We start from the raw sequence: 458631 nt of genomic DNA, 5'->3' as shown, positions 1-458631 counted from the left end.
CAACGCCCGGCTGGACCTCGATCCCGACGCCGAACCGGCGGGCACCGTACGCGTTGGCGGTTTCGCGACAGGGATTCGCGTTTCGTTGTTGCCGATCGTGCGCGAGATGGCGGCGACCAATCCCCTTGTCGAGGTGGCGATCAACGAGTACGAGCCCGTCGAGGCCTTCGAACTACTCGTCGACGACGACCTCGATCTGGCGATTACCTATGACTACAACCTTGCGCCCGCCTCCCCCGACCCTGTGCTGGAAACGCTGCCGCTGTGGTCCACCCCATGGGGCTTGGGTGTGCAAAGTGCCACGGCAACAAGCGAACTCGCCGACCTCAGCGAATACGCCGAGGCCACCTGGATTGTCAACTCACGCAACACCGCCGATGAAGACGCGGTACGCACCCTTGCGGCGCTGACGGGATTCAGCCCCCGCATCGTCCATCAGATCGACAGCCTGGACCTGGTCGAGGAGTTGATCCTCGACGGGCAAGGGGTGGGCTTCTTACCGGTGAACCGCCCACTGCGCCATGGACTTACCATTCTCGGGCTCTCAGACCCCAACCTGATTCTCACCGCCTACGCTGTCGTGCGACGCGGCCGATCCAATTGGCCACCGCTTCGGACCATTCTCGACCGAATCCGTCCTGGGAGTCCATCACTGCCCCAAGAGGACTGGCCGCGGCCTACCGTGCACCCATAAAACGCTGACGGGATTCGAGTACTCCACTACTCGTGACATCCGGCGTTTCAACAGCTGAGATTGATTCGGTGTCGAATCAAAGTCGGGGGACACGATGTCGGTAGTACACGCAAGTAACGGATCTCTTTCGGTGAACGCCTATCGCGGTGACGCCAAGACACTGCTGGCTTTCGACGTCACCGATGCCGCACGCGAACATCTTGCGGGCTTCACGATCCTTGTGACACCACCGGGAGGCGATCCGTTCTACGTCTGGAACACGTTGCGCTTCGCCAAACCTGGCAACCACGCGCAGGATCGAAACGAGCCCGCCAACTCGAGCGTCAACGCACCGATCCACAAGTTCCGCTGGGTGCACGTCCCGGGACAAGCGCACCAGGGCTTGTCCCCGGCGTTCGGCACCTACCAATACACAGTGACTCCGCGCTACTTCGTCGACCGGAAGATGACGGCTCTGGACAACTCCCTCAGCTTGTCCGTCGACGTCGACGTCGAGCCTTTCGTCGCCGGCAATCTCCAAGTCGCGTTCACCCGCGGGTTCACGCAGTCGCAGGCCTTCGTTCGTCACTTTGGCATCAAGGCGCCAATTCAGCCGAAGAATGCCGACCTACTCTTCGACACCACGCAACAAGCGGGCACCAACGACAAGGGCGAACACTTCACATTCGCCCAGGAGTACGACTGGCTTGGCTTCACCGCACGCAAGTGCATCATCGATCTGCTGCAAGAAGTCGTCGACGACATCACGTTGACCCTCGATGTGTTCGCCTACGACCTCGGCGAGCCCGACGTGATGAAGCTCCTCATTCAACTGGGAGCCGACAATCGCGCACGGATCATCCTCGACAACGCGGCGCTGCATCACAATGCGGACAACACAAAGCGCGAGGACCAGTTCGAGCAGAGGTTCGCCGCAGCGGCCGGCGCCGGCGCGATCAAGCGCGGCAAATTCAGCCGCTACGCCCACGACAAGGTGTTCATCCTGTCCGATGCCACCGGCCCGAGGAAGGTTCTTACCGGATCCACCAATTTCTCGGTCACAGGCCTGTACGTCAACTCCAACCATGTCATGGTTTTCGACGATCGCGATGTGGCCGGCACCTACGCCGAGGTATTCCAGGAGGCGTGGAATGACAACGTATGCATCGCGTTTGCCGATTCTCAATGGGCGCAGCGCCCATTCGAGTTCGGTGGTCCCGGTCGATCAATACCTCAGACATCCATCACGTTCTCGCCACATCGCCTGCCTGTCGCACAACAAATCATCGACGGCCTCGTCGACCGCATCGACGAGGAAGGTCGGCAGAACCCCGACGTCGGGAGCGTGTTGTTCGCGGTCATGGAGCTGCAATTCGACGACAAGACATCAAACCCGGTCTATGAAGCCCTCAACAGCATCCACACCAACCAGTCGATCTTCAGTTTCGGCATATCCGATTCGCCTCAAGGGATTTCGCTGTACCCGGTAGGTAGCAAAGAGGGTGTCCTGGTCACAGGCAAACCGGTACGCACGCAACTTCCGAAGCCGTTCAGTCAGGTACCAGGAGTCGGCGCTGGCCATCAGGTCCATCACAAGTTCGTGGTGTGCGGCTTCAACGGTCCGAACCCCGTCGTCTACTGCGGGTCATCGAACCTGGCTCTCAAAGGCGAGCAGGTCAACGGCGATAATCTCGTGGCCATCGCCGACGGTGAGGTAGCGACAGTGTTCGCGATCGAGGCATTGCTGCTCGTCGACCACTTCAACTTCCTCGACACGCTGTCGAAGGCGCCCAAAGCACCCACTGCCGCGATGGCGGCGGCGGCACCAGAGGCAGCCGCAGAGAAGGCTGAATGGTTCCTCGGTACGACCGACGCGTGGACCAAGAAGTTCTTCGATCCCAACGACTTACACTTCGTCGATCGGGAGCTCTTCGCGCGGGCTTAGTCGTGTTTCGCTTCGTAGCGCAGCAGCACCGTGCCGCCCGGAAAGGTGCGGTTCTCCAACAGTCGCAGCGAGATCCATGACGGCAATGTCGGGAAGAACGGGATGCCGCCGCCGACGGCGGTGGGCGCCACCACGATCCGGTACTCGTCCACCAGCCCGGCCTGCACGATCGGTGCGGCCAGCGTCGCGCCCGCCACCTCCAACCTGCCGTCGGTTTCGGCCTTCAGCTTCGTCACCACTTCGACCGGGTCCCCGCGTTCCAGGCGGGAGTTCCAGTCGACGGACTGCAGGGTGCGCGAGAACACCACCTTTGGCATATCGCGCCAGACGTGGGCGAAGTCGACGATCAGCGGGGTGGCGTCCGGGGCCTTGTCGGCGGTCGGCCAGTACGCGGACATCAGTTCGTAGAGCCGTCGCCCGTAGAATGCCAAGGCGGTCTCCCGCTCGAAGTCGTTCCAGTACTGGTGCAGTTCGTCGCTCGGTTCCGACCAGTCGATGCTGCCTTGTGCGTCGGCGATGTACCCGTCCACCGACACGTTGAAGCCATAGATGAGTCTGCCCATGCAGATCAGACTGCACCGGAAGGCAAAACTCATCGCGACGCCACACGGGATATCGTCAATTCTCGTTTCGTAACCTCGGGCAATACCTCTTCATATGTGGAGGACATTGACGATCACTTCTGCCTGCCTGAGCTTTCTGACGCTGGCCGCCGTGGCGCCGCCCAGCGTCGCCGCCGCCCCATCCGGTTTCTCCAACTTCGGCAACGCGCAGGACACAATCAGCGCCCTGCAGGCCAAGGGGTACAACGTGATTCTGAACGGAGCTGCCGTCTACCCGCTGTCGGGCTGCAAGGTAACCGGAGTTGAGGGCCTCAACAATTCCAACATCGATTCATCGGGTTCACGCATCGATCCGACACGGTTCGACACTGTATACGTCGATATCTCCTGCCGGGGCGGCTGATCGGCAATCACGCAGTCCCCCAGTAAGATTGACAGCTCGTCGACGGGTGGTGCCACCGGCGGTGACCACCGCTATCCGGATTGGCACACCATCTATACGGACAACGCCGCGTGGGTGTATCGGATGTTGTTTACCTATGTCGGCAATCAACCCGACGCCGAGGACCTGACCGCCGAGGTGTTTCTGCGAGTGCTCAAACCGCTGCGGGTGACCGCGAGGATCACAGAGGTTCGCGGTTACCTGCGCGCCACGACACGCACGGTTCTGGCCGCGTATTGGCGCGACACGACGCGGCGCGCAACCACGTCGCTCGATGACTTGGCCGACCAGCCCGACGTGGGCGAACAGAGCATCGATACTGCTTTCGAACGAGCCCATCTGTTGCTCCAGGCACTCCCCGCGAACTACCGGCTGATCTTGGAACTCAGGTTCTTGCAGGGCCGTTCGATCAAGGACGCCGCCAGTCAAATGGGAGTCAGCGTCGGCAACGCCAAAGTGTTGCAACATCGCGCCCTGCGTCGAGCTGCGGCAGTCAAGACGACGTGTAACCCGTGCACCTATCTCTAGAACGTGAAGGTCATACTCCGGCTCGCCGCTGCGAGCATCCTGCTGATCACGTCCTGCGCCGGCCATGCGTCCGACGCCACGCCAAGCCCGGCGCCAGTCACATTTCAGTCGGGCATGACACCAGGCATGTCCGGCATGACGCCCGGCATGCCCGGCATGCAGACACCACCACCCGCGCCGTCGGCGACCGCCCCTGCGAGCCCAGCGCCCCAGGGCGGAACAGCGGTGAACATCAGCGACTTCAAGTTCAATCCCGCAACGCTGACAGTGCCGGTCGGCACGACCGTGACCTGGACGAACCAAGACGAGGAGCCTCACACCGTGGCAGCCAAGGACGGCTCGTTTCACTCGCCAGGAATGGACACCCACGCCACCTACAGCTTCACCTTCACCACGCCAGGCTCTTATGACTACATCTGCTCGATCCATCCGTTCATGACCGGCACTGTGGTGGTGACCAAATGAGCACCGAACACGATCCCACCGGCATGACCAGACGTCAGCTCATCAGACACAGCGCATGGTTCGGCGCCGCAGTGGTTCTGACGGTCGCCGGCGGCGAAGTGATCTCACACATCGCCGGATCCGCGGACGCCGCACAGACTGCCAAGCCCGCCCTGCGATTCGCCCAAATCAGTGACAGCCACATCGGATTCAACGGTCCCGCGAATCCGAACGTCGCCGACACCTTCAACCAAGCCATCGGCCAGATCAACGGCCTCGGCTTCACACCGGATTTCGTCATCCACACCGGCGACCTGACCCACCTGGCGACGCCGGCGCAATTCGATCAGGTCAAGCAGATGCTGACCGATCTGAACACCCCACACGTCTTCACCGTCCCCGGCGAGCACGACTCGACAGATGATGCGGGACAGAAGTATCGCCAGGTGTTCGGCGCGGGCACTCGAGGCGACGGCTGGTACAGCTTCGACATCGCCGGCGTGCACCTCATCGGCCTCGTGAACACACTCAATTTGAAGAAGCTCGGGCATCTGGGCGCCGATCAACTCGAGTTCATCGAGAAGGATGTGGCCGGGCTGTCCAACGACACCCCGATCGTGGTGTTCAGCCACATCCCACTGTTCGCCATGTATCCCGACTGGGGGTGGGGCACCGACGATGCGGCACAAGCGCTGAGCTACCTCAAGCGCTTCTCCTCGGTCACCTGCCTCAATGGCCATGTGCACCAACTGTTTTCCAAAACGGAGGGCAATGTCACCTTTTACAGTGCGACCACAACGGCATATCCGCTGCCCGCGCCGGGCCAGGGCCCCGCGCCTAAACCGATGACGCTGCCTGCAGGAAAACTGCACGATGCCCTTGGCATCCGCGAGGTGAGTTACACCAAGGGCCAGCAGGCCCTCGCCCTGAAGGATGAGAAGCTCACATGACCGTCACCGACCTGGCCACCAGAATTGCACTGAGCGCGTCGCTAGCGGCCAGCGGCGTCGTGCACGCATATCTCTATGTCGACGGCTACCGCGGCATCCCGACGGTCGGCCCGGCATTTCTGCTGCAGGGCAGTGCCTTCTGCGCGCTAGCCGTATTGATTCTTGTCGGCGGACCGGCATGGCTGCGGTTGGCCGCGGCCATCGGTGCGGCAGGTTCGCTGGTTGCGTTCGCGCTGTCACGAACCGCTGGCCTCTTCGGCTTCACCGAAACAGGTTGGCAGCCAGCCCCCTACGCGATGATCAGTGTGGTCGCCGAGGTTCTCACCATCCTGCTCGTCGCTGCTAGCGCGTTGCGACGGCCGGCCGCCGACCGGCTACCCGCGTGAGCGGCTAGGAGGTCGATACCTCTTTCCGCTGGACTACGCGCTCGACGTCGCCGCGGCGGACGTTCACGGTGAAACGCTTCTCTCCCCAACCCGTGGCGAGAGCGAAGAAAACTGTCTTCGGTTTGCCCAGCACCGTGGTAGCTTCCACGGTTCCGACGGTGCCAGCTGGCACTTCGGGGACGTTCATGCCTTCGATCTGTCGTCGGGCGATGATGGAATCGCCTTTGCGATAGCGAATTTCAGTTACCTCCGCACTTGTCCGACCTCAAATGCTTGGGCTGAGCGAGTACCCGCTCGTGATCATGTTGTCAACATCGGCAGCGATGACGCAACCGATTTCTCAGCTTGCGGCCGCCGCCATCGACCGGCCCGGCGTCCGCACTGCGAGCATGCCGACAAGTCCGGCCGCCAACACCACACACAACCCGCCCATGCCGGCGCGGTCGCTGTCGAATACATCGATGAAGGTCGAAAACAACCATGGGGCAAGAAAAGACACGGCGCGACCGGTGGTGGTGAACAAACCGAACGCCACGCCCTCTTTGCCGTCGGCGGTCATCCGTAGCATCAGCGTGCGCGCCGAGGCCTGCACCGGGCCGATGAACAGGCACAGCAGCAGGCCGCACACCCAGAACGCCGCCGCGCCAGACAACGCCAGCAATGTGAGCGCAACGGTGATCATCGCGATCAACGAACCGACAATCACCAGCTTGGAACCGAGCCTGTCGTCGAGCAGACCACCGAACACCGCACCGACAGCCGCAATGATGCTGGCGCCGATACCGAACAACAGCACATTCGCCGCAGAGATGCCGTAGACCTTCACCCCCAGCACCGCACCGAACGTCGCCACCCCCGTCAGCCCGTCGCGGAACACCGCGCTGGCGAGCAGGTAGTAAACGACGTTGCGGTCGCGTCGCCATTCGCCGGCGATCTCGGACCACAGCGCGCGATATGCACCGAGGAAGCCCACGCGGTCCTTGGGCTCACCGGGTTCGGGCGCGGGCACGACGATGAACACCGGGAATGCGAACACGGCAAACCACACGGCCGCCAACAACACCGCTGCGCGCACATTCTGTCCGTCGTCACCAGGCAAGCCCAGCAGACCGTGGGTGTCGCCGTCACCGGAGATGAAGCCGAAATAGACGATCACCAGGAGGACGACACTGCCCAAAAAGCCCATGGCCAAACCGAATCCAGAGATCCGCCCAGGGCTGTCAGCCGTCGACACTTGTCGCAGCATCGCGTTGTACGGCACGGTCGCCAAGTCGTTGCACGCCGCGGTGCAAGCCAGCAGCGCCAGGCCGGGCAACAAGTAACGGTAGTCGTCGCGGATCAGGCTCATCGACGCCGTCATCAACACAACCGCGCCCGTCAACAGCGCGAGCACACGCTTGCGTCGCCAAGGGGCGTCAACCCAGACACCGGTCACCGGGGCCAACACGGCGACGACCAGACCCGCGAGAGCCAACGTCCGCCCCAGCCAACTGGCGGGACTCGTCTCGCCCGGCAGGTCATGACCGACACTGCTGGTCAGGTAGACCGAGAACACGAATGTCACCACGATGGCATTCACGCCCGTCGCGCCGAAGTCCCACAGCGCCCACGAGACTTGCGATCGCCGCCGGGTCGGCGCGGCCGACCGCGGATCGCTCATGACCGCCCACCATATACAGGCCGGGCGGAGACGGGGTCAGGCCGCGTCGAAGCGACTGCGGGTATCGACCGACCAGAGATGACCACAGTCGGGGCACTGCAGATGGACAAGTGTGCCCTCATTGCTCAGCAGGTACTGCCAATGCGTTGCGCAATTGCGGTCGCTACCGCAGTCACCACAACCGGCCGCGTGGTCGCAGCCGGGACAAGGAAGCCACGCCCGTCGCGAACTGTCGGCGGTCGGGTCAATCGGCAACACGATCCACCGCCCGATCGGGCAGCACACCTGCGCTGACCAGTTCGTCGTAGATGCGCTGCTGGTCTTCGTCGAGGCCGGAGTACAGCATGTCGTACGCCTTCTCTTCCTCTGCGAGCACTGCGATCGGGTCCCAGTCGTCCCCAATGGCCTCGAGTACGGCGGCGCGCCGTCGGGCCTCATCCAGCGTGAGGTCGTAAGAGAAATCCAAGTCGCGCATCGCGGTAGCGTTCCCGACGATCGTTGCCTTAGGCAATGATCTGGATCACAGCGCCGCCAAACACCGCCTCTGCCTGCGCAGATAGCCATCGTCATCCTGATCACAGAGTGGGACCCCTGTGTCCGAAGTGAAAGGCCAGCCGAACGTCACTGTCCCAGCGTCAGCGGCTGGGCCGCGCGGTACTGCTCGAGCACCTGCGGCGCCGGGTCCGCGGTGTAGGACGCGGTCACGCCGACCGACCACGCGGGCGGCGAAGCCTGCTGCGACAGCGTCCACGCGGCCTGCCTGGCCGCGCCGAGCGCGACGTACTCCGCGGGCGTCGGCACATGCACCGGCGCCCCCAGAATCGCCGGTGCAATGCGCCGCACCGCCTCAGAACGCGCTCCCCCGCCGATCAGCAGGATGCGCTGCACATCGACACCATGCGCCGCGATCTTGTCGATGCAGTAGGCCATAGACGCGAGTAAACCCTCGACGGCTGCCCGAGCAATGTTGGCAGGCACCAGGTTACGAGTCGTCATGCCGTGCAGCGCGCCCGATGCGCCGGGGAGGTTCGGCGAGCGTTCGCCCTCCAGATACGGCACCAAGGTGAGGCCCTCTGCACCGACCGGCGCCGACAAGGCCAGCCGGTCCAGCTCGTCGAAGTCGACGCCGAGCATCGTGGTGACTGCAGCCAGCACGGGCGCGCCGTTGAGGGTGCACACCAGCGGCAGCTGCCGTCCAGTCGCGTCGGCAAAGCCGGCGACGATGCCGTCCCGGTCATGGGGTGCAGCCTCGCCCACCGCGCTGACCACTCCGGAAGTGCCGAGCGAGACGATGCAATCCCCTGTGCCGGCACCGAGGCCCAGCGCAGCCGCGGCGTTGTCGCCCGCTCCGGCGCCGAGCACCGCGCCCGTCGACGTCTGTCCGGCGACGTCCCGGGGACCCAGCACCGCGGGCAGCGCGGGCCGTCGCCCCCGCATCGCCAACTCGAGCAGATCGGGCTGATAGCTGTCGGTCTCCGACGAGAAGTAGCCCGTGCCGCTGGCGTCGCTGCGATCGGTGCGCAGCGTGGCGATGTCCGTGGACCCGCTCAGCCGCCAGGTCAGCCAGTCGTGCGGCAGGCAGACAGCCGCGGTCGCATCTGCGTGCGCAGGCTCGTGGTCGGAGAGCCAGCGCAGTTTCGTCGCCGTGATGGCCGCGACCGGCACGACGCCGATCCGCTTGGCCCATTCGCCCGGGCCACCGAGTTCGTCGACGAGGTCGGCTGCCGCGTCGCTGGATCGAGTGTCGTTCCACAGCAACGCGTCTCGCACGACCTCGCCTGTGTCGTCGAGGCACACCATGCCGTGCTGTTGCGCGCCGACCGACACCGCCGCCACGTCGTCGAGGCCGCCGGCTGCACCGATACTCGCTTCCAATGCGGACCACCACAGCCGGGGGTCGATCTCGGTGCCGTCCGGGTGAGGTGAGGACGCCGATCGCACGACCTCCCCGGTATCGGCGTCACAGACGATCACCTTGCAGGACTGGGTGGACGAGTCGACGCCCGCAACGAGTGCCACGCCTGCGAAGCTACCCCGATGAGTTGGGCAGTGACGTGATGTCGTTGACGATGACCGACCACAGGCTGGCAGAACTCGCTGCTGCGCTACGCCGTTTGATGTCAAACTTGCGATGTGGAGGACATCGAGCATCCCGAAGCCCAGAAATGGGATCGGGATCGAGATGAGACGGAAGCACAACGGCTGGACCGCAATTGGTCGAGCCTGCTTCAGGAGTTGCGGGTGGCCCAGACCGGGGTCCAATTGCTCACCGGGTTCCTGCTGACGCTGCCCTTCCAGCAGCGGTTCAGCCAGCTCGACGGCGTGATGCGCACGGTCTTCCTCGTGACATTCGGCTGCTCGGTCGGTGCCACCGTGTTGCTGGTGGCACCGGCCAGCATGCATCGGCTGCTGTTTCGCCGTCATCGCCTGAAAACGTTGGTGTCCGCCGCACACACCTACGCAATGGCCGGACTGCTGCTCCTGGGAGTGGCGCTCGGCGGGGTGGCTGTCGTCATTTTCGACGCCGTGCTGGGCGCGACGGAGGCGTGGATCGCGGGTGGTGTGACACTGCTGGCCGTGGCGGCGTTCTGGTACGCGATGCCACTGATCGGACGGCGGGACGACGACAACCGCTACTGACGTTTGCGTCATGGGGGCCGGGGGAACACAGCGCTCATGTTGATTCGACGAATTGCGCGCCCGATGTTGTCAGCGGTCTTCATCAGCCGCGGCGTCGATGCGCTCCGCAGCCCTAAACCAGCGGCCGACGCGGCCCGTCCCACCCTCGAAGGTCTGAGCAAGCTGCCGGATCCTGTCGGTACCAATATTCCGTCCAACGCTGAGACGGTCGCCCGCGTCAACGCCGCGGTGCAGATCGGCGGCGGGCTGCTGCTTGCCAGTGGCAAGCTGCCGCGTCTGGCGTCTGCCGCGCTGGCTTTCACGGTGATACCGGGAAGCCTTGGCGCGCATACGTTCTGGGGTGAGGCCGATCCGCATCGCAAGGCCGACGAACGTCGCGCGTTCTTCACCGACGTCAGCTTGATCGGCGGGTTGATCATCGCCGCCGTCGACACCGAGGGCAAACCGTCGCTCGGTTGGCGCGGTCGCCGCGCCGCGCGCAAGGTGTCCGAGGCCGTCGGCGCCGCCCTTCCCGTCGGCGCAGCGACGGGTGGTGCGTTGGCGGACAGCGCGCTCGCGGAAAAGGTGGGCCACGGTTTGGCGGTTGGCGCCGAGCGTGGCCGCGAACTGGCACACGTCGCCCGCGAACGCGGGGCGGAATGGGCCGAGGTCGCCCGGGAGCGCGCACCCGTGTTGGCCGAGGCGGCCCGCGAGCGCGGCGCAGAGTTGGCGGAAATCGCGCGCGAGCGCGCACCCGTGTTGGCCGAGGCGGCCCGCGAACGGGGTGCCGAGTGGGCGGACATTGCGCGTGAGCGTGCGCCCGAAATCGCTGAGGTGGCCCGCGATCGCGCCGGCGACTTCGCCGACACCGCGCGCACTCAGGTCAAGCAGCAACGACGTCGCTGGACCTGACCCCAATGTCGTTGCGCGGCTGTTGAGATCGGGCCGCGTCGAATCGCCGGCGACCGCGCGTTCGAGCGGTACATTTGCCGCATGACAAGTGGTGAGTACGGCGAACTCGGGAGCTATCCACCGCCAGGCGGGCAGGAGCCCGGCGGCGTCGTTGTGCGGGTTGGTGCACGGGTGGTCGACGGCATCGTCGTCAACATCGTCGCTGTCTTGTTTGCCCTCGCCGCAGGCTCACTTTCGAGCTATTGGGTCACCGGCCTGTTCTCCGGCCTGCTGATGTTCCTCTACTTCTTGGTGTTCGAGGCCACCCAGGGTTGGACGCTCGGCAAGAAACTGCTTGGCCTGCGCGTCCACGGCCCAGGCGGGTCACCGAAACCAGACTTTCAACAGTCGGCGGTTCGCAACGTCTGGACGCTGTTGCCGATCATTCCGATCATCGGCGGCTTCCTGCTGTTCGTCGCTATCGTCGTGATAGTTCTGACCACCAACAGCAGCCCGACCAAACAGGGCAAGCACGACGAACTCGCGGGCGGCACCCAGGTCGTCAAAGGCTAGCTTGTCTCGTGAGCAGACGCCCGCGCTAGCGCGTCATATGAAGATGCCGAGAACCAGCACCAGCACCAGGCCCGTGACCGACAGCACGGTTTCCATGATCGACCAGGATTTGATGGTCTGACCCACGCTCATTCCGAAGAACTCCTTCACGAGCCAGAACCCGGCGTCGTTGACGTGGGAGAAGAACAGCGAGCCGGCGCCGACCGCGAGCACGACCAATGACACCTGGCCGGTGCTCATGCCTTCCACCAGGCCCAGCATCAGCGACGACGCCGTGATGGTCGCGACTGTCGCGGAACCTGTTGCGAGCCGGATCAATACGGCCAGCACCCAGGCGAGGAGAATCGCCGAGACCCCGGTGCCCTTTGCCCAGTCCGCGAGCATGGTGCCGATACCGGTGTCCACCAGGACCTGCTTGAATCCGCCGCCGGCGGCGACGATCAGGATGATGCCCGCGACCGGAGGCAGCGACGTCTCAAGGCATTTGACGATCTGATCGCGCGTCATCGCGGCCCCGCGGCCCAGCGTGAAGATGCCAACCACAACCGCGATCAACAACGCCACGAGCGGACGGCCCAGAATGTCGAACGTCTGGCGCAGCAGATTGCCTTTGTCGTCGATGAAGATGTCGACCAACGCCTTTCCCATCATCAAGCCGACCGGCAGAAGAACCGAAAACATAGTGATGCCGAAGCTGGGCCGTTGGCGCGCAACGCGGGTCGTGGTTTGGGTCGTCGCGCCCTCCCCCTCTGCGACGTCGGCAGCGGTAACCACTGAGCCACCGCCGTTGCTGGCGAAATCATCGGCCTCGAACCGATCAGGTACGTCGATGACCACCCAGCGCCCCGCCAGCCTGCCGAACAACGGGCCCGCCACGATGACCGTCGGGATTGCAACGAGCACACCCAGCGCCAGCGTGACGCCCAAATCGGCCTTCAGCAGGTCGATCGCGGTCAGCGGTCCTGGGTGCGGCGGCACCAGCCCGTGCATCGCGGAAAGCCCTGCCAGCGCGGGGATTCCGACGGTAATGAGGGAGAGCTGCGAACGCTTTGCGACCAAATAGATGACCGGCATCAGCAGCACCAGGCCGATCTCGAAGAACATCGGCAAACCAATGATGGCCCCCACCAAGGCCATTGCCCATGGCAGCGCGCGCGGCGAAGCGTGCCCCACGATGCTGTCGACTATCTCGTCGGCTCCGCCGGAATCAGCGAGCAGCTTGGCGAACATCGCGCCAAGTGCGATCAGGATGCCCACTCCCGCCGCCGTGGTACCGAACCCGTCGCCGAAAGAGTCGAGCACATCTCCGACGTTCTCGCCCGCGACGATGCCGACGGTGATGGCGCCGAAAATCAATGCGAGGAAGGGATGCAGTTTGGCGATCGTGATCAGCACGACGATCAGCGCAATGCCGGCCAGCGCCGCGAGGATCAGCTGCCAGCCCGAGGCGACGGGTTCTGGCAGCTTGGTGTCGGCCGCCAGGACGGTGAGTGCGGGGGTCATCGGTTCTCCTGTTCGGTTGTGCGCGTGGCGGATAACGCGACGTAGTTGTCGACGATGGAATCGATGTTCTGGTCGACATCGATGGCGATGCCGCGTTCGTCGGCCTCGAGTGGTTCGAGTGTGGAAAATTGCGATGCCAGCAGAGAGGCCGGCATGAAGTGTCCGGGACGGCTGGCCTGCCGCTTGCCGATGACCTCGGGCGTTCCGGCCAGATGCAGGAATTCGACGTCGGTGCAATGGCGGCGCAACTGATCACGGTATTTGCGCTTCAGCGCCGAGCAACTCATCACCCCGCCGTCGGAGCAATGCTCGGCGAGCCACTGCCCGATCGCCTCGAGCCACGGATAGCGATCGTCGTCGTCGAGCGGTTCACCGGCCGTCATCTTGGCGATGTTCGCAGGCGGATGAAAGTCATCGGCGTCCGCGAACGGCACCCGCAGGCGCTGCGCCAACGCCGCTCCGACGGTCGACTTACCTGAGCCAGAAACGCCCATGACGACGATTGGTGACGCCATCCCCTCCACCTACCCAGTTGTGCTTGCCGTCACACAGGATGCCTCAATGATCATACGATTGCAACTGTGTAGCGCAATCATATGGTTTTAATAACGTCAGCAAACCTATGACAAGATGTATGCGTGACCAGCGAAGCAAACGTCGGCGCTCTGCACGGCAACTTGCTGACCGCGCTGGGCACGGCGATCGTTTCGGGCGACTGCCCACCCGGCCAGGTGCTCACGCTCGACGGCGTCAGCGCGCGGCACGGCGTGTCGCGAAGCGTCGCCCGTGAGGCGATCCGCGTGCTGGAGTCCATGGGCATGGTCGAGTCGCGCCGCCGGGTAGGCATCACGATTCAGCCGGCTCACAAGTGGAACGTCTTCGACCCCCGCCTGATCCGATGGCGGCTCGAGGCGGGTGATCGCGCCGCCCAGCTCGTTTCGCTTTCGGAGTTGCGGCGCGGTTTCGAGCCGGCAGCCGCCGCGCTTGCCGCCCGGCGCGCCGACCCGCATCAGTGTCGGATCATGGCGGCCGCGGTTTCGGACATGGTCGTGCACGGCCGCTCGGGTGACCTCGAGTCATATCTGTTGGCGGACAAGATCTTTCACCAGACCCTGCTGGAAGCCAGTGGCAACGAGATGTTTCGGGCGCTCAACGGGGTCGTAGCCGAGGTGTTGGCAGGGCGCACCCACCACGGAATGATGCCCGACCAACCGAATCCCGCTGCCATCGAGCTGCACGACCAGGTGGCTCGCGCGGTCCGCCTCCGAGACGAGGACGGCGCCGAACGCGCCATGCGGGCGATCATCGACGAAGCGGTATCGGCTGTAGCCGAAGAGTTTTCGGAACAGCCCTAGGGGCGCGGCGCGTAGCTGTACTTGATGCTGCCGCCGCTGACCGTCGTGACCGTCAAGGTGAACTGGGTACTTTCTGAGCCGGTGACAACCGTACATTCGACGGTGTTGCCCGGCTTGCCCTCGAGGTTTCCGGTGCACTCGACTCGATCGGGCCTGCGTCCTGATTGCTGCTCGAATTCGTCGAGCAGTGAACTCGCGACCTCCTCTTTGGTCAGCACCGGCACCACGTCGAAGTTCATCATCAAACCCTCGACGCTGCTCACTTCGACGGTGCGCCGCAGTTTGAGTCCGCCCGAGTCCACGTCGCAATGTGCGGTCGAGCCGACCTTGCCCTGCAGGCCCGATTCACATGACACCGAGGCGACCGGAGCGTGTGACGCGTCTGCGACGAGGCGTGAGACCGCCTTTTCGAGTTGCTCTTTGGAAAGCGCCGGGCTCATCTCGTAGTTGATCGTGTCCCCGTCGATGCTGATGACCGTGACGACCGGTTCGAAGCTGTTCGTCGGGCTCATCACCACCTCGCAGCGGGCCGTCTTGCCGACCTCGCCGATCAGGTCGTCCTTACACGTCACCGACTGTGGTCGTTGACCGGCCTTCTCCAGCCGACTGGCGACGTCGGCTTGCAGGGCGTCTTTGCCGACCGCAGGCTTGCCGCCCAGCCCGGCGTTCGCGTCGCAGCCCGAGACCAGCGCCCACACGGTTGCCAAGGCGCCAAGGGCTGGAATCACCGTATGCAATGGCCGCCTCCTGGACCGTTGCTGGTGTGCGCCCACTGGGCGCTTGCAGGGACCATAGCAAGCTGGCTGGCGGTGTGATGGTTAACTGCAGAAGTGGCCAGACAACCTTCGCTCGCACGCCGCTTCTTTGATCGTTTCGAACCGGTACATGCAGTCACGTATTTCTCGCCGGAAGCGCGAACGGCCCTAGACGGGCTGGGATTTCGCGGTTTCTGGATGGGTTACTTCGCCGCTCGGTCCGCGCCGTTCGGGGTGGTGTCACCACAGGTTGTCACCGCCGCGTTCTACAACTTCACTCCCGAGCGCGTCGCGAAGTCGTTGCTCTCCGCATGGGAGGTCTCGTCGCCGGCCGACGCACTGCGCGTCCGCGAGGAGTCCGCGGTAGAGGCGTTGCGCCGCTACGGCGTTACCGATGACGAGGCCGCGGCCGCAGCCGAACTGGCAGAGAAGGCCGCCCGCGGTGCGCCGCTCGACGGGCGGCCGTTGTTCGCGGCGAATGCGGCGCTGGAGTGGCCGGCCGACCCCGTTGCCAGGCTGTGGCATGCGGTCACGCACCTGCGCGAACACCGCGGCGACGGGCACATCGCGGTGCTTGTGGCACTTGGAGTGTCAGGGCGGGAGTGCAACGTGCTGCACGCCGCTGCGGGCCGGGTGCCCACGGAGATGATCATGCGCGGCCGCGACTACGACGAGCAGCAGTGGGCGCACTACCGCGGGCTGCTGGCCGGCCGCGGGCTACTCGACGGCGACGGCGCGCTCACCGACGCTGGCCGAGAACTCAAGCAGCGCATCGAGGACAACACGGATCAGCTGGCGCTTTCGGCGCTCGAGGCGCTTGACGACGACGAGGTCGAACGGCTGTTCCAGGCGCTCACGCCGATCACTCGGAAGGTGGTGGCGGCCGGCGACGTTCCCGCCGCGACGCCCATGGGACTCGGCCGTGACGATCTTGACGACAACAGCGCCCACCTCCCCTAGCGCGACGCCCCTTTTCGCCGAGCGTGCGTGTCTGAACACTGACACGCCGCATTTTGCGTACATGTTGCGCACGCTCGCGGCACATTGAGAGACGTGATCGTGCTGAAATCCATCGCCTTGTTCGTTCTCGCCGCGCTGCTCGAGATCGGCGGCGCCTGGCTGGTCTGGCAAGGTGTGCGCGAACATCGCGGATGGTTGTGGGCCGGTGCGGGCGTTATCGCGCTGGGCGCCTACGGGTTTGTCGCGGCGTTCCAGCCTGATGCCAACTTCGGACGAGTGCTGGCAGCGTATGGCGGGGTGTTCATCGCAGGCTCGCTGATCTGGGGGATGGTCGCCGACGGATTCCGGCCGGATCGATGGGACATCGCGGGAGCCGTTGTAAGCCTGATCGGCGTTGGCCTGCTGATGTACGCTCCCCGCTGATGCGGATCATCGTCACCGGCGCCAACAGCGGAGTCGGGAAAGCAACCGCCGCGTCGTTGGCCAAGGACGGCCACAGCGTGGTGATCGCCTGTCGAAACCTGGAAAAGGGCGAGCGGGCGGCCGCCGAAATGTCGGGCGACGTCGAAGTGGCTGAACTTGACCTAGCCGATCTTTCGAGTGTCCGGTCGTTCGCCGACTCGGTGGAATCCGTTGATGTGCTTGTGAACAACGCCGGTGTGATGAATCTGCCGCTGACGCGCACCACTGACGGCTTCGAGGCGCACATGGGCACCAACCATTTGGGTCATTTCGCGTTGACATGTCTGCTCGGCGACAAGATCACCGGCCGTGTCGTCTCGGTGGCGAGCGCGATGTACCACTTCGCGCGTATTCATTTCGACGACTTGAATTGGCACAGCCGGAAGTACTCGCGGACGGCGGCGTACTCGGAGTCGAAGTTGGCCAACCTGCTGTTCGTGCGCGGACTCGTGGCCCGCGGCGTACGCGCATACGCGACGGATCCGGGTATGACCGACACCGGCATCACCCGAGGCATCGCGGCCGCTATGCCGGTCGCCGAACCGGTTACGGTGTGGCGTTTCTTGCACACTGCCGAGCAGGGCGCGCGGGCAAGCCTTCAGGCGGTGACGACCGATCTGCCAAGCGGGACGTATCTGGCGCCGAGGTTCAACCAGTGGGGTAAGCCGCGCGTCACGCACTTGCGCAAGAAGGCCCGCGATCCGGTAGCAGCCCGCCGGCTGTGGGAGCTGTCGGCCGACCTGACCGGTTGCGACTGGCCGAGCTGATTGCCGCGGAACGCTAGTGCTGGTTGCGGTTCCATTCCACCCAGCCGACGCCGCTGCGGCCGTCGTCAGTGGTGACCGTCGCCCAGGCCCGCGGGAAGTGGCTGATCCGCCCGTCGGGGGCGGTGAGCAGCACGGGGGCGTGCCCGCGAATATCGACCGTAGCGGTCAAGTCGCCATAGGCGATCGTGGTCGCGGTCGGTAAGTCGTTGTCGCCGAACGTCTCCCGCGCTGTGACACTCTGTAGTTCGGCAAGCGGCCGGCCGGGCTGTTGTACGTAGCCGATGCCGAACGGCGGCGCGCCGGGAATGCGAATGTCCACGCCGTGCAGGTGCGTGCCGTCGTCGAGATGCAGTGCGCTCCACACCCAGTCCATTGCCCACCAATCGCGGACGCCCCACGAGTGGTCGCGCTGGGCGGGAACCGCGCGTACGGACACCTCGCTGCCGCCGACGGTGAACGTCCCGGAAACCGTGCAGGGGATCTCATACCGCGGCGTGATCCGGTACAGGTACGGCGTGCCCGCTGTCGTCCAGCCCAGATCGATCGCAACCTCGACGGGTCGGCCTGCCTCACCTCGCAGTAGCGCCGCCGGATCGTCGTATGCCTGCCCCTGTCCCCGCACCTGCACCTGGTAGGTACGCAGGGGGTCCACCGCGACGAGCGTCAACTCATAGCCGTCGCCTCGTACCGCCGCGGGATCCTCAGGCAGCGCCGCCTCGAAATCGTTGATTGCCACGGTCGCCATGTCAGGACCGCACAGCAGCGCGTTGACCCACGCCGTCTGCTGGTTGGGATACAGCCCCAGCCTGATCCAGCCGCCGACACCCTGATCCGCGTCGGCAAAGTCGAAGTACCAGCTCTCGTTCCAGAACGGTTCGTCGGTGCCCTCGTGCGGGCCCTCGTCGGCCGGCTCGGGTGTAAGTGGTTGCACCACAACAGGTTCGGGAAGGGTCGCCAGCGCATCACAGTCGAGCACATGCTGGCAGTGACGCTCCAGCATGACCATGAACATGTCGTCGCCGCGCTCGGTTCGTGCAACCAGCATGGACGAGACGATCGCCATCATGACGCCGAAGAAGCTCTGCCGCCGAACCCCTTCGCGCACGTCGTCGAGGCTGATCAACCCGCCGAGCCTGTAGTGGTAGGCGCGCAACAGCGCGTCATAGTGATCGCGGCGCGGCTCGTCGGGCAGCGCACATCCGAGGAAGTAAGCCACATCGGTCATGGCCGGGCCCCATGCCACCGTCTGCCAGTCCACCACAGTCAGCGGACGGTCCGCGCCCTGCTCACCGAACAACATGTTGTCCACCCGATAGTCGCCGTGCACCAGTCCGTGCGGCCGCTCGGGAGCGGATTCGCTTGCGACGTATGCGTCGAAGCTTGCGACCAGCCGCTCACACACGTCGCGATGCGCTGGAGCGATACGGTCACGATATCGGTCGACGAATCCCGCATACAATTGGGCGATCAGCGCCTGGTTCATCGGGGACTCGCGATTGAGCCAGTCTGCGTTGGCCATTGCCGCATCGCCGAGCAGCGGCGCATGCACCCGGCCCAATTCCGACAACGCCAGCTTGGCCTGTTCGACTGTCGCTCCGCGGATTTCGTCGCCGACGACGGCCGGGCCTGCATCGCCCAACAGCAGGTGAAACGCGCCGGTGGCGGTGTTGAAGGCCGCGTGATGGCATGGCGCGATCGGCCCGTCGATGGCCGGTGCGATATCGGTGTAGAACCGCACCTCTCGTTCGTACAGACCAAGAGCGAGGCCCGTCTGCCTGCTCACCGCGTCGGTGGCGGCGACCTTGAGCACCACTGACTTTGGGCCGTCGGCGCCATCGGCGTAGGACAGTGCTACGCGGTAGCACTCGCTCATCTGGCCCGTACCGATGCGCTCGAACGCGAAATCGCTCACCGGCACCCCGAGTGCGGTGGTCAGCCATTCGGCCGTCAGATCGGCGGGCCGCTCCACCACGTCAGTGGTGTGCACTGGTCGCCGATGTGTGAGATCCCGCCACGTCCAGTGCCGGGTTGCGGTCGAAGAACCCGAATGGCTTGAGCCAGAACGACACCACGTCGACCGGCATCACCGGCCAGTCCTCTGGCCGGGTGATGTGATGGATGCCGAACACGTACCACATCACCACATCGGTGTTCTCGATCGACCGGTTTGCCAGCGTCCACCGGCCCAGCCCGTTGTCTTTCTTGGACTGGTTCACGAATTCGCCTGCAGGCCAGCGCTCGTCGGGGCAGTTCGGCGTCACCCACAGCGTGTGGCCGATCACGCTCGCACGTTCCAGAAGCGGTGATTCGGGATCGAACATCGGCGGAATCGCTCCGCTGGGGACCAATTTGTACGACGGGTGGGTGCCCAGACCGTTGACCACGTTGGTGTTGACCACCTTCCAGCAGCGTTGTGTCGCGAAGTTCACGTCCTGCTTCGCCTGGCTCTCGGTGCGCAGCGGCACATTGCGCACGACGAGCGAAAGTCCGTGCGGGTTATCGGGACCGACCGCTTCCGCGTGCGACTCGGTCATGTAGACGGTGTTGTCGCAGCCATCGATGTCCATGTCGAGGCGTGCGACTAAAAAGTGTTGGTGGAACGGCGCATACGTGCGCTCGTCCACCAGGGTGCCGTTCGGATGCGCCTGCCCGGGTGCCAGCGGCGTGGTCACCATGATGCCGGTGGCCCGCACCTCGCATTCGATGTTGCCGTCCTGGTGTAGCCGCCAGTACACCAGGTATTCGTAGTTGGCGACGGTGACGTGAAACGAGATCGTCAGCCGACGCATCCGGCGCACCTCGGCGCCGATGTCGTGGTCGACGTGCTTCCACAGCACCGCGGCGTCTTCCTCGTGGATGCAGATCGCATTGGCGATCGTGTAGGGCTCGCCCTTGCTGTTGTGCAAAACCGCGTCCAGGTAACGGATCTCGCCAAGACAGTCGCAGCCGAGCTCCAACGAGGTGGTCATGAAGCCAAGGCCCCACTCGCCGATGTCGAAGGCGGTGCGCCGGTAATGATCGACCGACGGATCGCGGTAGGGGACGATCATCTCCGCGAACGACAAACGATGTGCCACTGAGCGATTCCGGTCGCCGTCGCGGTAGCGAACGGTGTGCAGCGTCATCCCCTCGCGGTGGTTGAAGCCGATGCGCAGCGACCAGTTCTGCCATTGCAGTTCGTGGCCGTCCAAGGTGAACGACGGCCCGTCTGGCTGGGCGATGTGCAACGGTTTGAGTGGATCGCGGCGCGATGCCGACCGAATGTGGTCCGGTATGTGGCTCGGCACGTATTCGCCCATCACGCGGGGTCTCTCGACGCCGGTCTGAGAGAAAGGACCGGAGTCCTCGACCCGCAGCAGCTCCATCGAATTGAGATCGATCACGCAGTGCAGCCCGCTGATCAGGTTCGCGTACGGGTTGGCGCCGGGCACCGCCTTGAGCCAGGTGTCCGACCAGCCGAGCCGCCGGTCGCGCCACTGCGGCGGGGCCACGGCGTCGCCGAACGTCCACGTGTCGAAGAACACGAGGTCCATCTCGGTGATACCGCGTTTGGCCAGCGCAGCAATCAGGTCAGGATGGCTACGCAGCAACTGGTCGCACTCCACGAACTCATCGACGGTGAAGTTGGCCTGCACACCGGGAATGTGTTCGAACGATTCGACGCGGTTGTCGGTCAACGACACGAGGCTCTTGTACGTGGCGTTGACCGACCGCTGCAGACAGATCACCTCGGCCCGTCGCGCCGGAGGCGGCCCCCCGTCGTCGAACGACGTCAGTTCGGTCTTGCTCGGTTCGGCCAACTCGATCGACGCGTACCGCCAGCCGTCACCGACGCCGTGTTCGCGCTGCAGGATCGACGCGACCGCCAGAAACTCTTCGCCAGTGAGCGGATCCAGTGGATGAGCCACGGGATTACGCAATCACACCGGCGTCACGCCGCGCAGCCAATTCGGTGACGGCCTCAGCCCGTTGCCAGCGAGAAGCCTTCCCATGCCTGCCTGCGGTCGGCGTGTGGGTCGTATTCGACGTGGGGCCGCCGATCCAGCACCATCACCGCCCGGTCCTCGCTGTTGTATGCCGGCCAGTCCTGGCCCGGGACTCCGGTACGGGCGAAGGCACGCCAGCGGGTCTGCACGTCGTCGCTGACCCGCAACGTCGTCCGCCGGTCGGCCGCCGCCGTCAGCAGCCTGCCGAATGTCGTGCGGTAGACGTCGAACACCGCCAACAACTCGGTGGCGTGCGTCGCGCCGAACCCCGACCAGCGCAGCGTGCGCGGCGCGTAGTCGTAGCGGTAGAGGTAGGTCGGCGCGTGGCAGCTGTGCGCCTCGGCGATCTGCCACGCCGCCGAGCCGAATGCGAAGTCGCTGCCGAACTGAATGCATGCCGCAGGATTCGGGTAGCCCGGGTATGCGGCGGTAATGCGTTCGCGCTCACCGGGTTCCACCGCCGCCAACAGGCGCTCGATCGTCGGCTCGGTCATCGGCAGAAGGTTCAGGAAACGGCCGAACAACCTGGCCTCCTCGGCATTGGTGCCGACGATGAGCGGCACGCGATGCGCGGTGCCCGCCCTCATCGCCTCGACCGGATCCAGCGGCAAGTATTCGGTCCCGCGAGTGGGCCCGGCGGCAAACGCGCCGAGCATCTCGCGCTGCCCCTGCCGCACCAGCTGCTCGAACGCGTTGACCAGGTCCGCCGGTCGCGCCGCCATCACCGCGCTGGCGCCGTCCTCCCTCCCCGCGCCCAGCAGCGAAGCGAACTTCGTTGCGTATTCCGCTGCGATCTCTGGGGAACGCACCATACCCGCGGCCGGGCTCTCCGAAATCGCCTGGGCGAAAAGGCCTTTGGCGGCGGGCACAGCCAGCAGCGTGGCGACGGCGTGTGCGCCTGCGCTCTCGCCGAAGATCGTCACGTTGCCGGGGTCGCCGCCGAACACCGCGATGTTGTCGTGCACCCAGCGCAGCGCCATCACCAGGTCACGCAAGAACAGGTTGTCGTCGATGGTGATGTTCTGGTCGGACAGCGACGACAAGTCCAGACAGCCCAGCGCGTTGAGGCGGTAGTTCACCGAGACATACACACAACCCTTGCGCGCCAGCGCTGCGCCGTCGTAGACCGGTGTCGCCGAACTGCCCATGAAGTAGCCGCCGCCGTGTATGAACACCATGACCGGTAACGGCTGATCCGAAGGACGCTTGGGCGTGACGACGTTGAGCGTCAAACAGTCCTCACCCATCGGCTGGTATTTGCCGGGAGCGACCATCGTGTACATGCGTTGCTGCGGCGAGCAGTAGCCGAATCCGTGGCAGTACCGCACGCCGCGCCACGGCTCCACGGGCTGGGGCGCACGCAGACGCAGCGGCCCCACCGGCGGGCGCGCATACGGTATGGACCGCCACCGATTCACGCCGTCGCGGGTGAAGCCCTCGACCGTGCCCGACTCGATGGTTGCGCGGACAACATGCTCGTGCATGACTTCGACGGTATCGAAAGAGCCTCGCCGCCGCGCCTGGCCAGCGATTGCGTGTCGGGCCGCTAGCCTTGGCCGTTATGCGGATTGCTGCCCTGATCGCGGCGTCTGTGCTGGTGGCGGGGTGTTCACACACCGTGGCCGGGGAACAGTCGACGCCCTCGTTGACGGTCCCGCCGAGCACAACGCACGCCGCACCTTCAACGACTTCGCCCACCTCGACCACGACTGCCAAGGCACCGGGGGCTGGGGCACCGATGCGCGACGTCATCGCGTGGGTTGAGGCGGGCGGGGCTGCCGACGCGGCACAGTTTCACTCCGCGACCCGCGACGGCGCGACGACCGATCTCGGCGAAGACGTCGCGTTCGTCACGCCGTCGGGCAAGACCAACTGCATGACCGACGCGAAGTACAGCCAGGGCGCATTGGCGTGCCTGGTGGATCTGACGAATCCGCCGCCGAGGCCCGACGACGCCTACGGACAGTGGAAGGGCGGCTGGGTCGACTACGACGGCATGAGCGTGCAGATCGGTTCGGTGCACGGCGACCCCGGCCGCTTCACCGCGGGCTCGGGACCGGAACTGCCGTACGGCCAGTCGCTGGCGTTCGGCGACTACCGCTGCCGCAGCGACCAGGCCGGGTTGGTGTGCGTGAACTATGCACACCAGTCCGCGGCCAGGTTCAGCGACGCGGGCGTGCAGGTGTTCGGCTGTCTACAACCGGCAACCGCTCCCCCGCAGATCGGCCAGATGTTCAGCTGCTGAGCACGGCCTCATGAGCCGGATAGGCGTGCACGATCACCGATATGAGCTTCGGAATGCTGTGGGCCAGTTCATGTTCGGCGCTGTGCGCGACAGCGTGCGCTTCGGCCAGGCTCAGTCCCGGATCGACGTCGAGTTCGGCGTCGGCTTCCAGCTGATGGCCAACCCAGCGCATCCTGACCCGTCGCACCGCGCGAACTCCTGGCCGGGCGGCCAACACCGTGACGGCGTTCTCGACCAGATCAGGGTCGACGCGATCCAGCAGCCTGCCGAAAACGTCGCGCGCCGCGAACACCAATACGACGACGATGACAGCAGCGATGACCAGCCCGACGATCGGGTCGGCCACCGGAAACCCCAGTGCCGCGCCGATAGCACCGGCGACTACCGCCAGCGACGTCAAACCGTCTGTGCGCGCATGCATTCCGTCGGCCCGCAGCGCCGCCGACCCGATTCGCTTGCCCACTCGAATCCGGTAAAGGGCAACCACTTCGTTGCCGAGGAATCCGACGATGCCTGCGGCTGCGACCCAGCCCAGATGCGCCAACGGGGCGGGATCGATCAGCCGGCGGATGGCCTCGACTGCGGCCACCACCGCCGAGATCGCGATCACGGCGACCACGAACAGCCCGGCCAGATCCTCGATTCGGCCAAACCCGTACGTGTAACGCCGGGTGGCGGCCCGGCGGCTCATCGAGAACGCGACCCACAGTGGGACCGCGGTCAGCGCGTCGGAGAAGTTGTGCACAGTGTCGGCGAACATCGCGACCGAGCCCGACAGCGCGACGATGACGCACTGCGCCGCCGCCGTGAGGCCGAGCACCACCAGGCTGATCTTCACCGCGCGGATACCCTCGGCGCTGTCGCGCATGGCGTCGTCGAGGCTGTTCGTGTGGTCATGACTGTGAGTGAGGCCCATCAGACCGCTCCCTCGTGCAGCACCCGCAGCTCGCCGTCGTCCAGGTGATGCGCGGGCACGCCGCCCGCCGCGTGTTCTGCGTTGTACACGGCGTCGGTGACGAGTTGGCGGACGTGATCGTTCTCCAGCCGGTAGATCACCTGGGTGCCCTCGCGCCGGGTTCGGACCAGCCGCGCCATCCGCAGCTTGGCCAGGTGCTGAGACACCGAGGGCCCCGGCTTGCCGACACGTGCGGCCAGGTCATTGACGGACAGCTCGCGGTCGGCGAGCGCCCAGAGCAGCTGAACGCGCGTGGAGTCCGACAGCATGCGGAACACCTCGACAACCAGATCGGCTTGCTCGTCGGCCAGCCGCCGGCCGCAGACCTTCTTATCTGCATTCATACGCAGATAATAGCGCGCGTCAGGCGACGCCCTTCTGCTTCAGCAGGGGCAGCACACCCTCGGCGAACCAGTAAGCCTCTTCCAGATGGGGATAGCCGGACAGGATGAACTCGTCGAAGCCAAGCGAGTGGTACTCGAAGATCAGGTTCGCAACCTCTTCGTGACTGCCTACCAGCGCCGTGCCCGCTCCGCCGCGGACCAGGCCGACGCCTGCCCACAGGTTCGGGTAGATCTCCAACTGGTCCACTCGGCCGCCGTGCAGTGCGGTCATCCGCCGCTGCCCCTCGGACTCCGACTTGGCATGCAGCTCAGTGGCTTTGGCGATTTGGTCCGGTGTCAGTTCGGCCAGCAATTCGTCGGCGACAGCCCAGGCCGCCGCGGAGGTGTCGCGGCTGATCGTATGCAGGCGGATACCGAACCGGACGCTGCGGCCCCGCTCTTCGGCCAGCTTGCGGACCGCCGCGATCTTGGCCGCCGCCGCCTGCGGCGGCTCGCCCCATGTCAGATAGACGTCAACGTACTCCGCGGCGATTGGCAGCGCGGCAGGCGAGGAGCCACCAAAGTAGATCTGCGGCAACGGATCCGGCGGCTCCGACACCCGCGCATCGGCAACCGAATAGTACTTGCCTTCAAAGTCGACGGAGTCCTGGCGCCACACGGAGTTCACGATGTGCAGGAACTCCCCCGTGCGGGCGTAGCGCTCGTCGTGACTGAGCCAGTCGCCGAAGCGGCGCTGCTCCAGATCGTCGCCACCGCTGACGATGTTGAGCAGCACACGCCCCTCCGAGAACCGCTGCAACGTCGCCGTCTGCTGCGCGGCCAGGGTCGGCGGCACCAAGCCTGGCCGGAACGCGACCAGAAACTTCAGCCGTTCGGTCTCGGCCAGCAGCGCCGACGCGGTCAGCCAGGCATCCTCACACCATGTTCCCGTCGGTGTGAGCACGCCCTCGTAGCCGAGGCGGTCGGCGGCCCGAGCCACCTCGGCCAGATACCGTCGGCTGGGGGCGCGATAGTTCGCAGGCAGCGTGTGGTGTGACGACGCGTGCGACGCGCCGACGATCGAGCGGCTGTCGCCGTTGGTGGGCAGGAACCAGAAGAATTTGGCTGGCACGTCGGGGCTCCTAATTGGTGCTGATGAACAAGGGGCGCAACACGTCGTTGAACCGGCGGTCCACCCAGTTGTCGAATTTCGGTGCGGGTGAAGCGATTTGGTTCGACGAGGCGAAGAGATCGGCCAGCTTTTGCTCGGATGCGACGATCTCGTCGTCCAACTCGGTGGGCAATCGCAAGCTCCGACCCTGCACCACCGCCGCGACCTTGGGATCCAGCCCGACCGCAGCGGCGTAGCTGTCCGCCCACTGTTGCGGGTGGTCCTTGGCCCACCGCGCCGCCTTCTCGTAGCGCACCAGCAGGTCGGCCAGCGCGGTGTTGCGCTTCGGGTCGGCAAGCGTCGCATCTGACGCGATACCGAACCAATACCCGTTGGTGACGTCTCTGGCCTGGCCGATGCTGCGCACGGGCAGCTGCGCGGCGGCCTGCGCCGTGTACGGATCCCAGATGGCCCAGGCGTCGGCCTGGTGCTGCCTGAACGCCGACAGCGCGTCGGCGGGCTGCAGGAACACCAGCTTGACGTCGGATGTCGAAAGCCCGGCCTTCTCCAGCTGACCCAGGATGTGGCCGTGTGCGGAGCTGCCCTTCCCGACGACGATGCTCTTGCCACGCAGATCATTGATCGACCGGATCGGCGAATCGGCATGCACCAGAATCTGATCGCCGTTTCCGCCGCCGTCGTATGCGGAGACGACCTTGACCTTCGCATTCGACGCCGTGCCGAAGATCGGCGGCGAGTTGCCGGTGATCGCGAAGTCGATCTTGCCTGCCGTGGCGGCCTCCACCTGCGGCGGGCCGGAGGTGAATGTCGAGAACGCGACTCGGTACGGCAGGTTGTCGAGTGCGCCCGCGGCCCGCAGCAGCGCTTCCGTTCCGCCCTTCTGATCGCCGACTTGCAGTGTGAGACCGGACAATTCGGACAGAGGCACCGTCGCCGGCGCCTGCTGGGCGCCCGCATTGTCCTGCCGTGACACACAGCCCGACAACAGTGCAACCGTCGCGAGCAGGATGACCAATGTTCTACGCATGAAATCCCTTGTCAGATCTGAACACCGAGCTGGTCGAGCAGCTCGATGCGATAACGCTCGGTCTCTGTCCCCACTGTGCGGGGGTGGTCGATTGTCAGCGTGTGGATCACCTGTCCGGCTTCGAGGACGACCACCCGGTCGGCCAGCGCGACCGCCTCGTCCACGTCGTGCGTCACGAGCAGCACCCCGAACCCGTGTTCACGCCACAGGTCGAGCAGCAGCGCACGCATGCTCAGCCGTGTCAGCGCGTCCAGCGCGCCGAACGGCTCGTCGAGCAGCAACAGCTCGGGTTCGGCCACCAACGCGCGGGCGAGCGAAACCCGTTGCGCCTGACCACCAGACAGCGTCAGTGGCCACGCGGCGGCACGGTCGGCCAGGCCGACATCTGCCAACGCTCGATCCGCGCGAGCCTGCGCATCGGTTCGCGGGATCGTGCTGCGCGTCAACCCGTAAACGACGTTGGTTCGGACGTCACGCCACGGGAACAGCCTTGGCTCCTGAAACGCCAGTGCCGGAGCCCCGGACACCACGCGCTCTCCGGTGTGACCGCTCGACAGGCCTGCCAACACCCGCAGCACGGTCGACTTACCTGAGCCGCTGCGTCCGATCAGCGCCACGATTTCGCCGCGCGCAACCCGGATAGACACGTCGGTGAGGACGTGATGGTCGCCGTACCACTTGTTCACATTCCGGAGTTCGCCCGCGACGGCGACTCGACGTTCGGCGGCAATGGTCATGTGCGATACCTCAATGCTCGACGTTCCAGCGTGCGGACGACGGCGTCGGTGCCGATGCCAAGAAGCGCGTAGACGATCAGCCCGAAGATGATGATGTCGATGCGCAGGAAGTCACGTGCGTTGTTGATCAGAAAGCCGATTCCCTTGTCGGCGTTGATCTGTTCGGCGACGATCAGCGTCAGCCACGCGATCGCCAGTGACTGCCGCAGGCCGACGAGGACCTGCGGAGCGGCGCTGGGCACGATGATGTTGCGGAACCTCTGCCACAGCGAAAAGCCGAGCACCTGGGCGGTTTCGAAGAGTTTCGGGTCGACCTGACGGATCGCCGAGAAGGTGTTCAGGTACAACGGGAAGCTCACACCGAGTGCGACCAGCAGCACCTTCGGCAACTCGCCGATGCCGAACCACACGATGAACAACGGGATCAAGCCGAGGTGCGGCAGCGCACGGATCATCTGCATCGGCGGGTCGACTGTCGCCTCGAGCCACCACGACAAGCCAACGGCGGTGCCCAGCGCGACGCCGAGGAATCCGCCGAGAAGCAGGCCTTCGATCACCCGAATGCCCGATACCTGTAAGGCATCTGCCAGTTGACCGTTCTCGATCAACTCGACGCCGGCCTCGACTATCAATGACGGTGCGGGCAACACATCCTGCGGGATCAATCCAACGGCGCTGCCGAGCTGCCATACGCCCAACAGGACCAGCGGCGACAAGAGGCGGATCACCGCCCACTTGCGATGGGCCCACCGGCGGTTGACGGCAGGCGTGGTGGACGCCAACGGCACGGCCGGCTCGGCAGAGACAGTCACGGTGAGCCGACGCTACGCGTTGCGGTAGCTCCGCTGAAGGGTTTGATTCTGGGTGATGCAAAGACCAACGGCCCAGCCGGAACGTCGAGCTGGGTCGTTGGGCGACAAAACCATTCGTTAACTGAGGCGGAAGGTTCCGTTGACCAGAGTCGGGGTGACCTCGTGGTCGTTGATCGTGGATCTTGCCGTTTTGTTCTGCAGAAACTGGATCTGCGCGGCCTGCTGCAGCTGCCGCTTGTTGCGAACGCCGTTACGGAACTGCTGTTCGTTTAATTGCTGCAGTTCGGCCTGTTCGAAGTCGCGGCCGGTGATGCTGCCGGTGTTGAACTGAACGCCGATCGCGGTTCCGTCCGCACGCACCACCCACGATGCCCGCACACCTTCGAAGGCCGCGGTGTACATGCCGGCCACACCCGACACGGGCGCGGCGGTGAACTTGTAGGCGACGCCGTTCATCGTCAAATCACCTGCCACGTCTGAGCCGTTGAATTCCGCCTGCAGTGTGTCGCGGAAGCGCGACTTGATGTCGAGCCTGCCGTCGGCCTGGTTGCCGAAGAACCAGGCTTCATCGTCGGTGCCGTTGCAGGCATACGCGGCTATCGAAGTGCCGTCGACGGAGATGCCGATGGTCATCGTCTTGCCGTCGGCCGCCTTCATGTCGGCGACATACCTTGCCGACTGAGGAAACGGCTTGGCCGTCGCGGAGGGCGGTGTGGTGATCGCCTCGGATGTGTTGGTCGCTTCGGTGTTCTTTGCGCCGGAGCATGCGGACAGGGCGCCAAGGGCGAGAAGCGCGCTGACACCCACCATCAGGGTGCGGAGGTGCTTTTTCATGTCACCAGCATGATTGGCTCACAGGCAACTCACATGAAGAATGTATGGAGATTGCGTGGAGATCTCAGACCGCAAGGAACGTCTCGACCTCGGCCAAGAACACCGGCCACGCAGGCTCGGTGGCGGTCAGCAGATGGTTGTTGCTGGACAACGCAACCAGCCTCGAATCGGGGATCAGCGCGGCCAACTCCTCGCCGAATCGCATGGGCACGCGGTGGTCGTCGCGAGAGTGCATGATCAACGCCGGGCAGGACACCTCCCGCGCCAGGTCGCGAACATCGATGCGGCCGAACTCCTCGAGAAACCGCACCGCGTTCTCCGGCGAGGTGGTGCGCCGTTGCAGCTGATCGAAGGCTGCCCAGTCCGCGCGGGTGCCGTCGGGCAGAAACTGGGCCGCGAACACCTGACGGAACGCGGGATCATCCCGCCCCCAGCCGACGCGGGCGAGGTCGAGATCCAAAGCCGCAGCCCGCTTTTCCTCGTCGCCGACCGCCCGCACCCCACGGCCGCGCGCATACGCTCCGCACAACACCAGATGGCTGACGCGCTCCGGGTGGCGGGCCGCGTAGGCCACTGCGACCGCGCCGCCTTGCGAAACGCCGAGCAACGGAAAGCGCTCAAGGCCAAGCGATTCGACCACTGACTCCAGGTCGGTCACCCAGTCGTCGAAAGTGAAATCGGTTGCATCCCAATCGGATAGGCCACAACCGCGTTCGTCGTATCGGATGAATCGATACTTCATCGACAGGTCGCGCACCCAGTGCTTCCACACCGGGCTTTCGATGTCATAGCCGAGGTGCGTCATCCAGTTAGCCGCCCGGACCAGGGGCGGCCCCTCCCCTGCCACCGCGTAGGCCAGCCGCACCCCGTCGGCGGCATGGCAGAACGCGATGTGCTGGCGCGGCGGCGCAGGCTCCGGCGCCGCCTCGGGTTCGGTCGCCGTATCTTCAGCGAGCGTGCCGACGAATTGGTAGCCGCGGCCGCGGACGGTCCTGATGTAGCGCTGCGATTCCCCGTCGTCCCCAAGTGCCCGCCGCGCGGCCTTGATACGGCTGGTCAACGCGGCCTCGCCGACGAACCGGCCACCCCAGACGGTGTCGAACAGTTCTTCTTTCGTCACGAACCGATGCGCGTTGCGGACCAGTTCGGTGAGGACATCGAACACCTGGGGCTCTACGCGGATCACGTCATCGCCGGAACGCAGTTCGTAGCGCTGCGTGTCGAGAACAAAGGCGTCGAAGCGCCACACGCCGGCTTCTGGAGGTGATACGGACACCGTGTTCCCCATCTTGTCGTTGGCAATCGTAGAACGGGTGTCCGGCCCGCGGTGTTCACTGCGGAATCAGGTTGCTGGCTATCGCCAGCCGTCGGCCGCCTTCGCCGCCCGCATCAGCGCGTCGCACAACTCGCGGAGCTCAGCCCCGTCGGCCCCTTCTTCGATGGCGATCGCGACATCCTCGGCGGCGCATCTGACCTGGTAGACGCGGTCGGAGAGCTCGGAAGCCTCGTCGGCGGTCAGGACGACGGAATCGGGAGCCAGTGAGGTGCCCTTGACCATGGCGCGCTGTTCGTACGCACGTTGCCGGCAGGACTGCCTGCAGTATTGCCTGCGCCTGCCGAGCCCGGCGTCGGCAACTTCACGACCACACCAGCGACAGGGCGAGGGCTTCAGACGACGTGCCACGGACAGACTGTAAACCGGTCCGCCCGCGGATCCCGGTATCATGAACGGTCGAGTCGGGAACTGCGCGCTGAGTTGCTGCGTTGAGTATCCGGACAAAATTGCGCTTATTGAGGAGTGATGACGATGGCTGATCGTGTCTTGAGGGGCAGTCGCCTCGGAGCCGTGAGCTACGAGACGGACCGCAACCACGACTTGGCGCCGCGTCAGGTCGCCCGGTACCGCACCGACAACGGCGAGGAGTTCGACGTTCCGTTTGCCGACGACGCCGAAATCCCCCACACCTGGCTGTGCCGCAACGGCATGGAAGGCACGCTGATCGAGGGCGATGCACCTGAGCCCAAGAAGACCAAGCCGCCGCGCACGCACTGGGACATGCTGCTCGAGCGCCGCTCGGTCGAGGAGCTTGAAGAGCTGCTCAAGGAGCGCCTCGATCTGATCAAGACGCGCCGCCGCGGCAGCTGACGCTCAGCGCGTAACGCCAACGCCGCGGGCGCGATCCATGCGCCCGCGGAAACCCCATTCCGCGACCTTGAACAGGGCCTCGCGAATGTTGGATCCGCTCATCTTGGACTGACCGAACTCACGTTCGGTGAACGTGATCGGCACCTCGACGACGATGAACCCGTTGTTGATCGCGCGCCAGGTCAGGTCAATCTGGAAGCAGTAGCCCTTCGAGTCGACCGCGGCCAGGTCGATCTTCTCCAGGACCTCTCGCCGGTAAGCGCGGTAGCCGGCCGTGATGTCGTGGATGTCGACGCCGAGCAGGATTCGCGAGTAGCCGTTGGCCGTGCGCGACAACACGAGCCGGCGACGGGGCCAGTTGCGCACCTCTCCGCCTGGCACATACCTCGACCCGATCACCAGGTCGGCGCCGCTGTCGATGGCGTCGAGGAGCCGATGCAGCTGTTCGGGCGGGTGACTACCGTCGGCGTCCATCTCGACGAGCACCGAGTACTCGCGATTCAGACCCCACGCGAAACCCGCCAGATAGGCGGCGCCGAGGCCGTCCTTGGCCGTCCGATGCATGACGTGAATCCGGTCCGTGTCGGCTAACGACAGCTCGTCAGCGAGGTCACCGGTGCCGTCCGGGCTGTTGTCGTCGACGATCAGGATGTGGACGTCCGGGCGCGCCGTGTGCACCCGTCCGACGATCAGCGGCAGATTCTCCCGCTCGTTGAACGTGGGGATGATGACCAGAGTGCGCTCACTCGGGCGCTGACCGGTGGTCATGGGACTCCTTATTGTTCCTTGCCGCGCCGGCGCGGCCGACGCACGAAACTCCCATTGTGCAGTATTGCGGTGATCACAGCGGCAACGCCGAGGACGACGAGCAGGCCCTGGACCCATGGCCCCCACTCCGTTGCGGGCGTGAGCTGCGTTTTCAGCCGTACCTGTGAGTCGAGGTAGGCGGGCTCGAAAAATGAGGTGCGAGCCAGCTCGCGCCCGTCTGGGGCGACGATCGCGCTGATCCCCGTGGTGCCCGCGACCACGACGTATCGGTCGTGCTCAACTGCGCGCAGCCTGGCGAAAGCGAGTTGCTGTTCGCTCATCGCCTCGGTGAACGTCGCGTTGTTGGCGGGCACCGTCAGCAGTTGGGCGCCGTTTTGCACCGACTCGCGCGCGGCTCGGTCGAAGATCACTTCCCAGCACGTCGTCACGCCGACTGGCACGCCTGCGGCGTTGACCACCCCGTTGCCGGTCCCTGGCACGAAGTACCCGGCCCGGTCCGCGTAGGACGACAGGTGCTTGAACAAGCCGCGCCATGGCAGGTACTCGCCGAACGGCTGGATGATCTGCTTGTCGTGCCGGTCCGCAGGCCCGGTTCCGGGGTTCCAGACGATCACCGAGTTGGTCGCGACCGGGTTGTCGGCGCTGTAGCCGGGGGCCGCGACGACACCGCCGACCAGGATCGGCGCGTTGATGGCCGCGGCGGCGGTGTTGATCTCGTCGCGGGCGTCCGGGTTGGTCAGCGGATCGATGTCGGAGGAGTTCTCCGGCCAGATGACGACCATCGGCTGCGGCGCCCGGCCTGCGTGCACGTCGTCGGACAGCTGCATCGTCTCGCGGACGTGGTTGTCGAGGACGGCGCGGCGCTGAGCGTTGAACTCAAGCCCCAGCCGCGGCACGTTGCCCTGCACGGCAGCGACTGTGATCGCCGGGTCGTCGCCTGCGCCGACGCCCGACTGCCGCACATGCGGCCACGCCAGCGCGGTGATCAGAAGGACTGCGCTGATGCACACGCCTGGAAGTACCACCACCGAGGGTGTCGCCGCCCGAGTGTCGTTGTGACGCAACCACTTCACGACCGCGAAGGTCAACGCGGCGAGGCTGAACCCGACCAACGCCACCGCGAATGAGACCAGCGGAGCACCGCCGAATTGGGCAAGTGCCAGCAGCGGGCCGTCGGTTTGACTGAAACCCAGTACGCCCCAAGGGAATCCGCCGAAGGGTACGGTCGACTTGAGCCACTCCTGGGCTGCCCACAACGCGGCGAACCAGAACGGCCAGCCCGACAGCTGCCGGACGTAGACGGCTACCCAGCCGAACAGCGCAGGGAAAAGCGCCTCGAGTATGCACAGCGCGATCCACGGTATCGGCCCAACCAGCCCACTGATCCACGGCAGCAGCGGCAGATAGAACACCAACCCGAACAGGAACCCGTAGCCGAATCCTCCAGCACGCGTCGTGGTATCCCTGGTCAGCACCCAGGCGAGCAAGCCGAGCGCGACGAAGGCCATGAACCACCAGTTGAAGGGTGGGAAGCTGAGGCACAGCGCCACCCCTGCGACGATCGTCGCACCCAACTGGGCCAGCCGGTCCGCTACCGCAAGGCCGAATCGCTTTGCCCAGGAACGGATTCGGGCAGCCTTGTCCATCCGCTCGGACGGAACGAGCTCCGAGTAGTCCTCTCCTTCGACGGGCTCTTCGGTGTCGTCGACGATGGGCGGAAAAATGTCCGTGTCGTCGGCGGCGCGGGAGCGCGCGCGGCGGCGGGCCGGCTTAGCCATAAATGGCGGCACCCCGATGAACCGTCTGCCGACAGCGCGGCAGCGGGTCGTCGAGTCGCGGCAGCGCAGGCACCCGGGAGCGCTGGTCGGTCGACCACCGCTGCACCGCGTCGGCCGGTGCGCTGACTTCGAGGCCGTCGACCTCCCAGATGGCATACGACGCAGGAGCGCCGGGAACAAGGGTTCCGGTGATCCCGTCGCGCGTGCCTCCCGCTCGCCATGCACCGCGCGTGGCAGCTGCGAACGCCGCCCGTACCGACACCGCGCTGCCCGGTGTGCGATGTCGGCTCGCGGCACGCACCGCCGCCCACGGATTCAGGTCCGTCACCGGGCTGTCCGAGCCGAACGCGAGTGGCACGCCTTGGGATGCTAGCAGCGCAAACGCGTTCAACTTGGTGCCTCGGTCAAGCCCGAGACGTTGCACGTACATCCCGTCCTCGCCGCCCCACAGCGCATCGAAACTCGGCTGCATGCTGGCGAGCACGCCCCACGATCCGAGCTTGCGGGCCTGGTCCTCGGTGACCATCTCGAGATGCTCGAGCCGATGGCCGCAGCGCGCGACGGCGGGCGCGCCCAACCGGTCGACGACCCGTTCGAGTGCGGCGACGACGGCAGTGACCGCGGCGTCGCCGATGACGTGGAAACCCGCGGTGATGCCCGCCTCGGTGCAGGCGCGAAGGTGGGCTTCGATCGCGTCGACGTCGAGATACGCGTTGCCGCAACGGTCTGGGGCGTCCCGGTAGGGCTCGTTGAGCCACGCGGTCCGCGAACCCAGCGCTCCGTCGACGAACAGGTCGCCGGCCAACCCGCGGACTGCCGTGCGGTCGACGAGGTCACGGGCCTGCTTGGCCGTCGTGACGTGCTCGCCCCAGTAGCCGATGACCTCGACGCCGTGGTAGGTTTCGCGAATTTCGGTCCAGTCCTCGAGGCCGCCGATCTCGGGTCCCGCGCATTCGTGCACCGCGACAATGCCGAGTGCGGCGGCGGCGTCCAGCGCGGCGAGTCGGGCATCTCGTCGCTGCGCGGACGTCAGGCGGTCGCGGGCCGCAGCGCGAACCACGTGGTGTGCGTCGCTGGTCAGCGGCCGCTGTGGGTCGAATCCCGGCGCCTGCGCAAGACCAGGGGCGAGTCGGCGCAGCGCGGTCGACGCCGCTGCCGAATGCACGTCGACGCGGGCCAGGTAGACCGGCCGGTCGCCGGCCGCACGGTCGAGGTCGTCGGTGCTGGGTGCGGTGTTCTCTGGCCAGCCGGATTCGTCCCATCCGTGGCCCCAGATGGGCCCGTCTGGATGTGTGCGGGCATAGTCACCGATGCGCTGCAGGCAATCCCGCAGCGAGGTGGCGGTGCGAAGGTCGAGCCCGGCCAACGTGAGCCCGGTCGCCGTCAGATGAACGTGGCTGTCGACGAATGCAGGCGCGACGAATCCACCGGCGAGGTCGACGATCTGCGCGTGCGGAAACTGTTGGCGCCCAACATCATCGGCGCCGACCCAGGCGATGACGCCATCGGTGACCGCCATCGCGGTGGCGTCGGGCATGGCCGGGCTGTGCACTCGCCCGTTGAGAAGGAGGGTGGTCACTTACTCGGGCTTGCGCTCCACGACGCGGTGGGGCTGGACGTCGATGACCTCGCCGTCGATGTAGTCGCCGCTGCCCGAGGCGTCATAGCCCCAGCCGGTGGCGGTGGCGCCCGTCGCCGCGGTGACGACCAACGGAACCCGCCGCGCGGCCATGGCCGCGACGAGCGGGCGACCTACGAAGCGCGTCGGCGGCAATAGCAACAGCGTGCCCACCACGGAGCTGGCCAGACCAGGGATCACGACGAGCACGGTACCGAGCGCGACCAGCAGGCTGTCCGCTGCCGCCCCCTGAACCCGGGCAGCAGTCAGGCCCGACTGGAGCCGACGAAGGTGCCGCTTGACCTGCGACCCGGCCAGGCTCACTCCGACGAGCCAGGTCGCCAGCAGCGCCAGGATGGTCCAGCCGAAGCCGATCGTCGAGGTCAAAGCCACAATGACGGCCAGCTCGACGACCACGTAGATCAGAAACAACCGCATCGCCATGTAGGGGAAACGTCCCCGGCACCGGCATGGTTCCGCGGCGTAATCGGGCCACCGACTCAGGCCGGCTGAACCTCTATTGCGCTGTGCACTTTGTCGATGCCGCCGCGCACGATCGCCTGCGGGATCCACCACCAAGCGTGCCACCAATAGCGCTTGGTCACCAGCTCGAAGGCACGGCGCGTTTCGGACTTCGGCAGGTTGCGGGCCACAGCCTCGACCGGTTCGCCCTTCGGCTTTCCAAGTGCGCTCGACGGCTGGATGGTGACGCGGGGCGTGTTGTTGATCCGCTTGGTCTTCCAGGAGCCGTCGTCGGTGACGATCAGCAGCTTGTCGCCCTTCGGCACGCCCCAGACCGGGGTCGGCTTGGGCGTGCCGTCCTTGGTGAACGTGGTCAGCAGCAGATATTTGGAGTTAGCGACGTCGCGAAAGGCGTCTGACATGGGATTATACCGCTTTCGATTCAGAAACGATGCAAGAGCTCGGTTACCCATGAAACCGATTTGCTAAACCGAGCGCAACTCCAGGGTCACGTTGTTCTTCAGGCCGCCGCGCAGCTTGGAGAAAACACCGAACGTCTTGCCGAGTAGCCCGTAGCGTTTCCCGATCGCGTCGTACGTTGCCCCGTTGGCGGACTTGTCCAGGATCGTCGCGACCGCCTCGACCGCCTCACCCTTCGGCTTGCCGACGCGGTCGCACGGCGCGATGGTCACTCGCGGCGTGTTGCGAATTCGCTTGACCTTCCACGACTTCTCCTGCGTGATCACGAGCAGCCGATCACCGTCGGGCGCCGCCCAAATCGCGGTGGGCTTGGGCCTGCCGTCTTTGGTGAAGGTGGTCAGCAGAATGTATTCGGACTTGGCGACTTCAGCGAAGGTGACGGACACAAGCCCAACCTAGCCTTCGAGTTCGCCTTCGGTCTCCAGAAGCACTTGGCGCAGCCCGTCGAGGGTGGCCTGCTCCGGTTGTGCCCACATCCCCCGGCCGGCGGCTTCCAGGAGTCGTTCCGCCATACCGTGCAGTGCCCACGGATTCGACTCGGCCATGAACTTGCGGTTGTCCTCGTCGAGTACGTATTCGGCCGAAAGGCGTTCGTACATCCAGTCGGCCATCACCCCTGCGGTCGCGTCGTACCCGAACAAGTAATCGACCGTGGCCGCCATTTCGAAGGCGCCCTTGTAGCCGTGCCGCCGCATTGCGTTCATCCAGCGCGGGTTGACGACACGCGCACGGAACACGCGGGTCGTCTCCTCCGAAAGCGTGCGGGTGCGCACCGCGTCGGGCCGGGTGTTGTCGCCGATGTAGGCGGCAGGCGACTTTCCGGTCAGCGCCCGCACGGTGGCGACCATGCCGCCGTGGTATTGGAAATAGTCGTCGGAGTCGGCGATGTCGTGCTCCCGCGTGTCGGTGTTCTTGGCGGCCACCGCGATCCGGCGATACTGCCGGTTCATGTCATCGGCGGCGGGTGCGCCATCCAGGCCACGGCCGTACGCGAAACCGCCCCACGCGGTGTAGACCTGGGCCAGGTCGGCGTCGTCGCGCCAGTTGCGGCTGTCGATCAGCTGCAGCAGGCCCGCCCCGTAAGTGCCCGGCTTGGAGCCGAAAATTCTTGTGGTAGAGCGGCGTTGGTCACCATGCTCGGCGAGGTCGACCTGCGAATGGGCGCGGACATAGTTGTCATCGGCCGACTCGTCGAGACCCGCGACCAGTTGCACCGCGTCGTCCAACATGGTGACCACGTGCGGGAACGCATCCCGGAAGAAGCCCGAAATCCGCACTGTCACGTCGATGCGGGGCCGACCGAGTTCGGCCAGCGACATCGGCTCCAGATTGACCACCCGTCGCGACGCGTCGTCCCACACTGGCCTGACACCAAGCAGCGCAAGCACTTCGGCGATGTCGTCGCCCGCGGTGCGCATTGCCGAGGTACCCCACACCGAAAGCCCGACAGACTGTGGCCAGTGTCCGTAGTCGTCGCGGTACCGGGCCAATAGCGAATCCGCCATCGCCACACCGGTCTCCCACGCCAGCCGGGACGGCACCGCCTTCGGGTCGACGGAGTAGAAGTTGCGTCCCGTCGGCAGCACATTGACCAGTCCGCGCAGCGGTGATCCCGACGGGCCAGACTCGATGAACTTGCCGTCGAGCGCCCGCAGGATCTGGTCGATCTCCCGCGCCGTTGCGGCCAGTCGGGGCACCACTTCTGTTGCCGCGAACCGCAGGATGTCGGCGACGGCGGCGTCCTCGGTCAGGGTGTCGACGATCGTTGCGTCCCAACCCGTTTTCTGCAGTGCAGCCACCAGTTCACGCGCGGCCGCCTCCGCCGCGTCCACCGCCGTGCGCTCGTCGGTGCCGTCTTCGGCCAGACCCAGCGCCTGACGCAGGCCGGGCACGGTCTGCTCGCCGCCGAACAACTGCCGCGCCCGCAGGATGGCCAGCACCAGGTCGAGTTCGACCTCACCGCTGGGCTTTTGACCCAGCACATGCAGTCCGTCGCGGATTTGCACGTCCTTGATCTCGCACAGCCAGCCGTCGACGTGCAGCAGCATGTCGTCGAATGAGTCGTCCTCGGGGCGCTCGTTGAGTCCAAGGTCGTGGTCCATCTTCGCAGCGCGCATCAGCGTCCAGATCTGCTGGCGGATCGCAGGCAGCTTGCCGGGGTCCAGGGCAGCGATCATGGCGTGCTCGTCGAGCAACTGCTCCAATCGCGCTATGTCGCCGTATGTTTCGGCGCGCGCCATCGGCGGGATGAGATGGTCGACCAGGGTGGCATGTGCGCGCCGTTTGGCCTGGGTGCCCTCCCCTGGGTCGTTCACCAGGAAGGGATAGATCAGTGGCAGGTCTGCCAGCGCAGCATCGGTACCGCACGCAGCGGACATGCCAAGCGTCTTGCCCGGCAGCCACTCCAGGTTGCCGTGCTTGCCGAGGTGCACGACCGCGTCGGCCCTGAATTCGGCCGCAATCCAGCGGTAGGCCGCCAGGTAGTGGTGGCTCGGCGGCAGATCCGGATCGTGGTAGATGGCAACGGGGTTCTCGCCGAATCCCCTCGGTGGCTGGACCATCAGCACGAGGTTGCCTGCCTGCAGCGCCGCGATCACGATCTCACCGTCGGGGTTTTGGGTTCTGTCCACGAACAGCTCCCCCGGTGGCGGCCCCCAATGCTCGACGACGGCTTCGGTGAGCTCGACCGGCAGTGTGGTGAACCAGTCGCGATAGTCCTTGGCCGACAACCGGATCGGGTTGCCCGTCAGTTGTCCGTCGGTGAGCCAGGCCGGGTCCTGGCCGCCCCGCGCGATGAGGGCGTGGACCAGTGCATCGCCGTCTTGGGCATCGACGCCTGGAATGTCGCCGATCGCATATCCGGCGTCACGCATGGCCCGCAGCAGCGCGACCGCGCTGGCCGGAGTGTCGAGCCCGACGGCGTTTCCGATTCGGGCGTGCTTGGTCGGGTAGGCCGAGAACACCACCGCGATTCGTTTCTGTGGGGCGGGGATGGCCCGCAGCCGCGCGTGTTTGACGGCAAGCCCCGCAACGCGTGCGCAGCGCTCATGGTCGGCGACGTAGGAGATCAGGCCCTCGTCGTCAATCTCCTTGAACGAGAACGGAACCGTGATGATGCGACCGTCGAATTCGGGCACCGCGACCTGAGTGGCGACATCGAGCGGGGACATCCCGTCGTCGTTGTCCCGCCACTGCGTGCGTGAACTCGTCAAGCACAGACCCTGCAGGATCGGGATGTCCAGCGCGGCGAGATGCGCGACGTTCCAGCTGTCGTCGTTGCCGCCCGCGGTGACGGTGGCGGGCGTGGCACCGCCCGCCGCGAGCACGGTCGCCACCATCGCGTCCGCGGTGGCCAGCAGATCGAGCATGCCGGCGTCGGCGGTCCGCAGTGACGCGCAGTAGACGGGCAGCGGCCGACCGCCGGCCTGCTCGATGGCCCGGCACAGCGCCTCGATATAGCCGGTGTTGCCTGCGAGGTGCTGAGCTCGGTAGTAGAGCACTGCCACGGTCGGGCCGTCCGTGTCGGGCGTCGCGCGGTCGAGGATGCCCCAACTCGGGGTGGTTTCCGGAGGCGCGAAACCGAAGCCCGTCATCAACAACGTGTCGCACAGAAATGCGTACAGCTGGCGCAGGTTGGGTGTTCCACCCTGGGCGAGATAGATGTGCGATTGCAGTGCCACACCCGCGGGCGTCGTCGAATGGCCCATCAGGTCGGCGTCGGGCCCCTGCTCGCCGCTGACGACGACGGTCGGAACGCCGCTTGCCACGACGGTGTCGATGCCGTCCTGCCACGCGCGGTAGCCGCCCAGGATGCGGACTACGGCGATGTCCGCACCGTCCAACAGCTCGTCGAGTTCACCGTCAACCAACCGCGACGGGTTCGCCCACCGGTAGCTCGCCCCGCTCTCTCGGGCGGTGATCAGGTCGGTGTCGGACGTCGAGAGCAGCAGGACGATCGGATCGGGCACCCGTCATTACTACCCCAAGCTGGCCGCGGGCTGAGGCCTAGCTGCCGTTGCCCCAGCGGCCGTGCCATGTCTGCGGGTACGGCAGGCCGAGGCCGGCGATGAGTAACAGCACGAGTACGCCGAATGCGATTAGTGCGAACATCGTCGTTCCTTTCGTGACATTCGGTTACTACACACGCGTGTAGTAACCCGGAACTTACGGCGCTACCAGCCGGTAATGAGTGAGTTGTGTGCCACGGATCACGACGGGCGCCGGTGTGGCGAGCGTCACATCCGGCTTCGAATCGCAGCCATTTAAACCGTGTTGGAAGGGCTGCGGCCGGCGGACGATTCGGCGCATGACTGAACTCCTAGACGTGGTGAAACTCGGGGCCAACATCGGCGCCCGCATCGACGGTGTCCGACTGGCAGGCGATCTGAATGCCGAGACCATCGCGGCGATCAACGATGCACTCCTCGAGCACAAGGTGATCTTCTTCCGCGACCAGCACGACCTGGACGACGACGGCCAACTTGCCTTCGCCAGCCGGTTGGGCACACCCACCACCGCGCATCCGACCCTGTCCGAGGGCGAGACGGTGTTGCCGATCGATTCGCGCTACGACAAGGCCAACAGCTGGCATACCGATGTCACGTTCGTCGATCGCATTCCGAAAGCGTCTCTGCTGCGGGCAGTTTCCCTGCCAAGCTACGGCGGGACCACGACGTGGGCCTCCACCGAAGCGGCGTATGACCAATTGCCCGCGCCGCTGCGGATACTCACCGAGAACCTTTGGGCGGTGCACACCAATCAGTACGACTACGTCCGCGAGTACGCCGAGCCAAACGAGGCGCTGACAGACACAGTGCGCGAGTACCGGGAGGAGTTCGTCCGCGAGTACTACGAGACCGAACATCCGGTGGTGCGCGTTCATCCCGAAACCGGCAAGCGGGTGCTGCTGCTCGGCCACTTCATCAAACAGTTCGTCGGCCTTGGCTCCGCGGAGTCGGCAACCTTGTTCAACCTGCTACAGGCTCGGGTTACCAAGCTGGAGAACACGATTCGATGGAGTTGGCTGCCGGGCGATGTGGCCATTTGGGACAACCGCGCCACCCAGCATTATGCCGTCGCAGATTATGACGACCAGTACCGGCGGCTCAGCCGCGTCACGCTGGCCGGGGACATCCCCGTGGACATCCACGGCCAGCGCAGTCGCGCCGTCGTCGGCGACGCCACGCACTATTCGGAGGTGGTCAGCCCCATCGCGCTGGCGAGCTGACCTACAGCCGATCCATTTCGCGCCCGATCAGCGCGTTCTCCAGCCACAAGTGCCGCTTCGGATACACCGGTTTCGGCGGCTGCGCCGCACTGGCGAACCAGTCACCGACGGCAGCGGCCACGACGCGTGCGGTGCCGACCCACCCGCGGATCTTGGCGGGCGGCAATGCCACCGCTGCGGCCGTGCTGAAGAGCACCTGCTGTTCGGTGATCAGCGTTTGCGTTTCACTCGACGTCTGCGGCGAGGAGACGAGTCTCTCGCGACTCTCGTCGGGTTGTGGGCGATATGTCGTTGCCATGTCAGTCATTTCAGTTGCTCCCACCCTGTGTTCTCTTGGTGCCCGGCTGAGCCGAAGACCTCATGGGAGAAAATTAGCGCCGGTAACGGTATGTCTCACGCGTAGACGGGTACCTGATTATTCGGCTAATTCGCGAGCCGCTACCTAGGTACTTATCCGGGTACTTGTGACGCGGCTAGGCATCGGCATTGACGTGGGCATAAACCGAAGGCCCGCCGAGAGGTGATGGCGCAGGCTTGCCCCCGCCCCTGCCCCAGCAACTCCGGCGGGCCCTCGGCATGGTCAGAGCCTCATCATCTCCCGCGCCATGCGGGAGTCCTCGAGATAGTCCTGACGGGACGGATAGTGCCGCCGCTTCGGTTGGGTTGTGTTGTCGGCCTTCACGAACGCTGCCGTCAGGAAAGCCAGGACCGCCCCGGTCCAGCGTCGGCCGGTCTGCTCCGGCTGCAACGGCACAGCCGCTGCGGTGGCGAACAGCACCTGCTGCTCGGTGATCAAGACCGGCGTACGCGGCGCCTCGACGGCTGCGCGCCGGCCGGCCACCTCCGGTGTTGCGCCGAAAGACGCTAGTAACTCGGTCATTTGGAATCCCCCCTGTTTTCGGTTGCTGCCGAACGGTTGGCCCGGCTGCTCGATGGGAAGAATTCTCGGCCGGTACTTAGCGACCCTCACGAGTATCCAACTACCTGTTTATCGCGCTCACCGCCTACTCATGCATTTCACGCAAAGCCAGATGCACGCCTTATCTAGGCATCCATCCGATTTCAGCAATGTCGGCGGACACACTGTCAACGCTCAACATGTGCGCCGTACCGTGATGTGGTGGCCAGAACGCGCGACCGCGACGCCTGCCCTGGCGCGCTGCAACTGCACCAGGCGGCCGACGGTGCGCTGGCCCGGGTGCGGTTACCAGGCGGTGTGATCTCACCCGGACAGCTGGAGGCCCTCGCGAGGGCCGCGACGGAGTTCGGGTCGCCTGCCATGGAGCTCACGTCTCGCGGCAACATCCAACTACGGGCGATCACCGACACCGCGTCGGTCGCCGAAATCGCCGCCGCCGCAGGCTTGTTGCCTTCGCAAACGCATGAGCGGGTACGCAACATCGTCGCCTCTCCACTGTCCGGTCGCATCGGAGGCATGACCGACATCCGCGCGTTAGTCACCGAATTGGATGAGGCGATCCAATCCGAGCCTGCGCTGGCGGAGTTGCCGGGCCGGTTCCTGTTCGGTATCGACGACGGCCACGCCGACATCTCGGGCCTCGCCGCCGATGCAGGGGCACATTATCTCGACGAGACCACCGCGGCCCTGCTGCTGGGAGGCCGCGACACCGGCGTGCGACTGGACCGGCCGGACGTCGTTCCGGCATTGATCGCTGTCGCGACACGATTCGTCGACAATCGCGGAAAGGCCTGGCGCATAGCCGAAATGGCTGACAGCGCACCGCTGCTGGAGGGCTTCACTGCCGGCGCGGAAAACGGCGCGACGTGGCAGGCGGTGAACAGGCCGCCAGTCGGGTGGCTACCGCAGGACGACGGCCGCGTCACCCTCGGCGCGGCCGTGCCGCTCGGCGTGTTGCAGGCCAGGGTCGCCGAGTTTCTCGCGGCGATCGGCGCGCCGTTGGCGATCACCCCGTGGCGCTCCGTGCTGGTCTTCGACCTCGACGAAGGCGTTGCCGACACCGCGCTGCGCGTGTTGGCGCCGATGGATCTGGTGTTCGACGAGACTTCGCCCTGGCTGTCGGTCAGCGCGTGCACGGGCAGCCCCGGCTGCCCACATTCGGCCGCCGACGTCCGCGCCGACGCCACTGCCGCGCTCGACGACCCCGCCGAAGGGCATCGGCACTTCGTCGGCTGCGAACGCGCCTGCGGCAGCCCGCCCGTCGGTCAGATACTGATCGCCACCGGGGACGGTTATCAGCGCCGCGCGCGTTCGTAGTGCCTGCGGGCGCGATCGCGATTACCGCAGTCGGCGGCGCTGCACCATCGTCGGTTCCGCCGGTGACTGCTGTCCAGGAACAGCCAGCCGCATGCGACGTCGCCGCACGCCTTGACGCGGTCGCGTGAAATCTGCGTAAGCAAGTCGACGGCTGCGACAGCCAATCGATCGACCGGTGTGCACACCGTCGGCTGTCGATCGATCCACTCGATGCCGTCATCGACGGCGCGAAGCTCCCTGCGCTGCAACGCAGTTCGGTATTCTGCGCCGATCGTCTGTAACGCCGCCTGCCTTCCGTCGGTCCACAGCGCGTGGAGCGCCTCCCGTAGCCGCTTGGCACGCGCGACTGCGCGCTCAGCAGAGTCGCTGTCTGACCGCATGGCGCGCATGAGTGCATCTGCTTCGGTGGCTGACACCACTCCTGCGTGGCGAGACCAGCCAACCAGATCGGAGTAGTTGCCGAGATTGTCGATGCGCCGCGCGTCGTCACCCCGCCAAGCGACCGTGTTCACGAGGTCGATCACGGGGTTCCCCCCGCGCAGGGCGAGCTTGTCGGCGGCTGTCACGTATCCGATTCTAACAGTTAAAAGTGATGTTTATATGTTAGACACCGCGGGAATGCGATCGCCGATGACCACAATCGATCGAACGCATACCGCATCGCTGGGACTGGCCGCAGGCGCCATCAGCCTGTCGGCGTCTGCCGTGCTCCTCGGACTCGCAGCCACGAACCCGGCCACCGCATCCACCGCCAGGTGCCTGTTCGCCCTGCCGGTCGTCGCCGCGCTCGCCATCGCCGAGCGACGGCGGCACGGCGCGCTGAGCAGACGCGCGTGCGGCTGGGCTGGGTTGTGCGGTGTGCTGTTCGCGGCCGACATGTTGTGGTGGACGCAGTCGATTCCCGAGGTCGGCGCAGGCCTTTCGACAGTGTTGGTCAACGTTCAGGTCGCGCTGGTGCCACTGCTGGCGTGGCTGGTTGACGGCGAACGCGTCGGGGCGCGGTTCCTGTGGGCGCTGCCCGTCATCCTGGTCGGCGTGCTGTTGGCAGGGGGCATCTTCGAACACGGCGTCAGCGGCACCAACCCCACAGCGGGCACCGTGCATTCGATAGCCGCCGCGCTCTGCTACTCCGGCTTCCTTTTCCTGCTACGTCGCGGCGGCCAGGACGGCCAACCGATGCAGACCTATGCGATCGTGCTCGCGTCGGCGGCGGCGGTCGCGATGGCGGTGGGCCTCGTCGCAGGCAACCTCGACGTCGCGCCCGGATGGTCCACCGCGGGCTGGCTGGTACTGGTCACCCTGACCGGGCAACTCCTCGGCTGGTTGTTGGTGGCCGTCTACACACCGAAGCTGCCGAGCGAGGTCAGCTCAGCGCTGCTGATGGTGATGCCGATCGGCGCCATCGTGCTCGGCGCGCTGGTACTCGGGGAGCGGCCCTCGCCGCTGCAGTTGGCAGGCTGCGCGCTGGTGCTGGTCGCGAGCTACGCCGGAACCGCCCGCCGCTAGTGTGAGCGGGTGCTCGACTACATCCGCGACGCGGCCGAGATCTACCGGCAGTCGTTCGCGACGATCCGCGCCGAGGCGGATCTCTCGCGGTTTCCCGACGACGTAGCTCGGGTGGTCGTTCGGCTGATCCACACAAGCGGGCAGGTCGACGTCGCCGAACACGTCGCGTTCAGCGGCGACGTCGTGGCCAAGGCCCACGCCGCGCTGGCCGCAGGAGCACCGATCTTGTGCGATTCCTCGATGGTGGCCGCGGGCATCACGAAATCCCGGCTGCCCGCCGACAACGAGGTGGTCTCGCTGGTGGCCGATCCGAGGGCACCCGCTCTGGCCGAGCGTCTGGGCTCGACGCGATCGGCGGCCGCTGTCGACTTGTGGGCCGACCGGCTAGGCGGTGCAGTAGTGGCGATCGGCAACGCCCCGACTGCGTTGTTTCGACTACTGGAGCTGGTCGACGACGGCGCTGCCACCCCCGCCGCGGTGTTGGGCGGACCCGTCGGGTTCGTCGGCTCCGCGCAGTCGAAGCAGGAGCTGATCGACCGACCCCGGGGCATGGCGTATCTGGTGGTCAAGGGCCGCCGCGGCGGCAGCGCGATGGCGGCCGCGGCTGTAAACGCGATCGCGAGCGACACCGAATGAGCCCGGGCACGCTCTGGGGCGTTGGCCTCGGGCCCGGCGACCCCGAACTCGTGACGGTCAAGGCGGCCAGGGTGATCGGTGAGGCCGACGTCGTCGCATATCACAGCGCCCGGCACGGCCGCAGCATCGCGCGTGGCATCGCCGAACCGTACCTGCGGCCGGGCCAGATCGAGGAGCACCTCGTCTACCCGGTCACCACCGAGACCACCGACCATCCAGGCGGTTACGCCGGCGCGATGGAGGACTTCTACCGCGAGTCCGCCGACCGGATCGCCGCCCACCTCGAGGCGGGCCGCAACGTGGCGCTGCTCGCCGAGGGCGATCCACTTTTCTACAGCTCTTACATGCATATGCACACCCGGCTGACGGAGCGCTTCGACGCCGTGATCATTCCCGGCGTGACGTCGGTCAGCGCGGCCTCGGCGGCAACGGGTACGCCGCTGGTGCAGGGGGATGAGGTGCTGACGATCCTGCCGGGCACGCTGCCCGTCGACGAGCTCAAGCGCCGACTCGCCGATACCGACGCCGCCGTGGTCCTCAAGCTTGGTCGCTCGTATCCTGCTGTGCGAGAGGCACTTTCGTCAGTCGGACGACTGGACGCGACGTTCTACGTGGAGCGGGCCAGCACACCGAAGGAGCGAGTGCTGGCGGCAGGCGACGTCGAGGACGACACGGTGCCGTACTTCTCGTTGGCGATGCTGCCCGGTGCCACCGTGGCACCGGCGGTCGCACCGACAGGCAGTGTCGCCGTGGTCGGCCTTGGCCCCGGCGACAACGACTGGGTGACGCCGCAGAGCCGCCGCGAGTTGGCCGCCGCCACCGACCTGATCGGCTACGGCCCCTACCTCGACCGGGTCGGCACCCGTGACGGCCAGCGCCGCCACCCCAGCGACAACACCGACGAGCCCGCACGCGCCCGGCTCGCCTGCACCCTGGCCCAGCAGGGGCACGCGGTCGCGGTGGTGTCGTCCGGGGATCCCGGCGTGTTCGCGATGGCCACGGCCGTGCTCGAGGAGGCCAAGCAATGGCCGGGCGTTGACGTTCGGGTGATCCCAGCGATGACGGCCGCGCAGGCCGTGGCGAGCCGGGTCGGCGCCCCGCTTGGCCACGACTATGCGGTCATCTCGCTGTCCGATCGGCTCAAACCGTGGGAGGTCATCGAGCAGCGCCTGACCGCCGCGGCGCAGGCCGATCTGGTCCTGGCGATCTACAACCCCGCCTCGAAAACACGCACGTGGCAGGTCGGTGCGATGCGTGATCTGCTGCTGGCCCACCGTGATTCCAGCACCCCGGTGGTGATCGGTCGCGACGTGTCGGGCTCACGGGAACACGTGAAGGTGGTCAGGCTGGCCGACCTCGACCCCGCCGACGTCGACATGCGCTGCCTGTTGATCATCGGGTCGTCGCAGACCCAGTGGTACTCCGACGAATCCGGGGACAAAGTGTTCACGCCCCGCCGCTACCCCGAGTTGTGATTTCGCCGAAACTGTCGCAGGCCCGACTGCTAACGTGCCGCGCGTGACTGACATTCCACGCGGGCCCTCAGATGTAACGGCGGCATGGCTCGGTTCAGCACTGGGAGCCGACGTCCGCGAGGTCGACGTCACCCCGATCGGCACGGGCCAGACCGGCGCAACGTATCGGGTGACCGCGCACTATGCGACGTCCGCTGACCTGCCCGGCACGTTCGCGGTCAAGCTGCCCGCCCAGGACGATGCGGTCCGCGAACGCGTCGCGCTCGGCTACCGCTCCGAGGTCGAGTTCTACACCGACGTGGCCAAGCACATGCAGGTCCCGGTGCCCGGCTGTCACTACAGCGACATCAGCGACAGCGGAGCCGATTTCGTGCTGGTACTTGCCGATATGGCGCCTGCGGTGCAGGGCGATCAGATCGCGGGCTGCACGGCGGACGAGGCCCAACTCGCGGTGGACGCGATCGCCGGCCTGCACGGCCCGAGTTGGTGTGATCCGGCTTGGCTTGGGCTGGAGTCGATCTCGATGCCCAAGCCTGGCGATGAGGCCGCAGCGAAGGGACTCGGCGATGTGTCGGTGATGGCCGCCGACATCACCCTCGAAAAGCTCGGCCCACGCATGAGCGCCGAGGACCGCGAAACCCTGCGCGCCGCCATGGGATTGGTGACGCCGTGGCTGTTGGCCGAGCCGCACCGGTTCTCACTCATGCACGGCGACTACCGGCTCGACAACCTGCTGTTCGATCCCGACCGCACCCGCATCACCGTGGTCGACTGGCAGACGATGGGGGTCGGCCTTCCGACTCGAGATCTCGCGTACTTCACCGCGACCAGCCTGGCCCCCGACATGCGGGCCAAGATCGAGCGGGACCTGGTCACCCGATATCACGACGCGCTATGGGGATACGGGGTGAGGGGTTATGACGCCGAGACCTGTTGGCGCGACTACCGTCTCGGCGTCGTCCAAGCACCGTTGATCAGCGCCCTCGGTTTTGCGTTCGCCGCCTCAACCGAACGCGGCGACGAAATGATGCTGACGATGTTCCACCGTGGCTGCCGCGCAATTCGGGAGCTGGAGACTCTGGAGCTGATCAACAGCTACTGACCCACTCGGCGGCCTCATCGACGGTGCTGACCGTCGTCACCCCCGGCGGCAACGGCGGGCGCTCCACCATCACCACCGCAACGCCCAGCGCCGAAGCCGCATCCAGCTTGGGTCGCGTCATCGCGCCCCCGCTGTTCTTGGTCACCAGCGCCTCGATGCGATGCTCCCGCAGCAGGGCCAGCTCGTCGTCGTAGTGGTATGGCCCGCGTGACAACACGAGTTGGTGGCGACGGGGCAGGGCCTCCGTATCCGGGGCGGTGACCGTGCGGATCAGGAACCACGCGTCGAGGTTGACGAACGCGGCTGTGCCTGAGCGGCCGGTGGTCAGGAACACCCGCGAATAGTGCTCAGCGGCAATGGTTTCAGCGGCCTCGGTATCAGAGCCAACGACAAGCGCATCGCCGGGCTCCCACGCGGGTCTGGCCAGCACCAGATGCGGCAGCCCCGCCGCGCCGCATGCCGCGGCGGCGTTGGCGGTGATGGTCGCCGCGTACGGATGAGTGGCATCGACGACGGCATCCACGCGAGCTTCGGACAGCCAGTGCCGCAATCCGTCGACGCCGCCGAAACCGCCGATGCGGACTTCGCCGACCGGCAGGGCCGGATCCGGCACGCGCCCGGCCAGCGAGCTGATCACGTCGACGCCGGGGTGTAGTCGGGCGGCGAGCGCCCTTGCCTCCGACGTGCCGCCCAGCAACAGCACGCGCATCAGTGCCGGCCTCTCCGCACCCGGTTCGAGGAGTACAGGTAGCTGTCGGAAAAGCCCTCGGCGGCAAGCACATCCCCGACGATGATGACCGCGGTTCGGGTGACGCCCGCGGCCTTCGTTTCCTCGGCGAGGTCGGCGAGCGTGCAGCGCAGCACGGTCTCCTGTGGCCAGCTGGCGAATGCCACTACCGCGCAAGGGGTTTCCGGCCGATAGCCACCCGCCAGCAGCTCCGGCACGATCGCGTCGATCTGCGCCGCCGACAGATGCAGCACCAGCGTCGAACCCGATGCCGACAGCGTCGGCAGGTCCTCCCCCGGCGGCATCGCCGTCGACAGCGTCGCCACCCGCGTCAGCGTCACCGTCTGCGCGACACCCGGCACGGTGAGCTCACGGCCCAACACAGCCGCAGCCGCAGCGAATGCCGGTACGCCCGGCACGATTTCGTAGTCGACGCCGAGCGCGTCGAGCCGACGGCATTGTTCGGCCAGCGCGCTGTAGATCGACGGATCACCCGAATGCAGGCGCGCGACGTCGAGGCCTGCGGCGTGTGCTTCGGCCAACTCGGTGATGATCTGGTCGAGTGTCAGCGGACCGGTGTCGATGACTCGGGCGTCGGGCGGGCACAGCGCCAACAGGTCCTCGGGCATGATCGAGCCCGCATACAGGCAGACCGGGCAGCGGCCGAGCAAGCGCTGACCGCGCACCGTGATCAGATCGGCGGCGCCGGGTCCCGCGCCGATGAAGTACACGGTCATGGCTTGGTCACCGACCACTGGGTGACGGGCATCGCGGGTCGCCATCCGGTGAACTTTCCGACGGGCTCGCTGCGGTAGTGCTGGAACCGTCGAAGCTCGCCGCCGACGCGGGAATACCATTGGGCAAGAACGGCTTCGGACTCCGCCGTGACAGCGTTGACGACCAGCCGCCCGCCTGTCGGTAGCCGGTCATAGCAGGCTTCGAGCAGCCCTGGTTGCGTCACGCCACCGCCGATGAAGATCGCGGTCGGCCGCGGCACCCCGTGGACACCGCCGTCGCTCAACACGGCTTCGTCAAACGCCGCAGGCGCTTCACCGCGGACATCGACAACGACTCCGTGCTTCAAGGCGTTCTCGACGATGCGCTGCCGGCGATGCTCGTCGCGTTCGAATGCCACTGCTCGACAACCAGTTCCGCTGCGACACCATTCGATCGCGATGCTGCCCGAGCCCGCGCCGACGTCCCACAGCCGCTCGCCCTTGTGCGGTGCCAGCGCGGCGAGGGTGACCGCCCGCATCGATTGTTTGGTGATCTGGCCGTCGTGCGCATACGCGTCGTCGGGCAGCACCGACAGCCGAGTGTCACCGGGCAGGTAGCGCACTGCCACCACGTTGAGGTCATCGACGTCGTCGGGCGGTTTCGCGGCCCACTCCCCGGCGGTGGCGTCGCGGCGGCGCTCGTTTGGCCCGCCGAGTTGCTCGAACACCGTCAGCTGAGAGTCGGCGCGCCCGGCGTCGGTGAGCAACCGCGCCAGCGCCGCCGGGCTGGCACCGTCACGGCACAGCACGACGGCCTGGCCGCCGCGCCGCAATGCGGTGTGCGGTTCCCCGATCATCAGGCTGATCACCTCGGTTTCCTGCACGGCCCAGCCCAGTCGCGCGCATGCCAACGTCACCGAAGACACATGCGGCAGCACCGTCACCGTGTCCGCGCCGAACAGTCTGATCAGCAGCGCCCCCACGCCGTGCAGCATCGGGTCTCCGCTGGCCACAACGTGCACATCGCCCTCGATGTTGCCGAGCGTCTCCACCATGCCGAGCATCGGCGATGACCATTGCCTGCGCTCCGCAGCGACGGTGTCGTCGAGCAGGTCAAGTTGGCGATGCGAGCCGTAAACAACTGTTGCCCTGCGTAATTCAGCAGCTGATGTCGGCGCAAGGCCCGCCATGCCGTCGGCCCCGATTCCCACCACCACGATCATCGCGGCATCCTCCGCCAGACGAATCGCGGCGTCATCCGGAACGCTGACGCCAGCACGCCCAGAGGTGCGGGCACCCAGACGGTGCGGCGGCCTTTGCGCAACGCGAGTGCCGCCGCGGTCGCGACCTGTGCGGGCGTACGCGAGAACGGCGCCGGCTCCATGCCCTCGGTCATCCGGCCGATCACGAAGCCGGGCCGCACGACCAACAGATGCACTCCGGTTCCGTGCAGGGCGTCGGCGAGCCCGCTGCAGAAACCGTCGAGCCCGAGTTTCGCCGAGCCGTAGACGTAGTTGGCTCTCCGCACCCGGGTGCCTGCGATCGACGAGAACGCGACGATGCGCCCCGACCCGGCGGCCCGCATCGAGTTGGCCAGCACGGTCAGCAGGCTGACTTGGGCGACGTAATCGGTGTGCACGATCGCGGCGGCGTGCATTGGGTCCTTCTCCGCGCGGGCCTGGTCGCCCAGGATGCCGAACGCCAGCACTGCGGTGCCGATAGGGCCGAGCTCGGCGACTATCGATTCGATCAGCGGAGCATGCGAGGCAAGGTCGTCGGCGTCGAATTCCCGGACGTGCACCGCGGGGGCGCCAGCGGCCCGCACGGCCGCGACCTCGTCGTCGAGCTTGTCGGCGCGACGGGCCGCCAGCACCACCGTCGCGTCGGCGGCCAGCCGCGTGGCCAGCTCCAGCCCGATCTCGCTGCGGCCGCCGAAGATCACCACCGGCCCAGCGTCCGTGTCCTTCACGGCCCTGATTATGTCCTGCGCTACCGTGAGCCTTGATGGCGAAGGCAACCACTAGGCTCACCAACGACGCGCTGGCGTTCCTCACCGAACGGCATTTGGCCATGTTGACGACGCTGCGCTCGGACAATTCCCCGCATGTGGTCGCGGTCGGGTTCACCTTCGATCCCAAGACCCACATCGCCAGGGTCATCACCACGGGCGGCTCCCAGAAGGCGGTGAATGCCCAGGAGCGTGGCGTCGCGGTGCTGAGCCAGGTCGACGGCGCGCGGTGGCTGTCACTGGAAGGCAAGTCGACCGTCAACACCGAGACCGAGGCCGTGCGTGACGCGGAACTGCGCTACGCGCAGCGGTATCGCACGCCGCGGGTCAACCCCAAGCGGGTGGTGATCGAGGTGCGCGTCGAGCGGGTGCTCGGGTCGTCCGACCTGCTCGACCGAGCCGAGGACTAAGTCGCGGGCACCACGATCAACTCGTGCGGTCGGTTGTTCACCGACAGCGCCCCGTTGTCGGTGACGACCACGATGTCCTCGATGCGGGCGCCCCACTGGCCAGGAAAGTAGATGCCGGGCTCGACGGAGAACGCCATGCCCGACTCGAGCGGCAGATCGTTGCCCGCCACGATGTACGGCTCTTCGTGCACGGACAGTCCGATGCCGTGGCCGGTGCGGTGCACGAAGGCCTCCGCCAAGCCTTCGGCAGCGAGCACGTCGCGCGCGGCGGCGTCGACCTGTTCGGCGGTAACGCCGGGTCGCACCGCGTCGACCGCGGCCTGCTGGGCGCGTTGGAGCACGGCGTAGCGGCGCGCGACCTCTGGGTCGGGCTCCCCGATGCTGTACGTGCGCGTCGAGTCCGAGTTGTAACCGGGCTCGTACGGGCCACCGATGTCGACGACGACGATGTCGCCGGCCCGCAGCTCGCGGTCCGAACATTCGTGGTGCGGGTCGGCGCCATGCGGACCTGAACCGACGATGATGAACGCCGCCTCCGAATGTCCTTCGGCGACAATCGCTTCGGCGATGTCCGCGGCGACGTCGGCCTCGGTTCGGCCTGGCACCAGAAACTTCGGCACCCGGGCGTGCACCCGGTCGATCGCGGCACCGGCCTTGCGCAGCGCGTCCACCTCGGCGGCGTCCTTGAGCATCCGTAGTCGTCGCAGCACGTCGGTCGCCAACACCGGGACGACGCCGAGCACGTCGGCCAACGGCAGCAGATGCAGCGCGGGCATGGAATCGGTGACCGCAGTCGCTACGGGTGCGCCGCCAAGGGCGTCCGCCACCAACCGGTAGGGGTCGTCGCCGTCGACCCAGTCGCGTACGGCCAGACCGAGTTCGGTGACCGCGGATTCCTTGAGTGACGCGAGTTCGAGCCGGGGAACGACGATGGTGGGCTCGCCGGTGGCCGGCAATACCAGCGCGGTCAGCCGTTCAAAGGTCTGGGCACGCGAGCCGACGAGGTAGCGCAGGTCGTAGCCGGGCGTGATGACGAGACCGGCCAGCCCCGCATCGGCGGCCGCGGCCGCGGCGGCCCGGAGTCGTTGCGCATAGACATCGGTGCTGAATCGACTGGTCGCCATGTCATGAAGGCTAATCGTGGGTCGAATAGCTGGCGACCTCGATCAGATTGCCGTCGGGGTCGCGGCAGTAGTGCGATGTCATCGGGCCGAGCGCGCCGGTCTTCGGGACCGGGCCGGCGGTGATCGTCACACCGCACGCCCGCAGATGCGTGCCGATCTCGTCCGCGCTGAGGTCGGCGATGAAGCACAGGTCCAGCGAACCCGGCGCGTCGACGGCCCCGGTCTCCCAGTTCGGCGCACCGGTGGGACGCACGTTGATCTTCTGATTGCCGAAGACCAACGCAATCCGGTTGTCGCCGAAGACTTCCCGCCGCATGCCGAGCACGCGCACATACCAGTCGACGGTGGAGCCGACGTCGCGGCAGTTGAGCACCACGTGGTCAATGCGATCTACACCGAAGGGCATCTGTTTCTCCTATGTCAGCCGGCGGCCCACTCCTTGGCCCGCTCGATCTCGTCGAGGCCGAACAGCGCGAGCTCTCCAGGAACCATCCAAGCGAACGCGTGCAGCGCATGGGCAACCCAGTCTTTGTCGGAGACCACCGCAATTCGCTTAAACGCCGAATGATGGTGAATCAGTGCACCGAGGCCCAGCCTCAGGTCCTCAGCCAGGCCGCCAGGTCCGAAGCCCTCGTAGTCGGGTTCGATGACCTCGACGATTCTGATCTCACCTGATTTCACGAGATCGTCCATCGCGGGCTTGAACTCGCGTAAGTCTTCACCGCGCAGGCGGCCTGAAACGCGGAAGCCGGTCACTCCCGCCGGCAGGTCAGCCAACACTTCGATCATGGGTCCAGTGTGACCGTGCAGCCGCCGTTATCAGAACTGCCCGGGCTGGTAGTCGCCTGCGGGCCGCTGGAGGATGACGTTCAGCCGGTTGAACGCATTGATGATGGCGATCTGGGAGACGATCGCGGCGAGCTGCTCATCGTCGTAGTGCTTGGCCGCGTTCGCCCAGGCTTCATCGGTGACACCGCCACCGTCGGCGATACGGGTGCCCTGCTCCGCGAGCTCCAGCGCGGCACGCTCGGGCTCGGTGAACACGGTCGCCTCCCGCCAGGTGGCCACGAGGTTGAGCCGCACCGGCGTCTCTCCGGCCTGCGCCGCGTCCTTGGTGTGCATGTCGAGGCAGAAGCCGCAGCCGTTGATCTGGCTGGCGCGAATTTTCAGCAACTCCTGGGTTGCCGACGGCAAAGAGCCGGCCGCGGCTGTGCCCGCCGAGACCAGATACTTGACGGCCTTCATTGCGGTGTCGTTGCTCATGATGTCGAGGCGGGGTTCCATGGTGATCTCCTTGGTTGGTTGGTCGTCATAGGTACGACGACGCGGCCCGGCGAAATGTCAGGCCTCACAGTTCACAGCGCTGTTTCGTCGTATCAGAGAGGGCACACGCGAGAGGCGACACCATGAGCGATCCGGATCTGAGCGCGGTCATGAGCGAGCGCCGTCAGCTGATCAACCTCACCTATCGATTGCTCGGCTCGCTTGCCGATGCCGAGGATGTGGTGCAAGAGACGTACGCCCGTTGGTATGCGATGACCCGGCAACAGCAGGAGGCCGTCGAATCGCCAGGGGGTTGGTTGATGACGGTCGCCAGCCGCATCTGCCTCGACGTGCTCGGCTCGGCCCGAGTGAGGCGGGAAAGGTATGTGGGCGAATGGATTCCGGATCCGGTGCCCGCGACCACCGAGTGGTGCAGCGCCGCCGACCCGGCGGACCGCGTGACACTCGATGAGTCGGTCAACATGGCGTTCCTGGTTGTCCTCGAATCGATGACGCCTGCCGAGCGAGTCGCGTTCATCCTTCACGACGTGTTCCGCTATTCGTTCGGCGAAGTGGCCGAGATCGTCGGCCGGACGCCTGCAGCTTGTCGCCAGCTGGCCAGCTCGGCTCGTCGCCGCATCCGTGACTCGCAGGATCGCCGGGCGCCGACGACCGAGCAGGCGGACGTCATCAAGGATTTCAAACGGGCATGGGAAGCCAAGGACATCGAGGCGTTGATCGGCCTGCTCGACCCCGAGGCGACGGCGATCGCCGACAGCGGTGGACTGGCTAGAGCTCATCTGGAACCAATCGAAGGCGGCGAGCGGATCGCGCGTGCCTATGTCGACATCATCGGCATCGCACCGAATTTGATGCTTCTGGAGCGCACCGTCAACGGTCAGCCGGGTCTGGTGAGCCAGCTGGATGGCGTGACCGTGACCGTGTACGCGTTCGATGTCGTCGGCGGGCGGATCAGCCGCATATGGGCCGTCCGCAATCCCGAGAAGCTCCGCACGTGGACGACGTTCTGAACCAACGCCTTTCGCTCAGCGCCGACGTGTCAGTGTCCGTACCCGTCGGCGCAATACAGTCACCGGCTGGGCCGCGTATTGCTTCTCGATCGCACGCGCTCCTGCGCGGAAGAATCCACGCACGCTATCGCTGACGCTCTTCTCGTCATCGCTGGTGACCGTGAACTGCGCCGTCCAGATCACGGTGCACCGGTGCGGTCGACCTTCGCGGATGCGTAGCTCACCGCGAAAATCGGTGATCGGCAACTCGGCGGATGTGGCCTCATACCGATACAAGCGCTGCCCGGCATCGCACTCGATCAACCGCTCCACCCATCGCAGCCCGTCGCGGGTCGCCAAAGTCCGCGTCGCGCCCGGCTCTTCGCCCTCCCCCTGAGATTCGGTCACCATCGGATGCCAGCGCGCGTTGCTCTGAAACGAACCGAGCTCACGCCACATCGAATCCGCACTGCGGTAGACGTCGGCGAACACCTGCACCTGAGTCATGCCCTCGGATACCCGCCTGGTCCGTTCACAACCCCTGGCAGGATGGCCCGCATGTCCTTAGTGCTGCTCGACGGCGCCAGCATGTGGTTTCGCTCGTATTTCGGTGTCCCCTCATCGATCAAGGCGCCCGACGGGCGGCCAGTCAACGCGCTGCGCGGCTTTCTGGACGCCGTCGCGACGGTGATCACGCGTGAGCAACCGACCCGGCTGGTGGTGTGCCGCGACGACGACTGGCGCCCGCAGTGGCGCGTCGACCTGATCCCGTCGTACAAGGCACACCGCGTCCTCGAGGAGAACCCCGATGGGCAACCCGACGTCGAAGAAGTGCCCGACGAGTTGACCCCGCAGGTCGACATGATCTTGGAGATGCTGGACGCCTTCGGCATTCCCACCGCGGGCGCGCCGGAGTGCGAGGCCGACGATGTGCTCGGCACGCTGGCCTCCCGGGAGCGCCGCGACCCAGTCGTCGTCGTCAGCGGTGACCGCGACCTGCTGCAGCTCGTGTGCGACGAGCCGGTTCAAGTCCGGGTCCTCTACCTCGGCCGCGGCCTCGCGAAGGCGACGAAATGGGGGCCCGTGGAAGTCGCCGAAACCTACGGTGTGCCCGTCGACCGCGCCGGACCGGCGTACGCCGAATTGGCGTTGCTGCGCGGCGATCCGTCCGACGGGCTGCCGGGGGTTCCCGGCGTCGGCGAGAAGACGGCAGCCACCCTGCTCGCCCAGCATGGGTCGCTCGAGGCAATCTTGGCTGCCGCGCACGACCCGAAATCGAAGATGTCCAAGGCTTTTCGGACCAAACTGCTCGCGGCCACCGACTACATCGATGCCGCGGGACCCGTGGTGCGCGTCGCCACCGATGCCGACGTCAACTTCTCGACACCGTCCGACAGGCTGCCCCTAGCAGCCGAACATCCACGCAAAGTCGTGAAACTCGCCGAACAGTACGGGGTTACGTCGTCGATCGGCCGGCTACAGAAAGCGCTCGACGCGCTGCCCGGCTGACTACTTGGGTCGGCCGACCTCGTAGGTGCCCTTGTCGTCCTGGAACGTCACGGTTACTTGGCGCTTGGTCCCGTCGATGCTGACCTCGCAGTTGAAGGTGTCACCCTTTTTCACCGTAGGGCTATTGCCGTCGTTGCACTTGACGTCCTTGACGTTCTTGGCGCCGTAGCCGTTGGCCTCGTCGGTGAGGATCTGCTGCACACCGGTCTGTGCGGCGTTGATGTCCAGTTTGGTGGTGACGAACCAGCCCGGCGTGAAGAAGCCCAGAACCACCACCGCCGCGATGACGATCACCACAAGCACACCGAGCACGCCGAGGATGACGCCAAGCGAACGCTTCGAACCTTCCTCGGCGGCCTGGCCGTAGGGCGGGAACTGTCCGTACTGGCCGGGCTGCTGGCCATATTGATCCGGCTGGCCGTACTGGCCGGGCTGCCCGTACTGCTGGCCGGGTTGCCCATAGGGCTGACCCGGCTGGCCGTACTGCTGGCCCGGTTGGCCGTACTGACCCGGATACGGCTGTGCGCTGTAGTCGGTTGGCTGCTGGCCGTACTGCTCGGTCGGCGCGTACTGCTGCGGCGGCTGGTACGCCGGGGGCTGGCCGCCCTGACCTGGCTGCTGGTACTGCGGATACTGCTGTTGCTGCGGGTCGTAGGCAGGCGGAGGTTGCCACGCGGGCACTGCGGTCGTCGGTTGCTCGGCCCCGGAGGTCGGCGGCTGCCACGGCTGGTTGGCCGACGGGTCGCTCGACGGCTGATCCTGGCCAGACTCCGGCTGGTGACCGGGCCACGGCTGCGTCGGATCAGATCCTTGCGGTCCGCTCATTTCTCTCCTTGCTCACGGGTCGCACTGCTGGCAGACACACTACCCGGCATCAACTGCCACGACGCCGCGTCGAATGTCGTTGATAGCGCGTTTCGCGGTGGCGCGCAGCGCAGGCGTCGGCGCGGCATTGCGCACCTGGTCAAGCAGGTCGAGGACCTGGCGGCACCATCGCACGAAATCGCCGGCCGACAACGGCGTGCCCGTGCCCGACGCGTCCGACGCCGCGAGTGCGGCGGTCAGATCACCGGTGGTGGCCCAGCGGTAGATCGCGGGAACGAAGCCGACCTCAGGCTCGCGGCTCTGCGTGATGCGGTGTCGCTGCTCGTCGGCCCGCAACTCGGTCCACAGCCGGCGAGTCGTGTTCAGGGCGCGGCGTAGTTTGCCCGTCGGCACCTCGGTCCCGTCGGGTGAGCCCGGCGCGTCGCCGCGGGATTCGTAGAGCACGGACGACACCACCGCGGCGAGTTCGGCCGGCTGGAGTCCCTCCCAGGTGCCGCTGCGCAGGCACTCGGCCACCAATAGGTCGCTCTCGCTGTAAATCCTGGCCAGTAGTCGTCCGTCGTCGGTCACCTTCGGGTCCGCGTCGGTGTCCTCGATGAAGCCGCGCTCGGTCAGGAGCACGACGATTCGATCGAACGTGCGCGCCAGCGAGTTGGTCGCCGCGGCGATCTTCTGCCGGATCTGTTCGTTGTCGCGTTCGATTCGCATATAACGTTCGGCGAGCCGCGCCTTGGCTTCGCGCTCGGGCAGGTCGTGTGCCGGGTGGCGACGCATCTGCTCACGCAGGCCCGCCAGTTCGGGGTCGACGTCGCGCTCCTTGGCCGGGCCACTGCGTTTGTTTCGGGCCGACGGCACATCGAGCCCCTCCGACGCAGAGCGCAGCGCAGACGCGAGGTCGCGCCGCATCCGCGGATTGCGATGTTCGACGCGTTTGGGCAACTGCATGGAACCCAGCGGATCCGACGCACCCGAGTAATCGGCCGACGAAATCCGCCCAGCCCAACGGTGTTCGGTCAGCACGAGCGGTCGCGGGTCGTCGCTGTCGCGGTCGGCTTCGAGCACCACAGCCAGGCCGCCGCGGCGACCCTGGGTGATGGTGATGATGTCGCCGCGGCGCAGAGCGGCGAGGGCATCGTTGGCGGCTCTACGCCGCTGCAGACGCGACGCCCGGGACTGCGCCCGTTCGCGTTCGGAGATCTGCAGCCGCAGCCGCACGTATTCCAGAATGGGCGCGTCGCGTCCGCCGAGTTCGCCTGCGATCTCGTCGAGTATCCGTTCGCCGCGCTCGACGGCGCGCACCAATCCGACCACCGATCGGTCGGCCTGGTACTGCGCGAACGAGCTTTCCAACAGTTTGTGCGCCTGCGTGGGACCCATCTGGTTCACCAGGTTGATCGTCATGTTGTAGGTCGGCGCGAACGAACTGCGCAGCGGGAACGTGCGTGTCGAAGCCAGCCCGGCGACCTCGGCCGGGTCGATGTCGGGATGCCACAGCACCACGGCGTGACCCTCGACGTCGATACCGCGCCTGCCGGCCCGGCCCGTCAGCTGGGTGTACTCCCCTGCCGTCAACGGCATGTGCTGCTCGCCGTTGTATTTGACCAACCGCTCGAGCAGGACCGTCCTAGCGGGCATGTTGATGCCCAAAGCCAGTGTCTCCGTTGCGAATACAGCTTTCACCAACCCAGCGGTGAACAACTCCTCGACGGTGTGCCGGAAGATGGGCAGCATCCCGGCGTGATGCGCGGCCAGGCCACGCAGCAGTCCCTCCCGCCATTCGTGATAGTCGAGCACCACCAGATCGGCTTCGTTGAGTTCGGCTGTGCGTCGGTCGATGATCTCAGCGATCCGGGCCCGCTCCTCGTCGGTGGTGAGCCGCAGCGACGAGCGCAGGCACTGCTTGACCGCCGCGTCGCATCCGACCCGGGAGAACACGAAAGTGATTGCGGGCAAAAGGCCTTCGCGGTCAAGCGTGCTGATCACATCGGGCCGGCCCGGCGGCCGGTAGATGCTCGGACGCGCCCTGCCGCGGCCGCGAGGCTGCCAGTCCGCCAGCCGGTCGGCTTCGCGACGGTTGGCGATGTGGCGCAGCAGTTCGGGGTCGACGAGGAGTTCGCGCCCAGACTTCGCGGCCTTGGACGCCCGGTAGTCGAACAGGTCGAACAGCCGCTTGCCCACCATCACGTGCTGCCACAACGGGACTGGGCGATGCTCGTCGACGACGACGGTGGTGTCGCCGCGCACGGTTTGGATCCAGCCGCCGAATTCCTCGGCGTTGCTCACTGTGGCCGACAGGCTCACCAGTCGCACGTCGTCGGGCAGGTGCAGGATCACTTCCTCCCACACCGCACCGCGCATCCGGTCGGCCAGAAAATGCACCTCGTCCATCACGACATGCGAAAGACCATACAGTGCAGGCGAATTCGCATAGAGCATGTTGCGAAGAACTTCAGTCGTCATCACGACGACGTCGGCGTCGCCGTTGATGGACTGATCACCGGTGAGCAGGCCGATGCGCTCGGGCCCGTACCGGGCCACCAGATCGTTGTGCTTCTGGTTGCTCAGCGCCTTGATCGGCGTGGTGTAGAAGCACTTTCGGCCCGCCGCCAACGCCAGGTGCACCGCGAATTCGCCGACGACCGTCTTGCCTGCACCGGTCGGCGCGCACACCAGCACGCCGTGGCCGTTCTCCAACGCTCGGCAGGCCTGCTGCTGAAAGTCGTCCAGCGCGAACGACAATTGCTCGGCGAAGCTGGCGAGCTGGCTGCTAGGTGGCGTCGTCATCGACTATGACCCGGGCGGGTGCCGGCACAGCGCTCGGCTGTTCGAGAGCTTCGACATCACCGATCGGTGCCGCCTGGTCATCGGGGACATCCTCGGCCGCCTCCCGCCTGGCCTTGCGCCGGTCGTGGACGCGGGCAATCTGGATCGAAACCTCCAGTAGCAGTGACAATGCCAGCGCCAACGCCAACATCGAGAACGGGTCCGAGCCGGGCGTGGCGAACGCGGCGAAGACAAACAGACCGAAGATCAGTCCGCGACGCCACGATTTCAATCGGGCGTAGGTCAGCACACCGACGAGGTTGAGCATGATGATCAGCAGTGGAAACTCGAAGCTGATCCCGAACACCAGCAGCAGATTGATCAAAAAGCCGAAGTACTGCTCACCCGAGAGCGCGGTGACCTGCACGTCGCTGCCAACGGTCAGCAGGAAGTGCAAGGCTTTCGCCAGTACGACGTAAGCGATGACGGCGCCCGTAATGAACAGCACCGCACCAACCCCCACGAAGGCGCTCGCGAACCGGCGCTCCTTCTTGTACAAGCCGGGCGTGATGAACGCCCACAGCTGATACAGCCACACCGGGCAGGCCAGGACGACGCCGGCCATCAATGCCACTTTCAGCCGGAGCATGAACTGGTCGAACGGACCGGTGGCCAGCAGTCGGCACTCGCCGTCGGGCGCGATCGTGGCGCGCGCCGATGCGGGCAGCGAACAGTACGGGCCGCGCAGCCACTCGCCGAGGCTGTGGAACCCGAAGATGCTGTGCGTGTACCAGAAGAACCCGAGGGCCGTCGTCAGCGCGACGGCCGCCACCGCGATAAGCAGGCGGGTGCGTAGTTCGTGTAGATGCTCGACCAGCGACATGGTGCCGTCGGGATTGACCCGCGACCGACGTCGACGAGGATCGAGCTTCTTGAAGATTCCGGGGGTCTGCACGGGCTACCTACGCCGCGTCATGATGCGGCCAGTGGGTTGGCGTTGGGCTAGGCCGGGCGGTGGTCCGACGGCTGCTCGGCCTGGGGAGCCGGGGGCGGCGGCGTGTCGACGCGTTCCGAGGCGATCGGCGTAGCAGGAGGCGCCGAGGCCTCAGGCTTGGAGTCCGACTGCATTTCCTTGATCTCGGACTTGAAGATCCGCATCGACTTGCCGAGCGAACGCGCCGCGTCCGGGAGCTTCTTGGCACCGAAGAGCAGCACGAACACGGCGATAACGATTAACCAGTGCCAGGGTTGTAGACCACCCAATTTGGTCACCTCCAGACGTCTTGTCCGAGTCTACCTGCCGGTGCTGTCCGCCCCGACCTCGTAGGCCTGCAGCGCCGCGGCGGCCGACTCCTGCACCTTCTGCGCCAGCGCCTCGGGCTCGAGCACACGCACCGCTGAGCCGAAGCCCAGCACGAATCGGGCCATCCACTCGTCGGACGCGTAAGTCATCGCGGCCTCGCAAGCGCCGTCGGGCAGTTCGCGGATCACCCGCAGCGGGTAGTAGTCGAACATCCACGAGGCGGAGCGGTCGATCCGCAAACGGGCCGACGGCAGCGACGGGTCGCCGTCGAACAGTGACGTGTCGGGCTCGGCCTGCACCGCAGGCTTCGGCGGGGCCGACGGCTCGTCGAGCACCTTGGCATCGACGATGCGGTCGAAGCGGAACAACCGCACGCCCTCTGCCGATCGGCACCAGGCCTCGAGGTAGCTGTGGTCTCCGACGAGCACCACGCGGATGGGGTCGACGGTGCGGCTGGACAGCATGTCGTGGGAGGCCGAGTAGTACTCGATCGTGAGCGCGCGGCCGTTGCGCACGGCGGCGCGGACGGCTGCGGCGGCTTCGCTTTCCACGGGGGCGGGCTCGTCGACGGCCGCCTCGGCGCCATGACCGAGGGTGCCTGCGGCGGACTCGATCTTGGCGATCGCGCTGCGGGCGGCCTCCGGGTCGACCATGCCGGGCACATCGAGCAGCGTGCGCAGGGCGACCAGGATGCCGGTGGCCTCCGGCGAGGTGAGCCGCAGCGGGTGGTCGATGCCGGCGGTGAACGTGACTTCGATTGTGTCACCGGAGAATTCGAAATCGATCAGGTCACCGGGACCGTAGCCGGGTAGCCCGCACATCCAGAGTTGGTTGAGGTCGTCGCGCAGTTGCTTGACGGTGACACCCAGGTCGGAGGCTGCCTCGGCGTAGGTGATCCTGGGGTTGGCCTGGAAGTACGGCACCATGTTGAGCAACCGCACCAGGCGGGTGGAGACGGCGGTCATGCGGTCACCTCACTTGCCTGCGCGCGAAGGCGAGCCAGCACGTCGTCACGCAGGGATTGCGGCTCGAGCGCAACGGCATCCGGGCCGTAGCTGGCGATCTCGCGGGCCAGCGGGTCGGACATGCCGTACTCGACGGTGAGTTCGTCGCCATCGCGGTCACCCAGCCTTCGGGGGCCAACGACGGTGCCGCGGCGCCGCAACGCTGTCGCACGCCCTGCGGCTACCCACACCCTGGCGCGGGTCCCGCCTGGAGGGTCGTTGACGACGCGGGCGACGATCTCGCGCAGATTGATTCCCTCGGGGCGCGTCACCGCGCCGGGCGGGCCGATGGGCGTGACGTGGTCGCCGATGCGGGACAGCCGAAAGGTGCGCGGGGCGTCGCGGTCGCGGTCGTAGCCGACCAGATACCAGCGGCCCCGGTCGGTGACGACGCCCCACGGCTCGACCGTGCGGGTGGTGTACGGGTCGCTGCGGGTGGGCCGATGCGGGAACTGCACGGCCTGGCCAGAATCGATGGCGGACAACAGAATTCCCAACACATCTTCGGACCCGCGTAGTCCGGGCAGGACGGCAGTCGATGTGATCGCGATGCCGGAATCGGCCGCGTCGACGTCGACGCCCGCGGCGCGCAGCTTGAGCAGTGCACCCTGGGTTGCGGTGATGAGTTCGGGCGACTCCCACAGTTGGGTGGCAACGGCGACGGCAGCGGCCTCGTCGGCGGTCAACTCGACGGCGGGAAGCGCGTAAGCCTCGCGGTTGATGCGGTAGCCCTCGGTCGGGTCGAACTGCGATACCCGGCCGGTTTCCAGCGGGATGCCGAGGTCGCGCAGTTCGTTCTTGTCGCGCTCGAACATGCGGGAGAACGCCTCGTCGCTGACACTGTCGGCGTAGCCGTAGACGGTTTCGCGGATCCGTTCGGCAGTGATGAAGGTCCGGGTGGACAGCAGTGCGATGACGAGGTTCATCAACCGCTCGACTTTGGAAATGCCCACTCGTAACACCTTAAGCGTTTAGGGCGCTGTCACTTCGCCGCGGAGCCCGCCAGCGCGTCGGAGATCAACACGCTGACGTGCTGCCAGTAGACCCAGTCGGCGATCGCCCCACGTTGAGCGGCCGCGTCGGGCGCGGTGTGCGCGCGGTAGAGCGCCTGTTCTTGTGCGTGGTCGGCGTAATTGACGAAGGCTTCCAGATGCGCGACCCCGCGTTCGGGGTTGGTGCTCATCATCGGCTTCATCACCTCGAACCACAGGTTGCTCGTCTCGTCGGCGGGCGGGTTCGTATCTGACGGTGCCGGCGGCAGCAACTCGGAGAGGGCGTTTGCGCTGACGCCCGCCAGACGCGAGGCCGCTTCCGGCGCGATGACCGCTAACCGGTTGCGGCCCTGCATCTTTCCGCTGTCAGGTATGTCGTCGGATCGAAGGATGACCTTGGCGGTGCCAGGATCGAAGTTCTTGAATTGGTCCTCGGTGGCGACGACGGCGCGCAGACGCAGGTTGTGGTGCTGGGCCCATCCTTGGACGGCGAGAATCGGATACGTCGCCCACTTGGCGCGCTCGCCGAGCGGGATGGATTCGTCGGCGCTGGCCATGCGGACCTGTTCGGGAAGGTTGACGCCATCGGGGATGTAGCCGAGGCCGTAGCTGTTGGCGACGACGATTTGGCCGTCGTGCGTCAGTGCGGTCACCCAGAAGAAGCCGAAGTCGATGTTGGGTTCGGCGTTGAGGGCGGCACCGATGCGGCGGGCCAGCTGCAGCGGGTCGCTGCCGCCACCGGACTGGCGGCGCAAGGCGCCGGCGGTCGCGGCGGCAGCGATGGCATCGCGTTCGGCGCGTGCGGCCGAAACTGGTACTGGCGCAGGCGCTCCCACGGCGCTGGTGGCGCCGGCCGCTGAAGCCGGCGCGACGCCCGGTCCCATCGATGTGGGTGCAGGGGCCGCCGAGCCCGGCGGCGCCAAGGGCGCAGCCGGTGGAGGCGTGGGCGGCGGCCCGAGTGGCATCGACGGGCCCGGCGCGGGCGCGGGGGCCGGAGCGGCACCCACGGACGGAGCCGGGGGCGGCGCGACGTGGCCCGCGGGAGCACCAGCGGGAGCGGGTGCGCTGGGCGTCGGTGGAGGGGCGTCGGGAATGGGCGCCGGGCCTGGAGTCGGAGCCGGTGGAATTGGAGGCTGGGCGGCCATTGGTGTGTTGGCGACCTGCGGCGTGAACGGCGTTGTCTGCGGTGCCGTCCCGGTGGGCTGACCACCAGCTCCGGCTTGAGCGCCGGCCTGCGCACCGTCTGTCGTGGGTGCGCCTTGACCACCAGAGGTGGGATGCACGGACGGACCGGGTGCGGAGCCCGCACTGCCGCTCGAGGTCGACAGTGGCGAGCTGGGAGTGCCGACGCCCGGCGAGCCAGAAGGGCCACCACCGACGCTGGGAGCGGACCCGCCCAGGTTCGGAGCGGCCGGCGCGGCACCAATGCCGGTGGGTGGAGACTCGACGACGGATGGACTTGGCACTGGCGGAGTACCGGTGGCGGCGCCGGCGTTTGCGCGTTGGTTTGACCAAGCCGAAACCGGCTGGGGTGTCGACCCGCCAGCGGCGGTAGCGGTCCTGTCCTCCGCGGTATTCCCTGCCTGATCGGACCGTGTCGACACGGGCTGAACTACAGGGCTCGAACCCGACGGGGGACCGCCCGCCGAGACTCCACGAACAGCGCCGCCTCCGGACGGATTCGCGGATGGGTCAGACCGGAGCAGCCGTGAAGGCGAACCCTCGCCGTCCTGCCGCTCACCGTTTCGACCGGGCTGCGCCGGTTGGTCAGCAGGCGACGCAGATATGTCCGGCTTCCATCCCAAACCTGCGGCGAGCGATTCGACGGTGCGAACGTTCTCGCTGTATTTCCGCTCTACAACGTTTCGAATAGCGACATCGGGATTGTGATTTGTCCTTGACGCCGTTTTTTCGATGTCCGCGATTTCCAGTTGGCCGGCCTCAACATTTGTCGTGATCGTGTCCTTGACGCTGGAAATGTTGGTCGCAGCGCTTCTACACCACTCGCGGGCATCCCATAGCTGCTGGCGATGCACCTGCAGCGCCTTTGTAGCCCCTTCCACAGCAGCGCCGGCTTTTGTCGCCGCGTCGCCGGACCAAACGTGCGGACCGTTGAAAATCGATGCTTGATGGTTTTGCCACTTGCTGAGGGTGGCGTCGACCTTCGACAGGATGCGATCCAGTTCGTTCGCGCGGTTGGTGTAGACATCTTCGTCCGTCTCGGGCCACGCTCCCGTCCTGGCCATTTCGCCGGCGTGCGGACCCGTCGGCTTAGCTTTACCCACTAGCGAGCCCCCGCCGCTTTGCACGCGGCATTAACCGACGACACCGCATAGCTAGCCGCTTCGGACAGATACGAGTCTGCTGTTGTGTACGTCGGGAGAGCTTTGACGAATGCTCGTTGATATTGCGCGGCAAGCACTGCCATGTCCTCAAGAGTGGGGTTGTCGCTACGCCTGCCGAGATTCTCGAGGTCATCTGCCTCGGCTGTCATTGTTGGCGCAACAGCATCATTCAGCGCCTTCAGCTCTGGTGTCCACTGAGTCGCTGGGATGTTCGGATCGGTAGCCCGCCAAGCGGCGGTATCGACGCTGAATTTATCGACAGTAGAAATCCACTCGGAACACACAGGGTTGGCTGACTTTAGAAACCGCTGCGGCTCAACGGGTTCGGCCGGTTGCGAAATCGATGTCGGAGCCGCGGCTTCGGGAATCAACGGCGCTAAAGGCTGCGCCGCTCGATTGTCGATCGCTGAGCAGACCATCGATAAGGTAGATGCAATACCGTCCGCTGTCCCTGCCAGATAGCGATCATCTGCCACATATGTCGGGATACGTTCGATGTGCGCGTCTGCGTAGGCAATGAACTGTCCGTACATCTCGCGCATTACCCGATGCGGAGTCACCTTCACGAGGTTGACTACCTGATCTGCCGCATCCTTCATGGCTTGACCTACCGTGTCGTACATGCTTCGCTGTTGCGACGTCCATGCACTGGCAGGAATTGTTTGGTCTCTATCGCCCCACTTTACGGAATCGCCCTTCGCGGCGTACTCATGAGAGACGCGCTGCCACGCTGCGCATGTCGGGTCGTCAGTGATAATCCCAACCGGGCCTTTGTCATTCGCGCTCGCGAAGTCTGAGCCGTTTCCGTTTGTCGGCGTGGGCGATTGACTGCCGCCTGAGTTCTTGCCGACCACCAATACCGTGATGACAACAGTCACCGCGATCACCGCAATCAGCGCGATACCGCCCAAGATCCACTTGCCCTTGCCGCCACCGCTCGGCGGCGGACCCTGCGGCACCCACTGCGGCGCACCGCTCGGTGGCGGCCCCCATTGCGGGCCGCCCGCCGGCGGTTGCGCGCCCCACTGATTGGGAGGCTGGGGCACACTCATCGGCATACCTTCGCGTCACGAATGGTCATGTCACAGAACGCTTTCCGGCCCTGACATCGCCGGTCGCGTCGGCGCCGGCCTGTGCGGCTGCTGCGGCACCTCCGGTGCCGGCGTCGGCTGCGGTCCGGTCGTCGGCGCGCGCTCCGCAGTGCTCGGCCCCGCCGCACCATCCGAAGGTGCCTTCTGCTCGGGCGTTTCCTTGGCGGATTCTGCTTGCTTCGCCTCGTCGTGCGCCCGATCGTCCAGCTGTTCCGGATCGGCCTTTTCCCCTGCGCCGTCTGCCATTTGGCCGACCTGCTGCATCGCGCTCTGCACGCCCTGCATGATTCCTTGCGGAATCGACGCCGCCATGCCCGCCAACTGCATCGGTATCTGCGCGGCCTGCTGGGCCATCTGCATCGGCATGCCCATCATCTGGCCGAGCTGACCCGCCTGCTCGCCCGCACCCGCGGCCGGCGCCGCCGCACTAGCCGGTGCGCCCGCCGCACCCGTCGCACCAGCTGCGCCCGCTCCCCCGGCACCCGAACCCTCCGCGCCCTCGAGGTCAGCCAGCGCCTTGAGAACTTGGTCTGCAAGCTGTTGATCCATGCCCTCGTACTTGGCGGCGGCCTGAATGATGTTCTGCGCGGTCCGTAATGCATCGGCTTTCGTCACCGGCAGACCGGCGATCAATGGAGCCTCCATTGCCTGCGTGCGCGCATTGAGAATTGTCGACAGCGCGTCGGCACCCGTCGCCGTGAATGGCACCGGCGGCTGCGGAATATCGCCCGCCGCACTCAATAGGCCCTGGCCGCCGGTGGCCAGCGGCGCGGTGTCGACCCTGAGCTCTCCGGGCATCAGTCCAATCCCCCTGCCAAGTCGTGCTCGATAGCTGGCACCACGCCGTCCCCGAAGCTGCACCGCCGACCTGCACCGTGAACGCCCAAACGCGAGCGATTACCAGGAGTCGCTACGACCGCACCCAGCAACCGTGCTCCAGCATCCGTCAGGCGCTCCGCAGCGGCGTCGCGCAGCCTCGTGAAAGTCACTCGACCACCTTCAGAAACACCCGAACAGCATCAATTCGCGACGGTTGCAATTCCGGCGCGCGCATTCGGCATTCCCTCCAGCAGTCGTGCAGCAAATGCTACCCGAGCCGCGAGTACGCCGACCGCGCCAATTTCTTGCTCTGGGGATACCTACATCGAGGCGATGAGCCGCTTAACGCGTTCGTCGACCGACCGGAACGGGTCCTTGCACAAAACAGTGCGTTGCGCTTGGTCGTTGAGCTTCAGATGGACCCAGTCGACGGTGAAGTCACGACCGGCTTCCTGCGCCGCGCTGATGAACTCGCCGCGCAGCTTCGCCCGCGTCGTCTGCGGCGGAGTGTTCACCGCCGCTTCGATTTCCTCGTCAGTCGTCACGCGCGAGGCGAGACCCTTCCGCTGAAGCAGGTCGAACACCCCGCGTCCCCGCTTGATGTCGTGATAGGCCAAATCCAATTGCGAGATCTTCGGATCGGACAGCTCCATGTTGTAGCGGTCCTGGTAGCGCTGGAACAGCTTGCGCTTGATGACCCAGTCGATCTCGGTGTCGACCTTCGCGAAGTCCTGGCTCTCGACCGCATCCAGTTGGCGCCCCCACAGGTCGACCACCTGCTCGATCTGCGAGTTCGGCTCCCTGGTCTGCAGGTACTCGACCGCGCGCTGGAAGTACTCCCGCTGGATGTCCAGCGCACTGGCCTGACGGCCGCCCGCCAGCCGCACCGGGCGTCGCCCGGTCAGATCGTGGCTCACCTCGCGGATGGCCCGGATCGGATTGTCCAGCGAGAAATCGCGGAACGGCACCCCGGCCTCGATCATCTCGAGCACCAGTGACGCGCTGCCCACCTTGAGCATCGTCGTTGACTCGCACATGTTGGAATCACCGACGATGACGTGCAGCCGCCGGTACTTCTCGGCGTCGGCGTGCGGTTCGTCGCGCGTGTTGATGATCGGCCGCGACCGCGTCGTCGCCGACGAGACGCCTTCCCAGATGTGCTCGGCGCGCTGCGACAGGCAGAACGTCGCCGCCTTCGGCGTCTGCAGCACCTTGCCCGCACCGCAGATCAGCTGCCGCGTCACCAGGAACGGCAGGAGCACATCGGAGATCCGCGAGAATTCACCCGCTCGGACGATCAGATAGTTCTCGTGGCAGCCGTAGGAGTTACCCGCCGAGTCGGTGTTGTTCTTGAACAGGTAGATATCGCCGCCGATGCCCTCGTCCGCCAGCCGCTGCTCGGCGTCGATCAGCAGGTCTTCGAGCACCCGCTCGCCGGCGCGGTCATGGGTGACCAACTGGGTCAGGTTGTCGCATTCAGCGGTGGCGTACTCGGGGTGGCTGCCCACATCGAGATACAACCGCGCACCGTTGCGTAAGAACACGTTCGAACTGCGGCCCCATGACACCACCCGCCGAAATAGGTAGCGGGCGACCTCGTCGGGGCTCAGCCGACGATGGCCATGGAACGTGCAGGTGACACCGAACTCTGTCTCGATGCCCATGATTCGTCGCTGCACGTAATCGAGACTACTTGCTGCTGCCCGGCCACGGCGGGCAAGCCGCGCCGTTGACAGTGGATGGGGTTTCCGTCACGGTTCGCCGGCGACCCAAATGCATTGCTGAGGCTGCCCGGCCAGCAGCCACCGTACCTGTGGATAACTTCGGCGCCCTCGCGTCCGAATCTGTCAGCATGAGGCATGGGGGGACGAACAGAGGTCGATCTCGGGCAGTTACGAGATGTCGCCGACCACGTCATGCAGGCCGCCGACGCAATCGCCGAAATGCGTTGGCCGACAATAAATCCCGATGATTTGGCCGGATCAGAAGTCGGCCGTGTCGGTGCGCCGGCGCTCGTTGCTGCGCGACTGACCGACGTGGTCGCCAACATGCGGGGGTGGGCGCTGGCCGCCCACATGTCGGCGGACGCTTTCGAACGCGCCGACGGTCGCAACGGTCAGCGCCTGGGGTGAGGCGGCCGACCGTCTCGCAGGCCGAGGCGTGGCGGCCCGATGCACTGCGCGGGCTCGCCGACGGCTGGGACGACGCGGCCCGCCGCCTGACCGCGCACGCCGACACCGCCACGCGCGCAATCCGGGACACCAATTGGACGGGCAGCGCCGCCGACACCGCTCGGGACAACGCGCACGGCATTGCCGCCGACGCCGACGAGGCCGCCCGCCACCTGGTCACCGCCTCGGTCGCCGCACAAGACGGCGCCGACCAGATCGCCTCCGCACAGTTGTCGGTGATGGAGAAGGTCGCCGAGGCCCGCGGGGGCGGATTCGAGGTCGCCGACGACGGAACTGCGTCGCTGCGTGCTACCCCATCGCCGCTGCTCATCGCGCTTTCAGGCGGCGACGCTGCCGTCGCGCACGACATGCTGACGATGCGCGCCGAGGAGCTGACCAAACAGATCACCGCCGCGCTCGACCAACTCGGTGCTGCCGATGCAGACGCCGCCAGAGACATCGAGGCGGCATTCGCATCGACGCCGATCCCCCGCGCTGCAGCGACGGTTCCGGCAGGCGCAGGGCCAGTGCGGGCTTCCGACGTGGTGGCGGGCTGGCCCGCGATGAGTCAGGACCGCATCGGCGAGCAGATCGCCGCCATGACGCCAGCGCAACGGCAGCGACTGACCACGGACTTTCCCCTCCAGGTCGGCAACACCGACGGCGTGCCATGGGACATGCGCACAGCCGCCAACCGCATCAACATCGCGCAGGCGATCGTCGACGGCCTCGATGATCCGACGGCCCAGCAGCGGACCGCCTTCTACCGCGGCCTGCTCGGCGAGATCGACGACCCGACGGGTAGTGGTCGGCGCGTCGAGCGGCAGATTCTGGCCTTCGATCCCGCCCGTGCCTCACTGGTCGAACTCAACGGCGACCTCGCGACGGCAAAGAGTGTGGCGGTTCTGGTCCCAGGTCTGAACACCACCATCGAGGGCTCGGCGGCCGACACTCGGACCGCGCGCCGTTTCGTGTCGGCAACCCACGGCGACGTCGCGACCATTACCTATCTGGGCGGCCCCTTTCCGCGAGGCAATCCAATCGCCGGTGTCGTCGATGCGGCCGACCCGCGGTATGCGCTCAATATGGCGCCACGGCTCGTCGCTTTCAGCGAAGACGTCGACCGCACCGTCGACGTCCCGGTGACCTACATCGGCCATTCGTACGGCGGGTCGATCGTGGGCACCGCCGAAGCATTCGGCCTGTCCGGCGACCGCGTGCTGTACGTGGCCGCAGCCGGCGCGGGTGTCGGTGTCGACGATCCGGGCGATTGGCACAACCGCAATCCGGATGTGCTGCGATTCTCGATGACAGCGCCGGGTGACTTCATTCAGGCCGTCCAAGGCATACCCGGCGGTCCGCACGGCGCCGACCCAGACGAGATGCCCGGCGTAATCCGTTTAGCCACAGGGCATTACGACGACGGACGGCTGATGGCAGGACCGCAGGCGCACAGCGACGTGCTCAACTGGCCGTCCGACGCATGGCGCAACATCCTGGCTGTCATCGCCGGTGACCGTGATCGAATCCAGGTCGCAGGGGTGAGTGCCGGTCAATAAGCGCGAATCAGCAAGTGTGGCAAACATTTTCGCTCGCAATGGCATGCTCCCCGCAGCCGTCCGACTGAAGTCACGAGACCTATACGGACAAAAACCAGCCAAATTCGGGCATGCGACGGCCAGAATGGGCCAATGTGGTCGCGCAGCTCGCCCGTCGACGGGTTTCGGCTCGCCTTCGACCGCTTCGGGACCAGAGGGGCGCCGCCCGTCGTACTGCTGCACGGCTGGCCCGGCAACCGACACGACTTCCGGAAGGTCGTTCCGATTCTCGGCGACATCGCCGACGTCGTCGTTCCGGATCTGCGCGGGTTCGGCGGTTCGGACAAACACGAGGTGGCCGTGCAGCACTTCTACAGCGCTACCGCCCAAGCCAGCAGCGTCATCGGGCTGATCAAGGAACTGGGCCTGTCGAACGTCATCCTCGCCGGCTATGACGTCGGCAGCCGCGTCGCACAGAGCGTCGCCAGGATGCATCCCGATCTGGTGCGCGGCCTCGTGCTATCTCCCCCGCTGCCCGGCGCAGGAGATCGCGTACTCACCGCGCACGCACAAAGCGAGTTCTGGTATCAGGCTTTCCACCAGCTTCCACTGGCCGCCGAGTTGATCGACGGCAACCCAGACGCTGTCCGAGAATACTTGCGGCACTTCTGGAATCATTGGTCCGGACCATACTTCGCGCTCTCTGAGGACGAACTGGACCGCCTGGTATCCGACTACGCGCTGTCGGGCGCCTTCACGGCTTCGATCGCGTGGTACCGCGCCGGCGCGGGCACGGTCGCCCAGTCACTCATCGAGTTGCCGCCCCACGGCGCCATCAAGATTCACGTGTCCACCGATGTGCTGTGGCCGCAGCATGATCCACTGTTCCCAACCGAATGGGCAGACCGACTCGACGACTACTTCACCGATGCCAGGCTCCATGTTGCCGCCGGCGCCGGGCATTTCACGCCGCTGGAATGTGCCGAGCAGTTCGCCGAACTCATCCTCGTTCAGCAGCCGACGTAGTTCACCGAAACGTTCACCGCGAGCCCGCCGGTCGACGTCTCCTTGTACTTCGAACTCATATCGCGCCCGGTGGCTCGCATGGTCTCGATCACCTCGTCGAGGCTCACGCGATGTTCACCATCGCCACGCAACGCCATGCGTGCCGCGTTGATCGCCTTGCCTGCTGATATCGCGTTGCGTTCGATACACGGGATCTGCACGAGCCCGGCGATCGGATCGCACGTCAACCCCAGGCTGTGCTCCATCGCGATCTCGGCCGCATTCTCGACCTGTTCCGGTGTGCCGCCAAGGATTTCGGCCAACCCGGCGGCCGCCATTGATGACGCTGAACCAACCTCGCCCTGACAGCCGACCTCGGCGCCGGAGATCGACGCCCGCTCCTTGTACAGCGACCCGATCGCCCCTGCGGTCAACAAAAACCGCACCGCCGTGTCGTCCGGGTTCGATGTCCCCGCCTCCGTGTAGTGCACGGCATAGTGCAGCACCGCGGGGATGATCCCGGCCGCGCCGTTGGTCGGTGCGGTCACGATGCGCCCACCTGACGCGTTCTCCTCGTTGACGGCGAGCGCAACCAAGTTCACCCAGTCCTCGGCGAACCGCGGGTCGCGGTCGGGGTCTTCTTGGCTGAGACGGTCGTACCACTGCCCCGCCCGGCGACGCACCTGCAGCGCGCCCGGCAGCAGACCAGTGCGGCTGATGCCGCGCTCCTCGCACTCCACCATCACATCGCGCAGGTGAAGCAACTCCGCGCGGATGTCCTCAACGGTGCGGGTACCGCTTTCATGGGCAAGCATCACCTCGCTGATCGACCTGCCGGTGCCCGAAGCCAACGCGAGCAGTTCTGCCGCCGAGGAGAACGAGGTGTCGTCATCCTTTGCAGTGTCATCAGTTGCGGCCTCGCCCTCGGTGACCACAAACCCGCCACCGATGGAGTAGTAGGTCCGCCGATGCAGCGTGCTGTCGTCGGCCGCCAAGGCCGACAGCGTCATGCCGTTCGGGTGGAAGTCCAGGACCGTGCGGCTGTACAGCGCGATGTCGTCCTCGGACAATGCAATCGGCACTCGTCCGCCGAGCATGATCTTGCCCGCGTTGGCCAGCCGCAACCGCCCGGCTTCCACCTCCTCGGACTCGATCGTTTCGGGGCGATGTCCCTCGAGCCCCAGCAGGACGGCGGACAGGGTGCCATGGCCCCGACCGGTCGCCGCGAGTGACCCGTACAGCTCGACTCGTACGTCGGCCACCCGCGAGAGAATTCCCATCGCCTCCAGGTCGGCGACGAAGATCGCTGCCGCGCGCATCGGTCCGACGGTGTGGGAACTCGACGGGCCGATGCCGACCTTGAAGAGTTCGAAGACACTGATGGTCACTGACGGTTCCTCCCCTGATTTACAGCTGTGGGTAGAGCGGACGACGCTCGGCGAGCTCACCGACCGCCCGCGCCCACTTCGCGGTGTCGGCGTCGGGCGCTGCGATCAAGCACTGCGCGATGAGATCGGCGACCGCGGCGAAGTCCTCGGCTTCAAATCCGCGCGCCGCAAGCGCAGGCGTGCCGATACGCAGTCCCGACGTCACCATCGGCGGTCGAGGATCGAACGGAACGGCGTTGCGGTTCACCGTGATTCCGATGGTCGCCAGCCTGTCCTCGGCCTGCCGTCCGTCGATTTCGGCGTTGCGCAGATCGACGAGTACCAAATGGACATCGGTGCCACCGGTGAGCACGGCGATTCCCGCATCGCGCACATCGGGCGCGGAGAGCCGGTCCGCCATGATCTTGGCGCCCTCGATGACGCGCTGTTGACGCTCGACGAAATCGGTCATCGCCGCCATCTTGAAGGCCACCGCCTTGGCCGCGATGACGTGTTCCAGCGGTCCACCCTGCTGCCCGGGGAACACCGCCGAGTTGATCTTCTTGGCGATGTCGGCGTCCTTTGTGAGGATGATGCCTCCGCGCGGGCCGCCGAGGGTCTTGTGCGTGGTGGACGTGACCACATGCGCGTGTGGCACCGGCGACGGATGCAGCCCCGCCGCCACCAGTCCGGCGAAATGAGCCATGTCGACCATCAGGTATGCGCCTACCTCGTCGGCGATCTCCCTGAAGCGGGCGAAATCCTGGTGCCGTGGGTAGGCAGACCAGCCGGCGATGATCATCTGAGGCCGGTGCTCGCGGGCCGCCTCGGCCACCTGATCCATGTCAATCAGGTAGTCGTCGCGTGAGACTCCATACGCGGCAACGTTGTAGAGCTTGCCCGAGAAGTTCAGCCGCATTCCATGGGTGAGGTGACCGCCGCAGTCGAGCGAGAGCCCGAGGATGGTGTCGCCCGGCTTGAGCAGCGCATGCATGACCGCGGCGTTGGCCTGCGCACCGGAATGGGGCTGCACGTTTGCGAACTCCGCGCCGAACAGGAACTTGACGCGGTCGATGGCCATCTGCTCGATCACGTCGACGTGCTCGCAGCCGCCGTAATAGCGCCGCCCGGGGTAACCCTCGGCGTACTTGTTGGTCAGCACCGAACCCTGTGCCTCCATGACGGCCATCGGCGCATGGTTCTCCGACGCGATCATCTCGAGGCCGGTGCGTTGGCGTTCTAGTTCCTTGCCTATCAACTCGGCGATCTCGGGATCGAAATCGGCAAGACGCTCGTCGAGGACGCTCATGTCGATGCTCCGTTCGTGGGGGGCCGGGGTATGAATACCAGATTGAAGCTAACTGATATATCAGAGTGTGATCGGCATCATAGCTGCGTGCGGCTTTGACGGTCAAGGTTGGCCATTGCCGCCTTGTTACCAGCGAGTTTCGTTTGGGCGCTCCCCTTGACAGTGACATGGGACACGGTTCAGTCTGTTGCATGTAGAGGGTTCTATTGCGCAATACGCAACATCTAGGTAGCTGGCGAGAGGCCGAGTAGGTGGCGGAACACCTGAATATGTTCATCGCGGGCGAATGGCGCCCCTCGCTCGACGGCGCCCGCCGAGAGATCCGATGCCCGGCCGACGGCCAGCTGGTCGCACAGGCCGCCGAGGCGTCCGCTGAGGACACCTACGCCGCGATCGCTGCCGCGCGCGAGGCCTTCGATACCGGTCCGTGGCCACAGATGCCGGAACGTGAGCGCGCCGACGTGTTGCGACGCACCGCCGACCTGATCGATCGCGACCGCAAGGACTTCGTCCGCGCAGAAGCGCTCGACACCGGTAAGCGGATCGTCGAGGCCGAATACGACATGGACGACGTCACAGCGTGCCTGCGCTACTACGCGGGCGTCGGCGGCACCGAGGCCGGCCATGTCGTGGACACCGGTAAAGCAGATGCGATCAGCCGCCTGGTGTACGAGCCCGTCGGCGTCTGCGGACTGATCACGCCGTGGAATTACCCTCTGCTGCAAGCAAGTTGGAAGGTTGCGCCAGCGCTGTTGGCGGGCAACACGTTCATCCTCAAGCCGAGCGAGCTGACACCGTCAACCTCAGTCCTGCTGATGCGCGCGTTGGAGGAAGCGGGCCTGCCCGCCGGCGTCGCCAATCTCGTCCTCGGCGCCGGGCCCGCGGCGGGCGCGCCGCTGTCGGAACACCCTGACGTGGACATGGTTTCGTTCACTGGCGGCGTCCCTTCCGGCACCCGTGTCATGGCCGCCGCCGCAGCGACGGTCAAACGCGTCGCGCTGGAACTCGGGGGCAAGAACCCCAACGTCGTGTTCGCCGACGCCGACTTCGAGACCGCGGTGGACTTCGCGCTCACCGCGGTCTTCCTGCATTCGGGACAGGTGTGTTCGGCGGGCGCCCGACTGATAGTCGAGGAGTCGCTGCACGATCGATTCGTCAACGAGGTGGTCTGGCGCGCCGAGCGGATCACCCTCGGCGGACCATTCGATCCCGACGCCGAAACCGGTCCCCTGATCTCCGCCGCACACCGCGACAAGGTCGAGGCGTACGTCGCCGCCGGACTCGCAGAAGGCGCGGTGCTGCGCTGCGGCGGTCGCCGACCCGACGACCCACATCTGAAGGATGGCTTCTTCTATCCCCCAACGGTTCTGGACCGCTGCCACACCGGCATGACGGTGACGAAGGACGAGTCGTTCGGCCCGGTGCTCACGGTCGAGACCTTCACCGACGAAGACGACGCGGTACGAATCGCCAACGACACCGAGTACGGGCTCGCCGGCGCGGTGTGGACCCAGGACGCCGGTAAGGCCCAGCGCGTTGCGCACCGGTTACGGCACGGGACCATCTGGATCAACGATTACCACCCCTATGTGCCGCAGGCCGAATGGGGCGGCATGAAGCGATCCGGCAATGGCCGCGAACTCGGCAGGACCGGACTTGACGAGTACCGCGAGATCAAGCACATCTGGCAGAACACCAACCCGCGGCCCGAACGATGGTTTCGGGGATAGACCGCAAACATCTCAAATGACCGACAGCCCAATTAGTTAGGAGATTTCGGTGGCCATCCATACAGAGAGCGCGCCCACAGCGGTGGTCGCCCCGCCGACCCCACGCCGCAGCGACGCGGAGCTCAGTGTCAACGGACTGTGGAAGGTCTTCGGCGCCAAAGCTTCTGACGTCGCACGCGACGACAGCATGGGGCAACTCAGCGTCCAGGACATCAAGAAGAAGACTGGGTGCGCGGTTGCCGTTCGCGATGTCAGCTTCGACGTCGGTTGCGGCGAGGTGTTCGTCGTGATGGGGCTGTCGGGCTCAGGAAAGTCCACGCTCGTGCGGTGTCTGACGCGGCTCATCGAGCCGACCAAGGGTCAGGTGGTATTCCAGGGCACCGACATCATGTCTGCCGACGAGAACGCGCTGCGAGATCTGCGTCGCCGCAAGGTATCCATGGTCTTCCAGCACTTCGGTCTGCTGCCGCACCGGCGGGTGCTCGACAACGTCGCGTACGGCCTCGAAGTCAAGGGCACCCCGAAGAAGGAGCGGCTCAAGCGTGCAGAGGAAGTCACCGAACTCGTCGGCCTCGCCGGCTACGAGTACTCCTATCCGGATCAGCTGTCTGGCGGCATGAAGCAGCGCGTCGGACTGGCCCGCGCACTGGCCAGCGATCCCGACATGCTGCTGTTCGACGAGCCCTTCTCGGCGCTGGATCCGCTGATCCGGCGCGACATGCAGAACGAGGTGATCCGCCTGCACCACGAGATGGGCAAGACGATGGTGTTCATCACCCACGACCTGTCGGAGGCACTCAAGCTCGGCGACCGGATCCTGATCATGCGCGACGGAGAGATGGTTCAAATCGGCACCGGTGACGAACTCGTCGGCGCTCCGGCCGACGACTATGTGCGCGAATTCGTCAGCGACGTACCGCGTTCACGGGTGCTGACCCTGAAGTGGATCATGCGCGAGAAGCGCGCCGATGACTCGCTCGACGGCCCAGAAATGGCGCCCACCACCGTGATCCGCGACGCCGTCGACCCGGTGCTGGCCGCCGACAAGCCGATCAAGGTGGTCGAGGACGGCAAGTTGCTCGGCGTGGTCGGCCGCAGCGAGATCCTCGCCGTGATCGGCCAGGTCGACGAGGGCGGCGCATGATGGCGACCGCTACGTTAGGAGCACCTCCTGCGCCGGCGGCGCCGGAGCAACACCGGAGCGTGTCGTCATGGTTCGCCCAACGAGGGCCTGTGCAGATGGTCACGGCCATCGGCGCGGTGCTCGCTCTGTGGATAGCGTTCTTCGTCGTATTGCACGGCCGCTTCACCCTCGCCCTCGCGCCTGCCGAGACCAAGCCGCTCCATGTGTGGCTCTCTGATCTGCAGACCAAGGTCGGTGAGGGCCGAAACACCAACCCGCTCTTCACCTATTTCTTCAATCCGATCCGGTCGGTGGTCGACACATTCGGCACTGCGATCGCCGACCTGATCGCACATCCGGTTGACGGGCGACCGGTGCCCTACATCGGGTGGCTTGGCGTCGTGGTGCTGTTGACCTTCGTGGCCTGGGCACTGGGCAACTGGAAGGTCGGGCTGCTGACCCTGTGCGGCTTGTTGTTCATGGGCCTGCAGGGCCTCTGGCAGGACAGCATGGAGACGCTGGCGTTGACCATCGCGGCGGTCGCGATATCACTGCTGATCGGAATTCCGCTTGGCATCTGGGCGGGTATATCGGATGGGTTCAACCGCCTGATCACACCCGTGCTCGATTTCATGCAGATTCTGCCGTCGTTCGTCTACCTCGCGCCGCTGACGCTGGCGTTCCTCATCGGCCCTGCCGCAGCGATCATCGCGACGGTGATCTACGCGGCTCCTCCGGTGATTCGGCTTACCGCGCACGGCATCCGGTCGGTGCCGGCTGAGTCGCGTGAGGCCGTCGAGTCGCTGGGCGCCACGAGGCGACAGGAGTTGTTCGGGGCGCTGCTGCCGATGGCCAAGCGCACCATCGTCCTCGGCATCAACCAGACCATCATGGCCGCACTGTCGATGGTGACGATCGCCGCGCTGATCGCGGCACCTGGCCTCGGCCAGGTCGTGGTCCAGGCGTTGTCGACACAAGACGTCGGCACCGCATTCAACGCCGGCTTGGCCATCGTGATCATGGCGATCATCCTGGACCGGACGACCACCGCCGCGAGCGAACGCGTCGAGACACAACAGCGAAAGTCGGCCGGACCCAACAAGTATCGGCGGCCAGGAATCGTGATCGGCGCCGTGGTAACAGCATTCGCGATCTGGCTGTCATACACCTATCAGCTCGTTGCGATCTTTCCGTCCTCTCTGCAAATCGGCTCGGTTCACCTCGGACTCGACGTCGGCAGTCCCATCATCGCCGCCGCGAATGCGGTGACCAAGTGGGTTCAGGACGTTTTCGCCCCGATCACCAACGGCATCAAGGACGTGGTGACGGCGGCGGCACTCGACCCGCTGCAGTCGCTGCTGGCTAGCTCACCGTGGTGGCTCGCCTTCGCGGCCATCACCGCAATCGCGGCGATCATCGGCGGCCGCTGGTCCGCACTCATCACCGCCGTGTGCCTGGCCCTGATCGCCTGGCCGCTGCAACTATGGCAGGCCACCATGGAGACACTGGCCGCCGTGCTGGTGGCCACGGTGGTCGTGGTCGTCCTCGGGGTCGTCGTCGGCATCTGGATGGGTCGCAGCCAAACCGCGGACAAGATCGTGCGCCCGTTCCTGGACGCCGCGCAGACCATGCCGTCATTTGTGTATCTGGTGCCGTTCCTGGCGTTGTTCTCGGCGTCGAGGTTCACCGGCATCGTGGCGGCAATCGTCTACGCCGCGCCCGTGTCGATCAAGATCATGGCCGACGGGATCCGCGGCGTCTCCCCCGAGACGGTCGAGGCGGCACGCTCGGTCGGGTCGAACACCTGGCAGGTGATCAGCAAGGTGCAGCTGCCAATGGCCGTCCGCTCGCTGACGTTGGCGACGAACCAGGGCCTTATATATGTGCTCTCCATGGTCGTGGTCGCAGGCCTGGTCGGGGGCGGCGCGCTGGGCTATCTGGTGGTGGCTGGCTTCGCACAGACCAGCCTGTTCGGGAAGGGCCTGGCCGCGGGTCTGGCGATCGTGCTGCTCGGCACGATCCTCGACCGCACGACCGCGGCGGCATCGAAACGGATTGGACGGGCGAGCGAATGAAACGAATTGCGATCGCGGCGGTAGCGCTTGCGCTGTTGGTGTCGGGCTGCAACGCCACCAAGGTCTCGGATCTGCAGGCCCGGGGCGAGCTGAAGCCCGGCGCCAAACCCTGCGGGACCTTCAATCTGGCCATCAACTCCTGGGTCGGATACGAGGCGAACGCGGCAGTGATCACGTATCTGGCGGAGAACGTGTTGGGTTGCTTCGTCAAACAGCGACACATCGCTGAGCAGGTCTCCTGGCAGGGCATGTCGACCGGACAGGTGGACGCGATCCTGGAGAACTGGGGTCACGACGATCTGCGACAGCAGTACATCGACAACATGGGCGTCGCACAGAGCGCAGGCTCTACCGGCGTCAAGGGTCAGATCGGCTGGTACGTGCCGCCGTGGATGGTCGAGAAATATCCGGACATCACCGACTGGCGCAACCTGAACAAGTACGCCGACCTGTTCAAGACCTCGGAGTCCGGTGGCAAGGGGCAACTTCTCGACGGGGACCCGGCATACGTGACAAACGACGACGCGCTGGTGACGAACCTCGGCCTGAATTACAAGGTGGTACAGGGCGGTAGCGAAACCGCGCTGATCTCGAGCATCCGGCAGGCCCAGCAAGAGCGGAAGCCGTTACTCGCGTACTTCTACTCGCCACAGTGGTTGTTGAGCGAGGTCCCGATGGTCAAGATCAAGCTGCCGCCGTACACCGACGGCTGCGACGCTGATCCGGCCAAGATCGCGTGTGACTATCCGGACTACGACCTGGACAAGATCGTGTCCACCAAGTTCGCCGAGTCCGGCAGCCCGGCGTACACGCTGGTGAAGAACTTTCAGTGGACGGGCGAAGACCAGAACTCCGTTGCGCGCTCCATCGCGATGGACGGCATGAGTGACGACGAGGCCGCCAAGAAGTTCATCGATGCGCACCCGCAGCTGGTCGCCAAGTGGCTGGCAGGGACCGGGGCGCAAAACGCGGCGTAACCCGGGGTAAAACCCGAGCTAGCGGCGGCAAAACTCGCGCTTCGCGGCACTTGACAAGGGCAGGCGATTTCCATCAAGCTGTTGCGTAATACGAGTCACGTTTCATAATCAGATACAACTAGGTCACACCGGGGAGGTCGCGCTCGTGCTCGAAATCTGTCCTCTGGCGGCCCTGCCTCGCGGTGAGGCGCGCAGGGTCGAAGCGGATCCACCGATCGCGGTGTTCCACACCGACGACGGTGAGGTGTTCGCAATCGACGACACCTGCACGCATCAGGACGCGTCGCTGGCCGACGGATGGCTCGAGGGCTGCGAGATCGAATGCCCGCTGCACGCCTCGCGTTTCAACCTGCGCACGGGCGCGGTCGACGCACCGCCTGCGAAGCTTCCGGTGCGCACTCACGAGGTGGCGATCGTCGACGGCGTGATCAACGTTGTCCTCAACGACGCCCCGCCCAACCTTCCTCCGGGCCTGACCACGCGCGCGGGCGGCGAGGCGGCGCAGTGAAAAGCGTTGCCATCGTTGGCGCCTCGCTGGCCGGGCTGTCGGCGGCCAGAGCGTTGCGCGCTCAAGGCTTCGACGGCGACCTGACGATCGTCGGCGGCGAAGGACGGCGCCCGTACGACCGACCGCCGCTGTCGAAGGAGTTTCTCGCAGGCGACATCGGCGAGGACGCGTTGGCCCTCGAAGCCGAGGACGACAACCTGGACGCCGAATGGCTACTCGGCGTGCACGCCACCCACCTCGACACCGGCGCGGCCTCGGTGCAGCTCGACGATGGCCTCGCGATCCGGGCCGACGGCATTGTCATCGCGACCGGAGCGCGGGCACGGACATGGCCCGGTTCCGACGGCCTCGCCGGAGTGCACGTGTTACGGACCGTCGATGACGCCGTGGCGCTGCGCGACGAATTGCGTCCGGGAGCGCGCCTGGTGGTCATCGGCGCGGGCTTCATCGGTGCCGAAGTAGCTTCTACCGCAGCCAAATTGGGCCTGGACGTGACCGTGGTCGAGGCGGCGCTGGCGCCGCTGGCCGGCCCGCTCGGGGTGCAACTCGGCGCGGCCGTCGCACGGCTGCACACCGAACACGGCACGCGGCTGCTCTGCGGGGCCCCGGTCGCGGGACTGCTCGGCGACGATCGCGTCACCGGAATCGAGTTGGCCGACGGGCGCCGGCTCGCGGCCGACGTCGTGCTTGTCGGCATCGGCGCCGCGCCCAACGTCGAGTGGTTGCGCGGCAGCCCAATTGAACTCGCCAACGGCGTGGTGTGCGATGCCGGTGGGGCGACGTCGATTCCGAATGTCGTCGCGGTTGGCGACTGTGCGGCGTGGCACGAGCCCGCCGTCGGGTGGCCGCATCGTGTCGAGCACTGGACGGGCGCGTTGGAGAGGCCGGGTATTGCGGTGGCCACGCTGCTCGCGGGCGGACGGCACGACGGCAGTCCCGCCAAGCCCCCGTACTTCTGGTCCGATCAGTACGGCCGTCGCATCCAGTTCGCGGGCATCGCCCATACCGGCGATGAGATCACCTTCGAGGTGGGCAGCGTGCGCGACGCCAGCTTCCTCGCCGTGTACCGGCGTGGCGGCGAACCCGTCGCCGTACTGGGTCTGGACCAGCCGAAGCTGTTCACCCGCTGGCGTCGCCAGCTCACCGTCGTCCCCGTCCCCGCATGACTTCTATTTCCGCAGAGGAGATCTCGATGACCACCGTCGGCCTGCCGCAGAGCTTGATCTCGACGCTGCCCGGCAGCTACTACACCGACCCCACGATCTTCGCGATGGAACAAGCCCAGATCTTCGAGTCGATGTGGTTCTGTGCGGTGCGGTCCGCCGATCTCGACAAGCCCGGTGCGTTCAAGACGGTTCAGGTCGGCAACGAGAGCGTGCTCATCACCCGCTCGCGCAGCGGCGAGGTGCGCGCGTTCTTCAACGTCTGCAGGCATCGCGGTGCGCAGTTGTGCACTGAAGAAAGCGGTGAAACCAAGCGTGCCTTCCAATGCCCTTACCACGCTTGGACTTACGACTTCGATGGCAAGCTGATCGCCGCACCGAACCTGACCAAGATGCCCGACATCGACCGGGTCGAATACGGGCTGCGTCGCATCGCCATAGAGGAGTGGCTGGGCTACGTCTGGGTGTGCCTCGCCGACAACCCACCCTCGTTCGACGACACGGTGCGCAAGGACGTCGGCGATCGACTCGGTGACGTCGCCATGATCGACCACTACGACGCCGAACATCTGAGCGTCGGGCGCCGGATCCGCTATGACGTGAAGGCGAACTGGAAACTCATCATCGAGAACTTCATGGAGTGCTACCACTGCGCGACCATTCACCCGGAGCTGACCGAGGTGCTGCCCGAGTTCGCCGATGGGTTGGCGGTGCAGTACCACGTCGGCCATGGGGCCGAATTCGCCGACGACGTCCAGGGATTCACCGTCGATGGGTCACAGGGGCTCGACCAGATCCCCGGCGTCACCGCCGAGCAGGACCGGCGCTACTACGCGATCACGATCAAGCCGCAGGTGTTCGTCAACCTGGTGCCCGACCACGTCATCGTGCACCGGATGTTCCCGATGGCAGCGGACCGCACCGTCGTCGAGTGCGACTGGCTGTACCTGCCGCACGTGGTGGAATCCGGCAAGGACGTCAGCCGCTCCGTCGAGTTGTTCCACCGGGTCAACGAGCAGGACTTCGCCGCGTGTGAGCGCTGCCAGCCGGCGATGAGCTCACGCACCTACCGCGATGGCGGCGTGCTGGTGCCCAGCGAGCATCACATCGGCGAGTTCCACAACTGGCTGCAGGCGAAGCTGACCAAATGAGGGCGTCAGTCGAGGTGCCCCATCCGCTGGCTGATCGCCGCCGCGGCGGCGACCACGTCGGGGGTCACCTCGCGCATCCGGTCTTCGGTGAATCGGTAGACCGGACCCGAGACGGACAGCGCGGCGATCACGCCGCCGGTGTGGTCGCGGACCGGGGCGGCGACCGCGTTCAGCCCCTCCTCCAATTCCTCGACAGAGGACGCGTAACCGTCGCGGGCGGCGGCCTCGATCTGCGCCTCCAGCTCCCGCTGCGACGTGATCGTGTGCGGGGTCAGTCGGGCAAGTCCCGCCGCGGCCAACATCTTTCGGCGTTCCTCGGGTGCCATGTAGGCGAGCAGAATCTTGCCGCTCGAGGTGGCATGCAGCGGCGTCAGTTCGCCGACCCAGTTGTGCGTGGCGACCGCACTCGGACCGCGGGCCTGGTCGATGTTGACCACGAAGTGCGAGCGGCGGACCGCGATGTTGACGGTTTCGCCGACCTGCGAGGCCAGTTGCTCGCAGAGCGCGCGAGCCTGATGCGTGACGTCCAGTTGGCCGGGCACCGCGCTGGCGAGCCGAAGGATGCCGAAGCCAAGCCGGTATTTGCCGCGATCCTGGGTCTGCTCGACCAATTCGCGTTCCTCGAGCGCCGCGAGCAATCGGAATGCCGTCGACTTGTGCACACCGATGTCGGCGGCGACCTCGCTGACGCCGGCCTCGCCACGTTGGGCCAGAATTTCCAGCACACTGATCGCGCGGTCGACAGACTGCACGCCTCCGGTGCTCTCAGCCCGTTCGTTGCTCATGGCGCAACTATACGAGACTTCGTTGCATATAGCGAAACTTGATGCGTATCACGCGCCACAGCCATAGCCTTTGAACACATCTGCAGGAGGACAGCGATGGCCCACAAAGATTCCACACGGTACGACTTCGTGATCGTCGGCGGCGGCTCGGCGGGCTGCGCACTCGCCAACCGCCTTTCGGCCGACCCGTCCAACAAGGTCCTGGTGCTGGAGGCGGGCCGCAACGATTCGTTGTGGGACGTGTTCGTGCATATGCCTGCGGCGCTTCCGTTCCCGATCGGAAGTCGTTTCTACGATTGGAAATACGAGTCCGAACCCGAGCCGCACATGCACGGCCGGCGGATCTACCACGCCCGCGGCAAGGTGCTCGGCGGCTCGAGCAGCATCAACGGCATGATCTTTCAGCGCGGCAATCCGCTGGACTACGAGCGCTGGGGCGCCGACCCGGGGATGGGCAACTGGGACTTCGCACACTGCCTGCCCTACTTCAACAGGATGGAAAACTGCCTCGCCGCGACCCCCGACGATCCGTACCGCGGGCACGACGGCCCGCTGGCCCTCGAGCGAGGACCGGCCACGAACCCGTTGTTCGTGGCGTTCTTCACCGCGGGCGAACAGGCCGGCTACCCGCGCACCGATGACGTAAACGGTTACCGCCAAGAGGGTTTCGCCAAATTCGACCGCAATATCCGCAATGGACGGCGGCTGTCGGCCGCCCGCGCCTATCTGCATCCGGTGATGAACCGGCCGAACCTCGACGTGCTCACCAGAGCCTTCGTCGAACGCGTGGTGTTCGAGGGCAAGCGCGCGGTCGGGGTCGACTATCGGCACGGGCTCGGCGGAACCAAGCGCGTCAACGCAGGCGAGGTCATCCTGTGCGGTGGCGCCATCAACAGCCCGCAGCTGTTGCAGCTCTCGGGTGTCGGCAACGCCGCCGAGCTGCGCGCGCTCGGCATCGACGTCGTTCACGACCTGCCGGGTGTCGGCGAGAACCTGCAGGACCACCTCGAGGTCTACATCCAGTACGCGTGCAAGCAGCCGGTGACCATGCAGAAGTACATGAAGTGGCGCTACCGGCCGTGGATCGGTGCCAACTGGTTGTTCCTGCGCCGCGGGCCCGGCGCCACAAACCATTTCGAGGGCGGCGGCTTCGTGCGCAGCAATGACGACGTCGCATACCCGAACCTGATGTTCCACTTCCTTCCGATCGCCGTGCGCTATGACGGCTCTCAGCCGGAGGGCGGCGAGGGCTATCAGGTGCACGTCGGTCCGATGTACTCAGACGCCCGCGGCACGTGCAAGATCGTCAGCCGTGATCCGAAAGTGCATCCGGCGCTGCGGTTCAACTACTTGTCCACCGAACAGGACCGTCGGGAGTGGGTGGAATCCATTCGGGTGGCCCGCCATATCCTCAACCAGCCGGCCATGGCCCCGTTCAACGGCGGTGAGGTTTCTCCTGGGCCGAGCGTGGAGACCGACGAACAGATCCTCGACTGGGTGGCCCGTGACGCCGAGACCGCGCTGCATCCGTCGTGCACCGCCAAGATGGGTACGGACGCGATGTCGGTCACCGATCCGGAGACGATGGGTGTGCACGGCGTCGAAGGCCTGAAAGTCGTTGACGCGTCGGTCATGCCGTACGTGACGAACGGCAACATCTACGCGCCGGTGATGATGGTCGCCGAAAAGGCGGCCGACCTGATTCTCGGCAACACACCTCTGGCGCCCGCGACGGTGCCGTTCTACCGGCACCAGCCCAAGCAGCAGCCCAGCGGCTCAGAACCCGTCGGCCGCAGCTGATTTCATGAGCACTCCGCGTGTCGTGATCATCGGCGCCGGGATCGTCGGCGCGAATCTGGCCGATGAACTCACCGCCCGGGGCTGGGATCGGGTCACCGTCGTCGAGCAGGGGCCGTTGCTGTTGAGCGGCGGCTCTTCTTCTCATGCGCCGGGCCTCGTCTTCCAGACCAACCCGTCCAAGGCGATGGCCGATATGGCCCGGTACACGGTCGAGAAGTTCCTCGATCTGGATCTCGACGGTCAGTGGTGCTTCAACCAGGTCGGTGGGCTGGAGGTGGCGACGACACCGGAACGGCTCGCCGAGTTGCACCGCCGCCAGGGCTGGGCGACATCGTGGGGCATCGAGGGCACCGTGCTCGACGCACAAGAGTGTGTGCGGATTCATCCGCTGCTCGACGAGTCGAAAATCCTTGGCGGACTGTATGTGCCGACCGACGGCCTCGCCAAGGCGGCGCGTGTGGTCGTTGCGCTGGTCCGGCGCGCCAAGGAGCGCGGCGCGGTGTTTCGCGACTCCACCAAGGTGACCGCGATTCAACACAGCGGCGGCCGCGTCACCGGTGTCACGACATCGGATGGGACGATTCCGGCAGACATTGTCGTGTCGTGTGCGGGATTCTGGGGCCCCGAGGTCGGCGCCATGGTCGGCATGGACGTCCCGCTGCTGCCGCTCGCGCACCAGTACGTCAAGACCGACCAGATTCCCCAACTCGTCGGCCGCAACACCGAAGCCGCCGAGGCCGGCCTGCCGATCCTGCGCCACCAAGACCAGGACCTGTACTTCCGCGAACTCGTCGATCGTCTGGGTATCGGGTCCTACGCCCATCGACCAATGCCGGTAGACCTCCGCGAACTCGCCGGCTCTGACGACGTTTCCGAATCCAGCATGCCGTCGATGCTGCCCTTCACCGCCGACGATTTCACGGCCCCGTGGGAACAGTGCAAGCTGCTACTGCCCTGCCTCGAGGGCGCCAAGGTCGACAGCGGCTTCAACGGGATTTTCTCGTTCACCCCGGACGGTGGCCCGCTGATCGGCGAGTCTTCCGACATTGCCGGATTCTGGATCGCCGAGGCGGTCTGGGTGACGCACTCGGCCGGCGTGGCTCGCGCCGTCGCGCAACTGTTGGTCGACGGGCGCAGTGAGACCGACGTGCACACCTGCGACGTGCACCGGTTCGAAGAAGTTCAGCTCGCACCGGACTACGTCAACGAGACGTCGCAACAGAACTTCATCGAGGTCTACGACATTCTGCATCCGCTGCAGCCCCGACTGTCGCCACGCGACTTGCGGGTCAGCCCCTTCCACGCGCGCCAGCAGGAGCTCGGCGCGGTGTTCCTGGAGAGTGGCGGCTGGGAGCGCCCGCATTGGTTTGAGGCCAATGCCGCACTACTGCAACGGCTTCCGCTTGAGTGGAAGCCACCCGACCGTGACGCGTGGTCGGCGCAGTTTCACTCACCGATCGCGGCGGCCGAGGCGTGGCGCACCAGGACGTCGGTGGCGATGTATGACATGACCCCGCTCAAACGACTCGAAATCACCGGGGCAGGCGCGCTGCCGCTGCTGCAGCGGTTGGCCACCGGCAAGATGGACAAGTCCGTCGGCTCGGTGACGTACACGCTGCTGCTCGACGACGCCGGCGGCATCCGCAGCGACCTCACGGTTGCCCGGTTGGCCGAAAGCCATTTCCAGGTCGGGGCCAACGGCAACATCGACCTGGACTACTTCCGCAGGCAGGCTTCGTCGGACGACAGCGTGCAGGTCCGCGACATCACCGGCGCGACGTGCTGCATCGGGCTATGGGGGCCGCGCGCCCGCGACGTGGTCCAGGCCCTCAGCCACGACGACTTCTCAAACGAGAAGTTCAAGTACTTCCGCACGAAACCTGTTCGGATCGGCGGCATTCCGGCCACCGCGATGAGGCTGTCCTACGTCGGCGAGCTGGGCTGGGAGCTGTACACGAGCGCAGACTACGGGCTGCATCTCTGGGATGTGCTCTGGGCCGAAGGCGAAAAGCACGAGGTGATCGCCGCGGGCCGCGCCGCGTTCAACAGCCTGCGTATCGAAAAGGGCTACCGGTCGTGGGGTACCGATATGACGACCGAGCACAACCCGTATGAGGCCGGCCTCGGCTTCGCGGTGTCGGTGAAAAAGGCCGGCTTCGTCGGACACGCTGCGCTGCAGGGTGTTTCAGATGCGACGATTCGGCGCCGCCTGATGACTGTGGTGATCGACGACGGCGTGTCCGTGGTGATGGGTCAGGAACCCGTCTTCCTCGATGGCAAGCCGGTCGGCTACGTCACCAGTGCCGCATACGGTCACACCGTCGGCGCACCGATCGCCTATGCCTGGCTGCCTGCGAGCGCGAAGGTAGGCACCCGCATCGAGATTCAATACTTCGACCGCCGTATCGCCGCCACCGTCGCGGCCGAACCGCTCGTCGACCCCGACATGACCCGAATCAGGTCCTGAGTCTCAGTGCCCTCGGGCGATCCATTCGGCGAGATGGGGCGCCTCCGTGCCGATCGTGGTGCCATCGCCGTGCCCGGTGTGCACCAGCGTCTCTTCGGGCAACGTGAACAGCCGGTCCCGGATCGAGTCCACGATTGTCGGGAAGTCCGAGAACGACCGTCCGGTGGCGCCGGGCCCACCGCTGAACAACGTGTCGCCGGAGAACAGGACGCCGGCCTCAGGCACGTAGAGGCAGCACGAACCGGGTGAATGACCAGGGGTCCTGATCACCTCGATCTCGGTGCCGGCCACGCCGATTCGCTGGCCGTCGTCCAGGCGCCAGTACGGCTCCTCGGGATGGGTCATCTTCCACAACACGTCGTCACCGGGATGCAGCAGGACCGGGCAGTGCAGCCGCTGACCGAGTTCCGGGGCGACGGTCACGTGATCGTTGTGGCCATGAGTGCAGACGACCGCGGTCACGTCGCGGCCTGCGACAGCGTCGACGATCGGCTGAGCCTGGTGTGCCGCGTCGATGACCACGACGTCGCTGTCGTCACCGACCAGCCAGATGTTGTTGTCGACCTCCCATGTGCCGCCGTCGAGTGCGAACGTTCCAGCTGTGACGACGCGTTCGATGCGCAGACTCACAGCACGACCACCGAGCGCAGCACCTCGCCGCGGTGCATGGTGTCGAACGCCTCCTCGACCTGGTCTAGCTTGATGCGCTCACTCACGAACTTGTCCAGCGGCAGCCTGCCCTGCTCGTACAGGTCGACGAGCGCCGGGAAGTCACGCTCGGGCAGGCAATCGCCGTACCAGGACGACTTCAACGCCCCACCGCGGGAGAAGAAGTCGATCAGCGGCATCTCCAGCTTCATGTCGGGAGTGGGCACGCCGACGAGCACGACAGTGCCCGCAAGGTCACGGGCATAGAAGGCCTGCTTCCAGGTTTCCGGACGGCCAACCGCGTCGATGACGACGTCGGCACCGAAGCCGGCGGTCAGCTCCTGCACCGCCTCAACCGCGTCCACCTTCGACGCGTCGATGGTGTGCGTGGCGCCCAATTCCGTTGCCATCTGCAGCTTCTTGGGGTCGCGGTCGATGGCGATGATCGGTGACGCGCCCGCCAGCCGGGCGCCCGCGATCGCGGCGTCGCCCACTCCACCGCAGCCGATCACCGCGACCGAATCTCCCCGCGACACATTGCCCGTGTTCACCGCCGCGCCGAGACCGGCCATGACGCCGCAGCCGAGTAGGCCGACCACGGCGGGGTCGGCGTTCGGGTCGACCTTCGTGCATTGTCCTTCATGCACAAGGGTTTTCTCCGCAAAGGCGCCGATACCGAGCGCCGGGGTCAACTCGGCGCCGTCGGTCAACGTCATCGGCTGGCTGGCGTTGAAGGTGTCGAAGCAGTACCACGGCCGCCCGCGCCGGCACGCCCGGCAATCGCCGCACACCGCCCGCCAGTTCAGCACGACGAAGTCGCCGACCTCGACGTGGGTGACCGCGCTGCCCGCCGCGTCGACGATGCCTGCCGCCTCGTGACCGAGCAGGAACGGGAATTCGTCGTTGATTCCGCCGTCGCGGTAGGTCAGATCGGTATGGCAGACCCCGCACGCCTGGATCCGAACGACGACATCGTTCGGGCCGGGATCCGGGATGACGATGTCGACGAGTTCGACGGGCGCTCCCTTGCTGCGGGCGATGACGCCCTGCACCTGCTGTGGCATGAAGACCTTCCTGGTTTGGTAGTAAAGGGATTACAGTGCGAGGCAAAGCCGGTACGCGTCGAACACTGCCGCGTGAATGTTGCGGCTGGCCACGGCATCTCCGATGCGGAACAGCTGATAGCGGCCGTCCGTATTGCGCCGCACCTGCTGCGGTTGCAGGTCAAGAAGCGCCCGCTGGTCCACCTCGCCGAGGTTCGACGAGCCCGCCCGCAAGGAGAAGTACAGCTCATCTGATGGCAGCGTGCCGTGCTCGACGACGATCTGATCGACGATGCGTTGACGGGTGACGTGCGCGTATTCGTTGTACAGATCGGCTTCCAGTCGGCCGTCCTTGCGGCGCACCGCGGTCAGCCGCTCGTTGAGCGTGACCCGCACGTCATGTTCGGCGAACACCTTGAAGTAGCCCGGGTAGTTGACCCCGCCGACATCTGGGGCCAAAACCCTTTCAGGCGTGACGAATTCGATCTTGGCGCCCGCGCGGGCCAGTACCTCTGCGGCATCGAGGCCCGGGTGCTGACCGTTGTCGTCGAACAGCAGCACGTCGCCCTTGGCCCGGAACGAGCCGCTCAGCACGTCCCAGCCGTCGGAGACCAGTTGCGCTCCCTCGGTGAGGAATTCGGTGTTGGGCACGCCGCCGGTGGCGATCACGACCAGATCGGGATCTTCGGCGAGCACCTCATCAGCCTCGGCGTAGGTGTTGTAGCGGATGTCGACGTCGAGATGTTTGCACTCTGCCAACCGCCAGTCGACGATGCCGATCAAGTCCCGCCGGCGGGGCGACGACGACGCGAGGCGAATCTGGCCGCCCGCCGCATCGCTGGCCTCCAGCACCACCACCTTGTGCCCTCGCAGACCGAGCACCCGCGCCGCCTCCAGGCCCGCGGGCCCGGCACCGACGACGACGGCCTTGCGCGGCGCGCCGGTGGCCGCCGGCACGTGGTGTGGCAACCGGTCTTCCCGACCGGTCGCGGGGTTGTGGATGCACTTGGCGTCGCGGGCCTGGTAGATCTCGTCGAGGCAGAGGCTGGCGCCGACGCACGGTCGGATCCGGTCCTCCTCTCCCGCTTGGATTTTCGCGACGATGTGCGGATCTGCGATGTGCGCACGCGTCATCCCGACCAGATCGAGCAGGCCGTCACGGATGGCGTGGCGAGCGGTGGCCGCGTCGTTGATTCGGGACGCGTGCATCACGGGGGCGCCGACCTGGCGTTTGATTTCCCCTGCGAATTCCAGATGGGGGGCAACCGGTGTGCCCATCGGTGGGATCACCCGCGACAGCGCCTCGTCGCTGCCCATGTATCCGCGGATGATGCTGATGAAGTCGATGCCCTCTGCGACGACCTGATGTGCGATCGCGAGCGCCTCGTCACGAGCGAGGCCGCCAGGCATCTCCTCGTCGAAGGACATCCGGATGCCGACGGCGAAGTCGGGGCCTGCCGCTTCACGCACCGCGCGAATCACGCGCAGCGGGAAACTCATCCGGTTCTCGAGGCTCCCGCCGAACGAGTCGTCGCGCTGATTGGTGAGCGGCGACCAGAACGCGTCGAGCAGGTGGGTGTATGCCTCGATCTCAACCCCATCCAGCCCGGCCTCACGGCATCGCGCCGTCGCGTCGGCATACGCCGCCACGATGCGGTCCATATCCCATTCCTCGGCCACCTTGGGGAAAGCCCGGTGCGCGGGCTCGCGGAGCGGCGACGGATAGACCACCGGCAGCCAGTCGCCGTCGTAATTACTCGTGCGGCGGCCAAGGTGAGTGATCTGACACATCACGGCGGTCCCGTGTTCGTGCACGCCGTAGGCGAGTTCACGCAACCACGGCACGATCTCGTCCTTGTAGACGTGCATGTTGCCGAACGCAGCCGGACTGTCGGGCGCCACGACCGCGGACCCGCCGATCATGGTCAGGCCGATACCACCCTTCGCCTTCTCCTCGTGGTACAGCCGGTAGCGCTCCTTGGGCATGCCGTCCTCGGTGTACGACGGCTCGTGCGAGGTGCTGACCACCCGGTTGCGCAGGGTGAGATGCTTCAGCTCGAACGGCTGCAGCAAGGGGTCGATGAGTTGGCGGGTCATAACGTGTACTCCTCGGCCGCGTCGAGCAGCCACTCAGCCAGATAACGGGCGAACGTCGAGCGCACCAGAATCCGGTAGTCGTCGCCGGAACCATTGACCGCCAACAGGATTACGCCGGCCTGGCCGAGCATCGTCTCTGCCGCGGTGCCAGCGCCGAAGGCCTGTGGATGCAGATCGAGGGCGCATCCCTTGGCCAACACGTCACGGCTATGGGTTCCGCTCAGCCGCAGCGTGGTGCGCTGCGCCGATACGTCGATCGCGGCGCCGCCGTGCGGGCCGACGGCATCCCGCAGCCGGGCTTCCAGCTCGGGTCCGCCCAGCGCGGTTGCCGTGATCAGCCACTCGTCGGGACCCAGCCAGATCACCGTGGTGTCAACGCTTTTCGCGTAGGTGGACGCGGTGGTCGGTAGTTCGACGCCGAGCGCGTCCGCCGCCGCCTGCGCACCCCGCCCTGCGGGGTCGACCCGCAGATCGACCATCGTGACGAATGGTTCTTCCGCAATCGCAACCGAATTCGTCAGCTGCGCAAAGCGTGAGGCCCACGGCTGCAGCGGGCTCGTGCGTTCCAACGTGTCAGCCATCGCGGCGCGCTCCTTCCGGGTCGACCAGCACCGAACCGGTGACTTCCACCGGCACCAGGGTTCCCTCGACGGGCACGTGCAGGGTTTCGCCGATGCGGGACTGACCCGCTTTGACCAACGCCAGCGCGAAGGTGCGGCCGAGCTCGGCGCTGCGGTAGCTCGACGTGACATGCCCCAGCATCGGCACCGGTGGCGGCGGCAGTGCATCGTCGTCGCAGAACTCGACGATCTGTGAGCCCTCGGGCAGCCGCGTGACCCGGTCGACCGGCAACAACCCAACGAGCTGCTTGCGCAACGGGTTCTGGTTCTCGATCCTGCTGAACGAGCGTTTTCCGATGAAGTCGGGCTTCTTTTTCGACACCGCCCAGGCCATCCCGAGATCGTGCGGAGAGACGGTGCCGTCGGTGTCCTGTCCGATGATCGGGTAGCCCTTCTCTGCACGCAGCACGTGCATGGTCTCCGTGCCGTAGGGGGTGATGCCGTAGCGGCGGCCCGCCTCGAGCAACCGCTCCCACACGGCGGGTGCGTGCCAGGTGTTCACATTGACCTCGTATGCGAGCTCACCGGAGAAGCTGACACGTGCGACCCGAACCGGCACGCCGCCGAGGCTGGTGTCGCGCCACGTCATGAATGGGAAAGCGTCATTGGACACGTCGAGATCGCCGAACACCGCGCCGATCACGTCGCGGGACCGCGGCCCGACGACCGGGAACGTCGCCAAGTGGTCGGTCACCGAGGTGAGCGAGACCTGCAGGTGCGGCCACTCGGTCTGCAGCCACTCCTCCATCCAGTCCAGGATCTTCGCCGCGCCACCGGTGGTGGTGTACACCAGGAAACGATCGTCGGCGACCCGTAGCACGGTGCCGTCGTCGATCACCATGCCGTCCACACCACACATCACGCCGTACCGGATCGAGCCGACCTTGAGGCTGCTCATCAGGTTGGTGTAGACGCGGTCCAGTAACTCGGCGGCGTCACGGCCCTGGACGTCGATCTTGCCGAGGGTCGAACCATCCAGTATGCCGACACCGGTTCGCGCGGCGGCACATTCGCGAAGTACGGCAGCGTCCATATCCTCGCCGGGATGCGGGTAATGCCGCGGTCGCTTCCACTGTCCGACATCCTCGAACACCGCGCCCTGCGCGACGTGCCAGTCGTGCAGCGCCGTCGTGCGGACTGGATCGAAAAGCGCACCGCGGTCGCGTCCGGCCAGCGCGGCGAACGCGACAGGCGTGTAAGGCGGCCGAAATGTGGTGGTGCCCAGCGCTTCGATGGGCAGGCCGAGCAATTCGGCGGTGATGCCGGAAGCGATCACCCCTGACGTCTTGCCCTGATCGTGCGCCGTCCCGATGGTGGTGTAGCGCTTGATGTGCTCGACCGACCGCATGCCTGCGCCAACTGCACGGGCGATCTCGGCGACCGTCGCGTCGCGCTGCACGTCGACGAACTGATCCTGCTCGCGACCGGGGACCCGCCACAAAACCAAGCCGGGGCTGACCGCTATGTCGGAAACCTCGGGCAGCGGATCCTGCGGCGTCAGTCCGAGCGCTGAGGCAGCCGAGTCGCGGCCTTCGCGCAGGCAACCCGCCAAGTCCATCACGCCGTTGGCCGAACCCGCGACGCTCGCCCCGTCGAGGTGCTCGCCGGGAACGAAACCGCCGAGCGCCGGGTCGTAGCGCAGCACGCCGCGGGCTTGACTGAACAGGTGCACCGCCGGATTCCAGCCACCGCTGACCAGCAGCGTGTCGCACGGAACCGCTTCGGCTGCACCGACATTCGCGCCATCGAAGTCAGCCACCAAGGCTGCCGCGATGCGGTCGCCGCCGCGGGTGCCTGCTACGACCGCGCCGGCACGCAGCGGGATGCCGCGTCGCTCGCACTCGCGCCGAAGATCTGCCGAAACGTCGGCACGGGCGTCGACAATCCCCTCGATGCGCACCCCCGCGTCGGCGAGGTCGAAGGCCGCCGCGTAGGCGCTGTCGTTCGTGGTGAACACCACCGAAGACTGTCCGACCAGCACACCGTAGCGGTGCAGGAACGTCCGAGCGCTGTGCGCCAACATGATTCCAGGCAGGTCGTTGTCGGCGAACACGATGGGCCGCTCGTGGGCACCGGTCGCGATCAGCACATGACGCGCGCGGATCCGCCAGACCCGCTGACGGGACAACTTTGAGGGGGCTGCCGCGCCGAGGTGGTCGGTCCGTCGTTCGAGTGCGAGCACGAAGCCGTCGTCGTAGTGCCCGAACGCGGTGGTGCGCTGCAGGTGCCGCACCTCGGGATACGTCGCGAGCTCGTCGACAACGGCGCGCACCCATTCAGTCGCCGCCTCGGCACCGACGCGGTCGTCGGTGCCGAGCAATGAGCCGCCCGCCTCGGACTGCTCGTCGACCAACACCACCCGGGCGCCGGAGCGCGCAGCGGTCAGCGCGGCGGTCAGGCCAGCGGGGCCGGCACCGACGACCAGCAGGTCGGCGTGGGCATGCATCGCGTCGTAGCGCGCGGAATCGGCGATGTCGGCCAGCCGGCCCTGGCCAGGAAGACCACGGGCGGCCAGACCGTCGTGCAGTTCGACCGTCGAAGCCAACAGCATCGGCTCGGGGAAGGGCGCCTCGATCTGCACCAGCCCGCCGGTGTCCTCGGCCCATGCGGCCGAAATGCCGCGTGGCCGGCCGAGTTTGACGCTGGTCGCGATCTTGTGCACGCCGTGTGCGAGCAGCGCCGACGCCAGGGTGTCACCGCGGTATCCGGTGTATGTGCGGCCGTCGAACGTGAACTCGTAGCGGGTCCCGCGGTCGATGCGGCCACCCGTCTCGGTGCGGTACGAAGCGGTCATGAGGTCGCCGGCTTCTCGCCCATGCGGTAGACCGCGTGAAAGCGATAGGTCGCGGTGTCGCGCACTGCGTTGAACCAGCGACGGCATCCCGCGCTGTGCACCCACCGTTCGGCGAACATGCCTTTGGTGTTGGCGCGGAAGAACACGTAGTGCGCCCACTGCTCGTCGGTGAGCGCGAACGGGTCGTCGGGGTACGCGACGTGCGCCTGCCCACCGTAATGGAATTCGGTCTCTTCCCGGGGCCCGCACCACGGGCATTGAATGAGTTGCATTGTCGTCCCAGCCTTTCGAAGATCAGTGCGCGACTGCGGCGGCGCCGTGTTCGTCGACCAGCGCGCCGGTGACGAAGCGGTCGAGGCTGAACGGGGCCGCATAGGGATGCGGCTCGTCGTTCGCGATGGTGTCGGCCAGACACCAGCCGATTCCCGGGGTGGCCTTGAAACCGCCTGTCCCCCAGCCACAGTTGAGGTAGAGATTGCGATACGGCGTGCGGCCGATGATCGGTGAGGCATCGGGGGTGGTGTCGACGATGCCGCCCCATGTCCGCAGCAGATGCGCGCGGGCGAAGATCGGGAACAGCTCGACTGCCGCGGCCATCTGCCGCTCGATGATGTGGAACGCGCCACGCTGCCCGTAGCCGTTGTACGAGTCGATGCCCGCGCCCATCACCAGCTCACCCTTGTGCGCCTGGGACACATAGACGTGCACCGCGTTGGACATCACGATGGTCGGGTGCACGGGCTCGAGGAGTTCGGAGACCAAGGCCTGCAACGGATGGCTCTGCAGCGGCACCCGGAAGCCCAGCATGTCGGTGAGCACCGACGTGTGCCCGGCCGCGCACATCGCGACCTGCCCTGCCGCGATGTCGCCGAGCGTCGTGCTCACACCGGTGATTCGGTCGCCGTCGGTGGTGAAGCCGGTGACCTCGCAGCCCTGCAGCAGATCTACTCCGGCCGCATCGGCTCGACGCGCGAAACCCCAAGCGACGTAATCGTGTTTGGCGATTCCGGCCCGCGGTTGGTACGTAGCGCCGAGCACCGGGTACCGCACGTCGGACGAGATGTTGACGATCGGGCAGATCTTCTTGACCTCGTCGGGTTCTAGCCACTCGGCGTCAACGCCGTTGAGCACGTTGGCTTCCACCCGGCGCACACTGTCGCGGACGTCCTGCAGGCTGTGGGCGAGGTTGAGCACGCCGCGCTGGCTGAACAGGATCGGGTAGCCGAGGTCTTCTTCCAGGCCCTCCCACAGCTTGAGCGAGTGCTCGTAGATCTGCGCGCTCTCGTCCCACAGGTAGTTCGACCGGATGAGCGTGGTGTTGCGGGCCATGTTGCCGCCGGCGAGCCAGCCCTTCTCGAGCACGGCGACGTTGGTGATGCCGTGGTTTTTCACCAGGTAGTGCGCGGTCGCCAGGCCGTGGCCGCCGCCGCCGATGATGACGACTTCGTAGGACCGCTTCGGCTCGGGATTGCGCCAGAGGAAGTCGGGGTGATCGGGCAGGTGCGCGCCCGGCGCCTGTGGACTCACGCGGCTCTCCATCGGACAGTTGTTTTCTAACTGATATATCAGTTGTGGAGCACAGTATGGTACGTTGATGCACGCGGTCAAGGGTCAATTCGGACGGGAGATGACAATGAGCGTGGAGCTGGCCGAGACCGGCGACGGACCAACCCCGTCCAACGCCGACCTTGCCTATCAGATCATTCGCGCGCGGCTCATCATGCTCGACATCCGTCCAAGCGAGCCGATCAACGACGAGGCGCTGGCCCGCCAGCTCGGGTTCGGCCGCACCCCGGTGCGTGAGGCCCTCAAACGGCTCGAACGCGACCGGCTCGTCATCGCCTACCCCCGCCGCGGCACGTTCGCCACGACCGTTGACATCACCGACCTGGCGCACATTCAGGAGATCCGCCGCCAACTCGAACCGGTGGTCGCCGCCCGCGCCGCGCGCACCGCGCCGCTGGAAACCCGGAGGCAGCTATCGGCACTCGCCGACGAGATCTCCCGACTCGACCCCACCGACGATCCGCGGACGCTGCTGCGGTTGGACGTGCGGGTGCACACCGCGATCTACAAAGCCTCGGGCAACCCGTATCTGGAGGACGTGCTCGTGTGCCAGGACGCGCACGCGACGCGCATCTGGTGTCTGTTCCTCGACCGGCTGTCGCACGTCGCCGAACACGTCACCGAACACGTCGGGCTGCTGCGCGCGATCGTCGACGGCGACGAGGAGCTCGCGGCGAAGCTGGCATCCGAACACGTGATCGGCTTCGAACAGGCTGTGCGCGCCGTCCTTTAACGGGTGACACGCGGGGTCGTCGACCGCACGGGCATCCCGAATCGCGCCGGCACGCCGTCGCTGAACGCCACGTGATCCGGCGGCCGCCCGCTCAGTTCGCCGAGCCCGACCGAGGCGAGCAGACCGTCATCGGAGAACTCGACCAGCTCGGCCCGTCGCAACGCCCAGACCGGATGTTCGTTTGGCACATACCAACTGCGGCCGGCACGAAATGTGTGCGCGCCCCACCGCGCGGTCAGGAAATGCTCGAGCGGCCCGCACGCCAACGAATCGGCGACCCGCACCTCGATGGCACTCGACGCGGTGACGCCCGGCCACCGAAGCGTCGATGTGTAGATGCGACGGTCGCCGCTGGACCGGTAGCTCATTCGCGCGAACCGGTAGGGCACACCGACGATGCACCGACCGGCCGCGACCATGGCCAGCCGGTTGGCATCGAGGCTCAGAAATACAACCCCACGGCGGCCCGTAGCATCCACCGAATACAGCCGGATGTTGGTCTCCAAAAACGTGCCGTACAGCGACATTTGAAACGGCACGACGCCGACGAAGCTGGCGCCCTCGAAGATGTCGGGCTCCGTGCCCGGCGGATACAGATGCGCGATGCTCGCCGGCTGGACCGCCCAGTGCAGGAACGACAGGTTGCGCCAGCGCTGCCGAAACAGTCGCGGCCAAGGCAGAATCGGCGCTTCTGGCGTCACCAATTCGGCCATGGCGGCCCGCTAGCCGTCCTCCGGCTTAGGCGCTTCCGAATCCTCTTCAGGCAGAACAGCTTCCAATGCAGCGCCGGTGATTCGTCGGAATGCCCTGCGTGGCCGGTTCGCGTCGAGGATCGCGACCTCCAGAGTCGCCGGCCCCAGCGTGCGCGCCTCGGTGCCGCCGTTGCTCCCGGCCTTCAGCGCGGCGACCGCAACCTTCACCGCGTCCGACAAGCCGAGGTTCTCCGAGTAGGACTCGTTGAGCGCCGTCGCTATCGGTTCGGTGGTGCCGCCCATCACCACGAAGTGTGGCTCGTCGGCGATTGAGCCGTCATAGGTGATCCGGTACAGCTCAGGCGGTTTGGTCTCGCCGAAGTGAGCGACCTCTGCCACGCACAACTCCACCTCGTACGGCTTGGCCTGTTCGGTGAATATCGTGCCGAGGGTCTGCGCGTACACGTTGGCCAGCTGCCTGCCCGTCACATCTCGACGGTCGTAGGCGTAGCCGCGCGTATCGGCGAACTGGATGCCGCCTCGACGCAGGTTGTCGAACTCGTTAAACCGCCCGACGGCCGCGAACCCGACGCGGTCGTAGAGCTCGCTGACCTTCTGCAGCGATCGCGACGGGTTCTCCGCCACGAACAGCACGCCACCGGAGTAGGCCAGCGCCACCACGCTACGGCCGCGGGCAATGCCCTTGCGCGCGAGCTCCGAACGCTCGCGCATCGCCTGTTCGGGCGAGATGAAGTATGGAAAGCTCACGAGTCTCCTCGCGCATCATGCGACTGCGCAGCACTATCGGGACCGAAAGTATCTTGGCGGGAGCGGCTTTCGATCACCTCGCGCGCCAGCCCCGCGATCCGACTCTCCGCTACATCCTCGGCACCCTCAGCACCCAGAATCACCGCGGTCGGATAAATCCCACGAACCAGGTCCGGGCCGCCCGTCGCCGAGTCGTCGTCGGCCGCGTCGTAGAGGGCTTCCACCGCCACCCGCAGCGCCGAATCCGCATCGGTCACTTGCGAATAGAGTTTCTTGATCGATGATTTCGCGAAGATCGAGCCCGATCCCACCGACTGATAGCCCTCTTCCTCGAGGTTCCAGCCACCGGCCGCGTCGAAAGACACGATCCGACCGGCGGCCTCGGGGTTCGGGTCGTCAAGGTCGTAGGCGGCCAACAGCGGCAGCGCCACGAAGCCCTGCAGAGCCGCACCGAGGTTGCCTCGCACCATCGTCGCCAACCGGTTAACCTTGCCCCGGAACGTCAGCGGCACGCCCTCGGTCTTCTCGTAGTGCTCGAGCTCGACCGCATACAGCCGGGCGAACTCCACCGCGATGGCCGCCGTGCCCGCGATCCCGGTCGCCGTGTAGTCGTCGGTGATGTACACCTTCTGCACGTCGCGGCCGGCGATCATGTTGCCCTGCGTGGACCGGCGATCGCCTGCCATCACGACGCCGCCGGGATATTTCAGCGCGACGATCGTCGTGCCGTGCGGCAGCGCGTCGCCGGGGCTCGCGGAGACAACCCGGTTGATGGGCAGAAGTTCGGGCGCCTGACGGCGCAGCAAGTCAGAAAAAGAGGACAAATCCACAGGGACGGAAGGGACTCCTGCTAGCGGTGACGGGACGGCCAGTTGTTCTCGGTGTGGCCAGGTCACTGGCCACCCTTCTGGACGTACGCACGCACGAAGTCCTCGGCGTTCTCTTCGAGGACGTCGTCGATCTCATCGAGCAGATCGTCGGTCTCCTCGGCCAGCTTCTCGCGACGCTCTTGCCCGGCGGCCGTGCTGCCAGTGAGGTCGTCGTCCTCGCCGCCGCCACCGCCGCGCTTGGTCTGCTCCTGAGCCATCGCTGCCTCCTGCTATCTCAAATCCCTGGCCGGATGGGCTCACAGCTGCCCGCCGGTTCCTCCACACTATCCCAGCGCGAACATTGTGTTGGGCTTGGCGAACTCGGTGTTTCCGCCGAGCCGTGCGTGCGATTACTCAGAAGTCTAGCCACCGGGTGGCTGCCACGCTTTCTCAGCAAACCGGCTGTACCCGGGTCTGACCAGGCGTTACGTCTGCGGAGATCACTTGTGCGGAGCTTTGACCAACGGCGCCGCCTTGGCCACCGCAGGCGCGGTGAGAACCACGGTGGTGGTTTGGGTCTCCCCCTCGGTCATGGTCGGCGGCAGCGTAAACGCTGAATAAATTCCACGCCCTGACGGGATCTGACTCGTCCCCTGAAATCCGTTGAGGGCCAGCGGCAAGGCGACCATCAAGCCGACCGCGGCCACCCCCAGGAGCGCCCCAATCCTCTTGCCCGACCGCGCCCGGCCGGTTGCTGTGTTGTGGGCCATCGCGTTTGCTCCGCCCTTTCTTTCCGATACCCGCGAACCGCAGGTACACACCAAAACCTATGGGTGGGTGCATCAGAAAGAATCGGGTGATTCCCTAAACCGGATCCCCCATTTTGTTGGGAGTTTGCTGAGCGACTCCTGGGCGCCGGCTTCGGGAACGCCGCAAGGCAGCTGTGGCCCGCTATTGGGTGAGCTGTTCCACCAGTTCGGCAGCGCTGTCGACCGAGTCGAGCAGGGCCCCGACGTGCGCCTTGCTGCCCCGCAGCGGCTCCAGGGTTGGAATCCGGACGAGCGAATCGCCGCCGAGATCGAAAATCACCGAGTCCCAGCTGGCCGCGGCGATGTCGGCGCCGAAGCGGCGCAGGCACTCGCCACGGAAGTACGCGCGGGTGTCGGTCGGCGGGTTGTCCACGGCGTCGAGCACCTGCTGCTCGGTGACGAGCCGCTTCATCGAGCCGCGCGCCACCAGGCGGTTGTACAAACCCTTGTCCAGCCGCACATCGGAGTACTGAAGATCGACCAGGTGCAGGCGCGGCGCGGACCAGTTGAGGTTCTCCCGCTGGCGAAAGCCCTCCAGCAGCCGCAGCTTGGCCGGCCAGTCCAGGATCTCCGCGCACTCCATCGGGTCGCGCTCGAGCAGGTCGAGAATGTTCGCCCACGTCTCGACGATGTCGGCGGCGCGCGGATCGGGATCGCGGCTGTCGACCAGCTTGGCGACGCGGTCGAGGTAAATGCGTTGCAGCGCAAGGGCTGTCAGCTCACGACCGTCGGCGAGCGCGACAGTGGCGCGCAGTGACGGGTCGCGGCTGATGACGTGCACCGCGTGCACCGGCCGGGCCAGCGCGAGATCGGTCAGGTCCATGCCCTCTTCGATCAAGTCGAGCACCAACGCCGTGGCGCCGACCTTCAAATACGTCGACGTTTCTGCCAGGTTGGCGTCGCCGATGATCACGTGCAGCCTGCGGTACTTGTCGGCGTCGGCGTGCGGCTCGTCGCGGGTGTTGATGATCCCGCGCTTGAGCGTGGTCTCGAGGCCGACTTCGACCTCGATGTAGTCGGAGCGCTGCGACAGCTGGAAGCCTGGCTCGTCACCCGAGGGCCCGATGCCCACCCGGCCCGAACCGGTGATGACCTGGCGCGAAACCAGGTGCGGGGTCAGGCCCGCGATCACCGCCGAGAACGGTGTCTGACGCGACATCAGATAGTTCTCGTGCGATCCGTAGGACGCGCCCTTGCCGTCGACATTGTTCTTGTAAAGCTGCAGCTTGGCGGCCCCTGGCACGCTCGCGACGTGGCGCGCCGCCGCCTCCATCACCCGCTCGCCGGCCTTGTCCCAGATCACCGCGTCTAGAGGGTCCGTGCATTCGGGTGCCGAGTACTCGGGATGGGCGTGGTCGACGTACAGCCGGGCGCCGTTGGTCAGGATCATGTTGGCCGCACCGACCTCGTCGGCGTCGACGACGGGCGGCGGGCCGGCAGAGCGGCTCAGATCGAATCCACGGGCGTCCCGAAGCGGCGACTCCACCTCGTAATCCCAGCGGGTGCGCTTGGCACGCTGGATGCCTGCGGCAGCCGCATAAGCGAGCACGGCTTGGGTCGACGTCAGGATCGGATTCGCGGTCGGGTCGGACGGCGAGGAAATGCCGTACTCGACCTCGGTTCCGATTATCCGTTGCATGTGGCCCAGCGTAGGGGACGCCTGGCAGTAACCTGCGACCGTGCCATCCGAGCAACGCGACGCGGCCGCTTCCCGGTTCGTTGCCGCGCTCGGCGCCACCATGGCCGGAGCCAACTACCCGGTGACGATGGTGCGCGCGGTGATGGAACAGACCGCCGTCGCGTACGGCCTCGACCACGAGTTTCTTGCGCTTCCCAACTATGTGCAGGTCGGCAGTTCTACCGGCGAGGGCATCTATATCGCCAATCCCGATTTCACTGTGCGCTACGACCAGTCCTTCCCGCTCGCCCAATTGGTGGCACGTGCACCGTCGGGAACGATCAGTCCCGAAGAAGGGATGGCCGAGCTCGACCGAATTCGCCACCTGGACAAGCGATTTCCGTTGTGGATCACCGTCGTGGGATACGCGGTGCAGAGCGTCGGGCTGGCACTGATCCTGCAGCCGACGCCGTGGAGCCTCTACGGTGCCGCATTCCTTGGTCTGCTGGTAGGCGGTCTGAGCGTAATCGGCCGACGCAACGAGTCGATCGGCTACATGCTCCCGACCGTTTGCGCGTTTCTGGTCGCGCTCATCGTGTTCACGTTCGAGAACAGATGGCACGTCGGGACCGACAGCCTGCGCGCGCTCGCAGCGCCGCTCGCCACCTTCCTGCCCGGTGCGGCGATCACGCTCGCGGTGATCGAGCTGGCCACCCAGCATGTGGTGTCGGGGGCCAGCAGGCTGGTGGCGGGTTTCATGCAGATCGCGCAGTTGGCCTTCGGCATCCTGATCGCGGCGCAGATCGCGGGCATCGCCGATACCGACCTCGTCACCACCCAGTTCAACCGGCTCGGCCCGTGGGCGCCGTTCGTCGGGGTGCTGGTGTACGGCTTCGGGATATGGCTGAACTTCGCTCCCCCGACGAAGTTCCTGCCGTGGATGGTCCTCATGCTGTACATCGCGTACGGCGGCCAGTGGATCGGCAATGCAGTGCTCGGCAGCTATGCCAGCGGGTTCGGCGGTGGCCTGACGCTGATCCTGTTCGCGCTGGCGATCTCCCACCGGCCGAGCACACCGCCGACCATGTCGCTGGTGGTCCCGGGATTCTGGCTGCTGGTTCCCGGATCGCTTGGCTTCATGGGGGTCACGCAGTTGCTCGGCACCCACAGCACCGCGGTGTTCACCGCGACGCTGATCTCGATGATGTCGATCGCCGTCGGCGTGCAGACCGGGCTGCTGCTGTGGCGGGCCGCGATCCAACTGTCGTCGTCACCGAACAGGCGGGCGCTCCATGATTGACACCACGCAACGACGCGCGGCCGACGCGTGGTTCCTCGATCACGGTCTGCCCGCCGTACTGCGGCCGGGTGCCCTGGTCCGGCGGCTGTGGCCGCGGTCGGCGCCGGCGCTGGCCGGGTTCGCGGTCTTCATGGTCAACTCCGCGCTCGTCGTCGTCATCACCGGTAAACACTCGATCGACATCGAGGGCAATCCCACGCGCTCGGAATGGTTCGTGCTGGCGCTGCTGGTGCTCGTGCTGCCTGTCGCGGTGGTGGTCGGCTGGTTGGTTTCGCGCATCGCGACGCTGCGCGGTCGGACAGTGGCAGCGACGGTCGCGGTGTCACTGGCTGTCGCAGGCGGCGTCCTCGGCGGCCCAAGCCCTCGGGTGCTGGTGGACTTGATCTTCGAGGGCATCGCCATCGGCGCGATATTGGCGCTGACCGCGTGCGGCGCGGGCTCGATCCTGGGGTGGGCCGTGCAGATGACGACATCGAATCTGGCCGCGGCGGGATCGATGGTGAGCCGCGCGCTGCCGCTGCTGTTGCTGACGATTCTGGTGTTCTTCAACTCCCCGGTGTGGCTGATGGCGGCCACCATCTCCCGACCACGGTTGTGGCTCGCGCTGGCCTTCCTCATTCTGATCGCGGCGGTGTTCGTGGTCTCCGTGACGCGAGACGAAGTGAAGCCGATGATGGAGTCCGATGAGCCGACTCGCGGCAAGTCAGAACAGTTGGCGGGCACACCATTCGAGACCATGGCCGATCCGCCGACAGCCCGGCCGTTGAGCCGCGTCGAGCAGGTCAACGTGATGTTCGTCGTCGCCGCAACACAACTCACGCAGATCCTCATCATCGCGACGATGACTTCCCTGATCTTCCTGATCCTCGGGCTCATCCTGCTCTCTCCGGAACTGCTTGCGGCGTGGACGCGTAACGGCCGCAGCGACGGATCCGTGCTCGGCATGACCATTCCGGTGCCGGATTCGCTGATTCAGATCACGTTTTTCCTTGGCGCGCTGACGTTTATGTACATCAGCGCCCGCACCGTCAGCGATGCCGAATACCGCACCCGGTTCTTCGACCCGCTCATCGACGACGTGCAGCTGACGTTGCGGGCGCGCGACCGCTATCGCGCGGCCGTCGCTGCGGCCTGATTTTCGCCATATCGGCGCGCTCTGCCGCCTACACCGCCGCAATCGCGCACAATGTTGCGGTGTCCGACATGCGGCAGGTGCACGAATGGTTCTTGCATCGCGGCCTGCCCCTGGTGCTGACCCGGCGGGTCCGCTCCCGGGCGCTGATCGAGCGCTCGGCTCCCCTTGTCAGCGGTGTCGGCGCGGTGATTTCGCTGACGATGCTGCTTGCCGAACTCACCGACGGCGATCCCGATTTCGGCTATGTGACTCGACTCGGTGTGCTGACGCTGCTGTTGGTCGCCGCCCCCTTCGCGCTGTATCTGCTGCACCGCACCGGTACCACGCTCGGTGAGGCGGGCCGTCGCTCAGCGGCACTGCTGGTGATGGCTCTCTTCGTTTTCGGACTCCCGTTCGCCGCCAGCGGCTTCTCGGGTTTCGCGGCCGCCGAGGCGGTCGGGTTTGCGCTCGTCGCGATCCTGGCGATCTGGTTGACATACCTCGGCTTCGGCTCGATTGCGTTGTGGGCGTTCCGTTTTGCCTGGGTGCAGTTCGGAGCGCTCGGTACGCTGATGAGTCGCGCCCTGCCGCTGCTGATGATCACCGTCGTGGTGTATTTCACCGGTGAGCTGTGGCAGCTGGCGGCACGGCTGACGCGCCAAAGGCTTTGGCAGATCATTGGTTTCCTGTCTCTTGTCGCGATCGTGTTCGTCGTGACCACCATCAGGGACGAAGTGCAAGCGCTCCGCGAGGACCGCGCGGGCCAGACAGATCCGGGCAAGCTCCTCGCGGGCACACCACTGGCGTCCCGAGCCGACCACCAGCCGGTGCGCACGCCGCTGTCGCTGGCAGAACAGGTGAATGTCGTTGCCGTGATGGTGGTGTCGCAGGCCATCCAGGTGGTGTTCTTCACCGCAGGCCTGTTCGCATTCTTTCTCGCGCTCGGCATCGTCGCGGTGCCCGATGACGTCGCGGTGCTGTGGTCCGCAGAGCAAACCTGCGCCGTCGGCCAACCGCCCTGCCCGGGAACCTGGTTCGGCATCCACGTGCCAGTGCCGCAGACGGTCGTCCAGGTGTCGTTGTTCGTTGCGGTGTTGTCGGGGTTGTACTTCACCGTGAGCACGAGCGTCGACCCGATCTATCGTGAGCGGTTCTTCGACCCGCTGATCAGCGACGTGGCCGTGAGCCTGGCAGGGCGAGATGCTTACCTGGAAATGGAAAAGGACGAACCTTGACGGTCCGCGAGGGCTACCTTCCTACCATGGCTGACGATGACGTCAATATGGTCGACGGTGTGTTCGGGAAGCGCTACGGAGAAGTGCTCCTGGTCCGCACCTCCGCGCAAGGACCCGAGGCGGCCGTGTACAACACCTTTCCCCTCAACGACTGCCCCGCCGAACTGTGGGACAAGCTCGATGCGCAGGCGATCGCACGCGAAAACCACGCCGTGGTTGCACTTCTCAATGGACCGCGCTACTGGCTGATGAGCAGCATCGGAAAGCAAGGACGAGATCCCCAGGAGCACAAGAGCTTCGGCGGCCTCGCGATGATGCGTCAGGCGACGGTGCAACTGTCGTCGATGAATCCTGCGCCGTACCACGTGAATCGGGTCGATCGCAAGGCCATCTTCGTGTTCGACGCGGGCCGCGAGATCTACGAACTGATAGATCCGCAAGACCAGCGCTGGGTGATGCAGACTTACAGCCAGACCATTGACCACGGCCTCGCGCTCGCAGATCTGCCTGCCCTTGCAAGTCGACTCTCGTTACCGCAGGGCTGGCGCTACGAAGCCAGGACCCCGTCGAGCCCGCTGCGCGTTGACACGACGACAACCGACGCGTGCGTGACCCAGGACGATCTCGCCAACAGCTACTCGCTGCAAACCGGCTACAGGTACTGACCCAGGTTCGACTCGGTGTCGATGGCCCGCGAGGCGCTCGACGACTTGCCGGTGACCAAGGTGCGGATGTACACGATCCGCTCGCCCTTCTTACCCGAAATGCGTGCCCAGTCATCGGGATTGGTGGTGTTGGGCAGGTCCTCGTTCTCGGCGAACTCGTCGACGATCGAGTCGAGCAGATGCTGAATGCGCAGACCGGGCTGACCGGTCTCGAGCACCGACTTGATCGCGTTCTTCTTCGCACGGTCGACGACGTTCTGGATCATCGCGCCGGAGTTGAAGTCCTTGAAGTACATGACTTCCTTGTCACCGTTGGCGTAGGTGACCTCCAGGAACCGGTTGTCGTCGATCTCGGCGTACATCCGGTCGACGACCTTCTCGATCATCGCCCTGATGCATGCCGTGCGGTCGCCGCCGAACTCGGCCAGGTCGTCGGCGTGCACCGGCAGTTCCTCGGTGAGGTACTTCGAGAAAATGTCTTGTGCCGCTTCGGCATCCGGTCGCTCGATCTTGATCTTGACGTCCAGGCGGCCGGGCCGCAGGATCGCGGGGTCGATCATGTCCTCGCGGTTGGACGCGCCGATCACGATGACGTTCTCCAGGCCCTCGACACCGTCGATCTCCGAAAGCAACTGGGGGACGACCGTGGTCTCCACGTCCGACGAGACACCCGTGCCGCGGGTGCGGAAGATCGAGTCCATCTCGTCGAAGAACACGATCACAGGCGTGCCTTCGGAGGCCTTCTCGCGGGCCCGCTGGAAGATCAGCCGGATGTGACGCTCGGTCTCACCGACGAACTTGTTCAGCAGCTCGGGGCCCTTGATGTTGAGGAAGTAGGACTTCGCCTCGCGGGCGTCGTCACCACGGACCTCGGCCATTTTCTTGGCCAGCGAGTTGGCCACCGCCTTGGCGATCAGCGTCTTACCGCAGCCGGGAGGGCCGTAGAGCAGCACGCCCTTCGGCGGCCGCAGCGAGTACTCGCGGTAGAGCTCCTTGTGCAGGAACGGCAGTTCGACCGCGTCGCGGATCTGTTCGATCTGCCTGCCGAGGCCGCCGATGTCGTTGTAGCTGACGTCGGGCACCTCTTCGAGCACCAGGTCCTCGACCTCGGCCTTGGGGATGCGCTCAAACGCATACCCGGCCTTGGTGTCCACCAGAAGCGAGTCGCCCGGCCGCAGCTTGCGCGGACGCAGGTCGTCCTCGTCTTCGTCTTCGAAGTCGTCGGGCAGGAACTCGGCGGAGACCAACGGCTCGGCGAGCCAGACGATGCGCTCCTCGTCGGCGTGGCCGACCACGAGCGCGCGGTGCCCGTCGGACAGGATCTCGCGCAGCGTGCTGATCTCTCCGACGGCCTCGAAGTTGCCGGCCTCGACAACGGTCAGCGCCTCGTTGAGGCGGACGGTCTGGCCCTGCTTGAGCGTCTTGGTGTCAATGTTCGGGGAGCACGTCAGGCGCATCTTGCGGCCGGAGGTGAACACGTCCACGGTGTCGTCGTCCTGCACGCCGAGGAGCACTCCGTAACCGCTCGGCGGCTGACCCAGCCGGTCGACCTCCTCGCGCAGCGCCAGCAACTGCTGACGGGCCTCTTTAAGAGTTTCCATTAGTTTGGCGTTGCGGGCCGCGAGCGAGTCGATCCGGGCCTCGAGCTGGTGCACATCGCGGGCGCTGCGCAGGCCGCTTTGCGGCCCTACGGCGTTCTCCAACTGCTCGCGCAGAAGCGCGGCTTCGCGTCGCAGTTCTTCCAACTCGGCGGCATCATCGCTGGACATCCCTGAATCGCGGGATGTCCCGTACGCTTCAGAACGCTCTGACTCATTCATGTTGCGCCCCTTCCCGCACCGGAAGTTGGTGCAGTAACAACTTCAACGCTACCGGCGATTCAGCCTTTGTGTGCGGTGTAGGAATTCGACACACCAGCAACACTTGTTAACCTCTCTGGTGAGTTGGGCCGATCGAAAGGACAATCGTGACCCTGAAATCCCTCGTTACCGGCGTGGCAGCAGCCGCTCTGGTCGGCGGTGCGGCGGCAGGTGTGACTTCCATTGCATCCCCCGCTGGATCCCAGGCGCCGGCCGTGCAACCGGTCGTGTGGGACATCCCGATGCCGCAGGCGCCGGCGCCGGACTTGCAGGCGCCACTGCTGCAGACTCTTCAGGCGCTCGGTGCGCCTGGCCTGTCTGCCAGCAAGGCCCCCTTCATCCAGGGCGGCATCGGCAGGATCGAAGGCCGGGTTGCCGACACCAAGTTGCGCGAGGCGCAGGCCGACGGCAAGTTCCCGCTGTCGTTCACCCTGGCCAACATCGACCAGAACGGTGACATCGTCACCGCCGACGTGACCGCAACAGCCGCCAACGGCGGGGTCGCGACGCAGAACATCCAGTTCGTGCCTGGCCCCAGCCCCACGGGCTGGCAGATGTCCAAGCAGTCACTCATGGCGTTGATGTCGGCTGTCGGCTAGGCCGTCAGTGCAACGCAGGAGTGCCGCAATCCTGGGCGCCGTCACGTTAGTGGCGGCGCTCGGGCTTAGCGGGTGTAGCGACGACGCGAGTTCGATACCCAGCCCGACACCGTTCCCGCTCAGCCGGCCCCCAACGGTTCCGCCTCCGCCGACCGAGACGGGCGCGCCGCTGCCGCCCGCGACCACGCTGACCGATCTGATGGGTCGACTGTCAGACCCCAACGTGCCCGGCGCCGACAAGGTCGGCCTCGTCCAGTTCGGCACCCCCGCCGACGCGGCGGCGCTCGACAGATTCGCCAAGGCGCTGCACGACAGCGGCTATGCGCCGTTGACCTTCGATGCCACCGACATGATGTGGGCGCAGGACCAACCCGGCAATGTCATCGCCAACATCACCATGAAGCCGGGTGGGCCGCAGGCAACCGGCAAGGACTTGAAGTTCCCGATGGAGTTCGCCCCGCAGCAGGACAACTGGCAGCTCACCCGGCAGACGGCGGACTTGCTGCTGCAGATGGGTCAGCAGCCCACGGTCGCCACACCGACGCCAACTCCTACCCGCTGAGCGGCCCGCCGTGTGGATCGGCTGGCTGGAGTTCGACCTGTTGCTCGGCGATGTGCACTCGCTGAAACAGAAGCGTTCTGTCATCCGTCCTGTCATCGCGGAACTGCAACGCAGGTTCGCGGTTTCCGCCGCCGAGACGGGCGCGCAGGACTTGCACCGCCGCGCGAGCATCGGCATCGCGGTGGTTTCCGCCGATCGACATCATGTCGTCGACGTGCTCGACGCCGCCGAGCGTCTGGTGGCGTCCCGGCCGGAGCTGGACTTGCTTTCGACCCGTCGCGCACTGCGACGCAGCAGCGACGACTAGATGCCGCCGCCCAGTTGACGCTTGCGCCGCAACGGCATCGGCGCGACGGCGCCCGGTGCCAATTTGCGCACGTTGATCAGAAACGCCGTATGCCCGCGCATCGTGTGCTGTGGGCGCACCGCGAGCCCGACGACATGCCAACCGCGCTGCATGCTTTCCCAGGCGCGCGGCTCCGTCCAGCACTGCTGCTCGCGCAGCGCCTCCACCGTTCGCGACAACTGCGTGACGGTCGCGACGTAGATCATCAACACCCCGCCGGCCACCAGCGCGTTGCCGACGGCCTCCAAAACCTCCCAGGGCGCCAGCATGTCGAGCACGACGCGGTCCACTTCGGGTCCCGCGTAGTCGGCGACATCGGCGGTGACGAGGTCCCAGTTGGCGGGTCGCTCACCGAAGAAGGTCTCGACGTTGCGGACCGCGTGCTGCGCATGGTCGTCGCGGACCTCGTAGGACGTCACGCGACCCTCGGGCCCGACGGCGCGCAGCAGCGAGCACGTCAGCGCTCCCGATCCCGCACCGGCCTCCAGCACCCGTGCCCCTGGGAAGATGTCGCCCTCGTGCACGATCTGGGCGGCGTCCTTCGGGTAGACGACCTGAGCGCCGCGGGGCATCGACATCACGTAGTCGACGAGCAGTGGGCGCAACACCAGGAATTGGTCACCGCTGGTCGACTTCACCACGCTGCCCTCCGGCAGCCCGATCACGGTGTCGAGCGCGATGATGCCGCGATGGGTGTGGAACTCGCCGCCTGGCGTCAACAGCATCGTGTAGTGCCGGCCCTTCGCGTCGGTGAGCTGTACGCGATCACCGACTTCGAACGGTCCGGTCCTTGGCATAGCTGATCAGCCTGCCAGTTGACGCGCCGAGTCGGGTGCTCGGGGTTGTCGGACTGCGGTCATACGCTGCTCTCATGAGCGATGAGACGGTTCCGCCCGTCCGTCGGCCTGCGTTGTCCCCGTCGCGGGCCAGTGACTTCAAGCAGTGCCCGCTGCTGTACCGCTTCCGGGCCATCGACCGGCTGCCAGAGCCGGCCTCGACTGCGCAGGTGCGAGGGTCGGTCGTGCACGCCGCGCTCGAGCAGCTGTACGGGCTGCCTGCAGAGCAGCGCGGGCGCGACACCGCGATGACGCTCGTCGGGCCCGCGTGGGACCGCGTGGTGGCGGCACAGCCGGAGTTGTCGGCCGAGTTCGAGCCCGCCCTGCAGGCCGAGCTGCTCGACGAGGCGCGCGCGCTGCTGTCTGGTTATTACCGCCTCGAGGACCCGACGCGTTTCGATCCGCAAAGCTGCGAACAGCGCGTCGAGGTCGAGTTGGAGGACGGCACGCTGCTGCGCGGCTTCGTCGACCGCATCGACGTAGCACCCACCGGCGAATTGCGGGTCGTTGACTACAAGACCGGCAAGGCGCCGCCCGAGGCGCGGGCGCTTGCCGAGTTCAAGGCGATGTTTCAGATGAAGTTCTACGCGGTTGCGCTGTTGCGGTCACGCGGCGTGCTGCCCGCCCGGCTGCGGCTGCTGTATCTGTCCGATGCTCAGGTGCTCGACTACACCCCCGATCTCGACGAACTGCTGCGGTTCGAAAAGACGTTGATGGCGATCTGGCGGGCCATCCAATCTGCCGGTGTCACAGGCGATTTCCGGCCCAATCCGTCCCGGTTGTGTGACTGGTGTGCGCATCATGCGCTGTGCCCTGTGTTCGGTGGCACTCCCCCGCCGTATCCCGGTTGGCCGGAGGCACCCGACGAGGGTGATGATGACACCGTGCTGCACGCCTCGGAGCCTGCTGCATGATCGAATGCCTCTATCGGCGGCTGCCTGCCGACGGTGGATTCCAAGCGTTCGAATCCACTGACGGCACACGCAGCAACTGGGATCCCGAAATCCAGCACGGCTCACCGCCTCTGGCGCTGCTGACGAAATTGATCGAGGAGCTTGCCGCGGACTCCGGGCTGCGCGTCGGCCGGTTGACACTGGACATCCTCGGCGCCATCCCCGTCACGACGGTTCGCACACGGGCGTGGGTCGAGCGTCCCGGCTCGCGCATTTCGATGATGGCGGCCGAGATGTTGGCGCCGCGACCCGACGGCGCCGAACGGGTGGTGGCGCGCGTGAGCGCATGGCTGCTTGCCACGAGCGACACCACCGATGCCGTCACCGACCGCTATCCGCCGATCGTGGAAGGCGAGTCGCTGCCGATGCCCCACAACTGGGACACCAGCGGCTATTTGAGCGTGGTGAGTTGGCGCACTCAGCGGACCGCCGAGGACGAGTCGCACGTGGTCTGGCTCAGTCCTCTTGTGCCTCTTGTCGATTCGGAGCCTACGACAGAACTGCAGCGGCTGGCGATGGTCGTCGACTGCGCCAACGGGGCAGGCGCGGCACTGGACCCCGAGAAATTCGTCTTCATGAACACCGACACCGCCGTGCACATTCACCGCTTGCCGCTCGGCAGCGATTTTGCGGTCCGCAGCCGCGGCTCCATCGGCCCCGACGGTATCGGTGTGACAACTGCAGACATCTTTGACCGCCAAGGGTTTATCGGCACAGTGGCACAGACACTGCTGGTACAGCGCCGCCCCTGATTTGTATATGTGCTTGCGTCTATATAGACGAAGTGCAATACTCGTGGCATGGACGTCTTCGAAGCGGTCGCTGAGCCAAGCCGGCGTGCGCTGCTCGACGCGCTGATCGACGGTGAACGCACGGCCGGCGAGCTTGTCGCGACGCTGCCCGGCCTGACCCAGCCCACGGTCTCGCGGCACCTGCGGGTGTTGCGTGAGGTCGGCCTCGTCGAGGTCCGGCCGGACGCGCAGCGGCGCATCTACGCGTTGCGTGCCGACGGGCTGGTCGCCATCGACGACTGGATCAACCGGTATCGCCACTACTGGGCCGACCATCTCGACGCCCTGCAGCGGCACCTCGAACGCAAGCACAAGGAGTCACGATGAGCGAACGCGACGGACGGCTCACCGTCGACGGTGAGCGCGCGGTATTGAATTTCGAACGCCGCCTGCCCTTTCCGATCGAAGCGGTGTGGTCGGCGATCACCGATCCGCACGAACGAGAGCAATGGTTCGGCGAAACGACGATCGAGCCCCGCGAGGGCGGAACCATCGACATGGTCGCAACCGGTCCGCCGTTACCGCCCGAGCGCAAGCGGATGACCGGCCGCATCCTGGTGTGGGACCCGCCGCACGTGCTCGAACACGAGTGGAAGCAACCGATTGTCGAAGACGGTGTGGTGCGCTACGAACTCAGCGTCGACGGTGACGGCACGCTGCTGCGGTTCACCCACCGCGGGCTCGGAGTCCGCAATGCATCGGGATTCTTCGGAGGCACCCACGCCTACCTGGATCGGCTCGAGGCCTACCTGTCCGGCGATGAGCTGCCGGACTGGACCACCCGTCGTCTTGAAGTAAACCAACGAATGGAAGCGAACTGACATGTCGCACAATGGTTCTGACATCGCCGCCCCGACCATCGCCATCGCCTTCTACTCGGGCTTCGGCCACACCGCGGTGCTCGCCGAAGCCGTGGCCGGGGGTGCGCGTGAGGCGGGCGCCCATGTCCATGTGACTGCGGTCGACCGGATGACAGAAGAGGACTGGGACATCCTCGATGCCGCCGACGGCATCGTGTTCGGCAGCGCGACGTACATGGGCAACGTGTCGGCAGGCTTTCAGGCCTTCGCCGAACAGACCGGCAGGCGTTGCCTCAACGGCAGTTGGCGCGACAAGGTCGCCGGCGGGTTCACGAACTCCGGCGCCAAGAGCGGCGACAAAGTCAACACGCTGGTGTCGCTTGCGATCTTCGCTGCGCAACACCACATGCATTGGGTCAGCCTCGGTTTGGGCGCCGGCTGGAACAGCGCCGCGGGCAGCGAAAACGACCTCAACCGTCTCGGCTTCTGGCTCGGGGCGGGCGCGCAGACCGACGTCGACGCCAACGTAGACCAGGTCCACCCTTCGGATGTGCAGACGTGCCGCCATCTCGGCTGGCGCGTCGCCGTCGTGACCCGGCAGGTAATGGTGGGCCGCTCCGCTACTCCAGCGGTGTCATCTCCTGCAGCATCGTCGGCACCAATTCACTGACCGTCGGGTGGATGTGCATCGTGCGGGAAATCGCGGTGTACGGCTTCTTCGCGGTCATGATGTCGAGGATCGCGTGGATGACCTCGTCGCCGCCGACGCCGAGGATTGCGGCGCCGAGGATCTCTTCGGTCTCGGCGTCGACGACGACCTTCATGAAGCCCTGGGTCTCCCCCTTCTCCACAGCTCGCCCGACGCGTGTCATCGGTCGCTTGCCCACCAACGCTTTTCGGCCGGACTTGCGCACCTCGTCGACGGTCATGCCCGCTCGGCCAAGCGGCGGGTCGATGTACAGCGCGTAGGTGGTGACGCGGTCGCTCACCCGTCGCGGGTCATCGTCGAGCAGGTTGGCCGCGACGATCTCGAAGTCGTTGTACGACGTATGGGTGAAGGCCCCGCGACCGTTGCAGTCACCCATCGCCCAGATGTGCTCGACATTGGTCCGCAACTGATCGTCGACGACGATGTAGCCGCGAGCGTCGGTCTCGACGCCCGCCTGCTCCAACCCGAGGTCGTCGGTGTTGGGCTGGCGTCCGACGGCCACCAGCAGGTGCGTGCCGGTGATCGGCTCGGCGCCGTCGGCAGGGGTCACCTGAAACCCGCTGTCGTGCTTGGCGAATCGGATCGCGCTGGCGTTCACCACCACGTCGATGCCTTCGGCCTGCAGGATCTCTTTCACGGTGGCCGAGACGTCCTCGTCCTCCCGTGACGTCAGCCGCGGACCCTTCTCGATCACGGTGACACGCGCACCGAAGCGCCGGTACATCTGCGCGAACTCCAGCGCGATGTAACTACCGCCGATCACCACCAAATGCTCCGGCACGGTATCCAGTTCGAGGATGCCGACATTCGTCATGTAGTCGATCTCGGAAAGCCCGGGCATGTCGGGCGCCACCGCACGACCGCCGACATTGAGGAAGATCCTGTCGGCTTCCAGCACGCGGCCGTCGACGCTGATGGTGTGCGGCCCCTCGAAGCGGGCGTGCCCGCGGATCAGCGTGCACCCCTTCATGCCTTCGAGCCATGACTCGACGCCACTTCGGTCGTCGAGCATGATCTTGTCCTTGCGAGCCTTCACCTTCGCCATGTCGACGGTGATTTCGCCTGTGCCAACGCCGTATTCGGCTCCGCGGCGCGACAGGTGCGCGGCGTGCGCACTGGCGACCAGCGTCTTGGTCGGAATGCAACCGGTGTTGACGCAGGTGCCGCCGACCAGCTTGCGTTCGATCACCGCGACGGTCTGTCCGGCTTCTGTCAGTCTGCCGGCCAGCGGCGGTCCGGCCTGGCCGGCGCCGACGATGATCGCGTCGAATTTCTCTGGCATAGCCGGCTAGACGAGCGGAGTGAAGCTGACGAGGAACGCGATGAGGAAGCCGCCGCCGACAGCGATCACGTCTTCTCCGATCGCGACGGGCCGGTCCTTGCCACCGTTGGCGGCCACCAAGCGGCTGCGGCCTTCAGCACCGCCAAGGGTGCCGAGGACAGCGCCGATGATTCCGGCACCCATGCCGATGAAGGTGTGGTGGGACACGCTGCCGATGACCGCGCCCGCGAACGCCCCTGTGATGAGTCGCGTGGTGAACTGCGGCGGGGTCCTGCGGCTCGGCGTCTTCGGCAACTGGTCGGTGACGAGCTCGACGAGCAGGAAGATGGTCAGCACGGTGACGGTGATCGGATGGGCGACCCATTCCGACCACTTGCCGTCGACGTCGATCCAGCCGAGAAACGCACCCCACGCGACCACCGCAGGGGCGGTCAGCGCGCGCAGACCGGCGATCACGCCGATCAGCACCGCGAGCACGATAACGACGACCTGCGTCATGGCAACCTCCGGAGCCGCGAAAAGGACACCCGGACGCTAACACGCACCCCGCGAATGATCCCGCCGAATCAGAAGCGGCAGAACCGGATGTCAGAGGCCAGAATCGCCTTGGCACCGATCGCCGCGAGTTCGTCCATGATCGCGTTGACATCTCGGCGCGGAACCAGTGCCCGCACGGCTACCCACTCCGGATCGGCAAGTGGGGCGATGGTTGGCGATTCGAGTCCCGGTGTCACCGCGGTGGCAGCGTCGAGCACGCTGCGCGGACAGTCATAGTCGAGCATCAAGTACTGCTGCCCGAACACCACGCCTTGCACCCGCCCCGCCAACTGTTCTCGGGCCGCGGCATTCTCTTCGCTCGGCGTCTCGCTCTCGATGAGGACCGCCTCCGAATCACACAGCGGTTCCCCGAACGCGACGAGGTCATGCAGCCCGAGCGTCCGGCCCGAACCAACCACATCAGCGATCGCATCCGCGACTCCGAGCTGCACCGAAATTTCCACGGCGCCGTCGAGCCGTATCACGGTTGCTTCAATCCCCCGCTGCGCCAAGTCTTTTCGCACCAGATGGGGGAAAGCGGTGGCAATCCGCTTGCCGGCGAGGTCCTCGATGCGCCACGGGTGCCCTGCGGGCGCGGCGTAGCGGAAGGTAGACGATCCGAAGCCGAGCGCCAGCCGCTCGCGAACAGGCGCGTCGGATTCCTGGGCCAGATCGCGACCGGTGATGCCGAGGTCGAGTTGGCCCGAGCCGACGTAAATCGCAATGTCCTTGGGGCGCAAAAAGAAGAATTCGACATTGTTGACCGGGTCGATGACTGTCAGGTCCTTGGGATCGGTGCGCCGCCGGTAGCCCGCTTCGGACAGAATCTCGGCGGCCGGGTCGGAAAGCGTGCCCTTGTTGGGCACGGCGACCCGCAGGTTTGCGTTTCCGTTCATAGCTTGGCGTACACGTCGTCGAGGGTCAGTCCGCGCGAGATCATCAGCACCTGCGTCCAGTACAGCAACTGGCTGATCTCGTCGGCCAGGGCTTCGTCACCCTCGTGTTCGGCGGCCAGCCACACCTCGCCGGCCTCTTCGAGAATCTTCTTGCCCAGCCCGTGCACGCCGCCGTCGAGCGCGGCGACGGTGCCGCTGCCCTGGGGGCGAGTGCGCGCCCGCTCCGTCAGTTCGGCGAACAGGGCGTCGAAGGTCTTCACGGCACGCGATTGTTCCACGTGCTGTTCGCAGCGGTCACGCGGGTTAACCGAGAAGTGTCATGTCTTCGCCGGGTGCGCGTCGTGATGCACCGCGTCGCGTTGCATGTCTTCGAGGTGTTTGCCCTTGGTTTCTGCGACCCATCGCCAGACGAAGATGAACGACAGCACCGCGCACAACGCATAGAACCCGTAGGCCAATCCGAGGACGTTGCGCAGCCCCGGGAAGGTCACCGTGATCAGCCAGTTGGCCGCCCATTGCCCGGCAGCGGCCAGCCCAAGGGCAGCACCCCGGATGCGGTTGGGGAACATTTCACCCAGCAGCACCCACACCACGGGGCCCCACGACATCCCGAAGGCCACCACGAACAAGTTGGCGGCGACGAGCGCGATCGGACCGGCAACAGGGCCGAGGTGAGGCTTCCCGTCGATGATCTCGGCTGTCTGAAAGACGACCGCCATCGTCGCCAACGTGACCGCCATGCCGCTGGAGCCGACCAGGAGCAGCGGTTTGCGCCCGACCTTGTCGATCAGCGCGATCGCGATCAGCGTGGTCAAGATGTTGGTGATCGACGTGATCACAGTGATCGTGAACGACGAGCTCTCCTTGAAACCGACCGCCTCCCACAGCACGTTGGAGTAGTAGAAGATCACGTTGATGCCGACGAACTGTTGGAAGACCGAGAGTCCGACACCGACCCACACGATTCCGTACAGGCCGCCGGTCGGCTTGCGCAGATCGCGCCACGACGGCGGCTTCTCGGACTTCAACGACTCCTGGATGCGGGTGATCGTGAGCTCCAGGTTCTTCTCGCCCAGCAACATCGTGAGCACTCGGCGGGCTTCCGGAATCCGGAATTTTGCAACGAGATAACGCGGCGACTCGGGGATCGTGAAGGCCAGCCCGCCGTACAGAACGGCAGGCACCACCATCACGAGGAACATCCAGCGCCACGCCTCCAACCCCAGCCACAACTCCTCACGCGATCCTCCGGCGAGGTGGGCCAGCAGATAGTCCACCGCCAGCGATAGAAAGATTCCGGTCACGATCGCCAACTGCTGCAGCGAGCCGAGCCGACCACGGATGCGTGGCGGTGAGGTCTCGGCGATGTAGGCGGGTGCGATGACCGACGCCACTCCAACCCCGATGCCGCCGACGACACGGAAGATCACCACCAGCCACACGTTGGGCGCAAGACCCGTGCCGATCGCACTGATCATGAACAGGACGGCAGCGATCTTCATGACGGACAGCCGCCCGATCCGGTCGGCGAGCCGGCCCGCGGTCACAGCGCCGAGCGCGGCGCCCAGCAGAGCCGAGGCGACCGCGAAGCCGAGGGTGGTGTTGCCGATGCCGAAGTCCTCTTGAATCGACGAGACCGCGCCGTTGATCACCGCGCTGTCATAGCCGAACAGAAAGCCGCCCAGAGCGGCGACGGAAGCGATCAGCACCACCCGGCCGCTGTGTTCGGATTCTTCGTAGTCCAAGCCGGATGCAGAATCACCAACGGGCCCGTGAGTCATGTGACGCCCTTCCGCAGCATTGCGTGACGAGAATCACATTCAATCACTTACGCCCATGTCAGGCGGTGCGTTCCCCGAACTGTACGAGTTCTGCATGCACGCGCCGCAGATCGGCTACATCGATTCCGGCAAGCGAGCGAACGTGGCGGCGACGTGGACCGGTGGGCACAGCTACGTCGTTGGGCACCACCAAAACCGGACAGCCTGCGCCCTCGGCGGCCGCGGTCCCGGTCACCGAGTCCTCGATGGCCAGGCACAGATCGGGCGGCAGGTCCAGCAATTCTGCTGCCCGTAGGTAGAGATCGGGCGCGGGTTTGCCCTGTGGCACCTCGTCGGCGCACACAGTCGCCGAAAAGTAGTGGCGGCCAATGCTGTTCAACGCCCTGTCGGTGAGTGCCCGCGCAGTGTTGGTAACCAGCGCCATCGGGACTTCTTCTGCGGCAAGCGATTCCAATAACTCATGCGCGCCGTCACACCAGGGCAGGCCGTGGTCGAACAGGTCCGCCGTGTAGTCGTGCAGCCAGCGGATGGAGTCCGTCACTGCAACCGGATCAGGCTCCAGGCCGAGGTCGGCGTACACGGTCTGCATCGTGTCTTCGGCCGAACCGCCGACCATCGACGTGCGCACTTCGTGCGACAGCGTGCCACCGAGATGGTCGTACAGCGCAGCCAGCGAAATGTCCCAGAGCTTTTCCGAGTCGACGAGGGTGCCATCCATGTCGAACAGCACCGCTTGCATGCCCCCGATTCTGTCAGAGGTCGTGCCTAGGGTGAAATCATGACCATTCTCGTGACCGGCGCCACAGGAAACATCGGCCGACGCACTGTCGATCATCTGATCGACCTGGGCGCCAACGACATCCGTGCTTTGACGAAGAACCCCGCGAAGGCGAACCTGCCCGAAGGCGTTACGGCAGTCACCGGATACCTCGGCGATCCAGACTCGTTACCGGCCGCGTTCGAAGGCGTCGAGCGTATGTACCTGGCTCCGCTCCCCGAAACGCTGGACGTCACGCTCGCATTGGCCAAAAAGGCAGGCGTGCAGTACGTCGTGGCGTTATCGGGAGAAGCGCACTGGCAGGCGCACGCCGACGCGGTGGCCAACTCCGGACTGGTCAACACCCAACTCGGCCCCGGCGAGTTTCTGGACAACTTCGGCATCTGGGCCGCGCAGATCAAGGCGACGCGCACGGTTCGCGAGCCCTACCCCACGGCCGTGGAAGCGCCCATCTCGATGGACGACATAGCCAGGGTGGCGGCCGCATTGTTGGCCAAACCCGATGAGGCCCACTTCGGCAAGATGTATCCGATCACCGGGCCCGAGGCGTTGACCCGTGCGCAGATCGCCGAACAGATCGGCATAGGCATCGGTGCAGCGGTCACCTATCAGCAGTGCGACAGGGCCGAAGCCGAAGCGGCCTTTCAGGGCGCCCTCGGCCCGAACGCCGCGTGGTACCTCGACCAAATCGCGGACGCCGTGGACCATCCCCAGCGGGCCAACGACTTGGTCGCCGACCTGACCGGCGCGCCCGCCCAGTCGGTTGCCCAGTGGGCGGCGCGAAACGCCGAGCTGTTTCGGTGACTGCGGGTGCTCAGTCCTCCGGGTTGTAACCGAGATTCGGGGCGAGCCAGCGCTCGGCTTCGGCCAGAGTCCACCCCTTGCGCCTCGCATAGTCGGCCACCTGGTCCTGGGCGATCCGGCCGACCACGAAGTACTGCGACTGCGGGTGTGAGAAGTACCAGCCGCTGACGGCAGCACCTGGCCACATCGCCATCGACTCGGTCAGCTCGATGCCGGTCCGTTCCTGGACGTCCATCAACTCCCAGAGCGTCGCCTTCTCGGTGTGCTCCGGGCAGGCCGGGTAGCCGGGCGCAGGGCGGATGCCCACATATTTCTCACCGATCAGTGCCTCGTTGTCCAGATGCTCGTCGGGCTGATAACCCCAGAACTCCTTGCGGACCCGTTCGTGCATCCGTTCGGCGAACGCCTCGGCCAGTCGGTCGGCGATCGACTCCAGCAGAATCGCGCTGTAGTCGTCGTTGGCCGCCTTGAACTCGGCGATCTTGTCACCGCTGCCCAACCCCGCGGTGACGGCGAAGGCGCCGACGTAGTCCTGAAGGCCCGTTTCCCTGGGGGCGATGAAGTCTCCCAGTGACCGGTTCGGGATGCCGTCCCGATGCTCGCCCTGCTGGCGCAGGTTGCGCAACGTGGTCAGCACCTCGGTACGGCTGTCGTCGGTGTAGACCTCGATGTCGTCGCCGACCGCGTTCGCGGGGAAGAACCCGATCACCCCGTTGGCGGTCAGCCACTTCTCCTTGATCAGGGTGTCGAGCATCTCCTGCGCTTCGTCGTACAGTTTGCGCGCGGCCTCACCCGATGCGGGGTTGTTGAGGATGTCGGGGAAGCGGCCCTTCATCTCCCAGGCGTTGAAGAACGGCTGCCAGTCGATGTACTCGCGCAGTTCGGCGATGTCGTAGTCGAGAAATTCTCGTACTCCCGTACCTTGCGCGGGCACCGGCGGCGTGTAGCCGTCCCAGTCGATCGGCGTCCGGTTGGCCCTGGCCTTCTCCAGCGTCAGCATCGGCCGCTCGTTCTTCTGGGCGTGCCGTTCGCGCAGGGAGGCGTAGTCCTTCTCGGTCGCCTCCAGCAGGGCCGGCCGCTGCCTGTCGTCGAGCAGCGCGGCCGCGACCGGCACCGAACGCGATGCATCCTTGACCCAGACCACCGGACCGCTGCGGCGCGGCGCCACCTTCACGGCCGTGTGCGCGCGCGAGGTGGTGGCGCCGCCGATCAGCAGCGGGATCTCGAGGCCCTGGCGTTCCATCTCGACGGCGAAGTTGACCATCTCGTCCAGCGAGGGGGTGATCAAGCCGGACAGCCCGATGATGTCGGCGTCGTGCTCCTTGGCCGCGTCCAGGATCTTCTGGGCTGGCACCATCACACCGAGGTCGATCACCTCGAAGTTGTTGCACTGCAACACAACCCCGACGATGTTCTTGCCGATGTCGTGGACGTCGCCCTTGACGGTCGCCATGATGATGGTGCCGTTGGTGTCCTTGGTGCCCTCGGTGCCGGACTCGACCTTCTCCGCCTCGATGTACGGCAGCAGGTACGCAACGGCCTTCTTCATCACCCGAGCCGACTTCACCACCTGAGGCAGGAACATCTTGCCCGAGCCGAACAGGTCACCGACGACGTTCATGCCGTCCATCAGCGGACCCTCGATCACCTCGATCGGGCGACCGCCTGTCGCGGCGATCTCGGCCCGCAACTCCTCGGTGTCGTCATCGACATGAGCGTCGATGCCCTTCACCAACGCATGCGTGATCCGCTCGCGGACCGGCAGGCTGCGCCACTCGGCCGCGGCAGGATCCTCGGTTTTCTCCGACTTGTTGTACCGTTCGGCAATCTCTAGCAGTCGCTCGGCCGCGTCCTCGCGGCGGTTCAGCACGACGTCCTCGATGCGGTCGCGCAATTCGGGGTCGATCGAGTCGTAGGGCACCAGCGCACCGGCGTTGACGATGCCCATGTCCAGGCCGGCCTTGATGGCGTGGAACAGGAACACCGCGTGGATGGCCTCGCGGACGGGATTGTTGCCGCGGAACGAGAACGACACGTTGGAGATACCGCCGGAGATGTGCACCCCGGGCAGGTTCTCCTTGATCCAGGCGCAGGCGTCGATGAAGTCGATGCCGTACGTCGCGTGCTCCTCGATACCGGTCGCCAGCGCGAAGCAGTTCGGGTCGAAGATGATGTCCTCGGCCGGGAAGCCGACCTCTTCGGTCAGGATCCGGTAGGCGCGACCGCAGATCTGCTTGCGGCGCTCCAGGTTGTCGGCCTGCCCCTGCTCGTCGAAGGCCATCACGACGACGGCGGCGCCGTACTTGCGGCACAGCCGTGCCTCGCGGATGAACTTCTCCTCGCCCTCCTTCATGGAGATCGAGTTGACGATCGGCTTGCCCTGCACGTTCTTCAGGCCCGCCTCGATGACCTCCCACTTGGAGGAGTCGATCATCACCGGCACCCGGCTGATGTCCGGTTCGGCGGCGATCAGCTTGGTGAACCGGTCCATCGCGGCGACGCCGTCGATCATGCCCTCGTCCATGTTGATGTCGATGACCTGCGCACCGACCTCCACCTGCTGCAGGGCCACCGAAAGGGCGGTGTCGTAGTCCTCGGCCTTGATCAGGTTGCGGAACCGGGCGGAGCCGGTGATGTTGGTGCGCTCACCGATGTTGACGAACAGGGAATCCTCGGTGATGTTGAGCGGCTCGAGGCCCGCGAGCCGAGTGGCAACCGGAATCTGCGGCACCTCGCGCGGCGGCTTGCCCTCGACGGCCTTGGCGATCTCGGCGATGTGCGCCGGCGTCGTTCCGCAGCAACCACCGACGAGGTTGACGAAGCCCGCTTCGGCGAAGTCGGCGACGTAACCGGCCTGACGCTTCGGGGACTCGTCGTACTCACCGAAAGCGTTGGGTAGGCCCGCGTTCGGGTAGCAGGAGACGAAAGTGTCTGCGATTCGCGACATCTCGGCGATGTACGGCCGCATCTCCGGCGCGCCCAGTGCGCAGTTGAGGCCCACCGCGAGCGGCTTGGCGTGCCTGATCGAATTCCAGAACGCTTCGGTGACCTGACCGGACAACGTCCGGCCTGACGCATCGGTGATGGTGCCCGAGACGATCACCGGCCACCGGCGTCCGCGCTCCTCGAACAGTGTCTCGATGGCGAACACCGCGGCCTTGGCGTTCAGCGTGTCGAAGATCGTTTCGACGATGAGGATGTCGGCGCCGCCGTCGATCAGACCGTTGGCGGCCTCCAGGTACGCGGCTGCCAACTGGTCGTAGGAGACGTTGCGGGCTCCGGGGTCGTTGACGTCAGGCGAGATCGACGCGGTCCGCGTTGTCGGCCCGAGAGCGCCCGCGACGTAGCGGGGCTTCTCCGGGGTGCTGAAGTCGTCGACGGCCTTGCGGGCCAGCGCGGCCCCGGCGTAGTTGAGTTCGTAGCTCAACTCCGCCATGTCGTAGTCGGAGAGCGACACCGCGTTCGCGTTGAACGTATTGGTTTCCAGGATGTCGGCGCCCGCCTCGAGGTACTCGCGGTGGATTCCCTCGATGATCTGCGGCTGCGTCAGCGTCAGCAGGTCGTTGTTGCCCTGAAGCGGGCTCGGCCAGTCCTTGAACCGCTCCCCGCGGTAGCCCGCCTCGTCCGGCCGGTCCCGCTGGATCGCCGTGCCCATCGCGCCGTCGATCACCATGATCCGCTGGCGCAGAGCAGCCGACAGTTCGTCGGTGCGGTCGGGACGGATGTTCGGCTCGAAGTTTGTCTCGACGGCGGTCACATGCGTTCCTTCCTTAACGGAAGGCGTCCTTGACTCTGCCGAGCGTGGCGGATACCGGCAGGGACCGGGATCCGTTGCAACGCCTCTCGACGGTGAAAGTCTACGTCGTCGCCCGACAGACGTGTGGACGCCGGGTTTGTCGCCCCCGAGCCACAGCTCGCGGAACCAGTCGGCGATGTCGCGGTAACCAAGGTCAACCAGATTGCAGCCGAACGTATTTCGTCTCTGCGGAGTCGTGCGAGAGGTCCGTCGCCTGCAGCCGGCTGCTCATCGCGCCCTTGCCCACCATCACTCGCGTCGACAGCGTGTCGAGCAAATGGGTGTCGCAGGCCCGCTTGGTCACATCAGCCACAGATACAGGGTAGTAGTTCTATGCAAATCACTTCGTCGCGCGAGCGCGCCGATGCCCCTCACCCGCACGACGCAGGCCTTACGCTGAGGGTGTGACCCCGTCGGATGCGAGCGGCTACAAGCCGCCCGACCTGCCCAAACTCAACGACACCGTGATCGTCGCCGCCTTCGAGGGCTGGAACGACGCCGGTGACGCCGCCAGCGATGCGCTGGAGCACCTCGACGCGATATGGGAAGCCGAACCGATCGTCGAGATCGACGACGAGGCCTATTACGACTACCAGGTGAACAGGCCGGTCATCAGGCAGGTCGACGGCGTGACCCGCGAGCTTGTGTGGCCGTCCATGCGGATCTCACACTGCCGCCCGCCGGGCTCCGAGCGCGACATCGTGCTGATGCACGGTGTCGAGCCGAACATGCGCTGGCGCACCTTCTGCGCGGAACTGCTGGCGATCGCCGACAAGCTGAACGTTCAGACCGTGGTCATTCTCGGCGCGCTGCTGGCCGACACGCCGCACACCCGGCCAGTGCCGGTTTCCGGAGCGGCGTACTCCCCTGATTCGGCGAAGGCATTCGGACTCGAGGAAACGCGCTACGAAGGACCCACCGGCATCGCGGGGGTGTTCCAGGACGCATGCGTGCAGGCCGGCATTCCTGCGGTGACGTTCTGGGCGGCTGTCCCGCACTACGTGTCGCAGCCGCCGAATCCGAAGGCGACGGTTGCGCTGTTGCGTCGCGTCGAGGACGTGCTCGATATCGAGGTGCCGCTGGCCGATCTGCCCTCGCAGGCCGAGGAATGGGAACAGGCCGTCACCGAGATGACGTCAGAAGACGACGAGATCGCCGAATACGTTCAGTCGCTTGAGGAGCGTGGCGACGCCGAGGTGGACATGAACGAGGCGCTCGGCAAGATCGACGGCGACGCGCTGGCCGCCGAGTTCGAGCGCTATCTGCGGCGCCGCGGACCCGGCTTCCGCGGCTAGCCGTTCTTGGTGCGGCACTGCCGTTCGAGGTAGCGGGCCTTCGATTCCTCGAACTTGGCAGCCTCGGCGTCCATCCGTTTGATGAACACCGCAAGCTCATCGCGGCGCCGCGCGCCTTCCCCACGGAAGTCGCCGCGCTCGAAGATCCGCCATTTTCGCAGCACCGGCATCACGACGTCGTCCAGGTGCTGACGCAGATCGTAGATGCCGCCGACGGCCATCTTCACCGCGTTGCGACGGAAGTTCGGTATTGCGAACCCGGGCATCTGGAAGTTCACCAGTATTCGCCAGATGGAAACCATGGCCTGGTCGGGCGAAACATCCAGTGCTGCCGCACCCACGCCTCGATAGAAAATCATGTGCAGGTTCTCGTCAGCGGCGATGCGCTTGAGCAGTTCGTCGGCGACGGGTTCGGTGCACGCCCTACCCGTGTTCCGGTGCGAGACTCGGGTGGCCAACTCCTGAAACGTCACATATGACAACGCGTCCAGCATCGACTCCGGCCGTATCGCGCGCTGACCTTGCTGGCCGGGGGTGAAGCCGGCGGTCACTTGTGCAATTCGGGCTTGTTCCAACGCAATTGGGTCCACCGCCCTGGTGACGACGAGATAGTCACGCAGCGCGATGCCGTGTCGGTTCTCCTCGACTGTCCACCGATTCACCCATGCGCCCCAGGCATCGTCGATGCCGAAGTGTTCGGCAATAGCGCGGTGATAGGACGGCAGGTTGTCCTCGGTGAGCAGGTTGGTGATCATGGCTATCCGGGCGACTTCGCCGAGTCGCGATTGTTCTTCTGCCCAGTCCCGCCCGCCTAGCTGGGAGTAGTCGCTGCCATCCGACCAGGGGACATAGTCGTGTGGATGCCAGTTCTTCGCCGCCGCGAGATGCTGATTGAGTCCTGCTTCGGCGATCGGTTCGAGTGCATGGATCAGCTCGAGGTCAGTCAGAGTTTTCGCCATCGCACACCCGTCGTCAGGCGAAACGGTACCGCCACAACCGGGCGAACCCGGGGACGCACAACGGAGTGGCGCGGCTTAGACCTTCACCGCCTGCGGCGCCTTCCACGTGCCGTTGAGCGCATCCGGCTTCGGCCAGTACAGCCGCAACACCATCTGGAATGGCCCCTTGGGTGCTGGCAGCCAGTTGGCCTCCTTGTCGATGCCCGGTGACTGGTTCTGGACATAGAACGTGTAGCCACCGTCGGGATCGCGCAGCAAGCTCGGCAGCATCGGCGAATTGATCAGGTAGCGGTTCATCGGGTTGTCGACCAGCAGGCTCTGTGGCATTTCGTACATGGTCAGTGACCAGAATGCGTTCACCGGCGGCAGCTGTCCCGGCGCGAACCTGACCGTGTAATTGTTGGCGCCCGTCAGCGGCGCACCCGACGAGTCGGTGGCGATGACCGGGTAGAGCGCCTCCGCGGCGGTGTTGCCGTAAATGCCGAACACCGCACCGGCCATGCGGTACAGATGGTTGCCCTTCAGATCCTCTGCAGTACCGAAGAATTGCGCCGAGCCGACTTCGCCGGTGTCGATCTTGGTCTTCTTGAGATCGTCGAGCTCGGACCAGGCGTCGGCCATCCCGCCTTCGATCGCCGTTCGCATCTCAGGACTCAACTTGTCCGCGTCGAAGTCCCCGTCAGGGCCGATGCCAATGGTGGCGAACCGTGCCCGCAGGTCCTTTTCGGTGGGCAGCGTCGGCGCGAACTTCAGTGCGAAGTCGAGGATCTCGAAGAACTGAGGCGAGGTCTTCTCCTGATCTCTGGTCAGGGGCGGCGCGAAGTCGATCGGTGGCGCGGGCGCGGGCGCCGGTTGGTTCAGGTAGGCCGACAACGGTTGCACCTGATAACCGGCCTGGATCTTTTTGACCTGGTCGATGTCCGACGGGCCGAGCAGCTGCGTGCGGTAGACCACCAGCGCCAGCTCGGTGTCGGACTGGATGACCCCGTTGATGCCGTCGGGCTTGGCGCCCTTCCAATTCGGGCCTGCCAGAAGGTATTTACCGCCGCTGTTGCCCGTCGTGCGGCTGCCGACGTAGGCCATGTTGTAGGTGTAGAGGTCGATGAACTGCAAGGAGTAGTAGCGGTCCTGCTCGATCGGCGGCACGGTCAGTACCAGCGGCTCGGTGCGCAGGTCTGCACCGACCGCCGAGTAAGGGGTGTCCGAGTTCGGCGTCTGAACGGCCTTGTCCTGCGGCGTGTAAACCCGTGCAGCGCTGTGGATTTCGTTCCATCCGCCCTTATATTCGGGATCGTCCTTGTTGACGAAATAGGAGTACATCACCCGGTAGTTGTCGACCAGCGGGAACCCGTAGATGTAGGCGTCCTTGGCGATCGCCCTGGCCTGCTCCGGCGTGACGGCGGCCTGACTGGGTGGCGGTGCTTGCGACTTCGGTTGCTCCTCCGACCCTTTCGTGCTGCAGCCGGCGATGAGCGCCAGTATTGCCAGAACGACCCCGATGCGGCGGATCAATGCTTCTCCAGATCCTCGGTGCGAGCTCCCATTGACCGCCCCAACGCGGCAACCTCCGCGTCCATCTTCGGCATCAACTCTGGGGCGGTCTTGCGCGTCGGCGCCTCGCCGATGCGGCTTGACAGCAGCGGTTTGAGCCAGCGGAACACCCCCACCCAACCGGGACAGTAGATGCGGCTCTTGCGGGCCTCGATTCCTGCGACGAACGCCTCGCCGCACTTCTCGACCGATGTGGTCCTGCCCAGCGGGCCCGGCAGTGAGTTCAGCATCTCGCGGAACGCGGGCAGGTCTGCCTTGGTTTCGCGGACCAGCGGGGTGTCGATCCACGACATGTGCGCAGAACCGACGTCGACACCGAGGTGCGCGACCTCGAGGCGCAGCGAGTTGGCGAAGTGCTCGACGCCGGCCTTGGCGGTGTCGTAGGGCGCCATTCCCGGGGCCGCGGCGAAGGCCGCCAGCGACGACACGATCAAGACGTAGCCACGCCGATCGATGACCGACTGCAGCGCGGCCCGGACTGTGTGGAAGACCCCGACGACGTTGACGTCGATCAGCGTGCGAAACGCCTCAGGATCGACCGTCAGCACCGATCCGTACGTTCCGATTCCGGCATTGGCCATCACGATGTCGATACCGCCGAAGCGCTCGATGCCCTTTTCGACGGCGGCCTGCATCGCCGACAGATCGCGGACGTCGGCCACGACACTCAGCACGCTTTCCTCACCCAGTCGAGCCGACATCTCCTTGAGCAGCGCGTCGTCGATATCGGTCAGCACCAGTTTGGCGCCTTTGGCGTGCAACCGGCGGGCCACCTCCGCGCCTACACCATTCGCGCCGCCGGTGATCAGGGCGACCTTTCCGTTCACAGAACTCATGGCCGTCAACGTACTCCACCCGGCGAACCGGTCCGGCCGATTGACGGTCAGGCACCGACGAGTGGCGAAAGCGCGTCCAGAAGCGGTCGCGCGTCACCCGGTGCTCCGGTCTCGGCCCAGGTTCCCTCGAACTCCGCGACCTCGACACCGACAATCTCGTTCTTGGCTAAACGGTTTGCCACGCCAGCCAATTCAGTGAAACTCAGTCCATTCGGGACGCGGTAGTCGGTGGGCACCAGGCCGGGTTCCAGTACGTCGCAGTCGAGATGGAAGTACACCGGCCGGTCGCCGACCGCCGCATCGAGGTCATCCAACAAGTGCGGGCCAACGGGAACATGTCGCACCACGCCCTCGTCGATGAGCCGTCGCTCGAACGGATCCAGGTCGCGAGCCCCACCCAACACCACGTTGGCGGGCGTGATGCCCGCACCCAGCCCCGAGTCCCACAACCCCATCGGGCCCGACAGCGCGAGACCGCCGAGGAAAGCCGACGTGCTCGACTCGGGCGTGTTGATGTCGCCGTGCGCGTCGAACCACACCACGAGCGCGCCCGGGTGGAAGCGGGCCACCACCGGCAGCGTGGCCAGTGCAACGGCGCAGCGGGTCAACGCGGTGACCGGCGTTTGGCCTGCGGCGTAGATGTCCTCGTAGCGCTGCGACATCGCCTCGAGAGTCGGTATGGCAGCGGTCAATTCAGCGCGCCACTGGGTGCTGAGCGCGGGCTCCGGGCTGCCGACGGTGGTAGCAGGAAGACCAAGCCGCTGTTGCCACTCGGCTCCGACCGCCGCTGCGCCGCTGTATGCGCGGTCGTTGTGGTCGCCTGCGCGGCCCTGAAACACGGTTAGCGCAAGCGTCATCGCGACAGCTGGACGCCAAGTAGCGCGTCGACCGCGGTGGCCACCGCCTGCGGGGCCTGGGTGTCGTGGCCGCCGTACTCCAGCGCATCGGTGGCCCAACCATCCAGCGCGGCAAGGGCTTTCGGGGTATCCAGGTCATCGGCAAGGTATTGGCGCACCCGCGCGATCACGTCACCCGCATCGGGGCCGGCGGGCAGCGTGGTGGCGGCCCGCCAACGGTGCAGCCGGGTGTTGGCGTCCTCGAGCACCTGCGCGCTCCAGTACCGGTCGGCGCGATAGTGCCCTGCGAACAGGCCCAACCGGATGGCTGCGGGCTCGACACCCTCGGCGCGCAGCCGCGACACCAGCACGAGGTTGCCGCGGCTCTTGCTCATCTTGTGCCCGTCCCAGCCGATCATGCCGGCGTGCACGTAGTGGCGCGCGAATCGCCGCTCCCCCGTTACACATTCGCCGTGTGCGGCGGAGAACTCGTGGTGGGGGAAGATCAGATCGCTGCCGCCGCCCTGAATATCGAGACCCGTGCCGATGCGCGACAGCGCGATCGCAGTGCATTCGACGTGCCATCCGGGCCGTCCAGGACCGAACGGCGAGGGCCAGCTGGGTTCGCCTTCGCGTTCGGCCCGCCACATCAGCGCGTCGAGTTCGTCGCTCTTGCCCGCACGGTCGGGATCACCGCCGCGCTCGGTGAACAGCCGCAGCATGGTGTCGCGGTCGTAGCCGGACTCGTAGCCGAACTGCTGGGTGGCGTCGGCGCGGAAGTACACGTCGGGATATTGCGGATCGTCGACGATGTATGCGGCGCCGGAGGCCAGCATCTTCTCCACCAGCTCGACGACCTCGCCGATCGCATCCGTTGCCGCTACGTAGTCGTGCGGCGGCAGCACCCGAAGCGCCGCCATGTCCTCGCGGAACAGCTGGGTCTCACGATCGGCCAGCGCGCGCCAGTCGATGCCGTCGCGCTCGGCCCGCTCGAAAAGCGGATCGTCGACGTCGGTGACGTTCTGCACGTAATGCACGGTGTGCCCCGCATCCAGCCACACCCGGTGCACCAGGTCGAACGCCAGGTAGGTGGCGGCGTGACCGAGGTGGGTGGCGTCATACGGGGTGATCCCGCAGACGTACATGGTGGCCGTCTCGCCGGCAGACACCGGCCGGACCTGACGGTCGGCGCTGTCGTAGAGCCGCAACTGCGGACCGCGGCCCGGCAGCGCCGGGACGTCCGGAGCCGGCCAGGAATTCATAGCGTCGACTTTAGGCATCGGGGTGTGTGACATCGCGAGCGGCCGATTCATTCCCACCTCAGTGGTCGCGATACGCCGAACGGATGCCGTCGAGCAGGACATCGGCCAACTCGGCGCGGCACATCAGGAAGTCGGGCAGGTACGGGTCGCGTCGGTTGTAGATCAGCGGGGAACCGTCCAGCCGCGTCGCGTGCAGCCCCGCGGCCCGCACCACGCCCGCGGGCGCGGCCGAATCCCACTCCCATTGCCCGCCTGCGTGCACATAGGCGTCGACGTCGCCGCGAACGACGGCCATCGCCTTCGCGCCCGCCGAACCGATCCGCACCATCTGAATGTCCATCCGGTCGCGCAGCCGCCACAGCACCGCGGGGGGTCGACTGGCGCTGGCCGTGATGCGGATGGGGCCCTCACGTCGCGGCGGTGGCGGGGTGACGGTGTCGGTGCGGTAAACCTCGCCGCGCGCGGGCAGCGCCACCGCGGCGTCGGTGATGCCGCCGCCATGCGGCCCGTCGTTGCGCTGCCAGAGCGCGACGTGCACGGCCCAGTCGGTGCGCCCCGGCCAGGAGAACTCTCGCGTGCCGTCGACGGGGTCGACGATCCACACCCGGTCGGCGTGCACGCGAGACACGTCGTCGACGGCCTCCTCGGAGAGCACCGCGTCGTCGGGCCGGTCACGTTTGAGCCTTTCGAGGATCAGCTCGTTGGCCCGCATGTCACCCGCGTCGCCGAGGTCGTAGGGATCGTCGAAGCCGACCTCCTCGCGGACCGCGAGCAACAGTTTTCCGGCATCGGCGGCCACGTCCGCGGCCAACTCCGCATCCGTCAGGCGCATCAGAACGCCGGCCACGGGATGGGTCGGCGTCGGTCTGGGGTCGGCATCACCGGATTTTCCAGCAGCGCAACGGTTCTGGCGTGCAGCGCGGCCACCTCGCGACGGGTGATGTGCGCACACAACTGGTCGCCCAGCTCACCACGCAGTTGATCGCGCAGCCGGGCCACGGCCTCCAGGCTCTCGTCGTCGACGTGTTTGCCCGACCAGCCCCACAGCACAGTGCGCAGCTTGTCCTCGACATGCAGGCTCACCCCGTGGTCGACGCCGTACACCTGACCGTCGACACCGCACAAAATGTGGCCGCCCTTGCGATCGGCGTTGTTGATCAGCACGTCGAACACGGCCATCCGGCGCAGCCTCACGTCATCGGCGTGCACCAACGTCACCTCGTCGCCTGCGTAGTCGTAGGCCTGCAGCACGGGCAGGAAGCCGGGCGGAATGTGGCCTGCAGGCAGCAGGTCGACGAGATCGGGTCCTGTCGAGGGTTCGTCGCCGACTTCGTCACCGGGTTGGTCGACCCACAGCTGCAGCATGCCGATGCCTGCGGGGCCGTCGCGAATGATGGTGTAGGGCACGATGTTCCAGCCAAGCGCAGCCGAGACGAGGTAGGCACCGCGCTCGCGGCCTGCCAGGGTGCCGTCAGGAAAGTCCCAGAGCGGCGCCTCGCCCTTGACCGGCTTGTACACGCAATGAGCTTGCAGCTCACCAAGATGCGCTTCGCAGAGAAAGGTGGCGTTGCTGGCTGAGCGGATTCGTCCGATGACCGTCAACTCGCCGCGCTGCAGCACCTCATCGTTACGCGTCGGCGTCATCGTCGGACCCGGCAAGAGCGCCGCGCCGATAGCCGTTGGTGCGCACGCAGATGTGCCCCTCCGGGTCGAGCGGCTCATCGCATAACGGGCACGGCGGGCGGCCGGCCGAGATGACGCGATTGGATCGCGCCGCGAACTGGCGCGCCGATTCAGGCGTCAGAAACACCCGTACCGCGTCGGGTCCCTCCTCGGCGTCGTCAAGCACGACCGACGCGTCGAATTCGGTTTCGGACACCGCGAGCAGCTCGACGACCACTGTCTGGGCCTCCGAATCCCAGCCAAGCCCCATCGTCCCGACCCGGAACTCCGCGTCGACCGGCGTGATCAGCGGGCTCAGGTCTTCGATGTCGCCGGTATCGGGCGGGATGGGTGTGCCGAAGCGGCGGTTGATTTCCAGCAGCAGCGCGGCGATCCGTTCGGCGAGCACAGCGACCTGCTGCTTCTCCAGCACCACCGAGATCACGCGCTTGTCGTGTACGGCCTGAAGGTAGAAGGTCCGATTGCCCGGCTGCCCGACTGTCCCGGCGACGAAACGGTCGGGTGTGCGGAAGACGTGAATTGCGCGGGCCATGGCACCCTCCAAAATACCGGCATCACCTCATCAGCCGTAATTGCGCGCCCGGCCGTCGACCGTCAACCGGTCGAGCCGCCGACCACAGCGTCTTCCGGAGGCACCTCGCCGTCCTTGCTGTCGGCTTCCCCGTCGGCCTTCGGTGGCTTGGCCAGCAATCCGGCGGTGAGCGCAGCACCAGTGTGGTTGACGTGGATGACGAATGGACGCAACGGCGTGTAACGGATCACACTCATCGACGCCGGGTCGGCGGTGATGCGCTGGAAGCTGTCGAGATGCGTGCCGAGCGCGTCAGCCACCACCGACTTGATCACATCGCCGTGCGTACAGGCCACCCACAGCGCGTCAGCCTCGTGTAGCTCGGCCAGCCTGCGGTCGTGTTCACGGACGGCCGCGACGGCGCGCGCCTGCACGTGCGCCAGCCCCTCGCCTTCTGGGAAGACGGCGGCGCTCGGCTGCTGTTGCACCACCGCCCACAACGGCTCCTTGACCAGCTCACCGATCTTGCGGCCGGTCCAGCTGCCGTAGTCGACCTCCGAGATCCGCTCGTCGACCACGGGGTCAAGCCCAAGCGCGGCGGCCAATGGTTCGACCGTGCGACGGCACCGCAGCAGCGGCGAGCGCACGATTGCGCGGATCGGCAGCCCGGCCAGCCGCTCGACGATCGCCTGTGCCTGCTCGAGGCCCTTGTCGTCGAGGTCGACGCCGTCACTGCGACCGGCCAAGGTATGTGCGGTGTTTGAGGTCGACCTGCCGTGCCGCAGCAGGATGACCGTCATGTCGCGGAGACTACCCCGGTGGCGAGCAGCGCGATGACGACGGCGCCGAGAACAAGGCGGTAGCCGACGAACCAGTACATGCTGTGGCGCACCAAGAACCGCAGGAACCACGCCACGGCCAGAAAGCCGATGACGAACGCGATCACGGTCGCGACAAGCAGTTGCGGGCCACTGGCGCTCATCCCCTCGCCGACGGGATGAAAGGCGTCGGGCAGCGAGAACAGGCCCGAGGCGAACACGGCGGGAATGGCCAGCAGGAAGCCGAACCGCGCCGACAGTTCACGGTCGAGTCCGAGGAACAAGCCGGCGCTGATGGTTGCACCGGAGCGAGACACGCCGGGTACCAACGCCAAACACTGCGCCAAGCCGACGATGACGCTGTCCTTCCACGTCAGCTGTTCGGCATGGCGGGTCTGCCTTCCGACGTATTCGGCGATCGCAATGACGACGGAGAACACGATCAACGCGCTCGCGATCAGCCACAGATTCCTTGCGCCAGTACGGATTTCGTCCTTGAACAGCAGGCCGAGCACACCGATCGGAATGGTGCCGATGATGACATACCAACCCATCCAGTAGTCCAGGTTGCGGTGCGCCGCGACGAACAACCCGTTGAACCAGGCTTTGAGGATACGGCCGATGTCGCGCGCGAAGTACAGCAGCACAGCGAGTTCCGTGCCGAGCTGGGTGACCGCGGTGAACGATGCGCCCGCGTCGTCGTCGAAGAAGATGCGCGAGGCGATCGCCAAGTGCCCCGACGACGAAACAGGCAGGAATTCGGTCAGTCCCTGCAACACCGATAGAACGACAACTTGCAGCCACGACATCGCAGGCGCGTCAATCACGCCGACGACCGTACCGTGGGCCGGCTGTCAGCGCGCTGTGCGAGGCACCGGATGCGCGTCGGCAACCGCGTCGCGCACCGCGGCTGCCACGCTGCGCTCGTCGGTGAGATCGATGTCGGTCAGCTTGCGGCTGGCAGTGGCGACCACGTCCTCGGCCTGCGGAACCGGACCTACGATGCGCGGCCGGTAGATCTCGACCACGAGCAGCTGCTTCTCGACGTGGAAAGAGAAGGGCCGTCCGTCCCCCACCCGGCCAAATCCACTGGCGTGCAGACCTGTGGTGATGTCCTCAATAGCAAACTGTTGGTTATCCAAATCCCTGTCTGCCGCGAGGGTCATGATCGAACCATACCTCCGCTTATGCCGCCGGGCGTGGCGGACGTGGCCATTTGTGGATGGCGGGCCTGCCTACACTTGCTCGTCAAACAAGATCGAATTCGCACTCCCGAGAGCTACCCCTTGCCGCGCCACTTAAACGCCCCAGTTCAGCTAATTCGCGCCGCCGCTGTTGTGCTGGCAACAGCGGGATTGGTCGGTTGCTCGGCGAACCACGCCGAGGCCCCACCGCCGACCATCGTGCCCGCGCAGGCCGCGCAGTCGCCGCCGGTCACCGGCGCGCCCGCGGGAGTGGTGCGACCTCTTCCCGGGCTCGCCCAGGCCGCGGTGTTCGACCCCGCGACGGCGTCGTTGGCGGTGCTCAGCCCGCTTTTGGAGAGCCGATCGATGGTCACGGTCGTGCCGGCGTCCGGCCCATCGCGCTCGCTGACGCTGCCCGCCCCCGCGACGGCACTGACCGGCGATAACGAGGGCACGGCGTATGCGTCAGCGCGCGGCGGCTACTTCCGGATCGACCTTCGCGCCGCCACGGCCGACCGGGTGGACATCGAGGGCCAACAGAGCACCGATTTCACCGCGATCGCTCGGCGTGCCGACGGGAAGCTGGTGCTGGGTAGCGCCGACGGGGCCGTCTACACCCTGAGCTCGGATTCGAAGGTCGGCGCATCGCTGAAGATCTTCGCGAAGGTCGATGCTCTTGTCGCACAAGGCAATACGGCCGTGGTGTTGGACCGGGGCCAGACGTCGGTGACGACGGTTTCGGCCGACGGGAAGGATGCTGAGCACGCCCTGCGGGCCGGCGAGGGCGCAACGACGATGGCCGCCGATTCGGCGGGCCGGGTGCTGGTGGCCGACACCAGAGGCGACGAACTGCTGGTCTTCGGCATCGACCCGTTGATGCTGCGCCAGCGCTACCCGGTGCGCGACGCCCCGTACGGGCTGGCGGGGTCGAAGAAGCTGGCCTGGGTGTCGCAGACAGCGATCAACTCGGTGGTTGGCTACGATTTGGCTACCGGTATCCCCGTGGAAAAGGTGCGTTATCGAACCGTGCAGCAGCCCAACAGCCTGGCCTTCGACGAAGCGTCTGGCACCCTGTATGTGGTGTCTGGCTCGGGAGCGGGTGTACAGGTGATCGCAGGCGCCGCGGAGATCAAATGACTGCTATGCAGCACGGCCGCATGCCCCAGGGCTGGGACAACGACCTGTCCGACGAGTATGAGTGGATCCCGCTGCGGCTGCCGCCGGACCTTACCAGAATCAGCGCGTCCACCCGACTGTCCATCGAGGCCGAGTATCGCGGCTGGGAGCTCACCCGGGTCCGGCTGTATACCGATGGCAGCAGGCGGGTGTTGCTGCGCCGCAAGAAGACCGCCGTCGACCGGATTCCGGACCAGCCCGCGCTGTGATGTACCGCGCGCTGCGGCGGGCGCTGTTCCTGGTGGCCCCCGAACGTATTCACACGTGGGTTTTTGCGTTCTTGCGCGCGGTGACCGCCGTCCTTCCGGTGCGCCGGCTGATGCAGCGATGGCTGGCGCCACGCGACCCCGTCCTGGCCAGCACTGTGTTCGGCGTGCGCTTTCCCGGCCCGGTGGGCCTGGCGGCCGGGTTCGATAAGGACGGCAGGGGGCTGCACACGTGGGGTGCCCTCGGCTTCGGCTACGCAGAGGTCGGCACCGTCACCGCGCAGGCCCAGCCGGGCAACCCGCAGCCGCGGATGTTCCGGCTGGCCGACGACCGCGCGCTGCTCAATCGGATGGGTTTCAACAACCACGGGGCAGGTGAGCTGGCGCTGCGGTTGGCCCGCCGCACACCCGAGGTGCCGATCGGGGTCAACATCGGCAAGACCAAGGTCACGCCGCCGGAGGGCGCCGTCGCGGATTACGCCGAAAGTGCCCGCCTGGTAGCGCCTTTGGCGGCCTTCCTGGTGGTCAACGTCAGCTCTCCGAACACCCCGGGGCTGCGTGATCTGCAGGCGGTCTCATCGCTGCGGCCGATCCTCGCCGCGGTGAAGGCGGAGACGGCGAAGCCCGTGCTGGTCAAGATCGCGCCGGACCTGTCCGACGACGACGTCGACGAGATTGCCGATCTCGCAGTCGAATTGGGCCTGGCCGGCATCGTCGCGACCAACACGACGGTGTCGCGTGATGGGCTCGCGACACCCGGCGTCGATGAATTGGGTGCCGGTGGCATTTCGGGTCCGCCGGTCGCGCGGCGCTCAGCGGAGGTGTTGCGGCGGCTGTACAAACGCGTGGGCGACAGGCTGGTGTTGATCAGCGTCGGCGGTATCGAGACAGCCGACGACGCGTGGGACCGCATCACCTCAGGCGCATCTCTGCTGCAGGGCTACACCGGCTTCATCTACGGAGGCGGGTTGTGGGCCAAGCACATTCATGACGGCATTGCGCGTCGCCTCCACGAAGGCGGCTTCACGTCGCTGACGGATGCCGTCGGCTCAGCCATGCGCTAGGTCGAGTCGCACCATCGGCAACTTCAGGTCGCGGGTATTCAACGCGGCAGCCATCGCTTCGTTCAGCGTGCGCCATGTCCGGGGGTGGCGTTCGGCGTAGCGCTCGACGGTTTTCTCGACCGCCTCGGGTGCCAGCGGCGTTGCTGTCGCGGGCACGTTGCGCCGCAGGCCGACGCTGACGCGCACCCGCGGGTTCGCGATGACGTTGCGATACCACTGCGCGGTCTCGCCGAACCCCGACACGATGACGTACTCGTCGGCGGCGGGGTGATCGACGACCTCGAGCACGGCGTAACGCCGCGCTCCGCTCTTGCGTCCCACATGCTCGAGAAGCAGCATGCGGCGCCCGAACAGAAAGCCGAGATGTGCCCGGTAGAGCCAGATCGGAGCGCGAACCAGCGCCCGAGTCTTGAGTAGTCGCCCGAGAAGCGCGCTACTTCTGCTCATATGTGCCGTGGATGACGGCGCGGGCGATCGCGTTCATGAACAGGTTGAAACCCAAGTAGGCCGGGCTGGCGTCGCCGTCGAGTTCGAGTTTGGGCACCTTCACGGCATGCACCGCGATGAAATACCGGTGCACACCGTGGCCCTGCGGCGGGGCGGCGCCGATGTAGCGCTTGAGGCCCGCATCGTTGGCCAAAGTCAGTGCGTCGCCTGGCAATCCGCTGCCGTCGCCCGCACCTGCGGGCAGATCCGTCACGGTCGCGGGCAGGTTGGCGACTGCCCAGTGCCAGAACCCCGATGCCGTGGGCGCGTCCGGGTCGTAGACGGTGACCGCGAAACTCTGTGTCTCCTCGGGAAATCCGGACCAGGACAGCTGCGGCGAGATGTCGTCGCCGCCCGCGCCCATGATGCCGCTCACCTGCTCGTTGGGCAGCGCCTGCCCGTCGCTGAGCGATTCCGACGTCAATGTGAACGACGGCAGCTTCGGCAGAAACTCGTAGGGGTTGTAGTCAAATGCCATTGGTGATCCCTTTCTGACGATCAGCTGTGGATGAGGAAATGTTCGAGCACCTGGGTGCCGAACTTCAGTGCATCAACGGGTACCCGTTCGTCCACACCGTGGAACAGCGCGGTGAAGTCCAAATCCGGAGGAAGCTGCAGCGGCGCGAACCCGAAGCAGCGAATCCCCAAGCGCGCGAACGCCTTTGCATCGGTGCCTCCGGACAACATGTACGGCACGATGCGGGCGTCGGGATCGACGGACAGGATCGCACCGTTCATCGCGTCCACCAGGTCGCCGTCGAAAGTGGTTTCGTAAGACGGCAGCTCGGTGACCCACTCCCGCGTCACATCGGGTCCGATGATCTCGTCGACCTCACGCTCGAATGCGGCCTGGCGGCCGGGCAGGATGCGACAGTCGACCACTGACTCCGCGGTGGCAGGGATGACGTTGGCCTTGTACCCGGCCTTGAGCATCGTCGGGTTCGCGGTGTCGCGCAGGGTGGCGCCGACGACGCGGGCGATCGGGCCCAGCTTGGCGATGGCACCCGCCAGGTCGGGCGAGTCGATGTCGAACTGGTAGCCCGTCTCCTCGGTGATCGCCTGCAAAAACTGCCCGACGGCATCGGTCATCACGAGCGGGAACTCGTGGCGGCCGAGCCTGGCGGTGGCCTCGGCGACCGCCGTGACCGCGTTGTGTTCGTGGATCATCGAGCCGTGGCCGGCGAAGCTGCGCGCGGTCAGCTTCATCCACATCATCGACTTCTCGGCGGTCTCGACCAGGTACAGCCGTCGTTCGCCGCCGTCCTTGCGCGGCACGGTCAGCGAGAACCCGCCGACCTCACCGACCGCCTCGGTGACGCCCTCGAACAGATCGGGGCGGTTGTCGACCAGCCACTGCGACCCGTACTTGCCGCCGGCCTCCTCGTCGGAGAGGAACGCGAACACCAGGTCGCGCGGTGGCACGATGCCCGCGCGTTTGAAGTGGCGCGCGATCGCGATCAGCATGCCGCACATGTCCTTCATGTCGACCGCGCCACGACCCCACACATAGCCGTCCTCGACGGCGCCGGAGAACGGGTGCACGCTCCAGTCCGACGCCTCGGCGGGCACCACGTCGAGGTGCCCGTGCAGCAGCAGGGCCCCGCGCTCCGGGTCGGCACCTTTGAGCGTGGCGAATACGTTGCCCCGGCCCGGGCCACCTGCCTCGACGTATTCGGTCGTGTAGCCGACCTCTTCGAGCTGTTCGGCCACCCAGCGGGCGCATTCGGCCTCCCCCTTGGTGGTTTCGGGCTCGCCGGTGTTGGAGGTGTCGAAGCGGATGAGCGCGCTGACGAGGTCAACCACCTCGGCTTCGGCGGTGGGGGGAGGCGTCACAGTCACCATTCGTACCATTGCAGCGGCCGCTGGGTTTGGGTCCGGGCAGTCCGATCCGATAGCCTAAGCTGCCCACAAACTGGTCCGAGTGGCGGAATGGCAGACGCGCTAGCTTGAGGTGCTAGTGCCCTATTAACGGGCGTGGGGGTTCAAGTCCCCCCTCGGACACTCTTTGGCTACAGCGCCTCGGCGGCCAGCCACTCCTCGAAAGTCGTTGGCGCCAACTGCGCGTCGGCACCAGGCAGCAGCACCTCACCGGCCATCGACACGTCGAAAAGACCGTTGCGCCACGTCGGGATCAGTCGGATCGCCTGGCCGCGGGCCTCGAGGGTGCGGCGCGCCATGTCCACCAGATCCTGGGTGTCGGGTCCGGCGATATCGCGGTGGCGCCCCTGCGGGGTTCCGACGGCGACGCGCGCGAGGATGTCTGCGACGTCGGCGGGCGCGATCGGCTGGACGAGCAGCGGTGCGATCGGCGCAGCGCCGTCCTGCGCGGTCCACCCGGCGACCATCGCCGCAAAATCATGGAATTGCGTGGCAGGAACGATGGTCCACGGCACTGGTCCGGCCTGCACCGCGGCCTCCTGTGCCCGCTTGCCTGCGTAGTGTGCGTTGCCCGGCACCTTGTCGATGCCCACGATCGACAGCGCGACGTGATGGCTGACGCCGGCACGCTGCTCGGCGGCTTGCAGATTCTTGGTCGCGGTCGTGAAGAATCCGACGGTCTGCGACTCCTCGGTCGACTCGTTGCTGCTGACGTCGATCACCGCGCTCACTCCGGTCAGAGCGTCGTCCAGGCCCGCGCCGGTGATCACGTCCACGCCGCGACTGCGACTGATGGCAACCGTGTCGTGCCCTTCGCGTTCGAGGGCGGTGACGGTCAGGGTTCCGATACGGCCGGTGGCACCGACAACTGCAACGCGCATGTGAGCTCTCCCTCTTCGATCAACAATTATGGATATTTAACATCCACAATAGTGGTGATATTCCGTAGCCTGGGACCATGAAGCTTCCCGAGGGCACGGAGTGGGTGCTGCATTGCGCCGCGTCGCTGGCGCAGCTGGCGGACGGCGACGCCGCCAGCACGGCCCAACTCGCCACTCACTTCGGTCTGCCACCGGCATATTTGGCCAAACACTTGGCGTCGCTTGTCCGCGCAGGCGTGCTGACCGGCACGACCGGTCCGCGCGGCGGATTCCGGCTGGCGCGCCCGGCCGCCGAGATCACATTCCTCGACATCGTCGACGCTGTGGACGGCGGCGCCGACCCGTACCTCTGTCGCGAGATTCGCCAACAGGGGCGCGGCGCCCTACCCGCCGAGGAGTGCCAGGAGCCATGCATCCTGGCCACCACCATGCGGCGAGCACACGAAGCATGGCGAACCAGCCTGGCCGCGTGCACCCTCGCCGACATCATCGACACACTGCCGCCCGAAACTCCGGACCGCACACGCCGCTTGTTGTCACGCGAAAGCGCTTGAGGCGGTTCACACTTCGTTGGGCATATTGGTCCAGCCCTTGCGGTCGGCGCGGGCGTACCATCCCGAAGCCGCCAGCGTGCCGCCGTCAACCGGGATCGTCTGCCCGGTGACGAACCGCGCGTCGTCGGAAGCCAGGAATTCCACGACGGCCGCATAGTCGTCCGGCGTACCGAATCGGCCTGCCGGGATCCAGGTCCTGATCAGATCGGGGTCGCGACCGCGCAGCATGAGTTCCGCCGGCGTCTGCATGGTGTCGGCGAGGTCGGGCGCGATCGCGTTGACCCGGATGCCGTGTTGCGCGACGTCGACGGCCAGGCTGCGGGTGAACGCCACCACGCCCGCGTTGAAGGCCGCATACGGAGCGGCGTAGGGAATGCCGCGAAACGCCTCCACGGTCGCGTTGTTGACGATCGCGCCGCGTTCCCGCTTGACCATCGCGGGCAACACGGCGTGACACATGCGAAGCACATGGAGCAGGTTCAACTCATAGAGTGTCTGCCACTGCTCTTCGGTGCTGTGCAGAAAATCGCGGGCTGCGGGTCGGAAGTCGCCGACGTTGTTCACCAGGATGTCGACACGCGAATCATCAACGCCCAGTGCCATTTCCGTGACGTCATTGACGACGTCGGGGTCGCGGATGTCACCTACGACGGACGTACATCGGCCGCCGTTGCTCGCGATCTCGTCACCGGTGGCCGCTGCCGCGTCGGCGTCGATGTCGTTGAGCACCACGTGCGCACCCGCGGCCGCCAGCCGTCTGCTGATGCCGCCGCCGATGCCCTGCGCGCCACCGGTGACGATGGCGACCTGTCCCGTGAACCGCATCGGGACAGCGTATTGGTCAGTACACGTCGCGCACGTAGCGTTTCGACGCGACGAGTTCGCGCTTGTACTCGTGGGCGTCTTCGTCAGACATCGAGCCGTGCGTCTTGATGATCGACGTCAGTGCCGCATCGACGTCCTTGGCCATCCTGCTGGCGTCCCCGCACACATAGAAGTGCGCGCCGTCGTCCAGCCACCGCCACACGTCGGCGCCGTAGTCGAGCATCTTGTGCTGAACGTAGACCCGCTTCGCCTGGTCCCGCGAGAACGCCAGGTCCAGCCGGTTGAGGAAACCGTCGCGGACCATGTCCTCCAAATCGTCACGGTAGTAGAAGTTTTCGCTGCGATGGCGGTCGCCGAAGAACAGCCAGTTGCGGCCGCCGTGGCCGAGTGCCCGCCGCTCCTGCAGGAAGCCGCGGAACGGCGCGACGCCGGTGCCGGGACCCACCATGATCATCGGCGTTGCGCCGTCCTCGGGTGGCCGGAAATACGGTGAGCGTTGCAGGAACACCGGCGCTGCGGCTGCCCGGTCGGCAAGGAAGGTCGAGCACACCCCGCCGCGTTGACCGCCGTCGGCGCCGCGGTAGCGCACCACCGACACGGTCACCTGCACCTCGTTCGGGCTGATCAGCGGGCTCGACGAGATGGAGTAGTTCCGTGGCGTCAGCCGAACCAGGATCTCCTGCCACTCCTCGGGCTCGGCGCGAACGGCGAACTCCTGCACGATGTCGAGGCCGTTGCGGTCCACCAGCCACTTGCCGAGCTTGTCCGAGGGCGCCAGCAGCGTCTTGGTGGCCGCCTTGTCCCGGCACGATTCTGCGACGAAGCGCAGCAGGTCGGGCGTCACGCGGCAGATGTCGTAGGAGACGATCAGCGCATCGCGCAGGCTCTGCTCATTACCGTCGACTTCCACTGAGGTGTCACCGCGCAGTCCGGTGGCGGTCAACCACGCATCGACCGTCGCGGGATCGTTCGTCGCGTAGACGCCCAGCGAGTCGCCGACCGCATAGCTCACGTCATATTCGGAGATGTCAAAACCGAACTGGCGCACTTCTTTTCCTGACGTCGGACCCGTCAGCACCGTGTTGCGTGACAGCGGCGCAAGCAGCGGCTTGGCGCGCGTGAACGGCTCCGTGCGCTTTGACTTTGCGACGGTCGACGCGCCGCTGCTGTGACCATTCGATGGCGCGCTGACGGTCGCGGCCAGAAGCGCGGTGACTTTCTCGGCCCAGCGGTCCATCGGCTCTTCGTCGTAGAACTCGCATTCGGTGCGGTCCAGCATGCGCGTGGCACCAAGTGCGGCGAACCTGCCGTCGATCGCCTTGGCGTGGCCGCAGAAGTTGGCATACGAGCGGTCCCCGATGCCCAGCACCGCATACCGCACTCCGTCCAACGCGGGTGCGTCGGCCGCATGCAGGCGATCCCAGAAGCCTGCGCCGTTGTCCGGCGGTCCGCCGTCGCCGAACGTGCTGGTGATCACCAATACGTCGCGGGCCGCGGCCAGCTCGGCTAGCTGCATGTCGTCCATGTTGACCAGCTGCGAGTCACCGAGCCGCTCCGCAAGCCGGGCGGCGAAGTCTTCGGCGTTTCCGGTCTGCGACGCCCACAACACCAGCGGCCCTGCCTTGGTTGGCTGCGGCTCGGCCGTCGTTGTCAGGCGCGAGTAACGGCCAGCCAGCAGACCGTCAACCCACAGCCGGACACCGGTGGCGACGGGGGCCGACGCCGGCAGCACGGGCACTCCGCTGACACCCTCTGCCAGCCCACTGAAAAAGGCTGCGAGATAGATCTTTTCGTTGTCGGTGAGTGTCGGCTTGCGCTCACCGACGTCCAGTTCGTCGACAACGGGGTCCATCGATTTCACCGGCCGAAGGCTGATCGCACACACCTTGAACTCGGGTTGCAGCGAGTCGGGGTCGACGGCGTCGTTGGTCAGCGCATTGATGGTCAGGTACTCACCGTGTTCGTCGTTCCAGTGAAACGGCACAAAGCAGTTGCCCGGCAGCACCCGGTCGGTGACGACTGCCGGCAGCACCGCCCTGCCCCGGCGCGATGTCAGCTCGACGGGCTGGCCGGCGACGATGTCGAGCGCGACCGCGTCAACGGGGTGAAGCTCGACGAACGGCCCGCTGTCGAGTTTGTTGAGCTTGTCGACCTTGCCGGTCTTGGTCATCGTGTGCCATTGATGTTGCAGCCGACCGGTGTTGAGGACCAACGGGAAATCGTCGTCGGGCAGTTCCCGCGCATCCATGTGCGGCCGGGCGTGGAACACCGCGCGCCGCGACGGCGTCGGGAATGCGAGCCGCGGGGTGTTTCCGTTCTCGTCGACGAAGAGGTCCTGGCTGATGCCGTCGTTGAGATAGCGGATGGGATGGCGATCGGCGTCGTCGGGCGGGCACGGCCATTGCAACGGCGTCTTCCGCAGCCGCTCGTAGCTGGCGCCTCGAAGGTCATAGCCTGTCTTCGGATTGGCGAACCGGCGGATCTCGTCGAAGATCTGCTCGCTGGACTGGTAGTCGAAGTGCTCGGCGAAGCCCATGTGCGCGGCTACCTGACAGATCAGCTGCCAGTCCGGGCGGGCCTGACCGGCAGGCGGGATCGACTGCTGCAGCAGCGTCAGGTTGCGCTCGGAATTGACCATCACCGCGTCGGATTCGGCCCACAGCGTGGCAGGCAGCACGATGTCCGCGTAGTTGTTGGTCGCGGTGGTGGTGTAGGCGTCCTGGGTGATGACGAGTTCCGCGTTCTCCAGTCCGTTGATCACTGTCTTCCGATTGGCAACGGTGGCAACGGGATTGGTGCAGATGATCCAGCACGCTTTGATGGTGCCGTCGGCGAGCTGTTCGAACATGTCGATGGTGCCGGGGCCGACGTCACTGCGGATGGTGCCAGGCTCCAGGCCCCACTGTGTCTCGACGAAGGTGCGGTCCTCGGCGGAGAGCACGGAGCGTTGGCCTGGCAAACCGGGCCCCATGTAACCCATTTCGCGACCGCCCATCGCATTGGGCTGGCCGGTCAGCGACATCGGCCCGCTGCCAGGCCTGCAGATCGCGCCGGTGGCCAGGTGCAGGTTGCAGATTGCGTTCGTGTTCCAGGTGCCGTGTGTGCTCTGGTTGAGCCCCATTGTCCAGCAGCTCATCCACTCCCCTGCCTCGGCGATCATGCGCGCGGCGGTGCGGATGTCGGACTCTGCGAGACCGGTGATCTCGGCGACCCGATCCGGCGGGTAGTCGGCGAGGAATGCGGGCATCGCGTCCCAGCCCTCGGTGTGCTCGGCGATGAATTCGGTATCGATATCACCGTTTTGGACGAGCAGATGCAGGATTCCGTTCAGCAGCGCCAGATCGGTACCGGGCTTGATCTGCAGGAACAGGTCGGCGTGTTCGGCGGTCGTGGTGCGGCGCGGATCGACGACGATCAGCTTGGCGCCGGCCTTGAGCCGGTCGACCATCCGCAGGTACAAAATGGGATGGCAGTCGGCCATGTTGGAGCCGATGACGAAAAACAAGTCGGTGCAATCGAAGTCGGTGTACGCCCCTGGCGGCCCGTCGGCACCGAGCGACTGCTTGAATCCGGTGCCCGCGCTGGCCATGCACAGCCGCGAGTTGGATTCGATGTGTACGGTTTGGATGAAACCCTTGGCCAGCTTGGTGGCCAGGTACTGGGCCTCGATCGACATCTGGCCGGAGACGTAGAGCGCGACGGCATCAGGGCCGTGCTCGTCGATGATCGCGCGCAGCCGTCGGCCTGCCTCGGCGACGGCGTCGTCGACTGGGGTTGGCACGGGTTCGTCGGCGCGCGTGGGGCGCAACAGCGCGGATTTCAATCGGCCGTCATCGGCCGCCATCATCTCGGCGTGGGTGGCACCCTTGGTGCACAGCCGGCCGAAGTTGGTTGGATGCAGCTTGTCACCGGTGACGCGGGCAATGACGGTCTTGCCGTCCTTTTCGGCGGTTTGCACCTCGATACCGCAGCCGACGCCGCAGTACGAGCACGCAGTCCTTGTCACCGCCACGAAACAATGGTGGTCGAGCAATGTTTCGTGCTCTTTTGCCGCGACGTTATCGCAGTGAAAACTGATGCTCACCGCCTGGCAATCGGCGCGGTGAGGTGGTGACGAGGATCACACGAAATAGAACGTGAGTCCCAGGACGGCATAGATGGCCAGCAGTTGCAGGCCTTCGTACCACGTCGACTCGCCGCGTTGGGTGACTTCGTTGGCGATGATGACCGCCAGGAAAATGGCACCGATCTCAAACCCGTTGAACACCAACGCCATTGGGAACGGACCGATGAAGAATGACGCCAGCACCAACACCGGAGCCACGAACAGGGCGATCTGCGCGGCCGAACCGACGGCGATGTTGATGGAGATGTCCATCTTGTCGCGGGTGGCGAAATACACCGCGACCCAATGCTCGGCGGCGTTGCCGACGATCGCCACGACGATCACGCCGACGAAGAACGGCGAGAGCCCGATGGCGTCGGACGCCTCGGTGATCGAGTGGACCAGGATCTCGGACATCCAGCCGACGGCGGCACCGGCGATGGCGAGCATGAGCACGCTTTTGCGCACCGACCACGGTTCACCGTCGTGATCGTCGTCCTCGTGCGGCGGATTGAACAGGTGAGAGTGGGTTTTCAGTGAGAACAGCAGCCCTGCGGCGTAGGACAACAGCAGCACGATCGCGACGCCGACCGACAGCGCCTCCAGATCGCCGGGAAACGCCACGGCCTTGGCCGTCGGATTGGGCAGGCCGCCGCCTGCGACCAGCTGAAATATCGCAGGCATCACCAACGCGACCGTCGCGAGCAGCAGCATCAGCGACTGGGCGGTGGCAGCGCGCAACTCGAAGTGTTGTCGCTCCCGCTTCAGGCCGCCCGCCAGCATCGACATCCCGAGAACCAGCAGGACGTTGCCGAGAATCGACCCGACGAGGGAGGCCTTGACCACCTCCTGCAGCCCTGCGCCAAGGGCGAACAACGCGATGATCAGCTCGGGGGCGTTGCCGAATGTGACGTTGAGCAGTCCGCCGATGCCCGGTCCCGACCGCGCCGCCAGCTCCTCGGTGGCCCGCCCCATCAGCGCCGCCGTGGGGATCACACCCAACGCCGAGGCGAAGAACACCAGCACGGCGTCGGCGTGCATCAACTCGAGCACGATCGCAACCGGAATGAATGGCACCAGAAGGTATGGCCAGCCCTCGCCGGTCAGTAGGAACGATCGACGACGTTCGGCGGCCGGCGCCTCAACCTCCATGCGCTGTTCTTACAGCTCGTCGGGTTTGACCGCCAACACCGGCTTGGGGCACTCGAGCAGAAGCTGCTGCGAGAGGCTGCCGAGCAGGAGCTTGCCCACCGGGCTGCGGTGTCGGACGCCGATCACCAGCAGTTCGGCCTCGGGGCGATCCATCGCCTTGAGCAGTTCCTCGGCGGTGTCGACGCCGACGGGCTGGGTCAGTTCGAACTCCACGCCGCAGTTCGCGAGCCGTTCCTCGATGTCGTGCACTTCGCCCCGCTGCGCGAAGTGGGAATCGACGTAGGCCTCTCCCGATGTCGAGTTGATGACCCGCAGGTTGGTCCCGCGCAGCTTGGCTTCAGCGATTCCGTGTTCGAGCGCCGCCCGGCCGTACGGGTCCGCGCTGTATCCGACGACGATCATGCCTGGGCCGCCTTCTCTTTCTGGTCGGTATCGTCCTCGACGACGAGGAGGGTTTCCTCGCTGCGATGCATCAACCGCAGCACCAGCGGCGTCAGCAGCAGGATTGCCATCAGCACGTACACGACGATCGCGACGGGTTCGGTGAACAGGCTGCCCCATTCGCCGCCGCCGAGCTGAAGTGCTTGGCGCAGTTGGCGTTCGATGCGTGGGCCGAGAATGACGCCGATGATCAGCGGCAGTACGGGTAGGCCGAACCGGCGCATCATCAGGCCGAGCAGGCCGAACACCAGCAGCAGCGCGAGATCGAGCGCTTGCACGTTCACCGCGAGCGCGCCGAGCGTCGCGAAGAACAGGATGCCTGCGTACAGGTAGGGCCGCGGAGTGCGAAGCAGCTTGGCCCACAGCGGAGCCAGCGGCAGATTCAGCACCAGTAGCATCAGGTTGCCGATGAACAGGCTGGCGATCAGCGTCCAGATCAGCAACGGTTCCTTCTCGAAAAGCGTTGGGCCGGGCTGGATTCCATAGGAGACGAACGCGGTGAGCATGACCGCCGCGGTGGCGTTGGTAGGCAGGCCGAGCGACAGCATCGGCACCAAAGTGCCTGCGGCCGAAGCGTTGTTGGCAGCCTCTGGACCCGCGACACCCTCGATGGCACCCTTGCCGAACTCATCCTTGTGCTTCGAGAGCCGCTTCTCGGTGATGTACGACAGGAACGTCGGCAGCTCAGCGCCGCCGGCGGGCAGCGCCCCGAACGGGAAACCGAACGCCGTGCCGCGCAGCCACGGCTTCCACGAGCGCCGCCAATCGTCGCGGCCCATCCACGGCCTGCCGACCGGAATGACATCGGAGGGACGGCGCCGCAGGTGGGCTGCGACCCAAAGCGCCTCACCGACAGCGAAGATCGCGACCGCGATGACGACGATGTCGATGCCGTCGGACAGCTGCGGCAGGCCGAACGTCGCGCGCGGCTGACCCGTGAGGAAGTCGATGCCGACGATGCCGATCGCCAACCCGAGGAACAACGAGATCGCACCGCGCATCTTCGAGGCACCAAGCACCGCGGTGACTGCCACGAGCGCGAACAACATGATCGCAAGGTAGGACGGGGCACCAAGCGTCACAGCGAATCTCGAGATCGCCGGCGCGAACGCGGCCAGCAGTGCGGTGCCGATCGCGCCCGCGACGAACGAGCCGATGGCCGCCGTCGCGAGGGCCTGGGCGGCCCGACCAGCCTTGGCCATCTTGTTGCCTTCGATCGCTGTGATGACCGACGACGATTCACCGGGGGTGTTCAACAGGATCGAGGTGGTAGACCCGCCGTACATGCCGCCGTAGAAAATGCCTGCGAACATGATGAACGCCGCGCTGGGGCTGACGTTGTAGGTGACGGGCAGCAGCAGCGCGACCGTCATGGCCGGGCCGATACCGGGAAGCACGCCGACGGCGGTTCCGAGCAGTACGCCGATGACGGCGTACATCAGGTTGGTGGGCGTCGCGGCCTGCTCGAAGCCTTGGAGCAGCCAGTTCAGATTGTCCATCTACAGTATCCCGTCCAAAATGCCTGCGGGCAGCGGGATTCCGAGCCCGGAGTAGAACGCGTAGAAGCTGGCGACGGCCAGGGCCGCCCCGATGACGATGTTGCGGACGTAGTGCCGGTTACCAAGGATCGTGGCCGCGCCGGCGAACAGGAGCGTGCCTGCGATGACCCACCCAAGCGGGTTGACGAGCACGATCACCGCGACGAACAACCCGACGAGCAGTCCAACAGTGCGCCAGTCGCCGGGGGTGTTGGGGTCGACGTCCTCCCCCGCGTCCGCTTCACCGATGGAACCGCGAGGAATGGCGATGGCGAGCACGACGGCCAGCACGATGAGAACGCCGCCGATCGCGATCGGGAAGATCTTGGGCCCGACGGGATCTACTTTGGCGAACCCCGCTTCGAGGCTGAGCGCGTCATAGATCAGGAAGGCGCCGACGACGACCAGCACCACGCAGACGATGTACTGCGCCTTGTCAATTGTTTTCGACGGCGGGTTCGTCATACCAGCCCCAGTTCGGTCAGGGTCGACGAGACCCTGGTGTCCTGTTCCGTGAGGAACTGCTCGAACTGCGGGCCGGTGACGAATGCATCGGTCCACCCGTTCTTCACCAGCGCCTCCTTCCATTGCTGCGTGCCGTGCATCTCTTCGAGCGCTTTGACCATCGCTTGCTTGGCGTTGTCGGAAATGCCCGGTGGCGCAAGGACTCCGCGCCAGTTGGCGAAGGTGAGGTCGATGCCCGACTCCTTGAGGGTCGGCGCGTTCACGCCTTCGACCCGCTTGTCGCCGGACACGGCGAGCACGCGAAGCTGGCCGGCCTCGATCTGATCGATGAGCTCACCCGGGCTCGAGGTGCCCACGGTGATCTTCTTGCCGAGCAGCGCGGTCAGCAGGTCGCCGCCGCCGTCGTAGGTGACGTAGTTGACCGACTTCGGTTCTACGCCAACGGCTTTGGCCAGCTCCATCGGGAACAGGTGGTCGGGGCCGCCCGGTGAGGAACCGCCGCCGATGGTGACTTTGGCCGGATCGGCCTTCCACGCTGCGACGAAATCCTGGATCGTCTTGAACGGTGAATCGGCCGGTACGAAAACAGCACCGGGGTCCTCGATCAACTTCGCCAGCGCGGTCGCATCCGAAGCGCGTGCCTTGGACCCGTTGGTGTATGTGGCGCCGATGACGCCCAGACCCATCGTCATCATGAGGTCGTTGTTGCCTTTTTCGTTCATCAGACGGGCCATCGCGACGGTTCCGCCTGCACCGATGACGTTGAAGACCTCGACGCGGCCGGTGATCTTGTCGTCTTCCATGATTTTCACGGCGGTGCGCGCGGTGAGGTCGTAGCCGCCGCCAGGGCTGTTCGGCACCATCATCCGAAGTCGGTGCAAGCCCGTCTGTTCGCCACGCGTTACGCCGCACGCCGCGACCAGCGCCGCGATCAGCGCGAGTATTAGCGCGATCTTCCGCGCACGTGATTTCACGTCGTCCCCAATCGCTGGTTTGTGATGCTCAGCAATACTGGACCCCGACAGTGATGCAGGTCACTGATGAGTACGCAAAGGACGTATTGGTCATTGTGAACATGGTGCGGCCCCGATGGTCACCGGCACGCGGCTTTCGTAGCCTTGCCGGACAGTTCCTGGTGTTCCAGGTGCTGGTGGTGGCGGTCGTGCTGGTGGCCGTGGCGGCGGTGTCGGTCGCGCAGTCGACGCGGGAGTTCCGGGAGGTGCGCGGGCAACGGATGATCGCGGTCGCCGAGAACATGGCGTCGACGCCGATCGTCCGCGACCGATACGGCGATCCGTTCGCAGGCAAGGTGCTTGCACCGGAGGTGGACCGCGCCGTGGCACTGTCGGGCGCGGGCTTGGCCGAGATCCTCAGCCCCGACGGAACCGTGCGGGTGTCCTCGGATCCGTCGCGGGTCGGCCAGCGGATGGATCTCGGCGTGAGCCGGGCCGATGAAGGCCGGGCATGGTTCGGCGACGACACCATCGATGGCGCGCACAACCTGGTGGGCCAGGTGCCGATTCTGTCCACCGACGGTGACGTGCTTGCGGTGGCGTCGGTGAGCGAGGCGTATCCGTCGGTGTGGGAACTGCTCAGCGGGGCCGGCGAACGGTTGCTGATCTACCTCGGCCTTGGTGCGGCGCTTGGCCTGCTGGCGTCGTGGCTGCTGTCGCGGCGGATCAAGCGGCATACCCGCGGGCTGGAGATCGCCGAGATCGCGAGCCTGGCCGAACATCGAGAAGCGTTGCTGCACAGCATCCGTGAAGGTGTGGTGGCGGTGAACAACGATGGCGACATCACCCTGCTCAACGACAGCGCGCAGGACTTGCTGGGCGTCGGGCCGTCGGCGGTCGGGCGTAGCGTCGACAGCGTCGGCCTGGAACCGGCAGTGGTGGAATTCCTGCTGTCCGGCGAGGACGGCCGTGATGTCGTAATCGCAACCAGGACAAGAGTTTTAGCGCTCAACCGACGGGCAGCGACCAGTCAGGGTCAGCGGATCGGAACCGTGACGACGATGCGCGACAGCACCGAACTCGCCGCATTGCAGGGTCAGCTGTCGTCGCACAAGAGCGTGACGGACACGCTGCGCGCACAGACACACGAATTCGCCAATCAGTTGCACACGATCTCGGGCCTGGTGCAGTTGGGCGAGTACGACTCGGTGCGGGATTTGGTCGGAGCGCTGACGCGGCGCCGCGCGGAGATCAGCGACGCGGTGACGCAACGGATTTCCGATCCGGCGGTCGCGGCGCTGTTGATCGCGAAGACGACGCTGGCCGCGGAGGGCGGAGTATCGCTGGCGATCGCGCCGGAATCTCATCTCTCCACATTGGACCCGGCGCTCGCCACGGATGTGATCACGTTGCTGGGCAACCTGATCGACAATGCGGTCGACGTTTCGGTTGGCGCAGATCCGGCGAACGTCACGGTGACTCTGCAGGACCACGATGGGCTGACGATTGCGGTGGCGGACTCCGGACCCGGCGTGCCAGAACATCTTCGGGAGGCCATCTTCGCCCGCGGCGTCACCTCGAAACCCGACGTGCCGGGTGGTCGCGGTATCGGCCTGGCGTTGGTACGCCTGGTCAGCGCACAGCATGGCGGGACGGTGGAAGTCAGCGACAGTCCCTCCGGCGGTGCGCTGTTCGTGGTGCGACTGCCGGTCGCGACGGCCGCGGTGGTAGCCGAGAGGGCTGCGCATGCGTGACGTGCTGGTGGTCGACGACGACTTCATGGTCGCCGAGATACATCGCCGGTTCGTCGAGCAGGTCGACGGATTTCGCGCAGTCGGCGTCGCACGCACAGGGACCGAGGCGCTGTCGGCGGCCCGCGAACTGCAGCCACAGTTGATATTGCTCGACGTCTACCTTCCCGACATGACGGGCTTGGAAGTATTGCAGCGCTTGCGATCCGAGGGCGATCGGGTTGGCGTCATCATGATCACCGCGGCGCGCGAACTCGACACGGTCAAGGGCGCCCTGGACGGCGGGGCGGCGGACTACTTGATCAAGCCGTTCGAGTTTCCGCAATTGAAGGCGAAGCTGGACGCGTTCGCGGCGCGGGCCGATGCGCTGGAGTCGGCCGGCGGTGTCGACCAGTCATTGATCGACTCACTGTTCGGCGGACCCGCCGCCGCGTCGCCGCAAGACGTGTTGCCCAAGGGCCTCGGCGCCGAGACCGGCCGGCTGGTATTGGACGCGGTGCGCGACGCCGGGGAGGTATCGGCAGCGGAATGCGCTGACCTGGTGGGTATTTCGCGGGTCAGCGCACGCCGCTACCTTGAGCATTACCTCAGCACCGGCGCGTTGGAACTGCGACTGCAGTACGGCGTCGGGCGGCCAGAACGGCGATACCGTTCGGTGCGCTAGAAGGGTGGATCGTCGTCGACTGGTTGTGGGGCCGGTGGTGGTTTCCAGCCCGGTGGGAGTTCTTCGGGTTCGAAGGGGTCGTTGATCCAGGTTGAGAAGGGGCTGGTGCTGTGTTGTCTGCCTTTGAAGAAGATCAGCCAGCGCCGTGATTGGTTGCGCCACTTACGCAGTTCGATCTCGCGTTTGACGGCGTAATTGACCCGCCGATTCTCGGCGTTGATTGGCCGCTGCTCGCTGAGCTTGGCCCGTGCACGCGCAATGCGCTTGGCCTTCTCCTTCGCGTGGTTGCGTTTACGCGGAGTGGCCGCCCGACAAGCCTGACGCAGTTGCGGGAACAAGTCGAACCCGGCCGGGGTGGTGGTGTATCGGCGGCCGGTCGGCGAGGTCCACACGATGCTGCCGTCAGCCAACTGCTCATCACGCCAGCCACCGGTCCCACTATGGAAGGTTTTCAGCCGGTGATGGCCGCGGCAGTAACAAGCCAAATCCCAGAACACGGTCCATCCCCCGCTTTTGGGGTCGGCGTGATTGAACGGCACCGTGTGGTCGAGATCGCAGATCGCGGCCTTGCGGTCGCAACCGGGGAACCGACACGTCAAGTCCCGATTCCGAATCCACCGCTCCAACGCTGCCGAGGGCTGATAGCGCAACGCCTCTTCCACGGTGGGTGCTGGGCATTCCACCGGCCGGATCGATGCTGTCTCGGCAAGCTCGCGGACCTGTTCGGCGTCGATGACCCCGTAGCCCTCCAGATACCCGGGCTGCTCACTGTCACCAGCAACGGTGGCCTCGGTGGCGATCACATTCAGTACCGTGGCCACCCCGCCAACCGCCGACTCAGCCGCGGCGGCACGCGACGGGCAGTCGGGCTGCCCACAATCACAGGTCAGATTGCGGCGCTCGCACAGTGCGGTGATCGCATCGGCGCGGCGCTGGGTCACGGTGCGCGAATCGGTGGCACACACCGCTGTGGCCAACTGGGAGAGCGTCCGATCGAACAGTGCGGCGGCGGTGGCCGGCAGGCTGCCCCGGACTTGGGCGGTGCCGTCGGGCATTGGAGTAACCGTCAGGTGGCGTTCGTCATGGGCGCGTATCCGGCGTTCCTTGACCGCGGCGGGGTCGACCACGCGTACCGCGGCATCGACGGCGTTGATGATGCGCCGCCGCGACCAGCACTGCCATCTGCTGATCCGCTGCGCCAGCGCGGCATCCAACTCCGCCACCAAGGCCGGGTCAGTGACCAGGTCGGTGCGCGCGATGATCAGCGCTACCGTGCGCCAATCAGTGGCACCTTCGGCCAGCAGCGCAGCGATCTTGGGCAGCCGGACATCGAGTGCCTCTGCTTGGCCGACGAGATGCTGCGCACTCATCGCCGAGAGGTTCATCGCCGCCGACACCTCCGCGGTGGTGCGGGCGAAGCCGGTGATCATCGACCACCCCGGATCCGGATCGGTGTCTTCGGCCTCGGCGGTGCGCGATGCCAACAGGGCCGCGATAGCCGCGCACCGGCGCGCCATCAGCGCCGACTCCTCACGCTGGCTTGCCTCGATCTCCCCGACCAAGGCGTCCGCACCAGCATCTTCGAACATATGTTCGATTATGCCACCGCGGTCCGACAAAAATTGAGTTGTCCACAACCTGGGCTAGAACATCATCGACCGCGCGAACTGGCTCACAACCTTCCCGTGAGCCGATCGCGATATGACCGGCCGTCGGGGTCGTAGATCATCCGATATGCCGGCTCGGCCCACAGTCGCGTCAGTACACCGAGCCGTTCGGCGTTGTGCGTTCGCAGCCGGCCCGGCGGCCGCGGTCCACGGCAACCGGAGGCGTACCACGCATCCAGGGCCTCGGCGGCAGCCACCATCGCGTCCACCGCCGCGTCCGTATCGGCCAGTCGATCCTCCTCGTCGAGATCCAAGTGTTCACGCATCAGCCGCAGCCGAAGATCACGCGCGAACTCGCCGGTGTCATCCAGTACTGCACAAGACAATTCGCTGTCATGCGTCCACGACCGCCGGTTGAAGTTGTCGCTCCCGACGCATGCCCAGACGTCATCGATTACGCATACCTTTGCGTGCACATACACCGGCGTGCCCTGGTGGTTCTCCACATCGAACACATGCACCCGCTGTGGACTGGCCGCCTTGCACGCATCGATCGCCTGCCGCCGGCCAATCATGTTGGGCGGCAGGGACAGTCGTCCATCGACATCCGGGAACCGCGGCACCACCGCAACGAGATGCAGCTCGGGGTTGTCGGCCAGCGCGCGGGCGAACAGCTGCGCGACGCGCTTCGACCACAGGTACTGATCCTCCAGATAGATCAGCCGCCGCGCGCGTCGCACCGCCTTGCTGTAGCCCCGCGCAACGCTGCGCTCCCCTCGTGGCGCGAAGTCGTATTCGAAATGCGCGTCGGGATAAGTGCGCAACACCTGCACAGCGTGCGGGCCGCACTCCGGCGGGTCCGGCGGCCGCTCTGGCAGCTTGCCTGCCTTCAGATCCGCGCCGCGCAGCTTGTCTGTGATCCATGCGATCGGCGACAACGTGTCCAACGGCGCGGGATCGTTCCACCGTTCTCGAAAGGTCAGATCCAACGCCCCGACTACCGGCCCCTGCAGCCGCAATTGCACGTCGTGCCACGGTGGATGCTCGCCATAACGCGGCGACATCTGCACCGCCTGCCGGTCACCGCGATGCTCCGCGTCGTCGCGGCGCGAGTGGCACAGGTCGATCCCGCCCGCGAACGCCACGTCCCGCGACGGGTCTTCCGGATGCCGCAGCACCACCAGCTTCTGATGGTGCGAGCCACCGAACCGGACCCGCTGATCGAGCAGCACCTCGCCACCCGCCTCTTCGATCGCCTCGCCGAGGTGCTGGTTCTCTTCCTCGCTGTAGGCGAACTTGTCCAGGTGTGAGCGCCACACCAAGCCCTTCACCACGACGCCGCGCTTGGCCGCCGCGGTGAACAGTTCGCGGATAGTCGGCCCGTCGTCGCGCATCTTCTGGTCCGGATCGCCACGCCAGTCGGTGAAGAACAGGTGGTCCCCCGCTCCCAGCGCCTCCACCTCGGTGGCCAGGCGGTCAAAGTAGGTCGCGCCGTGAATCAACGGCTCAACCCGATTGCCTTCACACCACGCCGGAAGCTTCGACGCGGGATTGCCGCGTTCTGCTTCCGTGAGAAACCAATCGGTCCGATCCGACATTTCGAAGGATTGCCCAATTGACGCCGAAGTTAACCGGCCGAATTCACAACCGGCGCCTCACGCGGTCGAGATACGACCGGCCATCCGGGTCGTAGAGCAACCGATAGACCGGTTCGGCCCACATCCGGTTGATCGGATGAAGCCGTTCAGCCTTGTGCACCCGCAACCGCCCCGGCGGACGCGGCCCCAAGCCGCCTGACTCATACCACCTGTCCAACTCCTGCGCAGACGCGACGATCTCGCCAACCGCGCTGGCCGGATCGACCAAGCCGCCGTCCTCGCTGCCGTCGGCCGCCCGATCCAAATGCTCACGCAGCAATCGCAATCGAAGGTCGCGCGCGAACGCACCGCTTTCATCCACCACCGCACACGACAGTTCGCTGTCATGTGTCCACGACCGTCTGTTGAAGTTGTCGCTACCGATACAGGCCCACTCATCGTCGAGAACACAGACCTTGGAATGCACGTATACCGGTGTGCCCTCGCGGTTTTCGACGTCGAATACATGCACACGTCCAGGCCCTGCGCGGCGGCACTCATCGATCGCCAGATGCCTGCCAACCAACGTCGGCGGCCCGCCCAGTCCGCCCTCCAGGTCGAAGAAGCGCGGTACCACCGCAACCAGATGCAACTCCGGGTTGGCGGTCAGCGCGTCGACGAACAGCTGCGCGACCTCTTCTGACCAAAGATATTGATCCTCAAGGTAAATCAACCGTTTCGCGCGCTGAACCGCCTTGGTGTACCCGCGTGCGATGCTGCGCTCCCCGCTCTTGGCGAACTCGTAATGGAACAGCGCGTCGCCGTACGTACGCAACACCTGCACCGTGTGCGGTCCGCATGGCGGCGGATCCGGCGGCTGCTCCGGCAACGGGCCCGGCGTCACGTCCGCGCCCTGCGCCTTGTCGCGTATCCATCCGATCGGGTCCAGCAGATTCAACGGCGCCTTCGACGTCCACCGTTCGCGAAACGACGTGTCCAACGCGCCGACAACCGGACCACGGAGCTCCAGTTGCACGTCGTGCCAGGGCGGCGTGTCCCCATAGCGACTCGACATCCGCACCGCTTGCGGATCGCCGAGGTGCGATGCGTCGTCGCGGCGCGAGTGGCACAAATCGATGCCACCGGTGAACGCGACATCGAGCGTCGGGTCGTCGGGGTGCCTGATGACGACCAGTCGCTGATGGTGCGACCCGCCGATGCGGACGCGCTGATCGAGCAGCACCTCGCCGCCTGCCCGCTCGATCGCCTCGCCCAGATGGCGGTTCTGCTCTTCGTTGAACTGGAATCTGTTGGGATGTGACCGCCACATCAGCCCCTTGACGATCACTCCCCGCTCCGCCGCCGCACGGAAGAGTTCTCCGACCGTAGGGCCGTGCTCGCGCAGCTTCTGGTCGGCGTCCCCACGCCAGTCGGCGAAAAACAGATGATCGCCGGGCCCAAGCGCCTCGACTTCGGTGACGAGACGGTCGAAGTAGGCCGCCCCGTCGATCAACGCCTCTGCCCGGCTGCCCTCCGACCATGCAGGCAGGTCCGAGTCGGGATTACCGCGCTGCGATTGCGTGAGGAGCCAGTCGGTCAGCTTGGACACGCTGTTGGATACCCAGAAACGAGTAATCCCGCGCGCGGCTCTGCAAAACTCCGGACATGACCGCCGTACGGCGTTTTCTCGCGATCACCGGCGTCCTCGTCACACTGACCGGCTGCGTGCCAGGCGCACTACCGACCACGACTCCGACCTCGACCACCGACACCGGCAAGGCCGACGCGGTGATGCGGATCGTGCGCGACACCATGGCCGAAAAACATCTCAAGGCCGTCATCGTCCGCGTGACCATCGACGGCAAGGAAGTCGTCACCCAAGCCGTCGGCGAATCGATGACCGGTGTGCCAGCGACGACAGCGATGCATTTCCGCAACGGCGCCGTCGCCATCTCGTACGTCTCCACGTTGCTGCTCAAGCTCGTCGACGAGAAGAAGGTCAGCCTTGACGACAAGCTATCGAAGTGGCTGCCGGAGATACCCAATGCCGACAAGGTCACGCTCGGCCAGCTCGCCCAAATGACGTCGGGCTACGTCGACTACGTCATCGGCAACACCGCGATGAACAACGCCCTGTACGCAAACCCGTTCCGACACTGGACCGTCAACGACCTCCTCGGTTATGCCGTCAACCAACCGCTGCTGTACGCGCCAGGCACCAACTGGAACTACGCGCACACCAACTACGTGCTGCTCGGCATGGCACTCGAGAAGGCCACGGGCCAAGAGATGTCGAAACTGTTGTCGGACAAGGTGCTTCGTCCGCTCGGCTTGACGAACACGGACAACAACCTCACCCCCGAGATTCCGTCGCCCGTGCTGCACGCGTTCAGCTCCGAGCGCCGCGCCTTCCTCAAGATCCCAGCGGGCACACCGTTTTACGAGGAGTCGACGTTCTGGGACCCGTCATGGACCATCACCCACGGCGCCATCCAGACCACCAACATCTACGACATGGAAGCGACGGCGGTGGGCATCGGCTCCGGCCGGCTACTCAACGCCGACTCCTACAAGAAGATGGTGTCGACCGCCCTGCGCGGCAAGACCCATAAACAGGCCGGCTGCACCACCTGCGACGAGATGACCGATGCCTACACCTACGGCCTCGGCATCGTCATCACCGGCAACTGGCTGATGCAGAACCCGATGTTCGGCGGCTACGGCGCGATCGAGGCGTACTTACCTTCTCAGAAGATCGCAATTGCCGCCGCGGTCACGTTCAACCCCGAAGCGTTCGACGACCAGGGCGACTACGACAACGCCGCTGACCCACTGTTCCGCAAGATCGCCGCCGAGCTTGCCCCCGAGGATGCGCCACCCCTGCCGCCAAAGAAATAATGTCCACCGTGGCACCCAAGGTCCTGTTTCTGGTCAACGAACACCTCGCGACCGAGGCTCTACTCGGCGACGCGTTCACGGAATCCGGTTTCGACGTCGACACCTTCGAAGTGGTGCCTGCCGAACGCATCGACAGCCCCGCAGGCGACGTGACGTTCCCCGACCCGGCCGGTTACGACGTGATCGTTCCGCTCGGCGCGCGCTGGCCCGTGTACGACGAGGCGTTGCAACGCACGTGGGTGGGCGCCGAAACCCAACTCGTGCGCGACGCCGCCGATGCCGGGGTCGCGTTACTTGGCGTGTGCTTCGGCGGTCAGCTGCTCGCCCAGGCCTTCGGCGGCTCGGTGGCGCGGTCGACCGTGCCGGAAATCGGTTGGTACGACGTCGAAACCGACGACCCGGGTCTGGTGCCGGGTGGGCCCTGGTTTCAATGGCATTTCGACCGGTGGACATTGCCGCCGGGTGCCACCGAGATCGCAAGGACGGCGAACTCGTCGCAGGCGTTCGTCCTCGGTCGTGCGCTCGCGCTGCAGTTTCACCCGGAGATCGACAGGAAGCTGCTCGACGTGTGGCTGGCCGACGACCGCGACGGCGACGTGGTTCAAGCCGGCCTCAGCCACGACGAATTACGTAAGCGCACAACCGAACTCGCCGACGACGTCGGCAACAGAATCCGCGGCCTGGTACGCGGTTTCCTGACACACGTGGCGCGTCAACCCTGCCCGAGTTCGTGAGCCAGCGCATCGCTGAGCTTTGATCTCCGGAAGCGGTGGCCCAGCGTCGTCAGCTTCGTCGGGACCACCCGCTGACTGGCCTCGGCCAACTCGCGAGCGCCCTGCTCCCCCAACAACAGTCGCGGTCCCAGCGACGGCACCGGCACCCTCGCCGGGCGGTGCAGCACGCCTGCGAGCACCCTGGTGTAGTCGGCGTTGCGCACCGGTTCGGGTGCGACGGCGTTGACGGGTCCGCTCAACCGAGTGTCGTACAGCGCCCGGTGGTACACATCGAGCAGGTCGTCCAGCCCGATCCACGACAGCCACTGCTGCCCGCTGCCGAGCCGGCCGCCCAACCCCGCCGCGAACAGCGGTCGCATCAGCTTCAACGTGCCACCGCGCGCCGACTGCACGATCCCGGTTCGCACAGTGACCACCCGCAATCCCGCCTGTGCCGCGGGCGTCGTCGCCGCTTCCCAGTCGGACACCACGTCGGCCAGAAAGCCGTCGCTGCGCACGCTTTCCTCGCTCAACAGCGCGTCGCCGCGATCGAACCCGTAGTAGCCGATCGCCGATGCGCTGACGAACGTGGCGGGGCCGCCGTCGGCCGAACCCGCGGCGTCGGCGAGCCTGCGCGTCGGCTCGATGCGACTGTCGCGGATCGCAGCCTTGTGACGATCGGTGAATCGCCCGGTGATCGACTCGCCGGCCAGGTGCACCACCGCATCGACACCTGAGAGCAGATCAGGCGCGGGCTTTTCCGGATTCCATTGTCGCTCAAGCTCATTGCGGGCCGGATGGCGCACGAGGCGAATGACGCGATGGCCGCCCGTGCTGAGAAACGCCGACAACGCCGAGCCGACAAGACCGGATGCACCGGTGATCGCCACCACCATCGGCGACAGTCCCGCATCGCGATGCGCGGCCAGATCCTGCGCCAGTTGCCGGTGCCGATAGACGAACGTCGAGCGCAGCGCCGCCGCAGGCACCGAGGTGTCGACGCGGTCGCGAACCCGCGTGCCACCGGCCGCCTCACTGAAGTCATGGGTGTGCCGCCACCAGCCGATCACTCGCGCCGGCCAAGACGACAAACCCTGCGAAGACAATTCGTCGACGAACCGGTGCGGCGGATCGAAAGCCGACGGATCGTGCTGCGCCACCCATCGCAACCCACCGGGTAGGCCGAGCACCGCGCGCCCGTCGGCCAGCGATGACGTCTCCGCCACGACGGTCATCGGCTGCCACGGCGGCACCAGCCGGGGCATCGCACCTGGGCGGCTATGCCAGGCGAATACCTCTGCGAGCGGATGGTCGACGACGCTTTCGTATTCGATGCCCATATAACTGGGTACCCTGAAAAAACCCCCGATGTCGAAAGATCGCGATGAGCGGATGGAGCGGGCTCGCCCGACGAAATGCGCGGCGAACCTTCCGGGACCGCCGAGATGCCGGCCACGTCCTGGCTGAAGAGTTGGCGTCCTATCGGGGCACGGACAACCTCGTCGTGCTGGGTCTGGCCCGCGGAGGTGTGCCGGTCGGGTGGGAGGTCGCATCCTTCTTGCACGCGCCGCTGGACGTTTTCCTGGTGCGCAAGCTCGGTGTGCCGCAATGGGAGGAACTCGCGATGGGCGCCATCGCGACGGGTGGCGGCGTGGTGGTCAACGACAACCTGGTGCGCAGTCTCGGCATCAGCGATGAGCAACTGCAGGCCGCGATCGACCGCGAGACCGAGGAGCTTCATCGGCGCGAGAGCGCCTACCGCGGTGGGCGTGGACCGGTCGACATCGCGGGCAACACAGTGATCCTCGTCGACGACGGCATCGCCACGGGTGCCAGCATGCTTGCCGCCGTGCGCGCCGTGCGGGCAGCCGATCCAGCGCAAGTGGTGGTCGCAGTTCCGGTGGGCCCGGCGTCAGCCTGCCAGCAGCTCGCCGAAGAAGCCGACGACGTAGTGTGTGCGACGATGCCACCCGGATTTGAAGCCGTCGGCCAGGTGTTCGAGGACTTCCATCAGGTCACCGACGACGAAGTGCGCGAATTGCTTTCGCGCGGCTGAGCCGCGCAATTCAACACTGCCCCAACGGTTTAACGGCTGTTGCTGCCCTCGTCGTGCTGTTCGACGGCGGTCGTCGCTGTGTCGCCGTTGTCGGACTCGTCGTCCTCGGCGACGGGCGCCTCTTCGGGGTAGTCCTCGCCGTATTCGGGTTCTTCGGCGTCCTCGGCGTCGTTGTCATCGGCGGCCTGCTCTGATACCTCGCCCTTGGACCGTTCCCGCAAGGCGTCGATAATCAGCAACACCACCCCGACCACGCTGGCCGCGATGCAGACCCAGGCGATCAGCTCATTGCTGGTGACCACGGCGGTGACCAAGGCCGCGAGGCCGATAACGGCGAGCACAAGAGCAACGATCAGCATTGACCAACCCTAGGTGGTAGTCGCGACGTTTTCGGGGAACCGGAGTACTAGTTGTTGCCCCGGTTGAATTGGTTGAAGCCGCCGCCGTCGTTGTTGGCGCTGGAATCGACCGGCGCGGCCGAACCGCGCTGGCCCAGCTCTTCGAGCTGCGATTCCAGATAGGTCTTGAGCCGGGTGCGGTATTCGCGCTCGAAGGTGCGCAGCTGCTCCAGCCGGCCTTCCAGCACCGTGCGCTGCTGGTTGATGGTGCCCATGATCTCGGAATGCTTGCGCTCGGCGTCGGCCTGCAGGGCGTCGGCCTTCTCCTGGGCCTGGCGCAGCTGCGCCTCGGACCGGGTCTGGGCGTCGGCCAGCATGGCGTCGGCGCGCTGACGGGCCTCGGCAACCGTGGTCTCGGCGGTCTGCCTGGCCTCGCTGACCATCGCGTCGGCCTGGGCGCGGGCGTCGGCCAGCATCTTCTCCGACTCGGCCTTGGCGGTTCCGGTCAGCCGGTCTGCGGTGTCTTGGGCCAGGCTGAGCACCTTGGCGGCCTTGATGTGGCTTTCCTCGCTGACCGGAGCGGCGGGCTGCGGCGGCGGTGCGTCATAGACGGGCTGCGGCGCAGGCGTTGGCGCCGGTTCCGGCTCGGGCTCGTAAAGCGGGATGGCCGTCGTGGGCTGCGCGCCGCCGCCCGCACGGGCGCTGGCCAGCTCCTGGTCCAGCTCCGAAACGCGCTGACGAAGGTCGGCGTTCTCCTCGATGAGGCGGGTCAGCTCGTTCTCTACCAGATCGAGGAAGGCGTCGACCTCGTCCTCGTTGTAGCCGCGCTTGCCGATCGGTGGCTTGCTGAACGCGACGTTGTGGACGTCGGCTGGTGTGAGCGGCATTGTCTGCCCCCTTGAAGTTTCTGGACCGTCAACCGATCTCAAAGTGTAGAGCCTTACTGGAACGTAACTGGCGTCCATCCTGTCACACGCGACCCTGCGGTTGCAGGAGAGGATGAATTTTAAGAGCGAATTTCAATCATGGGACAGAGTTACACAGCCGGCTGCGCCGACGAAATGAGCCCCGGCAAACGCGCGGAACCTGGCGCCGCGATCGCCAAAGACCCGACGGCAGGCCAGTTCTCAGGTGGCGGCGCCGAACGCCAATTGCATGCCGATGAACGCCACCAACAGCAGCACCATGATCGAGAGGTCGAACCGGACTGCGCCTATCGTGAGCTGCGGGATGAGCCGTCGAAGCAATTTCACGGGTGGATCGGTCACGGTCATGATCAGTTCGAGGACGACGACCGTCAGTCCCTTGGGCTGCCAGTCTCTGGAGAACGACCGGATGAACTCGACGACGACCCGCGCGATCAGCAGCAGCCAGAACACGAACAGCGCGAAGCCAAGGATCTCGAAGAAGAGCGCCAACTGAAGCCGACCTCACTACGGGCAGATGTGTGACATTCGATACAGCGCTCGCAGCTGGTCAAATCGCGAAGCGCGACGCCAGCCTACCTGTCGATCGTCACCCTACTGATAGGCGTAGAAGCCGGCCTCCGCGATCCGGCGCCGCTCATCGGCGCTGACGTCGACATCGGCGGGAGACAGCAGGAACACCTTGGTAGCGACCTTGTCGAAAGAGCCGCGCAGCGCGAACGCCAACCCGGCGGCGAAGTCGACCAGTCGCTTCGCGTCGGCGTTGTCCATCGAGACCAGGTCCATGATCACCGGGGTGCCGTCGCGGAACTTCTCGCCGATGGTCCGGGCCTCGCTGTAGTCCTTCGGGCGCAGCGTGGTGATCTTCGACAGCGGGCTGCCCGCCTCGAACAGCTCGGCCATCCGTCGCGGGTCCATCGCGAGCGCGCCGCGGGTCGAGCCGCGCAGGGCGCTGAACCGTGGTGCCGGGCGCTCGAACTCTCTGGGGGCGCGCAGCCTGGCCTCGAAACGATCCTCGTCGCGGTATCCGCCGCGGTAGCCTGCCGGTTCGTCGTAATCGCGGGCGGCAAGCCGGTCGTCGTAGCCGCGGCCGTAACCCTCGTCGTCAAACCGCTCCTCACGCGGACGGCGGGAGTAGCCGCGCGCTGGGCCGCGGTCGTCGTCTTCGTAGTACTCGTCGTCGTAATCATCCATCGGCGCCATACCGAAGTAGGCCTTGACCTTGTGCAGTGTGCTCATCGGTGGGACCCTTCTGCTTCGCGAAGTCTTGGTGTCTGTGATGAAGATGTGACTAGAGTGACTACTCAGGGTGACGTTAGCGGCCGTTGCCCCATTAGCGCGGTACCGACACGCACACACGTCGAACCGTGTTTGACCGCGCTCTCGAGGTCGCTGGACATGCCCGCCGACAGCCCGAGCGGCTGGTCATAGGACTTCTGCACCCGTTCCTTTTCTTCTTGCAGGCGCAAGAACGCTTCGTCGGGGTCGGCGTTGAGCGGCGGGATCCCCATCAGCCCGACGAACTCCAGCCCGTCCGCGGCCGCGATGGCCGCGCACAGTTCATCCACTGAATCCGCGCGGCCGATGTCGACGCCTCCCCTCGCTTCATCGCCGTCGAGGCTCAGCTGGAGATAAACCCGTAGCGGCGCAGGCCGGCGGCCCTGCTCCAGCGCCTCGCGGGCGGCCCGATCCAGAGCGGCGATCAGCTTGGCGCTGTCGACCGAGTGCGCCGCGTAGGCCCAGTTGGCGATCGAGCGCGCCTTGTTGCGCTGAATCCGCCCGACCATGTGCCAGCGAATGGGCTCCGCGCCCGACACTGCACCGACTTCCGCGCATTTATTCGATGCTTCCTGTTCGCGCGATTCACCGAATTCACGACATCCCAGACGGCGCAATATAAGGACATCGCTAGCCGGAAAGAATTTCGTAATAGGCAGTAATTCAATTTCATTTGGATTGCGATCGGCGGCCTCTGCGGCGCGCGCGAGGCGGGTCCGCAGCGCCGCAAGCGCGTCAGCCAGTTCGCGTTCACGCACGCTAGCCATCGCGGTCATTCCATCCACACCAACGACGCCAGCCGTCCGGTCGGGGCATCGCGACGATGACTGAACAGGTTGTGGTCGGCCACCGTGCAGCGGGGGTCGACGTCGATGGCCGTGATGCCCAAAGCCGTTAGCTGCCTGGCTATTCCGGCGCGCAGGTCGAGCCCGGGGGTGCCGCGCGACGTCGTCGTGCGACTGCCGGGCAGTGCCGCCTCGACCTCGGCGGCCATCGCCTCAGGCACTTCGTAGTTGGCGCCGCTGACCGCCGGGCCCAACAACGCGGAGATGTCGCCGGCGCGCGCACCGGCTTTCAGCATGGCCTCGACCGTCCTGGCGACGACTCCGTTTTGCGCGCCGACGCGGCCCGCGTGAACGGCCGCGACCACGCCAGCGTGCGCGTCACTCATTAAAACTGGAACACAATCTGCGGTAACCACCGCCAAAGCCAATCGTGGCGTGGTAGTGACCAATGCATCGGTATTGTCGACGGCCGCCTCCAGCGGGCCGTCCACCACTACCACGTGATCGCCGTGCACTTGGTTCATCCACACCACGCGGTCGTCGCCGAGCTCGAGCGCGGCGGCGAGCCGCTTTCGGTTGGCGGCCACTGCGGCCGGATCGTCACCGACATGGTCGCCGAGGTTGAAGGTGTCGAACGGCGGCGCCGAGACGCCGCCGGCGCGGGTCGTGGTCACGCGACGGATACGAACGCTCACTCGCCCAGTATCCGAGTGCGGATCAGTGACGCATGAAGGGCGGCACGTCGACGTCGTCATCGTCGTCGCCACCGATGCTGACCGTCGAGCCGTTGGTGTGCACCGGAACGCTGGCCGCGTCGGCGGGTTCGAACAGCGGCGTGCGCACCTTTCCGGCCTTGGCCGGCGCGACCGCCGCGGCGTCGGCGCCCACCACGGGTCTGCGGCCGGGGCTGCTGGCTTCGAACCCGGCCGCGATGACCGTCACCCGGACCTCGTCGCCAAGCGAGTCGTCGATAACCGTGCCGAAGATGATGTTGGCCTCGGCGTGCGCGGCCTCCTGCACCAGCGAGGCGGCCTCGTTGATCTCGAACAGACCGAGGTCGCTGCCACCGGCGATCGACATCAGTACGCCCTGGGCGCCCTCCATCGACGCCTCGAGCAGCGGCGAGTTGATCGCGATCTCGGCGGCCTTGAGCGCACGGCCATCGCCTCGCGCCGAGCCGATGCCCATCAACGCCGTGCCCGCGCCGCTCATGATGCCCTTGACGTCGGCGAAGTCGACGTTGATCAGGCCGGGCGTGGTGATCAGGTCGGTAATGCCCTGCACACCGTTGAGCAGCACCTCGTCGGCGCTGCGGAACGCGTCCATCAGCGAGACGGCGGCGTCGCCCATCTGCAGCAGCCGGTCGTTCGGAATGACGATGAGCGTGTCGCAGCTCTCGCGCAGCGACGTGATGCCGTTCTCGGCCTGGTTGCTTCTGCGCTTGCCCTCGAACGAGAACGGCCGGGTCACGACGCCGACCGTCAGCGCACCGAGCTTGCGAGCGATGGTCGCCACGACCGGTGCACCACCGGTGCCGGTCCCGCCGCCCTCGCCCGCGGTGACGAACACCATGTCGGCGCCACGCAGCAGTTCCTCGATGTCGTCCTTGGCGTCCTCCGCGGCCTTGCGCCCGACCTCGGGGTCGGCGCCCGCGCCGAGACCACGGGTGGAATCGCGACCGACGTCGAGCTTGACGTCGGCGTCGCTCATCAACAGCGCTTGCGCGTCGGTGTTGATGGCGATGAACTCGACGCCCTTGAGGCCCTGCTCGATCATCCGGTTGACGGCGTTGACGCCGCCACCGCCGATGCCGACCACCTTGATCACGGCTAGGTAGTTGTGCGGGGGGGTCATCGCTGCACCTTCTTCGCGCAAGCGCTCATCAGCGTCGCCTTTCCTCCCTGGTTGCGATTCTGTGCGCGAAGCCGCTTGGCAAACTCTCAACCTCAACCAGAGGGTTATAGTTATGTCAAGTTGTTTCGCGCAACCAGAACGGTAGGGCGAGGTCGCAGGGTATTGATGCAGGCGCGCCGAACGGCGCGCCGAGAATTTCCGCGCAACTTCGAGCCACCTTCCCGCCCGCAGGCCAGTCGGGCCAGTGGGCAGCCGCATTGGTGGTGACCCGCATTGCGGCAATATCGCAGTTTGCCTTGACAACCAATGACGCACATCGCTGTGATGTACCGAGATAGCTGAATGTCAAGGGGGGTCCATGAACATCCGCATCGCCGGCGTGGCAATGGTCGCAATGGCACTGGTCGCCGCGGGCTGTGGCGACAAGAGCGCGCAAAGCGCAGCGTCGACGTCGAGCGCAGCGCCGACATCCTCGGTGGCGCCGACGCCAATGGCCTCCGACGAGGACCAGATCCGCGACGTCCTCACCCAGGAGGGCGCGGCGTTCTCCGACTGGAACTTCGCCAAGGTCGGCGAGCTGACCTGTCCACAGTTCCGCGAGCAGGCCATGTCGACCGACGCCGCGATCCCACCGATGTCGATGTTCCCGGCGTCGGCCGCGGCGTCATTGGGGCCGCAGGCGTTTGCCGAGAAACTCGGCGCGCAATTCGCTGGTGCGTCCAACGATTCGCTGCTGGCGGTTTCGAACGCGGTGATCAACCAGGACGAGCCTGCTTACAAGACCGCGATGCTCGACGTCGTGAAGCAGAGCACGTCGATCAACCTCGTCAAAGTGGACAACATCGTCATCAATGGCGACAAGGCGACCGCGGATGTGCTGCTGACGCAACGACTTGGCACGCAACCCCCCGACACGAAGACCACCCCGGCAGCGCTGGTCCGGATGGACGGCAAGTGGTTGGACTGCACCCCGCCGGCCCAGCAGTAGCTATTTGACCGTCGGCAGGTCCGGGCTCGAGACGTCATAGGTCTGCCCCGGCTGGGTGAGCAGCGCGGCCAGTTTGAGCGCCTTTTCCTCGGTGCGGTCGGTGGTTCCCCAGACCACCGTGCGGCCGTCGTCGAGGGTCAACGTGATGGCGGCCACGGAGGGCGCGGCGATTCGGCCGACCTGTCCTGCGACCTCGGGGCGCAGCGCGGTCATCACCTGCAGCGCAGCCCTTGTCGGCGGGTCTTTGGGCCCTGGGTTTTCGGCGTCCAGATATGGCACCCCTGCAGGCGGCGGAGCGGTCGCGAAATCGACGCCGTCCTTGTCGAACAGGTGCGGGCCGTCCGGATAGTCCTTGACCACCACGGGCAGCCGTTCGATCACGGTGACGCGCAGTGTCGAGGGGTACTGACGCTGCACCCTGGCACTGGCCACCCGTCGGATCGCCGCCACCCGCTCGGCGACGGCGTCGGTATCGACCTGCAGCAGCGGCGTTCCCGGCGCAACAGCGGCAGCGGCCGTCACCTCGTCCTGGGTCACCGCGCCGAGCCCGACCACGACGATGTTGCGTGCGGCCATGATCGGCGTGAAGTACAGCAGCAGACCAAGACCGACGAGCACGACGCTGACCAGGGCCGACCACATCAGCACCTTCAGACCCCGAACCGTCCGTCGGCCAAGCCTTTTCGTGTCTTCCTGGGGTGTGCCCATGACTTTGCGTTTGGCCTCGCGGCGGGCTGTCTCGATCGCCATGGCCCTGGCCTGAGCGGCGCGGCGTTCTTCGCGTTCGCGGCGCGCACGCCGTCGCGGACCCTCGAAATCGGCTGCCGCCGCCGCAGGTGCAGCCTCTTGCGGGGCTTCGGCCGCGTCTTCTCCGTCGGTCGGCGCTGTCGGCTCGGTCGGCTCGGTCATGGGAACGCCTTACCGGGCCCGCCGGGCGCGCTGCGATTGGCCTTGAGCCGAAGTGCGGCAAGGATTTCCGGGCCGAGCATCGTCACGTCGCCCGCACCCATGGTCACCACGACGTCGCCGGGACCGGCGGCCTCGGCCACGCGATCGGCCACCGCCGAGAAGTCGGGCACATAGGTGACCGGAACCGTGACGTGGTCGGCGACCATCGCCCCGCTCACACCCGCCATCGGCTGCTCGCGCGCGGCGTAGACGTCGAGCACGAAGACTTCGTCGGCTTTACTGAGCGCCTGACCGAATTCTGACGCGAAAGTCGCTGTCCGCGAATATAAGTGGGGTTGGAACACGACGATGGACCGACCCTGCGATTCTCTGGCCAACGCGCACACGACCGTCAGCGCGGCGGCGACCTTCGTGGGGTGATGGGCGTAATCGTCGAAAACCCTGACCCCGTCCGCCGTACCGACCAATTCGAACCTGCGGCGCACACCTTCGAAGTCCGCCAGCCCATCGAGCACGACATCCGGTGCTGCGCCGGCCTCCATCGCCGCCAGCAGCGCGGCCAGCGCGTTGAGTGCCATGTGTCGACCGGGCACCGCCAACCGCATGGTGCGCGGGCTGCTCTCTTCCGCCAACTGCACCGTAGCCACCGCGCTCGTGCCCTGCTGCTGCCAGTCCAGTAATGCGCCCGCCAGGCCGGGCTGATCACCACTGCCGTAGCGCAACACCCGGATCCCCAGGGCCGCAGTGCGTTCGGCGAGCGCCGCGGCGCCGGGGTCGTCGACGCAGACCACCAGCGCACCGCCGGGTTTGATGCGCTCCATGAATGCGTCGAACACGTCGACATAGGCCTGCTCAGTGCCGAAGAAATCGAGATGGTCGGCCTCGATGTTGGTCACCACGGCGATATCGGGCTCGTACTGCACCAGCGATCCGTCGCTCTCGTCGGCCTCGGCGACGAAGTAACCGCCACTACCGTGGTGCGCATTGGTGCCTGCCTCGCCGAGGTCTCCGCCGACCGCGAAGGACGGGTCAAAACCACTGTGCTGCAACGCCACAATGAGCATCGAGGTCGTCGTCGTCTTACCTGCTGTTCCGGTGACCATCAGCGTTTTGTGTCCGGCCATCAACTTGGCCAGCACCACAGGGCGCAGGATCACCGGGATGCCGCGGCGACGCGCCTCGACGAGTTCGGGGTTGGTCTTCGGAATCGCGGCGTGCGTGGTGACCACCGCGGTCGGGCCGCCGGGCAACATATCCAGCGACGACTCGTCGTGCCCGATGCGGATGGCCGCGCCGCGGGCCCGTAGCGCCACCACACCGCGTGATTCCTTCGCATCAGAACCCGAGACCTGGCCGCCGCGGTCGAGCAGGATCCGGGCGATGCCCGACATGCCCGCTCCCCCGATACCGACCATGTGCACCCGCTGCAGTTCGTCAGGGAGCGAATTGGCGTTCACCGCAACCGCTTTCGGCCGCCACGTGCGACTTCCAAGGCTATCTCCGCAACACGCTGTGCGGCGTCCCGGTGGCCTGCGAGCGCGGCGGCAGCCGTCATCGACTGCAGCCTGCCCGGCTCGTTGAGCAGCGCCGGGACCGTGTCGGCGACGAACGACGGGGTCAGGTCGGCATCGTCGACGATGACACCTCCGCCTGCGTTGACGACAGGCAGCGCATTGAGTCGTTGCTCGCCGTTGCCGATCGGAAGCGGAACGTAAACCGCGGGAAGGCCGACGTCCGTCACCTCGGCCACCGTCATCGCACCCGACCGGCAGACAGCCAGGTCGGCGGCGGCGTATGCCAGGTCCATCCGGTCCAGATACGGCACCGCAACGTAGGGAACCCCACCCTCCGCCGGCTCCGGTAAGTCAAGAGTGTTCTTCGGACCGTGGGCGTGAAGCACCGAAATACCCGCTACCGCAAGGTCTTTGGCCGCGCCGGCGACCGCCTGGTTGATCCGTTGCGCGCCCTGCGAACCACCGAACACCAGCAGCACCTTCGCGTCGTCGGCGAAGCCGAAGTGCGCTCGCGCCTCTGCACGCAACGCCATCCGGTCCAGCGCAGTGATCGCGGCCCGCACCGGCACCCCGACGACCTCGACGCGGCGCAGCCCGGGGTCGGGCACGGCCGACAGCACGCGTTGCGCCGACCGCGCCCCGACGCGGTTCGCCCAGCCCGCCGTCGCGTTGGCCTCGTGCACGACGACGGGAACACGTCGCCTACGGAGGGCTCCGCCCCGGGCAGCCAGGTATGCCGGCAATGCGACGTACCCGCCGAACCCGATCACCACATCGGCGTCCACGTTGTCGAGCACCGCGCGGGTCTGCCTGACCGCGCGTCGCACCCGCATCGGCAGCCGGACCAGGTCACCCGACGGCTTGCGGGGCAGCGGTACGGGCGTGATCAGCTCGAGGTGGTAGCCGCGTTCGGGCACCAGCCGCGTTTCCAGCCCCCGCTGGGTGCCAAGCGCGGTGATCCGCACATCCGGGTCAAGAGCGGTCAGTGCGTCGGCCACGGCCATCGCGGGTTCGACATGACCCGCGGTGCCGCCACCGGCCAGGACCACGGATAACCCCCGGTCGCAACGCTCGCCCCCTCGGGGTTCCGAGCCATTCACCCGTAACGCTGACCTTCCAATGTCCGAGCCCGGCGCTGTCGCTGGGCGCCTCCATGATGCCCTGAGCGTCGCACCTGCCGGTCGGCCGGAGGGGGTTTGCGCTTCTTGTCGGCGACCGCCTTGGGCTTGCGCCGCGGTTCCTGCCTGCGGGAGGCGGCCGGCTCAGCGCCCGGCCGCGTTCGCAACCGGTCACGCAGCGCCTCGGTGCGGCTGGGCACATACGGCTCCGGCAGCGGCAGCCGCAGCAGCCGGTTGACTTTGTCATCGCGCCCCGCCCGCAGCGCGGCCACCGCCTCGGGTTCGTGGCGAGCCGCGTTTGCCATGATGCCGACGATCAAAAGTGTTGTCGCCGTTGATGTTCCACCCGCAGAGATGAGGGGCAGCTGCAGACCCGTCACCGGCAGCAGGCCGACGACGTAACCGACGTTGATGAACACCTGACCCATCACCCACAGCGTCGTGGTAGCGGTCAGCAGCCGCAGGAACGGATCGGCCGAGCGGCGCGCGATCCGCATGCCCGTGTAGGCGAACAGCCCGAACAGGCACAGCAGCCCGACGGCGCCGACGAATCCGAGCTCCTCGCCGATGATCGCGAAGATGAAGTCATTGTGGGCGTTGGGCAGATAGTTCCACTTGGCGGTGCCCTGTCCCAGCCCGTCGCCGAAGATACCGCCGTTAGCCAGCGCAAACTTCGCCTGGCGGGCCTGATAGCCCGAGCCCTGGGTGTCCGCGCCGGGGTTCAGCCAGGACTGCACGCGGTCGGACCGGTAGCCCTCGGAGACCGCGAGCACGGCGGCCGAGACCATGACCGCGATCAGCGAGGACAAAAACACCCGCAGCGGCAGACCCGCGTACCACAGCAGGCCGAGCAGGATGATGCCCAGCGACACCGTCTGCCCGAGGTCGGGCTGGGCGACGATCAACGCGAGCGCGATGACGGCGGCGGGCACGAGTGGGATCAGCATTTCGCGCAACGACGCCTGTTCCAGACGCCGGGCCGCGAGCAGGTGCGCGCCCCAGATCGCGAACGCGATCTTGGCCAGTTCGGAGGGCTGCATGGAGAAACCGGCGATCACGAACCAACCGCGGGAACCGTTGGCCTCGTGGCCGATTCCGGGGATCAGTACCAGCACCAACATCACGATCGTGAGCGCGAACGCGCTGAAAGCCATGCTGCGCATCAACTGCACGGGCATCCGCATCGCGACGTAGAACGCGAACAGCCCGATGCAGGTCCACAGCACCTGTCTGCCGAAGATCGCCCACGGCGACCCGTCCTCGTCGTAGGAGTGCACGCCCGACGCCGACAACACCATGGTCAGGCCCAGGGTGATCAGCAGCGCGGTGACGGCGATGATGAGGTGAAACGACGTCATCGGACGGCCCAGCCAGGCACCGAACCTGGTACGCGGGCCCCGAGCCTCGGCGGTCGCTGCGGCGGGCGGTTCGCTGTTGGGCTTGGTCCGCCGGTGCCGCAACCGGGTCAGGATGTTGCTCACGGCAGGCTACCGGGACGGCTGAGACAGCTGGGCCACGGCGGCAGCGAACGCGTCGCCGCGCTGCCCGTAGCCGCTGAACTGGTCGAAGGACGCACCGGCCGGAGCCAGTAACACGGTGTCGCCTGCGCTCGCCAACCCGCGGGCCGCGTCGACGACCGCGGCCATCAGCCGAGTCACATTTGTCCCATGCACCCCAGAATCCTCCCCCGTCACAGGCTCGACGACGGGGACATCCGGGGCGTGTCGCAATAACGCGTCCCGGATCAGGTTCCGGTCCCGGCCGATCAGCACCGCACCGACCAGGCGATTCGCCGCGCCGGCAACCAGTTCGTCTACCGAAGCGCCCTTGAGCAGCCCGCCGGCGATCCAGACCACCCGCGGATACGCGGCGATCGACGCCTGCGCGGCATGGGGATTGGTGGCCTTGGAGTCGTCGACGTACGTGACACCGTCCACCTCGCCGACCACCTCGGCGCGGTGCCTGCCGACCCGAAAGCCGGCCAGGGCATCGGCGATGGCCTGCGGCGGCACGTCGACGGCGCGAGCCAGCGCCGCGGCAGCAAGCGCGTCGAGGACGCCGACCGGCCCGGCCACCGGGATAGCCGCGGCTTCGGCAAGCGGCACGTTCGAGCCGAACGCGTTGTCGACGAGCACGCCGTCGCGCACCCCGAGCTCGCCCGGCCCGGGCTCACCGAGCCGGAAGCCGACGCGCAGCGCCGCCGCGGCCCCCGGCAGCAGAGCGGCCGCGACCGGATCGTCGAGCCCGACGACGGCGACGCGGCCGTCCAGCACCCGCGCCTTGTCGCGCGCATACGCGTCCATCGACCCGTGCCAGTCGAGATGGTCCTCGGCCACGTTGAGCACCACACCGGCTTCCGGCCGCAGCGACGGCGCCCAGTGCAGCTGGAAGCTCGACAGCTCGACGGCCATCAGCTCGGCGGGTTGATCGAGCACATCGAGCACCGGGTCCCCGATGTTGCCGCACAGCAGCGCTCGGCGACCGCCCGCCACGAGCATCGCGTGCAGCATCGACGTCGTGGTGGTCTTACCGTTGGTGCCGGTCACCACGAGCCAGCGCCGCGGCGGCCCGTAGTGGCCGGAAACGTCCAGCCGCCAAGCCAATTCGACGTCGCCCCAGATCGGCACGCCTGCTGCGGCGGCAGCGGCCAGCACCGGCGCGGTGGGCGGCAGGCCCGGACTGGTGACGACGAGGTCGTAGTCGGCGATCCGCTCGGCGGCGTTGGCGGCGTCGACGACCTCGACGCCGTTGCGGGCGAACTCCGTCAGCATCGACGGGCTGTCGTCGGTCAGCGTCGCGCGGACACCGAGGGGTGTCAGCGCGGCGAGGATCGCGCGGCCCGTGACGCGGGCACCGGCGACCAGAACGTTGGCTCCCGACAGGTCCATGTCAGGCTCCGACGGTGGTCAGCCACTCGCTGTAGAAGAGCGCAACACCAAGACCGCAGGCGATCGCCGTGAGCAGCCAGAACCGGATGATGACCGTGGTCTCCGCCCAGCCGACCAGTTCGAAGTGGTGATGAAACGGCGCCATCCGGAACACCCGACGCCCGGTCGTGCGAAACGCCATGATCTGCACCACGACCGAGGTCACCTCGGCGACGAACAGCGCACCGAGCACGACGGCCAGCATCTCGGTGCGGCTGGCCACCGAAAGCCCGGCGATGACGCCGCCCAGCGCCAGCGAGCCGGTGTCGCCCATGAAGATCTTGGCGGGGGCGGCGTTCCACCACAGAAAGCCGATGCAGGCGCCCGCGGTCGCGGCCGCGATGATCGCCAGGTCCAGCGGATCGCGGACGTTGTAGCAGCCGAGGCCCGGGCTGGTCGCGCACGCGTTGCGGAACTGCCAGAACGTGATCAGCACGTAGGCGGCGCACACCATCGCCATCGCACCGGCGGCCAGCCCGTCGAGGCCGTCGGTGAAGTTCACCGCGTTCGACCACGCGCTGACGATCACGATGCAGAACAGCACGAAGATGGCCGGAGCGAGGGTGACCGTGGCGATCTCGCGCACATACGACAGTTCGGCGCTGCCCGGCGTCAGCCCGTCCGCGTTGCGGAACTGCAGCGCCAGGAATCCGAACAACACGGCGGCGGCCAGGATGCCGACGGTCTTGGCGGTCTTGTTCAGGCCGAGGTTGCGCGCACGACGGATCTTGATCAGGTCGTCGACGAAACCGACGGTGCCCAGCGCGGTGGCCAGGCCAAGCACCAGCCAGCCCGACGCCGACGGCCCCCTGCCGTCCATCACGATGCCGATCAACTGCGTGCCCAGGTAGCCGGCCCAGATGCCCGCGACGATCGCGACGCCGCCCATCGAGGGCGTACCGCGCTTCTTGTGGTGGCTGGGCGGGCCGTCCTCGCGGATCTCGTGGCCGAAGCCCTGCCTGGTGAACAGCCGGATCAGCACCGGCGTCAGGAGGATCGAGACCGTCAGCGCGATGCCGACCGCGATGAGGATCTGCCTCATCGGCAGGATCCTTGGGAGTCCCCGGCGACCAGTGATTCGGCGAGGGCACCGAGCCCCGCCGCGTTCGAGGCTTTCACCAGCACCACGTCTCCGGCCTGCAGTTCGGCCCGAAGCAATGCCAGCGCGGCGTCGGCATCAGCGACCATGGTGGATTCAGCTCCCCACGATCCCTCCATCACCGCCCCGTGGTGCATGGCGCTCATAGACCTCCCGGTTCCGACGACGACGAGTCGAGACACATCTAATCGCACCGCCAACCGGCCGATGCGGTCATGCTCGGATATCGCGTCGTCTCCGAGTTCGGCCATCTCGCCGAGCACGGCCCAGCTGCGCCGTTTTTCTCCGCCTTCGTTGGCGATGGCGGCCAGCGCCTTCAGCCCGGCAGCCATCGAGTCCGGGTTGGCGTTGTAGGCGTCGTTGATGACGGTGACGCCGTCGTCGCGGGTCGCGACCGCCATGCGGTGTTTGGACACCGGTCCCGCGGCTGCGAGCGCCGCGGCCACCTGCTCGAGGCCGGCCCCGCACTCCAGCGCGACGGCGGCCGCACACAGCGCGTTGGACACCTGGTGGTCGCCGTGTACCGCCAGGGCCACAGCTATCTCTGCGTCCACGGTGTGCAGCGTGAACCGCGGCCTGGCCAGCGCGTCCAGGGTGACGTTCTGCGCCCACACGTCGGCTCCGGCGTTGCGGCTCACCCGCACCACGCGTGCCGAGGTCTTCTCGGCCATCGCGGCCACCGCGGTGTCGTCGGCGTTGAGGATCACCACGCCGGATGCCGGAACAGCTTGCGGCAGTTCGGCTTTGGTGGCTGCAATGGCCTCGCGTGAGCCGAATTCGCCGAGGTGGGCCGTGCCGACATTGAGCACGACTGCAATCGAAGGGGGCGCGATTTCCGCCAGCGCGGCGATGTTGCCGGGATGGCGCGCCGACATCTCGAGCACCAGGTAGTCGGTGGACTCCGTGGCGCGCAGCACCGTCCACGGGTGGCCGAGTTCGTTGTTGAACGAGCCGGGCGGTGCGACGACCTGCCCGAGCGGGGCGAGCACAGCGGCGAGCAGATCCTTGGTCGAGGTCTTACCCGACGAGCCGGTGACCCCGACGATGGTCAGCCCGCCCTCGACGAGTTCCGCGGCGACCGAGGCCGCCAACCGCGCCAATGCGGCGAGCACCGCAGCGCCAGAGCCGTCGGTATCGAATTCGAGCACACTGGCGCCCGCGTCCTTGGCGGCCGCCGGTTCCACGACGATCGCAGGCACCCCCACCGGCCGCGCCGCCAACACCGCGACCGCGCCCGCACCGACCGCGGCTGCCGCAAAGTCGTGGCCGTCGGAGCGCGCACCCGGCAACGCCAGGAACAGACCGCCGGGAGTCACTGCGCGCGAATCGAATTCGACGGTGCCGGTGACGCGCGTCGCCGCCGCATCCTCCTGCGAGATGTCGGCGAGCCGGCCGCCGACGATGTCGGCGATCTGGGCGATCGTCAGATCGATCATGGGCAGCGCCTCTGCGCAGCAATGGAGCCGGCGAGTTCCTCGCGGTCGTCGAACGGCCTTGTCTGGCCGTGGCTGGTCTGGCCCGCCTCGTGGCCCTTGCCCGCGATCAGCACCACGTCACCCGGTTTCGCCCAAGCCACCGCGTGGTCGATCGCCTCGCGGCGGTCGCCGATCTCGACGACCTGCGCCTGCCCGCCCTGCGCCCCCGCCATGATCGCGGCCCTGATGGCGGCGGGCTCCTCGTCACGGGGATTGTCGTCGGTGACGACCACCAGATCGGCCAGTTCGGCGGCCACGCGACCCATCGGCTCGCGCTTACCCGGGTCTCGGTTGCCGCCCGCGCCGAACACGACCGCGAGCCTGCCGTCGCTCTGCGCGCGCAACGTCTCCAGCACCGCCCGCAGCGCGCCTGGCTTGTGCGCGTAGTCGACCAATGCGAGAAAACCCTGGCCGCGGTCGATCGGCTCCAGCCGGCCGGGGACCGTCGCGCTGCGAAGTCCGGGCGCCGCCTGCTCCGGCGACACTCCGACGGCATCCAGCAGCGCGACGGCGAGCAGGCAGTTGGCGACGTTGTAGCCACCTGGCAGCCCGATCCGCAGCCCGTGGTGTACGCCCGCCGGGTCAACCGCGAAAAACTCCTGGGCACCGAGATCGACGGTCTCGACGCTTTCCACCCGCCAGTCGGCGTTGCGCCCGGTTGCGCTCACCGTCACGGGACCATCCGCGATGCGCGCCATCGCCTGTCCTGCGTCGTCATCGATACAGATCACCGAAAGGCTTGCGCGCGAAGGTGATTCGGGTTTGAACAGCCGCGCCTTGGCGTCGAAGTAGTCCTGCATCGTCGGATGGAAATCCAGGTGGTCGCGCGACAGATTGGTGAATCCACCGACCGCGAACCGCACACCGTCGACGCGGCCCAGCGTGAGCGCGTGGCTGGACACCTCCATCACCACGGTGTCGACGCCCTGCTCGACCATCACCGCGAGCAAGGCCTGCAGATCGGGTGCCTCAGGAGTGGTCAGCGCGCTGGGCTGGTCACGGCCGTCGATGCGGACGCCGACGGTGCCGATCAGCCCCGCCACCCGCTGCGCCGACCGCAGACCCGCCTCGGCCAGATACGTCGTCGTGGTCTTGCCGGACGTTCCGGTGACGCCGATGACGCGAAGCCGTTCCGACGGATGTCCGTACACGGTGGCCGCGAGGTCGCCCAACACCGAGCGCGGGTCGGCATGGACGAGCACGGGCACGGCGACGTCGCCCATCGCGTCGACGCCAGCGGGGTCGGTGAGCACCGCGACGGCGCCGCGGGTCACCGCGTCGGCGGCGAAGCGCGCGCCGTGTGACGACGCCCCAGGTAGCGCCGCGAACAGGTCGCCGGACTGCGCGTTCTGACCGCGCAACGTCACCCCGGTCACCTGCACATCCGGCACGGCGGCGGCACCGGCCGGGACCGCCTGCACCTGCTCAGCCAGCCCGCGAAGCGCGTGGCCGACGGGATGGTTGGGACGCAGGTTCATGGCGTGAACACAGTACCGGCCGGGCAGGCGCCGCCTGCCGGCTCAGGTGGCTTGAAGCGTCAGCGGCGGCCCGGGATCGGGCGACAGCGGCACGTTCTCCCGCTGCAACAGCCACGCGGCGAGGTTGTGGAACAGCGGCGCCATCGTGGTGCCGTGCTGGCCGTCTGCCGTGCGTTGCGGGTTGTCTGCCATCACACCGATCACGTAGCGCGGATCGTCGGTAGGCACCATGCCCGCGAACGTGATCCAGTAGACGTTGTCGTAGTAGCAGCCGCAGCCCGGGTTGATCTGCTGCGCCGTCCCCGTCTTGCCGGAGATCTGATAGCCCTCGACCGCACCCTGGGAACCGGTGCCCTGCTGCACGCCGGTGGGATCGCGCTGCAGTGTCGCGCGCAGCATCTGCCGGACCGTCTGGGCCGTCTGCGGCGACACCACGCGCACACCGTCGGGCCTAGGCTCGTCCTTGCGGGTGCCGTCGGCGGCGATGGTGGACTTGATGATGCGCGGCGGGATGCGCACACCGTCGTTGGCGATCGCCTGATACATGCCGGTCATCTGGAGCAGGGTCATCGAAAGGCCCTGTCCGATGGGCAGGTTCGCGAATGTGCTGCCTGACCACTGGTCGATGGGAGGTACCAGGCCCGCGCTCTCGCCGGGCAGTCCGACACCGGTGCGCTGGCCGAGCCCGAACTTGTCGAGCATCTCGGCGTAGCGCTGCGGGCCGATCCGCTGCGCGAGCATCAGCGTGCCGACGTTCGACGACTTACCGAAGATGCCGGTGGTCGTGTAGGGCGTGACGCCGTGCTCCCACGCGTCATGCACTGTGACGCCGCCCATCTCGATGTCGCCGGGCACCTGCAGCACCTCGTCGGGATTGGACAGCCCGTACTCGATGACCGAGGCGGCGGTGACGATCTTGTTCACCGAGCCCGGTTCGTACGGCGAGGACACCGACAGGTTGCCGAGGTCGCGGTCCTCCTGGCGGCCGATGTCCTGGCTCGGGTCGAACGTGTTGTCGTTCGCCATCGCAAGCACCTCACCGGTTTTCGCATCGAGCACCACGGCCGATACGTTCTTGGCACCGGAGATCTCCTTGGCTTGCTGCACCTGCTGCTGCACGTAGAACTGGATGTCGTCGTCCAGCGTCAACATCACCGTCGAGCCGTCGACCGCGTCGTGGCGGTTGCGATAGCTGCCAGGGATCACCACGCCGTCGGAGCCGCGGTCGTAGGTGACCGAACCGTCGGTGCCCGCCAGTTCGGCGTCGAGCGAATCCTCGAGTCCCAGCAGGCCGTGGCCATCCCAGTCGATACCGCCGACGATGTTGGCCGCCAGCGAGCCGCCCGGGTACTGCCGCAAATCCTGACGCTCGGAACCGACTTCGGGGAACTTGGTGATGATCGCGTCGGCGACGGCCGGGTCGACTGCGCGCGCCAGATAGGCGAACGAGTCGTTGCTGGTGAGCTTCTTCAGCACGGTCGGGACGTCGGGTTTGTTGTTGAGCCGCAACGCGATCTCCGCGGCGATGTCGCGCAACCGGCGCTGCGGGTCCGGCGCTTGCGGCGTTTTCGCCTTGGCTTCCTCCAGCTGCTTGCGGATCTTCAGCGGCTGGAAGGTCAGGGCTCGGGCCTCGATGGTGAAGGCCAGCTTGTCGTTGTTGCGGTCGACGATCGCACCGCGCACGGCCTTCTCCACGTCGGTGACCTTGAGCTGACTCGCCGCCTCGGCGCGTAGCCCCGCCGCTTTCGGCACCTGCAGCGTGAACAGCTGCGCGGCAGCGACCAGCAGCACCAGGAAGATGACCGCGTTGCCGGTCCGGTGCCGGAACACGAATGATGCACTGCGCAAACCATTTTCGGTCGCCGGCTGCCTGGTCCGCCGGGCCTTGGCCGAACGTTCCTGGTTCGGTTGCGACTTGCGCGCCTTCGGCCTGCCAGGGGAACGGCCACGATTGTCGGGGCGGCTCATGCGGGTGCGCCGGGAAGTGACGCGGTCAGGGCGGGGATCGCAGGCGGCGCACCGCCGTCAATCGGCACCGCAGGAGCGGCCAACGCCGGCGGGACGTCGGCCTGGGCGGCGGGTGCTACGGCGGGACCCAGGGCGGGCGGTTGGCCCGTAACGGCGTGCGGCACCTCGACACCCGGCGGTGCGGCAGGCGGCGCGGCCGCTGTCAACGGCATCGAACGCTCGGTGCCCGGCAGCGGAGCAGCAGGCGCCCGCGGGGGCATGCGGACGGTGAGCTCACGCGGATCCACCACCCGAGGCGCGGGTGGGGCGGGCGGCGCGGGCGGGCCCTCCTCGGGCAGCGGCGTGTTCAACGGTGCCGGGGCGGCACCCTGAGCGGGTTTGGGCGTGCCGACAACCACCCAGTTGCCCGAGGCGTCCTGCACGAGGTGCGCGGTGTCCCGCGACGGGATCATCCCGAGATTGCGAGCCGCTTCGGCCAGCGCCGGCGCGGCCTGCGCCTCGAGCACCTGGCGCTCCAACGCTTCCTTCTGTTGCAGCAGCGCCTGATTCGTCTCCCTGGCGTGACTCAGCTCGTACGAGCGCTCGGCCGCGTCGGTGGACAGCCACAGCGTGACACCGAGGCCGAGGCCGAGTGACCCGATCACCAGCACGACGAACGGCACCCTGGCGACCAGCGTGCGCGGGTTGAGTTCGATAGCGGTCAGCTTGACCAGAATGCGTTCCCGCAAGGGGGGACGGACTACCTTGGGCGCCTTGGCCTTCCGCGCTTTCGCCCGCGCCTTGGCCTGGCTGGCGTTCTTCGGCCGGGCAGGCGCGTCGGTGGGCCGTGGGATCGGATTGGTCGCGGGCGCAGACCGCTGCGGGCGCTGTTCACGCGCCGGCTTGCGCCTGCGCGGCGGCGCGTCCGCCTGGCGTGCGCTGGTCTTGCGAGTGCGGCGCTTTTCGTCACCACCTCGTACCGGTGCGGCCTTGCGTGCCATCATGGTCAACCCCCCACCTTTTCCAGTGCCCGTAGCCGCACGGGTGCGCTACGCGGATTGAGTTCGATCTCCTCGGCACCCGCCCGTTCCGCGCCGCGGGTCAGCGCGACGAATTCCGGTCCGTGGCCGGGCAATTCAACGGGAAGCCCCGGCGGTGTGCGGGATGCGGTGGCGGCGGCGAACTGATTCTTGACGATGCGGTCTTCCAGCGATTGGTATGCCATCACGACAATCCGCCCGCCAGGCGCCAGTGCCGAAAGCGCCGCAGGGATTGCGGCCCGCAGTGAGTCCAATTCACCATTGACGGCGATGCGCAACGCCTGGAAGGTGCGCTTGGCTGGATGCCCGCCGGTGCGGCGCGCCGGCGCCGGAATCGCCTGGTACAGCAACTCGACCAGCTCGCCGGTGCTCGTGAACGGCCGCTGCGCGCGGCGGCGGACGATGTGCGCTGCGATCCGGCCTGCGAACCGCTCCTCGCCGAACTCGCGCAGCACGCGGGCCAGTGTCTTCTCATCGTAGGTATTGATGATCTGGGCCGCGGTCAGCTCCGCGTCGGGATCCATCCGCATGTCCAGCGGCGCGTCGGCCGAATAGGAGAAGCCACGTGAGGCGCGGTCCAGTTGCATCGACGACACGCCGAGATCGAAGAGGATACCGTCCACTTTGCTTGTCCAATAACCGGTTTCGTCCAGGACCTGCTCGATGCCGTCATACCGGGTGCGCACCAGCATGACCCGGTCGCCGAACTGCGCCAGCCGCTCGCCTGCTATCCAGAGGGCGTCCGGGTCGCGGTCGAGACCGATGAGTCGCAGGCCGGGCAGCTCGGTGAGGAACCGCTCGGCATGTCCGCCCGCCCCGAGGGTGGCGTCGACCAGGACAGCACCTTCGCCGTCGGCGTGCTGGCGGGTGAGTGCGGGGGTCAGCAACTCCACACAGCGGTCGAGTAAGACCGGTACGTGTCCGTGCTCGCCCGAATTCGCGCCCATCGCAACCTCTTTGATGAAGGCCCCTGCAGCGAGGTCCCTGTCCGAGAGCACGGACCTGGCGTTGGGGAAGTACGCCAGGGCCGGTTCGGGCAGAGGCCACGCTGCACGGGCATGGGCCGCATCAACGGTCCGGTTAGATGATGTCGTGTAGAGCTTCATCGGTGGCCGCGGAGAAGTTTTCTTCGTGGGTCTCCTGGTATGTCTGCCATGCCGCCGAGTCCCAGATCTCCAGGTAGTCAACCGATCCGATCACCACGCAGTCCTTGGACAGGTTCGCGTAGCGACGATGATCGGCCGACAAGGTGATCCGGCCTTGTGCGTCGGGGTGTTGCTCATCGGTGGCGGCGGCCAGGTTTCGTAGGAACGCCCGCGCTTCCGGATTGCTCCGGGAAGCCTGCGACGCTCGTCGAGCCAGCTTTTCGAACTCTGCGCGCGGGTAGACGGCGAGGCTGTGATCTTGGCTCTTGGTGACCATCAACCCTCCTGCCAGCGCGTCGCGGAACTTGGCGGGCAGCGTCAGCCGCCCCTTGTCGTCGAGCTTTGGCGTGTAGGTGCCCAGAAACATCTGGCCACCTCCCTGCCACCGTCCGGAGCCCCGGTCGCTCCGTTGTCCGCCACTTTACCCCACAATCCCCCACTTTGCTCCCGTCCCGCGTCTCTGATTCTCGCTTGTCCCCACTCAGCCCCGCCGGAGGAGCAGATCAGCATGCTGTCCCTGCGCGCGGGCTGGCCGGGTTGTGGACAATGGTGCAGGTAGAAGGGCCGTCGGAGCCGGTGGGGCGTTGTGGGGCGCCGTTTCGGTGGTCGGCGCTCGGCGTCCTTGGAATGGCACGGCGAACCGTGAACGTCGTGTCGCTGCGGCGTGTCTTCGCGCACAAAAAAGGGGTAGCCCCCTGTGGGCTACCCCTCGGCTCGGGTTGAACTACTCGTCGAAGCGGCGGCGGAAGCGGTCTTCCATCCGGCTGGTGAAGGATCCGCCCGAGCCCTTGGCTCGCTTCTGGCGGGCACTCTGCTCAGCTCCCGCAGCACGACCGCCGGAAACCCGCGGCCCTGTGATGGCGAAGATCACGCCGCCGAACATCACCAAGAACCCGATGACGGACAGGATCGGGAAGCTGCCAATCATGGTGGCTTTGAACGCGACACCACAGATCAGCATGGCCAGGCCGATCACGAAAAGCGCGGCGCCCTGCAGTCGGCGCCTGGCAGAAGGTGCGCGCAGAGTCCCACCACGAACGCTCGAGGCGAATTTGGGGTCCTCGGCATAGAGCGCGCTCTCGATCTGGTCGAGCATGCGCTGCTCATGATCGGAGAGTGGCATTCGTCCCTCCTTGCCGGCCCTGCCGTCTAAAACGTTCAAACTCGTGCGTGCTCGCGTTCACGGGCACCTAACAGTCATGATACGAGGTCAATCTGAGCCGTACCACCTAGTTGACGGACGATTCTATGACGAGCGCGGTGACTGTGAGCTAGGACCTCTCCCATCCAATAATGGAGTAGACGAACCGCTCGACACCGAAAGAGGCAACCAGAAGTTGGCGACATTTCTCATCGATCTGTCGCCGAGCGATATGCAACGGCGGCTCGGTGACGCGCTCTCGGTGTACGTCGATGCCATGCGCTACCCGCGCGGCACCGAGGATCAGCGGGCGTCGATGTGGCTCGAACACACCCGCAGACACGGCTGGAAGGGCGTCGCGGCGGTGGAGGTGCCCGATCACGGCGAGCTCGGCGACGTCACCGACCGCTCGGCACCGGCATTGGCTGCGGCTCCCCTGCTCGGCGTCGCGTACGGCTACTGCGGCGCGCCGGACCAATGGTGGCAGCAGCAGGTGGTGGCCGGTCTACATCGGGTCGGCGCCGACAGAATGCGGATCGCGGAGCTGATGACGAGCTACTTCGAGCTGACCGAGCTGCACATCGCGCCCCACGCGCAGGGCCGTGGCCTCGGCGAAGCGCTGGCGCGGCGGCTGCTCGCAGGCCGGGGCGAGGCACACGTGCTGCTGTCCACTCCTGAGATCAACGGCGAAGCCAACCGCGCTTGGCGGCTCTACCGTCGGCTCGGATTCACCGACATCATTCGCGGCTACCACTTCGCGGGAGATCCGCGCGCCTTCGCGATACTCGGCCGGGCACTGCCACTCTGAGCGGGTCGGGTCTGGCACGATGACCAGGTGCCCGCCCGCTCACGCCGGTTCCGCAAGCTCGCCGTGATGTTGCTGCTGCTGCTCATCCTGCCGATGGCTGTCGGCTGCGTGCGGGTGCGGGCGTCGATCACGGTGTCGCCCGACGACCGGGTGTCGGGGCAGATCGTCGCGGCGGCCAAACCCCGCAATGCCGACGACAAGGGCCCGCAGCTGCTGAACAACCTGCCGTTCGCGCAGAAAGTCGCGATCTCCGACTACACCCGAGACGATTACGTCGGCTCGCAGGCCGTCTTCTCCGACCTGACCTTCGCCGAACTGCCCCAGCTGGCGAACATGAACCGGGATGCCGCGGGCGTCGACATCTCGCTGCGCCGCGCAGGCGACCTGGTCATCCTCGAGGGCCGCGCGGACCTCACCTCGCTCAACGACCCCGAGGCCGACGTGTCGCTGTCCGTCGCTTTCCCAGGCGAGGTGACGTCGACCAACGGCTCACAGGTGTCGTCGGAAGTGGTCGAGTGGAAGCTGCGGCCCGGCGTGGTCAGCACGATGAACGCGCAGGCCCGCTACACCGATCCCAGTGCCCGGTCGTTCACCGGTGCGGCGATCTGGCTCGGTATTGCGTCCTTCCTGGTGGCCGGGATCATCGGCGGGGTGGCGTACTACAGCCGCGACCGCTCACCGCGTGCTTCCTGAGTCGGGGCTGGCTTGGTACAAAACCCGTCGCACGCTCTACTCTGAGAGCACTCGGGGCGAGCACGACAGACCGGTCATGGCAGAAAGGGGCGCCCGCTGAGCGTGGATGCAGCGGCACCGTCAGCCGTCGAGCTGGCAGGCGCCGTCACCGATCAATTGCGGGAGTATCTCCGCGATCGCCGCAGTGACGCCGCGTACATCGGCCCCGATTACGCCGAATTGACCGCCGCCCTCGAAGAATTCGTGCTGCGCGGCGGCAAGCGGCTGCGTCCCGCATTCGCCTACTGGGGCTGGCGTGCAGTGGCCGACGACGACGCGAATCCAGCCGATCCGGCAATGCTGCGGCTGTTCTCGGCCCTGGAATTGCTGCATGCGTGTGCGCTGGTGCACGACGATGTGATCGATGCGTCGGCCACCCGCCGCGGACTACCGACCGTGCACCGGTTGTTCTCCGAGAAACACCGCAGCAGCAAGTGGCATGGCAGCAGCGAGCAGTTCGGGATTTCTGCTGCGATTCTGCTGGGCGACCTCGCGCTGGTGTGGGCCGACGACATCGTCGCCACTTCAGATCTGCCTGCCGACGCGCAGGCGCGAGTGCGCCGGGTCTGGTCGGCCATCCGCACCGAAGTGCTCGGGGGCCAGTACCTCGACATCGTCGCCGAATCCAGCGGGGCCGAATCGGTGGCCTCAGCGATGACGGTCAACGTCTACAAGACCGCGTCCTACACGATTTCGCGGCCGCTGCAGTTCGGCGCCGCGGCAGCCGCCGATCGACCCGATGTGCTGGCCGCGTTCCACGAGCTCGGAACCAGCCTCGGCGTTGCGTTTCAGCTGCGCGACGACGTCCTCGGCGTTTTCGGTGATCCGGCGGTGACGGGCAAGCCGTCCGGCGACGACCTGCGCTCCGGTAAGCGCACCGTGCTACTGGCCGAGGCAGTCGAGCGGGCCGAGAAGGTCGACCCCGTCGCGGCCAAGCTGCTGCGCACCTCGATCGGAACCGAGCTGTCCGATGCGCAGGTGAAGGAGCTGTGCCTGGTCATCGAATCGGTCGGCGCGCTGGCCGCCGTCGAAGGTCGGATCGACTCGCTGACCCGTCGGTCGCTGGAGATCCTCACCGCCGCGCCGATCGACGCAAGGGCCAAGGTCGGCCTTGCCGAGCTCGCCAGATTGGCCGCGAACCGGTCCGCCTAGGAGCATGACAACCCCGACGTCGACGCGGGCCCCGAAAGCCGGGCCGGCGCATCACCTTTGGAGGCTGACGGCCTTCGCGGCGTCGCCGCAGGCGCGGCCCGCGCTGCTCGGTGCGATCGGCGCCGTTTTGATCACCGCGGGCGGGCTCGGCGCGGGTAGCACCCGGCTACATGATCCGCTGCTGGAGTCACTGCACATCTCCTGGCTTCGGTTCGGCCACGGCCTGGTGCTTTCGTCGGTGCTGTTGTGGATCGGCGTGACGCTGATGCTGAGCGCGTGGCTGTGGCTGGGCCGTCGGGTAATCGACCGCACCGCAACCGAATACACCATGGTGGCGACGACGGGATTCTGGCTGGCGCCACTGCTGCTGAGCGTTCCCGTGTTCAGTCGCGATACGTATTCCTATCTGGCGCAGGGTGCGCTGCTGCGCGACGGCTTCGACCCCTACCTTGTCGGCCCCATCGACAATCCGAACTCGTTGTTGGACAACGTGAGTCCGATCTGGACCACGACGACCGCCCCGTACGGACCGGCGTTCATTCTGGTCGCGAAGTTCGTCACGATGTTGGTCGGCAACGACGTGGTGGCCGGGACGATGCTGTTGCGGCTGTGCATGCTGCCTGGCCTTGCCCTGTTGATCTGGGCGGCGCCGCGGGTGGCCCGCCATGTCGGCGCCGACGGCGCCGCGGCCCTGTGGATCTGCGTGCTGAACCCGTTGGTGATCATCCATCTGATGGGTGGGGTGCACAACGAGATGCTGATGGTGGGCTTGATGATGGCCGGCATCGCGTTGACGTTCTCCGGTCGACATATCTGGGGGGTCGGCCTCATCGCGGTCGCGGTGGCGGTGAAAGCCACGGCAGGACTGGCACTTCCGTTCATGGTGTGGGTTTGGATGCGGCACCTTCGCGATGCTCGCGGATACCAACCGATGAAGGCCTTCACGGTCGCGACGGCGGCGTCGGCGCTGATATTCGTCGCGGTGTTCGCCGTGTTGTCGTGGTTGGCCGGGGTCGGCCTCGGCTGGCTGACGGCGTTGGCCGGTTCGGTGAAGATCATCAACTGGCTGACAGTGCCGACCGCCGCGGCGAATCTGGTCAACGTGTTCGGCAGCCTGCTGTTCCCGGTGAACTTCTACGCCGTGCTCGACGTCACCCGGATCATCGGCATCGCGATCATCGCGATCTCACTTCCGTTGCTGTGGTGGCGTTTTCGGCACACCGACCGCCAGGCGCTGATCGGCATCGCGCTGGTGATGGTCGTCGTGGTGCTCTTCGTCCCTGCCGCCCTGCCGTGGTACTACACCTGGCCGCTGGCAGTGGCGGCCGCGCTGACGCAGTCGCGCCAGGCGATCGCCGTGATCGCGGGCCTTTCGACATGGATCACCGTGATCTGGAAACCCGACGGCGCACACGGCATGTACTCGTGGATCCACGTGTTGCTCGCCACGGCATGCGCTGCGGCGGCGTGGTATTCGCTGTTTTACGCGCCTAGCACGGTCAACAGGCCATCGCCTGAGCCCGGCGCACGACTTCCCGGGCCTGATGAGAATGCAGAGCGTCCACAGGACGCGCATTAGCCAGCGGTTCTGTGCTGCCGTCGCGACGGATCGTCAGCGACGGGTCGGGCGTGAACAACCAGCGCACGATCTCGGTTTCGTGGTAACCGCCGTCGTGTAGCACCACGAGCAGCCCCGCAAGGGTCTTGACCACATGGCCGGTGCTGTCGAAGAAGGCCTTGGGTATCACCACTGCGCCTTCGCGCCGCACCCCGACCAGGTGCCCTTCCCGCAGCTGCTGGTGCACTTTCGTCACGGGTATGCCGAGCAAATCAGCAACGGCAGGCAAGTCGTAAACGTCCTCGCCGGGGTCTAGCACATCGTCGGCGGCCGGAATGCTGCTCACCGCACTGAGTCTAGGACGTGAGGGGCGACTCGTAACATGTGTTCGGTGGAGGCCTACCAGCAATCTGACCCGCTGGTGGGTGCCGTGCTGGACGGCCGATACCGCGTCGAGGTGTTGATCGCGACGGGCGGCATGTCCGCCGTGTACCGGGGGCTCGATCTCCGGCTGGACCGGCCTGTCGCGCTGAAGATCATGGACTCGCGGTACGCCGGCGACAACCAGTTCCTGACCCGGTTTCAGCGCGAGGCCCGGGCGGTGGCCCGGTTGAAGGATCCCGGCCTGGTCGCGGTCTACGACCAGGGCATGGACGGTCAGCATCCATTTCTGGTGATGGAGCTGATCGAGGGCGGCACTCTGCGCGAGCTACTGCGCGAGCGCGGCCCGATGCCCCCGCACGCCGTCGCGGCGGTGTTGCGTCCGGTGCTCGGCGGCCTCGCGGTTGCCCACCGCGCCGGACTCGTGCACCGCGACATCAAACCGGAGAACGTGCTCATCTCCGACGACGGCGAGGTGAAGATCGCCGATTTCGGGTTGGTCCGCGCAATCGCCGAAGCCAAGATCACCTCCACCAGCGTGATTTTGGGCACCGCCGCGTACCTCTCTCCCGAGCAGGTTCGCACCGGCGATGCCGATCCGCGCAGCGATGTGTACTCCGTCGGGATCATGGCTTACGAACTGCTGACCGGCGTCACGCCGTTCACCGGTGACTCGGCACTGGCGATCGCCTACCAACGGATCGACAACGACGTCCTGCCTCCGAGCCGAATGATCGCCGGTGTGCCAGCCCAATTCGACGATCTGGTGCTCCACGCCACCGCACGCGAACCCGCCAACCGCTACGCCGACGCCCACGACATGGCCGCCGAACTCGACTCCGTCGTCGAGGAACTGGGCCTACCCCGATTCCGGGTGCCCGCGCCGCGCAACTCGGCGCAGCATCTTTCGGCGGCCCTGCATCACAGCCAGCTGCCACCCGAGCACGAAGCCGTGACCACGAAAACGGCACGGCCCCAGGCTCAGCCCATGCTCGCGCCGCGGCAGCACACACGTGAACTCACCCGTGACGACTGGCAGCCGCAGGAGCCCGAATACGAGCCCGTCTCAGGACAATTCGCCGGGATCGATCTCGATGAGTTCTATTGGGCGCGCCAACGGTCGAGGCGGGCGTTGGTGTTCTGGGTGGTCGCCGTGCTCACTCTCACCGGGTTGGTCGCGGCCGCGGCGTGGACGCTCGGCGGCAACATCGGGACGTTGATCTAGCGCGACGTCACGAACGGCACACCTGGCAGGCAGCCCCTGGTGGCGGCGTGCATCCAGGCGTCGTGGCGGGCCAGGAACAGTGCGATCCGTCGGCGTCCCACCCATCCGCAGGTGCACCCAGGGGTTCGGTGGGCCACCGTGACCACACCCGACAGTGTCGCTTCGACCGACTCGTTCAGATAACCCAGGACTGCGGTGCCCACGACTACTCCCCCGATGATCTTCTATCGGCTACCACGCCCCGGCAGCCACGTTCAGATTATTTACAAGGGCGACAGTTAGAAATCGGGTGTTTCCCTATTCTTCGCGCGGGGGGTTGCGTCGGATCGTCCATAGCACTACAGTCGTAGTGGACTAATTCAACGAACGATGAGATCCAAACCGAGGTGATTGTGATGACCGAAGCTGTGGTTCCAGTGCTGGTAGTCGGCGCAGGACCGACCGGCTTGACGCTGGCCAATGAGCTCGCGCGGCACGGCGTGCGGCCGCGGATCATCGATCGCGGCACCGCGCCCGCGACGACATCCCGCGCGCTGGTCGTGCAGCCGAGGACGTTGGAGATCCTCGACGACATGGGCGTGGTCGACCAGGCGATCGCGGCAGGGACCTCGGCGTCCAATCTGACGATCACGTTCGCCGAGAAGACGGTCGAGCTGGATTTCGCGGGCCAACTGACCGGGCCGCAGAACTACACCGCCTACCCCGAACCGCGCACGGTGTCGCAGCAAGACACCGAGCGCATCCTCACCGAACTGTTGAGCGAGCAGGGCGTCGAGATCGAGCGCGGACGGGCGCTGACGGATCTGACACAGGACGGACAGACGGTGACCGTATCGCTGCGCGCCCAGGACGGCACGATCGAAACACTGCAATGCCGGTGGGTGATCGGCTGCGACGGCGCGCACAGCGCGGTCCGTGAGGCGGCAGGCATCCCGTTCGCCGGATCCACCTACCGCGACGAGTTCATCATGGCCGACGCCGAGCTCGACTGGAAACTGCCGCACGGTGGGCTATACGGATTCCCCAGTCCCGCAGGCATTTTCGCGGCTTTCTCAATGCCCGGCGAGAACCGCTACCGGATCTTCGGCAACTTCCCTCCCGGGCCGGAAGGCCCGAGCGCCGAGTACAGCGAACCCACCCACGACGAGTTCCAGGCGATGGTCGACGAGCGGGTTCCGTTCCCGGCCACGGTCGTCAAGGAACACTGGGTGACTCGATATCGGGTGCACAGCCGCACCGTCCCTCGCTATCGCGAAGGGAACGTGTTTCTCGTCGGCGACGCCGCCCACGTGCACAGCCCCGCAGGCGCGCAGGGCATGAACACCGGCATCCAGGACGCCTACAACCTGGGCTGGAAGCTCGCGTACGTCGAGCGCGGAGTTGCCGACGAATCGCTGCTGGACACCTACGAGGCGGAGCGGCACCCGATCGGCGTTCAGTTGCTCAAGACCACCGATCGCCTCTTCTCCGTGTTCGGCGGGCAGAATCCCCTGGCCCGGCTGGCCCGCGGCCGGGTGGCACCCGTGCTGGCCGGTCACCTGCTGACCCGATCCTGGCTGCGCAGGCGGTTCATCGGTCTGCTCGCCCAACTGCGCCTTCGCTATCCGGACAGCGCGCTCAACGCGCAGGACGGTTCGGGCTGGCGGGACGCGCCCGCCCCCGGCGACAGGGCCCGCGAGGCCGACGTGACCATCGACGGGCGGCAGAGCCGCCTTTACGAGGTGTTCCGCGGCACGCATCACACGGTGCTGCTGTTCACCGGACTCGACGACGATGCGATGCCTGCGGTCGAGTTGTGCCGGATCGCCGAACAGCTCGAGCAGACGTATCCGGGGATGGTGAAGGCCCGCGTGATCACCGCCGAGCGATTCGCGGATCATCCTGCGGCACTTGGTGATTCGACTCGGTCGGCACACCGCCAGTACGGGGTCACCGCAGCCAGCGCATTCGTCGTCCGGCCCGACTCCTACATCGGCTATCGCGGACGTCCGGTCGACGCCGAGCGGTTGTTGTCCGACCTGGCGCGGCGCCTCAGTCGCGGAGCATCTCCGCGACCAGGAACGCCAGCTCCAGCGACTGCTGAGTGTTGAGCCTGGGATCGCAGGCCGTCTCGTAGCGGCCTGCCAGGTCGGAGTCCGAAATGTCCTGCGCTCCACCGAGGCACTCGGTGACGTTCTCGCCGGTGATCTCGACGTGGATGCCGCCGGGATGCGTGCCGAGCGCCCGGTGCACCTCGAAGAAGCCCTGCACCTCGTCGACGATGCGGTCGAAGTGGCGGGTCTTGTAGCCCGTCGAGCTCTCGTGGGTGTTGCCGTGCATCGGGTCGCACTGCCAGATCACCTGATGCCCGGTGGCCTGCACCTTCTCGATGATCGGCGGCAGCACGTCGCGCACCTTGTTGTTGCCGAGCCTGCTCACCAGCGTCAGGCGGCCCGGCTGGTTGTGCGGATCGAGCCGCTCCACGTACTCGACGGCAAGCTCGGGCGACATCGTCGGGCCGATCTTCACGCCGATCGGGTTGGCAATCACCTCCGCAAACGCGACGTGTGCGCCGTCGAGCTGACGGGTGCGCTCGCCGATCCACACGTAGTGCGCCGACAGGTCGTACAGCCGCGGTTCGGGCGCCTCGACCGGGAAGTCGGTCGACAGCCGCAGCATGGCCCGCTCGTAGTCGAGCACCAAAGCCTCATGGCTGGCATAGATTTCGGCCGTCTGCAGGTTGTGGTCGGCAACACCGCAGGCGCTCATGAACGTCAGACCGCGGTCGATCTCGCTGGCGAGGGCCTCGTAGCGCGCACCGGCGGGCGAGGTGCGAACGAACTCGCGGTTCCAGTCGTGCACCTGATGCAGCGAGGCAAGACCCGACGCGGTCAGCGCGCGCACCAGGTTCATCGCCGCGCTGGCGTTGGCGTAGGCGCGCACCAGCCGGGACGCGTCGTGCTCGCGAACGGCCGCATCAGGGGCGAAGCCGTTGATCATGTCGCCGCGATAGGACTTCAGGCCGAGCGCGTCGATGTCCGACGACCGCGGCTTGGCGTACTGGCCCGCGATGCGCGCCACCTTGACCACCGGCATGCTGGCGCCGTAGGTGAGCACCACCGCCATCTGCAGCAGCGTGCGGATGTTGGCCCGGATGTGGGGTTCGGTGTTGTCGACGAACGTCTCCGCGCAGTCGCCGCCCTGCAGCAGGAACGCCTCGCCGCGGGCGACGTCGGCCAACAGACCCCGCAACCGATCGATCTCGGCCGGCACCGTCACCGGCGGCACGCTCTCGAGCACGGTCCGCATCATCTTGGCCGATTCGGCGTCCCAGCTGGGCTGCTGCGCCGCGGGCTTGGCCAGCGCGGCGTCCAGCCGATGCCGCAGGTCATCAGGTAGCGGCGGCAGCGGCGGCAGCTGGTCGATGGGTACGTCGACGGTCCAGTTCACCCGTCCATGGTAACGGGGGCCGCCATGTGCTTTTCACCGCTGCGCTGGTGCTTCTCCCTTTTCGAAGCGCGTGGTCATCAGACGAAAACGGACCAGGTTGTGCTTGGCGTCGACCAGGGCGTCATGGGCGTCGCGCGGCCTCGGCGGCATCCGCGGTGATCCGCGCTCCTCCCAGAACTGCCTCAGCTCGCGAGTGAAGCGCGGGATGGCAGGAGGCAGGTCGGTCATCGGTCCCCACAGCTGGCACAACACCACGTGGTCGTAGGCACCGACCCAGGCCCACAGCTCGATCGGCTCGTCGCCGTCGACACCGAAGAACTCCTCGAGGTCCATCCGAATCTGCCTTCGCGAACGCCACAGCGGCGAAGCCGGCGACGGCAACTTGGGCAGCACGTGCTTACGCACCCAGCTGCCTGCCCGCTCCGGGTCGAATTCCGTTGAGACGGCGTAATATTCGCGACCGTCCTCGGCTGCCACCCCAATCGAGATCAACTCGATGGTGCGGCCGTTGTCGATGAACTCCGTGTCGTAGAAGTACCTCACGCCTTCGACACCTGAGCCGTTTCGCGGTTGGCCAACGGTCGTGGCGCTGCGGCAGCGTGGATTTCGCGGTCGAGCTGCTGATCGACTTCGCTGTCGTCGGGAAAGTGCGGCTCCCCCGCGATCACGTGTTGCAGCCACAGCTTGGCCTGCACGATCGGCCTGCGCAGCCGGCGTTCCCGCTCGAGCGCCCTGTGCATCTTTCGCGGCTTGTCGCCGTAGCGCCAGCGCGCCCACGGCGCGTGCGGCCGCGAGAGCCGGATGGCGCCGAGGAACAACAGCGGCGTGATGAACATCCCAACCAGCCCGGTCCACACCTTTCCCTTGAGCAGAACGATCACCGCGAACAGCAGCGTCAACACCGCAACCGCGATCACCAGCGCCCTGGCCTGCAGAGATTGGTCCTCACGCCAGATGGTGACGTCGAAGAACGACAATGGATTGAACCCGAGGATCAGCAACCCGGCAACGGCGACGGCGGCGAACACCGCGTCCACCGACGTGCGGCCGTCTTCGGCCCAGTAAACGTCCTGCAGATGCAAGATCAGCGCGAACTCATCAAGCACCAGAGCTGCACCGATGCCGAAAAAGGTTGCGGCGACCGTGAATTCGGGTACTCCCCCGTCGACTGCCAACGTCACCATCGAGATGCCGGAGACCATGACCAGGACAACGCCGATCACCACGTGGTGGATGTGCAAGCCGCCGCCGGCAGAAATGTTGCGCGGCTGCCACCATTTATGGGGCGCATCGCTGTCCGCATGGCTTCGGATGTACCGCACGATGGTGCGGGTCAAGAAGAACGTGAGGATGAACGCGACGAGGCAGAACACCAGCGGCAGCCGCCCATGCGGGATAGAAAGATTCAGGTCGAACGTCGCGTGCACGCAGAAAACTTACGCCGACGTGCGCGTGTCAGGGTCGGGATACCGCCCGACTCGCCGGTGGGCACCGATACGCTGGTCTGCGACATGAGTACTTGGCGGTCGCCCGGCGGGGCTGGTTTGTGGCCAACACTCGCCTGGCGGCTGTTCCAACTGCTGACTGTGGCGGCGTTGGCCTGGGCTTGTTGGCGGCTGCTGAACCACATCCCCTACCGCATCGACATAGACGTCTACCGGATGGGCGGGACCGCCTGGCTCGACGGACGTCCGCTATATGCCGACGGGGCGATGTTCCACACCCGCGCGGGCCTGGACTTGCCCTTCACCTATCCGCCCTTGGCCGCGGTGGCATTCGCACCGTTCGCGTGGCTGTCGCTGAACGCGGCGAGCGTCGCGATCACGTTGACCACGCTGGCGCTGCTGATGGTGTCGACGGTGATCGTGCTGACCGGGCTGGACGTCTGGCCGCAAACGGCCATCACGCCCGAACCGGCGTGGCTGCGACGGTGCTGGCTGGCGGCCGCGATCGTGGGGCCCGCGTTCATCTACCTCGAACCGATCCGGTCGAACTTCGACTTCGGGCAGATCAACGTCGTGCTGATGACACTCGTCATCGCCGACTGCGTACCGCGTAAGACACCGTGGCCGCGCGGCATCCTGCTCGGTGTCGCGATCGCGCTCAAGCTCACCCCCGCGGTGTTCCTGCTGTACTTCCTGCTGCGCCGCGACACCCGCGCGCTGCTGGTGGCCGTGGCATCGGCGGTAGTGGCCACGCTCGCCGGTTTCGCGCTGGCGTGGCGGGACTCGTGGGAGTACTGGACCTACACCGTGCGCAACACCGACCGCATCGGCACCGCCACGCTGAACACCAACCAGAACATCGCGGGCGCGCTGGCCCGCCTCGGCCTCGGCGAGGGTGAGCGGTTCGTGCTGTGGACGCTGGCCTGCTTCACAGTTCTCGGGCTGACCGTGTGGGCAGTGCGCCGGGTGTTGCGCGCCGAGCAACCGGTGTTGGCTCTGATCTGCGTCGCGATGTTCGGGCTTGTGGTTTCGCCGGTGTCGTGGTCACACCACTGGGTGTGGACACTGCCGGCGCTGCTCGTGATGATCGTCGTGGCGCTCCGGCAACGACAGGTTGCGCTCGGCCTGGTGGCGTTGGCAGGAATCGCGCTGATGGTGTGGACGCCAATCCCGTTGATGCCCAAGCATCACGAAACCTCGGCGTCCCTGTGGCGTCAGCTCGCAGGTGGTTCGTATGTGTGGTGGGCGATCGCGGTGATCGCGGTGGCAGGCACGGTGTCCGCGCGCTCAGCCACTAGATCCGTCAGCCCGCAGCTGCTTCCGGCATCCGCGCCGGCGGCTTGATAGCCGCCTCACCTTTTCCCTCTTTGACGTCGGCGGCGTAGAGGTCGACGTACTCCTGGCCCGACAGCCGCATCAGCTCGTACATCACCTCGTCGATCACCGCGCGCTCGATGAACCGGTTGCCTGCCAGGCCCTCGAACCGGCTGAAGTCCATCGGCTTGCCGAATTTGACCTCGACCCGACCGAAGCGCCACATCTTGCTGCCGGGCGGGTTGACGACGTCGGTACCGATCATCGCGACAGGAACCACCGGCACGCCGGACTCCAGCGCCAGCCGCGCCAGGCCGGTCTTGCCCTTGTACAGCCGCCCGTCAGGCGAGCGGGTGCCCTCCGGGTACATCCCGAGCAACTTGCCTTCGTTGAGGATCCGCTGGGCGGTCTGCAGCGCGCTCTGGGCGCTGTCGGCATCCGTGCGGTCGATCGGCACCTGACCGGCGGCGGTGTAGAACCAGCGGGTGAACCAGCCCTTGATGCCTGTGCCCGTGAAGTACTCGGCCTTGGCAAGGAAGGTGATCCGGCGGCTGACCACCAGAGGGAGAAAGAAGCTGTCGGCGACGGCCAGGTGATTACTCGCCAGGATCATCGGGCCGGAGTGCGGAACATGCTCCAGCCCTTCGACTTTCGGACGGCCGAGCAGCGACAGCAAAGGGCCCATGAAGATGTACTTGAAAAGCCAGTACCACATGGACCCTCCCCACACTGGAGCACCGGACGGTGCTTTGCGACAACTTTACCCACGTGGTGTGGATGCGACCACAGGACCAGAGGTCACTCTTCCACCGTCACAGGGATGTGCTGATAGCGGCCCGGGCCGCTCGGCGACGGTTCACCACCGTTGGGGCCTGGCGGCGGGGGCGGGCTCTCCGGCGGGGGTTCACCGGGTCCGGTCGGGCCAGGCGCTCCGTTCGCTCCGTTCTCCAAGACGGCGCGGACGACCGTCAGCAGCGCGACGCTGTGTTCGGCGATGACGTCGAGCAGCGGATGCTGTTCACCGGCCACCAGCGCAGCCAGCGCACACACCGGGCACCACACCTGTTGGCACTTGCCGGCTGCGTCGCCTGTTCCCGCTGCCCGGGCGGCCGCCAGTCGCACCGCGGGGTCGAGTTTGTCGAGGATCATCTGGGCCAGCTGCCGCAGTTCGGGACCGATATCGGCGTGGGACCCGGTCATGCTGGCCACACCTCCGGGTTCGGTCGAAATCGCACGGTCAGCTCACTGCCCTTTAGCTGCGCATCCATCACAATGCATCGCCGCAGGACAGATGCCAGCCGAACGCGGCGCCGCATACCGCCTACGCCGATGATCAAGTCGTCGTCGACCCGACCCAACGTCAATGCGGCGGAATCGACCTGCGGCAACTCTAGCCGCATCCGGTAGACCGATTCGAGTCCTGTTCCCGATTCGCGGTCGACGATCGGCCGCAGCGGACCCGGCGGCGGTGACCCGTCGCGTCGGCGCGCGCTGTCGAGTAGCTCGCCGAGCGCCTTGGCTCCGATCGGCTCCCCCGCCAGGTGCGGGACGAGCACCAGCTGCACGTCCCCGATGGTGGTGTCCAGCTCGGCGAGCACCGCCCGCTGCTCGGCGATGCGCTCGGAGTACCAGTCGAATGCCGGATGCTCGGGCAGATTCCGGTATTCGAACGAATCATCTTGAATCAGTATCTGATTGACGATCAGCTCGCCGAGCCGCACACCCATCAGTGCAAGCGAGCCAAGCGTGCGGACCGCCTCCGCCGCGACCACGCGCTCGGCCGTCATCACCAGGTGCGCACTGACGCGCTCGCCGTCGGTGAGCAGCGAGCCAAGCCGCTCGGTTCCGGCGTGGATGCGTTCGACGAGTTCGATCACCGCGGCGGCGCGGGCGTCGTCGGCGCCGGTGGACAGCCGACGGTGCCGCGGCCACGCGCGCTCCAGATACAGCGCGAACGTGGCGGGCAATGTCAGCATCCGCAGCGCATCGGCGGTCGACGCGCAGTCGACCACGACATGGTCCCAGCCGCCTGAGGCGGCGAGTTCGCCGACCTCGTGAAGTCCGAGCACCTCCTGGATGCCCGGCAAGGCCGAAAGTTCTTCTGGCGCAATATCTCCCACATCCGACTCGGGAAACCGGCCGGACAGCAGGCCCGCGATGTCCCGCCACCGGGCCTCGAACAGTGCGAGCGTGTCCAAGGCCAGCGCGTCGAGGAAACCGCCGCCCGCGTCGGCTTGTCCGGTTCCCAAGTCGGCGAGCACCCGGGTCGGTTCACGAAGCCCGGTCGGGGTGACGGTGCAACCGAGCACGTCGCCGATCGAATGCGCCTGGTCGGTCGAGACGAGCAGCACCCGCTGCCCGGCGCCCGCGTCGCGCACCGCGGTGGCAGTGGCCAATGTCGACTTACCTACCCCGCCCTTGCCGACGAAGAGACTGATCCGGGCGCTAGTCGGGGCTGCAATGTCAGTCAGCCTCGACTCGTTTCTTGAGATCCTTCAAGGCGGTGTCGGTAAGGCGTCGTTCAGCCTTGCGTTTCAGCAGCCCGATCATCGGGATGATCAGATCGACCGATAGTTCGTAGGTGACATCGGTGCCAGAACCCTTGGGCGACAGCCGATATGCGCCGTCCAACGACTTCAGCAGCGAGCTGGACACCAGGCTCCATTTCACCGACTTGCGGTCGGTTGGCCAGTCGTAGGCCAACACCATGGTGTCCTTGAGGACGGTGGCGTCCAGCACCAGGCGGGCGGTCTTCGGATAGCCCTCGGCGTCTGCCTCGAGCACCTCGGTCTCCTTGTACTCGGCGACCCAGTCGGGATAGGAGCCGATGTCGGCGATGACGTCCATCACCGTCGAAGGATCGGCATCGATATAGATGGTCTGCGCCGTCTTGTCCGCCACGAGAAAAATCTACCTCCCCCTGCTTGCTTCGGCCGAAGTATCAGGCCAGGGGCGAAACGCCAACCGGGCGCGTCGCCTCGAGTGTCTGCTTCACTTCGAACGCCATGTTCTTACCCGCTACCCGGCGGCGATGATTCATCTTCGCCAGGTTCATCTTGGCCAGCTGCCACGCCGCCACCCCCGAGGGTTCGGCGTGCAGGAAATAGTGCAGCACCACCCCGTCCAGGACGGGTTCCAGCCAGATCTCCATGGTGCCGGTCAGCGCACCGGCCACCGTCCAGCGATGCCCCGCCGCAGCGCGGTCCTCGACGACCGTCAACAGCAGGTCGGGCCACCACCGGCGCCAGCTCGCGGGGTCCCCGATCGCCCTGCCCACCTCGGCGGGATCGGCCGCAACGAACGTCTCGTCGGCGATCTGGATGCTGTTCATGGCATACAAGCTTCACATACGCAGCGACCACCGCCGACGGTGGCCGACTAGGCTGTGGACGGCAAAGTCGCTAGTAATCCCCCGAGAGGTCAAGATCGTGCGCGAATTCAGTGTGCCCGCCACGTTCACCGTCGGTGAGCACGACAACATCGTCAGCTCTGTGTTCAGCCACGAACGCGACGACCCCGACCACGTGATCTTCCAGCGCCTCGTTGACGGCGCGTGGATCGATGTGACGTGCAAGGAGGCGGCCAACCAGATCCGTTCGGCCGCATTGGGTTTGATCGCCGAAGGCGTCAAGGCCGGCGACCGGGTCGCGATCTTGTCGGCAACGCGCTACGAATGGCCGATCCTCGACCTCGCGATCCTTGCCGCAGGTGCGCTCACGGTGCCGATCTACGAGACCAGCTCCGCCGAGCAGGTGCGGTTCGTCCTCGCCGACTCCGGCGCCGTGCTGATCTTCGCGGAGACCGACGCGCACGCCGACAAGATCGAGCACCTCGAAAGCGAGCTGCCCGAATTGCGCAAGGTGCTGCGCATCGAGGGGTCGGGCACCCCCGCGCTCGAGGCCCTGACCGAGGCAGGCAGATCCGTCGATCCGAAAGAACTGGACGACCGGTTGGCCGGCATCTCCTCGGCCGCCCCCGCCACGCTGATCTACACCTCGGGCACCACCGGCAGGCCCAAGGGCTGCCAGCTCACCCACTCCAACCTGATGTACGAGATCCGCGGCGCCAAGACCTGCTTCCCCACGCTGCTCGACAAGGGCGAGCGGATGCTGGTGTTCCTGCCGCTGGCGCACGTGCTGGCGCGCGCGATCACGTTGGCGTGCTTCGCCAACAAGGTCACGCTCGGGTTCACCAGTGACATCAAGAACCTGGTGCCGACGTTCGGGGTGTTCAAACCGACGCTCGTGGTTTCGGTGCCGCGGGTGTTCGAGAAGGTGTACAACACCGCCGAGCAGAATGCCCGCGACGACGGCAAGGGCTGGATCTTCGGCCCCGCGGTGGAAACCGCGATCGCATACAGCGAAGCGCAGGACTCCGGCGGAGCAGGTCTGCTGCTGCGTGCCAAGCACGCGCTTTTCGACCGGCTGGTGTACGGCAAACTGCGCGCCGCGCTCGGCGGTAACTGCCGCGGCGCGATCTCGGGCGGCGCTCCGCTTGGCGCACGGCTCGGCCACTTCTATCGCGGTGTCGGCCTGACCATCTATGAGGGCTATGGGCTGACCGAGACCAGCGCCGCGATCACCGTGAACCGGATCGACGAGGTCAAGGTCGGCTCGGTAGGAAAGTTGGTGCCCGGCAACAGCATGCGGCTCGGCGACGATGACGAACTACTCGTCAAGGGCGGCGTGGTGTTCAGCGGCTACTGGCACAACGACGAGGAGACCAAGGCCGTATTCACCGACGGCTGGTTCCACACCGGCGACCTGGGTGCGATCGACGAGGACGGCTTCCTGACCATCGTCGGCCGCAAGAAGGAGATCATCGTCACCGCGGGCGGCAAGAACGTCGCACCCGCACTGCTCGAGGACCGGCTTCGCGCGCATCCGCTGATCAGTCAGGCGATGTGCGTCGGCGATGCGCAACCGTTCATCGCCGCGCTGATCACCATCGACCCGGAGGCGTTCCCCGGCTGGAAGCAGCGGCACGGCAAGGACGCGACAGCCACCGTCGGCGACCTGGCCACCGACCCGGACCTGATAGCCGAAATCGAGCTGGCCATCAAGGAGGCCAACCAGGCGGTGTCCAAGGCCGAAGCCATCCGCAAGTTCCGCATCCTGCCTGTCGATTTCACCGAGGACACCGGAGAGCTGACGCCCACGATGAAGGTCAAGCGCAAGGTGGTCGCCGAGAAGTTCGCCGCCGACATCGACGCGCTCTACGCGAAGAACTAGAGAAGCTCGGCAAGGCGCCGCGCCTTGCCGGTCCACTGCCAGTTGTCGACGACCCAGCGTCGGCCCGCCTCGCCCATCCGCGCGGCGCGATCGGGGTCGGCGAGCAGATCGCTGACCGAGGCTGCGATCGCCCCGACATCCCAGCCGTCGACCACCACGCCCGTCTCGCCGTCGACGACCGTCTCGGGTGCGCCGCCGGACCGGCCCGCGACGACGGGAACACCCGTCGCCGACGCCTCGAGAAAGACGATGCCGAGCCCCTCGACGTCCAGACCCGCACCGCGGGTGCGACATGGCATCGCGAAGACGTCGGCAAGCGCATGGTGGGCGGGCAGCTCGTCACCGGGCACGCCCTCGGTGAACACGACGTGCTCGGCAACGCCGAAGCTGTGCGCCAGCCGCCGCAGCGATGTGAGATACGGTCCGCCGCCGACGATGACAAGCGCGGCGCCGGGCACCCGCTCGCGGATCGCCGGCATCGCCCGAATCAGCATGTCCTGGCCCTTGCGTGGCACCAGCCGCGACAGACACACCACCACCGGCCGCGACCCCAGGCGATAGCGGGCGCGCAGTTCTGCGCGGGCAACCTCGTCGGGGGTGAACCGGTCGGTGTCGACGCCTGGCGGGAGGTGCTCGAGCGCAGCGCCTGCTCCGAATGCCGAGGCGAACCGGCCCCGGGTGTACTGGCTGACATACGTGACCACATCGGTGCCAGTTCCGATGCGGCGCAACGCAGTTCGGGCCACCGGCAGCATCGACCAGCCCACCTCGTGGCCGTGCGTGCTGGCGATGACGCGGCCGGCACCCGCATCCCGGGCCAGTGGCGCCATCAAAGCCAGCGGCGCGGCCGCGCCGAACCACACGGTCTCGGCGTCGTGCCGCTTGATCAGGTCGCGCATCCGCCCTGCCACCGACGGCACGGGCAGCATCAGCGTGCCGGGGTGGCGCACCACCTCGTAGGCGGCATCACGGTCGAACGCGTCGGCGTCCTTCCATTTCGGCGCATAGACGGTCAGCGTGTGCGTCCCCGCCGCAACCAGGTGGTCCGCCAGTTCCTGCAGGTACGACTGGATGCCGCCGCGGCGTGGCGGAAAGTCATTGGTAACCAGCAGAACCCGGCTCATTGGCGAAAGGCTAGCCCGACATCCACTGCCGCCACCGACCGAGCACGGTCGGCAGGTCGGCGCCGAGCGTGTCGTGCACGGCGGTGGCGGCGTCGGGATGCCCCGGTGCGCAGGCGCGGAGGTACAGCGCCCGCAGCGCGTCGGTGCCGTATGCGTCGGCGACGAACCGGGTGAACCACCACGCCCGGTCGTAGGCCCGCGACCCGGCGGGGCCGGGGTCGCTGAGTTCGGCATCTGTCGGCAATTGCGCCGTCTGCTCCGCATCTGCCGGATGGGCCTGCGGTGGGCGTGCGACGAAGTCGGCGACGCCTTCGGTCAGCCAGCGCGGCGCGTCGCCGGCCGTCTCGGCCCGCGACGCGAAGTGAAAAAGCTCGTGGCGCAACACTATTCGCAACGACGCGGCGCTCATGTCGGCAGCGCCGGGGGCGAACATGATTCGTTCGGCGGTGGTAGTGGCCGCGATGTCGGGGCCGCCGCCCGCCAGGGCGCCGAACTCGGCGTCCGTCCCTGCCGCGACGACGAGGACGTCACGTGGCCAGGCGGCCCCCCAGAAGGCGGTGACGGCCTTCGACGCGTCGTTCATCTCCGCACCGATGCGGGCCAGCAGAGGCGCCGTGCGTGCCCCGCCGAGGCCGACGAGGTGAACCGTGCGCCCGTCGTCGAGCGTCTGCGTCGTCGACGCGGCGGTCGGCGTGGTGAGCGAGGCGGGCGCGGCGACGACGGGGTGCGGCTGGTCTGCCTGTGGTCTGCCGAGCAGAAGCAGCGCGCAGATCAGCTCGGTGACGAGGAGCGCACCGATGCTGGTCCGGCGACGGTCAGTAGCGGCGGACGTTGTGGATCGGCGCATTGTCGACCGGGGCGACTCGCACCGGCGTGCCGTAGGTCGAGGCGTGCACCATCATTCCGTCGCCGATGTAGATGCCGACGTGCGATGCGTCGGAGTAATAGGTGACCAGGTCGCCGGGCTGGATCTGATCCATCGACACCGGCTGCCCGCCCTGGGCGAGCGCCTGGCTGGAGTGCGGCAATGAGATGCCCGCCTGCTGGAAGGACCACATCACCAGCCCGGAGCAGTCGAACTGGCCAGGGCCCGAACCACCCCAGACGTAGGGCGAGCCGATCCGGCTGAGCGCGGCCTGGATGACGGTGGCCGCCTCGGGTGACCCGCCTCCTGGCTCGGCTCCAGGCGGCGCGACGTCGCCGGGCGGGATGCCCTCAGGTGGGGCGGCCAGGATGCCGGGATCGGCAGGCGGCGCGGCGTCCGGCGGAGGCGGTGCAGGGATCGGGGGCAGGGCGGCCAGCGCGTCGCGCTGGGCGGGGGTCAAGACCTCGTACTGGGACTTGACCACTGCTATCTGCACCTGCAGCTTGCTTTGCTTGGATTGCAGGTCGGCGCGCACCGCGGCGGCCTGCTCGGCGGCGGTCTTGGCGTCGGCGGCGGACTTGGCGGACGCCTGCTCGGCCAGTGCGGCCTGCTGTCCGATGTCGCGGTAGCTCTTCATCTGCGCCGACATCTCAGAGGCCATCACCCGCTGAACCGCGAGCTGATCGATCAGGCCCTGCGGCGAGGTCGCCGTCAGCATTGCGTCGAGGCCGTCGGTCCTGCCACCCATGTATTGCGCGGCAGCTAACTTGTCGACGGAGCCCTGGAACGTTGCCAACTGAGCTTTGGCCGATTCGACCGCTGCCACGTCGGCGGCGTGCTTGGCCTCGGCGGCCTGCTGCACTGCCAGCTTGTTGTTGAGGTCCAGCTGAGCGGAATGCATCGCTTCAGTGGTCTGTTCGGCTTGCCGAGACAACTCATTGAGTTTTGCCAACGCATCATCGGCCGGATCGGCCTGCACATGCCCGGCGACAACTGCCCCGAACACCGTTAACCCAGCTATTGCCCACACAAAGGTTTTCCGAACTCGGTGAAAACCACGTGTAATCCCGCGCGTGCGGTTGAGGCTCAAGATTTGCGTCCTTCAGATGCCGTGACGAAAACCGCGTCGAACTGCTCTTAGGTCTCAGATAGGTTACGAAACGGCATCGGGGTTGTCCAACAGAAGCCGCAAATTTAACAGCTGCCTCAGAGATCGTTATCAACGACCCCGTAAACGAATTTTGTTATGCGACTCCAGAATCGCTGTCGCGGCGAATCGGCACCAACCTCAATCGGGGCGCGAGCCCGGCGTCGGCGAGCACTTCAAGCGCCTGCCGTTCGTCGTCGAGCAACGTCTCGGGCACGCCGAGCAACACGCTCACGACACAGTCCTGGCAGCCGGGACCGCGCACCGCGCAGTCGTCGCAGTCGATCTTCACCGTGCCCATTTGGCTGGTCCTCTCATTCGGTGTTGTCCGCACGGTAACGACAGCCACCGACAAGCACCGCCGGGTAACTGAGCCCCCGCGTGGCAACCCGAGGCTGTCGGAGTCAGTGCCTACGTTCAGCGCATGGGGCAGCTGAGCTTCGCGGATGTGGATCCACACGCGGATGTCTCACTGCGGGAGACGACGTTCGTCGTGGTGGACCTGGAGACCACCGGCGGGCGCGCCTCCGGCGAGGGCCACGACGCGATCACCGAGATCGGGGCCGTCAAAGTGCGCGGCGGCGAGGTGCTCGGCGAACTGGCCACCCTGGTCGATCCCGGCCGAAGCATCCCCCCGCAGATCGTCGCGCTCACCGGCATCACCACCGCGATGGTGTGCAACGCCCCGACCATCGATTCGGTTTTACCGTCATTTCTGGAGTTCTCCCGCGGCGCGGTGCTGGTCGCGCACAACGCCGGCTTCGACATCGGGTTCCTGCGGGCGGCCGCCGAACGCCTCCACATCACGTGGCCCAAGCCCGCCGTGTTGTGCACGGTGAAGCTGGCCCGCCGGGTGCTCACCCGCGACGAGGCGCCAAGCGTGCGGCTGTCCGCGTTGGCCCGGCTGTTCAATGCGACCACTACTCCTACCCACCGCGCGCTCGACGACGCCCGCGCGACCGTCGACGTGCTGCACGGCCTGATCGAGCGGGTGGGCAACCAGGGCGTGCACACCTACGCCGAGCTGCGGTCCTATCTGCCCGATGTGACGCCTGCCCAGCGCAGCAACCGGCATCTGGCGAAGGCGCTGCCGCATTGCCCCGGTGTCTATCTGTTCAGGGGGCCGTCGGCCGAGGTGCTCTATGTCGGGACCGCGGTCGATCTACGCAGGCGAGTCGGGCAGTACTTCAACGGCGCCGACCCGCGCACCCGCATCAAGGAGATGGCATCTCTTGCGACGGCCGTCGACCATGTCGAATGCGCGCACGACCTCGAGGCGGGCGTGCGCGAACTGCGCCTGCTCGCCGCGCACGCGCCGCCGTACAACCGACGATCGAAATTTCCTCGCCGCTGGTGGTGGGTGACACTGACCGACGAGGCGTTCCCGCGATTTTCCGTCGTTCGAACACCCAAGCGCGACACTGCAATTGGTCCCTTCAGAGGACGCGCCGACGCGGTCGAGACCGCAGCGCTGCTTGCCCGGTTCACCGGTGTGCGCACCTGCACCACCCGACTGGGCCGCAGCGCACTGCACGTGTGTCCCGAGCGCGAACTGTCGCCATGCCCCGCGCCGCAGGGCATCACCCCGACCGAATACGCCGCGGCGCCCGCCCGCGCCGTCGAGCTGATCGAAGGCGGTGACAGCCGTGCGCTTGATGCGGTGCTCGCCCACATTGCCGACCTCGCCGAGCGCAACCGGTACGAGACCGCCGCCCGAATGCGCGATCACGCCGCCGCGGCCATCGACGTGCTGTGGCGCGGCCAGCGGCTGCGGGCGCTGGCCGCGGTCGACGAACTGGTCGCCGCGCGCCCGGACGGTGAAGGCGGCTGGCACCTCGCGGTGATCAGGCACGGCCAGCTGGCAGCGGCAGGCAACGCCTGCCGCGGTGTGCCACCGATGCCCGTGATCGACGCCATTTGCCTTGGCGCCCAAGCGGTTCTGCCGACCGCAGCGCCGCTTGGCGGAGCGCTGGTCGAGGAGACCGCGCTGATCACACGTTGGCTCGCCCAGCCCGGCGTGCGCATAGTGCGCGCCGAACCGGGTTGGGCATCGCCCGCCGCCGCGGCGGGACGCTTGGCACAGTGGGCGTCGACGGCCCGGTCGGCCCGTGCGGCGGCCGAACAAAGCCTGGGCTCAGACCTTTTGAGTGAACCCCACCCAACGCGCGAGCAACTTTTCGGCCGCCCCGGAGTCGATCGCCTCGGTGGCGCGAGCCAGACCCGACTCCCAGGCGGGCACCCATTTGGCGTCGCTGGCTAGGCCGGCGTGGGCCACCATCGCGCCGGCCGCGTTGAGCACCACCGCGTCGCGAACCGGCCCCTTCGCCCCGCCGAAAACCGAACGGACTTCTGCGGCATTGGATTCCGCGTCACCGCCGACCAACTCGGAGATGTCGGCGCGGGCGAACCCGAAGGCGGCCGGGTCGAAGGTCAGCCGTTCCACGGTCCCGGCCTGCACCCGCCAGATGGTGCTCGTCGTCGTGGTGGTGAGCTCGTCGAGACCGTCGTCGCCGTGGACCACCAGCACGCTCGACCGGCGCGTGGCGAACACGCCTGCCATCACCTCGGCCAGTTCGCCCCAGGCGCAGCCGATCAGGCCCGCCCGCGGTGATGCCGGATTGGTCAGCGGCCCAAGCAGATTGAACACCGTCGGTACCCCGATTTCGCGGCGCACCACCCCGGCGTGCCGGTACGACGGGTGGAAGTTCGGAGCGAACGCGAAGCCGATGCCGACTTCGGCCACGCTGCGCGCGACATCGTCGGGCCCGAGATCGATGCGAACCCCGAGCGCCTCGAGCGTGTCCGCACCGCCGGACAGCGACGAGGCCGCTCGATTGCCGTGCTTGATCACCGGAACCCCGGCCGCGGCCACCACGATCGCGGCCATCGTCGAGAGGTTGACGGTGTTTGCCCCGTCGCCGCCGGTGCCGACGACGTCGACGGTGTCGTTGCCGATCACCTCGGTCGGCACTCGGCGCGCGTGCTTGAGCATCGTGTCGGCCAACTCGGTCACCTCACCGGACGTCGGCCGCTTCATTTTCATCGACACACCGAAGCCGGCGATCTGTGCCGGCGTCGCCACACCGGTCATGATCTGGTCCATCGCCCAGGCCGCCTGCCCGGGGCGGAGCGCCTGACCTGTGGTCAAGCGGCCGAGAACCTGGGGCCACGTCGGCGCGTCGGTAGAAGTCACCCGCCGATTATCACCAATTGGCTGACCCGGGTGGAGATCAACAACTACAAAGCGTCATACTTGCTCCTGTGACGAGCGCTGTAGGGACCTCGGGAACCGCAATCACGTCGCGAGTACATTCGCTGAACCGACCCAACATGGTCAGTGTCGGCACCATTGTCTGGCTGTCCAGCGAGCTGATGTTCTTTGCTGGGCTGTTCGCGATGTACTTCACGGCGCGTGCTCAGGCCGCAGGTGACTGGCCTCCGCACCCCACCGAGCTGAACCTGTTCCAGGCCGTGCCGGTGACGCTGGTGCTGATCGCATCGTCTTTCACGTGCCAGATGGGTGTGTTCGCCGCCGAGCGGGGCGACGTGTTCGGGCTGCGACGCTGGTACTTCATCACCTTCTTGATGGGCGCGTTCTTCGTCGGCGGCCAGGCCTACGAGTACTACCACCTGGTTTCTCACGGCACGACCATCCCGGGCAGCGCGTACGGCTCGGTGTTCTACCTGGCGACCGGATTCCACGGCCTACACGTCATCGGTGGTCTGATCGCGTTCATCTTCCTGCTCGCGCGCACCACAATGAGTAAGTTCACTCCGGCGCAGGCCACCGCCGCGATCGTCGTCTCGTACTACTGGCACTTCGTCGACATCGTCTGGATTGCGCTGTTCGCCACCATCTACTTCGTCCGTTGATCGGCTAGCCGATTCGTCCGTTAGGAGTTCGATGACCGACAAGTCCCGCCGTCGGCTACGCCGGCGGCTTTCGGCAGCACTGCTGCTGCTGGTCGGACTGGCCGTCGCCGGTGGCCTGGCGGCCACCCTCACACCCACGCCGCAGGTCGCGGTCGCCGACGAGTCGTCGTCGGCGCTGCTGCGCACGGGCAAGCAGCTGTTTGACACCTCCTGTGTCACCTGCCACGGCGCCAATCTCCAGGGCGTGCCGGACCGCGGGCCCAGCCTGATCGGTGTCGGCGAGGCAGCCGTCTACTTCCAGGTGTCGACGGGCCGGATGCCCGCGATGCGCGGAGAGGCTCAGGCGGCCCGCAAACCACCGATCTTCGACGAGTCGCAGATCGACGCGCTCGGCGCTTACGTGCAGGCCAATGGCGGCGGCCCGACAGTGCCCCGAGACGGCAACGGCGCCATCGCCGACCATTCGCTGCTGGGCTCCGACGTCGCCCGCGGCGGCGACCTCTTCCGGCTGAACTGCGCGTCGTGCCACAACTTCACCGGCAAGGGCGGCGCCCTGTCGTCGGGCAAATACGCGCCCGACCTCTCCGAGGCTGAGCCCGCGCAGATCTACACCGCGATGTTGACCGGCCCGCAGAACATGCCGAAGTTCTCCGACCGGCAGCTCTCCCCAGAGGAGAAGAAGGACATCGTGGCCTATGTCCGGATGGCGACCGAGGCGCCCGACCCAGGTGGCTACGGCCTTGGCGGCTTCGGACCGTCGTCGGAGGGCATGGCGATGTGGATTATCGGCATCGTCGCCGTCATCGGCGCGGCGCTGTGGATCGGAGCGCGGGCATGAGCGAAACGTCAGACGTGAAGGGCACCGACACACCGGGCCAGCAGGGCGCGCCGGGACAGCCGACGGACGCCGAACTGGCTTCGATGTCGCGTGAGGAGCTCGTCGACCTCGGTGGCAAGCTCGACGGCGTCGACACCGTCTTCAAGGAAGACCGCTGGCCGGTGGCAGGCACCAAGGCCGAGAAGCGTGCCGAGCGCGCGGTGGCGTATTGGCTTCTGCTGGGCGGCCTTTCGGGCCTGGCACTGCTGGTGATCTTCTTGTTCTGGCCCTGGGAGTACAAGGGCGGCGGCGATCCGGGACATTGGTGGTACGACCTGGCCACCCCGCTTTACGGATTGACCTTCGGCCTGTCGATTCTGGCCATCGGCATCGGTGCGGTGATGTTCCAGAAGAAGTTCATTCCCGAGGAGATCTCGATCCAGGAGCGCCACGACGGCGCTTCCCCCGAAATCCACCGCAAGACCGTCGCCGCCAACCTGACCGATGCGCTGGAGACGTCAACCATCAAGCGGCGCAAGCTGGTTGGCCTTTCGCTTGGCGTCGGCCTCGGCGCCTTCGGCCTCGGCACACTGGTCGCGTTCATGGGCGGGCTGATCAAGAACCCGTGGAAGCCCGTGGTCCCGACCGCCGAAGGCAAGAAGGCCGTGCTGTGGACCTCCGGCTGGACCCCGCGTTTCAAGGGCGAGACCATCTACCTGGCCCGCGCCACCGGCCTCCCGGGCGAGTCGCCTTTTGTGAAAATGCGGCCCGAGGACATCGACGCAGGCGGCATGGAGACGGTGTTCCCCTGGCGTGAATCCGATGGCGACGGCACCACTGTCGAGTCGCACGAGAGGCTCTCGGAGATCGCGATGGGCGTGCGCAACCCGGTGATGCTGATCCGCATCAAGCCGGTCGACATGCCCAGAGTGGTCAAGCGCAAGGGCCAGGAGAGCTTCAACTTCGGCGAGCTGTTCGCGTTCACCAAGGTGTGCTCGCACTTGGGTTGCCCCTCTTCGCTTTACGAGCAACAGACCTATCGAATCCTCTGCCCGTGCCACCAGTCGCAGTTCGACGCGTTGCACTTCGCGAGGCCCATATTCGGTCCGGCTGCGCGCGCTTTGGCGCAGCTGCCCATCACCATCGACAAAGACGGGTACCTGGTCGCCAACGGTGACTTCATCGAACCCGTCGGACCGGCATTCTGGGAGCGCAAGACATGAGTCCGACATTGCCGAAGCCGAATCTGGCTGAAATCGCTGCCGCCCAAGGCGATGCGATCGATTCGCGGTATCACCCCTCGGCGGCGGTGCGTCGCCAGCTGAACAAGGTGTTTCCCACCCACTGGTCGTTCCTGCTGGGCGAGATCGCGCTGTACTCGTTCATCGTGCTGTTGATCACCGGCGTGTACCTGACGCTGTTCTTCGACGCGTCGATGGCCGAGGTCACCTACAACGGCGTGTACCAGCCGCTGCGCGGCGTGCAGATGTCCAAGGCCTTCGCCTCCGCGCTCGACATCAGCTTCGAGGTGCGCGGCGGTTTGTTCGTCCGTCAGGTCCACCACTGGGCGGCGCTGATGTTCTCCGCGGCGATCATGGTTCACCTGGCCCGCATCTTCTTCACCGGCGCGTTCCGCAGACCGCGTGAAGCCAACTGGGTGATCGGCTCGCTGCTGTTGATCCTTTCGATGTTCGAGGGGTACTTCGGCTACTCGCTGCCCGACGACCTGCTGTCGGGCATCGGCCTGCGCGCCGCGCTGTCCTCGATCACGATGGCCATCCCGGTGGTCGGCACCTGGATGCACTGGGCGTTGTTCGGCGGCGACTTCCCGTGCGGCGGGCTGGGATACCAGTGCTCTGCCGACGGTGTCCTGCTCCCCCGGATGTATGCGTTGCACATCCTGTTGATCCCCGGAATCATCCTGGCGCTCATCGGTGTTCACCTTGCGCTGGTGTGGTTCCAGAAGCACACCCAGTTCCCCGGCCCCGGTCGCACCGAGCGCAACGTCGTCGGCGTGCGCGTCATGCCGGTGTTCGCGGTGAAGTCCGGCGCGTTCTTCGCGATGACCACCGGCATCCTCGGCCTGATGGGCGGCTTGCTGCAGATCAACCCGATCTGGCAGTTGGGCCCCTACAAACCGTCGCAGGTGTCGGCGGGTAGCCAGCCCGACTTCTACATGATGTGGACCGAGGGCCTGGCCCGTATCTGGCCGCCGTGGGAGTTCTACCCGTTCGGCCACACCATCCCCGCCGTCGTCGGCGTCGCGCTGGGCATGGGCCTTGTCTTCACCCTGCTGATCGCCTATCCGTTCATCGAGCAGAAGGTGACCGGCGACAAGGCCCATCACAACCTGCTGCAGCGGCCGCGAGATGTGCCGGTGCGCACCGCAATCGGCGCGATGGCGATCGCGTTCTACATGGTGCTGACGCTGGCGGCGATGAACGACGTCATCGCGTGGAAGTTCCACATCTCGCTGAACGCGACGACGTGGATCGCGCGCATCGGCATGGTGGTACTGCCTGCGATCGTCTACTACATCGCCTACCGCTGGTGTGTGGGGCTGCAGCGCAGCGACCGCGCGGTGCTCGAGCACGGCATCGAGACCGGCATCATCAAGCGGCTGCCGCACGGTGCCTACATCGAGTTGCACCAGCCGATCGGCCCCGTCGACGACCATGGGCACCCGATTCCGTTGGAGTACCAGGGCGCAGCGGTGCCCAAGCGGATGAACAAGCTGGGCGCTGCTGGTGCGCCGGGCAGCGGCAGCTTCCTGTCCGCCGACCCGCTGTCCGAGCACGAGGCACTGGCCGAAGCCGCGCATGCGTCAGAACGCAAGGCGCTCACCGCATTGCGCGAGCACCAGACGCGTAACGGCTCGGGTAACGGCCAGACGAACGGCCATCACTAAGCGACAGAATCAGGCTCAACGCACGCGATCGCGAGATCTGCGTGCGTTGAGCCTGATGTCGTCTTTGGGCCTGGTCGGCCTAGCGCTCCAACACCCCGCGTAACTCGCGCAAGTAGAACCATGGGATCGCCGGCATGCCGAGCGTGACGAGGCCGGCAAGCACGTAGCACGCCCACGCGGCCGCGTTGTGGTTGACCGCCATCAGGTAGGTGGCGACGCCGATAGCGATCATCGCGACGCCCATCGCGATCGCGATGACGACGGCGCAGCGCAGCCAAAGCTGATCCACCGCGCCGGCCAAGGGGCTTGGTTCCGGGCGAATGGCTTCCCGCGTCGGATAGCTGGGGCCTGCGGAAGTCGTTGCGCCGATTCGGATTTTCTCCGTCGGGGCGTCTGTCCCCCGCACCGGCACCGGCGCCGCCGGGTGAATCGGCGCGGCGCGCATCGGAGCGCGCGCGGGCGGCGGGGACTCTTCGAGCGCAGCGCGGCGCGCCCGCAGCAGCAGCGGCACTGCGCCGATGATCACCGCGGCGGAGACCGCGATCACGGCATACAGCAGCCACGGAGTATCGGAATCCCCTGCGGCTTGGGCATGCCCGGTGCCCAGGTCCACCAGCGCCACCGTCGCGGCAACACCTGCGCCGAGCGCCACCAGCCACACGCCGGCGCAGACGCCCAGCAGAATGCGGTCGTTGCGGTCGAATTCGCTCATCAGCAGCTTGTCTGCGCAGCGTTGTTGGTGTTCGACGAGAGCACCGTGCCGTCACTCGTCGTGATCGAGCAATTGAGCCGGCTCACCAGGAACAGACTGGATGCCTGTACCGAGCCCACTTCGGACTGCGAGATGGGCGTCACCGTCAGCGACCACGGGATGTACACGTTGCGCTGCGTGCGGCTGCGGCCGGAGGCGTCGATGTAGGTGACGGTGATGATGTCACCGGGCGCCTTCGTGCCGGTGACCGAGTAGGTGACCTGTCGCGGCCCCGCAGGGGTCGTCGACGTCGGCGGCGGCGGTGGCGCAGCAGTGGTCACCGGCGGGGGCGGTGGCGCCTCGGAAGCCGGTGGAGGAGGCGGCGGCGGTTCCTGCGTCACCGTCACGGTCTCCGGCGGCGGAGGAGGCGGCGCCTCCGTGGTCGGCGGCGGCGGAGGTGGCGGTGGCGGCGGGGTCGTGGTGGTGATCTCGTCCTGCACTGGCGGCGGCGGGCTCGTGGTCGTCGCAGGCGTCGCGAGGTTGTTGGTGTCGGTCCGGGTCACCAGCACCGACACCGAGGCGACCAGCGCGATCGCGGCGACGATGGCCGCTACGCCCACCACCCACGGCCAGCGTGGAGGCCGCTCCTGGTCCACGAGTTCGGTGGCCGGGTCGTAGGCGTCGTAGTCGTAAAGCGACGAGTCGGCCGGCACGTAGGGGCCACTGGTGAACTGTTCGGACTCCGGCGCGGAGTAGGCCTGCGAGTAGATCTCCGTTTCACCGGTCAAAGGCGCCGCCGACTGGTCCGACGTGGGCTGGTCGCCTGGCTCCTGACCTGGCAGTTCCGACCCTTCAGATTCTGGGGGATTCGGCCCGCTCATCTACGCCTATCCTTCTCGACTACATCTGCGGCGCGGTTGACCGTGCCCCGGCAACACTACCCAAATTGACCGCGCGAACGAATCTCACAGCGCGGTCCACGGGCGAACTGTTGTCCCGATTGTGACCTTTTGGGGTCAGTGCTTTTCGGGGCCGGTGTAGTACTCGAAAACGAGGCCTGCGGCCGACGAGAGCACGAAGCACACGCCCGCGGCGATCAGCCAGGGCAGCCACAGCGCGACGCCGACAGCGGTGACCGACGCGGACAGCGCGATGGCCACCGGCCACCAGCTGTGCGGGCTGAAGAAGCCCAGCTCGCCAGCGCCGTCGCTGATCTCAGCGTCCTCGTAGTCCTCGGGCCGGGTGTCGAGCCTGCGCGCCACGAACCGGAAGAACGTTCCGGTGATCAAGGTCAGGCCCGCCGTCAGCACCAGTGCGGTGGTACCCGCCCACTCCACACCGCCGTACTGGAACAACCCGGTCAGCACGCCGTACACCACCGCCGCGAGGACGAAGAACGCGGTCAGGAACTCGAACAGCCTGGCTTCGATGTGCATCTGATGTCCCTACTTGCTGGCCTGGGATGGCACGCCGACCTGCTCGCCCCGCCGGGTGTCGAACGGATGCGTGGTGACGGCCGTCGGGGGCTGGTTGATGGCCTGCAGCGCCTCGGCGTTGGTCTTGCCGGCCATCCGCTGCTGCAGGTACGCCTTGAAGTCGTTGGGCTCCACCACCCGCACCTCGAAATTCATCATCGAGTGGTAGGTGCCGCACATCTCCGCGCAGCGGCCGACGAACGCGCCGGTCTTGTTGATCTCGCTGACTTGGAAGACGTTGTCGGAGTGGTTCGCCTGCGGATCGGGCATCACGTCGCGCTTGAACAAGAACTCCGGAACCCAGAACGCGTGAATCACATCGGCCGAAGCGATCTGGAATTCGATGCGCTTGCCGGTGGGCAGCACCAGGATCGGAATCTCGGTGGAGCTGCCAAGCGTCTCGACCTTGTCGAAGTTCAGGTAGGTCCGGTCCTCGGGGTTGCGGCCACGGACTGCGCCCACGAGCTCCTCGCCGTGTTTGTCCACGCCCTCGGGCTTGGACTCCATGGCGGCCTTGCGCGCATCATCGACGCCGTCGAAGGTGAATGTGCCGTCGCCGAAGTTGACCTTCTGGTACCCGAACTTCCAGTTCCACTGGAACGCGGTGACGTCGACGACGACCTCGGGATTGGGGTCCTTGTGCAACATCTTCTCCTGCACCACGACGGTGAAGTAGAAGAGCACAGAGATGATCAGGAACGGCGTGACGGTGAGCACCAGCTCCAGCGGCATGTTGTAGCCGAACTGGCGTGGCAGCTCAGTGTCGCCCTTCTTGTGGCGGTGGAACGCCGAGCTCCAGAAGATCAAGCCCCAGACGATCACACCGACGACGAGCGCCGCTATCAGCGAACCGATCCACAGCTCCCGGTTCACGTGTGCCTCAGGCGTGATGCCTTCCGGCCACCCGAGGCCGGCTACCTCAGACCAGCTGCACCCGCTGAGCAGCACAGCAGTGCCACCCAGGATGACTGACAACGCCAACACCCGAAGCCGCCGCGGTGCCACGTTGGAGCCTCCTAGAAGTCAGTATTGCTAGGCGAATACTACGCAGCGTAGACCACGCCCCGGTGCCGGTCTCGACACACTCCCGCCATTAGGCATACTGGCGCGGTGTGCGGACTGCTGGCCCTACTGACCGACCCGTCCGCTGACGTCTCGGATGCGCTGGTCGACGCCGTTTCCGGCGCCTCGCACCTGATGCGCCACCGCGGCCCCGACGAGCCGGGCACCTGGTCCGACGACCACGTCGTGTTGGGTTTCAACCGGCTGTCGATCATCGACATCGCCCACAGCCATCAACCGCTGCGCTGGGGCCCACAGGATTCGCCGGACCGCTACGTGCTGGTGTTCAACGGCGAGATCTACAACTACTTGGAATTACGTGAAACGCTGCGCTCCGAGTTCGGCGCCGTGTTCCACACCGACGGTGACGGTGAGGCCATCATCGCGGCCTACCACTACTGGGGCACCGACGCGCTGACCCGACTGCGCGGCATGTTCGCGTTCGCGCTGTGGGACACCGTCGAGCAGGAACTGCTCTGCGCGCGTGACCCTTTCGGCATCAAGCCGCTGTTCATGGCGACCGGCTCCGGCGGAACGGCAGTTGGCAGCGAGAAGAAGTGCCTGCTTGACCTGGCGTCGCAGCTCGGCATCGACACCGGCATCGACGATCGCGCCGTGCAGCACTACACGGTGCTGCAGTACGTGCCCGAACCCGAAACGCTGCACCGCGGCATCCGGCGGCTGGAATCCGGGAGCTATGCCCGTGTGCGACAGGGCAAGCCGCCAGAGGTGACGCGCTACTTCACGCCGCGGTTCACCGCTGTGCCGTTCGTCAATGGTGGCGAGCAGCCGCGCTACGACGAGATCACCGCGGTGCTCGAGGATTCGGTCGCCAAGCACATGCGGGCCGATGTCACCGTCGGCGCCTTCCTGTCCGGCGGCATCGACTCCACCGCGATCGCCGCGCTCGCGATGCGGCACAACCCGCGCTTGATCACCTTCACAACGGGTTTCGAGCGTGAGGGCTTCTCCGAGGTCGACGTCGCGGTCGCATCGGCCGAGGCGATCGGCGCACGCCACGTGACGAAGGTGGTCAGCCAGGCCGAGTTCGTCGCCGCGCTGCCCGAAATCGTCTGGTATCTGGACGAACCCGTCGCCGACCCGGCGCTGGTGCCGCTGTACTTCATTGCCCGCGAGGCCCGCAAGCACGTCAAGGTGGTGCTGTCCGGCGAGGGCGCCGACGAACTGTTCGGTGGTTACACCATCTACCGGGAGCCGTTGTCGCTGAAGCCTTTCGACTATCTCCCCCGCCCGGTTCGCCGCTCGCTCGGCAAGGCCTCCAAGCCGCTGCCCGAGGGCATGCGGGGCAAGAGCCTGCTGCACCGCGGATCGCTCACACTCGAAGAGCGCTACTACGGCAACGCGCGCAGCTTCTCCGATGCCCAGTTGCGCGCGGTGCTGCCCGGCTTTCGTCAGGAGTGGACGCACACCGACATCACTGCGTCGGTTTACGCACAGTCCGACGGCTGGGATCCGGTGGCGCGCATGCAACACATCGACCTGTTCACCTGGCTGCGCGGTGACATTCTGGTCAAGGCCGACAAGATGACGATGGCCAATTCGCTCGAACTGCGGGTACCGTTTTTGGATCCCGAAGTGTTCGCCGTCGCATCCCGGCTGCCCGCCGACCAGAAGATCACAAGGGCCACAACGAAATTCGCGTTGCGCAAGGCGTTGGAGCCGATCGTGCCAGCCCATGTGCTCAACCGGCCGAAGCTGGGTTTTCCCGTTCCCATCCGGCATTGGCTGCGCGCGGGCGAACTGATGGACTGGGCGTATGCGACCATCGCCGCTTCAAGGGCAGGCGAGCATGTGGACCTTGCGGCGGTGCGGGCCATGCTCGACGAACACCGCACCGGCGCAAGCGATCACAGCCGCCGGCTGTGGACGGTGCTGATCTTCATGCTGTGGCACGCGATCTTCGTCGAGCACAGCGTCACACCGCAGATCAGCGAGCCGACCTACCCGGTGCAGCTCTAGTTCAGAGCCGCGCCGATTTCGGCGCCTGCATCTGCTCCGTAGGCATCGGACAGCCGCTTGACCGCGGAGTCCTTGTCCCACGTCCACTCCTGCGGCCCGGGGGCCTCCAGCACCAGCGTGGCGACCATCGACGCGAGTTGGGCGGACCGCTCGAGGCTGAGCCCGGCGCTGCGGCCGGTGAGGAAACCGGCGCGGAACGCGTCGCCGATACCGGTCGGGTCGTCCTTGTGCGTCTCGGGCACGACGTCGACATGCACGAAGGTGCCGTCGCGGCCGACGATGTCGACGCCCTTCTCCCCCAACGTCGTGATGCGCAACTCGATCTGGCGCATCACCTCGGCCTCCGACCACTCGGACTTCTGCAGCAGCAGGTCCCATTCGTAGTCGTTGGTGAACAGGTAGGTCGCGCCGTCGATGAGCTGGCGGATCTGCTCGGCGGGGAGCCGGGCCAGCTGCTGGGAGGGGTCGGCGGCGAAGGCCAGACCGAGCTTGCGGCACTCCTCGGTATGCAGGAACATGGCATCGGGGTCGTTGGCTCCGATGATCACCAAATCAGTTGTGCCCGTTCGTGATACGACGTCCGCCAGCCTGATGTTGCGGGCCTCCGACATCGCCCCCGGATAGAACGAGGCAAGCTGGGCCATGACCTCGTCGGTGGTGCAGACGAACCGCGCCGTGTACGCCGAGTCCGAGATCAGCACGCTGTCGCAGTCCACGCCGTGCGCCGTCAGCCACTGCCGGTAGTCCTCGAAGTCCTTGCCCGCCGCGCCGACCAGTGCGACGTCACCGCCAAGCACGCCGATGGCGAACGCCATGTTGCCTGCCACGCCGCCCCGGTGGATGACCAGATCGTCGACGAGGAAACTCAACGACACCTTCTGCAGGTGATCGGGCAGGAGTTGCTCCGAAAACCGACCAGGAAAACGCATGAGATGGTCGGTCGCGATCGAACCGGTCACCGCAATGGTCACGAAACGTCACCCTTCATTTATTAAACCGTCTAGATAACCTTACCCAGGGGATACCCGCAGACTGTGCGCTAACCTGCCTACAAGTGCCCGCCCGGTCACTGTAGACAGGCAAATTCATCGACACATCTCGGGGGAGCAAATATATGACTGGTCCGTACCCGCCCGATTACGGCGCTGGACCGGTTGGCCCGCAAATGTATCCCCCGCAGCCCTATCCGGAAAATGTGCCGTCGCCCTATCCTGCGATGCTGCCGCCCCCGTTGCAATATCCGAAACGGCGGTGGTGGCCGATCGCCGCAGCAGCGGCGGCGGCCGTTTTGGTCGCGGCATTAGTCGCCGCAATTGTTTTCGCGTCCCGAAACGACGACAACTCGGGCCGCACTGCGTTGACCGATGCGAAAGCCAAGGCCGCGATCCAGGAGTATCTGGACGCGTTGTCGAAGGGTGACGATCAAACCGTCGCGCGCCACACGTTGTGCGGTCTGTACGACTCGGTCAAGGAGCACCGCTCCGACCTCGCGCTGGCCAGCCTCAGCAGCGACGCGTTCCGCAAGCAGTACAGCCATGCCGAGGTGACGTCGATCGACAAGATGGTGTCGTTGTCGCCGAATCAGGCGCAGGTGTTGTTCACCATGAAAGTGGCTCCAGCGAGCGGATCGAGCAACCGTACCCAGGCGTCGAACGACGATGAACAACAGGCCGTCGCGCAGGTACTGGCCCAGGACAAGGAAACCCTGGTGTGCTCGTACCTGCCGCGGACGGCCGGTCAGTACTGAATCAGTTGAACGAGTCGCCGCAGGCGCAGGAGCCGGTGGCGTTCGGGTTGTCGATGGTGAAGCCCTGCTTCTCGATGGTGTCGACGAAGTCGATGGTGGCGCCCTGGATGTAGGGCGCGCTCATCCGGTCGACGGTGAGCTTCACGCCGCCGAACTCCGAAATCAGGTCGCCATCCAGCGACCGGTCGTCGAAGAACAGGTTGTAGCGCAGGCCGGCGCATCCGCCCGGTTGAACGGCGATGCGCAGCGCCAGGTCGTCACGACCTTCCTGATCCAGCAGCGCCTTCGCCTTGGCGGCGGCTGCATCGGTCAGGATTGCGCCGTGGGTGGTGGTCGCCGACTCGTCCTGAACAGTCATTACATCTCCTGAGTGCATGTTCGTGGGTAGACCGTTGGGTCCACACCCTCAACGGTACCTTGTTCCGGCCCTATTCCCGATTTATCCCCAGGTCGCCGCCGTCACCTCGGCCAAGCCCTCCAGCTGGTTCGCGGCATCGTCGATGGCCAGCTGCACAGAGCCCGCGTGGTCGGCGATGGAGTATGCGGCTGCGATGCCGGCCTCGGCCAGCGTCGCCTCGTCCAGGGTGACCTGCCCCGCGAGCACCAGCACCGGGACCTGATGTGACTGCGCACCCGCAGCGAGCGCGCTGACCACCTTGCCGTGCAACGACTGGTCGTCGAATCGGCCTTCGCCCGTGACCACCAACTGGGCTTCGGCGATGTCGTCGGCGAGCCGGGTGTGTTCGGCGATGACCGCGGCGCCGGATTCCCGGCGGCCCCCGAGCGCGAGTAGGCCGGCCCCGATACCTCCCGCGGCGCCTGCACCCGGTTCCTCGCTCACAGCGCGGCCCGCCGCCGCGTTGAGTTCGACGGCCCAGTCGCTGAGCCGCTGTTCGAGGATGCGCACGGTGTCGGGATCGGCGCCCTTCTGCGGACCGAACACCGCCGCGGCGCCCATCGGGCCAAGCAGCGGATGCTCGACGTCGGTGGCGGCGATGAGCTCGACGTCCGCCAGCAGCTTGCGGGCGGCTGTTAGCCCACCGAGCTCCTCGATCAGCCCTCGCCCACCGTCGGTGCAGCTGCTGCCGCCCAGCCCGACCACGATGCACCCGGCCCCGGCTGACACCGCGGCCGCGATCAGTTGACCGACGCCGCGACTGTGCGCGGCCAGGGCGGTCTGCACGGTCGGCGGGCCGCCGAGCACGGCCAGCCCGCAGGCCTGTGCGCATTCGATGTACGCGGTGCGCGGCGGGGCCTGGTCGAGCACCCACTGCGCGGACACCTCATCGGTCAGTGGGCCGCTGACGCGCTCGGTGTGTACCTCGCCGACTCGACCGGCCAGCACGCCGGCGAAGCCGGGTCCGCCGTCGGACTGCGGCGCCAGCGTCAACTCATCGTCGGGGCGGCCGCGGCGCCAGCCGCGCGCGATTGCTTCGGCGGCCTGTACGGCTGTGAGGCTGTCGCCGTAGCAGTCGGGCGCAATCAACACATGCACCACGGCAGACTAATCTGGCATCCGTGAAGCTGCTTGGCCGCAAGAAAGACAACTCGGACTCGGACAAGGCCGTCGACGAAGCCGCCTCCGACGCCGAGGCGACTCGGCAGCGCGCAGGCACAGCACCGAAGGGCAGGCCCACTCCGAAACGCGATCAGGGTAAGCGAGGCCCGATCGCCCCTGCCCCGATGACCGCAGCGGAAGCACGCAAGCGGCGCAAGGAGACCAACGCGAAGCTGACTCGCGAGGAGAAGAAGGCAGCCAGCGCCGCACGCCGCGCCGACATGGCCGATCGCCGCGAAAAGATGATGGCAGGCGAGGATGCCTACCTGCTGCCGCGCGACAAGGGTCCGGTGCGCCGCTTCGTCCGCGACGTGGTGGACTCACGCCGAAATGTGCTCGGGCTCTTCATGCCCGCGGCGCTGGTGTTGATCTTCGTCATGCTGTCGGTCCCGTCGCCCGCGGTGCAACTTCCGCTCTCGTTCGCGATGCCGGTACTCATCGTCATCATGCTGATCGACGCCTTGTTTCTTGGCCGCAAGGTCAACAAGCTCGTAGACGCGAAGTTCCCCGACAACACCGAAAGTGGTTGGAAACTCGGCTTTTACGCTGCCAGCCGCGCCTCGCAACTGCGCCGGATGCGCGCGCCTCGGCCGCAGGTCGAGCGCGGCGACAGTGTCTCTTGAAGCCCACTGACCGCCCCGTGCGCACACTGGTGCTCGGGGGTATCAGGTCAGGCAAATCGCGGTGGGCGGAGGCGGCGATCGCCGATGCGGCCGGGCCAGGGCAGCCGGTGTGCTACCTGGCCACCGGTGCCACGGCCGACGCAGACGCCGACTGGTCGGCGCGTATCGCGGCCCACCGGGCCCGTCGCCCTTCGCACTGGTCGACGGTCGAAACAGTCGACATCGCAATGCAATTGCGCACCGAGGCCGCGACACCCACGCTCGTCGACGACATCGGCGGCTGGCTGACCGCGGTGCTGGACCGCCGCGACGCATGGACCGCGGGTTCGGTGGCGGCAGACGTGGCTGAGCTGGTCGATGCGGTCCATGCATTCGGCGGGCCGCTGGCGCTCGTCAGCCCCGAGGTCGGACTGACGGTTGTGCCGCACACGGTGTCGGGACGTCGGTTCGCCGACGAATTGGGCAGTCTCAATCAGCAATTGGCGGCCCTGTGCGACCGGGTGGTGCTGGTTGTCGCCGGGCAACCCCTGACCGTGAAGGCCGCCTCGTGACCGACTTCGACATCACCCCGCCCGACGCTGAGGTGGCCGCCGCGGCGCGCGCACGGCAAGACCGGTTGACCAAACCGCCCGGTTCGCTGGGCAGGCTCGAGGACTTGTCGGTGTGGGTGGCGTCGTGCCAGGGAGTCTGCCCGCCGCGGCAGTTCCAGCGTCCGCGCGTCGTGGTGTTCGCAGGCGATCACGGCGTCACGTCCTCCGGCGTCTCCGCCTATCCGGCCGAGGTCACCGCGCAGATGGTGGCCAACTTCGACGCGGGCGGTGCGGCCATCAACGTGCTCGCCGAGGCGGCAGGGGCGAGCGTACGGGTGGTCGACATCTCGGTGGATGCGCCCGAACCGCTGTCGCCGTCGATCGGTGTCCACAAAGTGCGCCGTAGCAGCGGCAACATCGCGGTCGAGGACGCCATGTCCGCCGAGGAAGCAGCGGCCGCGATCGAGGCAGGCCGGCTGATCGCCGACGAGGAAGTCGATTCCGGGGCCGATCTGTTGATCGCCGGTGATATGGGAATTGGAAACACCACGGCGGCAACAACTTTGATCGCGGCGCTGACCAATTCCGAGCCCGTGGCGGTCGTCGGACGCGGCACGGGCATCGATGACGCTGCTTGGGCCCGCAAGACCGCCGCGATCCGCGACGCCCTGTACCGCGCCCGCGGCATGTCGACGAATCCGGTTGGGCTACTGCGGGTTTGCGGCGGCGCGGACTTCGCGGCGATGGCGGGATTCTGCGCACAGGCCGCAGCGCGCCGCACTCCGGTGTTGCTCGACGGCGTCGTCGTCACCGCTGCCGCGCTGGTGGCCGACAAGCTCGCGCCTGGCGCCCGGCAGTGGTGGCAAGCGGGACACCGGTCGACCGAACCGGCGCACACGCTCGCGCTGCAACATCTCGACCTCGACCCGATCGTCGACATGCGGATGCGCCTCGGCGAGGGCACCGGCGCAGCGGTCGCGCTGCCGGTCGTACGCGCCGCCGTCGCCGCGCTGGCGTCGATGGCCACCTTCGACGAGGCAGGCGTCACCGCGTGATCCGTTCGGTCACAGGCGCATTCGCGTTTGCGACCGTCCTGCCCGTACGCAGTTCTGCCGGCGTCGGCCGCGGCGTCATCACCGCATTGCCTGTCGTCGGCGTCGCGCTCGGGGCGCTCTCAGGCGGGGTGGTCCTGGCGTCAGCGTCGGCTTTCGGCGCTGGCAACCCGCTTGGCGGGGCGCTCGCGGTCGCGGTCCTGCTGCTCGTGACGCGCGGCCTGCACATCGACGGGCTGTCAGACACCACCGATGCGCTCGGCTGTTACGGGCCGCCCGAGCGGGCATTGCAAGTGATGCGCGACGGCTCGGCCGGCCCGTTCGGCGTCGCGGCGGTGGTGGTCGCGATCCTGTTGCAGGCGCTGGCATTCACCGAACTTGGTGTCGTCGCGGTGATCGTCGCGGTGACCGCCGGCCGGGTGGCCGCGGTCGCGGCATGCAGACGCGCGCTGCCTGCCGCGCAGGGCAGCTCGCTTGGCGGCCGCGCCGCGGGCACCCAACCGGTCGCTGTGGTGCTCATCTGGACCGTCGCCGTCGCAGCATTGGCGACGCTTGCCGACCCGCGCCCGTGGCAGGGCCCGGTCGCGGTCCTCGTCGCGGTCGGCTGCGGTGTCGTTCTGGTTGCGCACTGCGTCCGCCGGTTCGGCGGCATCACCGGTGATGTGCTCGGCGCGGCCATCGAGGTGACGACGACGGTGGCCGCCGTCGGGCTTGCGATCGCCTAACTCAGCCGCGCCATCCAGCCGTGCGTGTCGGCGAACATGCCGCGCTGGATCCCGGTCAACGTGTCGCGTAGCGCCATGGTGATCTCGCCCGGACCGCCGTCGGCGATGGTGAATTCGCCGTCACCGTACTTGACCCGCGCAACCGGCGTGATCACCGCGGCGGTGCCGCACGCGAACACCTCCGTGATCTCACCCGCTGCGACCTTCTTCTGCCACTCGTCGACATCGATCTTGCGTTCCTCGACGGCGAATCCGGCATCAGTTGCCAACTGCAGCAAGGCATCTCGCGTAACGCCCGGCAGGATCGACCCGCTCAGCTCGGGTGTCACCAACCGCGCGGTGCCGCCGCTGCCGAACACGAAGAACAGGTTCATCCCACCCATCTCTTCGACGAAGCGGCGTTCGGCGGCGTCCAGCCACACCACCTGATCGCAGTCGTTCTCGGTCGCCTGCGCCTGCGCCAAGAGCGACGCGGCGTAATTGCCACCGAATTTCGCCGCGCCGGTGCCGCCTGGGCACGCGCGCACGTACTCCGTCGACAGCCACACGCTGACCGGCTTGATGCCGCCCTTGAAGTACGCGCCGACGGGCGAGGCGATGACCATGTAGCGGTATTCGCTCGCGGGCCGCACGCCGAGCCCCGGCTCGGTGGCGAAGACATAGGGCCGCAGATACAGCGACTCCTCGCCGCCGGCGCGGGGCACCCACGGCTCGTCGACGGCGATCAGCTGTCGCAGCGACTCGATGAACACCTCTTCGGGCAGCTCGGGGATGGCCAGCCGGCGCGCCGACGAGCGCAACCGGCGGGCGTTGGCCTCGGGCCGGAACGACACGATGGAGCCGTCCGCCCAGCGGTAGGCCTTGAGCCCTTCGAAGATCTCCTGGGCGTAGTGCAGCACGATCGCCGACGGGTCCAGCTCGATAGGGCCGTAGGGGATCACCCGCGCGTTGTGCCAGCCCTTCCCGTCGACGTAGTCGATCGAGACCATGTGGTCGGTGTGGAACTGACCGAACGGCGGATCGTTCAGAATCGAGGCCCGTACCTCGTCGCTCACCGGCGTCGCATTGCGCTCAACGGTGAATTCGAGGGGGCCGTCAGTCATGCAGCGATTGTATATCCGCTAGCTAGCGGGTTTTTGCCGCGACGAACGGCTGCCTAGCGCGTCCTCGCGCGAACAAACGGCGGATGCACGACCTCGCATTCGATGGCCCGGCCACGGACGTCGACCGAAACGTGTTGCCCGTCGGCGATCTCCCTGTCGGTGTCGATCAGCGCCAGCGCAATGCCGATTTTCAAGCCCGGGGAAAACGTTCCCGACGTCGTCACGCCGATCTGGGTTTCGCCGTCGAGCACCGCGAGGTCGGGACGCAGCACGCCGCGGCCGACGGCCCGCAGTCCGCGCAACACCCGCCTCGGGCCTGCCTCTTTCTCGGCCAGCAGCGCTTCGCGTCCCCAGAACGCGTCCTTGCGCCAACCGATCGCCCAGCCGCAGCCCGCCTGCAGCGGCGAGATCTCCAGCGACAGTTCGTGGCCGTGCAGCGGGTAACCCATCTCGGTGCGCAGCGTGTCGCGGGCGCCGAGCCCGGCCAGCTCGCCGCCCGCACTGCCGACAGCGTCGACGAGCGCGTCGAAAACCACACCGGCCTGCTCCCACGTCGGCAGCAGCTCGTAACCGTGCTCGCCGGTGTAGCCGGTGCGGCACACGCGGACGGGAACCCCGTCGAATTCGGCGTCGGCATAGCCCATGTAGTCCATGTCGGTGGGTAGGCCCAATCCGCCAACGACTTTGGTCGACTCGGGGCCCTGCACAGCGAGCACCGCGTACGAGCGGTGTTCGTCGGTGATGGTCAGGCCCGCTGGCGCGCGCTCCTCCAGCGCCGCAACGACTGCCGGTGTGTTGGCGGCGTTGGGTACAAGGAAGATCTCGTCGTCGGAGACGTAGTAGGCGATCAGGTCGTCGATCACGCCACCGGAATCGGTGCAGCACAACGTGTATTGGGCCTTGCCGGGTCCAATGCGACGCAGGTCGTTGGTGAGTGCGGAGTTGACGTATTCGGCCGCGCCGGGCCCTTTGACCAGTGCCTTGCCGAGATGACTCACGTCGAACAGGCCGACGGTGGTGCGCGTCGCGGTGTGCTCGCTGACAGTGCCTGCGTATGACACCGGCATCAGCCAGCCGGAGAATTCGGCGAAACTCGCGCCGAGCTGACGATGGCGTTCCTCGAGGGGGCCGTGCAGGGTCTCGCTCGCTTCAGTGTCGGACACGGGAAATCACCCTAGTGGGGAAGTCCGCGCTGGCAGACTCCGGTGGGTGGTCGATTTCGATGCGCTGGAAGCCGCGGGAATCGCCAACGCCAGGGATCGGGCCGGTCTCATCGAATACCTGGACGGTCTCGGCTTCACGACCGAGGACATGGTCGACGCCGAGCGGCGCGGCCGGTTGTTCGGCCTGGCCGGCGACGTCCTGCAACGGTCCGGCCACCCGATTTACAGCTTGAGCGCTGCGGCCACTGCCCTGGGCGTGTCCGTCGATGACGTCGCGCACGCCTGGGAGGCGCTCGGGCTGAGGGTCCCCGATCAACAGACGCCGTTGCTCAGCCAGGTTGACGTCGACGGTTTGTCGGCGTGGGTCACGCTGCGAAAGTTCGCCGGTGAGGACGCGGCGCTCAATTTCTTGCGGGTGGTCGGTGCCGCGATGGCCCGCCTCGCCGAGGCCAGCGGAACCATGATCCGGATCGCGCAACCCAACCTGATGGTCACGCACAGCCAGGACGAGCTCACCACCGCGCTCGCGTACCGCGAAGTCGCCGAGCTGGTGCCCGGTCTCTCCACACTGATGGACTCCGTATTTCGCCATCAAATCACCAGCGCCCGAACCTATTTCGAGGGCGTCATCAGCGACGCGTCGGCAAGCGTCACCTGTGGCGTCGGGTTCGCGGATCTTTCCGGCTTCACCGAGCTGACCCAGCGACTCAGCCCGGCCGAATTGTCAGACCTCCTCGTCGAGTTCGGCGGCGCAGTCAGCGACGTCGTGCACGCCGACGGTGGCCGGGTGGTGAAGTTCATCGGCGACGAAGTCATGTGGGTGACGCCGACACCTGAACTGCTCGCCAAGGTCGCGTTCGATCTCGTCGAGTACCCGCGAGCGCGGGAGGCCGGTCTGCTGGTGCGCGCGGGCCTGGGCTACGGATCGGTGCTGGCCATCGGGGGCGACTACTTCGGCACCCCGGTCAACCTGGCCGCGCGCCTGGTGGCGGCGGCCGCGCCGGGGCAGATCCTTGCGGCCACCGACGTCCGAGACGAGCTGCCGGACTGGCCGGCCATCCCCCTAGATCCGTTGACGCTCAAGGGCTTCGACGAGCCGGTGACGGCCTACGACCTGCACTTGTCGCGCTGACAGCTAGGGTAAGGCCTCGTGAGCCCTGCAAATCCCGGTTATCAGGCCCCCGCAGTCACCGTCGCCTCGGCGCTGGCCAAACGCAATAACGACTCGGCGGTGCTGATCGTGCCGGTGGTGAGCGGCCAGGACGAGGACGCGACGGCGACGGTCCTGCACAGTCCGTTCCTCGACGCGGAAGCGGTCGGCGAGATCGACGTGGCACTGCGGGCGCTTGGCGCGAAGGGGGGCCCGGACCAGGTCACTCGCGTGGTCGCACCGTCGCTGCCGGTGGGCAGCGTGCTGGCCGTCGGGCTGGGCAAGGACCGCGACCAGTGGCCTGCCGACGTGATCCGTCGCGCCGCCGGAACCGCCGCGCGCTCGCTGAACGGCACCACCACGGTGATCACCACGCTGTCGGACCTCGACCTGAGCGCGACGATCGAAGGCCTGATCCTCGGCGCCTACCGGTTCACCGACTTCCGCAGCGCCAAGACCGCACCCAAGGACGCGGGTCTGCGCGAGATCACAGTGCTCGCCGCCGACACCAAGGCCAAGACAACGGCAGCTGCGCAGCGAGCGACGGCGATCGCCACCGCGGTGGCCACCGCCCGCGATCTGGTGAACACCCCGCCGAGTCACCTCTTTCCTGCCGAATTCGCCAAGCGCGCAAAGGCTTTGGGAGAAGCAGCGGGACTCGAGGTCGAGGTGCTCGACGACAAGGCTCTCGCCAAAGAGGGCTACGGCGGCGTGATCGGTGTCGGCAAGGGTTCGTCACGTCCGCCCCGGCTGGTGCGACTGGCGCACCGCGGCGGCAAGAGCAAGAAGGCGAAGACGGTCGCGCTCGTCGGCAAGGGCATCACGTTCGACACCGGCGGCATCTCGATCAAGCCCGCGGCCAACATGCACCACATGACCTCCGACATGGGCGGCGCCGCCGCGGTGATCGCCACGGTCGTGCTGGCAGCCAAGCAGCAGTTGCCCATCGACGTGATCGCCACGGTGCCGATGGCAGAGAACATGCCGTCGTCGACCGCGCAGCGGCCCGGTGACGTGCTGACCCAATACGGCGGCATCACCGTCGAGGTGCTCAACACCGATGCCGAGGGCCGGCTGATCCTGGCCGACGCGATCGTGCGGGCGTGTGAGGACAACCCCGACTACCTGATCGAGACGTCGACGCTGACCGGCGCGCAGACGGTCGCTCTCGGTGCACGCACGCCAGGAGTGATGGGCAGCGACGAGTTCCGCGACCGGGTCGCCGAGCTGTCGCAGGAGGTCGGCGAGAACGCGTGGGCGATGCCGCTGCCCGAGGAGTTGAAGGACGATCTGAAGTCGACGGTCGCCGACCTGGCCAACGTCAGCGGGTCACGCTATGCGGGCATGCTCGTCGCTGGCACGTATCTGCGCGAGTTCGTCGCCGACGGGGTGCAGTGGGCGCACATCGACATCGCGGGGCCGGCATACAACACCGGCGGGCCGTGGGGCTACACCGGCAAGGGCGGCACCGGCGTGCCGACGCGGACGATGTTCGCGGTCCTCGAGAACATAGCCGCTAACGGCTGAGCTACATCACGTTTGCGCGCGCGGAGCTGCGCATCACCTGCGGCAGCAGGTGCGCGACGCCGTACACGAAGTAGGCCTCCGGCGCGACGGGCCGGATCGGCTTGTTCTTCTTGACGGCCGACACGATCGCCTTGGCCACCTTGTCGGGGCCGTATCTGCGTGCTGCGAAAGCCTTTTCGAGCTGCGCGCGACGCGCCTCCACCTTCGCCTGCTTTGCTGCCGGCACGTCGAACCTCGTGGTGTGCACGATGTTCGTGTTGATCACGCCCGGGCAGACGGTAGTCAGCCCGACCCCGGCCTGATCCAGTTCGGCGCGCAGACAATCACCGAACATGAACACGGCGGCCTTGCTGGTTGAGTACGATTCATCGACTGCTGCGGCGAATACGCGGCCATCGACGAGATGTTGACGATGTGCCCGCCAGTACCTCTGTCAACGAGTCGGCGGCCGAATGACCTGCAGCAGTTGACGACCCCGCCGAAGTTGATGTCGAGCACCCTGTCGAACTGTTCGGCAGGCGTGTCAAGAAACAGCCCCGCGTGGCCGATTCCGGCGTTGTTGACCACGATGTCGGGCACGCCGTGCTCGGCGCTCACGCGTTCGGCGAACTCCTCGACGGCCTCGGCGTCGGAGACATCTAGCGTGTAGAAGTGCGCGACGCCGCCGCGCGCGGTGATCTGCGCTGCGGTCTCCTTGACCGTCGCTTCGTCGATATCGCTGATCACCAGTTCGGCGCCCTCACGGGCAAACGCCAGCGCGGTCTCACGGCCGATGCCGCTGCCCGCGCCGGTGACGGAAACCAGTGTGTCGCTGAAGTATTCGCGTGGACGACCGACCTGTGCGCGCAGCAGCGAACGGGTGGCGGGCTTGCCGTTCAGAAAGTCGACGAACTCGGCAACCGACGCGGCGAGTACCTGGGGGTGCGACATGGGTGACCAGTGGCCGGCCCTGATGTCGCGCCGCCACAACCGCGGCACCCAGTTGTGTGTTTCGTCGAACCCGTGGGGCTGAATCCAGTTGTCCTTGGTGTTGACGATCAATTGAACGGGCACATCGACGCGGTAGTCCCGTCGGACGTTGCCTGCCGAGCGCAAGAAGTTGGCGCGGTAGATCTTCATGCCGTTTGCCGCGTCCGCCTTGAACGTTTCGGCGTGGTGAAGTTGGTGCGACGGTATCCCGCGGTCGATGATCAACTGGCGAATCGCGTCGGCGAGAAACGCACGCATGGCCAGTGGCAGCAGCAGCGGCACTGAGAACACGCCCATGTAGGTCAGCCGCAGTGCTTGATAAAGCGCACGCGCAAACCGCTTCGGTCGATGCGGCCGCAGGAGCGCGTTACGCAGGTACATCACCAGATGATCGGAGCTGGGGCCGGACAGCGAGGTGAAGGAAGCGACGTGATCGCTTGCCCCGGAACGGGATAAGTACTCCCACACCCCCGCCGATCCCCAGTCATGAGCCAGCACATGCACGGGCTGTCCCGGCGCCACCGCATCGATCACCGCGGCGAAGTCGTCGGCGAAACGGGGCATGGTGAAGGCCGAAACCTTTTTCGGCACAGTCGATTTCCCGGCGCCGCGGTTGTCGTAACGCACGATCCGGAAGCGGTCGGCCAGAAGCGGCACGACGCCGTTCCACAGAAAGTGCGAATCCGGCCAGCCGTGCACGAGCACGATGGTCGGACCGTCGGGATTGCCTTCTTCGTAGACGGCGACGCGTACGCCGTCAGTGCTGTCGATGAACCGCTCGGCCATGGCACCTCCGCACAGTTAGTGGGACCGCTGGTACCGTATCAGGACCCTTGATCAGGGCAGTCTCTTCTTCGCGCAAGCGCTCATCAGCCTTCGAGCTCATCCCGAAGTGCACGGTCGCGCTGAATCCGCCTACGCGCGTCGTAGTCCCGCATCCGCTGTGGGTAACCCACCTTCTGCACGTCGTAGACCGGGATCTGTAGCCGCTCGCTCAGCCTCCTCGCACCGGCGTCACCCCCGGCCCTGCGGCGGGTCCACTCGCCATCGGCGGCCACCAGGACGACGGTGACATCGGTGACGGTGGTTCTCGGCTCGACGAACGCTTCGACGCCGATGTGTTCGGCCACCCACTGCTGCAGGTACTTCAGGTCGGCTGCTGGGTCAGTACCGGCCGCGCTCCGCGCTTGACGACCGCCGCGAAACCTGTCGAACAGTCCCACCTGGGCTCGGCTCCTTCTCTTTCACCTCTATCGATAGTGCCAGAGCTTTCAGACCCCAGGTCTGCGGCGAATTGCGTGGGCAGACGTGACAGGATGGGACCCGACATTCGACCCGTACCAACTGAACCGTTTTCAGAGAGCGAGGGAGTCGATACATATGGCCATCTCCGTTCAGATGCCCGCACTCGGCGAGAGCGTCACCGAGGGCACTGTCACCCGCTGGCTCAAGCAAGAGGGCGACACGGTCGAACAAGATGAGCCATTACTCGAGGTGTCCACCGACAAGGTCGACACGGAGATCCCTTCGCCGGCCGCAGGCGTGTTGACCAAGATCGTCGCTGCCGAAGACGACACCGTTGAGGTCGGCGGTGAGCTCGCGGTGATCGGCGACGCAGGCGAAGCGCCTGCCGAACCGGCCCCGGCCGCCGAAGAGGAAAAGCCCGCCGAGGAGCCTGCGGCGCAGCCCGAACCGGCCGCCGAGGAACAGGAGCCCGCGCCCGAACCGGCCAAGCCGGCAGCCGCGTCGTCGGGCGGCGGCGGTCAGGCCACGTCGGTGAAGATGCCCGAGCTCGGCGAGTCGGTCACCGAAGGCACCGTGACGCGCTGGCTGAAGAAGGTCGGCGATTCCGTCGAGGTCGACGAGCCACTGGTCGAGGTGTCCACCGACAAGGTCGACACCGAGATCCCTTCCCCGGTGGCGGGCACGCTGCTGTCGATCACCGCCGAAGAGGACGACACCGTCGCCGTCGGCGGCGAGCTGGCCAAGATCGGCGACGCCGATGCCGGAGCAGCCGAGGCGCCTGCGCCCGAACCCACGCCCGAGCCGAAACCCGAACCCAAGCCCGAGCCAAAGCCGGAACCGAAACCCGAACCCAAGGCCGAGCCGGCCGCCGATGCCAAGCCAGAACCCAAGCCGGAGCCCAAGCCCGAGGCCCAGCCGGCCCCCGCGGCAGAGGCGCCGTCGCCCGACGGCGGCCCGTACGTCACCCCACTGGTGCGAAAGCTGGCCGCTGAGAACGACATTGACCTGGCATCGGTGAAGGGCACCGGCGTCGGCGGGCGGATTCGCAAGCAGGACGTGATGGCCGCCGCGGAAGCCAAGAAGGCCCCGGCCGCCCCGGCACCAGAGGCCGCGCCCGCTGCGGCCCCCGCCAAACCGGCCGCCGCCGCTGCGACGCCCGCACCTGCGCTGGCCCACCTGCGCGGGACCACGCAGAAGGCCAACCGGATCCGCCAGATCACCGCGAAGAAGACCCGCGAATCTCTGCAGGCCACAGCGCAATTGACGCAAACCCACGAGGTCGACATGACCAAGATCGTGTCGCTGCGGGCCAAGGCGAAGGCCAAGTTCGCCGAACGCGAAGGCGTCAATCTGACATTTCTGCCGTTCTTCGCGGTGGCGGTGATCGATGCCCTCAAGGCGCATCCAAACGTCAACGCCAGCTACAACGAAGAATCCAAGGAGATCACCTACTACGACGCCGAGCACCTCGGCTTCGCGGTCGACACCGAGCAGGGACTGCTGTCGCCGGTGATCCACAACGCCGGTGACCTCTCCCTCGGCGGTCTGGCCCGTGCGATCGCCGACATCGCGGCGCGCGCCCGCAGCGGCAACCTCAAGCCCGACGAACTGTCCGGCGGAACGTTCACGATCACCAACATCGGCAGCCAGGGCGCGCTGTTCGACACCCCGATCCTGGTCCCGCCGCAGGCGGCGATGCTTGGCACGGGCGCGATCGTGAAGCGACCCCGGGTGATCGCCGACCAGTACGGCAACGAGTCCATCGGCGTGCGGTCGGTGTGCTACCTACCGCTGACCTACGACCACCGGCTGATCGATGGCGCCGATGCCGGACGCTTCCTGACGACCATCAAGCGCCGCCTCGAAGAGGGTGCCTTCGAGGCCGATCTCGGGCTATAGAGCGCCGTGACCAACGCCGTCATCGCGATCGCGGGGTCGTCCGGCCTGATCGGCTCGGCATTGGTTTACGCGCTACGCGCCACCGACCGCAGGGTGCTGCGGATCGTGCGGCGGGCGCCGTCGAATGCCGACGAGGTGTTCTGGAACCCGGACACCGGCGAGTTCGACTCGAGCACGCTCGACGGTGTCGATGCGGTCGTCAACCTGTGCGGCATCAGCATCGGCGAGAAGCGATGGTCGGGTGCGTTCAAACAGAGCCTGCGCGACAGCCGGATCGGGCCCACCGAAGTGCTCTCGGCAGCTGCGGTCGAGGCAGGCGTTCCGACTCTGGTGAATGCCAGCGCGGTCGGCTACTACGGCGACACCGGCGGTCGCACCGTCGACGAAACCGCCCCTGCCGGTGAGGGTTTCATGGCTCAGCTGTGTGCGGACTGGGAGGCCGCAACGTCCTTCGCCGAACGCGACGGAACCAGGGTGGTGCTGGCGCGCACCGGCCTGGTGCTGGCACCCGCGGGCGGTCTGCTGAGCCGGATCAAGCCGCTGTTCTCGTTGGGCCTCGGCGCCCGACTGGGCAACGGACGCCAGTACATGCCATGGATCAGTCTCGAAGACGAAATCCGTGCGCTGCTGTTCGCGATCAACCACGACGAGGTGGCCGGGCCCGTCAACCTGACCGGGCCCGCGCCGGTGACCAACGCCGAGTTCACCGCTGCGCTCGGCCGCACCGTGAACCGCCCGACCCCGTTGATCGCACCCGGCTTCGCGCTGCGCACCCTGATCGGCGAATTCGCCGACGAGGGTCTGCTCGGCGGGCAGCGGGCAATCCCGACGGTGCTGGAACGCGCGGGGTTCAAGTTCCACCACAACACCATCGGCGAGGCGCTGGCGTTCGCGACGGCGAAGAACCATGACGCGTAGTTTTGATGCCATGGCGGCATCGATCCGGTCGGCGACAACACCGGTCGACGTGCGCCGACTCGGCACCGTCGACTATCAGACGGCATGGCAGCTGCAGCGCGAACTCGCCGACGCCCGCGTCGCGGGTGGCTCCGACACGCTGTTGCTGCTCGAACACCCGCCGGTGTACACGGCAGGACGCCGCACGCTGCCGGAGGAACGCCCGGCTGACGACACCCCGGTGGTCGACACCGACCGCGGCGGCAAGATCACCTGGCACGGACCCGGCCAGTTGGTCGGCTACCCGATCATCGGCCTCGCCGAGCCGCTCGACGTCGTGAATTTCGTTCGGCGCCTTGAGGAATCGATGATCAAAGTGTGCGCGGGGCTGGGACTGGAAGCCGGCCGCGTCGAGGGCCGCTCCGGCGTCTGGGTGTCGCCGGACGGCAAGCGACCCGCACGCAAGATCGGCGCCATCGGCATCCGGGTGGCGCGCGCGACCACCCTGCACGGGTTCGCCCTCAACTGCGACTGCGACCTCGATGCGTTCGGCGCGATCGTGCCGTGCGGCATCTCCGACGCCGGCGTCACGTCGCTGACCGCCGAGTTCGGCCGCCGGGTGACCGTCGACGACGTGCTCACCCCGATGGCCGACGCCGTGTGTGACGCGCTCGACGGCCGCCTGGTAGTAGCGTTGACGTAGTGACAGTCGCTCCTGAAGGTCGAAAGCTGCTGCGTCTCGAGGTTCGCAACGCCGAGACGCCGATCGAGCGCAAGCCGCCGTGGATCAAGACCCGCGCGAAGATGGGCCCGGAGTACAAGGAGCTCAAGGCGCTCGTCAAACGGGAGGGTCTGCACACGGTCTGCGAGGAAGCCGGCTGCCCGAACATCTTCGAATGCTGGGAAGACCGCGAAGCGACCTTCCTGATCGGCGGCGAGCAATGCACCCGTCGCTGCGACTTCTGCCAGATCGACACCGGTAAACCCGCCGACCTCGACCGCGACGAACCGCGTCGGGTCGCCGAGAGCGTGCAAGCGATGGGGCTGCGCTACTCCACGGTCACCGGGGTGGCCCGCGACGATCTGCCCGACGGCGGCGCGTGGCTGTACGCCGAAACCGTGCGGGCGATCAAGAAGCTCAACCCCAACACCGGGGTCGAGTTGCTGATCCCCGACTTCAACGGCGAGCCGGCACTGCTGGAGCAGGTCTTCGCAGCCCGTCCAGAAGTGTTGGCGCACAACGTCGAAACCGTGCCGCGGATCTTCAAACGGATCCGCCCGGCTTTCCGCTACGAGCGCAGCCTGAACGTGCTCACCGCTGCCCGCGACTACGGCCTCGTCACCAAGTCGAACCTGATCCTCGGCATGGGCGAGACGCCCGAAGAGGTGCGCACTGCGCTTGTTGACCTGCACGAAGCCGGCTGCGACATCGTCACGATCACTCAGTACCTGCGTCCGTCGGTGCGCCACCACCCGGTTGAGCGCTGGGTGCACCCCGAGGAATTCGTCGAGCACGAGCAGTTCGCCAACGGCCTCGCCTTCGCCGGAGTGCTCGCAGGCCCGCTGGTCCGGTCGTCGTATCGGGCGGGCAGGCTGTACGCGCAGACAGTCGCATCCAGACCAGCCGTATCCTGAACCAATGGCGAAACCCCGTGACCCCGCTGCGGTGAAGGCTGCCAAGGCCGAGGCCAAGGCGACCCGCAAGGCCGCCTCCAAGCAGCGGCGCAGCCAGTTGTGGCAGGCGTTCCAGATCCAGCGCAAAGAGGACAAGCGCCTCCTGCCGTACATGATCGGCGCGTTCGTCGTGATCGTCGGCGCGTCGACGGCGTTCGGCATCCTTTCGGGCGGGTTCACCGGCTACTTGATGATTCCGCTGGGCATCGTGCTCGGCGCGCTGGTGGCCTTCGTCATCTTCGGGCGCCGCGCGCAGAAGTCGGTGTACCGAAAGGCCGAAGGACAGACCGGCGCCGCGGCATGGGCGCTGGAGAACCTGCGCGGCAAGTGGCGGGTCACGCCCGGCGTCGCCGCCACCGGCCACTTCGACGCGGTGCATCGGGTGATCGGGCGTCCCGGCGTGATCCTCGTCGGCGAAGGTTCGACGACCCGCGTCAAACCTCTGCTGGCCCAGGAGAAGAAGCGCACCGCCCGCCTGATCGGTGATACCCCGATCTACGACTTCATCGTCGGCAACGGCGAAGGCGAAGTGCCGCTGGCCAAGCTCGAACGTCACATGACGAAGCTGCCCGCCAACATCACGGTCAAGCAGATGGACTCGCTGGAGTCGCGGCTGATGGCGCTGGGAAGCAAGGGCGGCGCCGCCGCGATGCCGAAGGGGCCGCTGCCGGGTCAGGCCAAGATGCGCAACGTGCAGCGCACCGTCCGCAGGCGCTGACTCAGCGCCGCACGACCGCGGTATTGGTGACCTTGTCCTGCAGACCCCGCATGTCGGCGTCGGTGATCAGCGGCGGAATCACGACGGCGATCAGCGCCCCGCGCACCACCGCTCGGCCGAAGCCGACATGCTGACGGCCGTCGACAGGCACGACGATCAGACCCAACGCGTACTGGCCTGGAGTGAAGCCGAATAGCCGAACCGAAACGGCGCCGAGCACGAACCAGATGCCCAAGATCGCCCATTGCAGCCACGGCATCGACACCCAACCGAACGACATCGCCAGGGCGGCCAGCCCGTAGGCGATCAACCAGTCGACGCACAGCGCCGCGAGCCGTCTGCCCATCCGGGCGAGCGATCGGGGGCCGGATTGCGGCAAACCGAGCCGCTGGCCCGGATACTCGTTGGGTTCTTGGCCCGGACTGCCCGACTCCGAAGACGGACCCGACAGCCAGGACCCAATCTCGCGGGCCATACTGTCAGGATAAGCGGGGCCTTCTGAAGGCCCTTCGGCCGCCGCTGCAGGCAAATTGCGTAACTTCAGCGCAACATGCGGTTGACGACCATGCAACATCGTGTCCATAGCGTCAACCCGCGGGTTTACCAGAAATAAGGAGAGAACTCAGTGGCAGAAAAGACCGCCGACGACATCATCAAGCAGATCAAGGACGAAGACGTCCAGTACGTCGACATCCGGTTCTGCGATCTTCCCGGTGTTGTCCAGCACTTCTCGGTCCCGGCTTCGGTATTCGACGAGAGCGTTTTCGAGGACGGGCTGGCATTCGACGGTTCGTCGGTGCGCGGCTTCCAGTCGATCCACGAGTCCGACATGATGCTGCTGCCGGACCCCGACACCGCTCGGATCGACCCGTTCCGCGCCGCCAAGACGCTGAACCTCAACTTCTTCGTGCACGATCCGTTCACCCGCGAGGCGTACTCCCGCGACCCACGCAACGTGGCCCGCAAGGCCGAGAACTACTTGGCCAGCACCGGCATCGCCGACACCGCGTACTTCGGCGCGGAGGCCGAGTTCTACATCTTTGACTCGGTTTCGTTCGACTCGCAGATGAACGGCACGTTCTACGAGATCGACTCGGAGGCGGGCTGGTGGAACACCGGCGAGCCGTTCGAGTCGGACGGCAGCGCCAACCGCGGCTACAAGGTCCGCCCGAAGGGTGGCTACTTCCCCGTCGCGCCGTACGACCATTACGTCGACCTGCGCGACGAGATGTGCACCAACCTGCAGAACGCCGGTTTCGTGCTGGAGCGCGGTCACCACGAGGTGGGCACCGCCGGCCAGGCCGAGATCAACTACAAGTTCAACACGCTGCTGCACGCCGCCGATGACCTGGTGCTGTTCAAGTACATCATCAAGAACACGGCCTGGCAGGCAGGCAAGTCGGTGACGTTCATGCCCAAGCCGCTGTTCGGCGACAACGGTTCCGGCATGCACTGCCACCAGTCGCTGTGGAAGGACGGCAGCCCGCTGTTCCACGACGAGTCGGGTTATGCCGGCCTCTCGGACACCGCGCGCCACTACATCGGCGGCATTCTGCATCACGCGCCGTCGCTGCTGGCCTTCACCAACCCGACGGTGAACTCCTACAAGCGCCTGGTGCCCGGCTACGAGGCCCCGATCAACCTGGTGTACAGCCAGCGCAACCGCTCCGCGTGCGTGCGTATCCCGATCACCGGCAACAACCCGAAGGCCAAGCGCCTCGAGTTCCGTTGCCCCGACAGCTCGGGCAACCCGTACCTGGCGTTCGCGGCGATGATGATGGCCGGCCTGGACGGCATCAAGAAGAAGATGGAGCCGCAGTCGCCTGTCGACAAGGACCTCTACGAGTTGCCGCCGGACGAGGCCGCCAGCATCCCGCAGGCGCCGACCTCGCTGTCGGCCGTGATCGACCGACTCGAGGAGGATCACGAATACCTCACCGAGGGCGGCGTGTTCACCGAGGACCTGATCGAGACCTGGATCTCCTACAAGCGCGAGAACGAGATCCTTCCGGTGCAGATCCGGCCTCACCCGTACGAGATCGCGCTGTACTACGACGTTTAGTCGTTCAGACGGTCTGACAAACGCGGGGCGGAGGATTTCCTCCGCCCCGCGTTTGCGTTGCGGCACAACACCGCCCGACGGCGCGATGTATTTGCAACAGCGAAAACACAGCCTGCATGGTTTCGAGCAAGACTAGGGAAACGCCCGATTCCTCTCGGCCGCTTCGGCCCTAGCGTCATTGCCCGGGGGGAGCCGCGTCGTGCGGCCGGTGCTCCCATGCCCCACCGGCCGCACGACGTCCGGCGTGTGATTCACAACGCAACGACGTGACCCGTAGGGTCATTCGCATGACCACCAAAGTGGACGCACGCCTCAACTCATACACCCCCGCTGTCCTGAGCCTGTTCCGCATCGTGTTCGCATTGATGTTCACGCTGTTCGGCACATCGCATGTCTTCAATTGGCCGATCGCGTTCGGAATCCCAACCGGCGCTTGGCCGGTCTGGTACGCCGGCGTCATCGAACTGATCACCGGGCTGCTGATTCTGCTGGGACTGTTCACCCGCGTCGCGGCGTTCATCGCCTCGGGCCACATGGCAGTCACCTATTTCTGGCAACACCAGCCGAAGGGCTTGTGGCCGATCGTCGCGCCACAGATGGGCGGAAACGGCGGCCTGCCTGCGATCCTGTTCTGCTTTGCCTTCTTCCTGCTGGTGTTCACCGGCCCCGGCGCCTACGCGCTCGATTCGATGCGGGCTCGTCGCGTACGTCAATAAATAGCGAACGCAAGGAAATGCAGACAGCTAACCGACGGAAACGTTAATTACCTGATCAGATCGCATAGATTTCAAATCTAGGGAAACACCCTATTCCCCTACAGCAACCAATGGTCGATCATTGATCAATGACCTCTTGGTCCAGGGCCGACGCGGCTCCGATGCTGATGGTGTGTCAGGTGGGGCCATGTGATCGCGTCACCGGAGCGGTCACCTACCAGGCGACCGTCGGGAACGACGCCGCCTTCGCCCTGTCGTTCACCGAGCCGCGCGACGGCGAAGTCGCCGACCTCGGATACGGAATGTTCCGCTATACGCCACATGCGCGGGTGAACGCCGAATCCGACAGCTTCACGGTCATTGCCGACGACGGCCGCGGCGGCTCGTTCGACTCGCTGGTGACTTGGGTCAACGACAATCAGGTTCCGGTCGCGGTCGCACCGCCGCGGTTGTGGCCGCCCGATCCGACCACCGGCGCGGTCACCGTCTCTCCGAATATCGTTGACCCCGACGGTGATTGGCTGACCTACACGCTCGATGCCCCGTTCCCGCGACGCGGTTCGGTGACGATCGACTGGGACGGCACCTTCACCTACGTGCCTTACCCGTCGGAACGCGATGACACCGCGGCAGGCGAAGAAACGCTTGGCTTCCGCGCGGTCGATCCGCGCGGCGCGAGCGCGTACATCACCGTGACCGTGCCAATCTGCCCGCGCCGCTTTGTCATTCCGCAGGATCCCGATTCGGCGATGCAGAGCCCGGACCCGCGGACCGGCGTGATCACGGGCAGCTGTGGCGGCACTGCCGAGGGATACACCTACGCTGCCAGCGCGCCGGCCAAGGGCACAGTGATGATCGACGCGAAGACGGGCGTCTGGGCCTACCGGCCCGCCGCCACGGCACGGCATCGAGCGGTCGCCGACGACGCGTCGACAGCCGAACGGCACGACAAATTCACCATCACGCTGAAAAAGGGCAAACGGGACAAAGTCACTGTGCCCGTGTCGGTTCCGCTGGTGTCGATGAGGACAGTCCCGTCGTATGCGGTGACCGCCGAGATCCCTCTTGGCGTCGTCCCCGCGGGCATGGCGGTCAGCCCGCGCGGCGAGCAGGTGTACGTGACGAGCTTCGTCGGCGAAGCCGCGGTCACCGTGGTCCGCACTGTCGACAACACCCTCTCGCGGATCCCTCTCACGTTCCGGCCCGAGGGCATCGTCGTCGGCCCCGACGGTCGCCGTCTCTATGTAGCGGACCCGGCCGGCCGACGGGTTGCGGTGATCGACCCGACCGAACACACCACGACGTTCATCCCGGTCGGCGATCGCCCGTTCCACATGGCCGTCCTCGGCGCCGACCTCTACGTGGCCAACAATCAAGACGGCACGGTGAGCGTGATCGACACCATCGAGGGAGTCGTGGTCCGGACCATCGAGGTCGGCGGACACCCGTACACGGCGGCAGGCGCGCTCGGCCAGGCCTTCGTCACCGACTACAGCTTCTACGGCGGCGAGTCCACCCACAGCGTGTCGGTGATCGCCGCGCGCGGTGATCTGATCGGGATCGCCCCCGCGGGCTACTACCCGACAGGGGTCGCGGTCTCACCGGACGACAGGCGGATCTACGTCGCCAACAACGAGGGTTCGTACAACACCAGCCATCCCGGCACCACGACGGTCATCAACGCCACCACCGGCGCGGTCATGGACACGCTGCCCGTCGGCGGCTGCGCGGTCGCGGTCAGCGACAACGGAGACCACGTGTACGTGGCGAGCCAGGGTTACGACACCACGTTCACCAGCAAGCTGTCGATCGTCGACCTGCCCACCGGACGCATCACGAACGTCCCGATCCATGGCATGCCAAATGCGTTGGCGCTCAGCGGGGATCGCATCTACGTCACCGATACGTGGCACTCGTCGTTGGTACAGGTGACCGCGCGCGACGTTGCTGTGGTCGACTCCGGCGCCGCCAACCGCCCGCCGCACGTGACCATCACCGAGGCCGGCTATCACCTGATTCAGGTGACCGCGGTGGACCCCGACAATGACACCGTCACGTTCACCGCGTCACAACCCTTCTGCGGCACGGTCAACGACCTCGGCAACGGCCTGTTCCAGTACACGCCCAGCGCCATGGCGGTCGGTGGATTCATCGACCGCTTCGCCATCACCGTCGACGACGGCCACGGCGGAGTGGTCACCAAGACCGTCGCCCTAGGTGTCTAGCCCGAGGTCCTTGCGGAACTTCCGCATGCCGTCGATCTTCTCGGCGAGCGAGGCCGACGGACCGCTGTAGAACATCCACGGCATCGTGATGATCCCGGTGATACCGCTGGCCTCGGCACGTTCGTAGTGCTCTGGGGTGAATGCATCCGTCAGCGGCGTCAAGATCGTGAAATCATCCATCGACAGCCCGTTTTCGGCCCGCATCTCGCGGAGCCGATCGACCCGTTCGATCGCGCGATCGGTGGTGATCAGGTCGCCGATCCAGCCGTCGTTGCGCGCTGCGCGCTTCAGCGCGATGTCACTCAGGCCGCCGACGTAGATCGGGATGTGCGGGGGCGTCGGCTCCATCTCGAGTCGCGGCGCGGAGTAGAACTCGCCGTCGAATTCGGTCCAGCCGGGCTGCCACAACGCCTTCATCAACTCGAGCATCTCGTCGGTGCGCTTGCCGCGGCGGTCGAAGCGCTGACCCATCAACGTGAACTCTTCCTCGCACCAGCCGACGCCTATTCCGAGCTCCAGCCGGCCGCCCGCCAGAACAGCCGCCGTACCAATCGATTTCGCAGCGGAGTACGGATCCCGCATGGCTGGCAGGTACACGGTCGTGACGAAGTGCAGCCGCGTGGTGACGAGCGCGATCGCGCCGATCATCACCCAGGGATCGGGCCAGTCGGTGAACGCTTCCCAGCGGCGCTTGCCGTCCTTGGTGTAGGGGTACGGCGTGCTCAGCGTCTCGAGGTTGATCACATGGTCCGGGATGCCCAGCCCGTCGTAGCCGAGATCATCTGCGGCCTTGGCGATTTCGACGACCTCGCTGGTGTCCAGAAACGCTGTGCTGACATAGAACTTCATCCGGCGTCCCTGGCCCATGCCGGTCTGATGAACACTCCCTCTGCCTCCACTGTGGTGCCTTCGGCGTCGCTGAGGTAGCCGCGCGCAAAGGTTTTCACGCCTTCGGTTCGGTCGATGTAGGCCTCGGCGCGCAGCGGACCCAGCGGTGTGCCGCGCAGATAACGAAGGCTGATGGTGCCGGTGAACTTCGGCTGGGTCAGCCCCTCGCTGGCGGCCTCGCCGAGAATATGGTCGAGCACCAGCGCGCAGATGCCACCGTGCACCCATCCCGGCGGCCCCTCATACGCGCCGCTGAGGGTGAACTCGCTCCAGGCTCGTCCGTCGGCCTCGTGGTGAATGATCATCGGCGGGGCGATCGCATTACGCACTCCGACAGCGGGATTGGCCCACGCCAGGGGACGCCCGGTGTCTTCGTGACGCAGCGTCGTCGTCACCGTGCGCTTCTTCTGCTCGAGCATCGCGACGACCGCCTCAACCGCGGCCTGTGCCTCCCGAGCGGTCGCCTCGTCGACGTCGGTGTGGATGCCCGCATCGATGAGTCGGCGGATCGCGTCGGTCAGCGGCTCGTAGAGCACGCGCTGACGGTCGTACTCCTGCGCACTGATCACATCGAACCCGAAGTCCATGCTCATTCGCCGAACACCTTTCGCACCACCGCTTTCGCCCGCCGCGTCACCCGCAGATAGTTGTCGAGGAACTCGCTACCGTCGTCGCTGCCCCAGCCCGCGGCCAGCGCAACGGCGTTGAGCTGGCGGCCGGGACCGGGCAGCTGATCGGTCGGCTTGCCACGCACCAACACCAACGCGTTGCGCGCCCGCGTTGCGGTCAGCCACGCCTGGCGCAACAGCTCGACATCACCCTCGGCGATCAGCTCGGCGGCGCCGATCGCGTCGAGGGTGGCCAATGTCGAAGTGTTGTGCAGCGCAGGCACTTTGTGCGCATGGCGCAGCTGAATCAGTTGCACCGTCCACTCGATGTCGGCAAGGCCGCCGCGACCCAGCTTGGTGTGCGTGTTCGGGTCGGCGCCGCGCGGAAGCCGCTCGGCGTCGATGCGCGCCTTGATGCGTCTGATCTCCTGCACGGCTTGTGCCGATACGCCGCCAGGTGGATAGCGAACCTTGTCGATCGTCAACAGGAAGCGCTCCCCCAGATCGAGGTCGCCTGCGACGCGGTGCGCCCGCAGCAGCGCCTGCACCTCCCATGTCTGGGCGTACTTCTCGTAATACGCCTCATACGACGCGAGTGTGCGCACCAGCGGGCCGTTGCGGCCCTCCGGCCGCAGGTTGGCGTCGACCTCCAGCGGCGGGTCTGCGCTCGGCGTGCCGAGCAGTGTGCGGACCTGCTCGGCGATGGTCACCGCCCAGCGCACCGCGACAGATTCGTCGACACCCTCCACGGGGTCGCACACGAACATCACGTCCGCATCGGATCCGTAGCCGAGTTCGCCCCCACCGAGCCGGCCCATCCCGATCACCGCGATGCGCGCGGGCACCCCACCCTTGGGGGTGTTGGCCCGGATGATCGCCTCCAACGCCGCCTGCAGCACGGCCACCCACACCGAGGTCAGCGCGTTGCACACATCGGTCACCTCGAGCATGCCGAGCAGGTCGGCAGAGGCGATGCGGGCCAGCTCCCTGCGACGCAGGGTGCGCGCCGCCGCGATGGCCCGCACCGGGTCGGCATGTCGGCCGGCCGAGGCGATCAACGCCCGCGACACCGCGTCGGGGTCGACTTCGAGCAGCTTCGGACCCGTGGGTCCGTCGGCATACTGCTGGATCACCTCGGGTGCCCGCATCAACAGGTCGGGCACGTAGGCCGACGTGCCGAGCACCTGCATCAGCCGCTTGGCCACGGCGCCCTCGTCGCGCAGCGTCGACAGGTACCACCGGTGGTCGGCCAGCTCCTCGCTGATCCGGCGGTACGCGAGCAGGCCCGCATCGGGGTCCGGCGTATCGGACAGCCAGTCCAGCAGAGTGGGCAGCAGGACCTGCTGCACGCGGCCGCGCCTGCCGGAGTGGCCGGTGAGCGCGGCGAGGTGGGTCAGCGCGCTCTGCGGACCCTCATAGCCGAGCGCCGCGAGCTGACGTTCGGCGGCCTGTGGGCTCATGCCACCGGAAATTCCGGCAATGCCAACTGTGCCAACGGATTCCAGCAGTGGTTGATAGAACAGCTTGGCGTGCAGCCGCGACACCCGCATGTTCTGGCGCTTGAGTTCCTCGCGCAGCACCCCCTGCGCATCGTGCCGCCCGTCGGGACGCACATGCGCCGCGCGCGCCAGCCACCGCAGTGCCTCGTCGTCGTCCTCGTCGGGCAGCATGTGGGTGCGCTTCAGCCGCTGTAGCTGCAGCCGATGCTCGAGCAACCGCAGGAACTCGTAGGACGCGGTCAGATTCGCGGCGTCATCGCGGCCGATGTAGCCGCCCGAGCCGAGCGCGGCCAGCGCGTCGACCGTCGACGCGACATGCAGCGCCTCGTCGTTGCGGCCGTGCACCATCTGCAGCAGCTGCACCGCGAATTCCACGTCGCGCAGCCCGCCGGTGCCGAGTTTGATCTCGCGGGCCCGCACCCCCGCGGGGACCAGTTCCTCGACGCGCCGCCGCATGGCCTGCACTTCGGCAACGAAGTCCTCGCGCTCGCTGGCAGTCCACACCATCGGCATCAGCGCCTCGATGTATTGCCTGCCCAGTTCGGCATCGCCCGTCGAAGGCCGCGCCTTCAGCAGCGCCTGAAACTCCCATGTCTTGGCCCACCGCTGGTAGTAGGCGATATGGCTGTCCAGGGTGCGCACCAGCTGGCCGTGCTTGCCCTCCGGCCGCAGCGCCGCGTCGACCTCGAAGAAGGCGTCGCCTGCGAACCGCATCATCTCGCCTGCCACCCGCGTCTCGAGGGCATCTGCGGTCTGGCCGACGAAGATGACGTCGACGTCGCTGACGTAATTCAGCTCGCGCGCGCCGCACTTGCCCATCGCGATCACCGCGAGCCGCGGCGGCTCGCCGCCGCCTGTCACCGATTTATTGGCGACGATCAACGCGGCGCCGACGGCGGCGTCGGCGATGTCGGAGAGGTGCTCGCCGACCGTGGTGAACGGCAGCACTGGTTCGTTCTCGACCGTCGGCGCCAGGTCGAGTCCGGCCAGCACCAGCAGCCGGTCGCGGTGCAGCGCCCGCAGTGGCAGCAGCGCAGCCGTTGTGTCGCTTGCCTTTTCGGCCTCCGCGGCGAACATGGTCCGCAGCTCGTCGGCCGAGGGCAGGGTGACCGCGCCTGCCAGCAGCCGCCACGACTCGGGGTGGGCGACCAGATGGTCGCCGAGCGCCAGCGAGGACCCGAGCACCCCGAACAGCCGTCCGCGCAGCGCCTTGTCCTTGACGAGGGCCTGGTTGAGTTCGGCCCAGTCGGCTCCGACGGCGTCGGCCAGCCTGACCAGCGCGCGCAGGGCCTCATCGGCATCGGGTGCGCGCGACAGCGACCACAACAGCTCGACATGCGCGTCGCTGTTCCAGCCCAGTCGGTCCAGGTCCGCGGCCGCGGAGGACTCGACCAGCCCGAGCCGCCCTACGCTGGGCAGCTTGGGACGCTGCGTCGCAGGTTTGGCCACCACTCGAAACTAGCGCAGCCGTGATTCGACGCGTCAGCTAGAGGGACAGGTAGGTCTTCAGCTCGAACGGTGTGACGTGGCTGCGGTAGTTCTCCCACTCGGTGCGCTTGTTGCGTAGGAAGTAGTCGAACACGTGCTCCCCCAACGCTTCCGCGACGAGTTCGGAGTTCTCCATCTCGGTCAGCGCGACGCCGAGGCTGCCGGGCAGCTCCTTGTAGCCCATCGCCCGGCGCTCTTCGGTGGTCAGGCTCCAGACGTTGTCCTCGGCCTGCGGGCCGAGCACGTAGTTCTTCTCGATGCCACGAAGGCCCGCGGCCAGCAGCACCGCGAACGTCAGGTACGGGTTGCAGGCCGAATCGGGGCTGCGCACCTCGACCCGACGCGACGACGCCTTGCGCGGCGTGTACATCGGCACCCGCACCAACGCCGAGCGGTTGGCCGCGCCCCAGGATGCGGCCGTCGGCGCCTCACCGCCGTGCACAAGCCGCTTGTAGGAGTTCACCCACTGATTGGTGACGGCGCTGATCTCCTGGGCGTGCTCGAGGATCCCCGCGATGAACGACTTGGCGACGTCGGACAGCTGCAGCGGGTCGTCAGGACTGTGGAAGGCGTTGGTCTCGCCTTCGAACAGGCTCATGTGCGTGTGCATGGCAGAGCCGGGATGTTCGGCAAAAGGCTTGGGCATGAACGAGGCTCGCACCCCGTCGCCGATGGCTACCTCTTTGACCACGTACCGGAACGTCATCACGTTGTCGGCCATGGACAGTGCATCGGCGTAGCGCAGATCGATCTCCTGCTGGCCCGGTGCGCCCTCGTGATGGCTGAACTCCACCGAGATGCCCATCTGCTCGAGGGCGTCGATGGCGTGGCGGCGGAAGTTCGGCGCGGCGTCGTGCACGGCCTGATCGAAGTAGCCGCCGTTGTCGGCGGGCACCGGCGGCGAGCCGTCCTCCTCGCCGGGCTTGAGCAGAAAGAACTCGATCTCCGGGTGCACGTAGCAGGAGAAGCCGAGGTCGCTGGCCTTGGACAGCTGCCTGCGCAGGACGTGCCGCGAGTCGGCCCACGACGGCGAACCGTCGGGCATCGTGATGTCGCAGAACATCCGCGCCGAGTGGTGCTTGCCCGAACTACTGGTCCACGGCAACACCTGGAACGTCGACGGATCGGGGCGCGCCACCATGTCTGCTTCCGACACGCGCGCGAAGCCCTCGATGGCCGACCCGTCGAACCCGATGCCCTCCTCGAAGGCGCCTTCGAGTTCGGCAGGCGCGATCGCGACCGACTTCAGGTATCCGAGGACGTCGGTGAACCACAACCGGACGAAGCGGATGTCGCGTTCCTCCAGCGTGCGCAGCACGAATTCCTTCTGCCGATCCATGACCGCAGCGTAGGTTCGCGCTGTTAAATCTGTGTTACACGGGCGCTGCGTTTGGTGCTAGCAGCGCAGACCGTCCGGCGGGACCACCGAATCCACGAAGAAGTTCACCACCGACGTGTCGACACATTCGTCGCCGTTGAACACCACGGTGTGCTGGGTGCCGTCGAACGTGATCAGCGGGGCGCCCATCTGATGCGCCAAGTCGACCCCCGCCTGGTACGGCGTGGCCGGGTCATGGGTCGTTGAGACGACGACGACCTTGCCGGGACCCGGCGAGGTCGCCGGGTGCGGGGTCGACGTCGGAGGCACCGGCCACATCGCACACAGATCGCGCGGAGCGAACCCGGTGAAGGTGCCGTACTCCATGAACGGCGCGACCTCACGGATCTGCCGATCAGCGTCGGCCCACACCGCGGGGTCGGTCGGGTACGCCGAGTCGACGCAGCGGATCGCGGCGAACGCGTCCTGAAGGTTTTTGTAGTGACCCGATTCGTCGCGATGCTGATAGTCATCGGCCAGCAGCAGGAGGTCTCCGGCGTCGGTGCCGCGCTGCAGGCCGAGCAGTCCACTGGTCAGGTACTGCCAATAGCGTCGCGAGTAGAGCGCGTTGACCGTGCCGGTCATCGCGTCCTGATAGCTCAGGCCGCGCGGATCCGACGTCCAGCCAGGCTTGTTCACCAACGGGTTGACCAACTCGTGGAAGCGGTCGACGAACTTCGTCGGATCGGTGCCGAGCGGGCAGCCCGTCGACTGCGCGCAGTCGGTCGCGTAATCATTGAAAGCCGTTTGGAAACCGGCCATTTGGCGGATGCTGTTGGCGATCGGATCGAGACTGGGGTCGACGGCGCCATCGAGAACCATCGCCCGGACGCGGTCCGGGTACTGCTCGGCGTACGCGGCGCCCAGTTCGGTGCCGTAGGAGAAGCCGAGATAGTTGATCTGGTTCTCGCCGAGCGCCGACCGCACCACGTCCATGTCGCGCACCGACGACGCGGTGCCGGCGTTGGCGAGGAACTCGTTGCCCATCCGCTGGGCGCACTGGCCGGCGAGCTGGGTATAGAGGCCTTCGATGTGGGCGACACCGTCGGGGCTGTAGTCGGCCATCGGCTCACGACGCCACGCGTCGAACTCTTCGTCGGTGCGACAGCGCAGTTCCGGGGTGGAGTGGCCGACCCCGCGCGGATCGATGCCGATCAGATCGAACCGGCGGGTGATATCGGTGTTGGCCAGGGACGCGCCCATGCCTGCGACGGTGTCGACCGCCGATGCGCCGGGCCCACCGGGGTTGACGACGAGCACACCCATGCGGTCGCCCGACGCCGGAATGCGAATCACGGCCAACTGCGCTTGGGCGCCTTCAGGTTTGGCGTAATCCACCGGAACAGACACGGTCCCGCACTGTGCGGTCGGAATGGGTGTCGTGTCCCCGACGAACCGCTCGCAGCTTCCCCACAGCGGCGGCTGGCCGTACTGCTGCAGCGACTCGCCTTCCGGCGACGCCCATGCAGCAGGACACGCGATCGCCGACATCAAAGAGATCGCGAGCAGCACTGAATTCACCCTGCCCGCCCGCCACATGGCGAACATGTTCGCATGCGCAACGGCCGCAGGTCTGCGCCTGGGATACAACGGTGACCAGGCTGTTATCTCGCGTCTAGCTCGTAGGTCAGCCAAGTGGACTTTTCGGCGCCGATGCCGTCGTAAAGGCGTTGCGCGGTCGCGTTGTCCGGAGCCGTCTCCCACACCAACTTCTCGGCACCGCGCTCACGGCACATGTCCAGACAGCGCTCGATCAACGCGCGTCCCGTGCCCGTGCCCCGGGACGCCGGCACCACGAACAAGTCGTTGAGCACCCCGACCCGGGCGGCATACAGCGTCTGCCACGTCCAGTAGATCGTCGCGAAACCCAGTGGCGTTCCGTCGGTATCGCGCGCAATCAGCTGAAGCCCCTCGGACGGGTCGTCGATCAACGCCGCCACCAGCGCGCCCAACCGCTCGTCAGAGGGCTCGACGCGATAAAAGTCGCAGTATGCCCGCAGCATCGGCATCAACTCGGGGACGTCGGCGCGCCCGACGGTGGTGATGGTCAGCATCGGGCGTTCGCCGGCGGCACCGTCACGTCCAGAAGGTAACGCGTCGCGATGTCGTCGACGCACGAATTCCCTTGGAAGACAACGGTGTGCTGAGTTCCTTCGAACGTGAGCAACGTGCCACCGAGTTGCTGAGCCAGGTCGACGCCTGCCTTGTACGGTGTTGCCGGGTCGTTGGTTGTCGAGACCACGAGGATCGGCGGCAGGCCTTTCACATTGATCTCATGCTGATCGCCGGTCGCGGGCACCGGCCAGAACGCGCACGTGTCAAGGGGTGCAAGGCCGGTGAATTCGCCGTAGTTCATGAACGGCGCGACCTCGCGGACGCGACGGTCCTCGTCGACCACCTTGGCGCGGTCGGTGATGTGCGGCTTGTCCATGCAGTTGACCGCGACGCGAACGTCGGTGGAGTTGTTGTAATGCCCCTTGGCGTCGCGACCCATGTAGAGGTCGGCCATCGCGAGCATGGTGTCGCCCGTGCCGTCGCGCAGTTCCGACAGCGCCTGGGTCAGGTGCCGCCACAGGTTCGGTGAGTACAACGGCAGAATCGTTCCGACGATCGCATCGCTATAGCTCAGCCCGCGGGGATCCCTCGTCTCGGCCGGGTGCTTCACCAACGGTTCGACCAGGCTCTTGTAGACCTCCGTCGCCTTGGCGGGATCGGTGCCAAGCGGGCAGTCGGGGTGCTGTGCACAGTCGGCGGCGTAGTTGTCGAACGCCTTCTGGAACGCGGCGGCCTGCCGGATCTCCTCCTCGATCTGGTCGGCGTTGGGGTCGACGGCGCCGTCGAGGATCATCGCGCGGACCTTGTCGGGATAGTCCTCGGCGTAAAGCGCCCCGATCCGGGTGCCGTACGAGTAGCCGAGATAGGTCAGCTTGTCGTCGCCGAGGCCGACGCGGATGGCCTCGAGATCCTTTGCCACGTTGGCGGTTCCGAGGTTCTCCAGGAATTCCTTGCCCATCTTGTCAAGACAGCGCTGGACGAACTCCTTGTTCTCCTTCTCGATGTGGTCGACGCCCTCCTGGGTGTACTCGACTGTCGGGTCCGCGCGCAGCCGGTCATTGTCGTCATCGGAGTTGCACCACGCCGCGGGCATGGAGTTGGCGACGCCGCGGGGGTCGAAGCCGACGAGATCGAATCGCTCCCGCAGCGGCTGCGGCAACGTCGAGGCCATCGAAGCGGCCGCTTCGACGCCCGACTCCCCCGGGCCGCCCGGGTTGACGACGAGCGAGCCGATCTTGTCGCCGGTGGCCTTGATCCGAAGCATCGCGATCTGAGCGACGTCGCCGTCGGGCTTGGAGTAGTCGACGGGCACCGACAGCAATCCGCACTCGGCGCCCGCGGGGATGCGAGCTTCTTCGGTGGCCGCCGACTTGCACGGCGACCACTGGATCGGTGTGCCCGGCCGGGGCGCCGAGATGACGGCGCGTCCCTGGACCACGTTGCTGCACCCGGCCAGAAGCAGGGCAGCGATGGTCGCGAGGACCCCGATCTTGAGGTTCATGGCTTCACATGCTGCCATGACCGGGCATCCGCCCTGGCGAGGCGGGGTTTGAAGCGTTACCTCGTGGCGTCGAGCAACTCGTTCAGCGCGGCTTCGAAGTCGTCGGCCATGTCCCACAGATCGGGCAGCAACTCAGGACAGGACACGATGCCGACGTCAAGCTTGCCGGTCAAAGACATCACGGTGATGTTCAGCCCTGAGCCGTGGAAGATCGGGCCCAGCGGGTACATGGCCTTGACCTCGCTGCCGAGGAAGTACAGCGGCACCTGCGGGCCGGGCACGTTGGAGATGACCAGGTTGTGCACCGGGCGCGCCTCTGTCAGCCGACTGCTTGCGTAGACACGCATGGCCACACCGAACACCGCGGGCGCGGCGAACTGGGTCCAGTCCTGAAGCAGGGTCGCCCCGATGGCCGAACTGTGTTGTTTGGCAACCGAATTCGCCTCTGCGATGGATTTCAGCCGCTGGCCGGGGTCGTCGATGTGGGTTTCCAGTTTGGCGAACATGCCCGACACCTGATTGCGGCCGGGCCGGTCGGACTTCTCGTGCACCGACACCGGGACCATCGCGACAAGCGAGTTGTCGGGCAGTTCGCCGCGGTCCTGCAGGAACTTCCGCAGCACCCCGGAAACCAGCGCCATCACGACGTCGTTGACCTTCACGCCGAAGTGGTTTTTGACGGTCTTGATGTCCTCGAGGTCCAGTTGGGCGAACGCGATGTTGCGGTGGCCGGTGACGTTGGCGTTGAACGCGGTCTTGGGCGCGGCGAACGGTGCGGCCATCGCCAGCCCGCTGCGGGCGCGTTTGAGGGTGTCCACCACCGTCGAAAGCGTGGTCGGCACCACGTTGACCAGCCGTAACGGCCGGGTGACGAACTTGACTGCGCCGCTGACCGCGATCTCAAGACCGCTGGCATCGCCAACGCCGTCGACTGGGTCCGGCGGGGGCGCGTCTGGTTCGGTGCTGCACAGCTGCGACATCAGGTTGGCGCCGGTGACGCCGTCGATGCCGGCGTGGTGCATCTTGGTCATGATCGCCAGCCGGCCCCCGGCGTGGGCGTCGGTGCCCGCGATGTTCTCGATCACCCACGTCTCCCACAGCGGCCTGCTGCGGTCCAGCGGAAGCGAAGCGATGTGGCCGCAGATCTCGGCCAGCTCACGTCGACCGCCCGGCGCAGGCAGGCCGATGCGATGCAGATGCCGGTCGACGTCAAAGTCCTTGTCGTCCACCCACACTGGATGGTCGGGGTTGAATCGGCTGTCGGCGAGCTTCTCGCGGAACTGCGGCATCGCCTTGATGCGCAGGTTCAGCGCGTCGCGCAGTCGGTCGAAGGTGTAGCCACCCGGCATGGTCGAGGTGTCGAGTTCGAGAATCGAGCACACATGCAATGGCTGCTTGGCGGTTTCGAGGTAAAGGAAGCTGGCGTCGAGTCCGCTGAGCCGTTGCATGCCGGGAAGCTTATGCGTGGTCGCGCCGACTGTGAGGAAATCCACTTGACGGACTTTTAACTTTCCGACGCGACAGTGGCAGACTTGTGAACGTCAGACGAACCCGGGGACCCAGAGGGCCACGAGGATCGACCCGACGAAACTACGAGGGACAATGATGTCTGAGCAGACTGTTTACGGTGCTGCAGATTCCAAACCGCGCGCCAAAGTACGTACCCATCACCTTTTGAAGTGGAAGTCAGAAGGCCACAAGTGGGCCATGCTGACCGCCTACGACTACTCCACGGCCCGCGTCTTCGACGAAGCCGAGATTCCGGTGCTGCTTGTCGGCGACTCCGCCGCCAACGTGGTCTACGGCTATGACACCACGGTGCCGGTGACCATCGACGAGCTCATTCCGTTGGTCCGCGGCGTCGTGCGGGGCGCTCCGCACGCACTGGTGGTCGCGGATCTGCCGTTCGGCAGTTATGAGGCCGGCCCGCAGCAGGCGCTGGCCACCGCAACCCGGTTCCTCAAGGAAACCGGCGCGCATGCGGTCAAGCTGGAAGGCGGCGAGCGGGTCGCCGATCAGATCGCGACGCTGACGCAGGCCGGCATTCCGGTGGTGGCCCACATCGGATTCACCCCGCAGAGCGTGAACGGGCTCGGCGGCTTCCGGGTACAGGGCCGCGGTGACGGCGCCGAGCAGACCATTCACGACGCCATCGCCGTTCAGGAAGCCGGCGCCATCGCCGTCGTGCTGGAGATGGTGCCCGCCGAGCTGGCCACCCAGATCACCGGCAAGCTGACCATTCCCACCGTGGGGATCGGCGCGGGACCGAACTGCGATGCGCAGGTGCTGGTCTGGCAGGACATGGCAGGAATGACAAGCGGCAAGACGGCCAAGTTCGTCAAGCGCTTCGGTGACATCGGCGGCGAATTACGCAGTGCCGCAGTGCAATACGCTAACGAGGTGGCCAGCGGCGCGTTCCCGGCCGAGGAGCACTCCTTCTAGGTCTTCGGCCTACCGCTACTGGAACTCGGGTTTGCGCTTCGCCAGGAACGCGTCGATGCCCTCGCGGCCGTCGGCGGAGTCCGCCAGCTTCGCGATCACCCGGCCCTCGAGTTCCATCTGCTCTTCGAGGCCGGCGGAGAACGTGGACAGCAGAAGGTTCTTCACACCGCCGTTGGATTCACTTGCGGTGGCGGCCATTTGGCTGGCGAGCTGATCGGTGCGGGCGGCCAATTCCGCGTCGGGCACCACCTCGGTGACCAAACCCCACTGCGACGCCTCCTGCGAGCCAAGCGTGCGGTTTGTCAGCATCAACTCCTTGGTCTTGGTGATGCCGATCAGCCGCGGCAGGTAGTACGAAGAACTGCCATCCGGGCTCAGCCCCGCGCGCGTGTAGGCCATCGTGAACGAGGAAGACTCCGCTGCCAGCACCAGATCGCCGGTGACCGCCAGCGAGAACCCTGCGCCGGCCGCGACACCGTTGACCGAGGTGATCACCACTGCGTTCATCCGCGCGAACGTCGAGATGGCGCGGTGCAGTTCGTCGGCGACGACCTTGATGAACGGACCGCGGGTCTGCGCGGCCGCGAACGACTTGAGATCCCCTCCGGCGCAGAAGAACCGGCCCGATCCGGTGATGACGACCACCTTGGTGGATGGTGTGTCGCAACGCTTGGCAGCATCGGCCAGTTCGCGAGTCATGGTGTCGTTCATGCCGTTTGCGGCATCTGGACGGTTCAGCGTGATCCGTGTGATGGGCCCGGACTGCTCGAACTTGATGGTCTCGTATTCGGTCACACCTGGACTGTATCGGCAAACCCCAGCCGGGCGGCCGTCGCCTTGTGAAGTTTGGCGAAGTCGCCGGCGAACCCCAATGTGCGCAGTGCACCGTCGGCAATCACCCATGCCTGCTCGTCGGGGCAATCGATGTCGTCGGAGCGCCTGTTGATCACCGATTCGACCAGCCGAAACGGCAGATCGTCGGCATCGGCTGGCCCGTCGTACTCCGCGATGACCTCGGCCGAGATGCTGCGATACCGGCCGCGCAGTTCGGCACGCCGCAGTCGGAACTGTTCGAAGCGATCCAGGCGCAACTCGGGAAGCAGATACAACGCGCCCAGATTCCAGCGACTGGCGCACAGTTGGGTCACATCAGCGACGACCAACGCGTGCAGTCGTGGCGCGGCCGGGCCCTTCTCGCCGAGGAGTTCGGCGGCCAGCCGCAACGGCTCGTCGACCGTGCCGGTCAGCAGGGCGTCGAGGATGTCGTCCTTGGTGGCGAAGTGGTGATACAGCGAGGCCTGTCGAACGCCGACGGCATCGGCGATCCTCCGCGTCGATGTGCTCGCGTAACCGAGGTCGGTAAAGAGTTCGGCTGCCGCGTCGAGGATCTCCTCACGCGCGGTCTTACCCGGTCGCCGCGACTGCTCCAGCCTCGGGCGTCCACGGCCGTCGCTGCGCATGGCCCCATTCTCGCACTGAGATTGGGATACTCAGGAGATCGGCGAAGGGGGAGGACTGGCGTGAACGAGCACTCGCCGGAGCGGCAAAAGGCGTATGACCGAGAGTTAGCCCATTCACGTCATGTGATCAACACAGCCAAACTGGTGGTGACCTTCGCGGCGGCAACCGCAGCGACCTTTGTTGCTACTGCACTGCAAACGGGAAACCCGAACTGCTCGGACAGGTGGGCGGCCTGGCTGCTGATTCCCACCCTCGTCATAACCGTTGGTCTTGTCGTGTTCCCGCCGTTTCACCACGAAGGCGAGCTGACACCGGAGAAGTTTCAACACGTGAAGCGGTGGACGTGGGCGGCGTACGCACTGATGGTGGCGCAAATCGCTTTTGCGGCAGCATCGAGCGTCGTCGCTGTGATCGGGTTGCTACACGAGACGCCGCGAGCCTGACTCGAGTGGCCCTAATACCTGTCATTTGATAGAAATACAGTCAACGCACTCGTAACAGCCGCGATACGCGGGTGGAATCGCTGCGCTGAAAACTTTCAAGTGACAGTTATTCGGACAGGAGCCGACCTTGGGTACCGAATCGACGACAGGGGCGCGCGACCACGCCCGGTCTCAGGTACAAACCGCCGCCATGCGGATTCCCGCCACGCCGCCCGACCTCGAACCGTCGCGGCTGCTGTGGGCCGAGGCTGTACCTCCCGGCTCATATGCGACCAAAGTCCTTGGCCGCGGCACCCGCCTCCGCTTGATCGACCCCGACGGCGGCGCGTGCGCACATCTGCTGCTCTTTCGCTCAGACGCGCCATGGGAGCGACTCAACCTGGCCGACACCGTGAAGGTGCCGTGGCAGGCATACCTCGGCGTCGGGCATCCGCTGCTGTCTGATCAGGGCAGGGTGTTGGCGACCGTGGTCGCAGACAGCTCGGGCCATCACGACACGTTGTGCGGCATGACCGATGCCGGGCGGGCGAAGATGCTGCTGGCCGCCGTCAAGCACGGCCTCGATCTGCGCGACGTTGCGCCATCGGTGTCGCTGTTCAAGGGCGTGCGCGTCGGCGACGACGGGTCGCTGGGCTTCACTGGGTCGGCTGGACCGGGGGCGGCAGTCGATCTGCTCATTCACCTGCCTGTGGTGGTCGCTCTCGTCAACACGGCTCATCCCCTCGACCCCGATCCCGCGCTGACCGGTCTCGACGTGCTGGCCTGGCGCGCGGGTGAACAGCTGACCACCCCGGTCAACGACGAACCCGAATACCTGCGTGCCCTGTTCAACACCGAAAGCACTTGGGCCGCAGCGCAAACCAGTGAGGCAAGCAAATGACAACGACAGAACTGACCGTCATCGCCGACGAGGTGGTGGATGCGTGTGCGCCATGGTCGGCGATCGTGCGGGCAGGCCAGACTCTGCAGATCATCGATCTGCACGGGAATCAGGCGGTCGACACCCTGCTCTGGGGCGTCGCCGGCGATGAGGTGGATTACCGGTTGCGCTACAGCGCACAAGCCACCATTGCCGCGCAGCGCAACATCTTCCTGAGCACCGGTTCGGTGCTGCGGGCCGCCGACGGCACACCGCTGATGACGATCGTCGCCGACGATGTCGGCAACCACGACACCATCGCCGGCGCATGCTCCAAGGAATCCAACACGCTGCGCTACGGCCATCACACCGTGCACCAACACGCTTGCGCCGAGAACTTTTTGGCCGAGGGCGCCCGATGGGGGCTTGGCAAGCGCGACATCGTGCCGAACATCAACTTCTTCATGAACGTGCCCGTCGAGGCCGACGGCACGCTCGGCATCGTCGACGGGCTTTCCGCCCCGGGCAAGTCGCTTTCGGTGCGCGCCGACCGCGACACACTCGTGCTGGTGTCGAACTGCCCGCAGATCAACAACCCCTGCAACGGCTTCAACCCCACACCCGTGCGGATGGTGATCTCGGCCCGATGAGTGCCATCGAGGTGGTGCGGCCCGGGATGCTGACCACCGTGCAGGACTGGCCCGGCCGCATCGGCTACTGGCATGTCGGCGTGCCACCGTCAGGACCGATGGACGATCTGTCGTTCCGGATCGGGAACCGCGTGCTCGGCAACCCGGAGGGCGCCGCAGGGCTGGAATGCACGAGAGGTGGTCCCGCCCTTCGCTTTCCGGATGGTGGACGAGTGTGCGTCACCGGCGCGCCGGTTGTCGTGACCCTGGACGGAACGCCAGTGCCGCAGTGGCAGTCGATCGCGGTCCCCGCCGGCTCAGTGCTGGATGTCGCGACGCTGACCGGTCCCGGAATGCGCTGCTACGTGTTGGTGGCAGGCAGCCTACAGGAACTCGAATACCTCGGCAGCACAGCCACATTCACACTCGGCACATTCGGCGGACACGACGGCAGACCGCTGCGCGAAGGCGACGTGCTCACGGCAGCCCCGGATTCCGGACCGCTCGACGGCCGTCCCGCCCGCGCTGCGATCGACGAGCAGCCCAGCATCGGGCACCGCTGGGAGATCGCCGTCACCGAAGGCCCGCACGCAGCGCCCGAGTTCTTCACCCGCGCCGACATCGAGACGATCATCGGCACCGACTACACCGTGCACTTCAACTCCGATCGCACCGGGGTTCGTCTTGTTGGCCCGAAACCGCAGTGGGCGCGCAGCGACGGCGGCGAAGCCGGACTGCATCCGTCGAACATTCACGACAATGCTTACTGCGTAGGCGCTTTGGACTTCACCGGCGACACCCCGATCCTGCTCGGGCCGGACGGGCCGAGCCTCGGCGGTTTCGTCTGCCCGGTCACCGTGGTCGCCGCCGAGCGCTGGAAGCTCGGCCAGATGGCGCCGGGCGACACCGTGCGGTTTGTACCGGTGCGCGCCGACAGGGCGCCGTCGCTACGCACCATCGACGCGGATCGACGCGCGTCATTCCCACTGGTGATCTCGACGTCGAGCGACAACGACGACGGTGTGCTCAGCCGGTTCATCGCCTCCGACGGCACCGACGTGACCCTGCGCCGCGCCGGCGACGGCGGAGTGCTTGTCGAGTACGGGCCGATGACGCTTGACCTGGTGATGCGGGCCAGGGTGCACGTGTTGTACGAACACCTGCTCGCCCAAGACATTCCGGGCATCATCGAGCTCACGCCTGGGGTCCGCTCGCTGCAGGTGCAGTTCGATCCATCCGCGATGTCGATCGCCGAAATGACCGACCTACTGGCCGGGCTCGACGGCAAGCTGCCCCCGTCACATCAGCTGGTCGTGCCGAGTCGCACTGTCCGGTTGCCGTTGTCGTGGGACGACCCTGCGACGCACGAAGCCATTCAGCGCTACATGCACGGCGTGCGGGCCGATGCGCCGTGGTGCCCGTGGAATATCGAATTCATCCGGCGCATCAACGGTCTCGACGATGTGGCGCAGGTGCACGACATCGTGTTCAACGCGGAGTATCTGGTGCTCGGGCTGGGCGACGTCTACCTGGGCGCTCCGGTCGCCACTCCCCTGGATCCGCGTCACCGGCTTGTCACCACGAAGTACAACCCGGCGCGCACCTGGACGCCGGAGAACGCCGTCGGCATCGGCGGCGCATACCTGTGCATCTACGGCATGGAGGGCCCCGGCGGCTATCAGTTCGTCGGCCGTACCACTCAGGTCTGGAATCACTGCCATCCGGGCAGCGCTCAGTCGTTCGAACCCGGAACACCTTGGCTGCTACGGTATTTCGATCGAATCAGCTTCTACCCGGTGAGCGCCGACGAGCTGCTACACCTGCGTGCCGAGATGGCCGCTGGCCGCGGCGACGTCGCGATCGACGACGGCAAGTTCTCGCTCGGTGACTATCAGGATTTCCTCACCGACAACGACGCCAGCATCGCCGCGTTCCGTCAACAGCAGGCCGTCGCATTCTCAGCCGAGCGCAGGGCGTGGGACGAGGCCGGGGAATTCCGCCGAGCGTCCTGAAGCCGTTCGCTTTCGTATGGCACGCTGTGTTGCACTATGGCGAAATCCAGCGACCAGGCGAATTCCAGGTATCTGGAGGTCGAGCGCAAGTTCGAGGTGTTCGAGTCGACGGTCAGCCCTTCGTTCGAGGGGCTGTCCTCGGTCGCCCGTGTAGCCCGCAAGCCGGTGCAGCACCTCGAGGCGGTCTACTTCGACACGCCGGCCCATGACCTCGCCGCCCGCCGAGTCACGTTGCGGCGCCGCACCGGGGGCACTGACGCGGGTTGGCACCTCAAGCTGCCTGCCGGACCCGATGCCCGCACAGAGGTGCGTGCGCCGCTCGGCGACGAGGGCAGCGACACAGTTCCAAATGAATTGCTCGACGTCGTGCTGGCCATCGTGCGGGACCGGCCCGTCGCTCCCGTCGCGCGCATCTCGACCACCCGCACCGTCGACATGCTTTACGGACCAGACGGCGCAGCGGTCGCGGAGTTCTGCGACGACCATGTCGTGGCCCGCGCCGAAGACGACGATGAGGACGCCGAGCAGCAATGGCGCGAGTGGGAGTTGGAGCTCGCCGACGGCGGCGATCACGACCTGCTGGACCGGCTGACGCACCGGCTACTCGACGCGGGGGCGGCACCGGCCGCACACGGCTCGAAGCTCGCGCGCGTTCTCGACCGCGAGGAGACCGCCGGAGCGGATGCGGTCGCGCCGTCCGCCGACCCGGTGCACCGCGCGGTCGCCGAGCAAGTCGAGCAGCTGGTGGAATGGGATCGGGCGGTGCGCGCCGACGTCTACGACTCGGTGCACCAGATGCGCGTCACTACACGCAAGATCCGCAGCCTGTTGCAGGCGTCGGAGGGAGCCTTCGGCATCAGCGACGACGCGTGGGTGCTCGACGAGTTGCGGCAATTGGCAGCGGTTTTGGGTGTGGCACGCGACGCCGAGGTGCTCGCCGAGCGCTACGAGAAGGCGCTCGACGACCTGCCCGCCGAGTTGGTGCGCGGGCCGGTGCGCGAGCGCCTGGTCGAAGGCGCGAAGAAGCACTACAAGTCCGGCTGGCGACGGTCGCTGATCGCGATGCGGTCGCAACGCTATTTCCGGCTGCTGGATGCGTTGGAGGGCCTGGTGGCCGCCCAGCCGCCGCCGACGCCCCCCGGCGAGGAGCCAGCCGAGTTGACGATCGACTCGGCATACCGCCGGGTGCGCAAGGCCGCCAAGCGTGCCGCGCATGCGGTCGAGGAGGACCGCGACGAGGCCCTGCATCGAATCCGCAAGGGCGCCAAGCGGCTTCGCTACACCGCGGCAGCCACCGGCGCGGACAAAGTGTCCGGGCGCGCGAAGACGATTCAGACGCTGCTCGGTGACCATCAGGACAGTGTGGTCAGTCGCACCCATCTGAGCCACCAGGCCGAGGCCGCGCACGCCGCGGGCGAGGACACCTTCACCTATGGGTTGCTCTATCAACTCGAAGACGACCTGGCACGCCGATCGCGCGCCCAACTCGACGCGGCGCTGAAGAAGCTGGACCGCTCGGTGCGCAAAAAGCGCTAAGCCGAGCGGGCGGATGAGTTGGCCTGTAAGCCGGATTCTGTCCCTCGCCGCCGCGTGTTACCACGGCGGCGAAGCGGCGACCATCCATCTGGACACACCGTTGCCGGGTGCCTCAAGCGGCCTACCCGCAGACTCGGGCGAGCAGCCCTCGGGCGTCTGCGCTGTCGCCCCCCTCTGCGACATTCTTGGCCTTGCTTCGGGTGGGGTTTGCCTAGCCACTCCGGTCACCCGGAATGCTGGTGCGCTCTTACCGCACCGTTTCACCCTTACCACCGTCGCCGGTGGCGGTTTGTTTTCTGTGGCACTTTCCCGCGAGTCACCTCGGATTGCCGTTAGCAATCACCCTGCTCTGTGAAGTCCGGACTTTCCTCGAACCATCCGCCGCACCTGTCCCCCCATGGTTTGGCGCATAGTCCGCGGCCGCCCAGCCAACTCATCCGCACCATAATGATCGCATGACGCAGGTTCCGCCTGCCCGATATCTCCAGCGGGCCAAGGATCTGGTCGACGCGCGTTACGCCGAGCCGATCACCGTCGACGACCTGGCCGCGGCTGCCGGGCTGTCGCGGGCCCATTTCAGCAGGATGTTCACCCGCACCTTCGGCGAATCACCGCGGTCGTATCTGCAGTCGCGACGTCTCGAGCGGGCCGCTGCGCTGTTGCGGTACACCGACCGCTCGGTGGCAGACATCTGCGTGATGGTCGGCCTGCTGAGCGTCGGGTCGTTCACCACCAGCTTCGCGCGGGTCTACGGAAAGCCGCCTGCCGCTTACCGGGCCAGCATGCCGCCCGCCGCGATCCACGCGCGGGTGCCCAGTTGCATCCTGCGCCGTGACACGCGGCGGCCCGCCGACAGCCGGGTGAAGACAGCACACGGGGAGAAGACGGACGGCAACGGCCGACCGTAGCGTCGTGCACATGATCAAAGTTGCCAGCGCCCACTTGTGGGTACACGACCAGGAAGTCGCACTGAAGTACTGGACCGAAAAGGTGGGTATGGAAGTGCGCCAGGATGTTTCGTTCCCCGAGGAGATGGGCGAGTTCCGGTGGTTGACCGTCGGCCCGCGTGGTCAGGACGACGTGTCGATAGTGCTGATGGCTGTCCCCGGCGAGCCGGTGATGGATGAGGCAACGCGCAAGGAGGTGCTCAACCTCACCGCGAAGGGTTTCGCCGGAACCGTTTTCCTGACCACCGACGACTGCCAGGCCAGCTACGAGGAGATGAAGGCGCGCGGCGTCGAGTTCACCGAGGAGCCACACCAGATGCCGTACGGCATCGACTGTGGATTCCGCGATCCGTCCGGCAACAGCGTCCGACTGACTCAATTGACGGAGATCCCCGCCAATACTGGGTAGGTGCGAACCTCGACCGCAGCGGTTGGGTCGGCCGCCTTCTTTGTGGCGGCCCCTGGAACCATCGTTGGGCTGGGCCCGTGGTTGATCACCCACTGGGAGATCCCGGGGTCCAGCCCACCGTTGCGTGTGGTCCTCGGAGTCGTGTTGATCGGGGCCGGCCTCATCCCGCCGATCCACGCGTTCGTCCAATTCGCCAGGGCCGGTGGGACGCCGATGCCCGCCGCACCGACGGAGTGCCTTGCCGTGACGGGGTTCAACCGCTTCGTACGCAACCCGATGTACGTGGGCCTGCTCACCGCGGTCCTCGGACAGCGTCATTCGTCCACTGGTACGAGGAGCCGACGCTACTCCGTACCTACGGAGAGCAATATGCGGAGTACCGCCGCAATGTGCCTGCGTGGACGCCACGCCTGACGCCGTGGCATCCGCCTCAGAAGGGTGGGGGTTCGTAGTTGGTGGCGAGCCAGGCTTGGCGTTGTTGTTCTTCTTCGGCGATGAGTTGGGTGCGTTGGCGGCGTTCGGCGTTGATGCGGTCGCGTCGGTCTTGGGCGCGGGTTTGCTTGCGGCGCGGCATCATCAACGTGCGGTAGTGGGTGGGCTGCTCGCCGGTTGACACCGGCAGCTCGCCGGTGGATTGGCCCAGGGTGGGGAACAGTGCCGCACCGTGGGCCTGGCTGATGTAGGTGTGTCCGGTCGGGGCGGTGAGAATGATTGTGCCGTCAGCCAATTGCTGCTCACCCCAGCCGCTGTGGAAGGTCTTGATCAAATGATGAATACCGCAGTAGTGCTTGAGATCGGAGGCATGGGTGAACCCGGCAGGATAGGGCACGGTGTGGTCAAGCTCGCATTTGGCCACCGGTCGGTCACAGCCCGGCCAGCGACACGTCAAGTCGCGCCACTGGGTGAATTCGCGGGTGATCACCGAAGGCCGATACCCCGGATCCGGCGGGCCCACCGGAATCCGCACCGGGTCGAGCTCTGCTTTGGCGGCCAACTCACGCACCGATTCGGCGGGCAAGATCCCAAACCCGGGCAGATAACCCGGCGCATCACTGCGGCCCTCGACAGTGGCCTGTTCGGCCAACACATGAATCACCGCAGCATCGACGGCCACACCCTCGCCCGGCGCCGGGCAATCATCTAATCCACATCGGCAGGCCAGGGCGGCTTCCCGGCGCGCCAGCGCCCAGCCGGCATCAGCGCGGCGCTGGGCGTGGGTGCGCGGATCGTTGGCACACACGCTGGCAGCCAACGCATCCAACGCCTGATCCAACGCCGCACCCGCGTCGGCGGTGACCCGCCCGCGAACATCGGCCATGCCCGCAACGCCCGGCTCGATCGTCAGGTGGCGGTTGTCTTTGACCTCCGGCGCCACCCGCACCCCAGCCGGATCGAACCGGGCCACCCACTGATCCACCCGGTCCTTGAGTTTCGGCCCGGAAAGCTTCATCCACTTCACACAGCGCGCGGCGATCGCCTCATCCAACTCCGGCATGATTGTGTCATCGACGTTCTCGGTGCGATTGACGACGGTGGCCACCAACCGAAAATCGATCACCCCGGACACGAACACCCGCGCCAGCCGCGGCAGCCGATGCCACAAGTTGCAGGCGAACTGCACCTGACCCACCGCCCGGGCATGGCTGATGTTCTGCACCGCCGACACCTCGGCGGCCACCGCATCACAATCATCGGCACACCACCACTGGCGGTCAGCCAACGCACCCCGGCGCCGGACATACAACTCGGCCACCGCGGCCAGGCGTTGGGCGATCGACGTCGACTCCTCACGAGTCGCCTCGCCCATCACCTCGATGAGCTCACCATCCCCAACACCTTCGAACACATGTTCGACTATGCCACACCCCTACGACAAGTCGGCAAGACCCGCCAGGGCCCGCGGCAGCGGCCCCTGGTGCAGGACGCCGAGGCGTTGGGTGGCCCGGGTGAGCGCGACGTAAAGCTCAGCGGCGCCACGTGGTCCGTCGGCCAGTATCCGTTCGGGCTCCACCACCAGGACGGCGTCGAACTCCAGCCCCTTGGTCTCCGCGGGCGCCACTGCACCCGGCACATCGGGCGGTCCGATCACCACACTGGTGCCTTCCCGACCGGCTTCCTCGTTGACGAATTCCTCGATGGCAGCGGGCAATTCGGCCTCGGTGAGCCGCCTGGCCCATGGCGCCACGCCCGACGCGCGGACCGACTCCGGTGGTTGCACGCCCGGCGCGAACTCGGCTAGCAACGCCGCCGCCACGGTCATGATCTCCGCCGGGGTGCGGTAGTTCACCGACAACGGCCGGTACACCCAGCGGCCCGGCACGTACGGCTCCAGGACCGTGTCCCACGACCTCGCTCCGGCCTCCGAACGGCGCTGCGCGAGGTCGCCGACGATCGTGAACGAGCGGCTCGGGCAGCGTCGCATCAGCACGCGCCAGTCCATCTCGGACAGTTCCTGGGCCTCATCGACGACGACGTGCCGGAAGGTCCAGTCGCGATCGGCGCTCGCGCGCTCGGCAAGATCCCTGGTGTCGCGCTCGACGAACCGCTCGGCCAGGTCTTCGCCGTAGAGCATGTCTGTTGCCAGCAAGTGATCCTCGTCGTCCATCAGATCCTCGCGGCTGACCATCATGTCCAGCACACCCGCGGCGTACTCCACTTCGGCTTTGCGCTCCCGCTCCGCGGCGTCGTCGGCCCGCTTGTCGCGACCCAGCAGCTCCACCAGCTCGTCGAGCAGCGGCACATCCGAAACGGTCCAGGCCTCGCCGTCAGCGCGCCACAGCGCTTCGTCGGCGCCCGCGGCCCGCAACCGGTCACGCGACGTGTAGAGCTCTGCGAGCACTGTTTCGGGTGTCAGGATCGGCCAGAGTTGGTCAAGCGCTGCGATGAACTCGTCATTGTTGGCGAGCTCGGCGATCATGTCCGCGCGCATGTTCTCCCAGGCTTCACCGTCGTTACGGGTCAGCCAGCCTCGGCCCACCAGAGCGATCGCCCTCTCGGTGAGCACGTACGTGACGATCTCGCTGAACACGGCCCGTGCCTCGTTGTGGGGCAGCCCACTGGCGCGCGCCTCTTCGATGGCCCATTCGGCGATCTCGGCGTTGATCCGCATCGTGACGTCTTTCAGGCCGATCTCGATCGGCTCATGCGGCAGTCGCTGGTGTTCGGCGACCGCGGCCGCCAGCACCGCGAGGATGTCGCGAGAACCCTTGAGCCGCATGACATCCGGATTGTCCTCGGCGGTGACGTTCAGGCCGGGCATCAGGTCGCCCATCGTCATGAACACGACGTTCGTCTCGCCAAGCGAAGGCAGCACGCGGCCGATGTAGTTCAGAAAAGCCGGATTGGGCCCGACCACCAGTACGCCGTGGCGTTCGATCCTCTCTCGCTGGGTGTAGAGCAGATACGCGACGCGATGCAGCGCGACGACCGTCTTTCCGGTGCCTGGACCGCCCTCGATGACCAACACCCCGGGATGATCGAGACGGATGATCTCGTCCTGCTCGGCCTGGATCGTCGCCACGATGTCGCGCATCCCGTCACCGCGTGGCGCATCGACTGCAGCCAGCAGGGCCGAGTCCCCTCGTCCGCCGCGCTCTGCGCCGTCAGGGCGACCGAGCACCTCGTCGGTGAAATCGACCACCCGACGCCCAAGGGTCTGGAACTGGCGACGCCTGCGCATGTTCTCCGGGCTGGCGGCGGTCGCGACGTAGAACGGACGGGCCGCGGGCGCCCGCCAGTCGAGCAGCAGCGGGTGGTAGTCGTTCTGGTCGTCGAACAGGCCGATCCGGCCGATATAGGACCGTTCGCCCGACACGCTGTCCAGCCGGCCGAAACACAGCCCCGGGTCAGCCACGTTGAGCCGAGACATCTCCCTGGCCTGCGCGCGTACCTCGACATCCCGATCGACCAGCGTCCCGCCATTCTGGGCATCAATCGGGGCGCGCAACGCCGCGCGGTATTTATCTTTCGCACGCTCGCGCTCGACGTCGAGTCGCGCGTACAGCGCTGCCACATACTCGCGCTCGGCTTCCAGTTCTACTTCGTAGTCCTGAGTTGACACAGTCCCCCTGTTAGATCGACTTCTGGCGTAGCTCAGCGATTTTGCGGCATGACCCGGGTCTTGCCGCAAGCCCTCTTCTGCGTTATAAGTTAGAAGTGGCAAGGAGCATTTCTCCTTGCCTTTCTTGTTTCACCGATCTCACGTTTCGCCAACGCGCCGCGTCTACCGGGTATGAACACTCGACACGCCGTAATTCAAAGCCCGCTCGGAGAGCTCACCGTTGTCGCCGAGGGCGACGCGCTGACGGCCTTGTACTTCCGGCATCATTGGTCTCGGCCTTCCGAGGATACGCTTGGTCGGCGCGTTGACGCGGACTCCGACCCGCTGCTCGCGAAGGCTCGGACACAGTTGACCGACTATCTGACGGGCCGCACGCGGGGCTTCAATCTGCCAACGAGGCTGCATGGTGACCCGGCACAGCAGCGCGTGTGGCAGCTGCTGAGCACCATTCCCTACGGCGAGACCGTGACGTACGGCGAACTGGCCGCGGCTCTTGGCGACGGCACGACGGCCCAAGGGGTTGGGCAGACAGTGGGACGCAATCCGCTGTGCGTCGTCGTCCCGTGCCATCGCGTCATCGGGCGCAACGGCCAGCTGACGGGTTACGCGGGCGGGCTCGAGCGCAAGCAGTTTCTGCTGGAATTGGAGGAGCCGAGCGAGGTCAAGGAGGCGAGGTTGTTCTGATGACGGTGACGAAATGGCAGAAGCGCGTCGACTCCGGTGACTGGGACGCAATCACCAACGAAGTCAACGACTTCGGCGGTGCACTGCTACCCCGGCTGCTGACCAAAGCGGAGGCGGACAAGATCCGAGGGCTCTATCCCGACGATCACCTGTACCGCGCGACGATCGACATGCGGCGCTACCGGTTCGGGGAGGGTGAGTACCGGTACTTCGGCCACCCCTACCCCGAGCCCATCGAAGCGCTCAAACAAGCGCTGTATCCCCGACTGCTGCCGATCGCCAGAGATTGGTGGACCAAATTGGGTCGCACCGCGCCGTGGCCGGAAACGCTCGACGAATGGTTGGACATCTGCCACGATGCCGGCCAGAAGAAGTCGACAGCGATCTTGCTCAAGTACGGCAAGGGCGACTGGAACGCACTGCACCGAGACCTCTACGGCGACTTGGTTTTTCCGCTTCAGGTGGTGATCAACCTCAGCGAACCGGGTGTCGACCACACCGGCGGTGAGTTCCTGCTCGTCGAGCAGCGCCCGCGCGCACAGTCCCGCGGCACCGCGACACTGTTGCCGTTCGGGCACGGCTTCGTATTCACCACGCGCGAGCGGCCGGTCGAGTCAGCCAGGGGCTGGTCGGCATCGCCTGTGCGACACGGTGTTTCAGCTGTCCGCTCGGGTGAGCGGGTCACCCTCGGGCTCGTCTTCCACGACGCGAAGTGAAGATCCGCGGCACTCTCGGCGGCCACCGCAGGACCCGGATCTACGGTCGACTGGACTGTCCGTCGGCACTGCGGGCGATCGCACGCGGCGGCTATGTCAAAGATCGCGTGTTCTTCGCCGACGAGTCCGCAGCGATCGCTGCGGGGTACCGGCCGTGTGCGCGGTGCATGCCCGACGAGTATCGACGCTGGCGGGCTAACGGCGCCGCAGCACGATGACGTTGTCGATCCACGGCCAGGTGTCCCCGTCGGGGCCCTTGGCCTGACGCTCGACGGTGTCGACCCGTACGCGTTCCCAATCGTCACCGAGTTCCAGTCCGGCGATAACCTCCTCGGCACTGGGGAATTCGTGGTGGCGATGGTCGAGTTTCGACGGCCACGGCGGCGGCCCCGCGTGGTCGACGATGAGAAGCACTCCCCGGGGGCGCACCGCGGCCGCTGCGCGCTTGAGTAGCCGCGGCCGATCGAACGGAATCATCGAATGCAGAAACTGCGCGGAGATCAGATCGAAGGTGCCGTCCGGGAAACCGTCGGACAGGTCGTGTTGGACGAAGTCGATCCGGTCGGCCAATCCCTTGGCCTCGGCGGCAGCGGTCGCGCGCTGCAGCGCGGTTTCTGAGATGTCCACTGCGACAACGGTCCAACCGTGTTCGGCGAGCCAACACGCATCGGCGCCCTCACCGCAGCCAAGGTCAAGCGCATGGCCGGCGGGAAGCGGTGTGACCACTTCCTCGAGGCGGACGTTGACGCGGCCGCTCCAGATCCGGTCGCTCTCGGCGTAGCGCTGCTCCCACTGTTCCTTGGCATCAGGCGTCGACATGTTCACTCCAATCCGGGACCGGCAGTCCGCATTCGTCGGCCAATAAGCTCTGCACCACTGACATTCCAGCCAGCGAGCCCGCCGCGATCGCCGAGGCGACCGACGGTGGCAGTTGGGTGCTCAGGTCGCCTGCCGCGAAGACGCCCGTTGCCGTGGTGCGGCACAGGCCATCCACCTTCACCGGCGCCTCGCCGAACGGCGTCACCTCGCCGGGCTCGGCGCCGAGTTGTTCGGCAAGCGACGAACGCTGATGCAGCGTGGTGGCGGCCAGCAGGCCCCGACATTGCAGCCGGTCACCGTCGGAGAACTGCACGGCCTCCAGTTGCGCGTCACGCGCGATCAGTTCGGCCACCGATCGCTCGTCGATCTTCACGCCGGCCCCGGCCAGCCGGTCTCGGTCGTCATCGCTCAGATCGGCAGGACCGTCGGTCAACAGGACCAGGTCGTCGGTCCAGCCCCGCAGCAGCAACGCCGAGTGAATCGCCTTTTCGCCGCGGGCCAGCACCGCCAGAGATTGATCGCGCTGTTCCCAGCCGTCGCAGAACGGGCAATGGAAGACCGAGGTGCCCCAGCACTCCTGCAGGCCCTTCACCTCTGGTGGCCGGTATTCCATGCCGGTGGCCAGCACTACTCGACGCGTCCGTTCACGCGAGCCGTCAGCGAGCTCCAATTCGAAGACCTCGCCGCCGCGCCGGCCCGATACGACCTCACCGTTTCGCACCTCGACGCTGGCGTAAGCGGCAAGCTCCTTGCGGCCCTGCTGGTACAAGTCGGCAGGCGATCGGCCGTCATGTCCCAGTAGCCCGCCGACTCCGTGAGCCGCCAAGTTGCTCTGCTGCCCGGCGTCGACCAGCAGCGTGCGCCGCCTCGCGCGACCCAGCACCAGTCCCGCGCTCAAGCCGGCCGCACCGCCGCCGACGACGACGCATTCCCACATCGCATCCATGACCCGAGCTTGCCCAAATTCGCGCCGATCAATCAAACTGTTTTGCCATGGAGGCAAAAACCTCGGACAATGAAGACTTCGACCTGCGGGTCAGGCAGCGGCTGAGACAGCTGCGCACGCAGCGTGGGCTGACGCTCGAGGACGTCGCAACCCGGTCCAGCATCGACGTGTCGACGCTGAGCAGGCTGGAGGCCGGAAAGCGTCGGCTTGCACTCGATCATCTCCCCCGCCTGGCCGCCGCGCTGTCGGTCAGCACCGACGAGCTGCTGCGCGCCCCGGAGGCCGAGGACCCCCGAATCAGGGGTGCATCGCACACCCACAACGACATCACGTACTGGCCGCTGACGCGCCATGGCCCGGCAGGCGGGCTGCACGCCTACAAGATCAAGATCAACGCCCGTCGACGCACTCCGCCCGCCGAACTGCCTGTGCACGAAGGCCAGGACTGGATGTATGTGTTGTCCGGCCGGCTGCGGCTGCTCCTCGCCGAGAAGGACTTTGTCATCAAATCCGGTGAGGCCGTAGAGTTTTCGACGTGGACGCCGCACTGGTTCGGGGTCGTCGACGAGCCCGTCGAGGCGATCACCCTATTCGGCGTGCACGGCGAACGGCTCCACCTACACAGCTGATGACAAGTAGGCGGTCTGGTTCACCAGCCGTACCGAGGCCACGCCGTCGGGATAGAACTCCGCGATGGACAGCGAAGCAAGGTCCAGATGCAGCCGGTAGAGGATGCCGGGGCCGGCGTCCAACGCCATCCGCAGCAAGGTCTTGATCGGTGTCACGTGCGACACCACCAACACATTCTCGCCGTTGTGCTCGTTGATGATTCGCGCCTGCGCACGGCGAACGCGTTCGGCGACGCTGTCGAAGCTCTCCCCGTCGGGAGGGGCGATGCTGGTGTCGCGCAGCCAGCGCCGGTGCTGCTCGGGGTCACGCTCGGCGGCCTCGCCGAACGTCAGCCCCTCCCAACCGCCGAAATCGGTTTCGATCAGATCATGGTCGACCGTGACCTCGAGGCCCAGCGCTTTCGCCGCCGCAGCCGCGGTGTCGTAAGCGCGTTGCAGCGGTGACGTCACGACGGCATCGATGCCGCCCCGCTGCGCGAGGAACTGTGCGGCCGCCTCCGCTTGCCGCCTGCCGACGTCGGTCAGCGCCGGGTTACCACGACCGGAATACCGACGCTGCGTGGACAATTCGGTCTGCCCGTGACGCAGCAACAGGAATCGGGTCGGCGCGCCACGGGCACCGATCCAACCGGCGGGCGAGGTGGGCGTCTGCGATTGGGCGGGCGCTTCCGCGGCAGCTTCGATTTCAGCGGCGGCGTCCATCGCCTCGTTGGCAAGCCGATCGGCGTGGCTGTTCTCGGCACGCGGAATCCACGTGTAGGTGATGCGCTCGAACCGGGCGGCCAACGCGGTGGCCTGCTGATGCAGCGCGGCGATGTCGGGGTGCTTGACCTTCCACCGGCCCGACATCTGTTCCACCACAAGCTTGGAATCCATCGACACGTCGACCTCGGTGGCCCCGACCTTGGCGGCCTCCTCGAGCCCCGCGATCAGTCCGCGGTATTCGGCGACGTTGTTGGTGGCCTGCCCGATGGCCTGCTTGCTTTCGGCCAGAATCGCCGCGCGGTTGGCGGTCCACACCACCGACCCGTAGCCCGCAGGACCGGGGTTGCCCCGTGACCCGCCGTCGGCCTCGACGATCACCTTCACGCGCCGGTTCCCTTGACCCGCAGCAGGATTGCCCCACACTCCGGGCAGCGCAGCACCTCGTCGTCGGCGGCAGCCGAGATGCGGGCCAACTCGCCCTTGTCGATCTCGATCCGGCACGCGCCGCAACGTCGCCCCTGCAGTAGCCCCGCACCGGGCCCGCCGTGGGCGCGCTGGCGTTCGTACAGCCCGACCAGTTCAGGATCCAGGGACGCCGCGAGTTCGTCTCTGCGAGAAACGAATTGGTGGCGTTGCTGATCGATCTCGGCACGCTGCTGGTCGCATGCGCTCTGGGCATCGGTCAGTTTCGTCTGCAGCTCGTCGATCTCGGCCAGCGCAGTCGCCTGCTGCCCCTGCAGCTCCTCGCGGCGCTCCATCACTTCCAGCAGGGAGTCTTCCAGGCTGGACTGGCGCCGCTCGAGCGTCTCGAGTTCGTGCTGCAGGTCGGTGAGCTGCTTGGCGTCGATGGTGCCCGCCGCAAGCAGGCCGCGGTCCCGGTCCTCGCGCTGCCTGACGGCGTCGATCTCGGACTCGAACTTGGCCACCTGTCCGTCAAGGTCCTCGAGCGCTATCTGCACGACGGCCAACCGGTCGTTGGCCTCCCGGTGCGCCGTCTGAGCGTCTTCGAGCTGCTGCTGTGCAGGCAGGTTCTTGCCGCGATGCGCGAGGCGGCTGAGCTCGGCGTCGACCTGGGCCAGTTCGAGCAGCGAACGTTGTTGAACTACTTCAGCTTTCATGTCCTGTTTCTCTCGACATTCCACGGATCGGTGCGTATCGCCGACACGCGCACCGGCAGCGCGTCGCCGAAATGGCTGCGCAGCAGGTCGGCCGCCTGCCTACACCACGGAAATTCACTGGCCCAGTGCGCGACGTCGACAAGCGCGACATCCGATGCCCGCGTGTGCTCGTCGGCAGGATGATGACGTAGATCCGCGGTGACATACGCCTGCACGCCCGCATCGGCGACGGTGTTCAGCAGCGAGTCACCCGCTCCCCCGCACACCGCGACCCTCGACACCGTCGCCTCCGAATCACCTGCGGCCCGCACCCCCCACGACGTCGGAGGCAGCGCGTCATGGACACGGGATACGAACGCGGACAACGGCTCTGGCCTGTGCAACGTGCCGACTCGACCCAGTCCCACATCGCCGGGAACGGTGGCCAGCCCGAAGATGTCGACCGCAGGCTCCTCGTACGGATGGGCGGTCCGCAACGCGGCCAGCACATGCGCGCGCAATCGCGCAGGCGCAACCATCTCGACCCGATCCTCGGGAACCCGCTCGACGCTGCCGACCGTGCCGATCGTCGGCGACGCGCCTTCGGTCGGCAGGAACTGCCCGGTGCCCGGCGTGCTCCAGCTGCAGTGCGAATAGTCGCCGATGTGGCCTGCGCCGGCGGCGAACATCGCCTCCCGCACGGCGTCGGCGGCATCGGCGGGCACGAACACCACCCATTTGTCCACGCCGGCACCGACGGAGATCGGCTCCAACACCTCCTCGACGGTCAACCCGAGCACATCGGCGAGCGCGTCGGACACCCCTGGCGCGGCCGCGTCGGCGTTGGTGTGCGCCGTGAACAACGCCCGCCCGGTGCGGATCATCTGGTGCAGCAGGGCGCCCTTGGCGGTGCTTGCGGCGACGGTGTCGACGCCGCGCAGCAGCAGCGGATGGTGTGCGAGCAGCATTCCGCGGTCGGGCACCTCGGCCACGACGGCAGCGGTGGCGTCGACGGCCACGGTCACCGTCTCGACCGGTTCGTCCGGATCGCCGCACACCAGGCCGACCGAATCCCAGTCCGCAGCCAGCCGGGGCGGGTAGGCCGCGTCGAGCAACCCGATGATCTCCGACAGCGGCACGCTCATCGCACGAACTCGGCAATCGCGTCGACCAGCCACGATGGCGGCTCGGCGCCGCGGACGTCGACGGCGAAGTCCAGCATGCCGGGCTCCGCGGCCTGGTCGCCGTCGTAGCGCGCGGCGGCACGGGGTTGACTGGCCACAGCACGACACTAGACGTCGGCGACAATGGACTCGTGACAGAAACCCTGCGCAGTACCGTCGCAGCGCGCCCGCAGTTGGTGCTCTTCGACCTCGACGGCACCCTGACCGACTCCGCGCAGGGCATCGTGTCCAGCTTCCGGCACGCACTCGGACAGGTCGGGGCGGTCGTGCCCGACGGCGATTTGGCAGGCCGCATCGTCGGCCCGCCGATGCATCACACCCTGACCGAAATGGGCCTCGGCGAACACACCGACGCCGCGATCGCCGCTTATCGGGCCGACTACACCACCCGCGGCTGGGCGATGAACAGGCTCTTCGACGGCATCGCCGAACTGTTGGCCGACCTGCAGGCCGCCGGTGTCCGGCTGGCCGTGGCGACGTCGAAGGCGGAGCCGACCGCGCGGCGCATCCTCGCCCACTTCGGCCTCGACGGGCACTTCGAGGTGATCGCGGGTGCCAGTGTCGACGGCACGCGGGCAACCAAATCCGACGTCGTCGCGCATGCGTTGGCCCAGCTACATCCGCTGCCGGATCGGGTGCTGATGGTCGGTGACCGCTCGCACGACGTCGAGGGCGCCGCCGACCACGGCATCGACACCGTCGTGGTCGGCTGGGGTTACGGCCGTGCCGACTTTGATGATCCCGACGCGGTCAGGGCGCTTGCCCATGTCTCGACCGTGGCCGACCTTCGCGAGGTGTTGGGTGTCTGAGCCGCTGCACATCACCTTCATCTGCTCAGGCAACATCTGCCGGTCGCCGATGGCCGAGAAGATGTTCGCCCATCAGATCAAGGAGCGTGGCCTGTCCGACGCGGTACGAGTCACCAGCGCGGGCACCGGCGGCTGGCATGCGGGCGATCCCGCCGATCAGCGCGCTGCCCATGTACTGCGTGAGCACGGCTACCCCACCGCGCACCGCGCCGCGCAGATCGATAGCGACCACTTGGCGGCGGATCTTGTTGTGGCTCTTGGTCGCAACCATGAACGGATGCTGCGGGAAATGGGTGTTCCGCCCAATAGGATTCGGATGCTGCGGTCGTTCGACCCGCGGTCGGGGGCGCACGCACTCGACGTCGAAGACCCGTACTACGGCACGCACGATGATTTCGAGGACGTGTTCACCGTGATCGAGGCGTCGTTGCCGGGGCTGCACGACTGGGTGGACGAGCAGTTGGCAGGCAGGGGCATCGCGAGCTGATGCGACGGTTAGCGTTTCTGCTGCGGCCGGCGTGGTTGGCGCTGTTCGTCGTGGTGCTCGCGTTCGCGTATCTGTGCTTCACCGTGCTGGCACCATGGCAGTTGGGCAAGAACACCAAGACATCGCGTGAGAACACCCAGATCTCGAACTCGGTGTCAGCCGACCCCGTGCCGCTGAAAACCTATCTGCCACAGCAGGATTCGTCCGCTCCGGACGCGCAGTGGCGGCGGGTGACCGCGACCGGTCACTATCTGCCCGAGCAGCAGGTGCTGGCCCGGCTTCGCGTCATCGACGGCGACCCCGCGTTCGAGGTGCTGACACCGTTCGCCGTCGACGGTGGCCCGGTGGTTTTGGTCGACCGGGGATACGTGCGACCCGAGCAGGGCTCGAAGGTGCCTGCGTTCGCACCGCCACCCAGCGGGACGGTCACGATCACCGCGCGATTGCGCGACTCCGAGCCGGTGGTGACCGGCAAGGAGCCCTTCCGGGAGGACGGCGCGCAGCAGGTGTATTCGATCAACACCGCACAGATCTCGGGGCTCACCCGGACGCCGTTGGCCGGGTCCTATGTCCAACTCGTCGAGAATCAGCCCGGCGGTCTCGGCGTCATCGCATTGCCTCGGCTCGATGCCGGCCCGTTCCTGTCCTACGGCATCCAGTGGATTGCGTTCGGCATCATCGCCCCGATCTTGTTGGGCTACTTCATCTACGCCGAGATCCGCGAGCGCCGACGCGAGAAGGCCGCCGCACCGACGCAGCCCGACGCGCCGCTCACGGTCGAGCAGAAGCTCGCCGACCGATACGGCAGGCGGCGCTGAGACCGACCGCGACGGCAGCGGCCTGCACGAGTTTCGACAACCGCACCGCCCGCACCAGATCAGCGACTTCTGGGGCGCGTCCGTCGCCGAGCGTCGGCCTGATCTCCAGTTCGTGGGCATACTGCGTCGGCCCGCCGAGTCGCACGCCGAGCGCTCCGGCGAAGGCGGCCTCGACCACGCCCGCGTTGGGACTGGGGTGACGGGCCGCGTCGCGGCGCCAGGCACGGAGTGCTCCGGTGGGTGAACCACCGACCAGCGGCGCACACAAGGCCACGAGTACGCCCGTGACCCGGGCCGCAACGAAATTGGCGGCATCGTCGAATCGTGCTGCGGCCCAGCCGAATCGGAGGTATCGGGCCGAGCGATTGCCAATCATCGCGTCCAGAGTGTTGGCGCCGCGGTAGACGAGCACCGCAGGCACCCCGCCGACTGCGGCCCACAACAGCGGCGCCACCTGCGCGTCGGAGGTGTTCTCGGCGATGGATTCGAGCGCCGCTCGGGTGAGGCCCGCGGAGTCGAGCGCGGCCGGGTCGCGACCGCACAGCGACGGCAACAACTGCCGTGCGCCCGCGACATCATCGGCGGTCAGCAGGTCGGCCATCCGGTGGCCGGCGCGACACAACGACGTGCCGCCCAGTGCGACGAACGTCGCGGCCGCCGTGGCCGCCGACGTCAATACCGGACCCCTGGCAGTGCGTTCGAAGGCGACACCAAGCACACCGAGAGCCCCAAGCAGTGTCGCGACGTGTACCGCCCCGGCGCGGCGGGAATCGGCGTAGGTCAGCCGTTCCAAAGCCGCTGCGCCGCCACCGAACAGCGCGACTGGGTGGCCCCGGCGCGGATCGCCGAACAACAGGTCGGCGAGATAGCCGACCGAGATTCCCGCGACGCGACCCCGATTCGCTGGCACAAACACCCCGGGAGCGTCTCACAAGTGGTCTACTCGGTTTCATGAGGCTGGGCCCGCCCCGGCGTCCGACCAGGGTCGCCGACTTGCTGAACCCCGCCGCGGTGCTGCTGCCTGCGGCGAATGTGATCATGCAGTTGGCCGCACCCGCGATCGGGTACGGCGTGCTGGAGAGCCCCGTCGACAGCGGCAACGTGTACAAGCATCCGTTGAAGCGCTCCCGCACCACCGGCTACTACCTGGCCGCCGCGACCGTCGGCACCGACGCGGACCGCGCACTTGTCCGCAAAGAGATCGACAAGGTGCATGCCATGATCCGGTCGACCGCATCGAGTCCGGTTTCCTACAACGCGTTCAACCCTCGACTGCAGCTCTGGGTCGCCGCCTGCCTGTACCGCTATTACATCGATCAGCACGAATTTCTCTACGGCCCACTGGACGAGGCGGCCGCCGATGCGGTGTACCAGGACGCCAAGAAGCTCGGCACCACACTGCAAGTGCGCGAAGACATGTGGCCCGCCGACCGGGTGGCGTTCGACGCCTATTGGAAGAGTTCGCTCGAGGACCTTCGGATCGACCCGCCGGTGCGCGAGCACCTGTACGGCGTTGCAACAGCGGCATTTCTGCCGACCCCGCTTCGGCAACTCGTCGGCCCGGTGAACCTGTTTGCGACGACGGGATTCCTGCCGCAGGAGTTCCGCACGCACATGCGGCTGCCGTGGACGCCTGAACACCAACGACTGTTCGAGATGCTGTTGATGACGCTGCGCATCGCCGATCACGTTATCCCCCGCGACTTTTGGCTGTTCTGGTACGGGCTGTACCTGCGCAGCATGCGAACCAGGGCACGCCTAGGCAGGCGGGTCATCTGACCCGCCTGCCTTGACGCCCCTCGAATTATTTCGTTGCGGTCGACGAGCCGGAACTCGTGGAACCGGTGCTACCGCTTGTGGATCCGGTGCTGCCACTGGTGGTGCCCGTTGAGCTCGTCCCGGTCGAGTTGGTAGCGGTCGACCCGGTAGAGGTGCTCGACGTGCCGGTCGTGGCAGTCGACGTCGTGCCCGTCGACGTGGTGCCCGTCGTAGACGTCGTGCCCGTCGAGGTCGTACCTGTCGTAGCCGTCGGCTCAGAGGTCGCCGTCGCCGGAGTCGCTGTCGCCGTAGCCGTTGGCGCCGTTGATGTTTCGGTCGTCGGCGCCGTCGTGGTCAGCGTGCTCTGCGGCACCTCCGTCGCAGCCATCGGCGCCACCGCGGTGGTCGTCGATGCAGTCGGGGTCGTTGACGTCGTCGTCGCAGTACCCGTCGAGGCTGCCAGAGTGACCGAACTCGGCGGCGGTGACTGCGGATGCGTCGCCGTCCACTGCTGGATCACATTCGCGGCCGGCTTTCGGGACCAGTCGGTACGCAGCACACCGAACGTGTCCTGATCGTCGGTGCTTCCCGTCTGCCGGTCACGCGTGGTGTAGATGAACGACGGCCCGGTGTAGTCGAAGCTGCTCCAGGTGTTCAGGAAGTTCGAGATGAATGAGGCCTGGGTTGCCTCACTGACAACCGATGTCGGCTCGCCGTACTCCGAGGCCCAAATCAGTTTGTCGCCATCACCGTTCGCGACCATCTCCTGGTGCATCAGGTCGAGTTGATTGATCGGCGAGGCGGGACCATATGGCCTGCCCTGCCCGAACGGAACCTGGTACTGGTATGGGTGATAGGACAGCGCGTCGAAATAGCCCTGCGCCCCGGCGTCGTACATGCCCTGCACGTACTTGGCCGGGCTGATGGCGAGGTTCGGATAGTCGGTGACCCAACCGACCACGCCCCCGATGACGGTGGCGTTCGGATCGGCCTCTTTGATGGCGGGATAAGCGGCCTGCAGCAGCTGGGTGTATTCAGCCGGGTCCGGTGATGGATACCAGAAGGTCGCGGCGTTGGGTTCGTTCCAAATCTCATAGGCCGATACCTTGCCGGCGTAGCGTTCTGCCACTGCGCCAACGAATTCCGCATATTCCGCCGTCGATGCGGGCGGGCTCGCGGGAGCGGGCTGCCCGGGTTCGGTGGCCCAGGCCGGCGTCGAGTTCAGCACGCCGAGAATGCCCATGTCGCGCTCATATGCCGAGTTGACGAGCGCATCGACCTTGTTCCAGTAGAAAAAGTCGTTCTGCAGCTCGATGCCGTTCCACGGGATCAGGATCCGGACGTTCTGCACGCCCATCGCCTGCATCTCGTCGAGCGTCCGGTCGATGTCGGCCTGTGACATCCCGATCAGGTCCGAGTCCGCGAACCCGACCGTGGTGTTGGATGTGTTGATGGCTGCCACGGTGGCGTAGGGCAGCACGACAGGCCCCGAGCCACCGGCCATCAACAGACTTGCGGCCCCGGCGGACATGACCGCTGAGGCCGTAATTGCAATACCGATCTTGACTACGGGCCGCCCAAGCTGGCCCTTCTTCTCCCTTTGCCGCACGAGTATCCCCATTTCGTGATCCATTGCTTACCGGCCCCCGCACCGGCTCCATCGATACAATTCTTTGGTTCCCAGCAACGACAACGTTTAATCACGCTCGCAAGAAGTTTTTGCCATCAGAGCTGCGCGTTTCCTGTAGAGGATGCGCGCACCTGAAACATCAGAAGCGTCAATTTGAAATGGTGGCAAAGGCCCGACTCTTTAGTTGGAGAAACTAGACAGCACCTGAAACGTGCGCGAATTCGTTTGCTGGACAGCAATGATCATGGTTGCGTTCCGGATAGGCAAACCGCCGCGAAATTTGCCGCGACGCACGCGGAGGGGACGTTGCACGGTCAAGGACCGTCGCGTTTGCCCGCTCGAGGGTCAATGATCAGTGGTGAACCGGGTCACGTCCGGTGACGTATGTAGATCGTCTTTCTCGATGTGAACAGTGAGGAGTCCACGATGGCCTTCCCGGCCCTCAACCACGTCGCGCTCACAGTGCGCGATCTCGACGTCAGCGGACCTTGGTACAAAACGCTGATCGGAACCGATCCCGTGCTCGACGAGCACACCGACGCCGGTTTCCGGCATCTGGTCTGGGCGTTCGACAACGGCACGCTGTTCGGTATCCACCAGCACGACCGCGACATCGAGGGTGGGCAGTTCACCGAGTTCCGTGCGGGGCTGGATCACGTCGGATTCGGCTGCGCCAGCCGCGCCGAGCTGCAGGAGTGGGCCGAGAAGCTCAACGGCCTCGGCATCGAACACGGCGGGATCGTCGACGCACACTATGGGTCGGGCGTCAGTTTCCGCGACCCGGACGGCAACGCGCTGGAGTTCTTCGCGCCGCCGGAGTGATGGCGATCGCGGCTCGCAGTTACCGCGCCGCTTGGCCACAGATGCGAACCCACTCGCGGTTTCTCGGTAATATCTGCCGATGAGCAACCGTCTGCGACGCGCCGGCCTCGGCGCCGCCGCTGTGCTGGCCGCCGGTGCTGCGCTGATCGCGCCAAGCGCCCTCTCGCCCGCTGTGCCGTTGGCCAGCGCCGACGACTGCCCGGACATCGAGGTGACCTTCGCCCGCGGCACCGACGAACCGGTCGGCCTCGGGCGCGTGGGCCAGGCCCTCGTGGACGCGCTGCGTGAGCAGACCGGCATGAACATCGGTGCGTACGCGGTGAACTACAAGGCGAGCCTGCTCCAGTTGCACACCGACGACGGCTCTAAGGACGCCGTAGCGCACATCAAATCCATGGCCGACAAATGCCCGAACACGCCGCAGGTGCTTGGCGGATATTCGCAGGGCGCGTCGGTGGTGGACATCGTCACCGGCAATTCGGTAGGCGGTCTGCTCAGGGGCACTACGCTGCCCGCCCAATACGCCGACAACGTCGCGGCGGTCGTCACCTTCGGCAATGTGGGCGACCGCAGCGGTTCACCGATAACGACCCAGAGTTCTCTGCTGGGTGCCAAGGCGATGGATCTGTGCAATCCCGCTGACCCGATCTGTCACGCCGGCCCCGGCAACGAATGGAGCGGACACACCGAGGGCTACGTACCCGTCTACACCGATCAGGCGGCGAGCTTCGTCATCGCGAATCTCTTGGGCGCCCAACTTCCGACGACGTCAGGGCCTTATGCGACGCTTGCACCCTCCACGGCGGCCGAAGCGCCCCTGGCTCTCCACTGACGGGCACAACGGCCCACCTCGATGAGGCTGGTGGGCGCGGAGGGTATCGAACCGCCGACCACTGGTGGGTAACTCCCTGTCCAGATCACCACCCAGTACCGAGGTGGAACCCAGTTGAACTGCCCAGCAAGAAACCACCAAGGCGTCCGCTGCAGCCTTCCGGATGACCAGCCACCCCGAACCGCCAACAGCGAAACGGCACCTACCCGGACAAGAGAGACAGCACGCCAATGAAAACGAAGACGCTTGCGAGACCGATCGCAGCGGTCATCGCGACCACCATCGCCGTGGCTGCCTGCTCCACTATCGGCGCACCCTCCGCGTCGGCCGACCCACAACCGACTCTGGGTCGTGCCTGGAACCCGAACACCAAGGGCTACGGAACGGTAGCGCCGACCAATGTCAACAACGGAGGCGACCCGACGGGCGATATCTGGGACATCACATGGTCTTCATGGGGCGGCGAACAGGCCATCGGCACGGGTACTTCCTACGCGATACCGCCGGGGGCCTTCAGCGTCGCACAGTCGGTCAAACAACCGGCGACGATCGTGGCCTACAACCTCGGCAACTGCGACGGCAAGCTGATGTATCAAGCGGCGAAGTGGTACTTCCCCGGCTACGGAGAATCGTTCAATCCAGCCGGGCACTACAACATCTGCACCGGTGACTATGTCGACGGCATCTAACGGAAGTCGCCAATAAACACCCACGATCACACGAAGCTGGCCTCGCTGAATGTTGGTGGGCGCGGACGGTATCGAACCGCCGACCGCTGGTGTGTAAAACCAGAGCTCTACCACTGAGCTACGCGCCCCTGCTCGGGCAGGCTACCGGTCGATGACCTGCAGGTGGAAATCCGTCAGCCCGATCGCAGCGCTTTGAGCGCCTCGGTCCACACGGCTTGATCCCGCGCCTCCCCCGGCTGCTTCATCTCGGCGAACCGGATCACGCCCGACCGGTCCACGACGAACGTGCCGCGGTTGGAAAAACCGGTGTCGTCGTTGAACACGCCGTAGGACTGCGCGACGGCGCCGTGCGGCCAGAAGTCGGACAGCACCGGAAACGTGAAACTGCTCTGCGTCGCCCAAACCTTGTGCGTAGGCGGCGGACCCACCGAAATCGACAGCGTCGCGGTGTCGTCGTTCTGGTAATCCGCCAGGTGGTCGCGGATCTCGTCGAGCTCGCCCTGGCAGATGCCGGTGAACGCCAGCGGAAAGAACACCAGCAGCACATCCTTGACGCCGCGGAAGCTGCTCAGCGTTACGGGCTGGCCGTTCTGGTCCTTGAGCGTGAAGTCCGGCGCCTCGCTACCGACTTCCAGCACTACCGCCTGCCCGCGGCCTTTGACTTGGGCTGCACCAGCCTGCTGGCGATCCAGTCGCCGAGATTGGCCGACGACGTCTGCATCAGGCCCGCTGTCGGCGCCGATTCGGCGATCTCGGCGGGTTGCACGTGGCCCGGCTTGCCCGTCTTCGGCGTCACCACCCAGATCACGCCGTCGTCGGCGAGCGGGGTGATGGCGTCCATCAGGTTGTCCACGAGATCGCCGTCGCCGTCGCGCCACCACAACAGCACCACGTCGATGACCTCGTCGGCGTCCTCGTCGAGCAGCTCGCCGCCGCACGCCTCTTCGATGTCGGCCCGGATGTCGTCGTCGACGTCGGAGTCCCAGCCCAACTCCTGCACAACCTGATCTCGTTGGATGCCCAGTCTGCGGGCGTAGTTCGGGGCGTCATCCGCCGCGACCACGGTCGGTCCTCCTTCAGCCAGCTCGGGCGCACGATGCGCCCGGTGATGTCTCAAGGCCTATCGTCGCACGCCGCGGCCCGAAGACCGACCACCGGCGGGCAGGTTCATCGATATGCCGCGTCGCAGAGGTTCAGCGCGGCGGTCTTGGTGTCGTTCAACTTGGTGATCGCGGCGTTGAATTCTTCGGGGCCGAAATTGCCCGCGATCGCCGCCGCGAGCCCCCTGGCCGCGTCCACCCACGCGCCTAGGGCGTCGCGCAAATTGGGGCTGAGCGGGTCGGAAACGCTGCGACCCACCAGATCGGCGCTGTGGTTGAGCGCATCGATCGCAGGCGGCGCCTTGGCCGCGGCGTCGGCGGCGTTCTTGTTGAACGCGTCGACGTAGTTGTTCACCGCGGTGATCGCGTCGACGCTCGACGAGCTCAGCGCTTCGCACGACGAGTGGACGGCCTGGGTGGTCAGCGATGCCTGGCGTTCGGATTCGCGGGAGCTCGAGCTGGCCGCGGACTCTTCGATCGACGCCGATACCGAGGCCCGGTAGACCGGAGCGTCGGCACGGTCGATCTCCGCGCTGCCCTGCGTGACGCTGGTGCAGCCGACGATGATCATCGCCGAGGCAGCAAGACCGCCGATCACCAGCGCCACGATCCGCAGCCGCTTGCGAGACAGCCCAGCGATCAGCACGGTCTGCAGACGTTACCGGTTTGCACCCCGTTGGACCCTTTAAGTGGGTTCATTCCACTCGGCACCCCCAGCGGTGCAAGTGGGGCACGATGGGACAAAGATGGAGGCAGCTGCGCCGATCGCGTAGCACCTGTAACCGCCTAACAAGGAGCGGAAGTTGACCACCGAGTTCGTGCGCCAAGACCTGGCCCAAAACTCCAGCACCGCAGCCGAACCCGATCGGGTTCGGGTGATTCGGGAAGGCGTCGCATCATATCTGCCCGACATCGATCCGGAAGAGACCGCCGAATGGCTCGAGTCGTTCGACGAATTGCTCGAACGGTCGGGCCCGGCGCGGGCGCGCTATCTGATGTTGCGGTTGCTGGAACGCTCTGGCGAACAGCGGGTGGCCATCCCCGCCCTGACGTCCACCGACTATGTGAACACCATCCCGACCGAACTCGAGCCGTGGTTTCCCGGCGATGAGGACGTCGAGCGCCGCTACCGGGCATGGATCCGGTGGAACGCCGCGATCATGGTGCACCGGGCGCAACGCCCGGGAGTCGGTGTGGGAGGCCATATTTCGACGTACGCGTCGTCGGCGGCGCTGTACGAGGTCGGTTTCAACCACTTCTTCCGCGGTAAGGCTCACCCGGGCGGCGGCGATCAGGTGTTCATCCAGGGCCACGCCTCGCCCGGCGTCTACGCGCGCGCGTTTCTCGAGGGCCGGCTAACCGCTGACCAACTCGACGGCTTCCGCCAGGAGCACAGCCACCCCGGCGGCGGACTGCCGTCGTATCCGCACCCGCGGCTGATGCCCGACTTCTGGGAGTTCCCGACGGTGTCGATGGGCCTCGGCCCGATGAACGCGATCTACCAGGCACGGTTCAACCACTACCTGCATGACCGCGGCATCAAGGACACCTCCGACCAGCACGTGTGGGCATTCCTCGGCGACGGCGAGATGGACGAGCCGGAGAGCCGCGGGCTGATCCAGGTCGCAGCCAACGAGGGCCTGGACAACCTGACCTTCGTGATCAACTGCAATCTGCAGCGCCTCGACGGCCCGGTCCGCGGCAACGGCAAGATCATCCAGGAGCTGGAGTCCTTCTTCCGGGGCGCTGGCTGGAACGTGATCAAGGTGGTGTGGGGCCGCGAATGGGACACGCTGCTGCATGCCGACCGCGACGGCGCACTGGTCAACCTGATGAACACCACCCCCGACGGTGACTACCAGACCTACAAGGCCAACGACGGCGCCTATGTCCGCGACCACTTCTTCGGCCGCGATCCGCGCACCAAGGCGTTGGTCGAGAAGATGTCCGACAGCGAGATCTGGAATCTCAAGCGCGGCGGGCACGACTACCGCAAGGTGTATGCGGCCTACCGGGCGGCCACCGAGCACACGGGCCAGCCGACGGTGATCCTGGCCAAGACCATCAAGGGCTACTCACTCGGCGCGCACTTCCAGGGCCGCAACGCGACGCATCAGATGAAAAAGCTTGCGATAGAAGACCTCAAGTTCTTCCGCGACGCGATCCGCATCCCGGTCAGCGACGAGGAAATCGAGAAGAACCCCTATCTGCCGCCCTACTACCACCCGGGGCCCGAAGCTCCCGAGATTCGGTACATGCTCGAAAGGCGCCGTGCGCTGGGAGGTTTCGTGCCCGAGCGCCGCACCAAGTCCAAGGCGCTGACGCTTCCCGGCCGCGACACCTACAAGGCGCTGAAAAAGGGTTCGGGCAACCAGGAGGTCGCCACCACGATGGCGACGGTTCGCACATTCAAGGAACTGTTGCGGGACAAGGAAATTGGCAAGCGCATCGTGCCGATCATTCCCGACGAGGCCCGCACGTTCGGCATGGACTCATGGTTCCCTAGCCTGAAGATCTACAACCGAAACGGTCAGCTGTACACCAGCGTGGACGCCGAATTGATGTTGGCGTACAAGGAAAGTGAAATCGGCCAGATACTGCACGAAGGGATCAACGAGGCGGGCTCCACGGCGTCGTTCACCGCGGTCGGCACTTCTTACGCCACGCACAACGAGCCGATGATCCCGGTCTACATCTTCTATTCGATGTTCGGCTTCCAGCGCACCGGCGACGGATTCTGGGCGGCCGCCGACCAGATGGCCCGCGGATTCGTCCTCGGCGCCACCGCGGGCCGCACCACGCTGACCGGCGAAGGCCTGCAGCACGCCGACGGCCACTCGCTGCTGCTCGCCGCGACCAATCCGGCAGTGGTGGCCTACGACCCGGCGTTCGCCTACGAGATCGCCTACATCGTGGAGAGCGGCCTGCACCGCATGTACGGCGAGAACCCGGAGAACGTCTACTTCTATATGACGATCTACAACGAGCCCTACGTGCAGCCCGCCGAGCCCGAGGGAATCGACGTGGAAGCGCTGCTGCGCGGCATCTACCTCTACCGCAAGGCGCCGGAGAAGCGCACGCACGTCGCGCAGATCCTCACGTCGGGTGTCGCCATGCCCGAGGCGGTTCGGGCGGCCGAACTGCTCGCCGACGAGTGGGACGTCGCCGCCGACGTCTGGTCGGTGACCAGCTGGGGCGAGCTCAACCGCGACGGTGTGGCCATAGAGAAGGAACGGCTGCGCCACCCCGAGCGTCCGCCGGGCACGCCGTTCGTCACCCAGGCCCTGGCCGAGGCGGCGGGGCCGGTGGTCGCGGTGTCCGACTGGATGCGGGCGGTGCCCGAGCAGATCAGGCCGTGGGTGCCGGGCACCTACATCACGCTTGGCACAGACGGCTTCGGGTTCTCCGACACTCGCCCGGCGGCGCGGCGGTACTTCAACACCGATGCCGAGTCGGTCGTCGTCGGCGTACTCGAGGGCCTCGCGCGCGACGGGAACATCGACGAGTCGGTCGCGGTCGAGGCCGCGCGCAAATACAAGATCGACGATGTGATGGCTGCGGGCGTCTCGTACAAGGACACCGGCAGCGCCTAGTTGGAGGTTTCCTCCAGAAGAGTCGCGTAGCCTTTGGGGATGGCCGACAATCGGTTCATCCCGCCGAAGTCCACGATCGAGGTGCTGGAGACGGTGCCCGACACCGTGCTGCGCCGGCTCAAGCAGTACTCCGGCCGGTTGGCGACCGAGGCCGTGCGCGCCATGGAGGAACGACTGCCGTACTTCGCCGACCTGGAGGCCTCGCAGCGCGCGAGCGTGCAACTGGTGGTGCAGGCGGCGGTGGTCAACTTCGTCGAGTGGATGCGCAACCCGCAGAGCAACGTCAGCTACACGGCGCAGGCGTTCGAGGTGGTGCCGCAGGATCTACGGCGACGCGTTGCGCTGCGGCAGTCGGTCGAAATGGTCCGCGTCACCATGGAGTACTGCGAGGAAGTGGTGCCGCTGCTTGCGCGCTCCGAGGAGCAGTTGACCGCGCTGACGGCCGGAATCCTGCGCTACAGCAGGGATTTGGCGTTCGCCGCCGCCATGGCCTACGCCGACCAGGCCGAGGCGCGCGGCGCGTGGGACACCCGGATGGAGGCCAACGTCGTCGACGCGGTGGTCCGCGGGGACACCGGCCCGGAACTACAGTCGCAGGCCGCCGCGCTGAACTGGGACGCCACCGCGCCCGCGACCGTCATCGTCGGGCTGCCCCAACCCGACCGCGTCGACCTCACCAGCGATGACGTCCACGACGTCGTCAACCGCAACGGTCGTGCCGCCCTTTCCGACGTGCACGGCACCTGGCTGGTGGCCATCGTGTCGGGCGCGCTGGCACCGACGGACAAGTTTCTCTCCGAGCTGCTGGGCGTCTTCGCCGACGGTCCGGTGGTGATCGGGCCGACAGCGCCCACGCTGGGCGCCGCTTACATCAGCGCCACGGAGGCGATCGCGGGGATGAACGCGGTGGCCGGCTGGAGCGGAGCGCCGCGGCCGGTATTGGCACGCGAGTTGCTGCCCGAGCGCGCGTTGTTGGGCGATGCGACGGCCGTCGCAGCGCTGGAAGCCGAGGTGATGCGCCCGCTGGCCGACGCAGGTCCGGCGCTCACCGAGACGCTTGACGCTTATTTGGACTCGGGCGGTGCGATCGAGGCCTGCGCCCGCAAATTGTTCGTTCATCCAAATACCGTGCGCTACCGGCTCAAACGCATCGCCGACTTCACCGGCCGCGATCCCACGCTTCCGCGCGACGCGTACGTGCTGCGGGTCGCCGCGACCGTAGGTCGACTGGGCCGGCAGCCATACCACTCCAGCACGCCAAATACCTCGTCAAGATCGGTTCAGACGACAGGCGCAGCGTGGCAGGGATCACATCGCCCTGCCTGAATTGATCGCGGGATGTTGCAGAGCGGTATCGATGGAGTCCCATCACATGCCTTTTTGTGGGAGTCCCACAAAAACATAAGACGAGGTTCATAATCTCTTACACCGTGCAAAGTCGTCTTCACAGTGTTCTCTTAGAGACGTGCCTCAACAAACTGCGCTTGCCTTGCTTGCGCCCGGCCAGGGCTCCCAGACTCCCGGCATGCTGGCCGCCTGGCTCGAGCTGCCCGGCGCCGCTGAGCGTCTTGCCGCCTGGTCCGAGATCAGCGGCCTTGACCTGGTTCGCCTTGGCACTGCCGCGACCGCCGAGGAGATCACCGACACCGCGGTGACCCAGCCACTCGTGGTGGCCGCGACGCTGCTGGCGCACGAGGAACTGACCCGGCGGGGGCTGCTCAACGATAGGGACACGGTTGTCGCCGGCCATTCGGTCGGGGAGATCGCCGCTTATGCGATCGCCGGTGTGATCTCCGCCGACGATGCGGTCAAGCTGGCCGCCACCCGGGGTTCGGAGATGGCCAAGGCCTGCGCGCTGGAGCCGACGGGCATGTCCGCGGTGCTCGGGGGCGACGAGGCCGAGGTGCTGGCTCGTCTCGAGGCGCTGGATCTTGTGCCGGCCAACCGCAACGCTGCCGGTCAGATCGTGGCCGCCGGCGCGCTGTCCGCCCTGGACAAGCTCGCCGAGGACCCGCCCGCCAAGGCCCGCGTCCGCCAGTTGGCCACTGCCGGTGCCTTCCACACGCACTACATGGCCTCGGCGACCGAGGGATATGCAAAGGCGGCCGAAGCGGTAACAGCCTCGGAGCCCAACACGACACTTCTGTCGAACGCGGACGGGCAGCCCGTCGCCTCGGCAGCGGACGCGATGACCAAACTGGTGGCACAGCTGACCCGCCCCGTGCGGTGGGACCTGTGCACCGAATACCTGCGCGGCGACGCGGAGGTCCGAGTGTCGGCGATCGTCGAGTTCCCGCCGGCGGGGACGTTGGCAGGCATCGCCAAACGTGAACTTCGGGGGGTACCGACGCACGCCGTCAAGTCCCCCGCTGATCTGGACGGGCTAGCAGAGCTCTGACCAGTACAACGAAATAGAGATCGTTAATTCCAGCAGTAACAACCCAATTAGAAGGAGCCATCGTGGCCACCACCCAGGAAGAAATCATCGCCGGCATCGCCGAGATCATCGAAGAGGTCACCGGTATCGAGCCGTCTGAGGTCACCCCGGAGAAGTCGTTCGTCGACGATCTGGACATCGACTCGCTGTCGATGGTGGAGATCGCGGTGCAGACCGAGGACAAGTACGGCGTGAAGATCCCCGACGAGGACCTCGCCGGCCTGCGCACTGTCGGTGACGTCGTCGCCTACATCCAGAAGCTCGAGGAAGAGAACCCCGAGGCCGCTGCGGCGATTCGGGCGCAGATCGCGGAGACCAAGTGACCAAGCCTTCCACTGCTAACGGCGGCTTCCCCAGTGTTGTAGTGACCGCCGTCACGGCAACGACTTCGATCTCTGGGGACATCGAGAGCACGTGGAAGGGCTTGTTGGCCGGCGAGAGCGGCATCCACGTACTCGAGGACGATTTCGTCACCAAGTGGGATCTGCCGGTCCGCATCGGCGGTCACCTCAAGGATCCGGTCGACGACCACATGGGCCGGCTGGACATGCGACGGATGTCGTATGTCCAGCGCATGGCCAAGCTGCTGAGCGGCCAACTGTGGGAGACCGCGGGTGCCCCCGAGGTCGACCCCGACCGCTTCGCAGTGGTCATCGGCACGGGTCTTGGCGGCGGCGAGAAGATCGTCGAAACCTACGACGCGATGAACGAGGGCGGGCCCCGCAAGGTGTCCCCGCTGGCTGTTCAGATGATCATGCCCAACGGGGCGGCAGCGGTGGTGGGCCTTCAGCTGGGGGCCCGCGCCGGCGTCATCACCCCGGTGTCGGCCTGCTCGTCGGGTTCGGAGGCCATCGCCCACGCGTGGCGCCAGATCGTCATGGGTGACGCCGACTTCGCCGTCTGCGGCGGCGTGGAAGGCGGCATCGAGGCGTTGCCGATCGCGACGTTCTCGATGATGCGCGCCATGTCGACGCGAAACGACGACCCCGAAGGCGCGTCGCGGCCGTTCGACAAGAACCGCGACGGCTTCGTGTTCGGCGAGGCGGGCGCAATGCTGGTCATCGAGACCGAGGAGCACGCCAAGGCGCGCGGCGCCAAGCCGCTGGCCAGGCTGCTGGGTGCGGGCATCACGTCCGACGCGTTCCACATGGTGGCTCCGGCCGCCGACGGCGTGCGGGCGGGTCACGCAATGAAGCGTGCGATGGAAACGGCGGGGCTGGAGCCGAAGGACATCAGCCACGTCAACGCCCACGCGACCGCTACCCCGATCGGTGACACGGCCGAGGCGAACGCTCTGCGGGTCGCCGGTGTGGAGCACGCCGCGGTGTACGCCCCGAAGGGTGCGCTTGGCCACTCCATCGGTGCGGTCGGTGCGCTCGAGTCGGTGCTGACGGTGCTCGCGCTGCGCGACGGCGTCATTCCGCCGACACTGAACTATGAGACGCCCGACCCCGAGATCGATCTCGATGTCGTTGCGGGTGAGCCTCGTTATGGCGAATACCAGTACGCCATCAACAACTCGTTCGGCTTCGGTGGCCACAATGTCGCCCTGGCGTTCGGTCGGTACTAGGCGAGAGGAACGTTCGGCACAGTAATGGGAGGACGAACTCAGCTTTCCACGGGGAACGGTTTCCCCAATGTGGTTGTCACTGGCATGGCCATGACGACCGCACTGGCGACCGACGCCGAAAGCACGTGGCAGAAGCTGCTGGACGGCCAGAGCGGTATTCGCAAACTCGAGGATCCGTTCGTCGAGCAGTACAACCTTCCAGTCCGGATAGGTGGCCATCTTCTCGAGGATTTCGACGGCGAGCTCAGCCGAGTTGAGCTGCGTCGGTTGTCGTACCTACAGAAGATGTCCACCGTTCTGGGACGACGGGCCTGGCAGCACGCAGGTGCGCCCGAGGTGGACACCCGCCGCTTGATGGTGTCCATCGGCACTGGTCTTGGCTCGGCCGAGGAATTGGTCTTCGCGTACGACGATATGCGCGCGAAGGGCATGCGAGCCGTGTCCCCGTTGGCCGTGCAGAAGTACATGCCGAACTCGCCCGCGGCCGCAGTCGGCCTCGAGCGGGCAGCCAAAGCCGGTGTCATCACGCCGGTTTCGGCGTGCGCATCGGGCTCCGAAGGCATCGCACACGCGTGGCAACAGATCGTGCTCGGCGAAGCCGACATCGCGATCTGCGGCGGCGTGGAATCGAAGATCGAGGCGGTGCCGATCGCCGGCTTCGCCCAGATGCGAATCGTGTTGTCCACCACCAACGATGACCCGGCAGGCGCGTGCCGACCGTTCGACAAGGACCGCAACGGGTTCGTGTTCGGTGAGGGCGGTGCGCTCATGGTCATCGAGACCGAAGAGCACGCCAAAGCACGCGGCGCGAACATCCTGGCACGCCTGATGGGTGCCAGCGTCACGTCGGACGGCTACCACATGGTGGCGCCCGACCCCAACGGTGAGCAGGCCGGGCACGCGATGTCGCGTGCTATCCAGCTCGCGGGCCTAAAGCCCACTGACATCGACCACGTCAACGCACACGCGACCGGCACCTCGGTCGGCGACGTGGCCGAATCGCATGCGATCAACAACGCGATGGGCGGCCACAAGCCTGCGGTGTACGCACCGAAGTCCGCGCTCGGCCATTCGGTCGGCGCGGTGGGCGCCGTCGAGTCCATCCTGACTGTGCTGGCGTTGAAGAACGGGGTCATCCCGCCGACGCTGAACCTGAAGAATCTCGACCCGGAGATCGACTTGGACGTCGTGCATGGCAGTCCTCGCCCCGGCAATTACCAATACGCAGTGAACAATTCGTTTGGATTCGGTGGGCACAACGTCGCGCTCGCCTTTGGAAAATATTGAGGAAGTACTTCCTCAAGTTTCTAGAGGGCATCCAGCCGACATCCGATGCGCTACAGGAGGTTTCAATGACCATCATGGCCCCGGAGGCTGTCGGCGAGTCGCTTGATCCACGCGATCCGCTGCTGCGCCTGAGCACGTTCTTCGACGACGGCAGCGTGGCGCTGCTGCACGAGCGTGACCGCTCGGGCGTGCTGGCCGCTGCCGGCACCGTGAATGGCGTGCGCACCATCGCGTTCTGCACCGACGGCACCGTCATGGGTGGCGCGATGGGTGTGGAGGGCTGCGCGCACATCGTCAACGCCTACGACACCGCGATCGAGGAACAGAGCCCCATCGTCGGAATCTGGCACTCCGGTGGCGCGCGGCTGGCCGAGGGCGTCAAGGCGCTGCACGCGGTCGGGTTGGTCTTCGAGGCCATGATCCGTGCCTCCGGTTACATCCCGCAGATCTCGGTGGTGGTCGGTTTCGCGGCAGGCGGCGCCGCCTACGGCCCCGCCCTGACCGACGTCGTGGTGATGGCGCCGGAGGGCCGGGTGTTCGTCACCGGCCCCGACATCGTTCGCAGTGTTACCGGCGAGGACGTCGACATGGCGTCGCTCGGCGGCCCCGATACCCACCACAAGAAGTCGGGCGTGTGCCACATCGTCGCCGACGACGAGCTCGACGCTTATGAGCGCGGCCGTCGCCTGGTCGGATTGTTCTGCCAGCAGGGCCATTTCGACCGCAGCAAGGCCGAGTCGGGCGACACCGACCTGCATGCGCTGCTGCCGGATTCGGCGCGGCGCGCCTACGACGTGCACCCGATCGTCGAGGCGCTGCTCGATGACGACGCGCCGTTCGAGGAGTTCCAGGGCAAGTGGGCGCCGTCGATCGTCGTCGGCCTCGGCCGGCTGTCCGGCCGCTCCGTCGGCGTCATCGCCAACAACCCGCTGCGGCTCGGGGGCTGCCTGAACTCCGAAAGTGCCGAGAAGGCAGCGCGTTTCGTGCGGCTGTGCGATGCGTTCGGGATTCCACTGGTGGTCATCGTCGATGTGCCGGGTTACCTGCCCGGTGTCGATCAGGAGTGGGGCGGCGTGGTGCGTCGCGGCGCCAAGCTGCTGCACGCGTTCGGTGAGTGCACGGTTCCCCGGGTCACGCTGGTCACCCGCAAGATCTACGGCGGGGCCTACATCGCGATGAACTCACGGTCGCTCAATGCCACCAAGGTGTTCGCGTGGCCCGACGCCGAGGTCGCCGTGATGGGCGCCAAGGCTGCGGTCGGCATCCTGCACAAGAAGAAGCTCGCCGCCGCGTCGGACGACGAGCGCGAGGCTCTGCATGAGGAACTGGCGGCCGAGCACGAACGGATCGCAGGCGGTGTGGATTCCGCTATCGAGATCGGTGTCGTCGACGAGAAGATCGATCCGGCGCATACCCGCAGCAAGCTGACTCAGGCGCTGGCCGAGGCGCCGCAGCGCCGCGGTCGACACAAGAACATCCCGCTGTAGTCGGTCAGAGGCCGCGGGCGCCCAGCCAACCATCGATGCGTTGCGCCACCGCTTCCCAGTTCGGTTCGAGCATCATGTTGTGTCCCATACCCGGGAAGATTTCGGCTTCGGTGCCGTACGCGCGTGCCGTGGCATGCACTTCTTCCTGAGTGAAGCAACCGTCGCATTCGCCGCCCAAAACCAGTAGCGGGGTGGTGATCCGTTGCGGCTTGGGCAGATTGAGCAACGTGTCGAAAGTAATTCCGCCCGTGAATTCCTCCGTGAGCCGAGCGGTGTAGCGGACGACGTCGGCCTTAGGCGTTTCCGCGGAGAAGAAGTATCGGCGCGCACGCTCGGGTGTGTTGAAACCGTGTAACGACCGAGTCGTGACAGTGGTTCTCACTGAAACCCAAGGGTGCCGTTTCATCTCGCGAGCGAAGAATCCGCGTGCACCCTTCGGCGGCGCGGAGGCCAGCAGCACGCCGGCGGGGGCATCGTGGGACTCGAGATACTTCTGGACCACAAAGCCACCCAGGGAATGCCCGATCACAACGGGCCGGGCGGGCAGGTCGTCGGCAACCGTGCAGACGTCGCTCACGTAGTCCGCCACCCGGCAGAACTGCATGCGTTTGACCGCCGGGCTGCTGCCGTGGCCGCGAACGCTCAGGGCCATCGCGCGATAGCCCTTGTCGGCGAAGAACCCGAGGAAGTGTTCGTCCCAACACCATGCGCCGTGCCATGCGCCATGAATGAAGAGCAGCGGCACCGGGTGCGCCTCACTGACCGCGCCCTTGTCGATTACTTCCAGCATGTGATCAGATTCGCAAGCGTGTCTGGGAGCCGAACGAGTATTTGGATACTCGATTTCGGGGAATGATCGCGACATGGATAGCGATCTGCGTCGCTGGCGTCAGCATCTGGCCAATGAACGCGCCGAAGCAGGGGTGTACCGGCATCTGGCCCAGCGCCGGACGGGCGAGGAACGCGCCATCTTGCTGACGTTGGCCGACGCCGAGCGGCGCCATGAGCAGCATTGGCTGAACCTGCTCGGCGACCAGGTCGGCAAGCCGCGGCGCGCCGACATGCGTACCCGGATGCTCAGCTTCCTCGCCAAACACTTCGGTTCGGTATTCGTGTTGGCGCTCGCGCAACGAGCAGAAGCCCGCTCTGCCTACGACACCGACGTCGACGCCACGCCCACGATGGCCGCCGATGAGCGCATCCACCTAGAGGTCGTCCGCGCTCTGGCCACCCGTGGGCGCAACCAGTTGTCGGGCAGTTTCCGCGCGGCGGTTTTCGGTGCGAACGACGGACTGGTCAGCAACCTTGCGCTCGTGCTCGGCATCAGCGCCACCGGCGTCACCAACCACACGGTGCTGGCCACCGGCCTTGCCGGTCTGCTCGCGGGCGCACTGTCGATGGGTGCAGGCGAGTACGTGTCGGTCAATTCACAGCGCGAACTACTGGAGGCATCCACGCCGAGCCCAGAGGCCGGCGACGCGTTGCCGCAACTGGACGTCAACGCCAACGAGCTGGCATTGGTGTACCGGGCCCGCGGCATGAGCGCCGACGAGGCGACAGGTCACGCGGCGAAGGTGCTGAGCAACCTTGCGACAAGCGGCAGCCCGAGCCGACTCGGCCGGCCTGAACCCGACGGGCATGAGGCTGTCGGCACGGGTGTTCGCGCCGCGGTGTCGAGCTTCAGTTTCTTCGCCTCGGGTGCGCTGATTCCGGTGCTGCCCTACCTGTTCGGGTTGCAGGGCACCGTCGCGGTCGTGGTCGCCGCCGCCCTGGTCGGAATCGCTTTGCTTGCAACGGGAATCGTCGTCGGGCTGCTCTCAGGTGGACCGCCCGTGCGTCGCGCCCTGCGACAGCTGATGATCGGCTACGGCGCCGCCACCGTCACCTACCTGCTCGGGTTGCTGTTCGAGACCGGCGCGAGCTAGCCCGACGTCGACGGGTTCGGCTGCATCGCGTCGGTCGATGAACCGCCGGTTCACCAGGTACAGACCCACGACCACCGCCCACGACAACAGGCTGAGCAGCAGCTGCGACCGGAGTTTGTCGTCCAGATACATCTGCACCAGGATCGCCAGCATCGCGATCGTCGTCAGGATCGACAGCACCGGGAACAGCCACATCTTCAGTCGCAGCTCGGCGTCGCGGTCGCGATAGCGCAACACGATCTGCGAGATCGCGATCAGGATGTAGACGAACAAGATGATCGCGCCGCTGGAGTTGAGCAGGAACGCGAAGATCGTGTCCTCGGCGACCGCGGCAGCGATCACACACAGGAATCCGACGATCGACGAGAACAGGATCGCGTTCGCCGGCACGCCCCGCCTGGTCAACCGGACCAACCGTTGCGGGGCTTCATGGCGCGCCGCGAGCACGAACAACATGCGAGAGGCGGTATACATCCCGGAATTCAGGCAACTCAGCACGGCGGTCAGCACCACAGCGTTCATGATGTGGTCGGCATACGGGATCCCCATCTTCGTGAACGCCGCGACGAACGGCGAACCGGCCAGCCCTTTGTCGTTCCACGGCACGATTGTCACGACAAGGAACACCGAGAGAACGTAGAAGACCAGGATTCGCAGGATCACCGAGTTGGCCGCCTTGGCGACGGCCGTCTCGGGATCAGAGGACTCCGCTGCGGCAATGGTCGCGATCTCCGGGCCGACCATCGAGAAGATCACCGTCACGATGCCGACCGTGATCACTCCGGCACCCATCGGCATGAACCCGCCGTGGCTGGTCAGGTTCGAGAAGTCCATCGACCTGTCGGGCCACAGCCCGAAAACGAAGCAGGCGCCGATCGCGATGAAAGCCAGGATTGCGGCCACCTTGATGCCGGCGAACCAGAACTCGAACTCACCGTAGGACTTCACCGAGAACAGGTTGGTCGCCGTCATCAGCACCATGAAGATCAGCGCACACAGCCACAGCGGGATGTGGATCCAGTACTGCACGATCTTCGCGCCGGCTATCGCCTCGAAGCCGACGACGATCACCCAGAAGTACCAGTACAACCAACCGACCGAGAAACCCGCCCAGTGCCCGAGTGCGTCGCGCGAGTAGTCGGCGAACGATCCGGTCGAGGGGTGGGCCACCGCCATCTCGGCCAACATGCGCATGACCATGATGATCAGCACTCCGGACAACGCATAGGTCAAAAAGGCGCCTGGGCCGGTGTCGCCCATCACCACTCCGGAGCCGACGAACAGCCCGGCTCCGATGACGCCGCCGATGGCGATCATCCTCAGTTGGCGCTGGCTGAGGGCTTTCTTCAGTGTTGGGGTAGCCGCTGTGGCCTCGGTCACTCGTTCCATGGACAGCTGAGTGCCCATTCAGTCACGCGGTTAAGCGTGCTGTGTCAACAACTCCTCGGCCGCGGCCGCCGCTTTGGCACGGTCCGATGCAACCAGCCCGATGCGGGTCCGGCGGTCCAGGATGTCGTCGACGGTCATCGCGCCTTCATGGGTGACCGCATACTCGAACTCCGCTCGGGTGACGTCGATGCCCTCGGCCACCGGTGCCGTCGGCCGCTCACAGCTGGCCGACGCGATCACGTTGGGCGCCTCGGCGCCGTAGCGGGCGACCAGTGACCCCGGCACCTCGATTGAAGAGCGCAGTGTCGCAACGGGATTCGACGGCGCGCCGACCAGCGGCAGGTTTCGGGTCCGGCATGGGCGGGCAGGCAGCCCCCGCAACGCGACGGCGCGGTCGAGGACGTCCTCGGCCATGTACCGGTATTCGGTGAGCTTGCCGCCGATCACACTGATCACGCCGGAGGGTGACTCGACGACCGCGTGTTCACGCGAGACGTCGGCCGTGCGGCCTGCGCCCGTGTCGATCAACGGCCGCAGCCCGGCGTAGGAGCCGATCACGTCGCCCACACCGAGCTTGACGTCCAGTGCGGTGTTGACGGTGTCGAGCAAGAAACTGATTTCTTCCGAGGTCGGCTCCGGCACATCGGGAATGGGCCCCGGTGCGTCTTCGTCGGTCAGCCCGAGGTAGACCCGCCCCAGCTGTTCGGGCATCGCGAATACGAACCGGTTGATCTCTCCCGGTATCGGAACGGTCAGCGCGGCAACGGGATTGCCGAATACCTTGGCATCGAACACCAAATGTGTTCCGCGGCTGGGTCGCACCCGAATCGAGCTGTCCACCTCCCCCGCCCACACACCGCTGGCGTTGATGACGGCGCGAGCGGTGACGTCGAACGACTCACCGGAGCGCGTGTCGGTCAGCGTCACCGAGGTTCCCGTCGCGTTCGAGGCCGCGACGCGGGTCAAGATGCGCGCACCATGCTGAGCCGCCGTGCGCGCGACGGCGGTGACGAGTCGCGCGTCGTCGATGAGCTGTCCGTCGTAGGCCAACAGGCCGCCTGTCAAACCGTCGCGACGGACGGTGGGCGCCATCTCGATCGCACGCGCCGCATCGATGCACCGTGAGCGCGGCAGCGTGGCGGACGGTGTGCCGGCCAGTCTGCGCAGCCCGTCGCCTGCCGCGAATCCGAAACGCACCAAAGCCTTTGACGTCGAGCTCATTTCGGGCAGCAGCGGCACCAGCTGGGGCATCGCCTTGACGAGGTGAGGAGCGTTGCGCGTCATCAGGATTCCGCGTTCGATGGCGCTGCGGCGCGCGATGCCGACGTTGCCGGTCGCCAGGTAGCGCAGCCCGCCGTGCACCAGCTTCGAACTCCAGCGGCTCGTGCCGAACGCCAGGTCATGCTTCTCGACCAGAGCGACGCGCAGACCGCGAGTCGCCGCGTCCAACGCGATACCAGTTCCGGTGATGCCGCCGCCGATGACGACGACGTCGAGCTGTTCGCCGTCGGACAGCGCAGCGAGCTCGGTGGCTCGGCGGGTTTCGTTGAGGGCTGTCGAGCCGGTCATGGTTTCAGGTATCCGTTCAGCGAGTGGGCGAGTTCGACGGCCAGCGCGTCGGCGTCGAGGATGGGCGCGACCATCTGCGCCGACTGAATCGCCGACTGTGTAATCAGCAGGCACATCGCGGCGAGATGCCGCGGTTCGCCCGCCCTGATGCTGCCTTCCTCCTGGGCGAGCTTGATCGCCTGCGCCAGCGTGTCGATCAGGATCTGCTGGCTGGTGCCGAGCCGTTCGGTGATGTAGACCATCGCGACGTTCGGCGCGTTGTGCAGCACCGCCATCACGACCTCGTCGGCGCGCAGATGCTCTGCCGCCGCGACGATGCGTTCGACGAGCGCTTCGCGATCGGAGCCTCGGTCCGGCACCTTGTCGAGAACGCCTGCGATGCGCATGGTCAGCAGTTCGGCGAGCACGAAGCGAATATCGGGCCAGCGGCGATAAATGGTCGGACGGCTGACCCGAGCCCGGCGCGCGATTTCGGTCAACGTCATTCTCTCGACGCCGAACGCCAGCACGCACTCGGCGGCGGCATCGAGGATCCGGGACTCGACAGTCGATCCAGAGTTACGGATTGACAGCATGTGTAATACTGTAACGCATGACGCGTCCACATGACCAGCAGACGACGCTTTTGCCCCCAATGAAGTGGAACGCATGGGGCGACCCCGCGGAGGCAAAACCGCTGTCGGAGGGCATCCGCTCGCTGCTCAAGCAGGCGCTTGGGCTCGAGGACGCGAGCACCGCCGAGCTCGAGGCCGACCAGGTCCGGTTGCGGCCGTCGGCGCTCTCGCAGGCGGACCGCGACGCGCTCGCGGCGATCGTCGGCGCCGAGTACTGCAATGTCGAGGACCGGGCGCGTTTGCTGCGGGCCGGGGGCAAGTCGACGTTGGATCTGTTGCGCCGCAGAGACTTTGGTGTACAGGACGCACCGGACGCGGTGCTGTTGCCCGGCGGCGAAGACGAAGTGGCCGAGATCCTCCGGTTCTGCGCGGACCGCAGCATCGCCATCGTCCCGTTCGGCGGGGGCACCAGCGTGGTCGGTGGTCTCGACCCGATCCGCGGTGACTTCAAGGCCGTGGTTTCACTGGACCTGCGCCGACTCGACCAGTTGCACTCCCTCGACGAGGTGTCCGGCGAAGCCGAACTGGGCGCCGGCCTCACCGGTCCGGACGCGGAGCGGCTGCTCGGCGAACGCGGCTACTCGCTCGGCCACTTTCCCCAGAGCTTCCAATTCGCCACCATCGGCGGATTCGCCGCGACGCGATCGTCTGGCCAGGACTCAGCGGGCTATGGCCGCTTCAACGACATGGTCCGCGGGCTGCGCACGGTGACGCCCGCAGGCGTGCTCGACCTGGGCCGCGCGCCGGAGTCCGCAGCGGGCCCAGACCTTCGTCAGCTGATGATCGGCTCGGAGGGCGTGTTCGGCATCATCACCCGCGTCCGCGTCCGGGTGCATCCGGTGCCCGAGACCACGCGGTACGAGGCCTGGTCGTTCCCCGACTTCGCGACAGGCGCCGACGCACTGCGCGCCGTCGTGCAAACCGGTACCGGGCCAACCGTGATCCGACTCTCCGACGAGGCCGAAACCGGCGTCAACCTGGCGACCACCGAAAACATCGGCGAGGACCGCGTCGCCGGCGGTTGTCTGGCCATCACCGTGTTCGAAGGCACCGCCGCGCACACCGAGAGCAGGCACGCCGAGACCAGGGCGCTGCTGGAGGCGATGGGCGGCACGTCGTTGGGTGAGGGGCCCGCGCGGGCGTGGGAACACGGCCGGTTCGGGGCGCCGTATCTTCGCGACTCGTTGCTGTCGGCGGGTGCGCTGTGCGAGACGCTCGAGACCGCTACCAGTTGGTCGAACGTGCCCGCGCTCAAGGCCGCCGTCACAGAAGCGTTGACGACCTCGCTGGCCGAATCGGGCACGCCTGCGCTTGTGCTGTGCCACATTTCGCATGTGTATCCGACTGGCGCATCGCTGTACTTCACCGTCGTCGCAGGGCAACGCGGCAATCCGATCGAGCAGTGGCGCAAGGCGAAGACCGCCGCATCCGATGCGATGATGCGCACTGGCGCCACGATCACCCACCACCATGCCGTCGGTGCCGACCACCGGCCGTGGATGCGCGACGAGGTCGGCGGCCTCGGCGTCGCGGTGCTGCGGGCCGTGAAGGCCACGCTCGATCCGGCCGGAATTCTCAACCCCGGCAAGCTCATTCCGTGACAAAACGCGAGATCGGCCGCGTCACCGTCCTGACGAATCCGATGTCGGGTCACGGCAATGCAATGCATGCAGCCGAGCGGGCAATCGCCCGTTTTCAGCAGCGCGGCATCGACGCGTGCGAAATCGTCGGCAGGGATGCCGATCACGCGCGCCTACTGCTCGACGAGGCACTGAAAGCCGGCACCGACGCGCTTGTGGTGTGTGGCGGCGACGGTGTCATCTCGTTGGCGTTGCAGTCACTGGCGCTCGGCGACGTCCCGCTCGGCATCATTCCTGCGGGTACCGGAAACGACCACGCACGCGAATACGGGCTTCCCAGAAACGATCCCGAGGCCGCTGCGGACGTCGTCGCCGACGGGTGGACGGAAACCGTCGACCTCGGCCGCATCGACAACCACGCGGGGGTACAGCGGTGGTTCGGCACGGTCATGGCCGCGGGCTTCGACTCATTGGTCAGCGATCGCACGAATCGTATGCGTTGGCCGCACGGCCGGATGCGCTACAACCTGGCGATGGTCGCCGAGATCTCACGGCTGCGGCCGCTGCCGTTCCGATTGGCGTTCGACGACGGTAAGACGATCGTCGCCGACTTGACGCTGGCCGCCTTCGGCAACACCAAGAGCTATGGCGGCGGCATGCAGATCTGCCCCGGCGCTGACCATACCGACGGCCAACTCGACATCACGATGGTGCATGCGACGTCGCGAACAAGGCTGATTCGCTTGTTTCCCACCGTTTTCAAGGGCACGCACATTGAACTCGACGCCGTCACCACCGAGCGTGCACGCTCGGTCAGCGTCGACTCCCCCGGCATCAACGCCTACGCCGACGGCGAGTACGTGTGCCCGCTGCCGGTAGACGTGTCAGCAGTGCCGGGCGCGCTGCAGATCCTTACCCGACTCCCCGGTTGAGCCAGCTGACCTCTGCCGTGTCGCCGCCGTCGCGGTACGGCTCCAGCGCCTCGTCCCATGCGGTGCCCAGCACCGTATCCAGTTCGGCCGCCAGCACATCGGCCCCCGACGACATCAACGTGCGCAGCCGCATCTCGCCGACCATCACATCGCCGTTGGCGCTCATCACGCCGCTCCACAGACCGAGCTGAGGGGTGTGGCACCAGCGGTGCCCGTCAACGCCCTCGCTGGGGTCCTCGGTCACTTCGAACCGCAGGACCGACCACGAGCGCAGCGCATTGGCCAACTGGGCGCCGGTGCCCACCGGCCCGATCCAGTTGGTGATCGCGCGCAGTTGTCCCGGCATGGCCGGCTGCGGCGTCCACTTCAGGTTCGCCCTTGCTTGAAGGGTCGACGACAACGCCCACTCGACGTGCGGGCATACCGCCGCGGGTGAGGCATGGACGTACACCACACCGGTCGCCGCGTCGGCGAATTGGTTCGCTGCACGCATCTGCTGCTCCTTCGGTTCCACGAGGGACGTCTTCCCCAAGCGGCCTTGTGAATCCGAATTACAGCTGTGTCGTGCGTGTCCATTGTGCCTTGTGAGGCCTATGTTGCGCTAGTCTGTCCCGAATTCTCTCAGGACTTCGTCAGAGATTGCTGGCCAGAGCGGGTATGTCCACTCGCCGAAACTGCGATCCGTCAGCACCACGAGCGCCAGATCCACGTCCGGATCGACCCACAAAAACGTCCCTGACTGGCCGAAATGGCCGTACGTGCGCCCTGAGTTGGACGCTCCCGTCCAATGCGGCGACTTGGCGTCCCTGATTTCGAAGCCAAGCCCCCAGTCGTTGGGCCGCTGCGACCCGAAACCTGGCAAGACCCCGGCCAGCCCCGGAAACTGCACGTCAACAGCGTCGGCGTGCATCTGCGGCGACACGGTTCTGGGCCGCAGCAGGTCCCCCGCGAAGGCCACCAGGTCGGCAACCGTCGACGCCGCCCCGAATCCGGCGGCTTCCGCGCCGCCCTCCAGCACGGAATCGACCATGTCGAGCGGTTCGAACACCGCCTCGACCAGGTACTGGCCGAACTCGATGCCCGAAGCGTGCTGCAGCGTCTCGGCAAGCACCCGGAACCCGTAGTTGGAGTAGACGCGGCGCTGACCCGGCTTGGCGATCAGTTCCGGCGAGTTCATCGCGTAACCCGTCGCGTGCGCCAGCAGGTGCCTGACCGTGGACCCCTCTGGCCCGGCTTGGGTGTCGAGTTCGACGACACCCTCTTCGATCGCGATCTGGGCGGCACGCGCGACGAGCGGCTTGGTCACCGACGCCAGCGCGAAGCGCTGTTTCGCGTCGCCATACTCAGCGACCACACCCGACGGCGCGACCACGGCGGCGGCAGCGGAATCGACCGGCCAGTCGGCTATCGCATCGAGCGCAGTCACCCGCAGGAGCCTAGTTGGCCCGCCACGCCGAAACGATCGCCGCCACATGCCGGGCGTCCGTGCCGCAGCAGCCGCCGAGCACAGTGACAGCCGACAGCCGGTCCCGAAGCGCGCCGTGCCTGGCGCCGAGATCGACCGGATCGCCCTCGTCGAGTTCTGTCGCCTCATCGAGTTCGGCGTGACTTTTCATGGATGCGTTCGCACGCAGGCCGACGAGTCTTCGCCGCCATGCCCCATCGGGTTTGAGCGCATCGGCAAAGTGAACGGGGTGGGCGCAGTTGATCATGAAATACGCTGCAGCAGCGCCGGTCTCGGCGTCGACCTGCTCGATGGCCTCATGCAGCGGCTGGCCCGCGGGTAGCCGACCGTCGCCCTCGACCGTGAAGGATATCGCCGCGGGGATGCCCGCCGCCGCGGCAGCGCGCACGATGCCGATCGCTTCGTTGACGTCGGTCAGGGTCATCGCGGTTACTTGGTCTGCGGTGGTCGTCGCGAACGTGCCGATCTGCGCCGCGTGGTAGCGCTCGGCCTCTTGAGGCGTCATCACGTTCGCCGGATCGTAGCCGTCGCCGCGTGGGCCGACGCATCCGCTCACCACCGCGCCGACCCCGTCGGCCGCCGCGACGGCCCGCACCTCTTCGGCCAGCGTCACTGCGTCGCGGTTGACGGCGTCGAGTTGCTCGGAGGAATAACCGAGTCGGTGCGCCCACTCGGAATTGGCCCGCCACGTTGGGGTTTCGATGAGGAAGCCCGTGCCGTGCTCCCGCGCGATGGCGAGATAGCGGTGGTAGTAGCGGCGAAGGTGGGCGCGAGTCTGCGGGTCGCCGAGCAACGGGAACGCGGCAAAGCACGGCAAGTCGAGGCCGTCGTGGAAGATCAGCTCTGTCTCCAGGCCGCCGTCGGTCACGAACAAGCCGTCGCCGCCCAGTTGAGGCAGCATCACTACTTCCGCGCGACGTAGTAGAAGTTGATCGGGTCCGAATCGATCTCGTGCACCTGGACATCGCGGAAGCCGGCATCGGCCAGCATCGTCGTGGCAAGCTGACGCCCCCAAACGGTGCCCAGCCCGTCGCCGTCCAAGCCCAGCGACACACTCATGCAGTGCATCGTCGAAACGGTGTACAAATACGCCGCGAATGGCACGCCGATGTTGTCCTCGACTTGGCTGGACGCCTTGATGTCGACCATGAGGAAAACACCACCGGGCCGCAGCGCTCGGTAGATGTTGGCGAGCACCTGCGCCGGATGGGCTTGGTCGTGGATCGCGTCGAAAACGGTTATGACGTCATAGGTTTCGGCCTCGTTTAGTGCGGCGACGTCCTTGGCGACGAACGTCGCGTTGGTCAGTCCCCACTGCGACGCTTCTGCCCTGGCTGCGGCGAGACCCTCGTCGGAGAAGTCGATACCGGTGAACCTACTGGCCGGGAACGCCCTTGCCATCACATTGATGGCATGTCCGCTGCCCGTGCCGATGTCGGCCACGTCGGCGCCGTCGCGAAGCAGTTCAGGGAGGCCGCCGGCCATCGGCAGTATGACGTCGATGAGCGCGGCGTCGAACGTTTCGCCGCTCATCTCGGCCATCAGTTTGTGGAACCGCGGATACTCGCGGTACGACAGCCCGCCGCCGGCAGAGAAGCAACCGATGATCTTCTGTTCCACCTCGCCCAGAAGCGGAATGAACTGCGCAACGCGCGACAGGTTGTCTGGCCCGGCTGAGCGAGTCAGCACGGCGGCGCGGTGGGCAGGCAGAGAATAGGTCTGCGCCGTGGGGTCGTAATCGACAATCCGGCCCGCGGTCACGCCCCCCAGCCACTCACGGACATAGCGTTCGTTGAGCCCGGCGGCGTCGGCGATCTGCGCGCTCGTGGCGGCCGGCAGCCCGGCCATCGTGTCGAACAGCTTGGTCTGGTGTCCGATCGAAAGCAGGATGGCCAGGCTGGCGCTGTCGATCGCGCCGATCATCCGTTCGGCGAATTCCTCGGTGGTGTCGGTATTCGGCTCAAGCGTCGTCATGCCAACGTCAACGGTAGGCGGGTCAGATCAGTTCAATGGACCGTTTCGCCAGGCCCATCCAGTAGCCATCGATGACCTGCTTGGGCGTCTGCCCCGGGTCGCCGGACGCCCCGAGCGCGACGAACAACGGCGAGAAGTGCTCGATCGTCGGATGGGCATAGGGCATGCCTGGCGCGCGGTGACGGAAGTCGACCAGCGCGTCGACATCGCCGGCCGACAACCGCTCCCTGGCCCACGCGTCGAATTCGGTCGACCACCCCGGCGGAGTGGCGCCGGGCGACGGGTCATCGAGGAATGGCAGACCGTGCGTGGTGAACCCGGATCCGATGATCAGCACGCCTTCGTCGCGCAGCGGTCGCAGCCGCTGGCCCAGCGCAAGGAGGTGCTGCGGGTCCAGCGTGGGCATCGAGATCTGCAGCACCGGGATGCTGGCTGCGGGATACATGACCGTCAGCGGCACGTAGGCGCCGTGGTCGAGCCTGCGATCGGGATCGTGGGCGACGGGTTCGTCGTCGGGCATCAGCGCTTCGACCCGGGCGGCGAGGTCGGATGCGCCTGGTGCGTCGTAGGTGACGTCGTAATAGCGCTGCGGGAAACCCCAGAAGTCGTAGGTCAACGGGGTCTCGGTGGAGGTCGACCCGATGGTCAGCGGAGCGGCTTCCCAGTGGGCAGACACGACGAGGATCGCGCGTGGCGCCGGCAGATCGCGCGCCCACTTCTTCAGCTGCGAAACCCATAGCGCGTCGTCGACCAGTGGTGGTGCGCCATGGGACAGGTACAGAGCCGGGATCACCCCTTTAGCCTCCCACCGCTGCCATTAGGTTGTACGCATGACTCAGACGGTGCGCGGTGTGATTTCGCGGAAGAAGGGCGATCCAGTGGAGTTGGTGGATGTGGTCATCCCCGACCCAGGGCCCGGCGACGTGGTGGTCGCCATCCTTGCGTGTGGGGTTTGCCACACCGACCTGACGTACCGCGACGGCGGCATCAACGACGAGTTCCCGTTCCTGCTCGGACACGAAGCCGCAGGCACCGTCGAGGCGGTCGGCGATGGCGTGACCCATGTCGAGCCCGGCGACTTCGTCATCCTGAATTGGCGCGCGGTGTGTGGTGAATGCCGGGCGTGTAAGCGGGGCAGACCGTGGTACTGCTTCAACACGTTCAACGCCAGCGCTCCGATGACACTGACCGACGGCACCGAGCTGACCCCGGCATTGGGCATCGGCGCGTTCGCCGACAAGACGCTGGTGCATGAGTTGCAGTGCACCAAGGTCGATCCCGCCGCCGACCCCGCGGTGGCCGGGCTGCTGGGCTGCGGCGTGATGGCCGGCCTGGGCGCTGCGGTCAACACCGGCGCGGTGGGCCGCGACGACACCGTCGCGGTGATCGGCTGCGGCGGTGTGGGTGATGCGGCGATCGCGGGTGCGGCGTTGGTCGGCGCCAAGCGGATCATCGCGGTCGACACCGACAACACGAAACTGAACTGGGCCAGAGGATTTGGCGCCACGCACACCATCAACGCCCGCGACCTGGATCCGGTGCAGACCATCCAGGATCTGACCGACGGGAACGGCGCCGACGTTGTCATCGACGCGGTCGGCCGACCGGAGACGTGGAAGCAGGCGTTCTACGCCCGCGATCTAGCGGGAACTGTTGTGCTGGTTGGTGTTCCAACGCCGGATATGAAGCTGGAAATGCCGCTGATCGACTTCTTCTCTCGCGGCGGCTCGCTGAAGTCATCCTGGTACGGCGATTGCCTGCCCGAGCGCGACTTCCCCACCCTGATCAGTTTGTATCTGCAGGGCAGGCTGCCGCTGGAGAAGTTCGTCTCCGAGCGCATCGGCCTCGGCGACATCGAAGACGCCTTCCACAAAATGCACGCAGGAGAGGTACTGCGCAGCGTGGTGGTTGTGAAGTGAACGGCGGTCCAATTCAGCGGGTCGTCACCCACGGCACCTTCGAACTCGACGGCGGCAGTTGGGAAGTCGACAACAACATCTGGATCGTCGGCGACGACTCCGAGGTGGTGGTCTTCGACGCCGCGCACGACGCAGGACCGATCGTGATGGCCGTCGGCGGTCGCCACGTCGTCGCGGTGGTGTGCACGCACGGGCACAACGATCACGTGACAGTGGCGCCGCAATTGGCCGAGGCCCTCGATGCCCCCGTGCTAATGCACGCTGCCGACGATGTGCTCTGGCGAATGACCCATCCGGACAAGGACTTCCGAACCGTTGACGACGGCGACACGCTGCGGGTTGCCGGTCACGAATTGCGCGCGATCCACACGCCGGGTCACTCGCCGGGGTCGGTGTGCTGGCACGCCCCTGAACTGGGCGCGGTGTTCTCCGGCGACACGCTGTTCCAAGGCGGGCCCGGCGCGACGGGTCGGTCCTATTCCGACTTCCCCACGATCCTCGAATCGATCTCGGGCCGACTCGGGACGCTGCCGGGTGAGACGGTGGTCTACACCGGCCACGGCGACTCGACCACCATCGGCGACGAGATCGTGCACTACGACGAATGGGTGGCCCGCGGCCACTAGACCCAACTCCTCCGCGGGATGTTCAGCGCTCGAGAATTCGGCGCTTCTCGTTCGCGAATTCGGCTTCGGTCAATGCGCCCGAATCACGCAGTGCCGCAAGCTGTCGCAGCTGCTCCAGTCGCACGCCCTGGTCGCTCGGTGCGTAGCTCGCCACCGGTCCGTCGCTCCACGATGGCTCGTCGAGGTGCACGGTCTCCTCAGGAGTGAGCGGTCTGGCCGCCTTCGCGGAACGGGCCGACCAGAACAACCCCACCACAAGCTCCACTACGCCGAGAGCAAGAATCCCGCCGAACAACCACGTCAACCATCCGTAGGAACTGCCGTGGCCGAACGCGAGCCGAGGATCGATGTAGCCGTTGACATTTCCGTCCGTGACGACGTCGTAGTCACCCTCTTGCGGGACCTGCAGCAGCCACACCTGTACATGCGTGTCGCTGTTCACCGTCGTTGTGCCGCCCACGCTTTCGGTCACTTCGGGTTTGGCGCCGCCGTGCTGCGGCGTGATCGAGAACTTCAGGTCCGGAATGGGAAACCCGCTCGAGGGGCTGCCCGTGACCATCGTGTGAAAGCTGACGGTCACCTCACCGGCCGGCAGGTGCAGGCTGGTCGAACCGGGGACCGGCACCTCGCCGTAAGCGTCGAACTCGTCGAGCACGAACGCGTTGAGGATCAGCATGGCGATAAGGCCGACGCCTCCGACAACCAACGCCACGACGGCGGAGAGAATCGCGATCCGAGGCCCGACCCGTTTGCGCATGCGCGAAAGTCTGTCACGCCCCGGTTTGCGCCGCGGCGCCTATCAGCCACGTCGACAATCCGATGCGAAGGCCGTCGCGGAACCGCTCCTCAGGTTCGGCAATGCCCAACTCGGCTATCGCCGCGCGGACCGGTTCGGTGGGCACCGAGAACGGATACATCCCCGCGAGCAGGGTGAGCGCGCCCTCGGCGAAGAAGTCCGCGAAGTCGCGCGGCAGCCACGGCAGGTGGGTAGCGACCAGTTGGGCCAACTCTGCTATTCGCGCCGTCGCACGCGCCTTGAAGTCACGCGCGAAGTCATAGGAGATGTTGCGTTCGAGCACGACGGCCATCGACGCGACCAACTCGCACAGCGACTGTCTGCCCTCGAGAGAGTCAGCGATCACCGTTGCGACGCGAATTTCGTTGGCGTAGTTGGGTTTCCTCGCTCGCGGCCTGCCGAGTCCCGCCTCGAGGTCCGCCAGCCAACCGGCAAACTCCTCGTCGAGGATTTCGAGGAAGATCGCTTCCCGGCTGTCGAAGTAGCGCAGCACATTGGACTTGGCCAGGCCGATTCGATCGGAGAGTTCGCGCAGGCTGATGTCGGCCACCGCCTTCTCGGCCAGCATTTCGCGCGCGCTGGTCAAGATCGCCGCGCGGCGGGCCGCCAGCTGTTCGGGCCGCCGTGCGCGCTGAAACGTCACAGCTAGAAGTTATCAGACCAATGGGCTCTTGTTATCAGACCGATGGTTCGTTATTGTTCGGTTATCCCGCCGATGCAAGGAGACAATCCGTGGCCACCAACGAACGTGACGTCACCGTTCCCGACCTGTCCGGCAAGCTGGCCGTCGTGACCGGGGCCAACTCCGGCCTCGGTCTCGGGTTGGCCTCTCGGTTGTCCGCTGCAGGCGCCGACGTCATCATGGCCATCCGCAATCGGGCGAAGGGCGAAGTCGCCGCCGATCAGATCCGCGCGACGGTGCCGAACGCGAAGCTGGCGATCAAGAGTCTCGACCTGTCGTCGCTGGCGATCAAGAGTCTCGACCTGTCGTCGCTGGCGAGCGTCCGGGCGCTCGGCGAGGAACTCGTCGCCGAGGGCAGGCCGATCGACATCCTGATCAACAACGCGGGCATCATGCAGCCGCCGCAGAGGGAGACGACCGCGGACGGTTTCGAGCTGCAGTTCGGCTGCAATCACCTCGGCCATTTCGCGCTGACGGGCCACGTCCTTCCGCTCTTGCGCGCCGCCGACGGAGCGCGGGTGACGTCGTTGAGCAGTTCGGCGGCCCGGTTGGGCGGCATCAAGTTCGACGATCCGCAATGGGAGAAGCGATACAACGCGACGGGCGCCTACGCACAGTCCAAGTCAGCGAATCTGATGTTCGCGATCGAGTTGGACCGCAGGAGCCGACGCGGCGGATGGGGCATCGTCTCGAACGCCGCACACCCCGGCCTGTGTAAGACGAACCTGCAGCTCAGCGGCCCCTCGCAGGGCAAGGACAGCCCGACGCTGTTGGAACGCTTCTACCGCGTGAGCCGGCGGCTTGCGCCGTTCATGTGGCAGGAGATCGACGAGGGCATCCTGCCGCCGCTTTACGCCGCGACATCCCCCGAGGCGAAGGGCGAGGCGTTCTACGGCCCGCATGGCTTCCTCGAACTCGCAGGCGGCGGCGTCACCGACGCCAAGATCCTCGATCGCTCCAGGAACGAGGCCGACTGCCGCCGGTTGTGGGAGCTGTCCGAGCAACTGACCGGGGTGAGCTACCCGACGGCAGACTGAACCGGGCCTTCGTCGGCGCTCGCCGCATCCGGGAGCTACCGTCGTAGTGTGCCCGAATCGAGCATCGTCGTACGGCCGGAGCCGCTGAACAGCGGTTCCTATACGGCCAGCTCACGGCTGCAAGCAGCCGGATTACCGGTAGCGATAAAGCTTTTGGAAGACGCGGCCGAAACCGTCCCACTTCCCCGGCCACCGCAACCGATCGTGATCGCCGATTACGGGGCGTCAACCGGTCACAATTCCCTGCTGCCGATCTGCGCGGCAATTGCAGTGCTGCGCAAGCGGACCCGGCCCGAACATTCGATCTTGGTCGCGCACACAGACGTGGCCGACAACGACTTCACCGTGCTCTTCCAGACGCTCGACGACGACCCCGACTCGTACTTGAAGAAGGATGCGGCGTGCTTCGCATCGGCGATCGGCCGGTCGTTCTACCACCAGATTTTGCCGTCCAACAGCGTGCACCTTGGCTGGTCGTCATGGGCGATCCAGTGGCTCGGCAAGGTGCCCGCACCGGTGCCCGACCACCTACAGGTGTCCTACAGCGAAGACGAAAGTGTGAAGGCGGCCTACGCCAGGCAGGCGGCGATCGACTGGCATGAGTTCGTCGCGTTCCGCGGTCGTGAACTGTGCCCCGGCGGGCGCCTTGTCGTGCTGACAACTGCGGTTGGCGACGACGGCGAGTTCGGACACCGGCCGTTGTTCCGCGGCATGATCGCCGAACTCGCCGACCTCGTGGCTCAGGGTCTGCTCACCGAGGACGAGCGCTACCGTATGTGCATTCCGATGGTGTCTCGCCGGGCGGCGGATTTCTTGTCGCCGTTCGCGCCGAAGGGTCGATTCGAGCGACTCGAAATCGAGCACCTCGAGGTGTTCAACGCCGAGGACCGGTTCTGGTCCCAGTACCGAGTCGACCATGACGCCAAGGCTTTCGGCGTGCAGTGGGCGGCGTTCGCGAGGGCATCGGTGTTCCCGACGCTGGCTAGCGCGCTCGACGGCGGACGAAGTGATCCGCGGTGCGCCGAGTTCATGGAGCGGCTGGAGGCCGGTGTCGCGGCGCGGATGGCCGCGGAGCCGGAGGAGATGCAGATTCCGTTGGCTCAGGTGGTGCTGTGGAAGCGGCCCAAGCCCAGATGATCAGCCGGCCATCCGGTCGCGAAACGTGTTGCGATAGCTCTGCGGCGGCACTCCGGTGAGCCGCCGGAACTGCTCACGGAAATTGGCCGGCGAGCTGAATCCGACGTCGCGGCCGATCTTTTCGATAGCGTGGGCGGTGCTCTCCAGCAGCTGCTGAGCATGCCGGATGCGAACGCCGGTCACCCACTGCATCGGTGTCTGACCCGTCTCGGCCTGAAAGCGGCGGTTCAGTGTGCGCACGCTCATGGCGGCCCGCGTGGCGATGTCGCCGAGCGTCAGGTCGCGATGCGCCTGCTGCTCGATCCATGCCAGCACATCGTCGAGTTCGGTGCGCTCGGCAATGTGCTTGGCGGGAGCCACATTTCGCAAGATGAACTGCGCCTGTCCCCCGCTGCGATGCAACGGCGCGACAGCGAGGCGTGCGGCGTGCGCCGCTACGGCGGCGCCGTGATCGCGGGCCACCATGTGCAAGCACAGATCCAAGCCCGCCGATGCACCCGCGGAGGTCAGCACCTGGCCGTCGTCGACGTAGAGAACGTCGGGATCGAGATCCACCGCTGGGTACGTGGCACGAAACTCCTCGGCCGCCAGCCAGTGGGTGGTCGCGCGCCTTCCGTCCAGCAGTCCCGCTTCGGCAAGGCTGAAGGCGCCCGAACAGATCGACGCGATCCTGGCGCCGTTCGCATACGCCGCCTTGAGCACGCGCAGCACGTGATCGGGCGTGGCAACGGTGACGTCGTTGCGGCCGGGCACCACGATCGTGTCGGCCTCGGCCGCGGCGTCCATGCCGTGGTCGGTGGCGATGCGCATGGGGCCGGCGGTGACGACGGGTTCAGCGCCGCACACCAGAACCCGGTAGGCCGGTTCGCCGGTCAGCAGCGCTGCCCGACCGAACGTTTCGACGGCGGTGCACAAGTCGAACGCGATCGTGTCCGGCAGGGCCAGTACCGCGATGGTGTGCACAGCCCGACAGTAGCAGCCGCGATGGCAATATCACGGCGGCAGGCCCCTATCTGGCCAATACGGCGTCGATGAGGTGCGGTCCTGGCTCCGCGATCGCGGCGCTGAATTGGGTCGCGAGTTCTTCGACGGTGGTGGCCCGCGTGGCGCGAACACCGAACCCGTCGGCGATGGCGACGAAGTCGAGGTTCGGATTGGACAGGTCGAGCAGCGACTGCGCCTTCGCGCCGCCCGCAGTGGCGCCGACGCGCTGCAACTCGAGTTGCAGGATCGCGTAGGCGCGGTTGTTGAGGATGACGACGGTGATGTCGAGTCGTTCGCGAGCCATGGTCCACAACGCCGAAATCGTGTACATGGCGCTGCCGTCGGACTGCAGTGCGACGACGGGCCGGTGCGGCGCGGCGATGGCGGCGCCGACCGCGACCGGCAGTCCTTGTCCGATCGCACCTCCGGTCAGCGTCAGCACATCGTGCGGGGGTGACGCGGCCGTCGCATCGGGCAGCAGCAGACCGCTGGTGTTGGCCTCGTCGGAGATGATCGCGTTGTCGGGCAACAGCGCGCCGATGACGGAGGCCCAGTTGTCGGATCGCAATGGCCCGCTTGGTAATTGCGCCGGACTGGATGGGGACTCGACAAATGCTGGGGCGGCCAGACGGTCGGCGACGTCCGCCAAGCGTGAGGCCGGGACCGTGTGCACCTTTGCACCACTGGGCACCAGATCGCCGGGCAGGTTCGGGTACGCGAAGAAGGCGACCGGGGACCGCGCGCCCGCAAGGATCAAATGCCTTGCGCCCCTGAGCTGTTCCTGCGCCATTTCGGCGAAGTAGCCGAGCCGCGCGATGTCCGGCACACCTCGGCCCCGCGCCAGTCGGGCGGGAAACGTCTCGACGAGCACACGAGAGCCGGTGGCTGCCGAGATCCTCGCCGCGGCACGCAGACCGGACGCGGCGGTGGCCGCTCCGCCCAGCAGCAGCACTGCTTTCTCCCCGTACGTTTTCAGCAATTCCGCGGCACCGGCGACGTCCACGTCGGCTGACTCGCGCGTTCCGGTCGCCCACTCACTTCGTGGACCGAGTTTTGTCATCACGCGATACACGTGGCCTTCGACCGTTCTGGTCGATACGGTCAGCTGCTCGGCGACCTCGCGAATGGAGTGTCCCTGCGAAAGCAACTGTACGATCTCGCGCTCGCGATCGGTCAGTGGTGCCGATGGAGGTGCGTCGGCTTGCGCGTCGCCCCACGACAGGTCGGCCGGCAAGACGAGCGTCGCGATACGGCCGAGATTCGCCGAGGCAATGGCCCGGTCGACGGTCGCTGAGAGCTCAGCGGTTGACCCGGGCCGATGCACCGTGCCTGTCAGCCAGTGCCCCAGCACATCGATGTCGGATTGCAGCGGCGCATCAAGTCTTTGGTGATAGGTGGCGTGATCGCCGACGACGTTGACAACCGGGCTGTGCGCTCGTCGCGCATTGTGCAGGTTGGCCAATCCGTTCGCCATGCCCGGCCCCAGATGCAGCAGGGTGGCGGCGGGCTTACCCGCGATGCGCGCGTACCCGTCCGCTGCGCCGGTCACCACTCCTTCGAAGAGGCACAGCACCGCTCGCATCTGGGGAGCGGAGTCCAGCGCAGCGACGAAATGCATCTCCGATGTGCCGGGGTTGGCGAAACAGACGTCGACTTCGCCCGCGATCAGGCGGTCGATCACAACATGTGCACCGGTGGTCACCCACCAATGATGGCATTGGCCGCCAACACCTCCAGCGTTTGTTGTCACCTATCTATGACGCGCGGCTGGACGACTCCCGCTATGGGCGCGGATCCCAATCACTTTGGCAGTGACGGCCTGCGCCTTCAGCACCGGCCAACTACTCAGCCCGTAGCACCACGACGGCAGCGGCCACGCCTTGCGTCGCTTGCATTTGTCATGGCCCGGTTCCAATTCGACCCACTGCCAAGGCACGAGGGATTGCTTGTCGGATCCCGACGCAGGCGGATCACGGCTCGGCCCGGCGGCTACTCCGTCGTCAGGGGCTGCAGCGGCGCCTGACTGGTTGCTTCCGCCGTGAGGTTGGGCATCATCAGCGGATGCCGGGGCGGCGATGACAACCGCGAAGACAGCGAGCGAGGCGGCCACTGTGACAGTTGGGCATCCGCTGCGAGACCGCCGCCAGATGGTTGTCATGCAGCTGACACGCGACTGATTGGCTGCGAGATCAGACTGTTGCGCAGCTGTTTACGTCCTCTTGCGAGTCGCGACGACACCGTGCCGACCGGGCAATCTGAAATCGCGGCGATCTCCTTGCAGCTGAACTGCAGCACATCGGCGTAGAACACGGTCGTGCGCACGCTTTCCTGCAGCGCGGCCAACGCCGCCCGCAGGTCACCGTCCGTCATCGATTCCAAGGCCGACTCCTCAGCCGACCGAGCGGCATACGTCCGCAACGTGGCAGCCGAGTGCAGATCGGCAATGTCTCCCACCGCGAACTCATCCGGGCGACACCTAGTCTTGCGATATTGGCTGACCCAGGTGTTGTGCAAGATCCGATACAGCCATGCCCTGGCATTGGTGCCGTCACGAAAGGTGTGAAATCCGGCGTAAGCACGCAACATCACTTCCTGTGCGAGATCTTCCGCGTCTTGTCGGGTGCGTGTGAGAGTCGTTGCCGCAGCCAATATCTGGTCGCCGAGCGGTATGACGTGGCGACAGAAGCGTTCGGTGTCCTGCATTTGCGCCGGCATGCCCTACTCCTGCACGCCGCGACCGCGAACGGCTAATTCGATCCCGTCGCCGACCTCTTTGTCGATGTTCTTCCAATACTCGAATGCACGCTGCAGCACCTCCTCGGACACGGCGTTGCAGAGATGCTCTGCGACATTGTGGACCAACCGATGACGCGCAGGCGCGTCCATCACTTCTCGGACCAAAATCCCCGCTTGTGTCCAGTCGTCGTCGTTCGGCCGCAACGTGTATGCGGTACGCACCATTTCCCCGTCGGCGTACCAGAGGGCCTCGGCGGTACGTTGTGGGTCGGCCTGCGGTCCGCCCTTCGAGTTCGGTGCGTACACCGGGTCGGACGCGTTCTCGACGCGCATCCGACCGTCCTTGGAGTAACTGTGAACTTCGTTTCTCGGTGCGTTGACAGGAATCTGCTTGTAGTTGACTCCGATACGCGCTCGGTGCGCGTCCCCGTAGGCGAACGTGCGGGCCAGCAGCATCTTGTCGGGGCTCAATCCGGTCCCTGGCACTTGGTTCGCCGGGGCAAAGGCGGCCTGCTCGATCTCGGTGTGATGGTCGGTGAAGTTACGACTCAAGACGAGCTTGCCGACCTCCAGAAGCGGATAGTCGCTGTGCGGCCAGACTTTCGTCAGATCGAACGGGTTGATGCGATAGCTCTTGGCGTCTTCGAACGGCATGATCTGAACCTTCAGCGTCCAGCTCGGATGGTCGCCTCGCTTGATCGCCTCGTACAAGTCGCGCTGGTGGTAGTCGCCGTCGACGCCGGCTAGCCGGTCGGCTTCCGCCTGCTCTAGGTATTCGACGCCCTGATCGGAAATGAAGTGGTACTTGACCCAAGAGATCTGATCATCGGCGTTGATCCAGCTGTACGTGTGGCTGCCGTAACCGTGCATGTGCCGCCACGTCCGCGGAATGCCTCGGTCGCCGAACAACCAAGCCACTTGATGAGCACTCTCCGGCGACATCGTCCAGAAGTCCCATTGCATGTCGTTCTCGCGCATACCGGTATCGGCGCGGCGCTTCTGCGATCGAATGAAGTGCTGAAACTTCATCCCGTCCCGAATGAAGAACACCGGGGTGTTGTTGCCGACGATGTCGAGGTTGCCCTCCGCGGTGTAGAACCGCAGCGCGAACCCACGCGGGTCGCGCCAGGTGTCTGGGCTGCCGCGCTCCCCAGCCACGGTGGAGAAGCGGGCCAGGGTATTCGTCTTGACGCCGGGCTGAAAGACGGCAGCCCGGGTATAGGTCCGGACGTCCGCGCTCACTTCGAAATAGCCGAAGGCACCGGAGCCCTTGGCATGTGGCTGCCGCTCGGGTGTCCGCTCCCGGTTGAAGTTCGCCATTTGCTCTATCAGATAGTTGTCATGAAGCAGGATGGGGCCGTCAGGCCCGATGGTCAGCGAGTGGCCGTCACTGGCGACCGGTGCGCCAGCATCCGTTGTCGTGGCAATGCCCTTGTGTTGATTCATTATCAGGCTCTCGAATTCATGCGTCGCGACTCTGCCGTCAGCAGCAGGCCCTGCCATTCGACCATCTGCCCGATCTCGCCGAGGAGGTCGGCGATCAACTGGTCGGTGCCGCCTATCTGCTCATAAACGCGCCGAATAGTGCTGAGGGCGAGGGATATTCGCTGGGTTATCATGTTCACTGCGGCCGTTGCACATCGTTCCCCCGGCCTCAACGTTGGTACAGCGGCGGGGGTTTCGTTGATGATGAAGCGTCGGAGGCCGTCGTGGTCGGACTCGCGCACCAACTCCGCGACCGCATCACTGGCCTCTCGGGCGGTGCGCACGACTGCTTCCAGGCGATTCTGCATGCCGATGAATCTGGTTCCGCTGAAGTGTGCGTGCGCTTCCACGGCCTGGACATGGAGGTTGAACAGCTCGCCGAGCACCGTCGCCAGGTCGTGCCGCAGCGTCGGGGTGGAGGTTTTCGTCACGGCAGCACCCGACTATTCCGGCCAGTTGTTGTTGAGGATGATCGTCACGAAATCGTCTCGGACGAACGACGGATCGAAGTGGGCCAGCACGTCGGCGTTCATCGTGCCGAAGGTGCTGCGCGGACGATGCTTCATCCCGTCGGTAAACGCTTGCAAAATACGCTTTTTGAAGTCCGGCCGCGGGTGCGCGGACGTGACGGCGATCAGTGATTCCGACGACAGATCGTCTCGGCCCAAACCGAGCACGTCGGTCTCGACGCCTGCGGTGACCAGAGCGATTTCCGGCTCCAGGAACTCCGGTACCCCTGGTGTTGTGTGCAGTGCAATGCTCAGCCACACTCGGCGCGCCTCGGCTTCGTCGACTCCGTGTTGGAGCAGGAAGTCACGGGCTGCGTTGGCGCCGTCTACCTCGAACCGAAGACTCGAGGATGTGCGATACGGTTCTGTCAGCCCAAGGTCGTGAAACATCGCGCCCACGTAGAGCAATTCGAGGTCGGGCTTGAGGTTGCGCCGTTCACCCTGCAGGGCGCCGAAGAAGAACACCCGGCGTGAGTGGTCGAACAACAGGTCGTCCTCCGCACTTCTGATGAAGTCGGTGACGTCGCGGGTCAACGGCGTGTCAGGAACGGTTATTCCTGCGACAGAGGCGAATGTTTCGGTGGCCATGGGTCAATCTCCGTTCGGTCAGGCGTGTACTCCTCACTGTGCCGCCGGTCATCGAGCAGCAACATCACCCGTCGGGTGATTTCTAAGCTGGCCGCGCGAGTTGATGCCGAGTTTGGTGAAGGCGTTACGGACATGGGATTTCACCGTGTGCGGCGAGAGGTGCAGCTGCTTTGCGACGTCAGAGTTGGTCGCGCCATTGGCGATCAGGTTGACAACCCGCATCTCGGCGTCGGTCAGGCTGTCCCAGCCGGTCTTGTCACGCCGGGCTTGAACTCGCCGCACCACGCCCATCGATCGCAGGCGGCGAGCGACTCTGTGCGCGTCGGCCGCTGCCTCACATTCGACGAACGCGTCGAATGACGTGTTGAACTGGTCGACCGCTGCTGCGTTCCTGCCGACGCTGGCCAAGGCGACACCGGCGTCTTCTGTTGCTGATGCGGACAGCAACGGGCGATACGCCCGTAGCGCTGCAGCTGCACAGGCCAACGCAGCGCCATCGCATTCCAAGATGCCTCTGGCGTAGCCGGTGACGGCCTGGAAAATGGGGATGTCCTCGCTACTTGGCGCGAGTAGTTCAAGACTGCTCAGCACGCGAGCCCTCAGCCACGCGTCACCAGTGCTCACGGCCACCCGGGCGGTGCTGATCAACCTATCGAAAGCATTCGGCCACAACGGATTCAATACTTCACCACCGTCACGGCTGAGCCAATGCGCCGCTTCGTGTACATCACCGCAATGCCACGCCGCCAAGGCGAGCACGTATGCTGCGCCCCGACTGACCAGGGTCGCACCATGGGGATTGGCTGCACGCACCGCGACGACTGCTTCCTGCAGTGACTCGCGGTCACCGGTGTGCGCGGCCACCTCGGCCAGGATCAGCCACCGGTTCATGCTCATCTCGCTCGTGGCACCCCATAAGGGCGCGGCAACCCTCTCGAGCGTTCGTCGTGCAGTGGCCAAGTGGCCGGCAGCGAAGTGGATGGCTGCGACCTTCAGTGCCCATAGGGCAGTGGCGACATCGCTGCAATCTTGCTGGGCCACTTCGAAGCCGGGCAGCGCCAGGGCAGCAGCATCATCCGCGCGGCCGATGAAGCAGAGCACATTGCATCGGTGCACACCTGCCAGAACGAGTGCGAAGCTGGGATCGTCGTTGCGTGCGGGAGGGTCGAGGTCTTCGAACCTTTGCAATGCACGTAGTGGCTGGCCGTGGACGTAGTCGAGGATGGCCAGGGATATTTCGGTGATGACCCGTGTCTCCGTGTCGTCAGTGGCCGCAGCGGCCGCGACCGCCGGGGCGATGATCGCCTCATCGGCAGGCAAGCCACTCACGGCGTGGTTGCACAGCAGCCAGGCTTGATGACGTGATCTCGTCACGTCGCTGATGCTCTTCAACTGCAGAGCACGCTGGTTCTCTGACACACGGGTTTCCAGCGAGTCGCCGGGGGCGGGGATGCGTAGGCGCGCCTTCGCCTGATCTTCAGGCGATAGCTGCGCCAGCATTGCCGCCGCCAGTTCCTCGGCCTCCTGACATCTCGCTGAATGATTCAACAGCCACACGGTTTCCGCGACCAGCGAGCCCCGCTGCGGGTCGTCGCCAGCCAGCAGTTCGAGCGCACGTCGGCTCAACTCCGCCGCGGCACTCTTGTCGCTGGCCGCCACGCATCGCGCTGCCTCGCGTAACGTCGCGATGGCCGCCTGGTCGCCGACGTCGGCGCTGCGCGCCAGCTGGGTGGCCACTTCCGCTGGCGCAGCGCCCATCTGCAGCATGACGGTCACGGATTGTCGCTCGATCGCGCGCAGCAGCGAGGTGGGCAACGACTGACGTGTCGCATCACGCAGCAGGTCGTGCCGGAACCTCAGCTGATCCTCGTCCTCCACGAGCAGATCGGCACGCACGGCTTCTTCTATCGCTGACATCAGCGCCGCGGGTCGCCGGTCAAGCATCTGCGCTAACAGCGCCGCGGTGAACCGTTCTGGCAGCACCGCCGCGATCTGGATGACTTCCTTCGTCTCGTCTGACAAGGCGTCCAATCGCTGACTCATGTTGGTGCTCAACCGCCGCGGCAGATTGTCGCCATGAGCAACGGCGCAGCCTCGAGCGACGTGCAGGCGGGTTTCCTCGAGCAAGCCGCCGAGCAACTCGGTGATCAAGAACGGGTTGCCGTGTGCCTTACCGGCCAGCCTCAGCAGCGAGACATCGGCACGAGCCCGGACCGCGTCTTCGACAATGTCGATCACTCCCTCACGCCCGATCGGCGACAACCGGACGAACCGCGCGCCTCGGCGCTCCAGTTCGCCGAGGGTGTCGGCGACCGCGGGGCCGCCGGCGCCCGTTCGCGAGCTGAGTATCCAGAGCAACGGTGACTCGTGAGGGATCGCCGTCAGCGCTCGCAGCGCCATCAGCGTGCCGGTATCCGCCCAGTGAATGTCCTCGAGCAGGATCACCATTGGTGTATTGCCCGCAGCGGCGCGGATTGCGGTGCGCAGATCATGCACCACCCAGTAGTGCAGATCGGGCGAATTGCCCAGTCGGCGTAGCGCATCCGGATCGCCGACAGGCGGGTCCGCATACACGGTCGCCGTGAACAAAGCGAAGAACGGGACAGTCTGCTGGTACTCGAAGGCCTGGCCGACCAGCACCCGCATGCCGGCTGCTTCGGCGATGACTTTCGCCTCAGCCATCAGGCGGGTTTTGCCGATTCCCGGCGACCCCTCCACGACGAGTACGCCGCCACAACCCTGGTGCAACGACGAGATGAGCGACTTGATGACGTCAATTTCGGGTGCACGTCCCCGAATCGGCATTGAGGGCGTGGGCGTGCGCGGCCGTCGTTCCGCCGGGCCATCGACGCTCGTCACAGTGTCGACGATGGTGCATACGGACCATTGCTCGCATCCACCACTGGCTAGCGCGGACTGGGTTAGTTCAAGACATACTCCAGCTGGCTGCGCGACGAGATATCGAGCTTGGTGAAGACTTTGCGCAGGTGATATTGAACGGTTTTGGAACTGATGAACAAGCGGGTGGCGATTTCCGGATTCGACAATCCCTCGCGCGCCAATCGAGCGACCTGAATTTCCTGCGCTGTCAATTCCGGAGTGCGGGTGACAGTGCGCTTACGGGACGTCTCGCCGGTGGCGAGCAGTTCGCGACTCGCGCGTTCTGCGAATGCGGCCATGCCCATGGACTCGAACATTTGGTGAGCCGTTCGCAGATGCTCGCGAGCGTCGACGCGTCGGCGCTCGCGGCGCAGCCATTCGCCGTAGATCAGGTGCGCGCGGGCCAGTTCGGTTCGCACGCGGCTGTCGCCGAAGCGAGTGATGGCTTCCTGGTATAGGTTTTCGGCTCCGTCGCCGTCGGTTATCAGCGCACGGGAGCGCGCTTCCACACCGAGTGCCCAGTTCGTGCCACTGGCACCGGTCATCTCGACGATCCACTCCAGGGTCTGCGAAGCGGCGTCGGTCATCCCGCTGCGAACCGCGGCCTCGACGTGCTCGGCGGCCGCCCAATTCGCCACGCCCGGATATCGAACATCGGGATACTCCTGGTGGTACAGCGCCTGCTCGGCAGCCGCCATCGCCTCGGGATACTCGCCCTGTCCGTTATGCAGAACCGCTCGGGTCCACTCGGCGACTGCAGTCCCAATACCTTCTCCCCGCAGGGGCACCTCCCGCGCGGTCTTGTCTATCAACGCAAATGCCTCGCTCTGGTCCCCACGCAGCGCTGCCAGGCGCATGGCGGCATACGGCGCGAGATTGCCGCCGGTCGCTTCCGTCACTGCCTCTTGCTCGTCGACCAGCGCGCCGGCTGCCGAAAGATCACCCGCGAACAACAGCAACATGGCGCGGGTGCTCAGCGCCAGCGGAAGCTCACTCAGTGCGCCGCTAGCCCGGGCAAGGTGAAGATAGCGACTGGACAGCGGATCCCAATGATCGTCGTCCCACAGGTGCAGGGCTGCGAGGTTGATCAACCACATCCACCGCAGTTCCTCGTCCGGCGACATGTCTTGGCCGAAGGTCGCCAGCGCGTCACGGAGAGCGGGCACGGCCGCCGCGTATCCGGCGACGAAGTTCGTTGCCAGGCCGTCGAGCAAATGATCGGAGGACCGCGACGGCTGGGTGGGCGTCGGCGCCCGCACGGCGGCTCGTGCCACCTCGACGACGTGACCGCCGGGGGCTGCGAGTCGTCCGGCGAATGCGGCTGCGTTGATCGCGTCCAGGTAGGTCTGCCGGGCCAGGCCGGCATCGATCTGTTCGAATCTCTTTGCCGCGGTGAGCAATAGCGCAGGAGCGTCGCCGCCGCGATTTGTTGCGAAGGCGAGTGCGCCGCGGAGCAGTTGGAGGCTGGCCTGTTGCGCTTCATCCAGCGGGCCGCTCTCGGCCATGGCCAGCAACTCTGTCGTCGCGTCGAACGCGCCGGCCTGAAATTTCGTGCCGGCCGCGGCGAGCGCGCGTGCCGCCCGCCCCGCGGAGTCGAGCGTGAGCAACGCTGCGCGTTCCAGGAACGCGGCCGCAGCGGCCAGTCCGCCCCTGGCTCGCGCTTGTTCAGCGGAGCGCTCCAGTTCCGCGGCGATCTCCTCGTCGGGGCCCGGGCTCGCCTCGGCCCGATGCCACACCCGCCGATCGGGATCGACTGTGGCATCGGTTTCTTCGGCCAACGCGCCATGCGCTGCTCGCCGACCGTCAAGGGAGGCCGACCAGTAGGCCACCGCACGGGCCAGCGGATGGCGAAACCGGACGCGCGTGCCGATCTCCGCGATGCCGGCCTCGACCGCGGGGCCGGCCGCTTCTGCCGCCAACCCCAGGCGCCGCGCCGCACGCCACACCAGGCCTGGGTCGCCGGTAGGGTCAGCGGCCGCGAGGGCGAGTAGCTGCCGAGTATCGGCGGGCAGGGCAGTGATGCGGCGACGAAAGTTCTCCTCGACTGCGCCGGAAAGCGTTGCAGCAGTGGGTAATCCAAAGCCTCCGGCCAAGTTCGCGGGAGAAAGACCGCGGGGCAGTTCGAGCAGGGCAAGCGGATTGCCGCGGGTCTCTGCGACGATCTGATCGCGAACTCTATTGTCGATCCGCCCTGGAATGACGGTGGCCAGAAGCTCCCGCGCTTCGGCGTCGGATAGCCCATCGATTCGCAGCTTCGGCAGGCCGGCCAGTTCGTCGGCGGGTGTGCGGGTGGCAAATATCATGCCTACCGACTCGGCCCCGAGCCGGCGCGCGACGAAGGCCAGCACCTGCGCCGACGCTCGGTCAAGCCACTGATGATCATCGATCAAACAGAGCAGCGGCCGGTCGTCAGCCCCGGCGGAGAGCAGTCCGAGTACCGACAGACCGATCAGAAACTGATCGGGCGCCGACCCGGCCGCCATCCCGAATGCGACCTGCAGCGCCTGCCGCTGTGGTTCCGGCACCTCCACGAGGCGGTCCAGCATCGGCGCGCACACCTGATGCAGGCCGGCGAACGGCAACTCCAATTCCGATTCGATGCCGGCGGTGCGCACGATTCGGCAGTCCGGCACCCGCGCCGCCAGGTGGTCGATGAGTGCGGTCTTGCCCACACCGGCGTCCCCGTACACGACCAGGGCGCGACTCTCGCCCGTCCGCACCGCTGCCACCAGTTGGTCGAGCACGTCGCGTTCTGAACGACGGCCGGTCAACTTGGTTGCCGGACCGTCTGGCGGCGGTGTCGACATGGGAAACGAGGTTAACTGAACCGCCGGTCTGACGCCTGACCCCGGCCGGCCGGATTATCGTTCGGACATGTCACGCTGCGTCGCGATTCTCGTCTACGACGGCGTGACCCTATTGGACGTCGCGGGTCCGGCGGAGGTGTTCAAGGAGGCCAATCGGTTTGGTGCCGATTACCGAATCGCGTTGCTGTCGCCGACGGGCGAGGACGTCATGTCCAATCTCGGGTTCGGGGTCACCGTCGATGGCGGCGTTTCCTGCGAGCACCCGCCGGACACGTACCTGGTGGCCGGTTCCGACCGCTATCCGCGGACTCCTGTGCCAGAAGCACTGGCGGAAGCGGCGCGGGTGCCTGCGACGGGAGCCCGTCGCGTCGCATCAATCTGTACCGGCGCGTTCATCCTCGCCGCTGCCGGCCTCCTCGATGGCAAGCGTGCGACCACACACTGGAAGGTCACCCGCGAGCTCGCCAGCCGATGCCCGACATGCCGGGTCGAACCCGACGCGATCTACGTTCGTGACGGCAGCACGTACACATCAGCGGGAGTAACCGCGGGAATCGATCTGGCCCTCGCACTCGTCGAAGAGGATTACGGACCGGACTTGACCCGCGACGTCGCCCGCGCACTGGTGGTCTACATGCAGCGTTCCGGTGGCCAGTCGCAGTTCTCCGCTCCACTGCAAGGACCGCCGCCTCGCTCCCCCGCGCTGCGCAAGGTCACCGATCTGGTGACGGCCAACCCGCATGGCAATTACTCGCTGACTGAATTGGCCAGACACCTCAACGTAAGCACCCGGCACCTGAATAGGCTCTTTCGCGAAGAACTGTCCACCACGCCGGCCCGGTACGTGGAAGAGATCCGCTTCGACATGGCCAGGGCGCTGCTCGACCAAAGACACACCGCGACGGATGCCGCGACTCGGGCCGGATTTCCCAGCTACGAAAGCATGCGACGCGTATTCGCGAGGAAGTTGGGAATCAGTCCCGCGGCCTATCAGCGTCGCTTCGGCACCACGCGCCGCGCCAACTAGGGATTGCTGAGGGCGGACGCCTATGAGTGCGGATCGTCGACCTTGAGCTGCTCTCCGGTGGTGGCGACGAACACCACCAACAGTTTCGCCTCTGCGGTTTGGCTGGCGTTCTCGGTGGCCACGTGGTGGGCGCCCGGCGGCTCGTACCAGTTCTCGCCTTGGTGATACACATGCGCGGACTGGCCTTCGAGCTGGCTGCTTACGGCGCCTTCGAGGACGTAGGCGTAAACGAAAGCGTCGCCGTGGCGGTGAGGGACAGCGCGAGCGCCTGGCGGGAAGCTCACAATCGCGGAGGTGAACGTTTTGCCCGGGGCGTTCGGAAGCGCCTGTGTGAAAAGGGGCGCCAGTGTCTCGGCCGGATGCGCCGACGCAGTGTCGGCCTGTGGTTCGGCCGCAGGTGCGCCGCAGGAGACGATCATGGCGGCGAGTGCGAAGGTCAACAGTCCCTTGGCAATACGGGTCCTCATCGGCGCTCTCCTGCTACTTGGATGACCGTTTTTCCGGGAGCGCGTCGACGGCGGCTGAACGCGTCGACGGTCTCGGCCAGGGGGCGCACCGAACTGATGATCGGCTTCAGCCGTCCGTCGCGCAGTCGCTCGGCGAGCCCGGCTAGCTGCGTGCGGTCCGGTTCGACGACGAAGAACACGGCGCGCCCTTCCTCGGGGTGCACCTTCGGTGGCGCGGCGATTGTGACGAGGGTGCCCCCGGGGCGCACCAGAGCCGTTGACCGCTCGAGGATTTCGCTGCCGATGACATCGAAGACGACGTCGACTTGACCGACGTCCTCCAGTGGGTCGGCGCCGAGATCGACGAACGCCTGTGCACCGAGGCCCAGCACGACGTCGCGGTCTTCGGACCGTCCGGTGCCGATCACGTGAGCACCCACCTCGAGTGCAAGCTGGACGACTATCGACCCCACGCCGCCGGCAGCGCCGTGGACCAAGACGGTCTGGCCGGCGGTCAGCCCGGCGTGAACGAATAGTCCTTGCCAGGCGGTCAGCCCTGAGATCGGCAGTGCCGCCGCCACAGTGTGGTCGATGTCGGCGGCCAGCGGGACGAGGTTGCGCGCCTCCACCGCGGTGTATTCGGCCAGGGAGCCGTCGCGGCACCAGTCGGTGAGGCCGAACACCCGTTGACCGATGGTGAGACCGGTTGTGCCATAACCTAACTCGACAACCACCCCGGATAGTTCGTGTCCCGGAACGGTCGGGGTTCGGTCTCGGCCGGCCCGGTCGGTCCAGGTGGCGGGCCACTCGAGTTCGCCGGGCGTGAAGCCGGCTGCGTGGACTCGCACGATGACGTCGTTCTCGGCGGCGTGGGGGTAGGGCACGTCGGCCAGCTCGAGGCCACCGATACCGGCGTCCCGGTCTCGTGCGGTGATGGCTTGCATGTCGGGTCCTTTCATGCGGTTTCTCGAACGATGGACGGCTGCAAACGACGTGACGGCGGCGGTTCCGGCCGGGAGACGAGGCGACGACCGCCGTGGAGCGCCGCGGCAAGAGACAGCGCTCCGACAAGCGCGGCGTACAGGTAGCTTGTGGACTCGAGTCCCCACGACGGGGCGGCCAGTCCGGCGGCGAGAGCCGGAAGACCCAGCGCCGCATAGCTGATCACGAAGGCGGCGGAAAACACCTCCGATCGTGACTTCGCAGTGGCGGCCTCACTGATGTCACGAAATGTTCCGTTGAACGTCAGGCCGACACCTAGACCGGAAACGATCGACGCACCAATGAAAGTCGACGCGGACCCGAAGGCCAGGGCGGCGGCCAAACCAGCCGCGCCCAATGACAGCAGGACCGCTCCGAGGGCGGTGGCACCTCGCGCCGAGCGCCGCGCCGCCCACAGTCCACCCGCGCTGTTGGCGATGTACAGCACCGTGATGCTGAGACCCCCGGCAGCGCTGAATCGCACATGCAGGACGTCGCGCACTACGGATGGAGCGAGAGCGAGGAAGAATCCGGTGATGGACCACCCCGCCACGATGGCGGGAACCGCAGCGAAGAACTGCCGCCGTGATTCGCGCGGAACCCGGATCCGCGGACGCAGGGCAGCACGTCCTCCCGGGCGCCGAACGGCGGTCTCGGGAATCGCGAACAGGAGGGCGGCAAGGATCAGGAACGCCAGCGTGAGTGCCGGAAAAATCGCAGCGTCGGGACGGGGACTGAGCTGAACCAGGGCGCCCGCCAAACCTCCACCCAAGGCCAGTCCGAAACTGGTGCCGACGGCGGTCATCGTCGGCCCTGCGTGCGGGCGGCCCACGGGGGATAACTCGACCAGGCCGGCGGCGAGGGCACCCGTCGCCATTCCCGTTGCAATGCCCTGCACCACCCGGGCGAGCAGGAGCGAGATGACGCCTCCAGCCGCGCAGAAGATCGCTGTCCCTGCGGCGGCCACCAGAATGGACACCACCAACACCGGACGCCGCCCGAGGTGGTCACTCAGCGATCCGACCGTCAACAGGGCACCTATCAACCCGGCCACGTATACGGCGAAGACCAGAGTCACGGTGGTGACTGAAAAGCCCCACCGCTCCCGGTACAGCGGGTAGATCGGCGACGGTGCGCTGGTTGATGCCATGAGCAGCACGTTGGCGAAGACGAGGACGCTGAAGGAGCTACCTCGTCCGAGCGTGAAGCGCCTTGCCCCATGCATCGTCGATCAGCTTGGCCAGGCCGAGCCGAGCATGCGCTCGACAGTGGTTGTGCGCCGGTACTCGGGCATGAAGTGCTCCACCACATCGGAGTTCACGGTTCCATTCGTCGTCTCCGGCCGGTTCTTGAACCCGTCGAAGTAGGCTTGCAGGAACTCGTTCTTGAAGTCGCCCCGCGGATGAACGGCGAGTATTTCGTCCACCTCGTCGGTGTTCAGATCGTCAAGGCCGAAGCCGACCACATCGGTCATCACACCCAGATGGGTGGCGGCGATCTCCGGACCCATCCGGCCAGGAATCCCCGGTGTCGTGTGCAGCGCGATGGCCGTCCACACGGTATCTGCTGCGGCGGTGGAGAATCCGTGCTCGATCAAGAACTTGCGCCCGTGGTCGGCCCCATCGACCTCGAAACGCTGTTCCACATCGGAGTAGGGGGTCACGAGACCGGTGTCGTGAAACATGGCGGCCAAATAGAGCAGTTCGGGATCCGGTGTCATGCCGAGCCGCCGGGCGTGAAGCTGACCGAACAGGAACACCCTGCGGGAGTGGTGGTAGAGCAATGGGCTGGTCGTCTCCGAGACGATACGAGTCGATTCGGTGACCGCCGCGGTCTCCGGAAGCTCCACGCCCCCAACGATTTCTGACATGATTTCCGCCCCTTCTTGTCGTGGTTGTGAGACCGTGCCTGATATCGATACTGGCGGTAGCCGCACGTTGTGCGCCGCCTCAATCCGGCCAGGAATCCCTCAAAAGTGGACGACGAAAGAGATCGGCCGACGGTCACGTCTTATGCAACGCGGGCCGCCGAGTGATCGCTGCATGCCGCGGCCTGCCCGCACCCACGGCCCAACTGGCCTCGAGCACATCTTCAGCTTCAGCCCGGTCGATAGCTGACTGGCAACATTTCGGCGGGCAATGACCGCCTGACCGCTGTTCCACGACGGTCGGCGACCCGACGATGAACAGGTGCACGCACAGATTGTGTTGTTCGACGGGTTCGACCCGCTCGATGCCATCGCGCCGTTCGAAGTGCTGGCCGCGGGCAGCGACGAAGTGGGCGGCGCCTTGGACGTCGAACTGGTCTCGGCCGAGGGCCCGCGGGCTGTGGTCAGCGGGACCCGCGGCATGGTGTTACATGCGACTGCCCAACTCGATCCCGCGAAGCCCGGCTACGTCATCGTGCCGGGTGCCAGCGGTCCCATCGACGGCGATCCCGACGAGGTCGACACGATCCCCGTTCTTCTGGCCCGCTTCGGCGAGACGGCAGCGGTGCCGTTGATTCAGCAGGCGATGCAGAATCCCGACATCACTGTCGCGACCGTCTGCGGTGGATCACTCGCGCTCGCCATGGCGGGGCTGCTCGAGGGCAGACACGCCGTCACGCATCACCTCGGCATGGACGTGTTGGACGCCACCGGCGTCAACGTCGTTCATGCCCGGGTCGTCGACGACGGCGATCTGATCACCGCGGGTGGGGTGACCTCCGGCCTCGATCTCGCACTGCATCTACTGCACCGAAGCTATGGGCCGCGCGTTGCGCTGGCTGTCGAATCGTTGTTCGCCTACGAGCGCAGAGGAACGGTATGGAGCTAGCCGGACAGTGGGACGTGACGATCAAGACGCCGATCGGATCACTGGCGGTGGTGTACACATTCGCCGACGACGGGGTCACCGGCACCGCGACCGCAAAGGGCGAAACGGTTCCGCTGCGCGGCATCGTCGTTGCGGGACAACGGGTTACCTGGCGTCAATCGGTGACCAAGCCGATGCGGCTGAACCTCGAATTCGACGTCGTAGTCGATGGCGACCGGCTGACCGGTCACTCCAAGGCCGGGCGGCTGCCGCGGTCAGCCGTGACAGGTGTGCGACGTCAGGGTCGCATCGCGTAGGCGCCGTCGTAGGCCTTGACGCGCTCCCACACCCGGTTGAATCGGTCTGCATCGGTCACGGGTTTGCGGATTGCACCCAAGGCCCAGTCCTGTTGAGCCTGCGTCGAGCTCGGCTTGCCGTGCAGCGCAACGGCATAGGTGGAGAAGTCGCGGATCTGGAAGTCGAAGATCTGATCCACGATGTCGTCATCGATCCCGGTCAGCGCGGCCTGCTCCAGGATGAGCTGGCCGTAGACGATCAGCGAGAACAAATGCCCCACGTTGAGCATGAAGTCGAGATCCTTCTGCTGATCCGCATCGGGGGCCGCGCTTGCCAGCAGCGTCGAAAACGCCTGAGCCTGTTCGTAGAACCGTGCGACATTCGCGATCCCCGCGTTCCGCTCGTAAACCGGCTTCCAGTCCGCGAACTGCACCTTGGCCGCGCCGCGCGTCGGTCCCTGGTTCCAAAAGAACACGTCGTCGGCAGGATCGTTGCGGGTCGGGATCTCCGGATACTCGGCGGGATTGAACATGTAGTTGGGCATGAACTTCAGCACCAGGCCGACGTTGACATGTACGGTGCCCTCGAGTCTCGGCAGCGTGCCGATCAACTGCGAGACCTCACGGAACATCGTGTTCTTCTCATATCCCTTGGCGGCGATCACGTCGTGCAGGGCACGCAGTACGGTCTCGCCCTCCATGGTGACCTTCGCCTTGGTCATCGGGTTGAACAGCAGATACCTCCGGTCGTCGAGGCTGGCGCTGCGGAAGTAGTCGACAGAGCGCTGACTGAACAGTTTCATCGCGACCAGTCGTGCGTACGCGTCGACGAAATTGGCTCGCACATGGGTGAAGTCGGTGACCGGATTGCCGTAGAGGATTCGGTTCTGCGCGTGTGTGATCGCCTCGTAGAAGGCGTGTTCGGTCATGCCGATCGTGCACGTGCACAAGTTGAACTTGCCGACGTTGACCGTATTCAGTGCTGCGGCAAAGGCTTCCACGCCGGTATGTAGGATGTCGGATTCCCGCACCGGATAGTTCTCCAGCCGGAACGTACTCACGTAAATCTGCATGTGCACGACGTTGTCGATCAGGTGGTAGTTCTCGTGCTGGCTGTCGACGGCGAAGAAGACGTAAGCATCCTGACCCTCGACGTCGCCGCGGCGCCCGAACACCGACACCATGCTGGCGACGTTGCCGTTGCCGATGTAGTACTTCTCCCCCGACGCCCGGTACAGGATGCCGTCGGCGCGGTCCTGTTCGCTGGCGGGCGTGAGCACCATGTCGGTGTTGTAGACGTCGGCGCCGTGTTCGCGCTCGGACAGCCCGAAGGCCATCACCTCTCCGGTGTCCAGGTCGTCGGCGGCCTTGAGCTTGGCGTCCTTGTTCTCGCTCTGCCAGATCGGTCCGAGGCCAAGGATCGTGACCTGCTCGGTGTACCAGTAGGTCAGCCCGTAGAACCCGAGGATCTCCGACAGCGCGGCGTTGCGCGCGGCGTCCCACCGCTTGTTCGGGTCGCCGTCGGCGAACTCCGACGGTGTCAGAAAGGTCGCGAACAGTTTCTCGCGCTTGACGAAGTCGACGAAATCCGCGGGCCACTGCGCCGCCAGGTCGGCGTCGAGGATGCGCTTTTTGCCCTGGCCCTCGAACCAATCGATGGTGGCGCGCAGCAGTCGCCGCGTCTCCTCGTCGAACTGCTGTGGGTCGTAGGTGTTCGGATCGAAGAGCAAGCCGTCGGTCATGCACGCGAGCCTAGGGCTGCGCCGGTATCTGGGGTGCAGGAACCCACGGCAGACCGGGGATCGTCGGATACGGGGCGGTCGGACTCCACGGCGGCGGCTGCGACGTCGGCGGAGCTTCGGTGGTCGGCGGGGGCGCCTCCGAAGTGGGCGGCGGCGGTGGAGGCGCCTCCGTGGTCTCCGGCGGAGGCGGCGGAGCTTCGGTCGCGGTCTGCGGAGGCGGCGCCTGCTGGGTCACCGTGCGGGTCTGTGGTGCGCGCGTCTGCGGCGCAGGCGCCTGAGTCTCTGGCGGTGGTGCGGCCGCGGTGGTCGTCGGGGCCGGCGTCGTGGTCGTGGTGACGGGGGCGGTGGTCGAGGCAGGCGCCGGCGTGGAGTCGTCGCGCATCACGTACAGCACGGCGGCGGTCAGCGCGGCCAGGACGGCCAGTACGCCTGCGAGCAGCACCAGCGCGGGCTTGCGGTACCACGGCAGCGGCGCCGCCTCCTGCTCGATGGGGTCGCGATCGAACTGCATTTGAGGACGCGGGTCATAGCCGGCGTCTGCCGGTGCGGCGTACTCGTATGGGTCACCGGCCGTGACATCGGGAACGTCGTCGGCGTCCGACCACGCCAACGCGTGAAACGTGCTCGACTGCGGCGCGTCCTGCGGTCCGACTTCGGGTGCCATCGCGGTGGCTGCGCCCGCCGCGGCGGCGACACCGGGTGCCACCGCCATCGACGTCGCGCCCTCGTCGACTGTGCCGCGCACCGCCCGCAGGCCTGCCCCGATCGCGGCTGCCAGCTCCGGCTGCGCCGCGGTGATGACGGGTACCCGAAAGTGTTCGGACAGTGTGGTGGTGACGATCGGGATGCGCGCCCCACCGCCGACGGTCGCCACGGCGACGAGGTCGGCGCCCCGAATTCCGTTGCGCTCCAATGAATCCTGAACGACGCCGACGAAGTCGGCGAGCGGCGTGCGGATCGCCTCGTCGAGTTCGTTGCGGGTCAGTCGCACGTCGCTGCGATGCCCTGGCAGCTCGGCCACCAATGAAGTGACGGCGGCGGTGGAGAGCCGCTCCTTGGCTCCGCGGCACTGGGCGCGCAGCCGGCTCAGTGAGCCGATGGCCGAGGTGCCGGACAGATCGATGGTGCCCGCGGCCGACAAGTCATTGATGACGTGGGTGAGCAACGCCTGATCGATGAGATCGCCGGACAGGTCGGTGTGACGGACTGTCGGGCCGACTGGCGCGAAACCGGTCGTGGCGTCGACGAGCGTGATGCTGGTTCCGGTGCCGCCGAAATCGCAGAGCGCGATCACGCCGCGAGTCGGCACCCCGGGATCGTCCTGCAATGCGGTGAGCGCTGCCGACGCGTCGGATAGCAGCCGCGCCTGCTTGAGCTCCGGCATCGCCGATAGGGCGTTACGCAGTGCGTCGACGGCCGCGGGTCGCCAATGCGCGGGGTACGTGACGGCGACCGGGCCCGCCGCCGGCTTGCCGACGGTGTAGAGCATGGCGCGCAGCGCGTCGGCGAGCACTTTGTCGGCCAGATGTGAGGACCCGTCGGCTGCGACGATCCCGACGGGGTCGCCGACGCGGTCGACGAAGTCGGTGATGATCAGGCCACGTTCGGTCAGGTTGGGGTTTTCACTGGGCACACCGACCTCGGGTGGTCGGTGCGGATACAGCGTCACCACCGGCGAGCGCGTCACCGCGGTCCGCCCTACTACGACGGCGGTCAGGTTGGTGGCACCAACCGACAGCCCTACCCCGTCAGACATGTCACTCCGTCTCGATGAAACCCTATCGGTATTCCATCTTGTCTCACGGCGCCAGCGTTACTCAGCGAATGGTCCCCACACCGGGAATCAGTGGTAGATCCAGAGCCGTCACCCAGCCTGGCGAAAGGTCGTTGACCGCGGGCACCGCGTTGAGCGCCCGCAGGCCGGTGGCGAGGCAGCCTGCGGCGGCGGCATCGCGCCCCGAGCCGTCGGTGAACCGGAACGCCGTCTCCTGGAAAATGCTCGGTGTGCCCTCGATGTCGACGCGATAGACATCGTTCTGCGTGCCAGACGGCCAGTCCGGTGCGGCGTCGTTGCCGATCCTGTTGACGTGTTCGAGTTGAATACGGGTCTCGCCCTGGTATACGCCGTTGATCGTGAACCGCACGGCCGCAACGTTTCCTGGCTCGATGATGCCCTTGGCCGACTTGCGCTCGGTGGGCGTCACCCACTTGTCCCACGTCGTGGTGATCTCGTCGAGCATGATGCCTGCCGCGTGCGCGATCATCGGAACTGTTGCGCCCCAAGCAAAGACCAGAATGTCGGGGTTTTCCAGCAGAGGTCGGTACTCCGGCGGCTTGCCGATGCCCATCTCGAACTCGTAGTCGCCTTCGTAGTTCGTGTAGTCCAGCAGTTCGGAGGCACGCACCTTGCGAACCTCTGAACACAGTCCCATCAGTGTCATCGGGAACAGGTCGTTGGCGAAACCCGGGTCGATGCCGGTGGTGAAGCAGGAGGAGCCGCCGAGTTCGCAGGCCACGGTGATGGGCTCGATCCAGTTCGGCGGGTTGAGGTGCATGGTCGGCCACACCCAGGGCGTCATCGCCGTGGAAACCACGTCGATGCCCGCCCGCAGGAAGCGGGTGATCAGCGCGATGTTGTCGTCGGCGTGCGCGGCGGTCGGACCATAGTGCACCAGCGCGTCCGGTTTCAGCGCGATGAGCGCATCGACATCGTCGGTGGCGGACAGCCCGAGTTCTTCACCGAGAGAACAGATTTCACCGATGTCGCGGCCGACCTTGTCCGGGTTGCTCACCCCGACGCCGACCAGTTCGAACAGCGGATGCTTGACGATTTCGCCGATCACCATCCGGCCGACGAAACCGGTGCCCCAGACGACGACGCGCTTCCTGTCAGATTGCTTCACGGCCTTCACCATAGGCGGGCTCGCGATCCCCGGTGAGCAAGTTCGAGAGTCGGCGAACCTCGTTCCGTCGTTCGTCGATCTGCGCCCGCGTCGCCGCTTCGCTGACGGTGTCCTCCTCGGCGCGGGCAGCCAGACCTCGAGGTTGTGCCAGCACCTGCAGCGAATACTGACCTGGCGGGAATGTTCTCGCCGCGTTGCGCCTTGAGGGAGGCATGACTTCATCACTTACTGGACGGCGTGCCCTCGTAACCGGCGGATCGCGCGGCATCGGCGCCGAAATCGTTCGGCGGCTGGCTGCCGATGGCGCAGCCGTTGCCTTCACCTACGGCGCATCGGCGGTCGAGGCCGAGAAGCTGGTTGCGCAGGTCGGCGAGGCCGGCGGCACCGCGGTCGCCATTCAGGCCGACAGCGCGGACCCCGAACAGGTGGCCAGGTCGGTCGACGATGCCGTCGCACAACTGGGCGGGTTGGACATCCTGGTCAACAACGCGGGCGTGGCGTACGTCGCCGACACCGAGTCGTTCCCACTCGACGAGTTCGACCGTCTCGTGGCCGTCAACGTGCGTGCCGTCTTCGTCGCGGTGCAGCGAGCACTTCCTCATCTCGGCGAGGGTGGCCGGATCATCAATATCGGCAGCGTCAACGCCGACCGGGTACCCGCTGCCGGCCTCGCCGTGTATGCGATGACCAAGGGCGCCGTCAAGAGCCTCACCCTGGGGCTGGCGCGCGAGCTCGGACCGCGCGGCATCACCGTCAACAACATTCAGCCCGGGCCGATCGCCACCGACATGAACCCCGAAGAGGGCGAATTCGCCGATTGGGCAAGGCCGTTGACGTCGCTGGGCCGCTACGGTCAGACCAGCGACATCGCCAGCGCGGTGAGTTATTTGGCAGGGCCGGAAGCGTCCTATGTGACCGGCGCCAACTGGAACGTCGACGGCGGTATCACGGTTTAGTTCACAGGTTGATCGGGTCAGGCGGCGGTACGGTCGTCGTGGTGTCTCGCAGCGCGGCCTTGAACTGCATTGCGCGGTAAGGCCATCCGATGTCGGTGTTCCACTGGGACACCACGAGACCGACGCCGCCCTGCACATCGAACCGCGAGCCTGGCAACAGGTAGCCGCCGTAGAGTTGGGCGACCCTGTTCTTGGCGTGGTTCTCGTCGTTCCATGACGAACCGAGCACGGGCATCTGGAGTTCAGTGGTGTGCATGTTGGCGACGGGTGAATCGACGACGCGGTAACCCAGCGCATACTGCGACGCCAGGAATCCGCCGAGCACCCACTTGCCTTGGGCCATCCGGCGAAACGTCAGCTCGCCCCATTTCTCGCCCTGCGGCGTGATCGGCGTGGCCGGCTGTCCCCACGCCCACTGACCGGCACTGTAGCCCCAGCTGACATATCGCGACTTCTGCCCGATGTCGTCGGGTCGCACGCGCATCAGGATGATGCCCTTGTCGCGCTGAAATCCCGTCGCCACGACGTAAACCCAGCCGTCGTCCGGGTCGTAGTCCCACGACCAGCATTGGGCGTGGCCGCCGTACAGATCGGCGGGAAACTTCGCCTCCTCACCCATGTGTGACCACGAGACGCCGCTGTCGTCGGAGCGCCAGATCTCGGTCCAGACGACGTGGCCGAACCCTCGATTCACGATGGCGTGCAAGTAAATCGAGTCGCCGACGCGCAGCAGGTCTGAGGGGATCACGGTGCTGATGCCGCCGTGTGTCCAGCCGGTGGCGGCATCGTCATGGATGTAGTGCCACAGCTGGTTGGCGTAATTCGGGTCGTCTCCCCCGGCCCGCTCGTAAACGATTTCGTGGTCGGCGTCGCCGGTGCCGATCAGCACGACGGGCGAGCGCCAGTCACCCTGGCCGACCTTGCGGCCGGAGAACGTATCGCCGAACACCGAAACCAGCTTGCCGTTGGGCGCGACGACCGACGCCCCGAGGTCGGTGCATGTGACGCCCCAACGGCTGGTGCGGCGCGGCCCGGTCAGGTTGACCACCTTGCCGTTGAGCAGCGGGACGGCAGTACCGGTGTGAGCCCTCCGGCGCCAGCGGGCCACTACTGGCAGATGCGCAGTCCGGCGGGCTCGCAGTACAGCGGATACTGCTCGACCGGAAATGGCAGCGGTCCCTGGTAAGTCATAGTGAACGGGATCGTGATGATCCCCGGCTGCAGTCCGCAAACGTCGTTGTGGGCGATGTTGCGGGTGCCCGTCATGGTGAGGTCGTCGAACTTGAACGTCTCGACCGTTGGCGCCCAGCTACCGTCGGGGCATTGCATCCCCTGGCTGGTGTTATAGGTCCACTCCCAGACGCCGCCGGTCAACCGTGCGAGACCGCTGGCCAGACCTGACGACCCGGCCATGTGCAGCCTGCAGGCGACCGGCAGGTTCAGCGGCTCTCGCAGGTCGCCGACCACCGGTACGCAGGACGGCCAGATCGAGTAGGTCCCGCTGTCACCCTGCTCCGGCGTGTAGGTGTAGACGCCCTGGACGACCTGATCGGCGTGGGCGGGGCCCGCGAACCCAAGGGCCGCGCACGCCATGATGACGGCTGCGGCCAGACCACGGAATATTCTCACGTCGCTGAGTATCGCAGCCTTCGTTTCGCTAAGTCACGGTTTGGTGGCGCGCCCGGAGTTTCGGAGGCCCGACGCAGCGGGTAGAGATCCCAGGTGACGAAACCGGCGGTAGTGACCGCTGTCGGCGTCGTGGTGGCGGTGGTGGCTGCCCTCAGTGGCTGTTCCACCGGTTCCCGGGTTGATCTCGGCGACGACTCGTCGAGCAACCTGGTGGCCGCGATCGCGGGCGAGCCCGACCAACTCGACCCGCAGAAGACCAGCGCGTACTTCTCGTTCGAGGTGCTGGAGAACGTGTTCGACACGCTGGTGCAGCCCGACGCGAATCTGGAGATGCGGCCCGCTCTTGCGGAGTCCTGGGAGGTCAGCCCAGATCAACTCGCGTGGACGTTCCACCTGCGCCGCGGCGTCACGTTTCACGACGGCAGCCCGTTCACCGCCGACGACGTCGTCTACTCGTATCGGCGCATCATCGACCAGAAGCTGGCCAACGCCGACAAGTTCAGTGCCGTCACCAGCGTCACGGCACCCGACCAGTCCACGGTGCGGATCACGCTCAAGCAGCCGACGCCGAATCTGTTGACCAATCTGGGCGGGTTCAAGGGTGTGGCGATCGTGTCACGCCGGAACGTCGAGAGCGGCCAGATCGCAACGCATCCCGTCGGAACGGGACCGTTCGTATTCGCAAACCAGAAGAGCGGCGATTCGATCGTGCTGAAGGCGAATCCGACGTATTGGGCGGGGGCGCCGAAGGTTTCGGGTGTGACGTTCCGGTTCATCTCCGAACCGTCGACGGCGCTGTCGGCGCTCCAGGCCGGTGAGATCGACTGGACGGACTCCATTCCGCCGCAACGCGTCGCTGCGCTGAAAAACGACGATTCCATCACTCTGGCGGCGACGCCCAGTAACGACTACTGGTATCTCGCACTGAACGAGGCGCGGCCACCGTGGAATGACGTGCGGGTGCGCCAGGCCATCGCCTACGCCATCGACCGCGACGCCATCGTTCAGGCGACCAGTTACGGGACCGCCGTTGCCAATCAACTCGCGATTCCCAAGGGCAATCCCTGGTACACCCCGTACGACGGCTACCGCCACGACATCGAGAAGGCGAAGGGATTGCTTGCAGAAGCCGGTGTGGCGCCCAAGAGCCTGGACATGCTGGTGACCACCGAGTATCCGGAAACGGTGACGGCCGCGCAGATCATCGCGGATAACCTTGCGCCACTTGGTATCACGGTGAACATTCGCACTGTCGACTTCGCGACTTGGCTCGACGAGCAGAACAACGGCCACTTCGACATGCTGATGATGGGCTGGCTCGGCAACATCGACCCCGACGACTTCTATTACGCACAGCACCACACCGGCGGCAGCAGCAACGCGCAGAAGTTCTCGAACCGCGAGGTCGACCGGCTACTCGATGCGGGTCGAGTCGAAACCAACCGGAATGCGCGTGGCGACGACTACAGCAAGGCGGCGACGCTCATCGCCGACGAAGCGAGCTACATCTACCTGTACAACCCGTCGGTGATCCAGGCCTGGACCAAGAGGCTGTCGGGCTACGAGGCGCGCCGTGACGGCGCGGTCCGGTTCAGCACCGCGACGCTGACTCCGGGAGGGGCAACGTGACTTCCGCACTCACCCATCCGATCACCCGTTTCATCGCGCGACGGCTGCTCTACTCCCTCGTCGTCCTTGCCGGTGTGCTCGTCGCGGTGTTCGCGCTCGTGCACCTCGTTCCGGGCGACCCGGTCCGCATCGCGCTGGGCACCCGCTACACCCCGGAGGCCTACGACGCGTTGCGGTCGGCAAGCGGCCTGGATCGGCCCATCGTCGAGCAGTTCTTCGGTTACCTCGCCTCCGCGTTCACCGGAGACCTCGGCGTCAGCTTCCGCAACGGCGACCCCGTCACCGTCACACTGCTGGAACGCCTGCCCGCCACCGTGTCACTCGGCGTCGTCGGCATTGTCATCGCGATGGTGATAGCGCTGCCCGCAGGCATCTTCTCCGCACTGCGCGAGGGCCGCGTCTCCGATGCGATCGTGCGCATCACAAGCCAGTTCGGCGTGTCCATTCCGGACTTCTGGCTGGGCATCTTGCTCATCGCACTGTTCGCGACGACGCTGGGCTGGCTGCCGACGTCCGGGTATCGTCCGCTGTTCGACGACCCGGTAGGTTGGCTGCGCCACATTGTATTGCCTGCTCTGACAGTGGGTTTGGTGGCCGCGGCGATCATGACGCGTTATGTCCGGTCCGCCGTGCTCGAAGTCGCGTCGATGGGTTACGTCCGCACCGCGCGGTCGAAAGGCTTGCCGCCGCGCGTCGTGACGTTCCGGCACACCGTGCGCAACGCGCTCGTTCCGGTGCTGACGATCACCGGTATCCAACTGGCGACGATTCTCGGGGGTGTGATCGTCGTCGAGGTCGTGTTCGCCTGGCCGGGCCTGGGCCGACTGGTGTACAACGCGGTCGCGGCCCGCGACTACCCCGTCATCCAGGGCGCGGTGTTGTTGATCGCCATCCTGTTCCTGGTCATCAACCTGATCGTCGATGTGCTCTACGCGGTGGTCGATCCGAGGATCCGGTTGGCATGAGCACACTCACAGGCGAATCGACGCGCGTGTCGTCGTGGCGGCTGTTGTTGCGCAATCCGGTGACCGTCGTCAGCGCCGCCGTGCTTGGCGTCGTGGTTGTCGTTGCGGTGGTGGCCGACTGGATCACGCCGTTCGGTGTCAACGACGTCGATGTTCCGAACGCGTTGCGAGCGCCCAGTGGCGAACACTGGTTCGGCACAGACGAATTGGGGCGAGACGTGTTCTCGCGGGTGTTGGTGGCCATGCAGGCATCGATGCGGGTTGCGGTGATCAGCGTCGCGTTCGCGGTCGTCGTCGGCGTCATGGTCGGTGTCATCGCCGGTTACCGTGGCGGCTGGGTCGATGCGGTGTTCATGCGCGTGGTCGACGTGATGTTTGCATTTCCTGTGCTGCTGCTGGCCTTGGCCGTCGTCGCGATCCTGGGACCGGGAACGACGACGACGATTCTGGCGATCGGCATTGTCTACACGCCGATCTTCGCGCGGGTGGCCCGAGCCAGCACTCTGAGCGTGCGCATCGAACCGTATGTCCAGATGTCGCGTGCCATGGGCACCGGAAGCCTGTACATCCTTGGCCGCCATATCGTTCCGAACATCGCCGGGCCGCTGATAGTGCAGACGTCGCTGTCGTTGGCGTTCGCGATCCTGTCCGAGGCCGCCCTGTCGTTCCTCGGGTTGGGCATCCAGCCGCCGCAGCCGTCGCTGGGCCGGATGATCTTCGACTCGCAGGGCTTCGTGACGATGGCGTGGTGGATGGCCGTGTTTCCCGGTGCGGCGATCTTCGTCATCGTGCTGGCCTTCAACCTTGTCGGCGACGGACTGCGCGACGTGCTGGACCCCAAGCAGCGCACGATGATCGAGGCCAGGAGCCAGCGGTGACCGACCAAGTACTGAGCGTGCGCGGCCTGCGGGTACGCATCGGCAACCGCCGCATCGTCCGCGACGTCGGGTTCGTCGTGCAGCGCGAACAGACGCTCGGCATCGTCGGCGAGTCCGGGTCGGGCAAGACGATGACCGCGCTCGCGGCGACGGGCTTGCTGGACACACCCGGCGCTGTCGTCGACGGCAGCAGCATCCTGGCGGGTGAGACCGAACTCGTCGGTGCGTCGCCTCGGTTGTTACGCAGCGTGCACGGCGGCAAGATCGGTTTCGTCTTCCAGGACCCTGGCACCTCCCTGAATCCGTTGCTCACACTGGGCCGCCAGATCACCGAATCGCTTGAGACACATCGGAAGATGACGCGACGCCAGGCGAACACCCGTGCCCTCGAGTTGCTCGAGGCGGTAGGCCTGCCGGATCCCCAGAGCCGCCTGCACGCCTATCCTCACCAGTTGTCAGGTGGGCAGCGGCAGCGCGTGATGGTCGCGATCGCGCTGGCCTGCGACCCCGAACTGTTGATCGCCGACGAGCCGACCACATCGCTGGATGTGACGACGCAGGCCCAGATCATCGAGTTGGTTCGGGACCTGCAACGTGATTTCGGCACTGCGGTGGTGTGGATCAGCCACGATCTGGGAGTGATCGGACAAGTGGCCGACAACGTAACCGTGTTGCGCGACGGTGAAATAGTCGAGCAGGCCCCGATCCTCGAGGTATTCGACAATCCACAGCACGCGTATACCCAAGAGCTATTGCAGGCGCGCCCGACCGTCGGCCGGTCCGCGCCTGCGCCCGTTGACGATGACGCGCCGGTGCTGCTGCGGGTCGACGGCCTCGATGTGCGGTTCGCCGTGACGACACCCGTCGGCAGATCGACTGTGCATGCCGTGAAACAACTTTCGTTCGAGATGAAGCAAGGGATGACGCTGGGCTTGGTTGGCGAATCGGGCTCGGGAAAGTCGACGGTGGCGGGGGCGCTCACCGGGCTGGTCGAGCCCGACGCGGGCACCGCGCAATTGGACGGTGTGGATGTAATCGACGTTCGCGGGGCGGCGGGCAGGGCGCTGCGCCGCAAGATCGGCCTGGTCTTTCAGGATCCGTTCTCGTCGCTGAACCCACGCATGCGGGTGCAGACCGCGATCGAAGAACCATTGCGCGTACACGGATTGGTCAAAGGCAAAAGTGATCGGCAGACACGGGTGGCCGAGCTACTCGAACTCGTCGGTCTGTCTGCATCTTTCGCGTCCCGGTACCCGCACGAGCTGTCCGGCGGGCAACGTCAGCGCGTGAGCATCGCCCGCGCGCTGGCCGCGGAACCGGAGCTGTTGATTCTCGATGAGGCGACTGCATCGTTGGATGTTTCGGTACAGGCTCACATCCTCGACTTGCTCGCGCAGTTGCAGCGCGAGCTCGGGCTGACGTATCTGTTCATCGGCCATGACCTGGCGGTCATCCAGCAGATGAGCCACGAGGTGCTGGTGATGCGCGACGGTGAGGCGGTTGAGTACCGGCCCGCCGCGCAGCTGTTCGCCGACCCGGAGCACGAATACACCCGGGCGTTGTTGGCGGCAGTTCCGCCCGCGCGACCGCGCGCCGCTGTAGGGGCCGGCGAAGGCTCGTGAGAAGGTCTTGCCATGACGCAACTGGATGGCAAGGTCGCATTGGTCACCGGCGCCTCGGCAGGACTCGGCGCAGCCACAGCACAGCTCTTCGCCGAACGCGGCGCCTCGGTTTTCGGGATTGCACGCGATGCCGACCGGATGGCGACCGTTTTCGAAAACGTGCCGGGCGGCAAGTACGCGTCGGTGGACATCTCCGATCCCGCGGCGTGCAAGCAAGCCATCGCAGACTGCGTCGCTGAGTTCGGGCGCCTCGACATCCTGGCCAACATCGCCGGCTTCCACCAGATGCGGCACACGCCGACGATGACCGACGAAGACTGGGATCGCGACCTCGCGGTGAACCTGAACGGGCCCTTCTATCTGTGCCGGGCCGCGCTTCCCCACCTGCTCGAAACGGGCGGCAACATCGTCAACGTGTCGTCGATCGCCGGCGTCGAAGGTGAGGTGTATTCGGCCGGGTACTGCGCGGCCAAGCACGGGCTCATCGGCCTGACTCGCGCGCTGGCCGTCGAATTCACGAAGGAGAAGCTGCGAGTGAACGCGGTGTGCCCCGGCGGCATGCCGACCGCTCAGTCGACGGAGTTTCAGGCCCCGGACGGCGCCGACTGGAACCTGATCCTGCGCATCGCCTCGCCGCGCGGGTTCATGGAGACCGTCGACGTGGCCAAAGCGATCGCGTTTTTGGCGAGCGACGACGCCGCCGCCATCCACGGCGCGGTGTACCGGGTCGACAACGGCAAGGGCGCCGGCTAGCCCGTTTGCTGTGACGCCCGTCACGCCAGTGCCTTGATTCATGCCATCTCACGCCGGGCAGTGGTCGATTCCTGCCAACCGGCGATCAATTGCTGCCAGCGGAATTAAACCTCTGACCTCCCCGTTTAACACATCAGAAACGATGGAGAGAATTCCCCACCGGCACCAGAGATGTTCGAGTCGCGACAACCGCGCCACGAGTCGGACAAGAAGAGAGGGCACCAAAATGAAGAAGTTCGGATTTGCCACAGTCATCGCCAGCGGCCTGGCCGCCGCGGTCCTCGGACTCGCAGGCCCGGCCTCGGCCGATATCGGCCACCATGACTGGGTGAACAACACTCAGCCGTCGGTGAGCGTCCCGCACGTAGATAGCTCCGTGCAGCAGAGCCGCTGACCCCGACATACGAAGAGGGGCACCCATTTCGGGTGCCCCTCTTTCGTTGTGTGCCCTTAGTGCTCTGGCCGACGGCGCCCGAGGAACAGGGCGAGGCCGATGGCACCGAAGCCCAGCGCCACGGTCACCCCTGCGGCGACGTACAGGAAGATGTCTCGACCACTCATGCCGGCCGGTGACTCATCCGAGGCCAGCCGCAGTTGATAGTCGCCCGGCAGCGGTGCTTCCTGCGGAGCATCGAGACCCGGGAACTGCTGGGTCCGGTGCACCTCGAATTGCCGTTCACCGCTTGCCGTCTGGGTCCACTCGCCCCACGCCGGAGTGGCACCGTCGAGCAGCACCTTGCGCTCACCGAACTGGGGGTCGTCGCCGACGTCGATGATGCGCCGAACGCGGAACGGCTCATAGCGCGCGTGCGAGTAATTCACGAACACCGGGACGTTGTCGTAGCGCAACACCGGAGGCGGAGGCGGAGGCAACGGCAAGCCCACCGCGGGGATGTAGCCACCGCCGAAGAACGAGCCGACCGCCACGTTGAGGGCGGTGTCCACCGCCGCGTTGACGAGGTTGGCCGCAGTGTCGACGACAGCGGTGAAGCTGTACGCCGCGAACTGCGCCACGTCGAGCACGGCCCGCGCCAGCGGCGGGATCCAGATGATCCGCGGGGCGTTCTGGTAGACGTACACAATCCGAACGCGCTCGTGATACGGGTTCAGGATGATCGGCCGGTAGTACTCGTCGTACTGCACCCAATCCGGCCTCCACTGGCGGATCGGGCGGTCGAACACCCGGTCACTCGCGAGTCGAGCATCCACCTTCGCGCTAGCGCTGGCGTCGACACCGAGCGGGCTCTTCACGCCGAGATCAAGCCCGATCGAACTCGCGATCGAATCAACATCCTGCTTCGGCGCCGGATCTGCTTTCACCTCAATGGGTTTGGCGTTCTTGGCGACCTCGACATCCTCTTTGGGCGCTTCCAGTGTCTGCGGTTGCGACATCTGGATCACCTTGGCGGCCTGAGTCACCGAGACGGTTGGCTCGCCCGACGTGGCCGTTGCCGGCGACGTCTGCGCCGCGCTCACCTTCGGCTCGCCGGACGCCGCCGACTCGCTCGACGGCGACGATGCCGTGCTGCCCGTGGACGGCAGGTCCGCGGTTGCCGCGTTCGGTGGGACCAGCGCGGCCGACGGCGGCACGGAGCCGACCGACGCCGAAGCGGAAGCGCTCGCGGTCTCCGACACTGACGCTGGCGACGACGGCGCCTGGGTGGCCGGACTCGGCGAGGCCGCAGTCGAGGTGACCGTAGGCGTGTCAGAACTCGGGGCGACAGCACGTGGCGCGGGCGCCTCGACCTTCGTCACGGTCGGCGCCTCGACCTTCGGAGCCGGCGCAGCCGGCGTCGCCGTCGGCGATGCAGGCGCGACGACAGCCGTAGTCGTTTGCGTCACGGGCGCGGGCGCGACCGGTTCGACCACCTGCTGCGTCGGTTGCTGAGTCTGCGGTGCCTGCTCGACGGGCGCCGCAGGCGCAATGGCGGGCGCCTTCGGCGGCGCCTGTTGGACCGGAGCTTCAGTCTCCTCCGCGACCGGCGCCTTTGGCTCCGGCGCCGCGGCCGTCGTCGTGATGACCGGCTCGGTGTCCGGCTTGGCGAACGCCGGCGCGACTCCTCCAGTCAGAGCTGTGAGAGAGATCACGACTCCCGTCGCCAAAACGGCGACAACGCCTCGCTTCGAGCAGATTTCAAGCGGTGCACCCATCTGTGCATCGACTCCTCTAGTAACGGAGCGTGGCGGATTGCTCCGCCACTGCTGCCATGCGCAGCCATCTCCCCCAACGCTGGGCCCGGTCCAGCAGCTGCCGCGGCTCTGCTAATTCATCGCTGGTTTGGCGCAACTGTTACAGCCGCGCGGCGCATCCTTGAACTACGGACCCTGCGGGTCAGGAGGACTGCCATGTCACCCAGGTACGGATTGCTCGCCGCGGGACTCGCTGGCGCCGCGGTCGTCTGCGCGCCCGCCGTCGGCGCTGAGCCGGTGTGGCCGGTCGCCGGCGCAGAGGACGCCAGCGCCACCGTCGACGACCTGCAAGCCCAGGGCTACGACGTTCAGATCAACTGGGTCAGCGGTGTGTCGTCGGTCCCGCTGCACTGGTGCAAGGTCACCGCCATTCACAACCCCAACCACGAGCCACCCACCGGCGAGACGTTGGCGACGGTCTACGTCGACGTGTCATGCCCCAATCCCGATGACGACTACTGGGGCGGTTTCGGCGTGGGAATCGGATTCTGACGCCCGTTCAGATCCTGGTCAACGTGATGAAGATCGGCTGCGAGTAACCCGGCGCGAGTCCCCATCTGCACCCGGTCGCCGGACTAGTCGTCAGCATCGTGCCGTTGTTCTGCGCGGAGTCCACATGGAACGTGACCGTGCCGGGCAGCACGCCGTCGTTGTTGCATTTCGTCCCGTCCGGCAGATCTGCCACAAAACTCCACACCGCGCCAAACGGGTGAGCGTCCGCAGACCAGCCGTTGCTGTCGGAGACGCGGGCGCAGTCGGGGCCGCACGGGGTGACGACCCAGGTGGAATTCAGGCCCGGTCCGTTCGGGATGAAGGTGCCGCTGAAGCCGTCGGCGTTGGCCGGCCCTGCGAGTCCGACGGCAGTTCCGGCGAGTACGACGGCTGCGGCGAGACCTGGCGTGACGTTCATGCTGCACTCCATTCGCTGGCGGCGTAGAACCATTATTTGCGACCGAGGCGGCGACGGGAGAAGAAATGGTCGACGTGACGTATGAGAAAGACATCACGGGCCTGGTGGTGATCGATCCGTACAACGACTTCATTTCCGACGGCGGCAAGGTGTGGGATCGGTTGAAGGGTGTCGCGGAGGCCAACAGCTGCATCCCTCACATGCTCGAGGTGCTCAATGCCGCGCGCAGAGCAGAGATTCGGGTCTTCTACGCGCTGCATCGCCGGTATCGCCCTGGTGATTACGAGACGTGGCGCTACATAGCCCCGATTCAGCGAGCGGCCTGGGGACGCAAGACATTTGAATACGGCAGCTGGGGCGGTAAGTTGCGCAGCGAGTTCGAGCCTCAACCGGGCGACGTTGTGGCCCAAGAACATTGGTGCTCCAGCGGATTCGCCAACACCGACCTCGATGTGCTGCTCAAGCGACACGGCATCCACAAACTGATAGTCGTCGGCTTGATTGCGCACACCTGCGTGGAGGCGACCGTACGCTATGCCGCCGAGCTCGGCTACGAAGTCACGATGGTGCGCGACGCGACAGCGGACTACTCGGATGCCGAGATGCATGCCGCGCTCGACGTGAACATTCCGAACTACGCGAGCGCGGTGGTGACGACAGACGAGATCGTGCGCGCGCTGTCCTAGGCGTCAGCAGCGCGCCAAGAATCTGCCAAGTCGGGGAAGGGAGTGTCGCCCCTCACGAGATCGATCACGAGATGAGGGACCTTCATGAGGAAAGCCTTAGGCCACCAACGGCTTAAGAAGATGGCAATGGTCGCCGCGGTCGCGGCAACGATTCCAGTTGCCGCGTGCTCGTCGAGCACACCGACGCTGGACACGACCATTGCAAGCAAGGCGCCGACCACGGCCGCGGCGGCCGGTGCGGCCGCCGGCTGTGAGATCAACCCGGCGTCCGCACCGCTGCCCACTGCGGAGCCCTACCGATCGGTTCCAGCCGGCGCCAGGATCTCTGTCGCGATGAACGGCGTCCCGTCAGGCACTGTGAAGCCAGGCGATCCGATGACGGAAATCGATGTGACGCTGTGCAACAACTCGCCGGTTGACTACCCGAAAGTCGGCGTCGTGTTCGCGTTGCCGCGATGCAGTTGCGCGACTTCGCCGATGGGACTGCCCGAGGCCACCGCCGACCGCTTCGACGCGGCCACCGGAAAATGGGTCAAGCTGAAAGACCCTGTGATGGGGACCGGCATGGACTATCTGGGCGATTTCACTGATGTGCAGCCCATGCCCAAGGGCACGGTCGTGACACTGAAATACCGTTTTGCGCTTGATGCTTCGATGACTGACGGCAGGGGCGCGGTGGAGGCCGCGGCCGTCATGCCTGATCCGCTTGTCGAGATCGGAAAGGCACATCTGCCGTTTGTCGTGTCGAAGGAGTCGACCGTCCCGCCGAAGAGACCAGAACCGACGGTGTTGCCGTTGGCGGGCCTGACCTACCCGCGCGGTGTTGCTGTGAGTTCAGCAGGCGATGTCTACGTCGCCGACGGGGAAGGCGGCCGAGTGCTGAAGCTGGCGGCCGGGGCGACCGAGCAGACCGTGCTGCCGTTCACCGACCTCAACCGCCCTGATGGCGTCGCGGTCGATGCCGCCGGGAACGTCTACGTCACCGACGACACCAAGGTCCTGAAGCTGGCAGCCGGGTCGAATCAGCAGACGGTGCTGCAGTTCACCGGCCTCGAGCGCGCCCGGGCTGTCGCGGTCGATAACGCCGGCAACGTCTACATCACCGACGACACGAAAGTGGTGAAGTTGGCGGCCGGATCAAACCAACAGAGCGTGCTGCCCTTCACCGACGACAAGTGGCTCCGCGGCGTGGCGGTGGACGCCGCTGGCGACGTCTTCGTCAACGCGGACAACAGGGTGTTGAGGTTGGCGGCCGGATCGACCGAGCAGACAGTGCTGCCGGTGACCGGAATCGAGGACGCCGAGGGTCTTGCGGTGGACGGCGCGGGTGACGTGTATGTCATCGACGCGGACAACCGAGAGATAGTGAAGATCGCAGCAGGCTCGAACGAGCAGACTGTGGTGCCGTCTCCCCTGCTCTACGCACCCCACGAGGTGGCGGTGGACGGCGCAGGCAATCTGTACGTCATCGACGCCCGCGGGTTCGGCCAAGTGCTCAAGATTGCAGAGCGCTCGTAAGCCAGAGATATTTTCGGCCGCGAGCGGCGTCCCCCGCGTTCGCCGCTCGCGGCCGAGCTGTTGATAAGCCAAAGCATCGCGCCGATCGCTACGCAGGGCATGCGTAGTCGACTACTCGAATTTCAGTACGGTGGGCGCATGAAGTACCTCGACGTCGACGGAATCGGGCGCGTCAGCCGGATCGGTGTGGGCACCTGGCAGTTCGGCTCACGCGAATGGGGTTACGGCGACAACTACTCCTCTGGTGTCGCCCGCGACATCGTGCAGCGCGCCCTGGCGTTGGGGGTGACGCTGTTCGATACCGCAGAGGTGTACGCGATGGGCGCCAGCGAGCGCATCCTCGGCGAAGCGCTCGGCGAGCAACGGTCGTCAGTCGCGTTGGCCAGCAAGATCTTTCCGATCGCGCCGTTTCCGCCGGTCATCAGACAGCGCGAACGGGCGAGCGCCAGGCGATTGCAGGTCGACCGCATTCCGCTCTATCAGATCCACCAGCCCAACCCGTTCGTCCCCGACTCGGTGATCATGCCGGGGATGCGCAGCCTGCTCGACAGCGGCGATATCGGCGCGGCCGGCGTCTCGAACTACTCGCTTGATCGATGGAAGAAGGCCGATGCCGCGCTCGGGCGGCCCGTGATCAGCAATCAGGTGCAGTTCTCCCTCGCCCAGCCGAGCGCGCTCGAAGACATCGTGCCGTTCGCGGAGCAGGAGAACCGCATCGTGATCGCGTACAGCCCGCTGGCGCAGGGCCTGCTGGGCGGCAAGTACGGGATCGACAACCGGCCCGGGGGCGTTCGGGCGGTCAACCAGCTGTTCGGCACCGAGAATCTGCGCCGCGTGGAGCCGCTGCTGCAGACGCTGCGTGACGTGGCCTCAGATGTCGGCGCCAAGCCGGCGCAGGTCGCGCTGGCATGGCTGATCGCCCTTCCGAACGTCGTCGCGATCCCAGGCGCGTCCAGCGTGGAACAACTCGAGTTCAATGTCGCCGCCGCCGACATCGAGCTCAGCCCCGAGGCGCGCGATGCGCTCACTGCGGCCGCCAGGGCGTTCCGGCCGGTCTCTACCAGCCGCTTTCTGATTGACCGTGTTCGCGAGAAGCTCGGGCATTAGTTGGGATCGGTAGCACCGGGCGCGGTGTCAACTTGCGGCATGAACAACAACAAGGTCGTAGTGATCGTGGTCGGAGCGGTGGTCGCTCTCTTCGCAGTGTCGATGGTGATGCGGTTCGTCATGCTGAGCGAGTACGGCGTATCGGGCAGCTGGATGTACTTCGGTCTGCCGATGGGCGGTGTCGGTCTGGTCGTGCTGTTGCTGCGGCTCGGGCTGTTCAACTTCGGCGAGCGCTCGGCGCGCCCGATGCAGCCCTGGCAGCACAACATCGGTTACCAGGCGCCGCCCGTAGCGCCTCCGGTGCACGGCGCCTCGGTTTCTTCACGCCTGCAGCAACTCGACGGCATGCATGCCAGCGGCGCGATCTCCGACTCCGAATACAGCGCAAAGCGCCAGCAGATCATCGCCGGCATCTGACCGCTTACTTGCCGGTGCGCTCGCGGTGCTTGCAACCCGGCCAGCAGCAGGGTCGGCGCATGCCTTCCTCGAGCTCCTCCTGAGTCCGGCGAATGCGGCGCGCTCGGGTCGCCTCCTGCTTGGCGTCCTCGACCCAGCAGATGAACTCGTTGCGCGCCAAGGGTGTGATGTCTTTCCAGGCGGCGAGCGCCGTGGTGTTGGCGATCAGCGACTTGCGCAGGTCGTCGGGCAGCTTGTGCACCACTCCGCCCGGCACTCGTTGGCTGGTCATGGGGTCAGGGTAGCGGCCGCTGTGCGCCCCGCCCCCGTGACGGGGCGCACAGAAACGGCTCCGATTCTGGTATGACTGAGGCAAATACGACCCGTTAGGGAGGAGTCCCGCCTCGGTGCCCGGTTGGTGCGTTGAGCGGATAGCGACCTGGTGAGTGCCCCGACGACCGACCCCGTCATCTCGGCTGAGCAGCCCCCGCGATCGGCCGTAGCCAAATGGATCCGCCGCTTGGCGGTCCCGATCATCCTCGGCTGGATCGCGCTGATCGCGGTGCTCAACGTGACCGTGCCGCAACTCGAGGTCGTCGGCGAGATGCGATCGGTGTCGATGTCGCCGAAGGAGGCGCCGTCGGTCGCCGCGATGATGCGCATCGGCAAGGTCTTCGAGGAGTTCGATTCCGATAGCTCGGCGATGATCGTCCTCGAGGGTGACAAGCCGCTCGGCGAGGACGCGCACCGCTTCTACGACGACATGGTCGCCAAGCTGCGGGCCGACAAGAAGCACGTACAACATATTCAGGACTTCTGGGGCGACCCGCTGACGAGGGCCGGAGCGCAGAGCGACGACGGCAAAGCCGCCTACGTGCAGGTGTACCTCGCGGGGAACATGGGTGAGGCGCTCGGCAACGAATCAGTCAACGCCGTGCACAAACTCGTCGACGGGCTGAGTCCGCCGCCGGGAGTGAAGGCCTACGTCACAGGAGGGCCGGCACTACAAGCCGACCAGGAGGCGGCAGGCAACAAGAGCGTCAGAACGATCGAGATCGTCACCGTCATCGTCATCATCACGATGCTGCTGTTCTTCTATCGGTCGATCTTCACCGTCGTTCTCGTGTTGCTGATGCTGATGCTGGGACTGTCGGTGACCCGCGGGGTGGTGGCGTTTCTCGGCTACCACGAGCTGATCGGATTGTCGACGTTCGCGACTCAGCTCCTGGTGACTCTGGCGATCGCGGCGTCGACCGACTATGCGATCTTCCTGATCGGGCGCTACCAGGAGGCGCGCACGGTCGGCGAGGACCGAGAGTCGGCCTTCCACACGATGTTCCGCGGCACCGCCCACGTGGTGTTGGGGTCGGGCATGACGATCGCAGGAGCGACGTTCTGCCTGTCGTTCACCCGGCTGCCCTACTTCCAGACGCTGGGCGTGCCGCTGGCCGTGGGCATGGTCGTCGCGGTTCTCGTCGCGCTGACGTTGGGTCCCGCGATGATCACCGTCGCGAGCCGGTTCGGCTTGCTGGAACCCAAGCGCGCTATGCGGATCCGGTTCTGGCGACGCATCGGTGCCGCGATCGTGCGGTGGCCGGGCTTCATCCTGCTCGCCTCGATCGTCCTCGCGTTGGTCGGGCTGTTGACGCTGCCGGGCTACGAGCCCAGCTACAACGACCGCAAGTACCTACCGGCCGACCTGCCCGCGAATGAGGGTTTCGCGGCGGCCGAACGCCATTTCCCGGTGTCTCGGATGAACCCCGAAATGCTGCTCGTCGAAACGGATCACGACCTTCGCAATTCGGCTGATTTCCTGGTGATCGAGCGGATCACCAAATACGTGACGAAGGTTCCCGGCATCGGACGCGTGCAGTCGATCACGCGCCCTGAGGGTAAACCGTTGAAGTTCAGCACGATTCCGGCCCAGATGAGCATGAGCGGCACGTTCCAGGAAATGAACCGCGACTACATGAACAACGTGATGGCCCTGATGAAGGTCCAGGCCAACGACATGCAAAAGACCGTCGACACGATGGACCGGATGATCGTGCTGATGGAAGAAATGAGCGCGACCACGCACAGCATGGTCGGCAAGTCCAACCAGATGGCGGTCGATGTCGCCGAATTACGCGACCACATCTCCGATTTCGACGACTTCTTCCGTCCGATTCGCAACTACCTGTACTGGGAACCGCACTGCTACGACATCCCGATCTGTTGGTCGCTGCGGTCGACGTTCGACGCGTTGGACGGTGTCGACACCATGACGGATGACTTCCAGAGCCTGCTGCCCGACTTGAACAAGCTCGATGCGCTGATGCCCCAGATGATTGCGACGATGCCGCCGACGATCGAGACGATGCGCAACGCACGCGACATGATGCTGAGCATGCAGTCGAGCCAATCGAGTCAGCAGGATCAGCAGCATGCGATGAGCGAAAATCAGTCAGCGATGGGAGATGCGTTCAACGACTCCCACAATGACGACACCTTCTACCTGCCGCCGGAGATCTTCGACAACAAAGACTTCAAGCGCGGCATGGACAACTTCATCTCCCCAAACGGCCACGCGGTTCGGTTCATCATCTCCCATGAGGAAGACCCGCTGTCGGCTGACGGCATCAACCGCATCGACGCCATCAAGAACGCCACCTTCGAAGCGATCAAGGGCACGCCGCTCGAGGGATCCAGGGTCTTCATCGGCGGCACCGCCTCGACGTTCAAGGACATGGAGGACGGCAACGCCTACGACCTGATGATCGCAGGCGTGGCTGCGCTGACGATGATCTTCATCATCATGCTGCTCATCACGCGCAGTGTCGTGGCATCCGCCGTCATCGTTGGCACGGTGGTGCTGTCACTGGGCGCCTCGTTCGGCTTGTCAGTTCTGTTCTGGCAGCACCTTCTTGGCATCCAACTGCAATTCATGGTGATGGCGATGGCGGTCATCATCCTGTTGGCGGTTGGCGCGGACTACAACCTGTTGTTGGTGGCGCGAATGAAAGAGGAACTACCCGCCGGCATCAACACCGGAATCATCCGGGCAATGGGCGGCAGCGGATCCGTCGTAACGGCAGCCGGGCTGGTGTTCGCATTCACGATGATGTCGATGTCGGTCAGCGCGATGGTCGTGGTCGCACAAATCGGCACCACCATCGGAATGGGTTTGTTGTTCGACACCTTGGTGATTCGGGCCTTTATGACTCCGTCGATCGCGGCGCTGCTAGGTCGGTGGTTCTGGTGGCCGCAGGTGGTGCGTCAGCGGCCCGCGCCCGCAAGAGAACGCGTTCGCTAGCGACCGCCGATTGGTCAGACGTTCAGGCACAAAGGATTCGGCCCGCCACCGGGGGAGGGAGAAGTGGCGGGCCGAACGATTGATGCAGCGTGTCAGCGTTGTGCGACGAGCACAGGCAGGTTGCGGTCGAAGACCGGCTTCTTGCCCACGGTGCCGGTACCGCCGCTCACGGTGCCCTTGCCGCCGTCAGCGCGCTGCGGCGCGGTGGTGATGACGATCTTGCCCCCGCGGCAGCTGACGATGTGGCCGTCGACGAACACATCCTGGCCGTCGTCGATCGGGATGTCGTAACCGTCGGCGTCGGTGTAGGTGCACCCGCCGGAGCCGGGGGTCGGCTCGTTGTCGACGGCGAAGGCGGTCGCCGGGGCCATGGCGAGAATGCCGAAGGCGCCGAGGACGGTCGCTGCGTACTTGAGGCCGGTCAGCTTGCGGGGGGCTGCAGTGGTCATCGTGGTGAATTCCTCTCGGGGAGTTTGGTGTCGGTGCCTGTTGTGGTGTTGAGAGAAATACTGCTGGTCAGCGGGCGCCCGCGTAATCGCCCACAAGCCAGATTCCACTGCTGGAATGGGAAGACTTTCCTATCCCCCGGGTAAGGACGGCGCGGACATCAATGGTCGGAGCGCCGGCGACCGCGGCTGCAGCGGCGTTGCCCGTTGCGGCCGTGGAGTATGCGACTCAAACGCCGAGAGTCTGGCGTTCTACGTCAGCTGGGACAAGTTGGACTGTCAGTCGTCTTTGGCGTGGCCCGGCCGGCCGGGAGTCGGGTCGTTGGCGGGGTCGGCCAGCGGATGAGGCCCTTTGGCGTCCTCCGGCAGGGCGTGATCGTCCACGCCGGGATTCGGGTCACCTGATGGATCTACGTGATACTTCTCGCCGTCGCCCATGTCGTCCCCTCTCATCGTCGCGATAGCACATTCGAACACAGCGGCCACACGGTCTGTTGATGTTTGACCGTGCAAGCACTGGTTTACGGCGGCCCGGACAGATTTCCCCGCCGAATGTCCTCGCGGCACTCGAGGCGTGTCTGGCCGGTCTGCTGGATACAGACTTCGACCTGTTGTTCAATGCCCGCGGGGTAGACGGGGTCGGTTGGGCCTTTGGAGACAGTCGGTGTCGGAACGACGCCGGAGACCAGGGACCACATGGTGTCGCCGGTTGACGGCAGACGTGCGCAGTACGCCTTCTGGCCGGTCTCGGTGACGCCGGCGGCCCCCAGGACTGCGCAGTCGGCGCCGACGAGCACCACAGGCACTGGCGGCGCGGTCGGACTCGGCGGGGCGGCCTGGTTTTGGTGACGCCCGGCCAGCATGACGGCCGCAACACCCCCGACGATCAGCACCGCAGCCAGCATCGCCGAAGCGATCAGCAGCGTCCGCCTTCGGTTCCCCGGCTCTGTTCGGCGACGGCGTGCAACCGCAACGGCATCCAACGTCGGTTCGCTGGCGCCAAGCTCATCCACGGTGACGTTGAGATGCCGGGCAAGAGCGTTCGCGAAGTCCTTGCACGTGCCGTAGCGATCGTCGGGCGACTTGGCGAGCGCTTTGGACAGCACCGGGCCGAGGCCGGAAAGCTCTGGTTTGCGCTTGGCGATCTCGGGCGGCGGTGCGGAAAGGTGCTGACTGATCACCACGGCAGGGTTCGGATCCTGGTACAGGAGCGAACCGGTCAAGAGCTCGAAAGCCGTTGCCGCAAGCGAGTATTGGTCAGCACGGCCGTCGAGTGTCAGACCCATCAACTGCTCGGGTGCCGCGTAGGCCACGGTGCCGACCGCCATGTTGGTCTGCGTCAATGAGCTGGAATCGTCGACCCGTCTGGCGATGCCGAAGTCGGCCAGCATCGCCCGCCAGCCACCGGAATCCAACTCGGCCAGAAGGATGTTGCCCGGTTTGACGTCACGGTGAAGCAGCTGGCGTTGATGGGCGTAGTCGAGCGCGTCGGCCACCGCGGTGACGATCCGGACGACTTCGTCGGGCGGCATGCCCTTGCGGTATCGCTCCTGCAATAACCGGCCAGCGTCGATGCCTTCGACGTAGGCCATCGATATCCACAACTGGCCCTCATACTCACCGCGGTCGTAGATGGCGACGATGTTCGGGTGCGAGAGCGTGGCGGCGTTCTGTGCTTCGCGGTTGAAGCGTTCGCGATACGTCGGATCATCCGATACCTGCTGCGCGAGCACCTTCAACGCATCGCGCCGCGGCAACCGCGGGTGCTCGACGAGGTAGACCTCCCCCATCGCGCCTGAACCCAGCCGCTGGAGAATCGTGTACCCGGCGAATGTCTGGCCGGCTACTAACGACATGTCGGGATCCTATCGGCGTCAACCCGCGATGACGGGTCGCGCGCTGGTAACACCCGCATCTCAAAATGCGCCGCCTGCTGCGTGCCGCTCGCACCAAGTGGGTAAGCAGCGGTAGGACGGACTCAATATGACCATGCTTGCGAAAACCACATTGCTGGTGGCGGCGATAGTCGGCGCACTTCTAGGTGCGCCGGACGCTGCCGCCACCCCCGAGAACGATTTCTGCCGGAGCATGGCCGGCGTGGGTTTCACCGGCGACTGCACCGCCCTCACCGCGCTCGCCCGAGACGCGTGCGCTCAGAAGGCCCGCGGCGTCGATCTGACTACTGTGGCGCAGAAGTTGGACCTGGCGACGAAGAACGAAAACCTGTCCAACTACATCATTGCCGGTGCGCAGATCTACTTCTGTCCAGACCGCGCCCCAACGACCTGAAGCGCGGGTACGGGGCCAGCAGCTATCGCCTGGGAAGTTGTCGGAGAACGGATTCCAGCAAAACCGGCTCGGGCAGAAAATCGCCGTATCCGCCCATCGGCGAGCAGTGGTAGTTGTGGCAGACATTCATGTCCGGCCAGACCGAGAACGGTCGGCGTCAAGGCGGTAACCGCCAGTGCCACTCCTGACTTCATCGTTGCTCGGACGGCCTGACGAGGGTTCCAAGAATTCCCCAAGGCCGCTGCCGCACGCTTCACCTACCGGTCGGGGCGTCGGCACTGAAGGAGCATCGTGTACCAAAAACTGCTGGTCATCTCCACTTTCCAGCGTGTCAGACCGGAGTACAATCCGACCTACGCATTTTGGGGAGCGCGCAAAGCAGCTTCGGCCGTTGGCCGGAGTCGTCGCGCGAGAGGGGGACCAATGAGCTCAGCCATTTCCGTCGTCCGTCATCCCCTTGCGATCGGTGCAATCGCCGTTGCGGTGAGCATTCTGGCTGGCGGAGCTCCGCTCGCCTCCGCCGCACCGGGCTGTGATGGTCGGTGCGACGTGACAGTCGCCGATCCCGGCGGCGGTGGATCGTCGAACAAGAACGGCGGTTCGCACGGTGCCCAGCCCACGATCCCGACGGTGAAGTTGCCGCCTCCGGCGATCATCAACGCGCAAACCGTTGTGCAGACGGCTCCTCCACCACCGCCTCCGGTCAGGATCCCGCCACCGGTGATCGAGGTTTACCAACCCAGCATTCCGGTCGACACGCAGCCTCACGACGTCCTACCTGTGGATGTCGCTCCGTCCGCAGTGCCCATCGCGCCGGTGCCCGCTGAGATTCCGTTGCTTCCGCCGCCGCCGTCGGCACCGCCCGCCCCGGTATCAACACCAATGCCCCGTGTGCTGTTCACCAGCAGCGCGGAGCCGGGTACCCAGGCGCTGACGCTCATCGTGCTGTTCATGGCGTGCGGATGCTGGATATACGGCAATCGGATCGCATCGCAGATGACTGTGCGAAAGAAAGAGCGTGTGGCGGCGGGCGCGTAGCGCCGTCGCGGTCGTGGTCCTTGCGGCCGCGACGATCCTCATCGGCGCACCAAGCGCGCACGCCCAGGACAACCCGGTCATCATTCACGCGACTCTCGACGGCCACGATGTGGCCATCGGTGCGAGCGCCGAGCCGATCCCGCTGTACCCCGACAGGGTCATCGACGTCACCGTAGATGTGGCGAACCACGGGACGGATCCGATCGAGATCTCCTCGGTGCAGTTGGTCGGCCGCGTGCTCGGCCTGACGTTCTTCAGTTTCGCGACGGGCGTCGAACTGACCGTCGCACCGGGCGCCAGCGGCACCATGCATTACCAACTCGACCTCACCGACCTCAAGCATCAGGCGACTGGCCTCATCGAAACGCAGTTGGTCGTGCGCAACCACGCCCACGACACGGTCGCGGTGGTGCACATGGTCGCAGATGTGCGCGGCTCGCTGTGGTCGGTATACGGCTTGCTGGGCTTGGCACTGCTCGTACTCACGACGCTTGCCACCGTCGATGCTGCCATCGCGATCGCCCGCCACAAGGTGTCCCAAAACCGTTGGCGCCGCGGGCTTCGCCTGCTGACCCCCGGTATCGGTATCGGGCTGGTGCTTGCGTTCTCGGCGTCCGTTGCCCGCTGGTGGGTACCAAGCACGGGGACCTGGCTGCTGGCGGCCGGCATCACCGCCGCGACGTTCTTCGTGCTCGGCTACTTCTCGCCAACGCCGTCGGACGAAGAGGAGGACGAGGACGACGTTTACGTCGAGTCGGATGAAGACACGGCAGTCGTAGCGGCGGTCGACTCTGACGCGACGCTCGTCGACGAAACCCGGTCCGAGGCTTAACGGCGGCTGCCGCGCGCACGTTCGTCGCGTACCCGACGGCCTCGCTGGCCCGCCGCGATCGCGGCGGCCAAACCCGCGCCCGCGCCGAGGCCTGCGGACACGATCAGGGTGGCGACGGTGGGGGGCTCACCGAGCAAGATCCACGCAGCGGCGACGACAGCGGCGGCCAGCGCCGCTGCGAACAACGGCACGGCGACCACGGATGACGGACGCTCACGCCCTCGGCGCAGCACCCGCAGGTGGGACTCGAGGTAGGCGCCAGCAATCAGCACGACAATTCCCGTCGCGGCGGCCAGCGCGGTGGTAACCGCAGATTGCTTGCTGCTCAACGTGATTCGTTCTGCGCCGATTGGGGTGTTATCACGCAGCACGGTGATTTCGGCAGGCAAGTTGCCCGCCAACACATAACGGTTGACCGGCGACGGGACAACCGCAGCACCCCCGGGACCCAGCTGCGCCTCGCGACGTCCGACTGAGAAGCCGAGGACATCGACCGACAGTGCGACCGAGTCGGCACCGGCGGTGGTGACCCCGACGGGGATCGGTTTCGAAAGGTCGACGGGAACCTCGTGGTTGCTCTTGGGGTCATTGCCGCCGATGGTCACGGCGCCGGGCGCCAGGTCACCGCCGGTCGGCACGGAACCAAGGCCGATGACCGCGACCGCGACAGCGGCCAACGCCAGTGCGGCCGCGATTGCCGAGGCAATCGTCGGCGAACGTGACGCGCTCGGCTGACGAGCAGCGGCGGCGGGCGTGGGCCTAGGCGCGAGCACGGTTCGCAAGTCTTCGGTGGACTGCGAGGAGGGGTGCACCAGTGTGGCCGCGTCATCCTGGGGTGGATCCACAATCGTGGTGGCCGCGCCCGAACTCGGCGGAAGCGGGGACACCTGGTTGGACAGCGCTGCGCGGGCGGCCGCGGCGAGTTCGGACGCGCTCTGATAGCGCTGCTGCGGATCTTTGGCCATGCCCCTGGCGATCACCGAGTCGAAGGCGGCGGGGACCGCGGGGTTCACCGACGTCGGGCGCGGCGGATCCTTGGTCATGTGCCCGGCCATCACGTGCTCGAGGCTGTTACCGGGGTACGGCGCCTTCCCGGTCAGGCATTCGTGCAGCACACAAGCGAGCGCGTAGATATCGGCGCGCGCGTCGGCGTGGCCGGTGGTGAACCGCTCGGGGGCCATGTACGCCACGGTGCCCAGCACCGAGCCGGTCTGCGTGATCCTGGTGTCGGATTCGTCGTGGGCGATGCCGAAATCGATCAGGTAGACGAATTCGGAGGGCGTCATCAGCATGTTGGATGGTTTGACGTCGCGGTGCACGAGCCCGTGCGAGTGGGCCGTATCCAGTGCGGCGGCAACCTGTTCGATCACTTTGACCGCGAGCTCGGGGGTCATCGGCCCGCGCTCGGCCAGCGACGTGTGCAGATCGATTCCTTCGACTATCGGCATCACGAGATACAGCCGACCGTCTATCTCGCCCGTGTCATAGATCGGAATGATGTGCGGTTCGTTCAGTCGCGCCACCGTGTAGGCCTCGCGCCGGAAACGCTGCACGTACCCACGTTCGCCAAGCAGATTGGCGGGCAACACCTTGATCGCGACGTCGCGCCCGATTTCCGTGTCGTGAGCCCGGTACACCTGACCCATGCCGCCCTGGCCGATCAGGCTGATCAGCCGATAACGCCCGAAGAGTTCTTCATCCACCGAGGAACGGCCTTAGCACGCTCAGCATGCTATCGACCGATTGCTCGGCGTGCGCCTTGTTCGATCGGCTCCACAGGTCATCGGGGTCCTTCACAGCCCGGCGGACCGTCGTCGCCGCCTGTCGGGAATGAACAGCACGGCCGCCATGACTGCGCATATCGCTCCTCCAATAAACGGCCACTTTGGGATGCCCGGCGCAAACGCCCAGCCGTTGTACACATGGACGTCGAGCACTGAACCGTCCTGCACACCGTGAGTGTCACCCCAGATTTGGCCCGTGTGGGTCTTCTCTTCGAGAGTCCATGTGCCACGACAGCTTCGGGCGCGCTTCGCGGTGTGACTGCAGCTGACTATCGTGGCCCGCGTCGGCGTGCCGACGTGGTAGCCGTAGACCTGATATGCGCCAAAGCCGAAGAGCAGCAACGAAAGAGCAACTCCAAGGGCCGCCGACATCCGGTATGACTTGGTGCGCCAACGTCGACGATTTTCGAGCATCTGCGATGGCACCGCAGAGTCGGGTGGCGCCGATACCGCGTGGGCCCCAGCCTGTGTCACCGAGAACTCCTGCAGCTGGCCGGCCAGTTCGGCCGCGATGCCGCTTGAGCCGAGTTCCAAGTCCAATTCTGCCGACTGGGCACGAGATTTGAGGTGGTACAACCACAAGCCGTCATCGTCCTGGACGGTCGTGATTTCGGCATCCCCTCGGGCAAGGGTAAGTATCGGTGACCCGATCGGCCGGTAACCGGTCATGCCTCGGTCGGTGTCGGTAATCAGAATTCGCGTCGGTGTGAGGATGAGAAACATTGTCTGTGGCAGTCGAGCCTGTGGCTGCCCGTTGACGATCAGCGACGGCCGCCACAACGGAGTAAAGCTGTCCAAGCGCATCCTGTCGTGCATGGTCGCGGCGTTGAGCGCGATGCAGCGCAGAATCGGCTCGCCCAGCTCCGATGAGAGCTGCGACGCGAGCCGTTGCTCATATTTTCGGAGCGCCATCACCCCCACCCCCCAGGCCAAGGCTAAGAATAAGCGTCGCCAGTGCAATCAACATGCATTTTGTCGCGGACGCGACAGGGCCACAGCCCCACCGCAACTCCTGCTAGACCTCGAATTCGGAGGGCAGCGTAGACAACCCCGCGTTCGGAGGAGATCAACCGAAGCAACTGTCAAGCATCAGCCGAGGTGAGACACCTCTTACGTCCGGTTATTTCCCAGCACCACAAGAGATTCCGCGTCCTCCGGCTTCCGGGATAGCTTGCAGGGATCAGGGCAAGAGGGCCGTCAACGGGTGACTCGCCACCCGTGCACGTCGACCGCAGGGTGCCTTACTTCGGGTCGGTGAGGTTTACGGTCAGCCCTGGCAGCAGTAGATCAAGGAAGCGGTCGAGTTCGGCGGCGCCGTCGTAGTTGGCCAGGGCGGGTGCCAGAGCACGTAGACGAGGGAACTCAGCGATCGCGAACCGGTGTAGACCGAGCCGCAATACGTCGTCGGTTTCCTCGGGTCGTTCGATGATCTCCTGTAACTCGTTGAGGATGTGGCCGTACAAGAAGCCGAACAGCATCCGGTAGATGTGTAGCGCCTCCTCGCCGACGAACCCGGCGGAGGTGAGCAGGGTGAGGACGTCTTCGAGTGGGCGCAGCATGCCCGGTGGCCGCTGCCCAAGTGGGGTGGCCAACGGTCGAGTGACCAGGAGCGGCACCACGTTGGGGTGGGTCAGGGCCAACTGGCGGAAAGACTGCGCGACAGTGCGCAGTTGGCCCGCCCAGTCGGGGTCGGCGGTGTCCACCGATAGCTTCGCGAGGACGATCTCGGCGACGCCGTCGAGCACGGCGGCTTTGTTGGGGACGTGGCGGTAAATCATCACCGGATCACGGCCGAGTGCGTCGCTGAGGCGGCGCATGGACAATCGGTCCACGCCGTGGCGGTCGACGATCGTCAGCGCCGTCTGCAGGATCATCGACCGGGTGAGCTGATCGTTGTCTCGCGCGGCAGCCGGGACGGGTCGTTCACCGTCATCAGTGCCTGCGCCTGGCGCGGTCGGCGGTGTCGTCATTGCGCAGCACTTCCCCTCTGCCTCGTTATCCAGTCGCTCAGCAGTCGCGTATCGACTCAAATTGTCAACGGTGTTTGTCAACGCTGTTGACAGTACCGGTAATAGGGAGTGTACTGAAGGCCTAGCCAGATCAGAGGCCCCGACATGATCGTCATCATTGGATTGATTGTCCTGCTCATCGCGGTGATCGTGGGGTTTACCGGTGTGCTGGTCAATGCGGGGCCCGGTCATCTTTTGACCGGTAACTTCTCCGTTCTCGGCTACCACGTCACTGGGTCGAGCGGCACGTTGTTCCTCTTCGGGATCGTGGTCGGCGCAGTGGCGATGGGGGGTCTTGCGGTGTTACTGGCCGGCGCGCTTCGGACCGCCGGTCGTGGGCGTGACGCTCGAAATCAGCTCGCGAAGTCCCAACGCGAAACGGCGTTTCTGAACCACGAACGCGACCAGCGCCTCGAGCACGAGCAGACTGGTGCAACGAAAGATTCCTCGGTGCGCACGCAGGAGACCAGCACCGACCGCAGCAGACGTCCCCTCCTCAGCCGTTGGTCGCCCCGTCGCCAGTCGGCAAGTACCGCACATGTCGATGGCCCTCGCTAGTCGCCCGACCCCGGGCAGTGACCACCAAGTTTCCCAAGTAGAAGGAATCTGCAATGAGCATCGGAAAGAAGCTCGCGCACAAGGCCCAAGCCGCCAAGGGCGCCACCAAGAAGTACTTCGGCCGCGCCACCGGCAACACCCGGTTGCGCACCGAGGGACGCGTCGATCAGTTCAAGGGCAATGCCAAACAGGCGGGAGACAAGGTCAACGACGCCTTCAAGCACTAACCGGACGCCCTGAATCCTCCACACAACCGCATCGAAATCAGGTCACACCATGATTGTTCTCGGAATCATTCTCATCGTCCTCGGACTCCTGCTCCCTAGCCTCGTTCCCGCCTTCGCCTTCGCCCACATTGTTTTGGTCATCGGCGTCATCCTCTTGGTCGTAGGCCTGCTGATGATGTTGATGGGACGGATGGGACACGCTGTCGGCGGCCGCCGCCACTACTACTGATCGGTCAGCTTGGGCGCTTCATCGGTCGATCGCGAATCATCAATGCCCCCAACTCAGTTCATGACGCCGCGGCCACTCCCTTGCAACCGATGTCAACCATCGGACAGTTCAACCAACTTAAGGAACCAACATGACTACCCCCACCATCCTTTTGATCGTCGTCGTCGCGGTCGCTGCACTTGCACTCATCGCCGCAATCGCGTGGGTGGCGCGCAATAAACGAACCCAAAACCGTCGCGTCGAAGCCGGAGACATCCGCGACAAAGCCACCGATGAGTCCCACAAGGTGGGGCAACGCGAAGCATTCGCCGACGAGACCGCCGCGAAGGCCCGTGTCGCCCAAGCAGAGGCCGACGCCAAAGCAGCACATGCGGCGGGCCTGCAACACGAAGCCCAAATTCATCGCAGCGATGCAACCACCGCCCGCGACGAAGTCAACCTGGAGTTCGCACGCGCCGACAAGATCGATCCGGACACGCAAACTCGCGATGACGCACCCCGGGAAGATTCACAGCCCCTAGTGGCTCCTCGTGGCACCTCCGTCGGCAAGCAAGCCCACCATCGATGACCAGTGCCGGGTAACTCGCAAACCCGGCACACCAGACCAGCCGATCGTTTGATCGGCTGGTGTAGGAGCGCCTTGCATGTCTGACCACGCCGCGTCCTCCACCGCGACACAGATCGCCCAAAACAGTGTCTTCGAGCAACTCGCTCGAGCCGGGTATGTCGTAAGCGGCCTGCTGCACCTCACCATCGGCTACCTCGCCATCCGGATAGCTTTGGGTAGCGGCGGCGGCAGCGCTGACCAGTCCGGAGCGCTGGCGGCAGTGGCAGCCAAACCGGGCGGCCTCGTGGCCCTCTGGGTCGCCGCCTTCGCGCTCCTCGTGATGGCGCTGTGGCGCCTCGTCGAAACCGTCCTCGGCCGTAAGAGCGACCCGAAATCTCAGGGCGCATCGTCGGAGGTTCTGGATCGGGCAAAGGCCTTGGCGCTCGCGGGGGTTTATCTCGCGCTTGCCTACTCCACATTGGGATTCGCCAGGGGTTCCGGGAAGTCCACCGGCGAGCAGAATTCGGGGACGAGCGCACGCCTGATGCAGTCCAGTGCCGGCAAGATCGCGCTCATCGCCGGCGCGGTGATCATCGTCGCGGTCGGCGGATATCACGTGTACAAGGGCGTCCGTCATACCTTTCTCGATGACCTGGAAGGTAGGTCCAGCGACCTGGTGCGGCGCCTCGGGATGGTGGGCTACATCGCCAAGGGTCTGGCGATCGCCGGCGCCGGGCTGCTCGTGGTCGTCGCGGCGAGCCGTTCGGACCCGAACAAGGCCACCGGACTTGACGGGGCCCTCAAAACGCTTGGCGCCCAACCCTACGGAGAGGCGCTCCTCATCGCGGCCGGCTTGGGAATCATCACCTACGGCTTCTACAGCTTCGCCATGGCGCGCTACACCAAAATGTGAATCCGATGCCTTCCGTCGGACCGGCCGCGACGAGCTTCGCCAACGAAACCCCGTCCACCACAAGGAATTACACAAAAGAAAGGACTCGCGATGTCAGAGAAATGGAAGATATCCAGAGTTGGCAAGCTGGATCTTGAAGTAGGCGATACGCCGCAGGAAGCCATTATTCGCCTCCAGATCTTGCCGCTTCCACCCCTTGCCTGGACGGACTGCTTCCTCCAGACCGTTCGCGGGCATCAAGTCGCGATAATTGGAACCGAAACCCACCCGGACAAATTTGAGGCCATCGCGCGTCCGGCCGAAGTTGAGGACGTCCTGAGGCGAATCGACTCAGCGATTGAGAACGCCAACAAGTACGTCGAGAAGGTGGTGCACGCCCGGCGACAAGCCGACCGCGACGTCAAGACTGCTGACGTCGACGAGAGGCGGAAACTACAGGCCGAGCTTGATCAACTCGCGCAAAAGCTCTCCAAGCCCGAATACGCCGAAGCTATTTCTAATTGAGCGCCTTTAGCCGGACAACGGGGTAGTTCTCCCGCGCGAACACTGAGGTGCGCCTACCGTTGGAGGCGGTTGAGAACATCAACAGCCCAGGTCGGAATGAAGCCAGCCGCCGTTTGTCGCTGTCTACAGAAGCACCAGCTTTCGCGCTGACCAATCCCCGGTGACATCCTCATGTCGGGATCACCATGAAGAACCCTTCCGTCTCAAACCAGACCGATAGTCCTGACGAGCAGCGCAACTCGCCACAGCAAGATGAAGGTAAGCAGCGCCGACCTGCGGTCGCAGAGGCGGAGCGCCGCGAAGTGGCGGCACGCTTGCGTGACCGGTTCTCGTTCGGCGCTTGACGCCACGGATCGCGAACCCGAATCCAATTGAGGCGCACGGCATTCTGCGCTATATAACAGGGTGTCGTGGTTATCTTGAGTCGCTTTCATCACAAGAAATCCGCTAGAACCATCAAAGGAGACTCGGCCTGTCGCCGGGCACGCCGTCGTGCGCAGTGTCGACTACGAGGATGCTGGCACTGTGACACCCCGGAATCGGCAGGAAGTCGAGGTTGCCGCCGCGGCGCCAAGCGTGTTTTTCAACGCGATCCGTTCGATTCTGGAAAAGTTCTGCGCGATCAGAACAGGAGAGGCGTGTGACGACCACCCATACCGAACAGCTCCCGCTGCTGACCCGGCGCGACCGCATCATGATCACCATCACGGTGGTCGCGGCTGCGGCCGCCGGAGTTCTGCATTTCGCCCACATGAATGCAGTGCTGGCGTTCATTGTGTCCGCGCTTGCGCTGGCCACGCTGGCATCTCTGGTCGGCCGATCGGTCGAGGCCCTCGGAGACCGGCTCGGGCCCAACGCGACTGGGATATTGCAGACGGCGCTGGGGAACCTGCCTGAGCTGTTCGTCATCCTGTTCGCACTCAAAGCAGGCCTTTACGACGTGGTGAAGGCCACCATCGTCGGCTCGATTCTGTCCAACGTCCTGCTGGTGCTGGGGCTGGCATTCGTGGTGGGCGGTATCAAGCACGGCCGTCAGCGTTTCGCCGCCGACGATGGGCGCACCCTCGGACTGATGTTCACTCTCGCGGTGTTCATCCTCGCAATCCCCTCGCTGACCGCTGCCATCCACTCCCCGGCGCAGCAGCATGAGCGGGCGGTGTCTGTCGTCGTCTCCATCGTCATGCTCGTCCTGTTCGGACTCTCGCTGCCGGCCATGCTGGGCAAGCGGTCTTCAGACCCATCGACGCACACAGCTCACGATCCCGCCAGAGCGTCGTCACCCATTGTGGCGAGCCCCGATTCGGCCAAGGCCGCCAGTGTGGCGACAGCACACGGCGAGTGGCCGCTGGCGATGGCCATCGGCATGCTGGGCGCCGCCGGTATCGGTGCTGCATTTGTGTCGGAATGGTTCGTCGCCGCCCTGGAGCCGGCGATGCGCGCAGCGGGCATCAACGAGGTTTTCGCCGGTCTGGTGATCGTGGCCATCGCCGGCAACGCGGTGGAGAACTTCGTTGGCATTCAGTTGGCCGCCAAGAACCAGATGGACTACGCGGTGCAGGTGATCGTGCAGTCGCCCGTGCAGATCGCGCTGACCATCGCCCCGATTGTCTGCCTGGCGGCGGTCTGGCTTGGTCAGCCCGGTTTCGATCTGGTGTTCTCGCCGCTGCTGTTGGCGTCGATGATCATGTCGGCGTTGGTCGCAGTGCTGGTGATCTTCGACGGCGAGTCGACCTGGTTCGAAGGAGCGGTGCTCATCGCGCTCTACGTGGCGATCGCTACGTCGTTCTGGTGGGGCTGACCGCAGCCGCTGGCTTATCCTCGAAAACGATTGCCACACAACCACCTAGGGGACATTGTTTATGGGGATGCCATCGAAGACGGCCCAGGGCACGGTGATCGCTACGAGGCCGTGCGGGCCCACTTGGTAGTCATCGAAATGGAGTTCGATGCCGTTGCTGGTGGGAACCCAGTTCGCGAAGTTTTCGGCCGCGGGGGCGACCCCGTCTCGTCTAAAACCGTCACCCAACTTGGCAGACAATTGGGTAGTCGCGTTTTGCGAAAGCCGTTGCAACGCCGAACCGAAGTCACCGAATACATCGGCGAGCATCACTGGCTGAGCCGTGGTCTTGTTGATGACAAAGGTCGCCACGTGGTAGCTACCGTGCGCTTCGTGGGCAGTGTCCACCCTTGTGACCCACAAGCCGCTAACGGTGTTGTTGCCCAACCACACTGCCTGTTGGTTCTGGTTGGTGGTGAGGGTCCATTCGGCTGGCATGGAGTCGTTCTGCAATGTGGTGATCTGCTGGCGGAAGGAGGCGTCGACGGTGTTGTTGAACGCGTCGACGACAGCCTGGTTGGGGCCGGTGACGGCGGGCATGGTGACGTCGTAGGTGACGGTGCCGTCGGTTCCTGAGGCATTGCGGGATGTCGCGTTGTAGCCACCGTTCGGCGACGTAGAGCCGCTTCCGTCGTCTGCGTGCGCAATGCCGGCCAGACCGATCGTTGCCGCAAGCGTCGCCGTGGCGATCAGTGCAAGCTTCGTGATCCTGCTGGTGCTCATTGGGTCCCTTCTTGGTCGCGTGCCGGCGTCGTGACGCGGCATCGATTTTGCGCGTGGGACCACTTTGCGGCGGACGGCTTGGAAGATTCTTTAAGGATCAGCCGAGGCAATACATTCCGGGAGTGTCAAGGATCAGCCGAAGCAACTGTCAAGCATCAACCGAGGCAAGACACCACTGAAGTGGGGCGGGCGGGGCTCGAACCCGCGACCAACGGATTATGAGTCCGCGGCTCTAACCGACTGAGCTACCGCCCCTGTTCACAGTTTCGCGGCACTCATGGTCGCATACGCCGAGATCGGCGGCGCGCCCCGCCGAAGGTGATAGAAGAGGTGCCCTACGACACCCGTCACGGAAATCGACGGAACGGTTAATTTGACAACCAGCGGGGTAGCCCAGCGGAAGCAAGGCGAGCCACGAACACGGTGGCGCTTTGCCGGTCCTCGAGGAGGCTCCACATGCGCAATGGGTTTTCCGTTCTGGCAGGCGCGCTACTGTTTGCTGCCGGCGCGATAGGAGCGGCGATCTGGCTGTGGTTCAAACGCAGGCAGTTGGTGCTCGCGGCGGCTACAGCGGCGCCGGAGAGAGCAACGGCAGCCGCTACTGATCAGGCATCAGCCGTGCCCAACGCCATACCTGATCAGGCATCGGCAGCAACCAACGCGGCACCAGAACTTCGACCTTCGGGGCGTTAAGCCCTGACGCGAGACGTGGATCCGCGGATGGAAATCGATCCGTACGCCGTCCTGGGGGTGCGTGCAACGGCAACCGCGGACGAGATTCGACGTGCCTACCTCAGGCAAGTGCGGATTCATCATCCCGACGCCAGACCCGCAAGTCTGCAGGCAGAGCAGTTCGCCGATGAGCCACTTCGACGGGTCGTGGCGGCCTACGACCTGCTTCGCGACGCTGAGCGCCGGGCACGCTACGACCGCTCACAAGCAAGTGCCGACTCTGTCGCCCAGCACAGGACACGTGCTCCGCGTGTACCGGCGGAAACCACGAGTAGATCGAAGCTGACCGGTAGCCTCCGCATCCCGGGGCTTCACGTTCGATTCGGCGTCAAGCGGCTCTCGGACTGAGTTCGCCGCAGTTAACCGACGACCGTCTGCCCGTCCGCGTCGACCCGGAACAGCTCGGTCCCCTCGGCCACCTGCGCCGCATCTGCTCCCAGCGCGACCATGATCTTGTTGCAGGCATTGCGCATGACGTCGAGCGTCAGCTCGAACGCCTCCTCCTCGGTGAAGTGCTCGCGCACCCCCGCTACCACCGACCTCGAAATGCGCGACGGTGTCCATATCAGCGCGTCCACATACCGCAGCGCCGCCTTCTGCCGGTTCGACAGCCGCTCCGAGGTCTCGAAGTTCTCAATGTCGCCGTACAACGACTCCGATCCCCCGGCATCCAATGCATTGCCCTCGCGACGCGACTTGCACAGCCTGCAGTTGTGCTGCGCGGCGCCACGCAGCCGCACCACCTCGGTCGTCACCGGATCCAGTGCCTGCAGCCGCGCCACCGCCGGCGCGAAGTCGTTCAGCAGCGCCCCGATCGGATCGGCGTCGTGGTCCCAATCCGGGATTCCCCCGTTACCCGGCTTGCCCATGCCGAGCGCTTCGAGACCCGCCCACACCCGGGGGACGAAGTCCGCGATGAACGTCGCGACCGTGACTCGGAACGCGTCCCTGCCCAGCGTTGAAACAAACTGCGCGCGTTGGTGTTTGCCGATGCCCGCGACGTCGACCGTGAATTGTTCGGCGAATGCCACCACCACCGCTTCGCTGCCGGACTTACCATCAAGCAGGTCGACCTCCGACGGCAACGGAGGCAACGACAACGCCCTGCCACACGTCAGCCGGATCAGCGTGTCGAGCCGAGTATCGCCCGATGACATCGCCACCAAGCCGGCCAGCCGCTCGGGAATCGCTTCGTCAGCCACGCATGGATTATTGCGCCTGGCTCACCGAGGACATGTGAAAGTCAGGGATCCGCAGGGACGGCATCGCCGCCCGCGTCGCCCAATCGCCCCATTCGCGTGGCAGCGTCACTTCGCTGACGCCCGCCTCCGTGGCCCGGCGCAGCAGGTCCAACGGACTTTCGTTGAACCGGAAGTTGTTGACGGCCGCGGTCACCTCGCCGTCCTCGATCAGATACACGCCGTCGCGGGTCAGCCCCGTCAGCAGCAGCACCGTCGGGTCCACCGTGCGGATGTACCACAGCGTGGTCAGCAGCAATCCGCGCTCGGTGCCCGCAATCATGTCCGCCAGGCTCGCCGACCCGCCGGTCATCAGCAGGTTGCTGGCGGGCGCTACCACCGGCGCGTCGTATTCAGCCGCCGCCGCCCGCGGGTAGGCCAACGCGTTGATCGTGCCGTCGCGGATCCAATCCACCCGGCCGATGTCCATGCCGTTGTCGAACACCGACATCCGCTCCGATGAGGCCGCCGTCGCAACGAACGGTGTGCATTCGAGCTGGGCAGCCGATGGATCCGAATACAACGTCAGCGGCAGATCGGTCAGCTTCTCCCCCACTCGCGTGCCGCCGCCTGGCGCCGACAACGCCGTGCGCCCTTCCTGCGCACCGAGGCCGTCCATGGACCACGCCAGGTAGATCATCATGTCGGCCACCGTCGACGGCGGCATGATGGTCTCGTAGCGCCCCGCGGGCAGTTCGATTGTTCGCTCGGCCCAACCGAGCCGGGTTGACAACTGATCAAGTAGCGAATCAACCTGTACATCAACATAATTCGGCGTGCTCACCCCAGCCCAGGCGCTCGCGCCGCCACGCTTGGCATTGATCTCCACCGAGCCCGTCGGTTGCGTGTATCGCCGTCGCAAACCGCCGGACGTTGCGACGAATGTCGTCTCCACGACGTGCCGGGCATACCCGTACAACCGATCCGTGCCCCGAAAGCCTTGCGCCAGAGGACCCGCGATGCCCGAGAACGCCTGCGCACCCGTGCCAGGCACCGGCGCATCCCAGTCGCCCGGAGTATCGGTACCCGACAATGCCGGTGCACTATCGCGGGCCTCCGGCGCGGACACGGCGGTCTGCTGTGAGGCCGCAACCAAATCTGCGATCGCGGCTGGATCCACATCGCTGGAGCGCACCGAGCCGACCTGGGCCGTATCTCCTTTGCGCACAATCGAAATCACGGTGGTCGTCCGGCTGACAGACTCACCATTGGTGGTCATCGAGTTGCCTGCCCAGCGCAGCGCCGCGTCAGCGCGATCAGTGACCAGCACAATCGTCTCGTCGGCCTTACCCAGTCGCGCCGCCTTGGCCAGTGCAGTATCGACGACCTGCTGCGCCCCGATCATCGGCCGCCCTCGGCAAGCGTGTTGAGCACGTTGATGCCCCGGAACAACGCCGATGGACAGCCGTGGCTGACCGCCGCCACCTGACCCGGTTGCGCTTTACCGCAGTTGAACGCGCCGCCGAGCCGCCAGGTCGACGGTCCACCAACGGCTTCCATCGCGCCCCAGAAGTCCGTGGTGGTCGCCTGATACGCGACGTCGCGCAACTGGCCGTCGAGGCGGCCGTCCCGAATCCGGAAGAACCGCTGTCCGGTGAACTGAAAGTTGTACCGCTGCATGTCGATTGACCAACTCTTGTCGCCGACGATGTAAATGCCGTCCTCGACACGCGCGATCAGGTCATCGGTCGTCACGTCGTCGGCAGCCGGCTGCAACGACACGTTGGCCATCCGCTGGATCGGCACGTGGTGCGGCGAATCGGCATACGAACAGCCGTTGGACCGTGGCAGCCCCAGTCGCGGGGCGAACACCCGGTCGAGCTGGTAGCCGACAAAGATGCCGTCACGCACCAGATCCCAGCTCTGCGTCCGCACCCCCTCGTCGTCGAAACCGATTGTGGCCAGACCGTATTCGACCGTCCGGTCGGCGGTCACGTTCATCACCGGCGAGCCGTAGCGCATTGTGTCGAGCTTGTCCGGGGTGGCGAATGAGGTGCCCGCGTAGGCGGCTTCGTAGCCGATGGCCCTGTCGTATTCGGTGGCGTGCCCGATCGATTCGTGAATGGTCAGCCACAGGTTGGAGGGATCGATCACCAGGTCGGTCGGGCCGGCAGTCACCGACGGGGCCTTGGCCTTCTCGGCAAGCAGCGACGGCAGCTGCGCCAGCTCGTCGGTCCAGTTCCAGATTTCGTCGCCGGCCACGTACTCCCAGCCGCGGGCTGTCGGCGGCGCGAGCGTGCGCATCGACTCGAACGTGCCCGCGGCCGCGTCTACCGTGATCGCATCCAGTGTCGGCTGCACGCGGACCCGCTGCTGGGTGGTCGACGAGCCGAATGTGTCGGCGTAGAACGTCTGCTCCTTGGCCGCATAGAGCACCGCCGACACGTGGTCGACGCCGTCGGCGGCCAGCAGCCGACCCGAGTACTCACCCAGCACCGCGATCTTGTCGGCGACGCCGACGGCGAACGGGTCGACCAGATAGTCCGAAACCCAGGTGACGTCGGAGTAGACCGGCTCGGCGGCCAGCTCGATCGTCTCTGCGTTCAGCGGCGCGAGCGTCGTCGCCACCTGCACAGCGCGCCGCGCGGTCTCGGCGGCGACGTCAGCATCCAGCTCGGCGTGCGAGGCGAAGCCCCACGTGCCGTTGACGATGACCCGGACGGCAAGGCCGATCTCGTGGTTGACCACCGCGGTTTCGAGTTCGCCGTCGCGCAGCTGCACGATCTCGGTGGTGATGGCGTGAATGCGCAGGTCGGCGTAGCTCGCGCCGGCAGCCATCGCGGCGGACAACGCGGCGTCGGCAAGCTGATGCCTCGGCAACGCGAGGAACTCGGCATCGACACGGCGCGCTGCTGTCACGCCACTACCGTAGTGGCAGGCCACAGGTGGCGCTTTAATGGCTCGATGGCAGCCAACCGTGTCCGGTCGACGGCGTTGGGCTACGCGCTACTTGCCCCCAGCCTGTTCGGCGTGGTGACGTTCTTGCTGTTGCCGATGCTGGTGGTGCTGTGGCTGAGCCTGCACCGCTGGGATCTCCTCGGCCCGATTCGCTATGTCGGACTGGACAATTGGGAGTCGGTGCTGACCGACTCGTCGTTTTCGACCTCGCTGCTCGTGACGCTGGCTTTCATCGCGATTGTGGTGCCGGGACAGACGGTGCTCGGCCTCATCGCCGCGGCCATGCTGGCGCGCGGGCTGCCCGGCTCGGGGTTCTTCCGCACGTTGTACGTGCTGCCGTGGATCTGCGCACCGCTGGCCATCGCTGTGCTGTGGCGGTGGATCCTGGCGCCGACCGACGGTGCGGTCAGCACACTGCTCGGCCACCAGATCGAATGGCTGACCGACCCGGGTCTCGCACTGCCCGTCGTTTCCGCCGTGGTGATCTGGACCAATGTCGGCTACGTGACGCTGTTCTTCCTGGCCGGCATTCTCAACATCCCCGACGACATCCACAACGCGGCCCGCACCGACGGCGCGACCGCGTGGCAGCGGTTCCGCCGCATCACGCTGCCGATGCTGCGGCCGACGTTGTTCTTCGTCACGGTCACCGGGATCATCAGCGCGGCCCAGGTCTTCGACACGGTGTACGCGTTGACGCGCGGCGGTCCGCAAGGCCGCACCGATCTGGTGGCCCACCGCATCTACGCCGAGGCGTTCGGCGCGGCGGCGGTCGGACGCGCAGCGGTGATGGCAGTGGTGCTGTTCGTGCTGCTGGTTGGGGTGACTATCGTTCAGCATCTCTACTTCCGGCGACGGATCACCTATGACCTCACCTAGCCGGACGATCTCGGCCGCCGTCATCTACGCCGGGTTGGCGGTGGGGGTGGTGATCACGTTGGCGCCGTTCGCATTGGGGCTGCTGACGTCGGTCACCTCGGCGCGACAATTCAACACCGGTTCCGCGCTGTCGTGGCCGAACCCGCCGACCCTGGAGAACTACACCGGACTCGCCGACGCGGGATTCGGGCGAGCGCTCCTGGTTACCGCATTGATGACCGCCGTCATTCTGTTGGGGCAGATGACGTTCTCGGTGCTGGCGGCGTACGCCTTTGCGCGACTTGAGTTTCCGGGCCGCGACGCGCTGTTTTGGGTATATATCGCGACGCTGATGGTGCCGGCCACCGTGACCGTTGTCCCGTTGTATCTGATGATGGCCGAAGCCGGCCTGCGGAACACGTTCTGGGCGTTGGTGTTGCCGTTCATCTTCGGCTCGCCGTACGCCATCTTCCTGTTGCGCGAGTACTTCCGCACGATCCCCGCCGAGCTGATCAACGCTGCCCGCATCGACGGGGCCAACACGCTGGACGTCATCGTGCATGTGGTGGTGCCGGCCAGTCGGCCGATCCTGGTGACGCTCGCACTGATCACGTGCGTCAGTCAATGGAACAACTTCATGTGGCCGCTGGTCATCACCAGCGGAAGCAAGTGGCAGGTGTTGACGGTGGCGACGGCCGGCCTGCAGTCCCGCTATAACGCGCAGTGGACGTTGGTGATGGCGGCGACGACGGTGGCGATCGTGCCGCTGATCGTGTTGTTCGTCGCGCTGGGCCGTCACATCGTCCGTTCGATCGTGGTGACGGGACTGAAATGACCGCCCGGCCACGCACTTCCACACTTGTCCTTGCCGGCGTGGCCGCAACGATGGCCCTCCTGCTCGTCGCGGCGATGCTGCTGGGGCGGTCCGACGACCGGGGCGCACGGACCGTTGTGACGGTGCGGTTGTGGGATGAGCAGGTCGCCGCCGCGTATCGGGATTCGTTCGCCGAGTTCACGCGCGAGCATCCCGACATCGAGGTGCGGGTCAACGTCGTCGCCTACTCGAGCTACTTCGACACCCTGCGCACCGATGTCGCCGGCGGCGGCGCCGACGACATCTTCTGGTTGTCCAACGCCTATCTCGCGGCATACGCAGACAGCGGCAGGCTGATGCGGATCGACCGTTCACCCGCATGGGAACCATCGGTGGTCGACCAGTTCACCCGCAACGGTGTGCTGTGGGCGGTGCCGCAGTTGACCGACGCGGGTATCGCGCTGTACTTCAACGCCGACCTGCTGGACGCCGCAGGTGTGGACCTACACGAGCTGTTGACGCTGCGCTGGTCGCCCGACGGCGACGACACGCTGCGGCCGCTGCTGGCCCGGCTGACGTTCGACGCCGACGGGCACGCTGCGGGCACACCGGGTTTCGATGCCACGCGGATACGCCAGTGGGGCTACAACGCCGCCAACGACCTCCAGGGCATCTACCTCAACTACATCGGCTCGGCCGGTGGAGTGTTCTCGATCGGCGACCGGTTCGCGTTCGACAACCCGCAAGCTGCCAAGGCGTTCGAATACCTGGTGCGGCTGATCAACACCGATCACGTCGCCCCGCCCGCATCGGACACCAACGACAACGGCGACTTCTCCCGCAATCAGTTCCTGCAGGGGCGGATGGCGTTGTTCCAGTCGGGCACCTACAACCTCGCCGCGATCGCGAACCAGGCGCCGTTTCGGTGGGGGGTGGCTATGATGCCGTCGGGGCCGACGGGTCGCGTCAGCGTCACCAACGGCATTGCCGCCGCGGGCAATTCGGCCACCAAGCACCCCGATGCGGTGCGCGAGGTCCTCGCATGGATGGGCAGTCGGCGCGGCAACGAAGATCTCGGTGCGGAAGGCTCAGCGATTCCTGCAGTGCTTTCTGCGCAGCCCGTGTACGACAAGTATTGGGCGTCACGCGGTGTCGACGTGACCCCGTTCTTCAAGGTGCTCAACGGTCCTCGCGTCCCTGCGCCAGGGGGCGCCGGATTCGCGGCGGGATTCGATGCGCTTAAACCGTACTTCGACGAGATGTTCCTCGGCCGCGCGCAGGTCTCGGCCAGCCTGTCCGCGGCACAGCGAGCGGCCAACGCGGCAGCTGATCGCTGAGTGACAAGCCCTGAGCAGGGCATACCGCGCCCGTCGCTCAGTTCGCGCAAACGGGCACCAGTGGATTCATACAAGGATTCGTCGGCGGTGCCTGTGTGGTGGCAGGCGACGGCATCGGCGTTGGTACCGGTGTCGATGTCGGGGACTGCGTGAAGGTCTCGGTTCCGATGCCGGACGGATCATGAGTTCGTAAGGGAGACGGAGTGAGTGTTTCCGATCCTATGTCTGACAAATCGTGCTGCGACCCCGGCGGGCCGGGATCAGGCGGTGGCGCCACGCACTTACCGAGACCGCCGTTGTCCTGGAGAACGCCGTCAATGACATCGCAGCATCTGGTTTGATCGCTCGCCGCGCCCTTCGCACACGCCTTGAGGTCCCATACATCTTCGACGCGTGGAGCCGACGTGATCACAACGATTACCAACGCCGCTGCGATCGCGCTCAAGGACAGGGCCGCCATCGCAATTTGTATGTGCCTCATGTCCCCTCCTTGACTTGGCACAGACTGTGCTTGCCCCCGATTCGGCCGACTATAGGCCTGTGGCAACTGCGCCGCGGGAACTCGACAGCAAAAGTGCAGTCCTGATCGGCGCGGGGTCACGCCAACGCTTGCGCCAACGCCATGAAGCCCTCCGCCCGTAGTGAAGTCGCCATGGTTCGGAAGCGTTCGGCGTAGTTCCGATACGCCGTCTCGTCGCCCTCGGCTTGCGCCACGAACGCGTGGACGAGAGACGACACCATCTGATCGAGTGCGTAACGCGGACTGCGCAGTTCGGCGACCGAATCCAGGACGCGGTGCACTTCTCGAAAGTCTGCCGGGCCACCGCGAGTCAGCAGGAGTTCGACGAGCGTCGCCGCCGCTCCGGCACGGCTCATCATCTCTCCTGAGTCGGATAGGCGTGCAAGGATTGCTCGCGCTGACTCGATTGCGCCATCGAGGTCACCGCCTGCGGCCATCTCCTTCACGAACACACCATCGATGTACGGCAGTGTGGTGGTGCTGAACCGCTCGCGAAGGCATGCCTCACGGGTCTGTCGCAGCAGATCCAGACCGGCGTCGCGATCCGCACCTTCGAGAAATATCAACGTGACACCGCGGACGAATCGTGCAGCGGTCAACGCGAAGTCGTCGCTCGAATCCTCTGCCAACCGTAACGCTTCGGCCGTCTCCGGCAGGGCCGTGTCGTCGGGCAGCAACGCACCCGAGGCGATGCCCAGATACTTGTACATGACCGCGAACACCAAGCAGGACGGATCGTTGGCGCGGGCCATCTCGACCGCACGGTCAGCATCGTCGCGCCAGCCGGCCTTCCCGATGCGATAGCGCAAGGTGCCGCGAATCGCGAGCAACAACGAAAGCGGCGAGCCGAAGATGAGGTTGCCCATCGTTGGATCACCATCAGTGAGATCGATAGCGCGCTGCGCCATTTCGAGCGCCTCTGTCAATTCACCTGCCTCGTACTTCGCAAGGATGAGAGGGAACGACAAGCCGACGGTCAGTGCGGGATCGCCGATCGACTCGAACAACGCCATGCATTCGGATGCGAGCTCTGATGACTCCCGATGGCGGGAATGAACCGTCAACGCCATCACAAAGCCGGACATGCCCATGGACAATGACCGCTTGTCGTCTGACATCCCGGTCAGGTCGCGTAGTTCATCGAATCCCGAGTCCGCGACCCTTCCGCCGACTCGAAAAGCCGAGGCGCTCAGCAGGGTTCGCGGAGCGATGCGCATCGCGGTGATATCGGCGGTGTCATCGGGCAACCGGTCGGCGACACTGCTGGCTCGCCGCCAGCTGATACGGGCGGCCGCGATGTCGCGGGTCGCCAGCCATCCTGCCGCACGCATGTGCCACCCATATGCAGGCAGTAGATCACCGGCCGCTTCCGAGTGCTCGGCGATCACGGCCGCATTCGCCTCGATGGCGCCCGCATCGCGCTGTTCGATCACCGCGGCGAGTCGGCGGTGTAAGTCTGACCGATCCGCCCTCAGCTGTGACTCGTAGGCTACGGTCCGGATCAAGGGATGCCGGAACGCGTACTCCGGTTGCGGCCCGGCGAGCACTTCGTCGATCAGCTCCGCATCGACCAATTCGGCAACTGCCGGGTCGACGCCCAAGCTCACCAGCAGGTCTGCGGTGAATCGCGAGCCCACCACCGCTGCCGCCCGCAGCGTCCGTTTGGCCATCGGTCCCAGGCGATCGATGCGGGCGGCGATTGTCGCTTGCAGCGTCGCCGGAACATCGATGGCGGCCACATCGCCGTGGCAGACGTAGTGGCCGCGACTGCCGATCAGCACGCCACGGTCCGCCAAGTCCCGCGCGATCTCTTCGGCGAAGAACGGGTTTCCGGCGGCCCGCTCCGTGATCAGCGCTCCCACCTGAACGATGGACGCGTCGAAGCCCAGCAACTCAGCCGTCAACGCGCTTGCCTGCGAAAGTTCCAGCGGGGCAAGTGTTATTTGCGTTGCTCCGGCTGTCTGCGTGAGCGCGCCGCGGTATTCGGGTCGATAGGAGACGATCGCCATCGACTGCGAACGCGGTATCGCCGTGAGCACGTCCGCCAGCATCGATTCGCTGACCTCATCGATCCAGTGGGCGTCTTCGATCACGTAGATCGTCGGACGCGGGCGCGACTGCAAGGCGTTGGTCAGCAGCGCGGTCAGCCGTCGCCGACGGGCATCAGGGTCGATGTCCGGCATCGTGGATTCCCGGTCCGCGATCCCCAGCAGATCGTCAAGAAGCAGAAGGTCGTCTTCCTCGGCGCCACGGAACTGGGACCGAATCTCTTGTCGGGCAACAACATCGGGCAGGTCAATCAATCCGCAGGCTGTGCGCAGCAGATTCGCAACGGCATGAAACGCGATGTCTTCGGCATGCGCTTCGCAGTACGCCACGTGCACCTCAGCCCCGCTGCGCGCCAACGCGGTCGATTCGCCGACGAACCTGCTCTTGCCGATGCCCGGAGGCCCGACGACGCGGACCACCTGCCCACGTCCACCTCTCGCCTGTTCGATGGCCTCGGTGATGCTGTCGATCTCACGCTGGCGCCCGACGAACGTCGACTGCCACCGGCGAGGCTCGGGACGTCCGGAATGGACCGCCAGGAGTTGACGGGCCGGTACGCCTGCGTCGCGGCCCTTGACCCGCACGAGCTCCGGCTCACCCAAGTCAGCCGCCGCTTCGACGAGCTTTGCGGTGGACTGACTGAGCATCACCCCGCCGGGCCGTGCGACGGACTCCATCCGCTGGGCCATGCCGACTTGTTCGCCGATCGCGGTGTATCCCGCAGCGCTCGAAGTCATTTCACCAGCGACCACCTGGCCGGAATTCAGGCCGACACGCAATTGCAGTGTCAGGCCGTCGCGGGCATGCACATCGACCGCTTGGCGTTGCACAGTCTGCTGCAACTCGAGTGCCGCACGGCAAGCGCGTAACGCGTGATCCTCCAACGCGACCGGTGCGCCGAACAGCGCCATGATCCCATCGCCGGTGAAGCCCTGCACCGTACCGCCGTAGTGCTTCACGGCCGCGGCAGCGCCATCCACCAACTCCGCCATGATCTCTCGCAAGCGCTCGGGTCCGACGAGGGCCGCGATGTCCATCGAACCTACGACGTCGGCGAACAGCACCGTGACTTGCTTGAACTCAGCGGGGTCGGGCGCCGCGCCGATCGGCGCACCACAGGAATCACAGAACCGAGCACCAGCCCGCGGTTCGGTGCCACACGAGTCGCATACGGTCGCTGCCGTCGCCATCCGTCCCCCGCTGTTGCACGGTCCGGACAGACCGCTTGGCCAAGGATAGAGCTACAACGTGCCCAGTACGGTCAGTTCGAGCGCCAGCGCAACCGCGCACACCACGATGACGATCGAGAGCGCGATCCAGTCAGCGCGTTTCGGGCCCGACGGTACGGCCGAGATTTGACCGGCGCCGCCGCGGGCCGTGATCGCGTCGCCCATTTCGTCGGCGCGGCGCAGCGCCACGGTGATCCCGGCCGCGAGAATGTCGACGAGCTCCAGCGCCCACCGCTTCCTGCGCTGCCGACGCGTGACGGGCACCACCTTCGGCCGCAGCCTGCGCGCCGCGTAGAGCACGCGGAATTCGTCGATCAACATCGGAAATGCCCGCAACGCCAACGCCAAAGCCACCGCCCAGTCGTCAACCGGTACCCGCAGCGGCCGCAAGGGTCTGCCCAATGTCGCGACAGCGGGCGCGATTTCGGCGACATTGGTGGTCCACGACACCATTGCGCCCAGCCCGAGCAGCACGATCGAAACCGCGGTGATGCGCAGGAAGGTGAGCAGTCCACCGAGCGCGAGGTGCACCGAACCGACGTCGAGCACCGGGCTGCCGCCCGCCAGCGCTGCAGTGGCACCTCCGAAGAACAGCAGGATCCACAGCCACCGCGGAATCGCAGGCAACGTCCCCCGCTGAATGCGCGCCAACCGCGCAGCCGTCAGGATCAGTGCGGCCACCAGACCGATCGGCACCCAGCCCGGGTAAAACGTCAACAGCACCCCGATGCCCGCCACCGCGATCAGCTTCGTTCCGGCCCACAGCCGGTGAATAACGGTGTCTCCCGGCACCGGACGCAACAAGACGACCGTTGTGCGCTGCCGCGTCGGGGCGGTCACGAGACGCCTCCCGCCGTCGTCGGCGCGGCCAGCTGGCCGTTGTGCAGGTGCAGCGTGCGTGGGCACAGGTCCTCGAGGCCCGAAAAGTCATGGGAGATAACGACAACCGTCAGACCTGCCGTGCGGCGCAGCTCCTCCAGCAGTCGCAGCAACCCACGCGCACTCGCGGCATCGAGGCCGGCCAACGGCTCATCGAGGATCAACGCACGCGGCGAGCGGGCCAGCAGGCCGGCAAGAACCACGCGGCGCATTTGGCCCCCGCTCAGCTGGTCGATGCGTCGCTTGGCCATGCCGGGATCCAGCCCCACGGTGGCCAATGCCGCGACCACGCGGTCGTGATCGCGGTGCGAAAAACCAGCCGCCGAAGCCACTTCCAGGTCGACGCGGCTGCGCATCAGTTGCAACCTGGCCGCCTGGAACGAGATCGCGACCGCGCCCACCTGATCGGAGACCGGCTTTCCGTCAAGCAGACACTCGCCCGTCGTCGGTACCGTCAGCCCGGCCATGATCCACGCCAGCGTCGACTTGCCCGATCCGTTCAGACCGTGGATCAACAACCCGTCGCCCTGGTGGACAGCGAAGTTGATGTCCCGTAAAGCCGTTGTCGCCCAAGGAGTTCCGCTCGCGTATTCGTGTCCGACACCGTTGAGCTCGAGCACCGCCGTATCGGAGTCGTGTGCGACAGCGCTGGTTGCCGTCGGAGGGGCGGCCGTCTCGACCATTTCGGTGTTGTCGGAAGCACCGTTGCCGGTCAGGTTGATCACCCGGTCGGCGGCATCTGCCTCGCTGTTGTAGTGCGTGATATGCACCAGCGACATCTGGTGATGCTGAGTCAGGCCGGACAGCACCGTCATCAACCCGTCGCGTCCGTCCTGGTCGACCATGCTGGTGACCTCGTCGGCGATCAGCAGCGAGGGTTCACGCGCCAGTGCCGCGGCCACGGCGAGCCGCTGCAGTTCCCCGCCCGACAGCCCGCCGGTATCTCGCTCGGCGAGCCCGTCCAGTCCGACCTCGCCGAGCAGCTGATGGACGTCGATCGTCTTGCCAGGCGGCAATCCCCACACCAGGTCGTCGGCGACGCGGGTACCGAGCACCTGGCTTTCCGGGTGCTGCATGATCACCGCGGTGCCGCCGAGCTTCCCGAGGCCGACGGCACCCGCACGCTCGATCGTCCCCGAGGTGGGTTCGCGGCCAGCGAGCATCAACATCAGCGTGGTCTTGCCTGAGCCGTTGGCGCCGGTCACCGCGACGTGCTCACCGGGCTCGACACTCATCGACACCGGGCCGAGAGCGTCGTGGTCGACGTTGGGATAGCGGAATCGGACGTCGTGCAGCCGCGCAGGCACCGGCGCGACAGGCCCCGCGTCGGTCGACGACTCCAGCTTGTGCACATCGGGTATGCCGAGCAGCCGGGTCATCACCCGCGACAGCGCCCACCACCCGATGAACGTGACGAAGACGATAGACATCACCGAGGAGCCGAAGAACAGAAACGGCCAGTAGTGCAGCGCGGTTGCGAAGTCGTGCTTCAGCCGCTCGGCGGCGGGCTCCATGTCGGGGATGCGGGCGATCACCGCTGCGAGCCCGTTGATGTTCGCGGTCACCGAGTCGAAGAGAAGGTGGCGCAACCTCGCCAGAATCGCCAGCCCCGCCACCGTGAAAACACCGAACAGCGAGCCCGCGACGAGCGAAGCACAGAACACCGTGAAGAGACCGCGGCCGCGCCGCTTGACGATGCCCGTCAAGCCGCCGATGTAAGCGCAGTTGACCACCGTCATGAACCCGCCCATGCCGGCGATCAGGAACGCGATGAGGGCGCCCGCGACCGTCGCAGCGATCAACACGCGAAGCCGGTATCGATACGCGAGCAGACCCATCGGGACCGTACCCAGCAGCGACACGCCGGCGGCGAACGGGACGACGACGGCGATGATCGCGGTGGCGGCGCACAACGCCGCCATGACAGAGGCTTGTGCGAGTTCGACCGGTTGAAGGGAGCCGGCCCGTCGAGGGGTGCTCGGCTCGGTCGCGGTCATTTCTCGATTCTGCCAGCCTCCTGCAGGCACCCCTTTTCACCACGCTGTGAGCGCCGACACGGCGCCGAGCGTTTGAAACGCATAGTAAACCTATGTAATCATGGAGTCATGTCCCCGACGCTCGGAGCCGATCTGCTGGCAGTGGTCGCCCGTATCAACCGGCTGGCCACGCAGCGGGTCCGCATGCCACTTGGATTCGCCCAAGCGCGGCTGCTGTCCACGATCGAGGATCAGGGCGCGACCCGGATATCCGACCTGGCCGCGCTCGACCATTGCTCGCAGCCGACGATGACCAACCAGGTGCGCCGGCTCGAAGACGCGGGACTGGTATCGCGCACCGTCGACCCCGACGATGCCAGGGCGGTACTGATCCGCATCACGCCGAAGGGGGTCGACACCCTGAGGCAGGTGCGGGTGGACCGCGGCGCGGCCATCGACCCGTACCTGGAGCGCCTCGACGCCGCGGATCGCCAGACACTCAGCGACGCCGTGCGGGTGATGCGTCGCCTACTCGCGGACGCGGCCGTCCCGACCCCTGTCAAGTAACAACCGAAAAGGAGAAGCCACCGTATGTGGCGCCAACCCAAGGCTGTTTGGGCCGTTGCCTTCGCGTCCGTCGTCGCGTTCATGGGCATCGGTCTCGTCGACCCCATCCTCAAGCCGATCGCCGACAACCTGAACGCGTCCCCGTCGCAGGTGTCGCTGTTGTTCACCAGCTACATGGCAGTGATGGGCGTCGCCATGCTCATCACCGGCGTGGTGGCCAGCCGCATCGGCCCCAAACGCACGCTGCTGATCGGCCTGTTGATCATCATCGCGGGTGCAGGGCTGGCGGGCATGTCCGACACCGTGGCCGAAATCGTTGGCTGGCGGGCACTTTGGGGGCTGGGCAACGCGCTGTTCATTGCCACCGCATTGGCCACCATCGTCGGCTCCGCACGCGGATCGGTCGCGCAGGCGATCATCCTCTACGAGGCGGCGCTTGGCCTCGGCATCGCGGTCGGGCCGTTGGTCGGTGGCCTGCTCGGCTCGATTTCCTGGCGTGGGCCGTTCTTCGGGGTTTCGGTCCTGATGGCCCTTGCGCTCGTCGTCACCGCGTTCCTGCTGCCGTCCACGCCGCGTGCCGAACGCGCCACCACGCTGGCCGACCCGTTCCGCGCGTTGCGCCACCGCGGTCTGCTCGGTGTCGCAATCACCGCGCTGCTGTACAACTTTGGTTTCTTCACGTTGTTGGCGTTCACGCCGTTCCCGCTCGACATGACCGCCCATCAGATCGGGCTGATCTTCTTCGGCTGGGGGCTTGCGCTGGCGTTCACCTCGGTGGTCGTTGCGCCTCGGCTACAGCACCGCTTCGGCACGGTGCCTACGCTGATCGTCAACCTGCTGGCGATGACGGCGACGCTGGTGGTGATGGCCGTCGGTACCGACAACAAGACCGTGTTGGCCACGTGTGTGGTGGTCGCCGGGCTGTTCATCGGCATCAACAACACACTGATCACCGAGACCGTCATGAAGGCCGCACCTGTTGAACGCGGAGTCGCTTCGGCCGCATACAGTTTCGTACGCTTCGCGGGCGCCGCGCTGGCGCCGTGGCTGGCAGGCGTGCTCGGCGAGCAGGTCAGCGTGCATCTGCCGTTCTGGGTCGGCGCCGCCGCGGTGCTGCTCGGGGCAGGGGTGTTGTTCTCGACGCGTCAGCATTTGGTCGGTATCGACGTCGAGGACTCGGAGCTAGACGAGATCACCGAGCAGGCGACGGCCGTCACCGTCGGCAACGACACCTAGGTCAGACCACAGTTCCGACCAGGTGGCCGACAAGGTACGTCGCCGCGATCGCTATCGTCCCGAATAGCAACTGACGCAAGGACGCAAACCACAGCGGCTTCTTCGTGAACCGCGCTGCGACTCCCCCGGCGATCAGTAGGCCCACGCCGCCGAACAACAGACCCAGCCACAACGACTGGAAACCGAGGAAATACGGAATCAGCGGAACGATGGCGCCGATCGCGAACGTGACGAAGCTCGAGCCGGCAGCCACCCATGGGGATGGTTTCTCCTCCGGGTGAACCCCCAGCTCTTGTGCGACATGCACATTCAGCGCCCGATCCACGTCGCGATGTATCTCCTCGGAGGCCTTCTCCGCGGTTTCCGGGCTCATGCCCATCTCGACGAGCATCCAGACCAGTTCGGTTTCCTCCGCCTCGGGATGCTTGCTCAACGCGTGCCGCTCCATCAGCACCTCGGCATCGAGCTGCTCGTTGGCGGTGGTGACGGACGTGTACTCACCCAATGCCATCGAAAACGCACCGGCGACCAGGCCCGCGAAGCCGCTGATCACCACGGTGTGGGCATCACCAACCGCGCCCACGCCCGCGATCAGCGCCGTGTTGCTGACGAGACCGTCCATCGCACCGAACGTCGCGGCGCGCAGCCAGCCGCCCGACACGTCCGAGTGTCGATGGTGCGGGATGTGCGGCATGCCGGTCGGCGATACCGGCGCCTCGTCGGATTCGGTCATGGTGTCGATTCAACGTCACAGGTATCTGCTGGTCTAGCAAGGTTTGCCTACGTTTCTGACATCACAGTTTGCCGGGGCACCAGAAGGGCTAACGTCTCGGTATGACCACCACTGCGGAGCATCTACGCAACACGCTGGACGGCCGTTGGCGCGACGTGAAGAACAGAATGCGATCCGAACTCTCGAACGAGGTGTTCCGCCCGCATTACACCCCGAACACCGTGATCGCCCGCACCAAGGTGATGGAGCAGATGAAGATCATGGCGGCGCACGGGGCCGCCGAGGACGGGTTCAAGAAGGAACACGGCGGCAACGGCGACGTCGCTGCTGCCGTCACCCGGATCGAGATGCTGGCGATGTCCGATCTGTCGTTGATGGTCAAGGCGGGCGTGCAGTGGGGCCTGTTCGGCGGGGCCGTCGAGAACCTCGGCACCGAGCGCCACCACCAGGCGTACGTGCCGCGCATCATCAACCTGGATCTGTTGGGTTGCTTCGCGATGACGGAGACCGGTCACGGCAGCGACGTTCAGTCGCTGGAGACGACGGCCACCTACGACCCGTCGACCCAGGAGTTCGTCATCGATTCCCCCACTCCGACCGCACGCAAGGATTACATCGGTGGCGCCGCCGAAACCGCCACCGTCGCAGCGGTATTCGCCCAACTGATCACACCCGACGGCGAAGGGCACGGAGTGCACTGCTTCGTGGTGCCGATCCGCGACGACGACGGCAACGACGTGCCAGGGGTGACCACCGGAGACTGTCACTACAAAGGCGGCCTGCCGGGGGTGGACAACGGTCGCATCCAGTTCGACAATGTCCGCATCCCGCGGGAGAACCTGCTCAACAAGTATGCCGATGTAGCCGAGGACGGCACGTACAGTTCGCCGATCGAGAACCCGAACCGTCGGTTCTTCACAATGCTCGGCACGCTGATCCGCGGCCGAGTCACGGTCGGCGGAAGCGCAGGGGCCGCGGCACGAGTCGCCCTCGACATCGCCACCCGATACGCATTGGAGCGCAGGCAGTTCCAGGCTCCCGGCGACGACCACGAGGTTTTGCTGATGGACTACCTGGTGCATCAGCGCCGACTGTTCCCGCTGATCGCCCGTTCTTACGCGCTGCAGTTCGCGCAGAACGAGTTGGTCGCCAAGACGCACGAACTGCAGAGTGCCGACGATCCCGACAAAGAGGAGCAACGGGAACTCGAGTCCCGCGCCGCCGGGCTGAAGGCCGCCAACACTTGGCACGCCACCCGTGCGATCCAGGAAGCTCGCGAAGCATGCGGCGGCGCAGGCTATCTCGCCGAAAACCGGCTCATCGCGCTGAAGGCTGACACCGACGTGTTCACCACGTTCGAGGGCGACAACCACGTGCTGATTCAGCTGGTGGCCAAGGAACTGCTCACCGCGTACGCCGACGACATCAAGGGCATGAGCCCCGTCGAGTGGGTGAAGTTCGCGGCCAACTTCGCAGGCGAGCGGGTCATGAAACGCACTGCGGCCGAGACGATCATGCAGCGAATCCTCGATACCAGGCAGGACAACGAGGAAGAGGGCAGCCTGTTCAACCGCGGTACTCAGGTCAAGATGTTGGAGGACCGCGAGGAGTACATGGTCGCGACGGTCGCGCGTCGGCTGCGGGGTAAATCCAAGGAAATGAACGCATTCGAGGCGTTCAACTCGGTGCAGGACCACGTGCTGCACGCCGCTGCGGCGCATATCGACCGGATCATTCTGGAGGCGTTCGTCGCGGGCATCGACGCCTGCGAGGACGACGAAGCCCGCAAGATCCTGGACATGGTGTGTGACCTGTACGCGCTGTCGGTGATCGAGGATGACAAGGCCTGGTTCATGGAACACCAGTTCCTGTCGACCGAGCGCGCGAAGGCCGTCACGCGCGGCATCAACGAACGCTGCCGCACACTGCGGCCGTACGCGGAGCTACTCGTCGACGGCTTCGGCATTCCCGAGCAGTTGCGCTACGCCGAGATGCTGCATCCGGAGAACATCGCCGAGACGTAGGACGACTCGGGAGACCGACTATTTGTTCGGAATGGGATCGAGCGCCTTGAGCTTGCCGTCCTCGATCTTGAACCGCACCGTCGCCGCGCCCGTCGGACAACACGCAGGGTCCTGGCCCTGACGCCATTGGTACTGCACCGACGCGGTGTCATCGCCCGTCGGGGTGATGGTGACGTATGGACGCGGATCGGGCGTCGGCGTGCCGATCGGGGTTTTGCGATCGAAGAACAACACCTGTCCCGGGCTGTCGGAGGCGTCGCCCGAACCGACGACCACCCAGTGCAGGCTGCAGTCGGCGGTGTGGCCGCTCATGATCTCGAGCCAGTCCGCCTTGGGCAGCTTGGCGATCTCGGCCGTAACCGTCTCCTCGCTTGGCCCGTCGTCTTTTGTGCAGGCGGCCGACGTCGTCGGTGCCGATGACGGCTGGTTGGAGCCACAACCCGCGGCAAGCAGGATCGTGAGTGGGACGACGGCAATCAGCCGGGAAGGTCGCATGGCCCGAGCTTACGGTGGGCCATGCGACGACAACTCCCCGGCCCAAAAAGGTTGCGCGAAGCGGTTATCCAGCAGCGAGCTGCTTCTTGCCGTAGACGCGCTCCAGCAACGCCGTGTCGCCGTGCACCTGAACGTGAACGGTCTTGCCGTTGCGAATCGTGAATACGTCGGCGTCCTCGCTGGTCTCGCCCCCAGCGGTCACCTGGGTGATGGCGACGACGGTGTCGCCCTCGGCGACGAGCTGCTTGAGCTCCACCGTCAGCCCCTTCTCGGCCAATCGCCCGAACTGCTCCATGACTTCGGTCTTGCCGTGATAGGTCCCGCTGACCGCGCTCGAACCTGGCTGTACCCATTCGATGTCGTCGTCGAACAGACTCATCACCGTGTCAAGGTCACCAGCAGAGAAGGCTGCGTAGCCGCGTTCCATGAGTTCTTTGTTTTCCTGCTCGGACATTCGATCCCCCTTTTGTGTATCCGATACGTCGGCAGCGACACAGTCGTGCCTGGAGTGGGAACCGCGGTGTGCAGCTCCGGGACACTCAGACCTTCGCCGACTTGTCGATTATCGACCCGGCGCGATCGGCGTCCAGACCGTTCACCGCAAATAGATTGGCGCCGTTGACGATGCAACCACATCGCGTCGCAGCGGTGTTTGCTGCGAGCGGGCCCGCCGATTCGCGATGTGACGCTTCTTTCTTCAGTGCGGAAGCAGGTGGATCACCCGCAGCGATCGAGCAACCTTTGACACTCCTGCTAAGCAAACCGGGAAACTGCTGTCTACTTTCCGGCAATGGAATAGCCACCCCAACGGCCACCGCGCCGAAGCCAGCGGTTTGGCCCACAGTCAATGAAAGCCGGCTGGGCCAGAGCGCTTGATCTGCAGGGCTATTCGCGGCCTAAGTGACTGGCCAGCCCGGTTGCGACGTCTTGGCGGTCTCGCGGCCGCCCGGGATCACGCGGTCTCCGCAGCAACGTCAACCCAGCTGATGGCGACGGGACAGCAACGAGAATGTCGTGCATACTGTTGTCATCACTATGATCGTCATCGTTCTCATCGGCGTTGCAGTCGTGCTGGCTACGCATTCGCTGTTCACTTACCGGCCGTTCGCGACAGTCTTACGCGTCGGTGGGCTGCTGTCGGCATTGACGGCGCTCACGATTGGCGTGCACGCCCACGGCTGGGTAACCAATCTGGACGCAGCCGCATCGAAATGGGCGGTCGGGCAGCGGTCGTGGTCACTGGACATCGCCACCCGAATGATCGGCGAATATGGACATCCGGCCACCGCCGTGGCTTTGACGCTGATCAGCGCCACTTGGTTGTCGCATCGGGCTCGATCGGTGGTCCCCGGCGCGGTGGTGCTCGGGACGGTCGTGGGTGCGACGGTGACCAAGACAGTCCTCAAAGCGGTCGTACTGCGGCCACGCAGCTCGGCCGAGGCGCAGCTGGTGATCCATCATTTCGGTCCGGCCGGTCAACACATGTTTCCTTCAGGCCACGTCACCGGGACCGGCGCCTTGCTGGGATCGATCGCAGTGTGCCTCGGGGTGGGACGCAGCCGCGCCGTACGCACGTTGCTTGCGGGTGTGGTAGGCGCCAGCGTGCTCGTCATGGCCGTCACCCTGGTGCATGTCGGTGTGCACTGGCTCACCGACGTCATCGGTGGCGCGCTGCTGGCCGCCTTGTTCGTGACCCTGGGTGCCGAAGTGATCAGGTACTTCCACTTCCGATCCGCCAGGAACGCGGCGCAGTACGGGGCTCAGCCACGTTCGACGACCGATGTCGCCGTTGTATCTGCAGGGCACTGACCAGACTTCGAATTGGCTTCTGCGCTAATGCTTGCTCCCCCGGCTGGACTCGAACCAGCAACCCTTCGGTTAACAGCCGAATGCTCTGCCAATTGAGCTACAGGGGACTGTTGCTTTCGCGCGGCCTGCGCCGCGAACCAAGACTTTAGCGTACGTGCCGCGCGGGCCGCCAATACGCGCCCGGCCCGCCGCTACACAGCCAAGTGAGGCAGGATGGAGACCACCGCACCGTCGTCTGGGAGGGGCCCTGTGATCCGGTATCTCGTCGTCTTGGCCGTTGGCTACGTGTTTGGTGCGAAAGCGGGCCGGCGCCGTTATGAACAGATCGCCGGAACGTACAAGGCCGTCACCGAAAACCCGGCCACCAAGGCAGTGCTCGACGCCGGGCGCCGCAAGATCGCCGACCGGGTCTCACCCGATCCGACATTGGTCACGCTGACACCCATCGACTCTCAGACCGACGTATTGCAGCCGGAGTCGATGGTCAGGAAAGACGGCTAGCTAGCCGATCGGGGTGGTCCAGGTCTGCGACGGCAGCAGCGGCCCGGTGCTGATGCCGACACCGCCACGGCCGCTACCGGCGTCTGGGCCATAAATGCCGAGGTCAGGAGTGCCGACGAAGACCGGCTGGCCATTCGAGTAGGACAGGCACTTGCCGTCGTCCCTGTTGCCGAACCACGCCAAGCAGGCCGGAGAAGCCGTGACCTGCGCGCTGTCGGAGGACACTGCCGCGGCATAGCACGGAACAGCCACCGCAGCGGCCACAAAAACACCCGCGATCAGCCGAGTTCGGTTGGGTTTCCGATTGAACACGGGCCTCCCTTTCCACACGATCCCCGACAGCCCTAACACCATAACCTGGTTGATGTGTTCACGCAGTAAGGTCGTCGCCGCTGGCCTGTTCCAGCAGGCTGCGCCGATAGGCCTCCATCGCCACCAGGTCACCGAATAGTGCGTGGTATTCGTCGCCCTGTTCCACCGGTGACATGCGCTGCAATTTGGACTTGACCTCGGCAATCTGGCGGCCGACCCACACTTCCTGCAGTCTGGCCAGCACTCCGGAGATGTACCGGGGCAATCTCTCGTCGTCGTCCACGTTGATGGCCTCGACACCCAGTTCGTTGACCAGGTTGGCCGCCGCCGGCGACGCCGTCTGGTCACGCACGGCCTCTATCCACTGTGCGCCTGCCAGGCCCGCCGACATTCCGCCTGCCGCCTCGATGGCCGCCCGCACCGCCGCGTAGCCCGGATGGGTGAAGCTCTCGACGGTCAGTGAGTCGAACACCGGACCTGCCACCGCCGGGTATTGCAGCGCAGACTTGAGCGCCTCGCGCTGCGGCCACAGCGTGGGGTCGGCCGGGTCGGGACGAACCGGTGCCGGTGTCTCGGCGGAGGGGCGACGGCGCGCGGTGCGCGCGCTGTTTTGAGACTTTCCGGTCGCGACTTCGCGGACACGGTTGACGACCTGCGCGACGTCGTCCCAACCGACCCACCCCGCGAGCCGGCGAGCGTATTCGTCTCGCAACGCCACATCGCGGATGCGCGCAACCATCGGCACTGCGCGACGCAAGCCGTCGACTCTTGCCTGCGGGTTGTCGTCGAGTTCCTTGTTGTCGGGCAGCAGTCCCCTGATCGCGAACTCCAGCATCGGTACCCGCCGCGCGACCAGATCGCGCAGCGCCCCGTCGCCGTGTTTGAGCCGCAGATCGCACGGGTCCATCCCGTCGGCCGCGACCGCGACGAATGACTTGCCCGCGACGTTCTGGTCGCTGTCGAACGCCTTCATCGCGGCCTGCTGGCCCGCGGCGTCACCGTCGAACACATAGATCAGTTCGCCGCGAAAGAAGTTGTCATCCATCATGAGTCGACGCAACATCGCCAGATGCTCATCGCCGAACGCCGTGCCGCACGAGGCGACAGCAGTCGTCACTCCGGCCAGATGCATGGACATCACATCCGTGTATCCCTCGACCACCACGGCCTGATGGGCCTTGGCGATGTCGCGCTTGGCCAGGTCGAGACCGAACAGTACCGACGACTTCTTGTAGAGCACCGTCTCCGGGGTGTTGATGTATTTGGCTTCCATCGTGTCGTCGTCGAAGATGCGGCGCGCCCCGAAGCCGATCACCTCGCTGCTGCTGGCCCGGATCGGCCACAGCAGGCGGCGGTGAAAGCGATCCATCGGCCCGCGCCGACCCTCGCGCGAGAGCCCAGCCGCCTCGAGCTCCTTGAATTCAAATCCCTTGCGCAGCAAGTGTTTTGTCAGCGAATCCCAGCCAGACGGGGCAAATCCGCAGCCGAAATGTGCGGCTGCCTGCATGTCGAAGTTGCGGTCGAGCAGATACTGCCGAGCAGGCGCCGCCTCGTCGGACTGCAGCGCCGCGGCGTAGAACTCCTGCGCGGCGGCGTTGGCGGCCAGCAGCCTGCTGCGGCTGCCGCGGTCGCGCTGCACATTCGTCGTCGCCGACCCTGTGTAGGTGACGGTGTAGCCGACGCGGTCCGCGAGCAACTCGACCGCCTCGACGAAGCTGACATGCTCGATCTTCTGGACGAAGGCGTACACGTCGCCGCCCTCGCCGCAACCGAAGCAATGGAAGTGTCCGTGGTTGGGCCGGACGTGAAACGACGGCGACTTCTCGTCGTGGAACGGGCACAGCCCCTTCAGCGAATCCGCGCCCGCGCGCCGCAGCTGCACGTAGTCGCCGACGACGTCCTCGATCCGGATTTTTTCGCGGATGGCCGTGATATCGCGATCAGGAATCCGGCCGGCCACCGGCTCAGTCTAGGCGGGCGCGCCGCGTCGGCTAAGCGGGTTCCAAACGCTCCAACCGCCCCTCTGTGAATGACGCGATCTGGTCGACGACCACCCGCAGCCGCGCGCCGTCGTCAGCGGCCTCGTTGAACGAGGTGGCAAAGATCGGATCGAGCGTCGCCGGGGCCCCGGCGAGGACCCACTTGGCGACGCGGTGGATCCGGTCGCGCTGTTGGGCCTGCAGCTCGAGGTGTCTCGGGTCGGACATGATGAACTGCAGCGCCAGGATCTTGAGCACGGTGACCTCGGCGCGGACCAGGGCCGGGACCCGCAACTCCGCCTGGTAGCGGACCAGCGGCCCGGGGCCGTAGGCCTCGCGGGTTGCGGCGATCGCTGCCGAAGCAAACCGGCCGACCAGCTCACTGGTCAATCGTTTCAGCGCCACCGACGCGGCCAGCGTGGCGTCGTACTTGCCGACGGCTGCGACCACCGGCAGCGCCGACAGCCTCTCGGCGGCGGCCACCAGATCGTCGGCTCGCAGGCCCGCACCCATGCCGTGGGATTCGCCGAGCCGCCCGAGCACCGCGGCCGCGTCGTCGTCGGCAAGCACCCGCATGTCGATGCGGCCGGAGACGACCCCGTCCTCGACGTCGTGCACCGAGTACGCGACGTCGTCGGCCCAGTCCATCACCTGGGCCTCGAGACACGGCACGCCCTGCGGTGCGTCGACACGCACCCACTGCGCCACGGCGGCGTCGTCCTCGTAGAAGCCGAACTTGCGGTTTTGCGATCCTCGCGGCCAGGGGTACTTGGTGACCGCATCCAGGCCAGCCCGAGTCAGGTTCAGGCCGGCGCTACGGTCTTGGGGGTCAAGGACTTTGGGCTCCAGGCGGGTGAGGATGCGGAAGTTCTGCGCATTGCCCTCGAAGCCACCGTGGTCGGCGGCGAACTCGTCAAGGGCGCGTTCGCCGTTGTGGCCGTACGGCGGATGGCCGATGTCGTGGGCCAGGCCCGCCATGTCGACGAGGTCGGGATCGCATCCCAGCCCGATAGCCATCCCGCGACCGATCTGCGCCACTTCCAGCGAGTGGGTCAACCGCGTGCGCGGCGTCTCACTCTGGCGCGGCCCGACCACCTGCGTCTTGTCCGCCAGCCTGCGCAGCGCCGCGCTGTGCAGCACACGGGCCCGGTCACGCGCGAAATCCGTGCGATGTTCGGTGCCCGTCCCCGGCAGCGAGGCACCCTTCGGCGGTTCGACCACCACCCGCTCGCGGTCGAACTCTCCGTAGGGATCTCCAGTCACAGCCACCGACGCACAGTCTGCCAGTACTACATTGTGGGCCATGCGCATCGCCCGTTTGCTCGGCCTCGTGCTCGCGGCGCTGACCGTCGGCGTTCTGCTGGCACCGGCCGCGACCGGGCAGCCGCCGTTCCGGCTGCCCAGCTATGTCAACGACGGCGCCAACGCGCTCAGCGGGTCGGAGTTCAGCGACGTGCAGCAGGCCGTCGACAAGCTGTACAACGACCGGCACATCCGGCTGTGGGTCGTCTACGTCGACACGTTCTCCGGTAAGAGCGCGGTCACCTGGGCCGAGGAGACGAAGAGTTTCAGCGACATCGGCGGGCAGGACGCGATTCTCGCGGTAGCGACCGAAGACCGCGCGTATGCATTCCTGCCGCCGACCACGGGGTCGGACGGATTCGACGTCACGTCGTTGCGCACCAACGAAATTGAACCCAAGCTGCGTCAAAGCGACTGGGCGGGGGCCGCGATCGCTGCGGCGCAGGGGCTCGACCCTGGGACTTCCACGACGAATGCGGATATTTCCTGGTTCGGCTTGTTGGTCGCGTTCGCGGTACTGGCTCTCGCGGTTCTGGTGGTGTGGCTGTGGCTTCGGCGCCGCAAACGCAAGAGGCGTGAAGCGGAGTTCGCCGCGGCGCGTCGTGTCGACCCCGCCGATCCGAACGCCTTGGCCTCCGTCCCGATCGACGCTCTCGACGAGCTGTCCAAGTCGATCGTCGTCGACGTCGACAACGCGGTACGCACCAGCGACAACGAATTGGGTTTGGCGGTGGACGAATTCGGCCCGGACGAGACCGCGCCCTTCAGCAAGGCGGTCGCGAGCGCCAAGACCACGCTGGCGCAGGCATTCAACGTCCGGCAGATCCTCGACGACGCCGTTCCCGAGACCGTGCAGCAGCGACGCGACCTGCTGACTCGGGTGGTGGTCGCCGCGGCGAAGGCCGACCGTGAACTGGACGCGCAACGCGAAGCGTTCGAGAAGCTGCGAGATCTGGTGATCAACGCCCCGTCGCGGCTGGACACGCTGACCCAGCAGATGGTCGACGTGACCGCGCGGATCGCGCCGTCGGAGCAGGCGCTCGCGGCGTTGCACAAGCAATACTCCGACACGGCGCTGGCTTCGGTGGCGGGCAACGTCGAAACCGCCAAGCAGCGACTGGCTTTCGCCGACCAAAACCTCACCAACGCCCGGGCACTGGTGGCGCGTCCGGTCGGTCGCCAGTCCGGTCTGATCGACTCCATTCACGGGGCGGAGTCCGCCCTGGGACAGGCGCGGACGTTGTTGGACGCCATCGACAACGCAGGCACCGACATCAACCGCGCGATGGCCAACCTGCCTGCGTCGATCGCGGACATCCAGCAGGGCATCAATCAGGCTGCAAGCCTGCTGGCGCAGGGCAATACACCGCATCCGACCGAACTCGGCGCCGCTCGCGACGCCGCGGTCAAGGCCGTCGCCGACGCCCAAAGCGCCGGAACCACCGACCCTTTGGGTGCCTTCACCAAGCTGACGCAGGCCGACGCCGAACTGGACCGACTGCTGGCCTCCATCGCCGAGGAACGTGAAGCCGCCGAGCGGCTCAGCCGCGCATACGACCAAGCCCTGTTCACTGCCCAATCACGAGTGCGCGGCGTGTCCGACTACATCGACACCCGGCGCGGCAGCATCGGCCCCGATGCCCGAACCCGGCTCGCGGAAGCGGTGCGCCAATTACAGGCCGCGCAGGATATGAAGGCCACCAACTTGAATGAGGCCATCGCACACGCCAACGGCGCGTCGGTGCTGGCGGCGCAGGCGCAGGACCTGGCCAACGCGGATGTCCGTGCCGCGCAACGTTCCTACACCGGACAGTACGGCCAGACCAGCGGGTCCAACATGGGCGCGATGATCGGCGGCATCATCATCGGCAACATCCTGTCCGGTGCGCTGCGCGGCGGAATCGGCGGCAGTATGGGCGGCGGCTGGAGTTCGACGTCGTTCGGTGGGTCGGGCTCGTCCGGCGGCTGGAGCGGTGGCGGCGGCGGGCGGTTCTAGCCGCCCCCACGTCACGGACTCAGCGTGCGATGTAGGAATTCATACATCAGCGCAGTTTGGTGGGCAGCCTGGGCATTGTTTGACACGCCGCCGTGCCCGCCTTCGGTGTTTTCGTAGTACAGGACGTTGTGTCCCGCATCGGCAAGGGCGGCCGCCATTTTCCGGGCGTGGCCGGGGTGGACGCGGTCGTCGTTGGTCGAGGTGGTGATCAGGATCGGCGGGTAACGGCGGTCGGTGCTGATGTTGTGATACGGCGAATATTGCTTGATGAATTCCCAATCCGCATCGTCGTCGGGATCGCCGTATTCGGCGACGAAGGCCGAGCCGCCGAGCGCGGAGAACCGCCGCATGTCCAGCAGCGGCTGGCGGCACACCAACGCACCGAACAGCTCGGGGTATTGGGTCAGCATCACCCCCATCAACAGCCCGCCGGCGCTGGCACCGCTGGCGCCGAGTTGTGCCGGGGTCGTGACACCACGATCGATCAGATCAGTGGCGACAGCGGCGAAATCCTCGGCTACCTTGTGCCTGCCTTCCCGGATGGACTGCAGGTACCAGTCGGGTCCATACTCACCGCCGCCGCGTGTGTTGGCCTGCGCGTAGGCGCCACCGCGCTCCAGCCACAGTCGTCCGACTGTACCGAGGTACCCGGGCCCCTGCGACTGCGCGAAGCCTCCGTATCCGCCGAGCAGGACGGGACCAGGACCGGCCGAATCGCGGTGGGAAACAAGAAAATAGGGTATGCGCGTGCCGTCGGCAGAAGTCGCGAAGTGCTGGCTGACCGCTAGATCGTCGGCCCTGAAACGGGCGGGCGACGATTTGATCTCGGAAACCGATTTATCGGCGTAGCCGTGCAGTAGGCGCGGCGGTTGGAGGAAACCGTAAGAGACTAGAAAGATTTCGTCGCTGTAACCGTCGGCCGCGTGGACCCCTGTTTCGGTGTTGTCAGGCACACCTGGGATCGACTTGGCTCGCCAACTGCCGGGCGTCATGACCTCCAAGCGGCTGACCACATCCTGCATGGTGACAACAACGAGATGGTTTTTGGTCCATACGCCTCCTTGCAGGAACGTGTTTTCGTCAGGCTCGAACACGACATGCAATTGACCTGTCCCGGCGAGGAATTCGTCGATATCGGCGACGAGCAGCGTTCCTGGCCGATACGTGGTGTCCCCGCGGATCCACTCGACAGGCACCGAGATCAAGATCCATTGCCCGTGCAGGTTCACCGGCGCTTCTGAGGGGACGTCGAGGCGCACCAGTTGCCCATCGCGCACCAGCATCATCTCGCGGCGCCTGTTGTCGATCTGACGAACGAATAGGGTGCGCCCACCGTACTGCCTGTCGACGGCGGCGAACACCGCGATGTCCCCGTCGGAGGCAGTGAAGACCGTTTCGGCATCCGCCAGCGGCGTGCCGCGCCGCCACCGCTTGATGACCAGCGGGAAACCGGCCGCCGATATCGTCCCTTCGCCGAAATCGCCGCTCACCAGGACGGTGTTCTCGTCTTCCCAGCTGACATCGTTTCTGGCCGCCGGTAGGTTGAACCCGTCTGTGACGAATTCCCTTGTGAACATGTCGAATTCGCGAACCACCATCGCATCCGAGCCGCCGTGCGACAGATAGATCAGCGCGCGGCTGTACTCCGGGTCGATCACGTCGACGTTCTGCCACACCCAGTTCTCGTCCTCCGCGGCGGCCAACGCGTCGAGGTCAACGACTACGTCCCAATTCGGTTCGGCCTTGCGATACTCCTCCAGCGTGGTCCGCCGCCACAGGCCCCGCGGATGCTCGGCATCGACCCAGTAGTTGTACAAGTAATCCCCGCGGCGCTTCACTGTCGGAATGCGGTCATCGGCATCGATCGATTCGAGCGTTTCGCCGCGCAGCAGTTCGAACCGCTCACCGCACAACGTGCCGAGTGTCGCGGAGTTGCGTCTGTCCACCCAAGCCCGGGATTGCTCGCTGCCGGTGTCCTCCAACCACAAATACGGGTCATCGACCACAGATTTGTCCACATCACTCGTCGCTGTCATTACGGCACCCCTGTCCCCCGTGTGAGCCGCGCGTTCGGCATTTGAAGTGTGCCGCACATCAACGTGGGGCGAGCGAGTAATCGCCTACTCGAGCAGACGTTGCGCGGGGCGGTGCCAGCTACTTCCAGGCGAAAACCGGTTGCTCCAGCCCGTTGACCGCATCACCGCGGCCTTCCAGGCAGAGCCATCGAAACTGAAGCAGCACAGCACCTGTCGGTGCGTGAATGAGGTCATTTCCCAACGGAATCTGCACCACTGGGCGCGGGCTCTCCGGGATCGTGATGAACCGCGGCGAGTCTTCGCGTTGCAGTTGGTGCAACCCGACCCGATACACGGCGGCCACCTCGTCGGGAGCGGGCTGCGGGTCGAGCCGTCCCCCGCCCCAGACGACGACCGGGGTGATCACGTATCCCGACCGGGTCGGGTAGTCGTCGAGCAAGCCCAGCACCGTCGAGGCCGGCAACGAGATGCCCACCTCTTCCTCCAGTTCCCGCAGGGCGGCGTCGACAGCGGTTTCGCCTGGGTCGAGGCGCCCGCCGGGAAGTGCCCATTGCGCTGCATGGGCGTTGAGCCGAGATGCCCTGCGGCACAGCAGAAATGCGGCCCCGCCGGAGACGTCGATCATGCGGCCGTCCAGACCGATCTGGCCGAGCAGCTCAGCGATCATCCCGTCGGCTCCCACCGGATCCACCCGGTCCTCACCGACTTCGGAGTCCACCAACACCACGGCGACGGCCGCATGCCGCTTCGTCGGATCCGCGACGGTGCGACGGTCGTGTGCCGCCAGCCGTTCGCGGATCTGCTCCCGCAGCGCGTCGTCGTAGGTGATCGTCACCGGTTAGCAGCCCTTGAGTCGGGCCGCCAGATAGTCGCTGACTCCGTCGAGTGCCACGCGGTCCTGAGTCATGGCGTCGCGCTCGCGGATGGTCACCGCTTGATCCTCGAGGGTGTCGAAGTCGACCGTCACACAGAAGGGGGTGCCGATCTCGTCCTGGCGCCGGTAGCGCCGCCCGATCGCACTGGCGTCGTCGAATTCGACGTTCCAGCACTTGCGCAACTCCGCGGCGAGGTCGCGCGCCTTCGGCGAAAGGTCGGCGTGCCGCGACAGCGGCAGCACTGCGGCCTTGACCGGCGCCAGTCGCGGGTCGAGCCGCAGCACCGTGCGTTTGTCGACGCCGCCCTTGGCGTTGGGCGCCTCGTCCTCGGCGTACGCGTCGACGAGGAACGCCATCAGTGACCGGGTGAGCCCGGCTGCGGGCTCGATCACGTACGGCACGTAACGGGTGTCGCTGGCTTGGTCGTAGAACGACAGATCGACACCGGAATGCTTTGAGTGCGTTGACAAGTCGAAGTTCGTCCGGTTCGCGACGCCTTCCAGCTCACCCCACGGGTTGCCCTGGAAGCCGAACTTGTACTCGATGTCGACCGTGCGATCGGAGTAGTGCGACAGCTTGTCCTTGGGATGTTCGTAGAGCCGAAGGTTGTCGGCGTCGATACCGAGGTCGACGTACCACTGCAAGCGGGTGTCGATCCAGTACTGGTGCCACTCCGGGGCGGTGTCGGGCTCGACGAAGAACTCCATCTCCATCTGTTCGAACTCACGGGTGCGGAAAATGAAGTTGCCCGGCGTGATCTCGTTGCGGAAGCTCTTGCCGATCTGGCCGATGCCGAACGGCGGCTTGCGGCGCGCGGTGGTGACGACGTTGGCGAAGTTGACGAAGATGCCCTGCGCGGTCTCTGGCCGCAGATAGTGCAGCCCCTCCTCGGTCTCGATGGGGCCGAGGTAGGTCTTGAGCATCATGTTGAAGTCGCGCGGCTCTGTCCACTGGCCCTTGGTGCCACAGTCGGGACAGACGACCTCGGTCATCGGCACCGACTCCGGGTCCTCGATACCTTTCTTCGCCGCGTACGCCTCCTGCATGTGGTCTTGGCGGTGGCGCTTGTGACAGTTCAGGCATTCGACCAGCGGGTCGTTGAACACCTCGACGTGCCCGGAGGCGACCCAGACTTCGCGCGGCAGGATGATCGAGCTGTCCAGGCCGACGACATCGTCGCGGCTGGTGACGACCGAGCGCCACCACTGCCGCTTGATGTTCTCCTTGAGCTCGACGCCGAGCGGACCGTAATCCCACGCCGACTTTGTGCCGCCGTAGATTTCACCGGCCTGGTACACGAGCCCGCGCCGCTTGGCGAGGTTTGCAACGGTGTCGATGATCGAAGTCGCAGCCACGGGTGACAACCTTATCGGCCGCCCGCCATGCGTTGACATGCGCGGTCACGCATGTAATCTGGCGGCATAATGAAAACCGTTTCCACTTTGCCGGGCAGCGGGTCGCACGACCACGGCGGCGTGCCGCTACCGGAGCTTCCGTCGCGCGACCTTCTCGACACCGCCGGCGACCTGTTGCGGGCGTTGGCCGCGCCGGTGCGCATCGCGATCGTGCTGCAGCTTCGCGAGTCGGCGCGCTGCGTGCACGAGCTCGTCGACGCGCTGGCGGTGCCGCAGCCCCTGGTCAGCCAGCACCTGCGCATCCTCAAGTCGGCGGGCGTGGTGGCGGGTGAACGCTCCGGACGCGAAGTGATGTACCGGCTGGTCGACCACCACCTCGCCGACATCGTCGTCGCGGCGGTCACGCACGCGGCCGAGGGCAGCGAGTGAGCCCGGCGACGGGCGTGCGCGCCACCCGGCAGCGCGCGGCGATCTCAGCGCTGCTGGAGAACCTCGACGACTTCCGCTCTGCCCAGGAACTGCACGACGAACTGCGCCGCCGGGGTGAAGGCATCGGGCTGACGACCGTGTACCGCACGCTGCAGTCGATGGCCGCCAGCGGACTCGTCGACACGCTGCGCACCGACACCGGCGAATCGGTGTACCGACGCTGCTCGGACGATCATCACCACCACCTCGTCTGCCGGACCTGCGGTTCGACGGTCGAGATCCAGGGCGGCGACGTCGAGGCCTGGGCGGCCGAGGTCGCGCGCGAGCACGGCTTCTCCGACGTCAGTCACACCATCGAGATCTTCGGCATCTGCGGCGACTGCGCCGACAAGTAGCGGGGCGCTATCCGACCAAATCGCGGCGGATGTCGGCGCCGGTGCCGAGCACCAGCAGGATCAGCGTGCGCAGCGCGTCGTCGGCCAGACCGACGCCCGGGAAGTTGTACCGCAGCAGCACGTCGCCGACCTTCTTCGAATTGCCTTTGGCGCCAGCGCTTTTCTCCACCAGCGACACGGTGCCGAGCAGCGTGTTGCGGGCGTGGCTTGCGATGCGGTTACGAATCTTGGCGTCCACCGGCAGATCCCACGCCAGAATCTGAGTCAGCGACACCATGTCCAGACCCTCGCCGATCGTCACCACGCGCAGCGACGAGATCGTCTGGTCGTGGCGCACGGTGAGCGCGCCGTCGTCCTCCCGCTGGATCGACGTGACGTCGTCGAGGATCGTGGCGAGTCGCTCCTGAAGATCCATCAGGCCCTTCCGAAGCGCCGGTTGCGGTTCACGTATTCCTCGCACGCCTCCCACAGGTCGCGGCGGTCGTAGTCCGGCCACAGCTTGTCCTGGAAGACGTATTCGGCGTAGGCGGCCTGCCAGATCAAGAAGTTGCTCGCCCGTTGCTCCCCGGACGTGCGGATGAACAGGTCGACGTCGGGGATGTCGGCGCGATGCAGATGCTTGGCGAACATCGCCTCGTTGATCCGGTTGGGGTTGATCTTGCCGTCGGCCGCCTCCTGTGCGAGTTCGCGGGCGGCCTCGACGATCTCGGTGCGCCCGCCGTAGTTCACGCAGTAGTTGATGGTGATGACGTCGTTGCCGACCGTCATCTGCTCGGCGATATCGAATTCCTTGATGACGCTGCGCCACATCCTGGGCCGCGAGCCGACCCAGCGCATGTTGACGCCCATGTCGTTGAGGTTCTCGCGCCGCCTGCGCACCACCTCGCGGTTGAACCCCATCAGGAAGCGCACCTCCTCGGTGCTGCGCTTCCAGTTCTCGGTGGAGAACGCATACACCGTCAGGTGTTTGATGCCGATTTCGATGGCCCCGCAGGTGATGTCGATGAGCACCGCCTCACCCATCTTGTGGCCCTCGGTGCGGTGCAGGCCGCGCTGCGTGGCCCATCGCCCGTTGCCGTCCATCACGACGGCGACATGGCTGGGCACCTGGTCGGCCGGGATCTTGGGCGCGGCGGCCTTCGAGGTGTGCTGCGGCGGGCGGGCGAACCGGCCGTTGGTGTGCGGTGGCAGATCCGGGAACACCACCGGCCACGTCGACTTGTCGGGAAACGTCGGATAGTCGTCAGGCGCCGGGGGCAGCTGTGGGTAAGTGGTCTTGCCCCGCTTGATCGCCATGGCTGACATCCTGCCCGAACACCGATACGCGGTGCTCAGCGACTGTGCGATCAACCCGGTAGGTCCGTTCGACCAGCGGCAATGTCCGCAGCTGGCGTTCCAGGTGCCACTGCAGGTGCGCGGCCACCAGCCCGCTGGCCTGGCTGCGGTACGACGACGGCGACGCTTGTGCGTGCTCCCAGTCGCCGTCGTTGAGTGCGGCCATCAAGTCAAGCACCCCCTGCGGCGGGGTCGCCGACCCGGACGGGCGGCAGTGCACGCACACGCTGCCGCCGGCCCCGACGTGGAACGCCCGGTGCGGACCGGGTGTAGCGCAGCGGGCGCATTCGGTCAGTGCCGGCGCCCAGCCCGCGATTCCCATGGCGCGCAACAGATATGCGTCGAGCACGAGTTCGCGGGGACGGCTGCCATCAGCGACCGCTCGCAGCGCCGCCACGGTGAGCCGGTGCAGCGCGGGCGCGGGAGCCCGTTCCTCCCCCGCCAACCGCTCAGCGGTCTCCAACACCGCGCACGCGCACGTGTAGCGGCCGTAGTCGTTGACGATGTCGGTGGCGAACGCGTCGATGGCCTGCACCTGGGTGACGATGTCGAGGTTGCGGCCGGGATGCAGCTGAACGTCGATGTGCGCGAACGGCTCCAGCCGCGCCCCGAACTTGCTGCGCGTGCGACGCACACCCTTGGCCACCGCGCGCACCATCCCGTGGTCGCGGGTGAGCAAGGTGACGATCCGGTCGGCCTCGCCGAGCTTGTGCTGACGCAGCACGACCGCCCGGTCCCGATACAGCCGCATTAAGAAAGTCTCTCACCGCGATCTGACAGTTGCTGGTTGGCAACGCCGATATTCTCGTAATCGATGGTCGAACCTGCCGGACGCAACGCCCGATTTCCTACGATCACCAACCAGCTTTACCAGCTCGCCGCGGGCACGGTCACGTCGGACCAACTGGTACGGCGATCACTTGATGCCATCGAGGCGAGCCAGTCGACGCTCAACGCGTTTCGGGTGGTGCTGCGGGAGCAGGCGCTGGCCGACGCGGCCGAGGCCGACCGCAAACGCGCGGCCGGAAAAGAACTTCCGTTGCTGGGAATTCCGATCGCCGTCAAGGACGACGTCGACGTCGCAGGCGTCCCCACCCGGTTCGGCACCGCCGGGCATGTTCGCGATGCCGAGCGCGACTCCGAGGTGGTCCGCCGGTTGCGGGCCGCGGGCGCGGTGATCGTCGGCAAGACCAACACGTGTGAATTGGGCCAGTGGCCGTTCACCAGCGGGCCGGGGTTCGGGCACACGCGCAACCCGTGGTCGAGCGAGCACACGCCGGGCGGTTCGTCGGGCGGCAGCGCGGCTGCTGTTGCGGCGGGGTTGGTGCCGGCGGCCATCGGCTCCGACGGCGCAGGCAGCGTGCGGATCCCCGCGGCGTGGACGCATTTGGTCGGCATCAAGCCGCAGCGCGGTCGCATTTCGACCTGGCCGCTGCCCGAGGCGTTCAACGGCATCACGGTGAACGGCGTGTTGGCGCGCACCGTGACCGACGCCGCGCTGGTGCTGGACGCGGCGTCGGGCAACGCCCCGGGCGATCTGCATCAGCCGCCGCCGGTGCTGGGGGCACCTCCCGCTCGCGGGGGAATGTCGGACTTCGTCGCGCAGGCGCCGGGACCGCTGAAGATCGCGATGTCGACGAAGTTCGCCTACAGCGTCTTCAAGCCCAAGTTGCACCCCGAGATCCGTGCGGCGATGGAGACCGTGGCGGGCCAACTCGAGGAACTGGGCCACACGGTCGTCGAGCGCGACCCCGACTACAACCTGCGGATGTCGTGGAACTTCTTGTCCCGCTCGACCTCAGGCCTGCTCGATTGGGTCGATCGGCTCGGCCCGAACGTGAAGCTGGACAAGCGGACGCTGGCCAATACCCGGACCGGTTGGCTGCTGTCGCAGAACACGCTGCGCAGGGCCCGCGCCCGCGAGGCCGAGTCGCAGCGCCGGATCGGGTGGATCTTCAATCTCGTCGACGTCGTGCTGGCGCCGACGACCGCGCTGCCCCCGCCGAGGGTGACCGACTTCGACGAGCGGGGCGGGTTGTCGACGGACCGCGCGATGATCCGCGCATGCCCGGCGACGTGGCCGTGGAACCTGCTCGGCTGGCCGTCGATCAATGTGCCCGCCGGGTTCACGTACGGCGGCCTGCCGATCGGTGTTCAGCTGATGGGCCCGGCCAACAGCGAACCGCTGCTGATCTCGCTTGCTGCCGAGTTGGAGGCGCTCAACGGCTGGGCGATGCGGCAGCCCGACGTCTGGTGGGACCGGCGTCAACGCGCAACGGCGCCTGAACTGGTTTCCGAAGCTGCTATGGAGAATCTTGCCGCTGACGAGCCGCTGAGCAACGAGGTCGCGTAATCTCCCGATCGTGATGGTTCTTCGTGCGCTGCCCGTTGTCGCGGTGGTTGTTGGCGCCGTCGCGGGCATGCCCGCCGCCAGTGCCGACAACAAGCGGCTGAACGACGGGGTGGTCGCCAACGTCTATACGGTCCAGCATCAGGCCGGCTGCACCAACGACGTGAAGATCAATCCGAAGCTGCGTCTCGCCGCCCAGTGGCACACCAACGACGTGCTGAACAACCGCGCACTGGACGGTGACATCGGTTCGGACGGGTCGACGGTCGCCGATCGCGCGCGCAACGCCGGCTACGCCGGACCCGTGGCAGAGACCGTCGCGATCAACCCCGCACTGGCGATCAGCGGCGTCGAGTTGATCAACCAGTGGTATTACCGGCCCGACTACTACACGATCATGGCGGACTGCGCCAACACCGACATCGGTGTGTGGTCGGAAAGCCAGCTGGACCGCACGGTCGTGGTCGCGGTGTACGGCAAGGGTGACGGCGCTCCGCCCGTCAACGCGCCGCCGGGGCAGCGGCCGTTCGGACAGCCCGGCGCGGGTTGGCCGGGCTAAACCTCAAAGCCCAGTCGCCCAAAGTTGTTTCGGCTCACCCCGGTCGAGATCGCAGTTATTGCGAAGAACTGTGAGTGCACCGCACGATAACTGCAATCTCGCGGGCGAGGGCCAGTCAGCATATGGCTGTCAGAAGAAGCGGTCGCCACACGACACATGCTCCCGGACTCAGAAACCCAACCGTCCAAGCTGTTTCGGGTCGCGCTGCCAGTTCTTCGCAATCTTGACGCGTAAGTCGAGATACACCTTCGTGCCGAGCAGCTTCTCGATCTGGGTGCGGGCCGCCGTGCCCACCTCGCGAAGCCGTGCGCCGCCCTTGCCGATCACGATGCCCTTCTGGCTGTCCCGCTCGACGTAAAGGATGGCGTGTACGTCGATCAGGTCGTCGCGGTCTTCGCGCGGGCTGACCTCGTCGATCACGACCGCAAGCGAGTGCGGCAGTTCGTCGCGGACACCCTCGAGCGCGGCCTCGCGGATCAGCTCCGCCATCAACGTTTCCTCGGGTTCGTCGGTGAGTTCGCCGTCCGGGTAGAACGCCGGGCCCGGCGGCAGCTGGTCGGCCAGCACCTTGGTCAGGACGTCGAGGTTCTCCCCGGTGGTCGCCGACACCGGCACGATCTCGGCATCGGGTCCGACGAGCTCGCTCACCGCGATCAGCTGGGCGCCGACCCGGTCCTTGGCCACCTTGTCGATCTTCGTCACCACGACCACGAGCTTGGTTCTCGGCGCGATCGCACGGATCTGCTCGTAGATCCACCGGTCGCCCGGCCCGATCTTCTCGTCGGCAGGCACGCACCACCCGATGACGTCGACCTCCGAATAGGTGCTCTTCACCAGATCGTTGAGCCGCTGCCCGAGCAGCGTCCGCGGGCGGTGCAGGCCCGGGGTGTCGACGAGGATGATCTGGAAGTCCTCCCGATGCACGATCCCGCGAATCGTGTGCCGGGTGGTCTGCGGCCGGTTCGACGTGATCGCCACCTTCGCACCGACGAGCGCGTTGGTCAGCGTCGACTTCCCGGTGTTGGGCCTGCCGACGAAACAGACGAAGCCGGAACGGAACTCGCTCATACGGGTGAGCCGCTGCGGTCGGTGACGATCACGGCGGCGTCGCTGGACAGCTCACGCACCGCCGCCACGCCCTCGTCGTCAGCCGATCCGCCGACGAGCACGGCGGCCTCCAGTCCCGTCGCACCGCTGGACACCGCTGCGGCGACCGCGGCCTGCAGCGCAGTCAACTGCAACGCGTCGAGTGCGACGGGCGCGCCCGCATAGGTGCGGCCGTCTAGGTCACGCACTGCCGCTCCGCTGCCGGCTTCGGCCCGGCCCATCGCGCCCCGGGCCAACACCACCAGCTTGGCGTCCTCGGCGTCCAATTCAGTCATTGTGCTCCTCGGCTTCCGGGGTGGGGCTGACCAGCACGGTGCCGATCCGGACCCGGCCGCGGTGGTCGGGTCCGCCTTCAGCCTTCAGCCGCAGCCCGTCCCACGTCACCTCTGCGCCCGGCAACGGGACGCGGCCGAGCTCCAACGCCACCAGGCCGCCGACGGTATCGACGTCGAGGTCTTCGTCGAACTCGATGTCGTACAGCTCGCCGAGATCCTCGATGGGCAGCCGCGCCGACACCCGAAAGTGCTTGTCGCCCAGATCTTCCACCGGGGCAACCTCATCGGTGTCGTACTCGTCGGCGATTTCGCCGACGATCTCCTCGAGTACGTCCTCGATGGTGACCAGGCCCGCAATCGCGCCGTACTCGTCGACCAGCAACACCATGTGCACGCGGTCGCGCTGCATTTCACGCAGCAGCGCGTCCAGCGGTTTGGAGTCGGGAACGAACACCGCGGGGCGCATCACCGCGGACACCTTGGTGTCGCGGCCGCCGTTGGTCGAGTAATACGTCTTCTGCACAAGGTCTTTGAGGTAGACCACACCGATGACGTCGTCGACGTTCTCGCCGATCACCGGGATGCGGGAGTGGCCGCTGCGGACCGCCAGTGACGTGGCCTGGCCTGCCGTCTTGTCGTTCTCGATCCACACCATCTCGGTGCGCGGCACCATCACCTCGCGGGCCGGAGTGTCACCGAGTTCGAACACCGACTGGATCATCCGGCGTTCGTCGTCGGCCACCACGCCGCGCTGCTGGGCCAGGTCGACGACCTCACGCAGCTCGATCTCGGAGGCGAACGGACCGTTGCGGAATCCGCGGCCGGGTGTCAGCGCGTTACCGATCAACACCAGCAGCCGGCTGATCGGGGTGAGCAACACCGAAATCGCTTGCAGCGGAAGGGCGGCCACCAACGAGATGCTGTAGGCGTTCTGCCGTCCGACAGTACGAGGGCCGACGCCGATCGCGACGAAGCTGACCACCACCATGATCGCGGCCGCGGTGAACAACCCCCAGCCGACACCAAGCAGGCCGTCCAGATAGGCGACAAGCAAAACGGTCGCCGCCACCTCGCACGTGATACGCAGCAGCACAACAAGATTGATGTAGCGCGGTCGCTCGACCATGACCCGGGCCAGCCGCACCGCGCCTGGCCGTTCGTCGCGCACGAGCTCCTCGACACGGGCCACCGACACCGTGCTGACGGCCGCGTCGATCGCCGCGAACAGTCCGCCGAGGCCGATCAACGCGATCGCGCCGACGAGCGGGCCTATGCCGGTCACAGTTCGTCGAAATATCGAGACTTGTCCAGCAGCCGGCGGTCCTTCTCGGACTGGCGGTCCTGGTGGTAAGCCTCGACCTGGTCGGCCACCCACTCCTCGAGCAGTTGGCGCTGCAGGGCGAACATCTCTTTTTCCTCGTCCCGCTCGGCATGGTCGTAGCCCAGCAGGTGCAGCACGCCGTGCACGGTCAGCAGCGCCAGTTCCTGACCCAGCGTGTGCCCGGCCGCGTTGGCCTGCTGCGACGCGAATTCCGGGCACAGCACGATGTCGCCGAGCATCGACGGGCCCGGCTCCGGCGCGTCCGGGCGACCACCCGGCTCGAGCTCGTCCATCGGGAAGCTCATCACGTCGGTCGGTCCCGGCAGATCCATCCAGCGCATGTGCAGATCGGCCATCGCCGCGGTGTCGAGCAGCACCATCGACAGCTCAGCCGCCGGATTCACCTTCATCTTGCGGATGACGAATCGCGCGACGCTGATCAGTTCCTCTTCGGATACGTCGATGCCCGACTCGTTGGACACCTCGATGCTCACGCGGTCACCTTCGCGATCGGGTCCCCGACGAGCGCCGCTGAGCCCTGTTCATCAGAGCCGGCTCCTCGGACTTGGCATACGCGTCGACGATTTCGGATACCAATCGGTGCCGAACAACGTCGGCACTGGTCAGTTCGGCGAAGTGGATGTCATCGATACCGTCGAGAATGCGCATCGCAGCGCGCAGGCCCGACGCTGCACCACCGGGCAGGTCCACCTGCGTGATATCGCCCGTCACAACGATTTTCGAGTTGAACCCCAACCGCGTCAGGAACATCTTCATCTGCTCGCCGGTGGTGTTCTGCGCCTCGTCGAGGATGATGAACGCATCCGACAGGGTCCGGCCACGCATGTAGGCCAGCGGCGCGACCTCAATGATCCCGGCGTTCATCAGCTTGGGGATCGATTCGGGATCCATCATGTCGTACAGCGCGTCGTACAGCGGCCGCAGATACGGGTCGATCTTCTCGCTCAGCGTGCCGGGCAGAAAGCCAAGGCGCTCACCGGCTTCCACGGCCGGACGGGTGAGAATGATCCGGTTGACCTGCTTGGTCTGTAAAGCGTTGACCGCCTTGGCCATTGCCAGATACGTCTTGCCCGTACCGGCGGGCCCGATGCCGAACACGACGGTGTGCACGTCGATCGCGTCGACATAACGCTTCTGGTTCAACGTCTTCGGCCGAATCGTCTTGCCGCGTCGCGACAGAATGTCGAGCGTCAGCACCTCGGCCGGTGATTCGTCCCCGGTGCCGGTCAGCATCGCGACGCTGTGTCGCACCGCCTCCGGGGTGAGGCGCTGGCCGCTGGCCACGATGGCCACCAGTTCGGAAATCACCCGTTCGGCCAGGGCGACGTCGGCGGGCTCGCCGGACAGGGTCAGCGCGTTGCCGCGGGCATGGATGTCGGCGGAGAGGATGGATTCGAGTGCCCGCAGATTCTCGTCAGCGGAACCCAGCAGGCCCACGACGAGGTCGGGCGGAACATCGATGCTGCTGCGAACGGGCGCGTCCGAGTCAGCGTTCGTCTCGCGGGGCGTCACGTGGGGTTTTCTGCCTGCTTTCTGGGTTCTGGCCTGGTTGTTTGCTCTGGAATACCCAGTTTACCGCCGGGTACGGACGCATCCCAATGCTTAACCCGCAGACCATCGCGACGTCAGGACGCCGAGCGCGCCCAACGCGACGGCCGCCGCCGTCGACGTCCGCAGCACCGCCGGCCCCAGTTGCACCGCCGTCGCGCCGGCGCCGGTGAGCGCCGCGATTTCGTCATCCGTGATACCACCCTCGGGGCCGACAATCAGGAGTAGCGAATCTGCTTGTGCCACCGGTATTTCCGTCAGCTTGCTGGTGGCCGACTCATGTAACACGAGTGTCGTCGCGCCAGAGTCGCGCACCCGCGCTACCAACTCAGCCGTCGACAACACCCCGCTGACCGGCGGAATGTAGGGCCGCCGCGACTGACGTGCCGCCGAGCGGGCCACCGCGGCCCACCGGCGCAGCCCCTTGTCGACTTTCGCCGACGACTCCCACCTGGCCACGCATCGCGACGCGTGCCAGGCGACGAAGGCGTCGGCGCCGGCCTCGGTGGCGAGTTCGACGGCCAACTCAGAACGGTCGGACTTGGGCAGCGCCTGCACGACGGTGACGCTCGGCACCGCGACATCAACGGTTCGGCGGTCAAGCACTTTCGCCGCCAACCTGCCCTTGGCGACATCTTCGACGACACAGTGCGCCACGGACCCGTCGCCGTCGCCGAGGTCGAGTTCCTCGCCGACCCTGATGCGCCGGACGTTGGCGGCGTGAAAGCCTTCGTCGCCGTCGACGACGGCAAGCTCACCGACCGCGGGCAGCGCGTCGACGTAGAACAGCGCGCGCACGAATGTTCAGCGGCCGGTGAAGGTTTCGCGCAGCCGGCTGAAGAAGCCGCTGCCCGATGCCGCGCTCTGGCTCGAGCGAACCTCCGCCACGTCGCGAACGCGCTTTTCCTTCAGCTTGTGCAGCAGTTCGATGTCCTCGTGGTCGAGCCGTGACGGCACCACGACCTCGATGTGGGCGTGCAGGTCGCCACGCACGCCTGAGCGCAGGTGCGGCATGCCGTGTCCGCGCAGTGTGGTCACCGAACCGGGCTGGGTGCCCGCGGGAATGGTGAGCTCCGTCGGCCCGTCGATGATCGCGTCGACGGTGACGGTGGTGCCCAACGCGGCGTCGACCATCGGCACCGAAATCGTGCAGTGCAGGTCATCGCCATCGCGGACGAACACCTCGTGCGGCTTTTCGTGGACCTCGACATAAAGGTCGCCAGCGGGGCCGCCACCGGGGCCGACCTCGCCCTGCGCGGCCAGCCGCACGCGCATCCCGTCGCCGACGCCGGCAGGGATCTTCACGCTGATGTCGCGTCGCGCCCGGATCCGGCCGTCGCCGCCGCACTGGTGGCACGGGTCGGGGATCACCTCGCCGACCCCTCCGCACACCGGGCAGGGCCGCGACGTCATCACCTGGCCGAGCAGCGACCGCTGGACAGTCTGGATCTCGCCGCGCCCACCGCAGGTGTCGCAGGCGACCGGCGTGGACTTGCCGTGGGTGCCCTTGCCCTGACACAGATCGCACAACACCGCGGTGTCGACGGTCACCTGCTTGGTCACGCCGGTGGCGCACTCTTCCAGGTCAAGCCGCATCCTTAGCAGCGAGTCCGAGCCAGGGCGGACCCGGCCAATCGGACCGCGGGAGGCGGTGCCGCCACCGAAGAAGGCCTCGAACACGTCGCCGAGACCGCCGAAGCCACCGAAGCCGTTGCCCGCGGCGCCCGCGCTCTCCAGCGGATCGCCGCCGAGGTCGACGATGCGCCGCTTCTCCGGGTCGCTCAGCACCTCGTAGGCGACGCTGATCTCCTTGAACCGGGCCTGCGCCTCTTCGTCGGGGTTGACGTCGGGATGCAGCTCACGCGCGAGCTTCCGATAGGCGCGCTTGATCTCCGAATCGCTCGCCCCCCTGCTCACCCCGAGCAGCCCGTAATAATCGCGTGCCACGCCAGACCTTTCCAAAACCGGGATTACCGGCTGCCTAAGACTTCACCTATATAGAGAGCAACCGCAGCGACATTAGCGATAGTTCCCGGATAGTCCATCCGCGTGGGTCCCAACACCCCCATGCCGCCGTACACCTTGCCCGAACTGCCGTACGTGGTGCTGACCACCGACGTCCCCGCCATCTGCTCGGCCTCGGTCTCATGCCCGATGCGAACGGTGACCTTGCCTGCCTCTTGCTGTGCGGCCAGCAGGCGCAACACCACCACCTGCTCCTCGAGGGCTTCCATCACTGAACGCAGTGAACCGCCGAAGTCCGCGGTGTTCTGCGCCAGGTTGGCGGTGCCGCCGAGGACAAGACGTTCCTCGCTGTGCTCGACCAGCGTCTCGACCAGCACGGTGGCCGCTCGGCCGACCGCGTCGGCGAGGCGCCCGCTGCCGTTGAGCTGTGCGGCCAGGTCGGACACCGCGATCGAGGCGGCGGCCAGCGGCTTGCCCTCCATGGCTTGGCCGAGCCGGTCGCGCAGCTGGGACAGCTCGTGATCGTCGATGGCGTCGCCGAGTTCGACGATGCGCTGGTCGATGCGCCCGGAGTCGGTGATCACGACCAGCAGCAGCCGGGCCGGGGTCAACGCGACCACCTCGAGGCGTCGCACGCTCGACGTGGACAGCGTCGGATACTGCACGATCGCGACCTGGCGCGTGAGCTGGGCCAACAGCCGCACAGCGCGCCGCAGCACGTCGTCGAGATCGACCCCCGATTCGAGGAAGGACAGAATCGCGCGCCGCTCCGAGGACGACAGCGGCTTGACCTCGTCGAGCCGGTCGACGAACTCGCGATAGCCCTTCTCGGTGGGCACTCGCCCGGAGCTGGTGTGCGGTTGGGTGATGTAACCCTCGGCCTCCAGGACGGCCATGTCGTTTCGTACGGTCGCGCTGGAGACGCCGAGATTGTGCCGCTCGACAAGAGTCTTCGAACCGATCGGCTCCTTGGTGGATACGAAGTCAGCGACGATGGCACGCAGCACTTCGAAGCGACGGTCGTCGGCGCTACCCAATGGTCACCTCCGTTTCGCAGCCAGTCAGCGCCCATTTTACGGGCATCAGCAGGGCCGATGCTCCTCGAGCCGTCGTGCGCGTGGCGGACAGCCGATTTCCGGCTAGCCTTTGCCATGTGACGCCGACGCCGCCCGAGAGATCACGTCGATGATCTTCAAGGGAGTGCGTGAGGGCAAACCGTACCCCGACCACGGCCTGTCCCAACGGCAGTGGGCCCAGATTCCGCCCCGCCAGCTGCGCCTCGACGAGTTGGTGACCACCACGACCGTGCTGGCGCTCGACCGGTTGCTGTCGGAGGACTCGACGTTCTACGGCGACCTTTTTCCGCACGCGGTCAGGTGGAAGGGCATCGTCTATCTGGAGGACGGGCTGCATCGTGCGGTCCGGGCCGCGCTGCGGAACAGGACCGTGTTACACGCCCGCGTGTTCGACATGGACATGCCGCTTTCGCAGCAGACCTAGCAGTACCAGGGCGCTGAAAACCTGCCACGCCAGAATCGAGTACACCGGAATCCGCTCCAGGAGACCGACCGGCCCATAGTTGTGGCCCCACACGTTGTAGTTGGCGAGGGTCAGCCAGGCGAGGATGCCGACCGCGGCGATCAACAGCGACACCGCTCGATACCACCAGTTGGCCTCTGCGGCGCGGGCGACGGTCGATGACCCCGGCACGATGGCCAGGTTGCCTGCAATGAACACCAGCAAGGCGCCCGCCATGTGCAACTGCATGCCGTCGCCTTCGGCCAGCGGCGAGCCGCCGTGGACCGTCGCGACCAGGAAGTAGCCGACGGTCGCGGCCGCGGTGAAGAAGAGGAAGACCACGGCGCGACGGCCGGAGGCGCGCGTCACCAACACGGCGCCGACGAACATCAGCACGCCCTGCAGGTAGAAGGCCCCGTTCATCAGATAGGCGTACCGGCCCCAGTCCGGGACGCCGAGCACGCTGATGTAGTGGTGGAGGTAGCTGTAATGGCCTTTGACGTTGTCCGCGGCGATCTTCTCGACCAGCAGATACACGACGGCGGCGAGGATCCAGACGACGGCGGCGACCCGCGAGAGCTGGGTGTGGCTCGCTGTCTTGGTCACCGTCACAGCAACCACGGTAGGCCAAGGCGGCAAAACCGTGCCGGCGACGCGTCAGTCGGCAGCCATCGCCTCGCGCAGGCTGCGCGGCCGCATGTCGGTCCAGTGCTCCTCGACGTAGGCCAGGCAGTCGGCGCGGGTGCTCTCGCCGAACACGACCCGCCAGCCAGCCGGGACGTCGACGAACGTCGGCCACAGACTGTATTGGTCCTCGTGGTTGACCAACACGAAGAAGGAGCCGTTGTCGTCATCGAATGGGTTGGTACTCATCACTTCTCCTGATCGGCCGTTCGGGGGTGGTGCAGTCTGCGCCGAGGATCCGGTCCGACAGCAGCCCGAGGCAACTGAGGTTGGGGAAGCCGGGCCCCTGGGTCAGTCCGGCCAGCCCGGGCAGGAACAACTTCGGCGCGACACCGCTGACCGCGAGGTCATGGCCGATGGCTTCCTGTAAGGCTTCCCCGGTCAACGGGCCGCCCAGCCCGAGTTCCAGCAGATCGAGTGCATCCTGGCCGAGCAGCGGCACGAACCAGAGCCCGTCGGCGCCGGAGCCGTCGATCACCAGATCGAAGCCGTGCACGGTCTCCAGCGCTTCGACACCTCGATTTGTGCTCAGCGTCAAGCGAATTCGCTCATCGCGGGCCACCGCATGGGCGACCCTGCCGCGCAGGTGCCGAATCCTGTCGTCGGCTAGCAACGCCTCCTGCACGCGTGCGGAGAACACGCCGCGGTCTGTGCGCATCAACGCATCCCGCCGCTCGGCCGGTGTCAGGCTGGACCAATCGGTCGGATCCGAGTACAGCGTGTTCTCGAAGAAACCCTCTCCGCGGGTGAACAACGTCACCTGCGGGGAGATGACGGTGATGGTCGAAACCCGGTGCCGGAAAAGCTCGTTGAGGATCGACGCCGCGGTCTCGCCGCCGCCGATCACGGCGACCCGTTCGGCGTTCAGCAGTTCGTGCTGGGCGGCACGGCGCCAGAACTGCGCGATTGAAAGCACTCGCGGATGGCCGGGCAGGATCGACCGCTCGGCCTGGCCGGGCCCGGTGATCATCGCCGCGTCGGCGTTCACGGTCTGATCGGCGGTGTGCAGCGCCCAGCGCCCGCCCTCGACCGCGATCCGGCGGACTTCGCCCGCGACGACGGCCATTTCGACGTTGTCGGCCACCCAGCGCAGGTACTGACTCCATCGGCGATGAGTCGGTGCGGGCCTGCCGCGGTCCACCCATTCGGCGAACTGGCCAGTGCAGATCAGGTACGACTGCCAGCTGTGCCGGATCATCCGGTCGTCGAGTTCGGCGTTGCGGCCGGCGACCAGCGAGGAGCGATACGGAAACCCGACATCCTTCTCGGGACTGGTGCCCAACCGATGTTGGCCGTCGGTCCAGCCGCCGTCCGGACGCCAGTTGGCTGCGACGCCACTGCGTTCGACCGCGACGACGTCGGGCACGTCGACACCCATCGCACGCAGTTCGGCGGCCTTGGCGGCGACGGCCACGGCCTTCGCGCCTGCACCGACAACCGCAAGTGTGGTCATGATGCGACCTCCCGCAACGCGTCCTGCCACATCGACTGCAGCGTCGCGACCTCGTCGGCGGACAAGATGTCGGGCAACGTGCGCCACTGCGTGGCCAACATCGGCGTATCCGCATCCCCGACGATGCCCGCGATGATCGTCAACTCGTAGCGCACGGCCACGCCCGGTTCGGGCAGCGCCGACAGCTTGGCGAGGAGGTCGCGATCCACCCGCAGGCCGTCGCCGCTACCACCAAAGTGCAAGCGGCCCAAGTAGTTCAGCAACAGCTGCGGCTCGGAGTACGCCCGCAGCCGCTCTGCGGTGTCCGGCCGCAGGTACCGCAGCAGGCCGTAGTCGATGCGGTCGCCCGCAATCTTGGTGATCGCCTCTGGCGTGTCAATCCTCAGCGGGTAAACCGCGCTCAGCAGTCCAACAGTGTCCGAGGTGTCGGCGTCGTCGGTGATGGCGTCGGCGCGACCATGGGTCTCGATCGCCAGCAGCGGTATCCCCGGCTGCTGCCCGCGATGCCGCCGCCAGTTGCTCACCATCTGCGCCGCGGCCGCCGCCAACAGCTGGGTGATCGGCTGTTTCGCACCGAGCAGCCGGGCCGTCACGTCGGGGTCGGCTGCGCACATGGTGACGGCGGCGTCGCCGACGCGATCGGTGGTCGGCTGGACCCGGCGCGCACCCAGATTCGGGTCCTCGCCCTCGAGCTGGGCTACCCAGAAGTCACACGTGTCGAGTTGCGCGGCACGCTCGGTCAGCAGCTTCGACCAACGCCGGTGGCTGGTGTGCTCCTGCACCGGTGCGAAACGGCGGCCGGCGGCAAGCGCGCGCCACGCAGCGTCGAGTTCACCGAGGACGATGCGCCACGATGCCGGATCCATGGCCAGCACATGCGCCGTGAGCACCAGCACGCCTGCCTCGCGCAACCAGACGGCGTCCAGCAGCACACCGTTCTCCGGGTCGAGGCGGTCGACGGATTGGCGGGTCACCTCGGCGACGGTCTCCGTCAGGTCGCCGGTGACGGTCGCTTCGACGAGCGCGAGGGTGCCGTCATGTGCGACGAGCGTCATGGTGTCGCGGTCCAACCGGCTTCGCAGTACCTCATGGCCGTCGATCACGTTCTGCAGCAGCGCTTCCAACTGCTCGCGGGTGAGGCCGGGCGGCAGCCGGATTGCTTCGGTCTGCGCCAGCCGGCGCGGTTCGCCGTATTCGTAGAGCCAGCGCGCATTGGACAGCAGCGTGATCGGGCCGCCCTCGTCGTCGGCCACGCCGGGGCGCACCGATTCGTTGTCGATGGCCGCCGCGAGTTCGCGGATGGTGCCGCACTCGAGCATCAGCCGGGCCCGCAGTGCGATACCGCGTTGTCGCGCCGCCTGCACCACCGACAGCGCGACGATGCTGTCGAGGCCCTGGCGCACGTAGTCGGCGGTGACGTCGATGTGATCGGACTCCAGGACCTCGGCCATCAACTCGGCGAGCACCGTCTCGGTCGGTGTTTCCGGCTGTGCCACAGCCAAATCCGTATCGTGTTGCCGCATCGCGAGAGCGGCCTCGTCGACTTTGCCGTGTGCCGTCAGCGGCATCTCGTCGAGGACGACGATGTGATGCGGAACCATATAGCGCGGCAACCGCTTTGACAGCATCGCCCGCAGTTCGGCCACCTTGGGCGGGGGGTCGGCTGCGACGTACGCGGTCAACCGCGGCGCAGCGCCTTGCTGTTTCACCGTGACGTGCGCGTGCCGCACGGATGGATGGGTGTGCAGCACCGCCGCGATTTCGGCGGGCTCGACGCGGAATCCGCGGATCTTGACCTGTGCGTCGGACCGGCCGAGGTATTGCAATGCCCGATCCGGCTGCCGTCGCACCACGTCGCCGGTCCGGTACATCCGCTCGCCCGCCACGAACGGATCGGCCACGAATCGACCCGATGTCTCACCGGGCCTGCCGAGGTAGCCGCGGGTCAACTGTCCACCGGCCAGGTACAGCTCGCCGGGCACGCCGATCGGCACCGGTCGCAGCCACGAGTCGAGCACGTAGGTCCGGCTCGCCGCGGTGGGTCGCCCGATGACGGGCGCCTCGTGGTCGGTGATCGCAGCGACGACCGATTCGACCGTGGATTCCGTTGGGCCGTAACAGTTGTAGGCGGCCATCCCGGTGCGGACGCATTCGTCACCGATCATGTTCCACGCCGGCATTCCGACCGCCTCGCCGCCGAGCGCCAACACAGCGAGCGGGACCGTCGTTAAGAGGCCGGCAGCACGTAGTTGGCCGAACATCGACGGCGTGGTGTCGATCATGTCGATGCCGTAGCGGGCGATCGTCTCGACCAACGCCTCGGCGTCGCGCTGGGTGTCGTCGTCGATTATGTGCACGGCATGCCCGTCGAGCAGCGCGGCAAGCGGTTGCCATGCCGCATCGAAGGTGAACGACCAGGCATGCGCCACCCGAAGCGGGCGACTCAGCCGGGTAGCCGCCGGTCGCAGGATGTTTCGGGCGTGATCTTCGGCATAGGCGAGCAGCGCCTGATGCGTCCCGACGACACCCTTCGGCGTCCCGGTGGTGCCCGAGGTGAAGACGACGTACGCGGCCTGCCCGGGATGCGTGGCCGCGGGCCGGTAAGCGCCGAGAGCCTCTGCCGTGGTGAAGGTCTCGTCTACGACGACGGCCGCGTCGGTCTGGCGCACGATCTCGGCTGCGCGTTCGGCCGGCATTCCGGGGTCGAGCGGAACGATCACGCCGCCTGCCTTCAGCACACCGAGCATTGCGACGACATAATCCGGTCCCCGCGAAAGATTGATCGCCACCGGCGTTTCGGGCCGCACTCCGCGGGTGACGAGTGCGGCGGCGACACGGTCGGCCGCCTCATCCAGCTCTCGGTAGGTGTACCGGCCGCCAGCCCAGCTGAGCGCGACCGAGCCGAGCCTGGTGGCGGCGCCGTCGGTGAACCGGGTGTGTACCCCGCCGCCGATCGGAGTGGGCGTTACCGTCGCCGCGCCGCCTTCACCGTCGAGCAGGACGCTGACATCACGAAGCGGATCATCCCAATGCTGGATCAACCGCTGGGTTGTGCTGAGCAGTCGCTGACCGAGCGAGTCGGGGCTCGTCAGTCCCAGCGCGCGGTCGATCACCTCGATCAGCAGTGTCAGCTCGCCGTCGGTGATGTGGGCGGCGACTGTGACCGGGAAGTGCGAAAGGCTTTCCAGCGCCGCGGGCCGGAAGGTCGCCCCGTTGGCCCTGAACTCACCGCCGCCGACCAGCCCGCCGGGCGGGAAGTTCTCGTACACCAACAGGGTGTCGAACATTTCGCCGACGCCTGCGAGCGACCGCAGTTCCGCATGGGCCAGGTAACTGTGGTCACGCAGTATTGCGCCTTCGCGTTGCAGCGCGATGCACTGTGCACCTACCCGTTCGGCAGGATCGAGCCGCACCCGCAGCGGCACGGTGTTGATGAACAACCCGACCATCGTTTCCACACCGGTCAGCTCGCCGGGACGGCCCGACACTGTGACACCGAAGATCACGTCGCTGCGGTCGGTCACCGCGGACAGAATTGCGGCCCAAGCCATTTGAACGAGTGTGTTTACGGTGACGCCACGCGCGCGGGCGGCCTCGATCAAGCATCGGGTGGCATCGGGGGCGAGTTTGAGTTCGGTGCGGCGCGGCGTACCGGTGGGCGGCTCGCCCGCGGTCAGCGCGGACGTCATCAGCGTCGGTCCGTCGATTCCGGCGAGATGCTCCCGCCACAGCGAGCGGCTGGTCTCCTGGTCGCGGCGGCCCAACCAGCCGATGTAGTCGCGGTATGGCCTCGGCGGGGGTGGCAGCGCCGCGCCGTCGCCGCCGCACCGGTACAGCGTGATCAGTTCGCCGACGAACAGCGGCAGCGACCAGCCGTCGATGATGATGTGGTGCGCGACGATCACCAATCGCCAATGAGAGTCAGGCACTTCGATGAGGACAAAGCGGATCGCCGGACCGTGTTCCAGGTCGAACGGTCGTCGGCGTTCATCGGTGTCAAGCGACTCGACCTCATCGGCCGTCGCCGTGACATGCCGCCATGGCACCTCGACATGCGATGGGACGACCTGAACGGGACGACTCGTTTCAGACCGCAGAAAGCTCGCCCGCAGATTCGGGTGGCGCGCCAACATCGTTGCAGCGCAACGACGCAGCAGGTCAGCGTCGAGGCTGCCGTCGATGTCGGCCGCCATCGCGATCACATAGGGATCGTGTTCGGACAGCGCCGCCATCGAGTAGAGCCCCTGCTGCAGCGGGCTCAACGCCATCACGTCTTCGATCTTCGTGCTCACGTCATACCGTCCTGGGACGACGTCCACAGCGCGGTGACGGAGGCCAGCTCGTCCGCGGACAGGCCGGACGCGGTCATGGGTTCGTGGTGGGTATCGCCGTCTTTGGATCCCTCGCCCGCGGCGTCGACTGCCGCGGCAAGGTCGTGGATCGCGGGGTGTTCGAACACCATTCGCGCAGTCAGCGCCATACCATTGTCGCGTGCGCGGGCCGCCAACTGCACGGCGAGGATGCTGTCGCCCCCGAGTTCGAAGAAGTCGTCGTAGCGGCCGATTTCGCCGACTCCAAGCACGTCGGCCAGCATCGCGGCCAGCCTGTGTTCGGTGTCGGTGTGTGGCGGATCGGATGAGTCAACGGGCTTCGGCTGCGTTGTCGTCGCCTGCTCGGTACTGCCGACGAACTCGAGCCGTCCGTCCTCTGTCCAGCGGGCACGTTCCCCGCTGCGGTGCAGCGGCGAGTCGAACGCAGTGCCTGCGTAATGGACGTAGCCGACGACCCCCACCGGAACGGGTTGGTGCTGATCGTCGAGCACGTGGACGTGGGTCATGCCGCGGCTCCAGTCCTCGACCCGTTGTCTCTCGTCGGAGTCGGCGATCTGGATCTGGCGCAGCGTTTGGTCCGGGTCGTGGGCGAATGCGTCGAGAACGCGGCCCAGCCACCGCGTCAGTCGTTCGATCGTGCTGCGCCGGTACAACTCCGGCCGGTAGATCACATGACCGCGATAGCCGTCTGCGGTGGCGAAGAAGTTCACCGACAAGTCGGCGTGCGCGACATCGAACGTCGGTTCCAGCGCGGTGAACGTGGTGGCGCCGTCGACGGTTCCGGTGGGCAGTTCTTCTCGGACGTGCACCACGACCGAGAACAGCGGGTTGCGCGACAGTGACCGCACCGGGCTGACCGCATCGACGATCCGATCGAACGGCAGGTCCTGGTGCGCATAGGCGGCCAACGACATCCCGCGTGCGCGGTCCAGGGTCTCGCGCACCGTCGGGTCGCCGCCGAGATCGTTGCGCAGCACCAGGATGTTGACGAAGAACCCGATGAGCTGGTCGAGCTCGGACTCGGTGCGTCCGGCCACCGGCGTGCCCAGCGGAATGTCGGACCCTTCCCCGGCCTTGTGCAGCAGTACGGCAACCGCCGACTGCAACAGCATGAACTCGGTGATACCCAGCTCCCGCGTGAGGTCGACGAGTTTGGCGCGCGTGGCCGAGTCGACGGTGAACTCGACCGAATCGCCGGCTCCGCTGGGTACGGCCGGGCGCCGGAAATCCGGCCGCAGGGCGACGTCCTGGGGCATACCGTGCAATTGGTTCTTCCAGTATTCGCGTTGTGCTGCAACGATTCCTGCGTCGTCGCTGAGCAGCGCGGCTTGCCATACCGCATAGTCGGCGTATTGGACCGGAAGTGGGGACAACGCCGGTGGTTCGCCGGCGCGGCGCGCGTGGTAGGCGGCCAGCAGGTCGGAGAACAACACGCCGGCCGACCAGTGGTCAGCGGCGATGTGGTGGACCACCAGCGACAGCACGTGGTGATCCGGAGTCGACAGCACCGCCGCGCGGATCGGCGGTTCGCGCTCGAGGTCGAAGGTGTGCTTGCGTTCCCGGTCGAGCTCGGTCTGCAGCCACGCCTCGTCATCGCCGCGGTCGCGCCGCACCGGCACGCCGGTCGGCGGGTTGACGATTTGGTGTGGGATGCCGTCGATTTCGCGGTAGGTGGTGCGCAAGGTTTCATGCCGGTCGACGACGTCGGAGACTGCGGCCACCAATGCGTCCACATCGCACGGTCCGGACAGCCGAACAGCGAACGGGATGTTGTTGACTGGGCTGGGCCCGTCGATGCGGTACTGAAACCAGGTACGCAGCTGGGATGCCGACATTTGGCATGGCCCGTCGTGCGGGGTCGCGACCAGTCGGGGTCGGGCCTCATCGCCTGGTGTCCCGGCGTCGATGCGTTCGGCGAGTTGCGCCACGGTGCCGAGTTCGAAGATCTCCCGCACGCCGAGATCGATGCCGCAACACGAGCGGATCGCAGCGACCAGCTTGGTGGCCAGCAGCGAGTGACCGCCGAGGTCGAAGAATGAATCGTCGGCGCCGACCTGCTCGCGACCGAGCAACTCGGCGAAGAGTTCGGCGAGGGTCTGCTCCGTGCCGGCGGCGGGCTCACGGAACTCCTTGTCGGAGAAGATCTTCGGAGTTGGCAGCGCGTCACGGTCGATCTTGCCGTGCGCGGTGATCGGGATTTCGTCGAGCACCACGTACCCGGCGGGCGTCATGTAGTCGGGCAGCGCGGCGGCCACCCTGGCTCGGACACGGTCGACGTCGACCGCTGCGGGCGTCAGGTAACCGACCAGGCTCTTGCCGAGATTCGGCAGATCACTGATCACCACGACGGCCTGACCGACGCTGGGGTCGACGGAGATCGCCGCGGCGACTTCGCCGAGTTCGACGCGGAACCCGCGGATCTTGACCTGTTCGTCGGCGCGGCCGACGAATTCGATGTCACCGTCGGCGTTGCGGCGCGCCAGATCACCCGAGCGATACAGCCGCCCGCCGGGGGTGAACGGGTCGGCAACGAACCGTTCGGCGGTCAGCCCCGCCCTGCGGTGATAGCCCCGCGCGACGTGTCCCCCACCGATGTAGATCTCAGCGATCACGCCGACGGGAACGGGTCGTAGTGCGTCGTCCAGCAGGTGAATCTGGGTGTTGATCTTGGGCTTTCCGATCGGCACGATCCGGTTGCCCTGCTTGCCCTCGACCTTGTATCGGGAAGCGTTGATCACCGTTTCGGTCGGGCCGTAGAAGTTGTGTAGTAGCGCATCGAAGGTGGCGTGGAACTTGTCGGCGATCTCGCCGGGCAGCGCCTCACCTCCGATCGGCACCCGCTTGAGCGTGCGCCACTGGTTCACGCCGGGCAGCGACAGGAACAGGCTCAGCAAGGAGGGAACGAAGTGCATCGAGGTGATGCCCTCGTCGTGCAGAAGCTCGGTGAGGTAGCCGATGTCGCGAAGGCCGTCGGGGCGCGGGATCACCAGCCGCGCGCCGCAGGACAGCATGCCGAAGATCTCGGCGATCGAAACGTCGAAGCTGGGTGAGGCGACCTGAAGCAGTCGCTCGTTGTGGTCGATCTGGTATTCCTCGCGGAACCACTCGAAGAACTCGGCCACCGGCCGGTGTGACACCGCGACACCCTTGGGCAAGCCGGTCGATCCCGAGGTGTAGATGAGGTAAGCGGCGTTGTCTGGGCGCAAGGGGCGGACGCGGTCGGTGTCGATCGGGTTGTCGTCGCGCTGGTCGTCCAGATCGGTAACGGGTTCGCGCAGAACGAGTCTAGGGTCGGAGTCGGTCACGATGAAGTTCAGCCGGTCCTGCGGATACGTCGGGTCGATCGGTAGGTAGACGGCGCCTGATTTGAGGATGCCCAGCGCGGTGATGACGAGTTCCGGGGACTTGTCGAGCAGCACCGCAACGCGGTCCTCGGTGCCGATGCCCTGCCCGATCAGCCAGTGCGCGAACCGATTCGCGGCCTCGTTGATCTCCCGGTAGCTGTAGTGCCGTCCTTCGTAGGCGATCGCGACGGCATCGGGTGTCTGGGCGGCCTGCGCCTCGATGAGCGCGGGCATCGTGGTCGCGGCTACGCCGAACTGCTCACCGGCCGATACGTTGCGCAGCCACTCGGTATCCGCGTCGCCCATCAGCGGCAGGTCGCGCAATGGCTGATCCGGGTTCGCGAGGGCAGCTTCCAGCAGCACGGCGAAGTGGTCTAGCAGTTGACGGACCAGCCCGGCGTCGAGGATCTCGGTCAGATACTCCGCTTCGACCGTCGCACCGTCGGTGTCGAACTCGATCATGAATCCCAGTGGCAGCTGGGTGTATTGGCCGCGCAGTTCGGCTCGGCGGCAGGAGATGCCCCGCGGGCAGAAGCCACCGCCGTCGGCCTCACGGGCTCCGAACGTGACGCGGGCCAGGCGCTCGACACCGTGACGGCGGTCGGGATTGATCTCCCTGACCACTTTGTCCAGGTTGATCCGCTGATGCGCGAAGGCGCCCACTGTGGTGTCGCGGGTCGCGGCGAGCAGTTCGCGGAAGGACTGCGCGGGGTGCGGGCGCAGGCGCAGCGCGACCGTGTTGCCGTAGTAGCCGATGCAGTCGTCGACATCCGCGCCGCGGTTGAGCACCGTAGTCGCGACAAGGAAGTCGTCGGTGTGGGTGTAGCGGTGCACGAGCGCACCGAATGCGGCGAGCAGCACCATGTACGGGGTGGCCGCCGCCTGGCGGGCAAGCGCAGCCGTGCGGTCGACGGCCTGCTTGGACAGCCGCATCGTGGTGCGCTGCGATCGCAAGTTCGTCGGGACGATCGAACCGTTGGGACCCGGAAGTTCCAGTGGTTCAGGCGGATTCGCCAGCGTGTCGCGCCAGTAGGTCAGTTCCTCCGCCTCGGTGTCCGGCCACGGCGCGGCCGATGGGATCGCCGACGGCAGTTCCTCACCTTCGTAGGCACGGGTGAGATCGGCGAAGAACACGCGCCAGGACCCGTCATCCCAGGCGATGTGATGCGCGACCAAGAGCATTACGTGCTCGCAGGGCCCGGTACGGACCAGCGTGATGCGCAGCGGCGAATCTGAACTCAGGTCGAACGGGGTGGCGAACTCGCGCTGGGCGAGCACCTCGAGGCGCAGCGCGCGGGCATGTTCCGACATCTCGGACAGGTCGTGCTCGGACCATCCTGGTTCGAGGTCGTCGTGGATGGTCAATTGCGGTTCGCCGTCGGTGTCGGCCTGATAGGTGGTGCGCAGCACGCTGTGTCGCTGTGCGACCGCATTCACCGCGTCATGCAGGCGCGCGACGTCAAGGTCACCGGTGATCCGGTAGGACACGCAGACATTCAGCAGCGCCCCGGTGGCGTCGGCCGACTGGACGAACCACATCCGGCGCTGCCCGTCGGACAGCTCCGTAGTCGACTGCTCAGGCTGCTCTTCGACCCGCAGGCCGCGCTCGTGCAGCCTGCGTCGCAGTAGCTCCAGTCGGATGTCCATCGTGTCAGTCACGCGAGGTGTCCACCTTTTCTGAATTGTCTGGGGTGCCGAGGCGCTCGATCAGCTCGTCGCCGGTGATGCCGCCGAGCAGGTCGGCGAGCGGAACCGACCTGCCGGTGGCGCGGCGCAACCGCTTGCGTAGATCCAGTGCGAGCAGCGAATCCACGCCCAAATCGAGCAGTGATGCGGAGAGGTCGATGGTTGCGGCGTCGCCGAGATTCAACGCCGCGGCCAGCGCAGCCCGCACCCGCGCAGCGTTGTCCACCTCCGATGGCGCTGCATCGACGTCGGTTTCGCCGCTGCGCCGGCTGTCGAAGAACGTCTGCAAGCGGCCCCGGTCGGCCGCCAGGATCAACGGATCGGCCGGATGGTCACGCAGGCTGGCCTCGATCGCAGCCTCTGGCGTCATCGGCAACAGCCCGGAGCGTTCGATCCGCGTCACCTCTTCGGCGCTGATGATGCCCGCGCCCCACAGCCCATACTTCGCGGAGACGCAGTGCCGTCCCTCGGCCCGTAGCTGCCCGGCCACCACGTCGAGCATCCGGTTGGCCGCCGAGTACGCGGCGTGCCCCTTGCCACCCCACACTCCGGATACCGAGGAGCACAACACGATCCGCGCATCACTTCGCAGTGGCCACAGTTCGGTGATCCAGGCCAGGCCCATCACCTTGGCGGCGACGGTTTTTGTGAATGCCTCGGCGGCGATGGCGTCACACGGTGCAAACGTCGCGGCGCCTGCGGCGTGGATCACCAATGATGCACCCGGGCCACCATATTCGAGCGCCGCGGCGCGCACCTGTTCTGCCGACGTGATGTCGCATCGCGGCGCCACCAGTTCGACGCCGGGCACGCTAAGGGCGTCGGCAGCCACGCCGTTTCGGCTCAGCAGCACGATGCGTCGCGCACCCCGGTTGGCGAGGTACCGGGCGTAGTGCAGGCCCACCGTACCGCTGCCGCCGGTGATCACGGCGTCGTCAAGGAGTCCCGCGTCCAGCTGCCATGGTTCGGCGGGGTCGACTTCGGGCAGTGTTCGGGTGTAAAGCGTTGGCCCCGAGGTCCCGTCGCGAACAGCGACTTCGGTGCTTTCGCCGAGTAACGCCTCGACAACGACGGCCGCCTCCTGGAGATCCCACGACGTCAGATCAAGATGCCGGAACGTCTGATCGGGGTGTTCGAAGCCGATGCTGCGATGCATAGCCGCCAGGGCCGCCTGCGCAGGCAACGCAACAGGCTCGTCGGGGCGGACGTGCTCACCGCCGACGGTGACGAGCCAGACATCGCGGCAGGCCGTCCCGATCGCGCCCGCATAGTCGAGTAGTCCGTGTTCGAGGAGCCTCGCGATCTCATCGGCGGCCCGTTCGGTGTCGGGGTGGTCGAGTAGCGGTGCGACCGCGACAAGCATGTCGGCGGCGTGCTGATCGGCCAGTTGGGCGGTGGGATGCGCGTCGATGGCATCACGCAGCTGGCCGGCAAGCGGTCCGATCGGCCCGGCCAGCTCCAGCACCGCGATGCGGCGCAGGGCGAGGGCAGGTTCCGATTGTGTCTTCGCCTCCCACTTTTCGGCCGCGACGGTAAGACCGGGGAGCGGGGGCAACGGCTCGGGTGTCGCCCACAGATGCACCGCATGCATCGGAGCATTCGGAAATCCGGACAGCGGCCGCTGGTGTAGGTCGACAAGCTCGGCCCACCGGTAGCCGGGGTCGGCGACCGCCGCGGCAGCGATGTTGCCGGACAGCACGTCGATCATTGGCTCATCGCGCCGCCCGGATCCGACGGCGACCGGATCGTCGTCCCCGACAAGGTCGCCGAGTGCGAACAGCAGCGCCGGATGCGCGGACAACTCGATGAACCTGCCGGCGCCGTACTCACGAGCGGCGGCGATCGCGCGGTCGAACCGGACGGTGTTGCGCAGATTCCGATACCAGTAGTCGGCGAAGTCGGTGCCCGGCATCACCACCGTTCCGGTCGCCGATCCGATGAACGGCACTGGCGTATCGGCGAATTGGGAATGTGGCAGCCGGGCGACCAGATCGGATTGCAGCGGTTCCAGTGCGCTGGTGTGCGCGGGGAAGTCGACCCCGAGTTCGCGGGCGAACCTGCCTGCGGCTTCGCAGGCGGTCACGATCGCAGTCACCGCCTCGCGTTCGCCCGACACCACCACTGACGAGCTTGCGTTGACGACCGAGAGTTCCAGCCAGCCCGGCGTGGCATCGATCAACCGCTCGGCCTCGGTCACCGAGATGCCCAGCACAGCCATGCCGTAACGGCCGGGAAGCCGGTCTACCACCTGCGCGCGGGCGATGACGACCGCGGCGGCGTCGGCAAGCGTGATCGTTCCGGCGATGTACGCGGCCGCGACCTCACCCAGGCTGTGTCCAACCGTGATGTCGGGAAGGATGCCGCATGACTTCCACACCTGCGCCAGTGCGGCCGCGTGCGTGAATTGGGCCGCCTGCGTCTGGATTTGCGAGAAGTCACCCTCGGCCATCAGGTACGGCAGCGGCGACTGCACCCCTACGGCGACGAACGCCGCGGCACACTTGTCGACCTCGACCCGATAGACAGGGAGTTCCCGATACGCCTCGGCGCCCATCGCAGGCCATTGGCTGCCCTGTCCTGGCAGCATGTATGCCGTTCGGGAAGTGCTGGTTTCAGATGAACAGGCCACCAGTGGGTGATCCTCGCCCGCAGCGAGTGCGCGCAGCCCGGCCGCCAACTCGGCGACATCGGCTGCGCGTACCACGGCCCGGTGGCGTCGCAACCGACGCGTGCGGAGCAGCGTGGCGGCGACCGCCCGCACATCGGGGCTGCGATCAAGGTAGCGAAGGATCGCCTGCGCGTCCGCGGCGATCAACTCTTCGGCGTGCGCGCTCAGCACGACGGGTGTGCGCCCGTCGGGGAATGCGATCATCAGGCCGCCCGATCTGTTGCGGGCATCGACACGATCACGTGTGCATTCGTTCCACTCATGCCGAAGGCGGACACCGCAGCGTGGCGCTGCCCGGCCGTCGCAGGCCACGGCGTCAGCGTTGTCGCAGGCCTCAATCCCTGTCTGTCCCAATCGATTCCGCGGCTCCGTTCATCCAGGTGCAGGCTGGCAGGTACCGCACCATGCTCGGCGGCGACCAGCACCTTGGCGAGTCCAAGTGCTCCCGCGGCGGCCTGCGAGTGGCCGACGTTGGATTTGACCGATCCGAGCAGTGCGCCACGACCCGGCTCGGTGGCGCCGTATGTCTGTGCCAGGGACTGCAATTCGGTGCGGTCGCCGAGCTTGGTGCCTGTGCCGTGGCCCTCGACCATGCCGATCTCCTCGGGCCGCACGCCTGCGGTGTCGATGGCCCGTTGGAACAGTCGGGCCTGCGCGGGCCCGCTTGGTGCGGTCAGTCCAGTGGTGCGACCGTCCTGGTTGACCGCCGTCGCACGCACTTCGGCGAGCACCCGACGTCCGTCGCGCACCGCCGCCGACCGGCGCTGCAGAACGAACATCGCTGCGCCTTCCGCCCAGACTGTTCCGCTGGCCTGCGCGCTGTACGGGCGGCAGTGCCCGTCGTCGGACAGGGCGTGTTGTTTGGAGAACTCGACGAAGAAACCGGGTGCACCCATCACGCACACCCCACCGGCCAGCGCCATGTCGCAGTCTCCCGCCCGTAGCGACTGCACGGCGACGTGGAACGCTGCCAACGCCGACGCGCACGACGAATCGATGGTCATCGCAGGGCCTGCCAGCCCAAGCGTGTAGGAGATGCGACCGGATATCACGCCGAGCGCGGTGCCGGTGATCAAATGCCCTGAGTGGTTGGAGAATTCGGCCAGGTCGGGGCCGTAGCCGGTGATCGATGCGCCGACGTAGCAGCCGACGTCGTGGCCTGCGAGATCGTCGGGGTTGATGCCGCTGTTCTCCAGTGCCCGCCAGGCGACACGCATCGCGACCCGCTGCTGCGGATCCATCGCCACGGCCTCGCGCGGTGAGATGCCGAAGAAGACCGGATCGAAAGTGGCCGCCCCCGATAGGAATCCGCCGAGGTCGTGGATGCGTTTGAAACCGTCACGCCGCGAACCGTCGAGCAGATCACGCACGGACCAACCACGATCGGTCGGGAACGGCACCAACGCTTCTCGTTGCTCGGACAGCAGCGACCAGTACGACTCTGCGGTGTCCACCCCGCCCGGCGCCTCCAGCGCCATGCCGACGATGACGATGGGATCGGTGCCGTCATCCATCCCATCAACCATTGACAAGCTCCGCGACGGCGTCGGTGTGTTCGTTGAGATAGAAGTGTCCACCGTCGAACATCAACAGTGTGAAGACACCGTTGGTGTGTGTTTCCCAACGCTGCAACATGTCTCGGTCCACGCGGTGGTCGTGGCTGCCGCCGAGGACGTGGATGTCGGCCTCGATCCGAACGTCGGGCGTGCAGGAGTAGCGGTTGAACGCCTCGTAGTCGGCGCGCACCGCACGCAGCAGCAGATCGACGAAGTCCTCGTCGGCCAGCAACCGTGGGTCTGTGCCGCCGAGATCGACCATGTCGGCGAGCACCTCTCGACCGGATGTTGGCAGCGGCAGTGACGCCGAGACTGTCGCGGGAGCCTGGCTGGCAGACACCCACAGTTCGCGAACGTCGACCCCGTGACGTTTTGCGGCACGGGCGAACTCGAACGCCACGATCGCGCCCATGCAGTGACCGAACAACCGCAACGGGCCTACCTGGCCCCAGTCGCCTGCTTCGAACAGGCCCGTTGCCATCGCTTCCACCGTTTCGGCGGCGGGATGGGTCAGGCGGTCGGCGCGCTGCGGGTACTGCACCACATAGGCGTCAACACCTTTGGCCGCCATGGAGCTTGCCAAGCCACGGTAGGCCGCCGCGGCCCCGCCTGCGTGCGGGAACACCACTGTCGCGCCACCACGCTTACCGGGAAACCGTTTGATCCAGGGCTTGAAGTTCAGTTGTGTCGGCTCGTCGATCGTTCTCATGAATTCGATGTCGTTTCAAGAGCGGACAGCACGTCCGCGTTGTCCATGTTCGCGACTTCCAGATACATCTCGGCCACTTGCTCGAGGCGACGGCTGCCCGGTTCGCGCGCGGTGAGCCGGGCTGCAAGGGCCGCAACGGTCCGGGTGGCGAAGATGTCGGCGACCATCACCGTCGGTGTGTCGAGCCAATTGCGAATGCGTGCCACCGCGGTCGTCGCGAGCACCGAATCGCCGCCCAATCCAAAGAAGTCGTCGTCAACACCGACGACGTCGGCACCAACGAGATCGGCAACGATCGATGCCAATGCGGATTCCAGCGGCGTTGACGGCAGCCTCCAGCCACTCGCGAGGTCACCGGTCTTTACCGCGTCGGCCAGCCTTCTGGCGACTGCGCGCCGGTCGGTCTTGCCGCCGACCGTGAACGGGATGGCCTCGACGATCTCGAAGTGACGCGGAATCATGTGCGCGGCAACGAGTTCAGCAAGACCACCGCGTAGCTGATCGACCGTCAACGAGGCATCCTCTGCGCCGACAACGGCCGCCAGCATGTCGCCGCCGCGCTCACCTGCCAGCGGCACGACCGCTGCGACCGCTGCACGCACCCCAGGCAGCCGCTGCAACGCAGCCTCGATATCGCCGAGCTCTATGCGGTAGCCGCTGATCTTGACGCGGTGGTCGGCGCGGCCGACGAACTCCAGCGTGCCGTCCGGCCGGTAGCGGGCCAGGTCGCCGGTGCGATACCACGTGCGGCCGAGGTAGGAGACGAACCTGTCGGCTGTGAGGTCTTGGCGGCCGCGATAGCCCCGCGCGATCCCGCGGCCGGTGATCCACAGTTCGCCCGGCACCCAGTCGGGGCAGTCCGCACCGAACGAATTCACCACTCGGCAGGCGTTGTTCGTGAAGGGCACGCCGTAGGGCAGCGCGGTGCAGTGCTCGGGCAGATCACCCGCTTCGTACAGCGTCGCGTGCACCGCGGTCTCCGTCGCTCCGCCGAGGCCCGCGAGCCGAACCCCTGGCGCCTGGGCCTGCAGGCGTCGCACCATCGCGGTGCGGACCCAGTCTCCGCCGGTGGGTACCGCCCGCACCGATCCAAGCCGACCGTTGCCGACCTCGACCACCATCTCCAGCCATCCCGGGAGGAAATTCAGCACGGTGACGCCGTGGTCGGCGATCTGCTGTGCCCAGTGATCGGGGTCGCGGCGGTGCGCCTCGTCGACGACGACGATCGTGCCGCCGGCTGTCAGCATGCCGAACACGTCGCACACCGAGAGGTCGCATTCGAGGTGCGACAGGGCGAGGCATCGGTCGGCTGGCCCAATTCCAAAGTAGCCGTTGAGGAATTCGATGGTGTTCATCGCGGCGTCGTGGGTGACCTCGACGCCCTTGGGCTCCCCCGTCGATCCCGAGGTGAACAGCACATAGGCGAGCTCGTCGGGATCGATTGGAGCGGGCTGGAAATCGGTGTCGCGGCGACCCACCCGCACGGCTTCGTTAATGGTGAGTGCGGGCATCGTCGTCGGCGGCTGGTGGTCGCCGCAGACCAGCGCCATGCGGACACCGCCGGTTTCGATGATCCGCGCGGCCCGCTCCGCGGGATGGTCGATGCCGATCGGCAGATACACCGCGCCCGCACTGAGGATGCCGTACAACGCGACGATCTGGTCGGGACATTTGGGCCCGAGCACTGCGACGGTATCGCCGGGTTTGATGCCTGCGACGCGCAGCGCCGCCGCAACGGCGAGCACTTGCTCGCGCAGTTCTGCGTATGTCAGTTGTCCCGACGAGCCGATGACCGCGACCGCGTCCGGCCGGGCAGTCGCTGAGGCGAAGAGTCCGCTGTGCAGCGAATTGCCGCTGGGCGCAGCGGTTTTGCTGTTGATCGTGTCGCGAACCGCACGTTGTGCGTCCGTGATGAGGGGTGCGCGCGGCTGTTCCCACGCGATGTCGTCGGAGGCGAGCCGCCGCAGCTCGTCGATGTGCCGGTCGAACATCGCGTCGATGACCCCTGGCCGGAACGCGTCCTCACGGACGTCCCAGTTGACCAGGATGCCGCCGTCGAACTCGGTGACCTGGGCATCGAGAAGCACTTGCGGGCCTTGCGAGTTGATCCACATCGGAGTGCCGAACGCTTCGGTCACCTCCGCGGCGAACAGCTCGCCAAGGCCGAGCGCGCTGGTGAAGACGACCGGCGCGAGCACCTGCGCGCCGCGGTGGCGTCCGAGATCGCGCAACACCGACAGTCCCGGATAGTTCGCGTGCGCGGCGGCAGCGCGAAAGGTGTCCTGCAGGGCCCGTGAACGCGCGGTTGCCGTTGCGGCGGCGGCGAGGTCGACGTCGAGCAACACCGACGAGGTGAAGTCGCCGACAAGTTTGTCCACATCGGGATGGCGCTGCCCGCGGCCGAACATCGGCACGTTGAGTAGGAACCGCGGCTCGGCCGACCAGCCCGCCAACGCGTCGGAGAACGATGCGGCAAGTGCCATCGCAGGCGTGACGCCGCGGCGGCGCGCCGCGGCGAACAGCGCGTCCCGGGTATCGGCATCGAGCCAGGTCGATCGTCGGGTGGTGTGGTGCGGATCCGCTTGCTCGGCAAGGGGAACCAGCGGAAGGCGCGGCGGATCCGGCAGGTCCGGGATCCGCTGCGACCACCACGTCCGGTCGGATTCGGCTGCAGCAGTCGGGACTGATGCGAGCCGATAGTCGCGGTACGTATAGCCGAGCGCAGGCAGTTCGTCGCCGCGGTAAAGCGCGGCGAGGTCCGACATCAGGGTCCGGTAGCTCATCGCGTCGGCGGCCTGCATGTCGAGATCGACGTGTAGGCGGCTCTTGCCACCGGGCAGCATCGACAGCGCGAGCTCGAAGACCTGACCGTCCAGTTGCTGATGCGATTTCGCTCTGCGGGTGGCGGCGAGCTGTCCTTCGACCTCGTCGGCGGTCAGGCCTCTCAGGTCGACTACGGCAACCGGGGACGGATCGGGTGCGGGCCCGATCCGTTGGGTGCCGTCGGGCAGGAACTCGACGCGCAGCATCGGGTGGCGTGCGGCCAGTGCGGTCGCGGCACGCTCCAGCCGCCGGAGATCGACGCCGTCGCCGTCGAACTCGACGTAAAGGTGGCCGGCCACACCACCCAATTGCTGATCGCCTTCGCGGCCCACCCACATCGCATGCTGCATCGGAGCAAGCGGAAAGGGCGCGCTCGAATCAGTATGGGCAACAGCGGGTTCCGCTACCTCTTCGACGAAGGCTGCCGATGCGACAAGGCTCGACCATGCGCGAATCGACGGATCGGCGGCCAGCGAAGCGAAGTCGACGTCGATGCCTTGTTTGCGCCACCGGCCGGCCAGCGACATCATCCGAATGGAGTCAAGGCCCTGGCTGATGAGGTCGGTGTCGGGGTCGACGTCGTCTGCGCCGACACCGAGAAGTTCGGCGACTTCTGCACGGATCGTCTGCGAATTCGCAGCCGCAACACCCACAAGCCCTCCATTGGTTAGCCTCGCCTTAGTTTGTGGAGGCTACCCTATATTCGTGCCGTGAATAGTCCTACCTTCGTGCCCTTTCCGCCCGAGCGCGCAGCCACCTATCGCGCGGCCGGCCACTGGACCGGTCGCCCGCTGGACTCGGTGCTACGCGACGCTGCGACCGCGTGGCCGGATCGGGTCGCCGTCATCGACGACTCCGGGAGCCGGACATACTCCGAACTCGACGACCTGGCCGACCGGGCCGCGGCGGGGTTTCGCGGCATCGGGATTGCGCCGGGTCAGCGTGTGCTGATGCAACTGCCGAACTCGTGCCGCTTTGCGGTCACGCTGTTCGCGCTGCTGCGCGCGGGAGCGATCCCGGTGATGTGCCTGCCGGGCCATCGGTTGGCGGAGCTGACTCATTTCGCCGAGGTGAGTCAGGCCGTGGCGCTGGTGATCACCGATACCGCAGGCGGTTTCGACTACCGGGCGATGGCCGACGAACTGGTTCGCACGCATCCGATGACGATCGTCACCGAATTGGTCACCGAATCTGCCGATCCCCCTCCGGTTGACGTGGACACCGCGTCGCCTGCGCTGCTGTTGGTCTCCGGCGGCACGACCGGCGCGCCGAAGCTGATCCCCCGCACGCATGACGACTACCTCTACAACGTCACCGCGAGCGCCGAGTTGTGTGGGTTGACCGCCGCCGACGTCTACCTGGTAGCGCTGCCCGCGGCGCACAATTTTCCCTTGGCATGTCCGGGGCTGCTAGGGGCGATGTCCGTCGGCGCCACAACGGTTTTCACTGCTGACCCGAGCCCGGAGTCGGCGTTCGCGGCGATCGCGCGTCATGGCGTCACCGTCACCGCGTTGGTGCCTGCGCTGGCGAAACTGTGGGCGCAGGCGTGTGAGTGGGAGCCGCAGCGGCCCACCACGTTGCGCTTGCTTCAGGTCGGCGGCGCGAAGCTGGGCGCCGATGATGCGCGAGCGGTACGCGAAGCGTTGACGCCGGGCTTGCAGCAGGTGTTCGGCATGGCCGAGGGACTGCTGAACTACACCCGCCTCGGCGACCCGCCTGACATCGTCGACAACACGCAGGGCAGACCGCTTTCCGAGCACGACGAGTTGAAAGTGGTCGACGATGCGGGCAACGACGTGGCCCCGGGCGAGGAGGGCGAACTACTGGTGCGGGGGCCGTACACGCTGAACGGATACTTCAATGCCGCCACCGCCAACGAGCGGTCGTTCACCCCGGACGGCTTTTACCGCACGGGAGATAGGGTGCGCCGCTTCGCGAACGGGTATCTCGAGGTGACGGGTCGGGTGAAGGACGTGATCGTGCGCGGCGGAGAGAACGTGTCGGCGCTCGACCTGGAGGAGCACTTGCTGAAGCACCCATCGATCTGGGCAGTGGCCGCGGTTGCGGTACCCGACAATTACCTCGGCGAAAAAATCTGTGCCGCCGTCGTTTTCAACGGTTCATCAGTGGCGCTGCCCGAGCTGAACAGCTTTCTGGACAGTCGCGGCGTCGCCGCGCACGCCCGCCCAGATCTGCTGGTGTCGATGCCGAGTCTGCCCACCACCGCGGTCGGCAAGGTCGACAAGAAGGCGATCGCCAAGCAGCTGGTGCTCGGAAATCGCACCCCGCTGTCATGACCCCTAGTCGAAGCGTCCCGCCTCGATCACACGGAGTACCGCTGCGCCCTCTTCGTCGGAGGCTTCCAAATCCACTTCCACCTCAAAGCCCCAATCGTGGTCGCCCGCCGGATCGTCCAGGATCTGGCGTAGCCGCCACACGTCGGGCTGCCGGTCGATGATCAGCAGTGCCGGACCCCGAGCGTCGGCGCCGATGCCGACGTCGTCGTGCTCGGCGAAGTACGCATCGATGACCTTCTCCCAGCGCTCGGACGTCCACCCGGATGCGCGGTCCAGCTCACCGAGGTCATGCCAGCGCCGCCGCGCGAACAGCTCCACCCGCCGGAACAGCGCGTTGCGGACCATCGCGGTGAACGCTCGTTCGTTGCCGGTCAGCGGGCGCGGCCGAGCCGGGACCGCGACAGGCGTGTCCAGCGGTTGGTCCGGGCTGGTCAGCTGTTCCCACTCGTCGAGCAGACTCGAATCGACTTGGCGCACAAGCTCACCGAGCCACTCGACGATGTCGGTGACCTCCTCGGTCCGCGCGGCGGCCGGCACGCCGGACCGCAATGCCTTGAAAGCGTCGGAGAGGTAGCGCAGCACAGCACCCTCGGAGCGGGTCAGCCCATAGACGCTGACGAACTCCCGAAAAGTGAAGGCCCGCTCCCACATCTCGCGCACCACGGACTTCGGCGACAGCTGCCCGTCGGCGGCCCACGGGTTGCTCTGCAAATACACCTCGAAGGCGTGGCTCAGCAGCTCGTCGAGCGGCTTGGGATAGGTGACGTCGTCCAGTAGTTCCATTCGTTCGTCGTATTCGATCCCCTCGGCCTTCATTGCTGCGATGGCCTCGCCCCTGGCCTTCTTCAGCTGAGCCGCCAGGATCTGGCGAGGGTCCTCGAGGGTGGCCTCGATGACCGAAACGACATCCAGCGCATAGGTTTCCGATTCCGGGTCGAGCACGCCGACGGCCGCGAGTGCGAATGTCGACAGCGGCTGGTTGAGCGCGAAGTCGGGTGGAAGGTCGACGGTCAGTCGGTAACGCCGCCCGTCGGGCTCGGGTTCGGAAAGCCGCTCGACCACGCCGGCCTGCAAGAGCGATCGGGCGATGCCGATTGCCTCCCTGATGTGCTGCAGTTGTCGCTTGCGTGGTTCGTGGTTCTCGGTGAGCAGCCTACGCATCGCGGCGAACGGGTCACCGGGACGATCGACCACATCGAGGATCATCGCCGTCGACACCCGCATGTTGCTCGTCAGCGGTTCGGGGGCGGCCTCGATCAGCCGCGTCATCGTCGACTCGCTCCACGGCACCATGCCCTCGGGAACCTTGCGCCGCACCAGCTTTCGACGCTTCTTCGGGTCGTCGGCGACCTTGGCGAATTGCTTGAGGTTTTCGACCTCGTGGTCGGGCGCCTGGACGACGACGGTGCCTGCGGTGTCGTAGCCTGCCCGCCCCGCGCGCCCGGCGATCTGGTGGAACTCGCGGGCGTTGAGCAGTCGGGTGCGGACGCCGTCGTACTTCGACAGAGCAGAGAAGACAACGGTCCGGATCGGCACATTGATGCCGACGCCGAGGGTGTCAGTTCCGCAGATGACCTTCAGTAGGCCGGCCTGTGCGAGTTGTTCCACCAGCCGTCGGTACTTGGGCAACATCCCGGCGTGGTGAACGCCGATCCCATGTCGAACCAGCCGCGACAGCGTGGCGCCGAACGCGGTGGAGAACCGGAACGCGCCGATCATGTCGGCGATCGCGGCCTTTGCGTCCTTGGTGGTCACGTTCACGCTCATCAGGGCCTGGGCCCGCTCCAGCGCCGAGGCCTGAGTGAAGTGGACGACGTAGATCGGCGCCTGGTTCGTGTCGAGCAGGTCGGCGATCGTCTCGTGCATCGGCGTGGTCGCGTAGTAGTGATGCAGCGGAACCGGGCGCTCGGCGTTGGCCACCAGCGCCGTCGCCCGGCCGGTGCGGCGGGTCAGGTCCTCGCGGAGAAACGTGACATCGCCGAGCGTGGCCGACATCAGCAGGAATTGCGCCTTCGGCAGCTCGAGCAGCGGCACCTGCCACGCCCAGCCCCGGTCGGGATCGCCATAGAAATGGAATTCGTCCATGACCACCAGGCTCGAATTCTTGTTTGTCTGGCCTCCGCTGCCCTCCCGCAACGCGATGTTGGCCAGCACCTCTGCTGTGCACGTGATGATCGGTGCGGCCGCATTGACCGCGGCGTCACCGGTGAGCATGCCGACGTTGGCTGCCCCGAACACGTCGCAGAGGCCGAAGAATTTCTCGCTGACCAGCGCCTTGATCGGGGCCGTGTAGTAGCTACGCCGACCGGCGGCCAGCGCCGCGTACAGCGCGCCGGTGGCCACCAGTGACTTACCCGAACCGGTCGGCGTCGCCAGCACGACGTTCGCACCGCTGACCAACTCGATGAGCGCTTCCTCCTGCGCCGGGTAGAGCACGGTGCCCTGCGCCTCGGCCCACGCAGCGAAGGAGGCAAACAGCTCGTCGGCGTCGCCGCCCTTCGCGCGCAGGGCGGACAGGTCGCCCGGATCGTCGAGAAGGGCAGGAGCTGTGGTGGACATATTGAAGCTAAGCGTGCCTGACAGGGAGGCTAGTTTGAAATCGTGATCGTCAGAACATGGTCGGCGCGGGCGACGGCGTCAGGCGCCGACGCGTACAGCTCGTACTTTCGGCAGACGTTGCTCCCGCAATTGCAAGAACTCGACGGCTTCTCGGGTGCGTTCCTGTTGGCCCGCGATGACGACGGGCTCGTCGAACTGACCGCGCACACGCTTTGGGATTCGCTCGACGCGATCCGCTCCTTCGCAGGCGATGACATCGCGACGGCCGTCGTCGAACCCGAAGCCCTCGCGGTGCTCGAGCACAGCGACACGACCGTCGTCCATCGCGACGTCTTGTTTCACGTTTAGGACATGTCCGACATGGCGGCACGGACGTCCTCGAAGTGGCATGCACCGCTGGCGCGGAACGGCTCGGCGAGTTGCGCGATGTATCCCACCGGGTAGTGCGGTTTGGCCGCCATCCCGAGATCGCTGCTGTGAAAGCGCCGGTCCCGGTCGAACGAGAACGTGCGAAGCGCGTGATCCCATACCAACGTGAACAAGCCGAAGTTCACATCGCCGATCCCCGCCCATTTCAAATGATGGAATCGGTGACCTTCGTTGAGCGCAAGCAGGTATCGCAGTGGGCCGACCCGGTAATCGGCGTTGGAGTGCTGCAACAACAATTGCACGGCGATCAACACCGTCAGCGCGTCAGCGACCGACTTCGGCAGGCCGATGATCAATAGCGGAACGGTGCCCGCCGCCAACTCGACGGCCCCGTGCAGCGGATGCTTCATCAGCCCGTTGAAGCCGTAGAACCGTTTGATGCTGTGGTGCACAGCGTGCAGCCGCCACAACCAGCCGATCCGGTGACTTGCCATGTGCACCAACGTGATACCCATGTCCGCGACGACGACCGCGAAGAACACCTGAAGCAGGAACGGCCACGCCGACGGCCACCACCGATGAAACGGGGTGAGCGCCGCCAGCGCCGGAATGACCAGCACGACAAGCAAGAGCGCCGACTCATTGACCACCGCGTGCGCGACGTCTCGTCCGCTGTCGGCTGACCGCCCGTTCCACTCCGCCGCATACGGGATGAGCCGCTCGACGACAAACGACACCGCTATCGCCGCAACGATCAGCAGTGCCATCCACAGTTCAGCCCACGGCGTGCGTGCCAACAGCACTGCGGCGCCGCCGATGCCGAGCATCATCACCGGCACGAAGCCGTATCGCGCAAGCGAAATCACCATGCGGCCAGTCTTCGGCCAGGCGACAGCCCGCGCATGTACAGATCCGTCGACATGCGCGGGGCATACTCCCCCTTGTGACATGGTCCGGCGATGCGGTGATCGAGCCTGGCCTGCTTGTCTATCGCGGCGAACTGGGCACGGCTCACACGCACAACCACGCGGCCGTGCAGATCGCGGTCGCCACAGGGTCAGTGACGCTCACGGACGGCAGCGGTCGTTGCGGGCACGGTTCGGCGGGGCTGATTCCCGCAGGCGCCGCACACGCCATCGACGGGGGCGCCGCGACGGGACTGATGATCTACGTCGATGCCACCGGCGTGACCGGTCGGCGCTTGGCGGCCTTGTTCAGCGACACTGAGCGAGACGATGTACGCGCGTGGATAGCCGCGGCCCAACATGTCACGGCGTACAACGAGGCGATGCCGGTCGAGCAGGCCGCCGAAACGGTCCTCCTGCAGTTGACAGGCCGACACGGGCCGATGGCCGTCGAACCGTCGCATCCAAGCGTCCGCCGCGCCATCGACCTGTTGCCGACCTTGCTGTCCGGGCCGGTCCGGCTCACCGATGTCGCGCGCGCGGTGCATCTATCGCCCGATCGTCTCGGCCGTCTCTTCGCACGCGATGTCGGATTGTCGTTCTCGGCCTATGTCCGATGGGCACGGCTCATGCGCGCCATGGAGATCGCCCGCGACGGTGGCACTCTCACCGATGCCGCCCATGGCGCGGGTTTCTCGGACAGCTCACATGCCAACCGCGTGGTGCACGAAATGTTCGGAATCGCTCCGATCATCGCTCGGCGCGGTGTCCGGCTGAGCTGACTAGGCGCGCGGCGGCGGCTGCGCGCCGGCATCCTCCGGATCCACTTCCACCGCATACGAAGTGATTGCAGTGATCTCGTCGCCGCTGAACTCGTAGATGTCGCAACTCGCGACGGCGGTCATCCCGTCGGAGCGGGTGTAACGGGCGAAGGTGTCGACCGCGACGGCGTCCGAACCGGCGACGACCACACACCGGTCGTAGGCCGTCTCGGTGCCTTCGAGGCTTTCGGCGGTGTCGCGGCACGTCTGCCGGACCGCGTCGGCGCCTTCGAGCACCATGTAGCCGACGATCGTCCAGCGCACATCCTTGGCCAGGTACGGCAGCGCAACGTCGAACCGATGCTCGGAGAAAGCGCGGCCGACGGCGCCGGGATCCAATGCCATGTGCCGACGGTAGCGTGAGGCTGTCGATCAGCGGAAAAGGATGGGCGCATGGACCTGGCAGGTGTCGGTGTGTGGAGCAACCAACTGCGCTACGGCGATCCGGGTGAGGCCGCCGATGCCGCTGCTGAGTTGGAGGAACTCGGCTTCACCGCATTGTGGATTCCGGACATCGGCGGACCGCTGTTCGATTCGATCGACAATCTGCTGACGTCGACCAAACGGGCGGTAGTTGCGACCGGAATCCTCAACCTGTGGATGCACGAACCATCCGACGTCGCCGAGCGATACACCTCCCTGACGAAGGCGCATGGCGAGCGTCTTCTGCTCGGCATCGGTGTCAGTCACGCGCCCTTGATCGACACGCGAGAGCCTGGCCTTTACCGCAGGCCGTTGGCCGCGACGCGGGCCTTCCTCGACGCGATCGATGCCACCGACACACCGGTACCCGTAGAGAACCGGGTACTCGCCGCGCTCGGCCCGAAGATGCTCGAGTTGTCGGCCACGCGGGCCCGTGGCGCGCATCCGTACCTGGTCACACCCGACCACACCCGTACGGCACGTGAGGTGCTCGGCGACGGGCCGTTGTTGCTTCCAGAACAGGCTGTGTTCCTCACCGACAGCCGCGACGAGGCGCGGTCCGTCGGCGCCAATTTTCTGCGTACCTACACGGGCCTGCCGAACTACGCCAACAATCTGCTGCGCTCGGGCTTCACCCAGGACGACCTCGACTCGGTCAGCGACCGTCTGCTCGACGCGATCATCGCGTGGGGTGACGAGGAGGCCGTCGCGCGCCGGGTCGAGGAGCACAAGCGGGCCGGCGCGGACCACGTGTGTGTTCAGGCCCTGACCGCTGAGCCGCTGGCGTTTCCGCGCGAGCAGTGGCGGCGCCTGGCAGCCGCGCTGGTGTGACGACTAGCCGAGCGTGAACGGGTCGCGGGTGGTCCCGGACAGTTCGACCCACACCGCCTTGGTTTCGGTGTACTCCTTGACGGCGTCAAGGCCATTCTCGCGTCCGATGCCGCTGTAACCCATGCCGCCAAACGGAACATCCGGCGCCACAACGCGATACGCGTTCACCCATACCGTGCCCGTGTGAAGCCTCGCGGCCACGCGGTGCGCCCGGTGGATGTCCTTCGTCCACACCGCACCGGCCAGCCCGAATTCCGTCGCGTTCGCCGCCTCGATCGCCTCGTCTTCGTCGGAGAACGTCATCACCGACAGCACCGGGCCGAAGATTTCCTCCCTTACCGCCCGCATCGACGGGTTGACTCCCGTCAACACGGTCGGCTTGACGAAGAACCCGCCAAGCCGCTCGGCAGGTTCACCGCCGCATGCAATGGTCGCTCCCTCGTCGCGGGCAGAAGCGAAGTGGGACAACACCTTTTCGTACTGCGGCTGATTCGATACCGGCCCCATTTCAGTGGTCGGATCCTTCGGATCACCCATCTTGATCGTCGAGGCACGGGCAACGATCTTGTCGACCAGAGCATCTACTACGCGGTCATGGACCAGAAGTCGAGATCCGGCGAGGCAGGTCTGGCCGGTCGCAGCGAACACGCCGGCAATCACCCCGTTCGCTGCGGCATCCAGATCCGCGTCGTCGAACACCACCTGTGCCGACTTGCCACCCAGTTCCAAGCTGAACCGGGTCATGTTCTCGATTGCGGCCTTGCCGACTGCTATTCCGGTGGCGGTCGATCCGGTGAAGGCGATCTTGTCGACACCAGGATGCGACGTCAGCGCAGCACCTGTCTTCGGCCCCCATCCGGTCACGACGTTGAGCACGCCGGGCGGAAAACCCGCCTCGTCGAACAGTTTCGCGAACGCCAGCGTCGATGCCGGCGTGTGGTCGCTGGGCTTGGATACGAATGTGCAGCCCGCCGCCAAACCGGGCGCCAACTTCCACGTCAACAGCAACAGTGGTGAATTCCATGGTGTGATGGCGCCGACCACTCCCACCGGTTCGTGCCGCGTGTACACCAAGTAGTTGGATTTGTTCGTTGGCACCACTTCGCCCTGGATCTTGTCGGCCAACCCGGCGAAATAGAAGTAGTAGTCGGGCAGCGCGCGCATCTGGCCGACCATCTCGCGAACCAGCTTGCCGCCGTCGCGCACTTCGAGTTCGGCGAGGTTTTCGGCCTCGCGCGCGATGATTTCGCCGAGTCTGTACAGCAGCTTGCCCCGCGCTGTCCCGGTCATCTCACCCCACGGCCCGTTCAGCGCGCGCCGGGCGGCGTGGACGGCCCGGTCGACATCGGTGGCGTCGCCGTCGGGGACGCGTGCCCATGGGCGGCCGGTGTAGGGGTCGGTGCTGTCATAGGTGGCGCCAGACGCTGCGGCAACCAGGTCGCCGCCGATCGTCATCTGAAACTCGAGTAGCTGGTCAGTCGCGGTGCCGGTCATTGTTGGCTCCTCCCCCGAGGCACGTCAGCAGCCTATGCCTGAGAGTTGAGCGCCACGCCGAATTGAGGGGCCTGGCCGCGAATATAGGTAATCGCTCCCCATGTCCATCTCCGCGCGTTGCCCGACCGTGGATGCCGACCGCCGAACCGAGCGGAACCGCAATCACAACAGGAGCAGCCATGCAGCGATTCATCATCGAACGCGAAATTCCAGGTGCCAGCGAGCTGACCGAAGCCGAGCTCGCCGAAATCTCGAAGAAGTCCAACACAACGGTGGAGTCACTCGGTGTGCCGTACCGGTGGATCAACAGCTACGTCGCGGGCGACAAGGTCTATTGCATCCACGAGGCCGACGACGAAGACGTGATCCGCGAACACGCCCGCCGCGGTGGCTTTCCCGCGAACACGGTGTCCGTCGTTGCCAGTGAATTCGGCCCTCACACCGCCGGTTCGGGAGACACGAAATGAACAATCAGGCAATCGTCACGACAACACTAGCGATCGGCTTGCTTGCCACGGCCTGTACTACTACGGCACGCGAGGAGACTCCGGCACTGGTAGCAACAGCGGCGCCCAATGCTGCGAAAACGCTTGCACCGACGGTCAATGCGGCGCCGACTCCGAATATGTTGTTGGCCGCGGTGGTTCCGGCACCGATCGTGGCGTTCTCCGCGGCACAACCGATGGCCGACAGTTCCACTCCTGTGCCCGACCACGTTGGCACATCCACCGTGGCCGCCAGCCACCCGACGTCGGCATCACTGTTCTTCTCGCCGACCACTCATGCGCGCACAGCGCAGAGGTCTTCTGATTCTCGTCCGTCGGCGTTCGTCGCACCGGTACCCGGCGCTGGGGCACCCGGATTGTTCAGTCCCACAGGAGCTTTCCTCGGCCTGATCGGTCCCGGCGGTCTGCTCATCGGCAACGGAGTTCTGCCAGGCCAGAACGGCGGCCTGCTGATCGGCAACGGGGCCGACGGCGGACCGGGCCAGGACGGCGGCCGCGGGGGCCTGTTGCTCGGAAACGGAGGCAACGGCGGGGCGGGCACTCGAGATCATCCGACTGGCGGAAACGGCGGCAGTGCAGGTCTTTTCGGCAATGGCGGCAACGGCGGATCAGGCTACGGCCCCAGCACGACGGCGGGTCCCGTTTACGGTGGCAACGGCGGAAACGGTGGCAACGGCGGCATCTTGATGGGCAATGGCGGTAACGGCGGCGAGGGTTCCGACGCATTCAGCAACGGCGGGCCCGCCACGGGTGGCAACGGGGGCGACGGCGGCAGCGGCGGCGTGCTGTCGGGTGACGGCGGTGCCGGAGGTGACGCCGGCCCTGCCTACAGTCCGGACGGCTACGCCAGTGGCGGCCAGGGCGGCAACGGCGGCGACGCCGGGGCATTGGGTGACGCGGGTGCTGGCGGCAAAGGCGGCGGCGCGGTCACCGGAACAGGCACCGCGGTTGGCGGCAGTGGCGGAAACGGCGGCACCTCCACCGGCACCGGCAACGGCGGAAACGGTGGAGATGGTGGCGGCGTTGGCAGTACAGGATCCGGCACCACCTACGGCGGCAACGGCGGAGCCGGTGGCGATGGCCTACAGGGTGGCGCTGGCGGCCGCGGCGGCGTCGGCGGCACCAACTCCGGAACAACCAGGGGCGGAAACGGCGGCACCGGCGGCGACAGCGGGCCGGGTCATGCCGGTGGGGCCGGCGGCAACGGCGGCAACACGACGACCAACTCTGGAACGACGTACGGCGGCAACGGCGGTGCGGGCGGTGACGGTGGCTTCGGCGCCGACGGCGGTGCAGGAGGTGCCGGCGGCACTGGCAATGCAGGCAACGGCAACGCCGGCAGCGATGGTGAAAGCGGAGCCGGAGCGGTCAACTAGCAGAACGCTTGGGGCGGCAGTCGACCGACTGCCGCCTCAACTGCGTGGGACGAGATACGGCGCGAGTGTCGTCAGCTTCTCGCATGTTTCCTCGAATTCGCGATCCGGTGTCGACTCCTCGATGATGCCGGCACCCGCCCGCAGCCATGTCTTGCCGTCGGCCTCATACGCCGAGCGCAACGCCAGCGCCGCGTCCATTCCACCGTCTGCCGTGAACATCACCACTGCACCGGAATACAGTCCACGGGGGCCGTCGTCCAGCCGCAGTATCGCATCGACACTCTCCGCCTTCGGGATGCCCGACGCGGTCACCGCGGGGAACAAGGCCTCCAGCGCGTCCATCCGATCTTTCGATGAATGCAGCCGGCCGCGGACCGTCGAGCCCAGATGCTGCACGCTCCCCCGCTCCCGCACCGTCATGAAATCCATCACGACCGCGGTACCCGGCTCAGCCACCTCAGCGATCTCCTTCAGCGAGCTGCGCACCGAAATAGCATGCTCGACAATCTCTTTGGAGTTCGACTCGAGATCCTCGCGGGCGGCGCGGTCGTGGTCGTCGCCACGCCCGAACGCGCGCGTGCCGGCCAGCGGTTCGGTCACCACAACCCCGTCGCAATGGACGGCCGCGACGAGTTCGGGACTGTAGCCCAGCGCCCGAAGACCGCCGAGCCGTAGCAGAAACGAGCGCGCGGGTGTGTTGTGTCGACGACCAACGCGGTAACTCGAAGGAAAGTCCAACACGAACGGCACGTCAACACGCCTCGACAGGATCACCTTCTGGTAGCGACCGCAGGCGATCTCGCCGATCGCCGTACCAACCCGCCCGCGGTAGCCACGGGCATCTTCGCGCACATCGACGGCGCTGGGCTGCGGCGCAGCCGATACTCCATCGGTCAGCAGTCGCTGCAGCGCATCGATGTAGCGGTCATCGGCACCGACCACGACCACTTCGGAGCTCGTCACCACCACCTGTGTGCGCGGCGCAAGGATTCGAGCGAGCGGCGTGCCCGGCTGTAGCTCCTGTTGCAGCCCATACCGGTAAACACCGAATTCGAATGCCACCCAACCGAACACCCGATCGACATCCAACAGGAGCCGGTCGATCACCTCGCCAAGCGCTTCGCCAGCCTGACCGCACCAGGCCCGCCGCTGCACGACACCGTCGGTCACCACCCGCAGTTCGTCGCTGTCCAACTCGACGAGGGTCCGCGCACCGCTGGCGAGAATCCACTGCCCGTCGTGCTCGTAGATCAGGTACTCCTCGCCGTCACGCTCCGGCACCGCACTCGCGAGTTCTGCCACCAGGTCGGTCGGCGTGACGCCCGCCGGGATGACGTACGAGAGTTCTTCTGGGCTCGTCTCGATCGTCACTTGGTCACCATCACCCATCCACTCGCTGTTGCTCGCTGCTTCCAGAACTGGCCGTATTGCCCACCGCGCGTGATCAATTCGGCGTGTGTGCCGCTGTCCTGCACGCGGCCGTCGGCCGACAGCACGACGATGTTGTCGGCGGCGGTGACCGTCGACAGTTTGTGCGCGATGACGATCACTGTGCTGCTGTTGGCAAGCCGTCGGATCGAGTCGGCGACGTGGTCTTCGTTCTCGGGGTCGAGCGCGCTGGTCGCCTCGTCGAACAGCACGATCGGCGCTTGTTTCAGCAATGCCCGTGCGATTGAAACCCGTTGACGTTCACCACCAGACAGTGCAGAGCCGCCCTCGCCGACCCGGGTGTGCTTCCCGTCAGGCAGGCGCTCGATCACCGGCAACAGTCCGGCGGTGCGGGCGGCGTCCTCGATGTCCGCATCACCGGCATCGGGCCGTCCGATGCGGATGTTCTCCCATAGCGTGTCGTCGAACAGGTAGACGTCCTGGAACACCAGCGACAGCTGGGCCATCAAATCGGCGGTGCTCTGGTCGCGGACGTCGACGCCGCCGACGCGGACCACTCCGCCGTGGACATCGTAGAAGCGGGCGATCAGCCTGGTGATGGTCGTCTTGCCCGAGCCCGAAGGGCCGACAAGCGCCGTCATCGTCCCTGGTTCGGCGGCCAAGGTGACATCGGTCAACACCTGGCGGCCCGGATAGCTGAACGCCACGTGGTCCAGTTCCACGCTGCCGCGCTTCGACACGGCTTGGGGCGCTGCCGGTTCCGGGAGTGCCGGTGTGTCGAGCACCGAGGTGACGCGGCGCAACTCAGTGGCCGCCATCCGCATCGCCGAGCCGTATTCGGCGAGCGCGGACAGCGGCGAGGCGAACCGTGCGGCGAGGCCGAGAATGGCAACCAGCGTGATCGGATTGATTTCGCCGCCGACCGCGATCCACGCCCCCGCCGCGATCAGCGCCGAGAAAACCGCTTGTACCGCAATGCCGTTGAGCATGAGCCCGGCCACCGATTGCCACAGCGCGCTGCGACCCACACGATGCTGGGCCTCGAACGCGTCAGCCAACGGTTCGTAACGCATGCCGGCACGGCCGAACGCCCGCAGCACCGGCTGACAGCGGGCGAATTCGATCACGCGGCTGTTGACGTGCACAGTCGCGTCATGTGTTCGGCTTTCTGAGCCCGCGATCAGACTCGACGCGAACCGCCCGCACGCCGCGAGCACCACACCGCCGATGAGCGCGACCACTCCGATGCGCCAGTCGTAGACGAACAACCCGACGACGACCGTCGCCGCGCTGGTGGTGTTCAGCACCACCGGGGTGATCAGGTTCGCCCCGCTGGTGCCGACGAAAACCGTTCCCTTGACGGCGATCTGAGATACATGACCGACGGTCTCGCGGTTGAACCAGCCAAGCGGCAAGCTCACCATGTGGTCGCCGAGCCGGTGGTGGAGCAGCCGCATCGTCGCCAGCGCCATCCGAATCGCGAGTGTGGCCTGAACATAATGGGCCACCGCCCCGACAACCACTACGGCGGCAAGCACGCCCAGCCAACGCCCGGCATCTGTATATCGTTCGTCGAACAGTGCCACCGAGATCGGCACCAGCAGGATCATCGCGGCGCCGTGCAGCAGCCCGTAGCCGGTGACCCATGCCAGATACGCGTACATGCGGCCGCGCTGCGGTCCGAGGAGGCGCAGAAAACCCCTGATCACTGGACCACCTCCCACTCCTTGGCCTGAACAGCCGTGTAGGCAGCCCACATCCGGGCGTACTGACCGCCCCGCGCCAGCAACTCGTCGTGGCGGCCCTGCTCGGCGACGCGGCCCGCGTCGAGGACGACGATGTTGTCGGCATTGACGATCGAGCCGAGCCGATGCGCGATGACCAGCACGGTGCGTCCGACGATCAGCCGTGACAGCGCGGCCTGGATCTGCGCTTCGGAGTCAGGGTCGGCGAACGCGGTTGCCTCGTCGAGCACCAGGATCGGCGTGTCGGCCAGCAGCGCGCGGGCGATGCTCACCCGCTGCGCCTCGCCACCGGAGAAGTGGGCGTCTACACCGACCACCGCGTCATACCCGTTGGGCGAAGCGATGATTCGATCGTGAATGTAGGCAGCCTTGGCTGCGTTGACGATGTCGTCGTCAGTGGCGTCGGGCCTGCCGAGCCGGATGTTGTCGGCCACGCTGATGCCGAGCAGTTGGACGTCCTGCAGCACGAAACCGACGTGGCGATACAGCACCGCCGGGTCGATCTCCCGAACGTCGGCTCCGCCGACACGCACCGCTCCGGCAGTCGCATCGTGGAACCGCGGCACCAGGGAGGCAAGGGTCGATTTACCGCTGCCAGACGGGCCGACCAACGCGGTGATAGTGGCAGGCCGCAGAGTGAGCGAAATGCCGTCTAGAACGGTCCGCTGCCCGTCGTAGGAGAAGCTCACCGCATCGAACTGGACCGAGTTGCCCTCGGGGACTTGCGGATTCCTTACCGGGGACAGCGTCGGCGTTTGCAATAGCCGTTGCAGCCTGCCCGCCGCTGCCTGCGCCTGCCTTTGGATATGGGTGGAATATCCGACGGTCAACACGGCCGCGGGGATGGTCATAGCAACCAGCGTCGAGCCGAGCATGTCTATCGGCGCTATCCAGCCGCTACGGACGAACCAGTAACCGCCTGCCAGGTTGGCCAGCAACAACAGTGGTGTCTCGATGAAGATCGACGTCGCGGCCTTGACCTTGGTGAGCGGGCCCATCCAGTTGGCGAAGCTGTCGTTGAACTCGTCGGCCGCGTCGGCAAAACGCTTGTGCGCCTTGCCCGCTTCGCCGAACATCTTGACCACCGAAACACCCGCGATGAACTCGACGATGGTGGCGCTGATCCGTTCGATTCCACGGTCCAGCCTCTCCATCTGCGAGCGCGCGTCGCGGCCCAGCCACGAATAGACCGCGAGATACACCGGGATGGGGGCGAGCGCCAACAGGCCGAGCCGCCAGTCCAGGTAGCAGCAGTACGTCAAGCCGAACAGCGGCGTAGCCAGCGCGCCGGCCTTCTCGACGGCCGAATGTGCTACCAGATAATGCAATTCGCCGACGTCATGCTGGACGGCTTTTCGGACTTCACCTGAAGATGTGGCGCTGAACCAGCCAAGGGGCAGCCGGCCCAACGTTTCGACGATGCGGCGGCGCAGCGAGCGCTGCAGGTCGACGTCGGCCAAATGCGTGATCGTCAACGCCGTCCCGCTGGCGAGCGTGCGCACCATCAGCGCAGCGATCACCACCGCGACGATCGTCCACAGTCGCGCCGTATTCACCGGCCCCTCGGCCAGCAGCGCGCGGCCGAGTTCGACGATGCCGACGAACGGTGCGACAGTCGCCGCCGACGCAATCAGCTGGATCCGCTGGGCCCTGCCGGTGGCGACGCGAACGGGAGCGAGCAACTGCTGTAACGCCAGCGCGTCGAACTTGGCGCGACCTATGGGTCCGGTGGACTTCTCGGCCCGTTCCGACTCGACCTCGAGCGTTTCTTGCACAGCCGTCATCCAGCCTCCAGCGGGCACATAGGTAAGGTTTGCCTAACCCTAGTGCGCGGCCGCCGGAATTTGGGGGCTACCCGATGTCGGCTAGCGCATTGTCTTGATCGCCAGCGGCTCGTTGCTGCCGGACACCCGGATGTCGACTGTCTTGATCTGCTTGGCGGGAATGCTCGTCGCCGCCGACAGTCCCGTCGCCTCATCTCCGGCGGGCTTCCACGAACCCACCGTCTGCTGCACGCCGTCGTGGGTCGTCACGACGATGTCGTAGCTGGCGACATTCCGCGACCAGTCCTTGGTGTACTGGCACGCCCAGTTCAGCTCTGTGCCCCACTTCTTCTCGGTGACGGCGAGCTCGGCGGTGAGCCCGCCGCGAGGGGTTGGCTGCATCGCCTGCATCGCAACTGTCTGTGTCGGGGCCGGCGAATTGGCGAACACCGTCGCCCCGACGATGCCGCCTGCGATCAACAGCGCCGCCGCCGATGCCGCCGCTCCCGCCAGCCACCTGCGACGTGAGCGCTGTTGCCGCTTGGCCGCCGCGTGGGCGAGCGATGCGATGTCGTCGGGCCGCTGCTCCGCGGGCGGCGCACCGGCAAGGTCGGTCAGCGCGACCGCCTCGTCACGACTCAACGCGTTGAGAATGCCTGGCATCCCTGCGAGTTCGGTGAGTTCGGCTGCCCGCGCCGGGTTGGCCGCAAGGTAGCTCTCATACGTTCGTCGTTCTTCGAGGCTGAGCGCGCCGAGGACATACGCGGCATCCCATTCGGCAAGGTCGTCATCGTTCATCGGACAACCCCCCTTTCCTGCAACGCAATTCGCAACGCACGAAGCGCGTAGTGAAGCCGGGACTTGACGGTTCCCTCCGGAATACCCTCTTGCTGGGCGATATCGGCCACTGTTTGGCCGAGATAGTAGGCGCGCACGATCGCGGTGCGATGGTCCGGCGACAGCGACGTCAGCGCGTCGGACAGGATCCACTTGTCGAAAGCCGGCCCGATCACATCGGGCGACGCCCGCTCAGGGAGGTATTCGCTTTGCAGTTCGCGGGTGTATCGCGCGCTGCGCCGGTCGTCGATCACCAGATTGCGCGCGACGGTGAACAGCCACGCGCGCACGTTGTCGGTGGGCTGCTCGAGCACCTCCGGCTTGCGCCAGAGCCGCAGCAACGACTCCTGCACCACGTCTTCGGCGAACGGCATGTCACCCCTCGTCAGTCTCAAGACGTAACGCAACAGCGTGTGGCCATGCTCGTCGTGCACAGCCCGCAGCAGCGCCGCCTGCTCGGAATCGTCAGCCATGCTTCATGCCCCGCGCATCCCTTGCTTTCTGTCGGCCTTCGCTGAGCACAACGATGCAACGTAGGTGAATCGTTCAAAGCGGTTTTCGCGGATTGCCGATCAGGCCAGCAGCGCCCGAACCACCGCGTCGGCCAGCAGCCGCCCGCGGTCGGTGAGCACCAGCCGATCGGCGCGCAGCACTACGAGGCCGTCGGCAATCGCCGTTTCGGCGCGGGCGCGTTCGGCTTCGTCCAACACGGCTGTGGGCAGACCGTCACGCAGCCGCAGCCGCAGCATCACGTCCTCGACGTGGCCGGTGGCGTCATCGAGCTGCTCGAAATCGGCCACCGGCAACAGGCCGTGGGCCAACGACTGCGCATAAGCGTTGGGGTGCTTGACATTCCACCACCGCGTGGCGTCCACATACCCATGCGCCCCTGGCCCAGCGCCCCACCATTCGCCGCCGTTCCAGTAGCCGATGTTGTGCCGGCATTCACCGCCGGGCCTGCTCCAGTTGGAGACCTCGTACCAGTCGAACCCCGCCTCCGACAGCCGACCGTCAAGCAACTCGTAGCGCTGGGCGAGCACATCGTTGTCGGGCGCTGCGATCTCGCCGCGCCGCACCCGACGGGCCAACGCCGTCCCGTCCTCGACCACCAGCGCGTAGCCGGATACGTGGTCGACGCCCGCCTCGATCACCGCGTCTGCAGAACGGCACAGGTCGTCGTCGGACTCCCCCGGTGTGCCGTAGATGAGGTCGAGGTTGACGTGGGCGAAGCCGGCGTCACGGGCCTCGCGCACCGCATCCAGTGCCCGGCCCGGCGAATGCACGCGGTCAAGCACTGCCAGCACGTGCGGGACGACGGACTGCATGCCCAGCGACACCCGGGTGTACCCCGCCGTCCGCAATTGCTCGAAAAACGCAGGCGACGTGGACTCCGGATTCGCCTCGGTGGTCACCTCGGCGTTCGGAGCCAGGCTGAAGTGTGCGCGAATCGCCTCGAGCACCGAAGCCAGCCCGTCGCCGCCGAGCATCGAGGGGGTGCCGCCCCCGACGAACACCGTGTCGACGGGCGGCGGCCCCAACCGCGTCGCCGCCAGAGTGAGCTCACCACGCAGGGCTTCCAGCCAGCCGGCGGGGTTCGCGCCACCCAGTTCTGTGGGCGTGTAGGTGTTGAAGTCGCAGTAGCCGCAGCGCGTCGCGCAGAACGGCACGTGGATATAGATGCCGAACGGCCGACCTGGCGTGGTGGCCAGATCGGGCAGCTCACTAGGAGCCGTTCGGACTGTCATGCAGACCAGTCTCCCAGAGCCGACTTTTACTCACCTTGCGCGCAAATCTGTCCCGGTTAGGGCCGGTGTGGGTATTCGTGGCACAATTGGCGACGTGACTGCCGTCCGATTCCCCCAGCGTGTATCCCTGGTGGCGCGGCTGCATGTCGACCTCAAGCGCGTTTGTACCTGTTGTTGTCTGCCTTGACGCGCTAGATCTCAGGACCCAGCCCACCCCGTACTTCAGCTGGCCGCCGGATCTGCGCCGCCGGACAGCCCACCGGTGAAACGCGCGATCCGGCTCCAATAAGGAGCCCACACCAACATGACCACCGCGGAATCAAAGCCCGTGAAGCGCCCGCGTGGCGAGGGCCAGTGGGCCCTCGGCTACCGCACCCCGCTCAACCCCAATGAACAGTTCAAACGTGACGACGACGCGCTGAACGTGCGCGCGCGCATCCTCGACATCTACTCCAAGCAGGGCTTCGACAGCATCGACAAGCAGGATCTGCGTGGCCGCATGCGCTGGATGGGCCTGTACACCCAGCGTGAACAGGGCTACGACGGCACCTGGACCGGCGACGAGAACGCCGACATCCTCGAGGCCAAGTACTTCATGATGCGGGTGCGCTGCGACGGCGGCGCGCTGACGAACGCCGCACTGCGCACGATCGGCGAAATCTCCACCGAGTTCGCCCGCGACACCGCCGACATCAGCGACCGCGAGAACGTTCAGTACCACTGGATCCGCATCGAGGACGTGCCGCAGATCTGGGAGCGGCTCGCCGCGGTCGGCCTGCAGACCACCGAGGCCTGCGGCGACTGCCCGCGTGTGGTGCTCGGCTCGCCGCTGGCCGGCGAATCGCTCGACGAGGTGCTGGACCCGACCTGGGCCGTCGACGAGATCGTGCGCCGCTTCGTCGGCAATCCGTCGTTCTCCAACCTCCCGCGCAAGTACAAGACCGCGGTGTCTGGCCTGCAGGACGTCGCCCACGAGGTCAACGACATCGCGTTCATCGGCGTCAACCACCCCGAGCACGGCCCGGGCCTCGACGTGTGGGTCGGCGGCGGCCTCTCGACGAACCCGATGCTGGCGCAGCGCCTTGGCGTGTGGGTACCACTGGACGAGGTGCCGGAAGTGTGGGAGGCCGTGACGTCGGTGTTCCGCGACTACGGATATCGCCGGTTGCGCAGCAAGGCGCGGCTGAAGTTCCTGATCAAAGACTGGGGCGTCGAAAAGTTTCGCCAGGTCGTCGAGGACGAGTACCTCGGCCGCAAGCTGATCGACGGTCCGGCACCCGAACCGCTGAAGCATCCGATCGACCATGTCGGCGTGCAGAGGCAGAAGAACGGGCTCAACGCCGTCGGCGTCGCCCCGATCGCGGGTCGGGTCACCGGCACCATCCTGACCAAGGTCGCCGACCTCGCCGCAGCCGCTGGCTCCGACCGGATCAGGCTGACGCCGTACCAGAAGCTGGTCATCCTCGACGTTCCCGACGACAAGCTCGACGCGCTGGTCGCCGGCCTGGACGCGCTTGGCTTGCCGTCGCGGCCGTCGTCGTGGCGCAAGAACTTGATGGCCTGCACCGGCATCGAGTACTGCAAGCTGTCGTTCGCCGAGACCCGCAACCGGGCTCAGGTGCTGGTGCCCGAGCTGGAGAAGCGGCTCGAGGACATCAACGCCCAACTCGACGTGCCGATCACCGTCAACATCAACGGCTGCCCGAACTCGTGCGCGCGGATCCAGGTCGCCGATATCGGGTTCAAGGGTCAAATGATCGACGACGGCGACGGGCCGGTCGAGGGTTTCCAGGTGCATCTGGGTGGCAGCCTCGGCCTGGACAGCGGTTTCGGCCGCAAGTTGCGCCAGCACAAGGTGCTGTCCACCGAGCTGGGTGACTACATCGACAGAGTGGTGCGCAACTTCGTGAAACAACGCGAGCAGGGTGAGCGTTTCGCTACGTGGGCAGTACGAGCAGACGAGGCGGATTTGCGATGACAGAAGTGACGAACGACACCGACTTGCAGGCCCTGGCCGAGCGGGGCGCCGCGGAGTTGGACGGCGCGAGCGCGCTTGACCTGTTGCGGTGGACCGACGAGAACTTCGGCGGCAACTACATCGTCGCGTCCAACATGCAGGACGCGGTGCTCGTCGATCTGGCTGCCAAGGTCCGCCCGGGAGTGGACGTGCTGTTCCTCGACACCGGTTACCACTTCGTCGAGACCATCGGCACGCGCGACGCGGTCGAGGCGGTTTACGACATCAACGTGGTCAACGTCACCCCGGAGAACACCGTCGAAAAGCAGGACGAGTTGTTCGGCAAGGATCTGTTCGCCCGTGAGCCCAACGAATGCTGCCGGATGCGCAAGGTCGAGCCACTGAGCAAGGCGCTCCGCGGCTACTCCGCGTGGGTGACGGGAATCCGTCGCGTCGAGGCGCCGACTCGTGCCAACGCACCGCTGATCAGCTGGGACAAGGCTTTTGGGTTGGTGAAGATCAACCCGCTAGCGGCGTGGACCGACGAAGACATGCAGGCCTATATCGACGACAACGATGTGCTGGTCAATCCCCTTGTGTTCGAAGGCTATCCGTCGATCGGCTGCGCGCCGTGCACGGCGAAGCCCGTCGAGGGTGCTGATCCGCGCAGTGGCCGGTGGGCGGGCCTGTCGAAGACGGAATGCGGTCTGCACGCATCGTGACAGCTCTGATCCTCACTGCGCACGGGTCTGCTGATCCGCGCTCGGCGGCATCGGCGCATGAGGTCGCGAACACCATCCGCAGAATGCGACGAGATGTCGACGTGCGGGTGGCGTTCTGCGAGCAGAACTTTCCGAACCTACGCGACGTGTTGGTCGCGACGGGACGCAACGCCGTGGTGGTGCCACTGCTGCTCGCCGATGCGTATCACGCGCGCGTCGATATCCCGGCGCTGATCGCAGACTCCGGGGTCGACGCGCGGCAGGCCGACGTACTCGGCGAGGACGACCGGCTCATCGCGGTACTTCGGCAACGGATGACGCACGCGGGAGTTTCGCATCTGGACCCCGACGTGGGCGTTCTCGTTACCGCCGTCGGTTCCTCACGCCCGCAAGCCAATTCGCGCACCAGCATGGTGGCCGACTATCTCGTCCAACACACGAACTGGATCGCCACCACCGCCTTCGCCACCGGCCCGCACCCGACAGTGGCTGAGGCGGCCGACACCTTGCGTGAGCGTGGGGCCTCACGTCTGGTCATCGCGCCCTGGTTCCTTGCACCTGGCCGGATAACCGATCGCGTTGCCGAATATGCTCGGGCACAAGGGATTCCGATGGCGGCCCCGCTTGGGCCCCATCGGCTGGTCGCCGACACGGTACTGGATCGCTTCGATCAAGCACTGGCCGCTCAGGTGGCGGCCTAGTTCATCGGCCTCTGCTCGGCTGCGGGGCGGCCGACGATGACGAGGACGGCACAGTGGACGGGCGTTCGATGATGGTTGACGCCGGGCCGCCAACTCGGTACCGCGCTCCGCGGTGTTCGTCAGGTAGCCGGTCGCCGTTGCCCAACAGCTTGTTGCGCAGAGTTCCCGGCGCATAGCCGGACTGGTAGGCGCCGCGGGCTGTCAGCACCGGCACGACGTAGTCAACGAAATCGCTGAACGATCCAGGCGTGACGGCGTAGGCGAGGTTGAACCCGTCGACGTCGGTTTCCTCTACCCACTCCTGGAGGGTGTCGGCTACGCGAACCCCCGAACCGACGATGCGCGGACCCATTCCGCCGATCTCGCCCCACTCCGCGATGTCGCGCACGGCCCATTCTCGACCGTCGGGATCCGCGGACTGAAACGCGGCGACGGCCGACAGGATCGCATTGGAATCGACATTGCCGATCGGCTCCTCGAGCCCGTAGCGCGCGAGGTCGACACCCATCCACCCGGACATGAACACCAGCGCACCCTCTGGATCGCCGTATGACAAGTACTCGGCGTGCTTGGCGTGTGCCTCCTCGTCGGTCTCAGCGGTCACCACGGTGGTCAGGTTGAAGATCTTCGCCGCGTACGGGTCCCGGCCCGCCAGCTCCAGCTCGCGACGAATCGTCGAGACCACCTCGCGCAGAATCGCTTTCGTCGGAGCCGCAGTGAAGATCGCCTCGGCGTTCTCGGCAGCGAACCGCACTCCGCGCGGCGAAGAGCCGGCCTGGTAAATAACCGGTGTGCGCTGCGGGGAGGGCTCGGCGAGATGCACGCCGGGCACGCTGAAATGCGTTCCCTCATGCCCGATGTGGTGCACCTTCGCCGGGTCGGTGAACACGCCGCGTTTCCGGTCGCGGATCACGGCGTCGTCCTCCCATGACCCTTCCCACAGCTTGTAGAGCACCTCGAGATACTCGTCGGCGTGGTCATACCGGGCGTCGTGCGCAGGCTGGTCGGTCTGCCCCATGTTGCGTGCGGCGGCGGGCAGGTATCCGGTGACGACGTTCCAGCCGATGCGGCCATTGGTGAGGTGATCGAGTGTGGACATGCGGCGGCCGAATGGGTACGGGTGCTCGAAACCGGTACCGGTAGTGATGCCGAACCCCAGGTTCTCGGTCACCAACGCCATCGCTGACACCAGCAGCAGCGGGTCGTTAACCGGAATCTGCGCGGCATGTCGAATCGCCGCTTCGTCGCTGGCGCCGTACACATCGTAGGTGCCAAGAACGTCGGCGATGAAGAGGCCGTCGAACCGACCACGCTCGAGCAGTTTCGCCAGTTCGGTCCAGTAACCGAGGTCTTTGTAGCGCCAGGACTGGTCGTCGGGATGCCGCCACAGGCCTGGCGATTGGTGCGCGACGCAGTTCATGTCGAACGCGTTGAATCGGATGACGCGGCTCACTCGATGGAATGCTGCCGAACTCCGGTCCCGAGGTCACCGATTGCATTCAAAGCGATTGTATTTCTGAAACATCAGGCCTTCGTCAGCGACTCATCCTTGTCGGCATTATCGGACCGGGTGGTCTCGGTAGCGCCCGGCAACGGCGGAATACGCGTGGCGCGCACATACACTGTGTCGCCCTCCTTCAACCCCAGCGCCTCGGCGTCGCCGCGGGTGATCTGCGCGGTGAACGGCGTGTGGTCGGCCGCGCTGGTCAGTTCGACGCGAACCTCGAAGCCCAGTACCACAATTCGATCGATGACCGCACGCACCACACCCGTTGCCTGAACGGAATCGTCACTCGTCGCGATCGCCATTTCCGGGTTGCGGCCAACCCGGATGTCGTGGGGGCGAACCAGTGACCCGTTGAGCGACGACACCGCCCCGAGGAACGACATCACGAATGCGTTGGCGGGCGCGTCGTAAACCTCCGTCGGCGAACCGACCTGCTCGATGCGGCCCTTGTTGAGCACCGCGATCCGGTCAGCCACGTCAAGCGCTTCGGCCTGGTCGTGCGTGACCAACACCGTCGTGACGTTCACCTCGTCGTGCAATCGTCGCAGCCACGCCCGCAAGTCCTCACGGACCTTGGCGTCCAGTGCACCGAACGGCTCGTCAAGTAGCAGCACTTCGGGATCGACCGCGAGCGCGCGGGCCAGCGCCATGCGCTGCCGCTGACCACCCGACAGCTGATTCGGGTACCGGGTCTGAAAACCCGCCAGGCCCACCACTTCCAGCAGGTTGTCGACCTTCTCCTTGATCTCCGCCTTGGGTTTTTTGCGGATCTTGAGGCCGAACGCGACGTTGTCGCGCACGGTCAGATGCTTGAACGCCGCATAGTGCTGAAACACGAAGCCGATGCCGCGGCGCTGCGGTGGGATGTGCGTGACGTCGCGGCCGTTGATGGTCACGGAACCGGTGTCAGGCAGGTCGAGTCCGGCGATGGCTCGCAACAACGTCGACTTACCAGAACCGCTGGGGCCCAACAACGCGGTCAGCGAGCCCGACGGCACCTCGAAGTCGACGTTGTCCAGTGCCGCGAAGTCGCCGTAGCGCTTGTTCGCACCTCGCACGACGATTGCGTCGGTCATTACTTTCGTCTCCTTATGCCTACGTGCTCGCGCGCGAACGCCGGGCGTCGAGGACCACCTGAACGATCAGGACGATCACCGCGACGGTCATCAGCAGCGTGGACACCGCGTAGGCGCCGTACTCGTTGCCGCGGTTGTACCGGTCGGCCACCAACAGTGTGAGGGTTTGCGAAGTTCCCGGCAGGTTGGAGGACACCATGATCACCCCACCGAACTCGCCCAGCGTGCGCGCAATCGTCAACACGACCCCGTAGGTCAGGCCCCACCGGATCGATGGCAGTGTGACCTTCCAAAACGTCTGCCACCACTGCGATCCCAGCGTTGCGGCGGCTTCCTCTTGGTCAGTACCGATCTCGTGCAGCACCGGTTCGACTTCACGAATCACGAAGGGAACGGTCACGAAGATGCTCGCCAGGACGATGCCGGGGAAGCCGAAGATGATCTTGAGGCCGAGGTTGTTTTCGACGAACCCGAAGAGTCCCGCGGAGCCCCACAACAGGATCAGCGCGACACCGACCACCACCGGTGAGACCGCGAACGGCAGGTCGATCACCGCTTGCAGGGCACTCTTGCCACGGAACCGGTTGCGCGCCAACACCAATGCGGTTGGCACGCCAAACAGAACGTTGAGCGGCACCACGATTGCCACCACAAGTAGCGACAGTTGGAGCGCCGAGAGCGCCGCAGGGGTGCTGATCGAGTCGAAGAACGCGCCGATGCCGGGCCGGAACGTGCGCCACAGAATCAGCCCGACTGGCACGATGACGAGGATCCCGATGTACGCCAGGGCAAGGTAGCGAAGAAGAAGTCGGACAGCCGGCGTCAGCGTCATTGCGCCAGCTCCTCACGCTTGGCCGCCCTCGATCCGACCGCCCGCAGGATGAACAGTACGACGAACGAAACCACAAGCAACACAATGGAGATCGCCGCGGCGCCGGTGCGGTCGTCGTTTTCGATCAGGGTGCGGATCCACTGCGACGACACCTCGGTTTCACCGGGCACCGCCCCGCCGATCAGCACCACCGAACCGAACTCGCCGATGGCGCGCGAGAACGCCAGCCCGGCTCCGGACAACAGGGACGGCAGCAAGGCGGGCAGGATCACCTGAGTGAAGATCGTCGCGTTGTTGGCACCCAACGATGCCGCAGCTTCCTCGACCTCCCGGTCGAGCTCGAGTAGGACCGGCTGCACCGAACGCACCACGAACGGAAGCGTGACGAACAGCAGCGCTATGCCCACGCCCCACTTGGTGTGCTGAAGATGAAGATCCACAGGGCTATTCGGCCCGTAAAGGGCCAGCATCACCAGGCTCGCGACAATCGTCGGCAGCGCGAACGGCAGATCGATGACGGAGTCGACGAGTCGCTTGCCCGGAAAGTCGTCTCGGGTGAGCACCCAGGCCACTATCAGCCCGAAGAAGAGGTTGACCAGGGTCACGCCTACCGAGATCGTCAGCGTCACCCGGAACGACTCGAGCGCCGCATTCGAGGTGACTGCGCGCCAGAACGCATCCCAGCCGCCGCCCGCTGACTGCCACACGATTGCCGCCAATGGCAGCAGCACGATGACACTCAGCCAGATCGAGGCGGCCCCCACCCGCAACGACGTCGTCCCATACCGACCGCCGAACAGGCGGGGCGCCCGGCCGCCCTCACCGTTTCCGGTGAGTTCTGGCCGGGTCGCCTCCGGATTGGGTTCGACGGTTGCCGTCATCCAGTCGCCTGCTTGTAGATCTTCGTGATGGTTCCGTTGTCCTTGTCGAACAACGCGGGATCAACCGCGCTCCATCCTCCCAGATCAGCGATCGTCCACAGCTTCTCTGGCGTCGGGAAATCGGTGGCGAAGTCGGTCGCGACGGACGGATCGACGGGCCGGAAGCCGGCCTGCGCCCAGATCTTCTGCCCTTCCTTGGTGAACAGGTAGTTCTTCAGCGCGGTCGCCTTGTCCAGATGCGCACTGGAGGTCACCACCGCGACAGGGTTCTCGATCTTGAAGGTCTGCGGCGGGTTGATGTGCTCGACGGGCTTACCCTGCCGCTCGACGTTGATGGCCTCGTTCTCGTAGCTGATCAGCACGTCGCCGGTCCCCTGCAGGAACACGTCGGTGGCCTCGCGGCCGGAACCCGGGCGGGTCTTGACGTGCTCGGTGACCAGCTTGTTGATGAAGTCCAGACCCGCCTGCTGGTCCTTGCCACCGTTGCTCTTCGCGGCGTACGGCGCCAGCAGGTTCCACTTGGCGGAGCCGGAGCTCAGCGGGCTCGGGGTGACGACCTCGATCCCCGGCTGCAGCAAGTCGTCCCAGTCTTTGATGTGCTTCGGGTTGCCCTTGCGGACGACCAGCGAAACGACCGACCCGAACGGGATGCCCTTGGTGGTGTCCGCATTCCAGTCCTTGGCAACTTTGTTCGCCTTGACCAGGCGGCTCACGTCGGGCTCGACCGAGAAGTTGACGATGTCGGCGGGCTTGCCGTCGACGACCGCGCGCGACTGGTCGCCCGAAGCGCCGTACGACGTGGTCACGGCCACGCCCTTGCCTTCGGGGGTGGCGGCGAACGCCGGGATGATCTTGCTCCAGCCGGGCTCGGGCACCGCGTACGCGACAAGCGTCAGCGTCGTCTCAGCGGCCGGCTGATCGCCGCCGCCCGCCACATCGCTGGATCCCCCGCCGCATGCCGCGAGCAGCGACGCCGTGACGGCGAGAGCGGCGGCAGGCCGCCAGGACTTCCGAAGGTTGAGCATTGTTGACCTTTCCTTGCTGGGGACTAACGGGACAGCCCGTCGCGACGGCAAGGCGAGGAATCAGTACATGGGCATGAAAACAGCCGTTACCGACACCAGACCGCGGACGGGAATGGAGTCAGCAACAACAACAGACATCAGCGACAGCACTGAATCCCACGGCAATGAGGGCCAGGATGTGGCCACTCTTGTTGCCGGACGCTGTACGCATGGCGCGAAGAATAACAGAGTCTGGCAACGCACCCATGGTTGGCCTTAGCCCGGTCAACGGGTCAACAACCACGCAACGAGCACCAACACCACGAGGATGACGAGCACCAGGGTGACTCGCGAACGCGGCAAACCACTCACTCCTCGTCCTCGTGCTGATGACGCGCGCGCCGCAGGATTCGAATCCCGTTGCCAAGCGCGCCGTCCAGAAGGATCGCGATCCCGTAGGCCAATGCCAGCACCACCGGCATCACCACCGCGGTCTGTGCGACGAACGGCAGGCCGGAGAGCCACAGTTCGACGCCGTCCCACCAGTTGAGGAAGCCGCCCACCCGGCCAGCGTATTCGATGGGAAGATTGCCTCGTGGCGGCCGACGGTAAGCCCACCGAGAAGACCACCTGTGTGATCGCCGGTGGCGGTCCCGCGGGAATCATGCTGGGGCTGCTGCTCGCCCGTGGCGGCGTCGACGTCACCGTGATGGAGAAGCACGCCGACTTCCTGCGCGACTTCCGCGGTGACACGGTGCATGCCAGCACGCTACGACTGCTCGACGAACTCGGCCTTGCCGACGAGTTCGCCCGGATGCCACACCGCGTGATCGACACGCTGAACATGAAGATCCAGGGCACCGAGGTAAGCATCGACTTGAGCCGAATTCCCGGTCCGCACAAGCACATTGCCCTGGTGCCTCAGTGGGATTTCCTCGAATTGCTGGCTGCGGCGGCCGAGAAGGAGCCGACGTTTCGACTCTTGCGCAGCACCGAGGTGCTGGCGCCGATTTTCGGCGAGGGGACGCGCAGAGAAAAAGTGATCGGTGTGCGCTACCGCGACGGCGAGGGCGAGGTGCATGAGTTGCACGCCGAGTTGACGGTGGCGTGTGACGGCCGCTCGTCGACGCTGCGCGCGGCGATGGGGTTGACGCCGAGGAGTTTCGGCGCGCCGATGGACGTGTGGTGGTTCCGACTGCCGCGTAATCCCGACGATCCGCATGGCCTGGCCGGTGTGCTCGGCGCCGGGCATGCGCTGATCGTCATCGACCGCGGCGACTACTACCAATGCGCGTACGTCATCCCGAAGGGCCGCGACGCAGAGCTGCGCGCGCAGGGCATCGAGACGCTGCACCGCGCCGTGGTGTCTCTCGTTCCGTGGTTGGCCGATCACATCGCCTCGCTGACATCGTTCGACGACGTCAAGCTGCTGGACGTCCAGTTGAACCGGCTGCGGCGCTGGTACGCCGACGGGCTGTTGTTGATCGGCGACGCGGCGCACGCCATGTCTCCAGTCGGTGGGGTGGGGATCAACCTGGCGGTCGCCGACGCGGTAGCGGCCGCCGCCGCGCTGGCGGGCCCGCTGCGCCGCGGCCCCGTGTCGACCAGGCAGTTGGCCCGGGTGCAAGCGCGTCGGTGGCTGCCCGCCGCGCTGATTCAGTCGGTGCAGCGGACCATCCACACCCGCGTCATCGCCGTCGCTGTTTCTGCAGGTCAAGCCGCCGAGCCGCCGTTTTTCGTCCGGCTGGCCGGCAGGGTTCCGGCGCTGCGCTCAGCGGCGGGATACGGGATCGCGATCGGGCCGCTGCCCGAACACGCACCGAAGTTTGCCCGACGCTGAGCCGAAAGACGCTTGGACACGCATCGACACAAGTAGACGCCGGGGCTCTC

Annotated in this window: 430 protein-coding genes, 4 tRNA genes, 1 other RNA gene and 4 pseudogenes (1 of these 439 only partly in view); 177 read left to right on the top strand and 262 right to left on the bottom strand. The window is 66.2% G+C overall.

Features of this window, described 5'->3' with window-relative positions:
• Together J3E61_RS30120 and J3E61_RS30115 are read left to right on the top strand one after the other, a co-directional pair.
• Positions 1–694: the 3' portion of a LysR family transcriptional regulator gene (locus J3E61_RS30120; protein WP_210086356.1), read on the top strand. The gene continues 227 nt to the left of window position 1, outside the view; the window shows 694 of its 921 coding nt (coding positions 228–921); the start codon falls outside the window, past its left edge; it ends in the stop codon at positions 692–694.
• 130 nt (positions 695–824) lie between these two features.
• A complete protein-coding gene (locus tag J3E61_RS30115; protein ID WP_210086355.1) occupies positions 825–2618 on the top strand; it encodes a hypothetical protein in 1794 nt (597 codons plus the stop codon).
• Here the strand turns inward: J3E61_RS30115 and J3E61_RS30110 are convergent.
• Entirely contained in the window at positions 2615–3181 is a 567-nt protein-coding gene (locus J3E61_RS30110) for a dihydrofolate reductase family protein (protein WP_192722930.1), read from the bottom strand. The genes J3E61_RS30115 and J3E61_RS30110 overlap by 4 nt on opposite strands.
• 94 nt (positions 3182–3275) lie before the next feature.
• On the opposite strand from J3E61_RS30110, the gene J3E61_RS30105 reads away from it, so the two are divergent.
• The 5 genes from J3E61_RS30105 to J3E61_RS30085 all read left to right on the top strand — a co-directional run bounded on the left by J3E61_RS30105 (position 3276) and on the right by J3E61_RS30085 (position 5931).
• Entirely contained in the window at positions 3276–3584 is a 309-nt protein-coding gene (locus J3E61_RS30105) for a hypothetical protein (RefSeq protein ID WP_192722931.1), read from the top strand.
• Positions 3585–3707: 123 nt separating this feature from the next.
• Complete coding sequence (locus tag J3E61_RS30100; protein WP_210086354.1) at positions 3708–4151, top strand: sigma-70 family RNA polymerase sigma factor; 444 nt, start codon at positions 3708–3710, stop codon at positions 4149–4151.
• Between the two features lie 3 nt (positions 4152–4154).
• Entirely contained in the window at positions 4155–4616 is a 462-nt protein-coding gene (locus tag J3E61_RS30095) for a cupredoxin family copper-binding protein (protein WP_210086353.1), read from the top strand.
• Positions 4613–5545: a metallophosphoesterase gene (locus J3E61_RS30090; RefSeq protein WP_192722934.1), complete on the top strand. Its 933-nt coding sequence runs from the start codon at positions 4613–4615 to the stop codon at positions 5543–5545. Before J3E61_RS30095 ends, J3E61_RS30090 begins: the two co-directional genes overlap by 4 nt.
• Positions 5542–5931 carry a hypothetical protein gene (locus tag J3E61_RS30085; protein WP_210086352.1) on the top strand — a complete coding sequence of 130 codons (390 nt, stop codon included), beginning with the start codon at positions 5542–5544 and terminating at the stop codon, positions 5929–5931. Before J3E61_RS30090 ends, J3E61_RS30085 begins: the two co-directional genes overlap by 4 nt.
• 340 nt (positions 5932–6271) lie before the next feature.
• On the opposite strand, the gene J3E61_RS30080 is transcribed toward J3E61_RS30085, so the two are convergent.
• The 3 genes from J3E61_RS30080 to xylB form a co-directional block, all read right to left on the bottom strand.
• The gene (locus tag J3E61_RS30080) at positions 6272–7591 is read right to left on the bottom strand and encodes an MFS transporter (RefSeq protein ID WP_210086351.1); all 1320 of its coding nucleotides are present in this window, start codon (positions 7589–7591) and stop codon (positions 6272–6274) included.
• A 244-nt stretch (positions 7592–7835) separates the two neighbouring features.
• Complete coding sequence (locus J3E61_RS30075; RefSeq protein WP_192722937.1) at positions 7836–8066, bottom strand: hypothetical protein; 231 nt, start codon at positions 8064–8066, stop codon at positions 7836–7838.
• Between the two features lie 146 nt (positions 8067–8212).
• Entirely contained in the window at positions 8213–9610 is a 1398-nt protein-coding gene (gene xylB, locus J3E61_RS30070) for a xylulokinase (RefSeq protein WP_210086350.1), read from the bottom strand.
• 114 nt (positions 9611–9724) lie between these two features.
• On the opposite strand from xylB, the gene J3E61_RS30065 reads away from it, so the two are divergent.
• The 3 genes from J3E61_RS30065 (at position 9725) to J3E61_RS30055 (ending at position 11674) form a co-directional block, all read left to right on the top strand.
• A complete protein-coding gene (locus tag J3E61_RS30065) occupies positions 9725–10231 on the top strand; it encodes a sodium:proton antiporter (RefSeq protein ID WP_192722939.1) in 507 nt (168 codons plus the stop codon).
• 36 nt (positions 10232–10267) lie between these two features.
• Positions 10268–11122, top strand: coding sequence for a DoxX family membrane protein (locus tag J3E61_RS30060; RefSeq protein ID WP_210086349.1), 855 nt, complete (start codon positions 10268–10270; stop codon positions 11120–11122).
• An 81-nt stretch (positions 11123–11203) separates the two neighbouring features.
• Entirely contained in the window at positions 11204–11674 is a 471-nt protein-coding gene (locus J3E61_RS30055) for an RDD family protein (protein WP_210086348.1), read from the top strand.
• A 33-nt stretch (positions 11675–11707) separates the two neighbouring features.
• On the opposite strand, the gene J3E61_RS30050 is transcribed toward J3E61_RS30055, so the two are convergent.
• Together J3E61_RS30050 and J3E61_RS30045 are read right to left on the bottom strand one after the other, a co-directional pair.
• Entirely contained in the window at positions 11708–13177 is a 1470-nt protein-coding gene (locus J3E61_RS30050; protein WP_210086347.1) for a gluconate transporter, read from the bottom strand.
• Positions 13174–13692, bottom strand: coding sequence for a gluconokinase (locus J3E61_RS30045; RefSeq protein WP_210086346.1), 519 nt, complete (start codon positions 13690–13692; stop codon positions 13174–13176). The genes J3E61_RS30050 and J3E61_RS30045 overlap by 4 nt, the downstream gene beginning before the upstream one ends.
• Positions 13693–13815: 123 nt before the next feature.
• Between J3E61_RS30045 and J3E61_RS30040 the strand changes: the two genes are divergently transcribed.
• Positions 13816–14532 (top strand): FCD domain-containing protein, encoded by a 717-nt coding sequence (locus J3E61_RS30040; protein WP_192722944.1) that lies wholly within the window; start codon positions 13816–13818, stop codon positions 14530–14532.
• Here J3E61_RS30040 and J3E61_RS30035 read toward each other — a convergent pair.
• Positions 14529–15269 (bottom strand): DUF4333 domain-containing protein, encoded by a 741-nt coding sequence (locus J3E61_RS30035; protein ID WP_192722945.1) that lies wholly within the window; start codon positions 15267–15269, stop codon positions 14529–14531. The two genes, J3E61_RS30040 and J3E61_RS30035, sit on opposite strands and share 4 nt — an antisense overlap.
• 93 nt (positions 15270–15362) lie before the next feature.
• Between J3E61_RS30035 and J3E61_RS30030 the strand changes: the two genes are divergently transcribed.
• The 3 genes from J3E61_RS30030 (at position 15363) to J3E61_RS30020 (ending at position 17476) form a co-directional block, all read left to right on the top strand.
• Entirely contained in the window at positions 15363–16247 is an 885-nt protein-coding gene (locus J3E61_RS30030; RefSeq protein WP_210086345.1) for a hypothetical protein, read from the top strand.
• Positions 16248–16343: 96 nt separating this feature from the next.
• A complete protein-coding gene (locus tag J3E61_RS30025; RefSeq protein ID WP_210086755.1) occupies positions 16344–16670 on the top strand; it encodes a YnfA family protein in 327 nt (108 codons plus the stop codon).
• Positions 16670–17476 carry an SDR family NAD(P)-dependent oxidoreductase gene (locus tag J3E61_RS30020; RefSeq protein ID WP_192722947.1) on the top strand — a complete coding sequence of 269 codons (807 nt, stop codon included), beginning with the start codon at positions 16670–16672 and terminating at the stop codon, positions 17474–17476. The genes J3E61_RS30025 and J3E61_RS30020 overlap by 1 nt, the downstream gene beginning before the upstream one ends.
• A gap of 13 nt (positions 17477–17489) precedes the next feature.
• Here J3E61_RS30020 and J3E61_RS30015 read toward each other — a convergent pair whose 3' ends face one another.
• The 3 genes from J3E61_RS30015 to J3E61_RS30005 are packed head-to-tail and all read right to left on the bottom strand — an operon-like array spanning position 17490 to position 22946.
• Entirely contained in the window at positions 17490–19463 is a 1974-nt protein-coding gene (locus tag J3E61_RS30015; RefSeq protein WP_210086344.1) for a phosphotransferase, read from the bottom strand.
• A complete protein-coding gene (locus tag J3E61_RS30010; protein WP_210086343.1) occupies positions 19450–21384 on the bottom strand; it encodes a primary-amine oxidase in 1935 nt (644 codons plus the stop codon). The genes J3E61_RS30015 and J3E61_RS30010 overlap by 14 nt, the downstream gene beginning before the upstream one ends.
• 53 nt (positions 21385–21437) lie before the next feature.
• Entirely contained in the window at positions 21438–22946 is a 1509-nt protein-coding gene (locus tag J3E61_RS30005; protein WP_210086342.1) for a carboxylesterase/lipase family protein, read from the bottom strand.
• A 77-nt stretch (positions 22947–23023) separates the two neighbouring features.
• Between J3E61_RS30005 and J3E61_RS30000 the strand changes: the two genes are divergently transcribed.
• Positions 23024–23707 (top strand): hypothetical protein, encoded by a 684-nt coding sequence (locus J3E61_RS30000; protein ID WP_210086341.1) that lies wholly within the window; start codon positions 23024–23026, stop codon positions 23705–23707.
• Here J3E61_RS30000 and J3E61_RS29995 read toward each other — a convergent pair.
• The 9 genes from J3E61_RS29995 to J3E61_RS29955 form a co-directional block, all read right to left on the bottom strand.
• Positions 23697–24623, bottom strand: a complete 927-nt coding sequence (locus tag J3E61_RS29995; protein ID WP_210086340.1) for a cation transporter — start codon at positions 24621–24623, stop codon at positions 23697–23699. The genes J3E61_RS30000 and J3E61_RS29995 overlap by 11 nt on opposite strands.
• On the bottom strand, positions 24623–25006 hold the full coding sequence (locus J3E61_RS29990; protein ID WP_192722953.1) for a metalloregulator ArsR/SmtB family transcription factor: 384 nt from the start codon (positions 25004–25006) through the stop codon (positions 24623–24625). The genes J3E61_RS29995 and J3E61_RS29990 overlap by 1 nt, the downstream gene beginning before the upstream one ends.
• A gap of 19 nt (positions 25007–25025) precedes the next feature.
• Positions 25026–26117 (bottom strand): LLM class flavin-dependent oxidoreductase, encoded by a 1092-nt coding sequence (locus J3E61_RS29985; RefSeq protein WP_210086339.1) that lies wholly within the window; start codon positions 26115–26117, stop codon positions 25026–25028.
• Positions 26118–26127: 10 nt separating this feature from the next.
• Positions 26128–27144: an ABC transporter substrate-binding protein gene (locus J3E61_RS29980; RefSeq protein WP_210086338.1), complete on the bottom strand. Its 1017-nt coding sequence runs from the start codon at positions 27142–27144 to the stop codon at positions 26128–26130.
• A gap of 11 nt (positions 27145–27155) precedes the next feature.
• Positions 27156–27881: an ATP-binding cassette domain-containing protein gene (locus tag J3E61_RS29975; protein WP_192722956.1), complete on the bottom strand. Its 726-nt coding sequence runs from the start codon at positions 27879–27881 to the stop codon at positions 27156–27158.
• On the bottom strand, positions 27878–28606 hold the full coding sequence (locus tag J3E61_RS29970; RefSeq protein WP_210086754.1) for an ABC transporter permease: 729 nt from the start codon (positions 28604–28606) through the stop codon (positions 27878–27880). Before J3E61_RS29970 ends, J3E61_RS29975 begins: the two co-directional genes overlap by 4 nt.
• A 204-nt stretch (positions 28607–28810) precedes the next feature.
• The gene (locus J3E61_RS29965) at positions 28811–29527 is read right to left on the bottom strand and encodes a hypothetical protein (protein WP_210086337.1); all 717 of its coding nucleotides are present in this window, start codon (positions 29525–29527) and stop codon (positions 28811–28813) included.
• A gap of 64 nt (positions 29528–29591) precedes the next feature.
• A complete protein-coding gene (locus J3E61_RS29960; RefSeq protein ID WP_210086336.1) occupies positions 29592–30815 on the bottom strand; it encodes an alpha/beta fold hydrolase in 1224 nt (407 codons plus the stop codon).
• 66 nt (positions 30816–30881) lie between these two features.
• Complete coding sequence (locus J3E61_RS29955) at positions 30882–31211, bottom strand: hypothetical protein (RefSeq protein ID WP_192722959.1); 330 nt, start codon at positions 31209–31211, stop codon at positions 30882–30884.
• 123 nt (positions 31212–31334) lie between these two features.
• Here J3E61_RS29955 and J3E61_RS29950 point away from each other — a divergent pair, with 123 nt between their 5' ends.
• Complete coding sequence (locus J3E61_RS29950) at positions 31335–31673, top strand: RNA polymerase-binding protein RbpA (protein ID WP_015307550.1); 339 nt, start codon at positions 31335–31337, stop codon at positions 31671–31673.
• A 3-nt stretch (positions 31674–31676) separates the two neighbouring features.
• Here the strand turns inward: J3E61_RS29950 and J3E61_RS29945 are convergent, their stop codons facing one another.
• The 7 genes from J3E61_RS29945 to cobN all read right to left on the bottom strand — a co-directional run bounded on the left by J3E61_RS29945 (position 31677) and on the right by cobN (position 40747).
• Positions 31677–32441 carry a glycosyltransferase gene (locus J3E61_RS29945; RefSeq protein WP_192722960.1) on the bottom strand — a complete coding sequence of 255 codons (765 nt, stop codon included), beginning with the start codon at positions 32439–32441 and terminating at the stop codon, positions 31677–31679.
• Positions 32442–32449: 8 nt separating this feature from the next.
• Positions 32450–34219 carry an apolipoprotein N-acyltransferase gene (gene lnt / locus J3E61_RS29940; RefSeq protein WP_210086335.1) on the bottom strand — a complete coding sequence of 590 codons (1770 nt, stop codon included), beginning with the start codon at positions 34217–34219 and terminating at the stop codon, positions 32450–32452.
• Positions 34212–35798: an amidohydrolase gene (locus tag J3E61_RS29935; protein WP_210086334.1), complete on the bottom strand. Its 1587-nt coding sequence runs from the start codon at positions 35796–35798 to the stop codon at positions 34212–34214. The genes lnt and J3E61_RS29935 overlap by 8 nt, the downstream gene beginning before the upstream one ends.
• A complete protein-coding gene (gene fxsA / locus J3E61_RS29930) occupies positions 35799–36281 on the bottom strand; it encodes a membrane protein FxsA (RefSeq protein ID WP_210086333.1) in 483 nt (160 codons plus the stop codon).
• A gap of 56 nt (positions 36282–36337) precedes the next feature.
• Positions 36338–36721, bottom strand: coding sequence for a PPOX class F420-dependent oxidoreductase (locus tag J3E61_RS29925; protein ID WP_192722964.1), 384 nt, complete (start codon positions 36719–36721; stop codon positions 36338–36340).
• Positions 36722–36784: 63 nt separating this feature from the next.
• On the bottom strand, positions 36785–37165 hold the full coding sequence (locus J3E61_RS29920; RefSeq protein WP_210086332.1) for a PPOX class F420-dependent oxidoreductase: 381 nt from the start codon (positions 37163–37165) through the stop codon (positions 36785–36787).
• A 9-nt stretch (positions 37166–37174) separates the two neighbouring features.
• A complete protein-coding gene (gene cobN, locus J3E61_RS29915; protein ID WP_210086331.1) occupies positions 37175–40747 on the bottom strand; it encodes a cobaltochelatase subunit CobN in 3573 nt (1190 codons plus the stop codon).
• 338 nt (positions 40748–41085) lie between these two features.
• Between cobN and J3E61_RS29910 the strand changes: the two genes are divergently transcribed.
• Positions 41086–42006 (top strand): TauD/TfdA family dioxygenase, encoded by a 921-nt coding sequence (locus tag J3E61_RS29910; RefSeq protein WP_192722967.1) that lies wholly within the window; start codon positions 41086–41088, stop codon positions 42004–42006.
• Position 42007: 1 nt separating this feature from the next.
• Here J3E61_RS29910 and J3E61_RS29905 read toward each other — a convergent pair whose 3' ends face one another.
• Positions 42008–42313 (bottom strand): hypothetical protein, encoded by a 306-nt coding sequence (locus J3E61_RS29905; RefSeq protein WP_210086330.1) that lies wholly within the window; start codon positions 42311–42313, stop codon positions 42008–42010.
• A gap of 273 nt (positions 42314–42586) precedes the next feature.
• Positions 42587–42886: a hypothetical protein gene (locus J3E61_RS29900; protein ID WP_210086329.1), complete on the bottom strand. Its 300-nt coding sequence runs from the start codon at positions 42884–42886 to the stop codon at positions 42587–42589.
• Between the two features lie 240 nt (positions 42887–43126).
• On the opposite strand from J3E61_RS29900, the gene cobG reads away from it, so the two are divergent.
• Positions 43127–44242: a precorrin-3B synthase gene (gene cobG / locus J3E61_RS29895; protein ID WP_210086328.1), complete on the top strand. Its 1116-nt coding sequence runs from the start codon at positions 43127–43129 to the stop codon at positions 44240–44242.
• Here the strand turns inward: cobG and J3E61_RS29890 are convergent.
• Positions 44221–44808 (bottom strand): ABATE domain-containing protein, encoded by a 588-nt coding sequence (locus J3E61_RS29890; protein ID WP_210086327.1) that lies wholly within the window; start codon positions 44806–44808, stop codon positions 44221–44223. The genes cobG and J3E61_RS29890 overlap by 22 nt on opposite strands.
• Positions 44809–44872: 64 nt before the next feature.
• On the opposite strand from J3E61_RS29890, the gene J3E61_RS29885 reads away from it, so the two are divergent.
• From J3E61_RS29885 to J3E61_RS29870, 4 genes are read left to right on the top strand one after another with little or no spacing between them, the layout of a single operon-like run.
• Entirely contained in the window at positions 44873–45748 is an 876-nt protein-coding gene (locus J3E61_RS29885; RefSeq protein ID WP_210086326.1) for a DMT family transporter, read from the top strand.
• 9 nt (positions 45749–45757) lie between these two features.
• Entirely contained in the window at positions 45758–46384 is a 627-nt protein-coding gene (locus tag J3E61_RS29880) for a precorrin-8X methylmutase (protein ID WP_210086325.1), read from the top strand.
• Entirely contained in the window at positions 46381–47859 is a 1479-nt protein-coding gene (locus tag J3E61_RS29875) for a precorrin-2 C(20)-methyltransferase (protein WP_210086324.1), read from the top strand. The genes J3E61_RS29880 and J3E61_RS29875 overlap by 4 nt, the downstream gene beginning before the upstream one ends.
• 43 nt (positions 47860–47902) lie before the next feature.
• Positions 47903–48961, top strand: coding sequence for an aminoglycoside phosphotransferase family protein (locus J3E61_RS29870; RefSeq protein WP_210086323.1), 1059 nt, complete (start codon positions 47903–47905; stop codon positions 48959–48961).
• On the opposite strand, the gene J3E61_RS29865 is transcribed toward J3E61_RS29870, so the two are convergent.
• From J3E61_RS29865 to J3E61_RS29850, 4 genes are read right to left on the bottom strand one after another with little or no spacing between them, the layout of a single operon-like run.
• Positions 48948–49670 carry a cobalt-precorrin-6A reductase gene (locus tag J3E61_RS29865; protein WP_210086322.1) on the bottom strand — a complete coding sequence of 241 codons (723 nt, stop codon included), beginning with the start codon at positions 49668–49670 and terminating at the stop codon, positions 48948–48950. The genes J3E61_RS29870 and J3E61_RS29865 overlap by 14 nt on opposite strands.
• The gene (gene cobM, locus J3E61_RS29860) at positions 49670–50425 is read right to left on the bottom strand and encodes a precorrin-4 C(11)-methyltransferase (protein WP_210086753.1); all 756 of its coding nucleotides are present in this window, start codon (positions 50423–50425) and stop codon (positions 49670–49672) included. The genes J3E61_RS29865 and cobM overlap by 1 nt, the downstream gene beginning before the upstream one ends.
• The gene (gene cbiE / locus J3E61_RS29855; protein WP_210086321.1) at positions 50422–51627 is read right to left on the bottom strand and encodes a precorrin-6y C5,15-methyltransferase (decarboxylating) subunit CbiE; all 1206 of its coding nucleotides are present in this window, start codon (positions 51625–51627) and stop codon (positions 50422–50424) included. Before cbiE ends, cobM begins: the two co-directional genes overlap by 4 nt.
• Complete coding sequence (locus tag J3E61_RS29850) at positions 51624–52373, bottom strand: SDR family NAD(P)-dependent oxidoreductase (RefSeq protein WP_210086320.1); 750 nt, start codon at positions 52371–52373, stop codon at positions 51624–51626. Before J3E61_RS29850 ends, cbiE begins: the two co-directional genes overlap by 4 nt.
• A gap of 35 nt (positions 52374–52408) precedes the next feature.
• Between J3E61_RS29850 and J3E61_RS29845 the strand changes: the two genes are divergently transcribed.
• Entirely contained in the window at positions 52409–52822 is a 414-nt protein-coding gene (locus tag J3E61_RS29845) for a F420-dependent biliverdin reductase (protein WP_192722979.1), read from the top strand.
• Here the strand turns inward: J3E61_RS29845 and J3E61_RS29840 are convergent.
• Genes J3E61_RS29840 through J3E61_RS29825 form a run of 4 tightly spaced genes read right to left on the bottom strand, consistent with a single transcriptional unit; the run spans position 52819 to position 55230 of the window.
• On the bottom strand, positions 52819–53946 hold the full coding sequence (locus J3E61_RS29840; protein ID WP_210086319.1) for an aminopeptidase P family protein: 1128 nt from the start codon (positions 53944–53946) through the stop codon (positions 52819–52821). The genes J3E61_RS29845 and J3E61_RS29840 overlap by 4 nt on opposite strands.
• Positions 53947–53956: 10 nt before the next feature.
• Complete coding sequence (locus J3E61_RS29835; RefSeq protein WP_210086318.1) at positions 53957–54352, bottom strand: VOC family protein; 396 nt, start codon at positions 54350–54352, stop codon at positions 53957–53959.
• Between the two features lie 14 nt (positions 54353–54366).
• Positions 54367–54735, bottom strand: a complete 369-nt coding sequence (locus J3E61_RS29830; protein WP_210086317.1) for an STAS/SEC14 domain-containing protein — start codon at positions 54733–54735, stop codon at positions 54367–54369.
• Positions 54736–54765: 30 nt separating this feature from the next.
• Complete coding sequence (locus tag J3E61_RS29825) at positions 54766–55230, bottom strand: carboxymuconolactone decarboxylase family protein (RefSeq protein WP_210086316.1); 465 nt, start codon at positions 55228–55230, stop codon at positions 54766–54768.
• A 122-nt stretch (positions 55231–55352) separates the two neighbouring features.
• On the opposite strand from J3E61_RS29825, the gene sigJ reads away from it, so the two are divergent.
• Positions 55353–56240 (top strand): RNA polymerase sigma factor SigJ, encoded by an 888-nt coding sequence (gene sigJ, locus J3E61_RS29820; RefSeq protein ID WP_210086315.1) that lies wholly within the window; start codon positions 55353–55355, stop codon positions 56238–56240.
• Between the two features lie 15 nt (positions 56241–56255).
• Here the strand turns inward: sigJ and J3E61_RS29815 are convergent, their stop codons facing one another.
• Positions 56256–56726, bottom strand: coding sequence for an SRPBCC family protein (locus J3E61_RS29815; protein WP_210086314.1), 471 nt, complete (start codon positions 56724–56726; stop codon positions 56256–56258).
• A gap of 51 nt (positions 56727–56777) precedes the next feature.
• On the opposite strand from J3E61_RS29815, the gene J3E61_RS29810 reads away from it, so the two are divergent.
• Positions 56778–57728 carry a 5'-3' exonuclease gene (locus J3E61_RS29810; protein WP_210086313.1) on the top strand — a complete coding sequence of 317 codons (951 nt, stop codon included), beginning with the start codon at positions 56778–56780 and terminating at the stop codon, positions 57726–57728.
• Here the strand turns inward: J3E61_RS29810 and J3E61_RS29805 are convergent, their stop codons facing one another.
• From J3E61_RS29805 to pafA, 10 genes are all read right to left on the bottom strand, one after another.
• Positions 57729–58553: a DUF4333 domain-containing protein gene (locus J3E61_RS29805; RefSeq protein ID WP_192722985.1), complete on the bottom strand. Its 825-nt coding sequence runs from the start codon at positions 58551–58553 to the stop codon at positions 57729–57731.
• A 39-nt stretch (positions 58554–58592) separates the two neighbouring features.
• Positions 58593–61337: an RNA helicase gene (locus tag J3E61_RS29800; RefSeq protein WP_210086312.1), complete on the bottom strand. Its 2745-nt coding sequence runs from the start codon at positions 61335–61337 to the stop codon at positions 58593–58595.
• On the bottom strand, positions 61321–62271 hold the full coding sequence (gene tatC / locus J3E61_RS29795; RefSeq protein WP_210086311.1) for a twin-arginine translocase subunit TatC: 951 nt from the start codon (positions 62269–62271) through the stop codon (positions 61321–61323). The genes J3E61_RS29800 and tatC overlap by 17 nt, the downstream gene beginning before the upstream one ends.
• Before the next feature lie 47 nt (positions 62272–62318).
• Positions 62319–62579: a Sec-independent protein translocase subunit TatA gene (gene tatA, locus J3E61_RS29790; protein ID WP_192723866.1), complete on the bottom strand. Its 261-nt coding sequence runs from the start codon at positions 62577–62579 to the stop codon at positions 62319–62321.
• A 30-nt stretch (positions 62580–62609) separates the two neighbouring features.
• Positions 62610–63584 (bottom strand): WYL domain-containing protein, encoded by a 975-nt coding sequence (locus J3E61_RS29785; protein ID WP_192722988.1) that lies wholly within the window; start codon positions 63582–63584, stop codon positions 62610–62612.
• The gene (locus tag J3E61_RS29780) at positions 63581–64576 is read right to left on the bottom strand and encodes a YafY family transcriptional regulator (RefSeq protein WP_210086310.1); all 996 of its coding nucleotides are present in this window, start codon (positions 64574–64576) and stop codon (positions 63581–63583) included. The genes J3E61_RS29785 and J3E61_RS29780 overlap by 4 nt, the downstream gene beginning before the upstream one ends.
• A gap of 29 nt (positions 64577–64605) precedes the next feature.
• Complete coding sequence (locus tag J3E61_RS29775) at positions 64606–66861, bottom strand: hypothetical protein (RefSeq protein ID WP_210086309.1); 2256 nt, start codon at positions 66859–66861, stop codon at positions 64606–64608.
• 38 nt (positions 66862–66899) lie between these two features.
• The gene (locus J3E61_RS29770) at positions 66900–68012 is read right to left on the bottom strand and encodes a hypothetical protein (protein ID WP_210086308.1); all 1113 of its coding nucleotides are present in this window, start codon (positions 68010–68012) and stop codon (positions 66900–66902) included.
• Between the two features lie 30 nt (positions 68013–68042).
• Entirely contained in the window at positions 68043–68852 is an 810-nt protein-coding gene (locus J3E61_RS29765) for a hypothetical protein (RefSeq protein WP_210086752.1), read from the bottom strand.
• A 338-nt stretch (positions 68853–69190) separates the two neighbouring features.
• Positions 69191–70549 (bottom strand): Pup--protein ligase, encoded by a 1359-nt coding sequence (pafA, locus tag J3E61_RS29760; RefSeq protein ID WP_192722992.1) that lies wholly within the window; start codon positions 70547–70549, stop codon positions 69191–69193.
• Positions 70550–70729: 180 nt separating this feature from the next.
• Here pafA and J3E61_RS29755 point away from each other — a divergent pair, with 180 nt between their 5' ends.
• The 3 genes from J3E61_RS29755 (at position 70730) to J3E61_RS29745 (ending at position 73605) form a co-directional block, all read left to right on the top strand.
• A complete protein-coding gene (locus tag J3E61_RS29755; RefSeq protein ID WP_192722993.1) occupies positions 70730–71002 on the top strand; it encodes a hypothetical protein in 273 nt (90 codons plus the stop codon).
• On the top strand, positions 70999–72600 hold the full coding sequence (locus J3E61_RS29750; RefSeq protein ID WP_210086307.1) for an alpha/beta hydrolase: 1602 nt from the start codon (positions 70999–71001) through the stop codon (positions 72598–72600). Before J3E61_RS29755 ends, J3E61_RS29750 begins: the two co-directional genes overlap by 4 nt.
• 132 nt (positions 72601–72732) lie before the next feature.
• The gene (locus J3E61_RS29745) at positions 72733–73605 is read left to right on the top strand and encodes an alpha/beta hydrolase (protein WP_210086306.1); all 873 of its coding nucleotides are present in this window, start codon (positions 72733–72735) and stop codon (positions 73603–73605) included.
• Here J3E61_RS29745 and J3E61_RS29740 read toward each other — a convergent pair.
• Positions 73590–74972 carry an L-serine ammonia-lyase gene (locus J3E61_RS29740; protein ID WP_210086305.1) on the bottom strand — a complete coding sequence of 461 codons (1383 nt, stop codon included), beginning with the start codon at positions 74970–74972 and terminating at the stop codon, positions 73590–73592. The two genes, J3E61_RS29745 and J3E61_RS29740, sit on opposite strands and share 16 nt — an antisense overlap.
• A 19-nt stretch (positions 74973–74991) precedes the next feature.
• Entirely contained in the window at positions 74992–76260 is a 1269-nt protein-coding gene (locus J3E61_RS29735) for a serine hydroxymethyltransferase (RefSeq protein WP_210086304.1), read from the bottom strand.
• 269 nt (positions 76261–76529) lie between these two features.
• On the opposite strand from J3E61_RS29735, the gene J3E61_RS29730 reads away from it, so the two are divergent.
• From J3E61_RS29730 to J3E61_RS29700, 7 genes are all read left to right on the top strand, one after another.
• Positions 76530–77990, top strand: a complete 1461-nt coding sequence (locus J3E61_RS29730; RefSeq protein WP_210086751.1) for an aldehyde dehydrogenase family protein — start codon at positions 76530–76532, stop codon at positions 77988–77990.
• A gap of 82 nt (positions 77991–78072) precedes the next feature.
• Positions 78073–79134 (top strand): glycine betaine/L-proline ABC transporter ATP-binding protein, encoded by a 1062-nt coding sequence (locus tag J3E61_RS29725; RefSeq protein ID WP_210086750.1) that lies wholly within the window; start codon positions 78073–78075, stop codon positions 79132–79134.
• The gene (locus tag J3E61_RS29720) at positions 79131–81188 is read left to right on the top strand and encodes an ABC transporter permease subunit (protein ID WP_210086303.1); all 2058 of its coding nucleotides are present in this window, start codon (positions 79131–79133) and stop codon (positions 81186–81188) included. Before J3E61_RS29725 ends, J3E61_RS29720 begins: the two co-directional genes overlap by 4 nt.
• The gene (locus J3E61_RS29715) at positions 81185–82165 is read left to right on the top strand and encodes an ABC transporter substrate-binding protein (protein WP_210086302.1); all 981 of its coding nucleotides are present in this window, start codon (positions 81185–81187) and stop codon (positions 82163–82165) included. Before J3E61_RS29720 ends, J3E61_RS29715 begins: the two co-directional genes overlap by 4 nt.
• Positions 82166–82310: 145 nt before the next feature.
• On the top strand, positions 82311–82673 hold the full coding sequence (locus J3E61_RS29710) for a bifunctional 3-phenylpropionate/cinnamic acid dioxygenase ferredoxin subunit (RefSeq protein WP_192723001.1): 363 nt from the start codon (positions 82311–82313) through the stop codon (positions 82671–82673).
• On the top strand, positions 82670–83839 hold the full coding sequence (locus J3E61_RS29705) for an FAD-dependent oxidoreductase (protein WP_210086301.1): 1170 nt from the start codon (positions 82670–82672) through the stop codon (positions 83837–83839). The genes J3E61_RS29710 and J3E61_RS29705 overlap by 4 nt, the downstream gene beginning before the upstream one ends.
• Before the next feature lie 26 nt (positions 83840–83865).
• Positions 83866–84987, top strand: coding sequence for an aromatic ring-hydroxylating dioxygenase subunit alpha (locus J3E61_RS29700; RefSeq protein WP_210086749.1), 1122 nt, complete (start codon positions 83866–83868; stop codon positions 84985–84987).
• A 5-nt stretch (positions 84988–84992) separates the two neighbouring features.
• Here J3E61_RS29700 and J3E61_RS29695 read toward each other — a convergent pair whose 3' ends face one another.
• Positions 84993–85772, bottom strand: coding sequence for an IclR family transcriptional regulator (locus J3E61_RS29695; protein ID WP_210086300.1), 780 nt, complete (start codon positions 85770–85772; stop codon positions 84993–84995).
• A gap of 96 nt (positions 85773–85868) precedes the next feature.
• On the opposite strand from J3E61_RS29695, the gene betA reads away from it, so the two are divergent.
• Entirely contained in the window at positions 85869–87572 is a 1704-nt protein-coding gene (gene betA / locus J3E61_RS29690; RefSeq protein ID WP_210086299.1) for a choline dehydrogenase, read from the top strand.
• 4 nt (positions 87573–87576) lie between these two features.
• Positions 87577–90039: an FAD-dependent oxidoreductase gene (locus J3E61_RS29685; RefSeq protein ID WP_210086298.1), complete on the top strand. Its 2463-nt coding sequence runs from the start codon at positions 87577–87579 to the stop codon at positions 90037–90039.
• A gap of 3 nt (positions 90040–90042) precedes the next feature.
• On the opposite strand, the gene J3E61_RS29680 is transcribed toward J3E61_RS29685, so the two are convergent.
• Genes J3E61_RS29680 through J3E61_RS29650 form a run of 7 tightly spaced genes read right to left on the bottom strand, consistent with a single transcriptional unit; the run spans position 90043 to position 98780 of the window.
• Complete coding sequence (locus tag J3E61_RS29680; protein WP_210086297.1) at positions 90043–90669, bottom strand: MBL fold metallo-hydrolase; 627 nt, start codon at positions 90667–90669, stop codon at positions 90043–90045.
• Positions 90666–91751, bottom strand: coding sequence for an S-(hydroxymethyl)mycothiol dehydrogenase (locus tag J3E61_RS29675; RefSeq protein WP_210086296.1), 1086 nt, complete (start codon positions 91749–91751; stop codon positions 90666–90668). Before J3E61_RS29675 ends, J3E61_RS29680 begins: the two co-directional genes overlap by 4 nt.
• Positions 91752–91781: 30 nt before the next feature.
• A complete protein-coding gene (locus tag J3E61_RS29670) occupies positions 91782–93827 on the bottom strand; it encodes an NADH:flavin oxidoreductase (protein WP_210086295.1) in 2046 nt (681 codons plus the stop codon).
• On the bottom strand, positions 93824–94408 hold the full coding sequence (locus J3E61_RS29665; protein ID WP_210086294.1) for a sarcosine oxidase subunit gamma: 585 nt from the start codon (positions 94406–94408) through the stop codon (positions 93824–93826). The genes J3E61_RS29670 and J3E61_RS29665 overlap by 4 nt, the downstream gene beginning before the upstream one ends.
• The gene (locus J3E61_RS29660) at positions 94401–97241 is read right to left on the bottom strand and encodes a (2Fe-2S)-binding protein (protein ID WP_210086293.1); all 2841 of its coding nucleotides are present in this window, start codon (positions 97239–97241) and stop codon (positions 94401–94403) included. Before J3E61_RS29660 ends, J3E61_RS29665 begins: the two co-directional genes overlap by 8 nt.
• On the bottom strand, positions 97238–97513 hold the full coding sequence (locus tag J3E61_RS29655) for a sarcosine oxidase subunit delta (RefSeq protein ID WP_210086292.1): 276 nt from the start codon (positions 97511–97513) through the stop codon (positions 97238–97240). Before J3E61_RS29655 ends, J3E61_RS29660 begins: the two co-directional genes overlap by 4 nt.
• Before the next feature lie 22 nt (positions 97514–97535).
• Positions 97536–98780 (bottom strand): sarcosine oxidase subunit beta family protein, encoded by a 1245-nt coding sequence (locus J3E61_RS29650; RefSeq protein WP_210086291.1) that lies wholly within the window; start codon positions 98778–98780, stop codon positions 97536–97538.
• Positions 98781–98874: 94 nt separating this feature from the next.
• On the opposite strand from J3E61_RS29650, the gene J3E61_RS29645 reads away from it, so the two are divergent.
• Entirely contained in the window at positions 98875–99540 is a 666-nt protein-coding gene (locus tag J3E61_RS29645) for a GntR family transcriptional regulator (RefSeq protein ID WP_210086290.1), read from the top strand.
• Here the strand turns inward: J3E61_RS29645 and J3E61_RS29640 are convergent.
• The 5 genes from J3E61_RS29640 to dop form a co-directional block, all read right to left on the bottom strand.
• Positions 99537–100253, bottom strand: coding sequence for a DUF2071 domain-containing protein (locus tag J3E61_RS29640; protein WP_210086289.1), 717 nt, complete (start codon positions 100251–100253; stop codon positions 99537–99539). The genes J3E61_RS29645 and J3E61_RS29640 overlap by 4 nt on opposite strands.
• Before the next feature lie 9 nt (positions 100254–100262).
• Positions 100263–101000, bottom strand: coding sequence for a proteasome subunit alpha (gene prcA / locus J3E61_RS29635; RefSeq protein ID WP_192723015.1), 738 nt, complete (start codon positions 100998–101000; stop codon positions 100263–100265).
• Complete coding sequence (gene prcB, locus J3E61_RS29630; protein WP_192723016.1) at positions 100997–101896, bottom strand: proteasome subunit beta; 900 nt, start codon at positions 101894–101896, stop codon at positions 100997–100999. Before prcB ends, prcA begins: the two co-directional genes overlap by 4 nt.
• Complete coding sequence (locus J3E61_RS29625; RefSeq protein ID WP_003887572.1) at positions 101893–102087, bottom strand: ubiquitin-like protein Pup; 195 nt, start codon at positions 102085–102087, stop codon at positions 101893–101895. Before J3E61_RS29625 ends, prcB begins: the two co-directional genes overlap by 4 nt.
• Before the next feature lie 673 nt (positions 102088–102760).
• A complete protein-coding gene (gene dop, locus J3E61_RS29620; protein WP_192723018.1) occupies positions 102761–104257 on the bottom strand; it encodes a pup deamidase/depupylase in 1497 nt (498 codons plus the stop codon).
• A 40-nt stretch (positions 104258–104297) separates the two neighbouring features.
• Here dop and J3E61_RS29615 point away from each other — a divergent pair, with 40 nt between their 5' ends.
• The 4 genes from J3E61_RS29615 to J3E61_RS29600 all read left to right on the top strand — a co-directional run bounded on the left by J3E61_RS29615 (position 104298) and on the right by J3E61_RS29600 (position 108550).
• Positions 104298–105536, top strand: a complete 1239-nt coding sequence (locus J3E61_RS29615) for a threonine/serine exporter family protein (protein WP_210086288.1) — start codon at positions 104298–104300, stop codon at positions 105534–105536.
• Positions 105529–106671 (top strand): hypothetical protein, encoded by a 1143-nt coding sequence (locus tag J3E61_RS29610; protein ID WP_210086287.1) that lies wholly within the window; start codon positions 105529–105531, stop codon positions 106669–106671. The genes J3E61_RS29615 and J3E61_RS29610 overlap by 8 nt, the downstream gene beginning before the upstream one ends.
• A gap of 68 nt (positions 106672–106739) precedes the next feature.
• Complete coding sequence (locus J3E61_RS29605; RefSeq protein ID WP_210086748.1) at positions 106740–107885, top strand: hypothetical protein; 1146 nt, start codon at positions 106740–106742, stop codon at positions 107883–107885.
• Positions 107886–107932: 47 nt separating this feature from the next.
• Complete coding sequence (locus tag J3E61_RS29600) at positions 107933–108550, top strand: hypothetical protein (RefSeq protein WP_210086747.1); 618 nt, start codon at positions 107933–107935, stop codon at positions 108548–108550.
• On the opposite strand, the gene arc is transcribed toward J3E61_RS29600, so the two are convergent.
• Positions 108538–110370, bottom strand: coding sequence for a proteasome ATPase (gene arc / locus J3E61_RS29595; protein WP_192723022.1), 1833 nt, complete (start codon positions 110368–110370; stop codon positions 108538–108540). The genes J3E61_RS29600 and arc overlap by 13 nt on opposite strands.
• 146 nt (positions 110371–110516) lie before the next feature.
• Here arc and J3E61_RS29590 point away from each other — a divergent pair, with 146 nt between their 5' ends.
• The 3 genes from J3E61_RS29590 to J3E61_RS29580 are packed head-to-tail and all read left to right on the top strand — an operon-like array spanning position 110517 to position 111877.
• Complete coding sequence (locus J3E61_RS29590; RefSeq protein ID WP_192723023.1) at positions 110517–111008, top strand: hypothetical protein; 492 nt, start codon at positions 110517–110519, stop codon at positions 111006–111008.
• Positions 111009–111015: 7 nt separating this feature from the next.
• Positions 111016–111570 (top strand): hypothetical protein, encoded by a 555-nt coding sequence (locus tag J3E61_RS29585; RefSeq protein WP_192723024.1) that lies wholly within the window; start codon positions 111016–111018, stop codon positions 111568–111570.
• 10 nt (positions 111571–111580) lie between these two features.
• A complete protein-coding gene (locus J3E61_RS29580; protein ID WP_210086286.1) occupies positions 111581–111877 on the top strand; it encodes a DUF503 family protein in 297 nt (98 codons plus the stop codon).
• Here the strand turns inward: J3E61_RS29580 and J3E61_RS29575 are convergent.
• Complete coding sequence (locus J3E61_RS29575) at positions 111874–112713, bottom strand: tRNA (adenine-N1)-methyltransferase (RefSeq protein WP_192723026.1); 840 nt, start codon at positions 112711–112713, stop codon at positions 111874–111876. The genes J3E61_RS29580 and J3E61_RS29575 overlap by 4 nt on opposite strands.
• A 74-nt stretch (positions 112714–112787) precedes the next feature.
• On the opposite strand from J3E61_RS29575, the gene J3E61_RS29570 reads away from it, so the two are divergent.
• Genes J3E61_RS29570 through J3E61_RS29550 form a run of 5 tightly spaced genes read left to right on the top strand, consistent with a single transcriptional unit; the run spans position 112788 to position 115966 of the window.
• Positions 112788–113666: a RecB family exonuclease gene (locus J3E61_RS29570; RefSeq protein WP_210086285.1), complete on the top strand. Its 879-nt coding sequence runs from the start codon at positions 112788–112790 to the stop codon at positions 113664–113666.
• The gene (locus J3E61_RS29565) at positions 113663–114457 is read left to right on the top strand and encodes a thioesterase family protein (protein WP_210086284.1); all 795 of its coding nucleotides are present in this window, start codon (positions 113663–113665) and stop codon (positions 114455–114457) included. The genes J3E61_RS29570 and J3E61_RS29565 overlap by 4 nt, the downstream gene beginning before the upstream one ends.
• Positions 114458–114505: 48 nt before the next feature.
• The gene (locus J3E61_RS29560; protein WP_192723029.1) at positions 114506–114823 is read left to right on the top strand and encodes a metalloregulator ArsR/SmtB family transcription factor; all 318 of its coding nucleotides are present in this window, start codon (positions 114506–114508) and stop codon (positions 114821–114823) included.
• Positions 114820–115317, top strand: a complete 498-nt coding sequence (locus J3E61_RS29555) for an SRPBCC family protein (protein WP_210086283.1) — start codon at positions 114820–114822, stop codon at positions 115315–115317. Before J3E61_RS29560 ends, J3E61_RS29555 begins: the two co-directional genes overlap by 4 nt.
• A 1-nt stretch (position 115318) precedes the next feature.
• Entirely contained in the window at positions 115319–115966 is a 648-nt protein-coding gene (locus J3E61_RS29550) for a flavodoxin family protein (protein WP_210086282.1), read from the top strand.
• Here J3E61_RS29550 and J3E61_RS29545 read toward each other — a convergent pair.
• From J3E61_RS29545 to J3E61_RS29520, 6 genes are all read right to left on the bottom strand, one after another.
• Positions 115917–117287 carry an FAD-containing oxidoreductase gene (locus J3E61_RS29545; protein WP_210086281.1) on the bottom strand — a complete coding sequence of 457 codons (1371 nt, stop codon included), beginning with the start codon at positions 117285–117287 and terminating at the stop codon, positions 115917–115919. The genes J3E61_RS29550 and J3E61_RS29545 overlap by 50 nt on opposite strands.
• A 6-nt stretch (positions 117288–117293) precedes the next feature.
• Positions 117294–117785, bottom strand: a complete 492-nt coding sequence (locus tag J3E61_RS29540) for a DUF4126 family protein (RefSeq protein ID WP_210086280.1) — start codon at positions 117783–117785, stop codon at positions 117294–117296.
• Between the two features lie 68 nt (positions 117786–117853).
• Positions 117854–118720 (bottom strand): ATP phosphoribosyltransferase, encoded by an 867-nt coding sequence (locus tag J3E61_RS29535; RefSeq protein WP_210086279.1) that lies wholly within the window; start codon positions 118718–118720, stop codon positions 117854–117856.
• Positions 118717–118998: a phosphoribosyl-ATP diphosphatase gene (locus tag J3E61_RS29530; protein ID WP_192723035.1), complete on the bottom strand. Its 282-nt coding sequence runs from the start codon at positions 118996–118998 to the stop codon at positions 118717–118719. The genes J3E61_RS29535 and J3E61_RS29530 overlap by 4 nt, the downstream gene beginning before the upstream one ends.
• 39 nt (positions 118999–119037) lie before the next feature.
• Positions 119038–120501: a sugar porter family MFS transporter gene (locus J3E61_RS29525; protein WP_210086278.1), complete on the bottom strand. Its 1464-nt coding sequence runs from the start codon at positions 120499–120501 to the stop codon at positions 119038–119040.
• Positions 120502–120559: 58 nt separating this feature from the next.
• Entirely contained in the window at positions 120560–121240 is a 681-nt protein-coding gene (locus J3E61_RS29520; protein WP_210086277.1) for an HAD family phosphatase, read from the bottom strand.
• A gap of 39 nt (positions 121241–121279) precedes the next feature.
• Between J3E61_RS29520 and J3E61_RS29515 the strand changes: the two genes are divergently transcribed.
• Positions 121280–122083 carry an NmrA family NAD(P)-binding protein gene (locus tag J3E61_RS29515; protein ID WP_210086276.1) on the top strand — a complete coding sequence of 268 codons (804 nt, stop codon included), beginning with the start codon at positions 121280–121282 and terminating at the stop codon, positions 122081–122083.
• Between the two features lie 10 nt (positions 122084–122093).
• Here the strand turns inward: J3E61_RS29515 and metH are convergent, their stop codons facing one another.
• On the bottom strand, positions 122094–125840 hold the full coding sequence (metH, locus tag J3E61_RS29510; RefSeq protein WP_210086275.1) for a methionine synthase: 3747 nt from the start codon (positions 125838–125840) through the stop codon (positions 122094–122096).
• 193 nt (positions 125841–126033) lie between these two features.
• Complete coding sequence (locus tag J3E61_RS29505; protein WP_210086274.1) at positions 126034–126192, bottom strand: hypothetical protein; 159 nt, start codon at positions 126190–126192, stop codon at positions 126034–126036.
• Positions 126193–126283: 91 nt separating this feature from the next.
• Between J3E61_RS29505 and J3E61_RS29500 the strand changes: the two genes are divergently transcribed.
• On the top strand, positions 126284–127174 hold the full coding sequence (locus tag J3E61_RS29500) for a PAC2 family protein (RefSeq protein WP_192723041.1): 891 nt from the start codon (positions 126284–126286) through the stop codon (positions 127172–127174).
• On the opposite strand, the gene J3E61_RS29495 is transcribed toward J3E61_RS29500, so the two are convergent.
• From J3E61_RS29495 to J3E61_RS29445, 11 genes are all read right to left on the bottom strand, one after another.
• The gene (locus J3E61_RS29495) at positions 127171–128133 is read right to left on the bottom strand and encodes an acyl-ACP desaturase (protein WP_210086273.1); all 963 of its coding nucleotides are present in this window, start codon (positions 128131–128133) and stop codon (positions 127171–127173) included. The genes J3E61_RS29500 and J3E61_RS29495 overlap by 4 nt on opposite strands.
• 75 nt (positions 128134–128208) lie before the next feature.
• Positions 128209–129645, bottom strand: a complete 1437-nt coding sequence (locus J3E61_RS29490) for a DUF1254 domain-containing protein (RefSeq protein ID WP_210086272.1) — start codon at positions 129643–129645, stop codon at positions 128209–128211.
• On the bottom strand, positions 129642–130520 hold the full coding sequence (locus tag J3E61_RS29485; protein WP_210086271.1) for an SDR family oxidoreductase: 879 nt from the start codon (positions 130518–130520) through the stop codon (positions 129642–129644). The genes J3E61_RS29490 and J3E61_RS29485 overlap by 4 nt, the downstream gene beginning before the upstream one ends.
• A gap of 47 nt (positions 130521–130567) precedes the next feature.
• Positions 130568–131377, bottom strand: coding sequence for an arginase family protein (locus J3E61_RS29480; protein ID WP_210086270.1), 810 nt, complete (start codon positions 131375–131377; stop codon positions 130568–130570).
• Complete coding sequence (gene mshC, locus J3E61_RS29475) at positions 131374–132618, bottom strand: cysteine--1-D-myo-inosityl 2-amino-2-deoxy-alpha-D-glucopyranoside ligase (protein WP_210086269.1); 1245 nt, start codon at positions 132616–132618, stop codon at positions 131374–131376. The genes J3E61_RS29480 and mshC overlap by 4 nt, the downstream gene beginning before the upstream one ends.
• A gap of 58 nt (positions 132619–132676) precedes the next feature.
• Positions 132677–133450, bottom strand: coding sequence for a 3'(2'),5'-bisphosphate nucleotidase CysQ (locus tag J3E61_RS29470; protein WP_210086268.1), 774 nt, complete (start codon positions 133448–133450; stop codon positions 132677–132679).
• On the bottom strand, positions 133450–134262 hold the full coding sequence (locus J3E61_RS29465; RefSeq protein ID WP_210086267.1) for an SCO1664 family protein: 813 nt from the start codon (positions 134260–134262) through the stop codon (positions 133450–133452). The genes J3E61_RS29470 and J3E61_RS29465 overlap by 1 nt, the downstream gene beginning before the upstream one ends.
• Complete coding sequence (locus J3E61_RS29460; protein WP_192723049.1) at positions 134246–134833, bottom strand: DUF3090 family protein; 588 nt, start codon at positions 134831–134833, stop codon at positions 134246–134248. Before J3E61_RS29460 ends, J3E61_RS29465 begins: the two co-directional genes overlap by 17 nt.
• 62 nt (positions 134834–134895) lie before the next feature.
• Positions 134896–135612, bottom strand: coding sequence for an MSMEG_4193 family putative phosphomutase (locus tag J3E61_RS29455; protein WP_210086266.1), 717 nt, complete (start codon positions 135610–135612; stop codon positions 134896–134898).
• The gene (locus J3E61_RS29450) at positions 135609–136439 is read right to left on the bottom strand and encodes an undecaprenyl-diphosphate phosphatase (protein WP_192723871.1); all 831 of its coding nucleotides are present in this window, start codon (positions 136437–136439) and stop codon (positions 135609–135611) included. Before J3E61_RS29450 ends, J3E61_RS29455 begins: the two co-directional genes overlap by 4 nt.
• Positions 136440–136484: 45 nt before the next feature.
• Positions 136485–136796 (bottom strand): hypothetical protein, encoded by a 312-nt coding sequence (locus J3E61_RS29445; RefSeq protein WP_210086265.1) that lies wholly within the window; start codon positions 136794–136796, stop codon positions 136485–136487.
• A 171-nt stretch (positions 136797–136967) separates the two neighbouring features.
• Between J3E61_RS29445 and J3E61_RS29440 the strand changes: the two genes are divergently transcribed.
• From J3E61_RS29440 to J3E61_RS29430, 3 genes are read left to right on the top strand one after another with little or no spacing between them, the layout of a single operon-like run.
• Positions 136968–137951, top strand: coding sequence for a hypothetical protein (locus tag J3E61_RS29440; RefSeq protein WP_210086264.1), 984 nt, complete (start codon positions 136968–136970; stop codon positions 137949–137951).
• Positions 137948–138199, top strand: a complete 252-nt coding sequence (locus J3E61_RS29435) for a dihydroorotate dehydrogenase (protein ID WP_192723053.1) — start codon at positions 137948–137950, stop codon at positions 138197–138199. The genes J3E61_RS29440 and J3E61_RS29435 overlap by 4 nt, the downstream gene beginning before the upstream one ends.
• The gene (locus J3E61_RS29430) at positions 138199–139260 is read left to right on the top strand and encodes a quinone-dependent dihydroorotate dehydrogenase (RefSeq protein ID WP_210086746.1); all 1062 of its coding nucleotides are present in this window, start codon (positions 138199–138201) and stop codon (positions 139258–139260) included. Before J3E61_RS29435 ends, J3E61_RS29430 begins: the two co-directional genes overlap by 1 nt.
• Here J3E61_RS29430 and J3E61_RS29425 read toward each other — a convergent pair.
• From J3E61_RS29425 to J3E61_RS29415, 3 genes are read right to left on the bottom strand one after another with little or no spacing between them, the layout of a single operon-like run.
• Positions 139246–139707 carry a nitroreductase family deazaflavin-dependent oxidoreductase gene (locus tag J3E61_RS29425; protein WP_210086263.1) on the bottom strand — a complete coding sequence of 154 codons (462 nt, stop codon included), beginning with the start codon at positions 139705–139707 and terminating at the stop codon, positions 139246–139248. The genes J3E61_RS29430 and J3E61_RS29425 overlap by 15 nt on opposite strands.
• On the bottom strand, positions 139694–140224 hold the full coding sequence (locus J3E61_RS29420; RefSeq protein WP_210086262.1) for a YbhB/YbcL family Raf kinase inhibitor-like protein: 531 nt from the start codon (positions 140222–140224) through the stop codon (positions 139694–139696). The genes J3E61_RS29425 and J3E61_RS29420 overlap by 14 nt, the downstream gene beginning before the upstream one ends.
• A gap of 20 nt (positions 140225–140244) precedes the next feature.
• On the bottom strand, positions 140245–141588 hold the full coding sequence (locus tag J3E61_RS29415) for a M20/M25/M40 family metallo-hydrolase (RefSeq protein WP_210086261.1): 1344 nt from the start codon (positions 141586–141588) through the stop codon (positions 140245–140247).
• A 73-nt stretch (positions 141589–141661) separates the two neighbouring features.
• Here J3E61_RS29415 and J3E61_RS29410 point away from each other — a divergent pair.
• Positions 141662–141747 (top strand) — tRNA-Leu (locus tag J3E61_RS29410).
• An 8-nt stretch (positions 141748–141755) separates the two neighbouring features.
• Here the strand turns inward: J3E61_RS29410 and J3E61_RS29405 are convergent.
• Positions 141756–142505, bottom strand: a complete 750-nt coding sequence (locus J3E61_RS29405) for an SDR family oxidoreductase (protein ID WP_210086260.1) — start codon at positions 142503–142505, stop codon at positions 141756–141758.
• A 77-nt stretch (positions 142506–142582) separates the two neighbouring features.
• On the opposite strand from J3E61_RS29405, the gene J3E61_RS29400 reads away from it, so the two are divergent.
• Entirely contained in the window at positions 142583–143059 is a 477-nt protein-coding gene (locus J3E61_RS29400) for an Rrf2 family transcriptional regulator (protein ID WP_210086259.1), read from the top strand.
• A 6-nt stretch (positions 143060–143065) separates the two neighbouring features.
• On the opposite strand, the gene J3E61_RS29395 is transcribed toward J3E61_RS29400, so the two are convergent.
• The 7 genes from J3E61_RS29395 to J3E61_RS29365 form a co-directional block, all read right to left on the bottom strand.
• Positions 143066–143884 carry an SDR family oxidoreductase gene (locus tag J3E61_RS29395; protein ID WP_210086258.1) on the bottom strand — a complete coding sequence of 273 codons (819 nt, stop codon included), beginning with the start codon at positions 143882–143884 and terminating at the stop codon, positions 143066–143068.
• Between the two features lie 16 nt (positions 143885–143900).
• Positions 143901–147890, bottom strand: a complete 3990-nt coding sequence (locus J3E61_RS29390; RefSeq protein ID WP_210086745.1) for a bifunctional nitrate reductase/sulfite reductase flavoprotein subunit alpha — start codon at positions 147888–147890, stop codon at positions 143901–143903.
• Positions 147891–148004: 114 nt separating this feature from the next.
• A complete protein-coding gene (cax, locus tag J3E61_RS29385) occupies positions 148005–149141 on the bottom strand; it encodes a calcium/proton exchanger (protein WP_210086257.1) in 1137 nt (378 codons plus the stop codon).
• A 9-nt stretch (positions 149142–149150) separates the two neighbouring features.
• The gene (locus tag J3E61_RS29380) at positions 149151–149543 is read right to left on the bottom strand and encodes a universal stress protein (protein ID WP_210086256.1); all 393 of its coding nucleotides are present in this window, start codon (positions 149541–149543) and stop codon (positions 149151–149153) included.
• Entirely contained in the window at positions 149540–151081 is a 1542-nt protein-coding gene (locus J3E61_RS29375; RefSeq protein WP_192723061.1) for a tripartite tricarboxylate transporter permease, read from the bottom strand. The genes J3E61_RS29380 and J3E61_RS29375 overlap by 4 nt, the downstream gene beginning before the upstream one ends.
• Positions 151082–151585, bottom strand: coding sequence for a tripartite tricarboxylate transporter TctB family protein (locus J3E61_RS29370; RefSeq protein ID WP_210086255.1), 504 nt, complete (start codon positions 151583–151585; stop codon positions 151082–151084).
• Positions 151582–152538, bottom strand: a complete 957-nt coding sequence (locus J3E61_RS29365) for a tripartite tricarboxylate transporter substrate binding protein (RefSeq protein WP_210086744.1) — start codon at positions 152536–152538, stop codon at positions 151582–151584. The genes J3E61_RS29370 and J3E61_RS29365 overlap by 4 nt, the downstream gene beginning before the upstream one ends.
• 122 nt (positions 152539–152660) lie before the next feature.
• Here J3E61_RS29365 and J3E61_RS29360 point away from each other — a divergent pair, with 122 nt between their 5' ends.
• Positions 152661–154292, top strand: coding sequence for a Spo0B domain-containing protein (locus tag J3E61_RS29360; RefSeq protein ID WP_210086743.1), 1632 nt, complete (start codon positions 152661–152663; stop codon positions 154290–154292).
• Positions 154285–154953 (top strand): response regulator, encoded by a 669-nt coding sequence (locus J3E61_RS29355; protein ID WP_192723063.1) that lies wholly within the window; start codon positions 154285–154287, stop codon positions 154951–154953. Before J3E61_RS29360 ends, J3E61_RS29355 begins: the two co-directional genes overlap by 8 nt.
• Here the strand turns inward: J3E61_RS29355 and J3E61_RS29350 are convergent.
• From J3E61_RS29350 to J3E61_RS29340, 3 genes are all read right to left on the bottom strand, one after another.
• Positions 154950–156542 (bottom strand): HNH endonuclease, encoded by a 1593-nt coding sequence (locus J3E61_RS29350; RefSeq protein WP_210086254.1) that lies wholly within the window; start codon positions 156540–156542, stop codon positions 154950–154952. The genes J3E61_RS29355 and J3E61_RS29350 overlap by 4 nt on opposite strands.
• Positions 156543–156625: 83 nt before the next feature.
• Positions 156626–158158, bottom strand: a complete 1533-nt coding sequence (locus tag J3E61_RS29345; RefSeq protein ID WP_210086253.1) for a phospholipase — start codon at positions 158156–158158, stop codon at positions 156626–156628.
• Between the two features lie 43 nt (positions 158159–158201).
• On the bottom strand, positions 158202–159746 hold the full coding sequence (locus J3E61_RS29340) for a phospholipase (RefSeq protein ID WP_210086252.1): 1545 nt from the start codon (positions 159744–159746) through the stop codon (positions 158202–158204).
• 56 nt (positions 159747–159802) lie between these two features.
• Here J3E61_RS29340 and J3E61_RS29335 point away from each other — a divergent pair, with 56 nt between their 5' ends.
• Together J3E61_RS29335 and J3E61_RS29330 are read left to right on the top strand one after the other, a co-directional pair.
• Complete coding sequence (locus tag J3E61_RS29335; protein WP_210086251.1) at positions 159803–161035, top strand: beta-lactamase family protein; 1233 nt, start codon at positions 159803–159805, stop codon at positions 161033–161035.
• Complete coding sequence (locus J3E61_RS29330; protein ID WP_210086250.1) at positions 161035–161769, top strand: type 1 glutamine amidotransferase; 735 nt, start codon at positions 161035–161037, stop codon at positions 161767–161769. Before J3E61_RS29335 ends, J3E61_RS29330 begins: the two co-directional genes overlap by 1 nt.
• On the opposite strand, the gene J3E61_RS29325 is transcribed toward J3E61_RS29330, so the two are convergent.
• A complete protein-coding gene (locus J3E61_RS29325) occupies positions 161748–163088 on the bottom strand; it encodes a TIGR01777 family oxidoreductase (protein ID WP_210086249.1) in 1341 nt (446 codons plus the stop codon). The two genes, J3E61_RS29330 and J3E61_RS29325, sit on opposite strands and share 22 nt — an antisense overlap.
• A gap of 44 nt (positions 163089–163132) precedes the next feature.
• On the opposite strand from J3E61_RS29325, the gene J3E61_RS29320 reads away from it, so the two are divergent.
• Entirely contained in the window at positions 163133–163804 is a 672-nt protein-coding gene (locus tag J3E61_RS29320) for a phosphoribosyltransferase (RefSeq protein WP_192723070.1), read from the top strand.
• A 29-nt stretch (positions 163805–163833) separates the two neighbouring features.
• Here the strand turns inward: J3E61_RS29320 and J3E61_RS29315 are convergent, their stop codons facing one another.
• The 7 genes from J3E61_RS29315 to ftsZ all read right to left on the bottom strand — a co-directional run bounded on the left by J3E61_RS29315 (position 163834) and on the right by ftsZ (position 168985).
• Positions 163834–164163 carry a DUF308 domain-containing protein gene (locus J3E61_RS29315; RefSeq protein WP_210086248.1) on the bottom strand — a complete coding sequence of 110 codons (330 nt, stop codon included), beginning with the start codon at positions 164161–164163 and terminating at the stop codon, positions 163834–163836.
• Between the two features lie 47 nt (positions 164164–164210).
• The gene (locus J3E61_RS29310) at positions 164211–165029 is read right to left on the bottom strand and encodes a DivIVA domain-containing protein (RefSeq protein WP_192723072.1); all 819 of its coding nucleotides are present in this window, start codon (positions 165027–165029) and stop codon (positions 164211–164213) included.
• A gap of 240 nt (positions 165030–165269) precedes the next feature.
• Positions 165270–165560 (bottom strand): YggT family protein, encoded by a 291-nt coding sequence (locus tag J3E61_RS29305; RefSeq protein WP_192723073.1) that lies wholly within the window; start codon positions 165558–165560, stop codon positions 165270–165272.
• Between the two features lie 102 nt (positions 165561–165662).
• A complete protein-coding gene (locus tag J3E61_RS29300) occupies positions 165663–166307 on the bottom strand; it encodes a cell division protein SepF (protein WP_192723074.1) in 645 nt (214 codons plus the stop codon).
• A 65-nt stretch (positions 166308–166372) separates the two neighbouring features.
• Positions 166373–167113, bottom strand: a complete 741-nt coding sequence (locus tag J3E61_RS29295) for a YggS family pyridoxal phosphate-dependent enzyme (RefSeq protein ID WP_210086742.1) — start codon at positions 167111–167113, stop codon at positions 166373–166375.
• A 5-nt stretch (positions 167114–167118) separates the two neighbouring features.
• Complete coding sequence (gene pgeF / locus J3E61_RS29290; protein WP_192723075.1) at positions 167119–167826, bottom strand: peptidoglycan editing factor PgeF; 708 nt, start codon at positions 167824–167826, stop codon at positions 167119–167121.
• Positions 167827–167848: 22 nt separating this feature from the next.
• Entirely contained in the window at positions 167849–168985 is a 1137-nt protein-coding gene (ftsZ, locus tag J3E61_RS29285) for a cell division protein FtsZ (protein WP_192723076.1), read from the bottom strand.
• Positions 168986–169343: 358 nt separating this feature from the next.
• Between ftsZ and J3E61_RS29280 the strand changes: the two genes are divergently transcribed.
• Positions 169344–169973, top strand: a complete 630-nt coding sequence (locus J3E61_RS29280; RefSeq protein WP_210086247.1) for a hypothetical protein — start codon at positions 169344–169346, stop codon at positions 169971–169973.
• Here the strand turns inward: J3E61_RS29280 and J3E61_RS29275 are convergent, their stop codons facing one another.
• From J3E61_RS29275 to J3E61_RS29215, 13 genes are all read right to left on the bottom strand, one after another.
• Entirely contained in the window at positions 169974–170882 is a 909-nt protein-coding gene (locus J3E61_RS29275; RefSeq protein ID WP_210086246.1) for an FtsQ-type POTRA domain-containing protein, read from the bottom strand.
• A complete protein-coding gene (locus J3E61_RS29270) occupies positions 170879–172339 on the bottom strand; it encodes a UDP-N-acetylmuramate--L-alanine ligase (RefSeq protein WP_210086245.1) in 1461 nt (486 codons plus the stop codon). The genes J3E61_RS29275 and J3E61_RS29270 overlap by 4 nt, the downstream gene beginning before the upstream one ends.
• Positions 172336–173496 (bottom strand): undecaprenyldiphospho-muramoylpentapeptide beta-N-acetylglucosaminyltransferase, encoded by a 1161-nt coding sequence (gene murG / locus J3E61_RS29265; protein ID WP_210086244.1) that lies wholly within the window; start codon positions 173494–173496, stop codon positions 172336–172338. The genes J3E61_RS29270 and murG overlap by 4 nt, the downstream gene beginning before the upstream one ends.
• A complete protein-coding gene (ftsW, locus tag J3E61_RS29260; protein ID WP_210086243.1) occupies positions 173493–174995 on the bottom strand; it encodes a putative lipid II flippase FtsW in 1503 nt (500 codons plus the stop codon). Before ftsW ends, murG begins: the two co-directional genes overlap by 4 nt.
• 6 nt (positions 174996–175001) lie before the next feature.
• Positions 175002–176402, bottom strand: a complete 1401-nt coding sequence (locus tag J3E61_RS29255) for a UDP-N-acetylmuramoyl-L-alanine--D-glutamate ligase (RefSeq protein WP_210086242.1) — start codon at positions 176400–176402, stop codon at positions 175002–175004.
• Between the two features lies 1 nt (position 176403).
• Positions 176404–177483, bottom strand: coding sequence for a phospho-N-acetylmuramoyl-pentapeptide-transferase (locus tag J3E61_RS29250; protein ID WP_192723083.1), 1080 nt, complete (start codon positions 177481–177483; stop codon positions 176404–176406).
• On the bottom strand, positions 177480–178976 hold the full coding sequence (locus tag J3E61_RS29245) for a UDP-N-acetylmuramoyl-tripeptide--D-alanyl-D-alanine ligase (protein ID WP_210086241.1): 1497 nt from the start codon (positions 178974–178976) through the stop codon (positions 177480–177482). The genes J3E61_RS29250 and J3E61_RS29245 overlap by 4 nt, the downstream gene beginning before the upstream one ends.
• Positions 178973–180493, bottom strand: a complete 1521-nt coding sequence (locus tag J3E61_RS29240) for a UDP-N-acetylmuramoyl-L-alanyl-D-glutamate--2,6-diaminopimelate ligase (RefSeq protein WP_210086240.1) — start codon at positions 180491–180493, stop codon at positions 178973–178975. The genes J3E61_RS29245 and J3E61_RS29240 overlap by 4 nt, the downstream gene beginning before the upstream one ends.
• 42 nt (positions 180494–180535) lie before the next feature.
• Entirely contained in the window at positions 180536–182461 is a 1926-nt protein-coding gene (locus J3E61_RS29235) for a penicillin-binding protein 2 (protein ID WP_210086239.1), read from the bottom strand.
• A complete protein-coding gene (locus tag J3E61_RS29230) occupies positions 182458–183444 on the bottom strand; it encodes a hypothetical protein (protein WP_210086238.1) in 987 nt (328 codons plus the stop codon). The genes J3E61_RS29235 and J3E61_RS29230 overlap by 4 nt, the downstream gene beginning before the upstream one ends.
• A 2-nt stretch (positions 183445–183446) precedes the next feature.
• Positions 183447–184427, bottom strand: coding sequence for a 16S rRNA (cytosine(1402)-N(4))-methyltransferase RsmH (rsmH, locus tag J3E61_RS29225; protein ID WP_210086237.1), 981 nt, complete (start codon positions 184425–184427; stop codon positions 183447–183449).
• Positions 184428–184560: 133 nt separating this feature from the next.
• Positions 184561–184992: a division/cell wall cluster transcriptional repressor MraZ gene (gene mraZ, locus J3E61_RS29220; protein WP_192723089.1), complete on the bottom strand. Its 432-nt coding sequence runs from the start codon at positions 184990–184992 to the stop codon at positions 184561–184563.
• Between the two features lie 357 nt (positions 184993–185349).
• Complete coding sequence (locus J3E61_RS29215) at positions 185350–185748, bottom strand: DUF3040 domain-containing protein (protein WP_192723090.1); 399 nt, start codon at positions 185746–185748, stop codon at positions 185350–185352.
• A gap of 214 nt (positions 185749–185962) precedes the next feature.
• Here J3E61_RS29215 and J3E61_RS29210 point away from each other — a divergent pair, with 214 nt between their 5' ends.
• The 4 genes from J3E61_RS29210 to J3E61_RS29195 all read left to right on the top strand — a co-directional run bounded on the left by J3E61_RS29210 (position 185963) and on the right by J3E61_RS29195 (position 190037).
• The gene (locus tag J3E61_RS29210) at positions 185963–186574 is read left to right on the top strand and encodes a GNAT family N-acetyltransferase (protein WP_192723091.1); all 612 of its coding nucleotides are present in this window, start codon (positions 185963–185965) and stop codon (positions 186572–186574) included.
• Between the two features lie 66 nt (positions 186575–186640).
• On the top strand, positions 186641–187267 hold the full coding sequence (locus J3E61_RS29205; protein WP_210086741.1) for a DUF3153 domain-containing protein: 627 nt from the start codon (positions 186641–186643) through the stop codon (positions 187265–187267).
• A gap of 102 nt (positions 187268–187369) precedes the next feature.
• Complete coding sequence (locus tag J3E61_RS29200; RefSeq protein ID WP_210086236.1) at positions 187370–188458, top strand: polyprenyl synthetase family protein; 1089 nt, start codon at positions 187370–187372, stop codon at positions 188456–188458.
• 4 nt (positions 188459–188462) lie between these two features.
• The gene (locus J3E61_RS29195) at positions 188463–190037 is read left to right on the top strand and encodes an alpha-(1->6)-mannopyranosyltransferase A (protein WP_210086235.1); all 1575 of its coding nucleotides are present in this window, start codon (positions 188463–188465) and stop codon (positions 190035–190037) included.
• On the opposite strand, the gene J3E61_RS29190 is transcribed toward J3E61_RS29195, so the two are convergent.
• Positions 189958–190362, bottom strand: a complete 405-nt coding sequence (locus tag J3E61_RS29190; protein ID WP_192723094.1) for a DNA-binding protein — start codon at positions 190360–190362, stop codon at positions 189958–189960. The two genes, J3E61_RS29195 and J3E61_RS29190, sit on opposite strands and share 80 nt — an antisense overlap.
• A 36-nt stretch (positions 190363–190398) precedes the next feature.
• Here J3E61_RS29190 and J3E61_RS29185 point away from each other — a divergent pair, with 36 nt between their 5' ends.
• Positions 190399–191622 carry a protein kinase gene (locus tag J3E61_RS29185; RefSeq protein WP_192723095.1) on the top strand — a complete coding sequence of 408 codons (1224 nt, stop codon included), beginning with the start codon at positions 190399–190401 and terminating at the stop codon, positions 191620–191622.
• Here J3E61_RS29185 and J3E61_RS29180 read toward each other — a convergent pair.
• Positions 191619–191825: a hypothetical protein gene (locus J3E61_RS29180; protein ID WP_192723096.1), complete on the bottom strand. Its 207-nt coding sequence runs from the start codon at positions 191823–191825 to the stop codon at positions 191619–191621. The genes J3E61_RS29185 and J3E61_RS29180 overlap by 4 nt on opposite strands.
• 192 nt (positions 191826–192017) lie before the next feature.
• On the opposite strand from J3E61_RS29180, the gene J3E61_RS29175 reads away from it, so the two are divergent.
• Positions 192018–193712, top strand: a complete 1695-nt coding sequence (locus J3E61_RS29175; RefSeq protein WP_210086234.1) for an FAD-dependent monooxygenase — start codon at positions 192018–192020, stop codon at positions 193710–193712.
• Here J3E61_RS29175 and J3E61_RS29170 read toward each other — a convergent pair.
• Genes J3E61_RS29170 through J3E61_RS29160 form a run of 3 tightly spaced genes read right to left on the bottom strand, consistent with a single transcriptional unit; the run spans position 193654 to position 196478 of the window.
• On the bottom strand, positions 193654–195051 hold the full coding sequence (locus tag J3E61_RS29170) for a 3-deoxy-7-phosphoheptulonate synthase class II (RefSeq protein WP_192723098.1): 1398 nt from the start codon (positions 195049–195051) through the stop codon (positions 193654–193656). The two genes, J3E61_RS29175 and J3E61_RS29170, sit on opposite strands and share 59 nt — an antisense overlap.
• A gap of 33 nt (positions 195052–195084) precedes the next feature.
• Positions 195085–195594, bottom strand: coding sequence for a polyadenylate-specific 3'-exoribonuclease AS (locus J3E61_RS29165; protein ID WP_192723099.1), 510 nt, complete (start codon positions 195592–195594; stop codon positions 195085–195087).
• Entirely contained in the window at positions 195591–196478 is an 888-nt protein-coding gene (locus J3E61_RS29160; protein WP_192723100.1) for a hypothetical protein, read from the bottom strand. The genes J3E61_RS29165 and J3E61_RS29160 overlap by 4 nt, the downstream gene beginning before the upstream one ends.
• A gap of 84 nt (positions 196479–196562) precedes the next feature.
• On the opposite strand from J3E61_RS29160, the gene J3E61_RS29155 reads away from it, so the two are divergent.
• A complete protein-coding gene (locus J3E61_RS29155) occupies positions 196563–197840 on the top strand; it encodes a DUF2029 domain-containing protein (RefSeq protein ID WP_192723101.1) in 1278 nt (425 codons plus the stop codon).
• Here J3E61_RS29155 and J3E61_RS29150 read toward each other — a convergent pair.
• From J3E61_RS29150 to J3E61_RS29130, 5 genes are all read right to left on the bottom strand, one after another.
• Positions 197800–198525: a 1-acyl-sn-glycerol-3-phosphate acyltransferase gene (locus J3E61_RS29150; protein WP_192723102.1), complete on the bottom strand. Its 726-nt coding sequence runs from the start codon at positions 198523–198525 to the stop codon at positions 197800–197802. The genes J3E61_RS29155 and J3E61_RS29150 overlap by 41 nt on opposite strands.
• An 83-nt stretch (positions 198526–198608) precedes the next feature.
• Positions 198609–199010, bottom strand: coding sequence for a hypothetical protein (locus J3E61_RS29145; RefSeq protein ID WP_210086233.1), 402 nt, complete (start codon positions 199008–199010; stop codon positions 198609–198611).
• Positions 199007–200272 carry an ArsA family ATPase gene (locus J3E61_RS29140; RefSeq protein ID WP_210086740.1) on the bottom strand — a complete coding sequence of 422 codons (1266 nt, stop codon included), beginning with the start codon at positions 200270–200272 and terminating at the stop codon, positions 199007–199009. The genes J3E61_RS29145 and J3E61_RS29140 overlap by 4 nt, the downstream gene beginning before the upstream one ends.
• A 1-nt stretch (position 200273) precedes the next feature.
• Entirely contained in the window at positions 200274–200711 is a 438-nt protein-coding gene (locus tag J3E61_RS29135; RefSeq protein WP_192723104.1) for an SRPBCC family protein, read from the bottom strand.
• 40 nt (positions 200712–200751) lie between these two features.
• On the bottom strand, positions 200752–201141 hold the full coding sequence (locus J3E61_RS29130; RefSeq protein ID WP_192723105.1) for a polyketide cyclase / dehydrase and lipid transport: 390 nt from the start codon (positions 201139–201141) through the stop codon (positions 200752–200754).
• A gap of 97 nt (positions 201142–201238) precedes the next feature.
• Here J3E61_RS29130 and J3E61_RS29125 point away from each other — a divergent pair, with 97 nt between their 5' ends.
• Positions 201239–203041 (top strand): long-chain fatty acid--CoA ligase, encoded by a 1803-nt coding sequence (locus tag J3E61_RS29125; protein WP_210086232.1) that lies wholly within the window; start codon positions 201239–201241, stop codon positions 203039–203041.
• Here J3E61_RS29125 and J3E61_RS29120 read toward each other — a convergent pair.
• The 4 genes from J3E61_RS29120 to J3E61_RS29105 all read right to left on the bottom strand — a co-directional run bounded on the left by J3E61_RS29120 (position 203038) and on the right by J3E61_RS29105 (position 206478).
• The gene (locus J3E61_RS29120; RefSeq protein ID WP_210086231.1) at positions 203038–204165 is read right to left on the bottom strand and encodes a glycosyltransferase family 4 protein; all 1128 of its coding nucleotides are present in this window, start codon (positions 204163–204165) and stop codon (positions 203038–203040) included. The genes J3E61_RS29125 and J3E61_RS29120 overlap by 4 nt on opposite strands.
• Positions 204166–204175: 10 nt before the next feature.
• Positions 204176–205012 (bottom strand): peptidase, encoded by an 837-nt coding sequence (locus J3E61_RS29115; protein ID WP_210086230.1) that lies wholly within the window; start codon positions 205010–205012, stop codon positions 204176–204178.
• Positions 204981–206096 carry a peptidoglycan hydrolase RipC gene (gene ripC / locus J3E61_RS29110; protein ID WP_192723879.1) on the bottom strand — a complete coding sequence of 372 codons (1116 nt, stop codon included), beginning with the start codon at positions 206094–206096 and terminating at the stop codon, positions 204981–204983. Before ripC ends, J3E61_RS29115 begins: the two co-directional genes overlap by 32 nt.
• A gap of 178 nt (positions 206097–206274) precedes the next feature.
• Positions 206275–206478, bottom strand: a complete 204-nt coding sequence (locus J3E61_RS29105; protein WP_192723109.1) for a hypothetical protein — start codon at positions 206476–206478, stop codon at positions 206275–206277.
• Between the two features lie 123 nt (positions 206479–206601).
• On the opposite strand from J3E61_RS29105, the gene J3E61_RS29100 reads away from it, so the two are divergent.
• Positions 206602–208437 carry a DEDD exonuclease domain-containing protein gene (locus J3E61_RS29100; protein WP_210086229.1) on the top strand — a complete coding sequence of 612 codons (1836 nt, stop codon included), beginning with the start codon at positions 206602–206604 and terminating at the stop codon, positions 208435–208437.
• Here J3E61_RS29100 and trpD read toward each other — a convergent pair.
• Positions 208324–209370, bottom strand: a pseudogene (gene trpD, locus J3E61_RS29095) (anthranilate phosphoribosyltransferase); the annotation flags it as partial. The gene J3E61_RS29100 and the pseudogene trpD sit on opposite strands and share 114 nt — an antisense overlap.
• Before the next feature lie 68 nt (positions 209371–209438).
• Here trpD and J3E61_RS29090 point away from each other — a divergent pair.
• The 4 genes from J3E61_RS29090 to J3E61_RS29075 are packed head-to-tail and all read left to right on the top strand — an operon-like array spanning position 209439 to position 213775.
• Entirely contained in the window at positions 209439–210050 is a 612-nt protein-coding gene (locus J3E61_RS29090) for a cytochrome c oxidase subunit 3 (protein ID WP_192723111.1), read from the top strand.
• A 31-nt stretch (positions 210051–210081) separates the two neighbouring features.
• Entirely contained in the window at positions 210082–210888 is an 807-nt protein-coding gene (locus J3E61_RS29085; protein ID WP_210086228.1) for a c-type cytochrome, read from the top strand.
• A complete protein-coding gene (locus J3E61_RS29080; RefSeq protein ID WP_210086227.1) occupies positions 210885–212090 on the top strand; it encodes a ubiquinol-cytochrome c reductase iron-sulfur subunit in 1206 nt (401 codons plus the stop codon). The genes J3E61_RS29085 and J3E61_RS29080 overlap by 4 nt, the downstream gene beginning before the upstream one ends.
• The gene (locus J3E61_RS29075) at positions 212087–213775 is read left to right on the top strand and encodes a cytochrome bc complex cytochrome b subunit (protein WP_210086226.1); all 1689 of its coding nucleotides are present in this window, start codon (positions 212087–212089) and stop codon (positions 213773–213775) included. The genes J3E61_RS29080 and J3E61_RS29075 overlap by 4 nt, the downstream gene beginning before the upstream one ends.
• Before the next feature lie 79 nt (positions 213776–213854).
• Here the strand turns inward: J3E61_RS29075 and J3E61_RS29070 are convergent, their stop codons facing one another.
• From J3E61_RS29070 to J3E61_RS29055, 4 genes are all read right to left on the bottom strand, one after another.
• Positions 213855–214487, bottom strand: a complete 633-nt coding sequence (locus tag J3E61_RS29070; protein WP_210086225.1) for a DUF2561 family protein — start codon at positions 214485–214487, stop codon at positions 213855–213857.
• Positions 214487–215347 (bottom strand): hypothetical protein, encoded by an 861-nt coding sequence (locus J3E61_RS29065; protein WP_210086224.1) that lies wholly within the window; start codon positions 215345–215347, stop codon positions 214487–214489. Before J3E61_RS29065 ends, J3E61_RS29070 begins: the two co-directional genes overlap by 1 nt.
• 135 nt (positions 215348–215482) lie before the next feature.
• Positions 215483–215902, bottom strand: coding sequence for a cytochrome c oxidase subunit 4 (locus J3E61_RS29060; protein WP_210086223.1), 420 nt, complete (start codon positions 215900–215902; stop codon positions 215483–215485).
• A gap of 9 nt (positions 215903–215911) precedes the next feature.
• Positions 215912–216946 (bottom strand): cytochrome c oxidase subunit II, encoded by a 1035-nt coding sequence (locus J3E61_RS29055; protein WP_210086222.1) that lies wholly within the window; start codon positions 216944–216946, stop codon positions 215912–215914.
• Between the two features lie 105 nt (positions 216947–217051).
• Between J3E61_RS29055 and asnB the strand changes: the two genes are divergently transcribed.
• A complete protein-coding gene (gene asnB, locus J3E61_RS29050; RefSeq protein ID WP_210086221.1) occupies positions 217052–218983 on the top strand; it encodes an asparagine synthase (glutamine-hydrolyzing) in 1932 nt (643 codons plus the stop codon).
• On the opposite strand, the gene J3E61_RS29045 is transcribed toward asnB, so the two are convergent.
• Positions 218980–219954, bottom strand: coding sequence for a carbohydrate kinase family protein (locus J3E61_RS29045; RefSeq protein ID WP_210086220.1), 975 nt, complete (start codon positions 219952–219954; stop codon positions 218980–218982). The genes asnB and J3E61_RS29045 overlap by 4 nt on opposite strands.
• Before the next feature lie 143 nt (positions 219955–220097).
• Between J3E61_RS29045 and J3E61_RS29040 the strand changes: the two genes are divergently transcribed.
• Positions 220098–220730: a hypothetical protein gene (locus J3E61_RS29040; RefSeq protein WP_210086219.1), complete on the top strand. Its 633-nt coding sequence runs from the start codon at positions 220098–220100 to the stop codon at positions 220728–220730.
• Position 220731: 1 nt separating this feature from the next.
• On the opposite strand, the gene J3E61_RS29035 is transcribed toward J3E61_RS29040, so the two are convergent.
• A complete protein-coding gene (locus J3E61_RS29035) occupies positions 220732–221088 on the bottom strand; it encodes an iron-sulfur cluster assembly accessory protein (protein ID WP_192723122.1) in 357 nt (118 codons plus the stop codon).
• 81 nt (positions 221089–221169) lie between these two features.
• A complete protein-coding gene (locus J3E61_RS29030) occupies positions 221170–222225 on the bottom strand; it encodes a glycerate kinase (RefSeq protein ID WP_210086218.1) in 1056 nt (351 codons plus the stop codon).
• A 23-nt stretch (positions 222226–222248) separates the two neighbouring features.
• Between J3E61_RS29030 and J3E61_RS29025 the strand changes: the two genes are divergently transcribed.
• From J3E61_RS29025 to J3E61_RS29010, 4 genes are read left to right on the top strand one after another with little or no spacing between them, the layout of a single operon-like run.
• Positions 222249–222911, top strand: coding sequence for a DUF3043 domain-containing protein (locus J3E61_RS29025; RefSeq protein WP_192723124.1), 663 nt, complete (start codon positions 222249–222251; stop codon positions 222909–222911).
• A 17-nt stretch (positions 222912–222928) separates the two neighbouring features.
• A complete protein-coding gene (locus J3E61_RS29020; protein WP_210086217.1) occupies positions 222929–223462 on the top strand; it encodes a bifunctional adenosylcobinamide kinase/adenosylcobinamide-phosphate guanylyltransferase in 534 nt (177 codons plus the stop codon).
• Complete coding sequence (gene cobT, locus J3E61_RS29015; RefSeq protein WP_210086216.1) at positions 223459–224496, top strand: nicotinate-nucleotide--dimethylbenzimidazole phosphoribosyltransferase; 1038 nt, start codon at positions 223459–223461, stop codon at positions 224494–224496. Before J3E61_RS29020 ends, cobT begins: the two co-directional genes overlap by 4 nt.
• On the top strand, positions 224493–225218 hold the full coding sequence (locus J3E61_RS29010) for an adenosylcobinamide-GDP ribazoletransferase (protein WP_210086215.1): 726 nt from the start codon (positions 224493–224495) through the stop codon (positions 225216–225218). Before cobT ends, J3E61_RS29010 begins: the two co-directional genes overlap by 4 nt.
• On the opposite strand, the gene J3E61_RS29005 is transcribed toward J3E61_RS29010, so the two are convergent.
• Positions 225215–226321 (bottom strand): branched-chain amino acid aminotransferase, encoded by a 1107-nt coding sequence (locus J3E61_RS29005; protein ID WP_192723128.1) that lies wholly within the window; start codon positions 226319–226321, stop codon positions 225215–225217. The two genes, J3E61_RS29010 and J3E61_RS29005, sit on opposite strands and share 4 nt — an antisense overlap.
• 53 nt (positions 226322–226374) lie before the next feature.
• Positions 226375–227484: a glycine cleavage system aminomethyltransferase GcvT gene (gene gcvT, locus J3E61_RS29000; RefSeq protein ID WP_210086214.1), complete on the bottom strand. Its 1110-nt coding sequence runs from the start codon at positions 227482–227484 to the stop codon at positions 226375–226377.
• A gap of 46 nt (positions 227485–227530) precedes the next feature.
• Here gcvT and J3E61_RS28995 point away from each other — a divergent pair, with 46 nt between their 5' ends.
• Together J3E61_RS28995 and J3E61_RS28990 are read left to right on the top strand one after the other, a co-directional pair.
• Positions 227531–228616 (top strand): adenylate/guanylate cyclase domain-containing protein, encoded by a 1086-nt coding sequence (locus J3E61_RS28995; RefSeq protein WP_210086213.1) that lies wholly within the window; start codon positions 227531–227533, stop codon positions 228614–228616.
• Between the two features lie 18 nt (positions 228617–228634).
• Positions 228635–230161 carry a leucyl aminopeptidase gene (locus J3E61_RS28990; protein ID WP_210086212.1) on the top strand — a complete coding sequence of 509 codons (1527 nt, stop codon included), beginning with the start codon at positions 228635–228637 and terminating at the stop codon, positions 230159–230161.
• A 1-nt stretch (position 230162) separates the two neighbouring features.
• Here the strand turns inward: J3E61_RS28990 and J3E61_RS28985 are convergent.
• Positions 230163–231916 (bottom strand): annotated as a pseudogene (locus J3E61_RS28985) (SDR family oxidoreductase).
• Positions 231917–231999: 83 nt separating this feature from the next.
• The gene (locus J3E61_RS28980; RefSeq protein ID WP_210086211.1) at positions 232000–232353 is read right to left on the bottom strand and encodes an oxidoreductase; all 354 of its coding nucleotides are present in this window, start codon (positions 232351–232353) and stop codon (positions 232000–232002) included.
• Positions 232354–232510: 157 nt separating this feature from the next.
• Here J3E61_RS28980 and sucB point away from each other — a divergent pair, with 157 nt between their 5' ends.
• Genes sucB through J3E61_RS28955 form a run of 5 tightly spaced genes read left to right on the top strand, consistent with a single transcriptional unit; the run spans position 232511 to position 237563 of the window.
• The gene (gene sucB, locus J3E61_RS28975) at positions 232511–234274 is read left to right on the top strand and encodes a 2-oxoglutarate dehydrogenase, E2 component, dihydrolipoamide succinyltransferase (RefSeq protein ID WP_210086210.1); all 1764 of its coding nucleotides are present in this window, start codon (positions 232511–232513) and stop codon (positions 234272–234274) included.
• A 6-nt stretch (positions 234275–234280) separates the two neighbouring features.
• Positions 234281–235192: a TIGR01777 family oxidoreductase gene (locus J3E61_RS28970; RefSeq protein ID WP_192723135.1), complete on the top strand. Its 912-nt coding sequence runs from the start codon at positions 234281–234283 to the stop codon at positions 235190–235192.
• 10 nt (positions 235193–235202) lie between these two features.
• Positions 235203–235874 (top strand): lipoyl(octanoyl) transferase LipB, encoded by a 672-nt coding sequence (gene lipB, locus J3E61_RS28965; protein WP_210086209.1) that lies wholly within the window; start codon positions 235203–235205, stop codon positions 235872–235874.
• Positions 235874–236806 (top strand): lipoyl synthase, encoded by a 933-nt coding sequence (gene lipA / locus J3E61_RS28960; protein WP_210086208.1) that lies wholly within the window; start codon positions 235874–235876, stop codon positions 236804–236806. The genes lipB and lipA overlap by 1 nt, the downstream gene beginning before the upstream one ends.
• A 4-nt stretch (positions 236807–236810) precedes the next feature.
• Positions 236811–237563, top strand: coding sequence for a DUF4191 family protein (locus J3E61_RS28955; RefSeq protein ID WP_192723138.1), 753 nt, complete (start codon positions 236811–236813; stop codon positions 237561–237563).
• A 1-nt stretch (position 237564) separates the two neighbouring features.
• Here J3E61_RS28955 and J3E61_RS28950 read toward each other — a convergent pair whose 3' ends face one another.
• Positions 237565–238038 carry an RDD family protein gene (locus J3E61_RS28950; protein ID WP_192723139.1) on the bottom strand — a complete coding sequence of 158 codons (474 nt, stop codon included), beginning with the start codon at positions 238036–238038 and terminating at the stop codon, positions 237565–237567.
• Positions 238039–238188: 150 nt separating this feature from the next.
• On the opposite strand from J3E61_RS28950, the gene glnA (J3E61_RS28945) reads away from it, so the two are divergent.
• The 3 genes from glnA (J3E61_RS28945) (at position 238189) to J3E61_RS28935 (ending at position 242566) form a co-directional block, all read left to right on the top strand.
• Complete coding sequence (glnA, locus tag J3E61_RS28945) at positions 238189–239625, top strand: type I glutamate--ammonia ligase (protein WP_210086207.1); 1437 nt, start codon at positions 238189–238191, stop codon at positions 239623–239625.
• 287 nt (positions 239626–239912) lie between these two features.
• Positions 239913–240341, top strand: coding sequence for a DoxX family membrane protein (locus J3E61_RS28940; protein WP_192723141.1), 429 nt, complete (start codon positions 239913–239915; stop codon positions 240339–240341).
• Positions 240342–240469: 128 nt separating this feature from the next.
• Complete coding sequence (locus J3E61_RS28935; RefSeq protein WP_210086206.1) at positions 240470–242566, top strand: hypothetical protein; 2097 nt, start codon at positions 240470–240472, stop codon at positions 242564–242566.
• Here the strand turns inward: J3E61_RS28935 and J3E61_RS28930 are convergent.
• From J3E61_RS28930 to J3E61_RS28895, 8 genes are read right to left on the bottom strand one after another with little or no spacing between them, the layout of a single operon-like run.
• Entirely contained in the window at positions 242555–243415 is an 861-nt protein-coding gene (locus J3E61_RS28930) for a TIGR03619 family F420-dependent LLM class oxidoreductase (protein ID WP_210086205.1), read from the bottom strand. The genes J3E61_RS28935 and J3E61_RS28930 overlap by 12 nt on opposite strands.
• Positions 243412–244041 carry a PaaI family thioesterase gene (locus tag J3E61_RS28925; protein ID WP_192723880.1) on the bottom strand — a complete coding sequence of 210 codons (630 nt, stop codon included), beginning with the start codon at positions 244039–244041 and terminating at the stop codon, positions 243412–243414. The genes J3E61_RS28930 and J3E61_RS28925 overlap by 4 nt, the downstream gene beginning before the upstream one ends.
• Before the next feature lie 2 nt (positions 244042–244043).
• A complete protein-coding gene (locus tag J3E61_RS28920; RefSeq protein ID WP_210086204.1) occupies positions 244044–247013 on the bottom strand; it encodes a bifunctional [glutamine synthetase] adenylyltransferase/[glutamine synthetase]-adenylyl-L-tyrosine phosphorylase in 2970 nt (989 codons plus the stop codon).
• A 34-nt stretch (positions 247014–247047) separates the two neighbouring features.
• Positions 247048–248388, bottom strand: a complete 1341-nt coding sequence (gene glnA / locus J3E61_RS28915; protein WP_192723145.1) for a type I glutamate--ammonia ligase — start codon at positions 248386–248388, stop codon at positions 247048–247050.
• Between the two features lie 57 nt (positions 248389–248445).
• On the bottom strand, positions 248446–249975 hold the full coding sequence (locus J3E61_RS28910) for an alpha/beta hydrolase (RefSeq protein ID WP_210086203.1): 1530 nt from the start codon (positions 249973–249975) through the stop codon (positions 248446–248448).
• Positions 249976–250031: 56 nt separating this feature from the next.
• On the bottom strand, positions 250032–250481 hold the full coding sequence (locus J3E61_RS28905) for a GNAT family N-acetyltransferase (protein WP_210086202.1): 450 nt from the start codon (positions 250479–250481) through the stop codon (positions 250032–250034).
• Positions 250475–251983, bottom strand: coding sequence for an alpha/beta hydrolase (locus tag J3E61_RS28900; RefSeq protein WP_210086201.1), 1509 nt, complete (start codon positions 251981–251983; stop codon positions 250475–250477). The genes J3E61_RS28905 and J3E61_RS28900 overlap by 7 nt, the downstream gene beginning before the upstream one ends.
• Before the next feature lie 56 nt (positions 251984–252039).
• Complete coding sequence (locus tag J3E61_RS28895; protein WP_192723149.1) at positions 252040–253431, bottom strand: wax ester/triacylglycerol synthase family O-acyltransferase; 1392 nt, start codon at positions 253429–253431, stop codon at positions 252040–252042.
• 157 nt (positions 253432–253588) lie between these two features.
• Here J3E61_RS28895 and panB point away from each other — a divergent pair, with 157 nt between their 5' ends.
• Positions 253589–254425 (top strand): 3-methyl-2-oxobutanoate hydroxymethyltransferase, encoded by an 837-nt coding sequence (gene panB, locus J3E61_RS28890; protein WP_192723150.1) that lies wholly within the window; start codon positions 253589–253591, stop codon positions 254423–254425.
• 15 nt (positions 254426–254440) lie between these two features.
• On the opposite strand, the gene J3E61_RS28885 is transcribed toward panB, so the two are convergent.
• Together J3E61_RS28885 and J3E61_RS28880 are read right to left on the bottom strand one after the other, a co-directional pair.
• Complete coding sequence (locus tag J3E61_RS28885) at positions 254441–255220, bottom strand: enoyl-CoA hydratase/isomerase family protein (protein ID WP_192723151.1); 780 nt, start codon at positions 255218–255220, stop codon at positions 254441–254443.
• Positions 255217–255885, bottom strand: coding sequence for a TetR/AcrR family transcriptional regulator (locus tag J3E61_RS28880; protein ID WP_210086200.1), 669 nt, complete (start codon positions 255883–255885; stop codon positions 255217–255219). Before J3E61_RS28880 ends, J3E61_RS28885 begins: the two co-directional genes overlap by 4 nt.
• A 60-nt stretch (positions 255886–255945) precedes the next feature.
• Between J3E61_RS28880 and J3E61_RS28875 the strand changes: the two genes are divergently transcribed.
• The 5 genes from J3E61_RS28875 (at position 255946) to J3E61_RS28855 (ending at position 261365) form a co-directional block, all read left to right on the top strand.
• On the top strand, positions 255946–256329 hold the full coding sequence (locus tag J3E61_RS28875; protein ID WP_210086199.1) for a hypothetical protein: 384 nt from the start codon (positions 255946–255948) through the stop codon (positions 256327–256329).
• 127 nt (positions 256330–256456) lie between these two features.
• Positions 256457–257209, top strand: coding sequence for a DUF1989 domain-containing protein (locus J3E61_RS28870; RefSeq protein WP_210086198.1), 753 nt, complete (start codon positions 256457–256459; stop codon positions 257207–257209).
• Positions 257206–257838, top strand: a complete 633-nt coding sequence (locus J3E61_RS28865) for a DUF1989 domain-containing protein (RefSeq protein WP_210086197.1) — start codon at positions 257206–257208, stop codon at positions 257836–257838. The genes J3E61_RS28870 and J3E61_RS28865 overlap by 4 nt, the downstream gene beginning before the upstream one ends.
• Positions 257835–259829 carry a 5-oxoprolinase/urea amidolyase family protein gene (locus J3E61_RS28860; RefSeq protein WP_210086196.1) on the top strand — a complete coding sequence of 665 codons (1995 nt, stop codon included), beginning with the start codon at positions 257835–257837 and terminating at the stop codon, positions 259827–259829. Before J3E61_RS28865 ends, J3E61_RS28860 begins: the two co-directional genes overlap by 4 nt.
• Positions 259830–259865: 36 nt before the next feature.
• Positions 259866–261365, top strand: a complete 1500-nt coding sequence (locus J3E61_RS28855) for a CYTH and CHAD domain-containing protein (protein ID WP_210086195.1) — start codon at positions 259866–259868, stop codon at positions 261363–261365.
• A gap of 10 nt (positions 261366–261375) precedes the next feature.
• On the opposite strand, the gene rnpB is transcribed toward J3E61_RS28855, so the two are convergent.
• Positions 261376–261801, bottom strand: an RNA gene (gene rnpB / locus J3E61_RS28850) — RNase P RNA component class A.
• Positions 261802–261820: 19 nt separating this feature from the next.
• On the opposite strand from rnpB, the gene J3E61_RS28845 reads away from it, so the two are divergent.
• The 3 genes and pseudogenes from J3E61_RS28845 to J3E61_RS28835 all read left to right on the top strand — a co-directional run bounded on the left by J3E61_RS28845 (position 261821) and on the right by J3E61_RS28835 (position 263173).
• On the top strand, positions 261821–262273 hold the full coding sequence (locus J3E61_RS28845; RefSeq protein ID WP_192723158.1) for a helix-turn-helix domain-containing protein: 453 nt from the start codon (positions 261821–261823) through the stop codon (positions 262271–262273).
• Between the two features lie 10 nt (positions 262274–262283).
• The gene (locus J3E61_RS28840) at positions 262284–262721 is read left to right on the top strand and encodes a VOC family protein (protein WP_210086194.1); all 438 of its coding nucleotides are present in this window, start codon (positions 262284–262286) and stop codon (positions 262719–262721) included.
• A pseudogene (locus tag J3E61_RS28835) lies at positions 262722–263173 on the top strand (isoprenylcysteine carboxylmethyltransferase family protein).
• Here the strand turns inward: J3E61_RS28835 and J3E61_RS28830 are convergent.
• Positions 263152–264567, bottom strand: a complete 1416-nt coding sequence (locus J3E61_RS28830; RefSeq protein WP_210086193.1) for an HNH endonuclease — start codon at positions 264565–264567, stop codon at positions 263152–263154. The pseudogene J3E61_RS28835 and the gene J3E61_RS28830 overlap by 22 nt on opposite strands.
• 21 nt (positions 264568–264588) lie before the next feature.
• On the bottom strand, positions 264589–266781 hold the full coding sequence (locus J3E61_RS28825) for a DUF2075 domain-containing protein (RefSeq protein ID WP_210086192.1): 2193 nt from the start codon (positions 266779–266781) through the stop codon (positions 264589–264591).
• Positions 266782–266952: 171 nt separating this feature from the next.
• Here J3E61_RS28825 and J3E61_RS28820 point away from each other — a divergent pair, with 171 nt between their 5' ends.
• From J3E61_RS28820 to J3E61_RS28810, 3 genes are read left to right on the top strand one after another with little or no spacing between them, the layout of a single operon-like run.
• On the top strand, positions 266953–267465 hold the full coding sequence (locus tag J3E61_RS28820) for a methylated-DNA--[protein]-cysteine S-methyltransferase (RefSeq protein WP_210086191.1): 513 nt from the start codon (positions 266953–266955) through the stop codon (positions 267463–267465).
• Entirely contained in the window at positions 267465–268181 is a 717-nt protein-coding gene (locus J3E61_RS28815) for a 2OG-Fe(II) oxygenase (RefSeq protein WP_210086190.1), read from the top strand. Before J3E61_RS28820 ends, J3E61_RS28815 begins: the two co-directional genes overlap by 1 nt.
• Positions 268178–268399 carry a metal-binding protein gene (locus J3E61_RS28810; RefSeq protein ID WP_210086189.1) on the top strand — a complete coding sequence of 74 codons (222 nt, stop codon included), beginning with the start codon at positions 268178–268180 and terminating at the stop codon, positions 268397–268399. Before J3E61_RS28815 ends, J3E61_RS28810 begins: the two co-directional genes overlap by 4 nt.
• Here J3E61_RS28810 and J3E61_RS28805 read toward each other — a convergent pair.
• The gene (locus J3E61_RS28805) at positions 268377–269000 is read right to left on the bottom strand and encodes a methyltransferase domain-containing protein (protein ID WP_192723166.1); all 624 of its coding nucleotides are present in this window, start codon (positions 268998–269000) and stop codon (positions 268377–268379) included. The genes J3E61_RS28810 and J3E61_RS28805 overlap by 23 nt on opposite strands.
• The gene (locus J3E61_RS28800) at positions 268987–269946 is read right to left on the bottom strand and encodes an NAD(P)/FAD-dependent oxidoreductase (RefSeq protein ID WP_210086188.1); all 960 of its coding nucleotides are present in this window, start codon (positions 269944–269946) and stop codon (positions 268987–268989) included. Before J3E61_RS28800 ends, J3E61_RS28805 begins: the two co-directional genes overlap by 14 nt.
• Before the next feature lie 47 nt (positions 269947–269993).
• Between J3E61_RS28800 and J3E61_RS28795 the strand changes: the two genes are divergently transcribed.
• A complete protein-coding gene (locus J3E61_RS28795) occupies positions 269994–270575 on the top strand; it encodes a helix-turn-helix domain-containing protein (RefSeq protein WP_210086187.1) in 582 nt (193 codons plus the stop codon).
• Here the strand turns inward: J3E61_RS28795 and J3E61_RS28790 are convergent.
• Genes J3E61_RS28790 through J3E61_RS28775 form a run of 4 tightly spaced genes read right to left on the bottom strand, consistent with a single transcriptional unit; the run spans position 270564 to position 273659 of the window.
• Entirely contained in the window at positions 270564–271664 is a 1101-nt protein-coding gene (locus J3E61_RS28790; protein WP_210086186.1) for a bifunctional RNase H/acid phosphatase, read from the bottom strand. The two genes, J3E61_RS28795 and J3E61_RS28790, sit on opposite strands and share 12 nt — an antisense overlap.
• A complete protein-coding gene (locus J3E61_RS28785) occupies positions 271661–272398 on the bottom strand; it encodes a zinc ribbon domain-containing protein (protein ID WP_210086185.1) in 738 nt (245 codons plus the stop codon). Before J3E61_RS28785 ends, J3E61_RS28790 begins: the two co-directional genes overlap by 4 nt.
• Positions 272395–273522 (bottom strand): Nif3-like dinuclear metal center hexameric protein, encoded by a 1128-nt coding sequence (locus J3E61_RS28780; RefSeq protein ID WP_210086184.1) that lies wholly within the window; start codon positions 273520–273522, stop codon positions 272395–272397. The genes J3E61_RS28785 and J3E61_RS28780 overlap by 4 nt, the downstream gene beginning before the upstream one ends.
• Positions 273519–273659 (bottom strand): hypothetical protein, encoded by a 141-nt coding sequence (locus J3E61_RS28775; RefSeq protein WP_210086779.1) that lies wholly within the window; start codon positions 273657–273659, stop codon positions 273519–273521. The genes J3E61_RS28780 and J3E61_RS28775 overlap by 4 nt, the downstream gene beginning before the upstream one ends.
• A gap of 33 nt (positions 273660–273692) precedes the next feature.
• On the opposite strand from J3E61_RS28775, the gene J3E61_RS28770 reads away from it, so the two are divergent.
• From J3E61_RS28770 to J3E61_RS28760, 3 genes are read left to right on the top strand one after another with little or no spacing between them, the layout of a single operon-like run.
• Positions 273693–274370, top strand: a complete 678-nt coding sequence (locus J3E61_RS28770; protein WP_210086183.1) for an HAD-IA family hydrolase — start codon at positions 273693–273695, stop codon at positions 274368–274370.
• Complete coding sequence (locus J3E61_RS28765) at positions 274363–274857, top strand: low molecular weight phosphotyrosine protein phosphatase (RefSeq protein WP_210086182.1); 495 nt, start codon at positions 274363–274365, stop codon at positions 274855–274857. The genes J3E61_RS28770 and J3E61_RS28765 overlap by 8 nt, the downstream gene beginning before the upstream one ends.
• On the top strand, positions 274857–275675 hold the full coding sequence (locus J3E61_RS28760; protein ID WP_210086181.1) for an SURF1 family protein: 819 nt from the start codon (positions 274857–274859) through the stop codon (positions 275673–275675). Before J3E61_RS28765 ends, J3E61_RS28760 begins: the two co-directional genes overlap by 1 nt.
• On the opposite strand, the gene J3E61_RS28755 is transcribed toward J3E61_RS28760, so the two are convergent.
• A complete protein-coding gene (locus tag J3E61_RS28755) occupies positions 275629–276591 on the bottom strand; it encodes a cobalamin biosynthesis protein (RefSeq protein ID WP_210086180.1) in 963 nt (320 codons plus the stop codon). The genes J3E61_RS28760 and J3E61_RS28755 overlap by 47 nt on opposite strands.
• A gap of 35 nt (positions 276592–276626) precedes the next feature.
• Here J3E61_RS28755 and J3E61_RS28750 point away from each other — a divergent pair, with 35 nt between their 5' ends.
• Positions 276627–277454 carry a DUF2236 domain-containing protein gene (locus J3E61_RS28750; RefSeq protein ID WP_210086179.1) on the top strand — a complete coding sequence of 276 codons (828 nt, stop codon included), beginning with the start codon at positions 276627–276629 and terminating at the stop codon, positions 277452–277454.
• Between the two features lie 25 nt (positions 277455–277479).
• On the opposite strand, the gene J3E61_RS28745 is transcribed toward J3E61_RS28750, so the two are convergent.
• Entirely contained in the window at positions 277480–278964 is a 1485-nt protein-coding gene (locus J3E61_RS28745; protein WP_210086739.1) for a cellulase family glycosylhydrolase, read from the bottom strand.
• A 525-nt stretch (positions 278965–279489) separates the two neighbouring features.
• Between J3E61_RS28745 and J3E61_RS28740 the strand changes: the two genes are divergently transcribed.
• The 3 genes from J3E61_RS28740 to J3E61_RS28730 all read left to right on the top strand — a co-directional run bounded on the left by J3E61_RS28740 (position 279490) and on the right by J3E61_RS28730 (position 281406).
• Positions 279490–279885 carry a VOC family protein gene (locus tag J3E61_RS28740; RefSeq protein WP_210086178.1) on the top strand — a complete coding sequence of 132 codons (396 nt, stop codon included), beginning with the start codon at positions 279490–279492 and terminating at the stop codon, positions 279883–279885.
• 79 nt (positions 279886–279964) lie between these two features.
• Positions 279965–280717 (top strand): cutinase family protein, encoded by a 753-nt coding sequence (locus J3E61_RS28735; RefSeq protein ID WP_192723178.1) that lies wholly within the window; start codon positions 279965–279967, stop codon positions 280715–280717.
• Positions 280718–280947: 230 nt separating this feature from the next.
• A complete protein-coding gene (locus J3E61_RS28730; protein WP_192723179.1) occupies positions 280948–281406 on the top strand; it encodes a hypothetical protein in 459 nt (152 codons plus the stop codon).
• A gap of 53 nt (positions 281407–281459) precedes the next feature.
• On the opposite strand, the gene J3E61_RS28725 is transcribed toward J3E61_RS28730, so the two are convergent.
• The 4 genes from J3E61_RS28725 to J3E61_RS28710 form a co-directional block, all read right to left on the bottom strand.
• Positions 281460–281534, bottom strand: a tRNA-Val gene (locus J3E61_RS28725).
• Between the two features lie 45 nt (positions 281535–281579).
• Positions 281580–282044 carry a redoxin domain-containing protein gene (locus J3E61_RS28720; protein ID WP_192723180.1) on the bottom strand — a complete coding sequence of 155 codons (465 nt, stop codon included), beginning with the start codon at positions 282042–282044 and terminating at the stop codon, positions 281580–281582.
• On the bottom strand, positions 282044–282469 hold the full coding sequence (locus J3E61_RS28715) for a DUF3052 family protein (RefSeq protein WP_192723181.1): 426 nt from the start codon (positions 282467–282469) through the stop codon (positions 282044–282046). Before J3E61_RS28715 ends, J3E61_RS28720 begins: the two co-directional genes overlap by 1 nt.
• A 104-nt stretch (positions 282470–282573) precedes the next feature.
• Positions 282574–283116: a hypothetical protein gene (locus J3E61_RS28710; protein WP_192723882.1), complete on the bottom strand. Its 543-nt coding sequence runs from the start codon at positions 283114–283116 to the stop codon at positions 282574–282576.
• Between the two features lie 193 nt (positions 283117–283309).
• Here J3E61_RS28710 and aceE point away from each other — a divergent pair, with 193 nt between their 5' ends.
• From aceE to J3E61_RS28675, 7 genes are all read left to right on the top strand, one after another.
• Positions 283310–286099, top strand: a complete 2790-nt coding sequence (gene aceE / locus J3E61_RS28705; protein WP_210086177.1) for a pyruvate dehydrogenase (acetyl-transferring), homodimeric type — start codon at positions 283310–283312, stop codon at positions 286097–286099.
• Positions 286100–286138: 39 nt separating this feature from the next.
• Positions 286139–287425: a helix-turn-helix domain-containing protein gene (locus J3E61_RS28700; protein WP_192723183.1), complete on the top strand. Its 1287-nt coding sequence runs from the start codon at positions 286139–286141 to the stop codon at positions 287423–287425.
• A 139-nt stretch (positions 287426–287564) separates the two neighbouring features.
• Entirely contained in the window at positions 287565–288497 is a 933-nt protein-coding gene (locus J3E61_RS28695; protein WP_210086176.1) for an ACP S-malonyltransferase, read from the top strand.
• A 62-nt stretch (positions 288498–288559) separates the two neighbouring features.
• Complete coding sequence (locus J3E61_RS28690; protein ID WP_015307814.1) at positions 288560–288859, top strand: acyl carrier protein; 300 nt, start codon at positions 288560–288562, stop codon at positions 288857–288859.
• Complete coding sequence (locus tag J3E61_RS28685; RefSeq protein WP_192723185.1) at positions 288856–290106, top strand: beta-ketoacyl-ACP synthase; 1251 nt, start codon at positions 288856–288858, stop codon at positions 290104–290106. Before J3E61_RS28690 ends, J3E61_RS28685 begins: the two co-directional genes overlap by 4 nt.
• A gap of 24 nt (positions 290107–290130) precedes the next feature.
• A complete protein-coding gene (locus J3E61_RS28680; protein ID WP_192723186.1) occupies positions 290131–291393 on the top strand; it encodes a beta-ketoacyl-ACP synthase in 1263 nt (420 codons plus the stop codon).
• A 65-nt stretch (positions 291394–291458) separates the two neighbouring features.
• Positions 291459–292880 carry an acyl-CoA carboxylase subunit beta gene (locus J3E61_RS28675; RefSeq protein WP_192723187.1) on the top strand — a complete coding sequence of 474 codons (1422 nt, stop codon included), beginning with the start codon at positions 291459–291461 and terminating at the stop codon, positions 292878–292880.
• A gap of 4 nt (positions 292881–292884) precedes the next feature.
• Here J3E61_RS28675 and J3E61_RS28670 read toward each other — a convergent pair whose 3' ends face one another.
• Positions 292885–293670 carry an alpha/beta hydrolase gene (locus J3E61_RS28670; RefSeq protein WP_210086175.1) on the bottom strand — a complete coding sequence of 262 codons (786 nt, stop codon included), beginning with the start codon at positions 293668–293670 and terminating at the stop codon, positions 292885–292887.
• Between the two features lie 73 nt (positions 293671–293743).
• Between J3E61_RS28670 and J3E61_RS28665 the strand changes: the two genes are divergently transcribed.
• A complete protein-coding gene (locus tag J3E61_RS28665; protein ID WP_192723189.1) occupies positions 293744–294805 on the top strand; it encodes a VIT1/CCC1 transporter family protein in 1062 nt (353 codons plus the stop codon).
• Here the strand turns inward: J3E61_RS28665 and J3E61_RS28660 are convergent.
• From J3E61_RS28660 to J3E61_RS28650, 3 genes are read right to left on the bottom strand one after another with little or no spacing between them, the layout of a single operon-like run.
• Positions 294698–296194: an amino acid permease gene (locus J3E61_RS28660; protein WP_210086738.1), complete on the bottom strand. Its 1497-nt coding sequence runs from the start codon at positions 296192–296194 to the stop codon at positions 294698–294700. The genes J3E61_RS28665 and J3E61_RS28660 overlap by 108 nt on opposite strands.
• Before the next feature lie 30 nt (positions 296195–296224).
• Positions 296225–297763, bottom strand: coding sequence for a glycerol-3-phosphate dehydrogenase/oxidase (locus J3E61_RS28655; RefSeq protein ID WP_210086174.1), 1539 nt, complete (start codon positions 297761–297763; stop codon positions 296225–296227).
• Complete coding sequence (locus tag J3E61_RS28650; RefSeq protein WP_210086173.1) at positions 297760–298338, bottom strand: TetR/AcrR family transcriptional regulator; 579 nt, start codon at positions 298336–298338, stop codon at positions 297760–297762. The genes J3E61_RS28655 and J3E61_RS28650 overlap by 4 nt, the downstream gene beginning before the upstream one ends.
• A 59-nt stretch (positions 298339–298397) precedes the next feature.
• Here J3E61_RS28650 and J3E61_RS28645 point away from each other — a divergent pair, with 59 nt between their 5' ends.
• Together J3E61_RS28645 and J3E61_RS28640 are read left to right on the top strand one after the other, a co-directional pair.
• Positions 298398–299978 carry an FAD-binding oxidoreductase gene (locus tag J3E61_RS28645; protein WP_210086737.1) on the top strand — a complete coding sequence of 527 codons (1581 nt, stop codon included), beginning with the start codon at positions 298398–298400 and terminating at the stop codon, positions 299976–299978.
• Positions 299975–300889: a diacylglycerol kinase gene (locus J3E61_RS28640; RefSeq protein ID WP_210086172.1), complete on the top strand. Its 915-nt coding sequence runs from the start codon at positions 299975–299977 to the stop codon at positions 300887–300889. Before J3E61_RS28645 ends, J3E61_RS28640 begins: the two co-directional genes overlap by 4 nt.
• Here J3E61_RS28640 and J3E61_RS28635 read toward each other — a convergent pair.
• From J3E61_RS28635 to J3E61_RS28615, 5 genes are all read right to left on the bottom strand, one after another.
• Positions 300870–301382: a DUF3145 family protein gene (locus J3E61_RS28635; RefSeq protein ID WP_192723194.1), complete on the bottom strand. Its 513-nt coding sequence runs from the start codon at positions 301380–301382 to the stop codon at positions 300870–300872. The two genes, J3E61_RS28640 and J3E61_RS28635, sit on opposite strands and share 20 nt — an antisense overlap.
• 108 nt (positions 301383–301490) lie before the next feature.
• Positions 301491–302315 (bottom strand): beta-lactamase family protein, encoded by an 825-nt coding sequence (locus J3E61_RS28630; protein WP_210086171.1) that lies wholly within the window; start codon positions 302313–302315, stop codon positions 301491–301493.
• A gap of 10 nt (positions 302316–302325) precedes the next feature.
• The gene (locus J3E61_RS28625) at positions 302326–303255 is read right to left on the bottom strand and encodes a homocysteine S-methyltransferase family protein (protein ID WP_210086170.1); all 930 of its coding nucleotides are present in this window, start codon (positions 303253–303255) and stop codon (positions 302326–302328) included.
• 2 nt (positions 303256–303257) lie between these two features.
• The gene (locus J3E61_RS28620) at positions 303258–304328 is read right to left on the bottom strand and encodes a class I SAM-dependent methyltransferase (RefSeq protein ID WP_210086169.1); all 1071 of its coding nucleotides are present in this window, start codon (positions 304326–304328) and stop codon (positions 303258–303260) included.
• A 22-nt stretch (positions 304329–304350) separates the two neighbouring features.
• The gene (locus tag J3E61_RS28615) at positions 304351–305118 is read right to left on the bottom strand and encodes a dioxygenase (protein WP_210086736.1); all 768 of its coding nucleotides are present in this window, start codon (positions 305116–305118) and stop codon (positions 304351–304353) included.
• A 40-nt stretch (positions 305119–305158) separates the two neighbouring features.
• Between J3E61_RS28615 and J3E61_RS28610 the strand changes: the two genes are divergently transcribed.
• Together J3E61_RS28610 and J3E61_RS28605 are read left to right on the top strand one after the other, a co-directional pair.
• Positions 305159–306247 (top strand): S-(hydroxymethyl)mycothiol dehydrogenase, encoded by a 1089-nt coding sequence (locus J3E61_RS28610; protein WP_210086168.1) that lies wholly within the window; start codon positions 305159–305161, stop codon positions 306245–306247.
• The gene (locus tag J3E61_RS28605) at positions 306244–306873 is read left to right on the top strand and encodes an MBL fold metallo-hydrolase (protein WP_210086167.1); all 630 of its coding nucleotides are present in this window, start codon (positions 306244–306246) and stop codon (positions 306871–306873) included. The genes J3E61_RS28610 and J3E61_RS28605 overlap by 4 nt, the downstream gene beginning before the upstream one ends.
• Positions 306874–306895: 22 nt before the next feature.
• Here J3E61_RS28605 and J3E61_RS28600 read toward each other — a convergent pair whose 3' ends face one another.
• Together J3E61_RS28600 and J3E61_RS28595 are read right to left on the bottom strand one after the other, a co-directional pair.
• Positions 306896–307630: an SHOCT domain-containing protein gene (locus J3E61_RS28600; RefSeq protein ID WP_210086166.1), complete on the bottom strand. Its 735-nt coding sequence runs from the start codon at positions 307628–307630 to the stop codon at positions 306896–306898.
• Between the two features lie 13 nt (positions 307631–307643).
• Entirely contained in the window at positions 307644–308237 is a 594-nt protein-coding gene (locus tag J3E61_RS28595) for a TetR family transcriptional regulator (RefSeq protein ID WP_210086735.1), read from the bottom strand.
• A 95-nt stretch (positions 308238–308332) separates the two neighbouring features.
• On the opposite strand from J3E61_RS28595, the gene J3E61_RS28590 reads away from it, so the two are divergent.
• Complete coding sequence (locus J3E61_RS28590; RefSeq protein ID WP_210086165.1) at positions 308333–309388, top strand: SDR family oxidoreductase; 1056 nt, start codon at positions 308333–308335, stop codon at positions 309386–309388.
• Between the two features lie 48 nt (positions 309389–309436).
• Positions 309437–310525 carry an SAM-dependent methyltransferase gene (locus J3E61_RS28585; protein ID WP_210086164.1) on the top strand — a complete coding sequence of 363 codons (1089 nt, stop codon included), beginning with the start codon at positions 309437–309439 and terminating at the stop codon, positions 310523–310525.
• Here J3E61_RS28585 and J3E61_RS28580 read toward each other — a convergent pair whose 3' ends face one another.
• The 8 genes from J3E61_RS28580 to J3E61_RS28545 all read right to left on the bottom strand — a co-directional run bounded on the left by J3E61_RS28580 (position 310526) and on the right by J3E61_RS28545 (position 322514).
• Complete coding sequence (locus J3E61_RS28580; RefSeq protein ID WP_210086163.1) at positions 310526–311488, bottom strand: helix-turn-helix domain-containing protein; 963 nt, start codon at positions 311486–311488, stop codon at positions 310526–310528.
• 46 nt (positions 311489–311534) lie between these two features.
• Entirely contained in the window at positions 311535–313211 is a 1677-nt protein-coding gene (locus J3E61_RS28575) for an acetolactate synthase large subunit (RefSeq protein ID WP_210086162.1), read from the bottom strand.
• 452 nt (positions 313212–313663) lie between these two features.
• The gene (locus tag J3E61_RS28570) at positions 313664–314224 is read right to left on the bottom strand and encodes a sigma-70 family RNA polymerase sigma factor (RefSeq protein WP_210086161.1); all 561 of its coding nucleotides are present in this window, start codon (positions 314222–314224) and stop codon (positions 313664–313666) included.
• Between the two features lie 3 nt (positions 314225–314227).
• Complete coding sequence (locus J3E61_RS28565; RefSeq protein ID WP_210086160.1) at positions 314228–315691, bottom strand: catalase; 1464 nt, start codon at positions 315689–315691, stop codon at positions 314228–314230.
• Between the two features lie 2 nt (positions 315692–315693).
• On the bottom strand, positions 315694–316161 hold the full coding sequence (locus J3E61_RS28560; protein ID WP_210086159.1) for a hypothetical protein: 468 nt from the start codon (positions 316159–316161) through the stop codon (positions 315694–315696).
• A gap of 12 nt (positions 316162–316173) precedes the next feature.
• Positions 316174–316827 carry an HD domain-containing protein gene (locus tag J3E61_RS28555; RefSeq protein ID WP_210086158.1) on the bottom strand — a complete coding sequence of 218 codons (654 nt, stop codon included), beginning with the start codon at positions 316825–316827 and terminating at the stop codon, positions 316174–316176.
• Positions 316828–316875: 48 nt separating this feature from the next.
• Entirely contained in the window at positions 316876–319632 is a 2757-nt protein-coding gene (locus tag J3E61_RS28550) for an AAA family ATPase (protein ID WP_210086734.1), read from the bottom strand.
• A gap of 116 nt (positions 319633–319748) precedes the next feature.
• On the bottom strand, positions 319749–322514 hold the full coding sequence (locus J3E61_RS28545; RefSeq protein ID WP_210086157.1) for an AAA family ATPase: 2766 nt from the start codon (positions 322512–322514) through the stop codon (positions 319749–319751).
• A 67-nt stretch (positions 322515–322581) separates the two neighbouring features.
• On the opposite strand from J3E61_RS28545, the gene J3E61_RS28540 reads away from it, so the two are divergent.
• Positions 322582–323541, top strand: coding sequence for a DJ-1/PfpI family protein (locus tag J3E61_RS28540; protein WP_192723210.1), 960 nt, complete (start codon positions 322582–322584; stop codon positions 323539–323541).
• A 20-nt stretch (positions 323542–323561) separates the two neighbouring features.
• Here the strand turns inward: J3E61_RS28540 and J3E61_RS28535 are convergent, their stop codons facing one another.
• From J3E61_RS28535 to J3E61_RS28520, 4 genes are all read right to left on the bottom strand, one after another.
• Positions 323562–323960 (bottom strand): cupin domain-containing protein, encoded by a 399-nt coding sequence (locus J3E61_RS28535; RefSeq protein ID WP_210086733.1) that lies wholly within the window; start codon positions 323958–323960, stop codon positions 323562–323564.
• Between the two features lie 44 nt (positions 323961–324004).
• Complete coding sequence (locus tag J3E61_RS28530) at positions 324005–324931, bottom strand: NADP-dependent oxidoreductase (RefSeq protein WP_210086156.1); 927 nt, start codon at positions 324929–324931, stop codon at positions 324005–324007.
• A gap of 11 nt (positions 324932–324942) precedes the next feature.
• On the bottom strand, positions 324943–326118 hold the full coding sequence (locus J3E61_RS28525) for an MFS transporter (RefSeq protein ID WP_210086155.1): 1176 nt from the start codon (positions 326116–326118) through the stop codon (positions 324943–324945).
• An 81-nt stretch (positions 326119–326199) separates the two neighbouring features.
• A complete protein-coding gene (locus tag J3E61_RS28520) occupies positions 326200–326838 on the bottom strand; it encodes an HD domain-containing protein (RefSeq protein WP_210086154.1) in 639 nt (212 codons plus the stop codon).
• A 319-nt stretch (positions 326839–327157) separates the two neighbouring features.
• Between J3E61_RS28520 and J3E61_RS28515 the strand changes: the two genes are divergently transcribed.
• On the top strand, positions 327158–327784 hold the full coding sequence (locus J3E61_RS28515) for a DJ-1/PfpI family protein (RefSeq protein ID WP_192723215.1): 627 nt from the start codon (positions 327158–327160) through the stop codon (positions 327782–327784).
• Positions 327775–328080 (top strand): hypothetical protein, encoded by a 306-nt coding sequence (locus tag J3E61_RS28510; RefSeq protein ID WP_210086153.1) that lies wholly within the window; start codon positions 327775–327777, stop codon positions 328078–328080. Before J3E61_RS28515 ends, J3E61_RS28510 begins: the two co-directional genes overlap by 10 nt.
• Here the strand turns inward: J3E61_RS28510 and J3E61_RS28505 are convergent.
• From J3E61_RS28505 to J3E61_RS28495, 3 genes are all read right to left on the bottom strand, one after another.
• The gene (locus J3E61_RS28505; protein ID WP_210086152.1) at positions 328062–329801 is read right to left on the bottom strand and encodes an acyl-CoA dehydrogenase; all 1740 of its coding nucleotides are present in this window, start codon (positions 329799–329801) and stop codon (positions 328062–328064) included. The genes J3E61_RS28510 and J3E61_RS28505 overlap by 19 nt on opposite strands.
• A gap of 10 nt (positions 329802–329811) precedes the next feature.
• The gene (locus tag J3E61_RS28500) at positions 329812–331557 is read right to left on the bottom strand and encodes an Hsp70 family protein (RefSeq protein WP_210086151.1); all 1746 of its coding nucleotides are present in this window, start codon (positions 331555–331557) and stop codon (positions 329812–329814) included.
• A 61-nt stretch (positions 331558–331618) separates the two neighbouring features.
• Entirely contained in the window at positions 331619–332716 is a 1098-nt protein-coding gene (locus J3E61_RS28495; protein ID WP_192723219.1) for a dihydrodipicolinate reductase, read from the bottom strand.
• A gap of 200 nt (positions 332717–332916) precedes the next feature.
• Between J3E61_RS28495 and J3E61_RS28490 the strand changes: the two genes are divergently transcribed.
• Positions 332917–333660: a 3-oxoacyl-ACP reductase FabG gene (locus tag J3E61_RS28490; RefSeq protein WP_210086150.1), complete on the top strand. Its 744-nt coding sequence runs from the start codon at positions 332917–332919 to the stop codon at positions 333658–333660.
• Position 333661: 1 nt separating this feature from the next.
• On the opposite strand, the gene J3E61_RS28485 is transcribed toward J3E61_RS28490, so the two are convergent.
• Positions 333662–334768, bottom strand: a complete 1107-nt coding sequence (locus tag J3E61_RS28485) for a DUF4185 domain-containing protein (protein ID WP_210086149.1) — start codon at positions 334766–334768, stop codon at positions 333662–333664.
• Positions 334768–335289 carry a hypothetical protein gene (locus J3E61_RS28480; RefSeq protein WP_192723223.1) on the bottom strand — a complete coding sequence of 174 codons (522 nt, stop codon included), beginning with the start codon at positions 335287–335289 and terminating at the stop codon, positions 334768–334770. Before J3E61_RS28480 ends, J3E61_RS28485 begins: the two co-directional genes overlap by 1 nt.
• Before the next feature lie 93 nt (positions 335290–335382).
• Between J3E61_RS28480 and J3E61_RS28475 the strand changes: the two genes are divergently transcribed.
• From J3E61_RS28475 to J3E61_RS28450, 6 genes are all read left to right on the top strand, one after another.
• Positions 335383–336918 carry an ABC transporter substrate-binding protein gene (locus tag J3E61_RS28475; RefSeq protein ID WP_210086148.1) on the top strand — a complete coding sequence of 512 codons (1536 nt, stop codon included), beginning with the start codon at positions 335383–335385 and terminating at the stop codon, positions 336916–336918.
• Positions 336915–337883 carry an ABC transporter permease subunit gene (locus J3E61_RS28470; protein WP_192723225.1) on the top strand — a complete coding sequence of 323 codons (969 nt, stop codon included), beginning with the start codon at positions 336915–336917 and terminating at the stop codon, positions 337881–337883. The genes J3E61_RS28475 and J3E61_RS28470 overlap by 4 nt, the downstream gene beginning before the upstream one ends.
• Positions 337880–338761 (top strand): ABC transporter permease, encoded by an 882-nt coding sequence (locus tag J3E61_RS28465; RefSeq protein WP_210086147.1) that lies wholly within the window; start codon positions 337880–337882, stop codon positions 338759–338761. The genes J3E61_RS28470 and J3E61_RS28465 overlap by 4 nt, the downstream gene beginning before the upstream one ends.
• On the top strand, positions 338758–340383 hold the full coding sequence (locus J3E61_RS28460) for an ABC transporter ATP-binding protein (protein ID WP_210086146.1): 1626 nt from the start codon (positions 338758–338760) through the stop codon (positions 340381–340383). Before J3E61_RS28465 ends, J3E61_RS28460 begins: the two co-directional genes overlap by 4 nt.
• 12 nt (positions 340384–340395) lie before the next feature.
• Entirely contained in the window at positions 340396–341136 is a 741-nt protein-coding gene (locus J3E61_RS28455; RefSeq protein ID WP_210086145.1) for an SDR family oxidoreductase, read from the top strand.
• Between the two features lie 226 nt (positions 341137–341362).
• Positions 341363–341530 (top strand): hypothetical protein, encoded by a 168-nt coding sequence (locus tag J3E61_RS28450; RefSeq protein WP_192723229.1) that lies wholly within the window; start codon positions 341363–341365, stop codon positions 341528–341530.
• A 56-nt stretch (positions 341531–341586) separates the two neighbouring features.
• On the opposite strand, the gene J3E61_RS28445 is transcribed toward J3E61_RS28450, so the two are convergent.
• Entirely contained in the window at positions 341587–343287 is a 1701-nt protein-coding gene (locus J3E61_RS28445; RefSeq protein WP_210086144.1) for a hypothetical protein, read from the bottom strand.
• A gap of 195 nt (positions 343288–343482) precedes the next feature.
• On the opposite strand from J3E61_RS28445, the gene J3E61_RS28440 reads away from it, so the two are divergent.
• Positions 343483–343818 carry a hypothetical protein gene (locus tag J3E61_RS28440; RefSeq protein WP_210086143.1) on the top strand — a complete coding sequence of 112 codons (336 nt, stop codon included), beginning with the start codon at positions 343483–343485 and terminating at the stop codon, positions 343816–343818.
• Between the two features lie 7 nt (positions 343819–343825).
• Here the strand turns inward: J3E61_RS28440 and J3E61_RS28435 are convergent, their stop codons facing one another.
• Positions 343826–344236 carry a hypothetical protein gene (locus J3E61_RS28435; protein WP_210086142.1) on the bottom strand — a complete coding sequence of 137 codons (411 nt, stop codon included), beginning with the start codon at positions 344234–344236 and terminating at the stop codon, positions 343826–343828.
• 65 nt (positions 344237–344301) lie between these two features.
• Here J3E61_RS28435 and J3E61_RS28430 point away from each other — a divergent pair, with 65 nt between their 5' ends.
• From J3E61_RS28430 to J3E61_RS28415, 4 genes are all read left to right on the top strand, one after another.
• Positions 344302–344922: a cysteine hydrolase gene (locus J3E61_RS28430; protein WP_210086141.1), complete on the top strand. Its 621-nt coding sequence runs from the start codon at positions 344302–344304 to the stop codon at positions 344920–344922.
• Positions 344923–345048: 126 nt separating this feature from the next.
• Positions 345049–346440, top strand: a complete 1392-nt coding sequence (locus tag J3E61_RS28425) for a hypothetical protein (protein ID WP_210086140.1) — start codon at positions 345049–345051, stop codon at positions 346438–346440.
• 138 nt (positions 346441–346578) lie between these two features.
• Positions 346579–347547, top strand: coding sequence for an aldo/keto reductase (locus J3E61_RS28420; protein WP_192723235.1), 969 nt, complete (start codon positions 346579–346581; stop codon positions 347545–347547).
• Positions 347548–347586: 39 nt separating this feature from the next.
• Complete coding sequence (locus tag J3E61_RS28415) at positions 347587–347964, top strand: SHOCT domain-containing protein (RefSeq protein WP_192723236.1); 378 nt, start codon at positions 347587–347589, stop codon at positions 347962–347964.
• Positions 347965–347968: 4 nt separating this feature from the next.
• Here the strand turns inward: J3E61_RS28415 and J3E61_RS28410 are convergent, their stop codons facing one another.
• A complete protein-coding gene (locus tag J3E61_RS28410; RefSeq protein ID WP_192723237.1) occupies positions 347969–348235 on the bottom strand; it encodes a YdeI/OmpD-associated family protein in 267 nt (88 codons plus the stop codon).
• Positions 348236–348385: 150 nt separating this feature from the next.
• Between J3E61_RS28410 and J3E61_RS28405 the strand changes: the two genes are divergently transcribed.
• Positions 348386–351238 carry an MMPL family transporter gene (locus J3E61_RS28405; protein WP_210086139.1) on the top strand — a complete coding sequence of 951 codons (2853 nt, stop codon included), beginning with the start codon at positions 348386–348388 and terminating at the stop codon, positions 351236–351238.
• A gap of 92 nt (positions 351239–351330) precedes the next feature.
• Here J3E61_RS28405 and J3E61_RS28400 read toward each other — a convergent pair whose 3' ends face one another.
• From J3E61_RS28400 to J3E61_RS28390, 3 genes are all read right to left on the bottom strand, one after another.
• On the bottom strand, positions 351331–351687 hold the full coding sequence (locus J3E61_RS28400; RefSeq protein ID WP_192723239.1) for a hypothetical protein: 357 nt from the start codon (positions 351685–351687) through the stop codon (positions 351331–351333).
• A gap of 276 nt (positions 351688–351963) precedes the next feature.
• Entirely contained in the window at positions 351964–352137 is a 174-nt protein-coding gene (locus J3E61_RS28395) for a hypothetical protein (protein ID WP_210086138.1), read from the bottom strand.
• 68 nt (positions 352138–352205) lie between these two features.
• The gene (locus J3E61_RS28390; RefSeq protein ID WP_210086137.1) at positions 352206–353540 is read right to left on the bottom strand and encodes a serine/threonine protein kinase; all 1335 of its coding nucleotides are present in this window, start codon (positions 353538–353540) and stop codon (positions 352206–352208) included.
• A gap of 127 nt (positions 353541–353667) precedes the next feature.
• Between J3E61_RS28390 and J3E61_RS28385 the strand changes: the two genes are divergently transcribed.
• The 3 genes from J3E61_RS28385 (at position 353668) to J3E61_RS28375 (ending at position 355843) form a co-directional block, all read left to right on the top strand.
• On the top strand, positions 353668–353973 hold the full coding sequence (locus tag J3E61_RS28385; protein WP_210086136.1) for a DUF732 domain-containing protein: 306 nt from the start codon (positions 353668–353670) through the stop codon (positions 353971–353973).
• A gap of 423 nt (positions 353974–354396) precedes the next feature.
• On the top strand, positions 354397–355011 hold the full coding sequence (locus J3E61_RS28380) for a hypothetical protein (RefSeq protein ID WP_210086135.1): 615 nt from the start codon (positions 354397–354399) through the stop codon (positions 355009–355011).
• Entirely contained in the window at positions 354992–355843 is an 852-nt protein-coding gene (locus J3E61_RS28375) for a hypothetical protein (RefSeq protein ID WP_210086134.1), read from the top strand. Before J3E61_RS28380 ends, J3E61_RS28375 begins: the two co-directional genes overlap by 20 nt.
• Here the strand turns inward: J3E61_RS28375 and J3E61_RS28370 are convergent.
• The 3 genes from J3E61_RS28370 to J3E61_RS28360 form a co-directional block, all read right to left on the bottom strand.
• Positions 355840–357489 carry a serine/threonine protein kinase gene (locus J3E61_RS28370; protein ID WP_210086732.1) on the bottom strand — a complete coding sequence of 550 codons (1650 nt, stop codon included), beginning with the start codon at positions 357487–357489 and terminating at the stop codon, positions 355840–355842. The genes J3E61_RS28375 and J3E61_RS28370 overlap by 4 nt on opposite strands.
• A 147-nt stretch (positions 357490–357636) precedes the next feature.
• On the bottom strand, positions 357637–358539 hold the full coding sequence (locus J3E61_RS28365) for a hypothetical protein (protein ID WP_210086133.1): 903 nt from the start codon (positions 358537–358539) through the stop codon (positions 357637–357639).
• 329 nt (positions 358540–358868) lie between these two features.
• The gene (locus J3E61_RS28360) at positions 358869–359597 is read right to left on the bottom strand and encodes a TetR/AcrR family transcriptional regulator C-terminal domain-containing protein (RefSeq protein WP_210086132.1); all 729 of its coding nucleotides are present in this window, start codon (positions 359595–359597) and stop codon (positions 358869–358871) included.
• A 144-nt stretch (positions 359598–359741) separates the two neighbouring features.
• On the opposite strand from J3E61_RS28360, the gene J3E61_RS28355 reads away from it, so the two are divergent.
• The 7 genes and pseudogenes from J3E61_RS28355 to cax (J3E61_RS28325) all read left to right on the top strand — a co-directional run bounded on the left by J3E61_RS28355 (position 359742) and on the right by cax (J3E61_RS28325) (position 364412).
• A complete protein-coding gene (locus J3E61_RS28355; protein ID WP_210086131.1) occupies positions 359742–360194 on the top strand; it encodes a hypothetical protein in 453 nt (150 codons plus the stop codon).
• A 53-nt stretch (positions 360195–360247) separates the two neighbouring features.
• Positions 360248–360421, top strand: coding sequence for a CsbD family protein (locus tag J3E61_RS28350; RefSeq protein WP_210086130.1), 174 nt, complete (start codon positions 360248–360250; stop codon positions 360419–360421).
• A 49-nt stretch (positions 360422–360470) separates the two neighbouring features.
• Positions 360471–360650, top strand: coding sequence for a hypothetical protein (locus J3E61_RS28345; RefSeq protein WP_210086129.1), 180 nt, complete (start codon positions 360471–360473; stop codon positions 360648–360650).
• A 130-nt stretch (positions 360651–360780) separates the two neighbouring features.
• Positions 360781–361122: pseudogene (locus J3E61_RS28340) on the top strand (hypothetical protein); the annotation flags it as partial.
• 172 nt (positions 361123–361294) lie between these two features.
• The gene (locus J3E61_RS28335) at positions 361295–362110 is read left to right on the top strand and encodes a DUF1206 domain-containing protein (protein ID WP_210086128.1); all 816 of its coding nucleotides are present in this window, start codon (positions 361295–361297) and stop codon (positions 362108–362110) included.
• A gap of 90 nt (positions 362111–362200) precedes the next feature.
• Positions 362201–362614 (top strand): hypothetical protein, encoded by a 414-nt coding sequence (locus J3E61_RS28330; protein WP_210086127.1) that lies wholly within the window; start codon positions 362201–362203, stop codon positions 362612–362614.
• 640 nt (positions 362615–363254) lie between these two features.
• Positions 363255–364412 (top strand): calcium/proton exchanger, encoded by a 1158-nt coding sequence (cax, locus tag J3E61_RS28325; protein ID WP_192723245.1) that lies wholly within the window; start codon positions 363255–363257, stop codon positions 364410–364412.
• Positions 364413–364457: 45 nt separating this feature from the next.
• Here cax (J3E61_RS28325) and J3E61_RS28320 read toward each other — a convergent pair whose 3' ends face one another.
• Together J3E61_RS28320 and J3E61_RS28315 are read right to left on the bottom strand one after the other, a co-directional pair.
• Complete coding sequence (locus tag J3E61_RS28320) at positions 364458–365174, bottom strand: DUF3298 domain-containing protein (protein WP_210086126.1); 717 nt, start codon at positions 365172–365174, stop codon at positions 364458–364460.
• A gap of 181 nt (positions 365175–365355) precedes the next feature.
• Positions 365356–365429: transfer RNA gene (locus J3E61_RS28315), tRNA-Ile, on the bottom strand.
• Between the two features lie 465 nt (positions 365430–365894).
• Between J3E61_RS28315 and J3E61_RS28310 the strand changes: the two genes are divergently transcribed.
• Positions 365895–366254 (top strand): J domain-containing protein, encoded by a 360-nt coding sequence (locus J3E61_RS28310; protein WP_210086125.1) that lies wholly within the window; start codon positions 365895–365897, stop codon positions 366252–366254.
• Positions 366255–366265: 11 nt separating this feature from the next.
• Here J3E61_RS28310 and J3E61_RS28305 read toward each other — a convergent pair whose 3' ends face one another.
• Genes J3E61_RS28305 through J3E61_RS28295 form a run of 3 tightly spaced genes read right to left on the bottom strand, consistent with a single transcriptional unit; the run spans position 366266 to position 370003 of the window.
• On the bottom strand, positions 366266–367108 hold the full coding sequence (locus J3E61_RS28305; RefSeq protein ID WP_210086124.1) for a carboxymuconolactone decarboxylase family protein: 843 nt from the start codon (positions 367106–367108) through the stop codon (positions 366266–366268).
• Between the two features lie 7 nt (positions 367109–367115).
• Entirely contained in the window at positions 367116–368489 is a 1374-nt protein-coding gene (locus J3E61_RS28300) for a TldD/PmbA family protein (RefSeq protein WP_210086123.1), read from the bottom strand.
• Positions 368486–370003, bottom strand: coding sequence for a TldD/PmbA family protein (locus J3E61_RS28295; protein WP_210086122.1), 1518 nt, complete (start codon positions 370001–370003; stop codon positions 368486–368488). The genes J3E61_RS28300 and J3E61_RS28295 overlap by 4 nt, the downstream gene beginning before the upstream one ends.
• A gap of 45 nt (positions 370004–370048) precedes the next feature.
• Between J3E61_RS28295 and J3E61_RS28290 the strand changes: the two genes are divergently transcribed.
• Genes J3E61_RS28290 through J3E61_RS28280 form a run of 3 tightly spaced genes read left to right on the top strand, consistent with a single transcriptional unit; the run spans position 370049 to position 373051 of the window.
• Positions 370049–370921 (top strand): sugar ABC transporter permease, encoded by an 873-nt coding sequence (locus J3E61_RS28290; protein ID WP_210086121.1) that lies wholly within the window; start codon positions 370049–370051, stop codon positions 370919–370921.
• Positions 370908–371735 (top strand): carbohydrate ABC transporter permease, encoded by an 828-nt coding sequence (locus J3E61_RS28285; RefSeq protein WP_210086120.1) that lies wholly within the window; start codon positions 370908–370910, stop codon positions 371733–371735. The genes J3E61_RS28290 and J3E61_RS28285 overlap by 14 nt, the downstream gene beginning before the upstream one ends.
• Positions 371736–371785: 50 nt before the next feature.
• The gene (locus tag J3E61_RS28280) at positions 371786–373051 is read left to right on the top strand and encodes a sugar ABC transporter substrate-binding protein (RefSeq protein WP_210086731.1); all 1266 of its coding nucleotides are present in this window, start codon (positions 371786–371788) and stop codon (positions 373049–373051) included.
• Positions 373052–373648: 597 nt separating this feature from the next.
• On the opposite strand, the gene J3E61_RS28275 is transcribed toward J3E61_RS28280, so the two are convergent.
• The 3 genes from J3E61_RS28275 to J3E61_RS28265 are packed head-to-tail and all read right to left on the bottom strand — an operon-like array spanning position 373649 to position 379725.
• The gene (locus J3E61_RS28275; protein ID WP_210086119.1) at positions 373649–376810 is read right to left on the bottom strand and encodes an AAA family ATPase; all 3162 of its coding nucleotides are present in this window, start codon (positions 376808–376810) and stop codon (positions 373649–373651) included.
• Between the two features lie 51 nt (positions 376811–376861).
• Positions 376862–377689: an energy-coupling factor transporter transmembrane protein EcfT gene (locus J3E61_RS28270; protein ID WP_210086118.1), complete on the bottom strand. Its 828-nt coding sequence runs from the start codon at positions 377687–377689 to the stop codon at positions 376862–376864.
• On the bottom strand, positions 377686–379725 hold the full coding sequence (locus tag J3E61_RS28265; RefSeq protein ID WP_210086117.1) for an ATP-binding cassette domain-containing protein: 2040 nt from the start codon (positions 379723–379725) through the stop codon (positions 377686–377688). The genes J3E61_RS28270 and J3E61_RS28265 overlap by 4 nt, the downstream gene beginning before the upstream one ends.
• Before the next feature lie 108 nt (positions 379726–379833).
• On the opposite strand from J3E61_RS28265, the gene J3E61_RS28260 reads away from it, so the two are divergent.
• Complete coding sequence (locus J3E61_RS28260; protein WP_210086116.1) at positions 379834–380271, top strand: MarR family transcriptional regulator; 438 nt, start codon at positions 379834–379836, stop codon at positions 380269–380271.
• A 24-nt stretch (positions 380272–380295) separates the two neighbouring features.
• Entirely contained in the window at positions 380296–381507 is a 1212-nt protein-coding gene (locus J3E61_RS28255) for an MFS transporter (protein WP_192723262.1), read from the top strand.
• Position 381508: 1 nt separating this feature from the next.
• Here J3E61_RS28255 and J3E61_RS28250 read toward each other — a convergent pair whose 3' ends face one another.
• Positions 381509–382240, bottom strand: coding sequence for a VIT1/CCC1 transporter family protein (locus J3E61_RS28250; RefSeq protein ID WP_192723263.1), 732 nt, complete (start codon positions 382238–382240; stop codon positions 381509–381511).
• 101 nt (positions 382241–382341) lie between these two features.
• Between J3E61_RS28250 and J3E61_RS28245 the strand changes: the two genes are divergently transcribed.
• Positions 382342–384264, top strand: coding sequence for an acyl-CoA dehydrogenase family protein (locus J3E61_RS28245; RefSeq protein WP_210086115.1), 1923 nt, complete (start codon positions 382342–382344; stop codon positions 384262–384264).
• 18 nt (positions 384265–384282) lie between these two features.
• Here J3E61_RS28245 and J3E61_RS28240 read toward each other — a convergent pair whose 3' ends face one another.
• Together J3E61_RS28240 and J3E61_RS28235 are read right to left on the bottom strand one after the other, a co-directional pair.
• Positions 384283–384759, bottom strand: a complete 477-nt coding sequence (locus J3E61_RS28240; protein ID WP_192723265.1) for an LppP/LprE family lipoprotein — start codon at positions 384757–384759, stop codon at positions 384283–384285.
• 64 nt (positions 384760–384823) lie between these two features.
• Positions 384824–385213: a nuclear transport factor 2 family protein gene (locus J3E61_RS28235; protein ID WP_192723266.1), complete on the bottom strand. Its 390-nt coding sequence runs from the start codon at positions 385211–385213 to the stop codon at positions 384824–384826.
• Between the two features lie 581 nt (positions 385214–385794).
• On the opposite strand from J3E61_RS28235, the gene J3E61_RS28230 reads away from it, so the two are divergent.
• Entirely contained in the window at positions 385795–386568 is a 774-nt protein-coding gene (locus J3E61_RS28230; protein ID WP_210086114.1) for a phosphatase PAP2 family protein, read from the top strand.
• Between the two features lie 34 nt (positions 386569–386602).
• Here J3E61_RS28230 and J3E61_RS28225 read toward each other — a convergent pair.
• Positions 386603–386675, bottom strand: a tRNA-Asn gene (locus J3E61_RS28225).
• Between the two features lie 142 nt (positions 386676–386817).
• Between J3E61_RS28225 and J3E61_RS28220 the strand changes: the two genes are divergently transcribed.
• Positions 386818–387069 carry a hypothetical protein gene (locus J3E61_RS28220; protein WP_192723890.1) on the top strand — a complete coding sequence of 84 codons (252 nt, stop codon included), beginning with the start codon at positions 386818–386820 and terminating at the stop codon, positions 387067–387069.
• Here the strand turns inward: J3E61_RS28220 and J3E61_RS28215 are convergent, their stop codons facing one another.
• The 3 genes from J3E61_RS28215 to J3E61_RS28205 are packed head-to-tail and all read right to left on the bottom strand — an operon-like array spanning position 387070 to position 390665.
• A complete protein-coding gene (locus J3E61_RS28215) occupies positions 387070–387381 on the bottom strand; it encodes a hypothetical protein (RefSeq protein ID WP_192723268.1) in 312 nt (103 codons plus the stop codon). It abuts the gene before it with no gap.
• 58 nt (positions 387382–387439) lie between these two features.
• Positions 387440–389341, bottom strand: coding sequence for a DNA primase (locus J3E61_RS28210; RefSeq protein WP_192723269.1), 1902 nt, complete (start codon positions 389339–389341; stop codon positions 387440–387442).
• Between the two features lie 31 nt (positions 389342–389372).
• On the bottom strand, positions 389373–390665 hold the full coding sequence (locus J3E61_RS28205) for a deoxyguanosinetriphosphate triphosphohydrolase (protein ID WP_210086113.1): 1293 nt from the start codon (positions 390663–390665) through the stop codon (positions 389373–389375).
• Between J3E61_RS28205 and J3E61_RS28200 the strand changes: the two genes are divergently transcribed.
• A complete protein-coding gene (locus J3E61_RS28200; RefSeq protein WP_210086112.1) occupies positions 390664–392658 on the top strand; it encodes a TPM domain-containing protein in 1995 nt (664 codons plus the stop codon). The genes J3E61_RS28205 and J3E61_RS28200 overlap by 2 nt on opposite strands.
• A gap of 11 nt (positions 392659–392669) precedes the next feature.
• Here J3E61_RS28200 and J3E61_RS28195 read toward each other — a convergent pair whose 3' ends face one another.
• From J3E61_RS28195 to J3E61_RS28185, 3 genes are all read right to left on the bottom strand, one after another.
• Positions 392670–394694 (bottom strand): S9 family peptidase, encoded by a 2025-nt coding sequence (locus tag J3E61_RS28195; protein ID WP_210086111.1) that lies wholly within the window; start codon positions 394692–394694, stop codon positions 392670–392672.
• A 118-nt stretch (positions 394695–394812) separates the two neighbouring features.
• The gene (locus tag J3E61_RS28190; RefSeq protein WP_192723273.1) at positions 394813–395529 is read right to left on the bottom strand and encodes an NUDIX domain-containing protein; all 717 of its coding nucleotides are present in this window, start codon (positions 395527–395529) and stop codon (positions 394813–394815) included.
• A gap of 3 nt (positions 395530–395532) precedes the next feature.
• Positions 395533–396963, bottom strand: a complete 1431-nt coding sequence (locus J3E61_RS28185) for a glycine--tRNA ligase (protein ID WP_210086110.1) — start codon at positions 396961–396963, stop codon at positions 395533–395535.
• A gap of 30 nt (positions 396964–396993) precedes the next feature.
• Here J3E61_RS28185 and J3E61_RS28180 point away from each other — a divergent pair, with 30 nt between their 5' ends.
• Positions 396994–397353, top strand: a complete 360-nt coding sequence (locus J3E61_RS28180) for a metalloregulator ArsR/SmtB family transcription factor (protein ID WP_192723275.1) — start codon at positions 396994–396996, stop codon at positions 397351–397353.
• Positions 397350–397748: a transcriptional repressor gene (locus J3E61_RS28175; RefSeq protein ID WP_192723276.1), complete on the top strand. Its 399-nt coding sequence runs from the start codon at positions 397350–397352 to the stop codon at positions 397746–397748. The genes J3E61_RS28180 and J3E61_RS28175 overlap by 4 nt, the downstream gene beginning before the upstream one ends.
• Before the next feature lie 7 nt (positions 397749–397755).
• On the opposite strand, the gene J3E61_RS28170 is transcribed toward J3E61_RS28175, so the two are convergent.
• Genes J3E61_RS28170 through recO form a run of 3 tightly spaced genes read right to left on the bottom strand, consistent with a single transcriptional unit; the run spans position 397756 to position 399834 of the window.
• Positions 397756–398163: a hypothetical protein gene (locus J3E61_RS28170; RefSeq protein ID WP_192723277.1), complete on the bottom strand. Its 408-nt coding sequence runs from the start codon at positions 398161–398163 to the stop codon at positions 397756–397758.
• Positions 398163–399053, bottom strand: a complete 891-nt coding sequence (locus tag J3E61_RS28165; RefSeq protein WP_192723278.1) for a decaprenyl diphosphate synthase — start codon at positions 399051–399053, stop codon at positions 398163–398165. The genes J3E61_RS28170 and J3E61_RS28165 overlap by 1 nt, the downstream gene beginning before the upstream one ends.
• A complete protein-coding gene (gene recO / locus J3E61_RS28160) occupies positions 398992–399834 on the bottom strand; it encodes a DNA repair protein RecO (protein ID WP_210086109.1) in 843 nt (280 codons plus the stop codon). Before recO ends, J3E61_RS28165 begins: the two co-directional genes overlap by 62 nt.
• A 63-nt stretch (positions 399835–399897) precedes the next feature.
• Here recO and J3E61_RS28155 point away from each other — a divergent pair, with 63 nt between their 5' ends.
• The gene (locus J3E61_RS28155; RefSeq protein ID WP_210086108.1) at positions 399898–401436 is read left to right on the top strand and encodes an amidase; all 1539 of its coding nucleotides are present in this window, start codon (positions 399898–399900) and stop codon (positions 401434–401436) included.
• A gap of 13 nt (positions 401437–401449) precedes the next feature.
• The gene (locus J3E61_RS28150) at positions 401450–401992 is read left to right on the top strand and encodes a CAP domain-containing protein (protein WP_192723891.1); all 543 of its coding nucleotides are present in this window, start codon (positions 401450–401452) and stop codon (positions 401990–401992) included.
• A gap of 168 nt (positions 401993–402160) precedes the next feature.
• Here J3E61_RS28150 and era read toward each other — a convergent pair whose 3' ends face one another.
• From era to hrcA, 8 genes are all read right to left on the bottom strand, one after another.
• A complete protein-coding gene (era, locus tag J3E61_RS28145; RefSeq protein ID WP_210086107.1) occupies positions 402161–403060 on the bottom strand; it encodes a GTPase Era in 900 nt (299 codons plus the stop codon).
• Entirely contained in the window at positions 403057–403374 is a 318-nt protein-coding gene (locus tag J3E61_RS28140) for a cytidine deaminase (RefSeq protein WP_192723282.1), read from the bottom strand. The genes era and J3E61_RS28140 overlap by 4 nt, the downstream gene beginning before the upstream one ends.
• Entirely contained in the window at positions 403367–404656 is a 1290-nt protein-coding gene (locus J3E61_RS28135) for a DUF21 domain-containing protein (RefSeq protein WP_192723283.1), read from the bottom strand. The genes J3E61_RS28140 and J3E61_RS28135 overlap by 8 nt, the downstream gene beginning before the upstream one ends.
• Positions 404653–405189 carry an rRNA maturation RNase YbeY gene (gene ybeY, locus J3E61_RS28130; RefSeq protein ID WP_210086106.1) on the bottom strand — a complete coding sequence of 179 codons (537 nt, stop codon included), beginning with the start codon at positions 405187–405189 and terminating at the stop codon, positions 404653–404655. The genes J3E61_RS28135 and ybeY overlap by 4 nt, the downstream gene beginning before the upstream one ends.
• A 4-nt stretch (positions 405190–405193) precedes the next feature.
• Complete coding sequence (locus tag J3E61_RS28125) at positions 405194–406228, bottom strand: PhoH family protein (RefSeq protein ID WP_192723285.1); 1035 nt, start codon at positions 406226–406228, stop codon at positions 405194–405196.
• 90 nt (positions 406229–406318) lie between these two features.
• Entirely contained in the window at positions 406319–407062 is a 744-nt protein-coding gene (locus J3E61_RS28120) for a 16S rRNA (uracil(1498)-N(3))-methyltransferase (protein ID WP_210086105.1), read from the bottom strand.
• 6 nt (positions 407063–407068) lie between these two features.
• The gene (dnaJ, locus tag J3E61_RS28115; RefSeq protein WP_192723287.1) at positions 407069–408211 is read right to left on the bottom strand and encodes a molecular chaperone DnaJ; all 1143 of its coding nucleotides are present in this window, start codon (positions 408209–408211) and stop codon (positions 407069–407071) included.
• A 23-nt stretch (positions 408212–408234) separates the two neighbouring features.
• On the bottom strand, positions 408235–409266 hold the full coding sequence (gene hrcA, locus J3E61_RS28110) for a heat-inducible transcriptional repressor HrcA (protein ID WP_192723288.1): 1032 nt from the start codon (positions 409264–409266) through the stop codon (positions 408235–408237).
• A gap of 148 nt (positions 409267–409414) precedes the next feature.
• Here hrcA and J3E61_RS28105 point away from each other — a divergent pair, with 148 nt between their 5' ends.
• Entirely contained in the window at positions 409415–409729 is a 315-nt protein-coding gene (locus tag J3E61_RS28105) for a type II toxin-antitoxin system VapB family antitoxin (protein WP_192723289.1), read from the top strand.
• On the opposite strand, the gene J3E61_RS28100 is transcribed toward J3E61_RS28105, so the two are convergent.
• The 9 genes from J3E61_RS28100 to J3E61_RS28060 are packed head-to-tail and all read right to left on the bottom strand — an operon-like array spanning position 409679 to position 429654.
• Positions 409679–410359 (bottom strand): DUF998 domain-containing protein, encoded by a 681-nt coding sequence (locus J3E61_RS28100; RefSeq protein WP_192723290.1) that lies wholly within the window; start codon positions 410357–410359, stop codon positions 409679–409681. The two genes, J3E61_RS28105 and J3E61_RS28100, sit on opposite strands and share 51 nt — an antisense overlap.
• A gap of 45 nt (positions 410360–410404) precedes the next feature.
• Entirely contained in the window at positions 410405–410620 is a 216-nt protein-coding gene (locus J3E61_RS28095) for an MbtH family NRPS accessory protein (protein ID WP_192723291.1), read from the bottom strand.
• Complete coding sequence (mbtG, locus tag J3E61_RS28090; RefSeq protein WP_210086730.1) at positions 410598–411887, bottom strand: NADPH-dependent L-lysine N(6)-monooxygenase MbtG; 1290 nt, start codon at positions 411885–411887, stop codon at positions 410598–410600. Before mbtG ends, J3E61_RS28095 begins: the two co-directional genes overlap by 23 nt.
• Positions 411881–416152 (bottom strand): amino acid adenylation domain-containing protein, encoded by a 4272-nt coding sequence (locus tag J3E61_RS28085; protein WP_210086729.1) that lies wholly within the window; start codon positions 416150–416152, stop codon positions 411881–411883. Before J3E61_RS28085 ends, mbtG begins: the two co-directional genes overlap by 7 nt.
• A 20-nt stretch (positions 416153–416172) precedes the next feature.
• Complete coding sequence (locus tag J3E61_RS28080; protein WP_210086728.1) at positions 416173–421206, bottom strand: amino acid adenylation domain-containing protein; 5034 nt, start codon at positions 421204–421206, stop codon at positions 416173–416175.
• Positions 421207–421210: 4 nt separating this feature from the next.
• On the bottom strand, positions 421211–424117 hold the full coding sequence (mbtD, locus tag J3E61_RS28075; RefSeq protein ID WP_210086104.1) for a mycobactin polyketide synthase MbtD: 2907 nt from the start codon (positions 424115–424117) through the stop codon (positions 421211–421213).
• Positions 424117–425427 carry a polyketide synthase gene (locus J3E61_RS28070; RefSeq protein ID WP_210086727.1) on the bottom strand — a complete coding sequence of 437 codons (1311 nt, stop codon included), beginning with the start codon at positions 425425–425427 and terminating at the stop codon, positions 424117–424119. Before J3E61_RS28070 ends, mbtD begins: the two co-directional genes overlap by 1 nt.
• Positions 425428–425431: 4 nt before the next feature.
• The gene (locus J3E61_RS28065) at positions 425432–426178 is read right to left on the bottom strand and encodes a thioesterase (protein ID WP_210086103.1); all 747 of its coding nucleotides are present in this window, start codon (positions 426176–426178) and stop codon (positions 425432–425434) included.
• Complete coding sequence (locus tag J3E61_RS28060; protein ID WP_210086102.1) at positions 426175–429654, bottom strand: amino acid adenylation domain-containing protein; 3480 nt, start codon at positions 429652–429654, stop codon at positions 426175–426177. The genes J3E61_RS28065 and J3E61_RS28060 overlap by 4 nt, the downstream gene beginning before the upstream one ends.
• Positions 429655–429711: 57 nt before the next feature.
• On the opposite strand from J3E61_RS28060, the gene J3E61_RS28055 reads away from it, so the two are divergent.
• Positions 429712–431298, top strand: a complete 1587-nt coding sequence (locus J3E61_RS28055) for an AMP-binding protein (RefSeq protein WP_210086101.1) — start codon at positions 429712–429714, stop codon at positions 431296–431298.
• Between the two features lie 3 nt (positions 431299–431301).
• Here the strand turns inward: J3E61_RS28055 and J3E61_RS28050 are convergent, their stop codons facing one another.
• Positions 431302–433857 (bottom strand): DUF3516 domain-containing protein, encoded by a 2556-nt coding sequence (locus J3E61_RS28050; protein ID WP_210086100.1) that lies wholly within the window; start codon positions 433855–433857, stop codon positions 431302–431304.
• A gap of 42 nt (positions 433858–433899) precedes the next feature.
• On the opposite strand from J3E61_RS28050, the gene J3E61_RS28045 reads away from it, so the two are divergent.
• Positions 433900–434205 carry a hypothetical protein gene (locus tag J3E61_RS28045; protein WP_210086099.1) on the top strand — a complete coding sequence of 102 codons (306 nt, stop codon included), beginning with the start codon at positions 433900–433902 and terminating at the stop codon, positions 434203–434205.
• On the opposite strand, the gene J3E61_RS28040 is transcribed toward J3E61_RS28045, so the two are convergent.
• Entirely contained in the window at positions 434202–435095 is an 894-nt protein-coding gene (locus tag J3E61_RS28040) for a sterol desaturase family protein (RefSeq protein ID WP_210086098.1), read from the bottom strand. The two genes, J3E61_RS28045 and J3E61_RS28040, sit on opposite strands and share 4 nt — an antisense overlap.
• Positions 435096–435169: 74 nt before the next feature.
• On the opposite strand from J3E61_RS28040, the gene J3E61_RS28035 reads away from it, so the two are divergent.
• Entirely contained in the window at positions 435170–435913 is a 744-nt protein-coding gene (locus tag J3E61_RS28035; RefSeq protein ID WP_210086097.1) for a helix-turn-helix transcriptional regulator, read from the top strand.
• Here J3E61_RS28035 and J3E61_RS28030 read toward each other — a convergent pair whose 3' ends face one another.
• The gene (locus J3E61_RS28030; protein ID WP_210086096.1) at positions 435914–436297 is read right to left on the bottom strand and encodes a nuclear transport factor 2 family protein; all 384 of its coding nucleotides are present in this window, start codon (positions 436295–436297) and stop codon (positions 435914–435916) included. It lies immediately after the preceding gene.
• 48 nt (positions 436298–436345) lie between these two features.
• Between J3E61_RS28030 and J3E61_RS28025 the strand changes: the two genes are divergently transcribed.
• Complete coding sequence (locus J3E61_RS28025) at positions 436346–437206, top strand: LLM class F420-dependent oxidoreductase (RefSeq protein ID WP_210086095.1); 861 nt, start codon at positions 436346–436348, stop codon at positions 437204–437206.
• A gap of 3 nt (positions 437207–437209) precedes the next feature.
• Here the strand turns inward: J3E61_RS28025 and J3E61_RS28020 are convergent, their stop codons facing one another.
• Positions 437210–438700, bottom strand: coding sequence for an aldehyde dehydrogenase (locus J3E61_RS28020; RefSeq protein WP_210086094.1), 1491 nt, complete (start codon positions 438698–438700; stop codon positions 437210–437212).
• A 179-nt stretch (positions 438701–438879) separates the two neighbouring features.
• Here J3E61_RS28020 and J3E61_RS28015 point away from each other — a divergent pair, with 179 nt between their 5' ends.
• A complete protein-coding gene (locus tag J3E61_RS28015) occupies positions 438880–439167 on the top strand; it encodes a DUF4242 domain-containing protein (RefSeq protein WP_210086093.1) in 288 nt (95 codons plus the stop codon).
• Entirely contained in the window at positions 439164–440582 is a 1419-nt protein-coding gene (locus tag J3E61_RS28010) for a hypothetical protein (protein ID WP_210086092.1), read from the top strand. The genes J3E61_RS28015 and J3E61_RS28010 overlap by 4 nt, the downstream gene beginning before the upstream one ends.
• 36 nt (positions 440583–440618) lie before the next feature.
• Here the strand turns inward: J3E61_RS28010 and J3E61_RS28005 are convergent, their stop codons facing one another.
• From J3E61_RS28005 to J3E61_RS27980, 6 genes are all read right to left on the bottom strand, one after another.
• The gene (locus J3E61_RS28005; RefSeq protein WP_210086091.1) at positions 440619–441971 is read right to left on the bottom strand and encodes a salicylate synthase; all 1353 of its coding nucleotides are present in this window, start codon (positions 441969–441971) and stop codon (positions 440619–440621) included.
• Positions 441950–443680, bottom strand: a complete 1731-nt coding sequence (locus J3E61_RS28000; protein ID WP_210086090.1) for an ABC transporter ATP-binding protein — start codon at positions 443678–443680, stop codon at positions 441950–441952. The genes J3E61_RS28005 and J3E61_RS28000 overlap by 22 nt, the downstream gene beginning before the upstream one ends.
• Positions 443677–445500: an ABC transporter ATP-binding protein gene (locus tag J3E61_RS27995; RefSeq protein ID WP_210086089.1), complete on the bottom strand. Its 1824-nt coding sequence runs from the start codon at positions 445498–445500 to the stop codon at positions 443677–443679. Before J3E61_RS27995 ends, J3E61_RS28000 begins: the two co-directional genes overlap by 4 nt.
• Positions 445501–445581: 81 nt before the next feature.
• Entirely contained in the window at positions 445582–446277 is a 696-nt protein-coding gene (locus J3E61_RS27990) for a hypothetical protein (protein ID WP_192723305.1), read from the bottom strand.
• A complete protein-coding gene (locus J3E61_RS27985; RefSeq protein WP_192723306.1) occupies positions 446274–446789 on the bottom strand; it encodes a sigma-70 family RNA polymerase sigma factor in 516 nt (171 codons plus the stop codon). The genes J3E61_RS27990 and J3E61_RS27985 overlap by 4 nt, the downstream gene beginning before the upstream one ends.
• 99 nt (positions 446790–446888) lie before the next feature.
• Positions 446889–448061: a coproporphyrinogen III oxidase gene (locus J3E61_RS27980; RefSeq protein ID WP_210086088.1), complete on the bottom strand. Its 1173-nt coding sequence runs from the start codon at positions 448059–448061 to the stop codon at positions 446889–446891.
• 304 nt (positions 448062–448365) lie between these two features.
• On the opposite strand from J3E61_RS27980, the gene J3E61_RS27975 reads away from it, so the two are divergent.
• From J3E61_RS27975 to J3E61_RS27965, 3 genes are read left to right on the top strand one after another with little or no spacing between them, the layout of a single operon-like run.
• Positions 448366–450039: a nitrite/sulfite reductase gene (locus tag J3E61_RS27975; RefSeq protein WP_210086087.1), complete on the top strand. Its 1674-nt coding sequence runs from the start codon at positions 448366–448368 to the stop codon at positions 450037–450039.
• A complete protein-coding gene (locus J3E61_RS27970; protein WP_210086086.1) occupies positions 450036–450740 on the top strand; it encodes a phosphoadenylyl-sulfate reductase in 705 nt (234 codons plus the stop codon). The genes J3E61_RS27975 and J3E61_RS27970 overlap by 4 nt, the downstream gene beginning before the upstream one ends.
• Positions 450719–451441: a sirohydrochlorin chelatase gene (locus J3E61_RS27965; protein ID WP_210086085.1), complete on the top strand. Its 723-nt coding sequence runs from the start codon at positions 450719–450721 to the stop codon at positions 451439–451441. Before J3E61_RS27970 ends, J3E61_RS27965 begins: the two co-directional genes overlap by 22 nt.
• A gap of 1 nt (position 451442) precedes the next feature.
• On the opposite strand, the gene J3E61_RS27960 is transcribed toward J3E61_RS27965, so the two are convergent.
• From J3E61_RS27960 to J3E61_RS27935, 6 genes are all read right to left on the bottom strand, one after another.
• Positions 451443–452894: an LLM class flavin-dependent oxidoreductase gene (locus J3E61_RS27960; protein ID WP_210086084.1), complete on the bottom strand. Its 1452-nt coding sequence runs from the start codon at positions 452892–452894 to the stop codon at positions 451443–451445.
• Between the two features lie 71 nt (positions 452895–452965).
• Positions 452966–454024 (bottom strand): TOBE-like domain-containing protein, encoded by a 1059-nt coding sequence (locus J3E61_RS27955; protein ID WP_210086083.1) that lies wholly within the window; start codon positions 454022–454024, stop codon positions 452966–452968.
• Positions 454025–454043: 19 nt separating this feature from the next.
• Positions 454044–454856 carry a sulfate ABC transporter permease subunit CysW gene (cysW, locus tag J3E61_RS27950; protein ID WP_210086082.1) on the bottom strand — a complete coding sequence of 271 codons (813 nt, stop codon included), beginning with the start codon at positions 454854–454856 and terminating at the stop codon, positions 454044–454046.
• Entirely contained in the window at positions 454853–455737 is an 885-nt protein-coding gene (cysT, locus tag J3E61_RS27945; protein WP_192723314.1) for a sulfate ABC transporter permease subunit CysT, read from the bottom strand. Before cysT ends, cysW begins: the two co-directional genes overlap by 4 nt.
• Positions 455734–456762, bottom strand: coding sequence for a sulfate ABC transporter substrate-binding protein (locus J3E61_RS27940; protein WP_210086081.1), 1029 nt, complete (start codon positions 456760–456762; stop codon positions 455734–455736). The genes cysT and J3E61_RS27940 overlap by 4 nt, the downstream gene beginning before the upstream one ends.
• Before the next feature lie 347 nt (positions 456763–457109).
• Positions 457110–457304, bottom strand: coding sequence for a hypothetical protein (locus J3E61_RS27935; RefSeq protein ID WP_192723316.1), 195 nt, complete (start codon positions 457302–457304; stop codon positions 457110–457112).
• A 32-nt stretch (positions 457305–457336) separates the two neighbouring features.
• On the opposite strand from J3E61_RS27935, the gene J3E61_RS27930 reads away from it, so the two are divergent.
• Complete coding sequence (locus J3E61_RS27930) at positions 457337–458581, top strand: FAD-dependent oxidoreductase (RefSeq protein ID WP_210086080.1); 1245 nt, start codon at positions 457337–457339, stop codon at positions 458579–458581.
• The last annotated feature ends 50 nt before the right edge of the window (positions 458582–458631 follow it).

It is taken from the genome of Mycobacterium sp. OAE908, assembly GCF_017872775.1.
GTDB lineage: Bacteria > Actinomycetota > Actinomycetes > Mycobacteriales > Mycobacteriaceae > Mycobacterium.
The sequence above is the reverse complement of the archived record's forward strand: the minus strand, read 5'-3'. Positions and strand labels throughout refer to the sequence as shown.

Excerpts from the sequence above, each read along its gene's own strand:
- J3E61_RS28600 (WP_210086166.1), bottom strand. The coding sequence starts at position 307,630 with ATGCGCAAACGGGTCGGGCCTCGGATCGCGATTCTCTCCGCCGTCGTG.
- J3E61_RS28730 (WP_192723179.1), top strand. The coding sequence starts at position 280,948 with ATGAAAACGAAGACGCTTGCGAGACCGATCGCAGCGGTCATCGCGACC.
- J3E61_RS28820 (WP_210086191.1), top strand. The coding sequence starts at position 266,953 with ATGAACACTCGACACGCCGTAATTCAAAGCCCGCTCGGAGAGCTCACC.
- ftsZ (WP_192723076.1), bottom strand. The coding sequence starts at position 168,985 with ATGACCCCCCCGCACAACTACCTAGCCGTGATCAAGGTGGTCGGCATC.
- J3E61_RS28245 (WP_210086115.1), top strand. The coding sequence starts at position 382,342 with ATGACCACCACTGCGGAGCATCTACGCAACACGCTGGACGGCCGTTGG.
- J3E61_RS28535 (WP_210086733.1), bottom strand. The coding sequence starts at position 323,960 with ATGATCGTCTCCTGCGGCGCACCTGCGGCCGAACCACAGGCCGACACT.
- J3E61_RS28320 (WP_210086126.1), bottom strand. The coding sequence starts at position 365,174 with ATGAGCACCAGCAGGATCACGAAGCTTGCACTGATCGCCACGGCGACG.
- J3E61_RS29485 (WP_210086271.1), bottom strand. The coding sequence starts at position 130,520 with ATGAGTTCTGTGAACGGAAAGGTCGCCCTGATCACCGGCGGCGCGAAT.
- J3E61_RS28860 (WP_210086196.1), top strand. The coding sequence starts at position 257,835 with ATGAGTGCCATCGAGGTGGTGCGGCCCGGGATGCTGACCACCGTGCAG.
- sigJ (WP_210086315.1), top strand. The coding sequence starts at position 55,353 with ATGAGCGATCCGGATCTGAGCGCGGTCATGAGCGAGCGCCGTCAGCTG.
- J3E61_RS29250 (WP_192723083.1), bottom strand. The coding sequence starts at position 177,483 with ATGAGGCAGATCCTCATCGCGGTCGGCATCGCGCTGACGGTCTCGATC.
- J3E61_RS29345 (WP_210086253.1), bottom strand. The coding sequence starts at position 158,158 with ATGTCGGATCGGACCGATTGGTTTCTCACGGAAGCAGAACGCGGCAAT.
- J3E61_RS29230 (WP_210086238.1), bottom strand. The coding sequence starts at position 183,444 with ATGATGGCACGCAAGGCCGCACCGGTACGAGGTGGTGACGAAAAGCGC.
- J3E61_RS29610 (WP_210086287.1), top strand. The coding sequence starts at position 105,529 with ATGATTGACACCACGCAACGACGCGCGGCCGACGCGTGGTTCCTCGAT.
- J3E61_RS28185 (WP_210086110.1), bottom strand. The coding sequence starts at position 396,963 with ATGTCAACGCATGGCGGGCGGCCGATAAGGTTGTCACCCGTGGCTGCG.
- J3E61_RS28500 (WP_210086151.1), bottom strand. The coding sequence starts at position 331,557 with ATGTCTGACGGGGTAGGGCTGTCGGTTGGTGCCACCAACCTGACCGCC.
- J3E61_RS29425 (WP_210086263.1), bottom strand. The coding sequence starts at position 139,707 with ATGAGCAGAAGTAGCGCGCTTCTCGGGCGACTACTCAAGACTCGGGCG.
- J3E61_RS28655 (WP_210086174.1), bottom strand. The coding sequence starts at position 297,763 with ATGACCGGCTCGACAGCCCTCAACGAAACCCGCCGAGCCACCGAGCTC.
- J3E61_RS29695 (WP_210086300.1), bottom strand. The coding sequence starts at position 85,772 with ATGAGCAACGAACGGGCTGAGAGCACCGGAGGCGTGCAGTCTGTCGAC.
- arc (WP_192723022.1), bottom strand. The coding sequence starts at position 110,370 with ATGAATGAGTCAGAGCGTTCTGAAGCGTACGGGACATCCCGCGATTCA.
- J3E61_RS29315 (WP_210086248.1), bottom strand. The coding sequence starts at position 164,163 with ATGCTGATCGTTGCTCTTGTGCTCGCCGTTATCGGCCTCGCGGCCTTG.
- J3E61_RS30075 (WP_192722937.1), bottom strand. The coding sequence starts at position 8,066 with ATGCGCGACTTGGATTTCTCTTACGACCTCACGCTGGATGAGGCCCGA.
- J3E61_RS29545 (WP_210086281.1), bottom strand. The coding sequence starts at position 117,287 with ATGCCAGAGAAATTCGACGCGATCATCGTCGGCGCCGGCCAGGCCGGA.
- J3E61_RS29650 (WP_210086291.1), bottom strand. The coding sequence starts at position 98,780 with ATGGAGAGCCGCGTGAGTCCACAGGCGCCGGGCGCGCACCTGCCCGAT.
- J3E61_RS28815 (WP_210086190.1), top strand. The coding sequence starts at position 267,465 with ATGACGGTGACGAAATGGCAGAAGCGCGTCGACTCCGGTGACTGGGAC.
- J3E61_RS29335 (WP_210086251.1), top strand. The coding sequence starts at position 159,803 with ATGACCGCCGTACGGCGTTTTCTCGCGATCACCGGCGTCCTCGTCACA.
- J3E61_RS29865 (WP_210086322.1), bottom strand. The coding sequence starts at position 49,670 with ATGCGCGTGCTGTTGCTGGGCGGCACGTCGGAGGCAAGGGCGCTCGCC.
- J3E61_RS29465 (WP_210086267.1), bottom strand. The coding sequence starts at position 134,262 with ATGACGCCGACGCGTAACGATGAGGTGCTGCAGCGCGGCGAGTTGACG.
- J3E61_RS30105 (WP_192722931.1), top strand. The coding sequence starts at position 3,276 with ATGTGGAGGACATTGACGATCACTTCTGCCTGCCTGAGCTTTCTGACG.
- J3E61_RS29235 (WP_210086239.1), bottom strand. The coding sequence starts at position 182,461 with ATGAGCCGCCCCGACAATCGTGGCCGTTCCCCTGGCAGGCCGAAGGCG.
- J3E61_RS29460 (WP_192723049.1), bottom strand. The coding sequence starts at position 134,833 with ATGGCCCGCGCAATTCACGTCTTCCGCACACCCGACCGTTTCGTCGCC.
- J3E61_RS28510 (WP_210086153.1), top strand. The coding sequence starts at position 327,775 with ATGGAGCTAGCCGGACAGTGGGACGTGACGATCAAGACGCCGATCGGA.
- J3E61_RS28570 (WP_210086161.1), bottom strand. The coding sequence starts at position 314,224 with ATGCCGGCGCAAATGCAGGACACCGAACGCTTCTGTCGCCACGTCATA.
- J3E61_RS29840 (WP_210086319.1), bottom strand. The coding sequence starts at position 53,946 with ATGGCGACCAGTCGATTCAGCACCGATGTCTATGCGCAACGACTCCGG.
- J3E61_RS28880 (WP_210086200.1), bottom strand. The coding sequence starts at position 255,885 with ATGCGCAGCGACGGCCGTGGACGCCCGAGGCTGGAGCAGTCGCGGCGA.
- J3E61_RS28635 (WP_192723194.1), bottom strand. The coding sequence starts at position 301,382 with ATGCGTGCAGCGAACCAATTCGCCGACGCGGCGACCGGTGTGGTGTAC.
- J3E61_RS29575 (WP_192723026.1), bottom strand. The coding sequence starts at position 112,713 with ATGCCAAGGACCGGACCGTTCGAAGTCGGTGATCGCGTACAGCTCACC.
- J3E61_RS29245 (WP_210086241.1), bottom strand. The coding sequence starts at position 178,976 with ATGATCGATCTGACGATCGCCCAGATCGCCGACATCGTCGGCGGCCGG.
- J3E61_RS29330 (WP_210086250.1), top strand. The coding sequence starts at position 161,035 with ATGTCCACCGTGGCACCCAAGGTCCTGTTTCTGGTCAACGAACACCTC.
- J3E61_RS27995 (WP_210086089.1), bottom strand. The coding sequence starts at position 445,500 with ATGACGGCTGTGCAAGAAACGCTCGAGGTCGAGTCGGAACGGGCCGAG.
- J3E61_RS29195 (WP_210086235.1), top strand. The coding sequence starts at position 188,463 with ATGACAACCCCGACGTCGACGCGGGCCCCGAAAGCCGGGCCGGCGCAT.
- J3E61_RS28265 (WP_210086117.1), bottom strand. The coding sequence starts at position 379,725 with ATGACCGCGACCGAGCCGAGCACCCCTCGACGGGCCGGCTCCCTTCAA.
- J3E61_RS28955 (WP_192723138.1), top strand. The coding sequence starts at position 236,811 with ATGGCGAAACCCCGTGACCCCGCTGCGGTGAAGGCTGCCAAGGCCGAG.
- era (WP_210086107.1), bottom strand. The coding sequence starts at position 403,060 with ATGAGCGAGTTCCGTTCCGGCTTCGTCTGTTTCGTCGGCAGGCCCAAC.
- J3E61_RS28530 (WP_210086156.1), bottom strand. The coding sequence starts at position 324,931 with ATGCAAGCCATCACCGCACGAGACCGGGACGCCGGTATCGGTGGCCTC.
- J3E61_RS29480 (WP_210086270.1), bottom strand. The coding sequence starts at position 131,377 with ATGACGCTTGCGCTAACCGTGTTTCAGGGCCGCGCAGGCGACCACAAC.
- J3E61_RS30045 (WP_210086346.1), bottom strand. The coding sequence starts at position 13,692 with ATGGCGTCACCAATCGTCGTCATGGGCGTTTCTGGCTCAGGTAAGTCG.
- J3E61_RS28180 (WP_192723275.1), top strand. The coding sequence starts at position 396,994 with ATGAAAACCGTTTCCACTTTGCCGGGCAGCGGGTCGCACGACCACGGC.
- J3E61_RS30050 (WP_210086347.1), bottom strand. The coding sequence starts at position 13,177 with ATGACCCCCGCACTCACCGTCCTGGCGGCCGACACCAAGCTGCCAGAA.
- J3E61_RS29570 (WP_210086285.1), top strand. The coding sequence starts at position 112,788 with ATGAGCGATGAGACGGTTCCGCCCGTCCGTCGGCCTGCGTTGTCCCCG.
- J3E61_RS28425 (WP_210086140.1), top strand. The coding sequence starts at position 345,049 with ATGGTCGCCGCGGTCGCGGCAACGATTCCAGTTGCCGCGTGCTCGTCG.
- J3E61_RS29685 (WP_210086298.1), top strand. The coding sequence starts at position 87,577 with ATGAGCACTCCGCGTGTCGTGATCATCGGCGCCGGGATCGTCGGCGCG.
- lipB (WP_210086209.1), top strand. The coding sequence starts at position 235,203 with ATGGCGGCATCGATCCGGTCGGCGACAACACCGGTCGACGTGCGCCGA.
- J3E61_RS28525 (WP_210086155.1), bottom strand. The coding sequence starts at position 326,118 with ATGGCATCAACCAGCGCACCGTCGCCGATCTACCCGCTGTACCGGGAG.
- J3E61_RS29670 (WP_210086295.1), bottom strand. The coding sequence starts at position 93,827 with ATGACCCGCCAACTCATCGACCCCTTGCTGCAGCCGTTCGAGCTGAAG.
- J3E61_RS28865 (WP_210086197.1), top strand. The coding sequence starts at position 257,206 with ATGACAACGACAGAACTGACCGTCATCGCCGACGAGGTGGTGGATGCG.
- J3E61_RS28030 (WP_210086096.1), bottom strand. The coding sequence starts at position 436,297 with ATGGCATTGGATCCCGGCGCCGTCGGCCGCGCTTTCTCCGAGCATCGG.
- J3E61_RS29845 (WP_192722979.1), top strand. The coding sequence starts at position 52,409 with ATGGCGAAGGCAACCACTAGGCTCACCAACGACGCGCTGGCGTTCCTC.
- J3E61_RS28795 (WP_210086187.1), top strand. The coding sequence starts at position 269,994 with ATGGAGGCAAAAACCTCGGACAATGAAGACTTCGACCTGCGGGTCAGG.
- J3E61_RS28910 (WP_210086203.1), bottom strand. The coding sequence starts at position 249,975 with ATGTTCGCCATGTGGCGGGCGGGCAGGGTGAATTCAGTGCTGCTCGCG.
- J3E61_RS28005 (WP_210086091.1), bottom strand. The coding sequence starts at position 441,971 with ATGGGTGATGGTGACCAAGTGACGATCGAGACGAGCCCAGAAGAACTC.
- J3E61_RS28935 (WP_210086206.1), top strand. The coding sequence starts at position 240,470 with ATGACCTCTTGGTCCAGGGCCGACGCGGCTCCGATGCTGATGGTGTGT.
- J3E61_RS28025 (WP_210086095.1), top strand. The coding sequence starts at position 436,346 with ATGGACCTGGCAGGTGTCGGTGTGTGGAGCAACCAACTGCGCTACGGC.
- betA (WP_210086299.1), top strand. The coding sequence starts at position 85,869 with ATGGCCCACAAAGATTCCACACGGTACGACTTCGTGATCGTCGGCGGC.
- J3E61_RS28230 (WP_210086114.1), top strand. The coding sequence starts at position 385,795 with ATGATCGTCATCGTTCTCATCGGCGTTGCAGTCGTGCTGGCTACGCAT.
- J3E61_RS28555 (WP_210086158.1), bottom strand. The coding sequence starts at position 316,827 with ATGGCCACCGAAACATTCGCCTCTGTCGCAGGAATAACCGTTCCTGAC.
- J3E61_RS29875 (WP_210086324.1), top strand. The coding sequence starts at position 46,381 with ATGAGCCCGGGCACGCTCTGGGGCGTTGGCCTCGGGCCCGGCGACCCC.
- J3E61_RS28565 (WP_210086160.1), bottom strand. The coding sequence starts at position 315,691 with ATGAATCAACACAAGGGCATTGCCACGACAACGGATGCTGGCGCACCG.
- J3E61_RS29745 (WP_210086306.1), top strand. The coding sequence starts at position 72,733 with ATGTGGTCGCGCAGCTCGCCCGTCGACGGGTTTCGGCTCGCCTTCGAC.
- J3E61_RS28940 (WP_192723141.1), top strand. The coding sequence starts at position 239,913 with ATGACCACCAAAGTGGACGCACGCCTCAACTCATACACCCCCGCTGTC.
- J3E61_RS28545 (WP_210086157.1), bottom strand. The coding sequence starts at position 322,514 with ATGTCGACACCGCCGCCAGACGGTCCGGCAACCAAGTTGACCGGCCGT.
- sucB (WP_210086210.1), top strand. The coding sequence starts at position 232,511 with ATGGCCATCTCCGTTCAGATGCCCGCACTCGGCGAGAGCGTCACCGAG.
- J3E61_RS28435 (WP_210086142.1), bottom strand. The coding sequence starts at position 344,236 with ATGAACGTCACGCCAGGTCTCGCCGCAGCCGTCGTACTCGCCGGAACT.
- J3E61_RS29990 (WP_192722953.1), bottom strand. The coding sequence starts at position 25,006 with ATGAATGCAGATAAGAAGGTCTGCGGCCGGCGGCTGGCCGACGAGCAA.
- J3E61_RS28240 (WP_192723265.1), bottom strand. The coding sequence starts at position 384,759 with ATGCGACCTTCCCGGCTGATTGCCGTCGTCCCACTCACGATCCTGCTT.
- J3E61_RS28050 (WP_210086100.1), bottom strand. The coding sequence starts at position 433,857 with ATGTCCACCACAGCTCCTGCCCTTCTCGACGATCCGGGCGACCTGTCC.
- J3E61_RS29130 (WP_192723105.1), bottom strand. The coding sequence starts at position 201,141 with ATGAACAGCATCCAGATCGCCGACGAGACGTTCGTTGCGGCCGATCCC.
- J3E61_RS29645 (WP_210086290.1), top strand. The coding sequence starts at position 98,875 with ATGAGCGTGGAGCTGGCCGAGACCGGCGACGGACCAACCCCGTCCAAC.
- J3E61_RS29155 (WP_192723101.1), top strand. The coding sequence starts at position 196,563 with ATGAGTACTTGGCGGTCGCCCGGCGGGGCTGGTTTGTGGCCAACACTC.
- J3E61_RS29215 (WP_192723090.1), bottom strand. The coding sequence starts at position 185,748 with ATGCCACTCTCCGATCATGAGCAGCGCATGCTCGACCAGATCGAGAGC.
- J3E61_RS28420 (WP_192723235.1), top strand. The coding sequence starts at position 346,579 with ATGAAGTACCTCGACGTCGACGGAATCGGGCGCGTCAGCCGGATCGGT.
- J3E61_RS29515 (WP_210086276.1), top strand. The coding sequence starts at position 121,280 with ATGACCATTCTCGTGACCGGCGCCACAGGAAACATCGGCCGACGCACT.
- J3E61_RS28010 (WP_210086092.1), top strand. The coding sequence starts at position 439,164 with ATGAACAATCAGGCAATCGTCACGACAACACTAGCGATCGGCTTGCTT.
- J3E61_RS29280 (WP_210086247.1), top strand. The coding sequence starts at position 169,344 with ATGAACATCCGCATCGCCGGCGTGGCAATGGTCGCAATGGCACTGGTC.
- J3E61_RS29535 (WP_210086279.1), bottom strand. The coding sequence starts at position 118,720 with ATGAACGGAAACGCAAACCTGCGGGTCGCCGTGCCCAACAAGGGCACG.
- J3E61_RS28205 (WP_210086113.1), bottom strand. The coding sequence starts at position 390,665 with ATGGCCCACAATGTAGTACTGGCAGACTGTGCGTCGGTGGCTGTGACT.
- J3E61_RS29910 (WP_192722967.1), top strand. The coding sequence starts at position 41,086 with ATGACTGAACTCCTAGACGTGGTGAAACTCGGGGCCAACATCGGCGCC.
- J3E61_RS29785 (WP_192722988.1), bottom strand. The coding sequence starts at position 63,584 with ATGACCGCCGTCTCCACCCGCCTGGTGCGGTTGCTCAACATGGTGCCG.
- J3E61_RS28140 (WP_192723282.1), bottom strand. The coding sequence starts at position 403,374 with ATGACTGAATTGGACGCCGAGGACGCCAAGCTGGTGGTGTTGGCCCGG.
- J3E61_RS29100 (WP_210086229.1), top strand. The coding sequence starts at position 206,602 with ATGGGGCAGCTGAGCTTCGCGGATGTGGATCCACACGCGGATGTCTCA.
- J3E61_RS28745 (WP_210086739.1), bottom strand. The coding sequence starts at position 278,964 with ATGTCCGCCGGGGCCGCAAGTCTGTTGATGGCCGGTGGCTCGGGGCCT.
- J3E61_RS28445 (WP_210086144.1), bottom strand. The coding sequence starts at position 343,287 with ATGGGTGCACCGCTTGAAATCTGCTCGAAGCGAGGCGTTGTCGCCGTT.
- J3E61_RS30110 (WP_192722930.1), bottom strand. The coding sequence starts at position 3,181 with ATGGGCAGACTCATCTATGGCTTCAACGTGTCGGTGGACGGGTACATC.
- J3E61_RS29960 (WP_210086336.1), bottom strand. The coding sequence starts at position 30,815 with ATGGGGAACACGGTGTCCGTATCACCTCCAGAAGCCGGCGTGTGGCGC.
- J3E61_RS28900 (WP_210086201.1), bottom strand. The coding sequence starts at position 251,983 with ATGAACCTCAAGATCGGGGTCCTCGCGACCATCGCTGCCCTGCTTCTG.
- J3E61_RS28895 (WP_192723149.1), bottom strand. The coding sequence starts at position 253,431 with ATGCAACGGCTCAGCGGACTCGACGCCAGCTTCCTTTACCTCGAAACC.
- J3E61_RS28040 (WP_210086098.1), bottom strand. The coding sequence starts at position 435,095 with ATGGTGATTTCGCTTGCGCGATACGGCTTCGTGCCGGTGATGATGCTC.
- J3E61_RS29035 (WP_192723122.1), bottom strand. The coding sequence starts at position 221,088 with ATGACTGTTCAGGACGAGTCGGCGACCACCACCCACGGCGCAATCCTG.
- J3E61_RS28780 (WP_210086184.1), bottom strand. The coding sequence starts at position 273,522 with ATGAGCGTGCCGCTGTCGGAGATCATCGGGTTGCTCGACGCGGCCTAC.
- J3E61_RS27985 (WP_192723306.1), bottom strand. The coding sequence starts at position 446,789 with ATGGCTGACGATTCCGAGCAGGCGGCGCTGCTGCGGGCTGTGCACGAC.
- J3E61_RS28365 (WP_210086133.1), bottom strand. The coding sequence starts at position 358,539 with ATGGCGCTCCGAAAATATGAGCAACGGCTCGCGTCGCAGCTCTCATCG.
- J3E61_RS29175 (WP_210086234.1), top strand. The coding sequence starts at position 192,018 with ATGACCGAAGCTGTGGTTCCAGTGCTGGTAGTCGGCGCAGGACCGACC.
- glnA (WP_192723145.1), bottom strand. The coding sequence starts at position 248,388 with ATGGATCGGCAGAAGGAATTCGTGCTGCGCACGCTGGAGGAACGCGAC.
- J3E61_RS28805 (WP_192723166.1), bottom strand. The coding sequence starts at position 269,000 with ATGTCGACGCCTGATGCCAAGGAACAGTGGGAGCAGCGCTACGCCGAG.
- J3E61_RS29720 (WP_210086303.1), top strand. The coding sequence starts at position 79,131 with ATGATGGCGACCGCTACGTTAGGAGCACCTCCTGCGCCGGCGGCGCCG.
- J3E61_RS29355 (WP_192723063.1), top strand. The coding sequence starts at position 154,285 with ATGCGTGACGTGCTGGTGGTCGACGACGACTTCATGGTCGCCGAGATA.
- J3E61_RS28280 (WP_210086731.1), top strand. The coding sequence starts at position 371,786 with ATGGCCCTCCTGCTCGTCGCGGCGATGCTGCTGGGGCGGTCCGACGAC.
- dop (WP_192723018.1), bottom strand. The coding sequence starts at position 104,257 with ATGCAACGGATAATCGGAACCGAGGTCGAGTACGGCATTTCCTCGCCG.
- J3E61_RS27940 (WP_210086081.1), bottom strand. The coding sequence starts at position 456,762 with ATGCTCAACCTTCGGAAGTCCTGGCGGCCTGCCGCCGCTCTCGCCGTC.
- J3E61_RS28455 (WP_210086145.1), top strand. The coding sequence starts at position 340,396 with ATGACGCAACTGGATGGCAAGGTCGCATTGGTCACCGGCGCCTCGGCA.
- J3E61_RS29105 (WP_192723109.1), bottom strand. The coding sequence starts at position 206,478 with ATGGGCACGGTGAAGATCGACTGCGACGACTGCGCGGTGCGCGGTCCC.
- J3E61_RS28925 (WP_192723880.1), bottom strand. The coding sequence starts at position 244,041 with ATGGACTTCGGGTTCGATGTGATCAGTGCGCAGGAGTACGACCGTCAG.
- J3E61_RS29470 (WP_210086268.1), bottom strand. The coding sequence starts at position 133,450 with ATGCGCCTGACGGATGCGGAGTTGGCCGCGGACGTGGCCGCCGATGCC.
- J3E61_RS28275 (WP_210086119.1), bottom strand. The coding sequence starts at position 376,810 with ATGGCGACGGCAGCGACCGTATGCGACTCGTGTGGCACCGAACCGCGG.
- J3E61_RS28855 (WP_210086195.1), top strand. The coding sequence starts at position 259,866 with ATGGCGAAATCCAGCGACCAGGCGAATTCCAGGTATCTGGAGGTCGAG.
- J3E61_RS27980 (WP_210086088.1), bottom strand. The coding sequence starts at position 448,061 with ATGACAGTCCGAACGGCTCCTAGTGAGCTGCCCGATCTGGCCACCACG.
- cax (WP_210086257.1), bottom strand. The coding sequence starts at position 149,141 with ATGGAGGTTGAGGCGCCGGCCGCCGAACGTCGTCGATCGTTCCTACTG.
- J3E61_RS29810 (WP_210086313.1), top strand. The coding sequence starts at position 56,778 with ATGTCCTTAGTGCTGCTCGACGGCGCCAGCATGTGGTTTCGCTCGTAT.
- J3E61_RS30020 (WP_192722947.1), top strand. The coding sequence starts at position 16,670 with ATGCGGATCATCGTCACCGGCGCCAACAGCGGAGTCGGGAAAGCAACC.
- J3E61_RS29325 (WP_210086249.1), bottom strand. The coding sequence starts at position 163,088 with ATGGGCATCGAATACGAAAGCGTCGTCGACCATCCGCTCGCAGAGGTA.
- J3E61_RS29700 (WP_210086749.1), top strand. The coding sequence starts at position 83,866 with ATGACCACCGTCGGCCTGCCGCAGAGCTTGATCTCGACGCTGCCCGGC.
- J3E61_RS29520 (WP_210086277.1), bottom strand. The coding sequence starts at position 121,240 with ATGCAAGCGGTGCTGTTCGACATGGATGGCACCCTCGTCGACTCGGAA.
- J3E61_RS29525 (WP_210086278.1), bottom strand. The coding sequence starts at position 120,501 with ATGACTCACGGGCCCGTTGGTGATTCTGCATCCGGCTTGGACTACGAA.
- J3E61_RS29835 (WP_210086318.1), bottom strand. The coding sequence starts at position 54,352 with ATGCCCTTCGGTGTAGATCGCATTGACCACGTGGTGCTCAACTGCCGC.
- J3E61_RS28415 (WP_192723236.1), top strand. The coding sequence starts at position 347,587 with ATGAACAACAACAAGGTCGTAGTGATCGTGGTCGGAGCGGTGGTCGCT.
- J3E61_RS29815 (WP_210086314.1), bottom strand. The coding sequence starts at position 56,726 with ATGACTCAGGTGCAGGTGTTCGCCGACGTCTACCGCAGTGCGGATTCG.
- J3E61_RS28345 (WP_210086129.1), top strand. The coding sequence starts at position 360,471 with ATGATTGTTCTCGGAATCATTCTCATCGTCCTCGGACTCCTGCTCCCT.
- J3E61_RS29900 (WP_210086329.1), bottom strand. The coding sequence starts at position 42,886 with ATGACCGAGTTACTAGCGTCTTTCGGCGCAACACCGGAGGTGGCCGGC.
- J3E61_RS29455 (WP_210086266.1), bottom strand. The coding sequence starts at position 135,612 with ATGACGGTCATCCTGCTGCGGCACGGCAGGTCGACCTCAAACACCGCA.
- mraZ (WP_192723089.1), bottom strand. The coding sequence starts at position 184,992 with ATGTTTCTGGGCACCTACACGCCAAAGCTCGACGACAAGGGGCGGCTG.
- J3E61_RS28845 (WP_192723158.1), top strand. The coding sequence starts at position 261,821 with ATGACGCAGGTTCCGCCTGCCCGATATCTCCAGCGGGCCAAGGATCTG.
- J3E61_RS28610 (WP_210086168.1), top strand. The coding sequence starts at position 305,159 with ATGACTCAGACGGTGCGCGGTGTGATTTCGCGGAAGAAGGGCGATCCA.
- J3E61_RS29625 (WP_003887572.1), bottom strand. The coding sequence starts at position 102,087 with ATGGCTCAGGAGCAGACCAAGCGCGGCGGTGGCGGCGGCGAGGACGAC.
- J3E61_RS28465 (WP_210086147.1), top strand. The coding sequence starts at position 337,880 with ATGAGCACACTCACAGGCGAATCGACGCGCGTGTCGTCGTGGCGGCTG.
- J3E61_RS28195 (WP_210086111.1), bottom strand. The coding sequence starts at position 394,694 with ATGACAGCGACGAGTGATGTGGACAAATCTGTGGTCGATGACCCGTAT.
- J3E61_RS28015 (WP_210086093.1), top strand. The coding sequence starts at position 438,880 with ATGCAGCGATTCATCATCGAACGCGAAATTCCAGGTGCCAGCGAGCTG.
- J3E61_RS29400 (WP_210086259.1), top strand. The coding sequence starts at position 142,583 with ATGAAGCTTCCCGAGGGCACGGAGTGGGTGCTGCATTGCGCCGCGTCG.
- J3E61_RS29395 (WP_210086258.1), bottom strand. The coding sequence starts at position 143,884 with ATGCGGTTCACGGGACAGGTCGCCATCGTCACCGGTGGCGCGCAGGGC.
- cbiE (WP_210086321.1), bottom strand. The coding sequence starts at position 51,627 with ATGATCGTGGTGGTGGGAATCGGGGCCGACGGCATGGCGGGCCTTGCG.
- lnt (WP_210086335.1), bottom strand. The coding sequence starts at position 34,219 with ATGGCTAAGCCGGCCCGCCGCCGCGCGCGCTCCCGCGCCGCCGACGAC.
- J3E61_RS29755 (WP_192722993.1), top strand. The coding sequence starts at position 70,730 with ATGGGGGGACGAACAGAGGTCGATCTCGGGCAGTTACGAGATGTCGCC.
- J3E61_RS28235 (WP_192723266.1), bottom strand. The coding sequence starts at position 385,213 with ATGTCCGAGCAGGAAAACAAAGAACTCATGGAACGCGGCTACGCAGCC.
- J3E61_RS29825 (WP_210086316.1), bottom strand. The coding sequence starts at position 55,230 with ATGGAACCCCGCCTCGACATCATGAGCAACGACACCGCAATGAAGGCC.
- J3E61_RS28255 (WP_192723262.1), top strand. The coding sequence starts at position 380,296 with ATGTGGCGCCAACCCAAGGCTGTTTGGGCCGTTGCCTTCGCGTCCGTC.
- cysW (WP_210086082.1), bottom strand. The coding sequence starts at position 454,856 with ATGACGCTGACGCCGGCTGTCCGACTTCTTCTTCGCTACCTTGCCCTG.
- J3E61_RS28620 (WP_210086169.1), bottom strand. The coding sequence starts at position 304,328 with ATGACGACGCTTGAGCCGAATACCGACACCACCGAGGAATTCGCCGAA.
- J3E61_RS29450 (WP_192723871.1), bottom strand. The coding sequence starts at position 136,439 with ATGTCGTGGCTGCAAGTTGTCGTTCTATCGGTGTTGCAGGGACTGACC.
- J3E61_RS29665 (WP_210086294.1), bottom strand. The coding sequence starts at position 94,408 with ATGGCTGACACGTTGGAACGCACGAGCCCGCTGCAGCCGTGGGCCTCA.
- J3E61_RS29300 (WP_192723074.1), bottom strand. The coding sequence starts at position 166,307 with ATGAGCACACTGCACAAGGTCAAGGCCTACTTCGGTATGGCGCCGATG.
- J3E61_RS28285 (WP_210086120.1), top strand. The coding sequence starts at position 370,908 with ATGACCTCACCTAGCCGGACGATCTCGGCCGCCGTCATCTACGCCGGG.
- J3E61_RS29770 (WP_210086308.1), bottom strand. The coding sequence starts at position 68,012 with ATGAGTGTGCCCCAGCCTCCCAATCAGTGGGGCGCGCAACCGCCGGCG.
- J3E61_RS29370 (WP_210086255.1), bottom strand. The coding sequence starts at position 151,585 with ATGACGAACCCGCCGTCGAAAACAATTGACAAGGCGCAGTACATCGTC.
- J3E61_RS28680 (WP_192723186.1), top strand. The coding sequence starts at position 290,131 with ATGGGAGGACGAACTCAGCTTTCCACGGGGAACGGTTTCCCCAATGTG.
- J3E61_RS28290 (WP_210086121.1), top strand. The coding sequence starts at position 370,049 with ATGGCAGCCAACCGTGTCCGGTCGACGGCGTTGGGCTACGCGCTACTT.
- J3E61_RS28350 (WP_210086130.1), top strand. The coding sequence starts at position 360,248 with ATGAGCATCGGAAAGAAGCTCGCGCACAAGGCCCAAGCCGCCAAGGGC.
- J3E61_RS28550 (WP_210086734.1), bottom strand. The coding sequence starts at position 319,632 with ATGCCGATTCGGGGACGTGCACCCGAAATTGACGTCATCAAGTCGCTC.
- J3E61_RS29560 (WP_192723029.1), top strand. The coding sequence starts at position 114,506 with ATGGACGTCTTCGAAGCGGTCGCTGAGCCAAGCCGGCGTGCGCTGCTC.
- J3E61_RS28150 (WP_192723891.1), top strand. The coding sequence starts at position 401,450 with ATGGTTCTTCGTGCGCTGCCCGTTGTCGCGGTGGTTGTTGGCGCCGTC.
- J3E61_RS28490 (WP_210086150.1), top strand. The coding sequence starts at position 332,917 with ATGACTTCATCACTTACTGGACGGCGTGCCCTCGTAACCGGCGGATCG.
- J3E61_RS28675 (WP_192723187.1), top strand. The coding sequence starts at position 291,459 with ATGACCATCATGGCCCCGGAGGCTGTCGGCGAGTCGCTTGATCCACGC.
- J3E61_RS29375 (WP_192723061.1), bottom strand. The coding sequence starts at position 151,081 with ATGGACAATCTGAACTGGCTGCTCCAAGGCTTCGAGCAGGCCGCGACG.
- J3E61_RS28105 (WP_192723289.1), top strand. The coding sequence starts at position 409,415 with ATGATCTTCAAGGGAGTGCGTGAGGGCAAACCGTACCCCGACCACGGC.
- J3E61_RS29065 (WP_210086224.1), bottom strand. The coding sequence starts at position 215,347 with ATGAGCGGGCCGAATCCCCCAGAATCTGAAGGGTCGGAACTGCCAGGT.
- J3E61_RS29435 (WP_192723053.1), top strand. The coding sequence starts at position 137,948 with ATGACTGCTATGCAGCACGGCCGCATGCCCCAGGGCTGGGACAACGAC.
- J3E61_RS28800 (WP_210086188.1), bottom strand. The coding sequence starts at position 269,946 with ATGGATGCGATGTGGGAATGCGTCGTCGTCGGCGGCGGTGCGGCCGGC.
- J3E61_RS29555 (WP_210086283.1), top strand. The coding sequence starts at position 114,820 with ATGAGCGAACGCGACGGACGGCTCACCGTCGACGGTGAGCGCGCGGTA.
- J3E61_RS28450 (WP_192723229.1), top strand. The coding sequence starts at position 341,363 with ATGAAGAAGTTCGGATTTGCCACAGTCATCGCCAGCGGCCTGGCCGCC.
- J3E61_RS28505 (WP_210086152.1), bottom strand. The coding sequence starts at position 329,801 with ATGACCGACGGCTTGCTCTTCGATCCGAACACCTACGACCCACAGCAG.
- J3E61_RS28520 (WP_210086154.1), bottom strand. The coding sequence starts at position 326,838 with ATGTCAGAAATCGTTGGGGGCGTGGAGCTTCCGGAGACCGCGGCGGTC.
- J3E61_RS27955 (WP_210086083.1), bottom strand. The coding sequence starts at position 454,024 with ATGACCGACGCAATCGTCGTGCGAGGTGCGAACAAGCGCTACGGCGAC.
- J3E61_RS29540 (WP_210086280.1), bottom strand. The coding sequence starts at position 117,785 with ATGACGCAGGTCGTCGTTATCGTGCTCGCGGTGCTGATCGGCGTGATC.
- J3E61_RS28540 (WP_192723210.1), top strand. The coding sequence starts at position 322,582 with ATGTCACGCTGCGTCGCGATTCTCGTCTACGACGGCGTGACCCTATTG.
- J3E61_RS29600 (WP_210086747.1), top strand. The coding sequence starts at position 107,933 with ATGGTCGACGGTGTGTTCGGGAAGCGCTACGGAGAAGTGCTCCTGGTC.
- J3E61_RS28020 (WP_210086094.1), bottom strand. The coding sequence starts at position 438,700 with ATGACCGGCACCGCGACTGACCAGCTACTCGAGTTTCAGATGACGATC.
- cysT (WP_192723314.1), bottom strand. The coding sequence starts at position 455,737 with ATGACGGCAACCGTCGAACCCAATCCGGAGGCGACCCGGCCAGAACTC.
- mbtD (WP_210086104.1), bottom strand. The coding sequence starts at position 424,117 with ATGATCGCATTCCCCGACGGGCGCACACCCGTCGTGCTGAGCGCGCAC.
- fxsA (WP_210086333.1), bottom strand. The coding sequence starts at position 36,281 with ATGGCGATGCGGTTGTTTCTGATCTACGTGGTCGTCGAGCTGGCCGTC.
- J3E61_RS29070 (WP_210086225.1), bottom strand. The coding sequence starts at position 214,487 with ATGAGCGAATTCGACCGCAACGACCGCATTCTGCTGGGCGTCTGCGCC.
- J3E61_RS28250 (WP_192723263.1), bottom strand. The coding sequence starts at position 382,240 with ATGACCGAATCCGACGAGGCGCCGGTATCGCCGACCGGCATGCCGCAC.
- J3E61_RS28300 (WP_210086123.1), bottom strand. The coding sequence starts at position 368,489 with ATGATCGGGGCGCAGCAGGTCGTCGATACTGCACTGGCCAAGGCGGCG.
- J3E61_RS29715 (WP_210086302.1), top strand. The coding sequence starts at position 81,185 with ATGAAACGAATTGCGATCGCGGCGGTAGCGCTTGCGCTGTTGGTGTCG.
- J3E61_RS28360 (WP_210086132.1), bottom strand. The coding sequence starts at position 359,597 with ATGACGACACCGCCGACCGCGCCAGGCGCAGGCACTGATGACGGTGAA.
- J3E61_RS29240 (WP_210086240.1), bottom strand. The coding sequence starts at position 180,493 with ATGAACCTGCGTCCCAACCATCCCGTCGGCCACGCGCTTCGCGGGCTG.
- J3E61_RS28760 (WP_210086181.1), top strand. The coding sequence starts at position 274,857 with ATGCGACGGTTAGCGTTTCTGCTGCGGCCGGCGTGGTTGGCGCTGTTC.
- J3E61_RS28310 (WP_210086125.1), top strand. The coding sequence starts at position 365,895 with ATGGAAATCGATCCGTACGCCGTCCTGGGGGTGCGTGCAACGGCAACC.
- J3E61_RS29320 (WP_192723070.1), top strand. The coding sequence starts at position 163,133 with ATGAGCGGATGGAGCGGGCTCGCCCGACGAAATGCGCGGCGAACCTTC.
- J3E61_RS30100 (WP_210086354.1), top strand. The coding sequence starts at position 3,708 with ATGTTGTTTACCTATGTCGGCAATCAACCCGACGCCGAGGACCTGACC.
- J3E61_RS28440 (WP_210086143.1), top strand. The coding sequence starts at position 343,483 with ATGTCACCCAGGTACGGATTGCTCGCCGCGGGACTCGCTGGCGCCGCG.
- J3E61_RS29255 (WP_210086242.1), bottom strand. The coding sequence starts at position 176,402 with ATGGACCTGTCGGGAGCCAACGTTCTGGTCGCCGGTGCCCGCGTCACG.
- J3E61_RS30000 (WP_210086341.1), top strand. The coding sequence starts at position 23,024 with ATGCGGATTGCTGCCCTGATCGCGGCGTCTGTGCTGGTGGCGGGGTGT.
- J3E61_RS28085 (WP_210086729.1), bottom strand. The coding sequence starts at position 416,152 with ATGGCGTTGAGCCCGCTGCAGCAGGGGCTCTACTCGATGGCGGCGCTG.
- J3E61_RS28670 (WP_210086175.1), bottom strand. The coding sequence starts at position 293,670 with ATGCTGGAAGTAATCGACAAGGGCGCGGTCAGTGAGGCGCACCCGGTG.
- J3E61_RS29905 (WP_210086330.1), bottom strand. The coding sequence starts at position 42,313 with ATGACTGACATGGCAACGACATATCGCCCACAACCCGACGAGAGTCGC.
- J3E61_RS29415 (WP_210086261.1), bottom strand. The coding sequence starts at position 141,588 with ATGGTGACTGTGACGCCTCCCCCCACCGCCGAAGCCGAGGTGGTTGAC.
- J3E61_RS30060 (WP_210086349.1), top strand. The coding sequence starts at position 10,268 with ATGTTGATTCGACGAATTGCGCGCCCGATGTTGTCAGCGGTCTTCATC.
- J3E61_RS29640 (WP_210086289.1), bottom strand. The coding sequence starts at position 100,253 with ATGGCCGAATTGGTGACGCCAGAAGCGCCGATTCTGCCTTGGCCGCGA.
- J3E61_RS28165 (WP_192723278.1), bottom strand. The coding sequence starts at position 399,053 with ATGTCAGCCATGGCGATCAAGCGGGGCAAGACCACTTACCCACAGCTG.
- J3E61_RS29295 (WP_210086742.1), bottom strand. The coding sequence starts at position 167,113 with ATGGCTAGCGTGCGTGAACGCGAACTGGCTGACGCGCTTGCGGCGCTG.
- J3E61_RS28740 (WP_210086178.1), top strand. The coding sequence starts at position 279,490 with ATGGCCTTCCCGGCCCTCAACCACGTCGCGCTCACAGTGCGCGATCTC.
- J3E61_RS29380 (WP_210086256.1), bottom strand. The coding sequence starts at position 149,543 with ATGATCGTCGTCGGATACAGCGCGGACCCGTACGGCCGGGCGGCGCTC.
- J3E61_RS28170 (WP_192723277.1), bottom strand. The coding sequence starts at position 398,163 with ATGGATCTTCAGGAGCGACTCGCCACGATCCTCGACGACGTCACGTCG.
- J3E61_RS29405 (WP_210086260.1), bottom strand. The coding sequence starts at position 142,505 with ATGCGCGTTGCAGTTGTCGGTGCCACCGGCCGTATCGGAACCCTGACC.
- J3E61_RS28950 (WP_192723139.1), bottom strand. The coding sequence starts at position 238,038 with ATGGCCCGCGAGATTGGGTCCTGGCTGTCGGGTCCGTCTTCGGAGTCG.
- J3E61_RS29085 (WP_210086228.1), top strand. The coding sequence starts at position 210,082 with ATGACCGACAAGTCCCGCCGTCGGCTACGCCGGCGGCTTTCGGCAGCA.
- J3E61_RS28595 (WP_210086735.1), bottom strand. The coding sequence starts at position 308,237 with ATGCTGGCCGAGAAGGCGGTGGCCGACATCAGCCTGCGCGAACTCTCC.
- J3E61_RS28840 (WP_210086194.1), top strand. The coding sequence starts at position 262,284 with ATGATCAAAGTTGCCAGCGCCCACTTGTGGGTACACGACCAGGAAGTC.
- J3E61_RS28370 (WP_210086732.1), bottom strand. The coding sequence starts at position 357,489 with ATGGGTCAGGTGTACCGGGCTCACGACACGGAAATCGGGCGCGACGTC.
- J3E61_RS29185 (WP_192723095.1), top strand. The coding sequence starts at position 190,399 with ATGTGTTCGGTGGAGGCCTACCAGCAATCTGACCCGCTGGTGGGTGCC.
- J3E61_RS28200 (WP_210086112.1), top strand. The coding sequence starts at position 390,664 with ATGCGCATCGCCCGTTTGCTCGGCCTCGTGCTCGCGGCGCTGACCGTC.
- J3E61_RS28390 (WP_210086137.1), bottom strand. The coding sequence starts at position 353,540 with ATGTCGTTAGTAGCCGGCCAGACATTCGCCGGGTACACGATTCTCCAG.
- J3E61_RS29145 (WP_210086233.1), bottom strand. The coding sequence starts at position 199,010 with ATGACCGGGTCCCACGCCGATATCGGTCCCGAACTGCGGCAGCTGGCC.
- J3E61_RS28065 (WP_210086103.1), bottom strand. The coding sequence starts at position 426,178 with ATGAGAACGATCGACGAGCCGACACAACTGAACTTCAAGCCCTGGATC.
- J3E61_RS28665 (WP_192723189.1), top strand. The coding sequence starts at position 293,744 with ATGGATAGCGATCTGCGTCGCTGGCGTCAGCATCTGGCCAATGAACGC.
- J3E61_RS29060 (WP_210086223.1), bottom strand. The coding sequence starts at position 215,902 with ATGCACATCGAAGCCAGGCTGTTCGAGTTCCTGACCGCGTTCTTCGTC.
- J3E61_RS27970 (WP_210086086.1), top strand. The coding sequence starts at position 450,036 with ATGACAGAAGTGACGAACGACACCGACTTGCAGGCCCTGGCCGAGCGG.
- J3E61_RS29565 (WP_210086284.1), top strand. The coding sequence starts at position 113,663 with ATGATCGAATGCCTCTATCGGCGGCTGCCTGCCGACGGTGGATTCCAA.
- J3E61_RS29660 (WP_210086293.1), bottom strand. The coding sequence starts at position 97,241 with ATGACCGCTTCGTACCGCACCGAGACGGGTGGCCGCATCGACCGCGGG.
- J3E61_RS29360 (WP_210086743.1), top strand. The coding sequence starts at position 152,661 with ATGGTGCGGCCCCGATGGTCACCGGCACGCGGCTTTCGTAGCCTTGCC.
- panB (WP_192723150.1), top strand. The coding sequence starts at position 253,589 with ATGTCTGAGCAGACTGTTTACGGTGCTGCAGATTCCAAACCGCGCGCC.
- J3E61_RS29675 (WP_210086296.1), bottom strand. The coding sequence starts at position 91,751 with ATGCCACAGCAGGTGCAGGGCGTCATCGCCCGCAGCAAGGGAGCGCCC.
- J3E61_RS30080 (WP_210086351.1), bottom strand. The coding sequence starts at position 7,591 with ATGAGCGATCCGCGGTCGGCCGCGCCGACCCGGCGGCGATCGCAAGTC.
- J3E61_RS29275 (WP_210086246.1), bottom strand. The coding sequence starts at position 170,882 with ATGACCGAGCCGACCGAGCCGACAGCGCCGACCGACGGAGAAGACGCG.
- J3E61_RS29945 (WP_192722960.1), bottom strand. The coding sequence starts at position 32,441 with ATGACCACCGGTCAGCGCCCGAGTGAGCGCACTCTGGTCATCATCCCC.
- J3E61_RS29350 (WP_210086254.1), bottom strand. The coding sequence starts at position 156,542 with ATGTTCGAAGATGCTGGTGCGGACGCCTTGGTCGGGGAGATCGAGGCA.
- J3E61_RS29445 (WP_210086265.1), bottom strand. The coding sequence starts at position 136,796 with ATGACCCTCGCGGCAGACAGGGATTTGGATAACCAACAGTTTGCTATT.
- J3E61_RS27975 (WP_210086087.1), top strand. The coding sequence starts at position 448,366 with ATGACCACCGCGGAATCAAAGCCCGTGAAGCGCCCGCGTGGCGAGGGC.
- J3E61_RS29655 (WP_210086292.1), bottom strand. The coding sequence starts at position 97,513 with ATGCAACTCATTCAATGCCCGTGGTGCGGGCCCCGGGAAGAGACCGAA.
- J3E61_RS29075 (WP_210086226.1), top strand. The coding sequence starts at position 212,087 with ATGAGTCCGACATTGCCGAAGCCGAATCTGGCTGAAATCGCTGCCGCC.
- mshC (WP_210086269.1), bottom strand. The coding sequence starts at position 132,618 with ATGAATTCCTGGCCGGCTCCGGACGTCCCGGCGCTGCCGGGCCGCGGT.
- J3E61_RS29310 (WP_192723072.1), bottom strand. The coding sequence starts at position 165,029 with ATGCCGCTCACACCAGCCGACGTCCACAACGTCGCGTTCAGCAAGCCA.
- J3E61_RS29735 (WP_210086304.1), bottom strand. The coding sequence starts at position 76,260 with ATGAGCGTCCTCGACGAGCGTCTTGCCGATTTCGATCCCGAGATCGCC.
- J3E61_RS29995 (WP_210086340.1), bottom strand. The coding sequence starts at position 24,623 with ATGGGCCTCACTCACAGTCATGACCACACGAACAGCCTCGACGACGCC.
- J3E61_RS28590 (WP_210086165.1), top strand. The coding sequence starts at position 308,333 with ATGGGCTCTTGTTATCAGACCGATGGTTCGTTATTGTTCGGTTATCCC.
- J3E61_RS28905 (WP_210086202.1), bottom strand. The coding sequence starts at position 250,481 with ATGCTGACCATCACCACCGTCGGGCGCGCCGACGTCCCCGAGTTGATG.
- J3E61_RS29205 (WP_210086741.1), top strand. The coding sequence starts at position 186,641 with ATGTTGCTGCTGCTGCTCATCCTGCCGATGGCTGTCGGCTGCGTGCGG.
- rsmH (WP_210086237.1), bottom strand. The coding sequence starts at position 184,427 with ATGGGCGCGAATTCGGGCGAGCACGGACACGTACCGGTCTTACTCGAC.
- J3E61_RS28495 (WP_192723219.1), bottom strand. The coding sequence starts at position 332,716 with ATGGTGAAGGCCGTGAAGCAATCTGACAGGAAGCGCGTCGTCGTCTGG.
- J3E61_RS29150 (WP_192723102.1), bottom strand. The coding sequence starts at position 198,525 with ATGTGGTACTGGCTTTTCAAGTACATCTTCATGGGCCCTTTGCTGTCG.
- J3E61_RS28700 (WP_192723183.1), top strand. The coding sequence starts at position 286,139 with ATGGCCGACAATCGGTTCATCCCGCCGAAGTCCACGATCGAGGTGCTG.
- J3E61_RS28395 (WP_210086138.1), bottom strand. The coding sequence starts at position 352,137 with ATGAGAGGGGACGACATGGGCGACGGCGAGAAGTATCACGTAGATCCA.
- cobM (WP_210086753.1), bottom strand. The coding sequence starts at position 50,425 with ATGACCGTGTACTTCATCGGCGCGGGACCCGGCGCCGCCGATCTGATC.
- J3E61_RS27990 (WP_192723305.1), bottom strand. The coding sequence starts at position 446,277 with ATGAACGATGACGACCTTGCCGAATGGGATGCCGCGTATGTCCTCGGC.
- J3E61_RS29430 (WP_210086746.1), top strand. The coding sequence starts at position 138,199 with ATGTACCGCGCGCTGCGGCGGGCGCTGTTCCTGGTGGCCCCCGAACGT.
- J3E61_RS29550 (WP_210086282.1), top strand. The coding sequence starts at position 115,319 with ATGTCGCACAATGGTTCTGACATCGCCGCCCCGACCATCGCCATCGCC.
- J3E61_RS28735 (WP_192723178.1), top strand. The coding sequence starts at position 279,965 with ATGAGCAACCGTCTGCGACGCGCCGGCCTCGGCGCCGCCGCTGTGCTG.
- J3E61_RS29805 (WP_192722985.1), bottom strand. The coding sequence starts at position 58,553 with ATGAGCGGACCGCAAGGATCTGATCCGACGCAGCCGTGGCCCGGTCAC.
- J3E61_RS29115 (WP_210086230.1), bottom strand. The coding sequence starts at position 205,012 with ATGCGCCGATCCACAACGTCCGCCGCTACTGACCGTCGCCGGACCAGC.
- J3E61_RS30090 (WP_192722934.1), top strand. The coding sequence starts at position 4,613 with ATGAGCACCGAACACGATCCCACCGGCATGACCAGACGTCAGCTCATC.
- J3E61_RS28625 (WP_210086170.1), bottom strand. The coding sequence starts at position 303,255 with ATGCTGCCTCAACTGGGCGGCGACGGCTTGTTCGTGACCGACGGCGGC.
- recO (WP_210086109.1), bottom strand. The coding sequence starts at position 399,834 with ATGCGGCTGTATCGGGACCGGGCGGTCGTGCTGCGTCAGCACAAGCTC.
- J3E61_RS30055 (WP_210086348.1), top strand. The coding sequence starts at position 11,204 with ATGACAAGTGGTGAGTACGGCGAACTCGGGAGCTATCCACCGCCAGGC.
- J3E61_RS28410 (WP_192723237.1), bottom strand. The coding sequence starts at position 348,235 with ATGACCAGCCAACGAGTGCCGGGCGGAGTGGTGCACAAGCTGCCCGAC.
- J3E61_RS29775 (WP_210086309.1), bottom strand. The coding sequence starts at position 66,861 with ATGGCCAGGACGGGAGCGTGGCCCGAGACGGACGAAGATGTCTACACC.
- J3E61_RS28750 (WP_210086179.1), top strand. The coding sequence starts at position 276,627 with ATGAGGCTGGGCCCGCCCCGGCGTCCGACCAGGGTCGCCGACTTGCTG.
- J3E61_RS28385 (WP_210086136.1), top strand. The coding sequence starts at position 353,668 with ATGACCATGCTTGCGAAAACCACATTGCTGGTGGCGGCGATAGTCGGC.
- J3E61_RS28155 (WP_210086108.1), top strand. The coding sequence starts at position 399,898 with ATGGTCGAACCTGCCGGACGCAACGCCCGATTTCCTACGATCACCAAC.
- J3E61_RS28335 (WP_210086128.1), top strand. The coding sequence starts at position 361,295 with ATGTCTGACCACGCCGCGTCCTCCACCGCGACACAGATCGCCCAAAAC.
- J3E61_RS28080 (WP_210086728.1), bottom strand. The coding sequence starts at position 421,206 with ATGGACATCCGACTGGAGCTACTGCGACGCAGGCTGCACGAGCGCGGC.
- J3E61_RS28930 (WP_210086205.1), bottom strand. The coding sequence starts at position 243,415 with ATGAAGTTCTATGTCAGCACAGCGTTTCTGGACACCAGCGAGGTCGTC.
- J3E61_RS29605 (WP_210086748.1), top strand. The coding sequence starts at position 106,740 with ATGCGGCAGGTGCACGAATGGTTCTTGCATCGCGGCCTGCCCCTGGTG.
- J3E61_RS29495 (WP_210086273.1), bottom strand. The coding sequence starts at position 128,133 with ATGGCGAAAACTCTGACTGACCTCGAGCTGATCCATGCACTCGAACCG.
- J3E61_RS28355 (WP_210086131.1), top strand. The coding sequence starts at position 359,742 with ATGATCGTCATCATTGGATTGATTGTCCTGCTCATCGCGGTGATCGTG.
- J3E61_RS28645 (WP_210086737.1), top strand. The coding sequence starts at position 298,398 with ATGAAGTGGAACGCATGGGGCGACCCCGCGGAGGCAAAACCGCTGTCG.
- J3E61_RS28660 (WP_210086738.1), bottom strand. The coding sequence starts at position 296,194 with ATGGAACGAGTGACCGAGGCCACAGCGGCTACCCCAACACTGAAGAAA.
- J3E61_RS28430 (WP_210086141.1), top strand. The coding sequence starts at position 344,302 with ATGGTCGACGTGACGTATGAGAAAGACATCACGGGCCTGGTGGTGATC.
- J3E61_RS29800 (WP_210086312.1), bottom strand. The coding sequence starts at position 61,337 with ATGACGACGCCACCTAGCAGCCAGCTCGCCAGCTTCGCCGAGCAATTG.
- J3E61_RS29980 (WP_210086338.1), bottom strand. The coding sequence starts at position 27,144 with ATGCGTAGAACATTGGTCATCCTGCTCGCGACGGTTGCACTGTTGTCG.
- J3E61_RS29420 (WP_210086262.1), bottom strand. The coding sequence starts at position 140,224 with ATGGCATTTGACTACAACCCCTACGAGTTTCTGCCGAAGCTGCCGTCG.
- J3E61_RS30005 (WP_210086342.1), bottom strand. The coding sequence starts at position 22,946 with ATGCACGAGCATGTTGTCCGCGCAACCATCGAGTCGGGCACGGTCGAG.
- J3E61_RS29975 (WP_192722956.1), bottom strand. The coding sequence starts at position 27,881 with ATGACCATTGCCGCCGAACGTCGAGTCGCCGTCGCGGGCGAACTCCGG.
- J3E61_RS29040 (WP_210086219.1), top strand. The coding sequence starts at position 220,098 with ATGACTGGTCCGTACCCGCCCGATTACGGCGCTGGACCGGTTGGCCCG.
- J3E61_RS29925 (WP_192722964.1), bottom strand. The coding sequence starts at position 36,721 with ATGTCAGACGCCTTTCGCGACGTCGCTAACTCCAAATATCTGCTGCTG.
- J3E61_RS28260 (WP_210086116.1), top strand. The coding sequence starts at position 379,834 with ATGTCCCCGACGCTCGGAGCCGATCTGCTGGCAGTGGTCGCCCGTATC.
- J3E61_RS28785 (WP_210086185.1), bottom strand. The coding sequence starts at position 272,398 with ATGAAAGCTGAAGTAGTTCAACAACGTTCGCTGCTCGAACTGGCCCAG.
- J3E61_RS29885 (WP_210086326.1), top strand. The coding sequence starts at position 44,873 with ATGACCACAATCGATCGAACGCATACCGCATCGCTGGGACTGGCCGCA.
- J3E61_RS28400 (WP_192723239.1), bottom strand. The coding sequence starts at position 351,687 with ATGACCACTGCAGCCCCCCGCAAGCTGACCGGCCTCAAGTACGCAGCG.
- J3E61_RS28070 (WP_210086727.1), bottom strand. The coding sequence starts at position 425,427 with ATGGATGACGGCACCGATCCCATCGTCATCGTCGGCATGGCGCTGGAG.
- J3E61_RS28330 (WP_210086127.1), top strand. The coding sequence starts at position 362,201 with ATGTCAGAGAAATGGAAGATATCCAGAGTTGGCAAGCTGGATCTTGAA.
- J3E61_RS29080 (WP_210086227.1), top strand. The coding sequence starts at position 210,885 with ATGAGCGAAACGTCAGACGTGAAGGGCACCGACACACCGGGCCAGCAG.
- J3E61_RS29965 (WP_210086337.1), bottom strand. The coding sequence starts at position 29,527 with ATGAAAAAGCACCTCCGCACCCTGATGGTGGGTGTCAGCGCGCTTCTC.
- J3E61_RS28380 (WP_210086135.1), top strand. The coding sequence starts at position 354,397 with ATGAGCTCAGCCATTTCCGTCGTCCGTCATCCCCTTGCGATCGGTGCA.
- J3E61_RS29005 (WP_192723128.1), bottom strand. The coding sequence starts at position 226,321 with ATGACTGACGGCCCCCTCGAATTCACCGTTGAGCGCAATGCGACGCCG.
- J3E61_RS29950 (WP_015307550.1), top strand. The coding sequence starts at position 31,335 with ATGGCTGATCGTGTCTTGAGGGGCAGTCGCCTCGGAGCCGTGAGCTAC.
- J3E61_RS28650 (WP_210086173.1), bottom strand. The coding sequence starts at position 298,338 with ATGCTGTCAATCCGTAACTCTGGATCGACTGTCGAGTCCCGGATCCTC.
- J3E61_RS29730 (WP_210086751.1), top strand. The coding sequence starts at position 76,530 with ATGTTCATCGCGGGCGAATGGCGCCCCTCGCTCGACGGCGCCCGCCGA.
- J3E61_RS29830 (WP_210086317.1), bottom strand. The coding sequence starts at position 54,735 with ATGATCGAAGTGTTGGCTGACCTGCCGGCGGGAGTGACCGGCTTCCGC.
- J3E61_RS29120 (WP_210086231.1), bottom strand. The coding sequence starts at position 204,165 with ATGAGCCGGGTTCTGCTGGTTACCAATGACTTTCCGCCACGCCGCGGC.
- J3E61_RS30085 (WP_210086352.1), top strand. The coding sequence starts at position 5,542 with ATGACCGTCACCGACCTGGCCACCAGAATTGCACTGAGCGCGTCGCTA.
- J3E61_RS28095 (WP_192723291.1), bottom strand. The coding sequence starts at position 410,620 with ATGAGTACCAACCCATTCGATGACGACAACGGCTCCTTCTTCGTGTTG.
- J3E61_RS27965 (WP_210086085.1), top strand. The coding sequence starts at position 450,719 with ATGCGGTCTGCACGCATCGTGACAGCTCTGATCCTCACTGCGCACGGG.